Below are 458626 nucleotides of genomic sequence, written 5' to 3' on the forward strand. Positions count from 1 at the left end.
GGCACGCCGCCTCCGGCCGGGACCGGCGCGCTCATCGTCGCCAATCACGTCTCCTGGCTCGATATCGGCGTCATCGGGGCCGAGCGGCAGCTCGCCTTCGTCGCCAAGAGCGAGGTCGCCGGCTGGCCGGTGGTCGGTTTCCTCGCCGACCTCCAGCGCACCCTCTATATCGACCGGCAGCGTCGCGGCGCCACGGCCGGCGTCGCCGCCACCATGGGCGCGCGTATCGCGGCAGGCGAGGAGGTCGTGCTGTTCGCCGAGGGCACGACGGGCGATGGCACGCGCGTCCTGCCTTTCCGCTCCTCGCTGCTTGGCGCCGCGCATCAGGCGATGGGCGATGCCGCTGAGGATGTCACGGTCTATCCGCTGGCCATCACCTATACCGGCTGGCAGGGCCTGCCGGGCGGGCGGATCGAGCGTGCCGCGCTCGCCTGGTATGGCGATACCGAGCTCTGGCCGCATCTGAAGCTGATTCTGGAATGCGGGGCCGTCGATGTCGAGCTGGTCTGGGGCCAGCCCATCGTGATGGGCCACGCCACATCCCGCAAGCAGGCGACGCGCTTGGCGCAAGAAGCGGTGCGCGCGGCGCGGCGCGCGGCGGTGACGGGACGGCCCGCTGCCTGAACCTGCTGGCGCGGGGCTTGCCTGTCATGCCGCCATGGGGCGAGGCCGTTCCCAACGCCTCCGATCCACAGTAAGAAAATGCTTTGGAGTCCTGACTCGCGACGATGAAGAAAGTCCACATCAAGTCCTTCGGCTGCCAGATGAACGTCTATGACGGGCAGCGCATGGCCGACATCCTGAGCCATCAGGGCTATGAGGAAACGGCGACGCCGGAAGGCGCGGACCTGATCCTGCTCAACACCTGCCATATCCGCGACCGCGCCGTGCAGAAGGTCTACACCGAGCTCGGAAAGCTGCGCGACATCAAGAAGGCGCAGCAGGCGGACGGCCAGGAGACCAGGATCGTGGTCGCCGGCTGCGTCGCCCAGGCCGAGGGCGGCGAGATCCAGCGGCGCCAGCCCGCCGTCGATCTCGTGGTCGGGCCGCAGGCCTATCACCGCCTGCCGGAGCTGCTGGCCGAGGCCGGCAGGAAGCGGGTCGTCGATACCGAGCTGCCGATCGAGGACAAGTTCGGTTTCCTGCCGGCTCCCAAGCCGCAGGCCATCCGCTCGCGCGGCGTCTCCGCCTTCGTCACGGTCCAGGAAGGCTGCGACAAGTTCTGCGCCTTCTGTGTCGTGCCCTATACGCGCGGCGCCGAGTTCTCGCGCCCGGTCGGGCAGATCCTGGCCGAGGTCGAGCGTCTGGCGCAGGCCGGCGTGCGCGACGTCACCCTGATCGGCCAGAACGTCAACGCCTTCCATGGCGAGGGACCGGACGGAGCGGTCTGGGGCCTCGCCCGGCTGATGCGGCGCGTTGCCGAGGTGCCGGGCATCGCCCGCATCCGCTACACCACCAGCCATCCGCGTGACATGGACGACGACCTCATCGCCGCCCATCGCGATCTGCCGCAGGCGATGCCCTTCCTGCATCTGCCGGTGCAGGCAGGTTCGGATCGCATCCTGGCGGCGATGAACCGCAAGCATACCGGCGATGATTATCGCCGCCTGATCGAGCGTATCCGTCAGGCCCGGCCGGACATCGCCCTCTCCTCCGATTTCATCGTCGGGTTTCCCGGCGAAACCGATGCCGATTTCGAGGACACGATCCGTCTCGTCGACGAGATCGGCTTCGCCTCGAGCTATTCCTTCAAATATTCCTCGCGCCCGGGCACGCCGGCGGCCGATCTGGAGCACCAGATCCCGCGCGCCGTGATGGACGAGCGTCTCTATCGGCTGCAGGAGCGCATCGAGCACCATCGCCAGGCCTTCAACGCCGCGATGGTCGGACGGACTGTGGATGTCCTGCTTGAGCGTGTGGGCCGCCACCCCGGACAGCTTGCCGGCAAGTCGCCCTATCTGCAGGCTGTGCAGATCGAGAGCGATGCGAATCAGATCGGCGACATCGTGCGGGTGACGATCGAGCGGGCGGGTTCCAATTCGCTGTTCGGCCGTCTGGCGGAGGCGGAAGTTGCAGGCGGAAAGGACATGGCCGCTTGAGCCAGCCAAGGTCCATGCCCATCTGCTCTGGATTGGAGACGGCCTGTCATCAGGCTGAGATCGTTGCGTTCGGTTATGCTGCGAGACGACCCGGTCGGGCGCTCCTGCCCGGCTGGAACCGGCGCCAGGGAGGCGACGCATTTGGCACAGGCTGATTCGACGACGCAAAGACCGGACAGGACCCCACGGCGCGACGTGCCGCCAGCTCGCCCAGAGGGCGCGGGCAGGGACGGGCTGCCGGCGACCGAGGTGGTGCTGTCCTTCGACGACAACCGCCTCGCCAGCCTCGTCTTCGGCCAATACGATCAGAACCTCGCTCATCTCGAGCGGCGGCTCGGCGTCGTGGTCAATCCCAACGGCAACCATGTCACCGTGAAGGGTCCGCGCGAGACGGCCGAGCAGGCCGGGCGCGTCCTGAAGACGCTCTATGCCCGCGCAAAGGCAGGCGCGTCCGTGACGTTGGGGGAGGTCGACGGGGCGATCGAGGAGAGCAACACCCAGCGCTCGCTCTTCCCGGCCGCCGATGTCGGCAAGGCCTCCTTCGATGCCGTGATCACCCGCAAGCGCGGGCCGGTCAGGGCGCGCAACGCGGCGCAGGACGCCTATCTGCGCCAGCTCAAGCGCCACGAGCTCGTGCTCGCCGAGGGGCCGGCGGGCACCGGCAAGACCTGGCTTGCCGTGGGGCACGCCGTTTCGCTGATCGAGCAGGGCGTGGTCGAGCGCATGGTCCTGTCGCGCCCGGCGGTGGAGGCGGGCGAGCGGCTCGGCTTCCTGCCCGGCGACATGCGCGAGAAGGTCGATCCGTATCTGCGGCCGATCTACGACGCGCTCAACGATTTCATGGAGGCGCGCCATGTCGAGCGCGGCCTGCAGACCGGCATGATCGAGATTGCGCCGCTGGCCTTCATGCGCGGCCGCACGCTGAGCAACGCCGTCGTGCTGCTCGACGAGGCCCAGAACGCCACCTCGATGCAGATGAAGATGTTCCTCACCCGCCTGGGCGAGGGTTCGCGCATGATCATCACCGGCGATCCCTCGCAGATCGACCTGCCGCCGGGCCAGCGCTCCGGCCTCGTCGAGGCGGTGAAGCTGCTCAAGGATGTCGACGGCGTCGGCTATGCCCGTTTCGAGGAAGGCGATGTCGTCAGGCATGAGCTGGTGCGACGCATCGTGATGGCTTATGAGACCGCGTCGCGCCATGAGCGCGCGGAGCGGGAAGAGCGCTTGCGCAATCCCGATGCGCCCGCGGATCTCCACCGCGAAGGCGAGACTGAAGGGTTGAAGCGGATGTTGGCGCGGGAGCGGCCGCGATGAACGATCGACCTCGCGGGCGGCGCTCGGCGCCGCGACCCGCGAAGATATCTCTCGATCTCGATCTGAGAGCCCAGTCGCGCCGCTGGCAATCGCTGGGCAACCTTGCGAGCCTGCGCGCGATGGTCACCGAAGCGCTCGCGGCGGGCCTCGCCGTGGCGCCGCGCAAGCCGCTGGCCGGTGCGGAACTCAGCCTCCTGCTCACCGACGACCGGCGCATCCGGATCGTCAACCGCGACTGGCGCGGCTTCGACAAGGCGACGAACGTGCTCTCCTTCCCCGCCGCCCCGCCGGAGCGGATCGCCGCGAGCCCCCTGCTCGGCGACATCGTCATCGCCTACGAGACGGTGGCGCATGAGGCGCAGGCCGAGGGCAAGGACATTGCCGACCATCTGCGCCATCTCGTCATCCATGGCCTGCTGCATCTGCTCGGCGAGGACCATGAAACCGAGGCCGAGGCGCTTCGCATGGAAGCGCTCGAGGTCGAGGCGCTCGCCAGCCTCGGTATCGCCGACCCCTATGCCGACGGCGAGCTTCTCGCCGCGCCGGCCCCTTCTTCCGCACAGTCCCCGCAGCCATGAGCGACGATAGTCGACAATTGCAGTCCGACACCAATGGCCGTGGCTTCGGCCATTGGCTCGGCCAGTTCCTGGAACGCCTCGGCCTGCGCGCCGGCGGCACCGCCCGCGAGGAGATCGTCGAGGCCCTGGCCGAGGAGAACGGCGAGCTCGCCGATATTTCCGCCCAGGAGCGCGCGATGCTCAGCAATGTGCTGAGCCTGCGCGAGCGCCGCGTCAGCGACGTCATGATCCCGCGCGCCGATATCGTCGCCGTGCCGGCGGATGCGACGCTCGACGAGCTGCTCGCGCATTTCCGGACGGCCGGCCATTCGCGCCTGCCGGTCTTCGACGATACGCTCGACGACCCTCGCGGCATGGTCCACATCCGCGATTTCCTCGAATACATCGCCGAGAAGGCCCGCCCCGGCGAGAACGGGCCGCAGGAAGAAACCGGCAAGCTCGCCGTGCCGCATGATCTCGCGGTGGTGAATCTCGCGACGCCTCTCTCGGCGACCGAGCTGCTGCGGCCGGTGCTCTATGTGCCGCCCTCGATGCCGGCGATCGATCTGCTCGTCCGGATGCAGGCGACGCGCACCCATATCGCGCTGGTCATCGACGAATATGGCGGCACCGATGGCCTCGTCTCCATCGAGGACCTGATCGAAATCGTCGTCGGCAATATCGAGGACGAGCATGATCTCGAGGAAACGCCGATCGCGCCGGCCGGCGAGGGCAGCTTCACCGCCGATGCCCGCGCGACGCTCGACGAGCTCAAGCGGGCGACCGGGGTCGATCTCTCGCAGAACGAGGTCGCTGATGACATCGATACGCTTGGCGGGCTGATCGTGACCTTGGCAGGCCGCGTGCCGGCACAGGGCGAGATCGTCGAGGGGCCGGAGGGGCTGACCTTCGAGATCCTCGATTCCGACCAGCGCCGGGTGAAGCGCCTGACGATCCATCGGCGCAACCAGACGGCTCCTGAAGAAACGGCGATGGAGCCAGGCTGATGCATGTGGCGCGGCTTGCGGAGGCCGTCATTCTCGCTTGGGGATGGCGCAAGCGCCTCGTCGCGCTTCTCGCAGGCGCAAGCGGGGCGCTGGCCTTGCCGCCGCTCGATCTCTGGCCCCTGATCATCGTCCCGATGACGGTCGCGGTCTGGCTCGTCGACGGTGCGGTCGGCACCAGCGCATGGCGGCGTTTCCGGGCCGCCTTCGCCGCGGGCTGGTGGTGGGGGTTCGGCTTCTTCCTCGCGGGGCTGTGGTGGCTCGGCGCCGCCTTCCTCGTCGAGGCCGACAAGTTCGCCTGGGCGATGCCGCTCGGCGTCGTCGCGCTCCCCGCCTTCCTGGCGATCTTCCCGGCACTGGGCTTCGGCCTCGCCCGCCTGTTCTGGCCGGAAGGCGCCCGGCGTATCCTCGTGCTCGCCGCCGCGCTGGCGCTGACCGAGTGGTCCCGCGGGCATGTGCTCACCGGCTTCCCCTGGAACCTCTACGGCATGATGCTGGCGGGGGAGATTCATCTCGCCCAGTTCGCGTCGCTGACGGGACTCTACGGTTTCACCCTGCTCGCCGTTGCGATCGGCGCCGCGCCGGCAGTGATCGGCACGGCCGGGACGCCGGCCGGTCGCTGGACGGCTCCACTCATGGCGTTGGCAGCCCTCGGTGGCTTGTTCGCCTTCGGTCTGTGGCGCGTCCCGTCCAGCCCCTCGCCGGTCGTCGCCGGTGTGAAGCTCAGGCTGATGCAGCCGAACCTGCCGCAGGATGCCAAATTCAACGGCCACAACGGCGAGGCCATCCTCAACCAGTACCTGGCCCTGAGCGATCGCGCGACCAGCCCGACGACGCCGGGCCTGCAATCCGTCACGCATCTGATCTGGCCGGAATCCGCCTTTCCCTTCCTGCTCGGCCGCTCGCCGGGAGCGCTCTCGCGGATCGCCGCCGTGCTCCCACCCGACGTGACCCTGATCACTGGCGCGGCGAGGGCGGGCGAGATGCTGCCGGGAGAAAGCAGCCCACCGATCTACAACGCGATCCAGGTCGTCAATGACGAGGGCGTCATCGTCGCGAGCTACGACAAGGTCCATCTCGTGCCGTTCGGCGAATATCTGCCGCCCTTCCTGGATACGCTGATCCGCCGCGTCGGCCTTTCCGAATTCGTCTCCGTTCCCGGTGGGTTCGCGGCGGGTGCGAGCCGAGCGTCTCTCGCGGTCAAGGGATTGCCCATGGCAGCGCCGCTGATCTGCTACGAGGCGGTCTTTCCGGGCGAAGTCGCCTCGCGCGGTCCCCGCGCCGGCTTCTTCCTGAACCTCACCAATGATGGCTGGTTCGGCCAGACCAGCGGCCCCTACCAGCATTTCGCTCAGGCACGGATGCGCAGCATCGAGGAGGGGTTGCCGCTTGTCCGGGTCGCGAATACCGGCATCTCCGGCGTCGTCGACGCCTATGGCCGCGTCATCGCGAGCCTGCCTCTGGGCATGGAGGGCGTGTTGGATTCCCAGCTTCCACGTAGCGGGCCGATCACGCCCTATGCGCGGGCCGGGGATGCGATTTTCGCGGGCATGTTGCTTATTTTTATAGCATTTTCCCGCTTCAAAAACGCCTGATCATCCCATTTGGAACAAATTTTGCGAGAAAGAGTGGACCGTCCGCGGAGCCTATAATACACCACGAGTTCCATGCCGACCAGGATGGCGGCTCCTGGTCATGACAACTGACGCAAGAGCAGGCTAATCATGATCAAGAAAGTCCCCAACCCGATCGACAGGCATGTCGGCAGCCGCGTCCGTATGCGCCGAATGCTCGCCGGCATCAGCCAGGAAAAGCTCGGCGATGCGCTGGGCCTGACGTTCCAGCAGGTTCAGAAATACGAAAAGGGCTCCAACCGCATCAGCGCGAGCCGCCTGCAGCAGATCGCCAAAGAGCTCGACGTACCCGTTGCCTTCTTCTTCGACGGAGCTCCTTCGGGCGATGCGCCGTCCGGCGGTTTCGCCGATTCCGCCGCCACGGCCTATATTTCGGACTTCCTGACGACCAGTGAAGGCGTGCAGCTCACCAAGGCCTTCACCCGCATCAAAAGCGGCCGCGTCCGGCGCCGGATTATCGATCTCGTCGAGGCGCTGGCGGAGGAAGACGGCGAAAAAGCCTGATTCCACCTCGATTTTGTTCGTCTTGACGAACAATCCTTTCGATTAACGGATTTGTTGGCTTGACGGCGAACGCGTCCGCTGCGATGACGGCGTGTTCTTCAAGCTGGTGCGAAGCGCCGGCCTTTCGATGTGCCGCTTCAGGGGGTCCTGCGACCGTGTCACGCCAGAATTATCTTTTCACCAGCGAGTCCGTCTCCGAGGGACATCCCGACAAGGTCTGCGACCGCATCTCGGACGAGATCGTCGATCTGTTCTTCAAGGAGGCGGTCAAGGCCGGCTACGAGCCGTCCAAGGTCCGCGTCGCGGCCGAAACGCTGGCGACGACCAACCGCGTCGTCATCGCCGGCGAGGTCCGCACCCATCTCGACGAGAAGCAGATCAAGTCCAAGGTGAAGTCGGCCGCCCGCAAGGCGATCCGCAACATCGGCTATGAGCAGGACGGCTTCCACTGGAAGAAGTGCAAGATCGACGTGCTGCTGCATCCGCAGTCGGCCGATATCGCCCAGGGCGTCGACGAGACCGGCAACAAGGATGTCGGCGCCGGCGACCAGGGCATCATGTTCGGCTATGCCAGCCGCGAGACGCCCGAGCTGCTGCCCGCTCCGATCTACTACGCCCACAAGATCCTCGAGACGCTGACGCTCGCCCGCAAGAAGGGCGAAGGCGATGCCGCCAAGCTCGGCCCCGACGCCAAGAGCCAGGTCACGGTCAAGTACGAGAACGGCAAGCCGGTCGGCGTCACGCAGATCGTGCTCTCGACCCAGCATCTCGACGAGTCCCTGAGCTCGGCCGATGTCCGCAAGATCGTCGAGCCCTATATCCGCCAGGCCCTGCCGGAAGGCTGGATCTCCAAGGACACTGTCTGGCACATCAATCCGACCGGCAAGTTCGTGATCGGTGGTCCCGACGGCGACGCCGGCCTCACCGGCCGCAAGATCATCGTCGACACCTATGGAGGCGCGGCTCCGCATGGCGGCGGCGCCTTCTCCGGCAAGGACCCGACCAAGGTCGACCGCTCGGCCGCCTATGCGGCCCGCTACCTCGCCAAGAACATCGTTGCGGCCAAGCTCGCCGACCGCGCCACGATCCAGCTCTCCTACGCCATCGGCGTCGCCAAGCCCCTGTCGATCTATGTCGATCTGCACGGCACCGGCAAGGTCGAGGAATCGAAGCTTGAGGACGTGCTGGGCAAGCTCGTCGACCTCTCGCCGAACGGCATTCGCAACCATCTCGGCCTCAACAAGCCGATCTATGCGAAGACCTCGGCCTACGGCCATTTCGGCCGCAAGGCCGGCCGCGACGGCAGCTTCTCCTGGGAGAAGACCGACCTCGTCGACGCGCTCAAGAAGGCTGTCGCCTGAAACGACCTCGTCGGGTCATGAACAAGAAGGCCGGGGTCCACCCGGCCTTTTTCTTTTGACTTGCTGGATAAGGCCGTTGAAACACCGCGGTGATCCGGGGCTTGACCCGGAATTCATCGGAGGGCTCTGGAGCTCTATGATGGATTCCGGATCTCCGCTTCGCTGCGTCCGGAATGACGGCGCTTGATCGGACAATGCGGTACGAACACGGATCATGACCCACGACCCCGACCACGACGAAAGGGCCTTCTACGGCCGCCGCAAGGGCAAGGCGCTGCGCGACGGCCAGAGCCACCTGATCGAACATACCCTGCCGCGCCTGCGTTTGCCGGAAGGCGACATCGCCGATCTTAACGCGCTGTTTCCCGAGCCGGTGGAGGCCGTGCGCCTGGAGATCGGGTTCGGCGGCGGCGAGCATCTGCTGATGCGCATGCGCGAGAGCCCGCAGATCGGCTTCATCGGCGTCGAGCCGTTCATCAACGGCATGGCCAAGTTTCTCGCCGTCGCGGAGCGCGAGGGCCTGACCAATATCCGGGTCTGGGACGGCGATGCGGCCCTGTTGCTGCCGCGGCTTCCGGCCGGCAGCCTCGATGCCATCGACCTGCTTTATCCCGATCCATGGCCGAAGCGCCGCCAGCGCAAGCGCCGCTTCGTCTCCGAACGGACTCTGGCCCTGCTCGCCCGGGCTCTGAAGGCTGGCGGGCGCTTCCGTTTCGCCAGCGATATCGACGATTACGTCGGCTGGACGCTGTCGCGGCTGCTCGCCTCGCCCGATTTCGACTGGGCCGACGAGCGGCCGGGCGACTGGCGCACCCCCTATCCTGGCTGGATCCGGACTCGCTACGAGGCGAAGGCGGTGCGCGAAGGCCGTATCTCCAGCTACCTCACGGCTTGGCGTCGCGCATTCTGAGGAAGCCGAGCACGCGCTGGGCCGTGCTCTGTGCGAGATTGCGGAAGCTGTCGCGGGCGCGATCGACGGCGGCCTGCGATTTTCCGAAATCCTTGCGCAGCGAGATCAGCGCCGCCGTCGTCTCCCACGACCAGCCGAGGCCGCGCGCGACGATCAGGATCGCCTCGCGATCGGTGCCGAGAATGACCTGTTCGCTCGCCGGCAGGCTGAGCTGCGCCAACACGGCGACGGCGCAGGTGGCGTGCTCGGTCGCGGCCTGTTGCGCGAAGCTGCGAACCTTCTCCTCGTCGAGCAGGCCGGCTTCGTTCAGTTCCCGGATCTCGACGAGCGCCGCGCTGATGGCGCCGAGCTCGCCGGGCATCTGGCCGCCGGCCGCGATGGCATCGGCGCCGCGCTCGACCGCGCCGTCGACATCCCCGGCCAGCTTCGGTTCCAGGCTTTCGCTCAGGCGACGGCGGGCGGAGCTCTTGGCGGCGGCCATGAGCTGGCCGACCAGCTCGGCCGGAATATCGCGCCGCAGGCCGAGCGTGGCCTGGAGCGCATCGTCCTGTGCCGCCCGCATCACGAGCACGCCCATGCCGTGGCGCGAAAAGCGCGCGGTCTGGTTGGCAGCGACCGCATGGGTCACGACGCGCCCGCCGCGCAGAATGAGAAAGTCGGTGACCGGCTCGCCGAGGTCCGGCCGCTCGGTGATGGCGAGCATGTGGTCGCGGCCCTTGGCTGCGGAGACCGCGACGAGGTCCTGATCGGTCAGGCGCGGCGATTGCACCAGCACCGCGCGCGCCACGGCGATCTCGTCGAGGGCAAGCTGGCGCACCACGCCGCTCGGCGCATTGGGCACGGGCGCAATGCGTTCCGACAGCTCGACGCGGGCGCGCAGCTCGATCGCCCGCGACAGCCGCCCGATGACCGCGTCGAAGACGCCGACCTGTTCCTCGTCCATGTCGATCGCGGTGGCGAGGAAGAGATCCGTCAGGCGCGAGAGAACGACAGCTCGCTCGTCGCTGGAGCCGCGCGCCATCGTCGTTTCGAGGTCTCGCAGCAGCGTTGCGACCGCACTCATACTCTGTCCTCAACCACTATCCCGCTTCCCACATTGGCAGGGAAGGATGACCATCGGGTTATCGCCGGTGCTCGGAGCTTGCATATCGAGGCGATGCGGACTAAATAGCGCCCAACAGCTCTGGTATCGGTTAACGCCGGTGATCAAGAGCGGGCCGGCCGGCCCGCTCTTTTTTATTGGCCGCAACCCGCCGGAGGCAGACGGGACGGCCCGGGGCATGACGACAAGCGAACCGACAGCATCATCCGCTCATGAAGCCCGACTTGTTGTCGAAGGCGGCGTGGCGGCGCGTGTCGCCACGATCATCGAGCCGGCGATCGTCGATCTCGGCTACCGGCTGGTGCGTGTGCGCGTGACCGCGCAGAACGGCTGCACCGTGCAGATCATGGCCGAGCGGCCCGATGGCTCGATGACGGTCGAGGGCTGCGAGGAGATCAGCCAGGCGGTTTCGCCGGTGCTCGACGTCGACGATCCCATTCAGGCGGCCTATTATCTCGAGGTGTCGTCGCCGGGCATCGACCGGCCGCTGGTGCGTGCGAGCGACTTCGAGCGCTGGGCCGGCCATCTCGCCAAGATCGACACGAGCGAGCCGGTTTCCGGCCGCAAGCGCTTCCGCGGCATCCTGCGTGGCGTGGCCGGGAAGGATGCGCTGCTGACGCGGGACGACGCCAAGAGCGAGGAAGAGCGCGACGTCGCGATTCCGATGCGCTTGATCGCCGAGGCGCGGCTGGTCCTGACCGATGCGCTCGTCACGGAATCGCTGCGCCGCGGGAAGTCCGGCCTGCCGCCGGAGATGCCGGCGGCCGAAGAGATCGCCAGCCCGAAGAAGGGCCGAGGGAAATCGCTGGGACCGCGACCGGGCAAGACCGGCAATGCGGTTCCGCAAAGCAACGATACCGAAGAGGAGTGAGCGTCATGGTCGTCAGCGCCAACAGGCTCGAACTGCTGCAGATCGCCGACGCGGTGGCGCGCGAGAAGTCGATCGATCGCCAGATCGTCGTCGATGCCATGCAGGACGCCATCGCCAAGGCCGCCCGCTCGCGCTACGGCGCCGAGACCGACGTCCATGCCGAGATCAGCACCAAGACCGGCGAACTGCGCCTCGCCCGCCATCTCCAGGTCGTCGAGACCGTCGAGAACCCGGCGATCGAGATCACGGTCGACGAGGCCAAGCGCCACAACCCGGCCGCCCAGGTCGGCGACGTCATCGCCGATCCGCTGCCGCCCTTCGATTTCGGCCGCATCGCCGCCCAGTCGGCCAAGCAGGTCATCGTCCAGAAGGTGCGCGAGGCCGAGCGTGACCGTCAGTACGACGAGTACAAGGATCGCATCGGCGAGATCGTCAACGGCGCAGTCAAGCGCGTCGAGTACGGCAACGTCTTCGTCGATCTCGGCCGTGGCGAAGCCATCATCCGCCGCGACGAGATGATCCCGCGCGAGACCTTCAAGGTCGGTGACCGCGCCCGCGCCTATGTCTACGACGTGCGCCGCGAGCCGCGTGGGCCCCAGATCTTCCTGTCGCGAACCCATCCGCAGTTCATGGCCAAGCTCTTCGGCCAGGAAGTGCCTGAGATCTATGACGGGATCGTCGAGGTGAAGGCCGTGGCCCGCGATCCGGGTTCGCGCGCCAAGATCGCCGTGATCTCCCGCGATTCCTCGATCGATCCGGTCGGCGCCTGCGTCGGCATGCGTGGTTCGCGCGTGCAGGCCGTCGTCGGCGAGCTGCAGGGCGAGAAGATCGACATCATTCCGTGGTCGCCGGATGTCGCGACCTTCGTCGTCAACGCGCTGCAGCCGGCCGAAGTCGCGAAGGTGGTGCTCGACGAGGAAGCCGACAAGATCGAGGTCGTGGTGCCCGACGAGCAGCTCTCGCTCGCCATCGGCCGCCGTGGCCAGAACGTGCGCCTCGCCTCGCAGCTCACCGGCTGGGATATCGACATTCTGACGGAAGCCGAGGAGTCGGAGCGCCGCCAGAAGGAATTCCTGCAGCGCACCGAGATCTTCATGAACGCGCTGAACGTCGACGAGACGGTCGGCCAGCTGCTGGCTTCGGAAGGCTTCCGCAATGTCGAGGAGCTCGCCTATGTCGACCTCGCCGAGCTCGCCTCGATCGAGGGCTTCGACGAGGACACCGCTGGCGAGATCCAGAGCCGTGCGCTCGAGCATCTGGCCACCATCGAGGCCGAGCTCGACGAGAAGCGCCGCGCTCTCGGCGTCGAGGACGCCTTGCGCGAGGTCGATGGCGTCACCACTTCCATGATGGTCGCTTTCGGCGAGAACGACGTGAAGAGCGTCGAGGATCTCGCGGGCTGCGCCACGGACGACCTGATCGGCTGGACCGAGCGCAAGGACGGCGAGTCGACCCGTCACGCCGGCTATCTCGACGGCTTCGATCTCTCCCGCCAGGATGCCGAGGCCATCATCATGGCTGCGCGCGTCCACGCCGGCTGGATCGAGGCGCCGACCGAGGAGCCCGCGACCGAAGCCGACGAGGCGGCCGAGGCCTGAGCGGAGCTGTCGCGGTGAAGGCGGCGCAGAAGGATGGTCCGGAGCGGAGCTGCGTCGTCACGCGCACCGTGAAGGCGCCTGACGATCTGATCCGCTTCGTCGCCGGGCCGGATGGCGTGCTCGTGCCGGATCTGCGGCGCAAGCTGCCCGGCCGCGGTGTCTGGGCCAGCTTGAGCCGCAAGACCGTGGCCGAGGCGATCAAGCGAAAAGCCTTCGAGCGCTCGCTCAAGGCAAAGGTCGCGGTTCCGGCTGATTTGCCGGATATGATCGACCGGTTGATGCATCGGGACGCGCTGCAGGCGCTGTCGATGGCCAACAAGGCCGGCCTCGTCATCGCCGGCTTTGCCAAGGTCGAGGCGCTCGTTGAATCAGGCCGCTGCCTCGCAGTCGTCGCGGCGAGCGACGGAGCCGAGGACGGCAAGCGCAAGATCGGCCAGTCGGTCCGCAGGTTGGCGGCGGCCCGCGCGGCCGAAGGGCTCAAGGCCCGGGAATTGCCCGTCGTCGCGATTTTCACGGCGGCGGATTTGGAATTGGCGTTGGGGCGGGCACATGTGATACATGCCGCGCTTGCTCCGGGACCAGCGGCCGAGGGCGTGCTCTCGCGCTGGCGTCGGCTCGTCCGTTACCGGACGGACGATACCGCCGCACCCGACCAGAACGACACTGAAGACACGACCGAACCGGCAGGACCGAACGCGGAATGACCGATACCAAAAACCCGGGCGACAAGACTCTTTCCGTCAACCCGCCCAAGACCCTGTCGCTGAAGCGGCCTGTCGAGCAGAGCACTGTTCGCCAGAGCTTCTCGCATGGGCGCTCCAAGCAGGTCGTCGTCGAGGTCAAGCGCCGCGCCGGCGGGCCGGAGGTGAAGGAACCCGTCGCGCCGCGTCCTCCGCAGGCTCCGGCGCAGCAGGCCGCTCCGCAGCCCCGCCCCGCGCCCGCTCCGCAGCGTCCGGCCGGCAGCATGCTGCTGCGCACCTTGTCCGACGAGGAGAAGGATGCGCGTCAGCGCGCCCTCGCCGAAGCGCGCAGCACCGAGGCCGAGGCGCGCCGCGCCGCCGAGGAGGATGCACGCCAGCGTGCGGCCGCCGCCGATCGCGAGCGCCAGGAGCGCGAGGCCGCCCAGGCGCGCCAGCGCCAGGAAGAGGAACGCCGTCGCCACGAAGACGAGCAGAAGCGTCGCGCCGAGAGCGTCGTGCGCCAGCGCGAGGATCACGCGCCCCGCCCGGCCGCTCCGCCCGCCGCGCCGCGCGATGCCGCTCCCCAGGCAGCGGCCCCCGCGCCGCAGCCGACCCAGTATTTTGGCCGTCCGGCCCCGTCCGGCCCGCGCGAGTTCGCGCCGCGGCAGCCGATGCGCGACACCGGTGCGCGTCCGCCGCGCCTCGATAGCCGCCCGCCGCGCTCGGATGCGCCCCGGCCGCCCCGGGTGGATGCCTCGGCCCCCGCCGAGCCCGCCATCGCGCGTCCGGCCCGTCAGGTGCCGTCCAGCGGAGCCCCGCGCAATCGCTCGGATGACGTCGACGTCAAGGCCGCGTTCCGCCGTCCCGGCGTGGGCGCCGGCGCCGGCCGTGGTCCCGCTCCGGCGGCGCCCAAGACGCCGAAGACCACCAACGACAAGCCGCGCGGCCGTCTGACGCTCGCCACCGCCACGGGCGGCGACGACGAGCGGACGCGTTCGGTCGCCTCCTTCCGCCGCCGCGTACAGCGGATGACCGGGCACCGGGCCTCCGACGCGCAGAAGGAGCGGGTGATGCGCGAGGTGATCATCCCCGAGACGATCACCATCCAGGAACTCGCCAACCGCATGACGGAGCGGGCTGTCGACGTCATCCGCCTGCTGATGAAGCAGGGCGCGATGCACAAGATCACCGATGTGATCGACGCCGACACCGCGCAGCTCATCGCCGAGGAGATGGGCCACACCGTCAAGCGCGTCGCCGAATCCGACGTCGAGGAAGGCCTGTTCGATACGCCTGATATCGACGAGACCCTGGCGTCCCGCCCGGCGGTCGTGACCATCATGGGCCATGTCGACCACGGCAAGACCTCGCTGCTCGATGCGATCCGTAAGACCAAGGTAGTCACCGGCGAGGCCGGCGGCATCACCCAGCATATCGGCGCCTATCAGGTGACGACCCCGCTGGGCAGCCAGGTGACCTTCATCGACACCCCCGGCCACGCCGCCTTTACGGCGATGCGCGCCCGCGGCGCCAAGGTGACGGACGTCGTCGTGCTCGTCGTGGCCGCCGATGACGGCGTCATGCCGCAGACCGCCGAGGCGATTCATCACGCCAAGGCTGCCGGCGTGCCGCTGATCGTCGCGATCAACAAGGTCGACAAGCCCGATGCCAACCCCGACCGGGTGCGTGCCGAGCTCTTGCAGTACGAGATCCAGGTCGAATCGCTCGGCGGTGAGACCCTCGAGGTCTCGGTGTCCGCCAAGACCGGGCAGAATCTCGACAAGCTGCTCGAGGCGATCGCGCTTCAGGCCGAACTGCTCGATCTCAAGGCCAATCCCGAGCGCCCCGCCGAAGGCACGGTCATCGAGGCCAAGCTTGACCGTGGTCGTGGTCCGGTCGCGACCGTGCTCGTCCAGCGCGGCACGCTGCGCACCGGCGACATCGTCGTCGCCGGCGCCGAATGGGGCCGCGTCCGCGCCTTGATCGCCGATACCGGCGCGCAGGTGAAGGAGGCTCCGCCCTCCATGCCGGTCGAGGTTCTCGGCTTCAACGGCACGCCCGAGGCCGGCGACCGCGTCGCGGTGGTCGAGTCGGAAGCGCGTGCTCGTGAGATCACCGATTATCGCGAGCGTCAGCGTCGCGATCGCCTCGCCGCGCGCGGTGCCGCCTCCGGCGCCGGCCGTTCGCTGGCCGAGATGATGCGCGAGCTCAAGGAAGGCGCGGGCCGCAAGGAGTTCCCGCTCGTCGTCAAGGGCGACGTGCAGGGCTCTGTCGAGGCCATCGTCGGAGCGCTCGAGAAGGTCGGCAACGAGGAGGTGCGGGCTCGCGTCCTGTCCTCGGGCGTCGGCGCCATCACCGAGTCGGACGTCACGCTCGCCCAGGCTTCGGGCGCTGTCGTGGTCGGCTTCAACGTGCGCGCCCACAAGGAAGCGCGCGAGGCGGCCGACCGGGCCGGCGTCGAGATCCGCTACTACAACATAATCTACAACCTGATGGATGACGTGAAAGACGCGATGTCGGGCCTGCTGGCGCCGACGCTGCGCGAAACCATGCTCGGCAACGCGTCGATCCTCGAGATCTTCAACGTCTCGAAGGTCGGCAAGATCGCCGGTTGCCGCGTCACCGACGGCACGATCGAGCGCGGCGCCAATGTCCGCCTGATCCGCGACAACGTCGTCGTCCACGAGGGCAAGCTGGGACAGCTCAAGCGCTTCAAGGACGATGCCAAGGAAGTCGTCGCCGGCCAGGAATGCGGCATGTCCTTCGAGAACTACCAGGACATGCGCCCTGGCGACGTGATCGAGTGCTATCGCGTCGAAGAGATCAAGCGCAGCCTCTGAGCTGCCGCGCGATCGTTCCGACCAGGACAACGATGGCCGGGCCCGAGGCCCGGCCATGACGTTCAACCGTCCGTCCGGTCCGATCCCGGAGAACGAGAACCATGGCAAAACCCATCAAGACATCCGGTCCGTCCCAGCGGCAGCTGCGCGTCGGCGAACTGATCCGGCACGCGCTGGCCGACATGCTCTCGCGCGGCGATATCCATGACGATGTGCTGGCGAAATACGTCGTCACCGTGCCGGAGGTGCGCCTCTCGCCCGATCTCAAGCTCGCCACGGCCTATATCATGCCGCTTGGCGGGCAGGATGTTAAGCCGGTGCTCAAGGCGCTCGAAGGCCACAAGCGCTATATCCGCGGCGAGATCGCCCATCGCGTGAACCTGAAATACGCGCCGGATGTCCGCTTCCGCGCCGATGAGAGCTTCGCGGAAGCCGAGCGCATCGATGCGCTGCTCGACACCGAGGAGGTCCGCCGCGACACGCTGCGCCAGCGCCTGAAGATCGACCAGGACCAAGAAGACGACGACCGTGACCATGACAACTGAGAGCACCCCCGAAGCCACCGAGAGCCGGGAGGGCAGCCCGGCCCCGCGTCCCAAGAAGCGCGACATCCATGGCTGGGTGGTGCTCGACAAGCCGGTCGGCATGACCTCGACCCATGCGGTCGCGGTGGTCAAGCGCGCCTTTTCCGCCAAGAAGGCCGGCCATGCCGGCACGCTCGATCCGCTGGCGTCCGGCCTGCTGCCGATCGCGCTCGGCGAGGCGACCAAGACCGTTCCCTTCGTGATGGACGGGCGCAAGGCCTATCAGTTTACCGTCGCCTGGGGCACGCAGACCGACACCGATGACACCGAGGGCAAGGTCATCGCGACCTCCGAGCTGCGTCCTGACGAAGCCGCCATCGCGGCCCTGCTGCCGCGCTTCACCGGCACGATCCTGCAGACGCCGCCGAAGTTCTCCGCGATCAAGATCGCCGGCGAGCGCGCCTACGACCTCGCCCGCGACGGCGAGGAGGTCCAGCTCGAAGCCCGTCCGGTCGAGATCGATGCACTCTCCATCGTCAGCCATGACGGTGCCACCACCACCTTCGAGGCCGAATGCGGCAAGGGCACCTATGTCCGCGCCATCGCCCGCGATCTCGGCCTCGCGCTTGGCTGTCTCGGCCATGTCGCGCATCTGCGCCGCACCCGCGTCGGCCCCTTCGCGATCGAGGATGCCGCGGGGGTGGAAACCCTGCGCGAAAGTCCGGAGCGCGCGCTGGAGGCGCTGCTGCCGGTCAAGGCCGCCCTGACTCTGATCCCGGAAATCGTGATGCATCGCGACGCGGCCGCCCGTATCAAGCGCGGCCAGAGCGCCTTGCTGCGGGGCGCCGGAGCACCGGTGGAGGCGCAGGCCGCCTACGCCACTTGCGGCGGAACACTTGTCGCGACCGGCTCGGTCGAGAACGGCGAATTCGTCCCCCACCGCGTCTTCAATCTCTGAAGGCGTAACGCGGCATGCTCGGGCTCGGCCCGAGCATCTCATGCCGGCGATGCGTTCCCGGCGCGTTCTTGTCCTGAGATTCTCGGGTCTGCGCTTCGCTGCGCTCGAGAATGACGGCGCAGCGCGTTACGCCGCCCGCTTCAGCCCATCCCGCAGCCAGATCGCGCCCAGAGCCGCCACCAGCCGGTCGATATCGGCGTCGGAGTGGAAGGGCGAGGGCGTGATCCGCAGGCGCTCGGTGCCGCGCGGCACGGTCGGGTAGTTGATCGGCTGGACATAGATGTCGAAGCGCGCCAGCAGCTCGTCGCTGATCGCCTTGCAGGCCTTCGCCTCGCCGACCATCACCGGCACGATATGGCTGGGGTTGCCGAGATGCGGGATACCGGCGGCGTCCAGCTTTCGGCGTAGCGCCACGACGCGGTCCTGCTGGCGTTCGCGCTCCACCGCGCTTTCCTTGAGATGCCGGATCGCCGCGATCGCGCCCGCCGCCACGGACGGCGGCAAGGAGCTCGAGAAGATGAAGCCGGAGGCGAAGCTGCGGATGAAGTCGCAGAGCGCGGCCGAGCCGGTGACATAGCCGCCGATCACGCCGAAGGACTTCGCCAGCGTGCCCTGGATCAGCGTCAGCCGGTCGGTCAGGCCTTCGCGCTCGGAGATGCCGCCGCCGCGCGGGCCGTAGAGCCCGACGGCATGGACTTCGTCGATATAGGTCATCGCGCCGAACTCGTCGGCGATATCGCAGAACTCCCGGATCGGCGCGATGTCGCCATCCATCGAATAGACCGACTCGAACGCAATCAGCTTCGGCCTGTTCGGATCGAGCGCAGCCAGCTTGCGGCGCAGGTCTGCAGGGTCGTTATGGGCGAAGATCAGCTTCTCGACACGCGAATGGCGGATGCCTTCGATCATCGAGGCGTGGTTGAGTGCATCGGTCAGGATGACGCAGCCGGGGATGCGCGCGGCGAGCGTCGACAGCGACGCCCAGTTCGACATGTAGCCGGAGTTGAACAGCAGCGCCGCTTCCTTGCTGTGCAGGTCGGCGAGCTCGCGCTCCAGCAGGACGTGGTAGTGGTTGGTGCCGCCGATGTTGCGGGTGCCGCCGGCGCCGGCGCCGCTGCCGTCGAGCGCCTCATGCATTGCCGCGAGCACCTTCGGGTGCTGACCCATGCCGAGATAGTCGTTCGAGCACCAGACGGTGACGTCGCGCGGGCCGCCCTCGCCATGATAGGTCGCGATGGGGAAGCGGCCGGCCTGACGCTCCAGATCGGCGAAGACGCGGTAGCGGCCCTCGCGGCGCAGCCCGTCCAGTTCGCGGCGGAAGAAGTTCTCGAAATCCATTGCCAGCCTCCTGCGGCGCGCCTCTCCTAGGGCTTTCGGACGCGTCGCGGAATGGTGCGCGGTGTCGCGGCTGGAATTCTTCTACTTCGACCGTCCGGCAAGTTCCAGAATCGTTTCGAGCAGGACCTTGATCGCGATGCCGGCATCGGCCTCGCTCATGTTCTCCAATGGCGAATGGCTGATGCCCTTCTCGTTGCGCACGAAGAGCATCGCAGCGGGCGCGATCGCCGCCATGGTCATGGCGTCATGCCCGGCGCCGGAGGGCAGACGGCGGCCGGCGATGTTGCTGCCGCTGCGGGCGATGCCGGCGGTGAAGGCGTCCTGCAGGCGCGGATCCATCGGGACGGCATCGGCCTTGGCATAGGGCACGATCTCGAGCCCGACGCCGCGACGCGTGGCGATCTCGGCGAAGCGGCTGCGGATCTCGGTCTCCATCGCGGCCAGCGTCTCGTTCTTCGGCGCGCGGTAGTCGATGGTGAATTCGGTTGCGCCGGGCACGACATTGGTCGCGCCGGGCTCAGGCCTGAGCACGCCGACCGTGCCGACCGCGAGCTCGTGCCTGGCCGCGATCTGCTCCAGCGCCAATGCCATCTCGGCGGCGGCGGTGAGGGCATCCTTGCGCAGCGCCATCGGCACGGTGCCGGCATGGCCGGCTTCGCCGGTGACGCGCACCCGCGCCCGGCTCTGGGCGTTGATGGCGGTGACGATACCGACCGGCTCGTTTTCCGCGTCCAGCACGGGCCCCTGCTCGATATGGACTTCGAGATAGGCCTGGATCGAGCCGGGCTTGCGGGCGAGAGCCGCGATGCCGCTGGGGTCTCCCCCGAAGGCGAGCAGCGCATCGCCGAGCTTCACGCCCTCGCTGTCGCGTGCGTCGAGCCAGGCCGGATCATAGGCGCCGGCCAGCGCTTCCGAGGTCGAGAGATGCGTCGGGAAACGCACATTCTCCTCGTCGCCGAAGGCCACGACCTCGATCGGGAAGGGCAGGCTGATCCCGGCATCGCGCAGGGCCTGGACCGCGAGGATGCCGGCGACGACACCGAGATTGCCGTCGAAGCGCCCGCCATCCTTCACCGTGTCGATATGCGAGCCGATCAGCACGATCGGAGCTCCCGGCACCGTGCCTTCGCGCCGCCCCTGCACCGAGCCGGCGGCATCGATGAAGGCGCTCAGCCCCGCCACTTCCATCGCGCCCTTGACCCATTCCGCCGCCTGCCGGTGCGCCGGCGAGAGGTAGAGCCTCGTCAGCTTGCCCGGCTCGTCGCTGAAGCGGTTGAGGCCGGCAAGCGCGGCAAAGGCGCGGGCGCCGAGGACGGCGGCGGAGGGAAGCATCTGCGTCATGCCCAAAAGGTTAGAGCAGGGCTGGCGAAACTGCGACCGGCATTTTCGCCAAGCTGCTTGTCTCCGGCGGCATTGGTGGCGGCGCTTCCCGCCGGTTTCAGTAGGTCGCGCGCCCACCGGACAGGTCGAATACGCCCGCCGTGGTGAAGCTGTTCTCGGCCGAGGCCAGGAACGCGACCATCGAGGCGACCTCGTCGGGCAGCAGGAAGCGCCCGCGCGGGATCTTCGCCAGCATGTAGCCGATATGCTCCTCGCTCATCTGGTCGAAGATGCGGGTGCGGGCCGCGGCCGGCGTGATGCAGTTCACGGCGATGTCCTTGTCGGCCAGCTCCTTGCCGAGCGACTTGGTCAGCGCGATCACCGCGGCTTTCGAAGCCGAGTAGGCCGAGGCGTTGGGGTTGCCCTCCTTGCCGGCGATCGAGGCGACCAGGACGATGCGGCCGTAATTGCGCTTGAGCATGCCGGGAATGACCGCCCGGCAGCAATGCAGCGTGCCGTCGAGATTGAGCCGCATCACGCGCGCCCAGTCTTCGAGCGGATAGTCCCAGGTCTTGTGGTTGGGGCCGGCGATGCCGGCGCTGGTGACGAGGATGTCGACGCTGCCATGCCTGGCTTCCAGCGCATCGCTCGCCTTCTGGACGGCATCGGCATCGGTGACGTCGACCGCAAGGCCGATCGCACCATGTCCGATCTCCGCGGCGGCCTTCTCGGCCAGCGTTCCGTCCAGGTCCCAGATCGCGACGGTCGCGCCGCTTGCGGCGAAACGCTCGGCAACGGCCCGGCCGATCCCTTGCGCCCCGCCTGTCACGATGGCGACGCGGTTCTTTAAATCGATTTGGTTCATGCCCCTCAGCCTCCCTATGTCGTTCGGACCAGCCTAGCCGCGCCAATCGGTACCGGCCAGAGGGCGCGTTCGTTTCGGACATTTGTGCAGACCAGTCATGCGCGGCGTTAAGGACGACGGCAGAAAATCGGTGCCGAGCGCCACGTCGAATCCGTCCCGGATCGGGACGGTCGATGGCATCGCGTCCCGCGGTGGAACGGCATGAGGGGCGGGAAGCCGGCATGGCTGAAGACCGAGGGGCAATTCGTGCCGCTTCGGAACAACGCATTGTTTCTGCAAGAGTTTTGCCGTTAACGCGAACCCGCGAATTTGGGGAAGGTGCCGTTCACCTTTCGCCGGACTTTGCCTTGACCCGTGCCTTGGAACGGCCATGACATTGATGTCATCAAGCGCCAACAAGTGCCAGGGGATCGACAGCTTCGTGCCCGCAACCGTCTCCATCACGATCGCCAGGGAAGCCGCCGACCGCAAACGCTCGGGCTACGCCAAGCGCGATATCGGTGGCGTCGGCATCGCCGTGATGGATCGCGAAGCAGCGATCGCCGAGCTTGCCGACGCAATCGCCACGGGGGGCCACGTCAAGCTCGCCTTCTGCAACGCCAATCTGGTCAACGTCGCCGCGAATGACGTCGCCCTGCAGCGCAGCCTCTCGACCTTTCTCGTGATGGCGGACGGCATCGGCGTCGATATCGGCAGCTGGATGCTTTACGGGGAGCCTTTCCCGGCCAATCTCAACGGCACCGATTTCTTCCCGGCCTTCTTTGCCGGACAGCAGCGCCCGATGCGGATCGCGCTGTTGGGGGGCAAGCCCGGTGTCGCAAACCGGGCCGTCGCGCAGCTCTCGCAACGCTATCCGAACCATCGCTTCAGCGCCCTGTCGCACGGCTTCTACGCGCCGGCCGAGGAAAAGCAGCTTCTCGACAGGCTGAAGGCCGAGCGGCCCGACATGCTGCTCGTCGCCATGGGCAATCCCCTGCAGGAGCGCTTCATCGCCGATAGGCTCGGACCGCAGCATTGCGCTGCAGCGGCGGGCGTCGGCGCGCTGTTCGACTTTTTCGCCGGCGAGGTGCCGCGAGCGCCCGATCTGGCGCGCAAGGCGCGCCTCGAATGGGCCTATCGCCTCTGGCTCGAGCCGCGCCGGCTCTGGCGGCGCTATGTGCTGGGCAATCCGGCTTTCCTGACGCGCATGCTGTGGCAATATGCGACCGGCGGCAGGCGCAGCGGGTGAGTTCGCCGGAGTGACCACTACATTCGCCTTGGCGACGCCGAGCTATCGGGGCGATCTCGATCGCTGCCGGCTGCTCTGCGCCAGCATCGATCGTTTCGTCACCGGCCAGGCCGTCCATTACCTGCTGGTGGAAGATCGTGACGTCCCGCTTTTTCGCGATCTCGAAGGGCCGCGCCGGCGTATCCTGCCCGAATCCCAATTGCTGCCGCACTGGCTGAAATCGATCCCGGATCCGCTGAGCTTCGGCAAGCGGCGGATCTGGACAGGGCTGGGCGCCGCGGCTCGCGGCCTGCCGCCGCTGCGCGGCTGGCATACGCAGCAATTGCGCAAGTTTGCTGTCGCCAAGGCCAGCAGCGAGGACGTCGTCCTCTTCGCCGATTCGGACATGCTCTTCGTCAGACCCTTCAAGCTCGAGAGCCTCCTGAGAGACGGGGCCATCCGCCTCTACCGCAAGCCGGACGCCATCACCGCCGACATGGCGCCCCATCGGCCATGGTGCGAGAACGCCGCAGCTCTGCTCGGTCTCGGCCGGCCCAGCTATCCGGGACCCGACTACATCAACAATCTCGTGAGCTGGCGCCGCGAGCATGTATTGTCGCTGCTGGCCAGGATCGAGCGCGAGAGCGGCCGCGACTGGGTCAGCGCCATCGCGCGTGACCGCCAGTTCTCCGAGTACCTGATCTACGGCTACTACCTCGAACGCGTGCTCGGGCTGGAAGCGGCCGGGCACTGGCCGGATGCCCGCGAGCTCTGCAAGGGCTACTGGTTGAACGAGGATATGGAAGGCTTCGATCGGCTCGGTTCCTTCGAGGAGGTGCTCGAACCCTGGCAGGTCGCCATCGGCATACAGTCCTTCATCGGCCAGCCGCTCGACCGGATCCGCGCGCTGTTCGAGCGGCAGGCCTCAGCGTGAGGCAGGCCGCCCGGCCCGCGCGAGCAGCCCGTAGGTGAAGCCGGCCGAGACGAGATAGACCAGCCCGAAGACGAGGTTCATCCAGCCGGCCCAGGCCTCGCCTTCGGCAAAGCGCGACATCACGGCCGAGATCAGCGCGGCCTTCAGCGCGGTCAGCAGGCACAAAAGCGCGATGCGCGAGCCGGTCCGCTCCCGCGCATAGAGCAGCTCCGCATGATACTCGACGAGATTGCGGAAGGCCGGGACGAGCAGCATCGGCGCGAACAGATAGGCGGCTTCGGAGACATTGCGGCCGAGCAGCCCCGGGAAAGGCTTGAGCGCGACGATGACCGCCATGAAGCCGGCGATCGAGATCAGCGCGATGCCGATCTCGAAGCCGGCGAGCCGCCTGAGGCCGCCGAGCCCGCGATCCGTCATGATCTTCTGCACCAGCATCTGGGTGAAGCTGCGCACCGGCATCGCCGTCAGGTCGATGACCCGGAGCGCGATGGCGTAGAGCCCGGCCGTGCGCTCGCCGGCGAGGCCGAGCACCAGCAGCTTGTCGAGCTCGGCCTGGATGTAGAAGACGATGTCGGCCGCACCCGCGTAGACTGCATCGGCCATGCGGCGCGGATAGAGGCTGCGCACCAGGCGCCAGCGCGACGCCGGCAGGAAGGCGGTCAGCGCGATCAGGGCGCTCGCCATCGTCGCGGCGCCATAGGCGAGGACCCAGCTTTCGAGGCTGGCATGGCCGAAGGTCATGAAGAGCAGCGCCGCGATCGTGCGCAGCCCCGAGCCGATGATGACGAGGAGCGCCGCTTGCCGGAAGCGGCGCAGGCCGTTGTTGACGATGGCGACGACCTCGACGGGCCGCCAGCCCAGCACTTCCGCGACGATGATGACCGCGAATGGTAGGATGGCGAGCCGGTCCGCGAACAACAGCGCATAGACGATGGCGGCGACGGCGGCGATCAGCGGCAGCGACAGCAGGCTGAGCGCGCTGAAGCCCGCCAGATAGGCCCCGAGCAGGCGCGGCTTCACCGTCGCGACGCGATAGAGCGGCGAGATGAATCCGAAGGCGAGCAGGCGCGACAGGATCAGCCCCGTCGAGGACGCCGCAGCGAACAATCCGAATTCGCCGAGGGTCAACGTATTCGCAACGATGAGGAAGTAGACAAGGGAGATGGTGAGCCGGCCGGCGGAGCCGCTCAGGATGGTGAGGTAGGCGGAAATGGTGGCACGATCTGGCAGCATGATCCGTTCTCGCGGCGGCTGGCCCGGCGCGTGCCCTCTTATGGCGGCATAGCGGTTCCGTCTTAGCTGAGAGGCGTTGCGCGACCCTAAACGAAACGAAGGCGTTCCTTTTTCATGCAGGAAACCGAAGTGGTCCGGACTGGAGCTATGCCAACGCGGCGCATGGCGCTGCGGGGAGCGGCTGCTTTGGTCGCCGCCGGCGCCGCGGCCGGCTCCGGCTCGGCAACGGCTGCACCACAGCCGATCCCATTCGGCTCGGCCGCCGAGATCGATACGTTTCGCAAGGACCCGCGCTATCGCGAGGCGCTGACGCGCTATTGCGACGTGATCGTGCCGATGAACGACCTGAAGTGGGAGGCGCTGCGCCATGATCAGCCGCGTTTCGACTTCTCCGGTGCCGACGAGCTCGTTGCCTTCGCCGAAGCCAATCGGAAATCGCTGCGCGGCCATACGCTGCTGTGGGGAGAGGCCCTGCCGCCCTGGGCCAAGCAGATGACGACGCGGGCCGAGGCCGAGCGCGAGCTCGTCAACCACATCGAGATCGTCGTCGACCGCTACAAGGGCCGCATCGCGACCTGGGACGTGGTCAACGAAGTCATCAAAAACGATCCGCAGCCCGGCGAACCCTATCGCGACACGATCTGGCAGCGCCTGCTGGGCCCGGAGCATGTCGACATCGCCTTCCGCACGGCGGCCCGGACCGACCCGAAGGCGCGCCTCGTCCTCAATGATTTCCATTTCGAGGAGCCGGTGCCGGGTGCAGCCGCCCGCCGCAAGGTCGCGCTCGATATCTGCCGACGCCTGAAGGACAAGGGCATCCCGGTGCACGGCATCGGCATGCAGGCGCATCTTTATGCCGAAAAGGGCATCGACGTGGACGGTCTGCAACGCTTCATGCGTGATCTCGACGCGCTCGATCTCGATGTCGAGATCACCGAGCTCGACGTCATCGACTGGAAGCTGCCGCCCGATCCCGGCCAGCGCGACAAGACGGCGGCGGCGCTGGTCTCGACCTTCCTCGGTGCCGTCTGTTCGGCGAAGCGGCCGAAGGCGATCGTCACCTGGGGTCTCACCGATCGCTATTCCTGGGTTCACGAGACCTTCCCGCGCAAGGACAGTGCCCGCGCCCGGCCCTTGCCGCTCGATGCCGACTATCGGCCAAAGCCGATGCTGGCGGTGCTCGAAGGCTATCGGCGCGGGACGGCCTGATGAGGAACAGTGAAGCGTAGCGTCATGTTCACCACCGAGCCCGCCGCAAACAGAGGACAGGAGGCACCGGATCGCCCAGAGCGGCCGTCTGCGCCCGTCTCTGCGCAGTTCGCGAAACTGGCCGATCCCGCCTGGATCGCGGCGACGCTATGGACCCGGCGCGGGCTGATCCTGCTGATGGCCCTGCTCGGCCTCGGCCTTGCGGTGGTCGCCGGCCTGCTGATGACGCCGAAATACGTCTCGACGGCGCAGCTCTTCATCGATCCGCGCGACCTGCGCGTGCTGCAGAACGACGTCTCGCCCAGTTCGGTCGGCAGCGATCCGACCTCGATCACCGGCTATCTCGAAAGCCAGGCGCGGGTGATCGCCTCGGACAGCATCAAGTCGCGCGTCGTCGAGCGGCTCGGCCTCGACAGGGATCCCGATTTCGGTGGCGCCTCGCGCGGCTTCCTCTCCCGTCTGCTGGGCGGCAGTGATACCGCTCCCTCGCCGAACGCGGTGCTTTATGCGCTCGCGGCGCTCGACCGGAACGTCACCGTCCGGCGCGGCGAACGCACCTTTGTCATCGATATCGCCGTCACTGCGAGTGATCCCGACAAAGCCGCGAAGATCGCCAATGCGCTCGCCGAAGCCTATCTCGAAGATCAGGCGGCCGTCCGCTCCGAAGCGGCGCAGCGCGCGACCGCGTCGTTGACGGGCCGGCTGGAGGAGCTGCGCAACCGGCTGCGCATTGCCGAGGAGAAGGCCGAGAAATACAAGGAGGCCAACAATATCGTCGGCCTCAATGGCCGCTCGCTGAGCGAGGAGCAGCTTTCGCTCAACGCGGCCCAGCTCGTCGCGGCCCGGACGCGGACGACGGAAGCGAAGGCCAAATACGACCAGATCGCCGCGACGCGCGCATCCAGTGTCGAGGCCGGCGCTTTTCCCGAGGCCGTCGCCTCCAACACCATGACCGCCCTGCGTGCCCAGCTCGGAGCTGCGCTGGCGCGGGAAGCCGATCTTCTCGCTTCGCTGGGTGCGCGCCACCCGGCATTGGTTGCCGCCCAGTCGCAGGTCCGGGACGCTCGTCGCCAGATCGCCGACGAGCTCACGCGTATCGCCCGAGCCGCCAAGGCGGAGTATGACCGTGCCGCCGAAGCCGAGCGCCAGTTCGCCCGCCGTGTCGACCAGCTCACGACCGGCCAATACGCAGCCGGTCGCGCTTCGGTGCAGCTGCGCGAGCTCGATCGCGAGGTCGAGTCCTCGCGCGCGATCTACGACGCCTTCCTGCGGCGCGCCCGCGAAACGGGCGAGCTGGGCGGCATCGACACCACCAATGCCCGCGTCATCAGCCCGGCGATGCCGCCGCTGGAGAAGAGCGGAATCAGCCGCCGGACGCTCGCCCTGATCGGCCTGATCGGCGGTGGCGGCGCCGGAGCCGTTCTGGCGCTCGGCCTGGCGCTTTTCGCCGTACCCAGGCCGACGCCGGAGAGCGAGCGCCCGCCGCGCAAGCCGTTCTGGCGGCGTGTGCCTCGTCCTGTTGTGTCGGCCGCACCCGAGGAGCAGCCGGAAGCAGCGCCTGCTCCTGCGCCGCCACCGCCTCGCGCTGCGACGGCGTCACCGGACCCGCAGCCGGCAACCTCTCCCAAAGCGGGAGCATTGAGCAGGGCAGGTCTGCGCCGGCTCCTGGCAATCCAGGGCGGCCCGGCGGCCGCCAGCGTCGAGGCTCCCTCGGCGGCAGCACCAACACCGATGCTCGGCTCGATTCCGCCGGTTCGTCACCGCCGCTGGCGCCGCGACCCTGTCGAGCTGCGCTCGGTCTTTCAGTCGCAGGCCCATCTCGTCGATGTCATCGACAAGCCGCAGGCCGGCTTCGCCAAGGCGGTCGCCGCGATCCGGGCCGAACTGGCACGGGCGGGACAGGGCCGGGAGCGGCGCATTCTCGTCCTCGGCCTGCAGCCGCAGGCGGGCACAACCACGCTGGCCCTCAACCTGGCGCTCGATGCCGCTCAATCCGGCCTGCCGGCGCTGCTCGTGGATGCCGGAGACGGCACGTTGGGCTTGACCCGTGTCTTCGCGGCCGATGCCCCGGCCGGCCTCGGCGATGTGCTCGGCGGCAGGCTTGCGCTGACGCGGGCGATTCTGAAGGACGAGGGCACGGGCCTGGCCTTCCTGCCTCGTGCGGGCGGACTGCCCTCGTCACTCTCCGGCGCGATCCAGAGCGAGTTGTTCGGCACGGCCCGCCGCTTCGGGCCGATCATTGTGGATGGCGGCAGCCTGGGTTCGGATGGTCTCAGCCGGCGCTTTGCCGAGGCGGCGGACGACATCGTGCTGGTCGTCCGCGGGAGCAAGCCGGTCCCGGCCCAGATCGAGGAGTGGCGCAAGGAATTCGGCGCACAGGCCGGCAAGCTGCGCGGCATCGTGCTCAACGGCGTTTGAACGCCGCGCATGTGGCGCGGAGAGCCCGCGTCAGTTTTTCTCGGGCTTGCGATACTGCTCGTTTGCGACGCCGAATTCCGACATCAGCCGGCCGAGCGCGACCTGTGCGTGATAAAGGCCGATGAGGCCGGAGCGGGTCTGAATGGCGAGGGCGATTCCGCGCGGCACCGACGGGCCTAGGAGTGCCAGAGACTTCGCCAGCACCCGCAACCGGCCGTGAAGGCCGGGATGCTGCCGTCGCTCGATCGCGGCGGAGATCGCGCCATTGCGCAAGCCCCGCGCCGCAATCCAGCCGAACTCGCTGCGCCGGGCCGGCATCGTCTCGCGCTGCGCCGCCTCTTGCACCCACCAGAAGCGGAAGCCGGCGGCCTTGGCACGCGTGAAAAAATCCGTATCGCCCCCGCCGGTGAAATCGAAGCTCTCGTCGAGGATGGGGAAGCCGAGCCGCTCGAGCACCTCGCGCCGGATCAGATAGTTGGCGCTGGAATAGAGCATCGGCACCGGGCCAGAGACGCTGTAATGCGAGCGAAAGACGGGATGGGCCGAGAGCCAGCTACGCGACGCATCGGCGAAGACGGGCGTGACCGAACCGCCGAACAGCGCGGCAGGGGCGGTGGCGGCAGCCTTGAGGAAGGCATCGAGCCAGCCGGGCTCGGCCTCCTCGTCGTCGTCGATGCCGAGGACCTGCTTAAGAGCCGGAAAGCGCGTCAACGCGCAGCGCCAGGCGGCGTTATAGGCCTTGCAGTTGCCCTGCCGCGGCTCGACGATCACCAGGCCCTTGAACAGTCCCGCCGCATGCAGCGCGGCCGCCCGCGCGGCGCCGGCCCGTTCGAGGCCTTCGTTCTCGACGACGATAATTGCGAAGTCGTGCCCGCCCTGCTGGCCGGCCAGCGAGCGCAGGGTCGCCTCCAGCAGGTCGGGGCGTTTGAAGGTCGGCACGCAGACGACGCTTTCGACGCTCGCAAGCGCCTCCGGCGGTGATTGCGCGATCACCGCGAAGCTTTCAGGCGTGTCGAAACGCGGCCCGCGATCCGTTCGCGAAGCCTTTTCCGCCATTGCGCCCCTGTCGTCGGCTGTCGTCATGGCTGTCAGCTTTAAGCTGTCGCGGCTTAAGGTTCGGTATGTCCGGCTGCGGAAAGAACGGCAGATCCGGGTAGCCGGCGTTGAGCATAGCCGGCGACGACGCTTGACCCGCAAAGGCAATGAGAAGACTGAAGGCCATCGACAGACGAGTCTTTCCTTGCGCCTGGCATTCCTCACCTCCCTCATTCCCGTCCCGCGGCCGGACACCGGCTTCGAGATCGCCAATGCCGCGATCCTCTCGGCGTTGCGCGAGGCCGGCCACGACGTGACGGCGATCGGCTTCCTACGGCCGGGAGAGAAGCCCGCCGATCCGGAGAGGGCGGTCGTCGTCGCGCAGGTAGACATCGAGAATGCCGCGGTTCCGCCCTCAACAAGGCTGCGCTGGCTCGTGTCGGCGCTCCGTTCCGGCCTGCCCGTCGCCTGCGCCAAGCTTCGGCTGGCGGGCGCCGGGAGCCTTGTCGAGACAGTGCGGGCCCAAGGCGCTTTCGACGCCATCATCCTGAATTCAGTGCTGCTGCCCGGCGCCTTTCCCGAGTTGCTGCAACTCGCCCCCTGCATCGTAGTCGAGCACAACATCGAGTACGTCTCGGCCCGCCAGAACGCCGAAACGGCGCGCGGCCCGATCATGCGCCGGCTCTTTGCACGCGAGGCGAGGCTGCTCGAAGCGATCGAGCGCAGGCTCTGGCGTCAGGCGCACTTCATCTGGACCTTGGCGGAAGAGGATCGAGAAGTGCTCGGGCCGGAATATCAGGATAAATCGAGCGCCTTGCCGCTGCTCGGCGCGGAAGCTGTCGAAGCCTCGGCCGCTCCGCTCGATGAACCGCCGGCCTTCGATATCGGCCTGGTCGGGACCTGGACCTGGGAACCCAACCGGGTCGGCCTCGACTGGTTCCTGCGCGAGGTCTGCCCCTTGCTGCCGGAAGGGCTGCGCATCGCCGTCGCCGGGCGCGTGCCGCCGGAGCTGCGCACGCCGCTCAATGTCACGCTCGTCGGGCGCGTGCCGAGCGCTGCCGCCTTCCTACGCTCCTGCCGGATTGTCGCCCTGGCGAGCCGGGCGGGCACGGGCGTCCAGCTCAAGACGGTCGAGACGCTGCAGCTCGGCCTGCCGGCGGTGGCGACCTCGCTCTCCTGCCGCGGCTTCTCCGACCTGCCGGCGAATTTCACGCTGGCCGACACCCCGCAGGATTTTGCCGCGGCTCTGGCGGCGCGCCTTGCCATCATCCATGTCGGCGATCGGCAGCGTATCGATGGTGCGGATTTCCTTGCTGGCCAACGCAGCGCCCTGTCGCAAGGGTTGGCGCGCGGCCTCGCCGCTGCGACAGGCTGAGCGGCTCTACTTCGACGGGGCAGACCTTTCACGTCGGCGGCCGCGGATCAGGCTCATTTCGGCCAGCCCACATGAACAATCAGCCCGCGAGAGGGGAAACGGCTCGGCGCAGTGCCCGCAGCGCGGGCCTCGTGATCCTGCGACGTGCGCCCTCCCAGAACCCGTTCGAGCGGTTCCCGGCAATGCAGTCTCGGCTTCCGTCGCGCCATCGGCACAACCCGGTCATGTGACTTTGTCATTGGCCGGAATGCCGCGATTCATCAATGATTTGGGCTTGGGACGAAACGCGGGACCGGTCTTCGATGCCGGCCGGGTCGAGGGGCGATGAGCGAGGATCGGCAGACCGGTCGGCAAAGCCGATCAGGTTCGGAAGACGACGCGCCCACCTGGCAGGAGCCGGCGGCCTCACCGGCGCCCCGCCCCGATATCCAGATCGAAGCGCGCACGCCGATCGTTTTCTCGGACGTGCCTGATGGGCCGGACACGGGAGCCGCCAACTGGCTCGCCCATCGTCGGCGCCGGCTGCGGCACTGGTGGCGCGGCGCGAGCCCGAATCTGCGCGGCTCCGTCTTCATGCTCTCGGCGCTGCTGGTCTATGCGGTGATGGTCGCCGGCATCAAGCATGTCGGGCAGGCCGTCCCGCTGGCGCAGATTCTGCTGATCCGGCAGGTGATCATGACGGCGATCCTGCTCGCCTTCGCGGCCGGCAGCCTGCGGCAGGCGCTGCACACCGAGCGGCTCGGCCTGCAGGTCTTCCGCAGCGTGATCACGCTGCTCTCCATGCTCTGCGGCTTCACTGCCGTTGTGAAGATACCGCTCGCCCAGGCGACCGCCATCGGCTTCAGCCAGGTGCTGTTCGTCACGATCGCCGCCGTGCTCGTGCTGAAGGAGGCGGTCGACGGTCGCCGCTGGGCCGCGACGATCATCGGCTTCATCGGCGTGCTCATCATGCTGCGGCCGAGCAGCGACGGGCTCGATACCTACGCGCTGCTCTCGCTCGCCGGCGCCATCTTCGGCGCGGGCATCACCGTCAGCGTCCGCAAGCTCGCTTCGAGCGAGCGCACCGACACGATCCTGCTCTACCAGGGCATCGTGCTGATCGCCCTGCTGGCCGTGCCGGGTTGGCTCTGGTGGCAGCCGCCGACGCCGAACCAGTGGTTCTGGCTGATCACCCTCAGCCTGTTCGGCACCGCCGGGCAGTGGCTGATCACCCGCGCCTACCAGGTCGGCGAGGCGGCGGCGCTGGCGCCGCTCGACTTCAGTCGCTTGCTGCTGGCAAGCTTCACCGGCTTCGTCTTCTTCGCCGAGATTCCGGCGATTACCACCTGGATCGGCGCCGCCATCGTGATCGGGGCGACGCTCTATACTATCCGCAAGAATGCGCGGGTCGCCGCCGTGCCGCCGGCCTCGGCCTGAGCCGGACCCCGACGCGGGATTGCGCCGACGGCGAGCCGGGCGCTATGAATCGGCGCACGCCTCTCCCGCGTGCGCCGCGCGACCCTGATCGCGGCATTCGGCGAGCCAGCCGGCCGAACCGGCACCCAGAGGCCAGATCATGCGCATTGAGAACGATCCGAAGCTCGACTTTCGCGACGTCCTGATTCGCCCCAAGCGGTCGACGCTCGGCAGCCGCGCCCATGTCGATGTCGAGCGCAGCTTCCGCTTCCCGCATACCGGCAAGGATTGGAAAGGCTTCCCGCTGATCGCGGCCAATATGGACGTGGTCGGCACCATGGCGATGGCGCGCGCGCTTCTGAAGCACGGTGCGATGGTCGCCCTGCACAAGCACTACAGCGCCGAGGAGCTGATCGCCTTCTTCCGCGAGCCTGAATCGGCCAACGCCTTCTATTCGCTCGGCACCACCGATGCCGACCACGACAAGCTGAAGGCGGTCCACGCCCAGTCGCCGATCGGGAAGATCTGCCTCGATGTCGCCAATGGCTATACCGAGAAATTCGTCGATACCGTGAAGGCGACGCGCGCCGCCTTTCCGGATGCGGCGATCATGGCCGGCAACGTCGTCACCGGCGATATGACAGAGGCGCTGCTGCTGGCCGGCGCCGATATCGTCAAGGTCGGCATCGGGCCGGGTTCGGTCTGCACCACCCGCAAGATGACGGGCGTCGGCTATCCCCAGCTCTCCGCCATCATCGAATGCGCCGATGCCGCCCATGGGCTGAAAGGCCTCGTCTGCGGCGATGGCGGCCTGACCGTGCCGGGGGATGTCGCCAAGGCCTATGGCGGCGGCGCCGATTTCGTGATGATGGGCGGCATGCTCGCCGGCCATGACGAATGCGAGGGCGAGATCCGTTATGAGGAACACGACGGCGAGAAGGTGCCGGTCGCGATGACCTTCTACGGCATGTCCTCCGACACGGCGATGAAGAAGTATTCGGGCGGTGTCGCCAAATACCGGGCATCCGAGGGCAAGACGGTCGAGGTGCCCTATCGCGGCCCCGTCGCCGACACGATGCAGGAATTGATGGGCGGCGTGCGCTCGGCGATGACCTATATCGGCGCGGTCAGCCTCAAGGAGGTGCCCAAGCGCACCACCTTCATCATGGTCGGCAGCCAGCTCAACACGGTGTTCGGCAACTGACCCTGCAGCTCAGGCCGGAACGGGCTGGGCCTTCGGCTGCTCGCGCATCAGGAACACCATCGCGCCGGCGCCCAGCGACAAGGCGACGGCGCTGAGCCAGACCGCGTCGTAGCGCGCGCTCATGTCGACGAGATAGCCGCCCATGAAGGCGCCGGCCGCGGCGCCGACAGAATGGCCGGCCGAGATCAGGCCCATGGTCAGACCCATCACCCGCAGCCCGAGATGGCTGGCGGCGAGGCTCGCGGTGACAGGTATCGTGGCGTAGTCGACGGCGCCGAACAGCACGGCGAAGGTCACCAGCATCTCGTAATCGGCACCGACGCGCATCAATACGAGGAAGGTGAGGGCGCGCAGGAGATAGATCGAGCCGAGCAGCGCGACGCGGTTCATCCGGTCGGTCAGCCAGCCAGCCCCGACCATGCCGGCGAGATTAACCGCCGAGAGGATGCCATAGGCCGCCGCGCTCGGGACCGGGCCGAAGCCGCAATAGGCGGCATAGGGAATGAGATGGGTCTCGATCACGCCGGCCGTGGTGTAGCCGCAGATCAGGAAGCTCCAGAACAGGATGTGGAAGGCCGGCTGGCGCAGTACGAAGCGCAGATCGGTCGATAGCGTGTGGGACTCAGGTCGACGCACCGGCGCGGCTGGAGCGTCCTTGGCCGACAGGGTCCACCACAACAGCGGCGCCAGCGCCAGGCAGGCGATGCCGATCGCCAGGAAGCTCCAGCGCCAGCTGAAGGTCGCCAGCAGCACGGCGACCAGCGGCACGATCAGGAATTGCCCGCCGGTCGCGCCTGATGTCGCGATGCCCGTGGCAAGCCCGCGCTGCGCGTCGAACAGCCGGGCGACCGCCGTCGAGACGACATGGGTCGCGACGAAGCCGAAGCCGATCGCCGCGATCCCGCTGAAGCCGAGCAGGAAGACGACCGGGCTATTGGTCGAGGCGACGAGCAGGCAGCCGATGCCGACCAGCAGCAGGCCGAAGGTGAGGGTGGCGCGCACGCCGTAGCGGTCGGCGGCATGCCCGGCAAAAGGGGCGGTCAGCGCCATGACGAGCAAGGTCGCGGCTGCGGCGCCGGAGATGAAGCTGCGGGACCAGCCGAAATCCTGCATCAGCAGCGGCATAACCAGCCCGAGCGTCGCCCGCGCCGAGAACGAGATCGCGAGCGCCAGGAAGCCGAAGCCGACGAGAAGCCAGCGCAGGAAGGGCGAAGGAGAGCGAGCGGGAGCCATGATCTGTCCTCGGATGATCAGCTAGCCATTCCGCAACGCACCTCTGCCGGCAAACGATGGTTTCACCTTCGGTGTTTAGCTGTGCTAAACAATGCCATGACCATCCGCCTCTCGCTGCTGCAGACCTTCGTCACCGTCGCCCGCTCTGGCCGGATGCGCGATGCGGCCGAGCAGATGGCGCTGACGCCGGGCGCGATCAGCCAGCGCATCCGGGAGCTGGAGGAAGGCGCCAGGCGTCGCTTGTTCACGCGGACGCAGGCCGGCGTCGAACTGACGAGCGCGGGCCGCAAGCTGCTGGACACGCTCGACGGCCCGTTCCGCCGGATCGAGGAGGTCAGCCGGGAGCTGTCGGCCTCGCCGTCGCGCCGTGTCACGATCACGACGATGGCCTCCTTCGCCGCAAACTGGCTGGTGCCGCGCCTCGCCGGCTTTTCAAGGCTCCATCCCGAGATCGATATCGCGCTCGAGACCGACAACCGCGTCGTGGATCTGAAGCGGGAGCCGATCGATCTCGCGATCCGCCATGGCCTCGGAGACTATCCCGGGCTCGAAACCACTTGGCTGATGGCACCGGAGCTGATCGTGGTGGCGAGCCCCACGCTGCTGGACGCCCATCCTCCGATTGTTTCGCCGGCGGATTGCCTGGCTTTCCCGCTATTGCACGACATCGACCGCGCCGACTGGCCGCTCTGGCTCCTGGCCCAGGGCGTCGAGGCGCCGCGCGAGTTGAAGGGGCCGTCCTTCTCCGACGACCATCTGCTGGTCAGGGCCGCAGCTGCCGGACAGGGAATCGCGCTCGTCCGGGACGTCTATGCCGATGACGACCTGCGCAATGGCCGGTTGGTCCAGGCCATTTCCGTGCAGTGGCCGACGAAGCTCGCCTATTACGCCGTCGGCACGTCCGAGGCGTTGCAGAAGCCGGCGGTTCGGCGCTTCCGGGACTGGCTCGTCGCCGAGGCGCGGGCCTCCTGACAGCGTCCGGCAGGGTGCTTGCTGCCCCGCCGGATCGCGGGTTCTCCGGGCGCTATCGCTTTCGGTGCGGCTGTTGCATAGTCCGGTCTCCAGCATAGAGAGCCGTCAATGGCTTCGGGGAGACGGATATGACGATCAGGATTTTGAGCGTGGCGGCGGTTCTCGCCGCCGGAGTTTCGTTCGCGCAGGCGCAGCAGCTCGCCCCGAGCCCGACACTGGATGCCGTCAAGGCGCGCGGCAATCTCGAATGCGGCGTGCATCTCGGCCTGCCCGGCTTCTCCTTCGCCAACGACAAGGGCGAATGGAGCGGTCTCGACGTCGATTACTGCAAGGCGCTGGCCGCCGCCGTCCTCGGCGATGCCACCAAGGTGAAGTACACGCCGACCTCGGTGCAGCAGCGCTGGCCGATCCTGCAATCGGGCCAGGTCGACGTGCTCTCGCGCAACTCGACCATCACCTTCTCGCGCAATGCGACGCTCGGGCTCAACTTCCAGGGCATCAACTTCTACGAGGGCCAGACCTTCGTCGTCCGCAAGTCGACGGGCGTGAAGGAAGCCGCCGGCCTCGACGGCGCCTCGGTCTGCGTCGCCGCCGGCTCGACCGAGGAGAAGAACGCCGCCGACTGGTTCCGCGAGCGCAACCTCAAGGTCACCATCACCAATTTCCAGAAGAATGACGACGCTATCACGGCCTATGATTCCGGCCGCTGCGACGCCTATACCGCCGGCGTCGGCGCCCTTGCCGGCCAGCGCGCCAAGCTCAAGAACCCCGACGAGCACGTCATCCTGACCCAGCCGATCTCGAACGATCCGCAGGGGCCCGTGACGCGCTGGGGCGACGAGCGCTGGCAGCTCATCGTCCGCTGGGTGCTGAACGGCACGATCGCGGCCGAGGCGCTCGGCGTCGCCTCCAAGAACGTCGACGAGATGAAGGCCAACTCGAAGAACACCGAAGTGCGTCGTCTGCTCGGCGCCGAGGGCGGTTTCGGCGCCATGATGGGGCTGTCGAACGACTGGATGTACAACGCGATCAAGCAGGTCGGGAACTACGGCGAGAGCTACGAGCGCACCGTCGGCATGGGCTCGCAGCTGAAGCTCGAGCGCGGCCAGAACCAGCTCTGGACCAAGGGCGGCCTGCTCTTCACCCCGCCCTTCCAGTGAGAGCGGCTTGAAGAGCCTCTCCTCCACCGGATGAAACGCACCATCATCCCGGACAGGCCGCTCTAGCGGCGCCGATCCGGGATCCATGCCTGACCGTTCCGGCATGGATCCCGGGTCTCCGCTTCGCCGCGCCCGGGATGACCGCGCGCTCGTGATACTCTCGACAGGCAAGGCGTATGACGAAAGCCCTGTCCATCATCAACGACAAGCGCGTCCGCGACTGGATCTACCAGATCGCGGTCGTCGTCTTCCTCGTCGGCATGACCGTCTTCTTCGTGCGCAACGCCTCGGAGAACATGGTCAAGGCCGGCATCGCCTCGGGCTTCGACTTCCTCTGGCGCACTTCGGGCATCGAGGTGCCCTTCGTCCTGACCGGCTACACCCAGGCCGACAACATCCTCGGCCTGTTCTGGGTCGGCGTCGCCAACACCATGCTGGTGACGGTGATCGCGATCGTGCTGGCGACGCTGCTCGGCTTCGTCGTCGGCATTGCCCGGCTGTCGACGCACTGGCTGCTATCGACCATCGCCGGCGCCTATATCGAGTTCGTCCGCAACATCCCGCTGCTGTTCTTCGTGCTGTTCTGGTATTTCGGCATCATCGCCGCCCTGCCGGCGCCACGCCAGAGCATCAGCCTGTTCGGCGTCGCCTTCCTGAACAATCGCGGCGTGACGATCCCGCTGCCGGACGGGCTGGAGAATTTCCGCGTCGCCGGCCTCGTGATCCTCGTCAGCGTCCTCGCCTACTGGGCCTTCGCGATCTGGGCGCGCCGCCGCCAGGAGCGCACCGGGCTGCACGCGCCGACCTTGCGGGTCGGCCTCGCCCTGCTGCTCGCCGTGCCGCTGCTGGCTATCGTCTGGGCCACTCTGGCGACGCGCTGGGACGTCCCGGCGCTGCGCGGCTTCAACTATCGCGGCGGATTCGCCGTCATCCCTGAATTCGTCGCGCTGCTCGCGGCGCTCGTCACCTATACGGCCGGCTTCATCGCCGAGATCGTCCGCGGCGGCATCCAGTCGGTCTCGCATGGGCAGACCGAGGCCGGATCGGCGCTGGGATTGCGCTCCGGCCAGATCCTGAGGCTCGTCACCATCCCCCAGGCGCTGCGCGTAATGATCCCGCCGCTGACCAACCAGTATCTCAACGTACTGAAGAACTCGTCCTTCGGCGCGGCCATCGCCTATCCCGACGTGGTCAGCCTGTTCATGGGCTCGGCGCTCAACAACACCGGCCAGGCGATCGAGATCATCGCCATGACGCTCGCCGTCTATCTCGTCATCGGCCTGGCCGTTTCGGCGATCATGAACTGGTACAACGCCCGTATCGCCCTGGTGACGCGATGAACCGCGTCTCGTCCCTCTCCCTCTGGCGCGAGCGTCTGTTCGGCACGCCCTTCACCGGCTTCGTCAGCGTGGTGCTGGCCTTCGTCATCGCCTGGCTGGCGGTGCCGCTGATCCGCTGGGCGGTGATCGATGCGACCTGGACAGGCACGACCCGGGCGGACTGTGCGCCGGGCGGCGCCTGCTGGGTCTTCATCCGCGCCCGCTTCGGCCAGTTCATGTACGGGCTCTATCCCCCGGACCAGCGCTGGCGGGTCGATATCGCCGGCATCGCCTTCGTCCTGGGCATTGCCTCGGTCGTCTTCGCCCCGCAGCGGCTCAAGCTGAAGCTCGGCGTCATCATGCTCGTGCTGCTGCCGCCGCTCGGCATCTGGCTGCTCTCGGGCGGGTTCGGGCTGCGCTATATCGAGACCCGCGAATGGGGCGGGCTGATGCTCACCTTGTTCATCTCGATCTATGCGAGCCTGATCGCGATCCCGCTCGGCATTCTCTTCGCGCTCGGCCGCCAGTCGGAATTGCGCGTCATCCGGCTGATCAGCATCGTCTTCATCGAGTTCTGGCGGGGCGTGCCGATCATCGCCGTGATCTTTCTCGCCTCGCTGCTGCTGCCGCTGATCCTGCCCGGCGGCATCGGCATCGACCGGCTGGCACGCGCCGTGATCGGGCTCGGCTTCGTCATCGCCGCCTATATGGCGGAGGCCGTGCGCGGCGGTCTGCAGGCGCTGCCCAAGGGCCAGCGCGAGGCGGCGACGGCGCTCGGCCTGAACTACTGGAAGGCGACCGGCCTGATCATCCTGCCGCAGGCGCTGCGCATCTCGCTGCCGGCGATGACCAACGAGTTCATCGCGCTGATCAAGAACACGACGCTGGTGCTGGTCGTCTCGATCCTCGACCTGCTCGGCATCGCCCAGGCCTCTCTCGCCGATCCCAACTGGGTCGGCATGAACATGGAGGCCTATGTCTTCTCGGGCTCGATCTACTGGCTGATCTGCTTCGCGCTCTCGCGCTGGAGCCGGTCTCTGGAGAACAGGCGCAGGTTGTAACGGCGGCGTCGCGGAACACTTGCCGTCATTCTCGGGCGGAGCGAAGCGCAGACCCGAGAATCTCGTGACGAGAGGTCACCGGGACCTCCTTCGGCCAGAGATGGTCGGTCAAGCCCGATCATGACGCGCTCTCTACGACTCAACAAAAAACCGGCCCGAAGGCCGGTTTTTTCTCTTTCGAGGTGGCTCCCGCCTCAGGCCCGCACTTTGCTCCGGTCGCGTCGGCGGTCGGCGGCGGGCTGGTAGGCGATGCGCGAGTGGTGGCTGCAATAGGGCATGCCGGTCTGCGAGCGCGCGCCGCAGAAGCGGAACTCCGGCGTCGTCGGGTCGCCCATCGGCCAGCGGCACATATACTCGCGCAGATCCATGATGGTGACGCGCTCCGAGAACGGGATCACCACATCCTCCGAGGGAGCCGGGGCTGCTTCGGTCTCGGCTTCCGGGGAGAAATCGGGCGCCAGCGCATGAGCGCCGCGTGTCGCGGTGGCCGGCCCCGCCATGGGGTGGCTCGGCGAGCGCGTCGGCGTCTTGCGGGGGGCGGCATTGCGTGGCGTGGCCGGTTGGGCCGCGCTCTTGGCCCGGCCCGAAAGGCCGAGACGGTGAACCTTTCCGATCACCGCGTTGCGCGTCACATTGCCCAGCTCGGCGGCGATCTGGCTCGCGCTCAGACCGTCGCTCCAGAGCTTCTTGAGCAGCTCGACGCGCTCGTCAGTCCATGCTCCGGCTTCGTTCATCCGCATCACCTATCTTGTCCGGCCGGTCCTTGCGGAACCCGCCTTTAAGGGCGCTTCGTGACGGAATCCGGGATCAGCGGCTTTGTCGCTGAGACAAAACCGTTGCTGCCGCTACAGACGGTACAGGGGACGCCGCACGAAATGTCGTATCTGACGAGGACGACCATACAAGCTGCGGTGACTCGCGAACAAGAGTCGGCGAATCCGAAAACAGCTTTTCCCCAGGCGATTCGCGATTGGGCCGTCAAGCGAATCCTTTTGGCAACACTGTCGCCCACGGCTTTGAATTGACAGTTCCGGCCGCCTTAAGCATATTTATCCACAAGGTGACGCCGCCCGCTCGGGCGGCGCTTATGTTTGCGGATCAAGGCCCCGAACGATGCGGATGACGGCGCGACGAGAAGGCAGGAGCTGGGTGCGACGATAACGTCGTCACCGGGTCTCATCATGGCTGCAACCTGCAGCGTCCATCCCGGATCGTCGTTCTTCAGTTCAGCGCCAATCCGTTCTCACCCCGTCCCCCTTCGTGAGGATCTCCATTCCATGGCTCCCGCCCCTGTTTCCGCCAGCCAGTCCGTGCTCGTGCCGACCTATGCCCGCGCCCCCGTCGCCTTCGAGCGCGGTGAAGGCCCCTGGGCCATCACGGCCGACGGCACGCGCTATCTGGATTTCGGCGCCGGTATCGCCGTCAATGCGCTCGGCCATGCGCACCCGCATCTGGTCAAGACGCTGACCGAGCAGGCCGGCAAGATCTGGCACACCTCGAATCTGTACGGCGCGCCGGATGGCGAGCGCCTTGCCCGCAGGCTCTGCGAGGCGACCTTCGCCGAGCGGGTCTTCTTCACCAATTCAGGTGCCGAAGCGAACGAGTGCGCCATCAAGATGGCGCGAAAATACCACGCGGCGAAGGGGCATCCCGAGCGCTACCGCATCATCACCTTCGAGGGTGCCTTCCATGGCCGGACGCTGGCGACCATCGCCGCCGGCGGCCAGCAGAAATACATCGACGGCTTCGGCCCCAAGGTCGACGGCTTCGACCAGGTGCCGTTCGACGACGAGAAGGCGCTGCGGGCGGCGATCACGCCGGAGACGGCCGCGCTGATGATCGAGCCGATCCAGGGCGAGGGCGGCCTGCGCTCCGTGCCGCCGCGCTTCCTCAAGCTGCTGCGCGATCTCTGCGACGAGAACGGCCTGATGCTGGTTTTCGACGAGATCCAAACCGGCGTCGGCCGCACCGGCAAGTTCTTCGCTCATGAGATGTACGGCGTCACGCCCGACATCATGTCGATCGCCAAGGGCATCGGCGGCGGCTTCCCGATGGGCGCCTGCCTTGCGACCGAGGAAGCGGCATCGGGCATGACGCTCGGCACGCACGGCACCACCTTCGGCGGCAACCCGCTCGCCATGGCGGTCGGCAACGCCGTGCTCGACGTGGTGCTGGAGCCCGGCTTCATCGAGCGCGTCGGCCAGATCGCGCTCCGGCTGAAGCAGTCGCTCGCCGAGCTCAAGGACAAGCATCCCGACATCATCGCCGACATCCGCGGCGAGGGCCTGATGCTGGGCCTCAAGCTGCACACGCCCAACACCGATTTCGTCAACGAGGCCCGCGCCCACGGGCTGCTGGTGGTCGGCGCCGGCGACAATGTCGTGCGCCTGCTGCCGCCGCTGATCATCACCGAGGCGGATGTCGCCGAGGCCGTGTCGCGGCTCGACAAGACCGCCGGCGCCGTCGAGGCGACGCTGAAGCGTCCGGCCGCCGAATAAACTCAACCGATCCATCCCGCGAAGCGAAGGAAGCGCCCGTGACGCGCCATTTCCTCGACCTCTCCGATTTCTCCGGCAGCGAGCTGCGCGCCATCCTGCGCGCCGGCGAGGAGATGAAGGCGCGACGTCGTACCCCCGCCGCCGTCGGCGACCGCCTGCTCGAGGGCAAGGTCATCGCGATGATCTTCGAGCAGCCCTCGCTGCGTACGCGCGTCTCCTTCGACGTCGGCATCCGCGAGCTCGGGGGATCGCCGATGATGGTCGCCGGTCATGAGATCGAGCTCGGCGAGCGCGAGACCATCGCCGATACCGCGCGCGTGCTGTCGCGCTATGTCGACGCGATCATGATCCGCATCCTCGACCACGATTCGCTGGTCGAGATGGCGAAATACGCTACCGTCCCGGTGATCAACGGCCTCACCAAGCGCCAGCACCCTTGCCAGGTCATGGCCGATGTCATGACCTTCCAGGAGCGCAAGGGCGCGATCGCGGGCAAGCGCATCGCCTGGACCGGCGACACCAACAACGTCCTGACCTCCTGGGTCCATGCCGCCGGGCGGCTCGACTTCGAATTGTCGATCGCGACGCCCGAGGAGTTGGCACCGCCGCCGGCCCTGATCGCCTGGGCGAAGAAGCAGGGCGCCAAGCTCTCGCTGACCCATCGTCCCGAGGAAGCGGTCGAAGGCGCCGATTGCGTCATCACCGATTGCTGGGTTTCGATGGGGGACGACGACGAAGGCACCCGCCACAACCTGCTGCGGCCATACCAGGTCGATGAGCGGCTGATGGAGCGCGCCGAAAAGGACGCGATCTTCATGCACTGCCTGCCGGCCTCGCGCGGCGAGGAGGTCACCGACCAGATCATGGACGGGCCGCAATCGGCCGTCTTCGACGAGGCCGAGAACCGGCTGCACGCGCAGAAGGGCATCCTTGCCTGGTGCTTCGGCGGAGTGGCGGCCTGATGGCCGTGGGCGACGCAGGCGACACCGCCGGGCTCGACGATCGGGTCATTCCCTTCGCCGTGCCCGATCTCGACGTGCGCGGCCGCGTGGTGCGGCTGGGCGCCTCGATCGATACGATCCTCGATCGCCACGGCTATCCCGCGCCCGTCTCGCGCGTGCTCGGAGAGGCTGCGGCGCTCACCGTGCTGCTCGGCACGGCGCTGAAGTTCGATGGCCGCTTCCAGCTCCAGACCAAGAGCGACGGCGCCATCTCGATGATGGTGGTCGACTTCAACGCGCCCGACAATTTCCGGGCGGTAGCCCATATCGACGAGGCCAAGCTCGCCGAGGCGATCGCCCACGACAAGCTCTCGACCGGCGAGTTGCTGGGCGAGGGGCATCTCGCCATGACCGTCGATCAGGGCACGGCCACGACCCGCTACCAGGGCATCGTCGCGCTCAAGCGCCAGAGCCTCGAAGAAGCCGCGCATCAGTATTTCCGCCAGTCCGAGCAGATCCCGACCCGCATCCGGCTCGGCGTCGGCACGGTCACGACCGGTGGCCGCCCGCAATGGCGCGCCGGCGGCATCCTCGTCCAGTTCATGCCGCATTCGCCGGAGCGGCTGCGCGCGGCCGACATCCATCCGGGCGACGCACCGGAAGGCCACGAAATCCTCGCCAACGCCGACCCGGACGGCGTCAGCGACGATGCCTGGATGGAGGCGCGCTCGCTGGTCGAGACGGTCGAGGATCACGAGCTGCTCGATCCGATGCTGGAAAGCGAGCGCCTGCTCTACCGGCTCTTCCACGAGCGCGGGGCGCGCGTCTTCGAGCCGGTCCTTGTCCATGAGGCCTGCCGCTGCTCGCGCGAGCGCGTGCTGACGATGCTGCGCGGCTTCTCGCCCGACGACCGCCAGGCGATGATCGCCGATGACGGCAAGCTCGGCGTCACCTGCGAGTTCTGCTCCCGGCGCTACAGCTTCGAGCCCTCCGAGGTCGAGGACGGGCTTACGGCGGGGTCATAGGCGCACCGGAACCGCGGGAACCCCTCTGCCATTGCCTGCGTGATTCGGGATCTCAGCGCAGGTGGAGCTCGATTGCAGCTCGAATCGGAGATCGCTTTGCCTGAGCGGTTTTAGATGACAATTGGTGCCGATGCGGAGGTCTACCTCTGCCAAATCCGTGACGGGTATGTTGCAGGGGTAAGCGTCAGGGGTAGATATCGCGTCTGCTCTCATCGGCCGGCCTCTGCCGCTACCACGAAAACTTGATGCCCACGCGGCCATCATAGGCATGGGAGCGCCCATCGAGGCCGATCGAGTAACCGGCGGAGGCGTAGATCGCGGTGTTCCTCGTGATCTGCGCATCGATCCCGGCCTTGATCTCGCCCCAGGCTCCGCCAAGATCCGAGCGGAAGGGGATAAAGCCGGTCGCCGAGGAGAACGAGGTCATGGGGCTGCCGAGGAACTCGTTCCAGAGGCTCGCCTTCAGCCAGGCGGTCATCATGCGCGGTTTGGAAGTCGTTGTCCCCTCTTCGAGCGCCCAGCTTCTGGCGAGGCGAGCGCCGATCCGTCCGGCCAGTGACTCGACTTCCGAAAAGCGCACCAGAGCCGCCCCGTCATTGCCGGAGCCGTTGACCAGTGTCTGGTAGATGACCTGCGCTTGCGGCTCGATGATCCAGCCATTGCCAAGAGCGATCGGGTAGCCGCCTTCCAACGAGGCAGCGAAACCGAAGCCTTCTCTGTTGAGCTTGATCAGGCGCCTGGAGTCGGCTTGGGCATCGAACCATGTGCCCTGCAAAACACCGTCGAGATACCAGCCTGACGCACCGAAGTGGGTCCAGTAGGCGCCGATCGAATAGCCGTCGATGGTGTTGGTGCCGGCGTTGATGCCATTAAAGTGCCGAACATCGCCCTGAATGCGGCCGATGGCGCCATAGATGCCCGCGTGATCGCGGCTGCCGTCGGCGTTATAGTTACGATAAAGATCGAGGCCGGCCTGCAAGCCGTAAATATCGTAATCGAAATTCGGACCGCTTCCGAAGATGCCCCCCCGACCGCCATTCTGGTTACCGTGGGTGCCGATGATCCGGGCCCAGCCGGCGGCGGTGTAGGAGCGGCCGGCAGCAGCCGAGCTGACGGGTAGGCGCAGGGTCGTGGTGCAGCGAAAGTTCGTCTCGGGGTTCTTGCACCAGATGGTGCGTTCCTCGGTGACGGGCGGCGCCTCCAGCATGCCCTGTTCACCGACCCGCTCATGCAGGCTGTCGATCATCGTGCGTCCATAGATCAGCCCCATCGACGGAAGAGCCGAGTAGAGGGAGACCTCCCGGCGGTAGTTGGGGATCGGAGCAGGAGCTGGCGGAATCGGAGTCGGGTTCGGTGGAATTGGCGTCGGTTCTGGCGGAATGGGCCCCGGTTCCGGCGGAATGGGCCCCGGTTCCGGTGGAATGGGGCCCGGAGTGGAAGTATTGCGCAGATACCAGTTCTGGGGGCCCGAGGTGTCCGTGCTGCCACGATACAGCGTGTATTCATATGGACCTGCAACCACCGGCCTGCCCAAGGAGAAGGCTCCCGAGCTGGTGGTGCCGCCGTTCTGCGCGTCGACCACGAGAATGCCGTTGCCGAGGGTCAGATCTCCGGCGCCAATCGTATTCGAGACCAGGAGTGCGGATGTCCCGCTGGCTTGCCCACCGAGGATGACAAGCCGATCGGACGGTGAACCGTCCGTCCCGAGAAATGTGTTCAACGCGATTGAGCCGGCTCTGCCGACATAATCCCTGACCGTCAGCGTCTTATAGCTTGCGAGTTGCGACAGGTCTCCCGTCGGGGGGCTGTAAATAATCTGGCTGTTATCGTTGGTGACTGATGTTGCCGTGGAGTTTCCCGTCATCGTCCAGACGGTGGCCACAGCGGGCACAGTGGCCTGAGTAAGCGTCACATTGCTCGTATTGCCGGCGGGCGTGGTGATGACCCCTCGCAGCTTCGATCCCCGAGCGATGAAAAGTGTGTTTCCGCCGCCGTTCGTCTCCAGCAACGTATTGTTGTTCGCGACAGCAGTGGTCCCGTCCAGGATGATGTCGCCGGTTGCGCCCTGGACAGAAAAGGAAGCCTGGCTTGCTTCGATCACGCCACTGCCATAGCGCAGCAGATTGACGGCGCCATTGCTGAACTGGAAGCCAAACCCACCGCTGCCCGACGCAGTGACGTTGGTCCCGTTCATGTTGACGATACCGCCGCTCTCGACCAGGCCGCCCGTTCCGTTGACCACGGAAACGGAGCCGCCGGAGGTCTCAATGATACCGCCGTTCGCGGCGTTAACGCCTGCATTGCCGCCCGCGCCGCTGACGTTCACTGCGGTGTTCGTCGCCGAAACGAGGCTGCCACTGTCGGTCGAGCGTAGCCCCCTTTCGCCACCTCCGCCCCCGCCGATGGTGATGCTGCCGCCGGTTAGCGTCACTTGGGCCCCTGATGCGGCGCTAACACCTGTGTCGCTGCCACCAACGTTCACCATCGTCACGGCCGTACCGTTCGCAGAGATTAGGCTACCCAATCCCGTTGCTGAAAGTCCGATATTGCTGCCGCCAAGATTCTGGCCAGGAAGGGCGTAGGTGATCTTCGTGGTGTCCAGCGTAACCACGCCAGCATTCATGGCAGAGGCACCAATGTTATTTCCCCCGCCATTCATATTTACGGTGAGGCCGGTTGCGAAGATGCTGCCCCCCGTGGCGCTTAGGGCCGAGACTCCGTTGCCCTGTGAGCGATTGATGGCCGATCCAGGCTGGAAATGATCTGGCCGCCCGTTTGCGCCAAAGCGGCGGTGGTGAAATTGCCTCCGATGGTTGATCCGGGTCCGAGGGTGATCGTGCCTGTGGTTTGCGCCAACACCCCGATCGTTCCTCCGTTCTGCGGAGCTATTGTGACGTTGTTGGTGTTGGTGGTGATTTGGGCGCCATCGCTCGCCGCGACGGTGGGGAAGGGATAGGGAAAGGTGAAGTCACTCCCGATAAGCGTCGAGTTCGCGATGGTACATTGGCCGTTGCCGGAGCGCACGACTGTGGAGTTGATAACTGGGCACAATTGAGCTTGCGCCGACGATGCAGAGATCCAAACTGCTCCCGCAGCACTGGCTGAAAGCATCAGCCGCGTTGTCACATGTTGGCGCCCGCGTTTCTTCGACGCGGGAGATGGATGCATCTGATCGGAGAACGTCGCAATGGGGAGGCCCCTTGATCTCCAACTGCCGCCAATGACGGAAGCCCGATATCGCAAAAGCGCACTCAGGACCGGGTCGGTGATCCAGTAATCACGCCGCGTCATTCAATAATTCCAAACAGGAGATGAATTCAGGCGATCCGCGTTGGACAGAGTCCAAGAGGGCGCGCACCTTGGTTAACAAATAGGAAATGCGCCGGCATGCCGCCAGCACTCAGGCCACGATATCAGTTTTCACCCGCATCGCGGCAAGGTTACATTCGGGAACCGCACTGAGGACAATAAGACGTCTCCGCCGAAAGCTAGGTGTTTGATCCCAGGTTTTGATGGTGCGATCTTTTCCATCGGATGGAAGGAGGCACTATGGGCCAGGTTCTGCACGGGAGCGCCACAACGACGGAGGCGATCCGTCGAGCGATACAGCATAGTCAAGCGAGCCTGAGGGCTCTGGCAAAGCGCTACGGCATCAACCAGAAGACCGTCGCGAAGTGGAAGAAGCGGGCCTCGGTGGCTGATCTGCCGACGGGCCCGCAGCAGCCGGCTTCGACGGTTCTGTCAGCCGAGGAAGAGGCGATCATCGTCGCCTTTCGACGACATACCCTGCTGCCTTTGGATGACTGCCTCTACGCGCTTCAGGCCACGATCCCGCATCTGACCCGTTCGTCGTTGCATCGCTGCCTGCAACGGCACGGCATCAGCCGGCTACCGGAGATCGAGGGCGACAAGGAGCCGAAGAAGCGGTTCAAGTCCTACCCGATCGGCTTCTTCCACATCGACATCGCCGAGGTCCAGACCGCCGAAGGAAAGCTCTATCTGTTTGTCGCGATCGATCGGACGAGCAAATTCGCCTTCGTGCAACTGGTGGAGAGCGCCAACCGGGTGACGGCCTCAGCTTTCCTCGTCGCCCTGATCGCAGCCGTTCCCTACAGGGTCCATACGATCCTGACCGACAACGGCATCCAATTCCGCTTCCCGCCGCGCTACGCCAACGGTCCCACGGCCCGTTACATCACCCACATGTTCGCGATGCGCTGCCGCGAGAATGGCATCGAGCACCGCTTCACCAAGATCAACCATCCCTGGACCAATGGGCAGGTCGAGCGAATGAACCGGACGATCAAAGACGCGACCGTCAAACGCTATCACTACGACAGCCACGACCAGCTCGATCGTCACCTCCAGGACTTCGTCTCAGCTTACAATTTCGGCCGGCGCCTGAAGACCCTCAAAGGCCTCACGCCCTACGAGTTCATCTGCAAGCGCTGGACTTCAGAGCCGGAACAATTCACCCTCGATCCAATCCACCAAATGCCGGGACTAAACACCTGGGCCAACATCCCGCCCAAGAGCAACCGGAAGGACCCGATCTGCTTCAGCCGGCACCTCTACAGGGACAGGAACCTGATCGAGCGCTTCTTCAACAAGATCAAACAGTTCCGCCGCGTCGCCACACGCTACGACAAGCTCGCGGAGAACTTCCTCGCAAGCCTCAAGCTCGCATGCGTCAGGATCTGGCTACGCGGTAATGAGTCGACGGCCTAAGCCGAAGGCGGCGATGAACATTACACCACGCCTCGGCCCTTCCTACGGACGCTATCTACGCAGGCGCAGGCGGAAGCCACCAAGGCGGCACAAGCGGCGGCATCGCATGCGAAGGCGAGCAATGGCAGCGCCTACAAGGGTCGCAAGCCGAGCTTTACCCGGGCGCAAATGGAAACCGTGCGGGACCTGCTGGCGCAGGATGCAGGTGTCAGCGTCATTGCCAGGACGACCGGTCTGTCCCGGCAGACGATCTACCGGATGAAGGATGATCCCGCGGAGGCAGAGGCGGCGCTGGCAAAGTGGGGCTTATAGCGCGCGGGTCCACCTGTGGCGTTGGGGAGAAGCTACCGGGCAAGGTAAGCTTGAGGGCACGGATGGCCTCAAGGACCAATGCCGGTGGCCGCTAAATTCATCACCCTAATGTCGGCTTGGGGATTATTGGCCCGGGGGCTGGGTGTAGTTCGTCGCGATCCGCAGCAGTGCGCGGAAGTGGTCAAGCAGGCTGCGCTTACGAAGCCTGATCTCGATGTGGACCTTGGATCCGGGTGCCGAGGGCCGGCAGACTATCGAACCGTGCTCCTTGATTGTAGCTTCGATCTCGGCAAGGCTGATCTCTTCGGCCATTCCGTTTGCCTGAATGAGATCGGCCAGTTGGCGCGCCGTGAACAGTGAGCGCTTTTCCTGGCCATTCTCGCGGACGGTAAGCACATCATAGGACTGCGCGTGCTTGTGCGCGGGGACGGCCATTGCCTCCTGTGCGCGCTCGTTGATGATCTCCTCCTTGGCATTGCGAAGCAGGCTCGCCCAGAACATCTGTCGCGCCTTGCCTGCATTGGTTGGGTTGGGGATCGGTGCGTTCTTGCCGGCCTTGGCGCGGAAGCGCCTGAGAGCTCGAGCCATCGCCTCTTCGTCGATAGTCATTGATAGTCCCCGACCGTATCGAGGAGAATGTCCTTGGCCTGGTTGAGGCCGGTGTTGGGAGCCGAAAGCCCCTCGGATTTCGCTTCGAGGCCTGGCTCTCTCCGGCGGTCCCCGAAGCCGATCGATTGGAACTCGTGACCAAGTACCTGATCAAGCCGTTCATTCGCCGTATGTATCCTGGCGCGGACATCAGCGTTCTGCAACGGCTGACTCGCTCACCTGATGAGCGGGATGAAGACGATCGCGCCGACCACGATCACGATAGCTGTTCGGATCAAAAGGCCGTTGACTCGCGCCATCTCCGCCTCGGACGATTTTGATCTACTCATGTCGAACTCACTGCCTACGCGTGATACTTCAGCGCGAGATTGATCAGCGCAATCGGCAATCCGCAGACGGTTCATTTTTAAGCGCTGGGCGTGGCCCAAAAAGCACTGGGCGGCGCGGCTCTTCGCATTGTGCGCCGTCGACGCAGCGTCGCGCCTATCTTCCCAAAGGGAATGGCGTTAATTGACATAGTCGCTGCATCCGCCGTTGCTATGCTGCTGTTGCCTATGTCCCCCATGGTTCATGTGAGCGCTTGATGTCGGCCCAAGAACGCGGGCTTGCCCGTCTCATGCTTCGGTTCCCCGAGTTCCGCCAGGGCTTCGCGCGACTGCGGGGCGGAAGGTTTGGCGGCGTCTGCGAGGAGTACGATCTCGTCTGGGAGGTGATCGGCAGGTGGTCCCAGGCCGAACACTGCGCCTTGTTTTCCTTCAACGATTACTGCCTCCTTGCGGCCGCGATCGAGCGCGACGCGATCGCAATGGCGAAGGCCGTGCCGGATCCGGGCGCCATCGCCAAGGCGCCTGGGCCGGACTCAGCGCCCACATCATCCTCGGAGTTTCGACAGCCAGTGCCGCCCACGCCTCCCTCTTGGTGAAGCGGGGCCCGCCTGCATCCGCTCAGGATCGCCACGCGGGAGGATGAAGCCGGTCTCCCACGAGGCAGGCCTGAGACGGTTCACACGATCCCTGGCGCCCCGCCTCCGGTCCGGTGACCGGCAAACCAGCGAGCAACTCTGTTGGGCTTACAAAAACAGCCCGGCGCAAGGCGCCGGGCTGCTCGCAGGTCCAAAGCTGTCGCTTCAGAACTTGTAGTTCACGCCGACGCGCAGGAGCCCGGCACCGCCGCCGCCGTTGCTGACCGCGGTATAGGTTCCGGCCGGGAGCACGCCGCCCGCCGCATTGTCGAAGGATCGGGCGCGCCGGCCCTCGCCGGTATCGACGTAGAGGCCTTCGATCTTGGCCGTCCAGTTGTTGGTGAAGGCGTATTCGACACCGCCGCCGACGGTCCAGCCGGCGTTGCTCGTCGTGTTGCCGGTCAGCGGGTTGGTGTTCAGGCCGCCATAGGCCAGACCGCCGGTGACGTAGACCAGGGTTCGGTCGAAGGCATAACCGATGCGAGCACGCACAGTGCCGAAATAGGCGCCGTCACCGCCGCCGCGGCCATCCCACCAGGAATAGCGGCCCCAGGCCACGCTACCGCCTGCATCGACATACTGGATGTCGGTCTCGAGGCCGTAGACGATCGCGCCGGACTGCCAGTTATAGCCGATCTGGGCGCCGCCGACGAACCTGCCGTCGCCACCGCCAACACCGCTCAGGATGCCGGAAGAGGCGGCCGTCGGTCCGTTGACGCCGATCTCGCCCGAGTCAGCCCAGCCCACGCCGGCGTTGAGACCGACATAAAGACCAGCCCAGGTGAACAGGGGCACGTAGACGGGAGCGGGAGGCGGGGCCTGGCGGCTGGGAAGATCGGCCGCGAAGGCCGAGGTTGCCAGGCAGGTTGCCAGCACAGCAGTGGAAACGAGGCCTAGACGCATAATACTCTCCTAGGGTGATTTCGTCCGCCTAACCGTTGCACATGAAACTTTAGATGCGAAGCTAATTGATGGGTGACGTCGGCGGGCCTCAGGCAATAATCGTTGAGGGTGGCAATTCAGTCACTCCCACGAGACGAGGCAGCGCTCTTCTCTCGACGCGAGGCCTAGATAGATTTCGCTGCGATTGCTTCCGCCGCCCCCGGCGGGAGCCTGAGGTCACCAACATCAATGGCCGCCCCCCCACCCCTGCCCTCTCCTATCGGAGAGGGTTTCCCGCGCTCTTCGGGAGGGAGCGCGCCGTTCAGCCCGCCTGGCACTCGGCCATCAGCTTGCGCATGAAGGTCTCGCCGGCCTGAAGCTGTTCCAGCGTGATGTACTCGTTCGGCTGATGCGCCTGGTCGATCGAGCCGGGCCCGCAGACCACGGTTGCCAGCCCGGCCTGCTGGAAATGCCCGGCCTCGGTGGCGTAGGCCACGGCGATGGTGTGGTTGCGTCCTGACAGCCGCATGGCGAGCCGCTCGGCCTCGGAGCCCGGCTCGGGCGCCAGCCCCGGAACGTCCGACGTCATCACCGTCTCGATTTTAGAGCTCGGCGCGGTCGCGCGCATGCGCTCCAGCACCTTGTCCGACACGGCCGCGAAGCGCGTGGGGCCGGCCTCCGGATCGGAGCTGGGGAGCGTGCGGATCTCCCAGAGGATTTCGCTGCGGTCGGCCAGGATGTTGCGGGCGATGCCGCCATGGAAGGTGCCGATATGCACCGTGTCATAGGGCGGATCGAAGCGGCCGCTCGCGTCCAGCCCCCGTTTCGCGTCCTCGGCCATGTGGTCGAGCTCGGCCGCGAGCAGCGCGCCGGCATGGACGGCGCTGGCGCCGAGTTGCGGCTTGGAGGAATGCGCCGCGAAGCCCGCGATGCTGGTCTGGAACGTCCGGACTCCCTTGTGCGCGTCGCAGATGTCGAGCGAGGTCGGCTCGCCGACGATGACGGCGCGCGGCCGCGGCAGCGTCTTGCCCCCGGTCGTCTTGCCCATCGCGGCGATGCCGTCGACCACGCCGAGGCAGGTCACCTCCTCGTCATAGGACAAGAACAGGTGGATCGGCGTCTTGAGGTCGGCGGCAAGGAAATCCGGCACCAGCGCCAGCCCGAGCGCGACGAAGCCCTTCATGTCGACCGCGCCGCGGCCATAGGCGCGTCCATCCTCGACATGCAGCGCGAACGGGTCGCGGCTCCAGGCCTGGCCCGTTACCGGCACAACGTCGGTATGGCCTGAGAGTACGACCCCGCCTCGGTCCTGCGGGCCGACCGTGGCGAAGAGCGCAGCCTTGTCCCCCGCCGCATTGGGAAAGCGCACGGAGGCGACGCCCCAGCCGGCGAGATAATCCTCGACGAAATCAATCAGTGGCAGGTTGGACTTGTCGCTCACCGTGTCGAAGGCGACGAGGCGGGCGAGCATCTCGAGCGGCGTGTAGCGCTGCCCGGCTTGAGCGGAGGCGGTCAATGCAGAACCTTCTTCACATAGGGGGAATCGAGCGGGAAAAGCGGCACTTCGACATCGAAGATCACGCCATTTTCGTCCTGCATGGCATAAAAGCCATGCATCGAACCATCAGGTGTCGCAAGCGGGCAGCCCGAAGTGTAGTTGAAGCTCTCGCCGGGCCGCAGCACCGGCTGCTTGCCGACCACGCCCTCGCCGCGCACTTCGTGCACCTCGCCGCGCCCATCGGTGATGAACCAGTGCCGGGTCATCAACTGCACCGTCTGCGTCGAGAAATTCACGATCTCGATCGAATACGCCCAGAAGTAGCGGCCCTGCGCATGCGAGGACTCTCCCTCCATGAAGGACGGCGCCACGGTCACACGCACGCCACGCGTCTGTGCCTGATACATTGCAAGGCTCCGGCTTCAGCCGTCGCGGCGCGTGCCGCCCTTGCTCTGTTATCGGCCTGCCGGCGGCAGCGTCAATGCTGTCAATGTCGCGATTCTGGCGTGGACAACCCGGCTGCCGTGATATGCGCCGCGCCCGCGCACTTGGCCTTTCCGAGGCGCTTCGCTAGCTATGACCGATTACCTTCGCGGACCTCGCATGCTGCCCTTCAAGCCAGGCATTCAGCCAGACAGCTTCATTCGCGCCTTTATCGAGCAGGGCGCGATCACGCTCGCCCAGCCGCCGGCCGAGGGGCAGATCCAGCCGGCGAGCCTCGATTTGCGCCTGGGCGAGCGCGCCTACCGCGTCCGCGCCAGCTTTCTGCCCGGCCCCGAGCGCAGTGTGAAAAGTCGGATCGATGACCTGTCGCTCCACGAGATCGATCTGACGCGCGGCGCCGTTCTGGAAACCGGCTGCGTCTACATCGCCGAGCTCATGGAGGGCCTGCGGCTGCCCAAAGGCCTGCGCGCCGCGGCCAATCCGAAGAGCTCGACCGGCCGTCTCGATGTCTTCACCCGCGTCATCACGGATCGCGCCCGGGAATTCGACCTGGTCGAGGACGGTTATGAAGGACCGCTCTTCATCGAGATTTCGCCGCGCACCTTCCCGGTGCTGGTCCGTTCCGGCTCGCGGCTCTCGCAGATCCGCTTCCGTTCCGGCGAGGCGCGGCTCGACGATCGGGCGCTCGGCGAGGTCCACGCGCGCGAGACGCTGGTCAGTGCCGCCGATCCATCATTCCAGGGCGGTGTTGCCGTCAGTGTCGATCTCTCCGGCTTCGAGGGGCTGCTCGGCTATCGTGGCAAGCATCACACCGCGCTGATCGATGTCGATCGTGTCGGTGCCTATCGGGCCGCCGAGTTCTGGGAGCCGATCCCGGATGACGGCTCGGGCAGCATGATCCTCGATCCCGGCCAGTTCTACATTCTGGCCTCCAAGGAGGCCGTGCATGTTCCGCCGGACTATGCTGCCGAGATGACGCCCTTCGACGCGCTCGTCGGCGAATTCCGCGTGCATTATGCCGGCTTCTTCGACCCCGGCTTCGGCCACAGCGCCGCCGGCGGCAGAGGCGCGCGCGCCGTGCTCGAGGTTCGCTCCCGGGACGTCCCCTTCATCATCGAGGACGGTCAGATCGTCGGCCGCCTCGTCTACGAGACCATGGCGGCGAGGCCCGACGCGCTCTACGGCGCCGGCCTGAAGTCGAATTATCAGGGTCAGGCCCTCAAGCTCTCCAAGCATTTCAAGGGCTGAGGAAGCCGTTTTGCGGTGTGCGGGAGGCGGAAGCATGGCGGCTTCTCGGCGTCGGAGCCGGCCGCAATTCCAGGATGACACTCGCTCGCAGACCCGCTATGAACGCACACCTGTCACGGCGCTGCTCCGCAGCGGCATGCGGCATGCGGGCGTAGTTCAGTGGTAGAACGTCAGCTTCCCAAGCTGAATGTCGTCGGTTCGATCCCGATCGCCCGCTCCAAAAATCTCTTGAATGTTCTATCCTGGATTGCAGTGGGTGCTGGTATTTCGCTGCTGCGACTCCACCTTTGCTATCTCAGCGCTCATGGGTTCAGGACGCATCGATGGCGCGGGCATCGTGATTGGCGTGCCGCCGACGGCCCATGCTGCGGATGGGCCGGTTGATCGGACACGGACCGAGGACTATGGGTTCCCGGCGGGGCGGGAATAGCGAGATGATGATGGCGCCGGAGGAGCAGACGCGAAGCGCGCGCGCCTGTGCGGCCGTGGTGCTGTACCGGCCCGACCCCGCATTGCTCGCCCGGCAGGTCGAGGGCCTGCGCGGGACGCGTTTCATCGCCTTCGCCAACGGCCCCTTGGAGGCCGACGCTGCTGCCCTGATGGCTGAGGCGGACCTCCGCCTGATCCCGAACCCCGACAATGTTGGACTGGGGCGAGGGCTCAACACCGTGATGGAAGCGGCTTGCGAAGAAGGCTTCACGCATGTCCTGCTGCTCGATCAGGACAGCGAGCCGACATCCGAGCTTCTGATGGAGCTCGCAGCGCGGATGCAGCAGCTGGAGCGCTTCGGGGAGAGGATTGCTGTGCTGGCTCCTCGCCTCGTACCCCCCGGAGAGGGCTTCTACAAGCCAATCCGTTATGAATGGCGCGGTAGGCCGCGAAGCGATGGTCTGGCCGCCATAGATTTCAGCCCGACATCCGGATCCTTGGTCAATGTTGCCGCCTATTCCGAGGTCGGTCCCTTCCGTGACGACTTCTTCATCGCCGGTATCGATGTTGAATGGGGCTTCCGCGCCTGGAGCAAGGGCTGGGCGTCCTATGTCGCGACTGACCTCGCCATGCCGCACCGCTGGGGCGAGGCTGTGTCTGATGACCAGATCGCCAAGCCCCAGATCCTGCGCCATACGCCCGTCCGCAACTACTACTACGCCCGCAACGTAATCGCCGCGGCGAGGCTCGCGCATGTGCCCCTGTCCTGGCGGATCAAATCCTTTGCGGGGCTGGCGGCGCAGATCGCGTTGCTCGCGCTCAAAGGAGCGCCCGGCGCGCTAAGACCCATCTATGCGGGGCTCCGAGATGGCTTCGCGGGGCGGTTAGGGCCCGCGCCGGCAGGCATGATGGCGCCGTCAGCGCATGATCAGTCCTTGCGCCCGACGCCGTGATAGCTGAAGCCGAGCGCAGCCATCTCGTTCGGACGATAGATGTTGCGCAGGTCGATCACGATCGGGCGTTTCAGTGCCGCCTTGACGCGCTTGAGATCGAGCGCGCGGAAGGCGTTCCATTCGGTGATGATCACCAAAGCGTCGGCATCTTCCAGGCAATCATAGGCGCCGCTTGCGAAGGTGATACCCGGCAGGAGCGGTCGTGCCTGCTCCATGCTCTCCGGATCATAGGCGATGATCTCAGCACCCGCCTGCTGCAGCATCGGCAGGATGTCGAGCGAGGGCGCGTCACGCATATCGTCGGTGTTGGGCTTGAAGGCGAGGCCAAGCACGGCGACGCGCTTGCCTGCGACAGAGCCGCCGCAGGCTGCGATCACCTTCTGGGCCATGCGCTTCTTGCGCAGATCGTTGACCGAGACGACCGTCTCGATCAGCCGCACTGGGCTCTCCGCGTGCTGCGCGGTCTTGACCAAAGCGAGCGTGTCTTTCGGGAAGCAGGAGCCGCCATAGCCCGGACCTGCATGCAGGAACTTCGAGCCGATGCGATTGTCGAGGCCGATGCCGCGGGCGACGTCCTGAACATCTGCGTCGACCTTCTCGCACAGATCCGCCATCTCGTTGATGAAGGTGATCTTCATCGCCAGGAAGGCGTTGGCGGCGTATTTGATCAGCTCCGAAGTGCGCCGGTTCACGAAAATCAGCGGGCCCTGGTTGATGTAGAGCGGCCGGTAGATCTCGGTCATGACCTTGCGGGCATGCTCCTCATCGGTTCCCACGACGATGCGGTCGGGGCGCTTGAAATCCTCGATCGCCGCGCCCTCACGCAGGAATTCGGGATTGGAGACGACGGCGATGCCGGCTCCGGGCCTGACCTCGGCGACAATGCGCTCGACCTCGTCCCCCGTGCCGACGGGAACCGTCGACTTGGTGACGATCACCGCACCTTCAGCTGCCACGCCGGCGATCTCGCGAGCGGCAGCATAGACATAAGACAGGTCGGCATGGCCATCGCCGCGCCGCGTCGGCGTGCCCACCGCGATGAAGATCGCATCGGCATCCCCAGCCGCGGATGGCAGATCGGTGGTGAAGGAGAGCCGGCCGGCCTTGACGTTGGCCTCCATCAGCGCGTCCAGACCGGGCTCGAAGATCGGAACCTCGCCCGCCTGCAACCGCGCGATCTTGGCCGGATCCTTGTCGACACAGACCACGTCATGGCCAAAATCGGCAAAGCACACCCCCGAGACCAAGCCGACATAACCCGAACCAACCATCACGAGGCGCATTCAATATCTCCGAGCGCGCCGATCATCCCTGGAAATTCTCGAGCATTGCACGCGAGCGCGCCTTACCATCACCCGACCGGTGGGCAAACCCCCAACCCGCGCTTCATTAACTGCCCCGAACGAAAACGGGCACTTCATGAGCCAAGGGTATCGCAGCGAACCGGGCAAAGCCCAACCTCATGCTCGTCCCTCCCGTCACACGATCAGCCAAATGCTTGACAGCCCATGACCTTGCTGTTTCTTCCCAGCGGCCTGATATCGGGGTCCAAGAGACTCTCGACCCTCCGGAGTGAAGCGGCGTGTCACTGAAATTCCTGGTCACCGGCGGCGCCGGCTTCATCGGCTCGGCGGTCGTGCGCAAGCTGATTGGCGAGACGCAGCATAGCGTCTGCGTCGTCGATAAGCTGACCTATGCCGGTAACCTGGCGTCGCTCGCGCCCGTCTCTGGCAGCAACCGCTATCGCTTCGAACAGGCCGACATTGGCGATGCCGAGCGCATGCGCGCGATCTTCGCGGAATTCGATCCCGACATCGTCATGCATTTGGCAGCAGAAAGCCATGTCGACCGCTCGATCGACGGCCCCGGCGACTTCATCCAGACTAACATCGTCGGTAGCTTCGCGCTGCTGCAGGAGGCGCTGCGCCATTGGCGCGGGCTCGATGATGCCCGCAAGGCGGGCTTTCGCTTCCACCATATCTCGACTGACGAGGTCTTTGGCTCGCTGGGGGCCGAGGGCTTCTTCCGCGAGGACACGGCCTACCAGCCGAACTCGCCCTATTCGGCCTCGAAAGCCGCGTCCGACCATCTGGTCCGCGCCTGGCACCACACCTATGGCCTGCCGACCGTGATGACGAACTGCTCGAATAATTACGGGCCCTATCACTTCCCCGAGAAGCTGATCCCGCTGATGATCATCAACGCGCTCGAAGGCAAACCGCTGCCGGTCTATGGCAATGGCCTCAATGTCCGCGACTGGCTCTATGTCGATGATCATGCCGACGCGCTGCTGACGGTGGCGACCAAAGGCGTCATCGGCGAGACCTACAATATCGGCGGTGACAACGAGATGGCGAATATCGATGTCGTCAAGGGTATCTGCGCTATCCTCGACGACCTCAGGCCCGATCCGGCCGGCCCACATGAGCGCCTGATCGCTTACGTCACCGACCGGCCCGGCCATGATGCCCGCTATGCCATCGATGCCGGCAAGATCGGCCGCGATCTCGGCTGGACGCCAAAGGAGACCTTCCAGACCGGTTTGCGTCGCACTGTCGAATGGTATCTTGCCAATTCCGGCTGGTGGGGCGACATCCGCTCGGGCGTCTATCGTGGCGAACGCCTCGGCGCGGCCTGAGCAGAACCGGACGACCTCATGTTGAACGTCGAATCCACAGCGATCCCAGATGTGAAGATCATCACGCCGAAGAAGCACGGCGATCATCGCGGCTTCTTTTCGGAGGTGTACAAGCAGTCCGACATGGCTTTGGCCGGCATCGACCTCGTTTTCGTGCAGGACAATCATTCGCGCTCGGCCATAGTCGGCACGTTGCGCGGGCTGCATTTCCAGTCGGCCCCCTTCGCGCAGGACAAGCTGGTCCGCGTCACCAAGGGGCGCATCCTCGACATCGCCGTTGACATCCGCGCCTCGTCGCCCACTTACGGCCAGCATGTCGCCGTCGAACTCTCCGAGGAGAACTGGCGCCAGCTCCTGGTGCCGGTCGGCTTCGCCCATGGCTTTGTCACGCTCGAGCCCGATACTGAAGTGCTCTATAAGGTGAGCGCGCCCTACGGTCCGGCCAACGACCATGGCCTCGCCTTCGATGACCCGGCGCTGGGCATCGACTGGCGCCTGCCGCATGACCAACTAGTGCTCTCGGACAAGGATCGCAAGCACCCGCGCCTTTCCGACCTGCCGCGCTATTTCGATTGATCACCATGCGGATCGCTGTGACAGGGCATTCGGGCCAGGTCGTGCTCTCCCTGCTGGAGCGTGCGCCCGCGGGCGTGACCGTCATCGCACTCGGACGTCCGCAGCTCGATCTCGCGCAACTGAAAACGATTGGGCCAGCGATTGCTGCTAGCCGACCCGACATCGTCGTCAATGCCGCCGCCTTCACCGCCGTCGACCTGGCGGAAAGCGAGGAGGATGCCGCCCGGCAGGTCAATGGTACGGCCGCCGGCGAGGTCGCCAAGACTGCCGCCGCTCTGGACATCCCGATCATCCAGATCTCGACCGATTACGTCTTCGACGGAACGCTCAGGCGGCGCTATCGTGAGGATGATCAGGTCGGGCCGATTTCAGCCTATGGCCGCAGTAAGCTTGAAGGCGAGCGCGCGGTCGCAGCCGCCACGCCCAACCATGCCATCCTGCGTACCGCCTGGGTCTACAGCCCCTTCGGCAAGAACTTCGTCAAGACCATGCTGCGCCTCGCCGAAACCCGCGACGAGATCGGCGTCGTCGCCGACCAAGCGGGTTGCCCGACCAGCGCTCTCGACATCGCCGATGCGATCCTCGCCGTCGCGCGCAATCTGATCGAGCGCCCCGACGACGACACCTTGCGCGGCATCTTCCACATGGGCGCTCAGGGCGAAGCGGTCTGGGCCGATGTCGCCGACGCTATCTTCACCGAGCGCACTGCGCTCGGCGGCGCGCCCGTGCGGGTCAAACGTATCGCGACTTCAGACTATCCGACCCCGGCCAAACGGCCGGCGAATTCGCGCCTGGACTCCTCCAGACTCGCGACGATCCATGGCGTCAGGCTGCCGCAATGGCAGGGCGCGCTCGCAGCTTGCGTGCGCCGCCTCCTGACCACCGAACAGACGGGATAGACGACGATGAAGGGCATCATTCTGGCGGGCGGCTCCGGCACGCGGCTCCACCCCATGACGCTGGCCATGTCGAAACAACTCCTGCCCGTCTACGACAAGCCGATGATCTATTATCCGCTCACGACGCTGATGCTGGCCGGCATTCGCGAGGTGCTGATCATCTCGACACCGCATGATCTGCCGAACTTCAAGCGCCTGCTCGGAGATGGTTCCGATTGGGGCATGAGCCTGTCTTATGCCGAGCAGCCCCATCCGGGCGGCCTGGCGCAGGCCTATATCATCGGCGCCGAGTTCGTCGCTGCCGAGCCTTCAGTCCTCATCCTTGGCGACAACCTGTATTACGGCCACTCCCTGCCGGAGATGATGGCCTCGGCGGCTGCTCGCCCCAAAGGCGCGAGCGTGTTCGCCTATCATGTGCGCGACCCCGAACGTTACGGCGTGGTCGCGTTCGACGCGACCGGCAAGGCGATCTCGATCGAGGAAAAGCCGAAGGCCCCCAAGTCGAACTGGGCCGTGACTGGCCTCTACTTCTATGACGCCCAGGTCGTCGATATCGCCGCCAACCTCAAGCCCTCCCCTCGGGGCGAGCTCGAGATCACCGACGTCAACCGCGTCTATCTGGAACGGGGCGAGCTCTCGGTCGAATGCATGGGCCGCGGCTTCGCCTGGCTGGATACGGGCACACCCGACAGCCTGCTCGAGGCCGGCGAGTTCGTGCGCACGCTGGAAAGCCGCCAAGGCCTGCGCATCGCTTGCCCGGAAGAGATCGCCTACCGGCAGGGATGGATCTCGGCCGGGCAACTCACCGCGCTTGGTGAGAAGCTGGCGAAGGGAGATTATGGGCGGTATATCCTGCGGGTAGCGGGGGATCGCGACGCGTGACGGCGCGCGAGCCACTCAGCGGCGATCAGAAGCCAGCCTGAGTTCGGGCGAGGATTTCGGAAGGGACGGGGGTCTTCCCTGGGGAGATACAATTGGCCTGCTGCCGATTTAGCAGAAGTCACGATCGGGTGTTTCATGAAGCCGGATGTCGCGAGCGGCGACGGAAATTTGGGCTTGATCTCAAACTCGGGACGGTTCACCGGATCATTGGCAGACGCGTTCGCCAAGCCAATGGCCACAGGACGAGGCTGCTGGTGCCAAAATCCATGCTAGATTCAAGGCGAGCGCCAGTTGACGAATCCAGCGCGACGACCTGGCAGAGGCCATCGCCTGCGGCTTGAATAAGATCGAGTGCCTGATGTGTTTGAAGCCGTGGCCTGCGCGGCCCTGATGCCGGGGCTCATCCAAGGCAGGTTGGATAACCTCAATTCGCAGTCCACAGAAGCGGCAGCAGGACAATCTGGGAAAGCGATCCAGAGCACGATGGGCGTCGGCAAGGGGCATGATTTTGCGTTTGAGGTTATCAAAATTTCGGTCACGTCCAGCAGCTTCACCCGCACCGTTTTTTTCTAGTCGCAGCGACGCCGATTTGGTAGGAGACCTGCGAAGGTGGCGAGCCTTTCTTGATAAGAGGGCAAAGATTAAAGGCAATAATAATGGATGATAAACTGAAAAATTCGCGCGACATGTATATTGATCTTATGATCCGTATACTAGCAAATACGATCTACGAAGATACCTCCATCCATCCCTATTTCCCCAAGGATTACGATCCGGACAAGCGACAAACGGGCCTCGACTGGCCCAAGACTGCGCATACGATGGTCGGCGTTGAGCGCCTCAAGAACCTTGCTGATCTGGCGTCGCGAGCGCTTGAGTCTGAGATTCCCGGCGATTTCATCGAGACTGGCGTCTGGCGTGGCGGGTGCTGCATCCTAATGAGGTCGATCCTCGGTCTGTATTCCGATAAACAGCGCCGGGTCTTCGTCGCAGATTCGTTCGAGGGCCTCCCGCTACCCAAACCGGATGTGTACAAAGCTGATATTGATGATCCTCACCATACCTATGCAGAACTGGCGATCTCACTTGAAGAGGTGAAATCCAATTTCTCGCGCTACAACCTGCTTGATGATCAAGTCGTGTTTGTTAAGGGTTTTTTTGAGGATACCCTGCAGAAATTAACCGAAAATACATTCGCTCTATTGCGGCTCGATGGCGATATGTATGAATCAACATATTGCGCTCTCGAAGAGCTGTACCCTCAGCTGTCACCCGGTGGATACATCATCATCGATGATTTCGGTGCCATCGACGGCTGCCGTCAGGCAGTAGAGGAGTACCGGCGTATTCACGACATCACGGCTCCAATGACGGAAGTCGATTGGACCGGCGTGTGGTGGCAGAAGCCGACTGCCTGAGTTATGAGACCTGCGCGCGGGTAGGCGTAGACGGCGCTCGCTGGTTGCTGCGAGCCCGCTCGTGCTTGGTTTTATGTGCCGGGCGGTCTCGGGGTTTGCGAGGTCAGGCGGTTGCCATGACGATCGATCGGGTGCGCTTGAGATTGTAGGCGATGGCGGTGAGGTGGACCTGGGCGGCGGCCTTGGCGAGGCCACGTCATCGCATTCGCCGCAGACCGTAGCTGCGTTTCCAGGCCCCGAAGATCTTCTCGATCCTGGCGCGAACGCGATGGATCGGCGAGTTCCAGGCATCGAGACGAGTCCGCGTGTCGGCTTCATCGCGGCCCCACATGCCGGGGGGCAATGACACGGGGGAAACCACCCCTAGAGCGTTTTCGTCGTTGTTTGAATCGTAAGCGCCAAAAAGACCACGTGAGTCAGCCTCAGCGGCTGTTGGTATTACAGCGGCGGAAAGCCGTCCGTGTCCCCGTATCTCGCAGATGCCCAGGTATAGACTTGCCAATCTAAAGGGCGTTTGGCAGGTCCGCTGAGCTTATCTAGCCGCAGCTATGATCAGGAACGCCGCCTCTGGGAGGTCAGATGCCACGACTTCGGCGGCACTGGGCTGAACCGGGTTGCATAAGCGTATGGCCCGAGCGCCGGCAGCCTGCCCGCATTGGACGTCAGTTTCGCGATCTCCTACCATCCACGAGGCCGTCAGATCGATATCGAGCTGAGCTGCTGCCAGGTGCAAGAAATATGGGCTCGGCTTGCGCTCCAGCGATGATCCTGAAAGATGTGGAACCGTGCCATTCGGGTGCGAAAAAGAATAGTGACACCCGTCGAAGGCAATACCTTCGGCCGCGCACAGATCAAGAAAGCGCAAATGGGCCAACCACAGGCTCCCGATAGAAACCTTACCTTTGGCAGCCGCCCCCTGGTTTGATACGACAACCAGTGAGAAACCAGCGGCCCGCAGATCGCGCAGCCCCTGCGCCGCCCCCGGTAGCAAGCATACGTCGTTCGGTCCCAAGGGAGCCTCGCGCTCTCCAGTATGCGGATAGAAGATTTCCTCGACCAGGACGCCGTCACGATCGAGGAAGACCGCCTTCTGGGTCACCGCACGGATTCCCACTTCATCTCATTGGTCAACAGCTTGGGATGAGTGACCATTCCGTGCCACACGACCGCGTGAAACGCTTCGGTATGAGGCGTCACGGTGGCGTGATTGACGGTCGGCACGACCACGCAGGCATCGGCAACCACCTTGGTATAACCACCGTCGCGTCCCACCACGCCGATCACGCGTGCACCGACGGACTTTGCCAGCTTGAGCGCCTCGACGATATTCGGCGAGATGTTTTTCTCGGCGTTGCCGCCACCCACAGAGAAGACCAGCACGGCATCTTCAGCCCGGATTCGGCTGACACGTAAGAAGCCAGCGAACACGGTGGCCCAACCTTCGTCATTCGTACGGGCCGTCAGCTCCGAGACATTGTCAGTCGGAGCGTAGCTCTCGATACCGCACAGCTTGCGGAAATCGTTCACGGCATGACCCGCGTTTCCGGCGCTACCGCCCACTCCGAGGATAAACAGGCGCCCGCCCTTGGCTCGAACGTCGACGAGGACGTCAACCATCGCATCGACCTGTTGCTGGTCGATCCCGCTTGCAACGGCCAGGACCTCTTCATAGTACTGCTTGGTGTAGTTGGTGACGGTCATTCCGTTGCCTCTGATGTAATCGTCTGTTTCTTTCAGCCCATCCTGCGAGCCGATTTCGTAGAAGCGCACATGCACTTCAAATCCTGCGAGTTCACCGTCCAAGGACAGGTCTCGGTAAACAGTAGCGAGATCGAAGGCTTGGGCCTCAGGCTGCAGCAGGAGCGTAGCAGCCGTAACGATGCCGAAGCCATAGTCGATATGGCGCATCCGATCCGTGCGATCGGTTTTATCGTATCGCAATATGCGGCCATTCTCGAACTCGACATTGCTCGTGTCCCACTGGCCGTCGTTACGGAACACGGCCATCAATGCCGGCGCCCCTGAACACCGCCAGGCCAATTCTGCCGCAGCCAGCCGCATATCCAGATAACTGTCACCATAAGTGACGAAAAAGGCGTCTCCAAGAAGTGGCAAGGCAGCCCGAAGCGCCCCTCCCGTGCCCAGCAGAACATCGCCATCGAAGTGATAGTCCACCTGAAGGCCAAACGCTGCACCGTCGCCGACGAAGGCTTTGATCTGTTCTCCGAGATAGCCGACCAGGAGCACGACCCTTGTCGCGCCGCTGACCTTCAACCGTCGAAGCTGGTGCGCAATAAAAGGCTCGCCGGCAACACTCAGCAGCGCCTTTGGGATCGTCTCCGTGATCGGCCGAAGACGTGTCGCCAAACCACCAGCAAGAATCGCTACCGGCAAAGTCATGACAGGATGACTTTGGTACCTTCGAAATCGAAGCGGAAGCGCACCTCTTCCAGGCCAGCATGGGACATGGCATGGCGTAGCCGGTTGCGGTCCTCAGCATAGAACATCAAGAATCCACCGCCTCCGGCGCCCACGAGTTTTCCGCCAATTGCGCCATTCTTCATCCCCAGCTCGTACCATTCATCGATAAGGGGATTACTCATGCCGCCAGAGCGCTTCTTCTTGTTTTCCCAGTGCTCATGCATCAAAGCCCCGAACTCGTCGGGACGAGCGCCTTCGAGAGCGGCCTTGCTGCGGTAGCCGATCTCTTTGACGTAATGGAGATTTGCCAGCATCGACGCGTCGCTCTTCTGGCTGCGCACATGCTGGTCCTTCAGGATCGCGCCGGCGCTTCGCGCGAAACCGGTGAAGAACAGGAGAAGATTATCTTCGAGGTCGAACAAAGTGTCCTGGCTGATCGCCAGCGGATAGGCCTGAACTCCTCCATCCTTGTAGAAATCAAAGCAGGTGATGCCACCGTATACCGAAATATATTGATCTTGCTTCCCAATCGGCTCTCCAAGTTTCTCGATCTCGATTTCGCAGGCGAGACGTGCCAGTTCCCCGGGATGGAGAAGCTTCATGCGATAGGCCCACAAAGCCCGCAACAGCGCCGCGGTGAAGCTTCCCGATGAGCCCAACCCTGTCCCGGACGGGATGTCCGCCAAGGTGGTGATCTCGATCTGAGAAATCCTCAGATCGAGCATCCGCAAGGCTTCTCGAATAATCGGATGCTCGACATCATCGATCGCTTCGACATGCTCAAGCTTAGAGTACTTCAGAAAGATCCCCTGGGTGAAGGGGCGCATCACCGTGACATACACATAACGGTCGATCGCAGCAGCGATCAAAAACCCCTCATGCTCCTCATAATAGGAGGCAAGGTCTGTCCCGCCGCCACCGAGGCTGATACGCAGGGGGCTACGCGTGATGATCATAACCAGAGGCCTTATAGATCTGCTGAACAATGACAAGCGCGGCAATTGCGGCGTCGAGGCCCGCGGCCGGCGCTCGGTCCAGTTCGATATCGTCGAGAAATTCCTGCAGCTCCGCCACCCATGAATCATCCGCCATGGGGTATTCCCATGAGGTGGTCTCGGGCGGCCCCATTTCCGGCAGCATATGATAGTGCGTCAGTCGCTCGGTTCCATAACTGCCGCCAAGCCCGGTCACTTCCAGCTTTCCCTGGCGGCCATAGAGCTCGAACGAGAAGAGGTTCTTCCATTCGGTGCAACTGGCATGCAGGAAAGCCACCTGCTTGGCTGCGGTCCTGAGTATCATGAAGCCATTGTCGTCGACCGGCATGTCCCAATAATAGGTGTGAGCGAAACCCTGAACCTCAGCGAAGTGACCGAGAAACCAACCGGCCAAGTCGATCAGGTGAGGCCCCTGGTCGATTAGTTCTCCGCCTCCCGACAACACGGGATCCGCACGCCATTCGCGGTCATAGCCGGGGCGCCCGCCATGACCGTAGCGCGCGCGCAAGAACATCAGCTCGCCGATGGCGCCACCGTCCACGATCTCTCGGGCCTTACGGAAGGCGCGATGATATCGATGATTGAACCCCACATGCACCTTCACGCCATGCGCTGCGGCCAACTCCAGCAGCGGGAAGACTTCGTCGGGATTGCGACCTGCGGGCTTCTCCACGAGCACGTGCTTGCCGGCACGGATCGCAGCTGCGGTAATCTCGGCGAGAGCATCATGACGCGTGGCGACGATGACCACTTGGACGCCCGGGGTCGCCAGGGCCTCGGCCCAATCCGCAAATCCCGCCCCGCCATAGCGTCGGGCCACGCTGTCTGCTCGCTCCTTTTCGGGGTCGGCACAAGCGAGAAGGCGACCTCGCGAACCAAGAGTTCCGGCCCGCTTCTGGCCGATGAACCCGCATCCAATAATGGCTACGCCAAATTTAGCAGTCACCGGTCGCCCCAATCCTGGTTCCTGTCGCGGCCCGTGATCCGGCGTAGAGTGTAAAGATCGCTCATGTCCAGAGCATCGAGGTGGTCCGGCCAGGCCTCGTAGCGATCCCAAACCGCACTGATCAAACGCCCGGTTATGCCACGTGCGGCATCGGAGGCCAGGAACACGGCTGCCTCGGCGCCCTTGCTCGGCGGTGTCCCGCCCTTCGCCTGCTGCTCCAGCGAGCGGTCGTAGAACGCCTGACCCACGCGTTCCGGCCCGGCAGCGAGAACCTCTTCGAGCATGCGGGTGTTGAGCGCGCCAGGCGCAATGGCGTTGACCGTGATTCCGTGGTCCTTAACCTCTAGAGCTAACGTCTCGGCGAAGCGCACGATAGCGGCCTTGGAACTGGCATAGGCGCTGATTCCGGGAAGCGGGTTGGTTGCTCCACCGCCGGAGATCTGAATGATTGTCCCTCGTCCCATCTGCTTCATCCCCGGCACAACCGCCGAAGCCATCAGCACAGACCCGTAGACGTTGATGGCGAAAGCTTGGGCCCAAGCGTCCCACGAGACGGTTTCGACGTCCCCCATTGGCCCGTAGACGCCGGCATTGTTCACGAGAACGTCGATGGATCCAAGCGCTTCACTGGCCCAGCGCGCGAAGTCGGCCACATCTTCGGGAACGGAGACATCCAGACGGCGGCCGATGACCGACAGGCCCGCATACCGAGATTTCAGCTTGGCGATCTCGGTCTCCAGGAGATCGAAATCCCGCGCGCCCAAGGCCAGTTCTGCACCCGCCGCAGCATAGTGGTGAGCAATCTCCAGCCCGAGGCCACGATTGGCCCCCGTAATGATCGCGCGCCGTCCCGAGAGTGAATAAATGCTCGCCATCCCTCAGCCCGCGCTCTGCGATCGATACCCGACACGCAGATAGGCAACGTCTGGCGCCCGCTCCAACGCATCTCCGATCATACCATAAGGGTCCACTACGATCTGGCATCGCATGGATTTGACCGCCGCAGGCCAATCCACACTTTGAAACTGCGGCCACTCCGTCGCGACAACCGCCGCATCCGCCCCCTTCAGCACCAGTTCGACCGAAGCTGCCAGTGCCAGCGGAAGATCATGTGGAACAGACGTGACGACCGGATCATGCGCCACCACGTCGGCCCCCGCTTCAAGCAGCGCACGAACCAACTCCACTGCCCACGATCGTCGAAGTGTATCCGTACCGGCCTTGTAGGTTAGACCCAAGACGGCGATACGACGGCCCTCCATTGTCTTAAGGGCATGCCTCAGACTGCGCAAAGCCCACGACTTATGCGCATCGTTGGAAACAGCTACTGACGGCAGCAATTTCAACCCAATCGCCTTCGTCTCGCCGATTCCCGAAAGAAAGGCGATGTCACGGGCGAGCGTCCCGCCCGCAAACGCCGGCCCCGGCGCCACATAGGCCTTGGAGCCTATGCGTGCCTCGGTTCTCAGACCGCGGGTGACTTGGCGTGCGTCCGCCCCCGTCGCCTCGCACACCGCCGCGATTTCATTGGCATACGCCACTGACATCGCCAGGAAGGCGTTGATAGCGTGTTTGGTCACCTCGGCGGATTCAATCGACATGAATTCGATTGGCGCTGAAAGCACGGAGAGCAAAGCTTCGATCCGGCTCCGGTCATCCGCATGCTGAAGACCGACCACGATGCGGTCGGGCTTGAGGAAGACGTCGATCGCCTTTCCCAGCCGAAGGTTCTCGGGCGCACAGCCGAAACCGAGGTCTGCACGGCCGATCGCCTCGGCATGGCGGATAAGGCCGCGGGTGGTTCCCACGGGAACCTGCGACGAAATCAGAACGAGGGTTTTCTGAGCAAGATATGGCAGGATCGCCTTGACCCGATCGACCACCATGTCGACATCCGCGACATCGTTCTCGTCCACCGGCGTGTCGAAGGTCACCCACAAGATTTCCGAGTCGCCGGCTCGAGCGACATCACTCGTGAAGCGAAGCCTGTCACGGCCCAGCCCTTGCGCAATCAACTCTGCCAGACCTGGTTCGAATACGGGCGCCACCGCGCGCATCAAACCATCGATAACGGCCGCATCAGGATCAATCCCGACAACCTGGTGCCCCAGGTCAGCGAGGCAGGCGGCAGTGACGCTGCCGAGGTGCCAGAGGCCCATAACCGCGACTTTCATCAGTTTCGCGCCTCGAACACCCAACCGTTGCCGCGAAGATAATCCACTGTGCGTTCGACGCCTTCACGGATAGTCAGCGTCGGCTTCCAGCCCAAAGCTCGGATTTTCTGACAATCCAGCAGAATGAACGGATTATCACCAATCCAGCCGCGATCCCCCCCCGAATATTGCAAACACGGCGCGAGGCCTAATTTTTGGCAGATCCAATCAATAGAATCACTAACCTGGCAATATTCATCAGTTCCGAGATTGTAGATCGAAAATCGATCTTGCGAATTCTTCATTCCAAATAGCACTGCATCGATGCAGTCTTGGACATAGAGGTAAGATTTCCGCTGCTGACCGTTACCTAGAACGGACAGCTTTGTCGGATCCTGCTGCAGCTTGTGGACGAAATCAAAGACGTGTCCATGGGTATAGCGCTCGCCCAGAATGGACACGAACCGAAACACCACACCTTGCATCTCGTAGCCTTCGCAATAGGCCGCGATCAGCCCTTCACCGGCGAGCTTGGATGCGCCGTAGAGAGATGTCTGCACCGGAAACGGTGCATCCTCCGGTGTCGGTATGACCTTGGCCTCCCCATAGACCGATCCGGTGGAGGAAAAGGCAATCCGCTTTACCTCGTTCGCCCGCATGGCCTCCAGCACATTGAAGGTAGCAATGGTGTTCTGATCGAGATCCCGACGCGGATGCAGCGTTCCAAAGCGGATATCGGCATTGGCAGAGAGATGGAACACAGTGTCCACTGCCTTCATCGCCGCCCCAAGCGCCGGTTGATCCAGCAGGTCTCCCTCCACCATGGAAAAGCGCGGCGAGGCATTCGCATCGACCAGGAACCGCCGCTGGCCGGTGCTGAAATTGTCGTAGCCGACGACCTCATATCCGTCCGCCAGCAAACGGTCGACCAAGTTGGATCCAATGAAACCAGCGGCGCCGGTGACAAGAACGCGCTGCATAACACTCACGGTGCACCACCCTATGAAAGACTCTTATGACGCCGCGAGCAGCAGCCATACAGGCGCAGCCCCTCTACCAGAAGAAAGCACCGCGCGAAACCGGCCCCATCCGACGGCTCGCCCGGGCAAGATCGCGGCAGATTCAAAGCACGCGAATCCACGCTAGACGCGGCAACCCGCCAATACGAATAGAAGCCAAATGAGTCACGCCAAATACGAGACGGCCGGATCGTAGCGTTCTCATACTTGGATATACTCGCTGGGCGGCAGCACCACACAGATCGAAATTATTCGAAAGCAGGTGCGTCGCGAAAATCAGACCAGCTTGTAACCAGCAGCGCGCGCGTCTTCATAAAACATCTTTACAGTCTCGAGCGAATATTGAGTGAGATCCTTGCCGAGCAATTTGAGCTTGGCCAAAATATCCGGCGTAGCCGTGATAATATGGCAGCCACACTGGTCAGCCTGAATGACATTCAGAAGTTCGCGCGGGCTGGCCCAGAGCAATTCAGCTTTGGGCAGGTGCGCTAGGCGCCTTGCAGCCTCCGTCATCACCGGAACCGGATCAACTCCTGTATCCGCGATACGACCGGCAAATATCGAGACGATGACATGAGACGTGGGGGATACGCTGCGCGCGACCACATCCACTTGTTCGAGCGTGGTGATGGCCGTCACATTGAGCGACATACCCTCGGATGAGAGCTTTTGTATCAATGGCGCGGAACTTTCGGCCTTCGTATTGGTGATAGGAATCTTGATTGAAGTGGTGCCACCCCAACTGGCAATTTCCCGCGCCTCCGCTTCCATGGCCGAAAAATCGTCGGAAAACACTTCGAAAGAGATGGGCTTGCTAGGAATAGCTTTGATCAGAGTTTGAGCAAATTCCTTGTAATCGGAAATGCCAGCCTTGCGCATCAGCGTGGGATTGGTGGTGAAGCCTGCAACGCGGCCTTCTTCAGCAGCCTTTAGAATGGCATTAATGTCGGCGCCATCTTGATAAAGCTTCACTCGCATAGGCCACCTATCAAAATGCTTGCGTCAAATAACATAGTATTTGAACGCCGCGTTGAAAGTTTCACTTTGGCATATCGCATAGGTAGCCGCACTCGACGTGTCAAGCGATGAGATAGGCGGACATTGCTAGCCGCCTCCAGCAGCGCCCGAGCGTCGATCGACCTCAACCCATTCGACAACCGCTAGCCCGAATTTCACCATGCTGACTCCGATCAGCCAGATAGCAGCCCTCGCGAGCGAGGCAATGCGAACGCGCGACATTGCGACAACAGGCGCTCCCGATACTCTTGATAGCAGCATCATCCCGGTGACGCACGCGGCCTGACTGATTCAGCGCGAATCCGTGTCGAGCCAAAACCAAGGTCACAGAACAACAGGCCTGCACCAAGCTGAAGACCACGTCATTCCCGGCGGCAGTTAAAAGCAACCCGTCAGAAAAACTTGACTGCAAACACTCAGACAGTCGGCGATCCAACGGTCGGAGGCCTCATCAGTTTCTGGGACGGAAAACGCCCGATCAAGCCTACTTCAACGCGCTGCAGCCGATCCCGGTTGCGGCATAACAAGGGCCGAAACCCACTTAGCGGCAGCCCCGAAACTGTTCAGATAAACCGAGTCGGCTCTCTCCGGTCAGGTCAGCACGAAACTGCAATGTTCGCCTGCCGTTAAGGCGCGTCGATAGAAGACGTGTTGTGCGGCAAATAGCCCGCTTAAGCGCCGGCCTTCGTGATCAACGTCACGCCCGGCGTCACCAAGACGCTGGAGAAGGGCGACCGCTCGTGCGCCACCGAGGATGAACGAGAAGGCGGCACGCCATATTCAGGGTGGGTCCAGTCCGAACGGCCAATTTCGTCGACGAGTTGCTTGATAAAACCCGGGAGGCCAAACTCATGAGACTTGAAGCGTCGCGTATACTGATAGCGGCGGAGCAGCTTCTGGACCAGATTGAGCTTCGGCCACTCCACCGGTGCATTTTTTATCAGACGGTTCGCCAAAGAGTGCAGTAACGTCTCGTCGCTCTGCTCGGAGAAATATTTTCCATCTGGGTAATATGGATGGTTTCCCCAATATCCCGTACCCCAATCCTCCAGAGCATAAACACCGTTGGCCTTGAGATGGTTTTTGAACAGGTGCCAGAAGCTAATTTTCGCCAGTTCGCCAATATGTGCGGCGTCGTCCACGATGATGTCCCAACCTTGCGGGGCGTGTTCTTGTGAGACCTTCGGCAAAAATGCCCGGTCGTCTTGCGCCCCCTGATGGATATGGACCCGAGCCTCATCGATCTGTGGTGGGAACAGGTCAATGCCAACGATCGTGCCCTTGGGAAAACAGTCCCGCCACATCTTCATCGATTTGCCGTCGGCAACGCCCAGTTCGAGAATTGCCACGTCACGATCCCGCAAATGTCCGAAATACCGTTCATAGATTTCGAGATAAGGCGCCGGCTTGCTCTGAGTCTCGCCAGCGGCCTGAGCATAATCAATCAATGAGGGTACGGTCATTTATCGTCCGATTCGGCAAGGAAGACGCGCAGAGGCTGCGTATGGCAAAACGTCGAATGAGGAACGGCCTGTTGGCGAACTCAGCCGCTGACCACTCTCACGAAATTCGATGCATCTCAAGCCACTGCCGGCGCACCATTGTCCCATCCGGGCGCAGCCAGCCCCCCGCTCCTGGGAGGGCTCTGCACGCGAAGGAGAACGGGCCAGCGCTGACGGTCAAGCCAGCCACTCATCCCTTCGGCACCTCCACGGCGAAGCCGAGCGACCGGGCACCTCGCGAGGTCGGCAAGCTGAGTGGGAAGGAACGCTGCTCCAGATCTCCTAATCCAGCGCCGAGAGGTTAAACAATCCAATTGGATCCAAGATTGCCCTAACCGCCTGCAGCTTCAGGCGGCTCCACCGTGACCGAGACCGCTTTGAGCTCGACGCCGACGAGCGCCCCGCTTCGATGGGGGGAATGGACGTCGAAGAACAAGGCATCGTGGACCCACTGATGCTGCGAGTGACTATCGAGTGTGCCGGATGCGACCGCAAACGTCACGGAGTACCGCCCCGAAGCCAGAAGCGGGAGCGGGAACGTGAAGCGGGCCAGCACGGTCTCTCCGCCGCGCAACAATTCGGGCAAGTCTGTACGATAGGAAATCGTATTCTCTCCCAGAATCGGCTGCCCAAGTCGATCCTTGGTCTGGAATCCGAAGATTGGCGAGGCAATATCGCGAACAATACGGACGCGGGCGGTCAGCTGCAGATCCTCGCCCCCCGTAATCCACGTTGGAGTCACCCCAAACGGATCGGTCAGCTCTACCGAGAGAATATCGACATCTCCGCTGCCGAAACCCGCACTCTCTTTCAGCCAATCGAAAACAACCCGGCCGGTCGGAGCTGGCGGCGGCGGCAAAACACGGATCAGCGGCTTCGCCTGCAAGATCTTGCCGGCATCGTCCGCCCCGCCGGCCTGCTCGGACGGGCGAGATGGTTTGACCGATACAGGCGGCAACCCCTGCATGATCGAATTGATGAAGGCGATGTACCCTTCGCAGACATCCTTTGATGCTCCAGCCATCCGCAACTCGCCATAGTCGAGCCAAATCGCGCGATCGCAGAAGTTCAGGACCGAATTGGTATCGTGGCTGCAGAAAAGCACGGTGCCATTCGCTTGGAAACCGCGCAGCCAGCGCAGACATTTCTGCTGGAAATAGGAATCGCCAACCGACAGAGCCTCGTCGATGATCAGAACATCGGCATCGACATGCGCAATGACAGCAAAGGCAAGGCGCATCGCCATGCCCGATGAGTAAGCCTTCACAGGCTGATCGACCGCTTCGCCGATATCGGCGAAGTCCAGGATCGCGGCCATGCGCTCCAAGGTCTGCTCGCGCGAGAGGCCGAGGATGCTGGCGTTGAGCATAATATTCTCGCGCCCGGTATATTCTGGATTAAAGCCCGAACCAAGTTCCAGCAGCGCCGCGACGCGGCCCTTCACCACGATGTCGCCCTGGCTCGGCGTCAGCGTACCGCAGATCAGCTGCAGGAGCGTTGATTTGCCCGAGCCATTGCGGCCGATCACACCGATCGTTTCACCTCGCGCGACTTCGAAGCTAAGCTCTCGGAGAGCCCAGTGCTCGGTGAAATAGCGCGACGCGACGGCAGACCTGCCCAACAGTCTGAAAATCGGCGACACTAGCCAACTCAGGCGCGGCATGATGGCCTGCTTCAGCCGGTCCGTCGGCTTGGCATAGACTCGATAGGCCTTCGCAACTCCGTCGACTTTGATCGAGGCATCAGAGGACATCGGCAAACCCCGGGCGCAGACGCTGGAACAGCCAGAAAGACGCAGCAAGCGAGACCAGCGCTAAGCACATATAGATCGACAGGCTGAAGAGGTCTGGCAAGCCGCCGAAGACAACGACCGTCCGAGATTGTTCGACTATCGAGGTCAGGGGGTTGAGCCGCATCACCGTCCTGAATGGCTCAGGGACCGCGCTAAGCGGATAAAAGATCGGCGTCAGAAATAGCGAAAATGTCACAAGTAAACCAACAACTTGCGACAGATCGCGCAAGAATACGCCGCAAGCCGAAAAAAGCATTACCAGCGCAAGGACAAAAATAAGGAAAGGCAACAGCACGATCGGAAATAAAACAAATGTCCAATTGAAAACACCCTTCAATAACATCTGTCCGATCAACACAATAGCAATCGTAATTCCTGCGTTCACAAGTGACGATAATACTGCCACAATCGGCAATATCTCGATCGGAAACACGACCTTCGTCACATAGGTTGGATGGCTGACAATCAGCCCAGGCGCACGCGCCACAGCTTCAGCAAATACCCCATGGACCGCTGTGCCCACGAGCAGCAGAATAGCAAAATCAAACGGCCCGGTCTGCTCTACTCCCCACCGCGTTCGGAACACCGTGCTGAAAACAAATGTGTACATCGCCGCCGTCAAGAGCGGCGTGAGAATCATCCACGCCACGCCCAGAACGCTGCCTTGAAAGCGCGCTGTCACCTCTCGCACGACAAGCCGCCAGATCAATTGGCGATGCCTGATGATAGAATGTGCGAAACTGGGAAGCGTGAGGTCTGGCGACGACATTGATGACCTGGATTATAAAACGTCTGATGTTCGGTTTTTTTCAAAGCAGGCACTTACCCCAGCCCCCCATACTTGCGCAACCCGCCGACGCTACGGCGCTCGAAGCCGACATAACGACGTGGTTTGATAAAAAATTAAACATTTCCAAGCTGTCACAAAAAGCGAATTCCTCCCTGCGTTGTCCCACGCAAGCTGGGGAAAGAAGTGGCTGTGCATCCGAATTTGAGCGGAAGCCGTCATCTGGACTCGATTGCGCCGCATGTCCCCAACTAAATCCCAACGCGAGACAATCGATGTGCAGCCGTCAACCTTCCAGGCGCGAGCCAGTGAATTTCCGGTGATTGGTCATGCTTCTGCGTTCTCGGGATCAGCCTTAGCAGTGCCCATTCGACAATTGATCCGGCCCAGCAGTCCCGCGGTATTGGTGTGGACACCCATCGTATCCACAGCGGGCCGCTCAACTTGGCACAAGCTGGGAATATCATAGCCTCCCTTTCGACCCCTTCTCCCGTCGCCGCTGAAGCCGCCCGGCTTCGCACCGCAACTTCCTGGTAGGCTTTAGCAGCGCGCGCTTCTATCGGTCGTGTGCCTGGCCTTTGATCGTAACCAGCGCCACAGGGGCGCTATGCGGTTCGACGGACATCCTCCCCGCGAGTTCGCCCCTGTTCTCTGTCCCTATGATAGTGGCCAATCCGACTTCAAAGCCGCAGCGTCCTTCGTGGCGAGCATCTGCAGACAGGCGCGATTAGTGAAAGCGCCACGTGATCCCGCACGGAGCCATCCGGCGCGCAATGATCTGCCATGGACAACGCCTAGGTGTTTGATCCCAGGTTTTGATGGTGCGATCTTTTCCATCGGATGGAAGGAGGCACTATGGGCCAGGTTCTGCACGGGAGCGCCACAACGACGGAGGCGATCCGTCGAGCGATACAGCATAGTCAAGCGAGCCTGAGGGCTCTGGCAAAGTGCTACGGCATCAACCAGAAGACCGTCGCGAAGTGGAAGAAGCGGGCCTCGGTGGCTGATCTGCCGACGGGCCCGCAGCAGCCGGCTTCGACGGTTCTGTCAGCCGAGGAAGAGGCGATCATCGTCGCCTTTCGACGACATACCCTGCTGCCTTTGGATGACTGCCTCTACGCGCTTCAGGCCACGATCCCGCATCTGACCCGTTCGTCGTTGCATCGCTGCCTGCAACGGCACGGCATCAGCCGGCTACCGGAGATCGAGGGCGACAAGGAGCCGAAGAAGCGGTTCAAGTCCTACCCGATCGGCTTCTTCCACATCGACATCGCCGAGGTCCAGACCGCCGAAGGAAAGCTCTATCTGTTTGTCGCGATCGATCGGACGAGCAAATTCGCCTTCGTGCAACTGGTGGAGAGCGCCAACCGGGTGACGGCCTCAGCTTTCCTCGTCGCCCTGATCGCAGCCGTTCCCTACAGGGTCCATACGATCCTGACCGACAACGGCATCCAATTCCGCTTCCCGCCGCGCTACGCCAACGGTCCCACGGCCCGTTACATCACCCACATGTTCGCGATGCGCTGCCGCGAGAATGGCATCGAGCACCGCTTCACCAAGATCAACCATCCCTGGACCAATGGGCAGGTCGAGCGAATGAACCGGACGATCAAAGACGCGACCGTCAAACGCTATCACTACGACAGCCACGACCAGCTCGATCGTCACCTCCAGGACTTCGTCTCAGCTTACAATTTCGGCCGGCGCCTGAAGACCCTCAAAGGCCTCACGCCCTACGAGTTCATCTGCAAGCGCTGGACTTCAGAGCCGGAAACGATTCACCCTCGATCCAATCCACCAAATGCCGGGACTAAACACCTAGTTCTCACGACGGCTTGACCGACTTGGCGCGTGTGATATGGCGCGCCGTCAGTGCATCCGCCTTCTGTTTCCGAGCGCTTCTCGGCCCACCAAAAGGGGATAGCGCTGGAAGAAGTGAGAGAACGAAAAGCTTAAAGCAGAAACTTCGCCAATGGCTTTTGCCGCCAGAACCGGATATCAAGCGCCCCTTTCCCTACTTTGAGGCTCCATCCATGATTGATGTCAGTAAGAATAACGGCCTCAAATTATGCGCTATTTCCATGGTTCGGAATGAAGCGGATATTATTGTTCCATTCCTGAATCAGATGGCGACTTTATTCGACAGGGTTTTTATTGTCGACATCCAATCAACCGATGGAACCCAAGAGACAATAAGCGCGTTTGCGGAGATGTGGCCCCACGTCGAACTCTATACCTGCAAGACGCAAGAACGTTATCAGTCCGCGATGATGAATATTTTGAGCAGGAAGGCTGTTGGCGATGGAGCAGATTGGGTTTTCTTCCTAGATGCCGACGAATTCGTTAACGTCGAGGGAAAGTCCGCACTACACGATTATTTGCACGCCTTTCCTCATGACGTCATGCATCTGCCATGGGCCAATTTGATACCGACTGCTTATGGCAGTTTCGACGCATTCGACGCCAATCAGGATTATTTCTGGAGCGGGCGGGTATCCTCGATCCTGAAAGTTGCCGTGTCCGCCATCTACATGAATGCGCACCCGGACTTTCATATTCAAGAAGGCAACCATGACGTCTGCCCCCGACGGGATTGTCCTCCGGTTAACGAACAGATTGGACTGAACCTGTTGCATGTCCCCGTTCGGTCAGCCGAACGGCTGAAATACAAAGCATCGAACGCCCGGCGCTTGATGGAAAGCAAGCACAACAATGGTGAAAACGAGGGCAACCACGTCACAAAGATACTGAGCTTTATAATGGACGGTCGGGTACGACCGGAGAACCTCAACATCGTTGTGGCAAATTACGGCGTCAACGACGAAGGAGCCAACGGCCTAGCGCCCAAAGAACTGGGCTGGCCGATCAGATCCATGCCCGCATACCTTTTTGAGCCGCGCTCAGGCATTCCGGTGACCCGCGGGCTAGCGGAGACATTCATGCGAGATGCTGCGCTCGTGTGGGACAAGCCCGATTTCGTTAAGGGGTGCGCGGTCGGCGCGCAGATCGATGGAACGGAAATACGGATTGTGTGCCAGCCAATGAAGGGCGATGGCACGCCATATGATGGACGATTCAAAACGATCCCAGCGGCCAATCCGGAGATTCCGGAAAAGCTGAGCATGAACCTGCTGATCGACTGCATGTCGACGACGTTCCTGCGAATCGATGTCATGCGGTTTTCGGCGTGGTCACGGCTCATACCCGTTCTGTTTGCGCTCTTCTCCATTCTGCGCCCCCGGCGCTATGTGGAACTTGGCGTCCATAACGGCATGAGCTTTTTTGCGGCCTGCCAGGTCGCTGAACATCTGAACATCCACACACAATGCGTTGCAGTTGATTCCTGGGTCGGCGACGAACATGCGAGCTTCCACACCTCGGACGTTTTTGACACATTCCGCGCTACAATTGCGAAGCGCTATCCGCAGCAATATTATGTTCAGGGTTTCTTCTCAGATGCATTGAAGTCTTTCGATTCAAAATCGGTCGATCTGCTTCATATCGACGGTTACCATACCTATGAAGCAGTGAAGGACGATTTCGAGACTTGGCTGCCTAAAATGTCCGGATCGGGCGTAATAATATTCCACGATATCAACGTGCATGAACGCGGATTTGGGGTGTGGCGTTTCTGGTCCGAGCTCAAGGAAAAATATCCCGCGTTTAGCTTCTTTCACTCCCACGGCCTCGGAATACTATACGTAGGGAGCAGCAGCGGTGTCGTCGCCGATCTGTTCGCGCAGTTCGATCAGAACCCCGATTTTACAAAAATCGCACAGCAGTATTTTGAGCTCATGGGCGAAATGTCGGTCGAGCACCGCACCGTAGTCGAAGAGGCGAAATCGAATTCGGAACTGCTTGAAACGAAAGACGAGAAGCTTGCAGAGTTGCGAGATATCGTGGAGAAGCGCGACACGCAACTCGATGTGGCACGCAACGAAATCGCCTCCATTAGAAACGCTCTTCTGAATGTGTGGAAAAAATCTTTTGACCGCAGGAATATCAACAGATTCCGCACACGAAAGAATCAGAAGATAGTTTTGGAATCTGGATTATTTGATCGAGATTACTACCTTAACGCTTACGATGATGTTCGCCTCTCCGGCATGGATCCGATTGCGCACTTTGTCAGATTTGGCTTCGTTGAATTGCGTAACCCAAACTCGACGTTTGATACGGCATCTTATCTTCTTAAAAATCGAGATGTAATGGATGCGAAGATCAATCCGTTCATCCATTACATCTTGTATGGCAAGAGAGAGAATAGAGCGCTATGACGTCGGCTCCGATCGACGTCATCATCCCAATTCACAATCAAATTGACCTTGCCAGCCAGTGCATCAATTCGGTACTGAATGCTCGGACTGCAGTCGATTGTGAGCTAATTGTTATTGACGACGCTTCAACAGATCCAAAGGTCTCGACAACTCTCGCCGAGCTACGGGACGAAGGACGGATTACGCTATTCACCAATCCACAGAATTTCGGATTTACGCGCACTGTAAATTTCGGGATGAAGGTGCATGCAGACCGGGACGTGTTGCTGCTCAACAGCGACACCATCGTCTACGATGATTGGCTCGACCGCATCGCCGCTGCGGCCGTTGGTGATCGCATAGCAACGGTCAATCCGATGACCAACCAGGGGGGCAGCCATATCAGCTGCTACCCCTTGCTTTGCGGGGGGGCCGCCGGCGAGCTGGAAGTGGATAACGCGACACTCCATCGGCTAGCCGCCGAAATGAACGCAGGCAAGCGCGCGGAGGTCCACACCACGGTTGGCTTCTGCATGTTCATCCAGAGGGCCTGCCTGAATGACATTGGCTATTTCGACAGCGTGCAGTTCCCCGTCGCGTATGGCGAAGAGAGTGACTTCTGCTACCGCGCGCGCAAGGCCGGCTGGCGCCACATGGTCGCTGGCGATGTGTTTGTAACCCACCTCGAAGGCCAGTCCTTCAGCGAGCGTAAAGCGAAGCTGATGGCGGACATGTTGGTGAAGTTCTCGCGCTTGCACCCTGAATTCGCCGCCATGGACGCAGCCTTCCAACGTCAGGATCCCGTTCGCGCTCTGCGTCGTGGGCTGGACATAGGTCGGATCAAATTATTGCTCGCCGGCGAGACGTCACTTGGGATACAGGCCGAGATCGACGCCGTGTCAGAACCGACCGGCGCCATATACGGAACGTTTAGCGTCGAAACCTCACGGTTGAGATTACGCACTCAAGAGAATCCGGACGCATTTCCGAATGTTGAGGAATTTGATTTTCCCCGCGAGATTTCGAGTTTCAACTATCTAATGCGGCTCCTTGGTGTGACGGAACTTCGCTGCTCACCTCCATGCAAGCTGGCTCTAGAGCAGGCGACCCATGGACTTGAGTACGAAATCTCCCTTGCCCCAGCAATTATAGCGACGAGCCGTACCACCTCGAACTTCACTCTGTGATCTCTTGAGCGTCGGACGACGTATCGCCGCCGGCTCGCGACGCGATTAAATCGGTCCATTGATGTCCGCCGAACCCAAGGAGCTGACAGATGGACGTATCGAACAGGATTGGATATAGACGCCTCGTTTTGAGCGAACCGACATTTGATTATTCGAGAATCGGTTCCCTGCTCCAGATCGCGGAAGTCGGCATTCGGCAGTCGTTGGCGGCGACCGGTTACAGTCGAGAACCAAATTCTTTCGCCGCGATTGCATATGGTCAAGCACACGGACCGCCAAGACGGGGCGGTCTCGTTGACTTGGGCCGAACAGAATGCCGAGACCAGCGGGTAGGCTTTTTTCGAACTGAGTTTTAACCCATGAGCAGATCGCCGAAGGCGAGCTCACGTTTCAGAGATGCAACAATGGTTGAGACCTTCAGACGCGACGTCACGGACCGACCGATCGACTCCGGCAGAGATGTTCTCCCCATGACGAGCGGCGGCGACGGCAAAATTGTGCATTCCGTGGACGCCGAACTAGAGGCCGAGCGGCGCAAACATGGAGCGTCCCGGCGACGCGAAGCCCGCCTGCAGAGGCGCGTAAAGGAACTGGAGCTCCAGCTTAATTCAGCCACGGCTGCGCTGAGCAGCACTCACCAGGAGCTTGAGCGTCTCAAGGCATCCGCGAGCTGGCGCGCGCTGGCCCCCTTGCGAAACCTGATGGGCAGCTACCCGGCAGTGGCACGGCGGCTGCGGCAAGGCGCGAAGCTGACTTACTGGACAGTGACCGGGCAGATCGTCGGACGCCTGAAGGAATCGATCGCCTATAGATTCTCGCCGCTAAGGCCGGAGATGCGCTTGCCCGCCAGTGCCCTTGTGGGCAAATCACCAGACGGCCTGCCGCTATTCTTGGAAAACTATCTCCTGCACCGCTGGCCTGGGCATGACTTTCAAGCCATCAAGCTGGCCTATCGCTTTGTCACCGAAAGGCCGAACAGCCCTATCGATGAGGCAATGCTTCAGGAGACCGAGATCGCGGCATTGCTCCTAAGGCTTCGGGAGTTGGCGGCAGTGGATGGCGGGGTGGTTCACCCATCCGTCTCGATCATCATTCCCGTTCACAATGCTCTCGCCCATACGCTGGCATGTCTGCTCAGCCTTCTGTCCCAGCAATGCCTGCACAGCTTCGAGATCATCATAGCCGACGATGTCTCGACGGATGCCACGAGCGCCGCGATCTCTTCCATAGGCGGCAAGGTACGCGTCGTGAGGCCGGAGCGGAATCTCGGCTTCGTGCGCAACTGCAATGCGGCGGCCAAAGACGCTCGGGGCACGTTCCTCATTTTCCTCAACAACGACACTATAGCCCTTCCGGGCTGGTTGGATGCACTGATCACGCCGCTGACGGAAGTAGGCAGCGTTGTCGGGCTCACCTGCTCCAAACTACTAAATGGGGACGGCTCCCTGCAGGAAGCCGGGGGCGTCTTCTGGCAGGATGGAACCGCCTGGAATTATGGTCGCGGGGCGGACCCCCGCGCTTATCCCTTCAACTTCGTCAGAGAGACTGACTACGGCTCGGGAGCCGCCATCGCGATACCAATGGCACGCTGGCAAGAGGTCGGAGGGTTCGACGATCTCTTCGCACCGGCCTATTGCGAGGATGCCGACTTGGCGTTCGCGTTAAGGGCCCGCGGCTATCGGACGCTCTACATCCCCACCGCTGAGATCGTCCATCACGAGGGAGTGAGCCACGGGCGCGACGACAGCAAAGGCATCAAAGCCTACCAGGTCGAAAATCTGAAAAAGCTCAGGGCGAAATGGGCAGTTGAGTTGGCGAGCCACTTTCCGAACGGTCAAAACGTGGCGATGGCAGTATCGCGCTCGCGGTTCAAACCAAAAATCCTCGTGATTGACCACTATGTCCCGCAGTGGGACCGCGATGCCGGCTCGCGAGCGATGGACGGCTACCTGCGGTTTCTGGTCGCCAACCGGTTTCACGTGACGTTCTGGCCAGACAACAAAGCTAATGATTTCCAATACGGGCCGACGTATCAAAATCTAGGTATTGAAATTATCTATGCATGGCCAGGTCAAATCGAGTTCGAGGACTGGATTGTTCAACGTGGCGCTGACTTCGATTATGTTATTATCAGCCGCCCCCATGTAGCGTTAAATGTACTGAGTCATTTGAAAAAATATACTCCTGCCAAATTACTGTTCATTGGTCACGACCTTCACGGGGCAAGGCTGCGCGCCGAGCGCCGCGTCTCCAATCCGTCCGCCGAGCTTGATCGGGAAATCGACAAGGCCGACGCAATGGAGACATCGGTATGGCAAGCGGTCGACGCGATCTATTATCCTTCAAAAGAAGAGGCGGACTATGTCTCTAAGCGAGGCATCAGCGCCCCGGCACGAGCTCTACCGTTGTTCCTCTTCGGCGAAGACGACATCGCGCATCGGCAGAATGCGTCTGCCTTGCAAAATGCCGATGCGCCCCATGCCATGTTCGTGGGCGGTTTCAGGCATCGACCGAACGTCGACGGCATCCTATGGTTCTGCCGCGAGATTTGGCCCCTTGTGAAGGAGCAGCTGCCTTCCGCCCGCTTCACCATAGCAGGATCAGAACCACCGCTCGAGATCACGCAGTTAATGGGCGGTTCGATCGACGTCACTGGCTACATTAGTGATGCTGACCTTGACGCCCTTTATCGGAGCGCGGACATCGTAGTGGCGCCACTTCGTTTTGGAGCAGGCGTGAAAGGCAAGGTTATCGAGGCTTTGCGTCAAGGGCTGCCGCTCGCGCTCACCTCCGTCGCAGCCGAGGGCATCGAGGATATAGCCGAGGCCGGAGTCGTCGTCGACGAGCCCGAGGCCTTCGCAAATGCGGTAATCGAACTCTTGCGGGCGGGTGAACACCGCAGAATGCGAATTTCTAAGGGCCAGGAGCTTATCCGCAAGCATTACTCCGTAGAAGCGGTAAGGTCCGTGTTGGCCGAGGACATACCCGAACTTGCCGCGATCTCGGAAGACATGAAATTGAAGTAAAACCTGATATGACATTGAAGGTGACGGAGCGCCGGTGGCCTAAAATACTCACGCAACCAGCGCCAATACAATATGAAGAGAAAGATCACATGATAAAGCGGACTTTATCAGCAGCGGGCATCGTTGTCGCATGCTGCGTCGCCATGCTGATAGTGAACATCCTCCACTTCCGGTTCTTCACGGTCAATGTGGTCCTGTATGACGCGCTTATGGATACCGTCATTGCTGTTGTTCTAGTGCTGGCAGTCTACCTTGCGATCGTGCGGCGTCGCTCGATGCTGTCTGGCCTCGAGGTGGCGCTTTGCGTCCTGATCGGTTTTTTGCTGTCCTCGTTCTATGCGCTCAGCGTTCCAACCATCATCGATCGCTCTTTGTCATTTTATATCCTGGAGAAGATCGCGCAACGTGGCGGCGGCATCCAACAATCTGGCTTTGCGCAGATTTTTAAAGACGAGTACCTGCCGGAGCACCGGTTGGTGGATATTCGCCTGACGGAGCAGCTGAACTCAGGCACGGTCAAGATCGAGGATGGCTGCGTGAGCCTAACGCCCCGCGGCGAGCACATGGTCGCCTTTTCACGCTTCTATCGTCTCAACATGCTTCCGAAGAAACGAGAAATCATGGGGAAACTGAGCGACGACCTCGTCGATCCGTTCCGCAATTCCAAGCAGGCAGCAGATTATAAGTGCAAACCCAAGCCGAACTGATCGGCTTTTCGTGATGCCGCCCGAGCATGTGCGGGCTTTTCCCTCAGATTAACTTTTTCCTGCGCCGGGAGCGGACCAGAATGGCTGCAGCGCCTGCCATTGCAAGCGCACTAACGCCGAAAGCTGGAGCAAGCCCCGGCGTCCGATAACGCAGTTCTACCGTGTGTGCGCCAGCGGGAACCTGAAAGCGCATTCCGTGCGCCGGATTGATCGCTTCCCAGGCAACGGCGTGGCCATCAACGAGAACCTGCCAATGGCGGTGGGGACGCTCAGACGCCAGAATGTCTGTCTGGGGACACTTCGCGTTAATCGCAAGTAGCTGGCGACCCGGCTGGCTCCGGCGAACGATAACATCGTCGAAGGTGGCACACGCGTCGTTTTCGGCACGAAAACGCGGCGTCACGTTTCCGCGCTCGAACACCCGATAATAGCTATCATGGACCAAATGCCAGTCCGGATGATTTGCGAAACCGCGTGCGTTCGCCTCCGTCATGACCGCGTAGCGAACGTTGAGCGCGTCGAATTTGGGCGATGATGGGTCAAGTCGGCCAAAGGTCCGGTTCGTCGACCAAGCGGCGAAGCCATCCGTAAGATAGTCACCATAAATCAGTTCGAGATTCGGCTCGAAGCCATTGATTGTTTCGATCTTCCAGACCCGCCAGGCCCCGTTCCACGGACCACCCATGATCTCCTGATCGATAGCGACACGATAAAGGCCGTTTCCGCTTTTCAGCACAGCCAACAGATCGGAAAATCCATGATTTACCGTCGTTGCGGTGAAGCTGTTGGGGCGAGTTCGCGATATCCAAATCTGATTATTTTTGAACGCATGAAACAGGAAAGGACCGATAGCGAGCGCCAGAAATGCAACCGGCATTTGCCGCGCCGGAAGGAAACGCAGCCATACCAGGCTCAGCAAAGCAGCCGCCAGCATGACGGCGAGGGCCACGATATCGATGTCGAGTTGTTTTATCGCGGCAGCATATAAAGCTAGTCCGGCGAGGCCGGCGACGAAAATGGCCAACCCCGGAATTGCAAGACGCCTCACGTCGTCGATTGATAGGCCAGCCAATCCAACGACCAACAGCGGGACGACCCCCGCCTCGAATAAATGAGGGCGATACAGAACTCCCAATAGCGGCAGGCCCTGCAAGATATTCGCCTCACCCGCAAAATTGCGCGAGAGAACGAAGAAAACAATCGCACTGACGATAGGCGCATTCCGAAGCGCAGCGGTTGGTTTCCAGATCAAGGCAATCGCCAGGAACGGAACAAGGCCGGCGAAATGATAAGTCGAAGTGACATCGCCAATACCGACATAGCGCTGCAGCGAGAAACTGCGAAGCGCGCCGGGCGAGAAGAATGTCAGCAAAGCCGTCGAGTCTGACGGGCCTTGCGTCGTCAGGGTCACGTTGGCAACACCGGCGAGAACGATCGGAAGCCAGAACGGAGCGGTCAGTGCCAGATTGAGAACTTGCGCAGCCACAAGACTTGCCCCGCACCACCCGAGAAAATCGACGCGCAGCTTCCTCTCCGGCAAGCCGTAAAGGCGCTGGACGATTACGATGGCGCTAAAGATGGCCCAACAGGCGTAGATTGTGAAAACGATGGGCAGAAAGCCGGACGTCATAATCAGCGACAAGGAGATCGCGACCAAGACGACACGCTGTGGGGTCGGCTGCTCGATCAGGCGTTCGGTATTCAAAAAGAGCCATGGCAGCCAGGAGAGAGCGGCGATCAGCCCCGCATGCTGTGCATTTGCGATCCACGTACCGCAGAACGTCGCCGCCAATGCGAGGCACAATGCAAATCCGCGCGCCGCACCACGCCACCTGATCCATACATAGAACCCTGCGAAAGCAACTGAAAAATGAAATATATTGATGAATTGCGAGAGATATACGGTGAATTCAGATCGAAAAAGAGCAGCAACAGAAGCGTATATTAAAAACGGCACATAAAACAGCATCGACTGTGTATTATCGTAGAATGGAACACCTGAATATATATAGGCGTCGTAGTGAGGGTATACTCCTGATTTAATAGCGTTGAAAATATATCCCCAAAGAGGAACATGATAGAATTCAAAATCATACGGAAAGACGGCCCGACCACGAGCATGTGAGAGAAATGCCAGGATGGATGCGAGAGCGCCCGCGACAAGGCCTTCTACCGCAGTTCGGAAAAAGCCGAACGTCTCGTGGGAATACGAAAGACTTTTTTTCATCACAGCGCCACAACCCAGATGTTTCTCATATCTTAGTGGGACCGTAATGAAACCGTCCGTCATGCGCCATCCAGTCGCGGCGCGCTCGTCAGGCCGATCATCGAAATACGAAATATCGATTGGCGAGGAAGCTGAGCACTGTGCTTGCCGCGGTCGCGAGCAGGAAGCCGAGCGTGTAATCAAGGTGCCAGATGTCGGACCAGAGTGTCAGAAAGCCGAAATGCAAGAGCGCGACGGCCGCGTAGATCACCAGAAATTTCGGCAGCGTACCCGATACGGTATCAGCTGAGCGGAACACGAACATCTTGTTTCCAAGATAGGACACCGAAATGCCGACGACGGCTGCCAGGCCATTCGCGAGACCAATGGAGGCAACGCCCCCAAATTCCACCAGGCTTCGCAACGCGAGATAATGCACTGCTGTCGCGAAGAGCCCGTTCGCGACAAAGCGTGGCAGGGTCGAGAGCGTCGAGGAACTCACGTCACTGCTAACCGGATGCACGCACGGCCGTATCGGTCCGTTCGACATGCCTGATCAGCATCTCCAACTGCGCGCGCGTGATCGGAGGCGCGCTCTTGATCAAGCCGGAGATCATGAGCGTCACGAATGTCAGCACGCCCGCCTGCATAAGAATGAGGATCAGCAGACCAGCTGCCACGGAAAACCAGCCCGGCGTCGCGAACCCGACCAGCTTCAGTACGACCGAGAGGCCCAGGAGCCCAAGTGAAACCGAAGCTAGAAGCGCGCAGAAAAGACCGACGCGAACCAGGACGTCCTCAGCAAAGACCATCATCGAGCGCAGGCCATGCAAGGCGAGAGACACAAAGTTCATCTTTGACTTGCCAGCGTAGCGTTTGCCCCGATCTGTCGCCACAGCTCCAATTCTGAGCCGGGAGACCATCAGTGAAGCCGCGAAATGCACCCAGAGTTCCTGCATTGCCGCCAGCCGCTTGACTGCGAACATGTTCAGCGCAGTGAAGTTGCCAAAACGGATCGTGCGTCCTGTCAGGAACCCGAAGAGATGGCGGTAGATTACATAGAACGTTCGGAAACCCAGGGTCTCAGAGCGTTTGCGGCGCTGGGCGACGACGGCATCCACATCTTTCGTCTGGAGTTCCTCAAGCAACGGAGGAATCGCTTCCGGCATATCCTCGCCATCGCAATCCAGTACGACCACTGCATCAGCATCAAGATTGGCTGCGACATAGGACAACCCCGTCGCGATGGCGCGCTGATGGCCCATATTGCGGGCAAGATAGATAATCTCGCCTGACAGGCCCGCGTCGGCGATTGCCGATATCGCAAGCGGATTGCGCACCGACCCGTCTTCCACCGCAATGACGTACGGTTCAACGGGGCAATGTTCCTTGAGATTCCGGAACAGAATCGTAGCGCTGGCCGTGTCCTCATAAACCGGCGTGACGATGACGAGGGGATAACGTTGAGCGTTCACGGGAAACTCTCGGGCCAGCGTTGATCAGGCGGTCGCCGGCTTCTGGGCGAGCAGGTTGTCGAAGTAGGAGATCGTCTTCTTGAGGCCTTCCTCAAGACGGATCGTCGGCTCCCAATCCAGAATCTGCTTTGCCTTGGTGATATCCGGCCGGCGCTGCTTGGGATCGTCCTGAGGCAGCGGCAAGCGAATGATCTTGGAGTTGGAACCAGTCAGCGCGATGACCTTCTCCGCCAGTTCGAGAATGGAGAACTCGCCGGGATTGCCGATATTGATCGGGCCTGTCACGTCCGCGGGCGTCTCCATCATCCGCATGATCGCTTCTACGAGATCGTCAACGTAGCAGAAGGACCGAGTCTGTTCGCCATCGCCGAAGACCGTGATGTCTTCGCCCTTCAGAGCCTGGACGACAAAGTTCGAAACGACCCGACCGTCATTGGGGTGCATCCGCGGACCGTAGGTATTGAAGATCCTGACCACCTTGATCGCCAGATCATGCTGGCGTCGATAGTCGAAAAACAGCGTCTCGGCGCAACGCTTGCCCTCGTCATAACAGGAGCGAATACCGATCGTGTTGACGTTACCCCAATACTCTTCAGGCTGTGGATGAACCGAAGGGTCGCCATAAACTTCCGACGTTGAAGCCTGAAGAATTTTCGCCCCCACACGTCGCGCGAGCCCGAGCATGTTGATTGCGCCATGGACGCTGGTCTTCGTCGTCTGAACGGGATCGTGCTGGTAGTGTACCGGCGACGCCGGGCAGGCGAGATTGTAGATGCGATCAACTTCCACATAGAGTGGGAAAGTCACATCGTGTCGCATCAGTTCGAAGCGCTTGTTATCGAGCAGATGCTCGATATTGGTCCGGCGCCCGGTGAAGAAGTTATCGACGCACAAGACCTCGTGTCCGTGATCGAGCAAACGCTCGCAGAGATGCGACCCAAGGAATCCCGCGCCACCGGTGACCAGGCAGCGAGCACTGAAGTACGACATTTCGCCCCTCTTAATTCGAGGGGCCGGCATGTCATGGCTCCAGGCACACGTCAAGGTGAACGGGATCTGAGCACACTATCCAGAAAAACGACTCTGCGGCAGGCGACTCCAATCTGCGCGTAGATATCGCCGCGACAAAGGACAGAAAGCGAACCGACATGCTACAGGCGTGTGACAAGCTATCGAGCCACTTGCACGACGGGCATGGAGCGTCTTGCCTGCCAGCTTGACTCGGTCCGCGCTTAACGGGCAATCAGACCACAAAGCGGCCGTTTTCGGGGCGCGGCAAGCGGGTCGTTTGTTACCATGGAATTGTTTTCTGCTCGACGGCTCGATTTTGTCGCCGTGGCGTTTCTGTCACTGATTTTTTTGTTCATATCGTTGTTCAGGCTAGGGTTGCCTGGCGTCTATTACGACGAAGCGCTGTTCATCCCTCCCTCAGCCAAATTATTCGACAGCTGCTCGCTGAATGCGGGGATTTTTTTCAAGATTGGCTGTGTTCCGATCATTCTGCAGCCACCCTATATCGGTAGCCTGAAGGCACTCCTTTACGCACCGATCTTCGGAGCCTTCGGAGTTGGCGTCGTCAGCATCCGCCTCCCCGGTATCCTGATACTCCTCGCAAGCAACCTCACATTCTGGTGGTTCTGGAGGCGCCGGCTTGGCCAAGGGCTGGCATTGCTGCTGTTTGCGCTCGTCAGCATCGACGCGGCGTCGATCTTCCATGCCCGCGTCGACTGGGGTCCCTACGTTCTGCAGAACGCCTGCAAGCTCGCTTTGTTGTGCTTCGTCATTGCCTGGCTCGAGACACGCACACCGCGCCATTTCGCTTTGGCATGCCTGATCGTTTTCGTGGGCATATTCGACAAGCTCAATTTTCTCTGGCTCATTCCCGCTGTCTTGCTGGGAGTAGCCCTCGTGTACCGCGGATCCGCAGTCGAGGCGTTCAAGGCGCATCTCAAGCTGAACTCGGCCGCTCTCTTGGCGTCGATCCTGATCGGCACGGTCTGGCTCTTCAGGCTTATCATCCCGATCGCGATTGCAGGCACCAATAGCTCACCTTTTGTCCTTTCTGAGCAGTTCGCGCGAATAGCTGCTGTCGTTGCAGGAACGCTCAATGCAGGCGCTTATCCCGTCCTGTTTGGCACGCCCTGGCCGGGATCATCGTGGCTCTCGACGATCGCCTTCGCGTCGACCTTCACCGGACTCGCGCTGCTTCCGTTCCTTGGCCACATCAGCCGGGGCAGCGAGAACACCCGGGCAACGGTACGCCTCGTACATTACAGTGCGCTACTCGCGGTCATTAACTGCGTCCTCTTCGCTTGCCTCGTAGCCACGAAGGAAGCAGGCGGACCGCACCACGCGATCATCTTCTCGCATCTGTGGCAGCTGCAGTTTGTTGCAACGGTCGGCTTTGTTGTGGCTACTGTAAGGGGCCGAGGGCCCGCATTGCGAGCCTCCGCCATGACAGCTTGTGCGGCGCTGTGCGCAGTTCCGCTGGCGTTAACTGGCGCGAGTGTGCGTCATCATCTCAATGCGCTCGATCCCCGTCACCTGTTCAGCCCGGCGTTTTCGCCAGCGATCTATGACCTAGCCTATGTGTTGGACGGCCTGGATGCTTCGGAAATCGTTTCTGTCGACTGGGGAATTCACAACGTCGTTTTCTCGCTCGCACCGAAAGGTAGGCGTGATCGCTACTCCGATCTCTGGCCGACTTTCAACGACCTTGGACAGGGGCGTTTTCCCCCTGCCGAGGCTGCGAAGGTCCTTCGTGGCAAGGACCGCATCGCTTTCATCATCAGGCCGGCAGAGCGCGCTGTTTTTCCCAACACAATTATAGGCTTCGAAAAGATAGCCAAACTATCCGGCGATTGCGCAACGCAACCGCAAATCGTCAGGGACGCGACCGATCGCATCCAGTATCTCGTTTATCAAGTCGCAAGAAGCTGTCTCGGCTAGGCGTGCCTGTCGCGACCGGTTGCCGGCGCTGTGTCGCAGCGGCCGTTTGGAGACTTCCAATGAATGAACGCCTTCGCTGGTTCTTCGTGATCGCCATGGTGCATGGGCTTCTGCTGGCGATCCTGTTCAAGGGCGTGTGGAGCGGCACGTCCACGTTCGTGGCCGCTGGCGATTCCATCGATCAGAGCTTCATGTGGCTCGCGAAGATCTTCGCGGCAGCCCGCCACGGGGAGGTGGCGCTGTGGGATTTCAATGTCATGTCCGGCGTGTCCTTTGCCGGAGAGTTGCAGACCTCGCCGTTTTACCCGGTCGCCTGGGTGGTCGCGTGGCTGCTGCCACCGGGGACATTGCAGGCTTTCGACATCTTCCTCGTTCTGCACTTCGGCATCGCAGCTCTCGGTATGACCGCGCTTGTTCTCAAGCTGGGCCTATCTCCAGCTGCGGCCTTGGTCTCGTCTGCCATATTCGCTTATGGAACGAGCTTCAGCCTGCGCGTCGGCGGCCAGCCTAACCTGTTTGCAAGCCTTGCCTGGCTGCCCTGGGTCGCTTTTTTCTTTGTCGCCGCCATACGCCCGGGCCGTCTGCTTTCGTCCACTGCCGCTGCTTGCGGCAGTGGAGCAGCGATTGCCCTGAGCCTGCTTGCTGGGCATGCGCACTCGACGGTTCTGGCGTTGATTGCAGCAGGATGTCTGCTGCCGATCGCTTTCGATAATAAGCCAGGGCAGAGTTGGAAGGCGGCCATGCCGGCGATGGTCCAATCACTCTTACCGGTAGCCCTCATTGCCGGAGTCGTGGCCTTTCTGCTGGCCCTTCCACAAATTACCGCAACAAAAGAATATCTGGAACTTGCCTACAAATGGTATGGTGAGAACTACACGAGTTATCCTCACATTGTTCCGATCGAGAATTTCATCAAGCAAGGGGTCGGCTTTCGTGATCTGGTTACCGTCCTGAACGGCGGACAGGTTCGCGCGGAAGATGGCGGCACGCTGTTTTTTACGAAATCAGGACTGCTGCTCTCGGCGATAGCGTTAGTGTCGATCCTATATTTCAGGATGGCGAAATATTATGGGATATTGATTTCAGTCACGCTTATTTTATGCTTCTCGATAACGTTTTCATTCGCATTTATTATGCCGTTTTCGTATATTTACATGAACATACCATTGATCAACATCATCAGATCACCACCGCGCGCACTATTCGTATTCGGTTTTGCAGCGGCACTCATAGCGGGTCTGGGTATCGACATCATTCAACATCTGGTCCGCCGGTTCTTGCCAGCTCGTTTCGCCTGGGCGTCGACTATACCCGTCATCATCGTAGTCTTGATGCTGGCCGTGGAACTACGGAGCTTTGCCCCTCGCCGGATCATGATTGATGTCGCGGCTCAGCAAGGCGTCATTCATCAAGCCCTTGAGAATCCTCTTGCGGAGAAGATCGAGGCGCTCAGCAACGAGAGCGGAACATCTATCGCTTCTATGCGCCCCGTGACCTGATCGCGCCGAATATCGGCGATTTCCGCCCGATCCTTTCGGCCCATGGCTATCGGTCGTCCCGTACGATCGCCTACCACGACTTCTTCGACTTCAATCCGAAATCATCAAGAATGGATGCCCTGGGGGTCCGCTGGTGGGTGAGTGACAAGCCAATCGAAGGCCTCCCGCTTTTGGCGCGTGAAGGCGATGTTTTCCTCTACGAGCGACCGAGCGCATTGCCCGTTCTATGGCAAGCTCTGGACAGTGGCGCGCGCAGTGGTCTTCCCATCGCGGACGCGGTCTGGCGCGAGAACGACGTCACTTTCACTTTCACTTCACCTCAGTCGGGGCGATTCGTATTTGGCCAGACAGCCTATCCGGGATGGCGCGCCCTTCTTGATGGGCGACCTGCCCGCGTCTCACTCTACGAACAATTGCAGTCGGTGGTGAGCGAGGTTCCTGTTACGACCATTCGCTTCGTCTATGATCCGCCATGGTGGCGCCCAAGCGCGCTGATTTCGGTCGTGACGGCCTTTGCCGTCTTCACGATCATGCTCGTGGGAATGCGTCGACGCATGGCTGCTGCCTGAAGAAGCACCCGGGGCAACATCAACCCGCTTTCGGGAAAGGGCAAGGCAGATTTAAGCGAGCCCGCAGCGTCTTTACGCGGCGGGTGCATCCCATCGAACAGTCTGCGCCAGCAGGTGGATATCGGGCGAGATTTCGCCTCGCTACAGAAGGCGTCCGTTGAGATCGCGTACGTCGAACCCTCGCGACCAAGCGGCGATCGTAAAACATCGTTCGACGGCATGATGTAGAGTCCCGTCGAGTTGGCGCGCCTCCATCTCGAAGGCGGCCGGGCGAAGGTTGAGCTCGCGCAACGAAGCGAGCGCGGCTGGACGAAACCAGAACATAGTGCCCTCGAAGAAACCGAGCCGAACGGCCTCGTCTGGTGCTTGCATTCGCGCCGCCAGTTCGCGAACGCGCGATTCATTGGCCATCCAGTAAGACGGCGTCGCCCGCCAGCATTGCCCCCAGCCGACGATCCCGGTCGAAGGCTCATTGAAGGCGGCAAGGGCTCGGCAAGTCGTGTTCCAATTCCCGCAAAGCTTGTCGAACAACAGCTTGCGCCGGATCTCGCCATCGAGAAGATGTGGGCTACGCTTCGTATGCAGCTTCAAGACGGCATCGTAGCAGTCGAGCACTCCTGTGGAGAGTAGCGTTAGGAACGGAGAAATATCGCGCCCACGATTCTCATGCTCATGAATGAACACCTCCTTTCGACCAACGGCTGCCGCTCTGACCAGCGCGCTCCGATCCGGTGACACAGTGACAAAGAGCGGAGCGCCCGCCGGCAGGAGAGCCTGGCAGGCGAGGATCTCATCCATGAGATCGGGATAGTAGACATGGGCGACGATAGCCACTTTGAGCGCAGGCCAGGCGGCTTGTTCACCTCTGGCTGCCCATTTGCTCCGCCACCGGCGGCCCACTTGGGAGACGGAGATCGCCCCAATTGTCAGCCCGGCCACCTTCTGGAAAACGTGTCGAGCATAGGCTCGACTTCGAACGGCCAGCGACACATTCCGGGAACGGGCTAAGTTGAGCTTCACTGAGATGGGCCACTAAGACTGTTAACGCTGCCAATGGCCGATCTCATGCAAAAAAACTAGCCCCGTCCAGCTTGCTCGCACGTTTTGGCGGACGCATTCCCCTGCCCGACACCGCCGTGATGCGCACTCCCGCAAGGCGGTGCCGACGTCCGAATATTTCGCGCACGGTCGTGTCCCGGGCCCCCATCTTCCGAGCCGACGCCCTTTGACCGTCGGCACGAGAAGCGGTTCGAACCGGCTGCATTTGCCGACCCTGCACGGAAACCCAGGCGGCCTTCGCATCTCGACTGTCTCGGTTTAGTCTTTCTAAAATTGACATCCCGCTACTCTGCGTAGAAAGCAGGGCCGATCCAGCGGAAAAGCGGAAGGATCACTATGCCAAGCATTACGGAGCCACTGTTGCGCGCGGTACGTCGCGCCGGTGGGCTCGACGCGGCTCTGCGGCGAGTCGGCGACGTGCTTCGCGACGAAGGCGCCCGCGGCCTTCTCCGGCGCTTTCAGCGTACTTTGCGGCAGGAAGCCCGGTACGAGGACTGGATCAGGCGTTTCGACGACAGGCCCGACGATCAGCGCCCCATCTTCGAGGAACAGATGCGTGCGCTCAAAGAGCGCCCGATCTTTTCAATCGTCATGCCCGTATTCGAAACGCCTGCCCCCTTGCTCGAGGCAGCGATCTCTTCGGTCCTGCAGCAAGTTTATCCGCATTGGCAGTTGTGCATCTGCGACGATGGATCGACCAGCACTCACGTGTCCGAAACCGTGGGTAGGTTGAGCGGGAAAGACCCGCGAATCAGGTGGACCCGGCTTGCGACCAATCAGAACATCTCGGCAGCGTCGAATGCGGCACTTGCTCTCGCCACAGGCGACTGGATCATTCCTCTCGACCACGACGATGTGCTGCGCGCCCATGCGCTGTTGGAGGTTGCGCTGGCAGCCGAGGGCAAACCGGATATCCGCTTCATCTATTCCGACGAGGACAAGATCGACGCTGCGGGGACTAAGCGCTTCGAACCTCACTTCAAGCCGGATTGGTCTCCCGACCTGCTTCGCTCATTCAATTATATCAATCACCTCGCTGCTGCCCGAACCGAAGACGTGCGCAGAGTCGGCGGCTGGGCTCTCGGCATGGAGGGCGCCCAGGATCACGATCTTTTTCTGAAGTTGACCGAGACGCTCAAGCGCCGCCAGATCCTGCATATCCCGAAAATTCTCTATCATTGGCGCGTGGCAGAGAACTCGACGGCCGGGAGCGACACAGCGAAGCCCTATGCCGCCAAGGCGATGGAGCGCGCAATCAGCAGCCAGTTGAGCCGAACCGGGCACGATGCCCAGGTTGCGCTTCTCGATGACGCGCCGGTCGCCAGGGTGCGTTATCGCCTCCCCGAACAACCGCCGCTGGCGACTATCATCATACCCAACAAGAACATGCCCGCGCTGATCGGCGCCTGCATCGATTCAATCCAATCGAAAACGCACTATCCCCGTTACGACATCCTGATCATCGACAACGGGTCGACCGATGGTGAAACGCTGAAACTCTATGACGATTTCCGAAGCAAAGGGATTTCGATCGTGGAGTACCCGGCCGAGTTCAACTACTCAGCGATGAACAATCTGGGCATCAGACAGGCCCGCGGCGAGGTTCTCGTCTTCCTCAACAATGATACAAGCGTCATTGGAGAGGACTGGTTGTCCGAACTCGTGGCCCATGCGATCCGTCCGGAGGTAGGGTGCGTCGGCGCAAAACTCTACTATGACGACGAAACCATACAGCATGCCGGTGTCTTCGTCGGCGTTTGCGGCATCGCATGTCACCCCTATCGTGGTTTCGAGAAAGGCGATTTCGGCTATTTCGGGCGGCTGCGCGTCACCCAGAACCTGAGCGCCGTCACTGCCGCATGCCTCGCCGTCAGGCGCTCGACTGCGCTGGAAGTCGGCGGTTTCGACGAGACATCGCTGAAAGTCGCCCTCAACGATGTCGATTTTTGCCTGAAGGTCCACGCTGCCGGATACTACAATGTCTGGACGCCCTTCGCCGAGCTCTACCATTTCGAAAGCAAGTCACGCGGCTACGAGATCGGCCTAGAGAAGCGCGCCCGGTTTCAGCGTGAAAGCGAGATACTGAAAGCGCGCTGGGAGAGCTACGTTGCGCTCGATCCCTATTATTCTCCACATCTCACACGCACCAGCGAAGCGGTCACGATCCGGACCGAATAGTGGCTGATATATTTGTTCTGTCAAAGTATCCTATTCTGCCAAATCGCTATATTTGCCTTCCTCGCCGACCTCGGTGAACTGTTGGATGGAATCGGATCAACGATTCCTCAGCCAGCTGTTTACATAATATAATTCAATCCTCAATGGGCGCATTGCTGCATGCTGTGGGGCGGCACGTCTTGGAATTGGCATTGCGAGAGCGGCGGTTCTGGGAAATCTTAGTTCCCGGTGGCCTGCCTCCAGGTAGCCCGGTTCTAATCTAATGCATGGTGGGCTTGGCGGCCACGGTTGAGATGGCCGGCGAAGCGGGTTGGGTTTGCGTAGCCGGCCAGACCACAGCTACCGGTGCTGGCGGCTTGTAGCCGAGCGAGAAGTGGGGCGCCGGGTATTGTAGTGCTGACCAGCCCTCGGTGACGATCCGAGCCTCGGCGAGGCTGTAGAAGAGCTCGCCGTTCAGGAGCTCGTCGCGCAGCTTGGAGTTGAAGTTCTCGCAGTAGCCGTTCTCCCCGAGGACTGCCAGGTTCGATAACGGCTGTTTCGCGCCGACCGCTGCGATCCAATCCCGCACCGCTTTGACGACGAACCCAGGCAGAGCGTTTGTCGCGAACATGCGGAACTTTCGACCGTTGTGGGCGCGATGAGGGCCATTTCCAGGGGCAGCTATATATCAGTTTTCGGCGGCTTCTGGGGCACCTATGGGGTGCTGTTTTCTGCGCCCTCTCGGGATATCTCATGGGGGAACTCATCCAGCGAGACGACCCAGCGCGCTTTCTCGTCAGCCGTGTAGCCCGAATCTACCCCTCCAATGCTGCTGGCCGTGGCGATTTTCTGGATCGCCTTCCTCGCCGCCGGATTTCCTCGCGGTATCGATATTCTCGGGCTCTCCCTCGTACCCGCGGGCGGTCGAGACTACTTCCTGGCCGTCGAATGGACGCTCGTCTACGAGATGAGTTACTACGTGTTGCTGGCGGTTCTGGCTTTTGCCGGCTTGCGGCGGCCGACATCGTGGTTCGCAATTGCGTGGATGGCAGTCATCTTCGGGGCGGTCATCACGACGGGCGTCGTTTACGACGATACTGTGCCGCTCGCGAGCGAACTCGCAGTCCAGGCGATCAATCTGCCATTTCTCAATCGGACTCCTGCTTTCGGAGGTCGCCCGGCGTCGTTGTTTGCCGCCTGGTCTCTTGCTAGTGGCGATCCCCGCGACCCTTGCTGCTGCGTATTTTCTGCCGGGCGATGCACCATCCTGCCCGCGGCCCTGCTTGTAGCGGCGGCTATCCGAGCGCCGAAGTCTGCGCCGGTCACAGTGATTGGCCGATTCGGAGAGCGTCTCGGAGACGCAGGCTACATGCTCTACCTCTGCGACATGCCGCTGATGACGTTGCTGAGCGGCATGGTTCCCGCACGCTCGCCAAGCTTGGCACTCTGGCTAGGCGGAGTCAGCGCCTCCGGGGCGATATCGCTCTTGCTGGCGCGAGCCGATCTTAGCATGCACCGATGGTCAAAGCGGAGGATCGCTGTAGCACCTGCGCACCGCATTCGTGTGATCGCCGTCAGCTTCGTCGCGGCATTCATTGGTGTCGCGGCTTATGCCGAGGTCCACACGCGGGCACAGCGAGCTGCTTACTCACATGCCATGGGTATCCTCACAAGCGCGGAGCCAAGCACCTCACCGTCCGTCCTCGCCGAGGTCGACGCAATCCAGCGGCTTCCAGATGGGAGGTTGGTAGTGCGCGGCTACGCCATTGACCTCGATAAGCCGAACCTGACCTCGCACGCTGCAGTCACGCAAAGGGGCCGCATTATCTCTATGGAGCGTTCCCGGCGTATTCGGCCGGGCCAGGCAAAAATCTGGTCAAGGCCGGACCTTGCCAATGTTCGCTTCGGCTTTGTCTTGATGGTCCCGAAGGGCGTCGAATGCTCGTCTGGCAAGCTCGATGTCCGTGTCGCGCTTTAAGATGGGAGGATGATTGTTCCAGCAATCGTGCCGCGGGCAGCGCTCTGCGACTGACAAAGAACATCCTCGCGACTATCTCAGGCGGACATCTGGTCTAGGGGTCTATCGATTCAAAGTAGTGTAATGGATAAGAAGGCGGGACCGTGCCAGTGTCAAGCGACTGACCTCTCCTATGTTATTCCCGGTCAAATGGCGCTCGCCCCTGCAGTAAAACGGCTAGAAATTCGTCCTGGCTGATGGCTGATGGCCGATGCTGAGCAGAGCAGGCTTGTCAATCACCACTCGTGGGGTGGCCAGCCACGGCTAACCTGATTATGCGCAGCTGGCAGACTGATTATATCGGAAGCCTAAGTGCAGTTGCTTCGCGATATTCCCCGGCCCAGATCGACACATCTGCAAATCTTAGACCCTTTTGTAGATATCATCAATCCGCACGATGTCGTCTTCGCCGAGATAGGAGCCGACCTGCACCTCGATAAGCTCGAGCGGAATCTTGCCGGGGTTCGTCATGCGGTGGACGCAGCCGATCGGCAGATAGATCGACTCGTTCTCGTGTACGACGATGACCTTGTCGTCGCGCGTCACCTCGGCGGTGCCGCGGACCACGACCCAGTGCTCGGCGCGGTGATGATGCTTCTGCAGCGAGAGCACGCCGCCAGGGTTCACGGTGATGCGCTTGACCTGATGCCGCGTGCCCAGATCGATCGAGAGGTACTTGCCCCAGGGCCGCTGGATCTCGCGATGGGCGCCGGCCTCCGACTCGCCCGCGGCCGTGATCAGCGCCACCATCTTTTTTACCTTGTCGGCCTTGATCTTCGGCGTCACCAGGACGGCATCGCGGGTCGCGATCACGGCGACGTCATCGAGGCCGATCACGGCGATGAGCGCCTCTTCCGAGCGGATCAGGTTGTTGGCGCCGTCGAGCACGTACCCACGCCCCTCGACGGCATTGCCGCGCGCATCCTTCTCGGCCAGATCCCAGACCGCCGACCAGCCGCCGACGTCCGACCAGCCGAAGCCGCCGGTGACCACCGCAGCCTTGCCCGTCTTCTCCATCACCGCGTAGTCGATCGAGATCTTCTGCGCCTGGCTGAAGGCCTTCTCGTCCAGCCTGAGGAAACTGAGATCCTGCTTCGCCCCGGCGACGGCCTCGGCGACAGGGCCCGCGACGTCCGGCGCGAAGGCCACGAGCTCGGCGCGCATCGTCGCGGCGTCGAAGATGAAGTTGCCGGAGTTCCAGAGATAGCCGTCGAGGAGATACTGCGCGGCCCGCGCCGCGTTCGGCTTCTCGACGAAGGCGGCGACCTGGCGAGCGTCCGGGCCGATTTCATCGCCCGGCTGGATATAGCCATAGCCGGTTGCCGGATGGGTCGGCGGGATACCGATCGTGACGATCCGACCCTGCGCTGCGGCGGCGCCGGCCCGGCGGCAGGCCTCGCGAAAGAGCTTCGCGTCCTGGACGATATGATCGGCGGCGAAGATGCCGACGATTGCTTGCTCGTCGCGGGCGAGCGCAAGCTCCGTCGCCGCCGCGACGGCCGCAGCGGAATCGCGGCGGCTCGGTTCCAGCACGATGTCGGCGGAGATCCCGATCGCCTGCAACTGATCCTGTACCGTGAAGCGATATTCTGCGTTGGTGATCACAATCGCCGGCTCGAAGACGGAGGCGTCCGAGAGCAGCTGCATCGCGCGCTGGAAGGTCGATTCCTGCCCGAGCAACGCAATGAACTGTTTCGGCATCGAGTCTCGCGAGACAGGCCAGAGCCGCGTCCCCGATCCGCCGCACATCACCACAGGTATGATTTTCGACGGCATTTTGACAACTCCCAAGTTAGCCCCGCTCTAAGCTGCGGGTTGGAGCAGTACAAGCTGATAAAGCGCGCCATGCCCAAACAATCGTGCAGTCTACGTAGCGAAGATGGACTGGTGAGAAATTTTGGTAGGCCGACGCCGCTTCGTGAAGCAGTGCGCCAACCAATGGATTCCCACTGATAAGAGGACGTTCGTCCCAGATCTGAAGGTGGGCTGGCCTGCGACGAGTGCGGCACACCCTTTTGCAGAGTAGACACGTCGACAGATACAAAATTTGTGGGCTTTATCAAAGATTCAGAACACCGCTTGTCACGGAGTATTTATGGAGTTAGTCGTTGAGTTGTAAAAATTAGATTGGATGCGAGCGATGGAAACAAAATGTATTGATAGATTAAAATGTAAGAACATGGAGGATGTTAAATGGACTGGGATCGACATCTCATTACGGTCTGATGCGACTCAATCTTCTCGCCCCGGTTCCGATGCTTCCGTTGACCTCAGGCCCGAGCGCGTTCGGCTGCGCCCCTGCGACCAGCTGCGAGTCGCACTGCTGAGCTCAACCTCATTGAGTCCGGTTACCGCGCTGCGCCGCTGAAGCTCATCCGTTACGGAGCGTTCGGCTCCACCTTGTTTCCCTCACCCTGACCGGGCGCGTGACGCCCCTGCGAGCTGGCCGGAGCCGATCCGGTCCAGGACTGCGGACGGCTGCCCGGTTGGCTCTGATATGTCCCTGAAGCTGGAGAGATATCGATGACGGCATTGGCCCGCAGACGCCGCTTGAGAGAGGCGACAACCGTCGCATCGTGCTCACCGCTACCCACCCCGCTTAGCTTGATTTCGGCAGCCTTGGACCGTGGTGTGGATGACGGGACGCTGGCGCAGCTGATCGGCTTCCATGAGCGGACGCTGGCGCTCGAAGCGCACAAAGCCTTCGAGAATGCCCTCGCGGTGGCGAAGGCTGGGCTGCCGGTGATTGCCAAGAACCGGCAGGCGATGCTGGGCCGGCAAGCCTATCGCCATGAGGATCTGGCCGAGATTGCCCGGACGGTCGCGCCAATCCTGGCGCGGCACGGTCTGTCCTACCGCTTCCGCTCCAGCACGGAAGGCGGGCTCGTCACCGTGACATGCGTGATCGCGCATCGCGACGGACATAGCGAGCAGACACAGCTTTCGGCCGGCGCTGAGCAGGGCGGCGAGAAGAACGCTCTACAGGCGATTGGCTCAACCCTAACCTATCTGCAGCGGATGACGCTGAAGGCGGCGCTGGGGCTGGCCGCCGCCGATGACGATGACGGCAAGGCAGCTGGCGCCGGCGAGACCATCACCCGCCAGCAGGCGCGGGAGCTGATCGGGCTCGCCGACAAGGCCGGCGCCAATCGTGCTGCCTTTCTACAGACCTTTGGGATCAGGGCGTTCGCTGAATTGCCCGCATCCCGCTTCCGCCAGGCCCTCACCATGCTCACCCCGAGGAAGGAGCGCTCATGACCATGCTCGAGATTATCACCTGCGACCAAGGGTCACCCGAATGGGACAAGGCCCGGCTCGGTATCCCCACAGCTTCGGAGTTTGCCTCGATCCTGACCAAAGGCAGGGGCGGAGCCGAGAGCCGCACCCGCCAGAGCTATCTCTACAAGCTCGCCGGCGAGCGCCTCACTAGCGAGCCGATGGAGAGCGTCGTCACCGCCCATATGGAGCGCGGCCGGCTGATGGAGGAGGAAGCACGCAGCGTCTACAGCTTCGTCACCGGTAACGTCTGTGAGCGCGTCGGCTTCCTGCGGCGCGGCCGGGCGGGCGCCTCGCCGGATGGGCTGATCGGCAGCGACGGCCTGGTTGAGATCAAGACAAAGCTTCCGCATCTTATGGTCGAGACCATCCTGCGCGGTGAGTTCCCGCCCGAGCACAAGGCCCAATGCCAGGGTCAGCTCTGGGTTTCTGGGCGCGCCTGGATTGACATCGCCGTCTACTGGCCGGGCCTGCCGATCTTCGTCACACGCGCGGAGCGGGATGAGGCCTTTATCCGTGAACTCGCTGATGCGGTCGAGACCTTCAATGACGAGCTCGACCGTGTGATCGCCCAGGTCCGGGCCTATGGCCGGCCGGAGGCGGCGTGATGCGCCGCCTTCCCCGCCGCGAGTTCTCACGCGGCCAGAAAGTCGCGATGATCAAGCGGGCCATCGACGAGAGCGGTCTCGTCCGCTGCGAGGGATGCGGACTCAACATCACCGGCAAGGTGATCGAGTTCGACCACGTCATCCCCGAAGCGCTGATCCTCGATAAGGATCGCCCCCTCGACGTCGAAGACGGCCGGGTGCTCGGCCGCGATTGCTGCCACAGGGCTCCCGGCACCAAGACCGCCGCCGACCTTGCCGTCATCGCTGAGGCCAAGCGCCGCGAAGCTCGCCATCTCGGGATCAGGCGGCTCAGCTCGCGCGGGTTTGTCCGCTCCCCGCCGCAACGGCCCGCTTCCCGTCCCCTTGCCAAGCCCGCCGCCTGGCGCCGCGACGATGACTGATCCGATCCGAACCGAAGTCCTCTTCCCAAAAGTTCTTCAATCGCGCTCGTCAAGTCGACTGATTGAAGGCCGTACCCTCCGGGTTCAGGGTTCTCTTCGTGGTCGATCTATGGATCGCCGGAGTCGGCGTCAGAATGGTTGGATCGACCGAAGTGGCCCTCGCAGTTGCCGTCGAAGGCACGGCATTTTCAGGGATGGCCTGATCCGCACCCTACGACCCGGCCGGGACGCATCCGTACAGTCAGCGAGCAACGTGGGTGGGGTTAGGTGGCTGCGGAGCTCCATTACTTCTGTGATACGCCGGCGGTCTTCGGCTTCGACCGTGGCCCTATAGCGGCCTTTCGCGCTTGCCGGTTTCTGCGCGCCCGCCTCGACATGGGAGGATGCCCGCCGCTCCGAAATTCCACGCTTTGCATCGATAAAGACGTGACCTATCACGCCATGCCCAACGCGCGCCGATACCAGATGATGGGCCTCTACGACATCGCTTCGCACGGCGCCATCAAACACGTTTGGGGTCATACAGCACAGGTCGCGGATACTTCGGTCGGAAGCGTCACAATTGCCCGCGGGAGAGCGCTTACGGCGGCCGAGTTGAGCGAGCTGCCAGTCGCCTTTCGCCCTTTCCTATCGCGCCCGGCATGCGCGCAATGGCTCATCTCGGGGCTGGGCCTATCTTCGGCTTTTAGGGCGGCTTCTGCAGAGACGCCGAGTTCCTGTGTGCCCGAGGGAACCCCACACCTACACCTGCGCATAATCCAAGACGATCATAGCGGAGACTGCGGCGATCGCCCGGCGCAGGCCACGTTGATCTAGGGCTCGGACCCATAAACGGTCGGCCACGTCCGATGTATTTCACGACTTCTGCCGTTTGGAAGCGCCCTTCAGCGGTGCAGAATCCTGGTTGATCTGTTCGAAAGTAATAAATGAGGCTTGCTGGATTCCCGCTAAACGGGAAATGATGGAATCGAGCCGCTCGCAGAAGGTGGCCGCATCGGGAGGGCGGCATTTTGAGCGACCTGGCTGATCACTCTGGCAATCTTCTGGGCCCGGCCAGGGGTCCGGATGCGATTGCCGGAGCTGCCGTAGGCAAGGTCGACCAGCGCAACCTCTATCTGCACTATCTGAGAGGTCTCGCCGCGCTCTTCGTGGTCCTCTACCACTGCTCCGAATACCTGTGGGCCTACAGGGGAGACAATCGCTTTCTGTCGGTCTTCGGTGGCTTCTTCGGCGCATACGGCGTCGCGATCTTCTTCGCGATCTCTGGATACCTGATCGCCGAGGTCCTGCGACGGGACGACCCAGCGAGGTTTGTCATGAGCCGCGTCGCACGGATCTATCCACTGATGCTGATCATGGTCGGGCTCTTCGCCCTGGCCCTGCTGATGGTCGGCGCGCCGCGCGGTATCAACCTGATCGCCCTCTCTCTCGTGCCTGCCGGGCCGCGCGGCTATTTCCTCGGCGTCGAATGGACGCTGCTCTATGAGATGTCCTATTACATCGGCCTCGGCCTGCTCGGCTTCGTCGGGCTCGCCGCCCTCCGGACTCGCATTGTCATCGCCTGGCTCGGGCTTCTCTGCTTTGCCTACAGCCTCGGCGGGCGGGAGCACGTCGAGGGCATGCCAATCCTGAGCGCGATCCCGTTTAGCGTCGTGACATTCCCGTTCCTGCTCGGATACCTGGCCTCCGAGGCCCAGAAGCGCGGTTGGCTGCATCCGCTGCTCGCCTGCCTCGCCCTGCCACTCGCGGTCGCAAGCATTCTCTCGCAGGCGCATTTCCGGCTGTTCGTCGGGTTCTCTGCCAGCCTCCTCGTCGCCGGGCTGATCTGTGCGCCGGCGCTCGGAAGCCGGGGCCCGTTCGGCCGAGCCGGCGTGCGGCTGGGCGACGCGAGCTACGCTCTCTATCTTTGCCACGTGCCGGTGATCACGATCCTTGGCGCGCTTTTCGGCGGTAACACGCCGGCGCCCCTCGTCTGGGTCTCTTGGCTGGTCTGCTCGATCGGCGTCGCTCTGCTGCTTGGCCCGCTCGACGTCGCCCTCTATCGCCGGCTGAAGCGTGCGATCGATACAGCGCGCCCGGCGCGGCTGCGGGCGGCTGCTCTCGCCTTCATCGGCGCCTTCTTGGCGATCGCCTTCGTCACCGGGCGCGAGACGCGCCGCGCTGAGGCCCAATTGGAAGAGGCGCGCCGCATCCTGATGACGCCGACGCTATCGGAGGGAGGGGCCGTCCGGGCGGATGCCGATCAATTCGAGCGCTTGCCGAAGGGCGCTTGGGTCATCCGCGGGTATGCCATCGATCTCGCCGCGCCGGATCTTGCCGCGCATTTCGCGATCCGCCAGAACGGCAACATACTCGGGATCGTCGGCACCCGCCGAGTACGGCCGGACGTCGCGACGATGTTCGAAAGAGCTGATCTGAAAGGCAAGCGGTTCGGCTTCATGCTGCTGCTCGACGGCATCGACTGCGCGAAAGGGCCACTGCAAGGCTTCATCGCCATCGAGGACGGGCGCGCTATCGAGCTTCCGGCCGATCGCCTGTCGGCGCTCTGCCCGCGATAGAGCGTCGCCGCCCCCCAAAACCGCGGGCAAGGTCGAGCGCTGATACCACACGCTAGAGCCGTTTGCTGCTGGAAAACTACTTCCCGGAACTGTCTGCGCCCATCAGCGCGTCGGCGGCGGCGCCGATCGTATTGGTGTCGTTGACGAAATGTCGCCCTCTTCGGCAATCGCACGAAGCCGCTCCACCGCCCTGCGGTGTTGGGGACGGTCACGGGCGCAACAGATCGTGCGAGCGAGGCAAAAGGCGGTTTTCAGTGTTCTTGCTGGTCCTCGCTGCCGTTGCAACTTCGGCCGAAACTCAAGGCAGAGAGGCCAACGCTTTGGCGAGGTTCACGCTGATTATTCGTTAACACACTCCGATGGAGCTGAGCCAATATTCCGCCGTTGGCCTTCACGACTGAATGGGGCCAGTTCCCGGCGGCGCTGGACAAAAGCCTGCTAGGACAAACCCGTGCCCGCTTCAGGGGCGAGCACGCTGCTGCTGCCGCACGATGCTCTGCGGTCGCTGACGGATGATCGGCGTGCGGGCCGTCAGATGCTTGAGCGCCTGGCTGGTCGCATCGACTTGGTCATCGTGCCGCGCCAGCGGGAAGGCCAGGAGTTCACTCAGATAGCCTGCCAGCCAATCGGCCTGTTGCGGCAGGAAAACCTGCCCGGCCTCGAAGCGGGCGGCCTGCGCCATCAGGCGGGCTGTCTTCTCGACCCGCGATTGCTGGAGGAGCGGATAGAGCGCCCGGCTGCGCCGCAGATCCTGCGATAGCGCACGCCCAAGCTCGGTATCCTCGATCAACGTCGCGTCAACCGCATGCTTTTGGGCGAGCTCGATCATCTTGCGTCGCAGCTGTGGTGCCTCCCAGCGACCGCGGACAAGATCGATCAGATAGTAGGTCTGTCCGACCGCCCCCCAGACTGTGCCGACCGACCAGTCGGAGTGCTCGGCCTGAGTGGAAGCCGTGTCCCAGGAGGCGATTACGAAATCGAATCGGCTGGGGCGCTCATCACAATAGCGCAACCAATCGCGCTTGATGATCTGGCCCTCCGAAGGCAGCGGGTTCTGCTGGTACTGGGCCGAGAAGTGAAGCGTGCCGAGATTCCGCTTTGCGGCGGCGAGCCACTCATGGGTGTCGCGGCCGGGATGGAGCACTTCGCCCACCTTGCGGTGATAAAGCGCTTCCGCTCCCTCCCCAATCCGGTAGCTCTGGTCAATCTCGGCAATCGCCGGGATCGAGAGCACGTCCCAATCCTCCTTTTCCAGCACATGGCCGACGAGATCATCCTCATGCAGGCGCTGCATTACGATGATGATCGCGCCATTCAGCCGATCATTGAGCCGGGAGTAGAGCGTAGTGTCATAAAACTCCTGGACCCGGCGCCGGGCCGCAGCCGAGGTCGCCGCCTCCAGCCCGTTGATCGGATCGTCGATCACAATCAGGTCGGCGCCGCGACCCAGCACGGATCCGCCCACCGAGCCGGCGAAGCGATAGCCCTGCTGGCTCGTCCTGATCTCCTGGCCGCGATTGGCGCTGATCGAAAAGCCCGGGAACAGCTCCCGGTACCAGTCGGAGGTAACCACGCTGCGGAATCCCGCAGCGTGGGTGAGCGACAGCTCATTGGCATAGCTGATCGCCATGATCCGCTTGCGCGGATCCTGTCCCATCACCCAGGCGGTGAAGGCGATGGTAACGCAGATCGACTTGGCCGAGCGCGGCGGCACCGTGATGATCAGGCGCTTGCAGTCGCCCCGCCGGACTCGCTGCAGTTGCCAGGCGATCGCGTGGATGTGCCAGTTGGGCCGATAGGCTGTGCCCGGCTCGAGCGTCGCAAAGCACTGGGCGATGAAGGTTGCCAGGTCGCGCCGCAGGATCGCGTTGAACAAGGCCGGCTCAGCCATCCCCGCCTCCCGCCTTGCTCCTACGCGTCACATAGTCTGCGATCAGCGCCTCCTCCTGGTCATTGGTCAGGATCGCCGTCCCCGAACCCATTGACTGCTCGTACTGGGCTAGGAGCGCAAACATGGTCTGCCGCGCCTTAGCATCCCCTTTTAAGGCCGCTTCGGCGGTCTTGTTCAGCAGGGCGGCGACGAATGAGATCGATTCCTGCCGGCCATTGCGGGCGACCTTGATCGGTTCGCCGAGGAGCTTGTCGAGCTCCTCGATCAGGCCCAGACGTGGCCTGCCCTTGCGGCGTCCCGACGGATTACCGCTCTGGCCCTTGCGGAAGCGGCTGTGCAGGGGCGGGCGCTTGTAGCCCACCCCGTCGAAATCATCGTCACGCGGCATCGCGGTCGCCCTCCGTCTCGAGGGAGGGCACATCGCCACGCATCCCCGCCATCTCGGCGAAGGTCAGCCCCGTCCCGGCGTGGCGCGCCTCGGCCTTGAACAACTTCTCCCAGCGCCGGATCGCGAGATCGACATAGAGCGGGTCGAGCTCCATGACATAACCGCGGCGCTTCGCCTTGGCAGCCGCGATCAGAGTCGTGCCCGAGCCGCCGAACGGGTCCAGGATGACGCCTTTCGGCTTCGAGCCATCCTTGATCGCATCCATCACCATCGCGCAGGGCTTCACCGTCGGGTGGCTGGCCAACTCCGCCATCCGGCCCTTGCGGAAGCCGTTCACCCCGGCATAGCTCCAAAGCGTCGTGCGATAGCGACCGTGGCGGCCGAGCTCGATGTTGTTGATGTGCGGCGCCTTGCCCTTCTTCCACAGCGTGATCAGCTCGGTCTGGGAGCGGTAGAGCGATCCCATCCCGGCATTCGATTTGGCCAAGGTGATCACGCTCTTAGTGCGTCGAAGACCGCAAAGCCGGCATCGAGCGTCTCGTGCAGGTGCGGCCCGTCGATGCAGCTGAAGATCAAAGCGCCATCCTGCGAGGCCTCCGCGATCTCCCCGAACACTTCTTTCAGGAAGGCGGTGAACTCAGCCTTGCTCATCTCGCCCGAGGCCATCGCGAACGGCCGGTGTTTGATCTTGCCGAGGCCGCCGACGTGCCCATCGATCTTCACATTGTAGGGCGGGTCGGTGAAAACCATCTGGGCACGTTCGCCATCCATCAGCGTCTCATAGGCCTCTCGCTTGCGCGCATCCCCGCACAGAATGCGGTGCTCGCCGAGCAGCCACAGATCGCCGAGCCGCGTCACCGCGACCTCCTCGGGCTCGGGCAGCACATCCGCCGGATCCGCCTTGGCCGGCGCCGGCTCGGCGTCGCTGAGCAGGATATCGATCTGCGCGGTCTCGTAACCGGTGAGCTCGACGGCGAAGTCGATCTCGACCAAGTGGCCGAGCTCGAGCTTCAGGATCGCCTCGTCCCAGCCCGCATGCTCCGCCAGCCGGTTATCCGCGATCCGCAGCGCCCGGATCTGATCCTGGCTCAGATGGTCGAGGCGGATCGTCGGCACCGTCTCCCTGCCGAGCAGCTTGGCCGCCTCGTAGCGGCCGTGGCCCGCCACGATCTCGCCCTCGCCGTCGATCAGGACCGGCGTCACAAAGCCGAACGCCTTGATGCTGTCCGCGACCAGGTGGATCTGCTTCTGCGAATGCGTCCGCGCGTTGCGCGCCGACGGCTTCAGCTGCGACAACGGACGCTCGACGATCTGCGGAGCGAAGCTCGCAACCGCCTGGCGGAGTACCGGATCCTCTGCAACCGCGCCGCCACGCTGGCGAAGACGGACGGAGGGTTTGGGCGTCTTGGGGGTATCGTTCGAAGACATTGCGATCGTGTCCTTTTGCAAGGAGACGACCAGGCCTGGTGAGCACCCGTGGCAAAGCAGACCCAGAACGCATCGCTGCACCGGGGATCTACTCCGCCTAACGAGAGCTGCTCACCTCACGGTAAAATGCCTCAATTAGGTAGGATGCCGGACTGATCGGTCTCGGCTGAACGCCCTGCGATTTTGCGGGACGCGCTGATAAACTAGTGGCGATCGTTCGCCTTCGCAAGAGGGTGGGATCGACAAAACGTCAACGATTCTAGCGGCATAGTGTGTCTTTGTCAGCTCCCGGCTACCAGCGCGAGGGGCGCAACTCCGTCGCACCCCTCGCGCTGGCGCCGCGGCTGGCATCTCAGCCATCGCCAGGTCGGCTCCGTCCGCGGAGTGTCCCCTGCTCTAAGAGGAAGCGTTCCCTGCTCCTCGAGCCGGAATTCCCTGCTCACCTGAAGGGCTAAGCACCGTCAACGCCTTGGTGAACAAGCGCAAAGGTCGCCAAGCGTCATAGAAATTGGGAGAGAGATTGGCGGGAAAGTCCCTGCTTTTCCCTGCTACCAGGGAATCTAAGACCGCCACGAGGTGGGCATCGACTTCTGGCAGCCTAAAGGCCCGAAGCTGGCGAGATAAAGTATCTTCGCCGCCCCTGCTGTAAAGATGGTCACCGGCGGCTGGACCTTGCCGGGACGCGATTGGGCAAGCCGGCCTTCACCAGATCAGACCTCTGAGCGGATTTTCTCGCTCACGCCTTCACCACATGCTCCGCGAGCGCCCCATGCCGTTCGCAGGCGTTTCGCGTATCGACCACGAGCCGCGCCTCGGCGACGAGGGCTTTGTAGTCGACATCGTCGTGATCCGTGGCGATGAGCACCGCCTGGTAGGTGCCGATGACCCCATCGCGGAGACTGATCGACCGCCGGCCTGCCAGGGCGGCATGCTCGCGCGTCGGCGGTATCACCGGTACGAACGGATCATGGTAGTCGGCGATGGCTCCACGCTGTTCGATCAGCTCGATCAGCCGCAGCGCCGGGCTTTCGCGCATGTCGTCGACATTCTTCTTGTAGGCGGCGCCTATGACGAGGATCTTCGCGCCGTTCAGTCCGCGACTGAAGCGTCGATCCAGAGCCTCCGCCAGTTTTTCGACGACGAGGCGCGGCATAGCCGTGTTGATCTCGCCCGCAAGCTCGATGAAACGCGCCGTGATGTCGTATTCGCGGGCTTTCCATGACAGGTAGAAGGGATCGATCGGGATGCAGTGCCCGCCGAGGCCCGGCCCGGGATAGAACGGCATGAAGCCGAAAGGCTTGGTCTTGGCGGCCTCGATCACCTCCCAGACGTCGATGCCCATCTTGCCGTAGATCACCTTGAGCTCGTTCACGAGCGCGATGTTGACGGCGCGGAAAATGTTCTCGGTGAGCTTGACGGCCTCGGCCGTCGCCGAGGTCGAAACCGGCACTGTCTTGACGACCAGCGCGCTGTAGACGGCGTTGGCCAGTTCGAGCGCCTCGGCCCCATCGCCGCCGACCACCTTCGGAATCGTGGAGGTGCCGAAATCGGGATTGCCGGGATCCTCGCGCTCGGGCGAGAAGGCCAGGTAGAAGTCGACGCCGCTCTTGAGGCCCGTCGCCTCGAAGATCGGCCGCATCACCTCGTCGGTCGTGCCGGGCCAAGTCGTCGATTCGAGCACGACGAGATGCCCCTTGCGCAAGCGCGGCGCGATCGCGCGGGCAGTCGCCTCGACATAGCTCAGATCCGGCTCGCGATGCTTGGTCAGCGGAGTCGGCACGGCGATGATGATGGCGTCGACCTCGCGCAACTCGTCGAAATCGGTGGTCGCGCGGAAACGTTCTTCCTTGATCGCGGCGGCAATCGCCTCGAGCGGGATATGCTTGATGAAGTTTTCGCCGCGATTGAGCTGAGCGACGCGCTTGGCGTCGATGTCGAAACCGACCACCGCGAAGCCCGACTTGCACGCGGTAAGAGCCAGCGGAATGCCGACATAGCCAAGTCCGATGATGCCGACCTTGAAGCTACGATCGCGCACGCGCTGCACGAGCGCGCTTACGGTCTGATCGTCGATCTTACGCATGAAGCCTGTTTTGGGGATGATCAGATTTGCTCAAAGGACGTCGCCCAGTCACACAGCGTTAAGCGCCGGCCTGTCAAGCTGTATCGCTGACGTTCATATCGCGTTTCTGGTCTGAACCTCGCCCGAAATGCCGCATACAGACTGTCGATTTGTCATGGGCCAAACGTGCAACGAGATTGCGACATGCAAGGCCTGGTTGAGGTCCGAACGGTGATGACGGCATGACGCTTCGCATCGCCGTCACCGGTTGGACCGGTCAAGTCGTCTGCGCCATGCTTGAGCGCGTGCCCGTGGGGGTCGAGGTCGTCGCGCTCCGCCGACCCGAACTCGATCTCGCCATTCCCAGGACGGTCGCGCCGGTGCTGCGCGCGGCCAGACCCGACGTCATCGTCAATGCGGCCGCCTATACGGCCGTGGATCAGGCTGAGAGCGAGCCCGATCTCGCCATGCGCATCAACGGCCAGGCCGCCGGCGAAGCGGCGCGCGCGGCAGCCAGCCTCGGCATCCCCGTCATCCAGCTCTCAACCGACTACGTCTTCGACGGAGCGCTCGACCGGCCCTATCGCGAAGACGATCCGACCGGCCCGATCTCGGCCTATGGCGCGAGCAAGCTCGCCGGTGAACAGGCGGTCGCCGCTGCCACCGCCAACCATGCGATCCTGCGAACCGCCTGGATCTACAGCCCCTTCGGCAAGAATTTCGTCAGGACGATGCTGCGTCTTGCCGAAACACGCGATGAGGTCGCTGTCGTCGCCGACCAGGCCGGGTGCCCGACCAGCGCGCTCGACATCGCTGACGCGATCTTCGCCGTGGCACGCAACCTGACCGGGCGAACCGACGAGGCATCCCTGCGCGGGGTTTTCCATATGAGCGCCGCGGGCGAAGCCGTCTGGGCCGATGTCGCGGAAGCGATCTTCACCGAGCGCGCGGTTCTCGGCGGCAAGCCCGTCCGGGTCAAGCGCATCGCGACTGCGGACTACCCGACGCCAGCGCGACGGCCGGCGAATTCCAGGCTCGATTGCAACAAGCTCGGGCTTGCCCATGGAGTCCGATTGCCGGATTGGCGAGGCTCGCTCCGAGCTTGCGTCGAGCGGCTTCTCAAGGAGCAGGGATAGGCGATGAAGGGGATCATCCTAGCCGGCGGTTCCGGCACGCGGCTTCATCCGATGACGCTGGCGATGTCGAAGCAGCTTCTGCCGGTCTACGACAAGCCGATGATCTACTACCCGCTGACCACGCTGATGCCGGCCAGGGCCTGCGCATCGCCTGCCCGAAGAGATCGCATATCGTCAGGGATGGATGTCGGTCGCCCAGCTCAAGATGCTCGGTGAACGCCTCGCAAATTCCGAATATGGCCGCTACGTCTTGCAGATAGCGGACGCAGGAGCGTAGCCGAGCGGATTTGGACGCTTGGCGTTGCTAGCGGGTACTTTGCGAAGCGCATCGTTGCGTCTAGGACTGCCGGCACGCCGTTCCATGGATGCACAATTGGACCAGAGCCTATCCTACAAGCGTGTCGTCGTAACCGGAGCTGCCGGCTTCATCGGGCTCCATGTGGCCGAGGCGCTGCTGGCACGCGGCATCGAGGTGCTCGGCGTCGACGCCCTCGTGCCCTATTACGATCCGGCATTGAAGCAGGCGCGGCTCGATCGGCTGCAGGGCCATAATGGCTTTTCCTTCGAGCAGATCGACCTCGCGAACTACGACGCGTTCGACGATGTGGTGTCAGGCTTTCGGCCGGATGCCATCATCCACCTCGCCGCTCAGGCCGGTGTCCGCTACTCGATCGACAATCCACGCGCCTATGCCAGCGCCAATCTCGACGGCTTTCTGTCCGTGCTGGAGGCCTGCCGCCGTCACGCCGTCGGCCATCTCGTCTATGCCTCGTCGAGTTCCGTCTATGGCGCCAATGCGAAGGTCCCGTTCAGCGAGCATGACGGGGCCGATCATCCCGTCTCGCTCTATGCGGCGACAAAGCGTGCCAACGAGCTGATGGCGCATTCCTATGCCCATCTCTACGGGATCCCGACGACGGGCCTGCGCTTCTTCACGGTCTATGGACCCTGGGGGCGGCCCGACATGGCCTATTTCAAGTTCGCCAAGGCGATCCTCGAGGGCAGCGCGATCGACGTCTACGCCGAAGCGCAGATGAGCCGCGACTTCACCTATGTCGATGACATCTGTGAAGCGATAGTCCGCCTGACCGGGCGGCCTCCGGCGGCTGATCCAAGCTTCGATCCGGCGCGGCCTGATCCGGCGACGTCCTCCGCACCCTGGCGCATCTACAACATCGGCAACCACACGCCGGTGTCGCTTTCACGCTTCATCGAAGTCGTCGAGCAAGCCTGCGGTCGCAAGGCGGTGCGGCGTCATCTGCCCGCGCAGCCGGGGGATGTCCCGGTAACCTATGCCGATGTCGCGGATCTGACGGCCAGGGTCGATTTCCGGCCGGATACGCCGATCGAAACCGGCATCGCCCGCTTCGTCGCCTGGTATCGCGATTTCTATCGGATCTGAGGGCCCGTTCGCTTACACGGTCGCCGATTGTGCCGCCGAGAAGAAGAAGACGGCGAGCGCCAGCAGGAAGGCGAAACTCACGAAGCGGACGGGAGACATGGGCACCTGCGGCGGATGGGTCGTTGCGCGGGACCATGCCGGACGAGCCCTGAAATCGGGTCAATTCGGCAGATAAAATTGTGTCGAATTGTGCGATTCCCAGCCGCGGCCCTCCTTTCAAGCGGGGTTTTTCGCGCGTTCGGCAGGTATCTTGGCGTCGACGCCCGTTGCGGTAGACCGGTCGGGATCGAAATCGCTCTTCGCGGGTTATTCCCCGCGCCGCAAGTTGCGCGCGAGGAGTAGGACATGATGACGATCAGGCAGACAGCCGTTTCCTTCGCAGCTTTTGTGATGCTGGCTTCGCCGGCGATGGCGCAGACGCGCTCGCTCGGCCCTTCCACCGGCACCGTTCGAATCGAGCAGCTCCAGGCCGGCTTCGTGGCCTCTGGCGAGGCGGGCGGGGGAACCCTGCGGTTTCGCGGCCGCTCCTATCCGATCACCGTTGGCGGTCTCGGCATCGGCTCGATCGGTGCCTCCCGCACCGTGGCGTCGGGGACGGTCTATGGCCTGCGCAACGTCTCCGATTTCGCTGGGGCCTATGTCCAGCTGAAGGAAGGCTGGGCCGTCGGCGATCAGGGGCGCGGCAATGTCTACCTGCGCAACGACAAGGGCGTGACACTGCGGCTGACCACCCGCCGCCAGGGACTTCAGCTCTCGTTCGGTGCCGACGGCGTGCTGATCGGCTTCAAGCAGTAGCCCGGGCCCGGAATCCTCGGGAGCGGGTATGGCCGGCAGGTCGGGCCGCGCACGATAGCCACTAGGCTTTTGCGCCACCTCGACTATGGTGCGGCCCGCTTTGACCAACCTGCTTGTCCCACTTGCCGTCTTTGCCGCCGCCGCCTTTTTGGCGGCGGTGCTTTGCGTCGGGCTGCGTCCCCTTCTGGTGCGCTATGCGCTTGCTCGGCCGAATGCGCGCTCCAGCCACAAGATTCCGACGCCGCAGGGCGGAGGCATCGCCGTGCTCGTCGGCGCGTTTCTGGCCCTGGCGCTGTCCCTTTGGTTGAGCCCGGTCGAAGACGAGGCACGCCGCACCGTCCTGATCGTCGGCGTCGCCGCGGCAGCCTTGGCCATGGTCGGTGCCTGGGACGATATCCGGCCCCTGCCGGCGAGCCTGAGGCTCGTTCTTCAAGCCGCTTGCGTCGGCATCGTGCTGTTTGGCGCCGCGCCTGAGCTGCGCCTGTTTCCCGAAATGATGCCTCTGGCGGTCGAGCGCGCCCTCGCCCTGCTGGCGGGAATCTGGTTCGTCAACCTCGTCAACTTCATGGACGGGCTCGACTGGATGACGGTCGCCGGTATCGTGCCGCTCGCGGCTGCTCTCGCCCTGGCCGGAACCTGCGGGGTGATCGATCCGGTGACGGGATGGCTGGCGGCGGCGCTCTGCGGCGGTCTCGTCGGCTTCGCCCCCTTCAACCGGCCGGTGGCAAGGCTGTTTCTTGGCGATGTCGGCTCGCTGCCGATCGGCCTCCTCACCGCCTATCTGCTCTATCGGCTGGCCGGGACCGGCGCCTTCGCCGCGGCGGTGATCCTGCCGCTCTATCACATCGCCGACGCCACCATCACGCTGCTGCGCCGCCTGGCCCGGCGCGAGAAGGTCTGGGAAGCCCATCGCTCGCATTTCTATCAGCAGGCGACCACCAACGGCTTCAGCGTGCTCGCGGTGGTCGGTCGGGTCGCGCTCTTGAATTTTGCCCTGGCAGCGCTGGCGGGCTTTTCGATCGCCTTGCCGCAGCTTGGGATCCAACTGGCTTGCCTTGCCGCTGCCGCCCTATTGACAGGCCTGCTGCTGCACCGTTTCGCGACCGGGCCGAGCCATGGCTAACGAACGCATCCTTCTTACTGGGGCAAGCGGTTTTGTCGGCCCGCATGTCGTCGCCGCGCTCGGTCAGGCGGGGTATCGCCTGCGTCTCGCCCAGCGCCGCCCGCAACCGGCGCCGGACGGCGTCGAAAGCGTCTTGGTCGGCGATCTCCGCGGGCCGGTCGATTGGCGCCCCGCCCTGGATGGCGTCGACCATGTCGTGCACATGGCTGGCCTCGCCCATGCCGGCCCCGGCCTCGACGAAGCGCTCTACACCCGTATCAACACCGACGCGACGCTGGATCTGGCACGCTCTGCCGCTGCTGCTGGCGTGCGGCGCTTCGTCCTTCTGTCCTCGATCAAGGCCCTCTCAGGCGCCTTCGATGGCCCGCCCTTGTCCGAGACGGCAGAGCCGGCGCCGGGTGACGCCTATGGCCGCTCCAAGCTCGCGGCCGAACGCGGCCTGGGAGAACTCGACCTCGATTGGGTCGCACTGCGCCCGGTTCTGATCTACGGGCCCGGCGTCAAGGCCAACATGGCGGCGCTGCTCCGGCTCGCGCGGCTGCCGATACCCTTGCCGCTGGGGGGCCTGAGGGCGCCGCGCTCGCTGCTGGCCGTCGAGAACATGGCCGATGCCATCCGTTTCGCGCTGACGCCGGATTGCCCGGCGCGGCAGGCCTGCACGGTCTCGGACCCCGAGCCGGTCAGCGTCGCCGATATGCTCACCGCGATGCGCTCCGGCCTCGGCCGCGCTCCGGGGCTGCTGCCGGTGCCGGAGCCATGGCTGAGGATGCTGGCACGCCTTACCGGGCGCGAGGAGACCTTCCTCAAGCTGGCGGGTAGCCTCGTCGCGCGGCCAGAGCGCCTGCTCAGGGCCGGCTGGCGGCCGCCGGCAGAGACGAAAGCGGCTCTGGCGCGTCTGGCTGCGACTGCTCGCGCCGGCTGAAATCCGGGATCGCCTCGTCGAGGACAGCATTGGCCGCGGCGCGGTCGTCGGCCTTCAGGGCGCTCTCCAGCCGCGACAGCCAACCCTGGATGCGCGCCCGCCCGGCAAAGATCGGCTTGGCCGCCATGACGCCGTCGAGCCCCGTCTCGGCCATCGGCTCGTCGTGTGCGAACAGGATCTCGTTCAGCCGCTCGCCCGGCCTGACGCCGGAGACGATGATCTCGATGTCCTCGCCCGGCTCGAAGCCGGCAAGGCGAATCATCCGCTCGGCCAGATCCATGATCCGCATCGGCTGGCCCATCTTGAGCACATAGACCGCCGCCCGCTCGGCATCAGGCCCGCCTGCGGGCGCGTGCGAGGCCGCCGTCAGGACGAGATCGCAGGCTTCGCGGATCGTCATGAAGTAGCGGATCATCTCCGGGCTGGTCACGGTGAGGGGCCCGCCCCGGGCGATCTGGGCCTTGAATTTCGGCACGACGGAGCCGACCGATCCCAGCACATTGCCGAAGCGCACGGCGACGAGCCGCACGCCGGAGGCGGCCGCCACGAACTCGGCATCGCGCGATTGCGCATACATCTCGGCGAAGCGCTTGGTCGCGCCGAGCATCGAGACCGGCTCGATCGCCTTGTCGGTCGAGATCAGCACGAAGGTCTTGGCGCCCGAGGCGACGGCGGCATCCGTGACGTTCACCGAGCCGAAGATGTTCGTCTTGATGCCCTCGCTCCAGTCCGCCTCCAGATAGGGGACATGCTTCAGCGCGGCGGCGTGGATGACGATGTCGGGCCGGAAGGCGGTGAAGAGCGGCATGATGCGCTCACGGTCGCGCACATCGGCGAGCACGCCGGCGACGGCTGTCTCCGGCGCCTGGAACGAGAGCTGTTCGGTGATCTGGAACAGGGCGGGTTCGGAACTTTCGACCACGAGCAGCTCGGCCGCACCGAAGGCGGCGCAGCGCAGGCAGATCTCCGAGCCGATCGAACCGCCGCCGCCGGTGACGATCACTCGCTTGCCCTTGAGGAACGCCCCCAGCCGCTCGCGGTCGATGGAAACCGTGGAGCGCACCAGCAGGTCCTCGATTTCCAGCGGAGCGACCTCGGTGTCGCGCACGCCTTCGCCCAACGCCTCGATACGGGAGATCGGGAGGGCGAGCTTGCGGGTACGGGCGAGCCATTTCTCGGGCTGCGCCTCGGGCAGCAGTGCCGAGGGCGTGGCGACGATGCGGCGGAAGCCTTCGCCGCGCTCTACGGCGTCGGCGGCGATCGTTTCGATATCCGAGAGCAGGCCGAGCACCGGCACGCCGCGGATCGACTGGCCGAGATCGTCCGTCCGAGGCGTCAGGATGCCAGCCGGCCGCAGCCTGCGCATCGTGCCGGCTTCCATCGCGCGGATCACCATTTCGACCTCGACGCCGCGTCCGAGGATCAGCGTCGGCAGGGTCGCCTCGCGTTCCGCGCTGGAGCGCGAGCGGGCGAACTTGAAGTAGCGATAGGCGAGGCGCGGCCCGCCGAGCAGCGAGTTCTGCACGAGCCAGTAGAGTGCGATCGTGATCTTGCCGAAATAGAAGCCGCCGTAGAAGTTCGGCGCGACCAGCACATAGTCGACCGCCAGCAGGGTCAAGGTCAGGACCGTGACGGCCTTGACGATATTCGACAGGTCCGGCAGCGAGGCGAAGCGCCATTTCGAGCGGTAGAGCGAGAAGAACCAGTAGACCAGCCCGGCATAGGCCACGAAGAAGGGCAGGAAGCGCGGCAGGTAGCGCAGATGCTCGTCGAGCTGCCAGCCCTCGAAGCGAACGACGAAGACGAGCCAGATCGCCAGCCCCGTCATCACGAGATCGTGGATGACGACGGCTGTTTTCTTGAGATTCTGTTTGGGCAGGATGGCCATCACGCGGGGTATCCCGCTCCCTCGATGGCTTGTCAACGCAGCGTCGCGCGGTTGCTCAGTTCGGCTGCGGCCTCGCCTCCAGCGCGCTGAGCACGAAGGTGATCATTTCGTCGGGCGAGGGGCCGGGAATACACTCGCACTGCGTGATCAGCAGCGGGTGCATGAAGCGGATCATCGCGGTGCGGATGCATCCGGTCGCATGGGCCGGCTCCATCGGCCGGAATTCGCCGCGGGCGATGCCATCGGCGACGACCTGGCGCAGGACGACGTCGAAGCGCTCGATATGGGCGAGGATCGCGTCCCAGCTTTCCTCCATGGCCGCACAGACCATCTCCTGCATCCGGGCATGCCCGGCGAAACGGGCGGCGTTGAGACGGAAGGAGGTGGCGAGGATGTCGCGCAGCCGCTCGGTGGCGGGGCGATCCTCGACGGCGATGGTGGCGATCGCTTCTTCCTGCTCGCGCTTGTAACGCTCGAGCACGGCTTCGTTGATCGACTTCTTGGAGTCGAAGAAGCGATAGACATTCGCGGGGCTCATCCGCAGGGACTTCGCTATGTCCGCGACGGTCGTCTTCTGATACCCGATATCGCGAAAGAAGCGTTCGGCGGTGTCGACGATGATTTGCTTGGTATCGCGTTCGGAATGACTCACGGCGGCGCCGGCTTGTTTATATTTCAACGAATGCGGTGAAGAATTGATCCTTATGACGAATTTCGTCATTCGTCAACATAATGGCGAATAAAGACTTTTGCCTTGATGCATATCAATTCCGATCCGAAACACGTCCTGACAAGCACTGCCAGTCCCGTCAACCAATGATCCGCGGCGCCGGAAGTTCCCCGGCTCATGATGCCGTTGGCCGCGATTTGGCGATATCCGTCAATGTATCGATGTCGAGATGGCGCTCCAGATGGCCAGCAAGCGCATCCAGCGTCTTTTCGACCGCATCGTCGTAGTTCAGGGACGACGGCAGATCGCGGCCGGCAACGCGAGCGAGCCAGGCGCCGCGCACTGCGTCGGAAGCAAAGACGCCATGCAGATAGCTGCCGGCGATGCGGCCATCCGGGCTGGCAGCGCCCTCCGTCCGTCCATCGACGATAAACGGCGCGCGCGAGGTGTCGCCGCCCTCGGTGCGTCCGAGATGTATTTCGTAGGCCCATCCCCGCGCACCGCTGGCGGCGTCGCCGAACTCGACCTCGCGGACCGTCTTCTCGGCGTCGAGGCTGGTTTCGACGTCGAGCAGGCCCAGGCCTTGCGCCTCTCCGGCCGGGCCTTCCAGCCCCAGCGGGTCGCGCACCACGCGCCCGAGCATCTGATAGCCGCCGCACAGCCCCAGCACATGCCCGCCGCGCCGGCGATGGGCGAGGATGTCGATATCCCAGCCCTCGCGCCGCAGCGCCGCGAGGTCGCGCAGGGTCGTCTTGGAGCCCGGCAGGATGACGAGGTCGGCATCTCCCGGCAGGGCCTGGCCGGGGCCGATCATCGCGAGGTCGACCTCGCTTTCCAGCTTGAGCGGGTCGAGATCGTCGAAATTGGCGATGCCCGGCAGCACGGGCACGGCGATCTTCAATCGGGCTCCCGTCTTGCGCCCCGAACGGATGTCGAGCCCGTCCTCGGCAGGCAATCGTGTGGCCTCCGCGAACCAGGGGATGACACCCAGCGAGGGCCAGCCCGTGGCCTTTGCGATGGTCTCGACTCCCGGGCCGAACAGCCCGACATCGCCCCGGAAGCGGTTGATCGCGAAGCCGCGAATCATCGCCCGGTCGGCCGGGTCGAGCACGGCATGGGTGCCGATGAGGCTCGCGATCACGCCGCCGCGGTCGATGTCGCCGATCAGCACGGCCGGCACGTTCGCCGCGCGCGCGAAGCCGAGATTGGCGATGTCGCGGGCGCGCAGATTGGTTTCGGCCGGGGAGCCCGCGCCTTCGACGATGAGGAGGTCGGCCTGCTCGCCGAGGCGCTCGAAACTCTCGAGGACGCGCGGCAGGAAATCGCCGCGCCGCGCGAAATCGCGGGAGCTCAGCCGGCCGGCGACGCGGCCCTGAAGGATGATCTGGCTGCCCTGCTCGCCCTCCGGCTTCAGCAGGACGGGGTTCATGTCCGGATGCGGCGCGACGCGCGCAGCCCGGGCCTGCAGCGCCTGCGCCCGGCCGATCTCGCCATCGGCGGTGGCGGCGGCGTTGTTCGACATGTTCTGCGGCTTGAACGGACGCGCGCGCAGTCCGCGATCGGAGAAGAGCCGGCAGAGCCCTGCGACGATCAGCGACTTGCCGACATTGGAGCCGGTGCCGAGGATCATGATGGCCGGGGTGGGCGAGCGGGACATCGCCCTGCTTAGCGCGGTTATCCCTCGCGCGAAAAGCCGTCGAGCCGGACAACCCGCATGCAATGGAAGCGCTGAAATGTGGTGCTGTCTGTCGGAACGGCGCGGGAGCTGGCGGCGCCTCCGAAGGGCACCACGATCCTGACAAGGTTCGCCGGTCCACTGCGGCATCCTGCTGCGCCAAAGGGGCGAAGTCGCAACAGGGTTCCGCCGAGGACCGGCTGACAATCAATAGACACTGACCGATGACGAATGTCAACATTCATCAGTCGGCAGTTTTCGAGAACCTTTCCCGCCGGGGCGCGCCCGGATGCGCTCGGGCAAACGGCATGGTAAAGCCGGCTTCCCTCTCTGCTCTCGCCGGCCTTTGCGATGAATCCGATCTTCTCCGCTCTTCCGACCACCGTCTTCGAGGCGATGTCGCAGCTCGCGCGCGAAACCGGCGCGGTCAATCTCGGGCAGGGCTTCCCCGATGATCCCGGCCCGGAGGATGTGCGGCGCAAGGCCGCGGACGCGGTCATGGATGGCTGGAACCAGTATCCGCCGATGATGGGCCTGCCCGAGCTGCGTCAGGCGGCGGCTACGCATTACAAGCGCTGGCAGGGCCTCGATCTCGATCCGAACAGCGAGATCATGGTGACCTCGGGCGCGACCGAGGCGATCGCCGGCGCGCTGATGGCCTTGGTGACGCCCGGCGACGAGGTCGTGCTGTTCGAGCCGATGTACGATGCCTATTTGCCGCTGGTGCGGCGCGCCGGGGGCATCCCGAAATTCGTGACGCTGACGCCGCCGCATTTCGGGCTGACGGAGGAGGCGCTGGCCAAGGCCTTCTCGCCGAAGACGAAGGTGGTGCTGTTCAACAACCCGCTCAATCCGACGGCCACGATTTTCAGCGAGGCCGATCTCGATCTTCTCGCCGATTTCTGTGTCCGGCACGATGCGATCGCGATCTGCGACGAGGTCTGGGAGCACGTCGTGTTTGACGGGCACCGCCACGCCTCGTTGCTCGGCCGGCCGGACATGCGCGAGCGCACCGTCAAGATCTCGTCGGCGGGCAAGATCTTCTCGCTGACCGGCTGGAAGGTCGGGCTCGTCATGGCCGCGCCGGCGGTCATGCGCGTCCTGGCCAAGGCCCATCAGTACATCACTTTCACCACCCCGCCGAACCTGCAGGCGGCGGTGGCTTACGGGTTGGGCAAGGCGGACGGCTACTTCGAAGACATGCGCGCCGATTTCCAGCGCTCACGCGACCGTTTCGCCACGGGCCTGCGCGATCTCGGCTTCGCGGTGCTGCCGAGCGCGGGGACCTATTTCCTCAATGTCGACATCGCCCCGCTCGGCGAGAGCGACGACGCCGATTTCTGCCGGCGCCTCGTCACCGAAAGCGGCGTCGCGGCGATCCCTGTGAGCGCGTTCTATGCCGAGGGGGCCGTGAAGAGCGTCGTGCGCTTCTGCTTCGCCAAGCGCGATGCGACGCTCGATGCGGCGCTGGAGAGGCTGGCGGGCCGTCGCCCGCGCTGAAGCAGGCCGTCGCCGGCCTTCAGGCGCCGAGCAGCCTGGTTGCGACCGCACCGGCGGCGACGAGTCGCTTTTGCAGGTCGGCGGCGACCGAATCGCTGCCGGCCGACTGGCGCGCCGTCTCCGCCGCCGTCATCAGCTGGGCCAGCGCCTTCTGGGCGAGCTCCTTGTCCTTGTTGCGTCGTGCCAGCTGCAGCATGGCCTCGGCCTGATTGGCGAGACTGCGCGCCCAGAGCAGGGGCGCGCACTCCTGCCGGCGCTCTTCCAGCGCGGCGGCAAAAGCCGCGATCGCCTCTTCGATCACCACCGGTTCGCTGTAACGCTCGCCCATGGCGGCCAGCACGCTGCCCATCTGGTCCTGAAGCTCGGCCCAGCGCAGCGGCTCGCGGCTGCGTTCGGTCGCCATGGAAACCCGGTTGAGGCCGTTGAAGGCGCGTTCCAGCAGGGAAAGATCGTTCCGGCGCCGCCCGAGCGTCGCGCGGGCCCGCGAGATCATGTGCTCGGCTTCGAGCCAGCGCGTCTCGTCGTCGGCGCGGCTCCAGGTGGTCAGCACGCTGGCATAGGTGGCGATCGCCTCTTCGAGAAGCTCGTCGTCCTTCTGCGCGACCCCAAGTGTCACCGCGAGGCGGCCCAGCCGCAGCTTCAGCGCGCGCCAGAGCGGCGGCGCCTCGTCCCGGCCGAGATATTCGATGCCGGCGCGGCAATGGCCGAGCGCGACGGCGAGCAGTTTTGCTTCGCCGGTGAGAGCGGCGAGGCCTTCCAGTGCCGCTGCCAGCGATTCCTCGGCACCGGCGAAGGCGACGGTATCCGCCAGGGTGTCCAGCCCGTCGAGCAGGCGGCGCAAGGCGTCGATGGCAGCATCGTAGCCGTCGCGGCCGCCGAAATCCTCGCTGATGCGGGCCAGCGCCTTTGCCTGAGCCAGCGCCGCGGCCCGGCTGTGGTCGACATCGGCGAGACCGATCAGGGCGGAGGCTTCGCCATAGCGGGCGGCGGCCTCGCGATAGCCGTCCGAGGTGGTGCGCAGGAAGCTGAGCGCCGCCCGGTCGGCGCGGTTCTCGCCGATCAGCAGCCGGCGCTCGAGCGGCAATGTCGAGAGGTCGGTCGAGCCGCCGATGGCATGAAGCTCGGCCTGCGCCAGGGCCTTGTCGGCATCGGCGAGGCGGCCAGCAGCGATGGCGCCGCCTGCCGCAGCACGCAGGCGCTGGATCTCTTCGTCGCCGACCGGCAGCGCCAGACGTTCGGCCAAGGCGAGGAAGTCGGCCGATTTGCGATCGAGCAAGGCCTCGGTGGGCGAGGTCGAGCCGGGGCGGCGCAGCCAATCCGCGATCATCGCCGCCAGCGCCACCGGCGGGAGGCCTTGGCGTCCGGCGACGCGCGCCAGAAGCGGGGCGATCTCGTCGGACTGGCTGATGGGTGCCTCCCGCTCCGGCCCGGCTTAAAGCATTTTCGAGCGAAGAGGATACAGGTTCGCGTTAAGAAAATGCGATAAAACAGGGAGATGGAGCATTCCGCGCTTCGAAGGCGCGCGGAATGCTCTCGATGCTTACTTCGCGGCGATGACCGCGATCTCGACCGTGAACTGCGGCGCGGCCAGCTTGGCCTCGACCGTGGCGCGACCCGGGGTCTGGCCGGCGACGATCCACTTGTCCCAGACGGCGTTCATCTCGGCGAAGGTCGACATGTCCGAGAGCCAGATATTGACCATCAGCAGCTTCGTCTTGTCGGTGCCGGCCTCAGCCAGGAGCCCGTCGATGATGCCGAGGATGTCGGCGGTCTGCTCGCCCACGCTCTTGCCGGCAGCCTTGTCCGCGACCTGGCCGGCCAGATAGACGGTGTCGCCATGCACCACGGCCTTGGACATGCGCGGGCCGACGCCGATACGCTGAATGCTCATAATATAATCTCCTTGGACGAACGCCTTCGCTGGTAGCCCGGCCCGGCCGGTTTCGCAAATGATAAGGCGACTAGGCCAGGCTCGCCCAGCCGGCCCAGAGCGCCGCATAGCGGCCGGCCTTGCCGAGCACGACGAGGACCAGGAAGCGTGCGAACGGATAGTTCAGCGTGCCGGCGACGAAGGTCAGCGGGTCGCCGACGACCGGCAGCCAGGAGAACAGCAGCGACGGCCAGCCGAAGCGGGTGAAGAAGTTTTGGGCCTGGGCGAAGCGGGCTGGATCCGGCCGCAGGCGAGCCGGCAGCTTATCGACCCCGTGGCGCGCGATCAGCCGCCCCAGCCACCAGTTGACGATCGAGCCGGCCGTGTTCGCCAGGCTCGCGGTCAGGAAAAGCGCGAACGGGTCCACGCTCTTCGCCGCGAGCAGCCCGACGAAGACGGCTTCCGACTGTGCGGGCAGCAACGTCGCCGCGACGAAGGCCGCAGCGGCCATCAGGCCGAGAGAGGAAATATCAAGGTTCTCCAGCACCGCCAGGGGTTCCTATCGCGCCGAGTGGGCTGGCCGGGGCATCAGTCCAGCATCGCGGCAAGCGCATTGACGGTGTTGGCGTTGCGCAGCGTGCCGATGCCGAGTTTCTTCGTCGTCAGATGCGAAAGCAGCTTCGCCTCGTTCGGTTCGCCGCCGAAATCGATCCAGAGATCGCCATCCGCGAGGGCGAGGCCGATGTCGGGCGTGGAGAACCCGCCGAGCATGGATAAAGCCTCCGGACCGAGCGGCTTTCGCATGACGCGGATGCCGATCTCCGCGCCTTTCCTGTCCGGGAAGGGATTTTGGGCGGCAAGCTGCCGCCAGGCCTGCCCCGTGCGCAGGATGATATCGACATGCTTGCCGAAACGGGAGCGGAAGCCGTCCTCCATTCGGCTTTCGATCTCCGCCAAAGGGGCATCGTCGCCCTCGAAGATCAGATTGCCGGTGGCGACCCAGCTGCGCGGATCGCCAAAGCCGAGCGCCGCCGTCATGGCCTTCAGTTCCGCCATCGCCACTCGCTTGCCCGGGCCGAGCACGATCGAGTGCAGGAGGGCGACATAAGTCGTCATGCCCGCTTCTGCCGCGCTACAAGCGCCGCAGGGCGACCTGCTGGATGCGATGGCTGGCGCCCTTGGTCAGGATCAGGCTGGCGCGCTGGCGCGTCGGCAGGATGTTCTCCTGCAGGTTCGGCAGGTTGATGCCGGTCCAGAGCTTCTCGGCGATGGAGAGCGCCTCTTCCTCGCCGATCTCCGCATATTTGCGGAAGAAGGAGCGGGGATCGCGGAACGCGGTCTGGCGCAGCGTCATGAAGCGGTTGACGTACCAGCGATGCAGATCGTGCTCGTCGGCGTCGAGATAGACCGAGAAGTCGAAATAGTCGGAAACGAAGGGGATGGCCGTGCCGTCCTTCGGCATCCGGCTCGGTTGCAGCACGTTCAGCCCTTCGAGGATCAGGATGTCCGGCCGCTCGACCGTCACCGTCTCGCCGGGCATGACGTCGTAGACGAGGTGCGAATAGACCGGCGCCTTCACCTGCGGCTTGCCGGCCTTGACGTCGGAGAGGAAGCGCAGGATCGCCGAGCCGTCATAGCTCTCCGGGAAGCCCTTGCGCTGCATCAGCCCGCGCCGTTCGAGCTCGGCATTCGGCAGCAGGAAGCCGTCGGTGGTGACCAGCTCGACCTTCGGCGTGTTCGGCCAGCGCGAGAGCAGCGCCTTCAGCACGCGCGCCGTGGTCGACTTGCCGACCGCGACCGAGCCGGCGACGCCGATGACATAGGGCACCTTGACCTCGGATTCGGCGATCAGGAAGCGCTGCGTCGCCTTGAACAACCCCTGCGTCGCCGCGACATAGAGCGAGAGCAGGCGCGACAGCGGCAGGTAGATCGCCACGATCTCGTCGAGGGAGATCGGGTCGTTGATCGACTGCAGCTTGGTCAGGTCGTCGACCGAGAGCGTCAGCGGGGCGTCAGCGCGCAGATGCGCCCATTCATCCCGCGAGAACAGGCGATAGGGCGAGACCAGATCGCGTTCGGGCGTGGTTGAGATGAGGCGCTGGTCCATGACGCGACCCGCAATCCAGGCTTCGAGATTCAAGGGAGGGTCATCCTGGCGGGTCCATCCTCGCGATAGTCGATCAACGGGCAAATTACCCGCGTCTGGCCGCCTTTTCCGCCAGTCCGGAGCGGGCCGTGCGGGCTTCAAGCTGGCTCAAGACGTCTTGCAATGCAACATCGCGCGCCTTGAGCACGACCAAAAGATGATAAAGCACGTCCGCGCTCTCGGCGATCAGCTCGGCGCGATCGCCCTTCACGGCGGCGATCACGGCCTCGATCGCCTCCTCGCCGAACTTCTTGGCGGCGCGTTCGGGGCCTGCCGCCAGCAGCTTCGCCGTCCAGGATTCCTCGGGCGATGCGGCGGCGCGCTCGGCGATGCGGGCTTCGAGATCGGAGAGGGTGAAGCCGCTCATCTCAGACGAGCCTCATCCTGAGCCCGGCATCCGCCATATGCGCCTTGGCCTGCTGAATCGTGTAGGTGCCGAAATGGAAGATCGATGCCGCGAGCACGGCCGAGGCATGGCCCTCGCTGACGCCGGCGACGAGATCGTCGAGATCGCCGACGCCGCCCGAGGCGATGACGGGCACCGGGACCGCGTCCGCAATCGAGCAGGTCAGGCCGAGATCGTAACCGGATTTCGTGCCGTCCCGATCCATCGAGGTGACCAGAAGCTCGCCCGCTCCCAGCGATACGACCTCGCGGGCGAAGGCGACGGCCTCGATGCCGGTGGCGTTGCGCCCGCCATGGGTGAATATCTCCCAGCGGCCCGGCGAGACCTGCTTGGCGTCGATGGCGACGACGATGCACTGGCCGCCGAACTTCTCGGCCGCGTCCTTGACGAATTGCCGGTTGGTGACGGCGGCGGTGTTGATCGAGACCTTGTCGGCGCCGGCGAGCAGCAGCGCGCGGATGTCCTCGACCTTGCGCACGCCGCCCCCGACGGTAAGCGGCATGAAGCAGGCTTCCGCCGTGCGCGTCACGACGTCGAAGAGGATGCCGCGGTCCTCATGGCTCGCGGTGATGTCGAGGAAGCAGAGTTCGTCGGCCCCGGCCGCGTCATAGGCCTTGGCGGCCTCGACCGGATCGCCGGCATCGACGAGATCGAGGAACTTCACGCCCTTGACGACGCGGCCGTCCTTGACGTCGAGGCAGGGGATGATGCGGGTCTTCAGGGTCATCGGCGGCAACGCTGTCCTGCGGGCGCAGGACCGATTGATCGCAACCGGCAAGCCTGCTCTGCTGGCGGGGACTGATAGCAGTCCAAAGAGGGGAGTTCCATGGCTATTGCATCGATGATTCGGCAGGCCGGCGTCGCGCTCGGCTTGGTTTTCGCGGCCACGGTCGCGACGGGCGCGCAGGCTCAGACGAGCCTGCTCGACGCCGTCCAGAGCCGCGGCGCGCTGCAGATCTGCACCACCGGCGACTACAAGCCCTTCACCCTGGCGAAGGACGGCTCCTTCGAGGGCATCGACATCGAGCTGGCGAAATCGCTCGCCAAGGCGCTCGGTGTCGAGGCGAAGTTCGTCCAGACCAAATGGGCCGATCTGCTGACCGATATGGGCTCGGGCAAATGCGACGTCGCCATGGGCGGCATCTCGGTGACGCTCGACCGGCAGAAGAAGGTGTTCTTCTCGGCGCCCTATCTCGTCAACGGCAAGGCGCCGATCGTGCGCTGCGCCGACAAGGGCAAGTTCCAGACGGTCGCCGACATCGACAAGCCGGAGACGCGCGTCATCGTCAATCCGGGCGGCACCAACGAGCGCTTCGTGCGCGCCAACTTCAAGCAGGCCAAGATCGAGGTCTATCCCGACAACGTCACGATCTTCGACCAGATCCTCGCCGGCAAGGCCGATTTGATGATCGCCGAGTCGATCGAGGTGAAGGTCCAGGAGAAGGCCAAGCCCGGCCTCTGCGCCGTCAATCCCGACGAACCGCTGCAATATGGCGAGATGGGCTACATGCTCCCGCGCGGCGACGCGACCTTCAAGGCCTTCGTAGACCAATGGCTCCACCTCGCCAGGGCGACGGGCGAATTCGCTGGGATATACAACCAGTTCGTGCGGTAATTTGTAACCATCCACCGTCATTCCGGGGCGGCCCGAAGGGCCGAGCCCGGAATCCATGAACACGACGGTTCAGGGCAAAGCGAAAAGCGATACCGACAGCCTTCATCGGTAGCGATGGTGTTCATGGGTTCCGGGCTCAAGCGCTGCGCGCTTGCCCCGGAATGACGATGAGGTTCCAGAGAAGGACGATCAGGCCGCGAGCCGCTTCAGCGCCGCCCCCGGATCGATGCGGCCGTCATAGAGCGCGCGTCCCGTGATCGCGCCTTCGAGGATCGCGGCGTCGGGAGCACAGAGCCGCTCGATATCGGCCATCGAGGCCAGGCCGCCCGAGGCGATGACCGGGATGGACACGGCCTTCGCCAGCGCGATCGTGCCGTCCCAGTTGATGCCCTGGAGCATGCCGTCGCGGGCGATGTCGGTGTAGATGATCGCGGCGACGCCGGCATCCTCGAAGCGCTTGCCGAGATCGGCCGCAGCCAATGTCGAGGTTTCAGCCCAGCCTTCCACAGCCACGAAGCCGTCGCGCGCATCGATGCCGACCGCGACCTGCCCCGGAAATTCCTTCGCCGCTTCGCGCACGAAGCCGGGATCGCGCACCGCCGCCGTGCCGATGATGACGCGGCGGATGCCCTTCTCCAGCCAGCCCGCGACCGTCTTCATGTCGCGGATGCCGCCGCCGAGCTGCACCGGGAAGGCGACGCGGGCGAGGATCGCCTCGACCGCCGTCGCATTCATCGGCTTGCCGGCGAAGGCGCCGTCGAGATCGACGACATGCAGCCACTGGAAGCCTTGCGCTTCGAAGGCGGCGGCCTGCGCGGCTGGATCATCGTTGAAGATGGTGGCCTGCGCCATGTCGCCCTGCTTCAGCCGGACGCAGCGGCCTTCCTTCAGGTCGATCGCGGGAAAGAGGATCATGGCGCCCAGCTCAGGAAATTGGCGATGAGCTTCAGCCCCAGGGTCTGGCTCTTTTCGGGGTGGAACTGCGTGCCGGCGACGTTGCCATGCGCCACCATCGCCGTCACCGGCCCGCCATGCTCGGTCAAGGCCAGTACGTCCTGCGCGCGCTCGGGAACCAGCGCATAGGAGTGCACGAAATAGGCGTGCAACCCCTGCGGGCCGGTCTCGATGCCGTCGAGCAGCGGGTGCTCGTCCTGCTTGTGAAGGGTGTTCCAGCCCATATGCGGAATCTTCAGGCTGTCGTCGTCGATCTCGATCAGCGCGACATCGCCCGGAATCCAGCCGAGTCCCGGCGTGATCGTGTATTCCAGCCCGCGCGAGGCAAGGAGCTGCATGCCGACGCAGATGCCGAGGAAGGGCCGGCCCTTGGCCCGCACCACCTCTTCCAGCGTCTCGACCATGCCGGGCACGGCATCGAGCCCGCGCCGGCAATCGGCGAAGGCGCCGACGCCCGGCAGTACGATCCGGTCGGCCGCGCGCACGATGGCGGTATCGCTGGTGACGTGGATGGTCGAGGCGATGCCGCTCTCCTGCGCCGCCCGTTCGAAGGCCTTGGCAGCGGAATGCAGATTGCCCGAGCCGTAGTCGATGATCGCGACGCTCTGGCTCATCGCCCCCTTGCCTCCGGGAACAGGCCGATGATCGGCAGCGGCCCGCTCGGGCGTGACACCATCGCGGGAGGCGCGGTCTCGGCGCGGGGCGGCGCGGCCTCGCCGGCCAGCGCCCGCTCGAAATAGCGACGCTCGGCTTCCGGCAGGCTGCGCGCCTCGACGACGTCGGCGAGACGCCAGCCGTTCCGCGTGAGCTTGCGCACGACGAGGTTGTTGCCCTCGATGCCGAGGAACAGTGCGGTCGACCAGTAGATCAGCGAGAGCGCGCTGGGATGCAGGCCAAGGCGGCTGCGCAGGTAGAACAGCGCGCCCCAGATCAGCACGAAGAGCAGGGTCACCAGCCACAGCCGCTTGCCGAGGAGCCAGAGGCCCGTCAGCAGGAAGGCCGCCCAGGAGAAGCTCTCGGGGATGAGTCTGGCCTGCTCGATCTCCTCGCGCCGGCCGCCCGCGACGGGCGGCGGTGTCATGACGGTATAGAACGCCACGGCCGCCTCCTACAAAGCGCCCTTGGTGGAGGGAATGCGGTCGCCCTCGCGCGGATCGACCTCAAGCGCCTGCCTCAGCGCCCGTGCGAGCCCTTTGAAGCAGCTCTCGGCGATGTGGTGGGCGTTGTCGCCGTAGAGCGTCTCGACATGCAGGGTGATGCCGGCGTTGATCGCGAAGGCCTGGAAGAACTCGCGCACCAATTCGGTGTCGAACGAGCCGATCTTCTGCACCTTGAACTCGGTCCTGAACACAAGGAAGGGCCGGCCGGAGACGTCGATCGCGACGCGCGTCAGCGTCTCGTCCATCGGCAGATGCACGTCGGCGTAGCGGCGGATGCCCTTCTTGGAGCCGAGCGCCTGCTTCAGCGCCTCGCCCATGGCGATGCCGGCATCCTCGACCGAATGGTGGTCGTCGATATGGGTGTCGCCCTTCACCGCGACCTTGAGGTCAACAAGGGAATGGCGGGCGAACAGATCGAGCATATGGTCGAAGAAGCCGACGCCTGTGGCGATCTCGGCCTTGCCGGTGCCGTCGATCGTGAGCGAAACCGCGATATCGGTCTCGTTGGTGCGGCGCTTCACTTCGCCCGAACGCATGCTGGCCTCTCAGGGCTGGCTGGAAAACGGTTTCGCTTTAGCAGGGGCGGGCGGGGATGGCCACAGGCAGCGCAGGAACCTCCGCCGTCATCCCGGGCGCAGCGAAGCGGAGACCCGGGATCCATACCAGAGCGATTCCGGCAGGAGTTCCGGCATGGATCCCGGATCGGCGCCGCTCACGCGGCTTGTCCGGGATGACGGCGGAGGCTTGTGTGGGAAAAGCCCTCAGACTTTCGACAGCGCCTGCTCCAGATCGGCGATCAGGTCGTCGGCATGCTCCAGCCCGATTGAGAGGCGGATCATCCCGTCGGTCACGCCCATATCGGCGCGCACTTCCGGGGTGAAGCGCTGATGCGTCGTCGTCGCGGGATGGACGATCAGGCTCTTGGCATCGCCGAGATTGTTCGAGATGCGGATCAGCTTGCAGGCATTGAGCAGGCGGAAGGCGGCGTCCTTGCCGCCGGGCACCTCGAAGGCGATCAGCGTCGACGGGCCGCTCATCTGGCGCGCGATGATCTCGGCCTGCGGATGGCTCTTATGGCCGCAGAAGATGACCTTGGACGGCTTGGCGTGGGCGGCGAGCCAATCCGCGACCTTGACGGCGTTCTCCGCCTGCCTGGCGACGCGCAGCGGCAGCGTCTCCAGCGCCTTCAGCATCACCCAGGCGTTGAAGGGGGAGATCGCCGGGCCGGTCTGGCGCAGGAAGGTCTGGATATCGCCCTCGATCAGCTCTTTCGAGCCGACGATCAGGCCGCCGAGGCAACGCCCCTGCCCGTCGATATGCTTGGTCGCGGAATAGACGACGAGATCGGCGCCGAGCTCGAACGGCCTCTGGAAGAGCGGCGTGGCGAAGACGTTGTCGACCACGAGCCGGGCGCCGGCCGCCTTGGCGATCTTCGCCACGGCGGCGATATCGATCACCTCGAGCGTCGGGTTCGACGGGGTCTCGAGGAAGAAGATCTTGGTGTTCGGCCTGACAGCCTTGCGCCAGGCCTCGATGTCGCTGCCGTCGACCAGCGTCGACTCGACGCCGTAGCGCGGCAGATGATCCTCGACGATGTAGCGACAGGAGCCGAACAGCGCGCGGGCCGCCACCACATGGTCGCCGGCACGCAGCGGCGCCATCACCGCGGCGGTGACGGCGGCCATGCCGGTCGCGGTCGCGCGGCAGGCCTCGGCGCCCTCGAAGGCGGCCATGCGCTGTTCGAGCATGGCGACGGTCGGGTTCGAGAAGCGGGCATACTGGAAGCCCGGATCCTTGTTCAGGAAGCGGGCCTCGCATTGCTCCGCGCTGTCGTAGACATGGCCCTGCGTCAGGAATAGCGCTTCCGAGGTCTCGCCGAACTGCGAACGCATCGTGCCGGCATGGACGAGGCGGGTTTCAGGGTGCAGCTTGGCTGCGGGATTGTCCGATGCCGACATGGGGAACCTCAGTCCGTTCTTTTTAACGGACAAGGCAACTAGCATCTCCCCTTCTGTTCGTAAAGAAGAACAGAATTTCCTTTTCGGAAAACGCCGTGAGCGCCAAACCTTCTGCGCGCTCAGGCCAGGCGTTCGGCCGGCCGTCCAAGCGGCTGCAGGAAGCCGGTCAGGTCGGCCGTGACGTGATGCACATGTCCGGCCTCGACGGCGGCCTGCTCCCAGGCTTCGCGGAAGGGATCGGGCGTCTTCGGCACGATCAGCACGGTCTTCATGCCGAGCGCGCTCGGGACCAGCAGGTTCTTCTCGATGTCCTCGAACATCGCGGCGCGTCCCGGATCGACCGAATGCTTGGCCAGGAAGTTCTCGTAGGTCGCGCGCTCGGGCTTGGGCGTGAAGCCGGCCTGCACGATGTCGAAGATGTCCTCGAAGTGATGGAGGATGCCGAGTTTGCCGGCGACGTTCTCGGCATGGCCGCGCGAGCCGTTGGTCAGGATCAGCTTGCGGCCGGGCAGGGCCGCGATCGCCGCGCCGAGATCGGGGTTCGGGTCGAGCAGGGTCAGGTCGATCTGGTGGGCGAAATCGAGGAAGTCGTCGGGATCGATGCCATGCTCCTCCATCAGCCCCTTCAGCGTCGTGCCGTAGTGCTGGTAGTAGTATTTCTGCAGCGCGCGCGAGGAGAGCCCGTCGAGCCCGAACAGCTCGGAGAGGAACAGCGTGATGCGCTCGTCGACCTGCGGCCAGACCTTGGCCTCATGCGAATAGAGCGTGTTGTCGAGATCGAAGATCCAGTGGTCGACATGCGCGAAGGCCTGCGCCGTCAGGGGCGGGGTCGCGGCCGGTGTGTCAGCGAGTATTTTCATTGGACTCCGTGATGTGGCGAGCCGGAGTCTGCGCTGCAAGTCCTTGGCCAAGGCTTAATCGCGGCGAGGGCTCATGCCGTCATGGTCGGGCTTGACCCGACCATCTCGGAAACAAGCACCCTCTGGTCACGAGATTCTCGGGGCGGAGCTTTGCTCCGCCCGAGAATGACGCCGCTTGCTTCTCAGCGCCGGATGATCGTGCCGGCGCCGGTGTCGGTGAAGAGCTCGATCAGCGCGGCGTGGGGCACCTTGCCGTCGAGGATGACGACCGCCTCGACGCCCTTTTCCAGCGCGTAGATGCAGGTCTCGATCTTCGGGATCATGCCGCCCGAGATCGTACCATCAGCGATCAGCCGGCGGCATTCCTCGACCGTGAGCTCGGGGATGAGCTGCTTGTCCTTGGTCAGCACGCCCGGCACGTCGGTCAGCAGCAGCAGGCGCTTGGCATTGAGCGCGCCCGCGATCGCACCCGCGAAGGTGTCGGCATTGACATTGTAGGTCTGGCCGTCGGCGGCGGCGCAGACAGGCGCGAGCACCGGGATGAGCTCGGCCTTCAGCACCGCGTCGAGCACGCCGGTGTTGACCGTCTCCGGCTCGCCGACGAAGCCCAGGTCCAGCACCTCCTCGATCTTGGAATCGGGGTCGACGATGGTGCGCGTCACCTTGCGGGCGGTGACCATGTTGCCGTCCTTGCCGCAAAGGCCGATGGCGCGCCCGCCCTCGCGGGTGATGTAGCCGACGATCTCCTTGTTGACCGAGCCGGCGAGAACCATCTCGACGACTTCGACCGTCGCTTCGTCGGTGACGCGCAGGCCCTGCTTGAACTCGGACTGGATGCCGAGCTTCTTCAGCATCGCCGCGATCTGCGGCCCGCCGCCATGGCAGACCACCGGCTTGAGGCCGGACTGCTCGAGCAGCACGATATCCTCGGCGAAGTCCTCGGCGGTTGCGGCGTCGCCCATGGCGTTGCCGCCATATTTGATGACGATGATTTCCTGGTCGTAGCGCTGCATATGCGGCAGCGCCTGCACGAGCAGCTCGGCCGATTGCGACGGCGTCAGAAGGGGATGGTCGGTCATACGGGCAGGCTCCGCGCGGCCGCAGGAAGGGTCCGGCGGCGCTTCTAGCCGAAGTTTGCCAAGCGCGGAAGGACTAGCGGCAGGCGGGAACTGCCAGTGATGCAACTATAGATTGAAAATATCGCAACATGCGCTTTACTCGACAGGGCGAGGTCGATTCGCTGGCTGGGGAGAAGCTCAATGAGCAGTTGCACCGATCGAAACGGAGACAAATGGGAAATCTATTCCTCGGGTAGCGAGTGGCGTTGGCGCCGGGTCGCTTCGAATGGGCGCATCGTTGGCGCTTCCACGGAAGGCTATGCAAGCAAGGCGAACTGCGTCGCCAACGCTCAGCGCAACGGCATGACCTGCGCGCCGCAATAGCGCGCAGATCAGCGGCTGGCAGGCTTCGCCAGAACGGCCGCGACGGCAAGGCCGAGCCAGCCGCCGAGCATGAACCAGCCGCCGATCGGGGCTGCGCGCGGGAACAGCGCCTCGTTGGCGAAGCCGCGCCGCGCCAGATCGGCCGCGAACAGCGTGGCGCCGAAGATGATGGCCGAGAGCGCGAACCGCGCCACGACGTCCTGAAGATACCCGCCTTTGCGGGCCGCCGTGGCGCCGATGACGACGGAAGCGTGGAACAGCAGCATCTGTCCGGCGGTCTGGACATTGGCCGTGCCGGTGATGTGAGCGGCGGCCGCCAGCAGCGCGACGCCGGCCAGCCCCATCAGGGCGGCGAGGACGAGGTGGGTCTTCGTCGCGGTCATGCAGCCCTCACTCCCGCTCCGCCAGCACCCGGCCGATCGCGGCGCGCAGTTCGGGGATGCCCACTCCCTTCTCGCTGGAGGTCAGCAGCACCTCGGGGAAGGCGGCCGGCCGGCGCTTGATCTCGTCATAGGTCGCCTCGGTCATGAACTGCTGATCGGCGGGTTTGAGCGCGTCACCCTTGGTCAGCACGACCTGATAGGACACGGCGGCCTTGTCGAGCGTCTCCAGCACGGCGCCGTCGACATCCTTGATGCCGTGGCGGGCGTCGATCAGGACATAGACGCGCATCAGGTTCGAGCGGCCGCGCAGATAGTCGTGGATCAGCCGGGTCCAGGCCGCGACCTTCTCCTTGCCGACGGCGGCATAGCCATAGCCGGGCATGTCGACGATGGTCAGCCGCTCGTCATGGTCGACCTGGCGGAAGAAGTTGAGCTGCTGCGTGCGGCCCGGCGTATGCGAGGTGCGCGCCAGCGCGTTGCGCCGCGTCAACGCGTTGATCAGGCTGGACTTGCCGACATTGGAGCGGCCGGCGAAGGCGATCTCCTGCCCCACCATCGGCGGCAGGTCGTCGATCTTGGTCGAGGCCCAGACGAAGTCCCACGGCCCCTCGAAGAGCTTGCGGGCGGCCTCGATCTCCTCGGCGTCATAGGGCTTGGTCATGGATGTGGTCATGCGCCCTGCCTACACGGCTGCGCGGAGCGCGTCGATATCGGCGCCCTGGATCGCGTCGACGTGCCGCGCGATCTTGTCCGCATCCCAGTCCCACCAGCGGATCGTCAGCAGCTCCGAGACGATCTCGGGCGGGAAGCGCATCTTGACGATCCGGCCGGGATTGCCGGCGACGACGGCATAGGGCGGCACGTCGCGCGTCACCTGGGCCCGGGTGCCGATGATCGCGCCGTCGCCGATCGTCACGCCCGGCATGATCACGGCTTCGCGCCCGATCCAGACATCGTTGCCGATCACCAGGTCGCCGCGATTGTTCGGGCCGGGCCGCTTCAGCGCCTCGGGATCGCCGAGGCCGAACATCTGGAAGGGAAAGGTCGAGAAGCCACCGATCGGATGGTTGGCACCGTTCATGATGAACTGCGCGGCCTGCGCGATCGCGACGAATTTCCCGATGATCAGCCGGTCGCCGATGAAGTCGAAATGATAGCGCACGCAGCGGGCGACGAAATGCTCCGGCCCGCGCGAGTCGTCATAGTAGCTGTAGTCGCCGACCTCGATCAGCGGGTGGTCGACCACGGCCTTGAGGAAGGCGGTGCCCTTCCAGCCGGCAATGGGATGGCGCGTCTGCGGATCGGGTAGCGGCATCGCGGAAAGGCCTTGGCCGAAAATGCGAAGGGCGGGAAACCCCGCCCTTCGAACTCTCACTTCTTGTTGGTGTTGGCTGGCTTGGGCGGCGCGGCAACGGCGCCTGCCGTCGCGGGTTTCTTGCCGAACAGGCCCTTGAGGTTGTCGAAGAGTTCGATCTTCACCCCGTTCTTGCGCATGATGTAGCCCTGCTGGAGCACCGAGAGCAGGTTGTTCCAGCTCCAGTAGATCACTAGGCCGGCCGGGAACGAGCCGAGCAGGAAGGTGAAGAACACCGGCATCCAGGTGAACATCATCTTCTGCACCGGGTCCGGCGGCTCCGGGTTCATCTTCATCTGGACGAACATCGTGAAGCCCATGATGATCGGCCAGGCGCCGAGATGCAGGAAGGCCGGCGGCGTGAACGGGATCAGCCCGAACAGGTTGAACAGGTTGGTCGGGTCCGGCGCCGCCAGATCGTGGATCCAGCCGAAGAACGGCGCGTGCCGCATCTCGATGGTGATGAACAGGATCTTGTAGAGCGCGAAGAACACCGGGATCTGCAGCAGCACCGGCCAGCAGCCGGCGACCGGGTTGATCTTCTGCGTCTTGTAAAGCTCCATCAGCGCTTGCTGCTGCTTCATCTTGTCGTCGGCGTAGCGCTCTCGGATCGCCGTCATTTCCGGCTGCAGCGCCTTCATCTTCGCCATCGAGGCGTAGGACTTGTTGGCGAGCGGGAAGAACAGCGCCTTGAGCAGCACCGTGACGAGCAGGATCGCGACGCCGAAATTGCCGACGTGCTTGTAGATCCAGTCGAGCAGGAAGAAAAGCGGCTTGGTGATGAAATAGAACCAGCCCCAGTCGATCAGCAGCTCGAAGCGCTTGATGCCGAGGTTCTTCTCGTAGCCGTCGACCGCCGCGACCTCCTTGGCGCCGGCGAAGAGCCGGGCATTGGCGGAGACGGTGGCGCCCGGCGCGATCGCGATGGCCTCGCCGAGGAAATCGGCCTGATAGGTGTGGCCCGTGCCGGTCTGGACCGAGGAGTAGCGGCCCTCGTATTTGCGCTGCTGGTCCGGGATGACGGCGGCAGCCCAGTACTTGTCGGTTATGCCGACGAAGCCGCCGACGGCGTCCTTCCAGCTCTTGCCGGTCGTGCCGGGCGAGAGCAGCGGCTCCTTGTCGATCTTGTCGTAGGTGTATTCCTGCAGGCCCTGCTCGCCGAGATTGCCGACGAGGCCCTCATGCAGCACGTAGTAGCCGAGAGTGGTCGGCTTGCCCTGGCGCACGACCTGGCCGTAGGGGAACAGCGTCACGGCGCTGCCGCCCTTGTTGTCGACCTCGTCGCGGATCGTGAACATGGCGTTGTCGTCGACGCTGACGACGCGCCGGAAGGTCAGGCCCTGGCCGTTGTCCCAGCTCAGCGTCAGCGGCTTGGCCGGGGTCAGGACCTGGCTGTCGGGCGTCCAGACCGTCGTCGCGTTCGGCAGGACGACATTGCTGCCCGGCGCCGCGACCCAGCCGAAATCGGAATAATAGGCGTTCGGCCCGCCCAGCGGCGAGAGCAGGATGATGTTGGCGCTGTGGGGATCGACCGTCTCGCGATAGGCCTTGAGCGAGACGTCGTCGATGCGCGCGCCGGTCAGCGAGATCGAGCCGGAGATCTTGGGCGTGTCGATGCGGACGCGCGGGCTCGCCGCCAGCGCCTGCTCGCGCGTGCCGGCGGCCTGCGTCAGGGCAGCGCCGGGCGCGGCCGAGCCTGCCGGCTGTCCGGGCGTGGCCGGTGCCGGGGTCGAGCCGGAAGCCGCCGGGGCCTGCTGGCTCTGGGCCTGCTGGTTCTGCCGCGCCGCCTCCTGCTGCTTCTCCATCTGCGGCTTGGCATAGAAGAACTGCCAGCCGAGCAGGATGACCACGGACATGACGATCGCGAGAAGCAGATTGCGGTTGTCTTCTTTCATCATGATCGGAAACGAATCTCGCTGGGTCCGGCAGGTTATGGGCGCGTCGGGTCAGGTTTGCGGCGCTGACTCGCGCTTGGGGAGCGGGCGGCGGCGGTCGCCGGAGGACTTCTCACGCGGCTTTTGAGGCTTCGCCCGGTCGATGGCAATGGAAAGATCGGCCACGAGTGCGTGAAAATCCGCGCCCAACACCTCGGAGCGGGCAATGACGACGATGTCGCAGCGCTTGTCGGTCTGATCGTGCAGGGCCTGGGCGGCGGCGGCGCGCAGCCGGCGGCGGATGCGGTTGCGCTTGACGGCGTTACCGGTCTTGCGCGAGGCCGTGAGCCCGAGCCGCAGAGTCACGGGTTCGCCGCCCCGGCGCTGTTCATCGGGCGCGGCGTCGCGCACCTGGGCCATGAAGGCAGGCGAACGAAAACGGCGGCCGTGCTCGGCCGCCGCCAGGAATTCTTTGCGTTGCGTCAGACGGGCGAGGCGCATGGCGATTGGCCAGTCTTCCGTAACCGGCGCGCCATTGTCACGCGCCAGGGCTCGTCAGGCCGACAGGCGCTTGCGGCCGTGGGCGCGGCGAGCGGCGATGACCTTGCGGCCACCCTTGGTCGCCATGCGGGCGCGATAGCCGTGGCGGCGCTTGCGAACCAGCTTGCTGGGTTGATAGGTTCTCTTCACGGTCCGTCTCCGGGGCCTTTATGAGCACGACGGCCGCGGCTTTCCGGGGAAAGCATGGCCAACCGAGCCTGTCATGCGATAAGGGTCGGCGCTGCCTTTCGGCTGCGCAGGTCGCGGGCTTATGACGGATGGATGATACCGAGTCAATGCCGAAGCACGGGCTGCGACGAAGCTTCGCGGCTTTTATCGAGTGGCTTGCGATTCGGCACGACATCCCCGATATAGCGGGCGGGAGGTTGGCGAGGGACGTCTCACTCGCCAACCGGGTCAGGTCCGGAAGGAAGCAGCCCTAACGAGACCGAACGGGTCTTCGTCCAGCCTCCCACCTCATGCGCCCACGGGAAAGCCAAGGGCAAAACGCATGGGCCGGCACCGCGCCATTGACCCTCGCCTCCCGATTGGCGAAACCAGCTTTCATGACCGACCCAATCGACGCCGCCTCTGCTGACGAACCCGGTTTCGCCGGTTTCGATCCGGCGCCCGCGCCGGCTGCAGCCGCCGCGCCGACGCCCTATCGCGTCCTCGCGCGCAAGTACCGGCCGGCGCATTTCGGCGACCTGATCGGCCAGGACGCGATGGTGCGCACCCTGACCAATGCCTTCGCGGCCGGCCGCATTCCGCAGGCCTGGATGCTGACCGGCGTGCGCGGCGTCGGCAAGACCACCACCGCCCGCATCCTGGCGCGCGCCTTGAATTATCAGACGCCCGAAGGTGGCGGCGCGCCGACCACCGATCTGCGGGAATTCGGCGTGCATTGCCGCGAGATCATCGAGGGCCGCCATATCGACGTGATGGAGATCGACGCCGCCTCGAACAACGGCGTCGAGAACGTCCGCCAGATCAACGATGCCGTGCGCTACGCCCCGGTGTCGGCGCGCTACAAGGTCTACATCATCGACGAAGTCCACATGCTCTCGACAGGGGCGTTCAACGCCTTCCTGAAGACGCTGGAAGAGCCGCCGCCGCATGCGCGCTTCATCTTCGCGACGACCGAGATCCGCAAGGTGCCGGTCACCGTGCTCTCGCGCTGCCAGCGCTTCGATCTGCGCCGCGTCGAGGCCGATGTGCTGGTCGATCACCTCGCGGGCATCTGCAAGGCCGAGAGCGTCGATGCCGAGCAGGAGGCGCTCGCCGCCGTCGCCCGCGCCGCGGAAGGCTCGGTACGCGATTCCCTCTCGATCCTCGACCAGGCGATCGCCCATGCTGCCGGCCGGATCACGCTCGACGACATCCGCTCCATGCTCGGCCTTGCCGACCGGGCGCGCGTCATCGACCTCTTCGAGGCCGTGATGAAGGGCGATATCGCCGCGGCGCTTGGCGAGCTGCGCGCGCAGTACGATGCCGGCGCCGATCCGGTGGTCGTGCTCAACGACCTCGCCGAGTTCACCCATCTGGTGACGCGCCTCAAGCTCGTGCCGGAGGCGGTGAAGGACAACAGCCTTGCCCAGGCCGAGCGTGTGCGCGGCGGCGATTTCGCCCAGCGCCTGTCGCTCCGCGTGCTCGCGCGCACCTGGCAGATGCTGCTCAAGGGCATCTCCGAGGTGAAGCAGGCCGACCGGCCGGTAATGGCTGCCGAGATGGTGCTGGTGCGCCTCGCCCATGCCGCGGACCTGCCGACGCCGGACGAGGCGCTGAAGCTGCTGCGCGACCGCTCCGGCGCGATCCCGCCCGGAAACGGCAACGGCCATGGCGGCGGCGCTCCGCGCCCGCCCTCCGGCGGCGGCAACACCGCGCTCGCCGCCCGGCCGATCCTCGCCAGCGCCAATCCGGCGCCGGCCCCGGTCGCGCGCCCCGTCGCGGCACCGGCCGCGATCGTCGCCAGTCTGGAGGACGTCATCGCGCTGGCCTCCCAGCACCGCGACATCACGCTGAAGCTCGCGCTCGAACGCGACATCCGCCCCGTCCGCTTCGAGGCCGGCCGCATCGAGTTCTCGCTCGCCGAGGGCGCCTCGCGCACATTGGCGCAGGATCTGTCGCGCCGCCTCAAGGAATGGACCGGCCAGACCTGGATGGTCGCGGTCGTCAATGAGGAGGGCGGCGCCACGCTGCGCGAGCAGGCGGCGGCGGCGAAGGGCCGGCGCGAGAGCGACGCGGCCGCCCACCCCTCGGTCAAGGCCGTGCTGGAGCGCTTCCCGGGCGCACGCATCATCGATGTCCGCGACCCCCGCGCGATCGCGGCGGCCGAGACGGGCGCTGCCGCGCCGTCCGATGACGACTATCTGCCCGATGCCGAACCGCTGTTCGACGATTCCGAGCCGGATTTCGACGGCATCGATTTCTGACCCTTCCGAGGAGGATTTTCCATGCGCGACATGATGGGCCTGATGAAGCAGGCGCAGCAGATGCAGCAGAAGATGGCCGATGTTCAGGCTGAACTCGACACGATCGAGGTCGAAGGCGCAGCCGGCGGTGGCATGGTCACGGTGACGATGACCGCCAAGGGCGCGCTGAAGGCCGTGAAGATCGACCCCAGCCTGATGGTGCCGGACGAGCGGGAGATCCTCGAGGACCTGATCGTGGCCGCCGCGAGCGATGCCCGCAGCCGCGCCGAGCGTGTCATGCAGGAGCGCATGGCCGAGATCACCAAGGGCCTGCCGATCCCGCCCGGGATGAAGCTGTTCTGAGACAAGCCGTCATGCCCGGGCTTGACCCGGGCATCTCGTGCCGAAAGGGTTCCCGTCCGGAGATGGTCGGGTCGAGCCCGACCATGACGCTTCCATTGATGAGTTGATATGTCCCGCGCCATCGCCGGCCCCGAGATCGAAAGGCTGATCCAGCTCCTGGCCAAGCTGCCGGGGCTCGGGCCGCGCTCGGCCAGGCGCGCGGCGCTGCATCTCGTCAAGAAGCGCGAGCAGCTGCTCGGCCCGCTTTCCGAGGCGATGGCGGTGGCGCGCGAGCGCATCGTCGTCTGCTCGCGCTGCGGCAATGTCGATACCAGCGACCCCTGCGGCCTCTGCGCCGACCCGCGCCGCGACGATGGGCTCATCGTCGTCGTCGCCGATATCTCGGATCTATGGGCGCTGGAGCGGTCCGGCGCGGTTTCCGGCCGCTATCACGTCCTCGGCGGCGTTCTCTCGGCGCTCGACGGCGTGCGCCCTGAGCATCTCTCGCTCGATGCTCTGGTCGCGCGCGCTTCCGAGCCGGCGGTGAAGGAGGTCATCCTCGCGCTCAATGCCACCGTCGATGGCCAGACCACGGCGCATTTCATCACCGACCTGCTGGTTCATCTGCCGGTCAAGGTGACGAAGCTCGCCCATGGCGTGCCGGTGGGTGGCGAGCTCGACTATCTCGACGACGGCACGCTGGCCGCCGCGATCCGCCAGCGCACGGGCTTCTAGCTCTCAAAACTTATACGCGATGCTCGCGCGGGCGCTGTGCGTCGACAGGTCCTGGTTGCCGCTCAGGCCTGGGAAGGCGCCCGAGGTCGCGAAGCGGTTGCGGCCGAAATCGGTGTAGCGGTATTCGGCGCCGAGGATCAGGTTGTCGGTGAAGGCGAAATTGACGCCGGCGCCGATGTTCCAGCCGGTCCGGGTGCTGGTCAGCCGCTCGCCGAGGCCGGCGGCATCGAAGACGCGCCGCTCGTACTCCGTGAAGGAGGCACCACCGGCGGCATAGACCATCAGCCGGTCGAAGGCATAGCCGATGCGGGCCCGCGCCGCGCCCTGCCAATCCTGGCTGACGCGCCCGTTGAGGCCGGCGCCAGCGAAGCGGCTGCGGCTGTTGACGGCCTCGATATCGCCCTCGATGCCGAGGACGATGCTGCCGAACTGGTAGTTGAAGCCGGCATGGGCGCCACCGAAGGCGGAATCGTCGTCGATGCGGAAGCTCATCGGCGCGAAGGGGCCGACCGGCGCGCCGATCCGCACGCGGTTGCTGCCCCAGGAGTAGCCGCCCTGCACGCCGACATAGGCGCCGGTCCAGGAATAGAAGGCGGGCAGCTCCGGCGCGGGCGGCAGGGCGACGCCGCGCAGGTCGGCGGCCGCGGCCGTTCCGGCGATCAGGGCCGCACATCCCGCCAGGGCAAATCTGAGCTTCGACATCGGGCTTTCCGAGGAACGTGATGCGCCCGGAATGGCGGGACGCGCTCGCTCATAACGAAGCATTAAGGTTAACAATCGGCTAAGCCGGCTTCGGGGCCACCCGGCACGGGAACGATTGCGGCCGAGCGCGGTTGCTCGCAAGCTGCATCCGCAACCCGCAGCGGAGACCACATCCCGACATGGCTTTCCTCAAACGGATCACGGGCGCCGCCGGGGTGGGGGTCGCGCTGGGCTATCTGTCAGGGGCGCTTTCAAACCATCTCGGCCGGCGGCGGCAGGAGGCTGCGCGTGGGCGGCTGGCGCGGACGCCGCTGCAGATGACCTGGCTCGGCTGGAAGGACGTGCTGCTGCGCTTTACCGGCAACGTCATCGACAACCGGTTGACTTCGCTTGCCGGGGCCGTCGCTTTTTTCACCCTGCTTTCGCTCGTGCCGGCGCTCTCGCTGCTGGTGACGATCTACCGCTACTTCACCGATCCGGCCACGATCGCAGAGCAGCTCGACGCCGTGACGACGATGTTGCCCCAGGCGGCGCGCGAACTCATTCACGAACAGGCGATGCGTCTGTCGGGCCAATCCGGCTTCGGCCTGTCGCTGACCTTCTACGTCAGCTTTCTCGTCGCCACATGGTCGGCCAACGCGGCGGTGAAGGCCCTGTTCGACGCGCTGAACATCATCTATCGCGAGGCCGAGAAACGCAGCTTCCTCAAGCTCAACGCGATCTCGCTGTTCACGACCGTGAGCGGCGTGGTCCTGCTCACTGCGGCGCTGATCGCCATCGCGAGCCTGCCGCTCGTGACGGCGCTGTTTCCCTTCCATTCGGAGCTGGAGCGGCTGATCCGGCTGGTGCGCTGGCCCTCCTTCTTCGTCATGGCGACGCTCTCGATCGCCTGTCTCTACTGGCTCGGCCCCAGCCGCGAGCGCATGCGCTTCATCTGGGTGATGCCCGGCGCCATCGCCGCCGCGCTGCTCTGGGGCGCGGCTTCCTATGCCTTTTCCTGGTATGTCAGCACGCTCGGCAATTACACGGCGGCCTATGGGTCTCTCGCCACCGTCGTGGTGTTCATGACCTGGCTCTGGCTCTCGGCGACGATCGTGCTCGCCGGCGCCGAACTCAATGCCGAGCTCGAGCACCAGACCGCCCACGACACCACCACCGGCCGGCCGAAACCCCTCGGCGAGCGCGGCGCGACCATGGCCGACAGGGTCGGCAAGGCGAAGGCAGATTGATGCTCGATCCCGAAACCACGCGCCATGACGATTTGCGCAGCGGCTCTGGCCCTTGGCATGCCGGCGCAAGACCGGCCGGGCGACGCCTGGAGCAGGATACCCGCTGCGACGTCGCTATCGTTGGCGGCGGCATCACCGGCGCGCTGCTCGCCGAGCACCTGACGGCAATGGAGCTCGACGTCGTCCTGATCGATCGCGAGCGCGAGGGCTTCGGCAGCACGGCCGCCTCGACGGCGATGCTGCAATGGGAGATCGACCTGCCGCTGCGCGAGCTGGCGGCGCTCTACGGCTTCGAGCGCGCGGCCGAGGTCTACCGCCTGAGCTTCGAGGCGGTCGACGGCCTCGGCCGGCTCGTTCAGGAACTCGCACTGCCCTGTCGCTTCAGTCATCGGCAGACGGTCTATCTCGCTGCCGGCGAAACCGGCCCGCGCGAGCTGCTCGACGAGTCCCAACTGCGCGGCCGCGCCGGCTTGCCGGGCGCGTTCGTCGAGCATGCGGCGCTGCTCGGCGCCTTCGGCTTCGACCGAAAGGCGGCGATCGTCTCGCCGGGCTCGGCCGAGGCCGATCCCTTGAGCCTGTGCCATGCCCTGATCGCCACGGCGGCGCAGCGCGGCGCGCGCCTCATCCGGGACGAGGCGGTCGGCTTCGATGGCGCCGGCCGCTCGGCTGCCGTCAGCCTGGCGAGCGGGCATGTCGTCGAGGCGGATCATGTCGTGCTCGCGACCGGCTACGTCATGCCCGACCTTGTCCGGGACGATCTGCACAGCGTTGCCTCCAGCTGGGCGATCGTGACCGCTCCGCAGCCGCCCCACACATTGTGGCCGGGGCCGGCCCTCGTCTGGGAAGCCTCCGAGGATTATTGCTATTGCCGGACCACCACGGACGGCCGCATCGTCTTCGGCGGCGAGGACGAGGACTTCGCCGACCCCGACAAGCGCGAGGCGCTCGGACCGCAGAAGACGAAAGCCCTGCTCGCCCGGCTGCACGCGCTGATCCCGCAAGCGCATCTCGAACTTGGACACAGCTGGTCTGGCGCCTTCGGCCAGACCGAGGACGGACTGCCGCTGATCGGACGCGTGCCGGGCAGTCCGCGCCTGCTGTCGGCCTATGGCTATGGCGGCAACGGCATCACCTTCAGCTTTCTCGCCTCGCGACTGATCGGTTCGCTGATCCGGGGCCGGGAGGAAAGCTGGTTCGGCCATTTCGCCATCGACAGACCAAGGCCGGGCTGAAGGCGGCTCATTGCAGGCCTGCAATCCCGGTCTTGCCGGCGAGACAGGCGACAAGCGACGGCGGAATCGCCATTTTGACTGGCGGCGGCCGGCTCGGCGGCCGCGAGAGGAACCTGCCATGTCCGCGACTGCAGAGAAGACGACGACACCCGCAAGGCTCGAAGCCCATGACGCGCCCTATCACATCGGGGCGGTGACTCTGCGCGTGCGCGATCTTGCGAAGCTCGTCGCCTATTATCGCGACGCGATCGGCTTGCGGCTGATCCGGGAAGACAAGGACAGCGCGGAACTCGGCATCGGCGGGCAGGTGCTCACCCGGCTTCTCGCCGGCGCCAAGGAGCAAACCTCTGCGGCTGGCCTCTTTCATATCGCCATTCTGTTGCCGTCGCGGCGCGATCTCGCCAACTGGCTGGGGCACGCGGCGGAGGCGCGCATCCCGCTCGAGGGCGCTTCCGACCATCTCGTCAGCGAGGCACTCTACCTTTCCGATCCCGAGGGCAACGGCATCGAGATCTATCGCGACCGCAAGCGTGCCGAATGGCCGCGCAAGCCGGACGGCGCCATCGCCATGGCGACCGAGCGGCTCGATCTCGACAAGCTGCTGGGCGAAGCCGAAAGCGGAGCCTATGCGGGCATGCCGGAGGGGACGGGCATGGGCCACATCCATCTCCGCGTAGGCGATACCGCCGCGGCCGAGGCCTTCTATCAGGGTCTGCTCGGTTTTGATCTGATGGTGCACTATCCCGGCGCCAGCTTCCTCGCCAGCGGCGGCTATCACCACCATATCGCCGGCAATATCTGGGGCAGCCGCGCTGCACGGCCGCGTCAGCCGGGCGAGGCCGGTCTCGATCGCTTCGAGGTTGTGGCTAGGGACGAGGCCGATTTCGCCGCCATGCGCCAACGCATCCTCGCGGCGGGCGGCACGGAATCGGATGCGGCTCCGACGATCGCCGATCCCTGGGGCAACAGGGTGGTCCTGGTCCGCTGAGGCGGCTCAGCGCGTCAGCAGATGGGAACGGCGGGTTCCGCCCGTATCGGGCCTGAAGCCTTTCGTTTCCCAGAAGGCGGCCGCGCGCGGATCGGCGGCCCGCAGCGAAAGGCGCGGCGCCAGCGCCAGCCCCTGCTGGATCAGCGCGGCTGCGAGGATGCGGCCGATGCCGGCGCCCCGGTGCAGCGGCCGGACATAGACATGCCTCACCCGGAGCAGGTCGGGCTCGGCATCGTAGGGATCGGGCGTGACGGCACCGATGCCGGCGAGCTCGCCCTCGTGAAAAGCGGCGAAGACGGCGAAACGATCGTCGCCGCCATCATATCGGCCAGCCAGCCACTCCTCGCGCAGCCCTTCGACGAAGCGATAGCTTTCCGCGCCGGCCTCGTGGCGCAGCGCTTCGAAATCGTCCGGCAGCTCTTCAGTCAGCCGGACGATCTGGACTGCCGTCGGATTCACAGACCTTCGAACAGGGCGCTGGAGATGTAGCGCTCGGCGAAGGAGGGAATGATCACGACGATGGTCTTGCCGGCATTCTCGGGCCGCGCGCCGACTTCGATCGCCGCGGCGACGGCAGCGCCCGACGAGATGCCAGCGGGAATGCCTTCGTTCTTGGCGAGCGCACGTGCCGTCTCGAAGGCGGTCTGGTTGCCGACGGTGACGACCTCGTCGATCACGCTGCGATCGAGCACGCCCGGGACGAAGCCGGCGCCGATGCCCTGAATCTTGTGCGGGCCGGCCTGGCCGCCGGAGAGGACGGGTGAATCCTCCGGCTCGACCGCGACCATCTTCACGCCCGGCTTCTTCGCCTTGAGCACCTGGCCGACGCCGGTGATGGTGCCGCCGGTGCCGACGCCGGAGATGACGATGTCGACCTGCCCGTCGGTGTCGTTCCAGATCTCTTCGGCCGTCGTCTTGCGGTGGATCTCCGGGTTGTGCGGGTTCTCGAACTGCTGCGGGATGATCGAGCCTGGGATCTCGTTCTTGAGTTCCTCGGCCTTGGCGACGGCGCCGCGCATGCCGCCGGGGCCGGGCGTCAGGACGAGTTCCGCGCCGAGCAAGGCGAGCATCTTGCGGCGCTCAAGCGACATCGTCTCGGGCATGACGAGGATCAGGCGGTAGCCGCGCGCCGCCGCGACGAAGGCGAGTGCGATGCCGGTATTGCCAGAGGTCGGCTCGATCAGCGTTCCGCCGGCTTTGAGCGCGCCGGAAGCCTCCAGCGCATCGATCATGTTGACGCCGATGCGGTCCTTCACGCTGGAGATCGGGTTGAAGAATTCGAGCTTTGCCAGGATCGTCGCCTTGACGCCGCGCTCGGCCGGCAGCCGGTTCAGCTTGACGAGCGGGGTGTCGCCGATCGTGTCGGTGATCGAGTTGTAGATGCGGCCGCGCCCGGGCGCTTTCGTCGACTTCTGTGCTTCAGCCATGATGAATCCTCCTCGAGGGAATGTTGGGGGTGAAGCTAGGTCAATTCACAGAGAGTGTCGATTAAAGAAATAAATTACATTCTATATCGTGAAATCAGCGCCCGGACCGGCTTTTCCGAAGACGGCCTTCGCCTGTGCCCGTCGGCACAGCTCCTCGACAGTGACGTTGTCCAGCATCGTCAGAAAGGCGGTCGATGCGGCCTCGACCTCGGGTCCGACGACCTCGTCGACCAGCCGCGACTGGGGCAGCGGGCCGAGCCCGTCCTCGCCCGCCTCCTGCATCGCGGCGCGGGCAATGTCCCCCGCGGTGATCTTGCGGCGCTCGCGGGCCAGCTCATAGCCGCCGCGCGGGCCGCGCACCCCCTTCAGGATGCCGACGCGGACCAGCGTCTGCAAGAGCGTTTCGAGATGACGCGGCGGCAACGCATGCCGGGCCGCCAGCAGCTTCGCTGCGACCGGCTGGGGCCGGGCATGCAGCGCGATGTCGACCACGGCGGCGATGGCGAGCAGGCTGCGGCGGGACAGCAGCATCATGGCCGCTTCTCCATCCGAGCGTTGCCGGCAACCCCGGTCGAGCCGAAGCCGCCCGCGCCGCGCTCGGTTTGATCAAGCGCGGAAACCACGACCAGCGTTGCGCGAGTGACGGGCGCGATCACCATCTGGGCGATCCGGTCGCCGCGCGCGATCGCGAAGGGTTCCTGCCCGAGATTGATCAGCGGCACCTTGACCTCGCCGCGATAGTCGCTGTCGATGGTGCCGGGCGCGTTCAGCACGGTGACGCCGTGCTTCACCGCGAGACCTGAGCGCGGCCGCACCTGCGCCTCGAAGCCCTCGGGCAACTGCATGGCGAGGCCGGTCGGCACCAAGGCCCTCGCGCCGGGCGCGAGGGTGAGGGACTCGCCGATGGCGGCGCGCAGGTCGAGGCCGGCCGCGCCGGCGGTTTCATAGGCGGGCAGGGGCAGATCGGCGCCATGCGGAAGCCGTTGCAACGCGACCGTGACCATCGGCTCAGCCCGTCCGTCCGGCCGAGGCCAGCCCGGCGATATGGGCGATCAACCGGCTCGCGACCTCATCCTTCGGCAGGGTAGGCCAGGTCTCGACGCCCGTCGCCGTCACGAGATGGACGGTATTGGCGTCGCCGCCCATCACCCCCGTGCCGCCGACATCATTGGCGACGATCAGGTCGCAGCCCTTCTTCTTCAGCTTGGCGGTGGCGTAGTCGATGACGTTCTGCGTCTCGGCGGCGAAGCCGACGACCAGCGGCGGGCGTCCGCTGCTGCGATGCGCGACGGTGGCGAGAATATCGGGATTCTCGACGAGGGCGAGCGGCGGAAGGGCCAGGCCGTCCTTCTTCATCTTCTCCGGCGCCTCGTCAGCCACGCGCCAGTCGGCGACGGCGGCGGCGAAGATCGCGATATCCGCCGGCAGCGCCGCCTCGACGGCGGCCAGCATCTGCCGCGCCGATTCGACATGGACGGTCTCGACGCCCGGGGGATCGGGCAGGTTCACCGGCCCGCTGACGAGCGTCACCCGCGCCCCGGCAGCGGCGGCGGCGGCAGCGATCGCGTGGCCCTGCTTCCCCGACGAGCGGTTGGCGATATAGCGGACGGGATCGATCGCCTCATGCGTCGGCCCCGAGGTGATCAGCACATGCCGGCCGGCCAGCGCGCCCGTCGCCGTGACCTCGCCGCCCGGCAGCCGGCCGAGAAAGCCGATGGCGCGCTGTGCAGCCGGCTTCTCGCCGGCCAGCGCCGCCTCGATCGCGGCCAGAAGTTCGGGCGGCTCGGCCATGCGGCCGGGCCCGCTCTCGCCACGTTCCGCCATGGCACCGCTATTGGGGCCGATGACGAGGACGCCGTCCTTTTCGAGCTGCGCCATGTTCCGCCGCGTCGCCGGGTGCTGCCACATGCGCGGGTTCATCGCGGGCGCGATCAGGATGCGCTTGTCGGTGGCGAGCAGGGCGGTCGAGGCGAGATCGTCGGCGAGGCCGTTCGCCATCTTGGCGATCAGGTCGGCGGTGGCCGGCGCCACGACGATGAGATCGGTCGAGCGCGACAGCGCGATATGGCCGATATCGGCCTCGTCGGTCAGCGAGAACAGATCGGTGAAGCAGCGTTCGCCTGCCAGCGACGAGACGGTGAGCGGCGTGACGAACTGTTCGCCCGCCCTGGTCAGGATGCAGCGCGAGGCGATGCCGCGATCCTTCAGCCGGCGGATGACTTCGAGCACCTTGTAGGCGGCGATGCCGCCGCCGATGATCAGGAGAACGGAGCGGGAAGCGGACAAGGCGGCTCCTCGGACGAGGTCAGGCGTCGGACTGACCGCTTCCTAGCATCGACGGCGCGGCGCTGTCATGCGCCACGCAATCGTCCGTCGTCCTCAATCGCGCGGCAGGTCGGGTACCTTGTAGGCCGTCGTCGCCTTGATCCGCTCCATGGCGAAGCGCGAGGTGACGTTCTTGAGCGGGATCGTCTCGATCAGCTTCTTGTAGAACGAGTCGTAGGCGGCCATGTCGGCGACGACGACGCGCAGCATGTAGTCGACATCCCCGGCCATGCGGTAGAATTCCATCACCTCCGGCATCGCCGCGACCATCTGCGCGAACTTCTCCAGCCAGGGGCCGGAATGATCGGCCGTCTCGATCTGGACGAAGACGGTGAGCCCGAGCCCGATCTTCTCCGGCGCCACCAGCGCGACGCGCTTCAGGATCACGCCGGCCTGCTCGAGCTTCTGGATCCGCTTCCAGCACGGTGTCTGCGAGAGCCCGACACGGTCGGCCAGCTCGGCGATGGAAATATTCGCATCGGCCTGCAGGACAGTGAGAATCTTTCGGTCGATGGCGTCCATTCTCTCAAGCTCGCTTTCGGAAGAAATTCATGCTCTGAAATCGGATCAAAATAGATGAATTATCTTTTTGATGCCGATCTATTGCATTCAGATAGAAAATCCTTTTCTCAATCTGTCAATGGGGCTTCGTCGGCCCTGTCTGCGACAAGGATTTGAACGATGGATCGCCGCCAGTTTCTCCTCGCCGGTGCTAGCTTCGCGGCAGCCGCGTCCCTTGCCGGTCCGGCCCATGCGCAGAGCGCCACCGCCCGCGTCGGCTACATCCCGATCGTCGGCACGGCGCCGTTCTTCGTCGCCAATGGCGAGGGCTGGCTGAAGCAGGGCGGCCTCGACGTGGCGCTGACCGTCTTCGAATCCGGCCCGAACATGATCCAGGCGCTGGCTTCCGGCACGATCGACGTCTATGTCGCCGGCGTCGCCCCGCTTGCGGTCGCCCGCTCGCGCGGCGTCGACATCCGCGTCGTCGCCTCGACCGCGGTCGGCGAGAACGTCGTCGTCAGCGCGCCGTCGCTGACGAAATTCTTCACGGCAGGCACCAGCGCCGCTGCCGCCTTCAAGGCCTTCCGCGCCGCCAACGGCAAGGCCGCCCGCCTCGCGACCCAGCCGGCCGGCTCGGTGCCGAACACGACGCTGCAGTATTGGCTGTGGGAGGTCGCCAAGGTCGACAAGGCCGATGTCGAGATCGTGCCGATGGGCATCGATGCGACGCAGCAGGCGATCCTGGCCAACGCCGTCGACGGCGGCAGCGTGCGCGAGCCGGCCCTGACGATCATCCAGACCCGCAATCCGCAGATCAAGCTGGTCGCCGGTGGCGAGGAGGTCTTCCCCGGCCAGCCCGGCACGGTCGTCGCCGTCTCCGGCGCCTTCGCCACCAAGAATCCGCAGGCGGTGCAGAACCTCGTCAACGGCCTGGTCAAGGCCGCCGCGCTGATCAAGGCGGATCCCTCCAAGGCGGCGCCCCATGTCGCGGCGGCGCTCGGTAAGGGCATCGTCGAGCCTGAGCTGATCCAGAAGGCACTGGTCTCGCCTGCGAGCCAGTTCGAGATCGACCCCCGCAAGATCATCGAGCCGTCGCGCGCCATGCAGGCCTACCAGGTCAAGCTCGGCTCGCTGGAGAAGGAACTACCGTTCGACGGGCTGTTCGAGACGCAGTATTACGAGCGCGCGATCAAATCGGGCGGCTGACATTGTGAGTAGTCTACGGGCTCCGGCCCTTGCCCTTCTGGGCCTCGTCGCCTTCCTGCTGTTCTGGGAGGCGATGCCTTACTTCGGGCTGGTGAACCCGGCCTTCCTGCCGCCGCCGAGCGCGCTGCCGAAGGCCTTCATGCGCGAGGTTTCCTCCGGCGCCTGGCTCTCGGCCATACTGGGTTCGCTCTGGCACTATTTCGTCGGCCTCTTCGTCGGGGCAGGGCTGGGCACCGCACTCGGCGTGCTCATCGGCATGTCCCGCATCGCCGAGGAGGCGACGGCCTGGGTCGTGCGGGTGCTCAGACCGATTCCCGGCCTCGCCTGGGTGCCCTTCGCCATCATCTGGTTCGGCGTCACGCCGGGCGCGGCGGTCTTCATCATCGCCATCGGCGTGTTCTGGATCGTCTTCTTCGCCGCGCAGGGCGCGATCCGCGGCGTCGATCGCGATCTCGTCGAGGTCGCCGACGCCTTCGGCTTCCGCTCCCCCTGGCAGCGCCTGTTCAAGATCCTGCTGCCGGCGGCGATGCCCGGCATCCTCGTCGGCTTCCGCACCGCGCTCGGCCAGGCCTGGATGGCGGTGGTCGCGGCCGAGATCTTCGGCGTCGCCGGTGTCGGCCAGCGCATGATGCAGGCCTCGAGCCTGCTCGCGACCGATATCGTCGTCATCTACATGCTGACGATGGCGGCGCTCTACGGCCTGCTCGACACCGGCTTCGTCGCCTTCCAGAAATGGGTGCTGCGTTGGAAAGCGTGATCGAGATCAAGGGCCTGTCCCTGACCTTCACCCGCGACGGCGAACAGACCGAGGTGCTTTGCAAGCTCGATCTCTCGGTCGGGCGCGGCGAGTTCCTCGCCATCGTCGGCCCCTCCGGCGTCGGCAAGTCGACGCTGCTGCGCGTCATCGCCGGCCTGGCGAAGCCGAGCGGCGGCGAGGTCGTCATCAACGCGAAGGACGAGACGCGCCGCCCGGTCGCGCTGGTCTTCCAGGATTCGCGCCTGCTGCCCTGGCGCAAGGTCGTCTCCAATGTCGGCTTCGGTCTGGAGGGGCGCACCTCGCGCGGGGAGCGCCTCGCGAAGGCGGGTGAGATGCTCGATCTCGTCGGCCTGAGCCCGCTCGCCCAGCGTTGGCCGCATCAGCTTTCGGGCGGGCAGCGCCAGCGCGTCTCGCTCGCCCGCGCACTCGCGGTCGAGCCGGAGATCCTGCTGATGGACGAGCCGTTCTCGGCGCTGGACGCGCTGACCCGGGAGAACCTGCAGGACGAGCTCATCCGCGTCTGGCAGCGCACCGGCAAGACCGTGCTCTTCGTCACCCATGACATCGACGAGGCCGCCTATCTCGCCGACCGGGTCGTGATCCTCTCGGGCGCGCCCGGCCAGATCATCGCCGAGCACCGCATCGATGCGGCCCGCCCCCGCAAGCGCGGCGCAGCGGCGGAAGCGGAGATCGTCCGGGCCGTCCGCCAGGGCCTCGGCGCCGACATCGTCGCGGACGGTGCCGCGATCTGAGACGTGCCGCAGCCGTCATTCTCGGGCGGAGCGGAGCGTAGACCCGAGAATCTCTTGCAGGAAGGGGCGCCCTTCTGTCCTGAGATGCTCGGGTCGAGCCCGAGCATGACGGCCAATGCGGGCTGCTGCCGTCAGCCCTCCGCCAGAAACACCTTGAACGCCTCGCCGTAATCCTTGTGCCAGCGCGAAAGCGGCGGGCGGTTCTCGATGATGTCGCCCATCGCCCAGGCCATCCGCTTCTCGTCGAGGGTGCGGTTTGTCTCGCCATCCGGGCAGAGGATGTAGAAGTCCCCGGCCTCGATCCGCTCCAGCATGAAGTCGACCGTCTGTTCGGGCGTCCAGGCGCCGTCGGGCTTCTCGACGCGTCCGCGCGCCGTGAGCGGGGTGAAGACGAAGCCGGGGATCAACAGATGGGCACCGACCTTGCAGCCCTCCGTGCTGCGCAGCTCGTGCTGCAACGCCTCCGTGAAGGCCTTCACTCCCGCTTTCGAGACGTTATAGGCGGGATTGCCGGGCGGGGTGGTGATGCCCTGCTTCGAACCGGTGTTGATGATCACAGCCGGTTCGCCATGGGCGATCATGCCGGGGCCGAAGATCTGCGTGCCAGCGACGATGCCGCCGAGATTGATGGCGAGCGTACGCTCCCAGTTCTCCAGCGGCCCGAAGATCGTGCTGCTCACCTGCATGCCGGCATTGTTCATCAGCACATGCACCTTGCCGAAGCGGGCGATGACCTCGTCGTGCAGATGCGCGATCTCGTCCCGGCGGGAGACATCCGTCTGCAGGGCGAGGACGTTGTCGTCGCCGATCAGCGTCGCCAGCACCTGCCCGGCCGCCTTCAGCGCATCGGCGTCCCTGTCGGCGATCGCGACCTTCAGGCCCCGCTCGGCGAAGGCGCGGGCAGCGGCGAAGCCGATCCCGGAGGCGCCGCCGGTGATGACGGCGACATGCGAGGCGGCGAGAGCGGGATGGCTGGTCATGGGCTTCACGTTTCGCGATTCGGACAAGGGAGCGCGGAGCTAAGGCACAGGGCGCGGCGACATCATGGCGCGCTGACGCAGGCTCGCGGTGCGGGCAGGGTCCCGAAGCTGCCTCACTGCCTTGTCATTGGCATGACGCCGCCGTTTGCGGCAGGGATACGGATATTTTGAAGGATCGCCACAGGATCATGCCGCGCCATTCGATGAACCGGTTTCTGCGCGACGCGCTGCTCGGTCTCGCTCTGCTGGTTCCCGCCATGGGCCATGCGGCGGAATCGAGCCCGGTCACATCGCCGCGCGTGACCGCGACCTTGCTGTCGAGCCGCGACACGGTCGCGCCGGGCGAGCGCTTCCAGGTGGCGCTGGTGCAGAAGCTCGCGCCGCACTGGCACACCTATTGGCTCAACCCCGGCGATTCCGGCGAGCCGACCCGGATCGAATGGGAATTGCCCGCCGGTGCCAAGGCGGGCGACATCCAGTGGCCGGCTCCGAGCGCGATCCGGGTCGAACCGCTGGTCAATTTCGGCTTCGAAGGCACCGTGCTGCTGCCGGTGGAGGTCACCGTGCCGGCAGATGCGAAGCCCGGCGACAATTTCACGCTGAAAGCCGAGGCAACCTGGCTGGTCTGCGAGAAGATCTGCATCCCCGAGGAAGGGTCCTTCACGCTCGATCTACCCATCGGCCCGGCGAGCGTGGTCGATGAGCCGGCGCAGGCCCGGATCGACGCCGCACGGTCAGCCCTGCCGAAGCCGGCTTCGTTCCGCGGCAAGCTCCGCGGCGAGGCCGAGAAGCTCACGTTGGAGCTGCCGGGCCTGCCGGCGGGCATGAGCGATCTGCGCTTCTTCCCCATTTCCGATACCTTGATCGAGCATGCGGCCGATCAGCCTCTCGCCACCGGCGAGAAACCCGTGCTGACGCTGGTCCGCTCCGGTGCCTTCAAGCTGCAGCAGCCGGAGGTGACCGGCGTGCTGACCTTCCGCGAGAACGGTGAGGCCAGGGCGGTCACACTCGCCGCCGATGCCGACCCGGCGCTGGTCACGGCGGCCGGAGCCGGCACGGCAGAGGCGCACCCGGCCGTGGTGCGCATACCGCCGCCCGCCGAGGGTGCGGACCTGACCCTCCTGGCGGCGCTCGCCTTCGCCTTTGCCGGCGGCTTGATCCTGAACCTGATGCCTTGCGTGCTGCCGGTGCTGTTCATCAAGGCGCTCGGCTTCGCCCAGCTCGCCCATGCCAGCCGCAGCGCCGTGCGCGAGCAGGGGCTGCTCTTCCTCTGCGGCGTGCTGCTGACCTTCATGGCGCTCGCCGGCACCGTGATCGCTCTGGGTGCGCTCGGCAGCAGCATCGGCTGGGGCTTCCAGCTCCAGTCGCCGCCGCTCGTCATCGCGCTCGCCGTGGTGATGGTGCTGATCGGCCTTAACCTGCTCGGCGCCTTCGAGATCGGCGGCTCGGTCGCGGGCCTCGGCGATGGCCTCGCCAGCAGCGGCGGCCGCTTCGGCGCCTTCATGACCGGGGTTCTGGCGGTCGTCGTCGCGACGCCCTGCACGGCGCCCTTCATGGGCGCGGCGATGGGCTATGCGGTGACGCAAGCGCCGGCAGTCGCGCTCTCCGTCTTCATGGCGCTGGCGTTCGGCTTCGCCCTGCCGGTGCTGGCGCTCTCCTTCGCGCCCGGACTGCTCAGGCTGTTGCCGAAGCCGGGGCGCTGGATGCTCGTCCTGAAGCAGGCTTTCGCCTTCCCGATGTTCGCGACCGCGATCTGGCTGATCTGGGTCGCCTCGGTGCAGACCGGCCCGCAGGGCGTGCTGGCGGCGCTGGTCGCGGTGCTGGCGGCGGGCTTCGTCGTCTGGCTCATCGGCGTCACCCGCGGCGGCCTGCCCCGCCGCGTCTTCGGCTCAGTGCTCGCGGCGCTGGTCGTGCTCGGCGCCGGCTGGTTCACGCTGCAGAACGCCGTGCCGGCCGCCACGACGGAAGCCCGCGCCGGCGATATCGAGGCCTGGTCGCCGGAGCGTGTCGCGGCGTTGCAGGCGCAGGGCAAGCCCGTCTTCGTCAACTTCACGGCGGCCTGGTGCATCACCTGCCTCGCGAACGAACGCGTTGCGCTCTCGCGCCAGGAGGTGAAGGATACCTTCGCCAAGTTCGGCGTCGTCTATCTGAAGGCGGACTGGACCAATCGCGATGCGCGGATCGCCAAGGCGCTCGCCGAGCAGGGCCGGGCCGGCGTGCCGCTCTATCTGTTCTATCCGGCCCGCAAGGACGCGCAGGCGGAGGTTCTGCCGCAGCTCCTGACGTCGGACACCGTGATCGCGGCCGCCCAGCGCGCGGCGGGCCGGGATGCGAAGACCGCGGCGGCGACGCCGTGACCTTTTATCGTTCAACCAGGGAGACAGACATGAAAAGCCTGACCAGACAGACTTTCATCGCCGGCCTCGCCGTTGCCGGCCTGGCCATGCCGGCCGTCGCCTTCGCGCAGGGCGCAGCCAAGGTCGGCGCACCCGCCCCCGCCTTCCAGGCGGTGGATGCCGAGGGCAAGACCCGCAACCTCTCGGAGTTCGCGGGCAAGACCGTGATCCTCGAATGGACCAACCACGACTGCCCCTATGTCCGGAAGCACTACAACAGCGCGACGATGCAGACGCTGCAGAAGGACATGGCGAAGGACGGCATCGTCTGGCTCTCCGTCATCTCCTCGCCTGTCGGCGAGCAGGGTTATGTCGAAGCCGCCAAGGCCAGGGAGCTGACGGCCCAGCGTAACGCCGCTCCCGCCAGCGTCCTGCTCGATCCGAAGAGCCAAGTGGCGCGCGCCTATGGCGCCCAGACCACGCCGCACATGTACATCATCGATCCCAAGGGCACGCTCGCCTATATGGGCGCGATCGACGACAAGCCCTCTTCCTCCGCTTCGAGCCTCACCGGCGCGAAGAGCTATGTCCGCCAGGCCGTCGCCGAGCTGAAGGCCGGCAAGCCGGTCTCGGAGGCCAGCACCAAGGCCTATGGCTGCGTGGTGAAATACGCGCCGCTGAGCTGATCGCTCATTGCCGTCATGCTCGGGCTCGACCCGAGCATCTCACACCGAGAGAGGCTCCCGAGTCTCTTCCTGCCGGAGATTCTCGGGTCTGCGCTCCGCTTCGCCCGAGAATGACGGTGTCCTGTCGGCCGCCTATTGCGAGCGCGGGCCGAGATCGCGCGGCGCGGCGTTGATCGTGACGATCTGTCCGTTGCGCAGTTCGAGCACCGCGAGCCCACGCTCGACCTGCCCGTCCGGGCGGAAGCGGAAGACGCCATCGGCGCCAGCGAAACCGGAGGCATTGGTCAGCACGGCTTCCGAGAAGCGCTGCGAGCCCTGCGTGCGCGCCAGCGCCGCAGCCAGCGAGACCGCGTCATAGGCGAGCGTCGCGGTGCGGGTCGGCGCGCTGTTGAAGCGCTGCTGGTAGCGGCCGGCGAAGGCATTGAAGCCGGCGGTGTCGGGCGAGGCGAACCAGCCGCCCTGGATCGCCGGGACGCGAGCGATGCCGGCATCGTTCCAGACACCGGTGCCGAGCGGCTTGACCTTGGCCGGGTTGTAGCCGGCCTCCTGCAGGGCTTGGCCGAGCGCCGGCATCGTGTCGGCGGCGGCCGGAACGAACAGCGCATCCGCCTGCTGCAGCGACGGCATCAGGCGCTGGACCACGGCGCGCATCGAGGCCGGATCGGAGCCGAAGCGCTCGATTGCGGCGACGCGGGCGCCGCGGCTGGCGACGGCCTGCTGGAAGGCGGCCTCGACCACCTTGCCGTAGGCGGTATCGGGCACGAGCGCCGCGAACGACTTCCGGCCCTGCTGGCTGGCATAGCCGATGACGCGGTTGACGTCGTTCTCCGGCGGGAAGGAGAGCAGGTAGATGCCGCGCGAGGCGACGTTTGAATCGCTGGAGAAGGCGATCACCGGCCGGTTGGCGCCGCGCGCGACCTGTCCGGCGGCCTGCACCGAAGGCGCGAAGAGCGGGCCGATGATCAGCTCGGCCCCTTCCGACACGGCCTCCTGCGCGGCGGCGCGGGCGCCTTCCGGTGTGCCGCGATCGTCCTTGACCAGCAGCGTGAGGTCGGCGTTCGGGAACTCCGCCAGCGACATCTCGGCGGCGTTCTTCAGCGAGTTGCCGACGACGGCACCCTGCCCTTCCGCCGTCAGCGGCAGGATGAGCCCGACCTTGACCTTGCCGTTGCCGATGGTCTGCCCGGTCGGTGCCGCGCCTGGGGCGGGCGTCCCCGAATCGAAGCCGGGCAGGCCGGAGGTGCCGCCGCTGCAGGCGGCCAGCGCGAGCGGCAGGAAAACCGCAAGCGCCCGCGCCTTGAACCGCAGGACCGGTGCGAAGTGCCGATGGTGCAACACGGGCGATCTCCAGTCGTGGCCGGGTCGGCAAACGCGCGCCCGTCGATGAGTTCCAGCGGAAACTTTGCCCCCGATGGACTCGTGCCAGTGCGGAATCCTATTTTCAAGTTGTTAACTATGGGTTGCACACGCAGCGTGACGCTGTGCCATGGCGCGGCTGCCGCCGCTGTGGCAGCGTGGCGCCATGTCTAACGATGCCGCCGCCCGCCCTCCCAGCTATACCGCTTTCGGCCTGAGGGCCGAGGCAGAGCCGCTGGCGCCGGGCCTGCACATCGTCGCGACCCCCATCGGCAACCTCCGCGACATCTCGTTCCGGGCTCTCGCGACGCTCGCCGCCGCCGATGCGATCCTGGCCGAGGACACCCGCACCTCGAAGACGCTGCTGGCGCATTACGGCATCTCGACGCCGCTCCTGCCCTATCACGAGCACAATGCCGCGCAGATGCGCCCGAGGGTGCTGGCGAAGCTGCGCGAGGGCGGCAAGCTCGCCTTGATCTCGGATGCCGGCACGCCGCTCGTGTCGGACCCCGGCTACAAGCTCGTCGCCGAACTCGTCACCGAGGGCCTGCCGGTCACCGGCATTCCCGGCCCGTCCGCCGTGCTGGCGGCGCTGGTGCTGGCGGGGCTGCCGACCGATCGCTTCTTCTTCGAGGGTTTCCTCCCGCCGAAATCGGGAGGACGTCGCACGCGGCTGACCGAACTCGCCGCCATTCCCGGCACGCTGGTCTTCTTCGAATCGCCCCGCCGCCTCGCCGAGATGCTGACTGACGCTGCCGCCGTGCTGGGCGCGCGGCCGGGCGCCGTCGCGCGCGAACTCACCAAGTTCTACGAGACGGTCAGGCGCGGCACCCTTCCCGAGCTCGCCGCCCATTACGATGGCGAGGAGGAGGCGCGTGGCGAGATCGTCGTGATCATCGGCCCGCCCGGCGCCACCGAACTCGTCCCGACCGACGATGTGATCGATGAGCGGCTGCGGGTGGCGCTGACCAAGGTCTCGCTGAAGGAGGCCGTCGCGCAGGTCGCCGCGGAAACCGGCCAGCCGCGGCGCAAGGTCTATGCCCGCGCCCTCGAACTCACCCGCAGCGATCCGTGAGCGGGGCGGCGGCCGATCCGGGCAGGCGCAGCCGCAAGGCAAAACGCTCCGGTCTCACCGGCCGCCGCGCCGAGTGGCTCGCCATCCTCTGGTTGACGCTGAAGGGCTATCGCTTGCTGGAACGCCGTTTCGGCGGCAAGGGCGGCGAGATCGACCTCGTGATGAAACGCGGTCGCACCGTCGCCTTCGTCGAGGTCAAGGCGCGCGCTGATCTCGACATGGCGATGCTCGCGATCACGCCGGAGAAGCAACGTCTCGTCGAGCGCCGGATCCGGCACTGGCTCTCACGGAATGCCTGGGCGAGCGGGCATCATCTGCGCGCCGATGCGGTCTTTCTGGCGCCCTGGCGCCGGCCGCGCCATGTGCCCGCCGCTTTCGCGCTTGTCCTGTGACGCAAGGCCACCCACTTGCGGGAACCCCGCCCGCGGCCCGATAAGAGCCGGCTGCAACAGGAAGCCTGTCATGAGCCTGAACGTCGCCATCCAGATGGACCCGATCGAACGCCTCCGGGTCGCCGGTGACACCGGCTTCGCCCTCATGCTGGAAGCGCAGGCGCGCGACCACACGCTCTTCACCTACACGCCCGACAAGCTCTCGATGCGCGACGGCAAGGTCACCGCGCCGATGCGCCCGGTCACGGTGCGCGACGTCGAGGGCGACCATTTCACGGCCGGAACCGAGGAGAAGGTCGACCTCTCGACGCTCGATGTCGTGCTGCTGCGGCAGGACCCGCCCTTCGACATGGCCTATGTCACCACGACGCATATGCTGGAGCGCATCCACCCCAAGACGCTGGTGGTCAACGACCCGACCTCGGTGCGCAATGCGCCTGAGAAGATCCTCGTCACCCATTTCCCCGAACTGATGCCGCCGACGCTGATCACCCGCGACAAGGCCGAGATCGAGGCCTTCCGTGACGAGCACGGCGAGATCGTCATGAAGCCGCTCTACGGCCATGGCGGCGCGACCGTCTTCAAGACCGGCAAGGGCGATCCGAATTTCGGCTCGCTCTTCGATCTGTTCAGCAACCTCTTCCGCGAGCCCTGGGTGGTGCAGGGCTTCATCAAGGAGGTCTCGGAAGGCGACAAGCGCATCATCCTGATCGACGGCAAGGCGGCAGGCGCGGTCAACCGCGTGCCAGCCGTCGGCGATCTCCGCGCCAACATGGTGCGCGGCGGCGCGGCCCGCCCGACCGACCTGTCGAAGCAGGAGCTCGCGATCTGCGAGGCGATCGGCCCGACGCTGCGCGAGCGCGGCCTGCTGCTCGTCGGCATCGACGTGATCCACGGCAAGCTGACCGAGATCAACGTCACCGCGCCGACCGGCGTGCGCGCGATCAAGAAGCTCGGCGGCCCGGATCTGGCGGCGCAGCTTTTCGATGTGATCGAGAGCAAGCGCTGAGGTTTCCAACACCGCGCCGTCATCCCGGACAAGCCGCGTAGCGGCGTCGATCCGGGATCCATCCTGGAGCGCCTCGCCCTACGATGGATACCAGGTCTCCCTTCGGTCGCCCGGGATGACGGGGAGGGTTTCCGAAGAATCAGGCCGCCTTGCCGCTGCCGTTCAGCGGGTTCGCCTCGTCCCAGCCATAGCGCAGCGTCTCGAAGCGCATCGTCAGCGAATCGAGCAGGAGCAGCTTGCCGACGAGCGGCTCGCCGAAGCCGGTGACGGCGCGCACGACCTCGAGCGCCATCAGCGAGCCGATCACGCCCGGCAGCGCGCCGAGCACCCCGGCCTCGGCGCAGGTCGGGATCGCGCCGGGCGGCGGCGCTTCCGGGAAAAGGCAGCGCCAGGTCGGGTTCGGGCGCCCGTCCGGCCCGGTTTCATGGGCGCGCACCGTGGTCAGCGAGCCGTCGAAGCGCCCGAGCGCTCCCATGACGAGCGGCTTGTGCTCATGGAAGCAGGCATCGGAAACGGCATAGCGCGTCTCGAAATTGTCGGAACCCTCAGCCACCACGTCGTAGAAGGCGATCAGCGCGCGGGCATTGTGCGGATCGAGCCGCGTGACGTGCTCCTCGACCACGACATGCGGGTTGAGGTTGCGCACGAAGCGGGCCGCGACCACCGCCTTATGGGCGCCGACGTCCTCCGTGGTGAAGATCGTCTGGCGCTGCAGGTTCGAGAGCGAGACGATATCGTCGTCGACGATGCCGATCTTCCCGACGCCGGCCGCCGCCAGATACTGGATCAGCGGCGCGCCGAGCCCGCCGGCACCGACGACGAGCACGCGGGCATTCTTCAGCCGCTGCTGGCCCGGCCCGCCGATCTCCGGCAGGACGATATGGCGGGCATAGCGCTCGATCTCGTCATCGTTCAGCATCATGGCGGGAGCGTAAGGCCGATGGCGGCTCCTCGGCAATCGCCATGATGGCTGAGGCGTTTGGCAAAGCGCATGACCTTCCGGGAGCTTGGCCACGCCGCCGAGCCATGCCATCGTATCCTCATCGAGGGCCGGATAACGGCACCCGGCTATGACAGGGGATCGGTTCGATGCGTGTTGGTTCTTTTGCGGCGGCGCTGGCCGGCGTTGCGCTTTCGGCTGTGGCGGCGCTGGCACAGCAGCCGATCAAGCCTGCCGTCGTCTATGACAAGGGCGGCAAGTTCGACAAATCCTTCAATGAGGGCGTCTTCATCGGCGCGGACAAGTTCAAGAAGGAGACCGGCGTCGAGTTCCGCGATTTCGAGCCGACCAACGACGCCCAGATCGAGCAGGCGTTGCGCCGCTTCGCGCGCGATGGCCATTCGCCGATCATCGCCGTCGGTTTCTCGCAGGCGACCGCCCTGCAGAAGGTCGCGGCCGAGTTCCCGGACCTGAAGTTCACCATCATCGACATGGTGGTCGATCTGCCGAACGTGCAGTCCGTCGTCTTCAAGGAGCATGAGGGCTCCTATCTCGTCGGGCTGCTCGCCGCGATGGCGTCGAAGACCGGCAAGGTCGGCTTCGTCGGCGGCATGGACATCCCGCTCATCCGCAAATTCGCCTGCGGCTATGTCCAGGGCGTCAAGGCGGGCAAGGCCGATGCCGAGATCTTCCAGAACATGACGGGCTCGACGCCGGCGGCCTGGAACGACCCGGTCAAGGGCGGCGAGCTCGCCAAGTCGCAGATCGATCGCGGCGCGGATGTCGTCTATCACGCCGCCGGCGGCACGGGCATCGGCGTGCTCCGGGCCGTCGCGGATGCCGGCAAGCTCGGTATCGGCGTCGACTCCAACCAGAATGCGCTCCATCCCGGCAAGGTGCTGACTTCGATGCTGAAGCGCGTCGACGTCGCCGCCTACAACTCCTTCAAGGCCGCCCGCGACGGCTCCTGGAAGCCGGGCCTCTCGGTGCTCGGACTCAAGGAGGAGGGTATCGACTGGGCACTGGACGACAGCAACAAGAGCCTGATCTCGCCGGAGATGAAGGCGACGGCCGACAAGGCCAAGGCTGACATCATCGCCGGCACCGTGAAGGTCCACGACTACATGTCCGACCAGAAATGCACGATGTGAGGCGCGGGCTTCCGCATTGAACCCGGCGCCCTTGCCGCCCGCGATCGAACTGGTCGGCATTTCCAAGCGCTTCGGCTCCGTCGCGGCGAACAGGGATGTGTCGCTTTCGGTCGCCGCGGGCTCGATCCACGGCATCGTCGGCGAGAACGGCGCCGGCAAGTCGACGCTGATGTCGATCCTCTACGGCTTCTATGAAGCCGATGCCGGCGAGATCAGGATCGCCGGCGAACCCCGGCGCATCCGTTCCTCGGCCGACGCGATCGCGTCCGGCATCGGCATGGTCCACCAGCACTTCATGCTGGTGGAGACGCTGAGCGTGGTCGAGAACATCGTCCTCGGTGCCGAGGGCGGCGCCTTCCTCAAGGGCGGTCTCGGGAAGGCCCGCACCGCTCTCGCCAAACTCTCGCAGGATTACGGCCTCGCTATCGATACCAACGCCATCGTCGGCGAACTCTCGGTCGGGCTGCAGCAGCGCGTCGAAATCCTGAAGGCGCTTTATCGTGGCGCCGACATCCTGATCCTCGACGAGCCGACGGCGGTTCTGACCCCGCCCGAGGCTGACCAGCTCTTCGCCCTGCTGCGCGCGCTCAAGGCGCAGGGCAAGACCGTGATCCTGATCACCCACAAGCTGCGCGAGATCATGGACGTCACCGACACCGTCTCGGTGATGCGACGCGGCGAGATGGTCGCGCATGTCCGCACGGACGAGACCTCGCCGCCGGCGCTGGCCGAGGCGATGGTCGGCCGGCGCGTGCTGCTGCGCGTCGAGAAGCCGCCGCGCCAGCGCGGCGCGCCGGTTCTGGAGGCCGTCGGCCTCTCCTGCCAGGATGCGCGCGGCACCGAAACCCTGCGCGATGTCAGCCTGACCCTGCATGAAGGCGAGATCGTCGGGATCGCCGGCGTCGCCGGCAATGGCCAGAGCGAATTGCTGGAGGTGCTCGCCGGGTTGGTCCAGCCGAATCGTGGGGTCGTCCGGTTCGATGGTCGGATCCTCGCTGCCGCCGACCGGCAGCCCGCGAAGCTGCGTGAACTCGGCCTGATGCACATCCCCGAGGATCGGCATCGCAGCGGGCTCGTCACTGCCTTCTCGGCGGCCGAGAACGCGATCCTCGGCTATCAGCACGATCCTGCCTTCGGGGCAGGCCCGCTGCTGTCGCCGGCCAGGATCGAGGCCCATGCGCGCGAGGCCTTTGCCGCTTACGACGTGCGCCCGCCCGATCCCGCCTTGAGGACCGCGAAGTTCTCCGGCGGCAACCAGCAGAAGATCGTGCTCGCCCGCGAGATCGAGCGGCGCCCGAAGGTGCTTCTGGTTGGCCAGCCGACGCGCGGCGTCGACATCGGCGCGATCGAGTTCATCCATCGCCGGCTGATCGAATTGCGCGATGCCGGCGTCGCCATTTTGCTCGTCTCCGTCGAGCTGGAAGAGGTGATGGCGCTTTCCGACCGGATCATCGCCATGTGCGGCGGCCGGATCACCGGCGAGCGCGCCGCCGAAGCCGCCGACGAGCGCGATCTCGGCCTGCTGATGGCCGGCGTGACGGACGAGGCCGCATGAGCGCCGCCCCGGTCGAATTGCCGCGCTGGGCCGATGTCGCGCTGGTGCCGCTGGTTTCGGTCGCGGCCGCATTGCTCGTCGCCGGGCTTGTCGTCGTCGGCATCGGCGAGAATCCGCTGGAAGCCACGGCGCTCCTGCTGCGCGGCGCGCTCGGCAGCGCCGAGGGCATCGGCTTCACGCTCTACTACGCGACGAATTTCATCTTCACGGGCCTGGCCGTCGCCGTCGCCTTCCATGCCGGCCTGTTCAACATCGGCGGCGAGGGGCAGGCGACGGCGGCGGGCATCGCCATGGCCATCACCTGCCTCGGCCTGTCCTGGGCGCCGGGCTTCCTCGCCGTTCCGCTGGCGATCCTGGGCGCGGCGGCGGGCGGGGCGTTCTGGGCCTTCATCCCCGGTTGGCTCCAGGCCAGGCGCGGCAGCCATGTCGTCATCACCACGATCATGCTGAACTTCGTCGCCGCGACGCTGATCGTCTACCTGCTGCGCGAAATCATCGGCAAGCCCGGCTCGATGCAGCCGGAGACGGTGGATTTTCCTGCCCAGGCCGTGCTGACGCCGATGCATCAGCTTCTCGCGCCGTTCGGCCTGAAGCTGCCGGCGACCCCGCTCAACAGCGCCTTCCTGCTGGCGCTGATGGCGCTCTTCGCCGTCTGGCTGCTGATCTGGCGCACCCGGCTCGGCTACGCCATCCGCACGGTCGGTGCCAATCCGCGCGCCGCCGCCTATGCCGGAATCTCGCCGGCCGCCGTGACGATGATCGCGATGGCGATCTCGGGCGCGCTCGCCGGCGGCCTTGCGGTCAACGAGGCGCTCGGGGTGCAGCACCGGCTCGTTCTGGACTTCACCGCCGGCTACGGCTTCGTCGGCATCGCCGTCGCCCTGATGGGCCGCGGCCACCCGGTCGGCGTGGGGCTCGCCGCGCTGCTCTTCGGCGTACTCTACCAGGGCGGCGCCGAGCTCTCCTTCGACAAGCCGACCATCACCCGGGACATGGTGGTGGTGATCGGCGGCGTGCTCATCCTCTTCGCCGGCGCGCTGGACGGGCTTTTTCGCCGGCTGGTCGCGGGCGCATTGCGGTCGGGGCAGGAAGGCTGATGATCGGGCTCGGATCCTCCGCGTCATTCCGGGGCTTCGCGCAGCGAAGAGCCCGGAACCCATATCCGCCGAAATTCCCCGAAAGGAGCTTCGGAGACGCCGCTTCGCCTCGGCGATCCAGTCCTGTGGTCATGGGTTCCGGGCTAGACCCTGCAGGTCGCCCCGGAATGACGGGAGAGGTTCCTCGCGTCACGTTGGGAGCCGCCTGATGGACCCAATCCAGACGCTCGCCGTCATCATCGATTCGACGATCCGCCTGTCGATTCCGTTGATCTGCGCGGCGATGGCGGGGCTGTGGTCGGAGCGCGCAGGCGTCGTCGATATCGGCCTCGAGGGCAAGATGCTGGTCGCCGCCTTCGCCTCGGCGGTCGCGGCCTTCGTCACGGGCTCGGCCTGGATCGGGCTGGGCGCCGGCATTCTCGCGGCGCTGGCACTCGCGCTGGTTCATGGTTTCGCCGCTATCACCTGGCGCGGCAACCAGATCGTTTCCGGCGTCGCCATCAACATGCTGGCGGCGGGCCTCACCGTGGTCCTCGGCAACGCCTGGTTCGGGCAGGGCGGGCGCACGCCCTCGCTCGAAGGCCCGGCCCGCTTCGGCGAGCTGACCTTGCCCTTCGCCGGTTGGGCGCGCGAGCACGTCCCGGTCCTCGGCCTGTTCTATGACGAATTCATCTCCGGCCATGCCGCACCGGCCTATCTCGCCTTCCTCTGCGTACTCGTCACGGCCCTTGTCCTGAAGCGCACGCGCTTCGGCCTGCGGATCCGCGCCGTCGGCGAGAATCCGGCGGCGGTCGATACGGCCGGCATCTCGGTCGCGCGGCTGCGCTATGGCGCCGTCGCGATCTGCGGCCTGCTCTGCGGCATTGGCGGCACCTATCTCGCCGTTGCGCAATCGGCCGGCTTCCTGCCGCATATGACGGCCGGGCGCGGCTTCATCGCGTTGGCCGCCGTGATCTTCGCGAATTGGCGGCCTTGGCCGGCGCTCGGCGCCTGCCTGCTCTTCGGCCTGCTCGATGCCATCGCGATCCGTCTCCAGGGCGTGAGCTTGCCGGGCATCGGGCTGGTTCCGGTGGAAGCGATCCAGGCCTTGCCCTATGTCATGACCATCGTCCTGCTCGCCGGCTTCATCGGCAAGTCGACGCCGCCCAAGGCCTCGGGCCTGCCTTATGTCAAGGAACGCTGAGTTGCCGGCCGAACCCGATTTCGATGTCCTCTTCGCCGCGGCCGCCGCCGTGCAGCCGCGTGCTTACGCGCCCTATTCCCGCTTCAAGGTCGGCGCTGCGCTCCTGGCCGATGACGGTTCGGTCCATGCCGGCTGCAATGTCGAGAATGCCGCCTATCCCGTGGGCACCTGCGCCGAGGCCGGGGCCATCGCCGCGATGATCGCGGCCGGCGGCCGGGCGATCCGCGCCATCGTCATATTCGGGGAGGGCCCGGAGCTCGTCACGCCCTGCGGCGCCTGCCGCCAGCGCATCCGCGAATTCGCCATGCCCGAGACGCCCGTGGCGATCGCCGGACCCGAGGGCATCCGTGCGCGTTTCACCCTGGCGGAGCTGTTGCCAGCCTCCTTCGGACCGGCCAATTTGCCGCGGTGATTTGCGACGGCCGCTCTGGCGGCCAGGGGAGACGATCTGATGGCGGCCGATCCGGCTTTCGACGCGGCGGCGTCAGCATTGATCGACAAGGGCGTCGATGGGCCGATCGAATGTGCGCTGGTGCTCGGCACCGGGCTCGGCTCTGTCGTCGAGGACGTGCAGGACGGGGTCTGCATTCCCTATGCCGACATTCCCGGCTTTCCGCAGGGCGCGGTGTCCGGCCATGCCCGCCAGCTCTGCTACGGTACGCTCTTCGGCCGCAAGGTGCTGATCTATCAGGGCCGTGCGCATTATTACGAGGGCGGCGATCCCGCCGTGATGCGCGTGCCGCTTGGCCTGCTCACCGCTTTCGGCTCGCCGCCGCTGATCCTGACCAATGCCGCGGGCTCGCTGTCGCCCGAGATGCGCCCCGGCAGCCTCGCGCTCATCACCGATCATATCAACCTCAACGGCCCCAATCCGCTGGTCGGCGACAGGGGCGATGGCCGCTTCGTGCCGATGGTCGATGCCTATGACCCGCTGCTGCGCGGGCGCCTGAAGCGGGCGGCGGCGAATGCGGCCGTGCCGCTCGACGAGGGCATCTATATGTGGTTCTCAGGCCCCAGCTTCGAGACGCCGGCCGAGATCCGCATGGCCAAGACCCTGGGCGCGGACCTCGTCGGCATGTCGACCGTGCCAGAGGTGATCCTGGCGCGGCGTCACGATATCCGGGTCGCGGCGCTTTCCATCGTCACCAATATGGGCGCGGGCCTTCACGGCGGCGCTCCGCATCACACTGAGACGCGCGATGTCGCCGCCATGGCCTCGCGCTCGCTGCGGCGCCTGCTGCGCGCCTTTCTTTCGGAGCTCTAGGCCATGTCGGAAGCCGCTCTCGCCAGGCGCGCGCTTGCGCTGCTCGATCTGACCGATCTCGCCGACGATGCCACCGAGCAGGGCGCCCGCGATCTCTGCCGTCGCGCCGTCTCGGGCCCGGTGCCGGTGGCGGCGGTCTGCCTCTGGCCGCGCTTCGTGGCGACGGCGCGTGAAGCGCTGGGCAGCAGCACCGTCCGTATCGCGACCGTGGTGAATTTCCCCGATGGCGACACGCCGATCGCACCCGTGATCCGCGAGACCGAAGCGGCGCTGGAAGCCGGTGCCGACGAAATCGATCTGGTCCTGCCCTGGCGCGCCGTATTGGCCGGGCAGGCCACGGCGGCCGGCGCCATGATCCGCAACATCAGCATGCGCTGCGAGGGCAAGCTGCTGAAGGTCATCCTCGAAACCGGGGAATACCCCGATCTCGACAAGGTGAGGGAGGCGTCCGAGCTCGCCATCGCCGCAGGTGCCGATTTCATCAAGACCTCGACCGGCAAGACGCCGCGCTCGGCCAGCATCCCGGCCGCGCGCTTGATGCTCGGCGTCATCGCCGCGGCAGGGCGCCCAATCGGGCTCAAGCCGTCCGGCGGCATCCGCACGCTGGCCGATGCGAAGAGCTATCTCGACCTCGCCGATGCGATGATGGGTCCTGATTGGGTGACGCCCGGGACGTTCCGCTTCGGCGCCAGCGGTCTTTACACCGCGCTCCTCGATGCGATCGGGGGCACGGCGTCCGACACGCCGCGTGGGAGCTACTGAATGCGCCTGACCCAGGAAATCATCGCCGCCAAGCGCGACGGCGAGGAGCTGCCCGATGCCGATATCCGCCAGATCATCGCCGGGCTGACCGACGGCTCGGTCAGCGAAGGGCAGGCTGCCGCCTTCGCCATGGCGGTCTATTTCAACGGCATGAATGAGAAGGAGCGCGTCGCGCTCACACTCTCCATGCGCGATTCCGGCACGGTGCTGCGCTGGGACGACCTGCCCGGCCCGGCGCTCGACAAGCACTCGACCGGCGGCGTCGGCGACACCGTGAGCCTGCCGCTCGCTGCGGCGGTGGCTGCGTGCGGCGGCTATGTGCCGATGATCTCGGGGCGCGGCCTCGGCCATACCGGCGGCACGCTCGACAAGCTCGATGCCGTGCCGGGCTATGTGACGCAGCCGGGCGTGGCGCTGTTCCGCAAGGTGGTGCGCGAGGCGGGCTGCGCCATCATCGGTCAGACCGCCGATCTCGCCCCGGCCGACAAGCGGCTCTATGCCATTCGCGACGTGACCGCGACGGTGGAGACCATTCCGCTGCTGGTGTCCTCGATCCTGTCGAAGAAGCTCGCTGCCGGCCTCCACGGCCTCGCCATGGATGTGAAATTCGGCTCCGGCGCCTTCCTGCCGGACTACGCCAAGGCGCAGGCCCTGGCGCAGGCCCTGGTCAGCGTCGCCAACGATTCCGGCCTGCCCACGAACGCGCTTCTGACCGATATGGACGAGCCGCTCGCCTCGGCCGCTGGCAACGCGCTCGAGGTGGCCTATGCGCTCGATCACCTCACCGGGCGCCGGCGCGAGCCACGTTTCCACGAGGTCACGGTCGCGCTCGGCGCCGAGATGCTGCTGCTCGGCGGCCTCGCCGCCGATCTCGACGCCGCCCGCGCGCGGATCGAGGGCGCTTTCGCCTCGGGTGCTGCCGCCGAACGCTTCGCCCGGATGGTCGTGGCGCTCGGCGGGCCGGCCGATCTGCTGGAAGCGCCGGAGAAGCATCTGGCAGCCGCGCCGATCGCAAAGCCGGTCTTCGCCGAGAGCGCCGGCACGGTCGCGTCGATCGACACCCGCGCAGTCGGGCTTGCGGTCGTCGCGCTCGGCGGCGGCCGCGTTCGCCCGCAGGACCCGATCGACCATGCCGTCGGCATCGTCGAGCTGGCCGGGATCGGCGACAATACGGGCCCGGACCGCCCACTCGGCATCGTCCACGCCCGCGACGAGGCAGGCTTCGCCGCGGCAAGCGCGCGCTTGCGCAAGGCCTATCGGATCGGAGAGGGTGCGGCGCGCGGCGCCCTGGTCGCGGAACGGATCACGGAGAGGTTTTCGGCATGAGTTTGCTTCTGGCCATGACGAGCTGGCATGTCGAGGACTGGCGTGCGCGGTTCCAGGCGCTTCTGCCTGACATGCCGGTCGTGGTCCTCGGCGAGCCCTTCGACCGCCGCGCCGTGCATTATGTCGCGAGCTGGAAGCACCCGGCCGGCAGCCTGACCGGCCTGCCCAATCTCGGCGCGATCTTCTCGCTCGGCGCCGGCGTGGATTTCCTCTTCGCCGACGACAAGCTGCCGCCGGTGCCGATCGCCCGCGTCGTCGATCCCGACCTGACCACGCGGATGAGCGAATATGTCGTGCTGCATTGCCTGATGTATCTGCGCCAGCAGCATCGCTACATCAGCCAGCAGCAGCAGAAGCTCTGGGAGGACGACCGCAATCAGCCGGCCGCCCGCTCGGTGCGCGTCGGCATCATGGGTCTGGGGGAACTCGGACAGGACGCCGCCCGCAAATTGCAGGCTGTCGGCTTCGACGTCGCCGGCTGGAGCCGCTCGCCCAAGACGATCGACGGCCTGCCGACCTTTTCCGGCGAGGACGGCATGAAGGCCTTTCTCGCGCGCACCGACATCCTCGTCTGCCTCGTGCCGCTCACGCCCGACACGCGTGGGATCATCAATGCCGAGCTGATCGCCGGGCTCGCGCGGGATGGCCGCCTCGGCGGCCCGTTCGTGATCAATGCCGGTCGCGGTGGCCTGCAAGTGGAAGCCGATATCCTCGCCGCGCTCGAAACCGGGGCATTGAAGGGCGCGACGCTCGACGTCTTCGAGACCGAGCCCTTGCCGGTCGAATCCCCGCTCTGGGCCCAGCCGAACGTGACGATCACGCCGCATAACGCGGCGATGTCGGAGCCGGAAGCGATCGCTTCGCTGATCGCGGCGCAGATCAGGCGGCTGGAAGCAGGTGAGCCGCTCCAGCACGTGGTCGATCCGGCGCGCGGCTACTGAAGGAGCCGGCGCGACCGTCACGGAACGGTCGCAGGGCTGTCGTCGTGTCGCAATCCGGGCGGGCGAAGCGAAATGCTTCGTCCTTCCCCGGAGCTGTCCATGCGCCTGTCACTCATCGCCGCACTGCTGCTGTCCTCGACCATGCTCGCCGGGGCCCAGGAAACCCAGAAGGAGTTCTCGGCGAAGCTCGTCGGCCACGCCCTGCTGCCGGCGAACACCATCATCCCAGCTCCCACCGATGCCCCGGCCGATCTCAAGGTTTCCGGCAAGTTCGTCACGCCGGGCAAGCGCGTCGAAGCGCTCGGCACCGTGGTAGGAACCTCGGGCGGGCGTCCGACCGGCCTTTCCACCCCCTTCGCCGGCCAGCCCGTACAGGGCTTCTCCGGCATCCGCTCGCTCGGCAATGGCGAGTTCCTCGTGCTGACCGACAACGGCTTCGGCACCAAGGCGAACTCGCCCGACGCCGCGCTGTTCTTCCATCGGCTGAAGGCCGATTTCGCCGGCGGCAAGATCGAGCGCCTCGCGACGACCTTCCTGCACGATCCCGACAAGAAGGTGCCGTTCCGCATCGTCCATGAGGGCACGGATAAGCGCTACCTGACCGGCGCCGATTTCGATCCGGAATCGATCCAGCCCATCGGCGGCAAGTACTGGATCGGTGAGGAGTTCGGGCCCTACCTCATCCGCGTCGACGCCAACGGCAAGGTCGAGGCCGTGTTCGAGACGTTTGCCGACGGCAAGCCGGTGCGCTCGCCCGATCATTACGCCGTGACGACGCCGGGCGCCCCCGATGCTCCGCTGCCCGTCGCCTTCAATGCCCGCCGCTCGAAGGGCTTCGAGGGCATGGCGCAGTCGCCGGATGGCCGCTTCCTCTACCCGCTGCTGGAAGGCCCGCTCTGGAACGCCGAGACCAAGGCCAATGAGCAGGTCGACGGCAAGGACGCGCTGCGCATCCTGGAATTCGACGTCGCCAACGAGAAGTGGACCGGCCGCTCCTGGTTCTTCCCGCTTGAGGACAAGGTCAACGCCATCGGCGACTTCAACATGATCGACGCGACTACGGCGCTGATCATCGAGCGCGACAACGGCGAAGGCACCGCCGACAAGGCCTGTGCCGCCGGCCAGAAGGGCCCGGACTGCTTCCACGACCTCGCCAAGTTCAAGCGCATCGTGAAGATCGAGATGACCGACGCCAATGTCGGCAAGTCGGTGCGCAAGGTCGGCTATATCGACCTGATGAAGATCGCCGATCCCGACAAGAAGGCGAAGCAGGGCGCCATCGACGGCGTGCTGCCCTTCCCCTTCTTCACCATCGAGAACGTCGACGTCGTCGATCGCGCGGACGGCATCATCGTCGTCGGCAACGACAACAACCTGCCCTTCTCCTCCTCGCGCGATCCGAAGAAGGCTGATGACAACGAACTCGTGCTGCTGTCGGTGAAGGAGCTGCTCGACGCGAAGTGAGTCGGTAGCAGAGGGCCGTCATTCTCGGGCGGAGCGACGCGCAGACCCGAGAATCTCTTGCAGGAGATGCTCGGGTCGAGCCCGAGCATGACGGTTCCCCGCGCCCTTCTACCCCCGCAAAGCCCCCGGCCCTTTCACCGCGGCCGGCGGGCATTTGCCCGAGATGATCATGCCCAGCACCTCGTCCTGGGTGACGTCGCCGGTGCGCGCGGTGCCGACCACCTTGCCGTTCTTCATCACCGTGACGCGGTCGGCGAGGTCGAAGACATCGTGCAGGTCGTGGCTGATCAGGAAGATGCCGATGCCCTGCTTCTTGAGCTGCAGGATCAGCTCGGCAACCTGCTTCGTCTCGGCTGGCCCCAGTGCGGCCGTGGGCTCGTCCATGATCAGCACGCGGGCATTGAAATAGATGGCGCGGGCGATCGCGACCGACTGGCGCTGCCCGCCGGAGAGCGCCTTCACCGGCTCCTTGAAGCGCCGGAAATGCGGGTTGAGCCGGCCCATCACCTTGCGGGTCTCCGACTCCATCGTCGCGTCGTCGAGCGTGCCCCAGCCGGTCAGAAGCTCGCGGCCGAGGAAGATGTTGGCGGCGGCATCGACATTGTCGGCGAGCGCGAGCGTCTGGTAGATCGTCTCGATGCCGTGGCGCTTGGCGTCGCGCGGGCTCGACAGCGAGACCTCCTCGCCATCGACCCGGATCGTGCCGGAATCCGCCCGGTAGGCGCCGGACAGGATCTTGATCAGCGTCGACTTGCCCGCGCCGTTATGGCCGAGCAGGCCGACGACCTCGCCCGGCATCAGGTCGACGCTGGCACCATCCACCGCCTTGATGCCGCCGAAGGCGATCGAGATGTCGTGCATCTCGATCAGTGGCGTGCCCTGGCCGGGATGGGTCTCGGCGAGATCAGTCGGTTCCGCGATGCTCATCGGAGCCTCCTCAGCTCAGCCGCTGGCGGTAGACCCCGTCGAGCCAGACCGCGAGGACGAGAACGATGCCGACGACGATGTTCTGCAAGGGCGCATCGACGCCGATCAGCACCATGCCGGATTGCAGTGACTGCATCACCAGCGCGCCCAGCATCGCGCCCGCGATGGTGCCGACGCCGCCGGCGAGCGAGGTGCCGCCGATGACCGCCGCCGCGATCACATAGAGCTCGTCGAGCGTGCCGGCCGCGTTGGTCGAAGCATTGAGTCGCGCCGTCGAGATGCAGGCGGAGATGCCGACGAGCACGCCCATCAGCCCGAACACCAGCATCAGCACCTTGCGGGTGTTCACCCCGGAAAGCTGCGCCGCCTCGGGGTTGCCGCCGATGGCGAAGACATAGCGCCCGAAGCGCAGGCGATTGGCGAGGAAGGTCATGGCGACGCCGACCGCGAGCGCGATCAGCACGGGAACGGCGAGCCCGTGGCCGATGGTCAGGCCGCCCTCCGGCCAGATGCCGCCCTTGGCCTCCGTGACGCGCCGCGCGATCCCGGCCGGCAGCGCATAGGCATTCGCCACCATCACCGTCGCCAGCACCGCGGCGCAGCCGAGCCCGGTGATCGCGATCTCCGCCCAGAGCGGGCGCAGCACGAAGCCGAAGCGCTTGCGCCGCCGGCGGATCAGCGCGGCCGCCACGCAGATCGCCGCGCACAGGCCGATGCCGATCGCCCAGGAGGCGCTCGTGCCGATTGCGCCCTCGACGCCGCCGCCGAAGGGGCGGAAGCGCGAATCCATCGGCGCGATGGTCTGGCCCTGCGTCACCCACCAGGCCGCGCCGCGCCAGACCAGGAGCCCGCCGAGCGTGACGATGAAGGAGGGGATGGCGAGATAGGCGATCAATGCGCCCTGCATCAGCCCGACGAAGCCGCCGAGCGTCATCGCGAGCAGCAGGCTGACCACCCAGGTCAGCGGGTGCTCGAAGCCCCACAGCTCGGGCAGCAGCCGGACCTGCACGAGCCCGACCACCATGCCGACGAAGCCGAGCATCGAGCCGACCGAGAGGTCGATGTTGCGGGTGACGATGACCAGCACCATGCCGCAGGCCATGATCGAGATCGACGCGGTCTGGACCAGCAGGTTCCAGAGGTTGCGCGGCGTCAGGAAGGCGCCGTCCGACAGCCAGTTGAAGCCGAGCCAGATGACCGCGAGCGCGGCGACCATCCCGATCATGCGCGGATCGAATTCGATCTCGCGCAGATGGTCGCTGAAGCGCTTGCGCTCCTGCGCCGGATGAGCCGGCGCCGGGGTCGTGTTAGTCACAGGCCTTGACCTTGCCGGCCGCGACGCCCTGGCAGACCGCCGATTTCGCCGCCCAGCCGGCCTCGATCACCACGCCGAGATTGTCCTTCGTCACCGGCACCGGCTTCAGGAACAGCGCCGTCATCTTCTGCTTGGACGGGCCCTGGTCCCACGCCGCCGAGCCCGGGACATCGGCGAGCTTGGCGCCGCCGGCGAGCTTGAGAGCGATCTCGGCTGCGTTGCGGCCCAGTTCGCGCGCATCCTTCCAGATCGTCACGGTCTGCGTGCCCAGCGCGACGCGGTTGAGCGCCGCGCGGTCGGCATCCTGCCCGGAGACCGGCACCGAGCCGGAAAGCCCCTGCGCATCCATCGCCGCGATGGCGCCGCCGGCCGTGCCGTCATTGGCGGCGATCACCGCGTCGACCTTGTTCTGATTGCGGGTCAGGATCTGTTCCATGTTACGCTGGGCGTTGGCCGGCAGCCAACCATCGGTGAAGGCTTCGCCGACATTCTTGATCTTGCCGCCGTCGATCGCGGGCTTCAGCACCTCGATCGAGCCCTGGTAGAGGAAGTTGGCGTTCGGGTCCGAGCTCGAGCCCTTGATGAAGACGTAGTTGCCCTCCGGCTTCGCCTTCTGGATCTCGCGCGCCATCATCCGGCCGACCTCGACATTGTCGAAGGTCAGGTAGAAGGCCTGCGGGATTTCGATCAGGCGGTCGTAACCGACGACCCCGATGCCCTCGTTCACCGCCTTTTCCACGGCGGGCCGGATCGCCTGCGCATCCTGCGCCAGCACGATGATCGCCTTGGCGCCGCGCGCGATCAGGCTCTCGACATCGGTGAGTTGCTTGGCCGGCGAGGATTGCGCATCGGCGGAGAGATAGGTGCCGCCGGCCTTCTCGACCGCCGCCTTGATCGCGGCTTCGTCGGTCTTCCAGCGCTCTTCCTGGAAATTCGACCAGCTGACCCCGATGACCGGGCCTTTCGATTGCGCGATGGCGCTGGAATGAATGGACATGGCGGCAACGGCGATGCTCGCCGCGAGGACGAAACGCTTCATCACACTGACCTCCTGAGCTTCCTCTGCCGCTGACTCTCAGGCTTTCCGAGCCCGTATGGCGTCCGGCGGGTGGAGCACAACCCAGAGGGGAGAAGCTGTCAAGCAGACTAACGGAGGGCTGGCGGCAACCTGGCCGGCAGGTCAGGCGACGCGCTTGTCGGGTGAATCGCAGAGGTCATTCTGGATGCAGCGGCCGCATTCGGGCCTGAGCGCCTTGCAGGTGTAGCGCCCGTGCAGGATCAGCCAGTGATGGGCGTGCCGGCCGAACTCCTCCGGCACTGCCTTTTCCAGCCCCATCTCGACCTGCAGCACGTTCTTTCCGGGCGCGATCCGCAGCCGGTTGGCGACGCGGAAGACATGGGTGTCGACCGCATGGGTGATTTCGCCGAAGGCGATGTTGAGCACGACATTCGCGGTCTTGCGGCCGACGCCGGGCAGGCTTTCGAGCTCCTCGCGCGTGGTCGGCACTGCGCTGCCGAACTGCGCGATCAGCTTCTCGCTGAGCGCGATCACGTTCTTCGCCTTGTTGCGATAGAGCCCAATCGTCTTGACGTGCTCGCGCACCGTCTCCTCGCCCAGCGCCAGCATCTTCTCCGGCGTGTCGGCGATGGCGAAGAGCTTGCGCGTCGCCTTGTTGACGCCGGCATCGGTCGCCTGCGCCGATAGCACGACGGCGACCAGCAGCGTGAAAGCGTTCACGGATTCCAGCTCGCCCTTCGGCTCCGGATTGGCGGCGCGGAACCGCTCGAAGATCTCGCGGATCTCGGCCGGCTTGCGGGCGCGCGCCAACGTGATGCGTTTCGCCGGAGCACGGGCACGCGCGGGCCTGTTCTGCTGATCCATGTCGGCGTTATAATACCGCAATGGAACCCGGCAAGAGCCCAGCAAGCGAAGGCGAGGACGCTGCGAAGCGGCCGGTCTTCGACGCGACGATCACGCCGCATCGCTCGCTCGGCCAGAACGGCTTCCGCATCGTGATGACGCTGGTCTGCCTGGCGAGCGTGGTCTCCTCGATTCCCTTCGTCGTGCTCGGCGCGTGGCCGGTCGCCGGTTTCTTCGGCATCGACGTCGTCGCGCTGTTCATCGCCTTCCACGTCAATTTCCGCCACGCCCGCGCCTTCGAGCGCATCGTGGTGACGCCGCTGGAAGTCCTGCTGCGCAAGGTCTCGCATCACGGCCGCGAGGCGGTCTGGCGCTTCAATCCGGCTTGGACCCGGCTCGAACGCCAGACCGACGAGGATTATGGCCTGCTGGCGCTGAAACTGGTCTCGCGTGGGCAGAGCGTCGCGGTCGCCGGCGCGCTTTCGCCGCAGGAGCGAGCCGGCTTCGCCGATGCGCTCGGCTCGGCCCTGGCGAGCGCCCGCCGCGGCCCCGACTACGGCGCCTCCTGAGCGGATTCAGCTCCGGCGGGCGAGCCAGATGGTGTGCCCGCCGCAGCTCTGGTCCTCGACAGCATGCGCGACGACGGCAAAGCCGTTCTCGGCCAGCAGCGAACGGTATTCCTCGGGATCGAGGCTGCCATGATAGAGCGGCTCGCCTTCGAAGGTCCCGATCGCCTCGCCATGCGACGGACCGCTGGTGAACATCAGCGCGGCGCCCGGCACGGCATGCTCCGCGAAGACCGGAAACATTCCGCGCTGGTCCTGCGGCGTCAGGTGGAAGAAGCTGTCCCAGGCGATCAGCCCGTCGAAGCGGCGGCCGAGCGCGAGACGGCGCATATCCGCGACCTGCCAGCGATGCGCCGGGAAACGCGCTTCGCACAATGCGATCATCGCGGGAGCCGAATCGACACCGGTGATGGCATGGCCCTCCGCGATCAGATGCCGTGCAATCGGCTCGCCCGAACCGCAGCCGATGTCCAGGATCGAACCGCCGGGCTTCAGGAGCGCGCGGAAACGGTCGAGCCAGGGCCGCTCGAACAGCGCCTTGCCGCGCAGCCCGTCATAAGTCGCTGCATAACGCTCGTAGAGCTCGACGATGGCGGCAGGGGCGGAGGTCATGAAGGGTCTCTTGGCAAGCGAATTTTGAGAGAGCTGCGCAAACTAGGCTGGGCGAGCCCGGTCTTGCCAGCTTTCGGGTGGGAACGGCATGGTGCATGCCCTAGATTCGCATCATGACGAACGGTGCGAGGCTCACGATGAATGCTTCCATGAAAACGGCGATGACCCCGACGCGCTTCTCCAATGCGGTGCTGGCGCGTGCTGCCGAGGCGATGCCGAGCGAGGCCGATTTCCCCACGACGGCGCCGGGCTCGGACTACGACACGGTGCGGCGCATCCTCTCCTTCATCACCCATAACTGGCGCGAGCAGCCGACGATCGAGGCGATCGCGGATGCGGCCGGCGCGACCCCGACCGATGTCCACCATCTCTTCCGGCGCTGGTGCGGGCTGACGCCGAAGGCTTTCCTGCAGGCGATCACGCTCGACCATGCCAAGGGGCTGCTCGCCTCCTCGGCCAGCGTGCTCGACACCGCGCTCGAAGTCGGCCTGTCCGGCCCCGGCCGGCTGCACGATCTCTTCGTCACGCATGAGGCGATGTCGCCGGGCGAGTGGAAGGCCGGCGGCGGCGGCTTGAAGCTATCCTACGGCTTCCATGTCTCGCCCTTCGGCGAGGCGCTGATCGTGGTCACGGATCGCGGGCTGGCCGGGCTCGGCTGGGTCTCGAACAGCGCCGATGGCGGCAAGGTCGTCGGCGGGCGTGCCGAGGCGCTGGCCGACATGATGCGGCGCTGGCCCCATGCCGATTACCACTATGATCCTGTCCTGACCGCACCTTATGCCGGCCGCATCTTCGAGCCCAAGGCCTGGTCGGCGGAGACGCCGCTGCGCGTGGTTCTGATCGGTACCGATTTCGAGGTACGGGTCTGGGAGACGCTGCTGAGGATCCCGGTCGGCTGCGCCACGACCTATGGCGAGGTTGCCAACCAGATCGGCCGGCCGAGCGCGGCGCGCGCCGTCGGCATGGCGGTCGGCAAGAACCCGATCTCCTTCGTGGTGCCCTGCCACCGCGTCATCGGCAAGTCAGGCGCGCTGACCGGTTATCATTGGGGCCTGACACGCAAGCGCGCCATCCTCGGCTGGGAAGCCGGACAGGCCGCCGCCGGCTGAATTCAGCGCCGCAGATACATGTCCCAGCAGGGCGCGAGCGCGATCCGTTCGCGCCCTTCGAGCGCGTCGGCGAAGAGCTTGCGGATGGCCTCGCGCGCGGTGGTCGGCGGGCATTTCGGTGCCAGGATCGCGTCGATCCGTCCCAGCTCCGTCAGCATGTCCGGTTTGAGTGGCGGCGTGCTGCGGCCGGGATCGAGGCCGAGCGGCACGGCGCGGGCGGACTCGAGCCGGAGCAGGCGGTTCATCGGATCGACGAAATCGAGCGTGAAGACGCCATTGAGCTGGCGCTTGTTCGCGGCCTCCCAATTGCGGATCGCCGTGATACCCTGCTGGATCTCCAGCATCCAGGTCGCCTGAGAGTCGATTTCCGCATAGAGGATGTAGGAAGGCAGCAGATCGCGCCGGACGAGATCGCGATAGCTCTCCTGCTGGCTGGCATAATGCTCCAGCATCCCGGCCGCGCGCGCGGCGATATCCGGTTTCACGCTGACCCGCCCGAGCGGCCCGAGATCGGGCACGTCGAGGCCGGCATAGGTGGGCGCGCTCATGGCGGCACGCATGCCCCGTTCGACGCAGATCACGGCCGAGGGCAAGGCGACCGCGAGCACCAGCACGAGCATCACCGGGCGCAGCCAATCATCGCGACGCTGCCACCATTCGGAGAGGACCGGCAGCAGGATCGGCCATAAGCCGATGAATTCGAGCGAACCCGTGTTCTGGGTCTCGAAGAAGGCGAGCGCCCCAAGACCCACGGCGAGCCAGCCGAGAGGCGAATCCGCGAGGGTCCGCCAGCCCGCGAGGGTGCGCGGCAGCCCGTCCCGCCATGCCGAGAAGGCCAGCGCCGCGAGCAGCAGCAGGGCCGGACCGATGACGTTGAACTTCACCGAGGCCACGGTCAGGAAGCGCGGCAGCAGCGTGCCGGTGTTGAGCCCGAGCAGCGTCAGGACATTCGCGAGATAGGCCGAGGTCAACCCAGTCGTGAGTTCCAGCAGCGCGAGCGCGGTGATGACGGCGGCCGCGGCCGTGATCGCATCCCGAAGGCGCATGCGCCCGCTCAGCATCGCATAGCCGACAAGCAGCGTGCCCGTGACGGCGCCCGTGATCTTCGCCAGGAAGAGCGCCAGCATCAGCACCGCGACGAGTGTGACCTGAAGGCGGCGCTGCGCGAAGAGCAGCGTCGCGATCAGCAGGTAGAGCAGCATGGCGGCATGCCGGTTGTAGAAGCCGAAGCCGTCGAAACCCGGCATCGGATACAATGAATGCAGGTTGATCGGCAGCGCCGCGAACAGCAGGAAGGGCAGCACGAGCGCCAGCGCCTGCCCGCGCGATCGCCGGGCAACGTCGTTCGCCAGCAAGGCGAGCACCGGCAGCGTCACCGGCAGCAGCGCCCAGTTGATCAGCAGCATCGGCTGCGCATTCGGGAAGAAAGCGTCGAGGCCGGCGGTCAGATAGAAGCCGAGCGGCCCGACAGGCACGAAGAAATCGAGGCTCGGCACTTGGCCCAGCCTGATGCGCCAGGCCGCGTCGAGATAGACAACCGTATCCCAGGCATTCGCACCGATCGGCAGGCGCAGCGGCAGGATCAGCCCTGCGACGGCGAGCGCCGCGAAAGCGGCGATCCATAGGCCGGGAGAAAGCACCAGCCTTGCCGCCATACGGCTGCCCCGCGTTTGGGAGTGTCGCCTCCCGATCTCGCTCATCGCCACGCCGAACTCTCCTGGTCCAGCCGGCGCTATGGCAGACAATCCTTACCAGCAGCCTGCCGCGATTGCGGAAACCCCGGCCGGGGCTGCAACTAGAGCAGCCCGCGCTTGGCCAGATGGCGCATCAGATGCGAGGCGCCGAAGGTCCAGGGCTCGCAGGCGTCGGTGCGCTTCATCCGGTTGACGAGGCTGCCCAGCTCCGGCGCGGCGATGGTGACGATGTCCCCGTATTTATGGGTGAAGCCGCCGCCCGGCGCATCGCGGTCCTTGATCGGCGCGAACATCGTGCCGAGATAGAGCGCCGCCCCGTCCGGATATTGATGGTGCGGGCCGATCATCTGCGCGGCGAGGTCGGCCGGGTCGCGGCTGATCTTGGCGATCGAGGAGGAGCCTTCCAGCGTGAAGCCGTCCTCGCCCTCTACCGTCAGCGTCACGGTCGTGCGGCGGACATGATCGAGCGTGAAGCCCGCATCGAAGAAGCGGATGAAGGGGCCGACGGCGGCGGCCGCGTTGTTGTCCTTCGCCTTGCCGAGCAGCAGGGCCGAGCGGCCTTCGACATCGCGCAGGTTGACGTCGTTGCCGAGCGTGGCGCCGACGATGCGCCCATCCGAGGCGACGACCAGCACGATCTCCGGCTCGGGGTTGTTCCAGCTCGAGGCGGGATGGAGGCCGGCGTCGGCGCCGGTGCCGACCGTCGACATCGCCGGGGCCTTGGTGAAGATCTCGGCGTCCGGGCCGATGCCGACCTCGAGATACTGGCTCCAGGCCCCCTGCTTGATCAGCACCTCCTTGAGATGCATCGCCTCGGGCGAACCGGGCTTGAGCTTGGAGAGGTCGTCTCCGATGAGCTTGCCGATCTCCTCGCGGATCGTTGCGGCAGCCGCCGGGTTGCCGCGTGCCTTCTCCTCGATCACCCGCTCCAGCATCGAGACCGCGAAGGTGACGCCCGCCGCCTTCACCGCCTGCAGGTCGAGCGGGGATAGCAGCCAGGGCCGCTTCGGATCGCGGCTGTCCACAGGGGTGTTGGCGAGGATGTCGGCCAGGGACCCGAGCGTCTCGCCCTGGGCCGCCCGCAGCGCCGCGGCCGGATCGGCGCTCTCGCAGAGGTCGCGGCTGGTCGGGAAAGCGGCGGTGATGTCGACGACCTGCCCGTCTCGCAGCGCCACCACGGCGGGGCCGCCGAGATCGGGGCACCAGACCCGGCCGACGAGCGCGGCCGCAGCGGAATCCGTCGGCAGGGTTGCGGTCACGGCAAGGTCGAGCTTCGGCATGATGCGGTCCGGAAACGAGTTCGAGTCGGGAGCGCAGATCAGCCGGTTATGCGCGAATGCGCAAGCCGTACCGCGACCATAGGCGCATTGCGGCAGGCGTCATCGATTTGTCATTGAAATGTCGCCTCCGCTTCATGCTAGCTTGCGCACCAACGACAAGAACCGCGGCGGGGTCCGCCCGCGGAAGGGAGATCGTCCATGACCATCAAATCGCGCATCCTGATGTCGGTAGCGGCCTTCGCGCTCGCCGGCGCCTCGCCTGCCCTGGCACAGACCGAAATACAGTGGTGGCACGCGCTGACCGGCGCCAACAACGACGTCGTCGTGAAGCTCGCCGAGGACTTCAACGCCTCGCAGAAGGACTACAAGGTCGTTCCGGTCTACAAGGGCTCCTACCCCGACACGCTGAACGCCGGCATCGCCGCCTTCCGCGCCGGCCAGGCGCCGCACATCCTGCAGGTCTTCGAGGTCGGCACGGGCACGATGATGTCGGCCAAGGGCGCGGTCAAGCCGGTCCACGAGATGATGAAGGAAGCCGGCGAGAAGTTCGATCCGAACGCCTATCTGCCTGCCATCACCGGCTATTACTCGACGGCCAAGGGCGAGATGCTCTCCATGCCGTTCAATTCCTCGTCGATGGTGATGTGGTACAACAAGGACGCCTTCAAGAAGGCAGGCCTCGACCCCGAGAAGCCGCCGAAGACTTGGCCCGAGACCTTCGAGGCCGCCAAGAAGCTGAAGGCTGCCGGCTTCGACAAATGCGCTGTCTCTAACGCCTGGGCGCCCTGGGCCAATATCGAGCAGTTCGGCGCCTGGCATAACGTGCCGCTCTCGACCAAGGTCAACGGCATGGCCGGCTTCGACGCCGTCATGAACTTCAACCAGAGCCCGCTCTTCCTGAAGCACTGGACCAATCTGGTCGAGCTGCAGAAGGACAAGACCTACGACTATTCCGGCCGCACCAACAACGGCGAAGGCCGCTTCACCTCGGGCGAATGCCCGATCTTCCTGACCTCCTCGGGCTTCTTCGGCAACGTCAAGGCGAACGCCAAGTTCGACTGGGGCAATGCGGCGATGCCGTATTATCCGGAAGCCGCGGGCGCTCCGCAGAACTCGATCATCGGCGGCGCTTCGCTGTGGGTGATGGGCGGCAAGAAGCCGGCCGAGTACAAGGGCGTCGCCAAGTTCTTCACCTTCCTGTCGGATGTCGACCGCCAGGTGAAGCTGCACACCGAGTCGGGCTACCTGCCGATCACCAAGGCAGCCTATGAGAAGGTCAAGGCGTCGGGCTTCTACAAGGACAAGCCCTATCTCGAGACCCCGCTCCTCGAGCTGACCAACAAGGCCCCGACCGACAACTCGAAGGGCCTGCGCTACGGCAGCCTCGTCCAGATCCGCGACATCTGGTCGGAGGAGCTGGAGGCGGCGCTGAACGGCCAGAAGACGCCCAAGGCGGCGCTGGACGCGGCGGTCGAGCGCGGCAACCAGATGCTGCGCCAGTTCGAGCGCACCGCGGCGCGCTGATCCGACAGCCCTCTTGCATCCATTGGCCATCCCGGACAAACCCGTCCGGGATGGCCGTCTCGTCCAAGGAAGCCGATGCAGAAGAACGCCTACTTCAAGGGGCTGACCATCCCCTTCCTGCTGCTGGCGCCGCAGCTCGCGATCACCATCGTGTTCTTCTACTGGCCGGCGAGCCAGGCGGTCTGGCAGAGCTTCCTGCTTGAGGACGCCTTCGGCACCTCGACCGAGTTCGTCTGGTTCGAGAACTATCAGACGCTTTTCGCTGACCCCGGCTATCTCAAGGCCTTCATCAATACGGCGATCTTCTCGACCTTCGTCTGCGTGCTGTCGCTGTCGATCGCGCTGCTCTTCGCGGTGATGGCGGATCGGCAGCTCAAGGGCGGCGAGGTCTACAAGACCCTGCTGATCTGGCCCTATGCTGTCGCGCCCGCCATTGCCGGCGTGCTCTGGATCTTCATGTTCGATCCCTCGCTCGGCATGCTGGCGCGCGGGTTGCAGTCGCTCGGCGTCGCCTGGAACCCCCGGCTCAACGGCAATGACGCCATGCTGCTCGTCATCCTCGCCGCGACCTGGAAGCAGATCAGCTACAATTTCCTGTTCTTCCTCGCCGGCCTGCAATCGATCCCGAAAAGCGTGATCGAGGCGGCGGTGATCGACGGCGCCCGGCCTATGCGCCGCTTCTGGACCATCGTCTTCCCGCTGCTCTCGCCGACGACCTTCTTCCTGCTCGTCGTCAACATCGTCTACGTCTTCTTCGACACCTTCGGCATCATCGACACCGTGACCGGCGGCGGCCCCGCTGGCGCGACCGAGACGCTGGTCTACAAGGTCTTCGCCGACGGCAAGGGCGGCTCCAACCTCGGCGGCTCGGCGGCGCAGTCCGTGATGCTGCTCATCATGGTCATCGGGCTGACCGCGGTCCAGTTCCGCTTCATCGAGCGCAAGGTGAGCTACTGATGGCGTCCGTGCTGTGGCTAGAATTGACCGCCGAGGAGCTGCGCGCCAAGGCCGCGGGCGATGCCATCGTCGTCCTGCCCGTCGCCTCGGTCGAGCAGCACGGGCCGCATCTGCCCGTCGGCGTCGACACCATCCTGTGCAGCGGCGTCTGCAAGGCGGCGGCCGAGCGCGCCGGCGATGTCGATGTCGTGGTCGCGCCAACGCTGTGGTGCGGCATGGCCGAGCATCACATGGCCTTTGGCGGCACCTTCACCTTCGACATCCCGACCTATCGCGCCGTGCTGCTCGCCCTCCTCAAGAGTATCGAGCGCCATGGCTTCCATCGCGTGCTGATCGTCAACGGCCATGGCGGCAACATCGCAGCGCTGACCGCCTTCCTGCCCGATTTCGCGCGTGAGACGCGGCTGCATATCGAGGCGACCACCTATTTCCTGCTGGCCGAGGCGGCGCTCCCGCCGCTGCTGGAGGATCAGCAGGCCGTGCAGCATGCCTGCGAGGTCGAGACCTCGATGATGATGGTGCTGGCGCCGGGATCGGTCCGCGATGCCCGTCTCGGCGAGGCTTTCGGCGCGCTCGACGGCCTGCCCGGGCGCCCGACCGTCTCACGCCACCGTTCCTTCCGGGACATGACCGAGACCGGGGTGATCGGCGACGCCCGCCGTGCCACGACGCAGAAGGGCCAGGCCTGCCTGGATGCCTGCGCCGAGGCTCTGGCCGGGCTCCTGCGCGAGATGGGGAAGGGGATCTGATGGTCGAGGACCGCCGCCTGGGCGACGCGATCGCCTATGTCATCCTGACGATCGGCGTGCTGATCGTCGCCTTCCCGGTCTGGCTGACCTTCGTCGCCTCGACCTGGGACGCCGCGACCGTGATCAACGGCCAGATGCCACTCTATCCCGGCCCGTATTTCCTCGAGAACTACAACCGCATCCTCTTCATCGGCACCTCCGGCACGACGCGCGAGCCGGTGATCGGCATGATGTTCAACTCCTTCGTCATGGCGATGACGATCGCGCTGGGCAAGATCTTCATCTCCGTGCTCTCGGCCTATGCGGTGGTGTACTATCGGTTCCCGTTCCGCATGGCGGCGTTCTGGACCATCTTCATCACGCTGATGCTCCCGGTCGAGGTCCGCATCTTCCCGACCTTCAAGATCGTCTCCGATCTGAACATGCTCGACACCTATCAGGGCCTCGCCGTCCCGCTCATCGCCTCGGCGACGGGAACGCTGCTGTTCCGGCAGTTCTTCATGACGATCCCGGACGAGTTGCTGGAAGCGTCGAAGATCGACGGCGCCGGCCCGTTCAAGTTCTTCAAGGATACGCTGCTGCCGCTCTCGATCACCACGATCGCGGCGCTCTTCGTGATCCAGTTCATCTATGGCTGGAACCAGTATCTCTGGCCGCTGCTGGTGACGACGAAGGACTCGATGCAGACCATCGTCATCGCCATCAAGAAGATGATCGTCACCACCGACGCCCTGACCGAATGGCAGCTCGCCATGGCCACCGCCATGCTGGCGATGCTGCCGCCCGTCTTCGTCGTCATCGCCATGCAGAGGCTCTTCGTAAAGGGCCTGGTCGAAACCGAGAAGTAATCCGCGAATGGCCCAGGTTACCCTGAACAACGTCAAGAAGGTCTATGCCGGCGGCGTCGAGGCCGTGAAGGGCGTCTCCTTCGACATCCCCGATGGCGGCTTCTGCGTGCTCGTCGGCCCCTCCGGCTGCGGCAAGTCCACGCTGCTGCGCATGGTCGCCGGGCTGGAGACGATCTCCTCGGGAGAGGTCGCGATCGGCGACCGCGTCGTCAACCAGATCGAGCCGGCCGACCGCGACATCGCGATGGTGTTCCAGAACTATGCGCTCTACCCGCATATGAACATCTACGACAACATGGCCTATGGCCTGCGCAACCGCGGCACGCCGAAGGACGAGATCGACAAGCGCGTGAAGGAGGCGGCGCGTATCCTGGCGATCGAGCCCTTCCTGGAGCGGCGGCCGCGCCAACTCTCCGGCGGCCAGCGCCAGCGCGTCGCCATGGGCCGCGCCATCGTGCGCAAGCCGCAGGTCTTCCTCTTCGACGAGCCGCTTTCGAACCTCGACGCCAAGCTGCGCGTGCAGATGCGCGTCGAGATCAAGAAGCTGCAGCGAGCGCTCGGCGTCACCTCGATCTACGTCACCCACGACCAGGTCGAGGCGATGACGCTTTCCGACAAGCTCGTGGTGATGAATGGCGGCCAGGTCGAGCAGATCGGCGTGCCGGCCGAGGTCTACCGCAAGCCGGCCAGCAAGTTCGTCGCGACCTTCATCGGCTCGCCGCCGATGAACATCCAGCCCGGCGTAGTGGATGGCCCCGGCATCGTGGCGCTCGGCGACGCCATCATCGAGGTCCGCGACCTCCGCGAGGATCTGGCGGCGCAGACGCCGGTCGAGGTCGGCTTGCGGCCGGAGGATATCGAGATCGCCTCGGAAGGGCAGGCGGGATCGCTGCCCTTCGACGTCGAGTTCATCGAGGAGCTCGGTGCGACCCAGCTCTTCCACGGCAAGCTCGCCGGCCATCCTTTCGTGATGCAGGCGGCGACGGGCGAGGTCGCGGCGCAGGAAGGCCGGCTCTGGATCACGGTCGATCCAGACAAGGTCCATGTCTTCGATCCGAAGACGGGCGTGCGGCTGGGCAGGCGCTGAGCGGGTTTCGCATCCTCCACGTCATTCCGGGGCGGGCGAAGGCCCGAGCCCGGAACCCAGAACCAATACCGTCTGAGTAAAGAACGCCACGCTTGCGTCTCTCCAAGAAACGCATCGGTTCTGGTTCCGGGCTCATCGCTGCGCGATGCCCCGGAATGACCGCGGAGGTTCCGGAGGCCGTAAACCGCTCAAGCCGCCAGATCGGCGACCAGCGCGTCGAGCAGCAGCGCGCCATCCGGCGTCGCGGCGAGACGGCCGCCGGGGCGGTGCATCAGCAGCTTTTCGTCGATCAGGCTCGCGACGCGCTTGGCATTGAGCTCGCGGCCGGCGAGCGCCTTGAAGACGGCCGGATCGATCCCCTCGACGAGGCGAAGCCCCATCAGCAGGTACTCGTCGCCCTGCGCTTCCGAATTCAACAGCTCGTCCTCGACCAGCGCGTGGCCTTCGGCCTCGACACGCTCAAGCCAGATTTCCGGTCGTTTCTCGGTCGAATGCGCCATGCGGCCCTGCGCCGTCACCAGGCGGCCATGCGCGCCGGGGCCGACGCCGGCATATTCGCCATAATGCCAGTAGACCAGGTTGTGCCGGCATTCCGCGCCCGGCCGTGCGTGGTTCGAGATCTCGTAGACCGGCAGGCCGTGCCTGGCGGTGATCTCCTGCGTCGTCTCGTAGAGCGCTGCACCGGCATCATGATCGGGAATCGCAAGCTTGCCCGCCCGGAACAGCCGTTCGAAGGCGGTGCCGGGCTCGATCGTGAGCTGGTAGAGCGAGAGATGCTCGGCGGCATGGCTGATCGCGAGCTCAAGCTCGGCCCGCCACAGCGCCGGCGTCTGCAAGGGCGAGCGGGCATAGATCAGGTCGAAGGAGTAGCGCTCGAAATACTTGCGGGCGATCGCGACCGCGGCCAGCGCCTCTTCGGCCGAGTGCATCCGGCCGAGCGCCTTCAGGTCGGCATCGTTCAGGGCCTGCACGCCGAGCGAGACGCGGTTGACGCCGGCCGCGCGGAAATCGCGGAAGCGGCCGGCCTCGACGCTAGTCGGATTCGCCTCCAGCGAAACCTCGCAGTTCGGGTCGACGGCCCAGTGCTCGCCGATCGCGTCGAGGATCGCGCCGACGGTGCGGCCTTCCATCAGCGAGGGCGTGCCGCCGCCGAAGAAGATCGACGAGACGGTGCGGCCGGGCGCCAGCGCGGCGCGGTGGGCGATCTCGCGGCGGAAGGCGGCGATATAACGCTGCTGGTCGGGCGGTTGCAGCCGCACATGCGAGTTGAAGTCGCAATAGGGGCATTTGGCCAGGCAGAACGGCCAATGCACATAGACGGCGAAGCCCGCATCCGCGGTCGGATGCAAGACGCCGGGCCGCTCGATCAGGGCGGCCGCGGGGCTCACGCCGGCTTCCTCAGGCAGGTGGCGGCGAGCGCGTGGAAGGCGCGCGCACGATGCGACAGGCCGGGCGAGCCATCGGCGGGAATGCCGTGCTTCTCCTGTGCCGTCATCTCGCCGAAGGTCTTGTCGTGGCCATCGGGCAGGAAGATCGGATCATAGCCGAAGCCGCCTGCACCGCGGATGTCATGCGTGACCGTGCCGAAGACGCGGCCTTCGAACAGCTCCTGATGCCCGTCCGGCCAGGCGATGACCAGCGCTGAGACGAAGTGAGCCTTGCGCTGCCCGGGCGTGGTCGCGCCGCGCTTCGCCAGTTCCATCTGCACGCGTGCGATCGCCGGGGCGAAATCCTTGCCCGGCCCGGCCCAGTTGGCCGAGAACAGGCCGGGCGCGCCGTCGAGCGCGTCGATGCAGACGCCTGAATCGTCGGAGAGCGCCGGCAGGCCGCTCGCCTGCGTCGCTGCGACCGCCTTGATCGCCGCATTCTCCGAGAACATGAACCCGTCCTCGACCGGCTCGGGCAGGCCGAGTTCGCCGGCCGAGACGAGCTCGATGCCATAGGGCGCCAGCAGCTCGCGCATTTCGCGCAGCTTGCCCTGGTTATGGGTCGCGATCACGACCTTGCCGGAGAGGAGGCGGTGGTTCGACATCGGTATCTCTCGTTACCCGCCTCGTCATCCCCGGCTTGACCCGGGATCCATCGAAGGGCGTCGCAACTCTACGATGGATTCCGGATCTCCGCTTCGCTGCGTCCGGAATGACGGTGTTGTTCGATTGCTTGTGCGATCGGCCGGATCAGGCGACCGCCGCCTTCTGCAGCGCGACGAGCTTGCTGACGCCACCTTTGGCCAGCTTGAGCAGCGCGAGCAACTCCTCCTCGGAGAAGGGTGCGCCTTCCGCCGTGCCCTGCACCTCGACGAGGCCGCCCGTGCCGGTGATGACGAAATTCGCGTCGGTCTGCGCGCCGGAATCCTCGACATAGTCGAGATCGATCACCGGATTGCCGGCGACGATGCCGCAGGAGATGGCGGCGACATGGTCCTTGAGCGGGTTGGTGCCCTTGAGCAGGCTGCGCCCTTCCATCCATTTCAATGCGTCATGCAGCGCCACCCACGCGCCGGTGATCGAGGCCGTGCGGGTGCCGCCATCGGCCTGCAGCACGTCGCAATCGACGACGATCTGGCGCTCGCCGATCGCGGTGAGGTCGACGACCGCGCGCAGCGAGCGGCCGATCAGGCGTTGAATCTCCTGCGTGCGGCCGGAGGGCTTGCCGGAGGTGACCTCGCGGCGGGTGCGCTCATGGGTGGCGCGCGGCAGCATCGAATACTCGGCGGTGACCCAGCCCTTGCCGGTGCCGCGCAGCCACGGCGGCCCCTTTTCCTCGACGGTCGCGGCGCAGAGCACCTTGGTCTCGCCGAACGTCACCATGCAGGAACCCTCGGCATAGCGAACCACGCCGCGCTCGAGCGTGACCTTGCGCATCTCGTCTGCGGCGCGTTTGGAGGGTCGCATGAAATAATCCTGTCTTGCGGAGAAGTGGCGGCTTGTAGGCGCTCATGCCGCGCTCGGCAAGGCGCCGGCCCTGTTTCACCCCTTGATCCGCGCCTCCTGCATGACGACAATAGGGTTGGAACGACGGTTCGCCCGAACAGGTTCATGAGCGCCCATACGCCCCGCCCCGAGACGATGAGCGGCCTGGTCGAGACCGACCAGCGCTCGCGCGAGATTTTCCGCCAGATCGTCGACGGCTACCTCGCGACCGGGGAGCCGGTCGGTTCGCGCAATATTGCCCGCCTGCTGCCGATGGCTCTGTCCCCGGCGACGGTGCGCAACGTCATGACCGATCTGGAGCTGGCCGGGCTGATCTATGCGCCGCATACTTCCGCCGGGCGCCTGCCCACGGAACGGGGCCTGCGCTTCTTCGTCGACGCGATGATGGAGGTCGGCAACCTCACCTCGGACGAGCGGGCGCGCATCGAGGCGCAGATCCGGGCCGGGGCAGGCCATCGCAATCTCGACCAGACATTGACCGAGGCCTCGGCGCTGCTCTCCGGTCTCTCGCGCGGCGCCGGCGTGGTCGTGACGACCAAGGCCGATCCGCGACTCAAGCACATCGAATTCGTCCGGCTCGATCCGGCCCGCGCGCTCGTCGTCCTCGTCTCGGAGGACGGCGCGGTCGAGAACCGCCTGCTGGCGCTGCCGGTGGGTTTGCCCGCCTCGGCGCTGGTCGAGGCCGCGAACTTCCTCAACGCCCGCATCCTCGGCAAGACGCTGGCGGACCTGCGCGGCGAGATCGCCGGGCAGCGCGCGCTGATGGAGCGCGAGCTCGATGTGCTCACCGCGCGGCTGGTGGAGAGCGGCATCGCGACCCAGTCCGGCCCCGGCAGCGACCGCCATCTCATCGTGCGCGGCCAGGCCAACCTGCTCGAGGACCTCCGGGCGCAGGAGGACCTCGAACGAATCCGCATGCTCTTCGGCGATCTCGAGACGCAGACCGATGTCATCGATCTCCTCACCCGCGCCGAGCAGGGCGACGGCGTGCGCATCTTTATCGGCTCGGAGAACAAGCTGTTCTCGATGTCGGGTTCCTCGATGGTGGCGGCGCCGTTCCGCGATGCCGAGCAGCGCATCGTCGGCGTGGTCGGCATCATCGGCCCGACGCGGCTGAACTATGCCCGCATCGTCCCGATGGTCGACTACACCGCCAAGGTCGTCGGCCGCCTGCTCGACGGCGAGCGCTGAGGCGCCGGGCCATCGCCGTCATCCCGGGCTTGCCCCGGGATCCATCGCCGGGCGCGGCACTCTTCGATGGATTCCGGATCGGCGCGGCTTCGCCGCTTGTCCGGAATGACGACAGGTTTTCACTTGAAGAATTTGGCTTCCGGCGCGGATGCGGCTAGGTGTGCGCGAAAGCGACCCGTTTGCGAACACCCAAGGCCAGATCCATGTCAGACCAGCTTCCCGACCGTCTTTCCGTCAACCCGGACAGCCCCTTCTACAACGCCGACGTGCTGGCGCGTGACATCGGCATCCGCTTCAAGGGCGTCGAGAAGACCAATGTCGAGGAATATTGCGTCTCCGAAGGCTGGGTGAAGGTCGCGGCCGGCGCCGCCAAGGATCGCTTCGGTCGGCCGATGACGATCACGCTCAAGGGCCCGGTCGAGCCTTATATCCGCGGCAACGTCGAGAGCTGAAGCGCGCCATTCCTACCGCCGTCATTCTCGGGCTTGACCCGAGAATCCCAGGCAAGACGAAGCGCTGGAGCCTCCACCGGCAAGAGATGCTCGGGTCAAGCCCGAGCATGACGCCTGTCACTCAAGCGAGGCCCTTGTAGAAAAACGTCGAGCCGCAGTCGGCTCCATCAGGCATCAGCGCATAGCGCGGGATGGTGCCGGCTTCCGTCCAGCCGAGCCGATTGTAGAGCCGCCGTGCCGCGCCGTGCTCGTCCGTGTCGAGCACCAGCAGGTCGCGTCCTCTATCGCGCGCGATCGCTTCTGCACGCTGGATCAGTGCTTCGCCAATGCCCTGCCGGCGCGCACGGGAATGCACCAGCACCTTGGCGATCTCGGCCCGATGCGGCTGGTTCGGTTTGCCGATCAGGTGAAGTTGCGCCGTGCCGACGAGGCCGTCCGCCGCGCGCGCGCCCAGCAGGACAACCTGCCCGCCCGCGACGCCAGCCGCGACATCGCGCCAGAAGCGCTCATAGTCCGCCGTCGTGTTCCAGTTCATGAAGCCGACCGAGGCGCCGTTGGCGACGCAGTCGCGCAGGATTTCGGACAGCGCCGGAATGGCGGCCTCGGCAGCCCGGGCGTCGAAGACGTCGATGGCGACGGAGAAGCTGACCGCGTTCATGCGATATGTCCCGGAAAACTGCCGCGCCCGGCGGCGAGGATGACGACGTAGCGGACGGGCACGGCGCCCGGATTGCGGTAGATGATGGCGCCGCGCAGATGCATCTGCAGGCAGTCACCCTCGGAAAGCGCGTGGCCGATACCCTCGACCGTCAGGTCGAGCCTGCCTTGCAGCACCCAGACCTGCTGGTCGAGTGCAGGTGCACCCGTCGCGTTGTCGAGGCGGACCTCGGCGCCGCCCGGCAACTCGACCTCGACGATCTCGAAGCCCGATCCCGTGCCGCGCGGCGAGACGTTGCGGCGCAGATAGCCGCTCGCCGGATCGCGCCAGACCGGTTGGGCAGCATGCCGCGCCAATGGCCCGGTTCCTGCCTCCTCTTCCAGCAGCGCCGAGAGCGACAGGCCGAGCCCGGAGCCGAGGCGGACCAGCAGCGCTGCGGTGGGGCTCGATTCGCCGCGCTCGACCCGCGAGATCATCGCCCGGCTGACGCCGCTGCGCTCGGCCAGCACATCGAGCGTCAGGCCATGGCGCTGGCGGGCCGACTTCAGGCGCTGCCCCAGGCGGCGGTCGATTTCGGTGTCGTTCTCAAATTCCATATTGAGAGAATAATTCTTAGATAATGGAAATTGCAAGAGACAACGTTCAGGATGCCCGCGCTGAAGCCCCTGCCGTCATCCCGGCTTGACCTGGGATGACGCGGCGGCTCCCGAGCAAAACAGACCTCCGGAAGGGTCTCTCGAGAGGCCGGCGCTTGGCGCGGCGCGGCATCACTGCTATGGCGCGCGCATGAGCACCCGCACCATCGACAATATCCGCAACTTCTCGATCGTCGCGCATATCGACCACGGCAAGTCGACGCTGGCCGATCGTCTGATCCAGCAGACCGGCACCGTCGCGGCCCGCGACATGAGCGAGCAGATCCTCGACTCGATGGATATCGAGAAGGAGCGCGGCATCACCATCAAGGCCCAGACGGTGCGGCTCGACTATCGGGCGCAGGACGGCAAGGACTACGTCCTGAACCTGATGGACACCCCCGGCCACGTCGATTTCGCCTATGAGGTCTCGCGCTCGCTGGCGGCCTGCGAGGGCTCGCTCCTGGTCGTCGATGCCTCGCAGGGCGTCGAGGCGCAGACGCTCGCCAACGTCTATCAGGCTCTCGACGCCAACCACGAGATCGTTACCGTCCTCAACAAGATCGACCTGCCCGCCGCCGATCCCGAGCGGATCAAGCAGCAGATCGAGGATGTGATCGGGCTCGACGCCTCCGAGGCCGTGCCGATCTCGGCCAAGACTGGCATCAATATCGAGGGCGTGCTCGAAGCCATCGTCACCAAGCTGCCGGCGCCCAAGGGCGATCCCGACGCGCCGCTGAAATGCCTGCTGGTCGACAGCTGGTATGACGCCTATCTCGGCGTCGTCGTGCTCGTGCGCGTCATCGATGGCGTGCTCAAGAAGAACATGACCATCCGGATGATGCGCGCAAACGCCTCCTATGGCGTCGATCGCGTCGGCGTTTTCAAGCCCAAGATGCAGGAGGTCAAGGAGCTCGGCCCCGGCGAAGTCGGCTTCTTCACCGCCTCGATCAAGGAGGTCGCCGATACCGCCGTCGGCGACACCATCACGGACGAGAAGCGCCAGACCCCGCAGGCGCTGCCGGGCTTCAAGCCGGTGCAGCCGGTGGTGTTCTGCGGCATCTTCCCGGTCGACGCCGCCGATTTCGAGGTGCTGCGCGCCGCGATGAGCCGGCTGCGGCTGAACGATGCGTCGTTCTCCTACGAGATGGAGACGTCGGCGGCGCTCGGCTTCGGCTTCCGCTGCGGCTTCCTCGGCTTGCTGCATCTGGAGATCATCCAGGAGCGGCTGGAGCGCGAGTTCAACCTCAATCTGATCTCGACCGCGCCTTCGGTGGTCTACCATCTCAAGCTGCGCGACGGCACCACGCCGGAGCTGCACAACCCGGCCGACATGCCGGACGTGATGAAGATCGAATTCATCGAGGAGCCCTGGATCAAGGCGACGATCTTCACGCCCGACGAGTATCTCGGCTCCGTCCTGAAGCTCTGCCAGGATCGGCGCGGCATCCAGACCGACCTGTCCTATGTCGGCTCGCGCGCCAAGGTCGTCTACGACCTGCCGCTGAACGAGGTGGTGTTCGACTTCTACGACCGGCTGAAGTCGATCTCAAAGGGCTATGCCTCCTTCGACTACGCCATCACAGATTATCGCGAGGGCGACCTCGTGCGCATGTCGATCCTGGTCAATGCCGAGCCGGTCGATGCGCTCTCGATGCTGGTCCATCGCTCGCGCGCCGACGCTCGCGGCCGCGCCATGTGCGAGAAGCTCAAGGAGCTGATCCCGCCGCACATGTTCCAGATTCCGGTCCAGGCGGCCATTGGCGGCAAGATCATCGCCCGCGAGACCATCCGCGCGCTGCGCAAGGATGTGACCGCCAAGTGCTATGGCGGCGACGCCACCCGCAAGCGCAAGCTTCTGGAGAAGCAGAAGGAAGGCAAGAAGAAGATGCGGCAGTTCGGCAAGGTCGAAATCCCGCAGGAAGCCTTCATCGCCGCCCTCAAGATGGACGACTGAGCGGCTCCGGCCGCTCGCGAGCACGCGGCATTTCCGGAAGGGCGCCGTCATCCCGGACAAGCCGCGAAGCGGCGCCGATCCGGGATCCATCGAAAGGCACTTGCGCTCTATGATGGATCCCGGGGCAAGCCCCGGGATGACGGTGCGGTTTCGACGAGAAATGACGCGTTAGATCGCCTCGGCACCGAGCTTCGCCTGCCAATGGGCGAGGCGCTCCTTCAGCACGCGATCCCGAACATAGACGATATCCTCGTCCTCCAGCCGTTCGAGCGCCTCGAACCGGAAGGCGTCCGGACCATGCGCGTTCCAGGCCGCCTGCAAGGAGCGCTGGCGATGGCTGCCATGGCGCAATGTGAAGCGCAGGCGATTCTCGATCGTCGCGAGGTCAGGCGCGCGGCCGACCCAGGTCAGCCCGGCCGCCTCGCAGCGGAAGGCGAAGATGCCTGCCACCGTCTTCCGTTCCTTGTAGGCGGCTGTCGCCGCTCTCCTGTCCGCCATCTGCATCGGTTCAACCCATCCTGTCTGATGGGCGTTCAATAATACCCGGATTTTATTAACGCAACATTTTATCCGGGTATTTTATGCCGCGACTGCTTTTCGAATGAACAATCGCGCCGTCGGCGCGTTGTTTCCATGAACACACACTCGCATGAGGAGGTCCCGATGGACTGGAATCGCGTTGAAGGAAACTGGAAGCAGGTCAAGGGCAAGGTCAAGGAGCAGTGGGGCAAGCTGACCGACGACGATCTCGACGTCATCGCCGGCAAGCGCGACCAGCTCGAAGGCAAGATTCAGGAGCGCTACGGCCTCGCGAAGGACAAGGCGCGCACCGATATCGATGACTGGTACGGCCGCCAGACCTGGCAGTGACCGCGGCGGCCGTCAATCGGCCATCCGTAAGTCCAAGACGAAGCCCGGCGCGTGCGTGCCGGGCTTTTTGCGTGGGACGGCGGCCTTGATCGCAGCAGGCAACCGGTCGAAGGTTGGGGGTGATCGAAGCGGGATGCCTGATGTTCGACGATCTCTCAGGGAAGCGCGCCCTTGTCACGGGCGCATCGGGCGGTCTGGGGCTGCATTTCGCGAAGCTGCTCGCGCGCCATGGCGCCGACGTCACCTTGGCGGCGCGACGTCCGGCCGCATTGGACGCTGCCTGCGCTGAGATCGCGGCCCGCGGCGGCAAGGCCAGCGTTTTGTCGCTCGATGTCGTCGATTCCGCTTCGATCAAGGAAGCGCTTGCCGGCAGGTCTTTCGATATCCTGATCAACAATGCCGGTATCAGCGGCGCCGGGCGAGCGGCCGACCTCGGCGAAGCCGATTGGGATGCGGTGATCGACACTAATCTGAAGGGCGTCTTCCTCGTCGCACAGGCCGTCGCGCGCGGCATGCGCGAAACGGACCGAGGTGGCACCATCGTCAACATCGCCTCGATCCTCGGCCATCGCGTCGCCGGTGGCGTCAGCGCCTATGCCGCGTCGAAGGCCGGGGTGATCCAGCTCACCAAGGCGCTCGCGCTCGAATGGGCGCGCGACGGCATCCGCGTCAACGCGCTGTGTCCCGGTTATATCGAGACCGACATCAACCGCGATTTCTTCGCCAGCGAAGCAGGCCAGCAGCTCGTCAAGCGCATCCCGCAGCGCCGCCTCGGCCGTCCGGAGGAGCTCGACGGCGCGCTTTTGCTGCTGGCCTCGGCCGCCGGAAGCTACATCACCGGCTCGACCATCGAGGTCGATGGCGGCCATCTCGTCTCGTCCCTGTGAGCGAACCATGAACTTCGAGATCACGCCCCGGATCGAAGATTATCGCGCGCGTATCGCCGCGTTCGTCGCCCGTGAGATCATCCCGCTCGAAGCGGACCAGGCGTCCTATGATCCGCATGGCAACATTGCGCTGCCATTGCTGGAGACGCTCCGCGCCAAGGCGCGTACCGAAGGCCTCTGGTGCCTGCAGCTCAAGCCGGAGACGGGAGGAGCCGGGCTCGGCAAGATCGGCATGGCGGTCTGCTACGAGGAGATGAACCGCTCGATCTTCGGCCCCGTCGTCTGCAATTCGGCCGCGCCCGACGATGGCAACATGATGATGCTGGAAGCGCTCGGCACGCCCTATCAGAAGGAGCGCTGGCTCAAGCCGATCGTCGAGGGCCGGGTTCGTTCCGCCTTCGCCATGACCGAGCCGCATCCGGGCGGCGGTTCCGATCCCTCAATGATCCTGACCAAGGCCGAGCGGCGCGGCGACCGCTACGTCGTCAGCGGCCGCAAATGGTTCATCACCGGTGCGGAGGAGGCCAAGCACTTCACCCTCATTGCCCGCACCTCCGACGATCCGCGCAACGGCCTCACCGCCTTCCTCTTCCACGCGGACCAGCCGGGCTGGCGCATCCTGCGCCGCATCGAGATCATGGGGCCCGAAGAGCATGGCGGCCATTGCGAGATCGAGTTCGACGGGCTCGAAATCCCCATCGAGGATGTGCTCGCCGGCGAGGGCAAGGGCATGAAGGTGACGCAGGTGCGGCTCGGCCCGGCCCGCCTGACCCATTGCATGCGCTGGCTCGGCCTCTCCAAGCGCTGCATCGAGATCGCGCAGGCCTATGCCGCCGAGCGCTACGGCTTCGGCCAGCGCCTCGCCGACCGCGAGAGCATCCAGCTCAAGCTCGGCGACCTCGCCATGCGAATCGAGATCGGCCGCATGCTGGTGATGAAGGCGGCCTGGGAACTCGACCGCGGCGGCTTCGCCCGCAAGGAGGTCTCGATGGCCAAGGTCCAGGTTGCCAACGTCCTGCACGACGCGGCCGATGTCGCGATCCAGATCAACGGCGCGCGCGGCTACTCCAAGGACACTGTGCTGGAGTGGATCTACCGTTACGCCCGGCAGGCGCGGCTGGTCGACGGCGCCGACGAGGTCCACAAGATGGTGCTGAACCGCTTCCTGACCGAGGAGGGCCGCGATTTCTGGCGCTGGCCCGTCGCCGGGCAGGTGCAGGACTGAGGTTCGGCGATGGCGGGACAGGATAGCGAGGCCGCGAGCGGCAACCTGGATTTCGACCCCGCCGCGCTGGCAGGTTTCCTCCAAGAGCGCTTCGGCGCCGGGGAGCTCGCCATCGAGCGCATCGGCGGCGGCCAGTCGAACCCGACCTATTTTGTCGATCATGGTGGGCAGCGCCTCGTGCTGCGCAAGCAGCCGGCCGGGCCGATCCTGCGCGGCGCGCATGCCATCGACCGGGAATATCGCGTTCTCGAAGCGCTGGGACCGACGAATGTCCCGGTGCCCCGCGCCGTGCTCTTTCACGCCGATCCCGAGCCGCTCGGCACGCCCTTCTACCTGATGGAGCGGCTGGAAGGCCGCGTCTTCCACGATTGTGCGTTGCCGGGATTGGAGCCGGCCGAGCGGCGCGGCATCTATCTCGGCATGGCCGAGGCGCTGGCGAAGCTCCATGCCGTCAGCCCGGATGCGGTCGGGCTTGGCGACTACGGCCGCCCCGGCAACTACTTCGAGCGCCAGATCGCCCGCTGGACCAGGCAGCTGCGCGAGTCGCCGGGCGAACGGATCGCGGAGCTGGATACTGTCGCGGACTGGCTGCCGGCACATCTGCCCCCCGATGACGGCCAAGTCTCCATCGCGCATGGCGATTACAGGCTCGGCAATCTGCTGTTCCACCCGACGAGGCCCGAGGTGATCGGCATTCTCGATTGGGAACTCTCGACGCTGGGCCATCCGCTCGCCGATCTCGGCTATTGCGCCATGCCCTGGCATACCGCCCCGGACGAGTATGGCGGCATCCTCGGGCTCGACGGCGCCGCGCTCGGCATCCCCACCGAGGCCGAGTTCCTCAGGCATTATTATGCGCATGCCGTGCCGACGGCTCCCTTGCTGCGCTTCCACCTCGTCTTCGCGCTGTTCCGTTTCGCCGTGATCTTCGTCGGCATCGCCGATCGTGTGCGGGCCGGATCGGCAGCAGGGACGAATGCTGCCGCGTTGGCGCCGCTGGCGCAGCGCTTTGCGCGGCGCGCCCTTGAGTCCATGGAAGGGCAGGGCGTCTTTCTCGGGCGAAGCGAAGCGTAGACCCGGGAATCTCAGGCCAGAGCGGGCAGTTTAAGAAACGGGCGGATCGAGCCCGCCTATGATGGCGCGTTCAAATCGCGTCGGTGGCGAGGCGGGGGCTCGTGTTGCTCGCGCTCTCATCCTTCAGCGCCACGCCGGAGAGCCCGCGCGCAAAGGCTGCCTCGACCAGCCAGGCCACGCGCGCCGCGGCCTCGGACGGTGCCAGACCCGCGCCATGTATATTGGAGACGCAGTTGCGCTCGCCGTCGTTGCGGCCCGGGCGCGGCGCGTGAGTGACATAGACCCCGAGGCTGTCGGGGCAGGAGAGGCCCGGTCGCTCACCGATCAGCAGCAACGTCAGGCGCGCGCCGAGGAGCGCGCCGATCTCGTCGCCGATCGCGACCCGGCCCTGCGAGACTATAACGGCCGGCGACGGCGACCAGCCATGACGCTGTGCGAGGGGCAGGAAAGCCGCCACGAAGTTTACCGCGTGGGCCTGGACGGCGCTCGCCGAAAGACCATCGGCGATGACGAGCGCGATATCGCAGCCCGTGCCGGCGCGGCTTTCCAAAAGGGCTCGGCTTTCGGAAATGAGGCTGCGGCCGAGATCGGGCCGCAGCAGGTAGGAGGCACGCCCGGCCGCGCGGCTCGCCACCTGGAAGCTATCGAGCCCGGGCGTTGCCAGTTTGGCCGCAAGTTTTCCGACATCGAGCTCGGCGTGGACGGCATCGCGCGCCTGTGCATGCGCTAGTGCGAAACGCAGCGTCTCGCGCGTGCCTAGCCCCGAGCCGGCACGGCCGATGCCGATGCGCGCCGGCGTCAGTGCCGACAGCCTTGGCCAGGGATCGGGCACGCTCACGCCACCAGCTCCGCCAGCGAGGTGACGAGGCGTGGCGCGCCGGCTTGGGCCAGAAGCCGGCCATCGGTTCCGGTCAGGCCCTGCTCCTGCAGCCAGCGCTCGAATTCGGGCGCGCGCTTCAGCCCGAGCAGGTCGCGGATATAGAGCTGATCGTGGAAGGAGGTCGACTGATAGTTCAGCATCACGTCGTCGGCGCCGGGCACGCCCATGACATAGGTGACGCCGGCGGCACCGAGCAGCGTCAGCAGCGCGTCCATGTCGTCCTGATCGGCTTCGGCGTGATTGGTGTAGCAGACGTCGCAACCCAGCGGCAGGCCCATCAGCTTGCCGCAGAAATGGTCTTCCAGCCCGGCGCGGGTGATCTGCTTGCCGTCATAGAGATATTCCGGGCCGATGAAGCCGACGACGGTGTTGACCAGCAGCGGATCGAAGGCCCGGCAAACCGCATAGGCGCGCGCCTCCAGGGTCTGCTGGTCGACACCGTGATGTGCCTCCGCCGAGAGCGCCGAGCCCTGCCCCGTCTCGAAATACATCAGGTTCTGTCCCAGCGTGCCGCGCTTGAGCGAGAGGCCGGCCTCGTAACCTTCGCGCAGCACCGCGAGATCGATGCCGAAGGAGCGGTTGGCGGCCTGCGTGCCAGCGACGGACTGGAAGACGAGGTCGACCGGTGCGCCGCGTCCGATCAATTCGATCGAGGAGGTGACATGGGTGAGCACGCAGCCCTGCGTCGGGATCTCGTAGCGCCGGATCACCTCGTCGAGCAGCTTGAGCAGGTCCGACAGCACGGCGAGATTGTCCGAGACCGGATTGATCCCGATGACGGCATCGCCGCAGCCATAGGACAGCCCGTCGATGATCGAGGCGGCGATGCCGCGGGGGGCGTCGGCAGGGTGGTTCGGCTGCAGGCGCACGGCCATGGTGCCGGGCAGGCCGATCGTGTTGCGGAAGCGGGTCACCACCCGGCATTTCCGCGCCACCGCGATGAGATCCTGCAAGCGCATGATCTTGGAGACGGCGGCCGCCATCTCCGGCGTGATGCCCCGCGCCAGCCTCGTCAGCGCCTCGGTCGAGGCTTCGTCCGAGAGCAGCCAGTCGCGAAAGCCTCCGACCGTCAGGCTGGCGACGGGCGCGAAGGCCGCGACATCATGGCTGTCGACGATCAGGCGGGTGACCTCGTCGGTCTCGTAGGGGACCAGCGCCTGCGACAGGAAGGTCGCGAGCGGCAGGTCGGCGAGGGCCATGCGGGCGGCCACGGCCTCTTCAGCAGATCGAGCCGCCAGCCCCGCGAGCTGGTCGCCGGAGCGCAGCGGCGTTGCCTTCGCCATGAGATCGCGCAGGTCGTCGAAGACATAGCTTCGCGAACCGATGACATGGCGATAGGCCATGCGCTTCACCTCTCTGCTGCCGGCGGGGCTGGTCGGCGTCCACGCGCGATCGATCGCCCGATCTTCAGCATGAATCGTGCCGGCGGGCAAAAGCTGGGGGTTGGCCTGCTCCGCAACGGGATCGCGCCTCCGGGCAGCCTGACGAGCGATCCAAGGCCGGCGGCGAGACGATGCGTCGGGAGATTTCAGGAAATCACCAGTATTCACCAATTTAGAATGATTAAAAACAGAGCGATTTGCTTTGATGGACCCCGCAAGACTGTGTAAGCGCGGGGGAGTTCTCGATAAGGACGGTTGTCATGTTTGTTCTGCCCCGGCTGACACGCCTGCTCTCGGTTGCCGCACTGGCTATTGCCGCCTTGTCGGCTTCGGCGCGGGCCGAGACGATCGAGGTCACCGATCTCGCCGGGCGCGTCGTCAAGGTTACGCGCGATCCATCGAAGATCGTGCTCAGCGAAGGCCGCCAGCTCTACACGCTGGCGATGCTGGACCGCGAGGATCCGTTCAAGCGCGTCGTGGGCTGGGGCAACGACCTGATCCAGAACGATCCGGGAGCCTGGGCGAAATATCTGGCGAAGTTCCCGAAGGCCAAGGACGTCGCCGATATGGGCAACCCCTTTGCGGCCGATGTCAGCATGGAGAAGATCGCCTCGCTCGGCACCGAGGTCTACATCCTCGACCTCTCCAACTACTTCAAGGCGCAGGAGACCGGCCTGCTCGGCAAGCTCGAGAAGGCTGGCATCGCCACGGTCTTCGTCGATTTCCGCCAGGATCCGACACAGAACGTGCTGCCGAGCGTGCAGTTGCTGGGCCGCGTGCTCGGCCGCGAGAAGGAGGCGAACGCCTTCGCCGACTACTACATGCAGCAGACCCGGCGCATCTATGCCCGCGTCGGCTCCATTCCCGACAAGAAGAAGCCGATGGTCTTCGTCGAGCGCGCTGCCGGCCTGCTGCCCTGCTGCGCCACCTTCGGCCCCTTCAATTTCGGCCGCTTCATCGAGGAAGCCGGTGGGCGCAACTGGGGCAGCCAGTTCTTCTCCGCCTTCCAGGCCGAGGCTGCGCAGGAGAAGGTGCTCTCCGACAATCCCGACGTCTATTTCCTGACCGGCGCCAACTGGTACGGCAGCAATCCCGGCAGCACCGCCGTCAGCCTCGGCTATGACGCCACGCCGGAGAAGGTCCAGAAGGAGATGTCAGCGCTGATGCAGCGGCCCGGCTTCCAGCAGCTCAAGGCGGTGCAGGGCAAGAAGGTGATGGCCTTCTACCACCAGTTCTACGATGCCCCGTATTACTTCGTCGCTGAGCTCGCCATGGCGAAGGAACTCTACCCGGACCTGTTCAAGGATCTCGATCCGGAGGTGGTGTTCAAGGAATTCCACGAGAAGTTCCTGCCGATCGCCTATTCCGGCGTGTTCTGGGCGAAGCTCCAGTGAGCGCGGCCTGAGGCGATGACGGCTGTCCTGCCCGTGCCGGCGACCGCGACTGCGGACTATCGCAAGCGCAATACGAAGCGCCTGAGGCTCGTGCTTCTCGGCGTTGTCGCGCTCGTCCTCGCGGTGGCGCTCGATGTCTCGATCGGGCCGGGCAATCTGCCGCTCGCCGATGTACTGCGCACGCTGGCCGATCCGCAATCGGCCACGCCGCGGCTGTCCGTCATCGTCTGGGATCTGCGTCTGCCGATCGCGCTGATGGCGCTCGCCGTCGGCGCGATGCTCGGCTTGAGCGGGGCGGGCATGCAGACCATCCTCGCCAATCCGCTGGCCGATCCCTTCACGCTCGGCGTATCCGCCGCCGCGACGGTCGGCGCCTCCGTCGCGATCGTCTTCGGCTGGAGCGTCATCCCCGGCGCCGGCGCCTTCATCGTCACGGCCAACGCCTTCGTCTTCGCGCTTGCCGCCTCGCTCGTCCTGTTCCTAATGACCAAGCTGCGCGGCGTCAGCGCCGAGACGATGATCCTCGTCGGCATCGCCCTGCTCTTCACCTGCAACGCCATCACGGCGCTGCTGCAGTATCGCTCCAACGAGGTGCAACTCACCCAGATCGTATTCTGGACGCTGGGCAGCCTCGCCCGCGCCACCTGGACCAAGGTCGGCGTCGCCGCCGTGCTGATCGGGCTGGCTCTGCCGTTCTTCCTGATGCGCGGCTGGGCGTTGACCGCGCTCCGGCTCGGCGACGAACGGGCGGAAAGCCTCGGCGTCCGCGTCGATCGCCTGCGGTTGGAAATCCTGATCGCGACCTCGCTGCTGGCCGCCGTCTCGGTCTCCTTCGTTGGCGGCATCGGCTTCATCGGGCTCGTCGGCCCGCATATTGCGCGGCTTTTGGTCGGCGAGGACCAGCGCTTCTTCCTGCCCGTGGCGACGATCGCGAGCGCGGTGCTGCTCTCGCTGGCTTCCACCGTCTCGAAGGTGATTACGCCGGGGGTGATCTATCCGATCGGCATCATCACGGCGCTGATCGGCGTGCCGTTCTTCATCAGCCTGGTCATGTCGATCCGCAACAAGGCAGCCTGACGATGGCGCTCGCGATCCGCGATCTCGATTTCCGTTACGGTTCGACGCCGGTCCTGCGCGGGCTCGGCACCGGCGACCTGCCGCGTGGCGAACTGACGGCGCTCGTCGGCCCGAACGGCTCCGGCAAGTCGACGATGTTCCGCTGTGCTGCCGGGCTGCTGCGGCCGCAAGCCGGCCATGTCAGCCTCGACGGCCATGACCTGGCCGGGCTCCCGCAGCGCGAGCGGGCGCGCAAGGTGTTCTACCTCTCGCAGGATACCGAGGCACGGGTCGTGCTCTCGGTCTTCGACATCATCCTGCTCGCCCGCAAGAGCCTGCATCGCGGCTTCGCGCTCGCGGCTTCGGCCGACGACACCCGCGCCGTCGAGGCGGTGATCGAGGAGCTCGGCCTCGGCCCCTTCGCCTCGCGCGATATCGCGACGCTCTCGGGCGGCCAGCGCCAGCTTGCGGCGATCGGCCAGGCGCTGGTGCGCGAGCCGGACGTGCTGCTGCTCGATGAGCCGACCAGCGCGCTGGACGTCCGCCGACAACTCGACGTCATGGCGACGATCCGCGACGCGACGCGCCGGCGCGGCATCGTGACGGTCGTGGCGATCCACGATCTGTCGCTCGCGGCCCGCTTCGCCGATCGCGTGCTGGTCATGAATGCCGGCCAAATCGCCCAGGCCGGTCAGCCTGAAAAGGTGCTTGCGCATCCCGCCGTTGCGGAGACATATGCGGTCGGCGTTCACCTTGAGCGCTCGGCCCGGGGCACCCTGCTGGTCGAGCCCTATATCCACGGTCAGTGAGCCATGTCCGCCCCCGCCTCGCACGACAACTTCACCCTGAAGGAAGAGATCCGCGCCTATTGGTCGGTTCGCGCCGAGAGTTTCGATCTCTCCTTCGGCCATGCGATCAAGTCGGATCGGGAGCTCAAGGCGTTCCAGCGCCTGATCGGCGATTCCTTCGGCCCCCGGCCTCTGGATGTGCTCGACCTCGCCTGCGGCACCGGCGAGATCACGCGCGCGCTGCTGTCGCTGGACCACCGCGTCACGGCGCTCGACTTTTCCGAGGCGATGCTCGAACGGGCCCGCGCCAAGCATGGCAAGAACGCCCGCTTCCGGCTCGGCGACGCCGAGCATCTGCTTGACGAGGATGCGAGCTATGACGCGGCGATCACCCGCCATCTCGTCTGGACGTTGACCGATCCGGAGGCCGCCTTCGCCGAGTGGTTCCGGGTTCTGCGCCCCGGTGGCCGCCTCCTCGTCATCGATGGCGACTGGATCAACCGCAGCCGCTGGCAGGCGCTGGTCAACCGCTTCGGCAACTGGCTGCGCGACAAGCGCGGCGCGCCCGTCCACCAGATCGATGCCGACACCCATGCCTCGATCGCCCAGCGCTTCTATTTCAAGGACGGGCTGAGCCGGCAGCGCCTGGAAGACATGCTGAAGGCGGCTGGCTTCGTCGATATCGCGCCGGCCGACTACATCCAGGTCGTGCGCGAGCAGCAGCGCGCCGCGCCGCTGCATGATGCGATCCGGCTGTCGTCCTCGACCCGCTTCGCCCTCCTCGCCCGGAAGCCCTCGGCATGACCGCGAAGCCGGACTGGGACGCCGCGCAATATCTGCGCTTCGAGGACGAGCGCACGCGGCCGCCCGCCGATCTTCTTGCCCGCGTGCCGCTGAACGAGCCGAAGCGCTGCATCGATCTCGGCTGCGGCCCCGGCAACAGCACAGAGCTGGTCGCGGCGCGCTTCCCGCATGCCGTGACGGAGGGGCTCGATTCCTCGCCGGACATGCTGGAGAAGGCGCGCAACCGCCTGCCGGACCTGTCCTTCGTGCTGGGCGATGTCGCGACCTGGTCCGACGCCGCCGGCTACGACCTGATCTTCGCCAATGCCGTCCTGCAATGGCTGCCTGACCACGAGGCGCTGTTCCCGCGGCTGGCACGCTCGCTGGCGCCGGGCGGCTGCCTCGCCGTGCAGATGCCGAACAATCTCATGGAGCCCTCGCATGTCGCGATGCGGGAGGTCGCCGCTGAAGCGCCGTGGGCCGAGAAGCTCGCAACCGCCAAGGCGGAGCGGTCGGCGATCGGCTCCTTCGGTGATTATCGGCGCTGGCTCGCAGCCGCCGGCTGCCGGGTCGATATCTGGCAGACCACCTATGTGCACGCGCTGGCCGGGATCGAAGCTATCGCCGAATGGTTCAAGTCGACCGGGCTGAAGCCCTATCTCGACCGTTTGACGCCGGCTGAGCGCGAGATCTTCATCGAGCGCTATCTGGAGCATATCGCCCCCGGCTATCCGGTCGAGAGCGAAGGGAAGGTGCTGCTGCGCTTCCCGCGCCTGTTCATCGTCGCCGTTCGCGAAGGCTGACCGCGGCCAGGATCAGGCCTTGGCTGCCTCCGCCTTCTTGGCGGCGACGTGTTCCTCGTCGGTCGCGCCGTTGCGCCAATAGCTGACGACGAGATGCTGGTCGCGCTCCGGCCGCAGCTTGCCGCGCGCCGCCGCCCGGATCTCCCGGAAACCGCCATGCTCCATCGCCGCCCAGAGATAGGTGGCCGGCCCTTCCGCTTGCCAGTCGAGCGCCGCGAAAGCTTCCTGCAATAGCGGCAGGCTGCCGGGCGCCGCATCGCCGCGATGCAACCAGGTCACGGCAATGCCCGCCGGATGGCGCAGCGGCTGCTCCTCGCCGGCATTGGCGACTTCGAAGAAGGCCTGCCCCACAGCCTCAGGGGGCAGGTTCTCCAGCATGCGCGCCGCCGCTGGAAGCCCGGTCTCGTCCGCGAGGAAGACGTAGCGCTCGGCGGTCTTGAGGCCGCGCCCGCCGGGCCCGCCCATCCCGACCAGATCGCCCGTCTTGGCCCGCATCGCGAAGGCCGAACCGGGGCCGGCATCCTCGTGCAGGACGAAGTCGACCGCCAGCGTGCCGGCCGCAGAATCGATCTCGCGGATCGTGTACTTCCGGACGATAGGGCGCGATTCGGCGGGCGGCTGCAGCAGGAGGCCGTCATCGCCGACCATCGGCCAGCTCGGCGCCGTCACACCCTCGGGCGGGATGAACAGCCGCACATGCAGCGCATCGATCTTGTCGAAGCGGGCGAGATTCTCGCCGCGGAAACGGATGCGGCGCATATGCGGTGTGATCGTCTCGACGCCGGTCACGGCCAGCACCCGGAAATCGGCCGGCAGTGCCGGGCCCGTGCCGTCGCCGACCCAGCGCATTTCCGGCGCGGCGCCCTTCGGGGCGAATTCGATGACATGGCTGGCGATCGCGCGCTTCATCTCCTGCAGCGCCGCCACATCCGGTGCCTCGACCGTGACGTCGAGCGCGGCGGCCGAGAGGCCGATGCGCGCCCGGCTGGCATCGAGCACGATCACCGTCGCGCCCTCCTGCTCGCTGATCACGGCCTCATGCTCGACGAGATGCGCGCAGAGCGGCCTCAGGACGCTTTCCGGATCGGCCAATGCGATCCGGGTCGAGGTAGCCAGCATGATGATCTCCGTCAGGGTTTGCCGGCTGCCGGGGCCGCGATCCACAGCGTCCCGTCGAGCGGAATGGCCGAGAAGCGCGCGCCCTCCGCAAGCGTAGCGGCCGGGTCGATGTCGCGAAAACGCTCAGGATGGAGCCATTTCGCCAGCGCCTCGATGGCGACGACATGCAGCGGCGTGTCGTTGAAGAGGTGCCAGAAGCCGAAGGCGCGCCGCTTCTCGATGGCCGTGAGCGTCGACAGAGATGGTGTCGCGAGCAGCTTGGCGAAGCTCGCTTCGGCATCGGCTTCGCCGATGCCGAGGCCGAGCACCAGCCCGCCGAGCTTCGCCAGATGTGTGCCGCCGGTCGCGACATAGACGTCGGGGTCGGCGCTGATGAGCTGCTCCAGCCCGATCTGCCCGGTTGCGCCCGGCAGCATCGCGGCGGCGATGTTGCGGCCGCCCGCGGCGTGGACGAATTCGTTGAAGGTGCCCTGGCCGGCGGTCATGCAGCAATCGTAGCCGCCGGCATGAGCATGGACGAAGACGGAGGGCCGGGTTGCGCCCGCGACGCGGCTCGCGACGCGCTGCATCCGCTCCTCGTAGAACGCGATCAGCTTGTCCGCCTGCTCATCGCGGCCGATGAGCCGCCCGAGCGCCCGCAGGCTCGGCACGGTGTCGCGCAGCGGCTCCAGGAAGAAGTCGACGACCACGACCGGAATGCCCGCGCCCTCCAGCTTCTCGACGAGATCGCCCGGGCCGCGGCGGGTGCCGGCGAGCGAGCGGCTGAGCACGACGAGATCCGGCCCGAGCGCGATCGCCCGCTCCAGCGAGAAACCGTTAGCCGTTCCCCCGTCGCCGACGATGGGAAGCGCGTCGATCGCCGGAAACCGCGCCCGGTAGCGGGCGAGCGCATCGGCGTTCTGGCGTTCGAGGTCGTTGCCCCAGCCGGCGAGCAGGCTGACCGGATCGGGATGGAGCAGGCCGAGCGCATTGAGCTGCCGGCCTTGTGCCAGCACGATGCGCCTTGCCGGCGCAGCCAGCCTGACGGTGCGGCCGAGCACATCGGTCGCCGTGACCGGTTCGCTCGCCCTTGCGGACAGAACCGGCAAGGCCAGACCGGCCAGAAGCAGCGTTCGCCTGTCGATCGTCATGCGGCTGCGACCTTGTCCTGTGCCGTCCCGGTCAACGCGAAGGCCACGGCCCGCGACAGCATCGCCGGGATCACCGAGACGTGGTTCTCGCCCGGGAATTCCACGAACTCGCAGGCCACCCGGCCGGAGGCTCTGAGGCGCTCGGCCATCTCCGCGGCGTTGTCGCGCATGCGGGCTCGCGCCAGTCGCTCGGCTCGCTGCGCGCCCACGGCGAGCCCCGGCCCTTGCTCCAGACCGCCTACTGTCATCAAGAGCCGTCCGGCGCGGGGCGTGCCGAGGCGGAAGGCGTCCTCGCTCGCCAGGATCGCGCGATCCTGCCACCAGATCGACGGGCTGCCGGCGACATGGGCTTCGAAGAGACCGGGCCGGTTGAAGCAGGCATGGAGCGCGAACAGCCCGCCATAGGAATGGCCGACCAGCGTGCGCCGGGCCCGGTCGAGCGGGGCGAGGCGTTCGACGAGGGGAAGGATTTCGCCCGCAATCATGTCGAGGAACCGGTTGGCGCCATCAGGCACGGGCAGCAGGTCGCGCTGGCGGCGCTCCGCATCGAAGGGCTGACCGCCGGGATAGCCGATGCCGATGATCACGGCGGGGCTCACCCCGGTCGCTTCTGGCCTCAGCGCCTGCAGGTTTGCGGCGGCTAGGGCCGTCGCGAACAGAGCATGGCCGTCGACAAGTATCATCGCCGGGAAGCCGCTTGGTGGGGCGGGGTCGGGTGGTATCGAGATCAGCAGCCGATAGCGCGATCCGTCCCGGGCCTCGAAGTCACGCTGCCAGGCCTGCGGCAGCATGACCGGCTGAAGCTCCGCATCTGATCCGTTCGGCTGCTGCACGCTCGACCTCACCAGCGATAGGATAGCGTCGCCAGGACGGTGCGGCGCAGGCCGAAGGAGCACTGCACGGCGGCGTAACAGCCGGCGATGTACTCCTTGTCGAAGAGGTTCTGGGCGTTCACCTGCAGCTTCCAGGCCTTCATCGACGGGTTCAAGGCGCCGAAATCATAGCTGATCATCGCATCGAACAGCGTGTAGTCGGGGGTGAAGAAGGTGTTGCCGGGATCACCGGCGCCTTCGCCGACATAGCGCACGCCGCCGCCGAGACCGAGGCCGGCCAGAGGCCCGGTCTTGAAATTGTAGAGCGCCCAGAGCGAGGCCATGTGGCGCGGCACCACCGTCGGGCGCTTGCCCAGGTCGACGCCGTTGCTCCTGGTCACCTCGGCATCGGTATAGGCATAGGCGGCCACGAGGTCGAAATTGTCGAAGAGCGTGGCGCGTGCCTCGACCTCGACGCCGCGGGCGCGAACCTCGCCGGTCTGGATCTGGAAGCCGACATTGTTCGGGTCGGTGGTGGCGACGTTGGTCTGGGTGAGCTGGTAGACCGCGGCCTGGAAGGAGGCGTTCCAGCCGGTCGGCTCGTATTTGAAGCCGGCCTCGTACTGTTCGCCTTCGGTCGGCTTGAAGGCCTGGCCGCCGAAGGTGGTGCCGGCCACCGGCTCGAAGGAGGTCGAATAGCTCGCATAGGGCGCGAAGCCATTGTCGAAATTATACATCAGCGCGACGCGGCCGGTGCGGGCCGTATCGTCCTGCTTTGTCAGGACGCCCGTGTTGACGGCCCGGGTGCGCGCTTCGGCCCGGTCGAACCGGCCGCCGACCAGCAGGGAGAGCCGGTCGAGCTTGATCTGGTCCTGAAGGTAGACGCCGTACTGCTCGGTCGTCTGCTTGGTCAGCGGCGTGGCCGGCAGCGCGAAGGGCACGCGTCCGTAGACCGGGTTGGTGAAGTCGAGCGTCTGCACGGTGCCGCCCGCTCCGGTGCGGGCCGAGCCGTCCATCCAGTAGCCGTCGACGCCGAAGAGCAGCTTGTGGGTCAGCGGTCCCGTGCGGAAATCGGCCTGGAGCTGGTTGTCGATGCCGGCGGTCCGGGCATTCTCGTTCGACACGGTGACACGGCGGTTCAGCGTCTTCTGGTCGGCGGCGATGCTCGCGACCGCGACGGTCCGGAACCGCGATTCGAGGTCGGAGAGCCGGACATTCTGGCGGAAGGTGAAGACGTCGTTGAAGCGGTGCTCGAACTCGTAGCCGGCGTTGAGCTGGTTGCGGCTATAGCCCTCGAAACGCGGCTCACCCGGGAAGAACTCGCTGCGGATGCGGCCGGCGCGGCTCGGCAGCACGGTGCCGACGGCCGGGATGAAGCCGTAGAACCCGGTTTCGGGGTCGCGCTGGAACGAGGTCAGCAGCGTGAAGGAGGTCGCCCCGTTCGGCCGGTAGGTCAGCGAGGGCGCGATGAAGATGCGTTCCTCGCGAGTGTAGTCGACCTGGGTGTCGGCGGCGCGGCCCAAGCCGACGACGCGATAGGTCCAGGTCTTGTCGGGGGTGACGGGGCCGCCGAAATCGAAGGCCATCTGCGCCCGTTCATAGCTGCCGAACTGGAGTTGGACCTCGCCATGGGCCTCCTCCTTCGGCTTCTTGCTGACCATGTTGACGATGCCGCCGGGCTTGACCTGCCCGAAGACCACCGAGGAAGGCCCGCGCAGAACCTCGACCCGCTCCAGCCCCCAGGGCTCGTAGGCCGGCACGAGGAAGTTGACGCCGCGCTGGTAGCGCAGCCCGTCGAGATTGTTGATGAAGCCGGCGCCACCGCCGCTGCCGCCGAAGCCGCGGATGAAGGCGCTGTCGTAGCGACCCGAGGACAGGCGGGTCTCGGCGAGCACGCTGGCGGTGTAGCGCAGGGCCTGGCCGACGCTCTGCGCGCTCTGGTCGTCCATCTGCTGGCGCGTGACCACGGTGACGGACTGCGGGGTCTCGATCAGCGGCGTATCGGTCTTGGTGGCGGTGTCGCTGCGCCGGGCGACATAGCCGTTCACCGGGCCGCCGGCCTGCTCGCCCTGAACCTGGATGGTGTCGAGGCTGATTGCGTTGCCGTTCTGTGTCGGCGCGCCGCTCTGCCCGAAGGCTGCGCCCGACCAGCCGGCGACGATGGCCGCCACTGCGACGCCGGCCCGTCTCGCCGCGCGATTGCCGATGATGATCCCGGTCATGCCCATATTCCTGCCCCGGGCGCCAGTTGCGCCCCATACCGGGGTTCTTTCAGGAAGCCGGCCATACCGGCAACGCAGCTGACTTTCGATCGCGGCAGTATTTCTTTCGGTCGCGTTTCGAACGCATCCAAGCAGGAAAAGCAGCTCCGGCGCATCGCGTCTGCTCAGCGCAGGGCGCTGGGCGCGATACCGAACCGCTTCCGGAAAAGCCCGGAAAAATGAGCGGGGCTGTAGCCGACGCGGAAAGCGGCGACGGCGACGTTCGCCTCGCCGCTCGCGATCATGGCATAGGCCTGCTGGAGCCTGTGCTCCTGCAGATATTCGAAGACGCTGGTGCCGAACTCGGCCCGGAAGGCGGCCGTGAGCTTGGTCGGGTTGAGGCCGCTCAATCGTGCGAGCTCCGCCAGGCTCGGCGGCTCCTGAACCGCTTCGAGCAGCAGGTCGCGCACGGTATGGACCTGCTCGCGCAGGCGTGGATTGAGTCGTGCGGGGCGCGGCGGCCGCTCGCCGAGCATGCGGTCCAGCACCAGCGCGCCGAGTTCGAGCGCCTTGCCGGCGAGATAGAGCGGACGCAGGGCTTCGCCCACCGGGCAGTCGGCCATCTGGAGCGCCAGGGCGCGGACCGGCGCATCCGCAGGGCGCACCCAGAACCCGGCATCGCCGGCGCAGGCCTGCCGTGCAGCCTTCGCGACGGCCTCGCCGAATTCGCGCGCGACGAAGTCGAAATCGAACTGCATCAGCGCATAGCGCAGCTCGCCATCGGCTAGCCCGGTGCGCTGCTGCACGTGATCGCCGCCATTCGCGGCGACGAGGACCGCCGGGCCGTCGAGCACCACGGCCGGGCGGTCGTCCAGCTCAAGTGCCTGCCGACCCTCCAGCATCACGGCAACCTTCAGCCCCGGTCGCATCGGCCCCGTGACGCGCTCGCCCTCATGGATGAAGAACGAGCCGGCGGAGAGCGAGAGATTGCGCGAGAACAGCTCCAGGCTTGCGGAAGGCAATCGTGCGGAACTGGAACGGACGGACATCGCGACCCCTGGGAAGATCGCTCCAGCTTAGGGTATCAGGGAAAGAAAATCAATAAAATCAATACTTTAAATAGATTCTAAGGTTCGGATGGCCCCTGCGGGAGCGGGAGCCGCGCAGCAATGCGGGCTCGCGCCTAGAGATAGGGCGGGGTGCAGGCGCTGACGACGATGCAGCGGTTCGTCCCGATATTGCGGAAACGATGCGGGATGCGGCTGTCGAAGAGATAGGCGTCGCCCGGGGTCAGCACCTTGATCTGGTCGCCGACCGTGACTTCGAGTTCGCCGGAAAGGACGACCCCGCCTTCGTGGGAATCGTGCTTCAGCATCGCGATCCCGGTGTCGGCGCCCGGCTCGTAGGATTCGTGCAGGATCTGCAGGTTGTGCGCCTGGGCATCGCCGACCTGGCGGAAGGACATCTGCCCCTGGCTTTCGCCGCCATTGACCTGGTGCAGGCGGGACGTCAGGTCGAGCAGGTCGGGCGCCTCGAAGAACACCTTGTCCTTGGGGGTTCTGTCTTCGTCAAAAAAATTCACCATGCTCATGGGAATGCCGTCGAGAATCTTGCGGAGCGAAGCGACCGACGGACTGTTCCGATTCTGCTCGATCAGCGAGATCAGGCTATGCGTCACGCCGGAGCGCGCGGCGAGTTCGCGCTGGGAAAGTCCCGCGGTGAGCCTGATTTCCTTCAACCTGCCGCCGACATCAAAGCTCATGGCCGTCCTCCGTCCCCATTCTCAGCGCCTTTTTCATTTCTGCGCATGATCCAAGAGGCGCCTGCGCGGCAGCCCTTGCCTTGCTCAATATTCTGAGCAATGCTGCACGGAAGCCAATAAGAAATTAGTGTCTTGGGGAACAGGCGAAGTGGATTAGTTTTCGCGATCAAAGCGCACCGTTCAGATAAAAAATCCAGTCCTGTCCGACAGGGCCGCGCGGAGGCGAGCTTTCGTTCCGCGCGACGGTAGATGCTTGTCCGAATACTAGGCACTCGCCAATGCCTGCGACGAGAATTCAACAGCGAAAGCAGGGGTAAGCAGGGTCAATGACGCAAGCCGAGACCGTTTTGTTGAATGGCCGCATCTTCTGCGGCTTGGCGGAAGGCTTCGCCGAGGCATTGGCGATCGGAGACGGCAAGGTGCTGGCCGCGGGTTCGGCCGCCGAGATCGCCGCGCTCCAGGGCGCCGGAACGAAAATCGTCGATCTCGCCGGCCGCATCGCCATCCCCGGCCTCAACGATGCGCATATGCACCTGCTGCCGCTTGGCCTCGCCATGAGCGAGGTCAATCTGCGCCCCGAGGAAGGCGTCAACAGCATCGACGAAATCCTGCGCCGCGTCGCGGTTGCCGCCAAGGGCAGGAAGCCTGGCGAATGGGTCACCGGCCGCGGCTATGATCACAACGAGCTCGCCGAGGGACGCCATCCGACGGCTGAGGAACTGGATCGCGTCGCGCCGGACAATCCCGTCTACATCAAGCGCACCTGCGGCCATGTCGGTGTCGTCAACAGCCGCGCCATGGCGGCGGCGGGCATCGGCCACAACACGCCCAGCCCCGACGGCGGCCTGATCGAGCGTCGTGACAACAAGCTCACCGGCCTGCTGGCCGAAAGCGCGATGCGCCTGATCGTCGAGGCGATGCCGCGGCCGAGCGCTGCCGAATTGAAGGCCGCGATCGAGAAGGCCGGGCACTACATGCTGTCGCAGGGCTTCACCAGCGTGATGGATGCCGGCGTCGGCATGCTCGCCGGCATGGCCGAGATCGAGGCCTATGAGGAGGTCGCCCGCGCCGGCACGCTTCCGGTGCGCACCTGGGTCTGCATTTACGGCAATTCTGACGGCATCGGCGACGAGGCCCACGCCGCCGGCTATCGCTTCGGCCGCGAGACCGGCCTGCTGCGCTACGGCGCGATGAAGGTGTTCGGCGATGGCAGCGCCGGCGGCCTGACGGCGGCGATGAGCGAAGCCTATCTGGTCGGGGATCCCGAAAACCGCGGCATCTTCATTTATTCCGACAAGGATATGCACGGCTATCTCGCGCATTATCACAAGCTCGGCTACCAGCTCGCCATCCATGCGATCGGCGATGCCGCGATCGAGCAGGTGCTGTCCGGCATCGAGAAGGCCGACAGCGCCGAGCATCCGATCCGCGGGCGCCGCCATCGCATCGAGCATTGCGGCTTCCTGACCGACGGACAGCTCGCGCGCATGGCCGCCGCCGGCATCGATCCCGTGCCGCAGCCGGCCTTCATCTACGAGTTCGGCGATCTCTACGTGATCAATCTCGGCCAGAGCCGCGCCGATGCCTCCTACCCCATGCGCAAATGGCTCGATGCCGGCCTCCATGCCGCGGCGAGCTCTGACGCCCCGGTCTGCGCCACCGACCCGTTCAAGAACCTCTTCACGATGGTCACTCGCCAGACCAAGCGCCACACCGAGATCGGCGGCGCCGAGCGGCTGAGCATGGAAGAGGCGGTGCATGCCTATACGGCGCTCGGTGCCTACACCCAGTTCGCCGAGGACAAGCTCGGCCGGCTGGTGCCGGGCCAACTCGCCGATATCGCCGTGCTCTCGCACGATATTTTCGCGGTCCCGGTCGAAGCGGTCGAGAACGAGGTTCGCTGCGACCTGACCCTGCTCGGTGGTGAGGTCGTGTTCGATCGTCACGGCCAGCTCGCAGCCGCCGCGCAATAAGGGAGGCGTCTTCATGCTGCGGCACGCGCTGCAAAGGCTGCTGCTCGTCCTGCCGGTTCTGCTCGGCGTGCTGCTGATCGGCTTCCTGCTGATGCAGGTGGTGCCGACCGATCCGGCGCAGGTCCGCGCCGGCCCGACCGCGACCCAGGACGTGGTCGAGGCCATTCGCCAGGAACTGGGGCTGAACCAGCCGCTCTGGAAGCAGTTCCTGATCTATATCGGCCGCCTCGCACAGGGCGATCTGGGCGTCTCCATCATCAACAACGTCCCCGTCGTGCAGGAGCTCGGCAACACCATCGGGCCGACGCTCGAGCTGATGTTCGCTTCGCTGATCTGGGCCATCCCGCTCGGCATGCTGCTGGGCACGGCCGGCGCCTATTTCCGCGGCTCGCTGCTCGACCGCGCGATCATGGCGGTCTCGGTCGCCGGCGTTTCGCTGCCGGTCTTCTTTCTCGGCCTCGGCCTGATCTGGCTCTTCGGCTTCAAGTATCCGATCCTGCCCTTCACGGGCCGCACCGGTCCGCTCTGGACCTGGGAAGGCATCCAGGGCGTCATCCTGCCGGCGATCACGCTCGGCGGCGTCTTCGTCGGTCCGGTCGCCCGCATGACCAGGACCTCCGTGCTCGACGAGCTCGGCGCCGACCATGTCCGCACCGCCCGCGCCAAGGGGCTGGCCGAGGTCGTCGTCCTGGTCAGGCACACGCTGCGCAACGCGCTCGTGCCGGTCGTCACCCTGATCGGCCTGCAGATCGGCTTCCTGCTCGGCGGCGCCGTCGTCACGGAAACGGTGTTCAGCTGGCCCGGCATCGGCCGGCTCGCGGTCGGCGCCATCCTGTCGAGCGATCTGCCGATGGCGCAGGGCACGATCATCGTGCTCTCGCTCGGCTTCATCCTGGTCAATCTCACGGTGGACGTCCTTTATGCTGTGCTCGATCCGAGAGTGAGGGGCGCCTGATGAGTTCCGCTATCAGCCCGCTCCAGCCCGGCGCCAGCGCGGTGGAAGCCGCCGTCAGCGTCGCTGCCGCCACGCCCGTCCGCCGCAAGACGGTGCTCAGGATGCTGCTGTCCGATGTCGGCGCCTGCATCGCGCTCGCCCTCGTCGTTCTCGCCATCCTCGGCGCTGTGTTCGCGCCCTGGCTCGCGCCGACCGACCCTTATGGCAACGATCTCGCCAACACGCTGAAGCCGCCGGGCGAAGCCGGCCTGCTCGGCACCGATGGCCAGGGCCGCGACATGATCACCCGTCTGCTCTACGGCCTGCGGACGACGCTGCTCATGGGCGTGGCTTCCGTCGCCTTCGGCTGCATCATCGGCGGCGTCATAGGCTTCGCGGCGGCCTATTACCCGAAGCTGTCCGGCCTCCTGATGCGCTTGATGGACGTGCTCCTGTCCTTCCCGGCCATCCTGTTCGGCCTCGCCATCGCGGCGATCTTCGGCCCCGGTCTGACGGCGGTCATCATCGCGCTCTCGATCGCGACCGTGCCGCTGATGGCCCGCGTCGTGCGCGGCTCGGCGCTGGTGGTGCTGCAGCAGGGCTATATCGAGGCGGCCCGCTCGCTCGGCCTCAGCGATCTGCGCATCATCCTGCGCTACGTGCTGCCGAACTGCCTGTCGGCGATGTTCGTCTTCGTCACCCTGCGCTTCGGCCAGGTCATCCTGCTCGGCGCCGCCCTCTCCTTCCTCGGGCTCGGGGCCCAGCCGCCGACCGCCGAGCTCGGCGCCATGGCCGCCGACGGCCGCAATTTCCTGTTCTTCGCGCCGCATGTCTCGGTCCTGCCGAGTCTCGCGATCTTCGCGGTCGTGCTCGCCTTCAACGTCCTCGGCGATGCGCTGCGGGACGCCCTCGATCCCAAGCTGCGGAAATAGCAGCAGACATCAACCAAGAAGCGTCAAAAAGGGGACCTGCTCGATGATGAAACTATCCACTCTGCTTCTCGCCGGCGCCGCCGCCGCGACACTTGCCGCTGCGCCGGCCGTGGCGCAGCAGAAGGCGCCGCTCTCGATCCTGCGCGTCATCGACGCCGACAACTACGACCCGATCCGCACCACCGCGACGGCCGCCGCCGAGGTGCTCTACATGCTGGCCGACACGCTGGTGACGGTCGACTTCGACATGAAGACGATCAAGCCCGGCCTCGCGAACAGCTGGACGGTCTCGCCCGATGGCACGACCTACACCTTCAAGCTGCGCAACGACGTCAAGTTCTGCGACGGCCGGCCGATGACGATCGACGACGTCGTCTATTCGCTGAAGCGCTGGACCGACCCGGCCAACAAGTCGCCGGTCTCCTTCCGCGGCGGTCCGGTCAAGGATATCCGCGCCGAGGGCGACTCCACGTTGATCTACGAGCTGAAGGAGCCCTATAGCGATCTGCTGTTCCAGATGGCGCTGTCCTTCGCCTCGGTGGTCGACAAGAACACGGTCGAGAAGCTCGGCCAGAACTTCGGCGTGCAGGGCTTCAACGCCACCGGCCCCTATTGCTGGTCGAAATGGACCCCGCGCCAGGAACTCGTCATCAAGAAGAACCCGCACTACAACTGGGGTCCGTCGATCTACAAGGACCCGAAGCCGCAGGTCGACGAGATCGTCTGGAAGGTCATCCCTGAGTCGAACACGCTGATGGCCGCGATCCAGGCCAAGCAGGCCGACGTGACCTATTACATGCCCTATATCGCGCTCGACACGATGCAGCGCATCCCGGGCATGACGGTGCAGCGCCAGGAAAACTACATCTACGACATCTTCATGGGCTTCAAGGTCGACAAGCCCGTCTCGAAGGATCCGGCGATCCGCGAGGCCGTCAACATGGCGGTCGACAAGCAGGCGATCGCCAAGGCGATCTTCTTCGGCAAGGGCACGGCGCTGCCCTCGCTGCTGAACCCGGCCGTGCTCGACTACGACAAGGATTCGGCCGGCAAGATGCCGAAGCATGACGCCGCCGGCGCCATCAAGCTGCTGGAAGCGGCCGGCTGGAAGCCGGGTTCCGACGGCATCCGCGAGAAGGACGGCCAGAAGGCGACCTTCATCGTCTACGGCATCCGCAACGACGTGAACCCGCGCATCTCCGAGGCGATGCAGGCCGATCTGCGCAAGGTCGGCATCGACCTCAAGATCCAGCTCTGGGACGCCACCGTCGCCTGGGGCAAGCTCGCGACGCAGGAATTCGACGCCTTCTACATGGCCTACCCCTATGTGACGGCAACCGAGGCGCTGAACCTCTATTTCGCCAGCCGGCAGGTGCCGACGCCGAACCGGATGAACTGGAAGGACCCGAAGACCGACGAGCTGCTCAAGGCTGCGGCGACCGCCGTCGATGCCGTCAAGCGCAAGCAGGCGATCGGCGCGGTCCAGACCCAGCTCACCGAGGCGAATGTTTGGGTGCCGCTGGCCTCGCAGCCGCTCTGGGTGGTCGCGGGCGACCGTGTCGAGGGCGTGCGCGCCCATGGCATCTACGGCGCCGGCCTCTACAAGGGCCTCGACATCAAGCTGAAGCGCTGAGCGTCTTCGGCGCCGCGCGGTGAGAACCGCGCGGCGCTTTTTCTATGTCTGGTCGCTAGGGAGGAAATGTCATGACGATCACGGTCATCAAGAACGCCGAAGTCGTTGTCGCCTGGGATGCGGAAGCCTCCCGGCATGTCTACCTGCACGGTGCCGATGTCGCCTTCGAGGACGGAACGCTGCGCTATGTCGGCCCGCGCTATGACGGGCAGGCCGACGAGACCGTCGACGGAAGCGGCCGCATGGTCATGCCCGGCCTCGTCAACATCCACTCGCACCCCTCCAGCGAGGCCCTGAACAAAGGCTTCCTCGACGAGCTCGGTTCGCCCGCGCTGTATAATTCCTCGCTCTACGAGTTCATGCCGATCCTGCGGCCGGATGCCGAGGCGGTGCCCGACTGCGTGCAGGTCGCCTATTCCGAGCTGCTGCTATCCGGCGTCACCACCGTAGCCGATCTCTCGGTCGCCCATCCCGGCTGGCTCGATCTTGCCGCCGATAGCGGGTTGCGCGTCTGCCTGTCCCCGATGTTCCGCTCGGCCCGCTGGTACACCAAGAACGGCTATATCGTCGAATATGAGTGGGACGAGAAGGCCGGCGCCGAAGCCATGGCAACGGCGTTCGACGTTATCGAGAAGGCTGAGAACCATCCTTCCGGCCGCCTGTTCGGCATGGTCTGCCCGGCCCAGATCGACACCTGCAGCGAGGGGCTGATCAAGGACAGCCATGCCGAGGCCGGGCGCCGCGGCCTGCGCTGGCAGATCCACGCCGCGCAGTCGACGGTCGAGTTCCACGAGATCACCCGCCGCCACGGCGTCTCGCCGATCCAGTGGCTGGAGAAGCTTGGTGTCCTCGGCGACACCAGCATCGTCGGCCACGGCATCTTCCTCGACGACTATCCGCGCGTCGCCTGGCATAGCCGGCGCGATCTTGCGCTGCTGGCGGAGACCGGCACGACGGTCGCTCACTGCCCGACCGTGTTCATGCGCCGCGGCATCGCGCTCGACGATTTCGGGCGCTATCGCCGTGCCGGCGTCAGGATCGGGCTGGGTACCGACACCTATCCGCACAACATGCTCGAGGAGATGCGCCACGCCGGCTATGTCGCCCGGCTGATGGCGGAGAACCCGCGCACCCTGACCACGACTGACATCTTCGAGGCCGCGACCACGGCCGGCGCCGCGGCTCTCGGCCGCGACGATATCGGCCGGCTGGAGGCGGGCTGCAAGGCCGACCTCGTGATGGTCGACCTTGCCCATCCGATGATGCAGCCGCGGCGCGATCCCGTGCGCAGCCTCGTCTATGCCGCGGCCGAGCGCGCCGTCGACCGCGTCTATGTCGATGGCAAGCTGGTGGTACGCGACGGCACGGTGCTGACGATGGATTACCCCGCCGCCGCGCTGCGCCTGCACGAGGCGCAGAAGCGGACCGAGGCCGCGGCGCCGCAGAACGACTGGGCGAAGCGGCCGGTGACCGACTACTCGCCGCTCACCTTCCCGGTGAAGTGAGCCCTATATCGGCATAAGCGCGGATGTCGGCACTGCACCTCCAGAGCCTGCCGACCTCTGAAGAAACCGCCGCGTCATCCCGGGCCAGCTGCCAGCAGCGCAGATTCGGGGATCCATCGTAGAGCTCCGGAGCCCTCCGATGGATTCCGGGGCAAGCCCGGGATGACGTCGCGGCTCCGGGACAAGCCGGTACACTCCGGCGAAGGCATCGCCGCATCGTGAGCCCCTGCGTCACGCCGCCCGCTTCCGGACGGCGCGCGCCGGCGATAGGGTGTGCCCATGGTGCAGGTGGATCCGACAGCGCAAGCCGAAGCGGGCTCTTCGAGCCGCACAGGGCTTTTGTTGCTCGGCGGCGGCTTCTTCGGCCTGCTGCTCGCCGGCCTTCTGCTCTGGTGGCGCGAGGGAGACCGGCTCTTCACCGACGGGCTCATCGCCGCCATCGTTGCCTGTTTTTAGCGGCCTGTCTGCCGCCCTTCCGGGAAGCTCTCCGTGAATCGCCGTATCGTCCTGCCTCTCGTCGTCTTCCTTGCGGGCGCACTCGCGCTGGCCGCCGCCGCCATCATCACTTTCGCCCCGGGCCGTCAGGGTGGCGGTAGCGGCACTGCGAGCGTCGGCGGTCCCTTCACGCTGACGACACAGGATGGCAAGCCGCTCTCCGACGCGGATCTGAAGGGCTCGCCCTTCCTGGTCTTCTTCGGCTTCACCCATTGCCCGGATATCTGCCCGACCAAACTCTTCGAGATTTCCGAGGCGCTGCGCGCCGCTGGTGAGGGCGACAAGGCCAAGAAGCTGAAGGCGCTGTTCATCACCGTCGATCCCGAGCGCGACACGCCGGAGACGATGAAGAGCTATCTCGGCTCCTTCGATTCGCGCATCATCGGCTTGAGCGGCGACCGGCCGGCGATCGACGCCGCGATCAAGGCCTATCGCGCCTATGCCAAGAAGGTGCCCCTCAAGGATGGCGACTACACGATGGACCACACCGCGCTGGTCTATCTGATGGGCAAGGACGGCAGCTTCATCGGCGCCTTCAATATCGAGCAGACTCCGGCGCAGGCCGCAGCGGAATGGCTGCGCCACTCTTAGCCGCCTCGACTGGCGCGCGCTGGCGCGCCAGTCCGTGCTCCGTCTTGTTCCAGGCAAAACGCCGCGTGAAATACTCGTAGAGAGCCATCCAGGCCGCGACCGAGACCAGCGCATAGTAGAGCGGCAGCAGGGGCAAGAGCAGGAGCAGCCCGGGCGAGCCCCGGCGCAAGGCGCCGACGGCCGGCGGCACAAAGAGCGCGATGCTGCCGAGAAGCCAGACCGCGAGCGCGATGGTCGAGGTCAGGGTGGCGAGCGTGCCGACCGGTTGAAACAGAGAGCCGTCCCAGCAGGCGAGCAGCGCCGCGATGGCGAAGGCGGGATAGCCCAGCGCCGTCGCGACCGTGCCGAAGGCCAGCGACAGGAACGCGAATGTCGCGGCCGGACCGACTTCGCGCAGCAGGCTCAGCGGCGCCCGCGAATGCGTCACCAGCGTCTGGATATAGCCCTTGATCCAGCGCGAGCGCTGCTTGAGCCAGGCCGGAATGGTGACGGGAGCCTCCTCGCGCGTGTTCGACGGCAGGTCGCCGATGCGATAGCCGGCGCGGACCAGCCGCAGGCCGAGATCGGCATCCTCCGTCACGTTCCAGGCGTCCCAGCCGCCGAGCTTGCGCAGCGTCTCGGTGCGGAAATGGTTCGAGGTTCCGCCGAGCATGATCGGCAGCTGGAACAGCAGCAGGCCCGGGTTGAGGACCTCGAAAAGCCCGGCATATTCGAGCGCGAAGAGCCCGGGGAGCGTCCCCTCCGCGGCATGGTCGATCACGAGCCGTGCCTGCAGGCAGGCGAGCTCCGGCGGCCCGCCGAGAAAGCGCGCCGCCGCCATGCGCAGTTGCTGCGGATCGGGAATGTCCTCGGCGTCGAAGATCGTGAACAGCGAGCCGCGCGCCTCGAGCAGGGCGAGATTGAGCGCGCGCGGCTTGGTGCGCGGCGCGCCGGGCGGCACGATCGTCACGGTGAAATGCGCCGGCAGCGCCATCTTCGCCAGCGCCGTCCGCATGCCCGCGTCGTCGGCCTCGATCAGCAGGCGGATGTCGAGCTTGGCCGGCGGATAGTCGAGGGCGCACAGCGCATTCGTCAGCTGCCGCAGGACCGCTTCCTCGCGGTACATCGGCACGGCGACGGTGTAGACGGGCAGGCGCGCATCGTCGATGCGCCAGCGATGGCTCTGCCAGAGATCGGGGGCCGAGCGCTCGATGGCCGTAGCCAGACGCAGCAGGATGAGGCCGAGGAAGAGCGGGCCGAGCAGCAGGGCGAGCGCGAAGAAGGTTTCGAGCGGCGCGAAGACGCTGCCGATCGCGGCAGCCGCGAGGCTGGTGACGGCCGCGATCATTTGGCCCCGGCTGGCGCCGGTGCGCGCGCTGTCGCGGGCAAGCCCGCTCTCGTCGAGACCGGCAGCATGGCGGGCCAGCTCCGTGGCGTTCGAACGGCGCAGCGCCTCGGCGAAGCGGCGCGGCGTCGTCACCGCTATATCGCGGCGCTGTGGACCGGCCTCGATCATCCGGCGCAGTGCTGGCCCTTCGGGGGCGAGCACGAAGCGAAGCGGCGCCACTTCCTGTGTGGGCACGATGCCCTCGCGCAGGATCGCGGCATATCTGCCGCCTGACTGTACCGGTGGGCAGACGGAGTGGAATGGCAGACCCATCTCGGCCGCGAACGCCCGGTAGAAGGTGGCCTCGTCCAGCACGCCCAGCGCGATCGCTTCGCGGACCGGGTCGGTCCGATGGCGGCCGGCGCGCTCGGCTGCGCGCGTGAGCGCCGCGGGCGCAATGCCATGACGCGTCAGAAATGCGAGTTCGACGGGCAGTCCGGCAGGCGCCGGCCCGGGCACGCTCGAAGGGCTGTCGTTACCGCTGCCCCCCAAGGCGCCGGCCCCGCTTCACGCAACAGCGCCGGCGCGGTTGCGCCGAAGCAACCCATGGTTGCCGTTGACGTAACGAGAGTCGAGAGGCGACCGCGTAAAACTTTGGGAGAGTCCCGGAGGCGGCTAGCGCGCCGCCAGGATCTCAGCGACCTGCGGGATGTCCTTGTCGCCGCGGCCCGAAAGGTTGACCACCATCAGATGGTCCTTCGGCTTCTGCGGGGCGAGTTCGGCGACGCGGGCGAGTGCATGCGCGGACTCCAGCGCTGGGATGATGCCTTCCAGCCGCGAGATGAGCTGGAACGCCTCCAGCGCCTCCTCGTCGGTGGCGGAGAGGTATTTCACCCGGCCGACATCGTGCAGCCAGGAATGCTCCGGGCCGATGCCGGGATAGTCGAGCCCGGCCGAGATCGAGTGGGCGTCCTTGATCTGCCCGTCATCGTCCATCAGCAGGAAGGTGCGGTTGCCGTGCAGCACGCCGGGGCGTCCGCCGGAGAGCGAGGCGGCGTGCAGCCCGCTCGGGATGCCGTGGCCGGCAGCCTCGACGCCGTAGATCTCGACGCTTGCGTCGTCGAGGAAGGGATGGAACAGCCCCATCGCGTTGGAGCCGCCGCCGATGCAGGCGATCAGCGAATCCGGCAGGCGGCCTTCGGCCTCCTGCATCTGCTCGCGGGTCTCCTTGCCGATGATCGACTGGAAATCCCGGACCATCGCCGGATAGGGATGCGGCCCGGCGACCGTGCCGATGCAGTAGAACGTCGTCGCGACATTGGTCACCCAGTCGCGCAGCGCCTCGTTCATCGCATCCTTGAGCGTCTTGGTGCCGGACTCGACGGGGACGACGGTGGCGCCGAGCATCTGCATGCGGAAGACGTTGGGTGCCTGCCGGGCGACGTCGACCGCGCCCATATAGACGATGCATTCGAGGCCGTAGCGGGCGCAGAGCGTGGCCGTCGCGACGCCGTGCTGGCCGGCGCCGGTCTCGGCGATGATGCGCTTCTTGCCCATGCGCCGCGCCAGCAGGATCTGGCCGAGCACGTTGTTCACCTTGTGGGAGCCGGTGTGGTTCAGCTCCTCGCGCTTCAGATAGACCTTCGCCCCCGCGAAATGCTCGGTCAGGCGCTCGGCGAAATAGAGCGGCGAGGGCCGGCCGACATAATGCTTCAGCCCGCTGGTCATCTCGGCGTGATAGGCCGGGTCGGCCTTGGCGGCCTTGTAGGCCTCCTCCAGCTCGAGGATCAGCGGCATCAGCGTCTCCGCGACGAAGCGGCCGCCGAACAGGCCGAAGCGGCCGTTCTCGTCCGGGCCGTTGCGGTAGCTGTTCGGAGTCGAGGGGGCGTTCATGCCGTCAAGCCTTCCTGCACTGCCGCCGCGGCCTTGCGGGCCGCCGCGATGAATTCCACGATCCGGGCCGGGTCCTTGACGCCCACAGCGCTTTCGACGCCGGATGATACGTCGACGCCCGCAGGGCGGTTCACGCGGATCGCCTCCGCGACATTCGCCGGATCGAGCCCGCCCCCTAGCATGAAGGGCAAGCCGGGGTCGAGGTCGGCGAGCACCGTCCAGTCGAAGGGCCGGCCGTGTCCGCCGGGGAAGGCGGCATCCTTGGGCGGCTTTGCATCGAGCAGGATGCGGTCGGCCACGTCGCGATAGGCGGCAATGGCGGCGAGGTCCCCGGCTTCGGCGACGCCCAGCGCCTTCATCACCCGCCGGCCGGAGGCGCGGCGCAGCGCGGCGGTCTGCTCCGGCGTCTCGCGGCCGTGGAGCTGCAGCCAATCCGGGTTCAGTGCTTCGACCAGCTCGGTCGTCTGCTTCTCGGTCCAGTCGACGGTCAGCGCGACGATCTCGGCCTTGCCGCGCGCGATCGCGGCCAGTTCGACGGCACGCTCCAGCGTGATGAAACGCGGGCTCTTCGGATGGAACACGAGGCCGATCATATCCGCGCCGCCATCGAGGGCCGCGCGCAGCGTCTCGGGGGTGGAGAGCCCGCAGATCTTGACCAGGAAAGGTGGAGCGATCGACATGGCCGGGCCTTTAGCATGGCTCGGTCGTCGGCGCATGCCGTACTTGCGACATGATGGCGAAGGAAGCCATGGTGAAGAGGCGAAGAAGGGGTTGAGGGTTGATCCGGCTCGGCTTGGGCAGACGCGGTCTGGCGGTTCTGGCGGCTCTTCTCGCCATGTCCGGCCTCGTCGCCATGGTGTTCTACTACCTCAGCCAGCCACGCACGCTGCGCGTCGCGGTCGGGCCGCTCGGCTCCGAGGATGCGCGCATGGCTGCCGCCTTCGTCCAGGGCCTGAACCGCGACAAGGCTGCGATCCGCCTGCGGCTGGTGCTGACGGAAGGGTCCGAGGACAGCGCCAGGAAGATCGATGCCGGCCAGGCCGATCTCGCCATGCTGCGGGCGGACATCGCCATGCCTTCGACCGCCGACACCGTGCTGGTCACGCGCCGGACCTATCCCTTCTTCATCACGACCAGGGAAACCGCGATCGGCCGCATCGCGGATCTGCGCGGCCGCAGGGTCGGCGTCATCCGCAACCCCGCCGGCAATCTGACGCTGCTGAAGCGCGTCCTGACCCAATACGAAGTGCGCGCCGAAGAGCTCGAGATCGTCGATCTGGCCCCGGACGAGGTGGTATCGGCGGCCAAGGAGAAGCGCATCGACGCCTTTTTCTCGATCAATGCGATCGGCTCCCACACCAATAATGACGGCTTGCGCCGCCTGCGCGCCGCCTGGGGCGAGGACCCGGTGCTGATCCCGATCCGCGAGGCCGACGCGCTGGCGGTGCATTATCGGGCCATCGAATCCGGCGAGATCGTCCGGGGCGCTCTGGGCGGCGATCCGCCCCGGCCCGCGGAAAGCCTCCAGACCATCTCGATCACCTCCCGCCTCGTCGCATCGCAGAGCCTCGACGACAATCTGGTCGGTGAACTGACCAAGGAGATTCTCGGGCTTCGCCTGACGCTTGCGGCCGAGCTGCCGGCCGTGCAGGCGCTGGAGACGCCCTCCACCGACAAGGACGCGCCGCTGCCGGTCCATTCCGGCGCGGCGGCCTATATCGACGGCGAGCAGGAGACGTTCTTCGACCGCTATGGCGACTGGTTCTATATCGGCGCCATGGCGCTCTCGGCGGTCGGCACCGGTGGGGCGGCACTGCTCGGCCGCGAAAGCGCCAATCGGCGCAGGCGGGCCATGTCCGGTCTCGACGAGCTGCTGGCGCTGCTGGCAACGATCCGCGCCTGCAAGGACGAGGCCGAACTGGGCCGGCTCGGCCGCGAAGCCGACCAGATTCTGACCCGCGTTCTCGCCGATTATGCGAAGGGCGATCTCGATACGGCGGCACTCGCGGCCTATCGGCTCGCGATCGATCAGGTCGGACGTGTCGTCACCGAACGGCAGCTCGCGCTGGCCGAAAGCTGAGGCGCATTCACCTTTTGACGGTGTCTGCGGTTGCCCAAACGCCCTCCAGCGTTTATGTGCAGCGCAACGAATTCCAGATTCACGAGAAATGGGCTGCGCCGGCAGGGCTTCGAACCTGACCGGCTCGTGGCCTTGAAAGCAAGGCCCTCACGCATGTCCATGCGCAACATCGCGATCATCGCGCACGTCGACCACGGCAAAACCACCCTCGTCGACAAGCTGCTGCAGCAGTCCGGCACCTACCGCGACAACCAGCGCGTCATCGAGCGCGTGATGGACTCCAACGACCTCGAGAAGGAGCGCGGCATCACCATCCTGGCCAAGGCGACCTCGGTCGTCTGGAAGGATACGCGCATCAACATCGTCGACACCCCCGGCCACGCCGATTTCGGCGGCGAGGTCGAGCGCATCCTGAACATGGTCGACTCGGCCATCGTGCTGGTCGACGCGGCCGAAGGCCCGATGCCGCAGACCAAGTTCGTGGTCTCCAAGGCGCTGAAGCTCGGCCTTCGTCCGATCGTCGCGATCAACAAGGTCGACAAGCCCGACGCGCGCGTCACCGAAGTCATCAACGAGGTCTTCGACCTCTTCGCCGCGCTTGACGCCACCGACGAGCAGCTCGACTTCCCGATCCTCTACGGCTCGGGCAAGCAGGGCTGGATGGCCCATTCGCCGGAAGGCCCGCAGGATCAGGGCCTCGCTCCGATGTACGACCTCATCCTCTCCCATGTGCCGGAGCCGACCGTCGAGGGAGGCCCGTTCCGCATGATCGGCACGCTGCTGGAGGCGAACCCCTATCTCGGCCGCATCATCACCGGCCGCGTGACCTCGGGCACGGCCAAGCCGAACCAGACCGTCAAGGTGCTCTCGGGTGACGGCTCGGTCGTCGAGACCGGTCGCATCTCGAAGATTCTCGCCTTCCGCGGGTTGGAGCGTCAGCCGATCGAGGAGGCCGTCGCCGGCGACATCGTCTCGATCGCGGGCCTGGTTAAGGGTTCCGTCGCCGACACCTTCTGCGACCCTAGCATCGAGACCCCGATCAAGGCGCAGCCGATCGATCCGCCGACGGTGTCGATGACCTTCATGGTCAACGATTCCCCGCTTGCCGGCACCGAAGGCGACAAGGTCACGACCCGCGTCATCCGCGACCGCCTGTTCAAGGAGGCCGAGGGCAACGTCGCGCTGAAGATCGAGGAAGCCTCCGACAAGGACAGCTACGTCGTCTCCGGCCGCGGTGAATTGCAGCTCGCCATCCTGATCGAGACGATGCGCCGCGAGGGCTTCGAGCTCGGCGTGTCCCGTCCCCGCGTCGTGCTGAAGCGCGGCGAGGACGGCCAGCTTCTGGAGCCGATCGAAGAGGTCGTGATCGACGTCGACGAGGAGCATTCCGGCGTCGTCGTGCAGAAGATGTCGGAGCGCAAGGCTGACATGCTGGAGATGCGTCCGTCGGGCGGCAATCGCCTGCGTCTGGTCTTCCACGCTCCGACCCGCGGCCTGATCGGCTATCAGGGCGAGCTGCTGACCGACACGCGCGGCACAGCGATCATGAACCGGCTGTTCCATGACTACCTGCCCTACAAGGGCGAGATCGGCGGCCGTCGCAACGGCGTGCTGATCGCGATGGAGACCGGCGAGGCTGTCGCCTACGCGCTCTGGAACCTCGAAGATCGCGGCCCGATGATGATCGAGCCCGGCTGGAAGGTCTATCAGGGCATGATCGTCGGCGAGCACACCCGCGAGAACGATCTCGAGGTGAACGTGCTCAAGGGCAAGAAGCTCACCAATATCCGCACGACGTCGAAGGACGAGGCGGTCCGCCTTACCCCGCCGATCCGCATGACGCTGGAACGTTCGCTGGCCTGGATCGACGATGACGAGCTCGTCGAGGTCACGCCGAAGTCGATCCGCCTGCGCAAGGGCATCCTCGACCCGAACGAGCGCAAGCGCTCGCAGAAGCAGAAGGCCGAAGTGGCCTGATCGCCAGTTTGGTCGATACTCCGGTCGAGATTCTACTGATCACCGGTCCGGCCGGTGTCGGGAAATCGACGCTGTGTTGGGAAATGGGCGATCTGTTGGCCGCGGCCGGCATCGCCTATGCCGCGATCGAGACCGACGAGCTCGATCGCGTCTTCCCGAAGCCCAGTGCCGAGGATCTGGCGCCGCTGGCGCTCGGCGCCCGCGATGTCAGCCAGCTCAACCTGGCCGCCCTTTGGGGCACCTATCGCGCCCTTGGGCACTGGCGCCTGCTGATGTCGGGCGTCATGCTCCATGTCGATTTCGACAGGCGCTGGATTCGCGCCGCCGTCCCCGATGCGCAGATCACGGTCGTGCGCCTGCGTGCCGGCAATGAGACCCTGCTCGCGCGCCTCGACCGACGCGAGCAGGGGGCTGGTCGCGATGCCCAGATCGAGCGCAGCTTGCGTCAGGCCAGCCGCATGGCGAGCGAAGCTGTCGACGGCTATTTCGTCATCGACACGGACGGGCATTCGCCGACCGAACTTGCCCGCCTCGTCCTCGCGCGGACGGGCTGGCTGACGCCTGCCTGATCTGGCCGCGGCGGGAAACCGCCCGTTCGGCTGCTGCGTGTCCGCCCTGCATCGGGCGCCATTGTCTCTCCCCGCCCGCTCTGGTCCTCTGCCCGCCTCTCAGGGAAGGATCATCGCCATGCAATTCCGCAATCTCGGCCGCTCGGGCCTGCGCGTCTCGCTCGTCGGGCTCGGCTGCAACAATTTCGGCGGGCGCATCGATCTCGACGCGACCCGCAAGGTCGTCGATGCCGCGATCGAGCATGGCATCACCCTGTTCGACACCGCCGACATCTATGGCGAGCGTGGTGGCTCCGAGACGGCGCTGGGCGAGGTGCTGGGCGCGCGGCGCAAGCAGATCGTGCTCGCCAGCAAGTTCGGCATGGAGATGGATGCCGAGGGCGTGAAGAAGGGCGGCTCGCGCCGCTACATCATGAATGCCGTCGAGGATTCGCTGCGGCGCCTGAAGACCGACTGGATCGATCTCTACCAGCTCCACCGGCCCGATCCGCTGACCCCGATCGAGGAGACGCTGCGAGCCCTCGACGATCTCGTCCGCCAGGGCAAGGTTCGCTATGTCGGCTGCTCGAACGTCGTCGCCTGGCAGGTCGCCGATGCGCACTGGACGGCGCGCGACATCGGCATTCCCGGCTTCGCCTCGGCGCAGGACGAGTACAGCCTGCTGAAGCGCGGCGCCGAAGCCGATCTGATCCCCGCCATCGCCCATTACGGCATGGGGCTGCTGCCTTATTTCCCGCTCGCCAACGGCGCGTTGACCGGCAAGTACAAGCGCGGCGCGGCGATGCCGGAAGGCGCGCGCCTGACCAAGCTGCCGCAGCGCGCCGACGAGATCTTCAGCGAGGACAACTGGCGCCGCATCGAGGGGCTGACCGCCTTCGCCGAGGCGCGCGGCCATTCGCTGGTGGAGCTGGCCTTCTCCTGGCTCGCGGCGCAGCCCGTCGTATCGAGCGTCATCGCCGGCGCGACCAAGCCCGAGCAGGTCGCGGCGAACGTCAAGGCTGCGGACTGGGCGCTGACGGCAGAGGATCTGGCGGAGATCGATGCGATCGTGAAGTAAGGCGCGTCATTCTCGGGCCGCGCCTCGCGCGGACCCGAGAATCTCTTGCCGGAAGAGGCTCGCAGGTCTCCTCGTCCTGAGATGCTCGGGTCAAGCCCGAGCATTGTCTGTTTGTGATGGGGTATTGAGGTTTTGTTCCGCGTGAGCGGGATGTCTGGTCCGGCTGGCCGGCCGGACCAGACGCGACTCGTCGACCGTCCCGAGCCAGGGCTTTCGCCCGTCGTCATCGAGGTTGCGGGTCGCTTCCTTGTCACGCTTGGTGAGTTGCCAGGGCCTCTTCGCATGAGCCGAACGCCCGCAGACAATCACAAGCCCTTCGAGGATAGCTCCCGATGCCGGTTTGCACCACGGTCCCTGAACCCTCCCGTTTCCTCGGCTGTGATGTCGGCAAGGCCGGGATCGTCGTCTTCGACAGCCGCGGCGACACCCTCGGCAGTCTCCCTAACGAGGCTTCGGCCCTGGCAGCCTTCGCAGCCGGGCTCGGCCCGGACTGCCTCGTCGTCTGCGAGGCGACGGGCGGCTATGAGGACGCCCTGCTGGCGGCGCTCGTCTCAGCCGGCTGCCCGGCCCATCGCGCCGATGCCCGCAAGGTCAAGGCCTTCATCCGCTCCTATGGGACGCTCGGGAAGAGCGATGCGCTCGATGCCAGGGCGCTTGCCCGCTACGGCGCCGAGCGCCACGCTCGGCTGATCCGCTGGCAGGCGCCCGCCCCGGCACGCGAGCGCCTCCAGGTCCTGGTGCGGACCAGAGCCGATCTCGTCGCCCAGAGAACGGCCTGCACCAACCGGCTCAACGCTCCCGGCATCGAACCGGTCAAAGCCCCGCTCCAGGCCCTGCACGACTGCCTCAAAGCCCAGATCGCCGCCCTGGCGCAAACCATCGCCGAGACCCTGCGCACCATCGCCCGCACCGACAGAAGCGAGCAGGCCTTGCGCTCCATCCGCGGCATCGGAACGACCACCGCCGCCACCCTCATCGCACTCATGCCCGAGCTCGGACGCATCAGCCGGCGCCAGGCCGCCGCACTCGCAGGCCTGGCTCCTCATCCAAACCAGAGCGGCAGTCGAGACGCCTACCGCCCAACCAGAGGCGGCAGGGCCGAAATCAAGGCCGCCCTGTTCATGCCCGCAATGGCCGCCGCAAGGCACGACCCCGCCATGCGCGACGCCTACACACGCCTCATCGCAAACGGAAAAAAGCCAATCGTCGCTCTCACCGCAATCATGCGACGCATCATCGTCATCGCAAATGCCCGCGTCAGAGACCAAAACAAACTGAGTTGATGACGGCTTGGGCGCTGCCATTCCTGACAGCTTCGTGCACAACGACGCGCTGCCGCCATGGACCGCCAGCGCAGGCCCGCTTATGGTCCGCGCCATGAGCGAGACAGCCACGACCGCCCCTGCCCTGAAGCCCGGCGACCACCTCTTCCTGGTCGACGGCTCGAACTTCATCTTCCGGGCCTATTTCCAGTCGATCAACCAGGACCGGAAATACAATGCCCGCTCGGATGGGCTGCCCTCCGGCGCGGTCCGGCTCTTCGCCACCAAGCTCTTCCAGTTCGTGCGCGAGGGCGTGCTCGGCGTCAGGCCGACGCACCTCGCCATCGTCTTCGACAAGTCGGAGAACTCCTTCCGCAAGGCGATCTACCCGGCCTACAAGGGCAACCGCTCCGAACCCCCTGCCGATCTCATCCCGCAATTCCCGCTGATGCGCGAGGCTGTCCGCGCCTTCGGATTGATCCCGGTCGAGCAGGATGTCTACGAGGCCGACGACCTGATCGCGACCTATGCCAAGCAGGCGCGCGAGGCCGGCGCCGAGGTGCTGATCGTCTCGGCCGACAAGGACCTGATGCAGCTCGTGGGGCCGGGCGTCGCGATGTACGACCCTGCCTCCGGCGACCAGAAGAAGGGCGCGGGCTTCCGGGCCGAGCGTCGCATCGGCGAGCCCGAGGTCGTCGAGTATTTCGGCGTCACGCCCGACAAGGTCACGGATGTGCAGGCGCTGGCCGGCGATGCCACCGACAACGTGCCTGGCGCGCCCGGCATCGGCATCAAGACGGCCGCTCAGCTCATCGGCGAATACGGCGATCTCGAAACCCTGCTGGCGCGCGCCGGCGAGATCAAGCAGCCCAAGCGCCGGGAAACGCTGACCAACCCCGAGGTGGTCGAGAAGGTCCGCATCTCGCACAAGCTGGTCACGCTGGTCGACGATGTGAAGGTCGAGACCCCGCTGGAAAACCTGACGCTGGAGCAGCCGGACCCCGCGAAGCTCGTCGCCTTCCTCAAGGCGATGGAATTCACCACCATCACCAAGCGCGTCGCCGAGGCCTATGAGGCCGATATCGGCGCGATCGACGCCGACCCGGCGCTGGCCCCGGGCGGCTCGCGCGCGGCGGAGCTCAAGGCGCTCTATGTCGGCGCCGATGCGATCGAGGATGCCGTTTCGGCCGTGACGACGGCGACGCCGTCCGCCTCGGCGACCCTGCCCGAGGCTACCGGCGGCGAAGCCGGCTGGATGAAGCCGGCCGATCTCGCCGCCACGCGCAAGAACGAGGCGATCGCGGCGAAGATCGACCGTTCGACCTATGAATGCGTGCGCACGCTTGCCGATCTCGAACGCTGGATCGGCTGGGCCTATGAGGCCGGCCATGTCGCTGTGGACACCGAGACCAATTCGCTCGACGCGATGCAGGCCGACCTCGTCGGCATCTCGCTCGCGGTCGCGCCGGGCCGCGCCTGCTACATCCCGCTCCAGCACCGCGGCGGCGATGGCGGCCTGTTCGACGAAGGGGTGCTCGCCGATCAGATCCCGTTGGCGCAGGCCGTCGCGGCGCTGAAGCCGCTGCTGGCCGATGCCGGCGTGCTCAAGATCGGCCAGAACCTGAAATACGATCTGCTGATTCTGGAGCGCCACGGTCTCACCGTGTTCCCGGTCGAGGACACGATGCTGATCTCCTATGCGCTCGATGCCGGCATCAACAGCCATGGCATGGACAAGCTCTCGGAGATCCATCTCGGCCACGAGACGATCCCCTATTCGCAGGTCGCCGGCACCGGCAAGGCGCAGGTCACCTTCGACAAGGTGCCGCTCGACCGCGCGACGGAGTACGCCGCCGAGGATGCCGACGTCACGCTCAGGCTCTGGCTCGCGCTGAAGCCGCGCCTCGCAGCCGAGAAGAAGACGGCGGTCTACGAGGTGCTGGAACGGCCGATGGTCGAGGTCCTCGCCAAGATGGAGCGCCGCGGCATCGCCATCGACCGGCAGATCCTGTCGCGGCTTTCCGGCGATTTCGCGCAGGGGCTGGCCCGGCTCGAGGACGAGATCTACGAGCTCGCAGGCGAGAAGTTCACCATCGGCAGTCCCAAGCAGCTCGGCGACATCCTGTTCGGCCGGATGGGGCTAGCAGGCGCCAAGAAGACCGCGACCGGCCAATGGGCGACGGGCGCCGGCGTGCTGGAAGACCTTGCCGAGCAGGGCCACCCTCTGCCCTCGAAGATTCTCGAATGGCGCCAGCTCGCCAAGCTGAAATCGACCTATACCGACTCGCTGCCGGCCTATGTGAACCCGCAGACCACCCGGGTCCACACCTCCTATGCGCTGGCGGCGACGACGACGGGCCGGCTCTCCTCCTCCGAGCCCAACCTCCAGAACATCCCGATCCGTACCGAGGCCGGGCGCAAGATCAGGACCGCCTTCGTGCCGGAGAAGGGTTTCAAGCTCGTTTCGGCCGATTACAGCCAGATCGAATTGCGCCTGCTCGCGCATATCGCCGAAATCCCGCAGCTCAGGCAGGCCTTCGCGGATGGCATCGACATCCATGCGATGACGGCCTCGGAGATGTTCAGCGTGCCCGTCCAGGGCATGCCGAGCGAGGTCCGCCGTCGCGCCAAGGCGATCAATTTCGGCATCATCTACGGCATCTCGGCCTTCGGCCTCGCCAACCAGCTCGGCATCGGCCGCGAGGAGGCTAGCGCCTATATCCGCAAGTACTTCGAACGCTTCCCCGGCATCCGCGACTACATGGACCAGACCAAGACCCATGTGCGCGCCCATGGCCAGGTCACGACCATCTTCGGACGCGTCTGCCATTTCCCGGCGGTCTCCTCGAAGAACCCGTCGGAGCGAGCTTTCGTCGAGCGCCAGGCGATCAACGCGCCGATCCAGGGCTCGGCCGCCGATATCATCCGCCGTGCGATGACCCGCATGGATTCGGCCCTGACCGCGAACCGGCTCAACGCCCGCATGCTCCTGCAGGTCCATGACGAGCTCGTCTTCGAGGTGCCGGAGGAAGAGGTCGAGAAGACGCTGCCGATCATCGAGAAGGTGATGGTCGACGCGCCGAATCCCGCCGTGCAATTGCGCGTGCCGCTCGCCGTCGAGGCCCGCGCCGCCGGCAACTGGGACGAGGCACACTGAGCCGGCCGGAACCGGGCTGACCATTCCCGCGTTAACATTCCCGGCGCGCCAGGGGGGCGCGGGTCGCGCGTTGGAAGCAGGATCATGCTCAGCTCATCGGCCTGGAGGCCGTTTCCGCGTTACATGGCGGAGACGGAACCGGTGGACGAGACCGAAGAGGTCACACCCTACGAGCATGACCTCATCGTCCGCTACGCCATCGTCGGCATCTTCGTCATCCTGGCGACGGCCTCGCTCGCGCTGACCAAGGTCATCGCCATGCCGGTCATCGCGGGGGTGATCTTCGGCCTGGTCCTCGGGCCTCTCGTCGACTGGATGGTCCGGCACAATGTGCCGCAACAGGCGGCCGCGGCGCTGGTGATGCTGCTCTTCGTCGGCCTGCTTCTCGGCGGGATCGGGATACTTGCGGTACCCGTGGCGGGCTGGAGCGACCAGGCGCCGGCGATGATGGCGGCGCTGCAGGCCAAGCTGGCCGGCGTCTTCGCCTTCATGGACGAGTTCAAGCGCGGCGTCGCCTCGATCACCGGCAAGGGTGCCGAGCTCAGCGTTTCCCAGGGGAATCCCCTGTTCGACATCGCCATGTCGTCCTCGGCGGCCGCCGGCGGCATGCTGATCTTCGTCGCGACGGTCTATTTCTGGCTGGCGACGCGCCGCCATCTCAAGGCTCGCGTACTCCGGCTCTGCCTCGGCCGCGGCGCGCGCCGGTCCGCGGGCTCTTTCTTCGAGGAGATCGAGGAGCGGGTAGCGCGCTATTTCGGCCTGGTGACGATCATCAATCTCGGCATGGGCTTCCTGACGATGACCATCGCCTGGATCGCCGGCTTGCCGTTTCCGCTGTTCTGGGGCGCGCTCGCCTTCATGCTCAACTATCTCGCCTTCATCGGACCCATCTTCGTCGCGGTCCTGCTGTTGGCGGGCGCATTGTTGGACGCTCCGTCGCTCCTCGCCGCGCTCTGGCCGGCTGCGGCCTATTACGTCCTCCATCTGTTCGAGGGTAACGCGATCACTCCGGTCTTCGTCGGCAGCCGGCTGACGATCTCTCCCTTCCTCGTCTTCATCTCCTTCATCTTCTGGCTCTGGCTATGGGGACCGATCGGTGCCGTGCTTTCGACCCCGATCGTCATCGTGGCCATGGTGGCGCAGGAAGAATTCGCGCGTTACCGCCGCGAGAAGGCCAAGGCCGACGCGGAAGAGAAGCCGGAGGCACAGGCCGCCTGAGTGCCGCGCCCGGAACAGAACCGGAGTGGACGCGTTGCGACACAGGCAGTGCCCCTTGCGGCGGCGACGTTGCATCGGCACCATTCCCTATTCAACAGCGACAGGAACTCATCGTCATGGCAACCACGACATCCGCGAAACGTCAGGCGGCTGCTGCCGCCAAGCGAGCCAAGGCAGAGGTCGAAGGCGGCGCCGAGGATGTCGCTGCGGAGGCACGCAGCGCCGGAGCACGCGCCAAGCGCCAGGCGAGCGCGCTGGAAGACACGCTGACGCGCAGCGCCGAGGATATCGCCGCGACCGTCGGCGAGCGCCTGCGCGCCGTTGGCGTGGATACCGACAAGATGGTCGACATCGCCAAGGAGCAGGCGACCGAGCTGCAAAAGCTGATCGAGGACGAGATCCGCGAGCGGCCGCTGCGCGCGCTCGGGCTGGCGGCGGCGGTCGGGCTGTTCGTCGGCTTCCTGTCGGCGCGCTGATCATGTTCGGGGGGATCGGATCTTTCATCGCTTCGGAAATCTCCGGCGCGGTGAAGCGCAATGTCATCGTCTACGGCCTGTTCGGCCTGGCGGCGCTGCTGGTGCTTTGCGCCGGCGGCTACGCGCTCAATGCCCTGCACACGATGCTGATGCTTCGCTACGGGGGGATTGCCGCAAGCCTCTGGATCGCTGGCGGCTTGTTTGCGACGGCACTCCTCGCCTTCTGCATCGCGCTTTACGTCAAGGGCCGACGCAGGCCGCCTCGTCCGGCCGCGACGGCTGCGCTCGCCGCCGCCCCCCTCGCCGCAAAGCTGATCGGTTCGCGCATGAGCTGGCGCTTGGCCCTGGCTGGCGGAATCGTCGTCCTTGGCGCAATTCTCGGCCGTCAGATCGTCGCCGGCGGGGCAGAGGACGACGAAGAGGCTTGATCCGAGGCGCCCATGGCGGTGGACGGGCCGTGTCATTTTACATAGGGATGTCGGCATGCGTCCTTTAACAAGGCTGGCATGTCCGATCAGGTGAGGCCCCGTAGCCGCTTCTCGCTTCCGGCCCTTCCGGCCTTCAGCACACGGCTCCGCTCGGCAACGACTACGATCATCTCGATCGGTGTCGTCGCCGTGGCGGTGATCGTGGCTGCGTTGATCAATCAGCAGGCCCGGCGCACGGCGGATCTTGTCTCGCATGCGATCGAGATCCGCGAACGCGCGGAGCGCTTTCTCGGCCGCCTCCGCGATGCGGAGACGGGTCAGCGTGGATTTCTCCTGACCGGCCAGCCGAGCTATCTCGAGCCTTTCACCGAAGGGCGGGCGACGGCTGGCCCCGAACTCGACATCCTGGCTGCGCTTGTCGATGCCGATCCGGCCCAGAAGGCGCAGGTGGCGAAGCTGCGTCAGGATATGGGCATCAAGTTCGAGGAACTCGATCGCACGATCACGCTGGAGCGGGCCGGACGCCGTGAGGAGGCGATCGCGCTCGTGCGCGATGCCGGCGGCATTGCGGCGATGGACCGGCTGCGCGACACGGTGCAGGAGATCCAGCAGGCCGAGAACACCCGTCTCCTCTCGCTCTATCGGCGTGAGGAGCGCAGGCGGCTCTGGAGCAGCACGGGCATCGTCGTCGCGCTCGCAGGGCTCGCCTTCGCGGCCTGGCAGCAGCTGCGCCGGCGCCAGCGCCGCACCGCCGCGCTGGCGGTCAGCAACGCCGAGCTCGAACAGATCGTCGGCGAGCGCACCCGCCAGCTCGAGAGCGAGCGCCTGCGGATCGAGGCGCTGCTGCGCGACGTCAATCACCGCGTCGGCAACAACCTGGCCATGGTCTCGGCCCTGCTCAATGTTCAAAGCCGGCAGACACGGCAGCCCGCGGTCAAGGCCGCGCTGGCGCAGGCGCAGTCCCGCATCCAGGCGATTGCGGCCGGCCAGCGCCGCCTGCGCCTCGACATCGAGACCGACGAGATCGATGCGCGTCCCTATATGGAGGACCTGCTGGCCGAGATCGGCAAGGCTGCGGAAGGCCGCCCGATCCGGATCGATCTCGACATGGAGTCGATCCGCCTTCCCGGGCGCGATGCGGTGTCCTTCGTCGTCATCGTCAACGAACTGGTGACCAACGCGATCAAGCACGCCTTTCCCGACGGCATGTCGGGATGCATCACCATCCGGCTTGCCCAGGATGAGGTGGAAGGCGTGCCGGTCCTGGCCATGACGATCGAGGATGACGGCGTCGGTTTCCCGGCCGAAGCTCAGAACAAGGGGCTTGGGCAGACGGTGATCGCGAGCCTGCTGCGCAGCATGCGGGCGAGCATGATGAGCCGGCCGCTGCATGCTGAAGCAGGAGAACGTCCGGGAACACGGATCAGGGTGATCTTTCCGAAGCGGGAGACCCCGCCAGCCTCGGCCTGACGCTAACCCTGAACGGTCTCGTCGGGAGCGGGCTCTATCGCGCTCACGACGAAAGCTGCGACTTCCCGGATCGAGAAGGGCTTGCGCAGGAAGCGGGCATTCCGCAGCGGCGCCGGCACCTCATGCGGAGCGGAACCCGACACGAACGCGAACGGCGTTCCGGTCTGCTGGAGCGCGCTCGCGACCTCGAAGGTCTTCCCCCCGACGACATCGATGTCGAGCAGGGCACAGGAAAGCTGGCGAGACGCGGCACGTCTCGCCTCTGCGACGGATTCGACCACGATCAGCTCGGCATCGGCGCCGAGCTGTTCTGCGACGGCACTTTCGATGTCCATCGCGATGAACGGGTCATCTTCGACGATCAGAACGCGGATATCAGCCATTGACCGGCTTCTCACTCACTGCAATCCCAGCACGGCTCGATAACGTCATAGGATTGGCGATGTTCCTGCTCTCGCTCAGTAAGGCCCGAAAAGCCTCGATTTTGAATCGAATTTGCCAAGTCAGGGTTAGCAAAACGTAATCTTGGGTCTTTTTTGCCTTCAGCTTAGCGCCGCCGGCCGGGAGCGACGAGCGTCAGCTCGAAGCTGGTGACGCCGACAGCGACATTGATGCCGCGATTGCCCTGGAAAGGCAGCGGCTGCAGGGTCACCGCGTTGTTGTCGCCGCCCACGAGGGTGTTGCCTCCCGCTCCGGGCGTTGCGCCTGTCGCCTTGTACTGGCCCGCGAGCGCTCCCAGCGGCGCACGCGCATAGGGGCCGTAGACGCGCCAGGCCAGCGCGGCGCTGCGGACGGAGGCGAGGTCGAGCCCGAAGCTCCGAACGATGCCGGTATAGTGCTGCAGGGGTCCGCGACGGGGGCGGAAACGGCACTCCATCGGCTTCTGCGCCGTCACGACCGGCGCCAGGCCGCCGCTGACTGTGCAGGACAGCCGGCCTGTCGGCGGTTCGCTCGACTGGGCCAGCGCAGGGGTGGACATGCTTGCCAGGCCAGCGAGGGCGGCAAGGGCAAGGAGGAGACGGGGTTGCCCAAAAGTCATCGCGTAGGCTCCTGGCGAGGTGACGGACGGAACGCCTCAAGAATCCCACAGTTCCGGCTTAGAGGAACCAAAGGAAGCTTGTTGCGTTGGCGCTTCATCTTGGCATGGGAACGTCGATGTCCGTGAGTCGCCCGCTGGGAGAAATCCCAATAATTCACGATCCGGCTCCGGACCCGGCCCTGCCGCCGTTCTGGGAGCTCGAGGATTTGATCGCGACCGGGCTCGATTGCGATGCGGCGCTGGCGGTGATGGCGGCGCGGCGCGCCGGCCCGAGACTCGTCGATGTCGACGACGCCGATGATTCCCCGGAGCGGCAATCGTTCCTCATGCGGTTCGACATCTCGGAATAGGCTCCGTTCACTGGCAGAAGCGTGATGCGCGCGAGCGCCGCGCCTGGATGTCGACATGAAGGTGATTGGCGTGTGCGGCGTCTGAGCCGGGTCCCAGCGCCGTCATGAAGGCTCCGCAAGCCGATTGACGCACTCCATCGAGGAAGCGGTTCTGCGCAAGTCCCGAAGGCTTCTCGACCGAGATCACTTCCGATTTGCCGCCTTCCGCCAGCTTGAAGGCGAAGATGTCCAGAGCCTGACCCGTTGCGTGTTCGCTGATCGGGCCGGCCGAAGCGCGGTTGCGCCTTCGGCATTCCTGCCCTCCGCCGACACGCAGCCCCGTCAATCCCATAGCGAAATGTCCCTGCGCAAGCGGCTGAACGCTGGTGTCGAGCCAATCGGCAACGGCTGATGCCATCGCGCAGCTGACGAGCGGCGCCGGATCGAACGTGACCGTGAGCGCTGCCTTGCTCCCGCGGAGGGCGAGGGCGTGGAGGCGAACCGGCTCTTCGACGCGACAGGCCGCGTCGGCTTGCGCAAGCTCCGATACGGCCGGCTCGATCCGGTTGCCGGGAATGGCCGCCAGTCGGGACAGGCATGTCGATGCGCTCGACGGCGTTGGCTCGGCCGGCGCCGGCTGCGGCGGCTTGACCACGTTCCGCTCGACGGGTGCACGCGGCAGAAGCTCCGCAGGGCGCGGCGGGGGCAGGGGGCTGGCGGAAGCGGAAGGAGCGGGTTTTGCCTGCGCCGACGCGACACACGGACAGACCAAGACGGCCATCGCGATCAATGCGGCTTGGACGTGGCCGGAGTGTATCGCAGAACTCAACCGTCGAGAGCCGCGGCGCCGGCGACGGCTAGGCTCGTCAAGGCTGCAAGTGCCAGCGACAATACCTCCCCGCTCAGCGCTCCAGGCGCCACCGCTCCCGAAAACAACGCTGTCGCGATCGAACTCGCCGCGATTGCTGCTGACAAGCAGGTCATCGCCATAGCCCACGCCCTCCCGAACCGGATACCAAACCGACATCGTGACGCGAACGCTCGATTGCGGAGCTTGTTCCGGAGGCCGCGACAAAAAAACCCGCAGCCGCGCCGCGGGCTTCGACGATGGGAAAACGCCGGTTCAGGCGGCCTTGCGGCCCGCGCGCCGGTCGAAGAACAGCGCCTGGCTGATCGCCGCCTTCACCGCTTCCGGTTGGAAAGGCTTGGTGATGAGGAAGGCGGGCTCGGGCCGGTCGCCGGTGAGCAAACGCTCGGGATAGGCCGTGATGAAGATCACCGGCACATCGATCGACGACAGGATTTCGTTCACGGCATCGAGACCCGAGCTGCCATCGGCGAGCTGGATATCGGCCAGAACGAGCCCCGGCCGCTTCTTGGCGACGAGGGCGATGGCTTCGCGCTGGGTGCGGGCGACGCCGGTGACGGTATGGCCGAGCTCCTCGACCATCGTCTCGATGTCGAGCGCGATGATCGGCTCGTCCTCGATGATGAGCACGTCGGTCGCAACCTGCTCCGCGATCTCCTGGCCGGCGGTCTGGACCAGCGTGGCGGCATCGCCCGGGTTGATGCCCATGATCGTCGCGACCTCCTCGATGGAAAAGCCCTCCACGGTCCGCAGCAGGAAGGCCTGCCGTGGTCGCGGCGTCAGCGCTTCGAGATTGCGTTCGGCCGGAGCCCGCGTGAGTTCGACGATCGGCTCGCGCATATCGACGCTGGCCGAGGACCAGAGCTTCAGGAAGGCTTGATAGAGGCCGATTCGCGGGTCGATCCCGCGGGGAAAGCCGGAAGGATCAGCCACCAGCGCTTCCAGCATCGCTACGACATAGGCGTCGCCGCTGGTTTGCGTGCCGGTGAGCGCGCGGGCAAACCGGCGCAGGTAAGGAAGATGAGGCGCAATTTCTTTGGCGATCGACATGAACGCATCCCTTTTATCGTGCCGAAATAATGGCTTAGGATGGGCCGCTGACAAGGAATTTATTTTTTGTCGGATGCGGAACTTTTTGGAATCTAGGCTGTTATTACGGCGCATTGGTGTCGCCACCGCCACTGGGCTTTGGTTTCGCCGACGAAGAAACGGAATGCGGGACTTGCTGGAAAAGCAGGCTCGGTAGTGGCGCGAGGGCTGATATGAGCAATCTGGATGCAGCGATGTCCGAACCCGACGGAGGCGATAGTGACGACTTCGAACTGGTTCTGGACCCGAAGGTGCAGGAATCCATCGGTCGCTCGCTGAAGGCCCATTACGACGACATCGTGAACGCGCCCGTGCCGGACAAGTTCCTCGTCCTGCTGGCGCAGCTTGAAGCCACCGAACAGCGCGCAGCCGGAGCGTCGTCCGATGAGCGCAAGTGACGCCAGGACCGCTGCCCAAGCCAACGAGTTCAAGGATGGCTTGATCCGCGAAATCCCCAATCTGCGTGCCTTCGCGGCTTCCCTGTCTGGCTCGATGCAGCTGGCGGACGATCTGGTGCAGGATACGCTGCTCAAGGCCTGGGGCAATTCCGACAAGTTCGAACCGGGCACGAGCTTGCGCGCCTGGCTGTTCACGATCCTGCGCAATACCTATTACTCCCTCTACCGCAAGCGCGGCCGCGAGGTGCAGGACAGCGAGGGCACCTATGCCGAGCGCATGGCGACCCATGGCAACCAAGAGAGCCATCTCGACCTCGCCGATTTCCGCAAGGCGCTGGCGAAGCTCCCCGAGGAGCAGCGGGAAGTCCTGATCATGGTCGGTGCGACCGGCCTGTCCTACGAAGAGGCTGCCGACATCTGCGGCGTGGCCATCGGCACCATCAAGAGCCGGGTCAATCGCGCGCGGACCAAGCTCGCCGAACTGCTCTCGATCGGCGGGGTCGACGATCTCGGGCCGGACCGCACCAGTGCGGCAGCGATGCAAAGGGTCGGTTCCGAACCTGTTGGTTCCTGATGCGTCTGGCGAAAATCAGCACCGTTCGCGGGCGCCTTCTGGCCCTGTTGATCGCCATTGCGGTGCCGGTCGGATGTGCCTCCGCATTCGCAGCCTATGCAACCTACCGGGCCGCTATAGCGACGATCGAAACCGCACAGGCCCGGGCCGTCGATGACTTCGCGGTGCGGACACGGGTCTGGTATCGCGGCGCTTCACGGGCTTTGCTCGCCTTCGGCACGGTGGCGATCGATGCGCGCCTCGACGGCGCTGTTTGCGAAGAGGCCGCGCTGGGGGCGTTGAAACGGGCGAGCGGCTTCCGTGCGTTCTTCCTGCGCAGCGCCGACGGACGCGTTTGCGCGGGCTCTCTCGACGCAGATCTATCAAGCGAGATGATGAGCAACGTCGCCCGGCAACTTGCCGGGCTTTCTTCTGTCGCGACCTGGAACGGAGCCGATCTCGGCAGGCTTCGCTACGATCAGGTCACGCTCGCAGGTCGTCGTTACCTCGCCGTTCTGATGGCGGACGAACAGGCCTCGGGCGGGGGGCTGCAGGAGGCCCTTCTCCTGACGACTCCGGATCTGCTGGAGAACGTGTTCGACCTCGGCGATGGCGGCCGGGATATGAATGTCGCCTTGATCGGCCGTGGTGGCGCTGTTGTGGCCAGCCGCGGCGAGGATGCCGACATGTCATGGCTGCCGCAGCAGGATCGCCTCCCGACCGGGCGCGAGCGCTGGACGGCACCAAGCCGGTCAGGTCCAGGCCGCATTTATACGGCCCGGATGGTCGCCGAGCCGGACTTCTACGTCATAGCCAGCTTCGACGACGGACCTGCCAAAGCCGCGCGCGTGCAGTTCATGGTGCTTCTGCTGGCGCCGCTCATCACGCTTGGCTTGCTCTGCCTCGTCTATCTGCGGGCGATCGACAAGCACTGCGTTCGCTGGCTGCGCGGCATCGAGGCGGCCGCGCGGGCCCGTGCTTCCCTGGGGCGGACGAGAGCGGCGATCGCCGACGACATGCCGAGCGACATCCGCAGTGTGGCGGAAGCCTTCAACGCGATGGTCGACGAGCAGGAGGTGCGTCAGCGCCGGCTCCAGACCGCGCTCGACGACAACCGCTTTCTGGTGCGCGAGCTGCATCATCGGGTGAAGAACAGCCTGCAGGTCGTCCAGAGCTATATCGGCCTGAGCAAGCGCGATTATCGCAACGAGGCCCGGCTGGCGCTCGCCGATGCCGAGTGCCGTGTCCATGTGCTCTCTGCCGCCTATCGCTTCACCCTGGCCGACGGTGAGATGCAGCCGGTCCGCGTCGACCTGTTCCTCGACGATGTCGTCACGATGATCTCGAACCTGATCCGCAGCCGCGACCAGTGGGTCACGAGCCGGATCGATACCACGGCGACACTCTCGGTCGACCGCATCATCCCATTGGGGTTCCTGGTGGCGGATGTCGCTTCGCGGGCGCTGCGCAGCACGCCCGAAGTGCGGATCACGGTCAGCGTCGTCGATATCGATGAAGCCACGATCGAAGTCGGGCTCGACGCCGACCGCGAGATCAGCCATGGCGCCCCGCCGCGCATCTTCGCCGGCCTGATCGCCCAGATCGAGGCCGTTCAGACGGCCGATCCCCAGAGCCATTCGCTTGGCCGCTGGCGCGTCAGGCACGCCGTCTGAGCTTTATGGCTGCGCGGCCTGCGCCGGTTCGATCGCAACGCCGACGCTGAGCCCCAGGAAGGAGCCGGCCGGCCCGACGAAGCTGCCTGCGACGGCCGAGGCATCCTCCGGCACGCGCGCGACAGCGACACGCAGGAGCTGCCGGTCGGCGACGAGATCGTTGGTCGGGTCGAACTCGACCCAGCCATCGCCGGGGATGAAGACGTCGGCCCAGGCATGGGTCAGCCCGACGGCACTGATCAGCGACGACGCCTCCAGGCTCCGGTCATGGATGTAGCCGGTGACGAAGCGTGCGGCGAAACCCATGCGCCGGGCGAGCTCGATGAACAGCCAGGCATAGTCGCGGCACGAGCCGCTGGCGCTTTCCAGCGTATCGACGGGATGCTGGGTCCCCTCGTCGAAGCGCACGGCATAGGAAAGCGCATCGTGGATCGCATGGGCGAGGTCGCGCAGAAGATGGCCCGAGCCCTGGCCGATCCGGGCCCTGAAATCTGCGAGCCAGTGATCGAGATGCTTGTCGGGGTCGGCGCTGGCGAGCATCAGGAAAGGCTGGAGAACCGCTCGCTCGTTTTCGCTGTAGACCACGCCGGTGAGCGCGGCCCCGGGCTTGATTTCGGTCCGGGGCAGGGCCGAGCCGAAGCGCTGGAGCGTCAGGATGCTGACGATTTCGAGCGTATCGGCCTCGGCTTTGAAATTCGCGATGGCGACGGGGTTGCCGTAGGCGTCATGCATCCAGGTGAGATGGGCGTGCGGCGAGATCGAGAGCGCGGTGTCGAAGACACGCAGGTCGAAGCTGTCGCGCGGCCGCAGCATCAGCCGGTGCGGACCGAAGGCCACGGGCTGGGCATAGCGGTAGGTCGTTGCGTGCCGAATGCGCAGCAGCATGGGGTTTCCGCCTTCAAGAAGCCAAAAAATAAGCCGCCAGAGGCGGCTTTGAAGTGCGACGCGAGGATGCGTCGCGCATGTAACGCGGGAAATCCCGTCAGGTTCCGCCGCTACGCATTTTTAGATCCTCACGTGCTCAGCGCACGATATGCGTGACGAGCCCGCCCGCCATCGCCTGCTGCGAAGGCGAGGCGATCGCACGCTTCGCGGTGCTCTGCGCGCGGTCTGAGCGATCGACCGCCGCGAACCGGAGATCGGCAGCCTGATCACGCTCGCCCTTGGCCATCGCGACGGTGGTCGAACTCTGGTCGGTCGGCGCCTGCAATTGTGCTCCGAGCGTCAGGCCGGTGACGGCTGCGCCCATGAATCCGAAGAAGAGGAGGGCTCGTGCAGCCGGGGCAAGACTGGCTTTCGGCATATCTGTCTCCCAACGCTTTCCGACGCCAAACGTCGGGTTTCAGCAGGAAAACGCGACGGAAGCCCTGATGGTTCCCTTGGTCCCGGCAGGGAACGCGTGGCCGCCTGTGCGCGTTGGGCGATTGCCGGCGCTTTCCGCATCGGCCTCGGGGGATCGATCCGCTCATGAACATCGTCAGTAAGCAGGGACGGTTGGGTACGCCCTGCCTTGCCTGCCCGCTGCGGCTGAAACCCGCTTTCAAGGACAAGACCGACGACGAGATCCGATTCATCCAGGCGATGAAGATCGATCATCGCGCGCTGCCGGCAGGCGCCGACATCATCCACCCCGGACAGGAGGATGCGGAACTCTATACGCTCTATTCGGGCTGGGCCTTCCGCTACAAATCCCTGCCGGATGGGCGCCGCCAGATCCTGAATTTCCTGCTGCCGGGCGACCTCGTCGGCCTGCAGGCCTCTCTGCTCAGCGCTTCCGAGCACGGCATCGAGGCACTCACCGAGGTCGAGCTTTGTGTCTTCTCGCGCAGGCGGATCTGGGACCTGTTCGTGAAAATGCCGTCTCTGGCCTACGAGCTGGCGTGGCTGGGCTCGCGCGAGGAGAGTCTGATCGACGATAATCTGACGTCGGTGGGCCAGCGCAACGCAGGCGAGCGCGTCGCGGCGCTGGTGATCTCGCTCTATCACCGGGCCGATGCGCTTGGCCTGGTGAGCAACGACAGCTTCGCCTTTCCGCTCTCGCAGCAGCAGCTTGCCGATGCACTCGGCCTCTCGCTCGTCCACACCAGCAAGACCTGGTCGCGCCTGCGCAAGGCTGGCCTGTTCTCGCTGTCGGGAGGGCGTCTGACGTTGCTCAATCCGCGCCTGACGGCGCGTATGGCCTCGGTCTACGAGCAGAATTCGACGCCCAGGCCGCTGATCTGAAGCGTTTGTCCGATGGTTGTTGGCTGGAAAGCGGAAAAGAGCTTGGCGGGCGGCCGCTCTTGACCCCATATGCCGCACAGGTAACGTTCGTCCGCGTCAGACGCGTCGTCTCTGCGGCGATCAAGGGGTGCCATGTCTTCGACGGTTCGTCATCGTCCGCGCGCTACGTCGCTTGCCGCTCGCCTCGGGCAGTCCCGTGTAGCGTCGCGGATCGAAGGCGAAATGCGGGTGACGGCCGCCGACCTCGTCGACAGCGTCGCCGAAGCCAAGCTCAAGGTGGCGGCTGTCCGCTACAAGGTCGAGAGCGAGGTCCGCAGCACCGCCGAGAAGTTCAAGAGCCGCGTCAGCGAGGCCAAGGCGAAGCTTGGCGATGAGGCCCGCTTCATCAAATCCTGGATCGACGATCCACGCCGCACGGGTTCGGTGACGCCGTCGAGCCCGGCGCTCGCGCGGCGGATGGCATCCTTCGTCGATCCGGAACAACCCGGCCCGGTCATCGAGATCGGCCCCGGCACCGGCCCCGTCACCGAGGCGCTGATCGAGCGCGGCATCGACGAAAGCCGTCTGATCCTCGTCGAATTCAGCCCGGAGTTCTGCGAGCTCCTGCGCCGGCGCTTTCCACGCGCCACCGTTGTGGAGGGCGATGCCTATGCGCTCGCCGCCACGCTCTCCGGCCATCTGCACGAGAAGGCGATCGCGCTCGTCTCGAGCCTGCCGCTGTTCAACCGCCCCCCGGCCACGCGCTCGGCGCTGGCCCGCGAGGCGTTCCCCCTGCTCGTTCCGGGCGCGCCCTTCATCCAGTTCACCTATTCGGTGATTTCGCCGATCCCGCGCAAGGGCTCGGGCCTCAAGGCGTTCGTATCGGACTGGGTGCTGCGCAACATCCCGCCCGCGCGCGTCTGGGTTTATCGTCAAAATCGCTGAAGATATGAGCTTTCGGCATCCCTGCGTTGCAGGCCGGGCGTGATTCGCGCGGCTTTCCTCACCGAATCGTAATACCTCCCTGCTACGCAGCCCTTCGCGACCGGCTGCCCCGATGGCCTGTTCGCCAGAGGAGCCGGATCAGCCGATGAGTGCCCCAGTCCTCCGTTTCAGCCTGCCGCGCTGGCGCGTGACGCGCTGGCTTGCGGATGCTGGTCCGGATGTTCCGCCGGAGATCCGGGTCGCGCTGGTGGGCAGCCTCTACGGCACGCTGCCGATCTTCGCAGGCGGCGTGATCAATTCGCTGGCGGTCTCGTTTCTGATCACGCTGCGCATTCCGACCCTGCCGTTCATGCTCTGGTGCGCCTTCGAGGTCATCTGCTGCTTCGTGCGCCTGCTTGTCCTGGTGAGCGCACGCGGCCGCGCGGCCCGTGGCGACTCGACACCGACGGATTTCTATCTCCTGCTCGGCATCGCCTGGGCGGCCGGCATCGGGGCCGGGACCTTCCTCAGCCTGACGAGCGGCGACTGGGTGGCCGCGGCGCTCGCCTGCCTGTCCGCCGCCGCGATGGTCGGCGGCATCTGCTTCCGCAATTTCGCCGCGCCGCGCATGGCCGGCGTGATGATCGTGCTGACGCTCGGGCCCTGCGTGCTGGCGGCGCCGTTCCTCTCCGAGCCGATCATGCTGATCACCTTCATGCAGATCCCGTTCTATCTCTTCAGCATGACGGTCGCGGCCTACAAGCTGAACGCGATGCTGATCTCGACGATGCGGGCGGAGCGCGAGAACGCCTTCCACGCGCGGCATGACATGCTGACGGGGCTGTCGAACCGGGCCGGGCTGGCGACAGCCTTCACCAGCAGGTTCGAGAGCGAGGCGGCGCCGCGCGGGCTTGCCCTGGTCTATCTCGACCTCGACGGCTTCAAGGCCGTCAACGACAGCTACGGGCACATGGCCGGCGATGCCCTGCTCCAGCTCGTGGCCGACCGTCTGCGCGGCCTCGTCCGCGCTTCCGACATTGCAGCCCGTATCGGCGGCGATGAGTTCGTCGTCCTCTCCGAGCAGACCGAGCGCGTCCAGCTCCAGCGCTTCGGCGAGCGGATCGTGCGCGAGATCTCCGAGCCCTATGAGCTCGACAGCGGGCACAAGCTTCACATCGGCGCCTCGATCGGCATTGCGCTCGCCCCCGAGCATGGCCGCGACATGAACAGTCTGATGACGGCGGCCGATGCCGCGCTCTATCAGGCGAAGTCGCGCGGCAAGTCGCTCTGCATCATCGCCGCCCAACGCCCCGCGATCGACGGTGGCCCGTCAGGTGGGGCGCTCCGCCTCCATTGATGATTGATGTCCATCGCCTGTTCCGCCGGGCTTGACCCGCCGGCCCGCTCGGGCTTGCCTGAAGCGCGCAACAGCCGGGATCGCAGCGTGACGGATATCGGGCGGCTCGTCCGCGACATTGCCGACGAGATGCGCGACGCCGGCGAGCGCGGCGAGGTCGCGACCTATATCCCGCCGCTCGCCCGCATCGATCCCCACCAGTTCGGGCTCTGCGTCGTCACCGCGGATGGCGAGGTTCACGCTGCCGGCGACAGCGACGAGCCCTTCTCGATCCAGAGCGTCTCCAAGGTCTTCGCGCTGACCCAGGCGCTCGGCAAGGTCGGCGATACGCTCTGGCGTCGCGTCGGGCGCGAGCCCTCCGGCACGCCGTTCAATTCGATCGTCCAGCTCGAGCGCGAGCAGGGCGTGCCGCGCAACCCCTTCATCAACGCCGGTGCGCTGGTCGTCGCCGACGTCAATCTCGCTGGCCATGAGCCGCGCGTCGCCATCGGCGAATTGCTGCGCTTCGTCCGCTATCTCGCCGACGACGACGCGGTCATCATCGACGAGGCCGTGGCGCGGGCCGAGCAGGCCACCGGCTTCCGCAACATCGCGCTCGCCAACTACATGAAGGCCTTCGGCAACATCACCCATCCGCCGGAGCTGACGCTCGGCGTCTATTTCCACCAATGTGCCATCGCCATGAGCTGCCGCCAGCTCGCCATGGCCGGGCGTTTCCTGATGCATGGCGGGCTCTACGAGCCGGGCGGCTCGCGCGTGGTATCGGCCCAGCGCGCGCGCCGCATCAACGCGTTGATGCTGACCTGCGGCCATTACGACGCCTCGGGCGATTTCGCCTTCCGCGTCGGCCTGCCCGGCAAGTCCGGCGTTGGCGGCGGCATTCTCGCCATCGCGCCGGGCAAGGCCGCGATCGCGGTCTGGTCGCCCGGCCTCAACGCCAACGGCAATTCCCTGCTCGGCACGCTGGCGCTGGAACGTCTTGCGGACGCCACCGGCTGGTCGGTCTTCGCCCGGTAGAGGGAAGGCTCGTCATGCTCGGGCTTGACCCGAGCATCTCGGGACGCGGAGGCTCGGGAGCCTTTTCTTGAGGGAGATTCTCGGGTCTGCGCTTCGCTTCGCCCGAGAATGACGGCGTGCTTTCCCCTCAGCTCCGCAATCCCGGCGCTTCCTGCCCGGTGCGGGCGACGTATTCCGTGTATCCGCCGCCATAGGCGTGGACGCCTTCCGGCGTCAGTTCCAGAAGACGGTTCGACAGCGCGGCCAGGAAATGGCGGTCGTGCGAGACGAACAGCATCGTGCCCTCATATTGCGAGAGCGCGGTGATCAGCATCTCCTTGGTCGCGATGTCCAGATGGTTGGTCGGCTCGTCCAGCACGAGGAAGTTCGGCGGGTCGTAGAGCATCATCGCCATGACCAGGCGCGCCTTCTCGCCGCCGGAGAGCACGCGGCAGCGCTTCTCGACATCGTCACCGGAGAAGCCGAAGCAGCCTGCCAGCGACCTGAGCGAGCCTTGGCCCGCCTGCGGGAAGCGGTCCTCCAGCGCCTCGAACACCGTGCGCTCGCCGTTGAGCACCTCCATGGCATGCTGGGCGAAATAGCCGAGCTTCACGCTGGCCCCGATGTTGACGATGCCGGTATCGGGCTCGGCCGTGCCGGTGACGAGCTTCAGCAGCGTCGACTTGCCGGCGCCGTTGACGCCGAGCACGCACCAGCGCTCCTTGCGCTGGATCTGGAAGTTCAGCCCGTCATAGATGCTCCGGCTGCCATAGGCCTTGTGCACGTTCTTGAGGCTGACGACGTCGTCGCCTGAGCGCGGTGCGGGCTGGAATTCGAAGGCGACGGTCTGGCGCCGCCGCGGCGGCTCGACACGCTCGATCTTGTCCAGCTTCTTGACGCGGCTCTGCACCTGCGCGGCATGGGAGGCGCGCGCCTTGAAGCGCTCGATGAAGGCGATCTCCTTGGCGAGCATCGCCTGCTGGCGCTCGAACTGCGCCTGCATCTGCTTCTCGGCCAGCGCCCGCTGCTGCTGGTAGAACTCGTAATCGCCCGAGTAGCTGGTCAGCGCGCCGCCATCGATCTCGACGATCTTGCCGACGATGCGGTTCATGAACTCGCGGTCATGCGAGGTCATCAGCAAGGCGCCGTCATAGCCCTTGAGAAAGGATTCCAGCCAGATCAGGCTTTCGAGGTCGAGATGGTTCGAAGGCTCGTCGAGCAGCATCGCGTCGGGCCGCATCAGCAGGATGCGGGCGAGCGCGACGCGCATCTTCCAGCCGCCGGAGAGCGCGCCGACATCGCCCTCCATAATCTCCTCGCTGAAGCCCAGCCCCGCCAGAACCTCGCGCGCCCGGCCGTCAAGCGCATAGCCGTCGAGTTCCTCGAACCGGCCCTGCACCTCGCCATAGCGGGTGATGATCTCCTCCATCTCGTCGGCCCGGTCGGGATCGACCATCGCCGCTTCGAGCTCGGCGAGCTCGGCCGCGACCGTGCTGACCGGGCCGGCGCCGTCCATCACCTCGGCGACCGCGCTGCGGCCGGCCATCTCGCCGACATCCTGGCTGAAATAGCCGATGGTGGTGCCGCGATCGATCGAGACCACCCCTTCGTCGGGCGCCTCCTCGCCGGTGATCATCCGGAAGAGCGTGGTCTTGCCGGCGCCGTTGGGGCCGACCAGCCCGACCTTCTCGCCCTTCAGAAGCCCTGCCGAGGCTTCGATGAAGACGATCTGCTTTCCGTTCTGCTTGCTAATGTTCTCGAGGCGAATCATGGAGTTGGGAAACCTTGAAGCGTGTGCCGGCCGCCCTTCTCGCAATGACGGGATGGCGATCTGATCTGTCTGGAAAGCGCTCTACGCGATCACGGAGAATGGGGAAAGGCGGCGCGAGGCCGCGATCAGACTGAAATGGCAGCGCTACGAGCACCCGCCGCGCTCAGGAGATCGGCGGGCGCAAGCGCGATCTGCAGGCCACGCTGTCCGCCATTGACGTAGACCAGCGTCTCGCCCGAGGCGGCTTCGTCCACGATCGTCGGCAGCTTGCGCTTCTGGCCGAAGGGGCTGACCCCGCCGACCTTGTAGCCGGTCAGGCGCTCGGCATCCGGCACCGGCATCATCGCCGCCGCCTTGCCGCCGAAAGCCGCCGCGACCTTCTTCATGCTGGCCTCGCGGTCGGAAGCGAGCACGATGCAGACCGGCTTGCCGTCGACCTGCGCGATCAGCGTCTTGAGCACGCGCTGCGGCGGCTCGCCCAGCGCCTCCGCCGCCTGCAGCCCCACGCGTTCCGCGTTGGGATCGTAGGCATAGCTGCGCAGTTCGAACGCGATGCCGAGTTGCTTCAGCGCCAATGTGGCGGGTGTCGTCTGGGCCATGATCTCGCGGCTATCGGGGCTTCCGGCAAAACCGGCACGGCGGTCGTCGCCGTCGCCATGGGAGCCTGATAGCCATTCGCCGGCCGCCCGAAAAGGGCCATGCTTCAAGCTGATGCCGACGCAGCCTGAGCGACGGGCGCGGTTAGTACTTCACCACGCGGGCGCCGGGGACGGGTTCCGGAGGTGGCGCCGCCTGCGCGACATGGCCGAGCGGGAAGGCGACGCTGACCAGTCCGATCGTCCCTTGCGGCCGATTTTCGACGCTGACTTCGCGCAGGATCTTGAGGCGCGTCGAGACAGGCGTCCCGGCGACGACGAAGGTATAGCCGATCGAGCCGCCGATTGCCGTCGTGCGCCCCTTGTAGGGCCCGAGGGAGGCGCCGGCACCGCTATCCGCCGTGACCTGCTGATAATGCGAGACCTGGGCGCCGACCGTCAGCTCCTTGGTGAGCGAATAGGTGACGGCGAGGTCGCCATGGACCGCATTGCCGCTCTTGTAGTCGGTATCGTCGTTCTTGCCGTTGATCTCGAAGCCGACGGCGCCCGAGATGTCGAGGCCGATCTTCGGGTCGAACCAGGTTGCCGCCGCGTAGAGATCGCCGATCCAGCGATTGAACGACAGGTTGGACAGCTGGCCATCCTGATAGGTGCCGGAAGGAATGTTGACGGCGGCGCCGACCTGCCAATGGAAGTTGCCGGCATGCCAGCCGACGAAGCTCGTCATGACGGGATCGCCGAACAGGAATTCCGAATCCCGCAGCTTCACGCCGAACCCGCGGCCGAGACGAGGCGCGGCGATCAGCGCTCCCGCGCTGACGCGCGGCTGGCCGAAAGGCAGGGTGACGGCGAAGGCCAGGTTGCCGCCGAGAATCTCGACAGGCGTGACCCAGGTCGGCGTGGCGAAGTTGACGCGCGCCTGGACCTTGACATTGGTGAGGACGGAGCCGCCAATCTGCGTCTGCGTGCTTGCCGAAAGGCGTCCTGAGTACGAATAGAAGTCGTTCTCGAAGTAGAAGCCGGGTGGCGGGACGATGCCGGCGCCGGGGCCGCGAAGTCCGGGAACGAAAAGGCTGGCGCCGCTTTCGGTGGCGAAGACCGCATCGGGAACGGCACCGACAGCAACCCATGCCGTTGCTGCGAAGACAGCCGTACCTATACGCCGCATGATTGATGTCCCTGACCCCTCATGCGGACGCTGGACCGATTTGCTGGGGTCGTCAAAGCGGCCTGACGATTGCTGCAGGCGAAAACAGGATTGTTACGGTTACATGGTGTCCCGACGGCGAGGACTGGAGTCACACTATTCATGTGTCCGTTCGTCTGATGAAAGCGTGGCGATGGAAAACGCGCAGAGACGCGGCCTGGCTCGCCTGATGCTCCGGTGGCCACAAAAGCGCCCAGCGCTCAAGGCTCGGTTCGGCAGCGATGCGCGGCTTGCGGAGTTGTGCGAAGCCTATGAAGTCGCCTGCGAGGCGGCTTCCTACTGGGACAAGTCTCCGTCGCCCGCTGCCCCCGAACGGGCGCAAGAGTATCGCTCGCTGATGGTCGCGACAGAGCAAGATATCCTGAAGCGAATTTCTTAAGGTCGTCGGGAATCGCGAGTGTGCCATGCGTCTTCAGGCTTGCTGACACGGCCAACTGCACGTCATACTTGGAACAGCGTACATTATATCGACGTGGTTTCGGTCCAGCGGCGAGGACGAAGCGATGCGCGAGAGCTTGAACAGCAGGCGGGAACCACCGGGGGCCGAACAGGTCTTCGGAGCTCTCGAACGATTGCTGACTTCCGATGAACTGCGTCTTTCGGAGCGCAACCGGCGCTTCCTGTCCTTCGTGGTGACGCAGGCCATCAGAGGCACGGCGGATCGCATCAAGGCTTATACGATCGGCGTCGATGTCTTCGGACGCGATGAAGCCTTCGATCCGGCGACGGATCCGATCGTCAGGATCGAGGCGACACGCTTGAGAGCGGCCCTGGCATCCTATTACGAGCAGGTGGGATCTGAAGCGGCGGTCAGGATTTCGCTTCCCAAGGGCAGTTACGTGCCGGCATTCGACTGGGCTGCCTTGGCGCACGGCGCGGAGGCCGGCGGGGATCTCGCCGAGAAGAGGGCCGGCATGCCGCTGCTCTCGGCGCAAGTGATCGTTCAGGATCATACCGGGCGGGGCAATGAAGACATGGCGGCACGCGCCGAGCTGTTCGTCGATGCGCTCGCGATGACGCTGCAGAAGGCTTCCTTCACGGTCCATGTCGTGCCGCCGGAGGAGCGCCGTGCGGCCGCCGACGCGATCCAGGCCATCTACTGTGCGCCGCATGAGGCGCTTTCGCTCGATATCGCGGTTCGCCCCGTCGATGCCAAGATGCGTTACTCCTGGCGCCTGGGCGATCTCGCAACAGGCGAGGTCCTGGCCACCAGCTTCCGCGACTACGTGGTCGCGAGCGCATCCGGCTATGAGGGCGTCGACGATCTGGCCGCCGACGCGACCAGCGCCATGTCCGCGGCCATCGGCCTGCGCCAGCGCGCACAAGGCCGGGTTCCGTAACCGTTACAGGCTTAAGCCCCAAATTGGTCCATGCAATGCTCGGCGGCGTGCGCGGACGAACGCTGTGTCAGCTATGTCTCCACGGTTGCAATGTGAAACCAGGAGCATTTCATGGAACGCCATAAATTCCTGGCCGCGGCAGCACTGGCTGCCGTCCTGGGTCTCTCGGGGGGCGCGGCGAAGGCTCAGCAGCCCGCGCCTGCATCGGCGCCCAGCCGGCCGAACATTCTCGTGATCTTCGGCGACGACATCGGCCAGTCGAACATCAGTGCCTACACGCAGGGGTTGGTCGGCTACAGAACGCCGAACATCGACCGGATCGCCAAGGAAGGCATGATGTTCACCGATTATTACGCGGAGAACAGCTGCACGGCGGGACGCTCTTCCTTCATCACGGGGCAGACGCCCAAGCGCACCGGTCTCACCAAGGTCGGCATTCCCGGCGCGCCGGTCGGCCTGCAGGACCGCGACATCACCATTGCCCAGGCGCTCAAGGCCCGCGGCTACGCGACCGGGCAGTTCGGCAAGAACCATCTCGGTGACCGCGATGAATACCTGCCGACCCGGCACGGCTTCGACGAGTTCTTCGGCAATCTCTACCATCTCAATGCCGAGGAGGAGCCCGAGCGGCCGTACTGGCCAAAGCAGGACACGGCCTATGTCAAGGCCAACTCGCCGCGCGGCGTGCTCAAGGCCTCTGCCGACGGCAAGATCGAGGATACCGGCCCGCTGACCAAGAAGCGGATGGAGACGATCGACGACGAGACGACCGCGGGCGCAATCGATTTCATGCAGCGTCAGGTCCGGGCCAACAAGCCGTTCTTCACCTGGATGAACACGACGCGCATGCACGTGTTCACGCATATTCGCGAAGCCAACAAGGGCAAGAGCGGCATGCCCGGCAACGACTACGCCGACGGCATGCTCGAGCACGACGAGGATGTCGGCAAGCTGCTGAAGGCGGTCGACGATCTTGGCATTGCAAGCAACACCATCGTCATTTACGCCACGGATAACGGTCCGAACCGATTCTCCTGGCCGGATGCGGCGACCTCGCCGTTCCGCAACGAGAAGGATTCGAACTGGGAAGGCGCCTTCCGCGTGCCGGCCATGGTCCGCTGGCCTGGAAAGATCAAGCCGGGCGAGGTCTCCAACGAGATGTTTTCAGGCCTCGACTGGTTCCCGACCCTGCTCGCTGCGGCCGGCGACACGGACGTCAAGGAGCGCCTGCTCAAGGGTACGAGCGTCGAGAACAAGACCTTCAAGGTCCATCTCGACGGCTACAACCAGCTGCCCTACCTGACCGGCCAGCAGCCGAAGGGCAACCGCACCGACTTCGCCTATTTCAACGATGACGGCGTGCTCGTCGCCTATCGCCACGAGAACTGGAAGGCCGTGTTCTGCGAGATGAAGTATCCCGGCGGCTTCGACGTCTGGAAGGAGCCCTTCGTCTGCCTGCGCGTGCCGAAGATCTTCAACCTGCGCATGGACCCCTTCGAGCGCGCCGACATCGTCTCGGACCAGTACAATGCCTGGCTGGTCGACAACGTCTATCTGGCCGGCTGGCTGGTGACCAAGGCGGCCGGTTTCCTCGAAACCTTCATCGAATATCCGCCGAGCCAGGAAGCGCCGAGCTTCTCGATCGATCAGGTGGCGCGCGACGTGGAGGCGAAGATCAAGGCCAATGCCGCCAAGGCTGCTCCCAAGTAGCGAGACGCACAAACCCGGTCGGCGCACTCCGCCGACCGGGCCCTTGCCCGAATTGGCCTCGTTTACCGACGGGTGCTCCGTTGGCTCATGACGTTTCTCCTCCGGATGTCGCGGCTTTTCCTGAGGGGCCATCGCCCAAGCTGAAGCCGGATCGAAGAGCTTCTTTTTCTGCACGGGAAGGTGGAAGATCGGAGATGCTCAGCCGGAAGATGTCGAGCGGGATGCCGACGCATTGCAACGGTTGCCGGAACCCTGGATTGGAAGGCTCCCGCGATGCGGCCGGATGACATCATCGAGCGCTTCCGGGTGACCGACGGAGACGGCTTCCGCCTGAAGCGTTTCGACCCCGCCGATACCTGCGGGCTCGATATCGACAAGGACGCGGCGAAGCAGCTGCTGCAGGACGGCGTGAGGCGCCTGCACGAGTTGCAGGAGCGGCTCTATGCCGGCAGGCGCTGGTCCGTGCTCATCGTGCTGCAGGCGATCGACACCGCCGGCAAGGACGGCACGATCGAGCACGTCATGTCCGGCGTGAACCCGCAGGGCTGCCGGGTCACCTCCTTCAAGGCGCCGAGCCAGCTGGAGCTGAGCCATAACTTTCTCTGGCGCGCCACCTGCGCGCTACCGGGGCGCGGCGAGATCGGCATCTTCAACCGGTCCTATTACGAGGAGGTCCTCGTCGTCCGCGTCCATCCCGAGCTGCTGAAGAAACAGGGGCTGGCACCGAAGCTGATCGGCAAGGACGTCTGGCAGCAGCGTTTCAAAAGCATCCGCGAGTTCGAGCACCACCTGACGCGAAACGGGACCATCATCCTGAAATTCTTCCTTCATCTCTCGAAGGACGAGCAGCGCCGCCGCCTGCTGGAGCGGATCGACCAGCCCGACAAGAACTGGAAGTTCGATCCCGCCGATATCGCCGAGCGCCGCCACTGGGACGCCTATCAGGCAAGTTATGAGGAGGCCATCGCCAGTACCGCGACCAAGACGGCGCCCTGGCATGTTGTTCCCGCCGACAACAAGTGGTTCACTCGGCTGTTCGTCGCCGCCGCGATCGTGGAGTGTCTGGAAAAGTGCAAGCTCAAATTCCCGAAGGTCGATGACGACGCGCGCGAGGCGATGGCGCAGGCTCGGAAAGAACTTCTGGCCGAGGGCGATCTCGGCGGGAGCCGCCTGAAGAAAGGCCGAGACGATGGTTGACGCTGCGATTCTGGACGTGCCCGCTGCGACCGAGGGGATGATCCGCATTGCCGGCGGCACCTTCCATATGGGGTCGGGCAAGCATTATCCGGAGGAGGCGCCGAGCCATCGCGTCAGCGTCGACCCGTTCTGGATCGATGCGACGCTGGTCACGAACCGGCAGTTCCGGTCCTTCGTCGAGGCGACCGGCCATGTCACCTTCGCCGAGATCGCGCCGGACCCGAAGGATTACCCGGGCGCCCTCCCGCATATGCTGCGGGCGGGATCGCTGATGTTCGATCCGCCGTCGCATCCCGTCGATCTGCGCAACTGGGCGCAGTGGTGGACGTTCAAGTTCGGCGCGACCTGGCGCAAGCCCTACGGTTCGGGATCCTCGATCAAGGGCATGGACGACCATCCCGTCGTCCATGTCGCCTATCGCGACGCCGAGGCCTATGCGGCGTGGGCCGGCAAATCGCTGCCGACCGAGGCGGAGTGGGAATTCGCCGCCTGGGGCGGGCGAGAAGACGCCGAATTCGCCTGGGGCGACGAGCTCGTGCCGGCCGGCCGTCACATGGCGAATATCTGGCAGGGGAATTTCCCCAGCGAGAACACCAAGGATGACGGCTGGGCCCGCACCTCGCCTGTCAAGGCGTTTCCGGCGAACGGCTATGATCTCTACGACATGATCGGCAATGTCTGGGAGTGGACAGCCGATTTCTGGTCGGTGCGCCATCAGGCCGACGCACCCAAGGCCTGTTGCGTGCCGCAGAACCCGCGCGGGGGGCCGGAGGCCGAGAGCTACGATCCCCGCCAGCCGACGATCCACATTCCCCGCAAGGTACTGAAGGGCGGCTCCCATTTGTGCGCGCCGAGTTACTGCCGGCGCTACCGGCCGGCGGCGCGCCATGCCGAGCCCGTCGACACCTCCACCAGCCATGTCGGTTTTCGCTGCGTGGTCCGCGAGCGCTGATGTCTCGGAAGTCGATCACCAACCACGGACAGCGAAGAGGACGGCGCAAGCCGAAGGCCGCAATGACCCAGATCAGCAAGACGAAACGCTTCGCCCTGCTCGTGCTCATGGTCCCCGCATTCGTGCTGGGCGCCTGCACGACGCAGGATGCGGCCTCGCCGCCGCCGGAAACGCAGCGGATCGTGACGTCCACGCCTACCCAGCGCAGTTATCTCGATGCCGGCCCGGCGCCGGCACGGGGTGGTGGCCCGAACTATGTGCAGGCTGGTCAGAACAGTTTCGCGCGCCAGACGGACAGCTTCGGCAACGATGTCGTTCCCAGGATTCCGTGAGAGCCCTCGCATCCGTGTGCCAGCACGCGTGGCGCCTCTGTAGGCGTTTACGGTTACGCGCTTGACGAGGACGGAGAGGGCGCGCATCGCCGGCTTGCCATGAGATGGCCTGCCCGGCTCCCGTCCTCACGGCCGTAACGGTTACAAGGCTGACTTGATCCGGGGTTCCGTCACACTCCGATCCCAGCCACAGTCGAGGGTCGGGCAATGGATGAAGCGGGGCAGGCCGCGCGCGATGCATTGAAAGAGCTGCAGAGCCGGATGAACCAGGACATCATCGGGCAGGAGCGTGTGGTCGAGCGCATCGTCATCGCGTTGCTCGCCAACGGCAACGTGCTGCTGGAAGGCCTGCCCGGCCTTGCCAAGACGCGGGCGATCAAGAGCCTGTCGCAGAATCTGGAATCGGATTTCAGCCGTATCCAGTTCACGCCGGACCTGCTGCCCTCGGACGTGACGGGCGGCGAGATCCTGCGCGCCGACGGGCAGTTCGAATTCCGCAAGGGGCCGGTCTTCGGCAATCTCGTCCTGGCCGACGAGATCAACCGTGCCCCGCCCAAGGTTCAGTCGGCCCTCCTCGAGGCGATGGAGGAGCGCCACGTCACCGTGGCCGGCAAGCGCTACGACCTGCCGCCGCTCTTCATGGTCCTCGCGACGCAGAACCCGATCGAGCAGGAGGGCACCTATCCATTGCCCGAGGCGCAGATGGACCGCTTCCTGATGCATGTGCGCATCGATTATCCCTCCGATGCCGACGAGGTGAAGGTGATGCGGCTGGTTCGCGCGGAAAGCGTTACGGCAGGCAGCCCCGCCGCGGCTCCCGCGCTGATCCCGCAGCAGGTGGTCTTCGACGCGCGCACGGAAATCGATCGCGTGACGACGAAGGATGTCGTGGAGACCTACATGGTCGGGCTCGTCGCGGCGACGCGGCGGCCGGCCGAATTTGGTGATCGTCTCAAGAACTGGATCGCGGTCGGCGCCAGCCCGCGCGGCTCTCTCGCGCTCGATAAATGCGCCCGCACCTATGCCTGGCTGCAGGGGCGCGACTACGTCACGCCGGAGGATGTGCAGGCCGTCGCGCATGATTGTCTGCGCCACCGGATTTCGCTCGGCTACGAGGCGGGCGCCGAGGGCGTCAGCGCCGATGCGGTTCTCGACGAGGTGCTGAAACAGGTCGCCGTTGCGGCGTAGCGAGGCGCGTCATGGCGTTGATGCGGGAAAGAGCGAGGACGGAAGGGCCGGCTCCGGCTGCGGGCGCCCGCGCTTTCGCCACGCTCGACGACCTCCTTCGTCTCAAGCATCGCGCCCGCGGCTTCAGCTTCCTGCCGCGCCAGCCGGTGCACAGCCTCCTCGCTGGGCGCCACGCCTCGCGTCTGCGCGGGCGCGGCCTGAATTTCGAGGAGCTGCGGCACTATTTCGAGGGCGACGATACCCGCACGATCGATTGGCGCGCGACGGCGCGGCTCGGCAGCCCGCATGTCCGGGTCTATTCCGAGGAGCGCGACCGGCCCGTCATCCTGCTCGTCGACCAGCGCAGCACGATGTTCTTCGGCAGCCGGCGCGCGATGAAATCGGTTGCGGCGGCGGAGGCTGCCGCGCTTGCCGCCTGGCGGGTCACCTCGCTTGGCGATCGTGTCGGGGCCGTGGTCTTCAACGATGATGGGGTGGTGACGGTCAAGCCGCAGGCGCGCGACCAGGGCGTCGTGCGCGTTCTGAGCGAGGTCGTCAGGCAGAATGCGGCGCTGGAACACGCGCCAGTCTCCGATCAAGGGGCAGGCCGGCTCAACGAGGCCCTGAGCGCGGCCGCGCGCATGGTGGCGCATGACGGCCTGATCTGCATTATCTCCGACCTCGATGGCGAGAATGACGAGACCCGCCGGCTGGTGACCCGGCTCTGCGCCCATAACGACGTCCTCGCCGTCTTCATCCAGGACCCGCTGGAGCAGCAGCTTCCGGATGTCGGGCGGGCAACGTTTAGCTCTGGGCAGGCGCAGATCGAGGTCGACGCCTCCGGCGCATCCCTGCGGCAACGCTTCTCCGATGAAAGGGCAGCATGGCGCGCCCGGTTGGCGGAGCTCTCCCGCAGCCGCGCCATCCCGGTGCTGGCGATCTCGCCCGACCGTGACGTGGCCGATCAAATGCGCGAGCTGATCGGCCGGCGCCAGGCACAAAAGCTCGCGAGCGCCAGCGGGAGGGCGCCATGAGCGCCGATCCCGGCGACCTCGCCAATCTCGCCGATCTGGCGCTGCCTCCGGCGATATCCTTCTGGCCGCCGGCCGCCGGCGTCTGGATCTTGGGCGGTGCGACTGCTGCCGCGCTGGCGGTGGCAGGCTGGCGTGCATGGGAGCGCTATCGCGCCGACGCCTATCTCCGTCGCGCCGCCGCGGAAATCGACTCGGCGGCGCTTGCTGGCAATGCGCCCGGCGCCGTTTCGGCCGTACTGAAGCGCGCCGCGATGGTCACCTATGGGCGGGAGCGTGTAGCGTCCCTGACGGGGCCGGCCTGGACGAGCTTCGTCGTCGAGACGGCGCCTGCCGGCGAAACGATGACGGAACTGACCAGCAGCCTGCATGGGCTGTTTTCGGCAAACGCTTCTTCATCCGCACAGGACCCTGCTGCGTTGGCTGCTCAAGCCAAGGTCTGGCTGCGGGGCCAGCGCGGCCGCGTTTCAGGGCGGAGGTGACGATGCTCTCCTTCGCTCATCCGTGGGTCGTTCTGCTCGCTCCGCTCCCGCTGCTCGTCTGGTTCGCGCTGCCGGCCCATGCGGAGCGGCGCGCCGGTCTGCGCGTGCCCTTCTTCGACAGGCTGGCAAGGCTGAGCGGGCAGCAGCCCTATTCCGGCGGCGTCGTCGCGCGGCGCCATCTCGGCCGTCTGCTGGTCCTGGCGCTGGTCTGGCTGATGACCCTGGCGGCGCTGTCCCGGCCGCAATGGATCGAGCCGCCTCTGCATCGCGACGTGCCCACCCGTGACCTGCTGGTCCTCGTCGATCTCTCCGGCTCGATGGACACCAAGGATTTCGTCGATGCCTCCGGCAAGACCGTGGACCGCCTGACGGCTGTGAAGCAGGTGCTCGACGACTTCCTCTCGCGCCGCAAGGGCGATCGCGTCGGCGTCGTCGTCTTCGGCGATGCGCCTTTCGCGCTGGTGCCCTTCACCACCGACCTGGAGCTGTGCCGCGCGATGTTGCGCGACACCGATGTCGGCATGGCCGGGCCGCGCACGGCCTTCGGTGACGCCATCGGCCTCGGCATCGGGCTGTTCGCCAAGAGCACGGTCAAGGCCAGGACGATCATCGCCCTGACCGATGGCAACGACACCATGAGCAAGGTCCCGCCCGCGGAGGCCGCGCGCGTCGCCAAGGACAAGGGCATCGTGATCCATACCGTCGCGGTCGGCGATCCGCAGGCGGCTGGCGAGGACAAGCTCGACGAGGCCGCGCTGAAGGAGGTCGCGGACACGACCGGCGGCGGCTTCTTCCGCGCGCTCGACCGCACCCAGCTCGCCGACATCTATCGCCGCCTCGATGAGATCGAGACCCGCCATATCGATACGGTGAGTTTCCGCCCGCGCCGCGACATCTTCTGGGTGCCCATCGCCGCGATGCTGGTGCTCACCATGCTCGCGCAGTCATTGTTCATCTGGCGCCGGCATAGGCGCAGCCCAGCCCCGGAACCGCAGGCGATTGCGGGAGCGCCGCGATGATGGGCGCGCTCGCCGCTTTCCATTTCGAGCGGCCGCTCTGGCTGCTGGCGCTGCTTCCTGCGGCCGCGCTCTGGCTGATCCAGCGCCGCCACTCCGACACGCTGCAGCAATGGCGGCGCGTGATCGACCCGGCACTGCTGTCCCATCTCATCGTCGGGACCGACCAGCATAGGCGCGTGACGCCGTCGGACTGGCTGTTCCTGGGCTGGATCATCGCGGCAATCGCCGTCGCCGGCCCGGCCTGGCAGCGCGAGCCATCGCCCTTCGCCGACGCCAAGCCCGCCGTCGCGGTCGTGCTCAAGGTCGCGCCTTCCATGCTGACCGGAGACCTCGCCCCGACGCGACTCGACCGCGCGCGGCAGAAGCTTGCCGATATCCTGGCCGCGCGCGAAGGGGCTTCGACGGCGCTCGTCGCCTATGCCGGCTCGGCGCATCTCGTCCTGCCGGCGACGCCGGACAGCGCCGCGGTGCTCGATCTCGCCAAGGCCCTCTCGCCGCGCATCATGCCGAAGGAGGGGGAGGATCTCGCCGGGGCGCTGGCGCTCGCGAGGCGTGCGCTCGCAGGCAGTGCCGATGGCGGCTCGATCCTGGTCATGGCGGATACAATCGCACCCGAGGCGGTCGCCGATCTGGCCCGGACCAAAGGTCCCGGCGTGACGTTGCTCGCATTGGTAGCGCCGGGGATCGATGCGAGCGGCGTGGCGGAGGCTGCGCGGGCGATCGGGGCCGTGACGATCGCGACGACGCCGGACCAGACGGACGTCACCGCCGTCGTGCGCCGTCTCGACAGCCGGGATGTGGCGGCGAGCATCACGGGGGAAGGGGAGCATTGGCGCGAGGCCGGCTACTGGCTGGTCCCGTTCCTCGCTCTACTGTCCCTGTTGTGGTTCCGGCGCGGATGGGTGCTGGCATGAGAAGCGCCCGCCCGCTGCCATCATCCCCCTACATCCTCATCGCCGTCGCGACGGTCCTCGCATTGCTGGCCGCGAGCTACCGGCTCGGCTGGCGCGATCTCTGGCTGACGCCGGATCAGCGCGGGCGGATGCTTCTGGGCGAGAATCGGCCGGCCGATGCGGCGCGAGCCTTCCGCGATCCGCTCTGGCGGGGCATCGCGCTGTTCCGCGCCGGGGATTTCAAGGAGGCCGCCCAGGCCTTCGCGGCCCGCGACACGGCTGAAGGCGCTTTCGACCAGGGCAATGCGCTGGTGATGCTCGGCCAGTACGACGATGCGATGAAGCGCTACGACCGGGCGCTCGCCTTGCGGCCCGGCTGGCCGGTGGCGCTCAACAACCGCGAGATCGCGCGCATTCGCGCCGAGCGGAAGAAAACGACGGGTGGCGATACCGGTAATACCGACACGAAGGCCGATGAGATCGTCTTCGACAAGACGAAGAAAGGCGGGGAGGATTCGACGGTCGAAGGCGAGAAGCCGATGTCCGACGAACAGGTCCGCGCCCTCTGGCTGAAGCGCGTCCAGACGCAGCCAGCCGACTTCCTGCGCGCCAAGTTCGCCTATCAGCTGCAGGCGCAGCCGGGCGGGACGGCGCCATGAGGGTGGTCCTGGCGCTCCTGCTCGTTCTTCTCCCGGCCCTCGCGCAGGCGCAGGCTCCCGCAGGCGAGCCGGTCATCCGCACCATGCTCGATCCTGCGCAGGGCGCCGTCATCGGCCAGCCCGTGCGATTGAATGTCGAGGTTCTCTTCCCCGGCGAGATGCTTCACCCGCCGCGCGTCGCCGTTCCCGAGGCCGCCGGCGCGCAGATCCTGCGTTTCGAGACGCAGGCGACGACGATGCGCGAGCGGATCGGCGAGCAGGACTATGTCGGCCAGAGCTTCGAATTCGTGCTGTTCCCGCGCCGCGGCGGAGCGATCGCCGTTCCCGCGCCGAGCGTGACGCTGCTCGATCGCAGCGGCGAGCCGGCGGGTTCCGCGAAAGGCGAACCGACGCGCATCGACGTGACCGTGCCGCCCGGCATCGACCCGTCGGGCCCGGTGCTGGCTGCCGACCGCGTCGATGTCGAGCAGAGCTGGTCGCCCAATCCCGCGACGGCGCAATTCAAGCCGGGCAGCGCACTGGTGCGGCTGATCCGGCGGCAGGCCGATGGCGTGCCCGCGCTCGGGATGGCCGAGTTCCACTTCGCCGCTCCGGAGGGCGTGCGTATCTATGCCGATCCGCCCGTGGCGGAGGATCGCAGCAATCGCGGCAATGTCGAAGGGCACCGCACGGACAAGGTCACCTATGTCTTCGAGAGGGCCGGAAGCTATGAGCTCCCGGCGCTCTCCCAGCCCTGGTGGAACCTGTCGGACAAGCAGGCGCGGATGGAGACCTTGCCGGGTGTCGCGGTGACGGTCGCTGCGGCCCCCGCTGCCGGCCGGCCGGATGCGCAGAAGCGGTGGCCCGGGCTGGCCTGGCTCGCCGCTGCCCTCGTGCTCGCCATTCTGGCCGCTGTTCTTATTGTCCTTCGCCCGAAGCTTTCGGCTCTCTGGCAGCAGGCGGTAATGCGCCATCGGTCGTCCGAGGCTGCGGCGCGTCGCGAATTGCTGCGCACAGCCAGGGCCGGGGATGCCTCGAAAACCTATCAGGCGTCCTCGCACTGGCTCCGCCGCTTGCCACCCGACGAGCAGCAGCGTGTGCGGTCGAGCGCTTTGGCTCCCGCCTTGGCCCGGCTCGAACGCGCTTTGTTCGGCGCGGGCCCGGCCTGGGACCGGGCGGCGGGAGCCGCCTTCGCCAGCGCCGTGACCACCTTCCATCGTCAGAATCGATCGCCGCCTCATCGGGTGGTCGAGCCGCTGCCGCCGCTCAATCCGATCGCCTGAAGGGCGTGCAGGGACGACAGGGGAAGACATGTCCGGTCTCGATATCTTCGCATGGATCGTTCTGGTGGTCCTCGCCTCCAGCACGGTCTTTGTCGTCGTCTTCATGGCGATGTGGCCCGGCATGGTCGCGCGGCGGCGCAATCATCCCTGGGCCGAGGCGGTTTCGATCGGCGGCTGGGTCACGCTCTTCCTGGGCTTCGTGCTCTGGCCGGTCGTGCTGATCTGGGCCTATGTCGATGTACCGGCGAGGCCGGGCCACTCGTCCTCCGGGACGGAGGCGGCGCGATGATAGTCGTTCTGCTCAACTTCTATCTCGCCCTGCTCTTCATCCTGGTGAAACTCAGGGTCGTGCCCTTCAATATGTTCTGGAAGGTTTCGCCGGTCCTCGTCCTGCTGCTTCTGCTCATTGGTCTATTCATCCCTATGAACTGGGGCGCTCCTCAGGGCAGCGTGCTGGTGGTGCGCAACTCGGTCGCGATCGTGCCCGACGTCGCCGGCGAGGTGATCGAGGTTCCCGTCCAGGCCAACCAGCCATTGAAGACCGGGGATGTGCTCTTCCGCATCGATCCGACGCCGTTCCAGGCCCAGGTCGATGCGATCCAGGCGCAGCTCAAGCTTCAGGAGACGCGTCTCTCCCAGATGACCCAGCTCCAGACCCAGGGCACCGGCCGGGCTTTCGACGTCGAGGAACGTCAGGCTTCCGTCGATCAGCTGCGGGCCCAGCTCGAAGGCGCCAAGTGGAATCTGGAAAAGACGACGGTGCGCGCGCCCGCCGACGGCTATGTCACCAATGTCGCGCTTCGGAAGGGAGCGCGCGTCGCCAGCCTGCCGCTCTCGCCGGTCATGGCTTTCATCGACACCGCCGATACGATCGTCGGTGTCGAGATCAACCAGACCGATGCGCGTTATCTCGCGCCGGGACAGCCGGTGGAGCTGACCTTCAAGATGACGCCGGGAACGGTGCAGACCGGCAAGGTGGAGAGCATCCTGCAGGCGGTATCCACCGGGCAGGTCCACACCTCGGGGGCAGCGGTGACGCCGGGCGCCATCCAGGCGGCTCCCTTCGTGGTGCGCGTGAGAATCGACGATGCCGCCTTCGCCCGGTCCCTGCCGGCGGGCAGCATCGGCGCCGCCGCGATCTTCACCGACCGGGTGAAGGCCGCTCATGTGATCCGGAAGGTCCTCCTCCGGCAGATCGCCATCACCAACTACATCAACCCCTTCTGAGGAGCGAGGCAGCCATGATGAAGCAGATTGCAAAGACCGCTACGCTGGCAAAGGCCGGTATCATGCTCGCGGCGACGCTGATGCTGGCTGGGCCGGTCAACGCGCAGCAGAGCAATCTCGGGCCGGCGACGGGGAAGGTCCGAATCCAGCAGGTCCAGGTCGCTTTCATCGGCTCGGGCCAGGTGGGCGGCGGTACGCTCACCTTTCGCGGCCGGAACTATGGCCTGACCGTCGGAGGGCTCGGCTTCGGCGGCATCGGCGCCTCGCGCCTGACCGCAAACGGGACGGTCTACGGGCTGACGCGGCGCGAGGATTTCGCCGGCGCCTATGTCCAGCTGCGCGAGGGCTGGGCCCTTGGCGACCAGGGAAGCGGCACGCTCTGGCTGCGCAACACCAACGGCGTGACCATGAAGCTGGCGACGCGCCGCAAAGGGTTGCAGCTGTCGCTCGGCGCCGACGGCGTGCTGATCGGCTTCAAGTAATGGCAAAGCCCGCGCAGACACTGTCTGCGCGGGCTTTGAAACGCCGTGCCGGCTTCGGCGCCGAAATCAGATATCGACGGTCGCGTTGAGCGCGTTGGTCTGGATGAACTCGCGGCGCGGCTCGACGACATCGCCCATCAGCTTGACGAAGAGATCGTCGGCCTCGTCGTTCTGGTCGTTCTTGACGCGCAGCAGCGTGCGGACGTCGCGGTCGAGCGTCGTCTCCCAGAGCTGGTCGGGGTTCATCTCGCCCAGCCCTTTGTAGCGCTGCAGCGCGACGCCCTTCTTGCCGATGGCCGAGACCGCATCGAACAGGTCGGTGGGGCCGTTGATGGGGAAGGAATCGCCTTTGCGGGCGAGCATCGCTGGCTTGGCATAGGCTTCCTGCAGGGAAATCGCCGCGGCATCGAGCTTGCGGGCTTCCGCGCTGGCGAGCAGCCCGGCATCGATCGTCGCCGCCTGCTTCACGCCGCGGATCATGCGCGAGAACACGAAGCCGCCATCGACGATCTTGCCTTCCCAGCCGCGTTCCAGCTCGTCCGAGATCGCATCGAGCCGTTTCGCGATCGCGGCCGCCGCTTCGTTCGCCTGCGCCTCGTTGTCCTCGCTCAGCGGGTGAAGCACCCCTGCGATCGCCATCTGCTCGACGACGCGCCGGTCGTAGCGCGAATGGAGCTGGGCGAGCGCATTGCGGACGCTGCGGGCCTCCTCGATCAGCGCGCGCAGATCGGTTCCGCCGCGCTCGACGCCCTCGCTGGTGCGGAAGGTCGCCCCCTCCAGCGTCGAGTCGATCAGGTATTGCTCCAGCGCCCGCTCGTCCTTGAGATAGACGTGGCTCTTGCCGCGCGCCGCCTTGTAGAGCGGCGGCTGGGCGATGAAGAGATGGCCGGCATCGATCAGTTCCGGCATCTGCCGATAGAAGAAGGTCAGCAGCAGCGTGCGGATATGGGCGCCATCGACGTCGGCGTCGGTCATGATGATGATCTTGTGGTAGCGCAGCTTCGCCAGGTTGAAGCCGCCTTGGTCGGCCTCAGCCCGGCCGATACCGGCGCCGAGCGCCGTGATCAGCGTGCCGACCTGGTCGGAGGAGAGCATCTTGTCGAAGCGGGCACGCTCGACGTTGAGGATCTTGCCGCGCAGCGGCAGCACGGCCTGGTATTCGCGAGCACGGCCCTGTTTGGCGGAGCCGCCGGCCGAGTCACCCTCGACGATGAACAGCTCGGACTTGGCCGGATCGCGCTCCTGGCAGTCGGCGAGCTTGCCCGGGAGCGAGGCGATATCGAGCGCGCCCTTGCGGCGGGTGAGGTCGCGCGCCTTGCGCGCGGCTTCGCGCGCGGCAGCGGCTTCCGCCACCTTGCCGACGATGGTCTTGGCTTCGTTGGGATGCTCTTCGAGCCACTCGGACAGGGCCTGGTTGACGACGTTCTCGACGACCGGACGCACCTCGGAGGAGACCAGCTTGTCCTTGGTCTGCGAGGAGAACTTCGGATCGGGCACCTTGACCGAGACGATCGCGGTCAGGCCTTCGCGGCAATCGTCGCCGGTGAGCGAGATCTTCTCCTTCTTCGAGATCCCCGAGCTTTCGGCATAGCCGGTGATCTGGCGCGTCAGCGCGGCGCGAAAGCCGGCGAGATGGGTGCCGCCATCGCGCTGCGGGATGTTGTTGGTGAAGCAGAGCACGTTCTCGTGGTAGCTGTCGTTCCACCACAGCGCGACGTCGACGGTGATGCCGTCCTTCTCCGAGCTCAGCATGATCGGCTTCTCGATCACCGCTGTCTTGGCGCGGTCGAGATAGCGCACGAAGGCCTCGACGCCGCCGTCGTACATCAGCTCTTCGCGGACGATTTCGGCATGGCGAGCATCGGTCAGCACGATACGCACGCCGGAGTTCAGGAAGGCGAGTTCGCGCAGCCGGTGCTCCAGCGTCTTGTAATCGAACTCCACCATGGTGAAGGTCTCTTGTGACGGCAGGAAGGTGACCTCCGTACCGCGCTTGTCGCCCTGCGGGCCGACCACCGCGAGCGGCGCCACCGCATCGCCATGGCGGAATTCCATGAAGTGCTCGTGGCCCCCGCGCCAGATGCGCAGCTTGAGCGAGACCGAGAGCGCGTTGACGACGGAGACGCCGACGCCGTGCAGGCCGCCCGAGACCTTGTAGGAGTTCTGGTCGAACTTACCGCCGGCATGGAGCTGGGTCATGATGACCTCGGCCGCCGAGATGCCTTCCTCGCTGTGGATATCGGTGGGAATGCCGCGGCCGTTGTCGGTCACGGTGACCGATCCCTCGGCGTTCAGCGTCACCGTGACGAGGTTGGCGTGGCCGGCAAGCGCTTCGTCGATGGCGTTGTCGACGACTTCATAGACCATGTGGTGCAGGCCCGAGCCGTCATCGGTGTCGCCGATATACATGCCCGGCCGCTTGCGAACTGCATCCAAGCCCTTGAGAACCTTGATGGAATCGGCGCCGTAATCGTCGGGCTGGGCGCTGAGCGCGGCATCGGTCATGAAATGGTCCCTGAACGGGCGAGCGGGCGCCCGCGATGATCCTGATTCGAAACTGCAATATAGGGACTGACGATGGCTTTTTCACGCGCCTACGCGTGCGTGTACGCGGGAGGCGCGATCTCGTCAGGATCGCCCCGCGAGAGGCAGTGCCTCCATGCTGAGCTGCACCCTGTCGCGCCCTTCAGTCTTGGCGCGGTAGAGCGCGCGGTCGGCGCGGCCATAGATCGTGGCCGCGGTATCGCCGGGCTGGTAGGTGGCGACACCGGCCGAGCAGGTATAGCTTACCGCTGGCCGATCGGGCAGGGGATGTGCCGTGCGGGCCTGCGCCAGCAGATGCTGGACGAAGACCACCGAGTTCTCGGCCGGCGATCCCGGCATGACCAGCATGAACTCCTCGCCGCCGATCCGGCCGAAGCAATCGGTCCGCCGGATCACGCCATGCACGAGATTGGTGAAATGGCGCAGCACCATGTCGCCGCCTTGATGGCCGAAGCGGTCGTTGATGCTCTTGAACAGGTCGATGTCGAACAGGCAGACGCTGAGCGCGCTGTCCGGCACGAGCGCTGCCGCCTTGATCAGTGCTTCCAGCCGGCCGAAGACGAAGCGGCGATTGGCGGTGCTGGTCAGTTCGTCGGTCTGGGCCGCGCGCATCGCCAGGTCGCGATCCTGCCGGAGCAGCCTTTCCTCGCGGCGCAGGTCGCTGATCTCGCTCGCGATGCAGAGCATCCAGCCATTGGGCCGGACGGTTTCGGTCATCCACAGCCAGCGCCCGTCGACGAGATCGGTCTCATAGGCCCGAAACGGCGTCTTGCCGCGCCGCGACTGGGTCGAGGTCAGCCAGGCTTCGAGATCGCTGGCCTGGATCGCCGTGCCTTTGAAGGCGGTGTGGTTCCGGCGCATGATCTCGGTCCAGGTCGGAGTTTCGCCGGGCGCGAGATGGAAGGTCCGCCGGAAGGCGTCGTTGGCAAGGCGCAGGCGATCGGTCTCGTCATAGACCGCGAGCAGGACGTCCGAATGTTCGACCAGATCGGCGAACTGTTCGCGGGTTTTGTCCATGGACCGTTCGGCTTGCCGGGACGCCGCCGTAGCGCCCTGCGCGATCAGGATGCCCCATCCGGAGCCACGATCCAACCCCGGCTTCGGTTGCCGCTGAGGCGTGGTTACCAGTGTCAGGCGGAAAAGCCCGCGATCGCCTCGATGAAGGCCTCGCCATATTGCGCGAGCTTGCGCTCGCCGACCCCTTCGATGCCCCGCATCTCCTCCAACCCGAGCGGCCGCTCGCGCGCCATCGCGATCAGCGTGCGGTCGGTGAAGATGATGTAGGCCGCCACGCCCTCCTCTCGGGCCATCTGGAGCCGGAGCTTGCGCAGATGCTCGAACAGCGCGGCGGTGCCCTCGTCGAGCCCGTCGGCGCGCGCCGCGTCGCGCTCGGAGCGCCGTGAACGACGTTCCGCGAAGGCGTCGGCCCTGAGCGCGATGCTCTCGCGCCCGAACAGGATGTCCTCGCCCCTCGGGGTCAGTCTGAAGCCGCCATGTTCGACGCTGGCCTCGGCCAGCGCGCCGGCGGCGAAGAGCTTGCGCGTCAGTCCCGCCCAGGCCGCTTTCGGTTTGTCGGAGCCGACGCCGAACGTCTTGAGCCCGTCATGGTTCTGGCGGCGGATCGCTTCCGTCGTCGTGCCGGTGAGGATGTCGGCGAGATGCGCGGCGCCGAAGCGCTCGCCCGAGCGTATCACCGCCGAGAGGAGCTTGCGCGCATCGAGCGTCGCATCGGCAAGCGCCGGAGCCTCGGTGCCGCAGAGATCGCAGCGAAACGCGGCCTGCCCGTGCCGGCAGGGCGGCGTCTCCTCGCCGAAATAGGCGAGCAGCGCGCTGCGCCGGCAGAGCGCGTTCTCGCACAGGTCGATCATCGCGTTGAGGCGCTTGTGCTCGATGCGCTTGCGCTCCTCGTCGACCGGCTTCTCGTCGATCTGGCGGCGGCGCAGCGCCATGTCTTCGACGCCGTAGAGCGTCAGCGTGTCCGCCGGCAGCCCGTCGCGCCCGGCGCGGCCGATCTCCTGATAGTAGCTCTCGATCGAACCGGGCATGTCGGCATGGACGACGAAGCGCACGTCAGGCTTGTTGATGCCCATGCCGAAGGCGATGGTGGCGCAGACGACGACGCCGTCTTCCTGCAGGAAGACATCCTGATTGCGATTGCGCTCGGCCTGCTCGAGGCCGGCATGGTAGGCGAGCGCGTTCCAGCCCTTTTCGCTTAAGGCCGCGGCGAGACGCTCGGTCTTGCTGCGCGAGGAGCAGTAGACGATGCCGGAGCCGTTGCGGTGCCGGCGCAGGAAGTCGTCGATCTGCCGGCGCGGCTGGTCCTTCGGCGCGAAGGCGAGCTTGAGGTTCGGCCGGTCGAAGGAATGCACCACCATCTGCGGCGGCTGCGGGAAGAGCTGCTGGGCGATGTCGGCCTGCGTCTCCCGGTCGGCCGTGGCGGTCAGCGCGGTCACCGGCACACCGCCGAGCGCCTCGCGCGTCTTGGCGAGCAGGCGGTATTCCGGGCGGAAGTCATGGCCCCATTGCGAGACGCAGTGAGCCTCGTCGATGGCGAGCCTGGTCACGCCGAGGCGCTTCAGGCGCGAAACCAGCCCTTCGCCGGTCAATCGCTCGGGCGAGACGAAGAGCAGCCGCAGCTCCCCGGCATTGAGCTGGTCCCAGGCTTGCGCCGCCTCGCTCTCGCTGTTCATCGAATTGAGCGAGGCGGCGGAAACGCCGGCGCGCAGCAACTGGCCGACCTGGTCGCGCATCAGCGCGATCAGCGGCGAGACGACGAGGGTGAGCCCGCCTGCCACCAGTGCCGGCAGCTGATAGCACATCGATTTGCCGGAGCCGGTCGGCATCACCGCGAAGACGTCGCGGCCGGACAGCGCGGCTTCGATCACCTCCCATTGTCCGGGGCGGAAATCGTCGTAGCCGAACACCGATTTGAGGATCGCGCGGGCGTCTGATTCGCGGGATTGCGACATGATGAAGGGGTGTGCCGCAGCCGGACGCGCTTGGCCAGCCTTTCGGCTTCCAAAGCTGTGTCGATACTGCTCGGAACCACGCGTCATCCCGCGCTTGGCCGGGGATCCATCGAAGGCGCGGCGCTCTGCGATGGACCCCGCATCTCCGCTTTGCTCCGTCCGGGATGACTGCGTGAAGGTTGGCGAGCTTCAGCCTTTGACTGCCAGCAGATGGATCACGGTTGTCAGCGCGAAGATGGCGGTGATCAGCTTCGAGGGCCAGGGCTTGAGATCGAACCAGACGAATTGCAGGGCAAGCCGCAGGCCCCAGAAGGCGCCGCCCGCGAGCGGCAGCAGCGGATGCACGCTTCCCTGCCCGGATTGCCAGATCAGCGTCGCGCCATAGGCGAGGAAGACGAAGATCAGCATCACGTTGAGCGTCTGCGTGATCGCGGTGTTCAGGCTGCCGGAGGGCGCGAGCCGCTCCGGCCAGCCGAAGAGACGCCGGAAAGCCGCGTGGAACAGCGCGAAGCCGAGATCGAGCAGCCCAGCCGCCAGAGCCAAGATCGCTCAGCCCCGCGCCGCGATCGCCGCGGCCGCGCCCGCCATCACCCCGCCGGTCGCCCGGTTGATCCAGCGCATCGCCCGCCCGCTGGCGACGAGGCGCCGCGCCCGGTCGGCCGCATAGGCATAGGCCAGCATCGTCCCGCCGATGATCGGCATCGTCAGCGCCGTCACCTCGACAAAGGCCAGCGGGGTGAGCGCATTCAGGTCGATCACCAGCGGCAGGATGGACATGAAGAACACCATGACCTTCGGATTGCCGAGCGTCAGCGCGATGCCGCCGAGGAACAGGCGCCAGCCCTCGCCGCGTGCGGCGGCGGAGGGCTTCGGCGCCTCGGCCGGGGCTGTCCAGAGCTTCCAGGCGAGGTAGACGAGATAGGCGCAGCCCGCATATTTGATCGCGACGAAGACGCCGTGGAAGCTCTGCATCAGCACGCTCAGGCCCAGCGCGGTCAGCGTGAACCAGATGAGATCGCCCGCCGCGATGCCGGCGGCGAAGGGCAGCGAGCGCCGGAACCCGCTCGACAGCGAGCGCGCGACCAGCGCCGCGACCGCGGGCCCCGGCGAGGCGACCGCGAGGAAATAAACCCCGGCGAACAAGGCGAGGCTGGTGAATTCCATGGTTTCCTCCCGATCTTTTGCCCGATGCTACCAGCAAAGCGCCGGATCGTCCCATCGGGAAGGGTGGTGCGATCGATCAGTCGATCGGATCGATCCGCCCCGGCGTGACCGCGAGGCGCTGCGCGCCGGCCGGCAGATCGCCGAACAGGGCCGCATCCGCGCCGGTCATCCAGACCTGGCAGCCGAGACCGGTCAGGCCCTCATAGAGCGCCGCGCGCCGGCGGGGATCGAGATGGGCGGCGACTTCGTCGAGCAGTACCAGCGGCGGCAGCCCGCTCATCGCCGCGACGAGCCGGGCATGGGCGAGCACGAGGCCGATCAGCAGCGCCTTCTGCTCGCCGGTCGAGCCTTGTCCCGCGGGGATGTCCTTCGGCCCATGGCGGACCTCGAGATCCGAAGCCTGTGGCCCGGCAAGGGTGCGCCCGGCCGCGCGGTCGCGATGGCGGCCCTGGCGCAGCAGGCCCCGATAGGCGTCCTCGGCATCGACGGCCGGCAGGCGCGTGACGAGATCGTCGATCTCGCCGGTGAGCGCGATCACGGCATGCGGGAAGGGCGAGGCGTCGTCGCGCGTCTCGGCGATGATGGCGGAGAGCCGGGCCACTGTCTCGGCGCGGGCGGCCGCGACCGCGATGCCGAGCTCGGCGATCTCGCGCTCGACGGCGTCGAGCCACTGGCCCTGCCCGGGGCTCTCTTCGAGGATGCGGTTGCGCGAGCGCAGCGCCCGCTCCAGCGCATTCGAGCGGGTGGCGTGGCTCGGGTCGATCGCCAGCACGAGACGGTCGAGGAAGCGGCGGCGGTCGCCGGCCGCGCCGCGGAACAGCCCGTCGAGATCGGGCGTCAGCCAGACCAGGCGCAGATAGTCGCTGAAGGCGAGCGCCGAGCCGACGGAGGCGCCGTCGATCCGGGCAAGCCGCGGCCGTCGTCCTTCGCCGTCGAGAGGCCCGAGCCCGATGCCGAGCCGGCCCGCATCGTCGCCGAGGGTGATCGAAGCGGCAAAGGAGCCGTCGCCGCCCTGCCGCGCCATCGTCGCAAGTTCGACCCGGCGCAGGCCGCGTCCCGGCGTGAACAGCGAGAGCGCTTCGAGGATATTGGTCTTGCCGGCTCCGTTCTCGCCGATGAGCGCAACGATTTGGCCCTCGACCGGAAGATCGAGGGCCTCATAGGAACGGAAATCCTGCAGGATCAGGCGCGCAACGGCCGTCACGGAACGGACAACTCCTCCGGGCAATTCGGCCCGAGAACGGAATGACGGCGGTGGTTCCGTCCCAAAGAGACATGCGCGGCGGTCAGACGCGCATCGGCATCAGCACATAGAGCGCGGAAGCGCCTTCGCGGTCCTGGATCACGGTCGGCGAACCGGGGTCGGCGAGCTTGAGCAGCGCGGTGTCGCCGTCGAGCTGGGCGGCGATGTCCATGAGGTAACGGGCATTGAAGCCGATATCGAGCGGGCTCGCCTCGTAGTCGACCTCGACCTCCTCGGTCGCCGAGCCGGAATCGGGGTTGGTGACCGAGAGCGTCATCCGCCCGTCCGCCATCGAAAGCTTCACGGCCCGGCCGCGCTCGGACGAGATGGTCGAGACGCGGTCGACGCTAGCCGCGAAATCGCCCCTGTCGACGGTCAAACGCTTGTCGTTGCCGCTCGGGATGACGCGCTGGTAGTCGGGGAAGGTGCCGTCGATCAGCTTCGAGGTCAGCACCACGCTGGCGGTGGCGACGCGGATCTTCGAGGCCGAAAGCTCGACCGCGACCTCGCTCTCGCCGTCCTCCAGCAGCTTCTGGATCTCGGCGACGGCCTTGCGCGGCACGATCACGCCGGGCATCCCGACCGACCCTTGCGGGGCTGCGGTATCGACGCGGGCGAGGCGGTGGCCGTCGGTCGCGACGGCGCGCAGGACGGGGCGGCCGTCGACATCGATGGTGTGGAGATAGATGCCGTTCAGATAGTAGCGCGTCTCTTCGGTCGAGATCGCGAACTGGGTCTTGTCGATCAGGCGCTTCAGCTCGCCGGCCGGCAGCACGAAGCGATGGGCCATCTCGCCGGCGGTGATGTCGGGGAAATCGCTTTCCGGCAGCGTCTGGAGCTGGAAGCGCGAGCGGCCCGAGCGCAGCACGAGGCCGCTATCGCCAGTCGTCTCCAGCGAGACCTGCGCACCATCGGGCAATTTGCGGACGATGTCGTAGAGGGTGTGGGCCGGGACGGTCGTGGCGCCGGGCTCGGCTGCGTCGGCCGCGATCGTCTCCACCACTTCGATATCGAGATCGGTCGCCTTGAGGCGCAGGCCGCTTTCATCGGCGCTGAGCAGCAGGTTCGACAGGATCGGGATCGTGTTACGACGCTCCACCACGCGATGGACGTGGCCGAGCGACTTGAGCAGCGTGGAACGTTCGACCGTGACCTTCATGATTGTCTAGTCTTCTGACGCTAGCCGCCCAGGCATGGCTGCCTGGGCCCGAATGAGTGGCCAGCGACATTGCCGGACGGCAGCCGGGCGCGCAAGAGCCGTGCGTCCCGGCAACCACAGCCATTTGACGGGGCGGGCGCAGGCCGGTCGCGCCGGCTCACTCCTGCAGCATGCGCTTCAGCAGATCGACCTCTTCATGCAGCGAGCGATCCTCGCTGATCGCCTTCTCGATCTTGCGCACGGCGTGCAGCACGGTGGTGTGATCGCGCCCGCCGAAGCGGCGTCCGATCTCGGGCAGCGAGCGCGGCGTCAGCGCCTTGGAGAGATACATCGCGATCTGTCGCGGCTTCACCACGGCGGCCGTGCGGCGCTCCGAGAGGATGTCGGCGCGGCTGACATTGTAGCGGGTCGCGACGAGCTTCTGGATGTCCTCGATCTTGACGCGACGCGGCTCGCGCGTCCGCACGAGATCGCGGATCGCGGCTTCCGCCGTCTCCAGCGTCACGAGCTGGCCCGACAGCGTCGCATGGGCGAGCAGCCGGTTGGCGGCACCGTCGAGGTCGCGGCCGTTGGTCGTCACGACGCGGGCGACATAGGCCACGACGTCAGGGCTGACCTGGAAGTTCGGATGGGCGGTCTGCAGCGCTTCCATCCGGGTGCCCAGGATCTTGGCGCGCAGCACCTCGTCGAGCTCGCCGACCTCGACGACGAGACCGCCGCCGAGCCGCGAGCGGATGCGCTCGTCGAGAGCTTCGAGCTCACCGGCGAGACGGTCGCCGGCGACGACGATCTGCTTGCCGGCATCGATCAGCGCGTTGATCGTGTGGCCGAACTCCTGCTGGATCGACTTGCCCTGGATGAACTGCACGTCGTCGACGACGAGCAGGTCGATGCCGCGCAGCTTCTCCTTGAAGGCGAGCGCCGTCTGCGATTTCAGCGCTGCGACGAAGCCGTACATGAAGCGGTCGGCGGTGAAATAGGCGACGCGCTTGCCCTGGCGACGCGCCTCCTGCGCGATCGCCTGCAGCAGATGCGTCTTGCCCAGGCCGACGCCGGCATGGAGATAGAGCGGGTTGTAGGGGCTCTGGCCCGCCGGGGCGGCGGCGATGCGTTCGGCCGCGGCGAAGGCGAGCTGGTTCGATTTGCCGACGACGAAGCTCAAGAAGCTCATGCGCTTGTCGAGAGCGGTGCCGCAGGCATCGACGAGGTCGGCTTCACAAGCTTGGGGGGCGGCAGCTGCGGCCTTGCCGGTTTCCACGAGAACGGCAGCGGCGGGCGTGGGCCGGCTGCGCGGCATGGCGTCAGGCCGTGCCGGGATGGATGCGTCGCGCGAGACCTGGCGCACCGAGAGCAGCACGCCGTTCGGCGCCGGAAGCTCGGCTATGCAGTTCACCCGCAGGCGCTCGGCGTAATGCGCCTCGAGCCAGCTTTTCAGGAAGCGGGTGGGGACGGTGAGATAGGCCACGCCCTCGACGATGCCGGCGAGCTCGAGCCGTCCGAACCAGCTCGAGAACACGTCCTCGCCGAGCTCGGCGCGCAGGCGCCGGCGGACGCGCTCCCAGGCTTCCTGAACCGAAACCTCTTCCAGCTGAACCCCTGCGGTTTCCTCCGCCGCGATCGTCACCACCACCGACGCCGTCTCGACCGTCTCCAGGAATTCTTGCCGCTCGAACATCAATGGCCCCATTCTTTGAAATGCACGCACCTTGGGGTGGCGACCGCATGGCGGACACCTTCCCGGCGCTGTTGTCCGGTCAAAAGGGTTTCGAGCCCGACGGAGGCATGGCGCCCGTCCGGTTCCGATCCCGCTCTATCGATTTACGCTTGGAAGGCTCGCCGAGAGACGATGCCGCCCTTCATCTCAACACTGAAAGACAAAGAGCTACATCCTCCAACCTCCATGGTCGCGAGCCAAAAACGCTTGTCATCTCTGGAAATCCCGCGGCGGTCATTTCTGTCCGCCCGGCGATGAAGGGACCTTACAAGGCGCTCTCGACGGGCTGCAACATCCCTTTCAGCCGGCTTCGGAGAGTCTCACCGCGAGGGGGCGTTGCGGAGTGATGGCGGGAACCTGCAATTGGTTGGGGAACTTAAGATTTTCTTCATGCTCGGCCTCCTGGTTTTCCCGAATCTTTTTTTTCGGGTGCCCGGGAAAGGCTGCCGCAGAGTCGTCGCGATTCCGCTGCCCAAAATGCTTTGCCCGCTAAGATGATGATAAATCAGGTCTTTTTGTGAGCGGCAGGAAGCGGCGTCAGGCCCGGTTTCGGGCCCTGAAGCGTGCCCGAGAGTCAAGTCTGCAAAGGCGTGGAAAGCTTGCGGAAATGCCTTGCGGGAGCGTTTTTTTTCTTCGCTCGAAGCCTGTGGCTGAGTCGCCACAGAAGGGATGTGAGCCAACGAAAAAGCCCGGCCATGAGGCCGGGCTTTTCGCCGTCGAAACGATCGAATTGTCGGCTTCAGGAAGCCAGCGCGCCGACGCGATGAGCGAGGCGGGAAACCTTGCGCGAGGCGGTGTTCTTGTGAACGACGCCCTTCTGCGCGGCCCGCATGATCTCCGGCTGGGCAGCCTTGAGAGCCTCGGCGGCGGCGGACTTGTCGCCGGAGGCGATCGCCTCCTCGACCTTGCGCAGGAAGGTGCGCATCCGCGAGCGGCGCCCCTTGTTGACCTCGGTGCGCCGCACGATCTTGCGTGCAGCCTTCTTGGCCGACGTCGTATTGGCCATCGAAACGTCCTCGTCTTCATCGCTGCCGGACGCCTGGCATTATTGCCGGCGGGCCTGGCCGCTACCTTGCTGGAAAAACGTGAGCGGCGGCCGAGCTTGCGCGGGCCGTCGCGAGTTGGGTGGCTATAATCGCTTGCGCGTCCCTCGTCAACGCCGGAATCGGGTGCGCGCCGCTTCCATCAGGCGGAGGGTGCGATGAAGCGGGCGAAGCTCGCCAGATCGACATTGCCGCCGCTGATGATGATGCCGACGCGCTTGCCCTCGACCGGCACCTTGCCGGTGAGCACGGCCGCCGAGGCAAGGCAGCCGGTCGGCTCGACCACGAGCTTCATCCGCTCGGCGAAGAAGCGCATGGTATCGACGAGCTCGGCGTCGCTGACGGTGACGATGTCCTCGACCAGCGCCTGGATGATCGGGAAGGTGAGCTCGCCGAGGAAGGCGGTCTGTGCCCCGTCCGCAATGGTCTTGGGCACGCCGATCTTGACGATCTTGCCGGAGCGCAGCGACTGCTGGCCGTCATTGCCGGCCTCCGGCTCGACGCCGAAGATGCGGCAGTCGGGGTTGAGCGCCTTGGCCGCCAGCGCCGCGCCCGCGAGCAGCCCGCCGCCGCCGAGGCAGACGAAGAGCATGTCGAAGGGGCCGGCATCCTCGATCAGCTCCTTGGTCGCCGTGCCCTGGCCGGCGATAACCTCGGCATGGTCATAAGGCGGAATCAGCGTCAGCCCGCGCTCGGCGGCGATCCGGTCGCCGATCACCAGCCGGTCCTGGGTGTAGCGGTCGTAGCGGACGATCTCGCCGCCATAGCCCTGCGTCGCCTCGACCTTCGCCTTCGGCGCATCCTCGGGCATGATGATGGTGGTCGGCACCCCCAGCAGCTTGCCGGCATAGGCGATGGCCTGGGCATGGTTGCCGGACGAGAAGGTCAGCACGCCCGCCTTCTTCTGCGCCGGCGACAGGGCGGAGATGGCATTGTAGCCCCCGCGGAACTTGAAGGCGCCCATCCGCTGCAGGTTCTCGGCCTTGAAGACGAGGCTCGCACCCGTCCGCCGGTTGGCCGTGGCTGAGCTCAGCGCCGGGGTGTGATGCGCCACGCCCTTCAGGCGCTCGGCGGCGCGCTCGACATCGGCATAGGTCGGGAGTGTCAGGCCCTCGGGGGCGGCGATGTGGGCTGCGGCGGTCATGATCGTTGTCCTGCTGATGAGGGCGCATCGTGTCAGCAGGCGCAGGCCGGGTTCAAGACAAAGATCGACGCCCCGGCCATGCGTGGGAGTAATCGGTCGCGCGGGATGCGGGAGCTCGCGTCAGGCGTTCTTGAAATCCGGCTTCCGCTTTTCGATGAACGCGGACATGCCCTCCTTCTGGTCGGCGGTGGCGAAAAGCGCGGAGAAGACGCGGCGCTCGAAGCGCAGCCCCTCGTTCAGCGTCACCTCGAAGGCGCGGTTGACCGTCTCCTTCGCCATCAGCACCGAGGGCAGCGACTTCGCGGCGATGGCGTCGGCTGCCTTCAGCGTCTCCGTCAGCAGGTCGGCGAGCGGCACGATCCGCGCGACGAGCCCGGCACGCTCGGCCTCCTGGACATCCATGAGCCGCCCGGTGAGGCAGAGATCCATGGCCTTGGCCTTGCCGATGGCCCTGGTCAGGCGCTGCGTGCCGCCGGCGCCGGGGATGACGCCGAGATTGATCTCGGGCTGGCCGAATTTCGCGTTATCGGCGGCGATGATGAAATCGCACATCATGGCGAGCTCGCAGCCGCCGCCGAGCGCGAAGCCCGCCACCGCCGCGATGATCGGCTTGTTCCGCTGGCCGATGCGGTCCCAGGGCACGAACCTGTCGTCGAGATAGGTCCCGGGGAAGGTGCGGCCCTGCATCTCCTTGATGTCGGCGCCGGCGGCGAAGGCCTTCTCCGAGCCGGTGAGAACGATGCAGCCGATGCCGGCATCCCTCTCGAAGCCGTCCAGCGCCGTGTTGATCTCGTCGATGAGCTGGCCGTTCAGCGCGTTCAGCGCCTGCGGGCGATTGAGGGTGATGAGCCCGACCTTGCCCTTCGTCTCGACGAGAATGGTCTCATAAGCCATGACGGCCTCCCCGGATGATGCTGTTGCGTCAGCTTTAGCGGGCGCCAAGGCGGGAAGTCCATGCGCGCAACGCGCATCCGCGCATTCGCGGCATCACACTCGCACTGCCGAGCAGGCGTCAGCGCCGCGGCTGGCAGCTCTCGCAATAAAACGTCGAGCGGCCCGACTGCACCAGCCGCTTCACCGGCTTACCGCAGCCCGGCGTGACGCAGGTCTCGCCCTCGCGGTCATAGACCCGGAAGCGGTGCTGGAAATAGCCGAGCGAGCCGTCGGCATGGGCGAAATCGCGCAAGGTCGAGCCGCCTGCCGCGACCGCCTCCTCCAGCACCTCGCGGATGATGCGGGCTAGCTCGTGCGCCTTCTCGCGCGGCCGGCCGGTCGGGGTCGCCAGCGTTCCCGCCTCGGCCTCCGGGTGAAGCCCGGCGCGGAACAGCGCCTCGCAGACATAGATGTTGCCGAGGCCCGCCACGAGCCGCTGGTCGAGCAGCGCGGCCTTCAAGGGCGCGAACTTGCCTGCGAAGAGTTTCGCCAGCGTTTCGCCCGACAATTCGTTGCCGAGCGGCTCGATGCCCATGCCCGCGAAGTGTTTGGACGTCGCAAGCTCGGCGCGTGGCACCAGGTCCATGAAGCCGAAACGGCGCACGTCGTTATAGGTGACGCGCGCGCCAGACCCCATCTCGAACACGACATGGTCGTGGATCAGGTGCCGGCCGATCTCATTGTAGTAGGAGCCGGGCTCGGTCGGCTTCGTGCCGGGCGCTTCGACGATGAAACGCCCGCTCATGCCGAGATGCATGATCAGCGCCTGGCCGTCGTCGAGATCGGCGATCAGATATTTGGCCCGCCGCGAGAGCGCCTCGATCCGCCGCCCGGTCAGGCGCTCGGAGAACCGCTCGGGCAAGGGAAAGCGCAGATCCGGCCGGCGCTGCTCGATGCGGGCGAAGCGCTCGCCCAGCATGGCGGGCTCCAGCCCGCGCCGGACGGTTTCGACCTCGGGTAGCTCGGGCATCCCTGAACTCTCTTGTAAAGCCTGCGTCGAGACGGGCCGCGACAAGCCCGCTGCCTTTGGCTATTCATCGGCTCAGGCGAAAACAAGACAGATTTGCACAAGGCCGGCCCGACCGTGACAGCAGCCCAGAATACCGGACGCGAGGACACCACCCATTTCGGCTTCGAGACGGTGAAGATCGCCGAGAAGCAGGCCAAGGTCGACGACGTCTTTCACAAGGTCGCGGACCGCTACGACCTGATGAACGACATGATGTCGGCGGGGTTGCACCGCGCCTGGAAGAGCGCGCTGCTCACCGCGATCAATCCGCAGAAGGACCGGCCCTTCCATCATCTCGATGTCGCCGGCGGCACGGGCGATGTCGCCTTTTCCGTGCTCGAGGCGGGTGGCCCCCAAACCGACGTCACCGTCCTCGACATCAATGCCGACATGCTCCGCGTCGGGCGCGAGCGCGCCGGCAAGCGTTTTCCGGAGGATGACCGCATCCGCTTCGTCCAGGGCAATGCCGAGGAACTCGGCCTGCCGGACAATCATTTCGATTGCTATACGATCGCCTTCGGCATCCGCAACGTGCCGCGCATCGACAGGGCGCTGGCCGAGGCCTACCGCGTGCTGAAGCGCGGCGGGCGCTTCCTCTGCCTCGAATTCAGCCATGTCGACGTGCCGCTGCTCGACAAGGTCTACGAGGCCTACTCCTTCAACCTGATCCCGCCGATGGGCCGGCTCGTCACCGGCGATGCCGAGCCCTATCGGTATCTCGTCGAATCGATCCGCAAGTTCCCGAAGCCGCAGGCCTTCGCCGGCATGATCGAGGATGCCGGATTCCGCCGGGCGAAGTTCACGGCCATGACGGGCGGTGTCGTGGCGCTGCATTCCGGCTGGAAGCTGTGATGCACCATACGGCCTGCCGATGATCTCCTCCCTCTTCCATCTCGCTCGCGGTGCCCGCGTCGGCTTCGTGCTGGCGCGCGAGGGCGCGTTGGGGCTGGTCGACCCGTCCGTCCTGCCGCCTCTGGCGCGCGGGCTGATCCGTGTCGGCCGGTTGATCGAGCGGCGCGGGGCCGGTTCCTCTGCGACGCGGCTTGCCGCGGCGCTGACCCGGCTCGGGCCCTCCTACGTCAAGTTCGGCCAGTTCCTGGCGACGCGGCCTGATGTCGTCGGCATGAGGATCGCGCAGGACCTTTCGGCCCTGCAGGACCGGATGCCGGCCTTTCCGATGGCGCAGGCGCGCGCCATCGTCGAGGCCGCGCATGGCGTTCCGCTGGAGACGCTGTTCCCGGAATTCAGCGAGCCGGTCGCCGCCGCCTCGATCGCGCAGGTCCACCGTGCGCGCCTGAAGGACGGGCGCGAGGTCGCGGTGAAGATCCTGAGGCCGGGCATTCGCGACCGCTTCAACCGCGATCTCGCCGCGATGCGCTTCGGCGCCGAAATGGCCGAGATGCGCTCGGCCGAGGCCCGGCGCCTGCGCTTCACCGGCGTGGTCGAGACGCTGGCCCGCTCGGTCGCCATGGAGATGGATCTGCGGCTCGAGGCCGCCGCCCTCTCCGAATTCGCCGAGAATACCAAGGCAGACACCGATTTCCGCGTGCCTGAGCCGGACTGGCAGCTGACGGCCCGCGAGATGCTGGTCGACGAGTGGATCGACGGCGTGCGTCTCTCGGATGTCGAGGGCTTGCGCGCCGCTGGCCACGACCTGCCGGAGCTTGCCCGCAACATCATCCAGTCCTTCCTGAAGCATGCGATCCGCGACGGCTTCTTCCATGCCGACATGCATCCGGGGAACCTGTTCGTCGATGCTGAAGGCCGACTCGTTGCGGTCGATGGCGGCATCATGGGCAGGCTCGGCCTGAAGGAGCGGCGCTTCCTCGCCGAAATCCTGCTCGGCTTCATCACCCGCGATTATCGCCGCGTGGCGCAGGTGCATTTCGAGGCCGGCTACGTGCCGGCCCATCACGACGTCGAGGATTTCGCGCAGGCGATCCGCGCCGTCGGTGAGCCGATCCATGACAAGCGCGCTGACCAGATCTCGATGGCCAAGGTCCTGACCCTGCTCTTCGAGATCACCGGCATGTTCGACATGGCGACCCGCACCGAGCTCGTCATGCTGCAGAAGACCATGGTGGTGGTCGAGGGCGTGGCCCGCTCGCTCGATCCGCATCTCGACATGTGGGGCACGGCCGATCCGGTCGTGCGCGACTGGATCACCCATAATCTCGGGCCGATCGGCCGGCTGGAGGAGGTCGGGCGCGGCGCCCGCTCGCTGCTGGGTTCGCTCGCCGCCTTGCCCGATACGATCGGCCGCGCCGAGCGCGTGCTCGGCCAGCTCGAGGACGCCTCGCGCCACGGCTTCTCGCTGGACGAGCGCAGCGTCGAGGCGATCGGGCGTGCCGAAGCCCGGCGCAATCGCTGGGGTACGGCCGCGCTCTGGGTGATCGCGGCCCTGGTCGCTTACGGGGTGTTCGGCTGAGGATTATTTTCGGGCGCGGCCATGCCGTCATTCTCGGGCGAAACGCAGCTTCGACCCGAGAATCTCATGCAGAATAGAGCGCCTCTTCGTCCTGAGATGCCCGGGTCGAGCCCGAGCATGACGAGCCCCTTTACCGGAACGGCGGCTCGTCGAAGCTCCTGAGCTTGCGCGAATGGATGGTCGAGCCGGCCTCCTTCAGCTTCTCCAGTGCCGCGAGCCCGATGCGCAGATGCTCGCCCACGGCCCGCTCGTAGAAGGCATTGGCGGCGCCGGGCAGCTTGATCTCGCCATGCAGCGGCTTGTCGGAGACACAGAGCAGCGTGCCGTAGGGAACGCGCAGCCGGTAGCCCTGGGCGGCGATGGTGCCGGATTCCATGTCGACCGCGATGGCGCGCGACAGGTTGATGCGCCGCCGCTCCTTGGTCCATTGCAGTTCCCAGTTGCGGTCGTCCTGCGTCACCACGGTGCCGGTGCGCAGGCGCTGCTTCAGCCGGTCGCCCTTCTCGCCGGTAATCTCGGCGGCAGCCTGCTGTAGCGCGACCTGCACTTCCGCCAGCGCCGGGATCGGGATTTCCGGCGGCACCAATTGGTCGAGGATGTGGTCCTGCCGGAGATAGGCATGGGCCAGCACGTAGTCGCCGATGATCTGCGTCTGGCGCAGGCCGCCGCAATGGCCGACCATCAGCCAGCAATTGGGCCTGAGCACCGCGAGATGGTCGGTGATGTTCTTCGCGTTCGAGGGGCCGACGCCGATATTCACCAGCGTCACGCCCTCGCCGGTCTTCCGGATCAGGTGATAGGCCGGCATCTGGAAGCGGTGCCAGGGCGCCGACATCACGCGCTCGGCCGCCGAGACATCGACGCCGTCGCGGTCGATGCGGATGCCGCCCGGCGCGATCAGCGCCTCGGCGGTGCCGGCCTCGATCTCGGCGATGCCGAGCCGGACGAACTGATCGACATAGCGATGGTAGTTGGTCAGCAGCACCCAGGGCTGCACGGCCCGCCAGTCGGTACCCGTATAGTGCATCAGGCGCCGCAGCGAATAATCGACCCTGACGGCGTCGAACAGCGAGAGCGGGCGCGGTTCGCCATCGATCAGGTCATAGGTCCCATCGGCGATCTCGTCGCCGACCAGCGAGAGCAGCGGCGTCGGAAAATAGCGCGCGAGCTCGGCGGCGGTGATCTTCCCGCGCCCCAATTCGTCGCCGCCTTCCAGCGCGTAGGGATAGGGGATTTCCTGCGTGCTGATGCCGGTTTCGATCGTCGCGCCATATTCCGCGACGAGCGGCCTGAGCTGATCGAGCAGATAGGCCCTGAATTCGCCGGGCTGCGTCACCGTGGTCGAATAGATGCCGGGCGCCGCGAATTTCGCATAGCCGCGCCGCGTCGCGGTCGGCAGCTTCGACGGCTCGTAGGTGACGCGTAGCAGGGGGTAACGATAGCGCTGCCGATCCTCCGGTGTCGGCGCCTCGCCGGTATCGAAGAAGCGCTGCAGATCGGCGCGCAGCGCCGAGCGGGCCTCGTCATAGAGCTGCTCGAGCCGGTCGATGGCGGCTTCTGGGGTCGCTGCGGTCTCGAAGCTCATGGGTGGATCGATCCTCCTTCATTTCCGGTTCTAGAGCATTTTCAAGCGAAGGGGACACCAGTTCGCGTGAAGAAAATGCGCCGAAACGAAGAGGCTCGGCCGCGTCTCCGCTCCTGACAGCAATCGGCGGTAGCCGAGGCCAATCTGTTCCTGAAGACGCTTGACAGGCTGAAGGCATGACGATACTAAACCGATCAGTTAATTAACTGACGGGTTTCATACGATGTCGACGGACCCGCTCAGCCTGACCTTCGCCGCTCTCGCCGACCCGACGCGCCGCGCCATCCTGGCAAGGCTGTCGCAAGGCGAAAGCTCGGTGAAGGAACTGGCCGAGCCCTTCGCGATGAGCCTTCCGGCCGTCTCCAAGCATCTGAAGGTGCTGGAGCGGGCCGGGCTGATCACGCGGGGGCGGGAAGCCCAGTGGCGACCCTGCCGGCTCGACCCCGGCCCGCTTCAGGACGTTTCGGAATGGCTGGAGCATTACAGCCGTTTCTGGGACCAGAGCCTGAGCCGGCTGGACGAGGTCCTTCGCGAGATCAAGGTGAAACCACCCGATAAGCAGGGCGTTTGACGCCAAAGCCTTTGAAATCAGCCCGTGAGGTTTCCCATCATGCTCAAGACTGTTCTTCTCAGCCTGTCCGGCGTCGTCGTGGTCGGTATCGCCGTCGTGCTGATCCTGGCCGCCCGCAAGCCCGACACCTTCCAGGTGACGCGCACGGTCACGATCAATGCACCGCCGGAGCGCGTCTATCCGCTGATCGCCGACTTCAAGGCCTGGGGTGCCTGGTCGCCCTGGGAGAAGAAGGACCCGGCGATGAAGCGCACCTATGGTGGCTCTGAAACCGGCGTCGGCGCGACCTATGCCTGGGCCGGCGACAAGAATGTCGGCGAGGGCAGCATGCGCATCGTCGAGGCCAAGGCGCCGGGCCATCTCGGGCTCAAGCTCGATTTCCTCAAGCCGTTCGAAGCCCATAACGACGTGGTCTTCGCCCTCGCGCCGCAAGGACCGGGGAAGACCGTGACCTGGACGATGACCGGCCCGACGCCGTTCATGGGCAAGATCATGCATGTCTTCATGGATATGGACCGCATGGTCGGCGGCGACTTTGAAACCGGCCTGGCTGCGATGAAGGCCGCCGCCGAGCGTTCGGCCTGAACAACCTCAATCAGAAAAACACCCAAGGGAGAGGAGACGGCCCATGCAGGTCGAAGTGCGGAAGGAACATGAGTGGCTGCAACAGCTCGTCGGTGACTGGACCGCGGAGATGACGGCCTCGATGGAGCCGGGCCAGCCGCCCAGCACCACGCAGGGCACGGAAAGCGTGCGCTCGCTCGGCGGGCTCTGGACCCTCGGCGAGGGGCAGGGCGCGTGTCCGGATGGCTCCCCCGTCACCAGCCTGATGACGCTCGGCTTCGACCCGGCGAAGGGCCGCTTCGTCGGCAGCTTCATCGCCTCGATGATGTCGATGATCTGGCACTATGACGGAGCGCTCGCCACCGACGGCAAGTCGCTGGTCCTCGATACGGAAGGGCCGAGCATGGCCGGTGACGGCTCGATGGCGAAGTATCAGGACGTCATCACCTTCCTGTCGCCCGATCACCGCACCCTGACCTCGCGCGCCCTCGGCCCGGACGGCCAGTGGACCGAGTTCATGTCCGCCGATTACCGCCGCAAGATCTGATCGCCTTCAGATCACAACCAGGAGGAAATGCGATGAAACTCTCGACCTATCTGCTGTTCGACGGCAATTGCCGCGAAGCCTTCACCCATTACGAGAAGGTGCTCGGCGGCAAGATCCAAGCGATGATGGATCACAAGGGCACCCCGGCCGAGGAGCATGTCTCACCCGAATGGCGCGACAAGATCCTGCACGCCTGCCTCGAGATCGAGGGGCAGATGCTGATGGCCTCCGATGCCCCGCCGGACCGCAGCGACGGCCCGATGCGTTCGGTTTCGGTCAGCGTCGGCGTGAAGACGCCGGAGGAAGCGGAGCGCATCTTCGCCGGATTGTCCGAGGGCGGCGCCAAGATCACCATGCCGCTCGCCGAGACTTTCTGGTCGCCGCGCTTCGGCATGCTGGTCGACCGGTTCGGGACGAACTGGATGGTCGGCGCCGAGCAGCCGGCCGACAAGATGGATTGCGGCTAGACTCTGCCGATTTCCCGAGGAAGCACGCCGTCATCCCGGGCTTGCCCCGGGATCCATCGTAAGGCTCGTCGCTCTGGGATGGATCCCGGATCTACGCGGCTTCGCCGCTTGTCCGGGATGACGGCGCGGGTCCGGGAAAGTCAGCCGCCTCTACGAGCGCCCGCCATCCACGGACAGCACCTGCCCGCTGATCCAGCCGGCCTGCTCGCTCAGGAAGAACAGCGCCGCATTGGCGATGTCCTCCGGCGTGCCGAGGCGGCGGGTGTGGATGCTCTCGACGAGGCGCTTCTGACCTTCCGCTCCGTAGCTCTGCCATTGCCGCTCGGTCGCGGGGTTGGAGCGCACGAAGCCCGGCGCGACCGAATTCACGGTGATGCCGTGCGGACCGAATTCCCAGGCGAGCTGCCTGGTCAGCCCGACCAGCGCGTGCTTGGCGCTGGCATAGGCCTGGATGCCGGTGAGGCTCGGCCGCAATCCCGCGCCCGACGAGATGGTGACGATCCGGCCATAGCCGGCTTGCTTCATCACCGGCGCCGCCGCTTGCGCCAGGAAGAAGGCGGCATCGACATTGGCGGCGAAGATCACCCGCCAATCCCCTTCGGAAATGTCCTCGATCGCCCGGCCGACCTGCCCGCGCACACCGCCGGCCGCATGGACCAGGAGGTCGAGCCGGCCATCGGCGCCGACGATGTCGCGGATCAGAGCCTGCGCCGCTTCGGCCGAGCCGAGATCGGCGGCATGACCGGTCGCATTGATCTCCTGCGCCGCCGCCTTCACGCCGGCAGCATCGATATCGGCGAGATGGACGCGGGCACCGGCTTCCGCCAGCGCGGCCGCAATGGCGCGCCCGATTCCCTGCGCCGCGCCGGTGACGAGGGCTACGCGGCCGTCGAAGCGAATCTGCATCGGTCGATCAATACCTTCAGCGTCTCGAAGGCCATTGGACGGCGGCCTTCCTCGATGTCGTGAACGAGGGCGACCAGCGTTTCCAGCGCCGGCGTCGCGGTGCCGACCTCGCGGCCGAGGTTCGCGATGACGCCGATCTGCGGATCGACCTCGGTCCTGCGCTTGCGTACGGCAAGGTCGCGCCAGATGCCGGAATGGGTCTTCGCCGTCTGCGAGGTGTAATCGGCAAGCCAGCGGATCGTCTCGATCTGCGGCCCCTCCGGCTTGCCGGGCGCGAAGACCATCGGGTCGAACGCGCCGAAGCCGAGCGAGGTCACGCCACGCTTGGCCGCCACTGCCCCGACCTCGCGGCCGAGCGCGAGCCAGACCGGCAGGCGCTCGGGATCGGCGAAGTTCGCCGACATCGAATCGTCGGTCAGGGCCGTGGCGAACAGCATCGCACCATAGGCGAGCTTGCCCCAGAGATAGCCGAAGATGTTATCGGTCAGGATCGCGTCGGGCTCGACGAGCTTGAGCAAGCGGTGCATCTCGGCCGCGCGTTCGCTGATCGAGCCGTCCAGTTCGCCCACGACCACGGCGCCGCGATTGCCGTAGAGAATCTCGCCCGGCCCGAGCCAGTCCGCGCCGAAATTGACGAAGCAGCCCATGGTGCGCCGCTCGCCGACCGCCTTGGCGATGGCGAGCTCGTTGAGTCCGTTCTGGGCGGAGAGGACGAAGCCATCCTCGGCCAGATGCGGAACCAGAGCCGCGAGCGCCGCCTCAGTGGCTCCGGCCTTCACCGCGAGAACGATGCGGCTGTAGCGGCCGGTCAGCTCGGTCGGCGTCGCGGCCGGAACGACCTGCGTGAATTCCTCGACCGGGCCGGAGACGGCGAGGCCGTTGGTCCGGCAGGCTTCGACATGCTCCGCGACGATGTCGACCAGCAGCACGGGCACCCCGGCGCGCGCCCAATAGGCGCCGAGCGTGCCGCCGATGGCTCCCGCGCCCCAGATCAGGATCGGTTCGCTCATGCCGGCCGCCTCACGCCTGCCCGGCCATCTCGACATCGCCGTGGGTGGCGACATGGATCAGCCCGTCCGGGGTCACCCATCCCCGATACATGCCTGCGGTGTTGTAGGGCGCAACGACCGTGCCGTCCGCACCGACCGCGACGAGCCCGGCGCCGATCTTGTGCTCGGAAAGCTCGGCGAGCATGGCCTGCGTCGCCGCCTCGAGCGAGAGGCCCTTATAGGCGATCAGCGATGCGATCTCATGTCCGACGCAGTAGCGCATGAAGTACTCGCCCTTGCCGGTGCCCGAGACGGCGCAGCGGCCGTCGCGCGCATAGGTGCCGGCGCCGATGATCGGGGAATCGCCGACGCGCCCGGCCGGCTTGTTGGTGTAGCCCCCGGTCGAGGTCGCGGCGGCCAGATGCCCTTGCGCATCGCAGGCCACGGCGCCGACCGTGCCGTGCTTCTCCGCCTCGCTCGCCTCGGCGGCCGTGCCGACGATCTCGCGGATCTTCATCGAGGCGAGGTTCTTGCGACGTCGCTCGGTCGAGAAATGCTCGTTCTCGACGGTGTCGATGCCTTCATGCTCGGCGAAGTCGTCGGCCGCCGGGCCGGCCAGCAAAAGCGGGTCGCCGCGCAGCATCAGCGCCTTGGCGGCTGTGATGGGATTGCGAATGCGCTTGGCGGCGCAGATCGCGCCGGCGGCCAGCGTCGCCCCGTCCATGATCGAGGCGTCGAGCTCGTGCTCGCCATCGGTGTTGAAGGCGGAGCCATGGCCGGCATTGAAATGCGGTGAATTCTCCATCACCCGCACCGCAGCCTCGACGGCATCGACCGCAGCCCCGCCCTTGACCAGGATCGCCCAGCCGGCCCGCAGCGCGGAGGCGAGGTCGGCGCGGGCCTGGGCCCATTCGGCCTCGGTCATCTCGATCTTCGGCAGCGTGCCGCAGCCGCCATGGATGGCTAGCGCGAGGGTCATATGATTGTTCCGATCGGTGGTCGTTTGCGAGGCGGGCCGTCCGTCATGCTCGCCCTTGTGGCGAGCATCCACGTCTTGAACACCGAACCTGGTCATCAAGCGAAGACGTGGATGGTCGGGACAGGCCCGACCATGACGCGAAGGCGGTCGCGTTACTTCTTGGCGGGCTTGATGTCCATCGCCAGCGTGTCCTCGTCGACGCGCGGGCTGATCGTCACCTTGTCCTTCTGCATCGCCCAGGCCGAGCCGACGGCGGTGATCGGCAGGCGCGGCCGGTCCTTGGCGACGATCGCCGCGACATCGGACAGCATCTGGTTGCGCTTGGCCTCGTCCATCTCGATGCCGGCGTCCTCGATCAGCTTGTCGACCTGGGGATTGGCGTAGTTCTGGACGTTGAAGGCGCCGAGCTTCTTGGCCGGATCGTTGGAATGCACCAGCGAGGAGAGGGTGTAGTTCGCCTCGCCCGTCAGGGTGCCCCAGCCGGACATCGACATCGAGAAGTCGCCGCGCAGGCGGGCCGGGAAGAACACGGCGCCCGGCTGGGCATTGGCGTTCACCTCGACGCCGATGCGCGCCAGCATCTGCGCGATCGAGGTGCCGACCTGCCGGTCCCCGGGCAGGCGGTCATTGGTGAAGGAGAAGGTGATCTTGAAGCCGTTGGGGTAACCGGCCTCCTCCATCAGCTTCTTCGCCTTGGCGATGTCGGGGTTTGTTGCCGGCAGGCTCTTGTTGAAACCGGCGATGGTCGGCGTCACCAGCTGGTTCGCCGGCGAACCGAGGCCCTCCATCGCGATCTCGGCCAGCGCCGGCCGGTCGATGGCGATGTCGATCGCCTCGCGGACCTTCACGTCCTGCAGGGGGTTCTTGGGCAGGGCCGAGCCGTCCTTGGCGCTGATCTGCGGGGACTTGTCCCGCATGTCGAGCTCCATGTTGAAAAGATAGACGCTCTCGACCGTGGCGACGTTGAGCTTGGCGTCGCGCTTCAGCGTCGGCACGTCGGAGGCCGGCGCGCGCACGATGATGTCGACCTGGCCGGCCTTGAGCTGCGCGACGCGGGCGGCGTCGTTCGGCAGCTCCTTGCGCACGACCTTGGCCCAGGGCTCCTTTGGGCCCCAGTAGCCGTCGAAACGATCCAGAACCATCTGGTCCTTCGGCGTCCAGGAGACGAATTTGTAGGGGCCGGTTCCAACAGCCGCCTTGCCGGAGTTGAACGCCTCGTTGGCATTGTCCTTGGTCAGGCCGGCGGCGGCCTTGTGCGAGACGATGAAGAGCCGGATGAAGTCGTTGGGCAGGTTCGGAGCCGGCCCGTCCGTGACGATATGGACGGTCAGCGGATCGACGATCTTCACCTCCTTGACGCGGCGGACATAGATCGTCGTCGGGTTCGGCCCGGCGACGACCGGGATGCGCTCGATCGAGAATTTCACGTCCTCGGCGGTGAAGTCCGAGCCGTCATGGAACTTGACGCCCGGGCGCAGCTTGAACTCCCACACCGTCGGCTCGATCGTCTTCCAGCTCAGCGCGAGGCGCGGCTCGATCTGCAGCTGGTCGCCGGACCAGGTCAACGTGTCGAAGACATGCTTCAGCGCTTCGGCATGGGTGCCGGTCGCGGTGAAATGCGGGTCGATCGATTCCGGCCCGGCGCGCACGCCGATCGTCAACGTCTGGGCGAGCGCTCCGGTGGAGACGGTGGCGCCGAGCAGGGCGGCGAAGGCCGCGAGGCGGAAGGTGCGGGCCAGCTTCATGATGAGGTCCCCTCTTGTTCGAGTTCGTTGGGCCATGCAGGAGAGGCGATGACGAGCTTGTCCATCAGCATGCAAAGCTGTTGCTGCTCGTCCTCGCTGAGGCCGGAGAGCATCGTGCTCTGGTGCTGCACCATCAGCGGCATGGTCTCGTCGAAGATCTTGCGGCCAGCGGCCGTGAGGTGAAGCACGTAGCTCCGCAGATCCTTCGGATCGGATTCACGCTTGAGCAGCCGCCTCTGCAGCAGCTTCTGCACGGCGCGCGACAGCGTGTTCTTCGGCAGGCCAGAGGAGGCCACGATGTTCTTGGCCGCGACGCCCTCCCGCAATCCGACGGCATAGAGCGCGACGAATTCCGGGCGCACCAGGCCATAGCGGGTCTCGATCCAGCGATAGACCGGATCGTTGAAGCGGAAGGCGACGAAGTTCAGCCGGAAGGAGAGCCAGCAGGGATTGTCCCAGAGCTTCGTCACGGTCAGGGGATCGAGCTCGGCGAACGCGGCCTCGCGCTCCGGGTCGACACGCGAAAGAGAGGTGGGCGAGCGCGGCATGGGAAATATCCCCCGGTCAATTTAGTTCCAAATGGAACTTGACGCTCTCGAATGCCAGAGTCAAGGATGGCTTCGGCCTCTGGCCGCAAGGTTTCCTGGCTCGCCGCAGCGACGCGGGATCGCTTGCTCCGACTCTCTACCGCTTGAACGAACGAAGCAAGGATTGCGCCGTGCGTGTCGCCGATTTGAACTGGATGCAGATCGAGGCCCAGGCTCGGCGTGACGACCGTTGCGTTCTGCCGCTCGGCAGCGTCGAGCAGCACGCCTATCTCAGCCTCGCGACCGACGTGATCCTGTCCGAGCGGGTGGCGCTGGAGGCGGCCGAACCGCTCGGCATCCCCGTCTTCCCGGTTCTGGCCTATGGCATGACGCCCAGCTTCCTCGATTTTCCAGGCAGCATCTCGCTCAGGCTGAGCACCTATACGGCGCTGCTCGGCGATCTCTTCGATGGGTTCTATCGCTCGGGTTTTCGCCGGATCGTGCTGGTCAATGGCCACGGTGGCAACTCGCCGGCGCTGAATTTCGCGACCGAATGGCTCGGTCAGCATCCGGACGCGAGCGTGCGGGTGCACAACTGGTGGGCGGCGCCGCAGTTTCAGGCGGCGGTCAAGGCGGTCGATCCGGCCGCCTCCCACGCATCCTGGATGGAGAACTTCCCCTGGACGCGCCTTGCTGGCGTCGCGATGCCCGATACGGCGAAGCCGCCCTTCAATCCGGCTCAATATCAGGCCGCAGCCCCGGCGAAGCGGCGCGAAATCCTCGGCGACGGCAACTTCCACGGTCTCTACCAGCGGCCGGACGAGGAGATGCTGAAGCTCTGGCAGGTCGGCGTCGAGGAGACGCGCGCGGCGATGGTGGAGGACTGGCCGTGAGGCCGCGCCGAAGGCTTCACCCATGCTAGGCCATGTCGCCGTCCGCCTCGCCCAGGCGCTCGTCGTCATGCTCGTCATGTCGGTGTTGGTCTTCGTCGGCGTCTATGCGATCGGCAACCCGATCGATGTACTGATCGGCCCCGACGTCAGTCAGGAACTGCGCCTCCAGACCATCGCCCATTACGGGCTCGACCGGCCGCTCTGGGAACAGTACCTCACCTTCCTCGGCCGCGTGCTGCATGGCGATTTCGGCCGCTCCTTCGTTTTCGGCATGCCGGTGATGGATCTGATCCTGTCGCGCTTGCCGGCGACGCTGGAGCTGACGCTTGCCGCAGTCTGTGGCGCCGCGCTGATCGGCATACCCGCGGGAATCTATGCCGGCTACAGACCGGACAGCGTCGCCTCGAAGCTGATCATGACCGTCTCGATCCTCGGCTTCTCCGTGCCGACCTTCTGGATAGGCCTGGTGCTGATCATGGCTTTCGCGGTCGAGCTGCAATGGCTGCCTGCCGGGGGGCGCGGCGAGACCGTCTCGATCTTCGGCGTCGAATGGAGCTTCCTGACGCTGAATGGGCTCAGCCATTTGCTGCTGCCGGCGCTCAACCTTGCCTTCTTCAAGCTCGCCTTGATGACGCGCCTCGCCCGCGCCGGAACCCGCGAGACCATGCTCTCGGATACGGTGAAGTTCGCCCGCGCGGCCGGTCTCTCGGAATGGACGGTCCTGCGCCGTCATGTGCTCAGGCTGATCGCGATCCCGCTCGTCACAGTCTTCGGCCTCGAATTCGGCTCGACGCTCGCCTTCGCCGTCGTCACGGAGACGATCTTCTCCTGGCCCGGCATCGGCAAGCTCATCATCGACTCCATCCAGTCGCTCGACCGGCCGGTGATGGTCGCCTATCTCATGCTCGTCGCCTTCGTCTTCATCACCATCAACTTCCTCGTCGACCTCGCCTATGTCGGGCTCGATCCGCGGCTGCGGAAAGGAGGCGCGCGATGAAGGACGCGTCTCCCGCCGCCCGCTTCTGGGCCGAGTTCCGAGAGAGCAAGGCCGCGGTCGCGGCGCTCGCGGTGGTCGTGCTGATGGTCGGCATCGCCGTGCTGGCACCGCTCGTCGCGCCCCAGGACCCCTACGACCTCGCCAACCTCACCCTCTCCGATGCGCGCCGCCCGCCCGGCTATGTCGGCGAAGGCGGCTACACCCATTGGCTCGGCACGGATGCGCAGGGGCGCGACCTGCTTTCGGCGATCCTCTACGGCCTGCGCATCTCCCTGCAGATGGGGCTGGTCGCCGGCGGGCTCGCCTTCGTGCTCGGCGTATCGCTCGGTATCGGCGCGGCTTATGTCGGCGGGCGCTGGGAAGCCTTCATCATGCGCGTCATCGACCTGCAACTGGCCTTCCCGGCGATCCTGCTGGCGCTGGTGCTCTCCGCGCTGCTCGGTCAGGGCAAGATGCAACTCATCGCCGCGCTGGCCGCCGCGCAATACGCCTATTTCGCCCGAACGGCCCATGGCGCGGCCTCGGCCGAGCGCGGCAAGGATTATGTCGAAGCGGTGCTGTCGACGCCGCTGCCGGGCTGGCGCGTGATCCTGCGCCACATCTTCCCGAACTGCCTGCCACCGCTGATCGTCGTCGCGACCGTGCAGGTGGCCAATGCCATCGCGCTGGAGGCGACGCTGTCCTTCCTCGGCGTCGGCCTGCCGGTGACGGAGCCCTCGCTCGGCATGCTCATCGCGAACGGCTTCCAGTACATGCTGTCCGGTCGCTACTGGATCTCGATCTATCCCGGCATCGCCCTGATCGTCCTGATCGTCGCCATCAATCTCGTCGGTGACCGCATCCGCGACCAGGTCAATCCGAGGCTGAAGCGATGAGCGAAGCGCCTCTCCTTCAGGTCAGCGATCTCGCCACCCAGTTCCAAACCCGGGCCGGCGTGGTGAAGGCGGTCGATGGCGTCTCCTTCGCGCTGAAGCGTGGCGAGGTGATGGGTCTCGTCGGCGAGTCCGGCTCCGGCAAGAGCATCACCGGCTTCTCGATCATCGGGCTGATCGACCCGCCCGGCCGTGTCGAGGGCGGCTCGGTGAAGCTGGAGGGGCGCGAACTCGTCGGGCTGTCCCCTTCGGAACTGCGCAAGATTCGCGGCAAGCAGATCTCGATGGTCTTCCAGGACCCGATGATGACGCTGAACCCGATGCTGACCATCGGCGTGCAGATCAGGCTCGCTCTGGAAGCGCATGAGACGGTCTCGGGAGGCGAGGCGCGCCGTCGCGCGGTGGCCGCATTGGCGCAGGTCCGCATTCCAGATGCCGAGGGCAAGGTCGATTTCTACCCGCACCAGTTTTCCGGCGGCATGCGCCAGCGCGTCGCCATCGCGATTGCGCTGCTGCACCGGCCGAAGCTGATCATCTGCGACGAGCCGACCACCGCGCTCGATGTCTCCGTCCAGGCCGAGATTCTCGCGGAGATGAAGGAGCTGGTCGCCGAGCTCGGCACGGCGCTGATCTGGATCAGCCACGACCTCGCCGTCGTCGCCTCGCTCGCCGACCATGTCTGCGTCATGCGCCACGGCAGGATCGTCGAGGCCGGCCCGACGCTCGACGTGCTAACCCACCCGCAGCATCCCTATACGCGGGGGCTGCTCGACGCGCTGCCCTCCCGCTCCGAGCCCGGCGCGCTGCTGGCCGGCGGCGCCGGTTCCGACGTAGCTCCGCCGCCGCGCATGGCGAAGGATGCAGCGCCGGCGGCGAGGGACGCGGCGCATTATGTTCGCATCGAGCATGTCGCCAAGCGCTTCGAGCAGACGCCGGGACTGTTCCGCAAGCTGGCGCAGAAGGCCGGCCTCTCCAGAGCGCCTGTCGCGGTGCAGGCGGTCGACGACGTCACGCTGGTCCTGAGGCGCGGCGAGGCGCTCGGCCTCGTCGGCGAATCCGGCTCCGGCAAGTCGACACTTGGGCGCGTGGCGGCCGGCATCTATGCGCCCGATACCGGCCGCGTCGCGATCGACGATGCTCCGGTGATGAGCGCGGGCACGCATCCTCACAAGATCACGACGCGCGTCCAGACCATCTTTCAGGACCCTTTCGCCTCGCTCAATCCGCGCATGACGGTCGGCGATTCCATTGCCGAGGGGCCGCTGACGCATGGGCTGATCGGGCGCGGGCAGGCCAAGGAGTATGTCCGTCAGTGGTTGGCGGCGGTCGGGCTCGATCCGGCCTTCGCCGTCCGCTATCCGCATCAGTTCTCGGGCGGCCAGCGCCAGCGCGTCGCCATAGCCCGCGCGCTCGCGATGCAGCCGGACGTCGTGGTTTGCGACGAGCCGGTCGCCTCGCTCGACGTTTCCATCCAGGCGCAGATCATCAACCTGCTGATACGGCTCAGGCAGGAACTCGACCTGACGCTGATCTTCATCTCGCACGACCTCTCGGTCGTCCGCCATCTCTGCGACCGCGTCGCGATCATGTATCGCGGGAAGATCGTCGAGAGCGGCCCGGCCAGCGATGTCTACGACAACCCGCAGCACGATTATACGAAGAGGCTGTTGGCGGCTGTGCCGGTGCTGCCGGTGGCGTGAGCCGTCGTCGTTTCGGAAATACGCGCCGTCATCCCGGACAAGCGGCGTAGCCGCGCAGATCCGGGATCCATCGCAGGGCGTCGGAGCCCCATGATGGATCCCGGCGCTACGCTTCGCTTCGGCCAGGATGCCGGCGCAAATGTCATTGTCCGTCGAGAGAATTTGAGAAGGAGCGATCCATGTCCGAATCCGAACTCCTGCCCTGGCAATGGCCGGAAGAGGTCTGGCGCGGCAAGGTCGAGCGCGTGCGCGCCGGCCGCAACCTCAAGCCCGCCAGATGGAAGAACGGCGCCCGCTGCGCCGTAGCGCTCTCCTTCGACGTCGACCACGAGACCAACGAACTGCGCGACGGCGGCAAATCGGTCGGGCGTCTCTCCTGGGGGCAGTACGGCAATCGCGTCGGCATCCCGCGCATTCTGGACCTGTTGAAGAAACAGGACATCCAGGCGAGCTTCTTCGTGCCGGCCGTCACGGCGCTGCTCTATCCCGATGAGCAGCGCCGCATCGTCGGCGAAGGCCATGAGATCGGCCTCCATGGCTGGATTCACGAGGTGAACACGGCGGTGCCGCCGGCGGATGAGCGCGAACTGCACCTGCGCTCGGCCGATACGCTGGAGAAGATCACCGGCGTCAGGCCGGTCGGCATGCGCACACCGTCCTGGGATTTCTCGGAGGTGACGCTCGCCGTCGAGCGTGAGCTTGGCCTGCTCTACGATTCCTCGCTCTTCGCAGACGACGACCCCTACGAGATCGTCGAGAAGGGCGAGGCGACCGGTATGGTCGAATTGCCGGTCGAGTGGATTCGCGACGACGCGGTCTACTTCAACATGAACCGCTTTCAGGCGCTTCGGCCCTATACGCCACCCGAAGCGGTCTTCGATATCTTCCGCCGCGAATTCGAGGGAGCTTATGCCGATGGCGGGCTCTTTCTGCTGACCATGCATCCGCATGTCATCACCTATCGCTCGCGCCTCTGGATCCTCGAGGAGCTGATCCAGCTCGCCAAGGCGAAGGGCGATTGCTGGTTCGCGAGCCATGCCGAGATCGCGGCCTATGTGAAGGCGCAGGCTGGTCTCTGAGGCCTGCAAGGCCGGAACCATTGCCCGATTCTCGCCGTTTTCGCTTCATCGCGGGTTCAGGCCGCCAACGGCCTGATACCCCCAAGTTGAAACGAATGACGGGAATTGTAATGCGCACGAAAAGCTGGTTGCTGGTCGGGACCGTCCTGCCTGCCCTCGTCCTTTCGCAGGCCGGACAAGCCTTCGCTCAAGCCGGGCTGCAACTCGTCCAGGCCCCGGCTCCCGGCGACGAAGAGCCCGGGCGCGGGCCGCGCCAGCGGCCGCAGGAGCCGCGTCCACCGGGAGCGCAGCCGGGCCAGCGCGGGCCGGAGCGCCCAGCGGTTCCCGGCGCGCCTCAAGCGCCGCGCCCGCCGCAGCCGCCGGCCATCCCCGCGCCGCCGCCACCCGCCGCTCCCCAGCCGCGCGCCGAGCCGCCGGCCGCCCGTCCGCAGCCGCAACGCCCGGCCATGCCGAGCGAGGCTCCGGCGCAGCCGCGTCCCGCCCCGAACATGGCGCCCGCACCCGGCCAGCCTCCGGCAGCGCGCCCGACGCCACCGCGACCGCCGGCCGAACCTACCGTGCCGACGCCGCCGCGCGCCGCGCCTTCCCAGCCGCCTGCACCGCCGGCCTCCGCTCCTGGCGCACAGCCCGGCCAGCGCCCGCAAGCGGCTCCGCCTCCTGCTCCCGCCCAGCCGGGCTCCCCGCCATCGGCCGTTCCGCGCGGTGGCCCGGCCGTGCCTCCCTCGGCAGCTCCATCTCAGCCTCGTCCTCCGGCGGCTGCGCCGCAGCCCGGCACCGCACCCTCCGCTCCCGCCGGGCAGCCGCGCCCGACGCCGGGAACGCCGCCGGCTGCCGCTCCCGCGCCGGCTCAGCCGGGTGCCGGAGCTGCGCCTTCGGCCGTTCCGCGTGGCGGCCCGGCCGTGCCACCCTCGGCTGCGCCGCCCCAAGCCCGTCCGCCGGCCGCAGCACCGCAGCCCGTGGCGCCTCCGGCCGCAGCGCCCGGCGGTCCCGCCGCCCCTGCGCAACCGGGCGCAACCGCTCCGACTCCGCCCGCGGGTGCGGCTCCGGTTCAGCCGCCGCGCCCCGCTCCGGGAGCGCCTCCGGCGGCGGCTCCGGGTGCTCCGGCCCAGCCCGGCGCCACAGCCCCGATTCCGCCCGCTGGTGCCGCGCCGGGACGTCCCGCGCCCGGAGCGCCGCCATCCGCTGCACAACCGGGTGTTGCTCCCGCCCCTGTTCAGCCCGGCATTGCTCCAGGTCAGCCGCCCGCCGGTGGGGCTTTCCCGACTCAGCCGCCCCAGCGCGAAGGTCGTCGCGGCGGCATCTCGCCCGGCGTCGCAGGTGCGATCGGCCTCGGCGCCGGCGTCATCGGCGGCATCATGGCGACGCAGGGCGCGCAGCGCTTCGAGGATATCCGCAGCCGCCGCGAGGAGCGCCGCGAGGGTGACGTCACCATCATCCGCGAGCCCGGCCGCACCATCATCCGCGACGATGACGGCCGCGCCATCATCCGCCGCGACGAGGATCAGCGTTTCCGCGATCTCGGTTGGCAGGGCCGCTCCGAGCGCCGCGGCGACGAGAACCGCATGGTCTTCGAGCGCCCCGACGGCACGCGCATCGTCACCGTCACGGACGAGGAGGGCCGTCTGATCCGCCGCACCCGCATCGACCGCGACAATCGCGAGGTGATCATCATCGACAACACGCTGCGCGACCGTCCCGGCCGTTTCGCCGACGATGTCGTCGTGCTGCCGGCGCCGCCGCTGCCGATCCCGCGCGAGCGCTATATCGTCGATGCCGATCAGGCCGACGAGGCGCTGATCTACGAGACGATCACGGCGCCGCCGATCGCCGCGATCCCGCGTCGCTACACGCTGGACGAGGTCCGCTACTCGCCGGATCTGCGCGCCCGCATGCGCAGCGTCGACATCGACACGATCACCTTCGACACCGGTTCCTGGCAGATCGCGCCCGAACAGGCGCAGCGCCTGTCCGTGATCGCGGACTCCGTCCGGCGCGCCCTGCAGCGCGCGCCCAACGAGGTCTTCCTCGTCGAGGGACATACCGACGCCGTCGGCGCCGATGTCGATAATCTCTCGCTCTCGGATCGCCGCGCGCAGTCCGTCGCCGAGATCCTGACGCGCGATTTCCAGATCCCGCCGGAGAACCTGACGACGCAGGGCTATGGCGAGCAGTATCTGAAGATCAACACGCAGGACGCGGCACGCGAGAACCGGCGCGTGACGCTGCGGCGCATCACGCCGCTGCTCAGCGGCCAGAACCAGTGACGATGGGAACGGGGCTGCTCGACGAGCGGCCCCGTTCTTACCTGGACGCAGGGAACTGCCGCCTTCTGCGGCGGTTTCATCTCCCGGAGGACAAGCCGAAGGGAGGTTCAGTCATGAAAAAGCTTGATCTGGTGATGCCGGCCTGATGATGGCGGGCTCGTTTGCGGCGCTTCCGGCACTGGCTCAGAGTGCTCCTGCCGCCGTGAAGCAGCGGGCGCCGGGTGTGCCGCTGGCTCCTCGCGCAGGCGAGGCCGTTCGCGTGCCAGCCAGTGAGAGGCCCGTGCCGCGCACGGAAATCCGCGCCCCGCGCGACGACCGCGCACAGGCGGCGCCGCAGCCAAATCGCGACCCGCCGATGCCGCGCCCGGTGCCGTCGATCAGCGCGCCCTGAGCGGGGCCGTTCAGGATTCGGCAAGGTCGGCGAACTAGCGTCGCCGCATGAGCGACGCCGTTTCCCTTGCCCGCAGCATCGTCACGATGCAGACCGCCTCGACGCAGCAGGCACTGTCCGTCGAGATGATCAAACAGAACGCGCAGGCCGATCAGGGCCTCGTCGCCATGCTCCAGCAGAGCGTCGAACAGATACAGGCGACGCTTCCGGCCGGGCAGGGCGCCTGGTCGACCTGACGGCCTGATCCACTTCCATCCTCCAATCGTTCGTCACGCAGCCCGTTGCCAAGCGGCGGCGCTACGCCTAACCTCGGTGCTGTTCCGAGGGGTGCTCGCAAGAGCTGAGATGGCCTGACCGCCGAACCCATCGAACCTGATCCGGGTCATACCGGCGGAGGGACTGGAACGCGGGTTAGAGTCGAATCGTGCCCGCAGACAGCGACTGGACCGCTTTCAAGCCCGGATCTCCTGACCTGTATCAAGGAGGAGATCCTCATGAATGCCCACACCAAAACCCTGAAGAACAGCGTCAAGGCCGCGCCGCAAAGTGTGACGACCGGCCCGATCATCGGTTCGCGCAAGATCTATGTCGCGCCGCCGGATCATCCGGAGATGCGCGTGCCCTTTCGCGAGGTCATGCTGACCACCGATGCCGAGCCGCCGGTGCGGATCTACGATCCCTCCGGCCCGTTCACCGAGACCGACGCCCGAATCGACCTGAATGCCGGCCTGGCCCAGCCGCGCCGCGCTTGGCTCGATGCGCGCGGCTTCCAGACCGTGCCCGGCCGCACAGTCACGGCCGCCGATAACGGCCATATCAGCGAGGCGCAGCTCGTTCCCGCCTGCCCGGCCGCGCGCCCGATCCTCGAGGCGAAGCCGGGCCAGATGACGACGCAATACGAGTTCGCGAAGGCCGGCATCGTCACGCCCGAGATGATCTATGTCGCCCATCGCGAGAATCTCGGCCGCGCCGCCATGCTGGAAGGTGCCAGGGAGCGCCATGCCGATGGCGAGAGCTTCGGCGCCTCGGTGCCGGAATTCGTCACGCCCGAATTCGTCCGCGAGGAGATCGCGCGCGGCCGCGCCATCATCCCGGCCAACATCAACCACCCCGAGCTGGAGCCGATGGCGATCGGCCGCAACTTCCTGGTCAAGATCAACGCCAATATCGGCAATTCCGCCGTGACCTCGGGCGCGGCCGAGGAGGTCGAGAAGCTGGTCTGGGCGATACGCTGGGGCGCCGACACCGTCATGGACCTGTCGACCGGCCGCAACATCCACAACATCCGCTCCTGGATCCTGCGCAATTCGCCGGTCCCCATCGGCACGGTGCCGATCTATCAGGCGCTGGAGAAGGTCGGCGGCGATCCGATCAAGCTCGATTGGGAGGTGTTCAAGGACACGCTGGTCGAGCAGGCCGAGCAGGGCGTCGACTACTTCACCATCCACGCCGGCGTGAGATTGCCCTATGTTCCGCTGACGGCATCCCGCGTCACCGGCATCGTCTCGCGCGGCGGCTCGATCATGGCGCGCTGGTGCCTGGCGCATCACCGCGAGAGCTTCCTCTACGAGCGTTTCGACGAGATCTGCGAGATCATGCGCAAATACGACGTCTCGTTCTCGCTCGGCGACGGATTGCGCCCCGGTTCGATCGCCGACGCCAACGACCGCGCCCAGTTCGCCGAGCTGGAGACGCTGGGCGAGCTCACCAAGATCGCCTGGGACAAGGGCTGTCAGGTCATGATCGAGGGCCCCGGCCACGTGCCGATGCACAAGATCAAGGAGAACATGGACAAGCAGCTCCGTGAATGCGGCGAGGCGCCCTTCTACACGCTGGGACCGCTGACCACCGATATCGCGCCGGGCTACGACCACATCACCTCCGGCATCGGCGCGGCGATGATCGGCTGGTATGGCTGCGCCATGCTCTGCTACGTCACGCCGAAGGAGCATCTCGGCCTGCCCGACCGCGACGACGTCAAGACCGGCGTCATCACCTATCGGATCGCGGCGCACGCCGCCGACCTCGCCAAGGGCCATCCGGCCGCGAAGATCAGGGACGATGCGCTCTCCCGCGCCCGCTTCGACTTCCGCTGGGAGGACCAGTTCAATCTCGCGCTTGATCCCGACACGGCGCGCGCCTACCACGACGAGACCTTGCCGAAGGACGCTCATAAGGTCGCGCATTTCTGCTCGATGTGCGGGCCGAAGTTCTGCTCGATGAAGATCACGCAGGACCTGCGCGCCGAGGTTCTGGCGATGAGCGACAATGAGCGCGCCAATCTCGAAGCGATGGCAGCAGACGGCATGGCCGCCAAGTCGAAGGAATTCCTCGACAAGGGCGGCAGCATCTATCTACCAGCGGCGGAATGAGCAGCGAGAACGATAGTCTCGACGCGGCGCAGGTCGCGTCGATCCTCGCGCGGGTGGCCAAGCGCCGCCCGCGCATCCATTGCCTGACCAATACGGTGGCGCAGAACGTCACCGCCAACATGCTGCTCGCCTTCGGGGCCGTGCCCTCGATGGCCGGTCATCCCGACGAGGTCGCGGCCGTCGCCGCCGGGGCCGGCGCGATCCTGATCAATCTCGGCACGATCAGCCCGGAGGGCGAGCGCGCCATCCCAAAGCTCGTCGGTGTCGCGCGCGAACGCGGCATCCCTCTCGTGCTCGACCCCGTTTTCGTCGAGCTGTCGCCGCTCAGACTGGGTTTGGCCGAGGCGATCCTGCGCTTGCCGGGCGTCACCGTGCGTGGCAACGCCACGGAAATGGCGGCGCTCGATGCCGTCATGCGGCGGGCGGATGACTTCCTGCGCGTGACGACAGGCAAGGTCGACCGCATCGAGGGCGATGGGCGCAGCTTCTCGATCGGCCATGGCCATGAATTGATGACGAAAGTCACGGGGCTCGGCTGCGCATCGAGCGCGCTGGTCGCCGCCTGCCGGGCGGTCGAGCCGGATGCCGCCGTCGCGGCAGCCGCCGCGCTGACGGCTTATGGGATCGCGGGCGAAGTCGCCGCCGAACGCGCGGCTGGACCGGGCAGCTTCGCGATGCTTCTGATCGACGCTCTCGCCGGGCTCGACGAAGCGACATTGGCCAAGCGGATGGGCCGGGACCCTACTGCGTCGGCGTGAGCGAGAGCGGCGCCGGCCTCGGCGTTGCCGGGCGCGGCTTCGGCTTGGCGGCCGGCTTGGGCTCGGTGTTGAGGCCGAGGCGGGCACGCAGCCCGGCGGCGCGCGCCTCGGTGATCCGCGCTGCGCAGAACCCCACCTGACCCTCGCGCTGGAAATCGCGGCAGATCATCTCGCGCTCGGCCGAGAAGCCCGCCTGCTCGCGGGCGATCGTGCGCTGCTCGACCGCGTCGGACTTCGCGGTCAACGTCTTGTAGCCTTCGCGGACGGCTCGCTCGGCCGCACCGCGGGCCCGTTCGATCTCCTTGGCCTGGGCGGCGGCTGTGCGCGCGTCCGGCCCCCACAGGCCACGCGGGTCGATGCGGCATTGCGCGGCCTCGACGACGCAGGGCTCCGTCGGCTCCACGACGAGGAAGGCGCCGTCGAGCACATCGAAGACGATCGGGCAGATCGGAGCTTCCAACCGATAGCGCGGCACCCCGGCCGGACGGCCCAATGCCGTGACCGGAACCGGATTTTCGCCGAAGGAAACGGCGCAGGGCTCGACCAGATTGGCGGGCTGGAAGCCGTCGAGATTGAGCTTCATCCCGAATCCGCCTGCCGTTTTGGTGAAGATCGCCTCGCCGTGATGGCCGTTGCGATGCAGGACCTTGCCGAGGATCGCATCCTCGCCGGCGATCTTGATCGCCGGCATGCTCTGCGGGCGCGGCTGGGCGGGCGCCCCCGATTGCGGCGGGGCCGCCTGTTGCGCGCCCGGTGCATTGAACGGCTGCGCGCCCGGCAATTGCAGGGGCTGCGCCTGCGCACAGGCGGTCATCGCGGCTAAAGCAGCCGCCAAAGCGAGGATGAGGCGCGTCGATCGGCTCATGGCTGTCCATGCGCTAACGGAACGGCCTTCCTGCATGAAGGGCGGCATCGGGATGCGCAAGGGCGGCGAGGCCACAGTCGCGCCTGAAAGCACGAATCCGGCCGCAAAGCCCGAAATCCCCGTTTCTTATTCGGCTCGCCTGTCTTGCAAGGGTGGGAACACCCTCACTATATACGCCGCCAAGGGGCGGTTTAACCACCGTCAAACGTGGAATGCCGGTTCGTTCGCCGCTGAAGCGGGGGCGGTCCGGTCCATGGGCCGGCAGGTGACGGGAATGCGTCGCCGGCCGGCGATCTGCTCAATCGAAAGGGATCCCATCCATGGGTAAAGTCATTGGTATCGACCTCGGCACGACCAACAGCTGCGTTGCAGTGATGGAAGGCACCACGCCGAAGGTCATCGAGAATTCGGAAGGCGCGCGCACCACGCCCTCCATCGTCGCCATCACGGATGACGGCGAACGCCTTGTCGGCCAGCCGGCCAAGCGCCAGGCCGTCACCAATCCGGAGCGCACCTTCTTCGCGATCAAGCGCCTCATCGGCCGGACCTTCGAGGATCCGATGACGCAGAAGGATCTCTCGCTCGTTCCCTACAAGATCAAGAAGGCTTCCTCGGGCGATGCCTGGGTCGAGGCTGACGGCAAGGACTATTCGCCGTCGCAGATTTCGGCCTTCACCCTGACCAAGATGAAGGAGACGGCGGAGGCCTATCTCGGCCAGCCCGTCACTCAGGCCGTCATCACGGTTCCCGCCTATTTCAACGACGCCCAGCGCCAGGCGACGAAGGATGCCGGCCGCATCGCCGGCCTCGAGGTGCTCAGAATCATCAACGAGCCGACGGCGGCCGCGCTCGCCTACGGCCTCGACAAGAAGCAGGCCGGCACCATCGCGGTCTATGACCTCGGCGGCGGCACCTTCGACGTCTCGATCCTCGAGATCGGCGACGGCGTCTTCGAGGTGAAGTCGACCAATGGCGACACCTTCCTCGGCGGCGAGGATTTCGACATGCGCCTCGTCGAGTATCTCGCGGACGAGTTCAAGCGCGAGCAGGGCATCGACCTGAAGAAGGACAAACTCGCGCTCCAGCGCCTGAAGGAAGCCGCCGAGAAGGCCAAGATCGAGCTCTCGACCACGGCCCAGACCGAGATCAACCTGCCCTACATCACGGCCGATGCCTCGGGTCCGAAGCACCTCGCCATCAAGCTCTCGCGCGCCAAGTTCGAGAGCCTGGTCGACGACCTGATCCAGCGCACCATCGAGCCCTGCAAGAAGGCGCTCAAGGATGCCGGCCTGTCGGCGGGCCAGATCGACGAGGTCGTCCTCGTCGGCGGCATGACCCGCATGCCGAAGGTCCAGGAGGTCGTGAAGCAGTTCTTCGGCAAGGAGCCGCACAAGGGCGTCAATCCTGACGAGGTCGTCGCCATCGGCGCCGCGGTTCAGGCCGGCGTGCTGCAGGGCGACGTCAAGGACGTGCTGCTGCTCGACGTGACCCCGCTCTCGCTCGGCATCGAGACGCTGGGCGGCGTGTTCACCCGCCTGATCGACCGCAACACCACGATCCCGACCAAGAAGAGCCAGGTCTTCTCCACCGCCGAGGACAACCAAAACGCGGTGACGATCCGGGTCTTCCAGGGCGAGCGCGAGATGGCGGCCGACAACAAGCTGCTCGGCCAGTTCGACCTGATGGGCATTCCGCCGTCCCCGCGCGGCATGCCGCAGATCGAGGTGACCTTCGACATCGACGCCAACGGCATCGTCTCGGTGACGGCGAAGGACAAGGCCACCAATAAGGAGCAGCAGATCAAGATCCAGGCTTCGGGCGGTCTCAGCGAGGCCGACATCCAGAAGATGGTGAAGGATGCGGAGGCCAACGCCTCCGAGGACAAGAAGCGCCGCGAGCTGGTCGAGGCGAAGAACCAGGGCGAGAGCCTTGTGCATTCGACCGAGAAGTCGCTGAAGGATTATGGCGACAAGGTTTCGGAAGCCGACAAGGCGGCGATCGAGACCGCGGCCGAGGCGCTCAAGACTGCCCTGACCGGCGAGGATCCCGAGGCCATCCAGGCGCGCACCAACGAGCTGATGCAGGCTTCGATGAAGCTCGGCGAGGCGATGTATGCCGCCAGCCAGGCCGAAGGCGCCGCTGCCGAAGGCGAGACGACCGAGGAAGCCAAGAAGGACGACGTCATCGACGCCGACTTCAAGGACGTCTCGGACGACAAGAAGAAGAGCGCGTAACCGGCGCTCGCCTTCTCCTGGGACGTCATGGCCGGGCTTGACCCGGCCATCTCGTTACGAGAAGGCATCGCGAAGAAAAACGCTTTCCTGCCGGAGATGGCCGGGTCAAGCCCGGCCATGACGCATGAGGCGGCGAAGGGGCTGTTCGATCGATGTCGAAACGCGATTACTACGAGATCCTTGGCGTCAGCCGGACCGTGACGGAAATCGAGCTGAAGGGCTCCTTCCGCAAGCTCGCGATGCAGCATCACCCCGACAAGAATCCCGGCGACAAGGAAGCCGAGATCAAGTTCAAGGAAATCAACGAGGCCTATCAGGTCCTCTCCGACGGCCAGAAACGCGCCGCCTATGACCGCTTCGGCCATCAGGCCTTCGAGAATGGCGGCGGCGCCGGCGGCAATGCCGATTTCTCCGACTTCATGTCGGACATCTTCGATTCCTTCTTCGGCGATGCCCGTCGCGGCGGGCCGCGCAGCGCCAATGGCCGCGAGCGTGGCGCCGATCTGCGCTACAATCTCGAGATCGGGCTGGAGGACGCCTTCACCGGCAAGAACGCCTCGATCCGCGTGCCGACCTCGGTCTCGTGCGAGGCCTGTTCGGGCACGGGCGCCAAGCCGGGCTCGAAGTCGCGGCAATGCCCGACCTGCGGTGGCCATGGCCGGGTGCGCGCCAATCAGGGCTTCTTCTCGGTCGAGCGGACCTGCCCGACCTGCTCGGGCCGCGGCGAGATCATCGACGACCCCTGCAAGAACTGCCAGGGCGCGGGCCGCGTCACGCGCGAGCGCACGCTTGCGGTCAACATCCCCGCGGGCGTCGAGGACGGCACGCGCATCCGTCTTGCCGGCGAGGGCGAGGCCGGCCTGCGCGGCGGGCCGGCGGGCGACCTCTACATCTTCCTCTCGATCAAGCCGCACGCGATCTTCCAGCGCGACGGCGCCGACCTGTTCTGCCGCGTGCCGATCGGGCTGGTTTCGGCCGCGCTCGGCGGCGAGATCGAGGTGCCCACGCTTTCGGGCGAACAGGCGCGGGTGAAGATCCCCGAGGGCACCCAGACGGGCAAGCAGTTCCGCTTGAAGGCCAAAGGCATGAGCGTGCTGCGCTCGCGCGAGGTCGGCGACCTCTACATCCAGGTCGTGGTCGAGACGCCGCAGAAGCTCACAGTGCGCCAGCGGGAATTGCTCGAGGAGTTCGAGCGCGAGAGCTCGCACAACAACCACCCGGAGACGGCCGGCTTCTTCGGCCGGGTGAAGGACTTTCTCGGCGGTCTCGGCGGCACGGCCTGACCGGCACCCGGGCATAGATACAAAAAGGGCCGCCTTTCGGCGGCCCTTTGCGTTTTGAGGCCGGTGCCTCAGACCTTGTCGACGGCCTTCTTGACGGCGTCCTTGCCCTTGCCGATCGCCTGCTGGGCTTCGCCCTTCAGCTCCTGCGCGGCGCCCTCGGCTTCCAGGTCCGGCTTGTTGAACGCCTTGCCGGCGGCCTGCTTGACGTTGCCGGTGGCCTCGTTGGCCATACCCTTGATCTTGTCGGTCGTGCTGCCCATTGCGAAGCTCCTCTTGGTTCCGGTGCGACATCCGTCGCGTCGGGTAAGGAACGGAGCCTGGGCTGAAAGGTTCCGGGCGATCATGCCGTTCCGCTGCCGCTTGCGGCGAGGGCATGCAGCGCCTCGGCCGTGGCGGTATCGGCCGGGAAGAAGGTTTCGAGCGCGAGCTCCGAAAGCGTGATGTCGACCGGTGTCCCGAACACCGTGGTCGTCGATATCAGCGAGAGCACGGTGTCGCCGAGCCGCAGCTGCATGGGCACGACGATGCCGGCTTCGGCTTCGGGCTCATGGCGCGCCTTCGTCGCCTGGCTCGGATGCGGGTACTCCGAAAGCTCGCTCAGCAGGGCGCCCAGCGTGCCGTCTGCCGTCGATCGGACCTGCTGGCGCAGCCGGGCCAACAAATGTGCGCGCCATTCGCCGAGATTGAGGATGAAGGGCGCGAGTCCGTCCGGGTGCAGCGACAAGCGCAGCACATTGACCGGCGGCCGCAGCAGCTCCGCATCGGCGACGAGGCTGAGCAGGCGGGTAACCGCGCCGTTCGCCGCGAGCAGCGTCCAGTGCCGGTCGATCGCGATTGCCGGATAGGGCTCATGGCCCTTGAGGATGAGGTCGATCGCGCCCTTCGCCGCTTTCAGCGACGGGTCTTCCAGCGGGCGCGCCAGATAGACCGGCGCATAGCCGGCGGCCAGCAGCAGCGCGTTGCGTTCGCGCAGCGGGACAGCGAGGTGCTCTGCGAGCAGCAGCACCATCTCGCGGCTCGGGCGCGAGCGGCCGCTCTCGATGAAGCTCAGATGCTTCTGCGAGATCTCGGCCTCGAGCGCGAGGTCGAGTTGGCTGAAGCGGCGCAGCTGCCGCCAGTCGCGGAGCAGGGCGCCGATGGAGGGGGCGTGATGCATGGTCATGGCAGGCAAGCTAGCGATCCCGGCGGACCGTTCCAATTACCTCCCGCTTAATCGACGCGTCCCCGCGAACCCGTCAGCATTCTCCGCATCGACAACGGGCTTTCCGCCCAACAAGCCGCAAGGAGAAATGCCATGTCGCTCATCCAGTCCTCGCCGTTCCTGCGCAACGCTCTCGCGCTCGATGCCGCTGCCTGCGCCGGCATGGCTCTGCTGCTCGCCACCGCCGCCGGCCCGCTTGCCGCGCCGCTCGGCCTGCCGGAAGGCTTCCTGCGCGGGTCCGGCCTCATGCTGCTGCCCTGCGCGGCGCTGCTCGGCTTCCTCGCCAGTCGCAAGCTCCTGCCGCGCCTCGTGGTTTATGCGGTCATCGGCGGCAACCTCGTCTGGATAGCCGACAGCATCGCGATCCTGCTGTTGGGCTGGTTCGCGCCGACGGGGCTCGGCATCGCCTTCGTGCTGGCGCAGGCAGCCGCCGTTGCCATCGTCACCGAGCTCGAAGTGATCGGCTTTAAGCGCTCGCCGGCGCAGGCCGCGATAGCGCTGGGCGCGGATGGCGCGGGCCTGCGCTAGGCCTGTCACGCGGCCGCCGCATGGTTCCCGGCCGGCGGATTCCGATCTTGTCAGCGGGGCCGTTCCACGCGCCAGAGCGTGGCATCATGGGCAACAAGGGGGGCGACCTCTTCGTGGTCACCGAACGACGGCGTCGACGATTCCTCCGGCGAGACCCGGTGCTCCGCCTTCGGCCCGCCTCGGCGCTGAGCGTCGGAAAACAAAAAGCCCCGGATGCACGCATCCGGGGCAGTTGCCTGGCTATATGACTGGAGAGCCAGGTGGGGAGGAGACGGTCACCAGCCGGCGAGAACGGCGCCCTTGAAGCGCTCGGCGACGAAGGCCTTGATCTCGGGCGTGTGGTAGCTTTCGAGCAGCGTCTTGACCCAGGGCTTGTCCTTGTCGGCGCTGCGGATGGCGATGAGGTTGACGTAGGGCCCCTTGGCATCCTCGCGCAGGATGGCCGAGGCCGGGTCGATCTTGGCATCGACGGCGTAGTTGGTGTTGATCGCGGCGGCGGCGACATCGGCCAGCGAACGCGGGGTCTGGGCGGCCTCGATCTCGATGATCTTGAGCTTCTTCGGGTTGGCCGTGATGTCGGCCACGGTCGGCTTGAAGCCGACGCCGTCCTTCAGCTTGATGATGCCCCTGTCCTGCAGCAGCAGCAGCGAGCGGCCGCCATTGGTCGGGTCGTTCTGGATCGCGACGGTCGAGCCGTCAGGCACCTCGGACCAGCTCTTGTACTTCGACGAATAGATGCCGAGCGGGAAGTTCACTGTCAGCCCGACGCTCTCGATCTTGAAGCCGCGGTCCTTCACCTGGTTGTCGAGATAGGGCTGGTTCTGGAAGGAATTGGCCTCCAGCTCGCCGGCGTCGAGCGCCTGGTTCGGCACGACATAGTCGGAGAACTCGATGATCTTGAGGTCGATGCCCTTCTTGGCGATGAGCGGCTTCACCTTTTCGAGGATTTCGGCATGCGGGCCCGGCGAGACGCCGATGCGCACGACCTGATTCTGCTGGGCCAGCGCCGGGCCGGCGGCAAGGGCGAAGGCGAAGCCGGCGGCAAGGGCGGCGCGGCGGCTGAGGGAGGTCGTCATGATGGTGGTTTCCTTTGACATGAAGCGGATGGAATGTCGGATCAGGCGTGGCGCAGGCGCTTGTTGAGGCGGCGCGCCAGGCGGTCGCCGATGCTCTGGACGAGCTGGACGAGGACGATGAGCACGGCGACGACGGTCGCCATCACATCGGGCATGAAGCGCTGGTAGCCGTAGCGAATGCCGAGATCGCCGAGCCCCCCGCCGCCGACCGCGCCGACCATGGCCGAGAAGCCGATCAGGCTGACGATGGCCAGCGTCAGGCCGAGCACGATCGCCGACAGCGCCTCGGGCACCAGCACCTTTCTGATGATCTGGACGGGCGTGGCGCCCATGGCGCGGGCAGCCTCGACCAGGCCCTGATCGACCTCGCGTATCGCGCCCTCGATCAGGCGGGCGATGAACGGCGTTGCCGCGACGGTCAGCGGCACGATCGCCGCTGCTGTGCCGATGGAGGTGCCGGCGAGCAGCCGTGTGAACGGGATGATCGCCACGACCAGGATGATGAAGGGCGTCGAGCGGGTGGCGTTGACCAGCACGCCGAGCAGGGCATTGGCGGCAGGTGCCGAGAACAGCTCGCCCCGCTTGCTGGTGGCGAGGAAGACGCCGAGCGGCAGCCCCAGCAGCGTGCCGATGCCGGCCGCTGTCGCGACCATGATCAGCGTGTCCAAAGTCGATTGCCAGATCAGGCGGATGATTTCAGGAGACATGGCCGATCACCTCCGCCTTGAGTCCCAGGCTCTTGAGGGCGCCGAGCACGGCTTCGCTCTCCGGCGCGCGCGAGGGCACCGAGACGAGCAGGCTGCCGAAGGGCTGCCCGGCGATGGCGTCGATGCGTCCCGCCAGGATGTTGACGTCGATGCCGACGATGGCGCTCAGCCGGCTGATCACGGGCGCGGTCGCGTTCTCGCCGATGAAGGTGATGCGCAGGACGAGATTGTCGCCCGGCCGTGCCTGCGAGCGGATGCGGCCCGCGAGATGCTCGGGCACCTCGACCCCGGTCACCGCCTCGACGAAGCGGGCCGTCGTCGGATGCTGAGGGTTGGTGAAGACGGAGAAGGTCTCGCCCTCCTCGACGATCCGCCCATCCTCGATCACCGCGACCCGGTCGCAGATCTCCTTGATCACCGGGATCTCATGGGTGATCAGCAGGATGGTGATGCCGAGATCGCGGTTGACCTGCTTCAGCAGGGACAGGATGGAGCGGGTCGTCTCGGGATCGAGCGCCGAGGTCGCCTCGTCGCAGAGCAGCACCTTCGGATCGGTGGCGAGCGCCCGGGCTATGCCGACGCGCTGCTTCTGCCCGCCCGAGAGCTCGGCCGGATAACGCGCGCTTTTGTCGGCGAGCCCGACGAGCGCGAGCAGCCTCTCGACCTTGGCGGTGATCTCGGCGCGCGGCGTGCCGGCGATCTCCAGCGGCAGCGCGACATTGTCGAAGACCGTGCGCGAGGAAAGCAGGTTGAAGTGCTGGAAGATCATGCCGATCCGCCGCCGCTGTGCCCGCCAGCCGGCCTCGGTCAGGTTCGTGACGTCCTCGCCCTCGATCAGGATGCGCCCGGCGGTGGCGCGCTCGAGCCCGTTGACCAGGCGGATCAGCGTCGACTTGCCGGCGCCGGAGCGGCCGATCACGCCGAGGATGCTGCCGGCCGGCACGTCGAGATCGATGCCGGCGAGCGCGCTCACGGCCTGCTGGCCGCTGCGCCCGGCATAGGTCTTGCCGACCTGCTCGAAGCGGATGGCCGTATCGGGAACGGCGATGGGCAGGGCGCCGGCCGCGAGCGTGCCGGGTCTGACGGGGGCGTTCATCATGTCCTCAGAAATGAGTATGGCAGGACCAGTGGGCGATACCGAGCTGCTCGATCGTCACGTCGTGGATCGAACGGCGCCGGTCGTCCACGCTCGTGGCGTCGAGCGGGTCGAAGCTGGCGGGAACGGCGCGGGCGAACCAGGCTGCCAGGGCGTTCCAGAGTGGCGACAGGAGCTGCATCTTCGCCTCACGAGGCCAGTCGAAGCGAGCTGGCGCGTCGCGGCGCGGCGAGCCGGCGGGCGGCGCTTTCCGCCGCGCCCGGGCTGGCGAAGCGGCGCCCGTCCAAAGCGTGGAAAGCCGAGGAAGCGGCGATGAAGGTGAAGTCGCGCTCGTCGGCGCGGCGGCTGACGAGACCGATCTGGGCCTCGCCGATTTCGATCACATAGGCCTGCTGGGCCGGGCGGGTCCGGCTCGAAGCGGAGTAAAACTGGGACATGGCTCTGCCTTTCGCCGCTCTTGCGGCGTTCGTCGAAACGATCGGATGGAAGCGGCCTTGCGGCCCTGCGATCTCAGCGTCGACAGCAACAGAGAGAGTGGCGGAAGCGGATTTGGCTTCGGCTCGTTTTCGCAATGGCCATGTCAGTCTCCTCGGTCTGGAGCCCACGACCCAGTCGTGGCGCTTTAGCGTTTGGTGACGCGGCGCAAGCTGCTCGCTCAAATCTCCGCGGTGCCTGGATCGCTCCAGGAACGATCTGCAATCTGGCGGTGGTCGTCCTCTTTGTCAATCGGTTCGTTCTTTTAAAGAAACTCAGGCAAGGAGAATAATCTTCTCCAATCGTATGTCCGGAGTGCGGCCTGCGGCATCGCGCGGCTTGACGGCAGGGCGGAAGCGGCGCCATTTGCCGCCATGCCGGCTCGCGCCACCCTTCTTGACCGCCTGCGCCGCTCCGGGCTCGGAGTCTGGCTCGCCGTCGCTTATGCCTGGGCGGTGCTGGCGCTGGCCCTCGCTCCTGCGCCCGCGCAGGCGGCTTTCATCGCGCAGAACGGCGCCGTCCTCTGTTCCAGCATGCCCGTTCCCGGCGATGCCGCGCCGGTTCCGCTTGGCGATCTCGTCCATTGCAAGGGCTGCCCGCTAAACCCGATCCTCGCTGGTTCGGCAGCCGATGGCGTGCCCTCGGTCGGGCGTTCCGTCGTCAGCCTGCCCGTGCCGCTCCCGCTGGCGGAAGGCCTGGCGCATCGCTTCGCCACCGGCCTCGCGCATTCGCGCGCCCCGCCGGCCGCCTGACGTTTCTTCCCCGATCCGTCGATACGTCGCCGGCCTCACGGGGGCGGGCGACATGCAATCTGGACTGCGTCAGCGGTCCTCTCCGTTCAGGACACAAGCCATGAAGCTTTCCTATTCGCTCGCCGCGGCCGCCTTCGCGCTATCGGCCACCATCGCCTCCGCCCATGAGTTCAAGGCGGGCGCGCTCAAGATCGGTCACCCCTGGTCGCGTGCGACGCCAGCCGGCGCGAAGGTCGGCGGCGGATATCTCAGCATCGAGAACACCGGTTCGACGGCGGACCGGCTGGTCTCGGTCTCCGTTCCCTTCGCCGCCCGTGCCGAGGTTCACGAGATGGCGGTGAAGGACGGCATCATGACCATGCGCCCGCTTGAGAATGGCGTGGACGTCCCGCCCGGCGGCAAGGTCGAGTTCAAGCCCGGCGGCTACCACATCATGTTCATGGAGCTGAAGCAGCAGCTGAAGCAGGGTGAGATGATGAAGGGCACGCTGACCTTCGAGAAGGCCGGCAATGTCGATGTCGAGTTCAAGGTCGACTCGATCGCCGCCAAGGGCGGCGAGGGCGAGCACAAGGGGCATTGAGCCCGGATACATGCGCGAGATGCTCGGGCTTTGACCCGAGCATCTCTTGCCTGAGATTCTCGGGTCGCCGTGCACGGCGCCCGGGAATGACGTTCTGGCCGATCAGATCTTCGCGCGCGGATCGTGCTTCGCGATCCGGGCCAGCAGGTAATCGACCTCGGCCTTCGCGGCGGCGCTCAACGCCGCGCCCGGCTTGCGCTGGGCGTCATGCGTGAGGATGCCGCGCTTCATCATCGTGTATTTGCGCACGGCAAGGCCGACGCCCTGCTGCTGCTCGTAGCGCATCAGCGGCAGATGCGCGTCGAAGATGTCATGGGCTTCGTCACGCTTGCCGGCCTTCTGCAGCCGCACCACGTCGATCAGCAGCTCCGGGAAGGCATAGCCGGTATTGGCACCATCCGCGCCGCGCTCCATCTCGAAATCGAGGAAGAGCCCGCCATTGCCGGTCACGATCGAGATCGGCCGGAGCGAGCCTTCCGCCTGGAACTTTCGCAGCGTCGAGATCTTCTCGAGCCCCGGCCAGTCCTCGTGCTTCAGCATCACGCAGGAGGGATTGTCTTGCACGATCTTGCGGATCACCGCCGGCGTCATCACCACCGACAGTGTCAGCGGATAGTCCTGGATGACGAAGGGGATGTCGGTCCCGATCGCCTCGACGGCCTGCGCGTAGTAGCCGGTGATCTGGTCGTCGGTCCGCAGGGACGGGGGCGGCGCGATCATCACGCCGCCGGCGCCGAGATCCATCACCTGTCGCGCGAGCGAGCGCATCGCGGCGAAGCCCGGCGCGGAGACGCCGACGATGATGGGCTTGCCGCCCATCTTCGCGACGGCGCGCTTGACCAGCCCGATCGATTCCTCCGGCTCCAGCTTCGGCGCCTCGCCCATGATGCCGAGCACGGTAACGCCGTCCGAGCCGATGCCGTGATAGAACTCGAACAGCCGGTCGGCCGAGGTCCAGTCGATGCTGCCGTCCGGGTTGAACGGCGTCGGCGCGATCGGGAAGACGCCGCTGGCGTCGGGTGTCAGGCGCATGATGCGCTCCTTGTCGTACGGTCGGGTCAGACGATGCGGGTGCGGACGGTGCCGACGCCGGCGATCTCGCCTTCCAGCACATCGCCCCTGCCGACCGCCGCGACGCCTTCCGGCGTACCCGTGAAGATCAGGTCGCCCGGCTTCAGCTCGACCAGCCCGGAGAGATAGGCGATCGTCTCCTCGACGTTCCAGATCTGCTTGGCGAGGTCGGAGGTCTGGCGCACGACGCCGTTGACGGTCAGTTCGATCTTGCCGGCGCTGGGATGGCCGGCATGGCTCGCCGGCACGATCTCGCCGATCGGGCCCGAGAGATCGAAGCCCTTGGCCATGTCCCAGGGACGCCCTGCCTTCTTGGCGGCGGCCTGCAGGTCACGGCGCGTCATGTCGAGCCCGGCTGCGTAGCCGTAGACATGGGCGAGCGCCTCGGATTCCGGGATGTCCCTGCCGCCGGTGCCGATCGCCACGACCAGCTCCATCTCGTGGTGGAGGTCCTTGGTCTTGCTCGGATAGGGCATGTCGGCGCCGTTGATCAGCAGCGCGTCGGCCGGCTTGGTGAAGAAGAACGGGTCCTCGCGATCGGGATCATGGCCCATTTCGCGGGCGTGCTCGGCATAATTGCGGCCGACGCAGAAGATGCGCCGCACCGGAAAGGAACCGCCCCCCGCGACCGGAACGGCCGTGACGGCCGGCGGATCGATCACATAATTGCTCATCGGGCAGCTCCCTCTTGCTCGCTTGCGCCGTTCATGCGGGAGCCGCGCGCCGACCGCAAGCGACTTGCGGCCTCACCAGGGCTGCGCGGGCGGCATTGCAGACCGCTCTTCGCATGCGCGGCAGAGTTTGTGCGGCGCGTCGTTGCAACCGTGACGATTTGCCTCCTACACTGCCTGACCGGACCGGTGCCGGTGGTCTTATGGAAGGAGTGACATGTGAGTACGGGAACCGTGAAGTGGTTCAATGAGACCAAGGGTTACGGCTTCATCACGCCGGACGAGGGCGGGAGCGACATCTTCGTCCATGTCAGCGCGGTGACGCGTGCGGGGCTGCGTGGGCTGAATGAAGGCCAGAAGATCAGCTACGACCTCGAGCCCGATCGCAAGACCGGCAAGAGCGCTGCGGTGAACCTGAAGGTCGCGTAGGACACGCGCGCGACAGCGGGAAGGCGAACGGCGGCACCCTTCCCGAGCCACAGCGAATCTCTTTCGCTCACGAGCGGATTGAAGACGATTCCAGGCATGCCCGTCGCCGCTGGCGGCGGAACCGAGGGCAGGCTCCTCAGGAGCGGCCCGGCGCCGGATGGAACAGCCGGCCTTTTTCCACGATCAGCACGGTGACGAGCGCCGCAAGGCCGCAAAGCGCGAAGCCCAGCGTGATCGGGACGACCGTGCCGTTGAAGTGCTGGCCGATATAGAAGCCCAGCAGCGCCCCGATGACGGTGGTGACGAAGCCCTGCACCGAGGATGCCGTGCCCGCGACATGGCCGAGCGGCTCCATCGCCATGGCGCCGAAATTCGGGCCGATCAGGCCGAAGCAGAACATGGCGCCGCCCTGGAAGATCGCGAAGCTCCACAGCGATTCATAGCCGTTGAGGGCGACGAGCGCATGCGCGCCGGTCAGCGCGATATAGCCGAGCAGTGCCGCATGCGAGACGCGGCGCATGCCGAGCCGGCCGACGATGCGCGAATTAAGCAGGGACGAAGCGGCCATGAACATCGCGATCATCGCGAAGATCGTGGTGAACAGCTCCGGCGCGTGGAAGACGTCGACGAAGACCTGCTGGGCCGAGTTGATGAAGCCGAACAGCCCGCCGAGGACGAAGGCCATGGCCAGCATGTAGCCGACGCCGATACGGCTCGTCAGCGTGCTGCGGAAGGCGGCGGCGACGCTTGCGAACGCGATCGGCTTGCGGTCCTCCGGGTGCTGGGTCTCCGGCAGCTTCACCGCGACCCAGAGCAGCACGGTGGCACCGAAGGCGGTCAGCACGCCGAAGATCCAGCGCCAGGGCGCGATCCAGAGGATCGCCTGGCCGATCGAGGGCGCCAGGATCGGCACGGCCAGGAAGACGATCATCGCCAGCGACATGACGCGCGCCATGTCGCGGCCGGAATAGCAATCGCGCACGATCGAGACGACCAGCACGCGCGTCGCTGCCGCGCCGACGCCTTGCACGACACGCGCGACCATCATCGCCTCGAACGAGCCGGCGAAGGCTGCGGCGATGCTGGCGAGGACATAGATCACGAGCCCGATGATCAGCACCGGGCGGCGGCCATAGCGATCCGAGATCGTGCCGTAGAAGATCTGCGAGATGCCGAAGCCGAGCAGATAGGCGGTGATGATCCACTGCCGCTGGTTGGCCTCGGCGATGCCGAGCGCCTCGGCCATCTGCGGCAGGGCCGGCAGCATCGAGTCGATGGCGAGCGCATTCGTCGCCATCAGCGCGGCCGCGAGGCCTACGAAAGGATAGAAGCCCATGCCGTGGCGCGGCCGGGCAATGACGGACATGTCATTCATGGTGATCGCGAAAGTTGCTGTAGGGCCCGGCGGCTGCAACCGGGCGGCAGCGGCGGACCATCGAACCGCAGAATTAGACGCGCCGGCAGGCTGCGGCAACCCGCCTTGCCGGCCAGGAGCCATGCACCGGGCGCGATTCCGGCTCAGTCCGCCTTCTTCTGCATTTCGGCCATCAGCGCGTTGTCGATCTCGTCGGCCCGCCGTGCGGCCGGCCGACCGGACAGTCGCGCGCCATAGGCTTCGAAGGCCGGCCGCTTCTCGATCGTTCCGAACTGCAGACCCCAGAGTATCTGTGCGCCGACATAGACGTCGGCGGCGCTGAAGCGGTCGCCGAGCAGATATTCGCCCTGGCTGACGGCCTGTTCGAGCGTATCCATCACGTCGCCGAAGGTGCCGTAGCCCATCGATCGCGCCCGTTCCGGCGGGACTTCGAAACCGAAGGCCTTGTTGCTGACGGCGGCCTCGATCGGGCCGGCGGCGAAGAACAGCCAGCGATAATAGGGGCCGCGCAACCGGCTGTCGGCCTCGGGGGCGAGCCCGGCTTGCGGGAAGGCATCGGCGAGATAGGCGCAGATCGCCGCGCATTCCGTGACGACGGTGTCGCCATGCACCAGCGTCGGCACCTTGCCCATGGGATTGATCGCCTTGTAGTCCGCGCTCTTCATCGGCGCGCCGAAGCCGACGATCTCGGCGCGGTAGGGCTGGCCGATCTCCTCCACCATCCAGCGCGCGATGCGGCCGCGCGACATCGGGTTCGTGTACAGGACGAGTTCATCCGTCATGAGCTTTGTCTCCCTGGAGCTCCAGCTTCGCTCTATCCTGCGATAGTGTCGCGACGCTGTCAGGAGCCGATTGCCTGACGCCGGAAGATCGAACTGCTATCCTCGCCGCAGAGCGGGGTGGGAGCATGAACGAATCACAGGCGTTGCGCGGCGTATCCCTCGGTGACGGGCGGATGGCGATCGAAGGGATGTCGGCCCGCTATGTCCAGGGCGCCACCCGCCGTTTTCGGCTGACGGCTTCCGGGCTAAGCTTCGTCGGGGGCTATGACAGCCGCGATGGGCGGATCGAGGACGGCCAGCGCCTCCTGGCCGAGGCTCATGTCGAAGGCGGCGCGCTGCGGCGCGCCGGAGTCGAGGGCGAGGCCGGTGTGATCGGCCTGACCTTGCGTCCGCTATCCACGACCGGAGAGCAGACGCGGCTGCTGCTGCTGCTGGGCTATCGCGAGCAGGACGGCGAAACGCTGCCTTTCGCCGAGGCGTTTCTCGCGCCGGCCGTCTTCGAGGCCCTCAAGGCGGACATGCTGGCGGGGCTCGCTCGGCACATGACTCTCAGCGCCACGACGAACCTCTGGATACGGGAAGACGACCGCGATCTGGCGGAGGCAAGCCCGATCGACTGGCATCTCGCCTCCGGCATCGAGGAAGGTGCCGTGGCTCCGGCCCGCGGCTTCATCGAGAGCATCGAATGGCGGCCGCACGCCTCTCCCGCGCCGAACGACGAGGCGGCCCTCGCGATCCTCCCGGCAGCCGTTCACGACGAGGAGGCGGAGGAGGATTGGCGGGAAAGCAGCGCCGAGCAGCTGCGCAAGATCAACTGGAGCTTCAAGCAGCTCCTGCTGCTGCTCGCCTTCCTGATGATCATCATCGCGGTGAAGTAGCCGTTCGCCTCACGGCTCGTGGCGGCGAATGCGGCGGATGATCTCGTTCAGCGCCAGCAGGGCCAGCGCCAGGATGAAGGGCAGGACGTAGTAGATCACGCGGAAGATCAGCAGCGCACCGAGCACATGCTCGTAGGGGAAGCGGTTGAGCGCGACGAGGATCGTCGCCTCGAACACGCCGAGCCCGCCCGGCGCATGGCTGGCGATGCCGATCAGGCAGGCAAAGATGTAGGCCGCGAGGAAGGTCGGATAGTCGAGGTTGTAACCGCCCGGCAGCAGCACGAACAGCACGGCAGCGGCAGCGCAGACCTCGCAGGCGCCGAGTGCCATCTGGCCGAGCGTGGTGCCAAGCCCCGGCAGGTGCAGGTTCCAGCCCCTGACGCGCAGGGTCCGATCGTCGGTCGCGATCCAACCGAGATAGCCGAGGATGCCGAGCCCGACGGCGCCGCCGACGACCTGGACCACGAGCGGCGAGGTCCGCGCCAGCATCGCGATCGAATCCGCCGAATAGACCAGGCTGGCGCAGAGGATGGCACCGAGGCCGAGCCAGAAGGTCAGCCCGGCGATCACCGTCAGGCTCGCGACCTCGGACGCCCGCACCCCCTTCGGCGAGTAGATCCAGTAGCGCACCGTGCCGCCGGTCACGATCGGGAAGCCGAGCGTGAAGGAGACCGAATAGCTGGTGAAGGAGGCGAGCGCCGTGGTGCGGTAGGGGATCGAGAGCCCGAGCCGTCGCAACGCCAGCGCGTCGTAGCCGGTGAGCAGCAGATAGCTCAGTGCGGTGAAGGCGGCTGCGAGCCCGAGCTGGCGCAGGCTGGCATTGGCGAAGGCGCCGGCGAGTTGGCCCGGCTCCATCTGGCTGATGATGTGCCAGAGCACGACGAGCGAGGCGCCGAAGATGACGATGCTCGCCAGCGGGCCGAGCCACCACCAGCGGCTGCGCTTGCGCAGGGGCATTCCTGGCTCGTGCGGGCCGAACGACATGCGCTCTCTGGGTTGCGCGCCGCTGCCGGGTGCGGCGGCGCGGTGGATTGGCGAGAGGGCGCGGCCGCGCCCCGGTCCGAGAGATAGCGCGTCGGTGGCGATGCACAAGCCGGTGTGGCGAATGAACCCTATGAGGGAACCATCGTGGGTGCTTTGCCCTATGTGGCGCGCCGATACCAGAAGGCATCGGCCACGCGCTCCATGCCGACGCTCTCGTAGAAGCCGGCCGCCTCGGGCACGGATGCCAGCATGAGCGCGACCTGCGGGCCGAGCTGCCGCCGCGTTTCGTCAAGCAGGCCGCGCCCGACGCCCTGCCCCTGCGTGCGAGGGCTCACCGCCAGGTCCGAGAGATAGCAGCACCAGCAGAAATCCGTGACGCAGCGCGCTACGCCGACGAGTTCGCCTTGCGGCCCGTCGAGACGCGCGGTGACGACGAGATCGGCCGCCGACAGCATCGCCTGAAGCCGGGCTTCGTCCTCGATCGGCCGGATCGCGCCGAGACCGGACTCGATGAGCACCTGCCTGAACGCGGCGACCGGGAGGTCCGCTTCGCGGGCGTAGAAGACCCGCCTGGACTGATCCATGACCTTCCTCCCGGCCCTTCGGCGCGGGGCGGACAGTTGTCCGCCCCGCGCGGTGTTGCCTCAAGCCGTCTTGCGGAAGATGCGCAGTGTCTTGAAGCCCGGGAGCTCCTCGACCGGCATCTCGCTGGCCCACTCCGCGATGATCGGTTCCGCCGCGCCATAGGCGAAGGAGCCCTTGTAGAACAGGATGTGGCCGCCCGCGTCAGTCTGCTGCGTGAAGAGATCCATCACCTCGCGGTCGGTCAGCGCGCCATAGGCATCGTTCGCCGCGCTGCGGAATTCGCAGGAATGGAACAGCGTCACGATGTCGAACCGCGGCAGGAGCTTGGCATTGCTGGTGTAGATATCGCCGAAATAGGCGGAGTAACTCTTGGTGACGGTTGGGTTCTCGGTCGCGAGCGCGATGAACGCCTCGTATTCCTTCGGCGCTGCGGTGATCCCGAGCACCGTGTTGTCGAGACGCGGCTCGGCGCAGCGCAGGCCGACATAGTGATGCCCGCCCGTCCCGAAATGGTAGATGCGCTTGCCGCTCAGGCCTTCCGTCTCGAGCCATTCGACCAGATGCACGTCGCAGGGGCACTGCTCGACCTCGAGACCCCAGAAGGCATCCCAGATATTCATCTTCACGGCGGTTCTCCTCGTTGTTGCCGGTGTTTTTTGATCTGCTGCCGCCCGCTACAGGGCTGCGACGGGTTCGGCCGGCCGAGACTCGGCAAAGCCGTCGCGCTCGACGATGCGGGCGACGCCGCCGATCCGGCGCAGCACGATCCGGTGGGTGGCGATCTCGCCGAAGCCGGGCGATTGCCCGAAGGCGACGATCACGGCTTCGGGCAGCGCCGCACGCAATTCGGCAAGCAGGTCGAGCGCCGCCTCGGCTTCGAGGGCATTCGTCGCTTCGTCGAGCAGCACCACCTCGCAGCCGCCGAGCTCGGCACGCGCCAAGGCGAGCCGCTGACGGTCGCCTCTCGTCAAGGCCCTGTTCCAGTCGTCCTCGCCGTCGAGCCGGGAGGTCAGTGTCGCCAGGCCGTAGCGGCGCAGCGCGGCGGCGACATCCGGCGCCGGGCGCGGCCGGTCGCCCTGCAGGAGATGGCGCAGGCTCGTTCGCGGCAGCTGCAGATGCTGGGGCACCACGGCGACGCGGGCGCTGCGGGGCAATGCGATCATCCCTTCCCCCTGCTGCCAGAGACCCGCGATCGCCTGCAGCAGCGTGTTCTTGGCAAAGCCGGCGTCGCCGACGACATGGAGCGTCGCGCCGGCCGGCAACGCGAAATCGATTCCGGCGGCGAGCGGCAGGCCGGTGCCGTCGTGCAAGGTCACGTCCTGGAGACGCAGGACGTGATCCGGAGCGTGCGCGATGACGAGGCTCTGCACCGGCGGGCGGAACTCGATCTCGGCCAGCGCATCGGCCAGTTCATTGACGCGCCGGGCGGCGGCGAGCCACTCCGCGATGCGCATGAAGTTGTCGAGCAGCCAGTTGCAGGCGTTCTGCACGGCGACGAAGGCCGCGGCGACCTGCACGACGCCGCCGAGCGTCATCTCGCCGCCGAGGTATTTCGGCGCCGCCAGCAGCAGCGGCACCACCGGGACGAGCGCGCCGCTGCCATTCGTGATCCAGGTCAGGCGCGCGCGCTGCCGGATCATCGCCAGCCAGCGCCGCACCAGGATCTCGTGGCTGCGCGCGACGGCGTGGCGCTCTCCGGTCTCGGTCCGGGCGAGTGCGATCGCTTCGCCGTGGTCGCGGATGCGCATCAGGGCGAAGCGCAGGCCGGCCTCGCTCTCGTTGCGCGCGGCGATGAGGCCCGGCAGGCGCCGCCCGACGGTCGTCACCAGCGCCGAGACGATCACCGCATAGAGGATGGCGGCCAGGACGAGATAGGCGGGGATCGCGATGCTGCTTTCGCCCCAGGACAGGTTCAGGCTGCCGCCGATCTCCCAAAGGATTTCGATGAAGATCGCGATGGTGATGACGGAGGAAAGCAGGCCGATCGCGAAATCCACCACCGGCTCCGTCGCCCAGCGGACGTCGTCGGCGATGCGGTATTCGGGATTGGCAGGTTCGGTGCCGGTGAGCCCGAGGCGGAAGAAGCGCCGCTCGCCGACCCAGCCATCGGCCAGCCGCGCGGTGAGCCATTGCCGCCAGTGCACCTGGAAGGTCTCGCGCGCCCGCAGGATGACGACGCCGAGCCCCGCCACGACGAAGACGAGCACGGGGAACACGCCCATCGCGACCAGGGCGCTGTGGCCGTCCTTGCGCTCCAATGCGTCGAAGAACCAGCCGTTCCAGCGGTTGATCGTGACATTGGCGAAGACGGACAGGATGATCCCGGCCGCCAGCAGCAACGTCCAGAACCAGGCGCGGCCGGCGCTCTCGCCGCGCCAGAAATGACGCGTCAGGCGGGCGAAACGGATCGCCACCCGCCGGTCTCCGGGCACGGTCGCTCTCTCGCCTGCCATTTCGTCGGGCGTCAGCACGGTTTCGATCGTTCCCCCGGGGCCGGTTTTCCGGTCTCCCACGGTCAGAAGCTGATCGGGCGAAAATGAACTCAGGCTGAACGGAGTCGGTGGGCGGGCTAACCTCGCACTCTGTCGATGTTCGGCGATGGAGATGGCATGGTGAACCACCCGTCATTCCGGGGCGCCGCGAAGCGGCGAGCCCGGAACCCAGAACCCGTGCGGTTTCCCAAAGCCAGCGCCTCACAATGACGCGCATCGTTTCTGGGTTCCGGGCTCAGGCCTTTCGGCCTGCCCCGGAATGACGGCGAAGGAGTCGCGACGACGATGCCGCCTTGTCGGCAGCCTCGAACGGTCCGGCTCAGGTTGTCACATGCCCGGCGTCAGCCGCCGATGTTGAAGGACGCCAGCGCCGCCATGTTGACGATGTCGGAGTCCTTGGCGCCGAGCGGCACGATCTGCACGGGCTTGTCGAGGCCCACGATCAGCGGGCCGATCACGGTCGCGCCGCCGAGTTCCTGCAGCAGCTTGGTCGAGATCGAGGCCGAGTGGAACGCCGGCATCACAAGCACGTTCGCCGGCCCGGAGAGGCGGCAGAACGGGTACTGGCCCATGATCTCGCGGTTGAGCGCGACATCCGCCGCCATCTCGCCGTCATACTCGAAATCGACGCGCTGGTTGTCGAGGATCGCGACGGCCTGGCGCACCTTCTCGGAGCGCTCGCCGGCCGGATGGCCGAAGGTCGAGAAGGCGAGCATCGCGACCTTGGGCTCGTAGCCGAGCCTGCGGGCGACTCCGGCGGCTTCGATCGCGATCTCCGAAAGCTGCTGCGCCGTCGGCATCTCGGTGATCGCGGTGTCGGCGACGAGCACGGTGCGGTCGCGCGAGATCACGATCGAGACGCCGATCAGCCGATGCCCCGGCTTCTCGTCGATGACGCGGCGGACCTCCTCCAGCGCGATCGAATAGTTGCGGGTGACGCCGGTCACCATCGCATCGGCATCGCCGAGCGCCACCATCGCCGCGGCGAAATGGTTGCGGTCCTGGTTGATCAGGCGCTGGCAGTCGCGGAAGAGATAGCCCTGCCGCTGCAGCCGCTCGTAGAGATATTGGGCGTAGGCGGAATTGCGGTGCGAGAGCCGGGCATTCTGCACTGTGATGCCCTTGGCCTCGAGATCGACGCCGAGGAAGGTCGCGGCCTCGTAGATGCGCTCCTCGCGGCCGACGAGAATGGCCTGGCCGAGGCCCTGTCCGACAAAGGACGCCGCCGCGCGGATGACCTGTTCCTCCTCGCCCTCGGCGAAGACGACGCGCTTGGGATAGCGCCGCACGCGCTCGAAGATGCGGTTCAGCGTGCCCGCGATCGGGTCGCGCCGCGCCGAAAGCTGGGCCTTGTAGGCGGCGGTGTCGACGATCGGCTTGCCCGCGACGCCGGATTCCATCGCGGCCTTGGCGACCGCCATCGGCACGACATGGATGAGGCGCGGGTCGAAGGGCACGGGGATGATGTAGTCCTTGCCGTAGCGCGGGCGCGCGCCCTGATAGGCGGCGGCGACCTCGTCGGGCACGTCCTCTCGGGCCAGCGCAGCCAGCGATTCGGCCGCCGCGATCTTCATCTCCATGTTGATCGTGGTCGCCCGCACGTCGAGCGCGCCGCGGAAGATGAAGGGGAAGCCGAGGACGTTGTTGACCTGGTTGGGATAGTCCGAGCGGCCGGTCGCCATGATGGCGTCGTCGCGGATGGCGTGGACCTCCTCGGGCGTGATCTCCGGGTCAGGATTCGCCATGGCGAAGATGATCGGATTAGCCGCCATCGAGGCGACCATCTCCGGGGTCACCGCGCCCTTCTGCGACAGCCCGAAGAAGGCATCGGCGCCGTCAACCGCCTGCGCCAGCGTGCGCCGGTCGGTGATCGCCGCATGGGCCGATTTCCACTGGTTCATGCCCTCGGTGCGGCCCTGGTAGATCACGCCCTTGGTGTCGCAGAGGATCACGTTGTCGGGCTTGAAGCCCATGGCCTTCAGCAATTCGATGCAGGCGATGGCGGCCGCGCCGGCGCCGTTGATGACGAGACGGGTCGACTTGATGTCGCGGCCGGTCAGGTCGAGCGCGTTGATCAGGCCGGCAGCGGCGATGATCGCGGTGCCGTGCTGGTCGTCGTGGAAGACCGGGATGTCCATCAGCTCGCGCAGGCGCTGCTCGATGATGAAGCACTCGGGCGCCTTGATGTCCTCGAGATTGATGCCGCCGAAGGACGGGCCGAGATAGCGCACGGCGTCGATGAACTTGTCCGGATCCTCGGTGTCGACCTCGAGATCGATCGAGTCGACATCGGCGAAGCGCTTGAACAGGACGGACTTGCCCTCCATCACCGGCTTCGAGGCGAGCGCGCCGAGATTGCCGAGGCCGAGGATAGCCGTGCCGTTCGAGATCACCGCGACGAGGTTCGAGCGCGTGGTGTAGTCATAGGCGCGGGACGGGTCCTCGGCGATCGCCAGCACCGGCACCGCCACGCCCGGCGAATAGGCGAGCGAGAGATCCCGCTGCGTCGCCATCGGCTTGGTCGGAACGATTTCCAGCTTGCCCGGCCGCCCCTGCGAGTGGAACAGCAGCGCCTCCTGGTCCGTGAAGGTCGGACGGGGTCTCTTGGTCGTCGGGCGATCGGTCATCGAAGCGTCTTTTCTTGTGCGTTTCCTCGGGGGGAGCTGACCATACGGCGCGGCGCCCGCAGACCACAAGCCGTGACGGCTTCGCGCAACCTTTGCCGAGGAGCGATCCGCCTGACGCCGGCGGCGGCTAGAAGCGGCTGCGCACGCTGCGGACGAAGTCGCCGACATAGCGGTCGAGCGCTTCGGCCTGTTCGTCGACCTTGCGGGCGGCACCTGCCACGCCGACGGCGGCATCGCCGGTGACGCGCACTTCGGCCCCGACGGCGCCGACATTGGTGGTGACGGCATCGGCGCTGAGGGCCACGGCCTGCGCATCCACCGCGATGGTCGAGGCGATGTCGGCCTGGCGGCTGACGACGGAGGCGATTGCCCCCGAGGTCCGCTCGATGGTCGTCATCGTGTCCTCGATATGGGCCACGGCCTCGAAGGCGGTGGCGGCGGCCCCCCGGATATCGGCCAGCGTCGCCGCGATGTCCCGCGTCGCCTTCTGCGTCTGTTCCGCGAGGGTCTTGACCTCGCCTGCCACGACCGCGAAGCCCCGGCCTGCCGCGCCGGCCCGGGCGGCCTCGATCGTGGCGTTCAGCGCCAGCAGGTTCGTCCGGGCTGCGATCTCCTCGATGAAATCGAGAACGGCGCGCACCTTGTCGGCCGCCTCGGTCAGCCCGGCCACGTCGCTTCGCGTGCTGCGGACATAGCTGGCTGCCGCGCGCACCGTCTCGTCGGCATGGCTGGTCTGGCGGGTGAGCTCCCGGATCGAGGCTCCGATCTCCTCCGCCGCGATGGCGACACTGCCGACTCGCCGCGACGCACTCTCCGCTTCCCGGGTCACGCCTTCGGCACGCAAGGTCGTCTTGCTGGCGCTTTCCACCATCTGGGCGGCGGCATCGTGCATGCCCCGCATCGAGGCCCCGACATCGGCGAGCGCCTTGCCGACGGTGCGTTCCAGATCGCCGGCAAGTTCGTCGAGGGCCGTCTTGCGCAGCGTCTCGATCTCGTCGCGCCGGACTTCCAGCGTCTTCTCGGCGGTGGTGTCGAGGAGGATGCCGTCCCAGACCAGGGTGCCGTCGGCGAGCCTGCGCTTGGTCGATTCGCTGCGCAGCCAGACGACGCCGCCGCCCGGCGCATGATAGCGGCCTTCGAAGCGCCAGAGCGCCTCGCCGGCATGCTGCTCGCGTCGCAACTGCTCGAAGCGGGCGCGATCCTCGGGAAAGAGCTTGCCGAGCCAGATTTCGGGGTCGCGTTCGACGTCCTCTTTCGTGATGCCGAGCGCCTTGTCGATGGAAAAGGACGCGAACCGGTATGACAGCATGCCGTCCGGCCGCACGATGCGCTGATACAGCGTGCCGGGCGCGCGCTTGATCAAGGTCCGCAAGCGATAGGCCGTTTCGCGGCGGTCGTTGTCATGGATCACGACGATGCCGGTGAGGATGATGCCGACCGTGCTGACGAGGATCATGGCGGGGACGGCCTCGCGCAGGAAGCGCTCGCCCGCATCGCCGGGAATGAAGGGGGCCGAGGCCAGCAGGCAGACCGCGTCGAGCGAACTCAGCAGGATCATGTCGCGCGCCATCAGAGGGCGCCGGCGCCTGACCAGCCAGATCGAGAAACCGATCCCGATCAGCATGCGCAGCACGATGCCGCTGATGCCGGTTGCCATGCCGACGCCGCCGGTCATGAAGCGCACGGCGACCAGCGGCACGGCGGTCAGCACGGCGGCCCATGGCCCACCGATGGGCCCCGCCAGGATGGCGAAGGTATTGCGCGAATCGATCAGCAGGCCGGGCTGGATCTCGACCGGGTTCGCCATGCTGACGAGCGCGCCGCCTGCGAACAGCAGCCCCACGGCGCAGGGCCGCAGCCAGTCCCGCCCGACGAAGCAGGGCGCGATCACCGTGAGCACCAGCCCTGCAAACAGCAGGAAGAACAGGCTTTGGACGAGATTGATCAGCAAGATGGCGGCCTTCCGCCGGATTCGGCCGATCGACCTTGCTTTCAATTGTTGAAAGCCGTCCTAACGGATGGTCTTGACGCTACTTTTTGCTAGCGTGCCGGCCGATGCGCCACAGCTCTCCCACCGAAGTCGCCGGTTCGACCGTGCCAGCCGCTCCTGCCGAGCGGGTGACGCCGATGATGGCGCAGTACGTCGAGATCAAGGCTGCCAATCCCGATTGCCTGCTGTTCTACAGGATGGGCGATTTCTACGAGCTGTTCTTCCGCGATGCGGAGATCGCCTCGCGTACGCTCGGCATCGTGCTGACCAAGCGTGGCAAGCACCAGGGCGACGACATTCCGATGTGCGGCGTGCCCGTCGAGCGCGCCGACGACTACCTTCAGCGCCTGATCGCCGCCGGCCACCGCGTCGCGGTCTGCGAGCAGACGGAGGACCCGGCCGAGGCGAAGAAGCGCGGCGCCAAGTCGGTGGTGAAGCGCGATGTGGTGCGTCTCGTCACCCCCGGCACCATCACCGAGGAGCGGCTGCTCGAGCCCGGCCGCGCCAGCCTGCTCGTCGCCGTGGCGCGCCGCAAGACCGGCGAGGCGGCGGCGGTCTACGGGCTGGCGGTGATCGACATCTCGACCGGCCGCTTCACCGTGATGGAGACGCCGCAGGAGCGGCTCGCCATCGAGTTCTCGCGATTGGAGCCGCGCGAGATCGTCTGCCCCGACGCGATCCATGACGATCCCGAGCTGAAGGATTTCTGGCGCGAGATCACGATCCCGGTGACGCCGCTGGCACGCGACGGGCTGGATGCCGCCTCTGCCGAGCGCCGCCTCAAGGAGTTCTTCGGCGTCGCCACGCTCGATGCCTTCGGCGCCTTCAGCCGGGCCGAGATCGCGGCTGCGGGCGCCGCACTCGCCTATGTCGAGCGTACCCAGCTCGGCGCGCGGCCGCCGCTATCGGCCCCGGTGCGCGATTCCGGCTCGGCGACGATGCTGATCGACGCCGCGACCCGCGCCAATCTCGAATTGACGCGCACGCTCGGCGGCGAACGCCAGGGCAGCCTGCTCGCCACCATCGACCGCACGGTGACGCCCGGCGGCGCGCGCCTGCTGGCCGAGCGGCTGGCGGGGCCGCTGACCGATCCGGCCGCCATCGCGGCGCGTCATGACGCGGTCGCCCTTCTGGTGACCGACGGGGGCCTTCGCGAGGATCTGCGCCGGGCCCTGGAGAAGGTGCCGGACGTCGCCCGCGCGCTGGCGCGGTTGTCGCTCGACCGTGGCGGCCCGCGCGATCTCGCGGCGCTCGGCGCCGGGCTCGACGCCGCCCGTGCGATCGCCGCCCTGCTGATCCGGCGCGCCGATCTGCCGGAGGAGCTGAATCGGGCCATGCGGGCGCTCGGTGAAAGCGATCCCGATCTTCCCGTCCGGTTAAGCGAGACGCTGGCAGAGGAACTCCCGCTCAACCGCCGCGACGGCCGCTTCGTGCGCGAAGGGCATGATGCCGGTCTCGACGAGCTGCGCCTGCTCCAGGTCGATTCGCGCAAGGTCATCGCCCAGCTTCAGGCGCGTTATGCCGCCGAGACCGGCTGTCGCACGCTGCGCATCAAGCACAACGCCATGCTCGGCTATTTCGTCGAGGTGCCCCAGGCGATGGGCGAGGAGTTCCTGAGGGAGTCCTGGCGCGCGACCTTCGTGCATCGCCAGACCATGTCGGACGCGATGCGGTTCTCCTCGGTCGAGCTCGGCGAGCTCGAAGCGAAGATCGCCTCCGCCGCCGACCGGGCGCTCAAGCTCGAACTCGGTATCTTCTCGCAGCTGACCGAAGCCGTCCTGGCCCAGGCCGAGCCGATCAAGGCCGTTGCCCTGGCGCTGGCCGAGCTCGATGTCGCCGCCGCGCTCGCCGATCTCGCTTCGCGCGAAGGCTGGAGCCGTCCGCATGTCGATGGCGGCGTCGCCTTCACCATCGAGGGCGGCCGCCACCCCGTCGTCGAGGCGGCGCTGAAGCGCGACGGCAAGCCCTTCGTCGCCAACGACACCGAATTGTCGCCGCCCACTGCCGATACCAAAGGTGGCCGCATCTGCCTGATCACCGGCCCGAACATGGCCGGTAAATCGACTTTCCTGCGCCAGAACGCGCTGATTGCCGTTCTCGCCCAGATGGGCTCTTTCGTGCCGGCGACGCAGACCCGTATCGGCGTCGTCGACCGGCTGTTCTCGCGCGTCGGCGCCGCCGACGATCTGGCGCGCGGGCGTTCGACCTTCATGGTGGAGATGGTCGAGACCGCCGCGATCCTGAACCAGGCCGGCCCGCGCGCGCTCGTCATTCTCGACGAGATCGGGCGGGGCACCGCGACCTTCGACGGCCTCTCCATCGCCTGGGCCGCGATCGAGCACCTGCACGAGATCAACCGTTGCCGCAGCCTGTTCGCCACGCACTACCATGAGCTGACGGCGCTCGGAGACCGGCTCGACCGCGTCGCCAACGCGACGGTGCGCGTCACCGAGTGGAAGGGCGAAGTCGTCTTCCTGCACGAGGTCGTGCCGGGCGCGGCCGATCGCTCCTACGGCATCCAGGTCGCCAAGCTCGCCGGCCTGCCACCGGCCGTGGTTGAACGCGCCCGCGCGATCCTCGGCGAGCTCGAGAAGACCGAGCGCGAAAAGCCTGTCGCCTCGCTGGTCGACGACCTGCCGCTCTTCGCCGCGCCGCTGCGACGCCCGGCTCCGGTCGTCACGGAAGACCAGCCCGACGGGCTGCGTGAGACGCTGGCCGGGATCGACCCGGACGAGATGACCCCGCGCGAGGCGCTGGAAGCGCTCTACCGGCTGAAGCGGCTCAGCTGAGGTTCTCGGCTATCCCAGCCGCTTGATGCTGGTGATCGCGCCGAAGCTCTTGTCTCGAATGCGGTCGCGCGCTTCCTTCAGCGGCTCGCGGTGCACGGTCATCGTATAGCCGTTGGCATGCAGGAGAGTGTCCGGGTCGGTCAGGATGCCGACATGGCCCTTCCAGAAGACGAGATCGCCGCGCTGCAGCCCCGACAGGTCTTCGTCGAACGCAACAGCGCGGCCGAGCGCCGCCTCCAGCATGTCGGAGTCACGCGGCGAGGCGACACCCGCCGCCGCGAGCGCGAGCTGCGTCAGTCCGGAGCAGTCGAGCCCCAAGCTGGTCTTGCCGCCCCAGAGATAGGGCACGCCGAGGAAGCGCTCGGCGACTGCGACGAAATCGGGCTCGTGCCGGTCCTGCGGGGTGAGGTGCTTGGCGAAGATATGCCCGCCATCGCCCAGCACGGCGAAATCGCCGTTCATCGCAGCGACGACGACGCCCGCATTCAGCGAGAGCATGGCGAGCGGCGCCAGTTTGATCGAGGGGCCCGGATAGACGAAGGTCCGCAACGCCGTGACGCGATGCGTCGGCGCCGGTTGGTCCGCCCGCAGCGCGTCGTCCGGCAGGTAACCGACATAGCCATCGCCCGCGAGCTGGACCCAGGCCCAGCCTTCCTCCTGCTCATAGACCTCCACGAGTTCGCCGGCGAGCGCCTCGGTGTCGAGCGGCGCGTCCAGGCGCGGCTCGCGCCGGAGCGGCGCTGAAGGCACGATCACGCGCATCGCCTGCGGGTCGACGAAGCGTGGGGCCTCGACCTGCCCGGCCAGATGGCGGGCGGCGAGGTCGGGGCGAAAGGGCGTGATGCGGCGGTCGAGAATCGTGGTCATATCGGCAATCTAGGGTGCTCCTGCTTGTCAGGGAACCACGTCATTCTCGGGCGGAGCGAAGCGTAGACCCGAGAATCTCGGGCAGGATGAGGTTCGAGGAGCGTCCTTTGGCGAGAGATGCTCGGGTCAAGCCCGAGCATTGTCTGTTTGTGATGGGGTATTGAGGTTTTGTTCCGCGTGAGCGGGATGTCTGGTCCGGCTGGCCGGCCGGACCAGACGCGACTCGTCGACCGTCCCGAGCCAGGGCTTTCGCCCGTCGTCATCGAGGTTGCGGGTCGCTTCCCTTGTCACGCTTGGTGAGTTGCCAGGGCCTCTTCGCATGAGCCGAACGCCCGCAGACAATCACAAGCCCTTCGAGGATAGCTCCCGATGCCGGTTTGCACCACGGTCCCTGAACCCTCCCGTTTCCTCGGCTGTGATGTCGGCAAGGCCGGGATCGTCGTCTTCGACAGCCGCGGCGACACCCTCGGCAGTCTCCCTAACGAGGCTTCGGCCCTGGCAGCCTTCGCAGCCGGGCTCGGCCCGGACTGCCTCGTCGTCTGCGAGGCGACGGGCGGCTATGAGGACGCCCTGCTGGCGGCGCTCGTCTCAGCCGGCTGCCCGGCCCATCGCGCCGATGCCCGCAAGGTCAAGGCCTTCATCCGCTCCTATGGGACGCTCGGGAAGAGCGATGCGCTCGATGCCAGGGCGCTTGCCCGCTACGGCGCCGAGCGCCACGCTCGGCTGATCCGCTGGCAGGCGCCCGCCCCGGCACGCGAGCGCCTCCAGGTCCTGGTGCGGACCAGAGCCGATCTCGTCGCCCAGAGAACGGCCTGCACCAACCGGCTCAACGCTCCCGGCATCGAACCGGTCAAAGCCCCGCTCCAGGCCCTGCACGACTGCCTCAAAGCCCAGATCGCCGCCCTGGCGCAAACCATCGCCGAGACCCTGCGCACCATCGCCCGCACCGACAGAAGCGAGCAGGCCTTGCGCTCCATCCGCGGCATCGGAACGACCACCGCCGCCACCCTCATCGCACTCATGCCCGAGCTCGGACGCATCAGCCGGCGCCAGGCCGCCGCACTCGCAGGCCTGGCTCCTCATCCAAACCAGAGCGGCAGTCGAGACGCCTACCGCCCAACCAGAGGCGGCAGGGCCGAAATCAAGGCCGCCCTGTTCATGCCCGCAATGGCCGCCGCAAGGCACGACCCCGCCATGCGCGACGCCTACACACGCCTCATCGCAAACGGAAAAAAGCCAATCGTCGCTCTCACCGCAATCATGCGACGCATCATCGTCATCGCAAATGCCCGCGTCAGAGACCAAAACAGACGGGTAGCTTGCAATCAGCTTCCGCCGATCTCCTTCGCATGCTCGGTCACCAGATCGGCAAGCCTCTCGACCGCGAGTGCACCGGCTACGGTGCGCTGGATCACGACATTACGGCGGTCTGCCTCGTCGCGCTTGCGGGTCAGCAGGCCGAGTTTTCCGAGTGTATCGAGCGCGCGGGTGATCACCGGCTTGGTCACGCCGAGCTGCTTGGCTAGCCCCCGCACCGTATGCGGCGGCAGTTCGAGGTAGACCGTCAGCAGGATCGCGGTCTGGCGCGCCGAGAGATCGGCCTCGCTGTCCCGCACCAGATCGAGATGAACCTGCCGCCACAGTTTGAGCGCCTGCGAAGGCTTGATCTCCAAGGGCATGAAGGCACGGTTCCCGATCGTTACGGGTCCGTATCATTATCCTGTGGCTGCCCCTGTGCAATCGACTTCGCCGATCAGCCTTAACCGCGCGGGTAAAGCTGCTTGACCAGCGCATGGATCAGCCTCGCGCCCTGGCATTCTCCACCCTCGGGACGCCCCGGTTTGGACGAAGGATTCCAAGCGTAGATGTCGAAATGCGCATAGGATTGCGTCTTCTCGACGAAACGGTTGAGGAAGAGCGCCGCCGTGACCGAGCCCGCCATTCCGCCGCTGGAGACATGGTTTACATCGGCGATCTTGGAATCGAGCAGGCCATCGTAAGGGCGCCAGAGCGGCAGCCGCCAGGCCGGGTCGTTCACCGCCATGCCGATCCGCGCGATTTCCGCCGCGAGTCCGTCGTCATGGGTGTAGAACGGCGGCAGCTCCGGCCCGAGCGCGGTGCGCGCCGCGCCGGTCAGCGTGGCGAAATCCACCAGCAGTTCCGGCGTTTCCTCATCGGCGAGCGCAAGTGCATCGGCCAGGATCAGGCGGCCTTCCGCATCGGTGTTGCCGATCTCGACGGAAAGCCCCTTGCGGCTCGACAGCACGTCGCCGGGGCGGAAGGCATTCCCGGAGACGGCGTTCTCGACAGTCGGCACCACCAGCCGTAGCCGCACCGGCAGCTTCGCCAGCATGATCATCCGCGCCGCCGCGATCGCCGCCGCCGCGCCGCCCATATCCTTCTTCATCAGCAGCATCGAGGCATCGGGCTTGAGATTGAGCCCGCCCGTATCGAAGGCGACGCCCTTGCCGACGAGCGTGACCTTGGGATGGGCCGGGTCGCCCCAGACCAGATCGACGAGGCGCGGCGCGCGTGGCGAGGCGCGGCCGACGGCATGGATCATCGGGAAGTTGCGTGCCAGCAGATCATCCCCGACGATGCTCGTGACGCTCGCGCCGCATTCGGCCGAGAGCCCGCGGATCGCCGCTTCGATCTCGCCGGGCCCCAATTCATTGGCCGGTGTGTTGACGAGATCGCGCGCCAACATGGCCGATTCAGCGATCAGGCTGATCTCCTCGCCGTCGACGCCATCGGGCAGTGATAGGCGGGCACGCGGCGGGTTCGGCTTGCGATAGCGCTCGAAGCGATAGCCCTGCAGCAGCCAGCCGAGCGCGGCCAGGGCCACATCGTCGATCTCGCCTTCGAGCGCATAGTCGCCAGCCGGCAGAAGGCTCGAAAGGCGTCCGGGCGCGAAGGGGTCGCGCCGGCGTGCTCCGGTCTCGACACCCAGGACAACGGCAGCGAGCGCGCCCTGCGAATCCGGGAGGACGCAATGCTGGCCGGAGCGGGCCGCAAAGCCTTGCGCCGACGCGAAGTTGCGATGAGCCGGCGAAAGCCGTCCCTGCAGCGCGGGCCATGTCTCGGCGGACACCACATGAACCGGAACGGCAGCGTCGGAGGCGGGGGTAAGAAGAGCGTTCACGGGCCGATCGATCGGTTCTGGGGCAGGGGCTGATGCCGGAATTAAGAATGCATTAGGGTTAACGCTTTATCACCGGAGGACCAGAAGAACCCAGTTCGACGACGTTGTCGCAAGGCGATCCGGCCCATGATTTCAACGAAGCTCGCCTCCGACCAGCCGATCGTCTCCGTCCGGCGCCGCGGCCTCGCGGTCGCAGTCTGTCTCGCCGCGCTCGCCCTGGCGGGCTGTCAGGGCCGCGGCGGCCTCGGAGACGTCACGGGCTCGATCGGACGCAGCCAGGCGAGCCAGCCCCGCACCGCGTCCGACTGGCAGGCCGAGCGCGAGAGCTGGGGGAAGCGCTACGACGCCAATCCGAAGGACCGCAATGCCGCCCTGAATTACGCGCGCGCCCTGCGGGCTCTTGAGCAGAATGCGCAGGCACTGGCCGTGCTCCAGAACGCCGTGCTGGTCTTCCAGGATGACCGCGAGCTGCTCGGCGCCTATGGCCGCTCGCTCGCCGATAACGGCCGATTGAGGGAGGCTGACGACGTGCTGTCCCGCGCCCATTCGCCGGAGCGGCCCGATTGGCGGATACTCTCGGCGCAAGGCACTGTCGCCGATCAACTCGGCGAGCACGAGCGTGCCCAGCAGATCTATCAGGCCGCCCTCAGACTGGCGCCTAACGAGTCGACCGTGATGTCGAATTATGGCTTGTCGCTCGCCCTGTCCCGCAAGTTGCCGGAAGCCGAGCGTGTTCTCACGGAGGCTGCGGCTTCGGAAGGGGCCGATGCGCGGGTGCGCCAGAATCTGGTCCTCGTCCTCGGCCTGCAGGGACGCTTCACCGAAGCCGAGGCGATGGCGCGGCGCGACCAGAGCCCTGCGGAGGCGGCCGCCACGATCGCCTATCTGAAGCGCAGCGTCAGCCAGCAGAACAGCTGGGACCTGCTGAAAGGCGCGAAGGGTCGGGCGCAGCCTGCCGGCAAGTCTCCGCAGGCGCCGAATGGCTCGGCCGATATGGGTGCCCGCGGCTGAAGCCGAGTCGACGAGGCCTACGGCGCCCGTCAGCTCAAGCTACAGAGTGAATTCCGGAAGGCTGGCTCCCAACCTGTTCGCGCAACCGCCGGCACGTTCCACGCGATTAATCTGTCGATTGCGTCCGGGACTTCCGCATAGCGGCGATCTGCGATGACGCGCTATCGCTCGGGCGAAGTCACTTCCAGCCGAAGACCTGCACCAGCGCAGGAAACATGATGATGACGAAGAGCACTGGCAGGAAGAACAGGATCATCGGCACCGTCAGCTTCGGCGGCAGTGAGGCGGCCTTCTTCTCGGCGGCGTTCATGCGCTGATCGCGGCTTTCCTGCGCTAGCGTGCGGAGCGCCGTGCCTAGCGGCGTGCCGTAGCGTTCGGCCTGGATCAATGCCGTCGAGACCGATTTGACGCTTTCGAGCCCGGTCCGCATCGCGAGGTTCTCATAGGCGATTCTGCGGTCGGTCAGGTATGAGAGCTCCGCCGTGCACAGTGCGAATTCCTCGGCCAGCGGCACGGACTGGCTGCCGATCTCACCGGCGACCTTGCGGAAGGCCTGCTCGATCGACATGCCGGACTCCACGCAGATCAGCAGCAGGTCGAGCGCGTCCGGAAAAGCCAGGCGCATCGAGAGCTGTCGCTTGCTGATCTGGTTGGAGAGGAAGATTTCGGGAGCCTTGATGCCGATATAGGCGCCGCCGATCGCGATCCCGATCTTCATGAACAGCGACTGGCCGAAATCATTGATGGCGAAGAGATAGAATAGCGTGAACAAGAAAGCGCCGACCGGGACGGCGAGACGGAAGAACAGGAAGGCGATTTCCGCTTGGGGCCCACGGTAGCCCGCCATGGCGAGTTGCTTCTTGGCACTCTCAGTGCCGAGCCAGTCGCCGAGCTTGAACTGCTCGACGATGCGCCGCATGTAGGCCTTCGGCTCCTGGCGCAGGTTCACCTTTTCGCTCTGGCGGTTGAGGCGCTCACGCTCGCGCGCCCGGATTTTCTCGCGTTCGGTCGCGACATTCTTCATGCGCTTCTGGAGGGTGTTTCCCTCCGTCAGGGGGATCGCGACGGTCAGCACCGTGGCGACGGCCGCGACGGCGGCCAGCAGTGCCAGCATGAATTGCGGATCGACGAGCTTGTCGGCGATTTGCGAGATCATGGACGCACCTCAGATCTCGAAATTGATCATCTTGCGCATGATCAGGACCCCGATCATCATCCAGATGCCGCAGCAGACGAGGGCGAGCTTGCCCGCCTGGGTGAGCCACAGCAGCTCGATGTATCTCGGGGTGGACAGGTAGACGAGGACAGCGACGCTCGGGGGCAGGGCGGCGATGATGCCGGCGGATGCCTTGGCTTCCATCGAAACGGCCTGGATCTTGTCGCGCATCTTGCGCCGCTCGCGCAGCACGCGCGAGAGGTTCGCCAGCGTCTCGGACAGGTTGCCGCCGGTCTTCTGCTGGATTGCGACGACGATTGCGAAGAAGCTAGCTTCCGCGCAGGGCATCCGCTCGGGGAGCTTTGCGACGGCCTCGGGGAGCGGCAGGCCGAGCGTCTGGGTCTCGATGATCTGCCTGAATTCGCCCTTGACGGGGTCGCTCGCTTCGGAAGCGATGATGCGCAAGCAGTCATTGACGGGAAGGCCCGCCTTGATGCCGCGCACGATCACATCGAGCGCGTTTGGAAACTCGATGCCGAACCGCTTCAGGCGCCTGGTCTTGCTATGCTTCAAGAACCAGGCCGGGAGCCCCAGCGCCCCGATGAAGAGACCTGCGCCGCCGAGAATCGCATTGCCGCTCAGTACCCACAGAACCAGCCCGGTAACGACCGCGGTCGCCGCGCTGACCACGTAGTATTTCTGACGGGTCCAGTTTAAGCCCGCCTGGCCGATGCGTTGTTCGAGCGTCAGCTTGTGGCGCGCGCTCTCGCGGCTCTCGATGTCCTTGAGACTCTGCGCGACTTGCCCGCGCTTCGCCCTGGCCTGCGCCTCCCGGTCGATGCTGCGTATCGTGCTTGGACCGGCGAAGTCCTTGCGCCGTTTCTCGGCCCGGTTTTCGCCGCTCAGCATAGGATAGAGCAGGGCATAGGCGACGCCGCCAACGGCGAGCATGGCCAATGCGGCGACAGCGAGCGTGCTCGAGTTCATGTGCGGGCTCCCGACAAGGGCCTCCGTTCAGGCTGCATGACCTTCGCCGACCTGTTCCATCTGATCGAGGGCGGCCGCGAGGCGTTGCTCCTCGCCGAAATAGCGTGCTCGTTCCCAGAAGCGCGGCCGGCCGATGCCGGTCGAGCGGTGGCGACCCATCAGCTTGCCGGAGGCGTCCTCGCCGAGCACGTCGTAGACCATGAGATCCTGCGTCGTGATCACATCGCCTTCCATGCCCATCACCTCGGTGATGTGCGTGATGCGGCGCGAGCCATCGCGCATGCGCTGCGCCTGGATGATCACGTCGATCGAGGAGCAGACCATCTCGCGCAAAGTCTTCGACGGCAGCGAGAAGCCGCCCATCGTGATCATGGACTCGATACGGCTGAGGCACTCGCGCGGCGTATTGGCATGCAGCGTGCCCATCGAGCCGTCATGGCCGGTGTTCATGGCCTGGAGCAGGTCGAAGGCTTCCGGTCCGCGCACCTCGCCGACGATGATACGCTCGGGCCGCATGCGCAGGCAGTTCTTGACGAGGTCGCGCATCGTCACTGCACCGGTGCCCTCCAGGTTGGGCGGGCGCGTCTCGAGACGCACCACATGCGGCTGCTGCAGCTGGAGTTCGGCGGCGTCTTCGCAAGTGATGACGCGCTCGTCATGGTCGATGTAGTTGGTCAGGCAGTTCAGCAGTGTGGTCTTGCCGGAGCCCGTACCGCCGGAGATCACGATGTTGCAGCGGACGCGGCCGATGATCTTCAGGATCTCCGCGCCGGCCGGCGAGATCGCCCCGAACTTGGTGATCTGGTCGAGCGTCAGCTTGTCCTTCCTGAATTTGCGGATCGTCAGGGCGGGCCCGTCGATGGCGAGCGGCGGCGCGATCACGTTGACGCGCGAGCCGTCGGCGAGGCGCGCGTCGCAGATCGGCGAGCTTTCATCGACGCGCCGCCCGACCTGGCTGACGATGCGCTGGCAGATGTTCATCAGCTGCGCATTGTCGCGGAAGCGGATGTTGGTGAGTTGGATCTTGCCGCCCGTCTCGATGAAGGTCCTGCCCGCGCCGTTGACCATGATATCGGCGATGTCGTCGCGCGCCAGCAAGGGTTCGAGCGGACCGTAACCGAGGACGTCGTTGCAGATGTCGTCGAGCAGTTCCTCCTGCTCGGCGATCGAAAGCACGACGTTCTTCAGCGAGATGATCTCGTTGATGATGTCGCGGATTTCCTCCCGCGCCGATTCGGAGTCGAGCTTCGCGAGCTGCGACAGATCGATGGCCTCGATCAGCGCCCCGAAGATCATGCTCTTCATCTGATAGTATTCTTCGGACCGCGTCGGCGCCTCGACCGGCGCGGCCTTGCGTTCCTCGGCGCCGGGCTGGATTTGTTCCAGCTTGCGCGGCGCCGGTTGCAGAGCCGCAGGGCTCTTCGCGCTCAGGGACGGCGCGACGGTCGCGCCCGCGGATCGCTTCCCGAACATCTCAGCACACTCCCGCACGCGCCGCTTCGGCGCGCGCATGCTCGACTGCCTGGCCTGATCTCCCGGCTGGCTTTCCGTCTGGCCGGTCCACCGTCATCAAGAGGCCTTGCGGCGTTTCAGCTTCGAGACGAGCGGCTCGAACAGGCTGCGCCGGCTGCGCTTGGCTTCGCCGCGGCCGGTCAGCGCGCTTGCGATCTGCGTGAAAGCTTCGCTCGCCTTGCTGCCCGCCTGGACCTCGGCGATCATCTGGCCGTTGTTGGCGGCCGTGCCGAAGAGCTGCGCGTCGAAGGGGATCGTGCAGAGAACGTCGATGCCGAGTGCCTTGGCGAACTCGCTGGCATTGATCTCCGGCCGCTTGGGCACGCCGACCTTGTTCAGCACGAGACGGGCGACCGCATCGTTGGGCCGGGTGGCGCGGGACAGATCGACGATGTTCTTGGCGTTGCGCAGGGATGCGAGCTCTGGCTCGGCCACCACCACGATCTCGTCGGCGCTGATGAGAGTCCGCTTGACCCAGCTGCTCCACTGGTGCGGCACGTCGAGGACGATGCAGGGGACGCTGGCGCGCAGCAGCTCCAGCAACTGCTCCAGGGCGTCTTCGTCAAGATCGATGGTCCGGTCGAGGACCGCCGGCGCCGCGAGGAGGGCGAGATTGTCGCTGCAGCGCGACAGGAGCCTGTCGAGCAGGTTGGCGTCGAGGCGCTCGGGCGCGAACACCGCTTCCGCGATCCCCTGGGGCGGATCTTGATTGAAGTTGAGACCGGCCGTGCCCCAGGCGATGTCGAGATCGACGACCACCGTGGAGGCATCGAGATTGCGCGCGATCGCCCAAGACATGTTGTGTGCGATGGTCGAGGAGCCGACACCGCCCTTGGCGCCGACCACCGCGATGACCCGGCCGAGATTGCGCGCTTCCGGCGTGATATAGAGCTCTGAGAGCGTGCGCAGCAGATCGAGCGTCCCAAGCGGTGCGATCAGGTATTCGCTGATGCCGCGGCGCAGCAGGTCGCGATAGAGCTGCACGTCGTTGACATGGCCGATCACCACGACCTTCGTGCCGGGATCGCAGCTTTCCGACAGCATATCGAGATGCGCGATCAGGGTCGCCGGGTCTGACACGGTCTCGACCACGATGACGTTCGGCGTCGGTGCCGTTCGGAAGGTCTCGACGGCTGCGGCTGGTCCGCCCATCTGGATGCGGGCATGGGTCTTGTCCATGCGCCGGTCGGCGACCGCCGCCTGCATCGTCGCGGCGACGGCCGGTGTCTCGCAAAAGGCCTGCAGCGTGATGCGCGGCAGCGGCGCGATGGTCTCTTCGTTCGCCTCGGGCGCCGGTGTTTCGTTCGTCATGGGCTGCATTAGCTGCCGCCTCCCACCGTCGCATTGATCTGTGGTGTCTGCTGGCGATACTGCGTCGAGGGATCCTTGCCTTCGCGAACCTTGGCGATGGCACCCATACGCTTGACGATGTCGGGGCGGCCTTCGTCGCGAGCCCTGACCAGGTCGATTGGATCCGCGACCTGGGCCGCCAGCGTGGCCTGAGAAGAACAGCCGAGGTTCCAGTATGGCTCGTTGGATGCCGAGAACTTGAAGTCGGAGCTGCCGAGATCGGTCGGCCACTGCCCGCACTGGTGCGGCACGACGGCCTGGAGCGACGCGAAGCTGAGGCGGATCGGCGACGCGAGGCCTGGATCCTGGATTGGATAGCTGCGAACGCTCAGAGCATTCGGCGATACGCCATTGCGGGCCAAGGTCGCGCGGATACCGCTGAGCGTGTCATGCGTCGCCCCCTCGCGGCGCGAGCCCTTTGGAACCTCCGCGACGAGGCCGCCCTTTCCGGACCTCCGGTATTCCCGGGCGAAACCCGCGACATCCTCGGCCTGACGGCTGTCGAGCGAGCCCCCTGCGCGGCCGACGAAGACGTCGAGCGAGCGGGGCGCATCGCGCAGCACGATCGGATGTCGTTCCCGGGTATCCACTGGCGCAATGGAAGGCGGATCTGCCTGCGCGCCCTTGCCGGCGCATCCGCCGGCGAGCGCACCGAAAGCCAATGCAAAGGCCAGAAGGCGCGGGGCGATGGCTCTCTCCTGGAAGGGAACCGTCATGGTCGGGCGATCCATCATGATGCTATCCATTCGGTTCGCTTAGTCGGCAATGAAGCCGACGCGGCCCTTGTACGCCTGTGGGATCGGGCCGCCGCCGCTGCCGTAGAGCTTGTTGAGGCGTCCGAGCAGGATGGCCTGGGCATCGTGGGATTCCACGAAGCCGTCATCGGGGCGCTGGACCTCGTTCGGCTGCATCGGCTTGGCGATGTAGGGAGTGGCCGTGATCATCAGCTCGGTTTCCTCGCGCTGATAGTCGCGCGAGCGGAACAGCACCCCGATGATCGGCAGGTTCATGAGCCCAGGTAGGCCGTTGAGCGATGACTTGGAGACGCGCTGGATCAGGCCTGCGGTGGCCAGCGTGCCACCGGATGGCAATTCAACGGTCGTGTCGGATTTGCGCACGCGGAACGCCGGGACAGTGACGGTGGGCTGGCCGGCTCCGCCCTGGAGCACGATCTGGTTCTCGAAGTCGAGCTCGGTGACCTCGGTCGCGATGCGCATGCTGATCTTGTTGGCCGAGAGCACGATCGGCGTGAAGTTGAGGGCGACGCCGATCGGCTTGTATTGGACGCCAAGCGTGCAGACGGCCTTGGCCGGGTCACAGGTATAGCCGGTCGGAACAGGGACTTCGCCACCTGCCGTGAACTTGGCGCTCTCGCCGGAGATCGCGGTGACGTTTGGTTCGGCCAGGACGCGGGCGAGGCCCGCCCGCTCGAGGGCTCGCAGGGTGAAGTTCTGCGAATTGCCGATGCCGGCTCCGATCGCCGTGGCGGATAGCGCCTGAGGAGACAGCGAAAAGGGGTTGTCGATGCTCGGCGTGATCGAGAACTTGCCCAGCTTCCACTCGCCGGTCGAGTTGATGCCGAGCTGCTTGATCGCCTTGCGCGAGACCTCGGACACCGTCACCTTGACCATGACCTGGTCGCGGTCGCGGATCGTCAGCGAGTTGATGACGGCGCCCTTGGAGGCGTTCTTGTCGGAGACTCCGACGAAGGCATTGGCGATGTCGACGGCCTGCGTCGCTTCGGACGCGTTGGGCACGGTCCCGACCAGTAGGATCGAGTCGCCTGCGGGCTTGATCTCGATCTGCGAATTCGGCAGCGCGGTGCGTAGCGTCTGGCGCAGGACATTGAGGTCCCGCCCGACATTGATCTCGAGGGCGGTGATCTGGCGGCCGTCGCCGTCCATCACGAACATCGAGGTCGCCCCGTCGGCGATGCCGATGATGAAAAGCTTGCGTGCGGTCCGGACCACCGCATTTGCGACCTTCGGGTTCGCGACGAACACTTCCTTGGCGTCTCGTGGCAGTTCGACGATCAGAGAACGGCCGATCGAAAGGTCGAGCTTGCGTGAAATCGCGTGCTCGCTCGCGCCGACATTGAGCACCGGAGCGGCATCTCTGCCGGTCGACTGTGCGTTGGCGCTGCCGGCCAGCAGAACGAGCGCGAGAGCCGTCGCGAGGCGAAGAGAGCATCTGGTCATGGCTTCACGCTCTTCGAGGTGACACCGTAGCGCACCAGGGTCATGGAATTGTCGGCCGAGGCTGGCGGTGCCGGTTCATTCGCGTCCTTCAGGCTGCGCAGCGCCAGCGAGAGCGTCCCGGTCTTCTGCGCCTGGATCAGGATCTCGACCTGCCCGGGATCGACCTCGAGCGTCGCGGTCTCGCCGACCACGACCTTCTCGCCGTTGCGCTCCTGCACGTTCTGGCCGATCGCCAGAGTCCTGATGTTGCGCAAGATGGTTTCGCTGACCTGGGCTTCGCCGCGACCGGAGGTGGATTCGCCGCGCCAGGTGGAGACAACGTCGACGCGATCGTTGGGAAGGATGAAACCGCCTGCGGTACTGGCGCCGCGGCTATCGGTGCTGATGGCCACCGCGCGCATTCCGGACGGCAACACGGCCGAAAGGAAGCCTGTCCCGTCGGTCCTGATCAGCTTCTCGCGCCGGATTGGCTCGGCACCGAGAATGGCGTAGCGCGCCAACTGGCCGATGATCTCCTTCTCGGCTTCGGGCGCTTCATCCTTGCGGATGATTCCGTTCGGCACGCTGGCCAGCGGCCAGTTCAGCCAGCGCAGATCGTTGGCCGCTACTGTGTTGCCGATCGGGATGTCGGTTGCCGCGACGAGCACGGGCACGGTTGGCGCCTGCTCGACCTTGGCCACCGGCGCCGGAGCCTGCGACGGCTGCTGCACGAGGAGAGCGGCGCCCAGGCCCGCGGCCAGTGCGATCACGAGAATGATGATGCGTGCGGGACTCATCGGCGTCCGATCCTCAGCCAGGCGGAGCCGGCTCATGTCCTGAATCGTCGTCGTGAAACGTCAACTTATGGTTAATCGGACGTATATTTTTTGATGAGGTATGACGTAAGGTCGCCGTATGCCGTCAGACGCCGACTGCGGCGCGCCAGATTGCGGTCTCCGGCAGGATGAGCAAGGCGGTGAAGGCGAGAGCGATGCCGTAGGGAACGCCCTCCTTCGGCGCGTGCAGGCGCTGTGCCCAGCCCCAGTTGGCAGCCATCGAAGGAAGAGGATGCGAGCGCAAATGCAAGATCAGCATCGTCAGCAATCCGCCGGCGAAGCTGGAAAAGACGAGATACGGCATCAACTCGTCGAAGCCGAACCACAGGGCAGTCGCTGCCGCGAGCTTGGCATCGCCCCCGCCGATCCAGCCCGCGGCGAATAGGCCGAAGGCGCCGACGAGCACCAGCATGCCGGCTGCCAGATGCCAGGCGATGTCGTTGAGGCTGAGGCCCAGCAGCGCGGCGCAAAGCGCGAAGGAAATGACCAGGGAGAGGCAAAGCCGGTTCGAGATCGTCATCGAGACGAGATCGCTCGCTGCGGCATAGGCCATGGCGAAAGGAAACACACCAAGCATAATAATCAGTGGGAGTGACATGGGCTGGTCCGATCCGAGCGAGGGTGTGACAGTCGCACGCAGGCCTCACCAAAGCCTTACGAAAACGGCGGGAATGGTCGGAGAAGTGTAAAAACGGCAGAACGCCCCGGCCATGCCGGGGCGTTCTCGGATGCGCTCGGCAACCCTGAGGGCCGCCTGTGAGAATCCTCAGGACTTCTTGATGAGGCCGCTTTCGACTTCCTGGAACCGCGCCTTCAGATTGCTGCCGATGGTCGTCCAGGTAGCGATACAAACGACGGCGATCAGGGCGGCGATCAGGCCGTACTCGATGGCGGTGGCGCCGGACTCGTCCTTGACGAAGCGAGCGAAAAGATTGGTCATGCTGAAACTCCTTACACCACGGTTTGACGGCTGCCTTCGCTCTGAAGCGGCTTCGGTCAGCGACAGGAACGACATTAGCCCGCCCCTCTTGCCGATCAGTTAAAGTGATCAAAGAATTGGGCGCTTTGAGATGATGTTTTCGCCGTGGTTAACGCCCAATTTAAAGGACGAATAGAAAGGGATTCATGCAATAAGCAAGAATTAATCTAGGTTTTTGTCGGTAAATAAGATATTTAACCGATACTGCATTCACGTTTTAGTTTGATATCAATGATCGCTCAACGAGATTTTTGGAAGGCATTCCGCTTCGTTAGGCGGAGAAAAGATCGATGAAGTCGCTGTCGTCATCGTTTTTAAGACTTGGTTCATCATTTTGCGCTTGTCTGGTGACATCGCAGAGCTTGAGGCCCGCCATGTCGACCAACCACACGCCGGAAAGGTGCCGTCGTTCCGCGCCTTGGCTGGTCGCCATGATGTTCGTCATGGCCTGCTCGACCAGCGGTCCGGCGACGGCTGCGCCGCAGGAGAGCCAGGCCGAAAGCGTGATGGTCCTGGTTGATCATGCCAAGGTCGTGCGCTTGCCCGAGAAGGCGCAGACGGTCATCGTCGGCAATCCGGCCATCGCGGACGTGGCCGTGCAGCGCAATGGTGTCATGGTGGTCACCGGCAAGAGCTTCGGCGTGACCAACCTGATCGCATTGGACGGAACGGGCACGCTTCTGGCCGAGTCGCTGGTTCGCGTCGGCGCGGCGTCCGAGGCGGTGCTGACGGTGCAGCGGGGCATGGAGCGCGAGAGCTATTCCTGCACGCCCGTATGCCAGCCTGCTGCGCAGCTTGGTGACGCCCAGAAGTATTTCGGCGAAGTTGGAGGCCAGGCGTCGGCCCGCAACGCTCAGGCAACCGGCAATGGTGCCGCGCCCAAATAGTTGGCGTTAGCCCAACGCCAAGTGCAAGTAGTTCGTCGGAAAGCCTGGCCGTTCGATCGCGGCCGATCCTATTAGGTGTTGACGCGCGCGTAGGCGCGGGCGTGCTCGGAAGTGCTCAAGGTAAATAAAATCTTTGCCTTGCAGGCGGTGGCAGCGAAACACCCCTAACCGATCGGCAATTGTTTTGGCTTAGATATCAGCTGGTCGGAGCGACAGGCTCGGCGAGGCCAGCGAATGTTTGATCCTATGGCACCAGCGGAGCAGACCGGCACAACAGCCGGGCGGAAGGGCCGCGGCCGGCGTTCCATCATCAGGCGCTTCCAGCGTTCCGAGAACGGGGCGACGGCGATCGAGTTCGGCTTCGTTGCGTTGCCCTTCTTCATGCTGACGTGGGCTATCATCGAGACGGGGCTGATGTTCTGGACCAATCAGGTCCTGGAGGAATCGCTGTCGCAGGCGTCGCGCGCGCTGTTGACCGGCGAGTCGCGCAGCCGCTACTCGTCCAGCACTGCCTCAGTCAATGCAGCCGCATTCCGCGACGACGTCTGTGCGCGGGCGCCGATGAAACTCATCGACTGCACCAAGCTGGCTATTGATGTCAGCACCTATAGCGACTTCTCGGGGGCGAGTTCCGGTACGGCCAGCAGCAATCCTCTTGCGGGCGGCAATCTCGATACGAGCAGCTTCTCTTACCGCCAGCCCGACACCGGTCAGATCGTCGTCGTGCGGGCGGTGCTCGACTACAAGCTGCTTCTCACGAGCTGGGCGTCGAAGGATCTCGCCAACATAGGCGGCGCGGGTTCCGGTCGGCGCGGCCTCGTTGCAAGCATGACCTTCCGGGCGGAGCCGTTCGTCCCATGACGCGATCCGGAGCGAAGATGAAACTCAAGAGCGTCTTCAGCCCGTGGCGCCGTTTCCGCGACGCCTCTGACGGCGTGGCGGCCATCGAGGCCGCGATCGTGCTTCCCGTGATTGCGATCGCTTATATCGGATTGGTCAACCTCTCACAGATGGTCATGATCAATCGCAAGGTCACCCAGCTGACTTCATCTCTGAGCGATCTTACGGCGCGCCTCCAGACGATTCCGACGGCGGAAATCACCAACATCTTCAAAGCGTCTGAAACGGTCCTGCTTCCCTACGACGCCAGTAAGGTCAAGATGATCATCGCCAGTATCGTCATCGATGCCAACCGCATCGGCAAGGTCTGCTGGTCGAGCAGCTATCCGGAGGGTACCGCCGCGCCCAAGCGCGGCGACACCGTGACCGTGCCCGAAAGTGCGCGGATCGCCAACACCTCCGTCATCATGGCGCGAGCGAGCTACGAATTCACGCCGTTGATCGGCGAGGGCCTTTTCAGCAAGATCACGCTCGGCGATAATCCGATCTATACTAGGCCGCGCAACGGCAAGGCCGATGGCGATAACAGCATCGAGCAGATCGTGCGCGCCGACGTGAAGGGTTGCCCCAAGTTCACCTGAGCGGGGCGAGACACGTTCGGGACCCGTTGCCGGCCTCGGCGGCCGCCTTTCAACCCCGCAGCACCATCCGCCCCGTCTGGACCTCGTAGCCCTGCAGCTTGCTGAGGAAGGAGTTGCCCAGCAGGCTCATCGAGAGGGCCCGCTCGGGCAGCACGACGGCGTCGACATTGCGCACGACGATGTCACCGAGCCGGATTTCGCGCAGCACCGTGCGATAGCCCGTGACGGTGCCGTTTGCCGTGCTCAGCATCATCTTGCGCGCATTGGCGTCCGACTTGATGCCCAGCGCCTGGGCATCGGCCGCGGTCAGCGCGACGATGCTGGCACCTGTGTCAACCATCATCTTGATCCGGTAGTTCTCGACGCTGGGATGGACGATGTAGTGCCCGCGATAATCGGCGGATACGGCAAGCGTCACGGGCTGGCGCGGCCCGGGGATGGGCCTTTCCGCTGAGGCGACGGCCACCACCGGCGCTGCGCCTTCACTGCGTTGCGCGAGCCATTGCGTATAACCGAGCGAGCCGACAATGGCGAAGCCGGCCATGCCCAGGGCCCATATCGAGGGATGCGATGTCACGGCCTTCCCCAGCCTGATCCAGTCCGTCATCATCGGGCCGGTCCCCTGACGAAGGGTGAAGAGGGTCTCCGCGATTGTCTGCAACGGCGGCGCGCCCGGCGCCGATCGCGCGCAGGCTTAATCCACGCTTACCGGCATGTCGTTCTGCCAGCCCGTGTCGCTGCAGCGGCAGGGCAGGCGACGGCGATTACCCGGTGAGTACGTCTGCGAGACGCCTGATGCCGGCGACGAAGGCGTCCTCGGGCGTGGTCAGCCTGACGGTAAGGCCTGCCGCTTCCAGCGCGGCGCCATAGCTCTCGGCCAACGCACCGTCGGCGACGAGGTGGATCTCTTCCCGCCGCCCGAACAGCGACTGCGCTCCCAAGATCTCCTGCCCGACCAGCAGCGCCGAGAGATAGGGACCGACCTCGCCGCCGCGCATCCGGCCGGCAAGGACCTCGGTGCGGGCGGCGAAGGCCGTGTTGAGCAGGCCGCCGGCACGTTGTGCGCCTGCCCGGCCGCGTGTCGCTCCGTTTGAAGCATCCTCACCCGACGGTTCTTCCGCGAGGCGGCCCAGGATCGAGCCGTTGCGCAGCAGCCCGTAGACCTCTCCGGTCATGAAGCTGGCGAAGCGGACGATTCGCCCGTCCCTGATTTCGGCCCATTTCGAATGCGTCCCGGGCAGGCAGGCGATGCCGTTCTCCAGGCCGAGCCCGACGATCAGTGTCTCCTCGCCGCGCATCACGTCGAAGGCGCCCTCGTCGCAGCTCAGGCCCGGCAGGATGGTGGCCGTGGTGTGATCGTCGAGCGCCGCGCGGATCGAAGCTGCCGCGATCTCGTCAGGAGAGGCCGGGCAGGCGACATAGGGCGCCTCGATCCAGCCATTGCGGCTGCCGACCATGCCGGCGAGCACGATGGCCGCATCGGGCGCGGCGCGCCGGAAATCGCCAGCCAGCGTCTCGAATGCGGCGGGATAGCCGCCAGCCGGCACGGACTGGATGCCCTGATCGGCGATGCGCCGCTGCAGCACCGCGCCCGTTTCCGAGATCAGGAAGGCGCGCGCGCGGGTCGTACCCCAGTCGAGCGCGATCAAAGGTTTGGGCATGGCAGACTCCGGCAATGGCGCGCGACTGTCACTGCCGTACCGGACATGGTCAAGGCGCGCCGGCTTGTGCCCGCCCTGCAATCGCGGCAACGCTGCGGTTCGACGGGAACGAACGAATCGGACGAGCGCGATGCTGCAACTGCAAGCCGGCGGCCTGGAAGCCGTGGTCATACCGGAGATCGGGGGCATCGTCTCGCGGCTCGTCTGGACCGGCCCGGATGGGCGCCGGCATGATGTGCTGCATCCGCCGGCTGATCGGACGGCCTCGACCGCTTCTCCGAACTTCTTCGGCAGCTGGGCGATGCTGCCCTTCGCCAACCGGGCCTTCGGAAGCGTGGTGGACGACGGCGAAACCCGTTTTCAGGTTCCCGCCAACGATCCGTCAGGCACCATCCATGGCTTCGGCTGGCAGGCCGCCTGGGAGGTTCTGCGGTATGACCGCGGTCATACCGTCATCGAGCATCGGCGCATCGACGGTCCCGACCGCTATCGCTACCGTGCCCGGCAGGAAGTCATACTGGACGAAGCCGGTATGACCATTCGCCTGTCGATCACGAACGAGGCCGAGACGGCGCTACCGTTCGGGATCGGCCATCATCCCTGGTTTCCGTGCGCGGCCGATACGCGCCTGACCATGCGGGCAGCCGGCGCGCTGGTCTTCGGCGAAGCCTTTCGGGCGATCGGGCAGGAAGCTTTCACCCAGGGCGGCCCTTACGCCGATGCGCGGCCGTTCCGCTCCGATACGGTGACGGCCTGGAGCTTTTTCGACTGGGACGGCAGCGCTCGGATCGAGACGCCCTCGACCGGCCTCGCCATCACGCTGACGGCGAGCGACAGCCTGAACTGCCCGGTGGTCTGGTCGCCACCCGGGGCCGACTTCCTCTGCGTCGAGCCGCAGAGCCACGCCATCGGCGCGCCGAGCGAGCCGGCCGCGCGGGCGGCCGCGCCGCTGAAGCGGCTGGCGCCCGGTGAGACGCTGGAAGGCTGGCTCAGGATCGCGCCGGAAGCGATCTAGCGTCTGACGTCGATCTCAGCGCCAGCCATAGCCATAGCCGCTCGGGTAATAGGGCTGGTAGCCATAGGCATTAGCCGGCAGCGCGGGCCGCAGCAGGATCTGGCCGCGCGCCGCTTCCCAGCCATTGGACCGCCCTTGCTGGGCGATCGTGCTGTCCTGATGCCGCGGCTTGGCCTTGGCGATCTGTGCCTTGGTGCCGCTGCTGTTCGCGATCTTGTGCTTGGTCGGTGCTGTGTTGGCAAACCTGGCCTTCGAGCCGCCGGACGCCTTGGCGAAGCGCGAGAGATTGTCGGTCGCGGCCCCGTTCAGCGCGATCCGGGTCTGGCCGGCGCCATGCTTCTTCACCAGCGCAAACAGCTTGGCGGCATTGGCGGGGTGCAGGCGGATGCAGCCATGAGAGGCCGGGCGTCCGAGCGCGTCGACGGCCGTCGTGCCATGTATCGCGTAGCCGCCGCGGAAGAACACCGCATAAGGCATCGCGCCGCCATATTTGCGCGAGTACCAGTTCTTTTCGAGCCGGGTCGGGCGGTACTGTCCGTTCGGCGAGCGGAACCCCTTGCGGCCGGAGGAGATCTTCCATTCGTAGATTTCGCCGTCGGTGGTGGCGACCGTCATCCGCTGTGCGGCGATGTCCACTCTCACATCGACGCCGGCTTGCGCCTTGGCGGCGCCGAAGACGGACATGAACAAAACGGCCAGGATGCCGAGAACACGACGCATCGCCCAAACTCCGAAGACGCAACTGTTGAGCGGGCGTTGGTGAGGCTCTGACGGCCGTCGCCCTTGACTCTAGGAAAGCGCGGGCGCCGCGGCCTGTAAAGCGCGAAGGTGGATCGTGGTTTCCAGCGCAGATCAAATCATCGGCAACGCATGGGGCTTGCGGCCGAGCGGGAAGGCGGCGTCGATCCGCGCGATCTCAGTTTCCGAGAGGGCAAGGTGCAGCGCACCGGCATTATCCTCGACATGGCCGACCTTGCCCGCTTTCGGGATCGCGAAGAGGCTCGCACGCCGCGTCAGGAAGGCGAGCGCGACCTGCCGGGGCGTCGCGCCATGCGCCGCGGCGATCTCGGCCAAGGCCTTGCCCTGCGCGCTGCCGGGGGCCGGAAAGTCGTCGTGCCCGAAGGGGCTGTAGGCGGTGACGGCGATGCCGTTGCGCTCGCACCACGGGATCACCGCATGCTCTATGGCCCGCTCGCGCAGATGGTAGAGCACCTGGTTGCAGGCGATCCTGCCTTTGCCGGCAGCCGCCAGCGCCTCGTCGAGATCGTCCTCGTCGAAATTGCTGACGCCCCAGGACAGGATCTTGCCCTCCTGCTTCAGCGCCTCGAAGGCGGCGAAGGTCTCGGCCAGCGGATGTGGCCCGCGCCAGTGCAGCAGGTAGCAGTCGAGCCGGTCGGTCCTCAGATGCTTCAGCGAGCGCTCGCAGGCGGCGCGAGCGCTCTGCCGCGAGGCGTTGTGCGGCAGTACCTTCGAGACGAGGAAGACCTCGTCGCGTCGCCCAGTGATGGCTTCGCCGATCAGCGCCTCGGAGCGGCCGTCGCCATACATCTCGGCAGTGTCGATATGGCCAAGTCCGAGATCGAGCCCGCGCCGGAACGCGGCAATGGCCTCGCGCCGGTCGCCCTGCTCGCTGTACCAGCTGCCCTGGCCGATCGCGGATACGGCCGGCCCGCCGGCTCCGAAGTTGCGTTGCATGCCGCTCTCCCCGTCGTCTCAGTCGACCTCGACCTTGAACTGCGCATGCCGGATCTCGCCGTCGCTGTAGCGCACACGCACTCCGAAGCGGTCCGGTCCACGATAGTTCCGGCGTGACGTGTATTCGAAGGCGAGCGAGGGGCCGATCTTGCCGTCGCAGTGCTGATGGTCGCCGGGCCCGTATTCGGCCTTGGCGTTCCGCTTGGCCATGCGCACCTTGCCGTGCCGGGGCGGCTCGGTCAGGACGGCCGTGGGCGGCTTCACCGGCCGGCAGCTTGTGTCCATCGTCATATAGGTCTGCTGCAGGAAAGTCGGCTTGCCGGCCGCGACGCGCTCGGCGCCTTCGGCTGCCGGCGGGGCTGGATCACCGGAGGTGACGCAGCCGCCGAGCATTCCGCACATCAGCGTCGCGGCGAGAACGGTCAGTCCGGGAACTGGCATGGCTTTCCCCGCCTCCATGATCGTATTCCGCCGGCCGCTGTTCAGGTCGGCGGCGTGCCGTTGGCCGAGAGCACCTCGCCGGCGAGATAAAGCGAGCCGCAGATCAGGATGCGCGGCGGCGCCGGCCAGTCGCGGCCCGCGATCGTCCGCAGCGCCTGCTCGACCGAGCCTGAAACCTCCGCAGCAAGACCGGCATTGCGGGCCGCTTCGGCCACCTCTTCCGCCGGGCGTGCGGCCAGCGAGTTCTGGATCGGCACGGCATAGAGCGCCTGCGCCAGCCCCTTGAAATGGCCGAGCGTCGCGGCGGCGTCCTTGGTCGAGAGCAGGCCCGCGATCATCACCAAAGGCGCAGGGTTGCGGTCGGCGAGATCGGCCATGGCCTGGGCCAGCACGCGTCCGCCATCCGGGTTGTGGCCGCCATCGAGCCAGAGTTCGGCCCGCTCGGGCATGATCCCGACGAGGTGCCCGCGAGCCAGCCGCTGCAGCCGCGCCGGCCAGTCGGCGTTGCGCATGCCCTCCTCGAAGGCGCGCGCCGGCAGGCCGCCATAGCCGGCCGCCCGCAGCGCCGCGATCGCGGTGCCGGCATTGATGTGCTGATGGCGCCCGGCCAGGCGCGGCAGCGGGAGGTCGAGCAGTCCGTCGCCATCCTCGTAGACCAGCCGCCCGCCGGCCTCGTGGACGTTGAAATCCTGCGCGCCGATCAAGATTTTCGAGGCGCCGACGCGCTCGGCCGTGGCTTCGAGCACCGCCGTCGGCTCCGGCTCCTGCGGGGCGATCACCGCCGGCGCGCCCCGCTTGAAGATGCCGGCCTTCTCGGCCGCGATCTTGGTCACGGTGTCGCCGAGATACTCGGCATGGTCGAGCGAGACCGGCGTCACCACGGTGCAGGCGGGATGGGCGATGACATTGGTCGCGTCGAAGCGGCCGCCGAGCCCGACTTCGAGCAGCACGACATCCGCTTCATGCTCTGAAAACAGCAGCACGGCCGCCGCAGCCGTGATCTCGAAGAAGGTGATGGCATCGCCGGCATTGATGCGCTCGCAGCGCTCCAACGCTTCGACCAGCACCGCCTCGTCGACGAAACGGCCGCCGCCGGGCGCGCCGATGCGGATGCGCTCGTGGAAACGCACCAGATGCGGCGAGGTGTAGACATGGACGCGCAGGCCCGCCGCCTCGAGGATCGCCCGCATGAAGGCGATGGTCGAGCCCTTGCCGTTGGTGCCGGCGACGTGGATCACCGGCGGCAGGCGCTTATGCGGGTCGCCGAGCCGCTCCAGCAGGGTCAGGATGCGGCCGAGCGAGAGGTCGATCAGCTTGGGGTGCAGCGCCATGAAGCGCGCAAGCAGCGTGTCGGAAGACCCCATGATGTGACGGCCCCCAGCCGCAAACGACCTCAGACCGCCTCGACCACCGGGCGTGCGGCCACCGCGACTTCTTCCTTCACAGGTGGCTGCTTGGTCAGCAGGCGGCCGAGCCGGGCCAAGGTCTCGGGGATCTCGCGGCGGTGGACGACCATGTCGACCATGCCGTGGTCCTTGAGATATTCGGAGCGCTGGAAGCCTTCCGGCAGCTTCTCGCGGATCGTCTGCTCGATCACGCGCGGGCCGGCGAAGCCGATCAGCGCGCCGGGCTCGGCGATGTGGATGTCGCCCAGCATGGCGTAGGAGGCGGTGACGCCGCCGGTCGTCGGATTGGTCAGCACGACGAAATAGGGCAGGCCGGCCGCGCGCAGGCGCCGCACCGCCACCGTCGTGCGCGGCAGCTGCATCAGCGAGAGGATGCCCTCCTGCATGCGCGCGCCGCCCGACGCCGCGAAGACGACATAAGGCGTCTTCTTCTCGAGCGCGGTCTCGGCGCCCTTGACGAAGGCCTCGCCGGCGGCCATGCCGAGCGAGCCGCCCATGAAGTGGAAGTCCTGCGCCGCCAGCGTCATCGGCAGGCCCTTGACCCGGCCGTAGCCGATCTTGAAGGCATCCTGTGCGCCGGTCTTGGCGCGGGCGTCCTTCAGCCGGTCGACATAGCGCTTCTCGTCGCGGAACTTGAGCGGATCGACCGGCACCTCCGGCAGGGCGACGTCGAGCCACTTGCCGTCGTCGAAGGTCAGGCGCAGCCGCTCCGGCGCGGTGACGCGCATATGGTGCTCGGAGCCGGGGATGACGTAGCCATTGGCCTCGACATCCTTGTGGAAGACCATCTGCCCGGAATCCGGGCACTTGATCCAGAGGTTCTCGGGGCTCTCGCGCTTGAACAGCGTCTTGATGCGCGGGCGGACGACTTCGGAAATCCAGTTCATCGGACGATTCCCTGATGGGCTTGCGGCGGGGGCTTTCTAGGCCTTGGCGCCGTCACGCCTGAAATAGGTCGGGCCTGCCGAAGGGCAAGCGACGCGACCCTTGAATGAAACCGGCCTCAGGCCGCCTTGGCCGCAGAGCGGATGCCCTGCGCGAGTTCGCTGACCAGCGAGGTGACAGCCGAAACCGTCTTTTCCGTGGCCTTGCCCTCGCTGTCGAGCGAAAGCCGGACGCGCTCGACCAGCGCAGAGCCGACGACGACGCCGTCTGCGCCCTTGGCGATGGTGGCCGCGTCGGCGGCCGTCTTGACGCCGAAGCCGACGGCGACCGGCAGGTCGGTGTGGCGCTTGATCCGAGCGACCGCGCTGCCGACCGCGCCGTAATCGGCGATGGCACCGCCGGTCACGCCGGTCACCGAGACGTAGTAGACGAAGCCGGAGGTGTTCTGCAGCACCTTGGGCAGGCGCTTGTCGTCGGTCGTGGGCGTGGCCAGCCGGATGAAGCTGACGCCGGCCTTCAGCGCCGGCAGGCAGAGCTCCTCGTCCTCTTCCGGCGGCAGGTCGACGACGATCAGGCCGTCGATGCCGACCCGGCGCGCGTCGGTGAGGAAGGCTTCGACGCCATAGGCGTAGATCGGGTTGTAATAGCCCATCAGCACGATCGGCGTGTCATGGCCGGCCTTGCGGAAGGTCTCGACCATGGCGAGCGTCTTGCGCAGCGTCTGGCCGGCTTTGAGCGCGCGCTGTCCGGCAAGCTGGACAGGAATGCCGTCCGCCATCGGGTCGGTGAAGGGCACGCCGAGTTCGATCAGGTCGGCACCGGCTCCGGGCAGGGCCGCGAGGATCGCGCTTCCCGTCTCGAAATCGGGATCGCCGGCGGTGACGAAGGTCACCAGCGCCGCCCGGCCCTCGCGGGCGCAGGCCTGGAAGCGGTTCTGGATGCGGGTCTGGCCAGTCTCTGTCATGCGCCAGCGGTTAGCATGATGAGCGCGGGCTGGCGAGTGGCTTGCGTGAGGCTCGCGCCTGCGCCACATCGGCCGGGCATGCGCGCCTTTGACACCGCCTTACCCATCGATGCCGTCCTCGGGGACCTCTCGGTCGCCCTGCGGGCGCGGCCGAACGCCGTGCTGGTCGCTCCGCCCGGCGCCGGCAAGACCACGCGCGTGCCGCTCGCCCTGCTCGACGAGCCCTGGACGAAGGACGGCAAGCTGATCGTGCTGGAACCGCGGCGGCTGGCGGCGCGCGGAGCGGCGAACCGGATGGCGCAGACGCTGGGCGAGCGCGTCGGCGATACCGTCGGCCTGCGTGTCCGGCTCGGCTCGAAGATCGGGCCGAAGACGCGCATCGAGGTCGTCACCGAGGGCGTCTTCGCCCGGATGATCCTCGACGATCCGGCGCTGGACGGCGTCGCGGCCGTGCTGTTCGACGAGTTCCACGAGCGCTCGCTCGATGCCGATTTCGGGCTGGCGCTGGCGCTCGATGCGCAGGGCGGCCTGCGCGAGGATTTGCGCATCCTCGTCATGTCCGCGACGCTCGACGGCGCGCGCGTCGCGAAACTTCTCGGCGATGCCCCGGTGATCGAAAGCGAGGGCCGCGCCTACCCCATCGAGACGCGCTATCGCGGCCGCGACCCGCTGAGGCGCATCGAGGATCAGGTCGTCGATACGATCCTGCTTGCGCTGAACGAGCAGCCTGGCTCGCAGCTCGTCTTCCTGCCGGGGCAGGGCGAGATTCGCCGCGTCGAGGAGCGCCTTCGCGAAAGGCTGCGCGATCCCGCCGTGGAGATCGCTCCGCTTTACGGCGCGCTCGACCAGCGCGATCAGGACCGTGCCGTGCTGCCAGCGCCAGCCGGCCGGCGCAAGATCGTGCTGGCCACGGCCATCGCCGAGACCTCGCTTACGATCGAGGGCGTGCGGGTGGTGATCGATTCCGGCCTCGCTCGCGTGCCCGTCTACGAGCCCGATATCGGCGTCACCCGCCTGGAGACGCGCCGCGCCAGCCGTGCCGCCGCCGATCAGCGCCGTGGCCGTGCGGGCCGCACCGAGCCCGGTGTCTGCTACCGGCTCTGGGAGGAAGCGGCGACCGGCGCGCTCGAAGCCTTCGCCCGGCCCGAGATTCTCTCGGCCGATCTGAGCCCGCTCCTGCTCGATTGCGCCGCCTGGGGCCTCAGTGATCCCACAGCGCTCGCCTTCCTCGATCCGCCGCCCGCGCCTGCCCTCAAGGAAGCCCGCGCCCTGCTGGCCAGCATCGGCGCGCTCGATGCGGATGGCCGCATCACGCCGGATGGGCGGGCCCTGCAGTCACTGCCGCTGCCGCCCCGGCTCGCCCGCATGGTCGTGGCTGCCGCCCGCTTCGGGCAGGCCAGTGCCGCGGCCGATCTTGCCGCCGTGCTGGTGGAGCGCGGGCTCGGCGGGGATGCCATCGATCTCGCCGAGCGGCTGGAGCGGTTCAGTCGCGAGCGTGGCGGCCGGGCCGGCGACATGCGCCGTCTCGCCGAAGGCTGGGCCCGCACGGCGGAGCGGAATGCCTCGTGCTCGGCTGGCGAGCCGCTCTCGCCCGGCCTCCTGCTCGCCTTCGCCTATCCGGACCGCATCGCGAAGGCCCGCTCGCCCGGCTCCGGGCAGTATCTGCTCGCCAATGGCCGTGGCGCGGCGCTGGAAGCCTCGCAGCGGCTGGCGCGCGAGCCCTACATCGTCGTTGCGGAGATGACGGGGGCCGCCCAGCAGGCGCGCATCATGGCCGCGGCCGCGATCTCCGAGGCCGAGATCGCAGCCCTCGTCGCCCATGGCCTCGCACCCTTCGCCATCGCGGAGCGAGAGGAGGCGAATTTCGACAGGACAGCGCGCGCATTGCGCGTTCGGGCGGTGCGCCGCTACGGCGTTTTTGCCTTGTCGGAGCGCCCGCTGTCGGTCGCGGATACGCCCGAGAATGCCGAGGCGTTGGCGAAGGGCGTCGCTGCGCTCGGCATCGAGCTCCTGCCCTGGACGAAGGCGCAGAACCAGCTGCGCGAGCGCGTTGCTTTTCTGCGCAAGGCCGAGCCCGAGGAGGGCTGGCCCGATCTCTCCGACCTGGGGTTGTCACAGGAGCCTGAGATCTGGCTGGCGCCTCATATCGCCGGCCGTGCCTCACTGGCGGCGATCCAGCCCGGCGATCTCGATTCAGCACTCGCGACCCTGCTGCCTTGGGAGATGAAGCGCCGGCTCGACGCGGAGGCGCCGACCCATTTCACCGCTCCGACCGGCTCGTCGCTTGCCGTCGACTATGCCGCCGAGGCGGGGCCGACCATTTCGGTGCGGGTGCAGGAACTCTACGGACTCGCGATTCATCCTGCCTTGGCCGGAGGGCGCGTGCCGCTGGTGCTGGAGCTGCTCTCTCCGGCGCATCGGCCGATCCAGGTCACGCGTGATCTGCCGGGCTTCTGGCGCGGATCCTGGTTGGCGGTGAAATCCGAGATGAAGGGCCGTTATCCCCGCCATCTCTGGCCCGACGACCCCGCGGCTGCGCTGCCGACGACGCGGGCCAAGCCAAGGGGAACGTGACACCCAGCGTCATTCTCGGGCGGAGCGAAGCGTAGACCCGAGAATCTCAGGCAGGACGCGGCTCTGGCGCCTCCGATTGACGAGATGCTCGGGTCAAGCCCGAGCATGACGGTTGCTGCCGGCCTCAATTCCCCATCCGGTCGCGCCATTGCCGCTCGCCTGCGAGGCAGGTGGCGATGTTGCCGGATTGCGCCTTGTGGATGGTCGCGCCCGCCGGCGCCTCGGCGATCTCGCGCAGCAGCTTGGTCTTCGTCGCCTCGACGAACTGGCTCTTCTCGCGGATCGGAATGACGAAGGCCCCGATGCCGGTGATGACGCAGTCGCTGTAGTAGACGTCGAGGTTGTCGATGTCGAAATAGCCGGCTTGCTTCAGCATCACCGGCAGGCCGTTGATGGCGATGCCCTTGGCCCCGGCCTCGTCGCGCGCCGTGGTGACCGGGCGCCCGTCATTATTGGCGCCGTCGCCGGAGATGTCGATCACGCGCCGCATCGCCGTCACGTTCGACTGTTCGAGCAATTGCACGCCCAGATCGATCGCGCCCGAGATCGAGGTGCGCCGCCCGCGCCGCGTCGGCGCCTCGCCGAGCTCCTCCGCAAACGCCATCGCCGCTGCCGGTCCGTCGATCACCTTCCACGGCCGAACGACGTACTGGAAACCGGTGCCCGCCCATTCGAAATAGGTCACGGCGATCTTGCCGATCGCGCCCTTGTTGATGGCGTCATGCAGCTGCTTCGAACGGAAGGCTTCGATATAGCCGTTGCGCTGCAGGGCGAGCTCGTCGAGATCCATCGAATAGGAGACGTCGACCGCCAGCACGAGCGCGACGTCGACCTCCTCCAGCGGCGGTCCCGCCGTCTGGGCTCGAGGCAGGGCGGGGTGCCAGAGCGCCGCCGCTGCCAGACATGAGAGACCGTACAGCCAGCGCCGCATCGCCACCTCCGTCGTCCTGTCGCGAATCGGAGTGTGCGCCCGGTCGATGCGATCGCCAAGGTGGAAAACCGGCTGATCGCGCCCGTTTCGATAGCAAATGCGCGAGGAAGGGGCTTTCAGGCGGCCCGGCGGCCGTCGACGACGTCGATGGCGGCGGCAACGGCCTCCTCGACCGTCAGCGCCGAGGTGTCGAGCGTAATGGCGTCTTCCGCCGCCTTGAGCGGCGCGTCGCTGCGGCCGGAATCCCGCGCGTCGCGCCGGCGGATATCGGCGAGGATGCCGTCGAAGGTCACGGCCTCGCCACGCCCGATGAGTTCCTTGTGCCGGCGCGCGGCACGCACCTCCGGCGTCGCGGTGACGAAGAGCTTGGCGCGGGCGTCGGGGCAGATCACCGTACCGATGTCGCGTCCGTCCAGCACGGCGCCGCCGGCCCGGGCGGCGAAGCGCCGCTGCCGCGCCAGCAATCCCGCGCGCACGGCCGGCATCGCCGCGACCACGGAGGCCGCCTCGCCGATCTCGCGGCCGCGCAGCCGGTCCTCGGGAAAGGCCGTCTCGTCGAAGCTGTTGACGATCTCGCCGGCCGCCGCGGCATCGCGTATGTCGTGGCCGGCATCGAGCATGGCGCGGGCCACCATCCGGTAGAGCAGGCCGGTGTCGAGATAGGGCAGGCCGTAATGGGCCGCGAGGCGCCGCGCCAGCGTGCCCTTGCCGGAGGCGGCGGGGCCGTCGACGGCGATGACGAGCCGGCCGCGCGCCGCCGCCGCGCTCATCCGATCCGGCCTCCGAGCTGGTTCATCAGCGGGATGAAGCTCGGGAAGCTCGTGGCGATCATCAGGCCGTCATCGACCACGACCGGCTGCTGCGTCGCCAGGCCCATGACGAGGAAGCTCATCGCGATGCGGTGATCGAGATGGGTCGCGATTGGCCCGCCGCCGCGAACCGGCCCGCCGCCCGAGCCCTCGACGATCAGGTCGTCGCCCTCGATGGCGCAGATCACGCCGGCGGCCTTCAGCCCGGCCTCGACCGCGGCGAGGCGATCGGATTCCTTGACGCGCAGTTCCTGCAAGCCGCGCATCCGCGTCGTGCCGGTGGCGAACGAGGCCGCGACGGCCAGCACCGGATATTCGTCGATCATCGCAGGCGCGCGCTCTGGCGGCACCGTCACGCCCTTGAGGCTCGAAGCCCGCACGCGCAGATCGGCGACGGTCTCGCCGCCCTCATTGGCCTCGCGCTCGATGGTGATGTCGGCGCCCATCTCGAGCAAGGTCGTGAGCAGGCCCGAGCGCAGCGGGTTGGTCATCACGCTCTCGATCAGGATGTCGGAGCCGGGCACGATCAGTCCCGCCACCAGCGGGAAGGCTGCCGAGGAGGGGTCTGCTGGCACCACGATCGGCGCGGCCTGCAATTCGGGCTGGCCCTTCAGCACGATCCGCCGGCCATGCGCGCCTTCCGGCGTCACGGTGATTTCGGCTCCGAAATGAGCCAGCATCTTCTCGGTATGGTCGCGCGTCGCTTCCGCCTCGATCACCGTCGTCTCGCCGGGCGCGGCGAGGGCGGCCAGCAGCACCGCTGACTTGATCTGCGCCGAGGCGACCGGCGGGCGATAGACGATCGGGATGGCCTCCTTCGGGCCGCGCAGGGTGAGCGGCACGCGCCCGCCCTCCTGCTGCGAAACGACGACCGTGCCCATCTGCTCGAGCGGATCAAGGATGCGCCGCATCGGCCGCTTGCGCAGGGAGGCATCGCCATCGAAGGTCGTGGTGATCGGATGCGAGCCGCAGACGCCCATCATCAGACGCGAGCCCGTGCCGGCATTGCCGAAATCCAGAATCGAATCAGGCTCGCGCAGCCCGCCGACGCCAACGCCCTGCACGCGCCAGGCGCCCGGCCCGTCATGGTGGACGATCGCGCCGAGCGCCCGCGCCGCCGCAGCGGTGCGCATCACGTCCTCGCCCTCGAGCAGGCCGGTGACCCTGGTCTCGCCGATCGCCAGCAGTCCGAAGATCATCGCCCGATGCGAGATCGACTTGTCGCCGGGCACGCGGGCGCGGCCCTTGAGCGGGCCGGCGGCGCTGGCGGTGACGGGGACGGGTTCATGGTCGTGGGACACGGGATCGGGGTCTCTCGCTCGAGCCAAACGAAGTGCGCGCCCGCCCTAGCACGCTCGCGCGAGCCGCGCCAATGCGCGGTCATGACGCTGCCATGCGAGGGGGGCGAAACAGCCCCGCTCTTGCGCGCAGCCGTCGCATGGCTCAAATCAACATTTGACAGCGCCGCCCGCCCCGACTAACGGACGCGCCTGCTTTTCAGATACTGATGGTTGAAGGGTCCGACGCAGTGGCGAAACCGGAACTCGGAACGAAGCGCGTTTGCCCGGTCACGGGGCGCAAGTTCTATGATTTGAATAAAGATCCCATTGTCTCGCCCTATACGGGGCAGGCATATCCGCGCACGATGTTCGAGCCGCAGGCCAAGGCGCCGGTCAAGCCGGAGCCTGAGGAGGAGGACGAGGCCGAGACCGCCGACAGCGCGGTCGAGCTCGTCTCGCTCGACGAAGCCGATGCCGAGACGTCCGAGAAGGAGGCCGTCGTCACGACCGAGGACGATATCGAGGTCGAGGACGATATAGGCACGGAGGATGACGACACCTTCCTCGAGGAGGATGAGGAAGGCGACGACGACGTCGCGGACCTGATCGACGGGGACATCGAGGGCGACGAGGACAACTGAGTCCGCCCTCGAAAAAAGATGACGGCAAAGCGACATTAGGCGCTTGTGTCTTCCGTCCGGGCCGCCTATAGACCGCTGCGTCGCTGGCAGGCGGCTCCGGACGGACCGCCCAAGCGGCGGAATGAAACACCGGATTTTGACGGTCGACCCCCAAACCGGCCGTCGCGCGTGGGGCCATAGCTCAGTTGGGAGAGCGCTTGAATGGCATTCAAGAGGTCGGCGGTTCGATTCCGCCTGGCTCCACCAAATCTCTCCATACTACGCTGGTACGGTTGACGTTCTCGGGCAGTTCGCTGCTACGCCGTCAATTTTCCAGATGGTTTGCGCGAACGGGTTCTGACCGAAACGCGCCGGGTCGCTTAGCCATCCGCCTTCATGATATTCGGCCGTTGCATGGCGATCTCTTCAGGCAGCGGCGTATCACTCCGAGACAGCGTTTTCATCCTTCAGTGATCGGATGAGATCTGCCGCCGCCGTCGGTGTGATCTGAGTGGTGCCGGTTGTCGCGAGCCTGCCGATCAACTGAGCGGCCCGTTCGATCGCGCAGTTCTCCGCAGCAGAAATTGCCTGCAGGAAGATGTCGTGAGCCTCGTCGCAATTGGCCATGACGACCCAAAGCTCGGACCCGTAAAGCTTGATCGAAAGGCGGTCGACGAGCTCCGTCGCGCGCGCGCTCGCAGTTGGCATGTTCGCGTTCCATAGGGAGCGCCGTAGATATGGATAAGGCACAGCCTGTTCCATTTCGGCGCAACCAAGTGATCCCCCTCCTCGGTTGATCAAAAGCTGTGCCGCGGAGTGATGTGCCAGTCTCGTCCGGATTATCTGTTCCCGAAGGCAGCGAGAACCGCTGCGAATCGGGCGGCCTGCGCGAGGGCAGGGGACGCGGAACCCTCGCTGTGTCTCATCGCAGCACGACCACTTTGGTGCCGGTCCGTACGCGGCCGTAGAGATCGATGACGTCGCGATTGGTCATGCGGATGCAGCCGGATGACACTGCGGCCCCGATCGTATCGGGCTCGTTCGAGCCATGGATGCGGTAGAGGCTCGATCCCAGATAGATCGCCCGCGCGCCCAGCGGGTTGTCGATGCCGCCGGCCATGTGGCGCGGCAGGTCCGGGCGGCGTTTCAGCATCTGCGCCGGCGGCCGCCAATCCGGCCATTCGCGTTTCATCGTGACGGTCTTCGTTCCCGACCAGCTGAAGCCCTGCCGTCCGACGCCGACGCCATAACGGAGCGCTTGCCCGCTTCCGAGCACGTAGTAGAGCCGCCGCTGGCTCGTCGAGATCACGATGGTGCCCGGCGCCTGCTTGCCGTTCCATGGCACGACCTGGCGCGGGATCGGCTGCTCGCTGAAGATATTGAGGAAATCCGCGAGGCCGCGGCTGATCGGGTTGTCGAAGGCGCGTGCGGGCGGAGCGAGAGCAAGAAGCCCGGCGACGAGAATGATGGCGCGTAGCATGATCGTCCCTACGACGCCCCCCGCCCGGATTTAGGGCGAAGTCGGAAGGGGAGGTCAAGTCAGGCACCGCGCATGAGTGATCGGGCGCGTTGGCTTGCCGGCTGGGTGTCTAGCCGATCATCCCGACCATGCCGACGACCACAGGCCCCATCAGAGGTAGCAGCACGTTCGAGATGGCATAGGTCACGGTATAGCCGATCACCGGCGTCGAATTGCCGGCGAGCGAGACCAGCGCGCTGATCGAGGGCGTGCTGCAATGCTGGCCGGCGATGGCGCCGAGCAGGATCGGCGCCTCGATCTTCAGGAGGTAGCGCCCGATATAGAGCGAGGCGAGGCCGGGCAGGGCCGAAACCAGGATCGACAGCACGGGCAGCACGAGCCCGTATTGCTTGAGCAGGGCGATGGCGTCGGGGCCGACCGAGAGGCCGACCGCGGCGATGAAGGTCGCCAATCCGAAATCCTTCATGAACTCGGCTGCCTGCGGCGGAATGCCGCCGAGCTGGGGCCGGTGCATGTGCAGCCATCCGAAGACGAGGCCCGAGACGAGTGCGCCGCCGCCGGTGCCGAGTGTCAGGTTGAGTGCCCCGACCTGAATCGCGACCTCGCCGAGCAGTAGGCCCGCGACCACGCCGAGGCCGAGCATGACGAAGTCCGTCGCCGATGTCGTCGGCAGCAGATGCCCGAGCTCGGGCGCCGCGCGGGTGATCGCTTCTTCCGAGCCATAGAGGGTGAGGATGTCGCCCTGTTCCAGCACCGTGCCCGGCAGGGCGGGGATGCCCTGGCCGAGGCGGCGGACATGCGAGATGAAGACGCCGCGCCGCTGCTCGTCGCTGGCCAGGCGGCGCAGGTCGCGAATCCGCAGCCCGCTGACCTCGCGGCGCACCAGCACGACCTGACGTTCGACCAGCGGAACGTTGTCTCCCGCCGGCATCGGCACTTCCGCGCCGAGGCGCTCGGCGATCGCGATGACCGAGCGCCGCCGGCCGATGACAAGGACGACATCCTCGGCTTCGAGCTGCATGTCCGGCGTCGCCTTGACGAAACCGGAGCCGCGCCCGACCTGCTCGATCGTGACGACGCCGTTGACGCTGTTCTCGAAGGCCCCGACGGTGCCGCCGGCGACAGGGCCGGCCCGGAAGGTGCGCGAGACGATCTCGGGCACGCCGTTTTCCTTGGCCCCGTCATCCTCGGCGCCGAGCTGCCGCGCCAGGGTGGCAGCCTCCTCCCGCAGGTTGATCCGCAGCAGCAGCGGGCCGATCTGGGTGGTGAAGACCACGATGGCGACGAGCCCGAAAAGATAGGTCACGCTATAGGCGGTCGCCATGTTGGCCTGCAGCCGGGCGATCTCCGCGGCCGGTAGGGGAAGGCGTCCGATCGCGTCCGAAGCCGTTCCCAGCACGGCCGACTCCGTTGCCGAGCCGGCGAAAAGGCCGGAAGCCGTGCCGGGATCGAGGCGGAACAGCAGCACGGCGACCGCGACCAGGGCCAGCACCGTCGCCACCTCGACGAATGACAGGATGCCGTAGCGCAGGCCGCCGCGGATATTGTTGAAGAACTGCGGCCCCGCCGTGAAACCGAGCGCGTAGATGAACAGCGCAAAGGCGACGTTCTTCAGGTCCGGGCTGAGGGTCACGCCGAGCTGTCCGATGGCGAGGGCCACGAACAGCGTCCCGCAGACGCCGCCGATCTGGACGGGGCCGATTCGGATCTTTCCGATCAGGTAGCCCAGCGTCAGGGAGAGGAAGAGGGCGACGACCGGTTGTTCAACGAATGACACGATGACACCCGCTCGAGACGGAAGGGTAGTCGAGATTATTCGCGGGCCGTGCAAAACTGCAAGAGCTCGCGCTGGGGTAGACGGACGTTCCAGCCTGGGAAGCGATGGGCACGGCCGCTCGAAATTTCCGCGTCATGGCCCTTGCAGATATTTTAAGCTTGAAACAATATGCTCCTGCGCGAGCCACAGAAGTTTGAGGGAACCCGGCCGCGCCTCCTTTTTCGCTCGTTCGTCCCGGGAGGGCATCGATGACGACTTTCAAATTCGGCCTCGCAATCGGCTGCGCTGCGCTGGCGCTTTCCATCGCTTCCGCACAGGCGCAGGAGCCGCTCAAGATCGGCGTGGTCAGCGTGCTGACCGGCCCGGCGGCATCGCTCGGCCAGCAGGTCCGCGACGGCTTCCAGCTCGCGGTCGACAAGAACGGCGGCAAGCTCGGCGGCGTGCCGGTCAAGATCACCGTGATCGATGACGAGCTGAAGCCCGACGTCGCGGTGGACCGGGTGCGGACCTATGTCGAGACCGAGAAGCCGGCCTTCGTCGTCGGCCCGGTCTTCTCGAACATCCTGGGCGCGATCGCCAAGCCCGTCCTCGATTCCGGCGCCTTCCTGATCAGCCCGAATGCCGGCCCCTCGACCATGGCGGGCAAGGCCTGCAACAAGAACTTCTTCGTCACCTCCTACCAGAACGACCAGGTGCACGAGGTCCTCGGCAAATACGCGCAGGACCAGAACTACAAGAAAGCCTACATCATCGCGCCGAACTATCAGGCCGGTAAGGACTCGCTCGCCGGCTTCAAGCGCTACTTCAAGGGCGAGATCGTCGACGAGGTCTATGCGCCGCTGAACGCGATGGATTTCTCGGCCGACCTCGCCAAGATCGCTTCCTCCAAGCCCGATGTCGTCTTCGCCTTCCTGCCCGGCGGGCCCGGCGTCAATTTCGTCAAGCAGTGGTCGCAGGCCGGCCTGCAGGGCAAGATCCCGTTCCTCTCCGCCTTCACGGTCGATGAATCGACCCTGCCGGCGCAGCAGGACGCGGCGGTCGGGCTCTATGGCGGCATGACCTGGGCGCCCAACATGGACAATGCGCAGACCAAGGCTTTCGTCCAGGCCTATGAAGCCGCCTACAAGATCGTGCCCGGTTCCTATGCGCAGCAGGCCTATGATGCGGCGATGCTGATCGATTCCGCGGTGAAGGCGGCCGGCGGCGCCGGCAACGCGGACAAGCTGCGCGAGGCCATCAAGAAGGCCGATTTCACCTCGCTGCGCGGCAAGTTCAAGTTCAACACCAATGGCTATCCCATTCAGGACTTCTACCTCGTCAAGGTCGCCAAGCGCGCCGACGGCAAGTTCCAGACCGAGATCGCCGAGAAGGTGTTCAGCGACTACGCCGATCCGCACGCCAAGGATTGCGCGCTGAAGTGACGCAAAGCGTCATCCTCGGGCGAAGCGCAGCTTCGACCCGGGGATCTCTTCGTCACGAGATGCTCGGGTCAAGCCCGAGCATGACGTCTTATGACCGGCCCTGACGTAGGACCGCGCAATGACAACGAGCCTCCTGATCGTCCAACTCCTGAACGGGCTCCAGTTCGGCATCCTGCTGTTCCTGGTCGCGGCTGGACTGACTCTGGTCTTCGGCGTGATGGACTTCATCAACCTCGCCCATGGCGTCCAGTACATGCTGGGCGCTTATCTCGCCGTAACCTTCGTCGGCCTGACCGGCTCCTTCATGCTCGGGCTCGTGCTCGCGCTCGCCGCCGCGCTGCTGCTCGGGCTGGCATTCGAGTTTCTGGTCTTCCGGCATCTCTATGAGCGCGACCATCTCGACCAGGTGCTGGCGACCTTCGGGCTCATCCTTCTCCTCAACCAGGCGGTGAAGATGATCTGGGGCGCGGCGCCGCTTTCGGTGCCGGTGCCCGAATTCCTCTCCGGGAATGTCCGGCTGCTCGATGGTATCCTCTACCCGACCTATCGCTTCGCGCTGATCGGGGCAGGGCTCGGCGTCGGCGCGCTGCTCTGGTTCGTCGTCGAGAAGACGCGCACCGGCATGCTGCTCCGGGCCGGCGCCTCGAATGCGCCGATGGTTTCCGCGCTTGGCGTCGACATCCGCAAGCTGTTCATGGTGGTCTTTGCCTTCGGAACCATGCTTGCGGGCTTCGCCGGGGCGATGGCGGCGCCGATCCTCTCCGTCGAGCCCGGCATGGGCGACACCGTGCTGATCCTGGCCTTCGTCGTCATCGTCGTCGGCGGCATCGGCTCGATCCGCGGCGCCTTCGTCGGGGCGCTGATCGTCGGCCTCGTCGATACGCTCGGCCGCTCTTCCATGAACGACCTGCTCCGCTTGTTCATGGCGCCGGCCTCGGCCCGCGCGACCGGGGCGGCGCTCTCCTCCATGCTGATCTATCTGGTGATGGCGGCGGTGTTGTTCGTGCGGCCCGAGGGCCTGCTTCCCGCCAAGGGCCGCTCATGAGCGCGGTGACGACCCCGTCGATGGCCGCGCGGCCGGCGGCGCCGACCGTGCGCTGGCTGGCGCCGCTCGCCATACTCGGCCTGCTGGCGTTGCTGCCTCTGGCCACTGCGCTCGGCCTGCCCTCGCATTGGCTGACGCTGGTGACGCGGGCGATGATCTTCGCGATCGCCGCGCTCTCGCTGGACCTCATTCTCGGCATCGGCGGCCTCGTCTCCTTCGGGCACGCCGCCTTCATCGGGATCGGCGCCTATGGCGCCGGCATCCTGATCACCGAGGGGCAGACGGAGCTGCTGGTCGCGCTGCCTGTGATCCTGATCGTCTGCGGCATCTTCGCGGCAGTGACGGGCTATGTCTCGCTGCGCACGCGCGGCGTCGCCTTCATCATGATCACACTCGCCTTCGGGCAGATGGCCTTCTATTTCGCCCAGGCGCTCTCAGGCTATGGCGGCGATGACGGGCTGACGCTCAACGAGAAGAGCACGCTGCTGGGGCGGGAGATCTTCGCCAACCGCACCGGCTTCTACTACATCGCGCTCGGCACGCTGGCGTTCTGCTACTGGCTGGCCCGGCGGCTGGTCGCTTCGCGCTTCGGCCGCGTGCTGCGGGCGGCGCGCGAGAATGCCGTGCGCGTCACGGTGACCGGCTACGATGTCGACCATGTCAGGCTCGGCGCCTATGTGATCAGCGGCATGATGGCCGGGGTCTCCGGCTTCCTGCTCGCCAACCAGACCGATTTCGTCAGCCCCGCCTTCATGTCCTGGCAGCGCTCGGGCGAGCTGATCTTCATGGTCGTGCTCGGCGGCGTCGGCTCGCTCTATGGCGCGATCGTCGGTGCGATAGCGCTCCTGGCCGTGGAGGATGTGCTCTCTGGGCTGACGCAGAACTGGAAGGCGATCTTCGGCCCGTTGATCGTGCTCTTCGTGCTGTTCACCCGCGGTGGCATCGCCGGCCTCATGGCCAAGCTTCGGGGGAGCCGCGATGGCTGAGCCGGCGCTCGCAATCAAGGGTCTCGCGAAGTCCTTCGGAGCGCTCAAGGTCACCAACGGGGTCGACCTTTCGATCGCGCCGGGCGAGCTGCACGCCCTGATCGGCCCAAACGGCGCCGGCAAGACGACGCTCGTCCATCAGATTTCCGGGACGCTGCGGCCCGATTCCGGCACGATCCTGTTCGGCGGCACGGATGTCACCCGCCTGCCGCCGCAGAAGCGGGCGCGAGCCGGTCTTGCCCGCACCTTCCAGATCACCTCGACCATCGCCTCGCTCTCGGCGCTGGAGAACGTCGCGCTCGGCGTGCAGGCCCGCAGCAGCCATCCGCTCTCGCTGTTCCGGGACGCTGCGCGTGATCAGGCGCTCAACGCGCCCGCCTGGGAAGCGCTCGAGGCGGTCGGCCTCGCCGGACGCGCCCATGCTCCGGCCGGAAGCCTCTCCCATGGCGAGAAGCGCGCGCTCGAGATTGCGATGGCGCTGACCCTGCAGCCGAAGCTCATCCTGCTCGACGAGCCTTTGGCCGGTGTCGGCCATGAGGAGGGCGAGCGCCTGATCGCCCTGTTGAAGAGCCTGAAGGGCCGCTTCGCCATGCTGCTGGTCGAGCATGACATGAGCGCCGTCTTCGCGCTGGCCGACCGCGTCACCGTGCTGGTCTATGGCGGCGTCATCGCCACGGGCGAGCCGGCGGCGGTCCGGGCCGATCCGGCCGTGCGGCAGGCCTATCTAGGCGAGGAGGGCTAGCGATGCTCAGCGTCGAAGGGCTCGATGCCGGCTATGGCGAGGCGCAAATCCTGTTCGGGGTCGATCTCACCGTGAGCGAAGGCGAGGTGGTGACACTGCTCGGCCGCAACGGCATGGGCAAGACCACGACGGTGCGCGCCATCATGGGGCTCTTGCCGGCGAAGGCAGGCCGCATCGCCTTCGGCGGCCGTGATCTCACCGGCGCCGCACCTTTCCGCATCGCGCAGGCCGGCATCGGCCTCGTGCCGGAGGGGCGGCAGATCTTCCCGACGCTTTCGGTCGAGGAGAATTTGATCGCGACCGCCGCGGACCGCTCCGGCAAGAAGCGCTGGGACCTCGAACGCATCTACGCCTTCTTCCCTCGCCTGCGCGAAAGGCGGGAGAATCGCGGCAACCAGCTCTCCGGCGGCGAGCAGCAGATGCTGGCGATCGGCCGGGCGCTGATGACCAATCCGCGATTGACCATCCTCGACGAGGCGACGGAGGGGCTCGCTCCCCTGATCCGCGAGGAGATCTGGAACTGCCTGACGGCGCTGAAGGCGGAGGGGGAATCGATCCTCGTCATCGACAAGAATGTCGACGCGCTCGTCAGGATCGCCGATCGCCATATTGTACTGGAGAAGGGCCGCGTCGTCTGGCGCGGCACCAGTGCGGAACTGCGCAGCGACGGCGCCGTCAAGGATCGCTTCCTGCACTTCTGAAGGCTAAGGACAATCGAGGTTTCGTTCCTTTGGATATCCCACCCGCGCCGTCATTCCGGCCAAGCGGCCACAGCCGCGCAGAGCCGGGATACATCGAAGGGCGACGGCGCTCGACGATGGATCCGGGATCTGCGCTTCGCTGTGTCCGGGATGACGATGTGCTCTACGATCAGCAAACGCCAACAGAGAGGAAATACTCATGAAACCGCTGACAGCCGGCGTGACCCGCGCCAATGAAGGCCTCGACGGGATTTCCTGGAGCATCCTCGGCCAGACCTATGTTCCCAAGACCCTGTCGGAAGATAGTTTCTCCTGGCATGCGACCCTGCCGCCCGGCACCTTCGTGCCGCCCCATATCCACACGACGCAGGACGAGTTCATCTACATGCTGGAGGGTCGGCTCGACCTCGTCCTTGACGGGCAGGAGAGCTTCGCCACCGCCGGGGACCTGATCCGCCTGCCGCGCAATGTCCCGCACGGCCTGTTCAACAAGAGCGATTCGACGGTGAAGTGCCTGTTCTGGGTCTCGCCGACGGCGCGGCTCTACGATCTGTTCTGGGGCCTCCATTCCCTGGCCGAGCAGAAGCCCGCCGATGTCGTCGCGCTTGCGGCCAGGCACGAGGTCGACTTCCTGCCGCCGCCGCCCGAAGGTGCCTGAGCGGGCGCGGATTGCGCCGGCGTCGCTTGACGGGCGCCGGCTCACACCTCCGCATTAAGGATAATCGATCGTTAAGCGTGAAAACCTGCCCTCGCTTTGTTTAATAGGGTCCACAACCTTGGGTCGTATTGTTCGGGAGCAGTTGTCATGGATATCGAACGTCGCCGCTTGCTGCGCCAGCGCACGCTGCTTGGCGGTGTCGTTGCCTTCAACGGCCGGCGCTCGACCCTGGATTGCACGATCCGCAACTTGTCCGATCACGGCGCGCTGATGATCCTGTCGGACGCGGTCGCGCTGCCGGAGGCGTTCGATATCGAGATCCCGTCGCGGCAGCGCCAGTATCCCGCGCGCCTGAAATGGCGAAACGGCAATCGGATCGGCATCGCTTTCGCCGACACGGCTGATGTCGTGCCGTGATGCGCCAGCTCAAAGCGTGCGAGACCGCCAATGCGCGGCTGAAAACACGCATTCGTCAACTGACCGAGGCGGGCTGATCAGCCCTTCCGCGCTGCGAGCTGCTCGGCCGAGAAACCTGCTTTGCCGGCATAGGACTTCACGATCTGCTCGCGTTTGGCATAGCCGAGCACGCGCTCGACATCGTCGAAGCCGTTCGGCGCCAGCGCTTCCACGGCGTCGATGACGCGCTCGGGACCGCCGACCCGGTTCATCGCGACCACCTCGGCCGTCGCCGGCAGTCGCTGAGACTCATAGGCCGCGAGCGCCTGGCGCGGATGTTCAGCCTTCGCCAGCCAGTCGGCAAGGCAGCGCGCATCGAGGATTGCCTGCGAGGCGCCGTTCGAGCCGACCGGATACATCGGATGGGCGGCGTCGCCGAGCAGCGTGACGCGGCCATGGGTCCAGCGCGGCAGCGGGTCGCGGTCGCACATCGGGTATTCCCAGAAGGTCGAGGTCGCCCGGATCAGCCCGAGGATATCGACATCGGGCACGCTGAAGCGGCGCGCGAAGGGCAGCACGTCCTCGAGGCGGCCGGGCTTCGACCAGGCTTCCTTAGGCGGCGGCCGTTCTGGATCGCCGTTCCGGATGTTGACCACCCAGTTGGTCAGGCGCGTCTGCGGCGTTGCCCCCTTGCCGATCGGATAGAGCACCAGCTTGCCGGCCATGCCGCCGGCGATGATCATACTCTCGCCGTCGAGGAACACCGGCCAGTCGCAGGCGCCGCGCCACATCTGGACTCCTTGCCAGCATGGCGAGCCCTGGTTCGGGAAATAGAAGGCCCGCACGGCCGAATGGATGCCGTCGGCGCCGATCAGGATATCGCCGCGCGCCGTCTCGCCGGCACCGCCGAAGCGAGCATCGTTGAAATGCGCGGTGACGCCGCCTTCGTCCTGCACGAAGCCGAGCAGCCGGCGGCCGGTGCGGATCGCATCCTCGCCGAGACGCTCAGCCGCCGCATCGCGGATGACGCGTTGGAGCCGGCCGCGATGGATCGAGAACTGCGGCACCGGCGCCCCAGCATGCAACCCGCGCGGCTCGCGCCAGACCGCCTGCCCGAAGCGGTTCATGTAGACGAGCTCGCGCGTGCGGATGCCGACCTCGTCGAGCGCCGGCAGCAAGCCGAGCTCGGCGAGTTCGCGGATCGCGTGTGGCAGCGTGTTGATTCCGACGCCGACTTCGCGAATCTCGCTGGCCTGCTCATAAACCGTGGCGGCTATCCCTCTGGCATGAAGCATCAGCGCCAGCGTCAATCCGCCGATGCCGCCACCAACGATGATAACCCGCATATGCCCGTTCCCCAGGGTCTAATATTTTAAGTTTGAAATATCTCCGTTTGCGTTGTCAATCGCCGAATGGCGGCCGCGCCGGAAAGCCCTCGCAGTTGAAATCGGCGGGCAGGTTCCCCACCTGCCTTGCCCGATGTTCAGTCACTGCAGGAGCCGATGACCCCGTCCACCCGCAAGCGCGCGCTGTTGCTGCGCAATCCCAAGGCCAGGCGCGGCCAGGAGTCGATCGATCCGATTCTCCAGCGGCTGGAAGCGGGTGGGCTCGACGTCGCCGTCGAGACCTTCGAGGCCTTGCCGGAGATCGCGCGCGACATCGTCCGCCTGCGCGACAGGGCCGATCTCGTCATCGTCTGCGGCGGCGACGGCTCGGTGTCCTCGGCGGCGCTGGCCGCCATGGAAAGCGGCCTGCCGCTCGGCATCATGCCGATGGGAACGGCGAACGATCTGGCGCGCACGCTGGACATCCCGATGGACCTTCCAGCCGCCGCCGATGTGATCGCGCGCGGCGCGACGCGCCTCGTCGATGTCGGCACGGTCAATGGCCATGCCTTCTTCAACGTTGCGAGTATCGGGCTGAGCAGCGAGCTCGCGCAAAGCCTCGATCCGGCGCTGAAGAAGCGTTTCGGCAGGCTTGGCTACGCGGTGGCGGCCATGAAGGTGCTGACCCGCGCCTCGCATTTCAGTGCGAAGATCACCGAGAAGGGGCGGACCACCGAGGTCGAGACCTACCAGATCGCGGTCGGCAACGGCCGTCATTATGGCGGCGGCAATGTGGTCGAGGAAACGGCTGAGATCGATGACGGGCATCTCGATCTCTACAGCCTGGAGATGAAGAACCTCTGGAAGCTCGCGCTGATGCTGCGCTCGTTTCGCTCCGGCACCCATGGCGCCTGGCAGGAGGTCCGCACCGCGCGCTGCGTCGAATTCGAGATCGAGACGAAGCGGCCGATGCCGGTGAACACCGATGGCGAGATCGTCACGGCGACGCCGGCGCATTTCAAGGTCCACCCGCAGGCGATCTCGATCTTTGCGCCGGTCGGCGGCGCACTGCCCGGAACGAACCGTCCTCCGCTGTATCACCGCTGATCGCGTCGAACCTTTCATGTTTGAGGATTGCATCCTCCGATCCGGCCTGTTAAACGTTTCACAGAAAAACGTTTAACAGGCGATCGCGGGATGGCTGCCAAGCGCATCACGATCAAGGAAGTCGCAGCGCGGGCGGGCGTCTCGATCGCGACGGTCTCGAACGTCTTCAGCGGCCGCAAACCGGTCAACGCCGACCTGCAGGAGCGGGTGAAGGCGGCTGCGCGCGAATTGTCCTACCAGGTCGACCGCGCCGCATCGCAGCTGCGTTCGGGCCAGGCCCGCGTGGTCGGCGTACTCGTTCCCGATCTCGACGACGTCTTCTTCACCTCTCTGGTCTCCCAGCTCGAGGTGATGGCGCAGAAGGATGGCTACGACATCATCGTCTCAAGCTCGCGCGACGATCTGGGGCTGGAGCAGTCGCGGCTGCGCGCCTTGCTGGCCTGGAGGCCATCGGGGCTGATCGCCGTGCCCTGCTCGGATGCTGTGCCCGAGATCCTGCTCGGAGAGATCGGCCGGCTGCCCATGGTCTTCGCCGACCGCGTCGCTCCCGAAGGGTCGGTCGTCGATACGGTGGCGATCGACAATCGCGAAGCGGGCGAGATCGCCGCCCGGCACCTGCTGGCCAAGGGGCATCGCGACATTGTCGTCGCCGCCTCCAGCATCGGCATCTCCCCGATCCGCGAGCGTGTCCGCGGTGCCTGCCAGCTGATCCGGGCGACGCTCGGCCGCGAGCCGACCGTCGTCGAACTCGGTTCCAATGCCGATCGCGGCGCCGGCATCTTCCTGCACTGGCTCGAACGGCACCCGCAGCCGAGCGCCGTCATCGCGCTGACCAACGTCACGACGCTGAGCACCTTGTCGGCCCTGGCGCGACTGCGGATCGACATACCCAATCCCGTCTCCGTCGTCGGCTTCGACGATTATCCCTGGATGAGCGCCCGGAAGACCGGCCTCACCGCGATCCGCCAGCCGATCGCGGAGATCGCCGAGGCCGCCTGGCAGCGCCTGCGGGGACGCATGTCGGGCGACCATGCCGCGCCCGAACACATCGTCCTGCAGACCAGCCTGCAGGCCCGCGACTCCGTCCGCGATCTCGTGCCTGGCAAGGCGGATGGCCGCGATGCCCCTGACCTCGAACCGCTGCTGAACCCGGAGATGCCAGCCGCTTCGCCCAAGGCCGTGCACTGACAGATCACCGGGCCGACAGAGCCCGGATCGAAAGAAGTCCTGGAGGAAAGAGTGCAGCTTCAAAGAACGGCACGGATACTGCCGCTGCTCGCGCCGGTACACCTGCTCATCTTGAGCGTAATCGTGCTGCCGTCGTTCTATGTGATGTGGCTCAGCCTGAACACGTCGAGCTTTGGCCAGGCGCCGAGCTTCGTCGGCTTGCAGAACTATTGGCGGGTTCTCTCCGACCCGGCCTTCCACAGCGCGCTGCTGAACACCGTCATTCTCGTCGTCGTGGCCGTCCATCTGGAGCTTGCCGTCGGGCTCGGCATGGCGCTGCTTTTCGCGAGCGGCCTGCCGTTCCGCCGGTTCCTGCTCGTTGCCGTGCTCGCCCCCTATGCCGTCAGCGAAGTCACGGCCGTGGTGATGTGGCGCTTCCTGTTCGATCCCGATGCCGGTCCGGTCACACTGGCCTTGCGGGCGCTCAGCCTGCCGACGCTCGACTGGTCGTTCGAGCCCTCGCACGCGATGATCCTGATCGGTCTCCTGACCGTGTGGCTGCACCTGCCCTTCACTTTCATCATCGTCTACGCGGCGCGGCTCGCCATCCCCGCCGAACTCTACGAGGCCGCCCGCATCGACGGTGCGACGCGCTGGCAGGCCTTCCGCCGCGTGACGCTGCCGCTGCTTGGCCCTGCCATGGTGATCGCGCTGCTCTTCCGTTACATCTTCGCCTTCCGGCTGTTCTCGGAAGCGTGGCTGCTGACCAAGGGCGGCCCGGCGCGCTCGACCGAGGTGGTCGCGATCTACCTCTATCAGGAAGCCTTCAGCTTCAACGCTTTCGGCCCGGCCGCCGCCACCGCCTGGATCATGGTGCTGGTGTCGCTCCTGCTCGCCGGCGCCTATGTCTTCCTGCTCAGGCGGGGAGGGCTCGCCCATGCGCACTGAGCGCCTTCTCATCGGGGCGGGCAAGGCATTCGCCGTCGTCGCGATCCTGTTCTGGTCGCTGTTCCCGATCCTCTTCATCGCGATGTCGTCGCTGAAGCCGGGGCAGGACATCTTCGCCGTGCCACCGAAATGGCTCTTCATGCCGACGCTGAAGCACTACACCGAGCTCTGGCGCTCCTGGGGCGTGTTCTTCGACGGCCTTCTGAACAGCCTCATGATCACGGTCGGCGCGACGCTGCTCGCCATCGTCGCCAGCGCCTGTGCCGGTTACGTCTATTCACGGAACTCCGGGCGCTGGCTCGGCGCGAGCCTGCTCGGGCTGATCATCGTCAGGCTGATCCCGCCGATCGTGGTGACGCTGCCGCTGTTCCCGATCGTCAACGCGCTCGGCCTCAGCGACACGCATCTCGTCCTGATCCTGCTCTACGCGACCTTCTTCGTCTCGCTCGGCACGGTGCTGATGCGCACCTTCATGGACCAGATCCCGCGCGAGCTCGACGAGGCCGCCTCCATCGATGGCGCCAGCCGCATGACCATCCTGCGCAAGGTCATCGCGCCGCTGGCGATGCCGGGCATGCTCGCCGTCGCGGTCTTCGTGATCGTCTTCTCCTGGAACGAGTTCCTCTTCGCCTTCATCTTCACCGCGACGCGGGCCAAGACAGCGCCGCTGGTGATCTCGGAGATGATCGGCTCCATCGACGGCGTCGATTGGGGGATCCTCTTCGCCGCCTCGACGGTGCAGCTCGTGCCCGTCCTGCTCTTCGTCGTCTTCATGAACCGCTACCTCGTGGCCGGCCTCACCGCCGGCTCAACGAAGGGGTAGCCAACCACGAGAGGGAGGAAGCCATGTCGAAGACATCCGCAACAGAGGTGACCCGCCGCAGCTTCATGGCCGGAGCGGCAGGCGCCGCCGCGCTCGCCGCAGGTCCAGCTTTCGCCGCGGGCAAGACGCTGAACGTGCTCAGCCACAAGGTCCACCAGACCGTGCTGGGCACCGGCGACGGCGACCTGATGGCGGGCTGGCGCAAGGCCAACGACGCCGAGATCGCCTTCACCACCTTCGACTCCAACCCGCTGCAGGACCGGCTCTTCCGCGAGGCCAGCCTGAAGGAAACCGAGTACGGCGTGGGCTATCTCATCGACAACCGGCCGACCTGGCAGATCGCCGCGCTGTTCGAGCCGCTCGAGGCCTATCAGAAGCAGGATGCGATCGAGGATTTCGGCGATATCGCGCCCGGCCTCGTGCAGGGCATGACGGTCGACGGCAAGCTGATCGGCATCCCCGTCCGCCACGCCACGCAGGGGCTGTTCTACAACGAGGCGCTGCTGGAGGAGGCCGGCATCACCGCGCCGCCGACGACGCTGGAAGAGCTGATCGAGCAGGCGAAGAAGACCACCTTCACCTCGAAGGCCGGCACGCCGGTCACCGGCATGGTGCTGGCAAGCGATCTCGCCGTCTTCCCGGTGATGTTCGCCCGCGCCTATGGCGGCGACTTCGTCAGCCCCGACCTCAAGCTGGTGCCGAACCGCGAGGCGCTGGAGAGCGGGCTCGCCGCGCTGCGCGCCATGTTCGAGGCCGGCAGCCTGCCGCGCAGCTACGCGACGACCAAGAACGACGACCAGGTCACCTGGCTGCAGCAAGGCCGTGCCGCCTTCACCGTCCTGCCCTTCGCGCGCGGTGCGCAGCTCAACAACCCCGACCAGAGCAAGTTTCCGGGCAGGATCAAGGCGGTCGAGTTCCCCGGCTCGGCCGCGATCAAGGGCAAGGTGCCGATGGCCTCCGTCGTCGAGGCCTGGGCGATGTCGATCCCGAAGAACGCCAAGGACAAGGCGCTCGCCTGGAGCTTCATCAAGGAGGTGTCGAGCAAGCGCGTGACATTGGGCATGGCCGTTAACGGCAACGGCCCGGTGCGTGTCTCGACCTATGCCGATGAAGGGCTGAAGGCGAAGAACCCGCTCGCTGCCGTCGAGGCGAAGGTGCTGGCGACGGCCCGTGGTGCTTTCCCGCCCTTCCCGGAGGCCGCCCGCGCCCAGGCGACCTTCCTAGAGGAGGTTCAGCTCGCCGTGCTCGGCCGCAAGCCCGTCAAGGACGCCGTCTCCGCCATCATCGAGCGCGTCAAGCCGATGATGCCCGCCTGATCACGCCACAAGGCTGCGGGGCGGGCAGCTCCGCAGCCGACCTGCTGAATTCGTTCCACCTGAAGGACCTCTGCCATGTCGACCGCATCGACCCGCTTCATCGAGGAGCCGGCACGCTCCATTCCCGTCTCGGCCGAGTACGACGTGCTCGTCGTCGGCGGCGGGCCGTCCGGCATCACCGCGGCACTGGCCGCGGTCGAGGATGGCCTGCGCGTCGGGCTCATCGAAAGCCGCAGCTTCGTCGGCGGCAACATGACGATCGGCCTGCCGGTGCTCGGCTTCCTCGGCCAGAAGGGCAACCAGATCATCGACGGCCTGCCGCAGAAATTCATCGAGCGCCTCCGCAAGGAGCGCGACGGGGCGAGCGAGCACCGGCCCTGTCCGCTGCATATGGGCATCACACTGGTCGAGCCGGAGGCGGTGAAGACCGTGGCGCTGGAGATGCTGACGGAAGCAGGCGTCGACGTGCTGTTCTACACGTTCTTTGCCGGCGCACTGGTCGAGAACGATACCATCCGCGGCGTCATCACCGAGAGTAAGAGCGGCCGCACCGCCATCCTCGCCAAGGTCGTGATCGACTGCAGCGGCGATGCCGATGTCGCCTACAGCGCCGGCGTGCCGACCGAGAAGGGCAATGCCGAGGGCGGCATGCAGCCGCCGACGCTGATGTTCTGTCTTGCCGGCGTCGATACCGACGCGCTGCGGATGAGCATAGCCAACGCCCCGCCCGAGGCGCGCACCTACCTGACCGACTTCATTCCGGCGGAGTATTTCGGCCAGAACCGGCAGTTCATCGTCGTCGGCATGCGCGAGCTCATGGCCAAGGCCAAGGCCGAACGCGGGCTGAAGATCGCCAACGAGCGCACCATCATCATCACCGGCCTGAAGAAGGGCGAGGTCTGGATCAACATGACCCGCGTCAAGGGCACTGATGGCACCGATGCCCGCAGCCTGACCAGGGGCGAGATCGAGGGCCGCGCCCAGATCGATGACATCGTCGCCTATCTCGTCGGCTACGTGCCGGGCTTCGAGAAGGCCTATTTCACCAAGACCGCGCCCTTCCTCGGCATCCGCGAGACGCGCCGCATCGTCGGGCAATATGTGATGACGCAGGAGGATGTGCTGGCCTGCAAGCATTTCGACGACGCGATTGCGGTGGCGAGCTATCCGATCGACATCCATCGCCCCTCCGACGATGGCTGCACGCTGATCTGGTGCGGCGACTGCTATGACATCCCCTATCGCTCGCTGGTCCCGCAGAAGATCGGCAACCTGCTGGTCGCCGGCCGCAGCATCTCGGCGACGCATGAGGCGATGGGCGCGATCCGCGTGATGGCGACCTGCATGGCGATGGGCGAGGCGGCCGGGCGTGCCGCCAAGATCTCAGTGCGCGGCAACCGCCCGCCTGCCGAGATCGACATCGACGAACTGCGCCGGCAGCAACTGGAGAGTGGCGTCTATCTGCGCAACCCGGACGGCACGCGAGCCGGACCGCCGAACCGCGCCGCGGCCTGAGATGACCGGGCACTTCATCGGCATCGATGTCGGCACCGGCAGCGCACGCGCCGGCATCTTCGACCGGCGCGGCCGGATGGTCGCGACGGGCAAGCGCGACATCGCGCTCCATCGGGACGGGGCAGATATCGCGGAGCAGTCGAGCGAGGATATCTGGGGCGCCGTCTGCGCAAGCGTGCGCGAGGCCATGGCCACGGCCGGGCTCACGCCCGAAGCGATTGCCGGCATCGGCTTCGATGCGACCTGCTCGCTGGTGGTGCTCGGGCCGGGCGGAGCCTCGCTCGCGGTCGGTCCGCATGGTGATGCCAGCCGCGACATCATCGTCTGGATGGACCATCGCGCACTCGACCAGGCCGAACGCATCAACGCGACGCGCCATCCCGTGCTCGCCTATGTCGGCGGCACGATCTCGCCCGAGATGGAGACGCCGAAGCTGCTCTGGCTCAAGGAGAATCTGCCGGCGACATACGCTACGGCTTGGCAGTTCTTCGATCTCGCCGACTATTTGACCTGGCGCGCGACTGGTTCGCTGGCGCGCTCGACCTGCACCGTGACCTGCAAATGGACGTATCTCGCCCATGAGCGACGCTGGGATGCCGGCTATTTCCGTCAGATAGGGCTCGGCGATCTGGCAGATGACAGCTTTTCCCGTATCGGGACCGAGATCGTTCCGGGCGGCACCTCGCTCGGGAACGGACTCGCCGGGCAGGCGGCTGCCGAACTCGGGCTGAATCCCGGAACCGCTGTTGTTGCCGGGCTGATCGATGCCCATGCCGGCGGCGTCGGTTCGGTCGGCGTTCGCTCGCCCCATGGCACAGCCCTGACCCGCATGGCCTATGTCTTCGGCACCTCGGCCTGCACCATGGCGAGCAGCCGCGAGCCGATCTTCATCCCCGGAATCTGGGGTCCCTATTTTTCCGCTATGGCGCCGGGCCTCTGGCTCAGCGAGGGCGGCCAGTCCGGTGCCGGCGCCGCGATCGAGCAGCTGATCGGTTTCCACCCGGCGGCGCCGGAAGCGCAGCGCCGGGCTATGGCTGAAAACCTCTCGCTGCCGGATTGGCTTGCCGCGCAGGCGGTGCTGCGGGCCGGCGAGGCTTCGGAAGCCGTGCATCTCGCACAGGGGCGCGTCGTGGTGCCGGATTTCCTCGGCAACCGCTCGCCTCATGCCGATCCGCAGGCGCGCGCCGTGATCGCGGGCCTCGGCATGGAACGCGATCTCGACGATCTCGTCGCGCTCTATGTCGCCGGCCTGACCGGCATCGGCTACGGGCTGCGGCAGATCGTCGAGGCCAGCCGCGCCAAGGGCGCCGTGATCGAGGCGATCGTGCTCAGCGGCGGCGCCGGGCGCCATCCGCTCGTCCGGCAGCTTCTCGCCGATTGCGCCGGGTTGCCGGTGCTCGTGCCGGATGGCGTTGATCCCGTCCTGCTCGGCTCTGCCATGCTGGGCGCGACGGCGGCCGGCGCATTCCCCGATCTTGCGCAGGCGATGGTCGAGATGGCGCCGGAGGCCGGAGTCTTCACACCGGCCGGCGATGAGACCGCCCGGCTGCACGACCGCCGCTTCGCGGCATTCGAAACACTGCAGGCCGCCGCGCTCGAGGCACGCGAACTCATGCGCGATAGCCGGGATCAATGCGGATCGGAGACGTCGACGTGACTCAGGAACTGACCGGGAAAGTTGCAGCGATCACCGGAGCCGCCTCGGGGATCGGGCTCGCCTGTGCGAAACGCCTGATCGCCGCCGGCGCCCGCGTCGTCCTCGTCGACCGCGACCGCGAGACTCTCGCAAAGGTCTGCCAACCTCTCGGGCCGGGAGCGATCCCGCTGGTCGTCGACCTGACCGATGCAGCCTCCGTCGCCGGCATGATGCCTGATATCCTCGACAGGGCGGGGCAGCTCGACATCTTTCATGCCAATGCCGGTTCCTATGTCGGTGGGCCGGTCAGCGAGGGCGATCCCGACGCCTGGGACCGCATGCTGAACCTCAACGTCAACGCGGTCTTCCGCAGCATCCATGCCGTGCTGCCGCATATGATCGCGCGCAAGACCGGAGACATCCTCGTCACCAGCTCGGTGGCCGGCGTCGTGCCGGTGGTCTGGGAGCCGGTCTATACGGCCTCGAAGCACGCAGTGCAGGCCTTTGTCCACACGCTCCGCCGGCAGGTGATACCGCACGGGCTGCGCGTCGGGGCGGTCCTGCCCGGCCCTGTCGTGACGGCCCTGATTGCCGACTGGCCGCAGGAGAAGCTCGAGGCCGAGCGCGCTCGTGGCGGCCTGATCGAGGCAGAGGAGGTGGCCGAGGCCGTGCATTTTATGCTGACCCGCCTGCGCAACGTCACGATCCGTGACCTCGTGATTCTGCCCCAGAGCACGGACCTGTGAGAAACGCCCTGCTTCGGCACTGCCGGGGGTGAAGAAACGGCCGGAGCGCCGGAGGAACGAGGGGGCGAACCGGAAATGGCGCGCTTTTCCCGGCGAAACAGCCGCCTGTCTGATTAAGGCGTGGAGAGGATACGGGGTGGCGTTTACCAGCGACACTCTGGGAATTGGGCCGGACGCCATGGCGCCCGGCCGCTCCGCCAAACCCCAAGAACTTCAAAAATGCGGCTTCGGCTGAAGTTTTAGCGTCGTTCTGGTCGAATCGGCCATCTTCGCCAGCAGCCAGTCGGGGTTGCCGAGGTTGAAATAGCCCTTCAGGAGACAGCGCCAGAACACGCGCTGCGCGTTCGACGATGGTCCGTGCTCAGCAAGGATTCTCGCCCATTCGGCGGCTGTGCGGCTTCCGTGGATCGCACTGTTGTTCATCCCCGTCCGCCGAAAGCAGGCCAGCGTCTGGTCGATCCGGCCATAGGGGGCCTTGGTTAGGGCCCGGCAGAACATCTCGTAATCGCCCGAGTCCTTGTAGGTGATGTTGAAACCACCGAGTTCCTCGAAGAAACTCCGCGAGAAATAGGTCCCCATATGCATGATGGGGTTCCAGCCGAGGCTGACCAGCATCGCCGGGGTCATCCAGTTCGGAGGAGCTGCAAGGCGGCCCAGGCTGTGCCCCTTCGAGTCCGTCCATTTGATGCCACCGACGACCCAGCGCCGGCCGCTCTTCCGATAGGCCTGGACCACCGCGGAGGATGCGCCATCGAGCATCACGTCATCGGCTCCAAGGAAGCCCAGCAGCTCGCCCGAAGAGTCGAACGAGCCTTTGTTGATGGCGTCGAATATCCCGCTGTCCTTGCCTTGGAGCACCCGCAGCCCGTAGCTGCGGGCGAGCTCGACAGTGCCGTCGGTGCTGCCGCCGTCGACGATCACATGCTCGATCTCAATGTCTTTCGTCGTGTTTCTGCGCGCCGACTCGATACATTCTTTCAGATACTCGACCGCATTGAGCGTCGGAGTCACGATAGTCACGATCATGGAGCGGCTCCCCGTTTACGCTGACCGGGTCACGAGAGCTGAGGCGAAAGCATCGCTTCCGGCCTCGTTGCGATCATCGGGAGCGTCTCGTCGCCGCCGATGTCGTGCTCGTCCAGGACCGGGATCTGCGAGGCCGCGTTCTGCATTGCCCACATGGCTGCCTGGGTCCGGTTTCGGACACGCACCTTTCGCAAGATCGCCTTCACATGCACCTTCACGGTCGCCTCGGCGATCTGCAGCTTGCGCGCGATGACCTTGTTGGATTCGCCCAGCATGAGCCCTTCCAGGATGCTCACCTCCCGGCCGGAAAGGCCCGAGAACGGAGACCCGTCGGCCCTGCGCTGCACGCCTTGGAGAAGGCGCTGCGGTTCGACCGCCACTTCGGAAAGCTGTGACAGGAGTTCGGGCGGGAAGACGGCACCGTTCGCGATGACGACCTCCAGCGACATGATGAGATCCTGCGCGGATACGGATTCGACGAGATAGCCGACGGCGCCGAGCTGTACGGCGCGCCGCATCAACTCGCGATTGTCGCGGAGGGCGAGGGCCACGATCTTGGCGTTTTTGAACTGCCTTTTGATGTCACCGAGGATCGAACAGGACATGTCGTCGATGACGACGATGAAGAGGTCGGGGGATCTCTGGCCGTTTTCGTACTTCTGAAGATCGAGACTTGCGGATCTCTGGCTCACATGGAACCGCGCGCCGCTCAGCAGTTGTGTAATTCCTTCTCTGAGCAGAGCGTTGTCACTTAGAACGGCGGTCTCGATAAGTTCAGGCATCGTACTCTCCATCCACTCGACACGAAACGAGAGCGAACTACGGAAAAAAGCCTTGATCGTCATTTGCGCACGTAACTGACTCGGTTTCAGAATTAGTCAGATAACCGAGAACATCGCATGTGCTACCCATTTAGAGACCGAAGACCGCCAACCATCGCTTTCATGACCCTAGGTCATCATTAATAATTAGTTCACTCGGACGTGTTCGTCCTGTCAGGAGAATACGATCCTCGTAAGGGTAAACCTTACAAAGAAATTTCAGATTAAATGCGTTGGGAAATCACCCGCGCGGGCCGGCCTTGTTGTGCCTGGCCCCGTCCCGGTCTTCCGGGCCGTTTTGGAACGTCCGCAGCAGATCGCGAGCGAGAACTGCAGCTTCCGTTCGGTTGCGGACGTTGAGAACGCGCATCAACGCCGAAACATGGATTTTGGTCGTTGGCTCCGCGATATGGAGCGCCTGAGCGATCTCGCGGTTCGAAAGTCCGTCCGCCAACAGCATCAGAACGTCCCGCTGGCGCCGCGTCAAGCCGAACGGACCCTGTTGCTGGCTCGATCGGCGCTGCTGAACGTCTCGTGCCGGTTGGCCTTCCGCAGCGGAGCTGAACGGCGTGAGCTCTCGCGGCACCGACAGACGCCCGGCCAGAACGTCCTCGATCGATTGAACGATCTCGTCGTCGCGCTGCAGCTTCGAAATGAAGCCTTGGAAACCTTCGGCGATGAAATGGAGAACCTGGTCGAAGGTGCAGTCCGTCGCGATGATGACGTAGCGCGTAGTTATGGAAGCGCGCTTGAAGTCCCAGATGACACCCGGATCGGTAGAGCCTGTCAGGTTGAGGCTGACGAGCGCAAGATCGATAGGCTGTTCCTCCATCAGGCTGCGCATCAAGCCGGCGCGATCGGCAACCTCCAGAAACTCAGCCTCCGGCAACGCGGCTTGCAGAATGACGCGCAAACCGGTCCGATAAAGCGCGTGTTCGTCGGCAACGAGAATCCTGACCATTGGTGCGTTCAGCCGATCCAGGCGCCCTCTTTCGATCGAGAGGCGCGGCCTTCTTTGGCGCCGCTTTGCTCGGTCCCGGACGGCGGTTCCGTCTGGACCGAAACTCCCAATTCCCCATGCATCGTCGTAGCGGGAACGGGCCGCCAAGTCGCCCCGCCCTTCCGGGCAGGGGGCGCATTGCGCTTGGCGTTTTATTTCCGCCGACGCCAAGCTGGTTACTCCCAGAGCCGGCGCACTAGCTCAGACTGAGGATGGCTCGGTCGATTGCCTCTAGATATCGAGGATCCAGCCATGGGTGGCGCCGTATCTGATGATGTCGAGACGTGAGTGCAGCAGGAGCTTCTTGCAGGCTCTGTATCGATAGGTCTCGACCGATTTGACGCCCAGCCCGATACGGCGGGCGATCTCCTTGTTGGAATGCCCGACGGCTGCAAGACGCAGGACCTGCAACTCGCGATTGGTGAGGCTGCCATTGGGGGTCTCCAATTCGGAGCCGGGCTTCTGCGCAAGCTTGCGAATCCATTCGGAGCGGAACTCCTCGAGCTCGGAATCGATGTAGACGCCACCGCTCTGGACCGTCTTGATAGCCTGCGCGATCTTGTCGCTGGGCGATGACTTGAGGACGTAGCCGCGGATGCCCGTCCTCAGCGCCTTCTGCACGTAGCTCGGTTCCTCAAAGTGGGTCAGCATGACGATCCGCGTATGAGGCGCCTTTTCGAGAATGCGCTCTGCCAATGCGACGCCGTTCATGCCGGGCAACCCCATGTCCAGGACGACGATGTTGGGATTTTGCTCTCGAACGAGCGTAAGCGCCTGCGAGGCGACAGTGGCCTGCCCGACCAGTTCAAGCCCGGGGAGGCTGCGCACCAACGCCGCAAGCCCGGTCAGGATAACCGGGTGATCATCGACCAGAATGATCCGTTCCGTCATGACGGCGCACTCCGCTGCTCGCGGTTCAGCGATGCGAGGGCGGTGACGGTTGTCCCTTGTCCGGGGAGCGATTCGATCTGCAACACACCCCCTATGCTGCGCATCCGCTGCTGCATTCCCAGCAAACCGATGCCGGTGTCATAAAGTTCCCCCCGCTGTTGCAGTTCCGGAGCGTAGCCGGCGCCGTTATCCGTTATCGTCAGCGAAACGGAAGTCGCGCTGCCTCCCAGGACAACGTCGATCCTTCGCGCGCCGCGCGCATGCTTCAGCACGTTCGTAAACGCCTCCTGGGCTACGCGATAAAGCGCGCTTTCAACGGGCGCGGGCAGGAATTTGGGCACCGCTCCCTTCGTGGTGAAGGAGAAGTCCAGCGCCCCGTCCGTCGCACAGGAAACGAGGGTGACTTCGAGCGCCCGGCTCAGGCCGAGCTCTTCGACGATCCGGGGTCTTGCGCCCACGACGGCGCGATGAATGCGGCGGCCGACCTCGGCGACGTGCATGGTGATGCCATCGAGATGCGCTCGCGCTGAACCGTGCGCGGAATCGCGCAGTTTCCTCAACCCTGCGAGAACGGCGACCATCTCGTGTCCGACATGGTCGTGCAGATCTTGTGCGATGCGCTCGCGCTCGTCGGTGCGGATATGTTTGATCTCTTGCTGAAGTTCGCGCTTTTGCGCCTCCACGACGCGCAGTGCCTCGGTGACGAAAAAGTACTGCTCGACCAGACGCAGGCGGTCCTTGCGCAGCTCCCCCAATTGGTCGAGCACCACAGCCAGGCGCCGCTCTCCCGTCTCGTTCCTCATCCGCTGCGCTTGGGCCGATAGTCGGGGGTCGAGCACGGGTGAGAGACGCAACAGGAGGGTGGAAGGACGACCGCGTCGCCGGGTGGTGATGGCGCTGCCGAAGCAGCGATAGTTGACGATCCCCCCCGGCCCGGTGAGGCTGACTTTTTCCATCACCGGTTGGCGAGAGCCCGAGCAGCGAACGAGATATCTTCGCAGCATTTCGGCCGGGTCGGCGCAAATGTCGAACAGCGAGAATGTCGAGGTTGCGAGAGGGAAGATCGAGCGTGCCGCGCGATTGAGTGCACGGATGCGGCCGTCGCTCAAGGCGATCATCGATGGGTCGAAACAGGCGTGGATGTCCAAATCAGTCTGCATCGGCAGTTGCGTCGTCGCGAAGGTATTCCGTGGTGTCCAGCCGCAGCCCTTTTCGGTTGAGATGGATGACCACCCGGCATCCGGCCGCCCCGGTCGCAATCGTCTGTTCGAGGTCGACCGCCGCGGAGCCGACTGTGTTCGCGGCCATGCGACCGAAGATGTTCGACGTCAGCATGCAGAGCGACGGATGGTTGCGAACCGCATCCCCCAGAGGGCAGGCCCCGTTGCCCAGAACGATGCGATCTTCGTTCTCCTCCATGATAAAGAACGCCCCACCGGCGCGATTGGCCAGATCGACCAAAACGAGCGGAAGTTGCTCGGGACTGAGGCGGTGTCTTCCCAGCGTCGTCCTGTATTGCTTCTCGATCTCGGCTCCCAACTCGGTCGCGATACTGCCGATGAAGATCGACGCATCGTCCAGGCCGGCGGTTTTTTCGAGCAGATCCGCCATGCCGGCGACCAGCGCGTCGAAAAGACGATGATTGTCGTAGGCGATATCAAGCGAGCTTATGGTCTTTGATGACGCTTCGGCAGTAGACGTATTCACTCCAGCGCCCCTCCTGCGCAGATTGGTGGGTGGAGACGAGCGTACAGGTGGTGGAATTTGCAATGACGATCCGCCGCCTTCGGGGTTCGAAGGCGCGAGGACGCCGAACTCTGATCGTGCCTGACCCAAGATAGACCCGCCCTTCTGTAGGGCCGCATCTAGATGCTACCATAATATTCGGCCTGTGTCCGGTGTATTTTTACGTCTTTTTTATAGAGAAATAGAGCGAATGGACAATTTTCGATGGAAGGCGCGCCGTTGACGGAAACGTGATATCGAAATGTTGCGCGGCGGCGTAGGATTACTATTGCCGCAGTGTGGTATATTATTGCTCGTGATATGCCATTCAGGAAAATTCGTATGATTATTAAAAATAATAATAAATCTTACGGAAAATTATTAATCGATTTATCTTATGATGGCGGCGCCGAGCAGTATCCAGAGTCGGGTTCCGTGATCTATTCGCAAGGAGATCGTGCGGATTCGATTTATTTTATACATGACGGGGAGATCAGAATCTCAACGGTGTCAGCCCATGGAAAAGAGGCTGTCGTGGCGATCCTCAGGGCCGGCGATTTCTTTGGCGAAGGCTGTTTGGCAGGGCAGGAGGTGAGGATCGCGACTGCTGCCGCGTTGACGGACAGCAGTATCGTTAGGGTTGAAAGAGCCACGATAGTCCGTGTTTTGCAAGAAAATCGCGCCGCTGCAGGCGCCTTTACGTCCCACCTTCTTGCCCGCAACATCAGAATGGAAGCAGATCTGATAGATCAGCTCTTTAACTCAAGCGAAAGGCGGCTCGCCCGCCTCCTGTTGCTTCTTGCCAATTTCGGCAAGGAGGGAGCGCCTCAGCCGATCATTGGCGAGATCAGCCAGGAAACACTGGCGGAAATGATAGGCTCGACGCGCTCGCGTGTCGCTCGCTTCATGAACAAGTTCAAGCGACTGGGGTTCATTTCAGACAACGGTCGCATCGAGGTTCATAATTCGCTCCTGAGCGTGGTCCTGAGGGACAATCTCCATGACCTCGCGATTACGGACGAGGATGACGCGCCCTCACCGCAGGGTTGAGGTCGTGGGTTCGGTCCTGAAAACGGTCTGAGGCGCTGCGGAGGCAATCAGTTTTCGAAGCCGTCGCCAGACGAACGGCAGGAAACTTTGCTCGGAATGGTCGATGGGCGTGGGAAGGATCAGGCCGGGGTCGATCAGCATCTTCCCGCCGGTCATGCCCGCGAGGCGGCGGTTGAGGGTCAGGTGCTCGCAGATGCTCGGTCCGTCCCCGAGATAGCTTCCCAGCCGATAGACAGGCGCGCGATAGAGGCACAAGCCATTGAAGGTCGACGAGCACGCGATCTCGCGATCGACGGTGAGCGCCCGCTGGTGCGGATAGATTCGCGAACAAAAGAAGCGATAATAGCTGAAGATATTGCCCCGACTCTCCGCCAGATCGTCCAGCAGCGTATCGAATGATCTGCATTCGTCCTGAAATGCCAGGAGATCATAATAATGGGGTCGCGACGTCGCTGACACGCCGAAAACGCCCGGCCGATCGAGCTTGGATGCGGCTTTGAGCAGTGCTGCGACGGAAGGCGGCCGGGCGATGACGTTGTCGATGTCGAGAACGCAGACGACATCGGGCTTGAGGTTCGAGGCCTCGCATTCCGTCTTGATCCGCTCGCGGCCGAGAGCCATCCGCTTGAGCCGATCGGGCTCGTCCGCCATGAAAGGCGTCGGCACCAGCACGAGTTGCCCGTCTGCCTCGGCACGTTGAAGCAGTGCCCGCGTCCCGTCACGCGAGCCATTCTCGCCAACGAAGGCGGCTACGCTCAATCCCTCGGAGCGCAACGCTTCCAACAGATCGAGGAAGCGCGGGATCGTCTCGGCACAATTCCTGGCCAAGGCCAGGAAAACGAAATCGCACCTCATTGTGGCGTCCCGCTCTCAGGCATCCGGGCTCCTGATGGCGATCAGCGATTTGGAGAGGAAAAGGACGTTTTCCGTCAGAATCCGCGCATCCGGGAAGAGCTCGGTGATCTGAGCCCGGTCGAGCATCGAGGTGCCTTCCACGATCCGCATGGCGTGGTCGAGGGAGGTCGCCTTGGCGTAGAAGCCGCGAGCCTTCGTCGAGACCAGGCGCCGCTGCAGCGGCTGGGGCAGCCAGTGCATCAACGGCGCGTTGCTGTGCGGGTCGAGAGGGAACCAGAAGTTCGGTGTCTGGACGTAGTAGCACGGTGCAAGCCGCCTGATCTCGGCGGCGACGCGCTTCATGTCCTCCCAGCGGCCTACATGCTCGATCAACGAATTGGAGTGGACGAAGTCGAAGCTGAGATCGTCGAATTGCGCGACGTCGCGGGCATCCCCCTGGACGAAGCGAAATCGCCGGTCGGCGGGATCTTCGCGCGCTTCGATGTTCAGGATGCAGATCTCGACGCCCGAGGCCGGGATATCGTACTGCCAGTATTCCGCATCTCCTCCGAGATCGAGAATCCGGCACGACCCCCGCTCCCTGATCAACCCCTCGATGATGGGCAGGACATGGGTCTTGAACCGCTCCTCCCGGAAGTGCGAGCGACGGAACGATCGCGGTATCATGTTCATGGGGTTCGGACCTCGCGATGTCGGTTCTCGGCGCCGAATTCTACCCGCGTACGCGTGTTCGGGCCGCGTCTCCAAGGACTAGATGCTTCAAGCGTCCGGACTACGCCGTCAGGGGTAGGTTCGCGAGGCCCGAGGTTATTTCGGGCGAACGAGCTGGCCGTTCGCCTCCTGGCCGAGATTGCGGAATCTCTCATAGGAGATCGCGCCGTGCCCCCAGATGAAGGCGGGCGATGCAGCCGCCAGGCGCAGCACATAGGTGTTCCGGTCGAAACGGTTGCCGCCGGTTTCGATGATCCCGAAATTCGGATTCAATCTTGCGACGTCGCTGGCGCCGCCGGAGATACCAGCCCGCCCGTTGTAGATGACTTCGTTGTCATGGACGCTGTTGCCGGCGGTCCTGTAGAACGTCTTTCCGGCGCCCGCCGCGCGAGCAGGCCGATCGATCCGCTCGCGGCCCTGATCGACCAGCACGATGCCGGCGCTGCCTTCCGCCACGGTGACGGTGTTGCCGTAGACCTCGACGCCTTGTGAGGCGGCGATCTGGATGCCGGCTCCCCAGATCCAGGCGCTGCCCTGCTGGCCGCCCAGTCCCGTGCCGTTGAGGCCGACGATATTGTTGCGGATGATCGCGTCGAAGCTGATCTCGTAGAAGATGCCGGCATCGGCGTTGCGCTCGACCCGGTTGTCCTCGATCAGGATGTTACGGCAGTCGACATCGCACCAAAGGCCCGAGCCGAAATTGTCGTAGACATGGTTGCGGCGCAGCGTCAGGCGCTCCACCGCCCCCGCCTTGACGCCGCCGGCTTCCCAGGCGGCGTCGAAACCGAAGATGTTGTTCTCGTAGATCTCGTTGTCCTCGATCACGACATCGACGCCGTTGGGCGAGATTCCGAGCTGACCGTTATGGTGGACCTTGTTGCCGCGAACCACGCTTCTGTCGCCCGTCGCGATTCCCGATCCGCTGTTGAAGCGAGCCTCGTTGCCTTCGATCAGCCAGTCGGTTGCCCGCCGATCCTCGTCGCCGTAGATCGCGCCCTGCTGGGCCGGCGTCGCATATTTCTCCACGATTAGCCCTTTGACGGTGACGTTGCGCGCCCCGTCATTGCGGAAGGCGTAGGGCTGGCGCGTGCGTTCGAGCCTGCGGCCGCGGGGATCGTCTGCGAGATAGAAGCGGCTCATCAGAGCATCCTGGAACACTGCGCCGGGTCGCAGATCGGCGAGAGCGGAGACAGGCTCCAGCGGCTGATCATCGAGAAAGAAGCGCTCCGCATCGTTGCAGCGCGGGCGAGACTTCAGGCAGGTGCCGAACGGGCGGATGTCCAGTTTCACCGCTGATCCCATCCAGAAGCGCCCTTCCTGCCGCATATCGGTGATCAGCTCGGCCCCGCTCAGGGTCGCGCCGGGCTCGCCGATGAAGGTCTGCCCATCCTTCGGGGCGATGAGCTGTGCCCGGTGTGTCCCTGCGCCGATGCAGAATGTCGCTCCCGTCGGCGCCTTGGCGACGAGCGCCTGAATGGACGAGCCGACCGGAACCGGGATCGCCGCAGCTGGACATGTCGTGCTTTCGGCGGCTTCGGACGGGCGGCCGCCGCTCAGGCAAGCCGCCGCAAGCAGCGTGGCAGCGCCTGCGATGCGCGCGCCGTTGCGAAGCGCCGGACGGGGAGAGGCGGGGGCGTCTATCACATGCATGCCCCGATAGATCATCAGCGAGCCGAGGCCGATGCCGAAGATGGTCCAGAAGGGGATGCCGAGCATCGGCCCTTCGAGGGCGACGTCGAAGGAGGCATCGATGATGATCGCGGCCAGATAGCAGACGAGGAAGATGAAGTAGCGCGACCAGTCCCGGTCTCCGCGCAGCCAGGCGGCGCGCGCGATGCGCAGCAGCGCCACGATCCAGCTGGTGAAGGTCAGCACCCAAAGCGCCAGCCCCGGCACCCCGCCTCTGGCGAGATAGGTCATGTGGACGCTGTGGGGGCTGCGCAGTGTCGGGCCGCCACGCTCGAGGCCGACGACGAAGCCGTCCGCTTCCGCCAGATTCACGCCGAAGCCCTTGCCCGTCCAGAAATAGGACCCGTGGAGGGTATAGTTGCGGATGGCTTCCCACCAGCGCAGCCGCCATTGCTTGGTGCCGTCGAGATTGTTGGCGTCGCTTGGCATTGCGATGCTGGCGACGTTGTCGATCACCGCGCGGGCGCTGATCGGCCTTTCGCCCCTGGGCAGATCGATCTCGAGATCGGCCGCATACGCCGCGCACATGACGACGGCGATGAGACCGCCGATCGTGGCGAAGCGGCGCAACTGTCCCGTGAACACCATCGCGAAGACCAGTGGAATCATCAGGGCAAGCATTCCGCCGCGGCTTTGGCTGGCGATGAGCAGAGCCGCCGCGATGGAGACCACGAGCCAGGCACGCCTGACTTTGCAGAGCCCCAGGAGGACGAGCACGAGTGCGCCGCAGAGATGGGCGGCCAGCTCTCCCGACCGGACGGAGATGATTTCGACATCCTGCCCGGGAAGCTTTGGAATCGAGGTGCCGGCGAACCGCGCGACCAGATAGGCCACGATGGCGATTGGGATGATGATGCGCGCGTGAATCCTGAAATAGCCGACGATCTGGGCAAGTCTCGCCGGGCGTTCGACCAGCAATGCCGCCACGATGAAGGCAAAGCCGGCATAAAGCGCGACAGCTCCGTCACGCAACGCATCGACCTTGTAGGTGCCGATCCCCTGAAGAGTTCGCAGCAGAACCCAACCCATGAGCAGGGCGGCGCTGATAGCGGGGATTGTGGCGAGAAGCGAGGTTGCGCAGCCGGAAGCCAGGAATGCCAGGATGCCGAGAACAAACAGTATCTCGCCCATGAAGAGCGGCGGCACGCCGAGATAGGCGAAGCTCTTTCCAAAAAGGACATATCCGGCGAAGCCGAGGGCGAGGATCGGGAAATAGCGATCGGTCGCTCGCCGATCGGAAACACCGGCCGCCTGTATTGATGACGCCTCGGCCACGATCCGCTCCCGTCATGCGTCCGCGATCGCGGCCGCCACCAGGCCAGACTAGCGCGCGGGCGATTCGAAGCAGGATGGGCTTTGGGGGTAGCCACACCCTCGGCCTCGGCACCCGTCCACCTTGCGGGTAGTCCCTATGCGCAGCGCAACGGCCGCGGCGGTGACGGTAGACTTCCATCGTCAGGAACGATCGGGTTGCCGCTTGCAACCCGCGGCGGAGGCAAGATGAAACGTGATGAAGGAGCCCGCTCGGCAAGGGACCGGTATCCCTGCCGATGCCGGACAGTATGACGATGGTTCCTGATCTGGAGATGTCCGGCGGGCGGCCCCGAAGCGGTTTCAGGGCGCGCCTGCACCCGGCCATCGGCCCCGCGCTGTCCTTCGGCGACCAGGCGTTTTGCAGCGTCTGCAATTTTCTGACGACCGTCCTGCTGGCACGCGCGCTCGGTCTGGAAGCCTTCGGGCTCTACACGATGGTCTGGCTCGCGCTGTATCTCGCCATGAGCCTGCAACTCGGCCTGATCGTCAGCCCGATGATGAGCATCGGGTCGAAGGAGGATGGGGCGGAAGCGGCAGCCTATTATACCGTGGTCTTCGTCCATCAGGCCGCCTACGTCACCGTGGCGGCGATCGCGATATTCGCCATCCTGAAGTTCGCCACAGTCGCGACATCGCTCGATGGCGTGGCTCTGCCGGGCGCTGCCACCGGTGCTGCCTACCTGACGCAGGATTTTCTGCGCCGCTACCTGTTCGCGCGTCGCCGCCCGACAGCGGTCCTGTTGATCGACATCGTCAATCAGGCGCTCAAGCTCGGCGCGGTCGCCGTTCTCTGGCATATCGGTCTGATCAGCGTCGCCAATGCACTCTGGGCCGTCGCGATGGCGACCGCTGCCTCGGCGGTCTGTGGCCTGTTCCTATCGGGGCCATTTCTCTGGAAGCGAGACATCTTCTCCGACGTCACGCGCCGGCAGTGGCATTCGGCGCGCTGGCTCGTTCTCACCGGCTCCGTGCAATGGGCGCTCGCCTATAGCGGTCTGCTGGTGACCGCAGGCCTCTTCGGCCCCAAGATCCTCGGCGCTTTACGAGCGGCCCAGAGCCTCCTCGCCATCGTAAGTGTCGTGCGCGAAGCGCTTGAGAACGTCGTTCCGCCGCTCGCCGGCGAGGCCTACGCGACGGCGGGATTGCCAGGTCTCCGGCAGACGCTGGGGCGTGCCATCGGATTCGCCTTGCTGATCGGCACCTCGGCGACGCTCGGCCTCATGCTGTTCGGTCCATGGCTGCTCCATCAGCTCTATGGCGGCGAGATCCTCGAATTCGGCTGGGTTATCGCTTGGTATTCGCTCATCTTCCCGATGACGCTGGTGAATGTGGTTCTGGGCTGCGCGTTCCGGGCACTCGAACGTACGCAACCGCTTTTCCTGGCCACCCTCGCGGCAGCCTGCTTCAACTTGCTCGCGGTCTATCCGGCGGCGCTGATCTTCGGCGTGGCGGGGCTGATCACGGTCGGGCTCGTGTCGGAGCTGGTCATCCTGATCGTCCTGTCGATCCTTGTCGCGCGAACGGCTGGCCTCTTCACCAGTCGCCGGCCGCGAGAGCCTGGCCGCGCCGTGGATGGCGAGACGGCAACGGTCCCTTCCCTATGATCCCGCTGTCTCCGTGGCAGGTGCATCTCTGGTGCTGCCGCACCGACCTCGGCGAGATGGAGGCGGCAGAACGGCGCCTGGTCCTGTCCGGCCAGGAGTGCGCCCGCGCCGATCGCTTCCGTGTTGCGGATGCAGGCATCGCCTTTGTTGCCGCGCGAAGCTGGCTTCGACGTGTGCTGGCCGCCTATACGCTTGTCCCGCCATCGTGCCTGCGCTTCGAAGAGACATCGTTCGGCAAGCCGTTTCTCGCCGACGCGGGCAACCGCGCGCCCATCGCGTTCAATCTCAGCCATTCCGGTGAGCTGGCTATCGTCGCGGTGACGGCCGGACCGGCCGTTGGTGTCGATATCGAGCGCATCCGCCCCGTGCCGCCCGACGTCGCCGCGGGATGCCTGACGCCCGGCGAAGCCGCGGCGCTGGCGGCGCTGGCGCCCGAGCTTCGGGAAGAAGCCTTCATTCGTTGCTGGACGCGCAAGGAAGCCTATCTGAAGGCGATCGGCGCGGGGCTGAATACGCCGCCATCGAGCTTCGCGGTGTCACTTGATCCATCCGAGGCAAGGCTTCTGCATGTCGAAACGGACCTCGGGGAGGCCATGCACTGGCAACTCGCCGACCTGCGGCCGGCGCCGGGCTATTGCGGCGCGTTGGCTGCGCGCCGGCATGGCTGGTCCGCGATCTGGATGGCCCGCCCGGAGCCCGCGCCAGTGGACGGGGGCACCCACGCTATGATGGGACTGGCTGCACTGCATCCATGATGCGTAGCGCCATCGACTGCGAGCCTTCTTCCGAGAAAGCGCCTTCGTGGCCCTCCCCGCGAATGGCGAAGCAGGGGCTGTTGGCCGCGATATGGCTCGCCCAGCCGAGCGTGGGATCGGGCGGCCAGCCTTCTGGGATCGCCTCGCTGCGGAAGAGCAGAACGCGGCCCCGATAATCCGGCAGGACATAGTGCTGGACCAATGTCTCCAGCTCGTCGGTCGTCCGCCAGAAGTCGGCCTCATCGGCCACTTCCTCGGCCGCCCTCCAGAAGAACAGGCGTTTTGCCTGCCGGACGGCGGCGGTCGATTGCAGCCAGAACGACATGCGCGTCGCGAAGTTGCGCGGACCGCCACGCCAGAGCCGACGGGCGAAGCGGCCGGCGCGCCTCAGCCTGAAGCGCGCACGCGCGATATAGGGTTGGCGAAGGAAGTAGCCCGGCGCCCAGCAGTCGATCAGCACGAGCAGATCGACTTCGTGCCCCGCGGCTACGAGCTGCCTCGCCACCTCGAATGCGATCACGCCCGACCGGCAGAAGCCGGCAAGCCGGTATCGGCCGTCGGCCTTGGTCGCGATGATCGCGTTGCAATAGGCGGCTGCCAGCTGCTCGATCGAGGCCGGCGCGGCTCCGTCGAGGGTCGGCTCCGTGAGCTGCAAGGCGACGAAGGGCTGATCGGCCCCGAGCTCGCGAGAAAGCGGGCGGTAGAGGCGCAGATTGTGGGCGGTATGGTTCAGCGCGAACAATGTCGGCTGCGTGCCGGCTTTCTGCAGCCATGTCCGGCGCAGCGCCGAAATGTCGATGGCTGGTGTTGGGAGCGGAACTGCTGCCACGGGCGCCGGCGACGACGCCAGCCGGGCAGCTGGCAACGCAGATGACAAAGGCGCGGCGGGGTCGGCAAGCGCCGCCTCGGCAATGCTCTCGTACTGGGCCACGAGCGCCTTCGCCGTCGCTTCGTCATAGAGGTCGCGGTGATATTCGCAGGTCAGGCGCCAACCCTCCTCCCGCTTCACCAGGATGAAATTGAGATCGTAGAGCGCGCCCGGCAGGGGGGAGGGAATCCCGGACACCTGAAAGCTGTCATTGGCGAGCTCGCCGATGAAGGCGCGCTGGACGATGAAGTTGATCGAAACCGGCGGCCTGCTGGCATCCCCGCTGCCCGGCAGCAAGGGGACGACCTTGTCGAACGGCCATTCGTGGTGATCGACCGCATCCTCGAAGGTGTCGCGCGCCGCCCGGCAGAGGTCGATGAAGGATAGACCGTCCGTGACCTGTGTTCGCAACACCAGCGTGTTGACGAAGGGCCCGACGATCGATTCCAGTTCGACATCGTCGCGAGCCGCCATTTGCGTGCCAAGCCCGATGTCGGAGCTTCCCGTGCGCTCATGCAATAGCGCCAGGAGCACGGCATAGGCGGCCGAGAAGAAAGTGGTGCCTTCGCTGCGCGCCAGCTCGGTGAGCTTCGTCGTCAACGGACGCGGCAGCAGCCGCGAGAGCGAGGCGCCATTCGCGCTGCGAACGGCGGAGCGCGGACGATCCGGCGGCACCACGACGTCGGGCAGGTCGGCGAGCTGCTTTCGCCAATAGGCTTCTTCCCGTGCGAATTCACCGCCGGCGAGGCCCTCCCGGCTTGCTTCGGCGAAGTCGCAATACTGGAGCGCGAGATCGCGGAGGGCTGGTTTGCGTCCCCGGCCAAGCGCTTGGTATGCGGCCACGAAGTCCTTGGCGATGATGCCCATCGACCAGCCGTCGCTGACGATATGGTGTGTGACGACGAGGATCACGGCCTCAGCCCGGCTCTGCCGCAACAGTGTCGCCCGCAACAGGGGGGCCTCGTCCAGGGTGAAGCTGGTTCGTGCCTCGATCTGTGCGATGCGGTCGGTCTCCCTGGCCCGGTCAGTCTCCGTCAGCCCCGAAAGGTCGATCTCCGGCAGCTTGAACGGGACATGCTCCGCAATGGCCTGAACAGGGCGGCCATCCTCCACCCTTATCGAGGTTCGAAGACTCTCGTGCCTGTCCAGGATGGCCTGAAACGCGTCCTGCGCGAGGGCTGCCTCCAGATGTCCGCGGATACGCCATTTGACGACGATGTTGAGCGCCGGCGTACCCGGATCGAGCCGGTCCAGCCGCCAGTATCGCTCCTGCGCCGAAGAACACCTGGCCGTCATCACGATGCGGTCGGGAATGTGAATCTGGACTTCTGGCTCGCGGGTGAAATGGTTTGGCATGGCCTCGCTCACCCCTGCTCACGCTGCGATACGGGATTTGGCACATCTGCCTGCGCCGTCTCCCGCGGGCGGCGCCAGGCCCGCTTCCAGAGGGTTGGAGTGGCGGCTACCGGCTCGCTGACGTCATCGACGGGCAGCGCGGCAGCGACGCTGGCAATCGTGCGGTTGCGGAAGAAATCGCGGGCGGAAACCTTCAGCCCTTCGCGGCGTGCGCGCCCCGTGATCTGGAAGATGCTGAGGGAGTCGGCCCCCAGATCGAAGAGATCGTCATCCACGCCGATATCGTCGCGCCGCAGCACTTCGCTCCAGATGCGGATTAGCGTTTCCTCGACCGAGGTGCGCGGTGCGGTCCTGTCCGCCCTCGGCACCACGATCCCGGCTTCCGGAGCCGGCAGCGCGGCACGATCGAGCTTTCCGCTCGGTGTCAGCGGCAGGGCTGGCAGGGCGACCCAGGATGTCGGCACCATATAGTCCGGCAATTCCTGCGCCATGATGGTTCGCAGCTCGGCCGGGGCCCGTTTTTCGGCGGTGGTGATGTAATAGCAGACCAGCCGTGGCTCGTTCGGAACGTCCTCGCGGAGGATCACGGCCGAGACGATGCCGGTCTTGCGAGCGAGGACCGCCTCGATCTCGCCGGGCTCGATGCGGAAACCGCGCAGCTTCACCTGATGATCCAGGCGCCCGAGATGCTGGATGCGGCCGTCGGGAAGATATTTGGCGCGGTCGCCGGTGCGATAGGCCCGCGCGCTTGTGGCGGCATCAATGGGGTTGGGGATGAAGCTCCGGGCCGTGAGCTTCGGATTGCCGGCATAGCCGCGCGCGAGCCCGGCGCCCCCGATCAGCAATTCACCGGGGATGCCGACGCCGACCGGTTCGTCATTCGCGTCGACGATATAGAACTGCGTGTTGGCGATCGGCAGGCCGATCGTGACGACTTCGTCCGCCGGCTCGATGCGGACGACCGAGGACCAGATCGTCGTTTCGGTCGGTCCGTACATGTTCCAGAGTTCGCCGCCGCCTTCGAGCAGCTTGCGGGCGAGGTCGAGCGGCAGGGCCTCACCGCCGCACAGCATGCGCAAGCCCGGCCACGAGCGGAAACCGGCTTCCAGCAATAGCCGCCATGTCATCGGCGTCGCCTGCAGCACGGTTGCCTGGCTCTGTACCAACCGTGCCAGCAGCTCCGTCCCGTCCCGCGCCTCGTCGGCAGTGGCGATGGCGACGCGACCGCCACGGATCAGCGGCAGCAGCAGTTCCAGCGCCGCGATGTCGAAGGTGACGGTGGTGACGGCAAGGATGGTGTCGCCTTCGCCGAAGCCCGGTTCCCGTGCCATCGCGAAAAGCAGGTTCGACAGCGCGCCATGCGTGATCTCGACGCCTTTCGGTGCACCGGTCGAGCCGGAGGTGTAGATCACGTAGGCGAGATGATCGGATGCGGTCGGCGCCGTCCGGATGCCCATGAGCTTGGGATCGGTCTGGTGAACGTCGATGATCGCGACGCCTTCGTCAGGCTCGACGACGGCAGATTCTCCCGGGTTTGCCGTCAGGAGAGCCACGGCCTCCGAGTCCCGCAGGATCCTCTGGATCCGGGCTTTGGGCATGCCCGGATCGAGCGGCACATAGGGGAAGCCGGCCTTCAGCGCGCCGAGCATCGCGGCGACGAGCGCGGGCGAGCGTTCGATCAGCAAACCGACGCGGCTTTCGGGCGTGTCGATCCGGGCCGTAAGCTCGGCGGCGATGCGGTCGGACCAGGCGTTGAGCGCGGCATAGGACAGCTGCTCGTCGCCGCACGACACCGCAATCGCATCGGGACGCTGCCGGGCCTGCAGCTCGAAGGCCCCGATCGTGCCCTCTTCGATCTTGAAGGCGATCTGCGTGTCGTTGAGTTCGGAGACCAGGCGCTGGCGCTCGCCACCCTCGATCAGAGGCATCGCCGCGATAGCCATATCGGGATTGGCGACGATGGCGGCCAGCAATGTGCGGTAGTGCCCGAGCCAGCGATCGATCGTCGCCGCATCGAAGAGATCGGCACCGTAGCAGCAGTCGATCCGCAGGCCGTCATTGGACTCGACGACGTTGAAATAGACATCGAAGGTCGAGAAGGATTTCGGGTTCGGCTGCGCACTGGTTCGCACGCCGGGGCCGAAGTCGAGACTATCGGCCAGGCGCTCGAGATTGAACTGGACCTCGACGAGCGGCAAGCGGCCGTGAACGGGCGGCACGCGGAGTCGCTTGAGCAGGGCACCCAGCGTGCAGCTCTGATGGTCGTAGGCGTCCAGAATGACGCGGCCGACCTTGTCGAGATGGGCGGAGAAGGGCTCAGCCGGGTCGATCCCGCTGCGGATCGGCAGGAAGTTGACGCAGTGCCCGACCGGAGCGGCGCCCTCCAGCAGCGACTGTCCTGCGGCGGGGACGCCGACGACGAGGTCGCGCTGGTCGGAGAGCCTCAGCATCAGAACCTGGAAGGCGGCAAGGAGCGTGGCGAAGAGGGTCCTGCGACGCTGGGCGCCCGCCGCCTTCACATTGCGGTAGAGCTCGGCGTCGATGAAGGCCGTGCGCGTGCCGCCACTGAAGCTGCGCATCGCCTGCCGGGGATGGTCGGTCGGCAGTTCGAGCGGGGCCGGGATGTTCTCGAACACCTTGGCCCAGTAAATTGCTGATTCCTCCGCGCGCGCATCCTTCCGGATCAATTTCGCATAGTCTGCGAAGGGCATGGCGGGCTGCAGCGCGGCGAAATCCGAGCGATAGACCGCAGCGATCTCGTCCAGCAGGAGGTTGGTCGACCAGCCATCGCAGACGATATGATGCGCCGACAGGACCAGGACGTGCTTCCGCTCGCCCAGCCTGACGATCTCGGCTTCCGCCGCGGGGCCTTCCACGAGATCGTAGGGCCGGCCCGCCCGTGCCTCGATCCGGGCGCGCAAGGCGCTCTCGGGGTCGCTTTCGTTGGCGAGATCGACGATCGCGACGGGCAGCGCATCCGAGGGTGCGATCCGCATCGTCTCGCCATCGGCGGAGAAGCGCGCATGCAGGATCGCATGCCGGGCCGCGACCTGCCTTACGGCCAATGCGAGGCGGTCCACATCGATATCGCCCTCGAGCGTCAGGCTGACGGATTCGTTGAAGGCGGCGCTGGCCTCCGGCCCCGTCTGGTCCGACAGCCAGATTTCCGCCTGAGCCTCGGTCAGAGGAAGCTCGACTGCGATCGGGATACGCGCGATCTCCGCAGGCAGGCTTGCTTTCGGCAGGTGCATTTCGGCCCCGCCGCCGGGCAGCATCCCGTCCTGCCGCATCAGCCGGAGGCTGTCGCGGAACGCCTGGACGATCGCGGCGACCTCGGCATCCCCGTGCTGCGTGGTCAGGAAGCAGGGATAATGCTCCTGGATGAAGATGCCGCGCGCCCGCAGATGGTAGTGCAGTAGGCTGCCGAGCCGGTGGTCGCGGCCCGGCTCGAAATACATCACGCTGCCATAGCTTTCGATCGGCACATCCCAGCCCGCCTCGGCGAAGGCGCGCTTCAGCTCCTCGACAAGGTGCTGCATGCGGCTCGTCAGCCCCTCGGCCAGCGCCGCGCCCTGTTCCTTGACGTGCCTCAGCACCGCGACCGTCGCCGCCAGCACGAGCGGATGCCTGACGAAGGTTCCCGCGAAGAAGGTGACGCCGACTTCCGGCACGCTGTCGTCGCCGAAGCGCCAGGCTCCGCCGTCGAGCGCATCCATGAAGCGGGGCGTGCCGGCCAGCAGGCCGACGGGCAGGCCACCGCCCACGACCTTGCCGTAAGTGGCGAGATCCGGCCGGATGCCGAGCAGCGCCTGGACGCCGGCCGGATGCACGCGGAAGCCGGTCACCACCTCGTCGAAGACCAAAGCCGTTCCCGACTGTTCGGTGATAGCGCGCAGTTCCTTGAGGAAGGCGGCCGGGAGGTATCCGGGCTTGCGGCTCTGGACGGGCTCGACCAGGACGGCAGCCAGCTCATGCGCGTGCTCGCGCAGCCAGGCCAGGCTCTCATCCGTGCCGTAATCCAGCACGGTCATGCGGCCAACGGCTTCCGCCGGGATGCCAGGCGCGGCTGGCAGGGAGCGGCGCTGCTCGCCGGCACCGACGCCCCGCACCAGCACCTCGTCGAACTGGCCGTGATAGGCGCCGGAGAAGGCGACGACGCGGTCGCGGCCGGTGACGGTGCGGGCGACCCGCATCGCCGCCATCACGGCTTCCGAGCCGGTATTGCAGAAGGCGACGCGCGCATGGTTGGTCAGCTCGCAGAAGAGCCGGGCGGCCTCATGCGCCAGTGGCGATTGCGGGCCGATGGCGAAGCCTTCTGCGAGCTGTGCCTGGACGGCCTCGACGACGAAATCGGGAGCATGCCCGAAAGCCGTCTGGCCGTAACCGTTGACGAGGTCGATGTAACTGTTGCCGTCGATATCCCAGATATGGGCGCCCTTCGCCCGCGCCGAGACGATCGGATAGACCATCTCCTTCCAGTCCGCCGCGAAGCCGGAGACGGTGCGTGGATCGGCCAGGACCGCACGGTGCTCGTCCGCGAGCCGCTTCGAGCCCGCCGTCCTGCCGACATAGAGCGCGGTCAACCGGTCGATATGGGCGCGCTGCGCTTCGCTGAGCGTTTCTCCGCCGGCGCGGATCAGCGCCTTGAATCGCGAGGGGGATGCAGCAGCGGGCGCTTCCCTGGCAGCGGCGGGAGGAGCAGCCTGCGGTGGCTGGACCTGTGGGGCCGGCTGTGCCGGCTGGCTCGGCGGGGCCGATGTCTCGATGGCGGGCGCTGTCGGCTGGCCGGTCATGGCCTGCAGCTGGCGTTCCATCAGGCGCGACATCGTGTCGAGCTGCTCGCGCATCAGTGCGTCGAGCCCCGCGCCGCTCGGCCGTTCCGAAGCGATGGCGGGGGTGAGTGGGGCAGCGACGGGTTGCGTCACGACCGGCGCGACAGCCACTTGCGCCGCGGGCGCTGGCGTGACCGGAGCAGGCTTCGCGACCTCCGGGCGGATTTCAGCGATATGGCGCGTCACGTCGTCGACGCTCGGCAGATCGTCGAGAAGCTGCCGGAAACGGATCTGCACGCCGAACGTCGTCTGCAGGCTCTGGGCGGCCTGGGTCAGCAGCAGGGAATCGAAGCCGAGTTCGAGGAAGCTCGCGCCGGTCTCCTCCGCGCCGAAGGCACGTCCCGACAGGTTCTCGAAGACCGCGGCGACCCGGGTGCCGAGTTCCGAGCGGCCCAGGGGAATGTCGGCATCGGCTTGGCGGTACATGGCCGGATCCTGATCGGGTTGGCTTGAGAGCGGGATTGAAACAGCGGCGGCCGGCAGCGCGGCCGGCACGACCGAAGCGTCTCCTGTCGAGGCAGCCGGGGGCTCGACCCAATGTCGGCTGCGCTCGAAGGGATAGGTCGGCAGGGAAACCCGCCTTCGGCCGCCCTCGGTGTGATAGGCGGTCCAATCCGGCGCGGCGCCGACACTCCAGAGGCGCCCGACGGCTGCGGCCAGCATCTCCTCGGCATCGCCCTGCGGCGACGGCAGGCAGGATACGGCGACACGCCCGGCACCTGCCCCTTGCAGTGCGAAGGTCGACAGCGCGGATCCGGGGCCGACCTCGAGCATCGTGGGCGACAGGTTGCGCACCAGCGTGGCAATGCCGTCGGCGAAGCGCACGGGCTCGCGGGCATGCCTCGCCCAGTAGATCGGGTCGGTCGCCTGCTCCGTGGTGACCCAATCGCCGGTGACGCCGGAGACATAGGGCAATTCGGGCGGGTTGAGGCGGATCGCCGCGACAGCCTCGGTGAAAGGTTCGATCAGCGGGTCGAGCATGCCGGAATGGAAGGCGTGCGACGTCTGCAGCCGGCGATGCGTCACGTCACGCTGCGAGAATTCCGCTTCCAGCGCTTCGATCGCCTCGAACGGGCCGGCGAGCACAGCCATGCCCGGCGCATTGACGGCGGCGACCGAGACGCCCTCCCGCGCCAGCGCCGCGACCTCGGCATCCGGCAGGCGCACGGCCAGCATCGCACCGCCCGGCAGATCCTGCATCATGCGCCCACGTGTGGCGACGAGCGACAGCGCATCCTCAAGCGAGAAGACGCCGGCGATGCAGGCGGCCGCGAACTCGCCGACGCTGTGGCCGATCATGGCGGCGGGACCCAGGCCCCAGCTCATCAGCAGCTGGGACAGGGCATACTCGACCGTGAAGATCGCGGGCTGAGCCATGACGGTCGCCGCGAGGCGCTCCGCATGGGCGCCGCCATTGCTGGGATAGAGCAGGCTGCGCAGATCGAGATCGAGCCGAGGCTTCAGGATCTCGCAGCAGAGATCGACCGTTTGCCGGAAGATCGGCTCCCCCGCATAGAGCTCGCGCCCCATCTGCGGATATTGTGCGCCCTGTCCCGGGAACATGAAGACCAGATCGCCCGTGCCGGACACCGCGGCGGCACGCGCCGTATTCTGCTTGCGCAGCGCTTCCGCGGCCCCGCCATGGCTGCTTGCCGCCACCGCGATGCGATGGGCGAAGTGCCGCCGCCCGCTCTGCAAGGTGAAGGCGATGTCGGCGAGGTTCTGCTCGGGATGCGCCTCGATATGATCAGCCAGCCGATCCCGTGCCGTTGCGAGCGCAGCCGTGCTCCGGGCCGAGACGGTCAAGATCTGGTTGCGGCGGGCGGAAGCACGCTCCTCGATCTCCGGGGCTTGCTCCAGCACGAGATGGACATTGGTGCCGCCGAAACCGAAGGCGCTGACGCCGGCGCGCCGTGTTCCTTCACTGACGGGCCATTCCTGCCGGCGGTCGGCGATGAAGAAGGGGCTGTTCGGCAGATCGAGTGCGGGATTGGGCTCGCTGACATGGAGACTTGCCGGCACCGTTCCGGAGGAGATCGAGAGTGCCGCCTTGATCAGCCCGGTCACGCCGGCAGCCGCGTCGAGATGGCCGACATTGGATTTGACGGAGCCGAGCGCGCAGAAGCCGCGATCCTCGGTCGTCAGGCGGAAGGCGGCAGTGAGCCCTGCGACCTCGATGGGATCGCCCATCGGTGTGCCCGTACCGTGGCATTCGACATAGCCGATGGAGCGCGCGTCGATATCGGCCGCCGCATGGGCCATGGCGATCGCCGCCGCCTGGCCGTCGACGCTCGGCGCCGTGAAGCCGACCTTGGCCGAGCCGTCATTGTTGACGCCGACGCCGCGGATGACGGCGTAGATGTGGTCGGCGTCAGCGACTGCATCCTCCAGCCGCTTCAGCAGCACCATGCCGGCGCCGCTGCCGAAGACGGTGCCGTTGGCGCCGCTGTCGAAGGCACGGCAATGGCCGTCCGTCGACATGATGCCGCCGTCCTGAGCGAGGTAGCCGCGCCGCTGCGGGAAGGTGATCGAAGCGCCGCCCGCCAGCGCCATGTCGCAGCCATGGCTCAGGAGATTCTGCACCGCCTGCGCGACCGCCAGCAGCGAGGTGGAGCAGGCGGATTGCACGGCGACGCAGGGGCCGGTGAGGCCGAGCTTGTAGCCGATGCGGGTTGCCGTGAAATCGGAGGCCGAGCCGACCAGCATCGGTAGATTGCCGACCTGGAAGCCGGAAGTGTACTCGGCAATGGCCGTGCGGTCCTGAAACAGATTGTGCAGCAGATAGGTGCTGGAGGTCGCCCCGGCGAAGACGCCGATGCACTGGCCCGGAGATGCGGGATCGTGGCCGGCGTCTTCCAGCGCCTCCCAGGCGCATTCCAGGAGCAGGCGCTGCTGCGGATCGGTGACGGCCGCCTCGCGCGGCAGCATGCCGAAGAAGGGAGCGTCGAACAGTTCGGGGCCTTCGAGAACGGACCGGACCGGGACATAGTTCGGCAGCGCCCGTGTCGCGGCATCGAAGCTGTCTTCCAGCTCCGCCGGATCGAAGCGGGTGATGGATTCGACGCCATCCAGCAGGTTCTGCCAGAAGGCCGGAACATCCGCCGCTCCGGGGAAGCGTCCGGCCATGCCGATGATCGCGACGGCGTTGCTGGGAAGGCGGTCACTCATCGCGGCTACCTACGGGTGTGGCTTGCGAAGAGGGGGGCACTCCCCGTGAGCGCATCCCGCGCTCGCGGGCGGCGGCGAGGCTCCCGAGCACGCCGGAGGCCGCGGGCGTCAGATGCCCGCCCAGCGCGCGCAGATTCGGCCGGCGATAGAGATCGATCAGCCCGAGCCCCGCCAGATCGCGAACGAGGCGGCGATGAATCTCGACCAGCAGCAGCGAGTTGCCGCCGAGGTCGAAGAAATTGTCGTCGATGCCGAGATGATCGATCTGGAGGACGTCCGCGACGACCTCGGCAAGCCGGCGTTCGAGCGCGTTGCGTGGCGCGCAGTAGGGGGCGACGCTGTCGGGTCGTGAACGGTTGGGCGGCGGCAATGCCGCGCGGTCGAGCTTGCCGTTCACCGTCAGCGGCAGATGCGGCACGAAGACGAAGGTCCCCGGCACCATGTGATCCGGCAGGGCCTGGGCGAGATGGGCTTTCAGGGCGGATGGCGAGGGGCGTTCGCCACCATTCGCGACGAGGTAGCCGACGAGGCGATCATGCCCGTCATCGGAACGGAGCAGGGCGGCAGCCTGCCCGATCGCAGGATGCGACAGCAGAGCGGCCTCGATCTCGCCGAGCTCGACGCGGAAGCCCCTGATCTTGACCTGCTGGTCGGCACGGCCGAGATGCTCGTACTCGCCGTCCTCGTTCAGCCGGGCGAGATCGCCGGATCGGTACAGCCTTTCGCCTGGCTTGTGCGGATGCGGCACGAAGCGGCTGGCGGTCAGGTCGGGCCGGTTGAGATAGCCGCGGGCCAGTCCCGCTCCCGCAACGAAGATCTCGCCGACCTCGCCGGCTGGAACCGGCTGCATCGTCTCGCCGTCGAGCAGCAGGATGTCGAGATCGGGAATCGGGTGGCCGATCGGGCTCGCTCGCAGCTCGGTATCCGCGGGCGACATCGGGCGATAGGTGACGTGAACGGTGGTCTCGGTGATCCCGTACATGTTGACGAGATGCGCATGCTCGCCCCGGCGCCTGTACCAGCCGGCCAGCCGCCGCGGATCAAGCGCTTCGCCGCCGAAAATGACGAGCCGCAGCGCCAGCCGGTCCCGACCCGAAACGTCGTGGTCGGCACGATCGAGCGCGGCGAAGGCGGAGGGCGTCTGGTTGAGGACCGTGACTCCGTCATCCGCCAGCAGGCGCAGGAAGGCGACGGGATCGCGTGCCGTAGCTTCCGGCACGATCACGAGCCGCCCGCCATGGAGCAAAGCCCCCCAGATCTCCCAGACCGAGAAGTCGAAGGACACCGAATGGAACAGCGTCCAGACATCGGTCGGTCGGAAACCGAACCAGTGCTGCGTCGCGCTGAAGAGCCGCGTGACGGCGCCGTGTTCGATGGCGACCCCCTTGGGGCGCCCGGTCGAGCCGGAGGTGTAGATCACATAGGCGAGGTCGCTGGCCTCAGCCTTGCGCGCGGGCAGTGCCCGATCCGTCGCCTCGGCATCGCCCTGATCGTGCGGATCGAGCCGCCGCCGGCCCGATGGCAGCCAATCGGCGCAATTCGATGCCGCAACGACGAGCATGGCGTTCGCATCCTCGACCATGAAGGCCAGGCGCTCGCCAGGGTAGGCCGGATCGAGCGGCAAATAGGCGGCGCCGCTCTTGAGGATGGCGAGCATCGCGACGATCAGATCGAGCGAGCGCGGCAGGCAGAGACCCACGATCGCGCCCGGTCCCGCCCCCATGGCGGCCAGCCGGTGGGCGAGCCGATCGGCGCGGCTGTCGAGCTCGGCATAGGTCAGGCTGGTCGACCCGAGGGACAGAGCGACATGACGCGGCTGTGCGGCGACCCTCGCGGCGAACAGGGTGACGAGGGTTGCGTCCCCGAGAGGGCTTGTGACGCCGGCGCTGCTGGCGGGCGATGGCGAGTCCTGTGGGGCGACAGGCCGGCTAGCCGTATCGTTGCGCTCGGCTCCGACGGGCGTTGGCAGGCCGCCACGTCCAGAGGGGCGGCGGGAGGATTTCCTGACGAACATCTTGCTCATGCAGGAAGGCTATGCGTACAGCCCGCGCGACAAAATGGGAGCAGGTGGAGTAACGCCATCTCCCCAAGGATACGGGGCTCAGGCGCGAACGGTTAGCGCGCGACACCCGTAGAATCGGCAGGAATTCCGCAAGCGGGTATTGGGATCGCGCGCGCTTGCTCATTAGGCGGATGCGCACGCTAGGGTTGACGGGCTCGGAGATCGAAGCTTCCGGCGGTTTGGCGCATGCGGCGTCGTCCCGGCCATGTCCGGCGCGGCTGATTGTCCATGATTTGGGCTGTTGCCCACCAAGGGGCGATTCCGACGCAGCTCGGAAGGATGCCCTATTGGCGCACCCACGCCTCGCCGACGACGCTGACGGATCTTGTGCCGTGGCGGCTGGGGACCACGAAATTCCGATCCGGAATGTCCCAGCGCGCCTGCAATGCGTAGCCGAGTGAGCTTCGGGCTTCCGCGAGCTCATCCTCTCCGAAAACGCGATACGGCATCCGTCCTCGACCAAAGGATTCGAGGGTGAAGAAGCCCCCGGATCGGGAGAGTGCGAGCTTGTTGAGGATGATCGTTCGGGGCGCCCGCGCGCACTGCGCCACGATCTGCTTCAGGGAGAGCTCGACATATTGCAGCGAGCCGGAGCAGAGCAGCAGGTCGCACGGCGCCGTTTCGTCGATCGTCTCGTGAAAACTGAGAGCGGATGCCCAGCCGGGCCTTTGACCGACCCCTTCGCGGCACACCGCCGGCACATCGACCACCTGCCACCGAAAGCCTTCCGGATAGGTCAGGTAGTTCGCATAGGCATAGTATTTGACGCCTACATGCCCGCCGAAATCCGTCATCGTCGCAAGTGCGCCGTCCTTGATCAGCCGCTCCATGAAGAACATCACGGGCCAGTCGAATGCCTGGACCTCCTTGAACTTCTCGAGATTGATCTGGACGATCTCGTCATCGTCGTACTCCGCGCGCGGCCGCCCGGTCAGGAACGCGACTGCGGCGGCCCTCGTCTCGAAGCATCCCCAATGCCGGCCGTAGCCGATGCGAAACAGATCGTTCAGCAGGTCCGACCGCCGCGCCTGTTTCAGTACCGGGATGGACCAGATGCTCCCCACGGCCGTTCCTCCGCTTCACTGCTAAAGTCGTCCGATCAGGCTCGCGGCCGGCTCTGCAAAAAGAATCGCCAGGGCAAGCAGAAGCAGAGCCAGGGTCGCCCGCAGGCGGGTCGGCGGCGGTGCGAGGGTATGCGTTTGTCCGGGCGAATGGGTTGTCGGCTGCTCCTCCCGGCTTGCGGTCGGAGCGAGCCGTAGCGGCGCCTGCTTGGCAGAGGCGCCGAAGGCTGCGGTCATCAATTCGATGCCGCCTTTGTCGCCAGCGAGCCAATGCTTGGCGAAGGTCGGGTGGCGGACCGCAGGCAGAGTCGAGGAAGAAGTGCGGCTGCCGCGTTCTTGCTGGGCGGGTCTCGCGGACGTGATCAAAAGTGCCTCCGTTTCACTATGCCGAGCCGTATGTTTCTGCCGCCGGACGGCGGGAAAGATGCGATCTGCCCTTCGTTTCGCTGGATATGCCGGCCCCGTTGGGCAAGGCATTCAAACCCCTCTGCGGCTATCGTCCATGCGAATGGCGTCGTCTTCGCCGAGATAGCTGCCATTCTGGATGCCGATGAGTTCGAGCGGCTCTGCACCGACATTCTCCAGCTGATGCGCGGTTTCGAGCGGGATGAAGATGTGCTCGTTCGCGCCGAAATGGCTGACCGTGTCTTCGATGGTCACGGTGGCCGTGCCTCGGACGACAACCCAGTGTTCGGAGCGGAAGCGGTGCTTCTGCAAGAGCAACCGCCCCTGGGGAGCGACGATGAAGCGCTTGACCTGGAAGCCCTCGCCGGCATCGACGATCTGGTAGGAGCCCCATGCGCAATAGACGCTGGCATGCGTCTCGGCCTGGCTGCAGCCCTTGCGGCGCAGCAACTCGACCACCTGCTTGACCTCGGCCGCACGACCGCGATCGGCGACGAGCACGGCATCGCGGCTGGCGATCACGATGAGATCCTCGACGCCGAGCACGGAAGTCATCGGACCATCCGTCGAGACGAAGCAGTTATGGACGTCGAACAGCTCGACATTGCCACGACGGGCGTTGCCGGAGCCGTCGTGATCGCTGAGGGCCCACAATGCATCCCAGTTGCCGACATCCGACCAGCCGCATGATGTCGCGACGACTGCCGCTCTCTCGGTGCGTTCCATGACGGCAAAATCGATGGAGCGCTTCCCGGCTTTGACGAAATCGGCCAGGGCCAGGGCGAGGGCGCCATTCTCCTCCGTCCCGTTCGCAACGGCGTTCTCGACCGCTCTCACGGTTTCCGGCTCGAAGGATCGGTATTCCTCGATGAGGGTGCTGGCGCCGAACAGGAAGTTGCCGGAATTCCAGAGCCAGCCATTCAGCAGGTATTCGGCGGCACGGCGCCCATCGGGCTTTTCGGCGAAGCGTTCGACATGCCGGGCTTCCCCTTCGAGCATCACCCCCGGCTCGATCCAGCCATATTCCGTGCAGGCATGGCTCGCCACGACCCCGAATGTGACGAGGCGCCGTGCTCGTGCAGCGGGAATGCCGTTGGCAACGGCGCGCCGAAACGCCGCCGGGTTTTCGACGACATGGTCCGAGGCGACGACGAGCACGGGCGTGTCGGGTCCCTCCCTGGCCGCGATCATGCAGCCGGCGAGGATGGCCGGGCCGGAGTCCCGCCGCTCGGGTTCGAGCACGATATCGGCCGACGCGTTGATTTCGGCGAGTTGCCTCTCCGCCAGAACGCGGTGGTCGCGATTGGTCAGGATGATCGGCCGATCGAACAGCTTGTTCCGGAGCCGCAGAACCGTGTCCTGAAATGTCGAGCGCTCGCCGAGCAGCATGGCGAATTGCTTCGGCAGGGAATTCCGGGAGGTCGGCCACAGCGTTGTCCCGGCGCCACCACACATGATGATCGGGCGTATCTTGGAATGCATGGGAAGGTCCTCTCGCGGCGTACGCCGCGTGGTGGTCATTCCTGACTGACGAGACCCGTGAGCGGGCGCATGCTTGCCTTGGCTTCGCCGGAGGCACGGTCTTCGGGCGAGCCCGCCTTGGGCGTGATCTGCACGATGTCGCCGGGTTGCAGCGAGGTTCCGAACGTCGCGGCAATCGTCACCGGTACCAGGCCGCCCTGTCTGGTGATCCGGATGTCCCAATCGCCGGTGGTTCCGCTCCCGCCATTCGCGGCCAGCCTGCGCCGGCGGCTTTCGGCGATCTCCCGCGCGACCGGCACGCTGCGCCCCACTTCCAGGATCTTCAGGCGCGTCTCCTGAAGCTCGAGCACGACGCGGCGCATGAAGGCCGTATCGATGTCTTCCAGCCGCAGCGTCACTTCGCCCAATGCGGTGTCGTTCTTGGCAAGTTCGGCTTTGATGCGGGCGAGCTCGCTGCGCGTGCGGGCGTATTCCCGCTCGCGCTCGACCTGGACGTTGCGCAACCCGTGGCCGGTCGCGGCGAGCTTGTCGTATTCGGTTGATTGTTCGCGAGTGAGTTCGATCTGCCTTCGCGCCAGTTCGGCCTGCTCCGTCAGGGCGGTCTTCTCGGATTGGAGACGAGCCACCTGTTGCCGCAGCAGCTCGCGCCCGCCTTCATGTGCACGTCGTTGGAAGTCCAGGATTTCCTGCTCTCCCGCAGTGATCTGGGCGCTGCCTGTTTCGGCGCCCGGCGAAGGCGGAGCGAGCTGCTTTGTGCCGTCGCGTTCCGCTTCGAGCCGCAGACGCCTTGCCGTCAGGCTCTGGAGCGACGTCTCGAGCAGCCGCTCGCGCTCATCGGCGAGCAGGAGCTCCGATTTGAGGACGGAGATCGATTCGTCTCCCACCCGGTAGCCCCCGGCGAGCGCCACGGCTCCGAGGACGTTGAGCCCGTGCCGGAATGGGTAGCTGCCGGGCGAGCGGACCTCGCCCATGATGTAGACCGGCTTCAGCTCGGCCACTCGCAGACTGACGACGGCATCGCGGAGATAGCCGTCCATGAGGGCAGTGCGGATCCGCATCTCCGCATCCGGCACCGACAACCCCGCGATCCTGATACGTCCGGCCAAGGGCATGTTCACGGCGCCCGCCCCGTCGAGCACGAAATCCCCGGAGAGGTCCGACTGGCCGAAGACCGAGACCGTGACCTTGTCGCCGATGGAAAGCGTTTCGACCGCTTCCCGTTCCGCCGCCATGGCCGCGATCGGCAGCAGCAGCGCCACGAGAAGCGGCAACAGGCGGCGCCGGAAGTGGCATTGCCACGACCATTCGGCACGGGCCGGTTTTTCGGAAGCGGGACGCAGTTCCCGGTGACCAGATGAAGGGGACAAGGCAGTTCCACACGGTCCTGCCCGGACGGACCTCGGGATTGAGCGCCGGGCAGGAGGCAGGATGTCAGCACTATGTCCGCTTTCCGCGTCGCCATTCAGGTCAAGGCGGGTCTCGGCAGGATTAATCCGAATGTGCACTGCAGCATCCGCGATTGCGGCAGAGCGTCATGTCGGCCTGCCGGGGAAGTAGCCCTTCCTCGCCCGCGCCAGGAAGAAGGCCCCCCAAAGCGCCCTTTGAGAACGGCGGCCTTGCGGCAAAGCTGCAGGCCTCTTCTTGCGCATGATTGCGACCCGTTGGAGTTTCCACATGCAGAAACGCATTCTCGTCACAGGTGGCGCCGGCTTCCTGGGTTGCCATCTCTGCGAGCGACTGGTCGCTCAAGGCCACCAGGTGCTGTCGGTCGACAACTACTATACGGGGCGCCGCGAAAACCTGAGCGGGCTTCTCGGTCAGCCGCTGTTCGAGGCGGTGAGGCACGACGTCACCTTCCCGCTCTATCTGGAGGTCGACGAGATCTACAATCTCGCCTGCCCGGCCTCGCCTGTGCACTACCAGCGCGACCCGGTGCAGACGACGAAGACGAGCGTACTCGGCGCGATCAACATGCTCGGCATGGCCAAGCGGCTGGGCATCCCGATCCTGCAGGCCTCGACCAGCGAGATCTACGGCGATCCCGACGTCCACCCGCAGGTCGAGGATTATCGCGGGCTCGTCAGCATCAGCGGGCCCCGCGCCTGCTACGACGAGGGCAAGCGCTGCGCGGAAACGCTGTTCTACGACTACAACCGGCGCCATGGCGTGGCCATTCGCGTCGCCCGCATCTTCAACACCTATGGCCCCCGCATGAATGCGGAAGACGGCCGTGTCGTCTCCAACTTCATCGTCCAGGCGCTGAAGAACGAGCCCATCACACTTTATGGAGACGGGCAGCAGACGCGGGCCTTCTGTTTCGTCGACGATCTGGTCGATGGCCTGATGCGCCTGATGAACGTGACGAAGCCGCTGGATAGCGCCGTCAATCTCGGCAATCCCGTCGAGACCACCATGGCGGAGATCGCGAACCTGATCGTCTCGATGACGGGCTCGCGTTCCGAGATCGTGTTCAGGCCCCTGCCGCAGGACGATCCGAGGCAGCGCTGCCCCGACATCAGCAAGGCGCAGGAGCTGCTGCACTGGACACCCAAGGTTCCGCTGCAGGAGGGCCTGCGGCGCACGATCGCCTATTTCGAGGACTGGCTGTCGCGGTCGCGCGATCCGGTGCGGCGGATGGAAATCGCGAGGGCCGGCTGATGACGTCGGAGCCCTCCCTTCCTCACGCGCGCATCATGGGCGTCAACGTCAGCGCCATCAACATGGCGGATGCCCTGCGCACGGTAGAGGACTGGATCGGCCGGAAGGCGCAGCATTTCATCTGCATCACCGGTGTCCACGGCGTGATCGAGAGCCAGTCCGACCCAGCGCTCATGGCGATCCATGAGCGTGCAGGCCTGGTCACCCCGGATGGGATGCCGCTGGTCTGGATGGCCCGCAAGCTCGGATATCGCGATACCGAGAGAGTCTACGGCCCCGATCTCATGCTGGCGCTCTCGGCACTCTCTGCCGAGAAGGGCTATCGCCAGTATTATTTCGGTGGCGCTCCAGGCCTCGCGGACCGTCTTCGCGACTGTCTCACCAAGCGTTTTCCAGGCCTCGCCGTGGCGGGCACCCTCTCGCCGCCGTTTCGAGCCGTCGCACCCGACGAAGACGATGAGATGGTGCGCATGATCAACGAAGCCAAGCCGGACATCGTCTGGGTCGGGCTCAGTACGCCGAAGCAGGAATACTGGATGGCCGGACATGTCGGGCGCATCGATGCGCCCGTCATGATCGGCGTCGGCGCTGCTTTCGATTTCCTGGCCGGCACGAAGCGCCAGGCGCCGCACTGGATGCAGCGAAACGGGCTCGAATGGCTGTTCCGGCTGATGTCGGAGCCGCGGCGCCTCTGGCGTCGTTACGGCAAGATCGTGCCCCAGTTCATGATCGGCGCCAGCTTGCAACTGCTCCGTGAGAAGAATGCTCCGGCAGCTACTCCTAAAAGCTAGCCGATCTCAATAGAGGTATAATTCAGTTTTACCACTGCTAATGGAAACTGAAAATCGCTAACACCGAAACTCAATTCTTAGTGGAGCGATGTAATGTCTAGCAAATCCGTGTTGGTTACCGGCGCCGGCGGCTTTATCGGCTTTCATCTCGTGAATTATCTGAAGAATAAGGGCTACAAGGTCAGAGGCGTCGATATCAAGGAGCCCGACTACGAGGGCAGCTCGGCGGATGAGTTCAAGCTCCTGGACCTCCGCGAGATGGAGAATTGCCGGGAAGCCGTCTACGGCATGGACGAGGTCTACAACCTAGCTGCGGATATGGGCGGCATCGGCTACATTTCCGGGGCGCATGCCTCCATCACCTACAACAATACGATGATCAGCGCCCAGATGCTCAAGGCGGCGCATGATGCCAAGGTCGAGCGTTTCCTGTTCTCCTCCTCGGCCTGCGTTTATCCGCAGCACCTGCAGGATGTGCCTTCCGTCGTGCCTTTGAAGGAGGCGGATGCCTTCCCGGCCGATCCGGAGCCCGGATATGGGCTGGAGAAGCTCTATACCGAGAAGCTGTGCGAGTACTTCACCGAGGATTACGGCTTCCAGACCCGGCTTGTCCGCTTCCACAATGTCTACGGACCGCTCGGTACCTATGACGGCGGCAAGGAGAAGGCGCCGGCAGCGATCTGCCGCAAGGTCGCGCATGCGGCCTCCGGCGACACGATCGAGGTCTGGGGCGACGGCAAGCAGACCCGCTCCTTCATGTATGTCGACGATTGCGTCGAGGGCATCTTCCGCATCATGCGATCGGATTACTCCGGGCCGCTCAATCTCGGCACCGATGAGCTGGTCGATGTCAGCGGGCTCGTCGACATCGTCGCCGAGATCGCCGGCAAGACGATCAACAAGCGCTTCAACACCAACCGCCCGCAGGGCGTGCGCGGTCGCAACAGCGACAACACCCTTCTGCGTGAAGTGCTCGGCTGGGAACCGCCGATGCATCTGCGGCAAGGGTTGGTTCCGACCTATCGCTGGATCGAGGCCGAGGTGAAGGCCGGGGGCATCGAGCGTCACATCATGCCCCAGGTGGAGCCCATGATCGCTGCGCAATAGATCGGCGGCGCGTCCTGCGGGACGCACGCTGTCGATCCAACTCATTGTTGCAGCGCCAAACTCTCCCGAAAAGCGGCATCCGCTTTTCGGTCTGGTGCTCCGGCGGTTCGGTTCTCCTTACCGCGCGATATCACGGGAGGCTGCCATGCCGGATATCATCACCACCGCGGTCTCGCCTGCCATCGCCATGCCGAGGCCGGACTATCGGGTGGGCTCCGGCGTGGCTCCCGCGACGCGCCGGCTGCTTGTCGCCGCCGGGTTGCTGATCGGTGATCTTGCCACCCTGACGATCGTCATCGGCATTCTGCAGTTTGGCGCCCGCATCGGCGGGTTCGGTGCGGACACCGCCATGCCCGGGCTGATGGTCGTCTGGGTCCTGGCCCTGTGCGGGGCACAAGCCGGCTTCGGCCTCTACGGCTCGGAACGTGCCGAGCCCGTCGACCGGCTGCGCCGGCGTACGCTCGGCAATGCCATCGCCGCGATGGTCGTGATCGCCTGGGTGTTGATCGGAGAACGGCCTGCGCCGCTGATCGGCATCGTGGCCGCCGGATCGCTGCTGGCCATCGCGCTCGGTTATTATGTCGAGATGCTGGTCCGTGGCGCACTGCTCAGGAGCGGGCTTTGGGCCGCCCCGACGGTACTGTATGGAACCAGGGCGGCCTGCGCGGCGCTTGCCCGCCATCTGGCGCTGCGGCCGGAGCTCGGGTTGAGACCGGTCGCGATTCTCACGGATGACGACGGGGAGTCGCTTGCCGAAGCCGGCCAGGCGGCCGGTCTTCCCGTCATCACCTGCGGACAGGCGAACATCATTTCGGAGCGGATCGAGGTCGCGCTATGCGCTTCGGGCGATCTGCCTGCCGAGAAGGCGGACTGGCTGGAACGCCTGCCGTTGCGCCAGATCTTCGTCGTCCACGACGCCTCGGCGCTTGAAATCCTGACCCCCCGGATGCGTGTCATGGGCGGGCTGCTCGGCTTCGAGCGGCGCAGCGCGATTCACATCCCCCGCAACCTGCGCCTGAAGCGGCTCGTCGATCTCGTGCTGGGCATACCGCTCGCCATTCTGGCCACTCCCGCGATCATCGTGCTCGCATTGGCCGTGAAGGCTGTCGATCCCGGGCCCGCCTTCTACGCCCAGCCGCGGATCGGCCGAAACGGGCGCATCTTCAAGGTCTACAAGCTCCGCAGCATGTTCTCCGATGCCGAGGCTCGGCTGGCGGCCCATCTCGATGCCGATCTCACGGCGCGGCACGAGTGGGAGCGGTTCTTCAAGCTGACGCACGACCCGCGGATCCTGCCTCGCATCGGGCAGTTCATCCGCCGCTCCAGCCTCGACGAGTTGCCGCAGCTCTGGAACGTGCTGCGCGGCGAGATGAGCATCGTCGGACCGCGACCCTTCCCGGCCTACCACAATCAATGCTTCGACACGGCGTTCCAGGCGCTTCGGACCAGCGTCCCGCCGGGTCTGACGGGATTGTGGCAGGTGACCGATCGCAGTGACGGCGATCTCGCGATCCAGAAGCGCCAGGACAGCTTCTACATCCATAACTGGTCGTTCTGGCTGGATTTGTACGTGCTGCTGCAGACCGTTCCGGCAGTGCTCATGGCGCGCGGGGCGAAGTAGCGCGGCGCAAAGGCCCAATCGGGCTGGCTCCGCGGAAGCGGGCAGCCTCAGTCGTCATCCAGAGACACGAAGCAGGCGGGACAAGCGACCATGGATTTCTTCAGCGAGATGAGGGCTCCTCGCCAGTCTCAGGCGCTCTCCCGATATTACGATGCCGCGACCTTCGACTTTCTCTCGATGCTCTGGCGGCGGCGTGGGCTGATCCTCGGGGTCACCTGCGGAGCCGTGCTGGTCGCCGCGCTCGCTCTGGTGGTCATGCCGCGTCGCTATGCCACCGATCTGGTCCTGCAGTTCGACTTCACGCGCGATGATACGGCGGGAGGGGGAGGCAAATCGAGCAGTGTCGCGCTCGAGGCTTCGACGCTCGTGGAGAGCGAGGCGCGGATCATCCGCTCTCTGGCGACCGCGCGGGCCGTGGTATCGCGGCTGGGCCTCGACAAGGTATCCGAAAAGCCGGCCTCCTCCTTGTCCAGTCTCGTTGCGGGCGGCGTCGACCTGGTCTTCCCGCCCTGGGTCCGTGAGACCGCCCGCGAGTTCGTGGGCCTGGGCGGGTCGACGAGCCCGCCGGCGTTGCGTGATGTCGTCGCGCAGGGGCTGCTGTCGTCGCTGACGGTCGGCAACGACTCGAAGGCGTATCTGGTGACGCTCACATATCGCGATACCGATCCGGATCGCGCTGCGCTCATCGTCAATGCCTTCGGCACCGAATATCTGCGGCGGAAGATGGAAGCGAGCACGAGCGCCTCGCAGCGCTCCAGCCAGTGGTACGGGGTGCAGGCGCAGGAAGCGCGCATCAACCTGGCGAGGATAGAGAAGGAAATCGAGGAGTTCCGCGTCCGGACCGGCTTCGTCGAGCTCGGGCAGGACGGCGCCGACATGCAGCAGCAGCAGCTTCGCGACGTGCTGACCCAGATCAACGCCGCGTCGGCGACACGTCTGGCGGAAGAGATGCGCCTGCGCCGGGCGCAGGAATCCATCGCCGCCGGCAATGTTCCGCAGGCGACGGATCTCGGCGGATCTCCGGTGGTTCAGGCTCTCCTGGACGAGGAGGGCAAGGCGCGCAGGGCTCTCGACGAGATGATCAGCATGGCCGGCGATCGCCACCCCGCAGTCACGCGGCTGCGGCTGACGCTCACTTCTGTGCAGGACCGCCTGAAGAAGCAGCTCGCCCAGTCCGTGGCCAATATCGAAACCGACGTCCAGGCAGCCCGTGCCACGGAAACGGCGCTTTCGGCACGCGTCGCGACACTCCAGACGAAGTCGATCGAGGCGCGAGGCCTCGAGGGCCAGTTGCGGACCTTGCAGGCGGAGGCGACGGCCGCGCGCGACCGCGTCAAGCAGTTGTCCGATGCGCAGCAGCAGGCCAGTGCCGTGAGCGAGCTGAGGCCGGTCATCGCGCAGATCCTGGCTCCCGCCGAAGTACCTTCCCTGCCGAACACCCCCGGCCCGGGATTGGTGCTGAGCCTCGGCCTGCTCACCGGGCTCGCGGCCGGGGCCACGCTGTCCTTCATGCTGGAGAAGCGCGATCGCGGTTTCCGCAGCGAAAGCGAGTTCGCGCTCGAGAATCACAGCAGCTGCGTCGGGCTCCTTCCCAAGCTCGAGCACTACCCGAATGGTCTGGAGAGCCTCGTCTTCGCCGAAGCCGTCAGATCGACGGTGGCGGAGCTGTTTCCTCCCACGAATCCACCGAAGGTGGTGCTGATCACCTCTTCGGCACCGGGCGAGGGCAAGTCCTTCGTGGCGTCGGCGATGGCTCGCGTGCTGACGGTGATGGGGCAGCGGGTTCTGGTGGTCGACGGTTCTCCGCGCCGACTCCTGCTGGGCGAGAACTTCCCGCATGAGGCGCTACTCGACCAATGCCTTCCTCAAGTCGGCGATTCAGACTCCGCGGCGACCTCCATTGCCACGGTGCGGCGCGCATCCGGCCTGAGGGACGGGCAGAACGTCTATTCGAATCCGGCCTTCGAGGCGATGCTGCGCGAGGCGCGCGCACGATATGACGTCATCCTGTTCGAGGTCGCGCCCGTGCTGCTTTCGGCCGACTGCGCCTTGCTGCGTGAGCACGCCGACACCGTGCTGCATGTCGTCAAATGGAACGATACGCTGAGGACGACCGTCTCCGCCACGCTCGACCATCTCACGCGGCTCGGGCTCGACGTGGGAGGCATCGTGCTCAACGGCGTCGATCTCGAGGAACAGGGGCGTTACAACGCGACGGACCGCGGGCAGGCCTACCGAAACTACAAATCCTTCTATCAGGCTTCGGCATGATCGGCCGCCCCGCCTCGCTTTTCATGGCCGATGCCGATCGTCAGACGCTTCCGGCAGGCACGGGCTTCAGCTGCCGGGATTGCGGCTCCCCCGCCGTTCTGCTGCCGCGCGAACTCTCCGCCCAGGCGCTCGTGATCTGCGATCGCTGCCAGAGTCCGGTCGCGACTCTGGCCGCCTTCCGGGAGTATGTCGATCGCCTGGCAGCAGGCGCCCAATGTTGCGACCATCACCTGACGATCTGCCAGACGGATGCCGGAAGGCCTGTTTCATCCACAGGAGGGTCAGTTTTTAACGAAGAAATAATCGATTGATATATTGTATCAAATTCGGGCAGATAGTACAATCGGACTAATACTGTCTGATATAAATTCGGGTCTTTGGGTAGAACGCGATTGCAGGTCAGGGGTATCTAGGGGCTCGACCACACCGAGTGTGTTCTTGCCCTAACAGGAGACCCCTTTATGGCTAATTTCTACGTATCTACAACCGGTAACGACAACAATTCCGGTCTCGATCAATCCTCAGCTTTTGCGACTGTGGAGCGTGCCCAGGAAGCCATGCGGCAGAGCGGGGGCGCCGATACGACCTACCTCGCAGGTGGTACCTACCATCTCGACAGCCCCATTCATCTGACATCGGCCGATTCCGGCTCATCCTTTGTGGCGTCGCCCGGACAGAACGCCATCGTCAGCGGCGGCACGCCGATCACCGGCTGGACCCAGGGCGCGAACGGCGTCTGGTCGGCCCATGTCGACGACGCCCAGGTCCTGCAACTGACCGTCAACGGCGTGCAGCAGGTCGAAAGCCGCTTTCCCAACGTCGATCCTTCCGATCCGATCCGGGGCGGCTGGCTCTGGGGGCAGGATCTGCCCGGCGGGGCCGATCCTAGCAAGTCGCTCGCCTTCAATCCGTCGGACTTTCCGTCGGGTCACGCCCCGCAGGTCGGGCAGACGGTGACGGTGTTCTCGGAGAATGGCTACGCCAACGATCACCTGACCATCGCGTCGGTCAACGGCAACGTCATGACCTTCACATCCGAAGCCAATTACGACCTCGGCCCCGCAAGCCGCTTCTTCGTCTCGGAGCCGGTGCCGGATGGCGTGGGCGAATGGTCGTTCAACAGCCAGACCGGGACCATCCTGTTCAAGGCGCCCGCCGGTTTCACGGGCGACGGTGCGGTCGCATCCTCCGATCACAGCCTGTTCGTCGTCGATGGCGCGAAGGATGTGGGTATCAAGGGCCTGACGCTGACCGACACGGCAGCGGTGTCGGGCGATCCCAATACGGCAGCGATCGAAGCGCATAACGCGACCGGGTTGACGGTCGACGGGAACCATTTCGTCAATGTCGGCCTCGGTGTCGCGCTGCATGGCAGCAGCAATGGCAATGTGGTCTCGGGCAACAGCTTCGACCACATCTGGTCGAGCGCTGTCGCCCTGACGTCAGGGACCAGCGGCAACAAGATCTCGAACAATGTCATCGACCACTCGAACGAAGCCTTCGTTCAGTACGGCTCGATCGACATGCAGGAATCGGCGCGCAACCAGATCGACCACAACACGATCACCAATGTGCCGCGCTTCGCCATTTCCGAGAACAACCACGATCCCGACATCGCGTCTGGCGGCAATGTCATCGAGTACAACGACATCCGCCATGCCGGCCAGCAGACGCCAGATGTCGGCGCCATCTACCTGTTCTCTCATGAGGATCCCGGCGCACTTGGCGACACCATCCGCTACAACAACATCGTCGATACCGGCGGCCTCAACACGCAGGACGCCGGGTTCGCGGAAAACTGGAGCTCCGGAATCTATCTCGACAACCTCGCGAGCAACGCGCAGATCTACGGCAACTTCATCGAGGGAACATCCTTCAGCGGCATTCTGATCCATGGTGGATCGAACAATTCGATCCACGACAACACGCTGCTGGACAACGGAAAATACGGCATCGCGACCATCGGTGTCGACGGCTACGCCATCACCGGCAACGAGACCTACGAGAACTTCATCCAGGTCTCGAAGGATGGCAGCAACACGATCGATACCGATCAGACCAATGCGGGCCTGATCCACAACAACGTCTATTACAACCCCGATGGCAGCGACTTGACTGTCGCGGATCTCTCGCTGTCGAGTTTCCAGCAGCGCGGCGGCGACGTGGGCAGCGTCGTGACCACGCAAGCCGGCTTCGCGAATGCCGCGGACGGCGAATACAGCTTCACGTCCGGATCGATGGCGCAGTCGCATGGCATCGAGTCGGCCCCGTTCGGCTCAATCGGAGCAACGGGCGTGAGCTCGGCGCCGGATACGGGCACACCGGCGACGCCGCCCCCTGTTACGGCGGAGCCCGCTCCGCCCGTCACGGCGGAACCCGCGCCTCCGGTTACAGCAGAGCCTGCACCGCCGAATACGGCAGAGCCCAAGCCGCCTGCCGTCGAGCCTACCCCGCCGGTAGCAGAGCTGCCGCCGCCGGTCACGGCGCAGCCTGCCCCGCCGGTCGTCGCAGAGCCCACGACGCCAGGCGGTTGGGCCGGCCATGGTGGCGGTCGCAACTGGTTCCAGGATTTGCAGACGCAACAGGACAGTAACGACCACGGCCATTCCTACCACTGGCACTGGTAGGCCTCGCGCCTTAGCCATGGCGGCTCAGCTTCGATATCGGGGCAGGGCCGCCATCCCTTGAGAACGACCGGCGGCGATCCTTCGCCGCCCTTCCGGATCGGCATTCGTCGGTCCGGCTCCTCCTGAAATTCCCATCGCTGCAAGGAAACCGACGAAGATGCTTTCGCAAACGGTCCGCAGTCTGACGCCCGCATTCGCTTCGCTTTTCGGGCTTTCCTTCGTCCTCAATCTCTTCGTCTTCGTTTCCCCCCTCTATACGATGCAGATCTATGACCGGGTGCTGACGAGCCGGAACGGCACGACGCTCGTCATGCTCTCGCTGATCGTCCTTGCCTTGTTTGCGGCCTATGCCGCGCTCGAGCATTTCCGCAGCCGCGCGCTCGTCCAGCTCGGCCTGTGCGTGGACCGGGCGCTGTCCGAGCCGGCATTCGAGGCCGCGTTTCGCGGTGCGTTGGAGGCCAAGGGCTCGCAGCACATCTTGCCCATCCGCGATGTCGAAACCCTGCGCGCGACATTGTCCGGCAGTCTCGTGCCGGCACTGATGGATGCGCCCTGGATTCCGATCTATCTCGGCCTCTGCTTCATCCTTCATCCGGCGATCGGCCTCGTTGCCACCGTCGGCGCCGCCGCGATCCTCGGCGTCGCCCTGCTGAACGAGCGCGTCACGAAGAATTCCCTGGTTCGTGCGGCGGAACTGGGCCACGGCGCCAGCGAGCGCCTCGCCGCCTCCCTCCGGAATGCCGAAGTCATCCAGGCGATGGGTATGGCACAGGCCATCCGCGGCGAATGGCGGCATCGGCAGCGCAGGGCCCTCGCTTATCATACGATCGCCGCCGATTGGGGCGGGACGCTGCTCGCAGCGACGAAGCTGCTGCGGCTCGTCCTCCAATGCGCCGTGCTTGGCGTCGGCGCCTATCTCGCCATCCACCAGAACATCGCGGCGGGCGCGATCTTCGCCGCCTCCCTGATCATGGGGCGGGCCCTGGCGCCGATCGAGGGCGCCGTCGGCCAGTGGAAGAGTTTCGTGTCCGCGCGAAGCGCGTTCCACCGGCTCGGAACGGCCTTGAAGCCCGCCTCTGCCGGCAGCGAGGTCATGACGCTCCCCCACCCGGCGGGCCCCTTGCGCGTCGAGGGCCTGAGCGTGCGCGCTCCAAACGGACAAGCGCTGCTTCTGCAAAATGTCTCGTTCGAGGTGGAGCCGGGCGAGGTCGCGGCAGTCGTCGGGCTGACCGGCTCCGGGAAATCCTCCCTGGCCCGCGCGCTTGTCGGTGTCTGGAACCCCGACCAGGGCGTCGTGCGTCTCGACGGCAACGACATCCGGCATTTTTCCGACGAGCAGCGCGGCCGGATCTTCGGCTACCTGCCTCAGGATGTCGAACTGTTCGCCGGAAGCGTGCGCGACAACATCACCCGCTTCGATCCCGCCGCCACCGACGATGCCGCCGTCGCCGCCGCCTCGGCCGCCTCGGCGCATGACCTCATCCAGAACTTTCCGGCCGGCTACACGACGCAGATCGGCGACGATGGAGCGATCCTGTCCGGGGGACAGCGGCAGCGGATCGGCCTGGCGCGAGCGCTCTACGGCCAGCCCGCACTGGTCGTGCTCGACGAGCCCAACGCCAATCTTGACACGGATGGCGATGCCGCGCTCGCCCGCGCCCTATCGGGCCTGCGCGCCGCGGGCGCCATCGTCGTGGTGATCACGCATCGCCCGCAGCTTCTGTCCCAGGTCGACAAGATCATCCTCATGCAGAAGGGCCAGGCCGTCAGGGTCGGCCTGCGCGACGAGATCCTGCCCGTGCTGCTGCAGCCGGGCGTCGGGCCGCGCGTTCGGCCGCCTCAGGGTGGAGCGGTACGACGATTGGAGCCGCATTCCGTGGCGAGGTGGGCGCGTCGATGAAACTGTCGATGAATATCGCGAAGAAGCTGTCGCTCCACGCCACGCGATGGCGCCGGCGCCTCGAGCCCGCCCTTGTCGGGGCACGGCGCATGATCCTGCTGGCGCGAACGCCTGCCGAAGCAGGCGGCGATTGGCGGACCCCTGTTCAGAAGGGCTACATCGTCGTCGCCGTTGCATTGGGGGCCGGAGGAGCCTGGGCGGCGACCGCCCGCCTCGACAGCGCCGTCGTGGCCCATGGCAGCGTCGTCGTGGAGAGCGACCGGAAAGCGGTCCAGCATCTCGAGGGAGGCATCGTCGAGGCTGTCGCGGTGCGTGACGGTTCCGAGGTTCGCGCCGGCGAGGTGCTGTTGCGGCTCGACGCCACGCATGCCGCCGCGCAGCGCAGCGTGGCGCGGCTCGGCGTCCTCCAGGCTTTGGGCGAGGAAGCGCGGCTTACCGCACAGATCGACCAGCTCGACCGCATCGCCTTCTCGAATGAACTGACCGAGGCCGGCGAGAGCAAGGAGGCGCGCCGGATCGTGCTCGACCAGGAACGCCTCTTCAAGGAGCGCGTCTCGGCCCAGAAGATGGAGGTCTCCATTCTGGGAGAGCGTCTGACGCAATCCCGGAAGCAATATGAATCGACCGAGGCGCAGCGCAATTCTGCGACGACCCAGGCGGCCAGCATCAACGACGAACTCACCAAGCTGCGGCCTCTCGCCGATCAGGGCTACATCGCGGCGACGCGCATCAACCCGCTGCGCCGGTCGCTGACCGAACTCGAGGGCCGCATCGGCTCGCTGAATGCGGATCTCGCGCGCCTGTCCGTGGCCAATGACGAAATCCGGCTCCAGATGAGCCAGATCGGCTTCAAGGCCGCGGAAGAGGCATCGACGAAGGTCGCGGACTGCCGGGTCAGGCTCGCCGATGCCCGCGAGAAGCTGCGCATCGCCGAGGATGTGCTGGCGCGTGCGGAAGTCCGCGCCCCGCGCGCCGGCCGGGTCGTGGCGTCGAAGGTCCATACGGTCGGAGCGGTGGTGAAGCCGGGCGAGACCATGATGGAAATCGTGCCCCAGGACGACGATCTCGTCGTCACCGCCAAGATCTCGCCGATGGACGTGAACAGCCTCCGCCCCGGCATGGCGGCCGAGGTGCGCCTGCCCTCGTTCAAGGGACGGGCGACGCCCTTCACCGTCGGCGAGGTCAAGTCCGTAGCGGCCGATGCGCTGCGCGACGATGTCTCCCAGCAGATGGTCTATGAGCTGCGCGTCAGTGTTTCGGCCTCGGGCTTCCCCCCGAAGATCCGTTCGAAACTCAAGCCCGGCATGCCGGCCGAGGTCTTCGTGCCGACAGGCGAGCGCACCGCCCTTGCCTATCTGATGCAGCCCCTGATGGATTCCGTGCGTTCGGGCCTCAGGGAGGAGTGAGGCCGGCGGCGGCTTGAACGGGCATCGGCCCGAAAGCTGCCCGGAAGCGGCTGAAAGATCGCAGAGGCCCGACTCTGCCGGCTGCTCGTGCCGGCGGATCGGGCCTTTTGCCGTGGCCCGGCTGTTTCCCGCTGCGTCAAGCCCTACCGCAAGGAGTAGGTCAATGGAGTGAGCTATTCGCCGAGATATGACGCATGCTAGCTTGGCAGCTCAGCCTGGTCGGACGCGCGAATAACAGTCATTCCCAGAAATACCTGCCGTTGATCAGCGACTTCGAGGAGCGTGAATCCATGTCGCAGAAGATCATCCCCGTTGTGATGTGCGGAGGAGTCGGAATCGGCCTATGGCCGATCGCGCGCGACACGATGCCGAAGCAGTTCATCCCGCTCTTCGGCCAGGAATCGACTTTCCAACGGGCGGTTCAGCTTCTCTCCGATAAGGCGGTCTTCGACAAGCCGATCGTCGTGACCAGCTCGGAATACCGGTTCACCGTCGCGGATCAGTTGCAGGCGATCGGCGTGCAGGCCGAGATCGTGCTCGAGCCCGTCAGACGTGACTCCGCTCCCGCCGTGGCGATCGCGGTCGAGCTCGGCCTTGCGCGCGACGGCGCAGCCATTGTCGGCGTCTTCGCGGCAGATCATGTCGTGCAGGATGGCGCGCTTTTCGTCGAGACTTGCGCCAGGGCTGCCAAGGTGGCCGCACAGGGGCGCATCGTGACGATCGGGATACCGCCGACCTATCCGGCGTCGCAGTACGGCTATATCCGGCCCGGAGCGGAAATCACCGATGACGCCCGCCAGGTCGAGGCTTTCGTCGAGAAGCCCGATGCCGTGCAGGCTGCCCGCTGTCTCGCGGACGGCTATCTCTGGAATTCCGGCAACCTCATCTTCGATGCGGCCACGATGCGGGCCGAGCTCGAGATTTTCGCGCCGGGTGTCATCCGCGCGGCGCGTGAGGCCGTCGCGAAGAGCACGAGCGATCTCGGCTTCCGGGTGCTCGACACCGGCGCCTTCGCCAGGGCGCTGAAGATCTCGATCGACTATGCCGTCATGGAGCGGACGACGAAGGCAGCGGTGATCGCCGGTCATTTCGGCTGGTCGGATGTCGCCGGCTGGGCTGCGATCTGGGACCTTTCCGATAAGGGAAAATGCGGCAATGTCGTCGAAGGCAGGGGCTATGTCGTGGATGGCGCGAACAACCTCGTTCGCTCCGAGGAGGCCCTCGTCGCCGTGGTCGGCCTCGACGATGTCGCCGTCATCGCCACGCGCGACGCCATATTGGTGATGCCGAAGGCGAAGGCCGACAAGGTCAAGGACGTCGTGGCCATGATCGCGTCCAACGGCGAGGCGGAGGCCGGTGCCCATCGCGAAGTTCACCGGCCCTGGGGCAAATATCTCTCGATCGATCTGGGTTCGCGCCATCAGGTCAAGCGCATCACGGTCAAGTCCGGTGGCGTTCTCTCGCTCCAGAAGCATTTCCACCGGGCCGAGCACTGGGTCGTGGTGCGCGGCACGGCCGAGGTGACGCGCGACGAGGAAACCCTCGTCGTGCACGAGAACGAGTCGATCTACCTGCCGATCGGCTGCACCCACCGCATGGCCAATCCAGGCAAGATCCCGCTCGAGATCATCGAGGTGCAGGTCGGCTCCTATCTGGGCGAAGACGACATCGTCCGCATCGAGGACATCTACAAGCGGGTTTGAATTGATGAGCTGCTGCCGCAGGCGACGGAGCTGATGCGCGAGCGCTCATACGCTGCGCTGCGTTTGGCGGCTTTCGCCTCCGCCTGATAACGCCGCAGAAGGGCGCTCGCCGTCATCGTGAAGGTCACGGGGCTAGAGACAGCGCGGCCGTGTCGCTCTCCGCCTCCGGCGCTCGGGCCCGTGCGAAACCCCTGCCTTCTCAAGGAATCGCCTGGTTGCCGCAGGGTTGCCTGCACGCCTGACCTTGCTTGCCAACCGCCCCCGTCCTGCGAATCTCAGCCATGCGCCCCCCTGCCAGCTGCGACAGCAGGGGTCTCCGATGATCGCCAAGATGAGGGGCTAAGGCAGAAACTCGCGAGAACCCGCGAGATTCCAAAAATGGCGCGCCCGACACGATTCGAACGTGTGACCTTTGCCTTCGGAGGGCAACGCTCTATCCAGCTGAGCTACGGGCGCTAACCGTGAAGGCTGGATAGCCGATCCCCGCCGCTTCGGCAATGCGGGATTTTGCGAAGGAGCACATGCCCGAAGAGGCAAAGGTCACACGTTCGAATCGTGTCGGGCGCGCCGCGAGTGTGGCTGATGAGCGCCGGCAACCAAACCCGTGCATAACGCCGGGACTGGGGCCAGCCACAGAATTGGCAATCACGCCGCTCGGCAGAACCGAAGCGCAACCAATTTTTTGCAACGATCCGGGAAGGCAGCGCCGCTAATGGCCCTTTCCGGACTCTGACCATGTCCGCTTTCAGGCATTCTGGTTCGAGCTCAGTTCAACAGCCAGAAGGGGGCATGTCGAGCTCTACGGACGTCGGCTTGGCAATACGCGGGCTGTCGCCGTGTCTGAATTTTGCCTGGCCCAAAAGCGCTTAGTGGCCTGCAGTCGGCCATGCCATTCCGTTCATCAGGTTAGCATCCCGTAGCGCTATACGGGCAATCGACAGCCGACCTCAGCGCGACGGGAGATCGCGCGTGAGCATCACCGCTGCGGCATCGCGGGAACCTCGCAGCGTTGTTGGCATGAAGTTCCCCCCCTTTGAGCATGAGTTTGGTCATGATGCGCAGGATTTGCTCGTCCGATTGGGCAACGCCCGCGGCGTCAAAGTCCTTGCGGATTTTGCTGAACAGGTCACTGCGCTCGGGATCGACCGTGCCCCTGGCAAAGTCGTCCGAACAGGCATCGGCGTCCCGGCCCGAGCTTGCCAATTTCTCAGCGGCCCACCTGCGAGGAGCTTGTTGCGGAGGATCGTCCTCTGCGCATCGTTTGAACTGGTCCTTCGAAATTCTCCGATTGCCGGCCGGTGAATGCGCCTTCCGCTGTAGCTCCGTGGCCCGATGGATTGCATCGCTGGAACCGATGTAGCTTCAGGATGGTGTCAACAAAGCCGATTGGAAAGCGGCCTCTCACGCTTTTGGCTCAGGAACCAACCCGGCAGCGTTGACGGTTAGCGAGTTCAGCGCCGTGTAGCGTTCGATGGCACCGCGTGCGTTGAAGAGCAACCGGTCTGGGCCAAGCAACGTGTCCAGGCCTGCATGGCGAATGACCTCGAGCGCACCAGGGTTCAGGCCCACGAACCAGACTGTGACAGCCTGTTCTGCCATCCGTCTCTCGCCTTCCAGCAGCATCTGGAGGGCCGAATACTCGATGTCCGGAACGCGGCTGAGGTCGAGCGCGAGGACCCGCGGCTTATGCTGACCAACGAGAGCGGCGATCTGATCAACCACATCCTGTGCATTGATGAAGAAGAGCCGCCCTTCCGGCCGCACGATCAACAATCCCTCGAAGGTTTCGTCATCGGGGTTTTCAGGTCCAAGAGGGCGGAGCACGTCGGCTCCACGCTTGCGGCCGATCACCGTAACCCGGGGGTGGAAAGTCTGGCTGGCCAGTCCGATCAGCGACAGGATGACCGCGATGACAATACCCTGAAGGGTTCCAAAGATCAGGACGCCAAGGGTTGCGACAATCGCCCAGCGGAACTCCATCGTGCGCACTCGGCGAATGGCGTTGAACTCCGCCGGCTGGATAAGGGGAATTGAGTAGACGATGACGATGGCTGCCAGCGTGGCGTTCGGCAGGAGGCCGAGCAAAGGCGCGAACAGGAGCATGGTTGCAAGAGCTGCCGCCGCAGTCACCAGCGAGGCCGCCTGTGTTCGCCCGCCCGCTGCGCGAACAACGCCCGTTTGCGACGTGCCGCCGCCGCCCGGCATCGCGCCAAGCAAGGAGCCGACGAGATTGGCTGCGCCTGTCGCCACCAACTCTCGATTGGCATTGATCGGAGGATCGCGAGGGCGAACAAAAGCCCGGCCAGCCGCAATGGTTTCGGTGAAACTCATCAGGGCAATCCCGAACGCTCCCGGCAGCAGTTGCAGTGCGAGCGCAAGATTGGGAAGCGTCAACGACGGAAGGCCCTGCGGTATATGCCCCACGGTAGAGACGCCCTGAGCGCCCAGGTGAAAGATCCACGAGGCTGCGATCGCGCCGGCCACTGCGATGAGGGGGGCGGGCGAATGCGGCTTGAGAAGCTCCATCCCGATCAGGACGATCACAGTCGCCGCCGCTACCGCGACAGTCAGCAGTGACGCCTCCGGAAGCGCGCGCACGACGCTCAGAATGTCGGCAAAGAAGGACTGTTTTGTGATGTGCACTCCGAAGAGCTTGGGCGCCTGGTCCAGCAGGATTACGAGGCCGATGCCGGCCTTGAAACCTGTGAGTACCGGCGCGGAGATGAAATTGGCGACGAAGCCTAGGCGCAGGAGCCTGGCGAGAAGCAACAAGGCGCCAACCAGGGCCGTCAGCGTCGCCGTCGCGGCGAGCAGCTTGGTCGGGTCGCCGTCCGGGACCACTGCACCGAGTTGGGCGCCAGTGAGGATAGCAAGCGTGGTGGTGGAACTGACGCTGAGTACGCGGGAGGAGCCGAGCAATCCGTAGACGGCCATCGGCACGAGGGAGGTGTAGAGACCAACCTGTACGGGCAGGCCCGCCACGGTGGCGTAGGCCATGGCCTTGGGCAGCACGACGGCGGCCGCGGTAAGCCCCGCGACGACGTCGAAGCGGAGCCCGCCAGCATTCGAGTCGTTCCCGTGCATCGAAGCAGCCTGCATTGACACCGCCATCGCATAAGCTCGAAAGCTTGAAATACGCAAAGGGAGCCGAGCATCCTGACTAAAACCGCCGCCAACGTCTACTGCAGTACTTCAACCTAGCTTTTACGCGCACTTCAGGAGACCTGCTCCGTCGTATGAAATCGGCTCCAACGAGGTAGCCGGCCTTCCACCGCATCAGAGTTGCGAGTCGATCGGCAGGAGCTTCAACAGGTCCGCGCCGAGACGCCGGCGGAAGCGGGTCTCGGGCTCGTCGCGATAATGGACGCTTTGCCCATCCCGCGCCGTCTCCCAGACGATGCCGCCATTCGGGGCAAGAAGAACGCGGTAGCTGTTGGCGGGCACGACGCCCGTGGCCATGTAGGCGACCAGCCTTTCCGCCAGCTCCGGGCTCTCGATATAGAGCCCGGCTTCGGTGTTGATCACGGCGGAGCGCGGATCGAGGTTGAAGCTGCCGATGAACACAGCCTCGCGGTCGAAGGCCATGGCCTTGGCGTGCAAGGCTGCGGGTGACCGGCCGGAACGGAGCGACCAGCCCGGCCGGTAGGCGTCGGTATCCGGGCGCAGCTCGTAGAGCTCCATGCCGTTCTCCAGCAGCCGCCTGCGGGTCTTGGCGTAGCCTGAATGCGCCGGCAGCATGTCGTTCGAAGCCAGCGAATTGGTCAACACGCGCACCCGGACATTGCGCTGGTGCAGCGCCTTGACGGTTGCCTGCGCCCTGGCGGGCAGAACGAAATACGGCGTCTCGACCAGCAGTTCTTGCTTCAGCTCGGCGACCCGCCCGCGGATGAACGCAACCACATGGTCGCTCTCGATGCCCGGCGCGATGGTTTCCGGATCGTCGGCGATGACCCGGCCCTGTGCCCAGACGAGATTATCGCGAAGCTCCGCGCTCTGGGCCGCCAGTTCGTCGAGGTCCTGGTCGATCGGATAAGGGTATTTGGCCGCGTCGATCTCCCCGCGCAGGCGAATGAGGATGGCATCGAGATCGGCAGCGCCATAACTGCGCTCGACGAGCGCCGCGATCGGCACGGCCGACGGGCTGTTCCAGAACCGGTCGAAGACATCGGACAGATTGCGGACGACGGGCCCGACCGCCAAAACGTCCAGATCGCGATAATTGGCGATCGTGTTCACGCCATAATAGATGTCACCGATATTGCGGCCGCCCACGATCGCCGCAGCATTGTCGGCAACCATCAGCTTGTTGTGCATGCGGCGGTTCAACCGGCCGAAATCGACGATGTAATCAAGCGCTGACCAGCGCCGATTTGCCACCGGATTGAACAGGCGGATCTCGACATTGGGGTGAGCGTCGAGCGCGGCCTTGACGGCATCGCTGGCCTTGTAGAAAGCGTCGTCGACGAGAAGACGGACCCTGACTCCGCGATCGGCCGCCTTCATCACGCTATCGACGATGATCCGACCGGTGATATCGCCGTCCCAGGAATAATACTGCATGTCGAGACTGCGCTCGGCCATGTCGGCAAGCGCGAGACGGGCGATGAAGGCCTCGCGCCCGTGGATCAGGAGGCTGAAGCCGGAGAGGCCGGGATGCTCGGCGGCGGCCGCGCCGAAGGATTGTCCCAGCCTGGTCGAAGCGGGATCCCCGAACGCCGTCGATGCGCTGCGCTGATCGTCGGACCAAGGGCGGGCGGCACGGCCGTTGAGAACCCGTCCCAGCCAATTCACGATCCTGCGTGGGATTGCGCGCGCGCCCGGTGACCGAGGCCGGACCGCCCCCGCAAAACGGCCGGTTCCCAATGGATCGGAGCGTATCGGGCTGGGCTTTTCGCGGCGCATGGTGCTCTCCACCATCCCTCGCTGGCAGACAAGCGCGGCCTAGGCAATCCGTCAAGCACAAGCCGCGGGCAAGTGGGTTCGGGCCGGAAAATCGGGGCCGATGCCGCGGAGGATGCCCAGGCCGGCGCGGCGGTCGTCGCGCCCGGCCCGCCCCCCGCAGCAGGGGACGGCGCGCGCCACGATCCGACAATTCGGTGACATCATGGCCTCAAAGCCTGTTCTCGAACGCGCAAAAAGGCGTACGTTACGCAAAGATTGCGCCGGCTATTTCCTGTGTGGGGGCCTCATGTCTGCAAGATCGGAGAGGCTCGCGTCGCCGAAGAGGTCGCAGCTGGAGGTCGTTCACGGCGCCAGCGCCGACGCGATCCCTACCAATCAGCCGCCACCCAACGAATTCACGCAAGAGATGTCGTTGGCGGAGCGGATGAAGGCCGGGAAGGCGCTCCGTGATCGCGTTTCGCGCCCACAGCACAGGACATGGGCGCCTAATGGAAGCCGCCCCGACCCGCTCGCCCTCCTGCAGGCTGCCGATGCCGATCGCATTCCCGAACTCGTTCCCATCCGCTATGGGCGCATGCTGCAGTCGCCCTTCGCGTTCTACCGGGGGTCGGCCGGCATCATGGCGGCCGATCTCAGCACCACGCCGAACACCGGAATGCAGGTGCAGGCCTGCGGCGACTGCCACCTGATGAATTTCGGGGGCTTTGCCACGCCCGAACGCAACATCCTCTTCGACATCAATGATTTCGACGAGACTCTTCCGGCCCCCTGGGAGTGGGACATCAAGCGGCTTGCGACCTCGTTCGTCCTCGCAGCCCGGTCGATCGGATTGCCGGCCAGGACGGCGCGTGACACCGCCATCGCCTGCGTGCGCAGCTACCGCAGGCACCTTGCCACTTACGCGGAAATGCATCCGCTCGACGTCTGGTACGCGCGCGTCACCGGTGACGATCTCGTCTCCCTGGCGCCAGCGCGAGAACGTGGCCGGATCCAGAAGCGGATCGCGAAAGCGGCCCAGCAGGACGGCTCTGAAACTGATTTTCCCAAGATCACGGACATGGTGGGCGGCCGCATCCGCATTCGCGACATGCCGCCCCTGATCTACCATCCCGAGGGATCGCGTGGTCCGGATTTCGAGGAGCAGTTGAAGCGGATCTTCCGCGATTACCGGGAGACCCTGTCAGAGGACCGTCGCGTCCTGCTCGACCGCTATCATCTGGTGGACGCAGCCATCAAGGTCGTTGGCGTCGGCAGCGTCGGGCGCCGCTGCTGGGTTGTCCTGATGATGTCGTCCTGCAACGACCCCTTGTTCCTGCAGTTCAAGGAGGCGGTGACCTCGGTGCTGGAGCCCTATGCCGGCACAAGCGCCTATTCCCAGCACGGCCAGCGTGTCGTCGTCGGGCAGCGCCTGATGCAGCCTGCGTCGGATCTGTTCCTTGGCTGGGTCACCGCCGAGCTTTCGGGCAAGCAGTTCTATGTGCGCCAGTTGCGTGATGCCAAGATCAAGCCGCTTGTCGTGACCTTCGACGCGGAGCTGCTCCTGAGCTACGCCCTCGCCTGCGGCTGGGTGCTGGCGCGCGCCCATGCTGTCGCCGGCAACGCTGCCGGCATCAGCGGCTATCTCGGATCGAACGACCAGTTCGACGAGGCCCTGGGGGATTTCTCCGTGAGCTATGCCGACCAGGCCGAGCGCGATCATGCCGCCCTCAAGGCCGCCGTGCGCCAGGGCAAGGTCAAGGCCTATCTGGACGCCTAGCCCGCCAGCGCGACGATCTCCTCGGGCTTGTGCTTCTTCTGCGCCATAGCGACATCCTGCCAAGCCTCAAAAGCCTGTTTCACGGAGGGTCGTTTTTCAGGGGCAGGCCAAGCTGCGGCATGGGGATTGGCGGGGTGAACCTTATTTCTTGTCGATAGAATCGATCTCCGTCGCGCGGAGTGCCTCGACGCTGACTGCCGCGACAAGCCCGGTCAGAACGATGCCGGAGAATCCAATGAAGATGGCGAGCACGCGCGAGCTGAAATGTTTGGGCGCAAAATCTCCGTAACCGATCGTAAGTCCGGTGACGAACGTGAAGTAGAGCGCTTCGCCCATCCTCCAATCCTCGATGCGTCCGATCACCAAGCCAATCGCGGCCATGACAACCACGACTCCGGACAGAATTGGCCCGACCACACGGAATTGTTGCGCGAAGGCGAAGAAAAAGGCGCGCCGTTTCTCTTTGGGTTCCATCGGATCAGACCCCGTAAAATTGGGCAAACAGACCGGTCGAGAAAGACTACCGCCACTCGGTGAATCGGAGGGCGTCCATGAGCGAGGCGCCGCAAGCCTGAACTGTCTAGTGATTGTATTCGCTGGTCAAGGATGCCGTTTCGCATAGACTAAGACAACCGCACGATGATGGGGGGCCGTCGGCGCTCTGACGAGCGTGTTGGAGAGCGTTTGACTTTTCGTCAGCCGCTAGGCGAGTCGGACGCGCATCATCCGGCGCAAGAGTTGCGTCTGTCGTGAGAAAGCCGCGGCAGGCCCAATGCCCTGTTTACAGGGCTTACATTCATTGTACTGTGTATTGCGTCGCAGAAGAGCCAAGATGGTCGGCCAATCTGACGGGCAGGAATCTAGAGCTTTTGCCCCGCTGAGCCGACCGGAGATCCAGCCCATTCTCCTCGCAACTCCAACCTGATCCAGAATGGTTGGGCTGACGACCGTACATCGCGCCGGCTCTTGCAGGGAACTCAATACGGGGGGCAGGTCGATGGACGAGAAGGCTCCAAACCGTGGTCGCTCATCGACCATGATCGATAATGCCATTCGGGTCGGTCTGGTTGCCCTGCTGGTCTATGCCTGCGCACGGATCGTGCTTCCCTTCGCATTCCTTTTGATCTGGTCGGCGATCCTCGCAGTGATCCTCTATCCGCTCCATCTGCGCTTGATGCCGCGGCTGGGAAATCGTGGATCGGCGCTTTTGATCGGGCTTATTGGCGTCGTCTTGATGCTGGGCCCGATGGTGATTGCGGTGACGTCGCTTGCGACGACGCTCTATTCGCTGATCTCGACCTTGCAGAGCCAGGACATTTCCATTCCACAGCCACCACTATGGCTCGATGGCACCCCCTTGATCGGCAAGAAACTAACGGAGATCTGGGCACTCGTCGCCTCCAACTTGCCCGCGGCGCTGGCAAAGTACGGTCACCTGCTCAGCGGGCCCTTGGCGTGGCTGGCTACGTTTGCTGGTGGCCTTGCCGTTGGCGAACTCTCATTCGTACTGTCCTTCGCGATTGCCGGGGTGCTCATTCTCTACGGGAAGGAGGCCGCAACGTTCGCTCATCGTCTGTTGACACGCGTCACAGGGAGCAACGAGCGCGCGGAGCAACTGGTCACGCTGACCGCAGCCACGATCCGCGGCGTGGGGCTCGGCGTGGTTGGCGTGGCTCTGATCCAGTCATCGCTGTTAGGCCTGGGCTTCTTCGCCATCGGAATTCAGGCAGCCGGCCCCTTGACGCTTATTGCGCTCATCTTGGGTATCATGCAGGTGCCGCTGATTTTGCTGACGCTGCCTGTGGTCGGCTATGTCTTCATTCACGAGGCAACGCAGCCAGCGGTCATCTTTCTGATCTGGAATATCGGCGTCGGTCTCGGCGATAATATTCTCAGACCATTGATGCTCGGCAGAGGGCTGAATGTGCCGATGCCGGTCATTCTGATGGGTGTCATCGGCGGCATGATCGTCGACGGGCTCCTCGGGCTATTTGTCGGGCCCGTGCTTCTGGCCGTCAGCTACGTGTTGCTGCTGGAATGGCTGCAGCAACACCCGGTGTGAATCGCGTCGTTCCGGGTCCTTGTGTCGTCTTACCTCGATCGTGGGCAGCACTGCACATGCGCCTGACGGGCTCCGTGAAAGGCCGCGCATCACGGCGCCGTGAGATACCGGACTATCTCACGGTCGCGATGGTGATGCTCCTCGTCGTAGCGGTGCTGACGGTTGGCACCATCTTCTTCCGCCTCCATACATTGCCGGAGCGAATGGCGCTGATCTGGATGTGCTGCACACCTCATGTACTCAGGTACAATGTTCGCGCCGCTGCGATAGTGACAGGGTTGATAGTTGCGAGCGCTTGTTTTCCTCAAAATCCTGGGGACACCCAAAATGACAAAGATGAAACTTGCCGTATTCGCTATGGCCACGGCCGGCATCGCCTTCACTGGCCTTGCCGCGACAACGAAAACCGCAAATGCCGTCGTTTATTGCACCTATATCGGTTACCCCAGTGGGTGCATCGCGCGGCCCGGCGTGCGTCTGGTCGCTCGGCCCGGCGGGGTTGGCGCTGTCACCGCGCCTCGTCCGGGAAATCGCAATGGCGGTGTCAACAGGGTCGGCGTTCGCCGCTGACGCCTGGCGGCGACCGAGCCGCGTTGCAGCGCTCTGAGATCAGGCCGCTGGCAGCCTGGGCGCATGCTCGTAACGTGGTGGGCCCGAGCGGGTAGCCCTTTCGCATGGCTGCGTTGCCGCCGGCCGCTGATGCCAGAAGCAATTCCGCCGGCGCGACCTGACAGCATCGGACTGAATATCGTATTCAGTCCGATGCTGCAGCGCTTTGTTTTTGAATCAGCTTTCCCAAAAATCGCACTCCACTTTTCGGACCGGCGCTCTGGTCGCGAGCATCCGCGTCTTCGGCTCGCTGCCGGCCTCAATGAAGCCGGCAGCGAGTGCGTTCGCGAAAGTTGCCGCCGTTCTGGAGCGTTCCGCGACGGAAGCGGCCGCCCAGTGGCTTTTCCGGCTGAATGTGGCTTATCGAGTACGGCTTTGCCGCTAGTGCGTTCGAAGCATGGTTTCGCCCCGGCGCTTTCGCTCTCGCCTTTCGGGGGGCTCGCCAACGCGCCATGTCCGAACAAGTGAGTTGAACGGTCAGGACGCTCAGTGCCGATGCGACAGTTCGGTCGCTCACTCAGTTTCGGCGCTCTTCACGCCTCGTCGTGCGGCCAGTACGCCGATCAGTGCGTCGAACGTCCCGTCCAGTGCGCCGATCCCCGCGTCGTTCCATGCCGCTGGTTTGAGCTTGGGATTGCGATGCCGTCAAAACCGCAGCAGCCCCCGCGAAGGCCAAGGTGACCGCCGACCACAAGAAGAAAAGGCCGCGTCGACGTGTCGTCCCTGCCGAGTTCAAGAATTCGCTCATGGCCGGTCTCCTCGGGTTCAATGAACCGCTTTCCCGCCCCCTCGCCCCTCCAGACCGACGTGCTTGAAGCCCTCACCTGCGATGGCAAACCACGGCGAGAAGCTATCCGCGTCACTCATGGATCGCTGACTATTGGCCTTTAAGGCGCATTACACAAGGCGGATTGGTCGCGTTCAAAACACGCCGACGGCGCTCACTTTCTGGTCCAGGGCCCAAGGGGCTTGCGCACGAGGTCAAATCAGAGCCGGTTCTGATCAGCCCGCCCGCTGCTCCATATAGCGCGTAGTCGAACCATTCGATGAAGTTTCCGATCGCCGCCGTCATACGGCGCGCCGGACACGGCGTCCTGCACCCTCTCCGCGTCGCATCTGTCGGATTCGCGAGCGGTACTCCGACGGCAGCGATGACCTATGCGCTGCTCTTCATGGTCGCGCGAGGCAGTGATGAGCACGTTGATCTCCGTGACGTAGAGCTTCCGGGACTGGGCCTTTTCAGACTCTCGGAACGCCAGCTCTTGGGCAGTCTGGTTTGCTAGTCGAGCGCGGCCGCCCTCTCCTGCAGCGAGGGATCGCGGCTCACACCCTTCACATCCTTCGCGCACGGCCGCCAAGGGCGTATTCTAGCTTCGCTCCCGGCGCTGCCGGATCTGCGAGGCCATGTCGCGCGTTATGGCGATGCGGAGCCCCGCAGCCGGAGTTGGGGCCGGCTCTCAGGAGAGAACGCGATGCCCGGACATGCTCTTTTGACCGCGCAGACGGTCGAGGAATGCATCATCGACCAAGGCTGGGAGCGCTACACCCCCGAGGACCACGCCATTTGGCGCGTGCTGTTCGAGCGTCAGCAGCGGACCCTGAGGGGCCATGTGTGCCAGGAATATCTCGACGGCCTCGCCGCGCTGGGCATCGGCCCCGAAGGCGTGCCGAATTTCGCGCGCATGAACGAGCGGCTTCGGCGGCTGACCGGCTGGGAGGTGGTGGCGGTGCCGGGGCTCATCCCGTCGCGCCCCTTCTTCCAGATGCTTGCCAACCGCCAGTTTCCGGCCGGCACCTTCATCCGCAGCCGCGAGCAGCTCGACTATCTGGAGGAGCCCGACGTCTTCCACGATGTCTTCGGCCACGTGCCGCTGCTGACCAATCCCGCCTATGCCGACTACATGAACGAATATGGCCGCATCGGGCTCGTCGCCGTCGAGACCAAGGGGGTGAAGTTCCTCGCCCGCCTCAACTGGTACACCATCGAATTCGGGCTGATCCGCAAGCCCGAGGGGATCCGCATCTACGGCGCCGGCATCGTCTCGTCCTTCGGCGAGGCAAAATACGTGGTGGACGACCCCTCCGCCCACCACGTGGCCTTCAATCTGGAGCGCGTGCTGCGCACCGGCTATTACATCGACGATTTCCAGGCGACCTATTTCGTCATCGACCGCTTCGAGGACCTGTTCGACCTGCTCAGCGGCACCGATTTCACCAAGCGTTTCGAGGAACTGCGCGCTCTGCCGGCCCACACGCCCTTCGACATCCTGCCGCAGGACGTGGTCATCCGGAAAGGCACCGGCCATTTCTGGCGCGATTTCCCGGTAGCGAAAGCGAAGCTGAAGTGAGGCTTAATCCAACGTCAGCGAGCTTCTCAAGCGTGGCAGTGCCGGCCTTGAAGGGCTTCTTGGGGGCGGGACAAGAACTGTTCTCCCACGCACGCCGAGGCCAACGAAGTGCGCACGCTTGTGAGGGATCCGTAGAAGGACTGACGGACCCGTTGCAACCTTTCGGCCGATCTCTGGCCATTTGCCTGCAGGTTCTTCAAACATCCGAGGAAGCTCGCTTGCGGCCGTGTCGCTGCGGCGCTGCGGAGGTCCTCGTTCCAGCGGCAAGCCAGAGGCCGCTCCTGGCGCGTTGCGTTGGGATACGGGGACGGCGCGCACTTTCGCGTCTCTTCATTGCGGGCGTGCTTCGCTAGCGGCGCGCTCAGGCTTGCGCAACCGGCGAGTAACTTCGCAGCGGATGGGAGCCATTCTGATGAGCGAGCGGCTTGGTAGAACGGCTCACGTGTCGGGCGCGCCGCGAGTGTGGCTGCGCCCGATATGCCTATCTGCCTCACATCGCCTGCGGGTCTCATCGCGCCAGCGCGTGCAGTCGTGCCGAAGGTCTCTCGAAGCTGAGCCGGCCGTGCTTGAAGCCCATGACGGGCTCTGCGATTTCGGCGAGTGCGTCAGCCGGCGTGGGGGCGTCGAGGACAATGAGGTCGGCGGGGTTGCCAGGGGCGATGCCGTAGTCGTCGAGTCGCATGAGCCTGGCCGGAAGGGACGTGACGAGATCGAGGCAGCGCTCGAAGAGCGGCGGCTCGCATTGGACGACGTTGGCGTAGAGATTGGCCATGCGCAGCAGGGAGGCGTCGCCGAACGGCGTGAAAGGGTTCAAGACATTGTTTGTTGCGACCGAGCAGATCACGCCCTGGTCGACGAGCAAGTGGGCCGGCGTCACGCCACGCGGCTTCGCGTGCGTCAGCTCTCGCGCCGTCAAATAAAGATCCGTCGCGGGCAGCACCGTCAGCGCGATGCCCGCTTCGGCGAGCCGGCACCCGATCGACGCAAGCGCTTCCGGTGTCACCATCGACAGCTTGGTGACATGCCCGATCGCGACCCGGCCGCCCCAGCCATGTCGCTCGGTCTGGCGGCAGACCTCCTCAAGATGCATCCAGCTGGGGTCCAGGTCGAAATCCAGGTGGAAGTCGAGATCCACATCGAATTCCTGCGCGAGTTCGAAGAGCCGATCGATCTGCGCCGCCGGATCGGTGTCGGTATAGGGGCAGCCGCCCAGCAGGTCGGCGCCGTTCCGCAGGGCCTCGATCAGCAGCTCTTCGGCTCCGGGATCATTGGTGAGCCCTTCCTGGGGAAAGACACAAATCGAGAGATCGAGCGCCCAGGCGTAATCGGCCTTCAACGCTTTGACGGCGGTGAAGCTGCGTAGGCCCGCTCGCGGATCGACCTCGACATGGGTGCGCATGCGGGTCGTGCCTTTCGCGATCGCTTTCTCGATCACGCGCGCGCCACGCTTGTAGACATCCGCCTCCGTGAACGCGCGCTTCATCGCGGCGACCGCCGCGATCGCATCCCCGAGCCCACCGTGAACATGCCCGCAGCGATCGAGCAGGCAGGCCTTGTCGAGATGGACATGGCTGTCGACGAAGCCTGCGATGACGGTGCGGCCGGCGACGTCGATCGCGGGTGCGTCACAGACGAGGCGTGGCGCGATCGTGGCGATTCGTCCGGCGCTGACACCGATGTCGAGCGGCTCGTCGCGCCCAGGAATGACAGCTTGGCGAAAGACGAGATCAAGGGCGTTGTGCGTGGGCATTCGGATGCTTGGGAACCGGCATTCAATTGTGCAAAAAACTTGCATGCACTTTGTGTGCCGGAGTAGCGCGCCGCCGGGCTCGCTGAGCACGGGCCGCCGCAAGATGCCGGCAGACCTGGAATTCACCGGCATGCGTTCGGCCGCAGGTGTCACACGGTGCGGCTTGTCCGAAACAACTGTCGGGAGGGCACTGTCACACCAGCGCCCATATGTCCGCGGCTATTCGGCTGCGTTCAGCGGCCGCTTGCGCGAGATGGCCTGGACAGCTGGCGGTTCGGCATAGGGCGCCAGGATATCCACGATGTTGCGGCCGCGCGGCTTGGCCTGGGCGACAAGAGCCCGCTCCGCGACGGAATCGAGATGGTGGTGCATCAGGCTCATCACCTGCTCCGTATCGCCCTTTTCCAGCGCATCGATGAGCAGGCGGTGCTCGTTGATTGCGCATTCGGAGGAATGCGGCCGGCTGAACAGCGATAGCGTCAGGCAGCACCGATAGGCGATCTCGCTGACATAGCGGATCAGGATCGGGCTCTCGGTCATGGTTGCCAGCAGGATGTGGAATTCCGTGGCGAGGCGGATCGATACCGCGTCAGCGCCGCCGCGCACCGCATCCTCGGCGTCGACATGGGCGCGCAAGGCCGCGAGCTGGGCCTTGCCAAGCCTGCCCGCGAGCTGACGAACGACCAGGCGTTCGAGCTCGATCCGGATATCGAATGTGTCGCGCGCTTCCTGCCAGCTCGGCGTCGCGACGACGGCGATGCGGTTGCGGCGCAATTCCACGAGACCTTCGGCGGCGAGCTGGCCGAGCGCGTGGCGTGCGATCGTGCGGCTCACCCCGAAGCTTTCGCCGAGCGCATCTTCCGGCAGCTTGGCGCCCGGCTCCAGCGCCTGCTCGATGATCGCGCGGCGCAGCGCTCGGCAGATCGTCCCAACCTTGTCCGACGATGCCTTCCCGGCCGTGTCGCGCGCCATGCTTCGGTATCCGCGGTTGAATCAGCCCGTCTTTAACGCCTCGCTTCGACGCTCCGCAATCCCGGGCCGAGCCTGATCGAAGATCAGGATACAAGATGGCATCACGATTGCATGCACTTTCCTGCATGAGCCCGGCCAAGATCAAACTTTCCGTCGTTGCGGCGCCGCTCGCGTTCACAGGGCAGGCTGCCGGCCCACGGCCTCCTGCGATCGAGCTGTCGCAGGCCAGCATCACCTTCGGACACGGGACGAATGCCGTCCCGGCATTGGCGCAGACGAGCCTGCGCGTTCAGGACGGCGAGTTCCTCGCTCTGGTCGGTCCGTCGGGTTGCGGCAAGTCGACCATTCTCAGGCTGGTCAGCGGGCTGGTGAAGCCCACATCCGGCGTTGTGGTCGTCGGCGGCCGGGAGGTCGCCGCCAACGCGCTGCGGATCGGCATGGCCTTCCAGAACCCGACCATGCTGCCCTGGCTGACGATCGAGCGGAACATCATGCTGCCGCTGAAGATCGTCCAGCCGTTTCGGGCCCGCTATGCGAAAGAGAAGCGCGGCGCCTTTCGCGACAAGGCGCATGCCCTGCTCGCGCAGGTCGGCCTCAGCGGATTTGCCGGCAAATATCCCTGGCAGCTCTCGGGCGGCATGCTTCAGCGCGCCAATCTGTGCCGGGCTCTGATCCACGAGCCGCGCATGCTCCTGCTCGACGAGCCGTTCGGGGCGCTCGACCAGTTCACGCGCGAAGAGCTCTGGGCGATCCTGCAGGAGCTCTGGCTGGCCCATCGCCCCACCGTGCTGCTCGTGACGCACGACCTGCGCGAGGCCGGCTTCCTGGCGAGCCGCATCTGCGTGATGAGCGCCCGCCCCGGCCGCATCATCGACGACAGTGCGGTTGCCTTCGCCAGGCCGCGCTCGATCGCGATGACCTTCGAGCCGGATTTCGTCGCCCTGAACCAGCGCCTGCGCGATCTCATCGTCGATGCCCGCTCGGCGCCTGCTCCCGAGGAGGGCACCTGACATGGCCGATCGTCGCATCAGGCAAAGGCTTGGATCGGCCGCACTGATCGTTCTGTTTTTCGTCTGCTGGGAGCTGTTCTGCCTGATCTCGGGCATGTCGGACCTGATCCTGCCGCGGCCGAGCCAGGTGGTCGCGACGTTGGTGCAGCGCTTCCCGATCCTGTGGCCGCATATCCTGCAGACATTGGCGACGACGATGGCGGGCTTCGTGCTCGGTGTCGCGCTCGGCGTCCTGCTCGGCGCGGTGATCGGCGTCTCGCGCACGGCCTATGACACGGTCTATCCGCTGCTGATCGGCTTCTCCTCGATCCCGAAGGTCGCGGTCGTGCCGATCCTGGTGCTCTGGTTCGGTTCGGGCACGGTGCCCGCCGTGCTGACCTCGCTCTCGATCTGCTTCTTCCCGATCGTGGTCAACATCGCCACCGGCCTCGCCACGACCGAACCGGAAATGGAGGATGTGCTGAAGGCGCTCGGCGCCAGCAAGCTCGACATCCTCTGGAATGTCGGCCTGCCGCGGACGATGCCGTTCTTCTTCGCCTCGCTGAAGGTCGCGATCACCTATGCCTTCGTCGGCACGGTGTTGGCCGAGACGGTCGCCTCCAATCGCGGCATCGGCAATGTGATGATGTCGGCCTCGTCGAACTTCAACACGCCGCTGGTCTTCGCCGGGCTGTTCATCCTCGCCGGCCTCGGTGTCGCGCTCTACGTCGCCTTCTCGCTGATCGAGATGCGCGTCACGGGCTGGGCCAACCGCAAGGGCGACCTCGCCGCCGCCTGAGATCCACCGCCACCGTCCAAAAAAAGGGGAGACCACGATGTTCAAGACATTGACCGCGACAGTCCTTGCAAGCCTCGTCTGCGCCGGCTCGGCGCTGGCGCAGGAGACCACGATCAAGTTCACGCTCGGCTGGAAGACCCAGGGCTCCGACGCCGCCTTCTTCGTCGCCCGCGACAAGGGATACTACAAGGCAGAGGGGCTGAACGTCGTGATCGATCAGGGCGAAGGCTCGGGCGCGACGGTGACCCGGATCATGGGCGGCGCCTACGAGGCCGGCTTCGGAGACGTCAACGCCATCATCCAGAACGCGGCGGCCAAGCCCGGCGAGGCGCCGGTGATGGTCTACATGATGTGGAACCGGCCGCCCTTCGCCATCGTGACGAAGAAGGCCACCGGCGTGGGCAAGCCGGCCGATCTCGTCGGCAAGACGCTGGGCGGCGCGCAGGGCACGCCGACGACGCGCTTGCTCCAGGTGTTTGCCCGCAAGAACGATGTCGGGATGGACAAGATCAAGCTCTCCAACATGGCGCCGAACCTGCAGGAGCCGCTGCTGATCAAGGGCGATATCGACGGCGCGCTGGTCTTCAACATCACCAGCTATTTCAACCTCGTGCTGAACCGCCAGGACCCCGACAAGGACTTCAACTGGCTGATGTTCGGCGATTACGGCCTCGATCTCTATTCGAACGGGCTGATGGTCTCGCAGAAGCTGGTCAAGGAGAACCCGAAGGCCGTGGCCGGGCTGGTGCGCGCCACCAACAAGGCGATGATCGAGATCGCCAAGGACCAGGCCATCGGCATGAAAGGCGTGATGAACTTCGACAATCTCGTCGACGAGAAGGTCGAGAAGCGCCGGCTGCAATACTCCTTCAGCGAGCTCATCGTCTCGCCCGAGATGAAGGAGATCGGCATCGGCGACACCAAGGATGACCGCATGGCGCGCGCCATCGGCATCATCGTCGAGGGTTACCAGCTCGGCCGCACGCCCAAGCCGGAGGAAATCTTCTCGCGGGCCTTCCTGCCGGCCAAGGCGGAACGCGAGCTGGTCTACACCGCCAACTGAGACGAGAGGGCGCAATGACGGAGACGGCCTTCGCGACGACCCTGTTCACGGGCGAGAGCAGCGTCGCGGATGCCGTGCTTCGGCACGCGGATGGCGTCATCGATGCGATCCTGAGCGGGCAGGTTGCGCCGGCGGGCGGGCGCCGGCTGATCATCCCGGCACTGGTCAACGCGCATGACCATGCCCGGCCGAGCATGACCTCGTTCGGCGCTGCCAATTTGCCGCTCGAAAGCTGGATCCTGCGCGCCACCTTCGGCACGCCGCCCGACCCTTACCTCGCAGCCGCCGTCTCGCTCGCCAGAACCGCGCGCGCTGGCTGCGGCGCTATGATGGTTCACTACACCCGCCCCAGCGGCGCGATGCCCATCGTCGAGGAGGCGAAAGCGATTGCCCGCGCCGCCGGCGATGTCGGCATCCGCCTGGCCTTCGCCCTGGCGGTGCGCGACCAGAACCCGCTCGTCTACGGCGACAGCGCGGCCCTGCTCGATGCGTTGCCAGCCGAGGCGCGGCAGCCGGTCGAGGAGCTCTTCATCCGGCCGGCCTTGCCGCCGGCGGCCTATCTCGACCTGATCGAGGAGGTCAGTGCCGCCATCGCCGGGCCGATGATCGACGTGCAGTTCGGGCCGGCCGGCGTGCAGTGGTGCTCGCCGGCCCTGCTCGAGGCCATCGCCGAACGTTCGGCCGCGACCGGCCGGCGCGTGCACATGCATCTGCTGGAGACGGTCTACCAGCGTGAATGGGCCGACCGGGCCTTTCCCAACGGCATCCTGCACTACCTTAGGGATATCGGTCTGCTGTCGGAGCGGCTGACGCTGGCCCATTGCGTCCATGCCAGGTCCGATGAACTGGATCTGATCGCCGAGGCCGGCGCCACCATCGTCTCCAATTTCAGCTCGAACCTGCATCTGCATTCCGGGCTAGGGCCGATCGCCGAAGCCCATGCAAGAGGCTGCGCCATCGCCGTCGGCGTCGACGGCTGCGCGCTCGACGAGGACGACGACGTGCTGCGCGAGATGCGGCTGGTGCAGCTTGCACATGACGGCGTGGGCTTCCGGCGCAACTGGAGCCGGCCCGAGTTCCTGGCGCTGGCGGTGCGAAATGGGCGCAAGGCTGTCGGCGCTCCCGGCCCCGGCGCGCTGGTCGCGGGCGCGGCGGCCGATTTCACGGCGATCGACCTCGACCATCTCGACCGCGATGCGATCATGCCGGTCGATCCGCTTGACCTGCTGTTTGCGCGCGGCAGCACGGCTTGCGTGCGCGACGTCGTCGTGGCCGGCCGGACGATCGTCAGGGACGGGTGCCCAACCGGTATCGAACTGGAGCGGATGGAAGCCGAATTGCGCGCTCTGTTTCGCAGGAACCTGCCGCGCTACCGGGGATTGCAAGCCGCCTGGCCGGCCCTCGCCGCCGCCGCCACCTCATGGTTCGAGCCCGGTTGCTGCGGATAGGCGGTGGGCGCTTGAGCCCCTAGACAAGCCTCTTCCCGGCGTCCGAACCGCGCCTGGCCTGCCGGGCGCGCAGCGACAGGATCGCGATCAGTGCCAACTCGATCACCACGAAGGAGACGCCGGTGGTGATGGTCCCCAGCGCATAGATTTTGGCGTCGTCACCGTCGAGGTCAGCGCCTGCAATTCGAGCGGCAGCATGTTCTTCTCGTCAACCGTCTGCGATGTCAGGGCAATCTCGTCCCATGACAGCGTGAAGCCGAACAGGCCAACGCCGATCAGCGACGGCAGGATGACCGGCACGATGACATGCCAGAATGTCCGCCGCGGCGTTGCTCCGAGATCGCGCGCGGCCTCCTCGAGCCGATCGGCCGGCCATGGGACGCAAGCCAAAAAAGCCCCGCATCGGCTGTCCGATGCGGGGCTTCCTGTTCGTGTCGTCTTCAGGCGACGAGGGCGAGCTCGGCGTTGGCGTTGCGGATCGCTTCCTCGCGCGATTCCGGGCCGTAGCCCAGCTTCTCGGCGCGGATGAAGGTGACTTCGGTGATGCCGGCGAAGCCGAGCATCGTGCGCAGATGCGGCTCCTGCGAGTCCATCGCCTGGGCCGGGCCGCTGCTGTAGAGGCCGCCGCGGCTCTCGACGATGATGGCGCGCTTGCCCTTGAGCAGGCCCTCCGGGCCGGCTTCGCTGTAGCGGAAGGTGACGCCGGCGCGCAGCACGTAGTCGAACCAGCTCTTCAGGGTGGAGGGAATGCCGAAATTATACATCGGCGCGCCGATGACGATGGTGTCGGCGGCCTTCAGCTCATCGACCAGCGCGTTGGAGAGGGCGAGCGCCTCGCGCTGCGCCGGAGTCTCGGTGACGCCGGCACGCACCGCAGCCGTCGTTTCGGCGTTGAGATGCGGGATGGGATTGGCGTCGAGGTCGCGCTCGATGACGCGAAGGCCCGGATTCTGGCTGTGCAGGCGCTCGACCGTGCTTCGGACGAGCTGCTTAGAGACCGAGTCGGGGCCGGAGGCGCTGCTGTTGAGGACGAGGACGGTGGCCATGATGATGCTTCCTGTGTCGGAATGATCTCGATGGCCTGCAAGGTAGTGGTTCACGAACCGCACTAGAACCGCCATAATAGGGACCAGACTGTTGCTGCAGGAGGAACGCCGATGGCGGAGCTCGACGATATCCGAAGCTTCATTGCCGTGGTTGATGCCGGCGGTTTCGGCCGGGCGGCGCAGACCCTCGGTGTGGCGAAGTCGATCGTCAGCCGCCGCGTCAGCCGGCTGGAGGAAGAGCTCGGCACGCGCCTGCTCAGCCGCACGACGCGCGGCGTGAGCGCGACCGAGGCCGGGCTCGAATTCAAAGCGCGCAGCGAGCGCATCCTGGCCGAGCTGAACGAGGCGCGCGAGGCCGTGGCGCAGCAGGCGGGCGGGGTCGCGGGCCGTTTGCGGCTCGCAATGCCGCTCACCTTCGGCAACAGGCATGTCGCGCCGCTGCTGGGCGATCTGGCGCAGACCTATCCGCGGCTGGAGATCGACGTGCAGGCGAGCGACCGCTATGTCGACCTGATCGGCGAGCGTTTCGATGCCGCGATCCGCATCGGCTCCCTCAAGGATTCCAGCCTGATCGCGCGCCGCATCGCACCGGTCCACGCCACCGTCGTCGGCAGCCCGGCCTATCTGGAGCGGCGGGGGCGCCCGGCGACGCCGGCCGATCTGCACGACCATGACTGCCTGCTCTATAGCGGCACGGCCGATCAGGACTGGGTCTTCCGCGCCGGCAAGCGCTGGGTCTCGGAGCGGCCGGCGGGGCGCATGCATTCCGACAGCGGCGACACGCTGCTCGCCTGGGCGATCGCGGGCCTTGGGCTCGCCGTCCTGCCGACCTTCATCGCCTCGGATGGCATCCGCTCCGGCGCGGTCGAGCCGATCCTGCTGGACTATCCGATGCCGACGCGCGCGTTGTATGTCGTGCGCCCGCCGGGAGCCTATGTGCCCGGCAAGGTCAGGGTGCTGATCGACCTGCTTGTCGAGCGCTTCGGCGGCACGCCCTACTGGGACCCCTGTCAGATGGAGGCCCATCATCGCGGCATCAGGCTGGACGAACCCCTGAGCAGCCAGCTCACGCCCGCCGCGGAGCCGGAATATCAAGTGGCGTGATCTCGCGCATCACGCGAATTCGCGTGGTTTCCTTGGCGGGTTTCGGCACTCTTCCCGCGGTCTCATCTGGAGGAAGCGATGCTGCTCGTCGGAATGCTCGATAGCCCTTATGTCCGCCGCGCCGCGATCACGGGCACCTTGCTGGAAGTCCCCTTCGAGCACCGCTCGGTCTCGGTGTTCCGGCACATGGACGCTTTCCGGGAGATCAACCCGCTGATCAAGGCGCCGACATTGGTCGCCGACGACGGCATCGTCATCAGCGAATCCCTGCTCATCATCCAGCATTTCGAGGATGTGGCCGGCCGCTCGTTGCGTCCGATCGAGGGCGTGGCCCGCCGGCGCGACCTGTCGCTCACCGGTATCGGCATCGTCGCCGCCGACAAGGCGGTCTCGGTCGAATACGAGCGCAAGCGGCCGGAAGCGCAGCGCTATGCGCCCTGGCAGGAGCGGATCGTCGCCCAGCTGCATACGGCGCTCGATCTGCTCGATGCGGCTGCGAAGGAGGGCGAACTCTCTGCGGGGCCGGAATTGCTGCCGAGCGACATCGCCGCCGCCATCGCCTGGGGTTTCTGCCGTTTCGTGATCCCGGAATTCGTGCCGGAGGAGCGTTGGCAGGCTCTGGCTGAGCAGGCGCGAGCCTGCGAGGCGCTCGACGTCTTCAAGGCCTGGCCGATCAACCGGGAATAGCTCAGTTCTGGACGAAATTCGTCGGGAGCGGGCGGACCGCCGGGCCGGTGAAGGCGCCGGGCTTGGCGTCTACCGGATCGGCATGGCTGAAGCCGAGCGCGGCGGCCGGGCTTGGGCCGGCGATCGGCGCGGCCGATGGGCCCGCAGCCTTGGAGCGTGCCGTCGCGACATTGACAGGCCTGCCCGGCGAAACGGTCGTGCGCGCCACCGTGGCGAACAGCGAATTCAGGCCCGAGCGATCCATCGGCTCCGGCTCTTCCGGCTCGGCGGCGACGGGAACCGAGCGCTGGCTGGCCGCGACGAAGCTGACGCCGCCTTCGCGCGGGCGGACCGGCGGCAGAGCGGCCATCACGAGCCGGCCCTCCGCAGCAGGAGCCGCTGCGGTCTCGGGAACATCGGTCCCGCGCAGCGAGGCGATCGCGGCGTCGGCGAGCGCGGTCGGCCGGATCGGCGGCAGCGGCGCATTGGTCGGGCTGCCGGCGAGAGCGACGGTGGCCGCAGCCATCTCGTCCGGCCGGCGCGGCGGCAGCGAGGCGAGGATGAGGCGCTGGTCCCCTGCAGGGCCGGATGGCGACGCAAAGGCGAGCGCGCCGCCGGTCGAGGGCAGGGCGGCGATCTGGGTCGTCTCATCCACGGGCGAGGATAGGCCGCGCGGCCGCGCCAGAGGCAGCGGCGCGTCGATCAGCTGTGGCCTGTTCTCCTGGAGGGGGCGCTGTTGCGGTTGAGCGGGCGGGGTCGGCAAGGCAGCCGGTTCCGGGGCGGGGGCCGCTGCCGGCGCTGGTGCTGCGGCCTGCGCCGCCAGGCGCTCGGACCGCTCGCGCGCGAGCGCCCTCGTCGACGGCTCGGGCGCGGCGGCGACGGCGAAGCGGCCGCCATCGCCGGAGTTGCTGTCGCTGTAGCCCGGATTGGCATAGGCCATGACGGCCGGCTGCTGGCGCGGCGCGCTGCGGCGGCCGCGGGTCGGCCGGGCATCGACCTCCTCCTCGTCGCCGCCGAAGAGCGAGGCCCACAGGCTCTTGCCGCCGGAGGCGATGACCGCGCCCTCGTCGAAATCGGCGGTGGCATAGCCGGCGACCGCGCCGCCGCCGGAGAGGATCTCCGCTTTGGCGATCTCGTAGCCGGCGAGCGGATGCCCATCGGCCGGCAGGTGGACGGTCTTCTCGTCCGGGAACAGCCGCACGAGCTGGTCGCGCGTCATGCGCGGCCAGGAGCGGACTGAGCCGACGTCGAGATGGACGAATGGCGTATGGGCGTTGGGATAGAAGCCGACGCCACCGCGCTGGAGCCGCATGCCGATCTCGCGGATGCGCGCGGTCGGGGCGTCCGGCAGGTAGAAGTCCATCGCCTTGCCGAGCATGTGCTGGCTGTGCTTGGCGACGGCGCGCGAGCGGCGTCGCAGCATCGCATTGGTGCCGGGCGAGCGATAGGCCGAGACGACGTGGAAGGGCTGGTCCGAGCCGAGCTGGCGCTGCACCTCCCAGACCACGTCGAACAGCCGCGGATCCATCCTGATCGGATCGTCGTTGCGCCAGTCGCGCAGGGCCCAGTTCAGCTTTTCCAGCGCCGCGGAGTCGTAGCGGCCGTCACGCTTGAAGGTGACGGTCGTCTCCTCCTTGGTGTGCATGTGCCGGATCGTGATCGTGCGGGTATCGCCGTTGGCGACGGCGTCCTGCGTGCCGCGAATCGCCATGATCGAGGCGGCGAAGGCCATGCCGATGGTCAGGACGTGCCGCAGGGCTGGCCTGGAGCCGGACGGCAACCATCCTGCAAGCTTGGCGTTGATCCTGCCCAATCTGTCTGACCCGTCTCGGTGCCCCCGCCGAAGCGGCGCGATGAACGTGAACGAACAGTTGCGGAGAAGCGTTAACGACTCGTTAGCGAGCCGGCAATTGCCGCGCCAGAAATTTCTGGGACAAGGTGGCTAAGGTCGGATCGTGGCAAAAAGGTGCCCGCCTTGTGGCGGGCACATTTCAGCCGCGTTGTTCGAGGGCCTGCCGCACCATGCGGTGGAAGCCGTAGACATCGTCGAAGCGGGTGATCTGGCCGTCGGCGCCGACGACGATCGTGTTGTAGACGAGGTGGATCGCCAGCGGCTGCGGCAGGTTGATACGGCGCTCGCCCGAGCCGATCAGGCGCTTCAGCCGCTCATGCGTCCATTCCGGGCCGAGCACCTGGTCGGCCAGCGCGAAGGGGTTCTCGACACGCACACAGCCATGGCTGAGCGCCCGCCTCTCGCCGGCGAAGAGCCGGCGGTTCGGCGTATCGTGCAGATAGACCGCATGCTCGTTCGGGAACATGAACTTGATCCAGCCGAGCGCGTTGCGCTCGCCGGGCGGCTGGCGCACCGAGATGCCGCCGCCCTTGGTGCGGGTGACGACATAGCCGCGCCTGGCCGCATAATCCGGATCGGCGGCGAGGCCGGGCAGGAATTCCTTCTTGAGGATCGAGGGCGGCACGTACCAGGACGGGTTGACGATGACGTGGTCCATCTTGTGCGAGAAGATGGGCGTCGCCGATTCCGGCTTGCCGATGATGGTGCGGGCCTCGTGGACGACCTTGCCGGAGCGGATGACCCGCACCCGCATCTCCGGCACGTTGACCATGATGTGGTCGGTGCCGAGATCGGGCGGCAGCCAGCGCCAGCGCTCCATCTGCGCGACCATGTCCTCCTCGCCGCGCACGGTGGCCGGCTTGCCCAGCGCCGCCAGCGTGCGCTCGCTCAGAACGCCGTTGGCGGGCAGCCCGGCCTTCTTCTGGAAGTCGGCCAGCGCGAGCGAGGTCGAGCGGTCGAAGACCGGCTCCTCGCTCGGGCCGAGGCCGAGGCGGGCGCGCACCAGCGGGACGCGCTCGTCGCGCATGCCGAGCTTGAGCGGCGGGCCGGCGGGGATGCGCACCAGCGGCGTGTCGTCGAGATGCTCGCGCATCTCGGCCAGCTTGGCCTTGAGGCGCTGGTAGCCTGCATGCGGCGGGTTGTAGGCGGCAAGCACCGCGCCGGCATCGGTGGCCCCGGCGAGCTCGGAGAGCACCTCGGTCGCCGACGGCAGGTAAAGGGTCGGCGTGATCAGCTTCGAGAGACGGCGGGGATCGATGCGGCCGCCGCGCGCGTCGCGGGCATAGAGCACGGCCAGTGCCGAGAGGCGGATATCGGCTTCGGCGAGCTTGGCCTTGTCGCTGGCCTCGAAGGCGGGGAGGGGGTAGTCGCCCGGGCGCAATCCGTCTTCGGCGGCGCGGCCGAGCTGCGCGACGATGCGCTTGCCCGCCTCGTTCCAGCCCTTGCCGTCGATCCAGAACGGCTTGTTCTCGTTCGCCTGATACGCGGCGATGATCTCGTTGCGCTCGCGTTCGGCGAGGCGCTGCAGCGCGACCGCGTCCGGAAGGCGCTCGGCCACGGCCGTCGCGAATTCCAGGCCGGGCGGAACAGTGACCACGACCTTGGGCATCTCGGGCGGCGGCACCAGCGGCTCGACGCTCTGCAGCGGTCCGGTCTGCGGCGCAGGCGCCGGCTCTACGGATTTGGAGGCCGGCACCAGCGCCGGGTCGGCCGCGGGCATTTCGATGGCGGGAATGTCGAGCGTGACCGGCTCCTGCTCGGCCTCCACCGGTGCGGTGGCGTCGAGCTTGGCCGGGTCGCGCAGGCGGCCGCCGGCCGAGACCGTGCCGGTGACGATCTCCGCTTCGGAGGCATCGCCGGAATGGGCGGCCGTGGCCTGCGGAGAGGCCGGCCGCTCGGCGTCGAGCAGCTTAAGCTCCGGCTGTTCCGGCAGCGGGATTCCGAGCGTGGCGTCGGTCTGGACCGGGGTTTCGGCGCGGAGCGGGACGGATCCCAGAATAATGGCCAAGGCTGTTGCCGTGGTCAGTTTCGCCCAGTGGCGACGACGCATGGTCGCTTTCCCGATAGCTGCCGAATCCCGCCATTCCTGCGTGACTCGGTTGGTTGAGACAAGATGCGGCGGCGCAACACGCCGCCGCATTCGGTTTGTCGCGGCTCAGGCCGCGTCGGTTTCGTCGGGGCCAGTCTCGTTGTCGATCAGCCCGTATTCCTTCAGCTTCCGGTAGAGCGTGGAGCGGCCGATGCCGAGCTTGCGCGAGACCTCGGACATGTGCCCGCGGTAATGCGCCAGCGCGAAGGTGATGATCTCGCGCTCGAGATCGTCGAGTTTGCGCATGTCGGAGCCCGCGACGAGCTCCAGCGCGTTGGGATCGCGCACCGGCATCTGGATGATTCGGGGCGGAAGCTCGTCCTGCGCCTCGCCGCGCGCGATCGGGGCGGGGGCGGGCGGGATGCGGACGTCGTAACCCTCCATCTGCGCGGCGATCTGCGGGAACTCGGTGACATCGAGCTCGTCGCCATCGGCCAGGACGACGGCGCGGAACACGGCGTTCTCGAGCTGGCGGACATTGCCGGGCCAGTCGTAGCTGCTGATCAGGGCCGCGGCCTCCCGGGTGAGGCCGCTGAGCTTGCGGCCCTCCTCGGCGGCGAAGCGGGCGAGGAAGCCCCGCGCCAGATCGGCGATGTCCTCGCGGCGCTGGCGCAGCGGCGGCAGGGTGATCGGGAAGACGTTGAGACGATAGTAGAGATCCTCGCGGAACTCGCCGCGCTTCACCTGCTCCAGCAGGCTCTTGTTGGTGGCGGAGATCAGGCGGATATCGACGCGCACCGACTTCTTGCCGCCGACCGGGTCGACCTCGCCCTCCTGGATGGCGCGCAGCAGCTTGACCTGCGCGTCGAGCGGCAATTCGCCGACCTCGTCGAGGAAGAGCGTGCCGCCATTGGCTTCGACGAACTTGCCGAGATGGCGTTCGGTCGCGCCGGTGAAGGCGCCCTTCTCATGGCCGAACAGGATCGACTCGACGAGATTATGCGGGATCGCGCCGCAATTGACCGTGACGAAGGGCTTGCCCCTGCGGTCGCTGGAGCCCTGGATGGCGCGGGCGAGCACTTCCTTGCCGACGCCGGATTCGCCTTCGATCAGGATCGGGATGTTGGATTTCGCCGCGCGCTCGGCCAGCCTGACGACGCGGGCCATGTCCGGGCTCTTGGTCGCGAGATCGCGGAAGCCGAGCGTGTTCGATGCGCGGTGCTTGATATGGCGCAGCTCGTGCTCGAGCGCGCCGAGCTTGAGCGCGTTCTTGAGCGAGACCTGCAGGCGCTCGGCCCCGACGGGCTTGACGACAAAATCGGAGGCGCCGGCGCGCATCGCCGACACCACGGTCTCGATCGAGCCGTTCGCCGTCTGCACGATCACCGGGGTTTCGATCCCGCGCTCGCGCAGATCGGCCAGCACGCCCATGCCGTCGAGGCCGGGCATCTGCAGGTCGAGCACGATCGCATCGATGCGCTCGCCGTCGGGGCCGCCGATCAGGGCAACGGCCGCCTTGCCGTCCTCGACCACGGTCACGCCGTAGCCGAAGCGCTTCAGCATCGCGTCGAGGAGGCGGCGTTGGACGGGATCGTCGTCAACGACGAGGACGGTGGCGGTCATGACACCTCGAAAGCCGATGCAATATGTAAGAAATGCTTTGTGCCGACGGAATCGTCTGTTCCGTTCTGGGGCATCGTCGGCCAGAAGGGTTAAGCCGGGTTTAAGGCGGCGCGCCCCGGGCATATCCCGCGTTGATCCCCGGGCCGGAGCCGGCCTATTGAAGATCCATGTCAGTGCGGCGAGGTGTCGAGCGAATGCGTTTTCATGAGACGATCCGGCGTTCCCGCGCTGTGGCGGGCGCGGCCAGGCCGGCCGGGGCTTCCGGCGATCTGCCGGAATGGGATCTGAGCCATCTCTACCCCGGCGTCGATTCGCCTCAGCTCAGGAGCGACCTCGATCGGGCGCTCTCCGAGGCGCAGGCGCTGGCCGAACGCTATCGCGGCAAGCTCGCCGAGATCGCCGATCAGTCCGACGCCAGCGAAAGGCTGGCCGAAGCGGTCAGGAGCTATGAGGGCCTGAGTGATCTGCTCGGCCGCATCGGCGCCTATGCCGGGCTCGTCTATTCCGGCGACACGACCGATCCGCAGCGCGCCAAGTTCTACGGCGACACGCAGGACAAGGTGAACGCGGCGATCACCGAATTGCTGTTCTTCGAGCTGGAGCTCAACCGCATCGCCCCGGAGGTGATGGCGAAGGTGTCTGCGGAAGCCCCGCTCTCGCACTGGAAGCCCTGGCTCGACGATCTCGCCAAGGACAAGCCGCATCAGCTCGAAGACCAGATCGAGGCGCTCTTCCACGAAAAATCGATGACCGGCGCCGCCGCCTGGAACCGGCTCTTCGACGAGACGATCGCCTCGCTGCGCTTCATGGTCGGCGACGAGGAGCTGACGCTGGAACTGACGCTGAACAAGCTGCAGGACAGCGATGGCGAGGTTCGCCGTGCCGCGGCCGAGGCGCTGAGCACAGTGTTCCGCAAGGAGCTGCGCACCTTCGCGCTGATCACCAACACGCTCGCCAAGGACAAGGAGATTTCCGATCGCTGGCGCAAGTTCGACGACGTCGCGGATTCCCGCCACCTCGCCAATAGAGTCGAGCGTGAGGTCGTGGATGCGCTGGTCGCGGCGGTGCGCGAGGCCTATCCGCGCCTGTCGCATCGCTATTACCGGCTGAAGGCCAAGTGGTTCGGCCGCGACGCGCTGGATTTCTGGGACCGCAACGCGCCGCTGCCGCAGGTCGAGCAACGCATAATTCCCTGGGCGGAGGCGCGCGAGACCGTGCTCTCGGCTTATGGCGCCTTCTCGCCGAAGATGGCTGCCATCGCCCAGCGCTTCTTCGACGAGCGCTGGATCGACGCGCCGCCGCGCCCCGGCAAGGCGCCGGGAGCCTTCGCGCATCCGACCGTGCCGTCCGTGCATCCCTATGTGCTGCTGAACTACCAGGGCAAGCCGCGCGACGTGATGACGCTGGCCCATGAGCTCGGCCATGGCGTGCATCAGGTGCTGGCGGCGCCGAACGGCGCGCTGATGGCGCCGACGCCGTTGACCCTGGCCGAAACGGCGAGTGTTTTCGGCGAGATGCTGACCTTCCGCCGGCTGCTCGACACGACCTCCGACCGCAAGCAGCGCAAGGCGATGCTGGCCGCCAAGGTCGAGGACATGATCAACACGGTCGTGCGGCAGATCGCGTTCTACTCGTTCGAGCGCAAGGTCCATCAGGCCCGCCGCGAGGGTGAGCTGACGCCGGAAGCGCTGTGCGAGATCTGGATGAGCGTGCAGGCCGAGAGCCTGGGCCCGGCGATCCGCCTATCGGCGGGCTACGAGCCGTATTGGTGCTACATCCCGCACTTCATTCATTCGCCGTTCTACGTCTATGCCTACGCCTTCGGGGATTGCCTGGTGAACTCGCTCTACGGCGTCTATCAGAACGCCGCTGACGGCTTCCAGGAGCGCTATTTCGCGCTGCTCTCGGCCGGTGGCACCAAGCACCATTCCGAGCTGCTTGCCCCCTTCGGGCTGGACGCGCGCGATCCCGGTTTCTGGCAGATCGGCCTCAAGATGATCGAAGGCATGATCATCGAGCTGGAAGGGATGGAGTGACCGGGAGACGTCATGGTCGGGCTTGACCCGACCATCTCGGAAACCAGTGTCTTCTGGCCATGAGATTCTCGGGTCAAGCCCGAGAATGACGGCCTGACTAGAACTGAACCCTGAGCCCGACCTGCGAGACATTCGCCGTGTAGTCCGCGCCGATCGCTGTCGAGTTCAGGCGCTCATGGGTGAAGCTGGCGCGGATCGAGAAGGTGCGGGTCAGCTTGTACTCGATGCGTGCCCCGACATTCATGAAGTCCTCGCGCAGGCCCTGGCCTTCATAGTCGGTGCGGCTGAAATTAGTGAAGCCGGTGACGACCAGGTTGCGCCGCAGCGCATGGGCGATTTCGAGCGTCCCCCGCCGCACCGTGGTGCCCGAGGAGCCGGCGATGGTGGTGTCGCCCAGCTCGCCGCCGCCGCGCAGCGTCACTGTCGTGAGCGGTGTCGGCTGCCACAGCACCGCGGCATCGCCGATGAAGCCGCGCAGGTTCTTCAGCCGGGCATCTTCGTATTTGCGATCCTGATAGCCGCCGGAGATCTCGCCGGTGAGCTGGCGGCTGATCTCGAAGCTCGAGCCGATGCGCCCGGTCACGCCGTTCGAGGAGCGCATATAGCCGCTCGAATCGACCTTCTCGTCGAATTCCCGCTGGTCGATCTCGCCCTGCACGAAGGGCTTGAAGCCCGGTGTCACCTCGTAGGCGGCGCGCAGGCGCAGGCCGTACTGCGTCTGGTTGCGGTCCTTCTGCGAGAGGATCGCACCGCTGGTGAGGCGTGCATCCTCATAGTCGCTGCGGTCGACCGAGCCGCGCAAGGTCAGCTGCAGACGGTTGATATCGTGGGTGACGCCGGCCGAGCCGCCATATTGCCAGATCAGCGGGCGGCCCTGCACGGCGGCGGTCAGATCGGGCGAGCCGGGGCGCTGCGTATCGAGCCGGAAGCGCGATTCGAGCAGGATGCGGGTGTCGCGGGTGGCGTCGAGCCGCAGGTCGAGATTGCCTTCGCCATCCGGGCGCGAGGCCTCGCCGTCCCTGAAGAACTGCAGATAGCTGCCGCGCAGCTTCCCCTTGAGCTCGTGCGCGTTCCAGTCGGACTGGATGTCGAGATCGGCCTCGTAGCGGGCGAAGGGCGAGCCCTTCACGCCGGGCGTGGAGCTGCGCTGCGGGTTGGTGTCGTAGCCGACCGAGTTGGTGATGCCGGGCCGCAGCGTCACCGAGCCGAGGCGCAGCCCCAGCGCGGCGTAAGGATCCTCTTCCGCTGCGCTGCGGCGGCGTGGCGGGGGCGGCGGCGGAGCAGGCGGCGGCAGCGCGGCAACGGTGGGCGGCGGCGCGCGGAACTGGCGTTGCGTGACGCCGCGCAGCGCCGGCGCCTGGATGGGCTGGCTGGCGCGGGAAGGCTGGCGCGCCGAGACGGTCGTGCTCTGGTTCTGAATCAGGCCCGCCGGGTCGCGAATGGCCTCGGGATCGCCGGTCGCCGGTGCGAGCGGTGCCGCCGGCGGGGCTGGCTGCTGCGCGATATAGGTCGGCGTGCCCGTCCTGAGCGCGCGCGCCTGCTGCGCCACGGCCATCGTCCAGCCGAGCGCGAGCCCGGCCAGGGCGGTGCCGGACAGAAGCAGGATCTTCGTGCGGCCGGACACGGGGTTCGCAAGGCTCCAGGCAACAGCTGACGCGCCCCGGAGGACGCGCATGGTTAACGGAGTTAGAACGAACAGGGTTAAGGAGCCGTCAACGCAGGCATCGTGCCCCCGGCAACGGTGGAAATGCCGAGGGAGCTCGTGCTAGAGCGCGCGCCATGACCGATGACATCCGCGCTTCCGCCCTCCGCACCATCGCCACGGAACGGGCCGGGCTCGACACTCTCCATGCCGCGCTCGCCGACGGGCTGGGCCAGCCCTTCACTGACGCCGTCGCGCTGATCCGCGCCGCGAGCGGCCGCGTGATCGTCTCAGGCATGGGCAAGTCCGGCCATGTCGGGCGCAAGCTCGCCGCGACGCTGGCCTCGACCGGCACGCCCGCCCATTTCGTTCACCCGGCCGAGGCGAGCCATGGCGATCTCGGCATGGTCAGGCCGGAAGACGTGGTGATCGCGCTGTCCTGGTCGGGCGAAACCGCGGAGCTGGCGGCGCTTGTCGGCTATACCCGCCGCTTCCGCGTCGGGCTGATCGCCTTCACCTCGAACCCCGAGAGCACGCTCGGCAAGGAGGCCGATGTCGCGCTGATCCTGCCCAAGGCGACGGAGGCCTGCCCGAACGGCCTGGCACCCACCACCTCGACGACGATGCAGATCGCGCTCGGCGATGCCTTGGCCGTGGCACTGCTGGAGGCGCGCGGCTTCTCGCCGCAGGATTTCTTCGTCTATCACCCCGGCGGCAAGCTCGGCGCACAGCTCAAGACGGTCGAGAGCATCATGCATCGCGGCGCCGATCTGCCGCTGATCGGGCTCGACACGCTGCTGCCCGACGTGATCGCGATGATCTCGGAGAAGAGCTTCGGCTGCGCCATCGTCATGGACCTGGATGGCAAGCTCGCCGGCGTCGTCACCGATGGCGACCTGCGCCGCAAGGCGACGATGGGCGGCGGCGGATCGCTCAGGGCACGCGACATCATGACTGCCGATCCGCGCCGCATCGGGCTCGATACGCTCGCGGTCGAGGCGCTGGAGCTGGTCAACCGGGTGCGGATCACGGCGCTGATCGTGGTTGACGAGCAGGAGCGGCCGGTCGGCCTCGTCCATGTCCACGATCTGCTGGCGATGGGTGTGGCTTGATCGCGCAACGGAACCACGCCGTCA

408 protein-coding genes, 3 tRNA genes, 1 other RNA gene, 8 pseudogenes and 1 riboswitch (1 of these 421 running past the window's edge) are annotated in these 458626 nt (G+C 65.8%); of the genes and pseudogenes, 223 read left to right on the forward strand and 197 right to left on the reverse strand.

All coding sequences use genetic code 11. The annotated features are described in order from the left end of the window. The 9 genes from NWE53_RS19185 to trmB all read left to right on the forward strand — a co-directional run. Window positions 1-624: the 3' portion of a lysophospholipid acyltransferase family protein gene (locus NWE53_RS19185; protein ID WP_265050960.1), read on the forward strand. 177 nt of this gene lie to the left of the window's left edge; the window shows 624 of its 801 coding nt (coding positions 178-801); the start codon falls outside the window, past its left edge; its stop codon occupies window positions 622-624. 104 nt (window positions 625-728) lie between these two features. Beyond that, on the forward strand, window positions 729-2099 hold the full coding sequence (miaB, locus tag NWE53_RS19190) for a tRNA (N6-isopentenyl adenosine(37)-C2)-methylthiotransferase MiaB (RefSeq protein ID WP_265050961.1): 1371 nt from the start codon (window positions 729-731) through the stop codon (window positions 2097-2099). A gap of 195 nt (window positions 2100-2294) precedes the next feature. Beyond that, window positions 2295-3413: a PhoH family protein gene (locus NWE53_RS19195; RefSeq protein WP_265054951.1), complete on the forward strand. Its 1119-nt coding sequence runs from the start codon at window positions 2295-2297 to the stop codon at window positions 3411-3413. Beyond that, a complete protein-coding gene (ybeY, locus tag NWE53_RS19200) occupies window positions 3410-3991 on the forward strand; it encodes an rRNA maturation RNase YbeY (RefSeq protein ID WP_265050962.1) in 582 nt (193 codons plus the stop codon). Before NWE53_RS19195 ends, ybeY begins: the two co-directional genes overlap by 4 nt. Beyond that, complete coding sequence (locus tag NWE53_RS19205; protein WP_265050963.1) at window positions 3988-4977, forward strand: hemolysin family protein; 990 nt, start codon at window positions 3988-3990, stop codon at window positions 4975-4977. The genes ybeY and NWE53_RS19205 overlap by 4 nt, the downstream gene beginning before the upstream one ends. Continuing rightward, complete coding sequence (gene lnt, locus NWE53_RS19210; RefSeq protein ID WP_265050964.1) at window positions 4977-6569, forward strand: apolipoprotein N-acyltransferase; 1593 nt, start codon at window positions 4977-4979, stop codon at window positions 6567-6569. Before NWE53_RS19205 ends, lnt begins: the two co-directional genes overlap by 1 nt. 132 nt (window positions 6570-6701) lie before the next feature. Then, window positions 6702-7112 (forward strand): helix-turn-helix domain-containing protein, encoded by a 411-nt coding sequence (locus NWE53_RS19215; RefSeq protein ID WP_265054952.1) that lies wholly within the window; start codon window positions 6702-6704, stop codon window positions 7110-7112. A gap of 155 nt (window positions 7113-7267) precedes the next feature. Next, entirely contained in the window at window positions 7268-8473 is a 1206-nt protein-coding gene (gene metK / locus NWE53_RS19220; protein WP_265050965.1) for a methionine adenosyltransferase, read from the forward strand. A gap of 214 nt (window positions 8474-8687) precedes the next feature. Then, window positions 8688-9383, forward strand: a complete 696-nt coding sequence (gene trmB / locus NWE53_RS19225; RefSeq protein ID WP_265050966.1) for a tRNA (guanine(46)-N(7))-methyltransferase TrmB — start codon at window positions 8688-8690, stop codon at window positions 9381-9383. On the opposite strand, the gene NWE53_RS19230 is transcribed toward trmB, so the two are convergent. Continuing rightward, the gene (locus NWE53_RS19230) at window positions 9358-10446 is read right to left on the reverse strand and encodes a DUF2336 domain-containing protein (protein WP_265050967.1); all 1089 of its coding nucleotides are present in this window, start codon (window positions 10444-10446) and stop codon (window positions 9358-9360) included. The two genes, trmB and NWE53_RS19230, sit on opposite strands and share 26 nt — an antisense overlap. Before the next feature lie 217 nt (window positions 10447-10663). Between NWE53_RS19230 and rimP the strand changes: the two genes are divergently transcribed. The 6 genes from rimP (at window position 10664) to truB (ending at window position 17956) form a co-directional block, all read left to right on the forward strand. After that, window positions 10664-11356 carry a ribosome maturation factor RimP gene (gene rimP / locus NWE53_RS19235; protein WP_265050968.1) on the forward strand — a complete coding sequence of 231 codons (693 nt, stop codon included), beginning with the start codon at window positions 10664-10666 and terminating at the stop codon, window positions 11354-11356. A gap of 5 nt (window positions 11357-11361) precedes the next feature. Next, window positions 11362-12954, forward strand: a complete 1593-nt coding sequence (gene nusA / locus NWE53_RS19240; protein WP_265050969.1) for a transcription termination factor NusA — start codon at window positions 11362-11364, stop codon at window positions 12952-12954. A gap of 14 nt (window positions 12955-12968) precedes the next feature. Next, window positions 12969-13658, forward strand: a complete 690-nt coding sequence (locus tag NWE53_RS19245; protein ID WP_265050970.1) for an RNA-binding protein — start codon at window positions 12969-12971, stop codon at window positions 13656-13658. Continuing rightward, window positions 13655-16474 (forward strand): translation initiation factor IF-2, encoded by a 2820-nt coding sequence (infB, locus tag NWE53_RS19250; RefSeq protein ID WP_265050971.1) that lies wholly within the window; start codon window positions 13655-13657, stop codon window positions 16472-16474. Before NWE53_RS19245 ends, infB begins: the two co-directional genes overlap by 4 nt. 101 nt (window positions 16475-16575) lie before the next feature. Then, window positions 16576-17019, forward strand: a complete 444-nt coding sequence (gene rbfA / locus NWE53_RS19255; protein WP_265050972.1) for a 30S ribosome-binding factor RbfA — start codon at window positions 16576-16578, stop codon at window positions 17017-17019. Then, window positions 17009-17956, forward strand: a complete 948-nt coding sequence (gene truB / locus NWE53_RS19260; RefSeq protein ID WP_265054953.1) for a tRNA pseudouridine(55) synthase TruB — start codon at window positions 17009-17011, stop codon at window positions 17954-17956. Before rbfA ends, truB begins: the two co-directional genes overlap by 11 nt. Before the next feature lie 126 nt (window positions 17957-18082). On the opposite strand, the gene hemA is transcribed toward truB, so the two are convergent. The 3 genes from hemA to NWE53_RS19275 all read right to left on the reverse strand — a co-directional run bounded on the left by hemA (window position 18083) and on the right by NWE53_RS19275 (window position 21479). After that, on the reverse strand, window positions 18083-19294 hold the full coding sequence (gene hemA / locus NWE53_RS19265) for a 5-aminolevulinate synthase (RefSeq protein WP_265050973.1): 1212 nt from the start codon (window positions 19292-19294) through the stop codon (window positions 18083-18085). Between the two features lie 81 nt (window positions 19295-19375). After that, window positions 19376-20626: an allantoate amidohydrolase gene (locus NWE53_RS19270; RefSeq protein ID WP_265050974.1), complete on the reverse strand. Its 1251-nt coding sequence runs from the start codon at window positions 20624-20626 to the stop codon at window positions 19376-19378. Window positions 20627-20732: 106 nt separating this feature from the next. Next, window positions 20733-21479 carry an SDR family NAD(P)-dependent oxidoreductase gene (locus NWE53_RS19275; RefSeq protein ID WP_265050975.1) on the reverse strand — a complete coding sequence of 249 codons (747 nt, stop codon included), beginning with the start codon at window positions 21477-21479 and terminating at the stop codon, window positions 20733-20735. Window positions 21480-21849: 370 nt separating this feature from the next. Between NWE53_RS19275 and NWE53_RS19280 the strand changes: the two genes are divergently transcribed. Then, on the forward strand, window positions 21850-22707 hold the full coding sequence (locus NWE53_RS19280) for a WecB/TagA/CpsF family glycosyltransferase (protein ID WP_265050976.1): 858 nt from the start codon (window positions 21850-21852) through the stop codon (window positions 22705-22707). Between the two features lie 10 nt (window positions 22708-22717). Then, the gene (locus tag NWE53_RS19285) at window positions 22718-23620 is read left to right on the forward strand and encodes a DUF6492 family protein (protein ID WP_265050977.1); all 903 of its coding nucleotides are present in this window, start codon (window positions 22718-22720) and stop codon (window positions 23618-23620) included. On the opposite strand, the gene NWE53_RS19290 is transcribed toward NWE53_RS19285, so the two are convergent. After that, complete coding sequence (locus NWE53_RS19290) at window positions 23612-24853, reverse strand: lipopolysaccharide biosynthesis protein (protein WP_265050978.1); 1242 nt, start codon at window positions 24851-24853, stop codon at window positions 23612-23614. The genes NWE53_RS19285 and NWE53_RS19290 overlap by 9 nt on opposite strands. A 147-nt stretch (window positions 24854-25000) precedes the next feature. Here NWE53_RS19290 and NWE53_RS19295 point away from each other — a divergent pair, with 147 nt between their 5' ends. Together NWE53_RS19295 and NWE53_RS19300 are read left to right on the forward strand one after the other, a co-directional pair. Further along, on the forward strand, window positions 25001-26062 hold the full coding sequence (locus tag NWE53_RS19295; RefSeq protein WP_265050979.1) for an endo-1,4-beta-xylanase: 1062 nt from the start codon (window positions 25001-25003) through the stop codon (window positions 26060-26062). 24 nt (window positions 26063-26086) lie between these two features. After that, entirely contained in the window at window positions 26087-28480 is a 2394-nt protein-coding gene (locus NWE53_RS19300) for an exopolysaccharide transport family protein (protein WP_265050980.1), read from the forward strand. A 30-nt stretch (window positions 28481-28510) separates the two neighbouring features. On the opposite strand, the gene NWE53_RS19305 is transcribed toward NWE53_RS19300, so the two are convergent. After that, a complete protein-coding gene (locus NWE53_RS19305; RefSeq protein WP_265050981.1) occupies window positions 28511-29563 on the reverse strand; it encodes a glycosyltransferase family 2 protein in 1053 nt (350 codons plus the stop codon). A 157-nt stretch (window positions 29564-29720) separates the two neighbouring features. On the opposite strand from NWE53_RS19305, the gene NWE53_RS19310 reads away from it, so the two are divergent. From NWE53_RS19310 to NWE53_RS19320, 3 genes are all read left to right on the forward strand, one after another. Next, a complete protein-coding gene (locus tag NWE53_RS19310) occupies window positions 29721-30890 on the forward strand; it encodes a glycosyltransferase (protein ID WP_265050982.1) in 1170 nt (389 codons plus the stop codon). Window positions 30891-31214: 324 nt separating this feature from the next. Beyond that, entirely contained in the window at window positions 31215-32306 is a 1092-nt protein-coding gene (locus tag NWE53_RS19315) for a DMT family transporter (RefSeq protein WP_265050983.1), read from the forward strand. Between the two features lie 139 nt (window positions 32307-32445). Continuing rightward, window positions 32446-33489 (forward strand): GMP reductase, encoded by a 1044-nt coding sequence (locus NWE53_RS19320; protein WP_265050984.1) that lies wholly within the window; start codon window positions 32446-32448, stop codon window positions 33487-33489. Window positions 33490-33498: 9 nt separating this feature from the next. Here the strand turns inward: NWE53_RS19320 and NWE53_RS19325 are convergent, their stop codons facing one another. Beyond that, on the reverse strand, window positions 33499-34722 hold the full coding sequence (locus tag NWE53_RS19325) for an MFS transporter (RefSeq protein WP_265050985.1): 1224 nt from the start codon (window positions 34720-34722) through the stop codon (window positions 33499-33501). 96 nt (window positions 34723-34818) lie between these two features. Here NWE53_RS19325 and NWE53_RS19330 point away from each other — a divergent pair, with 96 nt between their 5' ends. From NWE53_RS19330 to NWE53_RS19345, 4 genes are all read left to right on the forward strand, one after another. Further along, window positions 34819-35694, forward strand: a complete 876-nt coding sequence (locus tag NWE53_RS19330) for a LysR substrate-binding domain-containing protein (protein ID WP_265050986.1) — start codon at window positions 34819-34821, stop codon at window positions 35692-35694. 128 nt (window positions 35695-35822) lie between these two features. After that, on the forward strand, window positions 35823-36854 hold the full coding sequence (locus NWE53_RS19335; RefSeq protein ID WP_265050987.1) for an amino acid ABC transporter substrate-binding protein: 1032 nt from the start codon (window positions 35823-35825) through the stop codon (window positions 36852-36854). 176 nt (window positions 36855-37030) lie between these two features. After that, entirely contained in the window at window positions 37031-38194 is a 1164-nt protein-coding gene (locus NWE53_RS19340; protein WP_265050988.1) for an amino acid ABC transporter permease, read from the forward strand. Then, the gene (locus NWE53_RS19345; protein ID WP_265050989.1) at window positions 38191-39234 is read left to right on the forward strand and encodes an amino acid ABC transporter permease; all 1044 of its coding nucleotides are present in this window, start codon (window positions 38191-38193) and stop codon (window positions 39232-39234) included. Before NWE53_RS19340 ends, NWE53_RS19345 begins: the two co-directional genes overlap by 4 nt. A gap of 194 nt (window positions 39235-39428) precedes the next feature. Here NWE53_RS19345 and NWE53_RS19350 read toward each other — a convergent pair whose 3' ends face one another. Further along, window positions 39429-39968: a GcrA family cell cycle regulator gene (locus NWE53_RS19350; protein ID WP_265050990.1), complete on the reverse strand. Its 540-nt coding sequence runs from the start codon at window positions 39966-39968 to the stop codon at window positions 39429-39431. 543 nt (window positions 39969-40511) lie between these two features. Between NWE53_RS19350 and NWE53_RS19355 the strand changes: the two genes are divergently transcribed. From NWE53_RS19355 to NWE53_RS19365, 3 genes are read left to right on the forward strand one after another with little or no spacing between them, the layout of a single operon-like run. Then, window positions 40512-41732: an aspartate aminotransferase family protein gene (locus NWE53_RS19355; protein ID WP_265050991.1), complete on the forward strand. Its 1221-nt coding sequence runs from the start codon at window positions 40512-40514 to the stop codon at window positions 41730-41732. 38 nt (window positions 41733-41770) lie between these two features. After that, window positions 41771-42694, forward strand: a complete 924-nt coding sequence (gene argF / locus NWE53_RS19360; protein ID WP_265050992.1) for an ornithine carbamoyltransferase — start codon at window positions 41771-41773, stop codon at window positions 42692-42694. Beyond that, entirely contained in the window at window positions 42694-43698 is a 1005-nt protein-coding gene (locus tag NWE53_RS19365) for an Hsp33 family molecular chaperone (RefSeq protein WP_265050993.1), read from the forward strand. Before argF ends, NWE53_RS19365 begins: the two co-directional genes overlap by 1 nt. Before the next feature lie 229 nt (window positions 43699-43927). On the opposite strand, the gene NWE53_RS19370 is transcribed toward NWE53_RS19365, so the two are convergent. Together NWE53_RS19370 and NWE53_RS19375 are read right to left on the reverse strand one after the other, a co-directional pair. Continuing rightward, window positions 43928-46321 carry an autotransporter family protein gene (locus tag NWE53_RS19370; protein WP_265050994.1) on the reverse strand — a complete coding sequence of 798 codons (2394 nt, stop codon included), beginning with the start codon at window positions 46319-46321 and terminating at the stop codon, window positions 43928-43930. 80 nt (window positions 46322-46401) lie between these two features. Next, window positions 46402-46989: a hypothetical protein gene (locus NWE53_RS19375; RefSeq protein WP_265050995.1), complete on the reverse strand. Its 588-nt coding sequence runs from the start codon at window positions 46987-46989 to the stop codon at window positions 46402-46404. 258 nt (window positions 46990-47247) lie between these two features. On the opposite strand from NWE53_RS19375, the pseudogene NWE53_RS19380 reads away from it, so the two are divergent. From NWE53_RS19380 to NWE53_RS19390, 3 pseudogenes are all read left to right on the forward strand, one after another. Beyond that, a pseudogene (locus NWE53_RS19380) lies at window positions 47248-48207 on the forward strand (IS481 family transposase); the annotation flags it as partial. Window positions 48208-48210: 3 nt separating this feature from the next. Then, a pseudogene (locus NWE53_RS19385) lies at window positions 48211-48426 on the forward strand (transposase); the annotation flags it as partial. Window positions 48427-48576: 150 nt separating this feature from the next. Then, window positions 48577-48738: pseudogene (locus tag NWE53_RS19390) on the forward strand (helix-turn-helix domain-containing protein); the annotation flags it as partial. Between the two features lie 123 nt (window positions 48739-48861). Here NWE53_RS19390 and NWE53_RS19395 read toward each other — a convergent pair. Continuing rightward, the gene (locus NWE53_RS19395; RefSeq protein ID WP_265050996.1) at window positions 48862-49347 is read right to left on the reverse strand and encodes a hypothetical protein; all 486 of its coding nucleotides are present in this window, start codon (window positions 49345-49347) and stop codon (window positions 48862-48864) included. On the opposite strand from NWE53_RS19395, the gene NWE53_RS19400 reads away from it, so the two are divergent. After that, the gene (locus NWE53_RS19400; RefSeq protein WP_265050997.1) at window positions 49347-49667 is read left to right on the forward strand and encodes a hypothetical protein; all 321 of its coding nucleotides are present in this window, start codon (window positions 49347-49349) and stop codon (window positions 49665-49667) included. The genes NWE53_RS19395 and NWE53_RS19400 overlap by 1 nt on opposite strands. A gap of 263 nt (window positions 49668-49930) precedes the next feature. After that, window positions 49931-50269, forward strand: coding sequence for a hypothetical protein (locus tag NWE53_RS19405; RefSeq protein WP_265050998.1), 339 nt, complete (start codon window positions 49931-49933; stop codon window positions 50267-50269). Between the two features lie 204 nt (window positions 50270-50473). Here the strand turns inward: NWE53_RS19405 and NWE53_RS19410 are convergent, their stop codons facing one another. The 3 genes from NWE53_RS19410 to apaG all read right to left on the reverse strand — a co-directional run bounded on the left by NWE53_RS19410 (window position 50474) and on the right by apaG (window position 53095). Next, window positions 50474-51211, reverse strand: coding sequence for an outer membrane protein (locus tag NWE53_RS19410; protein ID WP_265050999.1), 738 nt, complete (start codon window positions 51209-51211; stop codon window positions 50474-50476). A 301-nt stretch (window positions 51212-51512) separates the two neighbouring features. Further along, window positions 51513-52706 (reverse strand): acetylornithine deacetylase, encoded by a 1194-nt coding sequence (gene argE, locus NWE53_RS19415; RefSeq protein WP_265051000.1) that lies wholly within the window; start codon window positions 52704-52706, stop codon window positions 51513-51515. Next, window positions 52703-53095, reverse strand: coding sequence for a Co2+/Mg2+ efflux protein ApaG (apaG, locus tag NWE53_RS19420; protein WP_265051001.1), 393 nt, complete (start codon window positions 53093-53095; stop codon window positions 52703-52705). The genes argE and apaG overlap by 4 nt, the downstream gene beginning before the upstream one ends. A gap of 196 nt (window positions 53096-53291) precedes the next feature. Here apaG and NWE53_RS19425 point away from each other — a divergent pair, with 196 nt between their 5' ends. The 3 genes from NWE53_RS19425 (at window position 53292) to NWE53_RS19435 (ending at window position 55762) form a co-directional block, all read left to right on the forward strand. After that, window positions 53292-54380, forward strand: coding sequence for a 2'-deoxycytidine 5'-triphosphate deaminase (locus NWE53_RS19425; RefSeq protein ID WP_265051002.1), 1089 nt, complete (start codon window positions 53292-53294; stop codon window positions 54378-54380). 145 nt (window positions 54381-54525) lie between these two features. Next, a tRNA-Gly gene (locus NWE53_RS19430) sits at window positions 54526-54600 on the forward strand. Window positions 54601-54820: 220 nt separating this feature from the next. After that, complete coding sequence (locus NWE53_RS19435) at window positions 54821-55762, forward strand: glycosyltransferase family protein (protein ID WP_265051003.1); 942 nt, start codon at window positions 54821-54823, stop codon at window positions 55760-55762. On the opposite strand, the gene NWE53_RS19440 is transcribed toward NWE53_RS19435, so the two are convergent. Next, the gene (locus NWE53_RS19440) at window positions 55738-57045 is read right to left on the reverse strand and encodes a UDP-glucose dehydrogenase family protein (RefSeq protein WP_265051004.1); all 1308 of its coding nucleotides are present in this window, start codon (window positions 57043-57045) and stop codon (window positions 55738-55740) included. The genes NWE53_RS19435 and NWE53_RS19440 overlap by 25 nt on opposite strands. 299 nt (window positions 57046-57344) lie before the next feature. Here NWE53_RS19440 and rfbB point away from each other — a divergent pair, with 299 nt between their 5' ends. From rfbB to NWE53_RS19470, 6 genes are all read left to right on the forward strand, one after another. Continuing rightward, the gene (gene rfbB, locus NWE53_RS19445; protein ID WP_265051005.1) at window positions 57345-58400 is read left to right on the forward strand and encodes a dTDP-glucose 4,6-dehydratase; all 1056 of its coding nucleotides are present in this window, start codon (window positions 57345-57347) and stop codon (window positions 58398-58400) included. An 18-nt stretch (window positions 58401-58418) separates the two neighbouring features. After that, the gene (gene rfbC, locus NWE53_RS19450) at window positions 58419-58976 is read left to right on the forward strand and encodes a dTDP-4-dehydrorhamnose 3,5-epimerase (RefSeq protein ID WP_265051006.1); all 558 of its coding nucleotides are present in this window, start codon (window positions 58419-58421) and stop codon (window positions 58974-58976) included. 5 nt (window positions 58977-58981) lie between these two features. Continuing rightward, a complete protein-coding gene (gene rfbD, locus NWE53_RS19455; protein WP_265051007.1) occupies window positions 58982-59875 on the forward strand; it encodes a dTDP-4-dehydrorhamnose reductase in 894 nt (297 codons plus the stop codon). 6 nt (window positions 59876-59881) lie between these two features. After that, window positions 59882-60757 (forward strand): glucose-1-phosphate thymidylyltransferase RfbA, encoded by an 876-nt coding sequence (gene rfbA / locus NWE53_RS19460; RefSeq protein WP_265051008.1) that lies wholly within the window; start codon window positions 59882-59884, stop codon window positions 60755-60757. 351 nt (window positions 60758-61108) lie between these two features. Beyond that, window positions 61109-61330: a hypothetical protein gene (locus NWE53_RS19465; RefSeq protein ID WP_265051009.1), complete on the forward strand. Its 222-nt coding sequence runs from the start codon at window positions 61109-61111 to the stop codon at window positions 61328-61330. 83 nt (window positions 61331-61413) lie between these two features. Then, window positions 61414-62175 carry a TylF/MycF family methyltransferase gene (locus NWE53_RS19470; protein WP_265051010.1) on the forward strand — a complete coding sequence of 254 codons (762 nt, stop codon included), beginning with the start codon at window positions 61414-61416 and terminating at the stop codon, window positions 62173-62175. Between the two features lie 532 nt (window positions 62176-62707). Here the strand turns inward: NWE53_RS19470 and NWE53_RS19475 are convergent. From NWE53_RS19475 to NWE53_RS19525, 11 genes are all read right to left on the reverse strand, one after another. Further along, on the reverse strand, window positions 62708-63274 hold the full coding sequence (locus NWE53_RS19475) for a D-glycero-alpha-D-manno-heptose-1,7-bisphosphate 7-phosphatase (RefSeq protein ID WP_265051011.1): 567 nt from the start codon (window positions 63272-63274) through the stop codon (window positions 62708-62710). Further along, window positions 63271-64575, reverse strand: coding sequence for a sugar phosphate nucleotidyltransferase (locus NWE53_RS19480; RefSeq protein WP_265051012.1), 1305 nt, complete (start codon window positions 64573-64575; stop codon window positions 63271-63273). The genes NWE53_RS19475 and NWE53_RS19480 overlap by 4 nt, the downstream gene beginning before the upstream one ends. After that, window positions 64572-65552, reverse strand: a complete 981-nt coding sequence (locus tag NWE53_RS19485; RefSeq protein ID WP_265051013.1) for a GHMP family kinase ATP-binding protein — start codon at window positions 65550-65552, stop codon at window positions 64572-64574. The genes NWE53_RS19480 and NWE53_RS19485 overlap by 4 nt, the downstream gene beginning before the upstream one ends. Beyond that, entirely contained in the window at window positions 65536-66537 is a 1002-nt protein-coding gene (locus NWE53_RS19490; protein ID WP_265051014.1) for a Gfo/Idh/MocA family protein, read from the reverse strand. The genes NWE53_RS19485 and NWE53_RS19490 overlap by 17 nt, the downstream gene beginning before the upstream one ends. Continuing rightward, complete coding sequence (locus NWE53_RS19495; protein ID WP_265051015.1) at window positions 66534-67412, reverse strand: SDR family NAD(P)-dependent oxidoreductase; 879 nt, start codon at window positions 67410-67412, stop codon at window positions 66534-66536. Before NWE53_RS19495 ends, NWE53_RS19490 begins: the two co-directional genes overlap by 4 nt. Before the next feature lie 3 nt (window positions 67413-67415). After that, the gene (locus NWE53_RS19500) at window positions 67416-68711 is read right to left on the reverse strand and encodes a UDP-glucose dehydrogenase family protein (RefSeq protein ID WP_265051016.1); all 1296 of its coding nucleotides are present in this window, start codon (window positions 68709-68711) and stop codon (window positions 67416-67418) included. Then, window positions 68711-69670, reverse strand: a complete 960-nt coding sequence (locus tag NWE53_RS19505; RefSeq protein ID WP_265051017.1) for an NAD-dependent epimerase/dehydratase family protein — start codon at window positions 69668-69670, stop codon at window positions 68711-68713. Before NWE53_RS19505 ends, NWE53_RS19500 begins: the two co-directional genes overlap by 1 nt. 315 nt (window positions 69671-69985) lie before the next feature. Further along, window positions 69986-70681, reverse strand: coding sequence for a transaldolase (locus NWE53_RS19510; RefSeq protein WP_265051018.1), 696 nt, complete (start codon window positions 70679-70681; stop codon window positions 69986-69988). A gap of 716 nt (window positions 70682-71397) precedes the next feature. Then, window positions 71398-72189 carry a class I SAM-dependent methyltransferase gene (locus NWE53_RS19515; protein WP_265051019.1) on the reverse strand — a complete coding sequence of 264 codons (792 nt, stop codon included), beginning with the start codon at window positions 72187-72189 and terminating at the stop codon, window positions 71398-71400. Between the two features lie 370 nt (window positions 72190-72559). After that, entirely contained in the window at window positions 72560-73981 is a 1422-nt protein-coding gene (locus NWE53_RS19520; RefSeq protein WP_265051020.1) for an ABC transporter ATP-binding protein, read from the reverse strand. Beyond that, window positions 73971-74789 (reverse strand): ABC transporter permease, encoded by an 819-nt coding sequence (locus NWE53_RS19525; protein ID WP_265051021.1) that lies wholly within the window; start codon window positions 74787-74789, stop codon window positions 73971-73973. Before NWE53_RS19525 ends, NWE53_RS19520 begins: the two co-directional genes overlap by 11 nt. Before the next feature lie 873 nt (window positions 74790-75662). On the opposite strand from NWE53_RS19525, the pseudogene NWE53_RS19530 reads away from it, so the two are divergent. From NWE53_RS19530 to NWE53_RS19550, 5 genes and pseudogenes are all read left to right on the forward strand, one after another. Then, a pseudogene (locus tag NWE53_RS19530) lies at window positions 75663-76629 on the forward strand (IS481 family transposase). A 211-nt stretch (window positions 76630-76840) separates the two neighbouring features. Continuing rightward, entirely contained in the window at window positions 76841-79084 is a 2244-nt protein-coding gene (locus NWE53_RS19535) for a class I SAM-dependent methyltransferase (protein ID WP_265051022.1), read from the forward strand. Continuing rightward, window positions 79081-80250 (forward strand): glycosyltransferase family 2 protein, encoded by a 1170-nt coding sequence (locus tag NWE53_RS19540; RefSeq protein ID WP_265051023.1) that lies wholly within the window; start codon window positions 79081-79083, stop codon window positions 80248-80250. The genes NWE53_RS19535 and NWE53_RS19540 overlap by 4 nt, the downstream gene beginning before the upstream one ends. 404 nt (window positions 80251-80654) lie before the next feature. Further along, a complete protein-coding gene (locus tag NWE53_RS19545; protein WP_265051024.1) occupies window positions 80655-83276 on the forward strand; it encodes a glycosyltransferase in 2622 nt (873 codons plus the stop codon). Between the two features lie 8 nt (window positions 83277-83284). Then, window positions 83285-83983: a hypothetical protein gene (locus NWE53_RS19550; RefSeq protein ID WP_265051025.1), complete on the forward strand. Its 699-nt coding sequence runs from the start codon at window positions 83285-83287 to the stop codon at window positions 83981-83983. A 43-nt stretch (window positions 83984-84026) separates the two neighbouring features. On the opposite strand, the gene NWE53_RS19555 is transcribed toward NWE53_RS19550, so the two are convergent. Genes NWE53_RS19555 through NWE53_RS19570 form a run of 4 tightly spaced genes read right to left on the reverse strand, consistent with a single transcriptional unit; the run spans window position 84027 to window position 88654 of the window. Then, window positions 84027-86273: a glycosyltransferase family protein gene (locus NWE53_RS19555; protein WP_265051026.1), complete on the reverse strand. Its 2247-nt coding sequence runs from the start codon at window positions 86271-86273 to the stop codon at window positions 84027-84029. Window positions 86274-86307: 34 nt separating this feature from the next. Continuing rightward, window positions 86308-86691: a GtrA family protein gene (locus tag NWE53_RS19560; RefSeq protein WP_265051027.1), complete on the reverse strand. Its 384-nt coding sequence runs from the start codon at window positions 86689-86691 to the stop codon at window positions 86308-86310. 7 nt (window positions 86692-86698) lie between these two features. Then, window positions 86699-87664: a glycosyltransferase gene (locus NWE53_RS19565; RefSeq protein ID WP_265051028.1), complete on the reverse strand. Its 966-nt coding sequence runs from the start codon at window positions 87662-87664 to the stop codon at window positions 86699-86701. Between the two features lie 24 nt (window positions 87665-87688). Further along, entirely contained in the window at window positions 87689-88654 is a 966-nt protein-coding gene (locus tag NWE53_RS19570; protein WP_265051029.1) for a UDP-glucuronic acid decarboxylase family protein, read from the reverse strand. A gap of 306 nt (window positions 88655-88960) precedes the next feature. On the opposite strand from NWE53_RS19570, the gene NWE53_RS19575 reads away from it, so the two are divergent. The 3 genes from NWE53_RS19575 to NWE53_RS19585 all read left to right on the forward strand — a co-directional run bounded on the left by NWE53_RS19575 (window position 88961) and on the right by NWE53_RS19585 (window position 92681). Next, window positions 88961-90613, forward strand: coding sequence for an ArnT family glycosyltransferase (locus NWE53_RS19575; protein ID WP_265051030.1), 1653 nt, complete (start codon window positions 88961-88963; stop codon window positions 90611-90613). Between the two features lie 59 nt (window positions 90614-90672). After that, window positions 90673-92112, forward strand: coding sequence for a diguanylate cyclase family protein (locus NWE53_RS19580; protein ID WP_265051031.1), 1440 nt, complete (start codon window positions 90673-90675; stop codon window positions 92110-92112). Window positions 92113-92222: 110 nt separating this feature from the next. After that, complete coding sequence (locus NWE53_RS19585; RefSeq protein WP_265051032.1) at window positions 92223-92681, forward strand: hypothetical protein; 459 nt, start codon at window positions 92223-92225, stop codon at window positions 92679-92681. A 141-nt stretch (window positions 92682-92822) separates the two neighbouring features. Here NWE53_RS19585 and NWE53_RS19590 read toward each other — a convergent pair whose 3' ends face one another. Then, window positions 92823-93701 carry a rhamnan synthesis F family protein gene (locus NWE53_RS19590; protein WP_320109521.1) on the reverse strand — a complete coding sequence of 293 codons (879 nt, stop codon included), beginning with the start codon at window positions 93699-93701 and terminating at the stop codon, window positions 92823-92825. A gap of 399 nt (window positions 93702-94100) precedes the next feature. On the opposite strand from NWE53_RS19590, the gene NWE53_RS19595 reads away from it, so the two are divergent. After that, entirely contained in the window at window positions 94101-95918 is a 1818-nt protein-coding gene (locus NWE53_RS19595; RefSeq protein WP_265051033.1) for a glycosyltransferase family 2 protein, read from the forward strand. A gap of 259 nt (window positions 95919-96177) precedes the next feature. Here NWE53_RS19595 and NWE53_RS19600 read toward each other — a convergent pair. Further along, window positions 96178-96507 (reverse strand): annotated as a pseudogene (locus NWE53_RS19600) (integrase core domain-containing protein); the annotation flags it as partial. A gap of 216 nt (window positions 96508-96723) precedes the next feature. Here NWE53_RS19600 and NWE53_RS19605 point away from each other — a divergent pair. Then, window positions 96724-97875, forward strand: a complete 1152-nt coding sequence (locus tag NWE53_RS19605) for a hypothetical protein (RefSeq protein ID WP_265051035.1) — start codon at window positions 96724-96726, stop codon at window positions 97873-97875. A gap of 402 nt (window positions 97876-98277) precedes the next feature. Here NWE53_RS19605 and NWE53_RS19610 read toward each other — a convergent pair whose 3' ends face one another. Further along, window positions 98278-99690 carry a mannose-1-phosphate guanylyltransferase/mannose-6-phosphate isomerase gene (locus NWE53_RS19610; protein WP_265051036.1) on the reverse strand — a complete coding sequence of 471 codons (1413 nt, stop codon included), beginning with the start codon at window positions 99688-99690 and terminating at the stop codon, window positions 98278-98280. A 747-nt stretch (window positions 99691-100437) separates the two neighbouring features. Here NWE53_RS19610 and NWE53_RS19615 point away from each other — a divergent pair. The 4 genes from NWE53_RS19615 (at window position 100438) to NWE53_RS19630 (ending at window position 104757) form a co-directional block, all read left to right on the forward strand. Beyond that, window positions 100438-101172: an ERF family protein gene (locus tag NWE53_RS19615; RefSeq protein WP_265051037.1), complete on the forward strand. Its 735-nt coding sequence runs from the start codon at window positions 100438-100440 to the stop codon at window positions 101170-101172. A 2-nt stretch (window positions 101173-101174) separates the two neighbouring features. Next, window positions 101175-101798, forward strand: coding sequence for a lambda exonuclease family protein (locus NWE53_RS19620; protein WP_265051038.1), 624 nt, complete (start codon window positions 101175-101177; stop codon window positions 101796-101798). Next, window positions 101798-102199, forward strand: a complete 402-nt coding sequence (locus tag NWE53_RS19625) for a hypothetical protein (RefSeq protein WP_265051039.1) — start codon at window positions 101798-101800, stop codon at window positions 102197-102199. The genes NWE53_RS19620 and NWE53_RS19625 overlap by 1 nt, the downstream gene beginning before the upstream one ends. A gap of 1010 nt (window positions 102200-103209) precedes the next feature. Continuing rightward, the gene (locus NWE53_RS19630) at window positions 103210-104757 is read left to right on the forward strand and encodes an acyltransferase family protein (RefSeq protein ID WP_265051040.1); all 1548 of its coding nucleotides are present in this window, start codon (window positions 103210-103212) and stop codon (window positions 104755-104757) included. Window positions 104758-105217: 460 nt separating this feature from the next. Here NWE53_RS19630 and terL read toward each other — a convergent pair whose 3' ends face one another. From terL to NWE53_RS19655, 5 genes are all read right to left on the reverse strand, one after another. Continuing rightward, complete coding sequence (terL, locus tag NWE53_RS19635; RefSeq protein WP_265051041.1) at window positions 105218-106648, reverse strand: phage terminase large subunit; 1431 nt, start codon at window positions 106646-106648, stop codon at window positions 105218-105220. Beyond that, window positions 106641-107036, reverse strand: coding sequence for a DUF5681 domain-containing protein (locus tag NWE53_RS19640; protein ID WP_265051042.1), 396 nt, complete (start codon window positions 107034-107036; stop codon window positions 106641-106643). The genes terL and NWE53_RS19640 overlap by 8 nt, the downstream gene beginning before the upstream one ends. After that, a complete protein-coding gene (locus tag NWE53_RS19645) occupies window positions 107026-107523 on the reverse strand; it encodes a DNA-methyltransferase (RefSeq protein ID WP_265051043.1) in 498 nt (165 codons plus the stop codon). Before NWE53_RS19645 ends, NWE53_RS19640 begins: the two co-directional genes overlap by 11 nt. A gap of 5 nt (window positions 107524-107528) precedes the next feature. Next, window positions 107529-108464, reverse strand: coding sequence for a site-specific DNA-methyltransferase (locus NWE53_RS19650; protein ID WP_265051044.1), 936 nt, complete (start codon window positions 108462-108464; stop codon window positions 107529-107531). A gap of 736 nt (window positions 108465-109200) precedes the next feature. Beyond that, the gene (locus tag NWE53_RS19655; protein ID WP_265051045.1) at window positions 109201-110547 is read right to left on the reverse strand and encodes a nucleotide sugar dehydrogenase; all 1347 of its coding nucleotides are present in this window, start codon (window positions 110545-110547) and stop codon (window positions 109201-109203) included. A gap of 221 nt (window positions 110548-110768) precedes the next feature. On the opposite strand from NWE53_RS19655, the gene rfbD (NWE53_RS19660) reads away from it, so the two are divergent. The 6 genes and pseudogenes from rfbD (NWE53_RS19660) (at window position 110769) to NWE53_RS19685 (ending at window position 115904) form a co-directional block, all read left to right on the forward strand. Then, window positions 110769-111662 (forward strand): dTDP-4-dehydrorhamnose reductase, encoded by an 894-nt coding sequence (rfbD, locus tag NWE53_RS19660; RefSeq protein WP_265051046.1) that lies wholly within the window; start codon window positions 110769-110771, stop codon window positions 111660-111662. A 3-nt stretch (window positions 111663-111665) separates the two neighbouring features. After that, window positions 111666-111797: pseudogene (locus tag NWE53_RS19665) on the forward strand (sugar phosphate nucleotidyltransferase); the annotation flags it as partial. Between the two features lie 226 nt (window positions 111798-112023). Continuing rightward, the gene (locus NWE53_RS19670; RefSeq protein ID WP_265051047.1) at window positions 112024-113064 is read left to right on the forward strand and encodes an NAD-dependent epimerase; all 1041 of its coding nucleotides are present in this window, start codon (window positions 112024-112026) and stop codon (window positions 113062-113064) included. 345 nt (window positions 113065-113409) lie between these two features. Next, a complete protein-coding gene (locus tag NWE53_RS19675) occupies window positions 113410-113859 on the forward strand; it encodes a hypothetical protein (RefSeq protein WP_265051048.1) in 450 nt (149 codons plus the stop codon). An 85-nt stretch (window positions 113860-113944) separates the two neighbouring features. Beyond that, entirely contained in the window at window positions 113945-114982 is a 1038-nt protein-coding gene (locus NWE53_RS19680) for an MraY family glycosyltransferase (RefSeq protein ID WP_442864850.1), read from the forward strand. Next, entirely contained in the window at window positions 114975-115904 is a 930-nt protein-coding gene (locus NWE53_RS19685) for an NAD-dependent epimerase/dehydratase family protein (protein ID WP_265051049.1), read from the forward strand. Before NWE53_RS19680 ends, NWE53_RS19685 begins: the two co-directional genes overlap by 8 nt. Here the strand turns inward: NWE53_RS19685 and NWE53_RS19690 are convergent. The 3 genes from NWE53_RS19690 to NWE53_RS19700 all read right to left on the reverse strand — a co-directional run bounded on the left by NWE53_RS19690 (window position 115828) and on the right by NWE53_RS19700 (window position 120119). Next, on the reverse strand, window positions 115828-117783 hold the full coding sequence (locus NWE53_RS19690; protein WP_442865044.1) for an SDR family NAD(P)-dependent oxidoreductase: 1956 nt from the start codon (window positions 117781-117783) through the stop codon (window positions 115828-115830). The genes NWE53_RS19685 and NWE53_RS19690 overlap by 77 nt on opposite strands. 64 nt (window positions 117784-117847) lie before the next feature. Beyond that, window positions 117848-118444: a TetR/AcrR family transcriptional regulator gene (locus tag NWE53_RS19695; RefSeq protein WP_265051051.1), complete on the reverse strand. Its 597-nt coding sequence runs from the start codon at window positions 118442-118444 to the stop codon at window positions 117848-117850. Between the two features lie 193 nt (window positions 118445-118637). Further along, the gene (locus tag NWE53_RS19700; protein ID WP_265051052.1) at window positions 118638-120119 is read right to left on the reverse strand and encodes a cobyric acid synthase; all 1482 of its coding nucleotides are present in this window, start codon (window positions 120117-120119) and stop codon (window positions 118638-118640) included. A 369-nt stretch (window positions 120120-120488) separates the two neighbouring features. On the opposite strand from NWE53_RS19700, the gene NWE53_RS19705 reads away from it, so the two are divergent. Next, window positions 120489-121637: an aminotransferase gene (locus tag NWE53_RS19705; RefSeq protein WP_265051053.1), complete on the forward strand. Its 1149-nt coding sequence runs from the start codon at window positions 120489-120491 to the stop codon at window positions 121635-121637. Between the two features lie 19 nt (window positions 121638-121656). On the opposite strand, the gene NWE53_RS19710 is transcribed toward NWE53_RS19705, so the two are convergent. The 7 genes from NWE53_RS19710 to hisF form a co-directional block, all read right to left on the reverse strand. Then, window positions 121657-122964, reverse strand: coding sequence for a hypothetical protein (locus tag NWE53_RS19710; RefSeq protein WP_265051054.1), 1308 nt, complete (start codon window positions 122962-122964; stop codon window positions 121657-121659). 213 nt (window positions 122965-123177) lie between these two features. Beyond that, window positions 123178-123528, reverse strand: a complete 351-nt coding sequence (locus NWE53_RS19715) for a RidA family protein (protein ID WP_056800272.1) — start codon at window positions 123526-123528, stop codon at window positions 123178-123180. Between the two features lie 70 nt (window positions 123529-123598). After that, window positions 123599-124054, reverse strand: coding sequence for a YqaA family protein (locus NWE53_RS19720; protein ID WP_320109522.1), 456 nt, complete (start codon window positions 124052-124054; stop codon window positions 123599-123601). Between the two features lie 41 nt (window positions 124055-124095). Beyond that, window positions 124096-124623 (reverse strand): DUF1697 domain-containing protein, encoded by a 528-nt coding sequence (locus tag NWE53_RS19725; protein WP_265051055.1) that lies wholly within the window; start codon window positions 124621-124623, stop codon window positions 124096-124098. Window positions 124624-124639: 16 nt separating this feature from the next. Further along, window positions 124640-125614, reverse strand: coding sequence for a type I pantothenate kinase (gene coaA / locus NWE53_RS19730; RefSeq protein WP_265054957.1), 975 nt, complete (start codon window positions 125612-125614; stop codon window positions 124640-124642). A gap of 85 nt (window positions 125615-125699) precedes the next feature. Beyond that, on the reverse strand, window positions 125700-126020 hold the full coding sequence (locus tag NWE53_RS19735; RefSeq protein WP_265051056.1) for a phosphoribosyl-ATP diphosphatase: 321 nt from the start codon (window positions 126018-126020) through the stop codon (window positions 125700-125702). A gap of 1 nt (window position 126021) precedes the next feature. Then, window positions 126022-126786 (reverse strand): imidazole glycerol phosphate synthase subunit HisF, encoded by a 765-nt coding sequence (hisF, locus tag NWE53_RS19740; RefSeq protein ID WP_265051057.1) that lies wholly within the window; start codon window positions 126784-126786, stop codon window positions 126022-126024. Window positions 126787-126885: 99 nt separating this feature from the next. Between hisF and NWE53_RS19745 the strand changes: the two genes are divergently transcribed. Continuing rightward, window positions 126886-127674 (forward strand): transporter substrate-binding domain-containing protein, encoded by a 789-nt coding sequence (locus NWE53_RS19745; RefSeq protein ID WP_265051058.1) that lies wholly within the window; start codon window positions 126886-126888, stop codon window positions 127672-127674. 189 nt (window positions 127675-127863) lie between these two features. On the opposite strand, the gene hisA is transcribed toward NWE53_RS19745, so the two are convergent. From hisA to argB, 7 genes are all read right to left on the reverse strand, one after another. Then, entirely contained in the window at window positions 127864-128598 is a 735-nt protein-coding gene (gene hisA, locus NWE53_RS19750; protein WP_265054958.1) for a 1-(5-phosphoribosyl)-5-[(5-phosphoribosylamino)methylideneamino]imidazole-4-carboxamide isomerase, read from the reverse strand. Further along, window positions 128586-129242, reverse strand: a complete 657-nt coding sequence (hisH, locus tag NWE53_RS19755) for an imidazole glycerol phosphate synthase subunit HisH (RefSeq protein ID WP_265051059.1) — start codon at window positions 129240-129242, stop codon at window positions 128586-128588. The genes hisA and hisH overlap by 13 nt, the downstream gene beginning before the upstream one ends. Beyond that, window positions 129239-129727: a DUF2628 domain-containing protein gene (locus NWE53_RS19760; protein ID WP_265051060.1), complete on the reverse strand. Its 489-nt coding sequence runs from the start codon at window positions 129725-129727 to the stop codon at window positions 129239-129241. Before NWE53_RS19760 ends, hisH begins: the two co-directional genes overlap by 4 nt. 9 nt (window positions 129728-129736) lie before the next feature. Continuing rightward, the gene (gene hisB, locus NWE53_RS19765) at window positions 129737-130324 is read right to left on the reverse strand and encodes an imidazoleglycerol-phosphate dehydratase HisB (protein ID WP_265051061.1); all 588 of its coding nucleotides are present in this window, start codon (window positions 130322-130324) and stop codon (window positions 129737-129739) included. Between the two features lie 225 nt (window positions 130325-130549). Further along, complete coding sequence (locus NWE53_RS19770; RefSeq protein ID WP_265051062.1) at window positions 130550-131746, reverse strand: O-succinylhomoserine sulfhydrylase; 1197 nt, start codon at window positions 131744-131746, stop codon at window positions 130550-130552. Between the two features lie 119 nt (window positions 131747-131865). Further along, complete coding sequence (locus tag NWE53_RS19775) at window positions 131866-132606, reverse strand: pyrimidine 5'-nucleotidase (RefSeq protein ID WP_265051063.1); 741 nt, start codon at window positions 132604-132606, stop codon at window positions 131866-131868. A 182-nt stretch (window positions 132607-132788) separates the two neighbouring features. Further along, complete coding sequence (gene argB / locus NWE53_RS19780) at window positions 132789-133685, reverse strand: acetylglutamate kinase (RefSeq protein WP_265051064.1); 897 nt, start codon at window positions 133683-133685, stop codon at window positions 132789-132791. Window positions 133686-133865: 180 nt separating this feature from the next. Here argB and NWE53_RS19785 point away from each other — a divergent pair, with 180 nt between their 5' ends. Then, on the forward strand, window positions 133866-134048 hold the full coding sequence (locus NWE53_RS19785) for a YegP family protein (RefSeq protein ID WP_265051065.1): 183 nt from the start codon (window positions 133866-133868) through the stop codon (window positions 134046-134048). 8 nt (window positions 134049-134056) lie between these two features. Here the strand turns inward: NWE53_RS19785 and NWE53_RS19790 are convergent, their stop codons facing one another. Genes NWE53_RS19790 through rpmH form a run of 6 tightly spaced genes read right to left on the reverse strand, consistent with a single transcriptional unit; the run spans window position 134057 to window position 138349 of the window. Beyond that, window positions 134057-134431, reverse strand: a complete 375-nt coding sequence (locus NWE53_RS19790) for a DUF423 domain-containing protein (protein ID WP_265051066.1) — start codon at window positions 134429-134431, stop codon at window positions 134057-134059. Window positions 134432-134438: 7 nt separating this feature from the next. Next, window positions 134439-135104 (reverse strand): ribosome biogenesis GTP-binding protein YihA/YsxC, encoded by a 666-nt coding sequence (gene yihA, locus NWE53_RS19795; protein ID WP_442864852.1) that lies wholly within the window; start codon window positions 135102-135104, stop codon window positions 134439-134441. A gap of 9 nt (window positions 135105-135113) precedes the next feature. Next, window positions 135114-135746 carry a CatB-related O-acetyltransferase gene (locus NWE53_RS19800; protein WP_265051067.1) on the reverse strand — a complete coding sequence of 211 codons (633 nt, stop codon included), beginning with the start codon at window positions 135744-135746 and terminating at the stop codon, window positions 135114-135116. Between the two features lie 56 nt (window positions 135747-135802). Then, window positions 135803-137680, reverse strand: a complete 1878-nt coding sequence (yidC, locus tag NWE53_RS19805) for a membrane protein insertase YidC (protein ID WP_265054960.1) — start codon at window positions 137678-137680, stop codon at window positions 135803-135805. Window positions 137681-137731: 51 nt separating this feature from the next. Then, complete coding sequence (gene rnpA, locus NWE53_RS19810) at window positions 137732-138160, reverse strand: ribonuclease P protein component (protein ID WP_265051068.1); 429 nt, start codon at window positions 138158-138160, stop codon at window positions 137732-137734. A gap of 54 nt (window positions 138161-138214) precedes the next feature. Next, complete coding sequence (gene rpmH, locus NWE53_RS19815; protein WP_038364779.1) at window positions 138215-138349, reverse strand: 50S ribosomal protein L34; 135 nt, start codon at window positions 138347-138349, stop codon at window positions 138215-138217. A 230-nt stretch (window positions 138350-138579) separates the two neighbouring features. Between rpmH and ffs the strand changes: the two genes are divergently transcribed. The 4 genes from ffs (at window position 138580) to recR (ending at window position 141687) form a co-directional block, all read left to right on the forward strand. Continuing rightward, window positions 138580-138676: signal recognition particle sRNA small type (ffs, locus tag NWE53_RS19820), an RNA gene on the forward strand. A gap of 89 nt (window positions 138677-138765) precedes the next feature. After that, window positions 138766-140631, forward strand: coding sequence for a DNA polymerase III subunit gamma/tau (locus NWE53_RS19825; protein WP_265051069.1), 1866 nt, complete (start codon window positions 138766-138768; stop codon window positions 140629-140631). A 21-nt stretch (window positions 140632-140652) separates the two neighbouring features. Beyond that, a complete protein-coding gene (locus NWE53_RS19830) occupies window positions 140653-140973 on the forward strand; it encodes a YbaB/EbfC family nucleoid-associated protein (protein ID WP_265051070.1) in 321 nt (106 codons plus the stop codon). A gap of 108 nt (window positions 140974-141081) precedes the next feature. Then, on the forward strand, window positions 141082-141687 hold the full coding sequence (gene recR, locus NWE53_RS19835) for a recombination mediator RecR (RefSeq protein ID WP_265051071.1): 606 nt from the start codon (window positions 141082-141084) through the stop codon (window positions 141685-141687). Between the two features lie 3 nt (window positions 141688-141690). Here the strand turns inward: recR and NWE53_RS19840 are convergent, their stop codons facing one another. Further along, complete coding sequence (locus NWE53_RS19840) at window positions 141691-142389, reverse strand: outer membrane protein (protein WP_265051072.1); 699 nt, start codon at window positions 142387-142389, stop codon at window positions 141691-141693. Window positions 142390-142568: 179 nt separating this feature from the next. Here NWE53_RS19840 and NWE53_RS19845 point away from each other — a divergent pair, with 179 nt between their 5' ends. The 3 genes from NWE53_RS19845 to NWE53_RS19855 all read left to right on the forward strand — a co-directional run bounded on the left by NWE53_RS19845 (window position 142569) and on the right by NWE53_RS19855 (window position 145838). Continuing rightward, window positions 142569-143618, forward strand: a complete 1050-nt coding sequence (locus tag NWE53_RS19845; RefSeq protein WP_265051073.1) for a YihY/virulence factor BrkB family protein — start codon at window positions 142569-142571, stop codon at window positions 143616-143618. Beyond that, the gene (locus NWE53_RS19850; protein ID WP_265051074.1) at window positions 143618-144850 is read left to right on the forward strand and encodes an NAD(P)/FAD-dependent oxidoreductase; all 1233 of its coding nucleotides are present in this window, start codon (window positions 143618-143620) and stop codon (window positions 144848-144850) included. The genes NWE53_RS19845 and NWE53_RS19850 overlap by 1 nt, the downstream gene beginning before the upstream one ends. A gap of 118 nt (window positions 144851-144968) precedes the next feature. Beyond that, window positions 144969-145838 (forward strand): VOC family protein, encoded by an 870-nt coding sequence (locus NWE53_RS19855; protein ID WP_265051075.1) that lies wholly within the window; start codon window positions 144969-144971, stop codon window positions 145836-145838. 6 nt (window positions 145839-145844) lie between these two features. Here the strand turns inward: NWE53_RS19855 and NWE53_RS19860 are convergent, their stop codons facing one another. The 6 genes from NWE53_RS19860 to NWE53_RS19885 all read right to left on the reverse strand — a co-directional run bounded on the left by NWE53_RS19860 (window position 145845) and on the right by NWE53_RS19885 (window position 150112). Further along, a complete protein-coding gene (locus tag NWE53_RS19860; protein ID WP_265051076.1) occupies window positions 145845-146297 on the reverse strand; it encodes a GNAT family N-acetyltransferase in 453 nt (150 codons plus the stop codon). Beyond that, window positions 146294-147265, reverse strand: coding sequence for a cysteine synthase A (gene cysK, locus NWE53_RS19865; protein ID WP_265051077.1), 972 nt, complete (start codon window positions 147263-147265; stop codon window positions 146294-146296). Before cysK ends, NWE53_RS19860 begins: the two co-directional genes overlap by 4 nt. Window positions 147266-147346: 81 nt before the next feature. Continuing rightward, a complete protein-coding gene (locus tag NWE53_RS19870) occupies window positions 147347-147799 on the reverse strand; it encodes an RrF2 family transcriptional regulator (protein ID WP_265051078.1) in 453 nt (150 codons plus the stop codon). Further along, the gene (gene dut, locus NWE53_RS19875; RefSeq protein ID WP_265051079.1) at window positions 147796-148269 is read right to left on the reverse strand and encodes a dUTP diphosphatase; all 474 of its coding nucleotides are present in this window, start codon (window positions 148267-148269) and stop codon (window positions 147796-147798) included. The genes NWE53_RS19870 and dut overlap by 4 nt, the downstream gene beginning before the upstream one ends. Before the next feature lie 4 nt (window positions 148270-148273). Next, a complete protein-coding gene (locus NWE53_RS19880; RefSeq protein WP_265051080.1) occupies window positions 148274-149551 on the reverse strand; it encodes a phosphopantothenoylcysteine decarboxylase domain-containing protein in 1278 nt (425 codons plus the stop codon). 93 nt (window positions 149552-149644) lie between these two features. Then, window positions 149645-150112: an Lrp/AsnC family transcriptional regulator gene (locus NWE53_RS19885; RefSeq protein ID WP_265051081.1), complete on the reverse strand. Its 468-nt coding sequence runs from the start codon at window positions 150110-150112 to the stop codon at window positions 149645-149647. 159 nt (window positions 150113-150271) lie between these two features. On the opposite strand from NWE53_RS19885, the gene NWE53_RS19890 reads away from it, so the two are divergent. From NWE53_RS19890 to NWE53_RS19900, 3 genes are all read left to right on the forward strand, one after another. Then, window positions 150272-151297 (forward strand): ABC transporter substrate-binding protein, encoded by a 1026-nt coding sequence (locus tag NWE53_RS19890; protein WP_265051082.1) that lies wholly within the window; start codon window positions 150272-150274, stop codon window positions 151295-151297. 73 nt (window positions 151298-151370) lie between these two features. Next, window positions 151371-152054 carry an ABC transporter permease gene (locus NWE53_RS19895; protein WP_442865045.1) on the forward strand — a complete coding sequence of 228 codons (684 nt, stop codon included), beginning with the start codon at window positions 151371-151373 and terminating at the stop codon, window positions 152052-152054. Beyond that, on the forward strand, window positions 152030-152806 hold the full coding sequence (locus NWE53_RS19900) for an ABC transporter ATP-binding protein (RefSeq protein ID WP_265051084.1): 777 nt from the start codon (window positions 152030-152032) through the stop codon (window positions 152804-152806). Before NWE53_RS19895 ends, NWE53_RS19900 begins: the two co-directional genes overlap by 25 nt. A 131-nt stretch (window positions 152807-152937) precedes the next feature. Here the strand turns inward: NWE53_RS19900 and NWE53_RS19905 are convergent, their stop codons facing one another. After that, complete coding sequence (locus NWE53_RS19905; RefSeq protein ID WP_265051085.1) at window positions 152938-153786, reverse strand: SDR family NAD(P)-dependent oxidoreductase; 849 nt, start codon at window positions 153784-153786, stop codon at window positions 152938-152940. Between the two features lie 188 nt (window positions 153787-153974). Between NWE53_RS19905 and NWE53_RS19910 the strand changes: the two genes are divergently transcribed. Together NWE53_RS19910 and NWE53_RS19915 are read left to right on the forward strand one after the other, a co-directional pair. After that, a complete protein-coding gene (locus NWE53_RS19910) occupies window positions 153975-156143 on the forward strand; it encodes a protein-disulfide reductase DsbD family protein (protein ID WP_265051086.1) in 2169 nt (722 codons plus the stop codon). A 29-nt stretch (window positions 156144-156172) separates the two neighbouring features. Then, entirely contained in the window at window positions 156173-156808 is a 636-nt protein-coding gene (locus NWE53_RS19915) for a thioredoxin family protein (protein ID WP_265051087.1), read from the forward strand. 132 nt (window positions 156809-156940) lie between these two features. Here the strand turns inward: NWE53_RS19915 and NWE53_RS19920 are convergent, their stop codons facing one another. Beyond that, complete coding sequence (locus tag NWE53_RS19920; protein ID WP_265051088.1) at window positions 156941-158146, reverse strand: penicillin-binding protein activator; 1206 nt, start codon at window positions 158144-158146, stop codon at window positions 156941-156943. 184 nt (window positions 158147-158330) lie between these two features. Between NWE53_RS19920 and rsmI the strand changes: the two genes are divergently transcribed. The 3 genes from rsmI (at window position 158331) to gshB (ending at window position 160640) form a co-directional block, all read left to right on the forward strand. Continuing rightward, window positions 158331-159239, forward strand: coding sequence for a 16S rRNA (cytidine(1402)-2'-O)-methyltransferase (gene rsmI, locus NWE53_RS19925; RefSeq protein ID WP_265051089.1), 909 nt, complete (start codon window positions 158331-158333; stop codon window positions 159237-159239). Continuing rightward, window positions 159236-159631 carry a YraN family protein gene (locus NWE53_RS19930; RefSeq protein ID WP_265051090.1) on the forward strand — a complete coding sequence of 132 codons (396 nt, stop codon included), beginning with the start codon at window positions 159236-159238 and terminating at the stop codon, window positions 159629-159631. Before rsmI ends, NWE53_RS19930 begins: the two co-directional genes overlap by 4 nt. A gap of 70 nt (window positions 159632-159701) precedes the next feature. After that, on the forward strand, window positions 159702-160640 hold the full coding sequence (gene gshB / locus NWE53_RS19935) for a glutathione synthase (RefSeq protein ID WP_265051091.1): 939 nt from the start codon (window positions 159702-159704) through the stop codon (window positions 160638-160640). Window positions 160641-160779: 139 nt separating this feature from the next. Here the strand turns inward: gshB and NWE53_RS19940 are convergent, their stop codons facing one another. Next, a complete protein-coding gene (locus NWE53_RS19940; protein ID WP_265051092.1) occupies window positions 160780-161562 on the reverse strand; it encodes a HesA/MoeB/ThiF family protein in 783 nt (260 codons plus the stop codon). 167 nt (window positions 161563-161729) lie between these two features. Between NWE53_RS19940 and NWE53_RS19945 the strand changes: the two genes are divergently transcribed. The 10 genes from NWE53_RS19945 (at window position 161730) to NWE53_RS19990 (ending at window position 172323) form a co-directional block, all read left to right on the forward strand. Beyond that, window positions 161730-162731 carry a BMP family lipoprotein gene (locus NWE53_RS19945; RefSeq protein ID WP_265051093.1) on the forward strand — a complete coding sequence of 334 codons (1002 nt, stop codon included), beginning with the start codon at window positions 161730-161732 and terminating at the stop codon, window positions 162729-162731. A gap of 31 nt (window positions 162732-162762) precedes the next feature. Then, window positions 162763-164286 carry an ABC transporter ATP-binding protein gene (locus NWE53_RS19950; protein ID WP_265051094.1) on the forward strand — a complete coding sequence of 508 codons (1524 nt, stop codon included), beginning with the start codon at window positions 162763-162765 and terminating at the stop codon, window positions 164284-164286. Next, a complete protein-coding gene (locus tag NWE53_RS19955; RefSeq protein ID WP_265051095.1) occupies window positions 164283-165383 on the forward strand; it encodes an ABC transporter permease in 1101 nt (366 codons plus the stop codon). The genes NWE53_RS19950 and NWE53_RS19955 overlap by 4 nt, the downstream gene beginning before the upstream one ends. A 208-nt stretch (window positions 165384-165591) precedes the next feature. Next, window positions 165592-166566, forward strand: coding sequence for an ABC transporter permease (locus NWE53_RS19960; protein WP_265051096.1), 975 nt, complete (start codon window positions 165592-165594; stop codon window positions 166564-166566). A gap of 1 nt (window position 166567) precedes the next feature. Continuing rightward, window positions 166568-166978 carry a cytidine deaminase gene (locus NWE53_RS19965; protein ID WP_265051097.1) on the forward strand — a complete coding sequence of 137 codons (411 nt, stop codon included), beginning with the start codon at window positions 166568-166570 and terminating at the stop codon, window positions 166976-166978. 39 nt (window positions 166979-167017) lie between these two features. Beyond that, window positions 167018-167830 carry a purine-nucleoside phosphorylase gene (locus tag NWE53_RS19970; RefSeq protein WP_265051098.1) on the forward strand — a complete coding sequence of 271 codons (813 nt, stop codon included), beginning with the start codon at window positions 167018-167020 and terminating at the stop codon, window positions 167828-167830. A 3-nt stretch (window positions 167831-167833) separates the two neighbouring features. Further along, entirely contained in the window at window positions 167834-168592 is a 759-nt protein-coding gene (deoC, locus tag NWE53_RS19975) for a deoxyribose-phosphate aldolase (RefSeq protein ID WP_265051099.1), read from the forward strand. Further along, the gene (gene deoA / locus NWE53_RS19980) at window positions 168593-169918 is read left to right on the forward strand and encodes a thymidine phosphorylase (protein WP_265051100.1); all 1326 of its coding nucleotides are present in this window, start codon (window positions 168593-168595) and stop codon (window positions 169916-169918) included. Further along, window positions 169915-170859 carry a 2-hydroxyacid dehydrogenase gene (locus tag NWE53_RS19985; RefSeq protein WP_265051101.1) on the forward strand — a complete coding sequence of 315 codons (945 nt, stop codon included), beginning with the start codon at window positions 169915-169917 and terminating at the stop codon, window positions 170857-170859. Before deoA ends, NWE53_RS19985 begins: the two co-directional genes overlap by 4 nt. 99 nt (window positions 170860-170958) lie before the next feature. Continuing rightward, a complete protein-coding gene (locus tag NWE53_RS19990) occupies window positions 170959-172323 on the forward strand; it encodes an esterase-like activity of phytase family protein (RefSeq protein ID WP_265051102.1) in 1365 nt (454 codons plus the stop codon). A 108-nt stretch (window positions 172324-172431) separates the two neighbouring features. Here the strand turns inward: NWE53_RS19990 and NWE53_RS19995 are convergent, their stop codons facing one another. The 4 genes from NWE53_RS19995 to nth form a co-directional block, all read right to left on the reverse strand. After that, window positions 172432-173250, reverse strand: a complete 819-nt coding sequence (locus tag NWE53_RS19995; RefSeq protein ID WP_265051103.1) for an ATP-binding cassette domain-containing protein — start codon at window positions 173248-173250, stop codon at window positions 172432-172434. Window positions 173251-173260: 10 nt separating this feature from the next. Further along, a complete protein-coding gene (locus NWE53_RS20000) occupies window positions 173261-174565 on the reverse strand; it encodes a sugar ABC transporter permease (protein ID WP_442864854.1) in 1305 nt (434 codons plus the stop codon). Further along, entirely contained in the window at window positions 174558-175604 is a 1047-nt protein-coding gene (gene xylF, locus NWE53_RS20005; protein ID WP_265051104.1) for a D-xylose ABC transporter substrate-binding protein, read from the reverse strand. Before xylF ends, NWE53_RS20000 begins: the two co-directional genes overlap by 8 nt. Before the next feature lie 141 nt (window positions 175605-175745). Further along, the gene (nth, locus tag NWE53_RS20010) at window positions 175746-176447 is read right to left on the reverse strand and encodes an endonuclease III (protein ID WP_265051105.1); all 702 of its coding nucleotides are present in this window, start codon (window positions 176445-176447) and stop codon (window positions 175746-175748) included. A gap of 20 nt (window positions 176448-176467) precedes the next feature. On the opposite strand from nth, the gene NWE53_RS20015 reads away from it, so the two are divergent. Beyond that, a complete protein-coding gene (locus NWE53_RS20015) occupies window positions 176468-176995 on the forward strand; it encodes a DUF2244 domain-containing protein (protein ID WP_265051106.1) in 528 nt (175 codons plus the stop codon). 6 nt (window positions 176996-177001) lie between these two features. On the opposite strand, the gene NWE53_RS20020 is transcribed toward NWE53_RS20015, so the two are convergent. Continuing rightward, window positions 177002-177604, reverse strand: a complete 603-nt coding sequence (locus tag NWE53_RS20020; RefSeq protein ID WP_265051107.1) for a class I SAM-dependent DNA methyltransferase — start codon at window positions 177602-177604, stop codon at window positions 177002-177004. 212 nt (window positions 177605-177816) lie between these two features. Here NWE53_RS20020 and NWE53_RS20025 point away from each other — a divergent pair, with 212 nt between their 5' ends. After that, entirely contained in the window at window positions 177817-178713 is an 897-nt protein-coding gene (locus tag NWE53_RS20025; protein ID WP_265054962.1) for a bifunctional helix-turn-helix domain-containing protein/methylated-DNA--[protein]-cysteine S-methyltransferase, read from the forward strand. Window positions 178714-178715: 2 nt separating this feature from the next. Here the strand turns inward: NWE53_RS20025 and NWE53_RS20030 are convergent, their stop codons facing one another. Both NWE53_RS20030 and NWE53_RS20035 read right to left on the reverse strand, forming a co-directional pair. Continuing rightward, window positions 178716-180368 (reverse strand): hypothetical protein, encoded by a 1653-nt coding sequence (locus tag NWE53_RS20030; RefSeq protein WP_265051108.1) that lies wholly within the window; start codon window positions 180366-180368, stop codon window positions 178716-178718. Window positions 180369-180508: 140 nt separating this feature from the next. After that, window positions 180509-181687 carry a fumarylacetoacetate hydrolase family protein gene (locus tag NWE53_RS20035; protein WP_265051109.1) on the reverse strand — a complete coding sequence of 393 codons (1179 nt, stop codon included), beginning with the start codon at window positions 181685-181687 and terminating at the stop codon, window positions 180509-180511. A 198-nt stretch (window positions 181688-181885) separates the two neighbouring features. Between NWE53_RS20035 and ugpB the strand changes: the two genes are divergently transcribed. The 5 genes from ugpB (at window position 181886) to NWE53_RS20060 (ending at window position 186852) form a co-directional block, all read left to right on the forward strand. Beyond that, on the forward strand, window positions 181886-183211 hold the full coding sequence (gene ugpB / locus NWE53_RS20040) for a sn-glycerol-3-phosphate ABC transporter substrate-binding protein UgpB (protein ID WP_265051110.1): 1326 nt from the start codon (window positions 181886-181888) through the stop codon (window positions 183209-183211). A 75-nt stretch (window positions 183212-183286) separates the two neighbouring features. Continuing rightward, window positions 183287-184168 (forward strand): sn-glycerol-3-phosphate ABC transporter permease UgpA, encoded by an 882-nt coding sequence (gene ugpA, locus NWE53_RS20045; protein WP_265051111.1) that lies wholly within the window; start codon window positions 183287-183289, stop codon window positions 184166-184168. Further along, window positions 184168-184917: a creatininase family protein gene (locus NWE53_RS20050; RefSeq protein ID WP_265051112.1), complete on the forward strand. Its 750-nt coding sequence runs from the start codon at window positions 184168-184170 to the stop codon at window positions 184915-184917. Before ugpA ends, NWE53_RS20050 begins: the two co-directional genes overlap by 1 nt. Continuing rightward, window positions 184917-185765, forward strand: a complete 849-nt coding sequence (gene ugpE, locus NWE53_RS20055; protein WP_265051113.1) for a sn-glycerol-3-phosphate ABC transporter permease UgpE — start codon at window positions 184917-184919, stop codon at window positions 185763-185765. Before NWE53_RS20050 ends, ugpE begins: the two co-directional genes overlap by 1 nt. Window positions 185766-185772: 7 nt before the next feature. Then, window positions 185773-186852 carry a sn-glycerol-3-phosphate import ATP-binding protein UgpC gene (locus NWE53_RS20060; RefSeq protein WP_265051114.1) on the forward strand — a complete coding sequence of 360 codons (1080 nt, stop codon included), beginning with the start codon at window positions 185773-185775 and terminating at the stop codon, window positions 186850-186852. A 188-nt stretch (window positions 186853-187040) separates the two neighbouring features. On the opposite strand, the gene hemW is transcribed toward NWE53_RS20060, so the two are convergent. The 3 genes from hemW to rph form a co-directional block, all read right to left on the reverse strand. Continuing rightward, window positions 187041-188240, reverse strand: coding sequence for a radical SAM family heme chaperone HemW (gene hemW, locus NWE53_RS20065; protein WP_265051115.1), 1200 nt, complete (start codon window positions 188238-188240; stop codon window positions 187041-187043). Next, a complete protein-coding gene (gene rdgB, locus NWE53_RS20070) occupies window positions 188237-188884 on the reverse strand; it encodes an RdgB/HAM1 family non-canonical purine NTP pyrophosphatase (protein WP_265051116.1) in 648 nt (215 codons plus the stop codon). The genes hemW and rdgB overlap by 4 nt, the downstream gene beginning before the upstream one ends. A gap of 145 nt (window positions 188885-189029) precedes the next feature. Continuing rightward, entirely contained in the window at window positions 189030-189746 is a 717-nt protein-coding gene (gene rph, locus NWE53_RS20075; protein WP_265051117.1) for a ribonuclease PH, read from the reverse strand. 144 nt (window positions 189747-189890) lie between these two features. Between rph and hrcA the strand changes: the two genes are divergently transcribed. Beyond that, window positions 189891-190976, forward strand: coding sequence for a heat-inducible transcriptional repressor HrcA (gene hrcA, locus NWE53_RS20080; RefSeq protein ID WP_265051118.1), 1086 nt, complete (start codon window positions 189891-189893; stop codon window positions 190974-190976). Between the two features lie 203 nt (window positions 190977-191179). Then, the gene (locus NWE53_RS20085; protein ID WP_265051119.1) at window positions 191180-191428 is read left to right on the forward strand and encodes a DUF3297 family protein; all 249 of its coding nucleotides are present in this window, start codon (window positions 191180-191182) and stop codon (window positions 191426-191428) included. A gap of 121 nt (window positions 191429-191549) precedes the next feature. Here the strand turns inward: NWE53_RS20085 and NWE53_RS20090 are convergent, their stop codons facing one another. Together NWE53_RS20090 and NWE53_RS20095 are read right to left on the reverse strand one after the other, a co-directional pair. Beyond that, on the reverse strand, window positions 191550-192086 hold the full coding sequence (locus tag NWE53_RS20090) for a GNAT family N-acetyltransferase (RefSeq protein ID WP_265051120.1): 537 nt from the start codon (window positions 192084-192086) through the stop codon (window positions 191550-191552). Then, entirely contained in the window at window positions 192083-192682 is a 600-nt protein-coding gene (locus tag NWE53_RS20095) for a helix-turn-helix domain-containing protein (protein WP_265051121.1), read from the reverse strand. Before NWE53_RS20095 ends, NWE53_RS20090 begins: the two co-directional genes overlap by 4 nt. Before the next feature lie 190 nt (window positions 192683-192872). Between NWE53_RS20095 and lepA the strand changes: the two genes are divergently transcribed. Further along, window positions 192873-194678: a translation elongation factor 4 gene (gene lepA / locus NWE53_RS20100; protein WP_265051122.1), complete on the forward strand. Its 1806-nt coding sequence runs from the start codon at window positions 192873-192875 to the stop codon at window positions 194676-194678. 168 nt (window positions 194679-194846) lie between these two features. Here lepA and NWE53_RS20105 read toward each other — a convergent pair whose 3' ends face one another. Beyond that, a complete protein-coding gene (locus tag NWE53_RS20105) occupies window positions 194847-195182 on the reverse strand; it encodes a GIY-YIG nuclease family protein (protein WP_265051123.1) in 336 nt (111 codons plus the stop codon). A gap of 159 nt (window positions 195183-195341) precedes the next feature. On the opposite strand from NWE53_RS20105, the gene NWE53_RS20110 reads away from it, so the two are divergent. From NWE53_RS20110 to NWE53_RS20125, 4 genes are all read left to right on the forward strand, one after another. Then, complete coding sequence (locus NWE53_RS20110; protein ID WP_265051124.1) at window positions 195342-195548, forward strand: CsbD family protein; 207 nt, start codon at window positions 195342-195344, stop codon at window positions 195546-195548. Between the two features lie 140 nt (window positions 195549-195688). Then, on the forward strand, window positions 195689-196435 hold the full coding sequence (locus NWE53_RS20115; protein ID WP_265051125.1) for an SDR family NAD(P)-dependent oxidoreductase: 747 nt from the start codon (window positions 195689-195691) through the stop codon (window positions 196433-196435). Window positions 196436-196442: 7 nt separating this feature from the next. Then, window positions 196443-197660 carry an acyl-CoA dehydrogenase family protein gene (locus NWE53_RS20120; RefSeq protein WP_265051126.1) on the forward strand — a complete coding sequence of 406 codons (1218 nt, stop codon included), beginning with the start codon at window positions 196443-196445 and terminating at the stop codon, window positions 197658-197660. Between the two features lie 9 nt (window positions 197661-197669). Next, window positions 197670-198734 carry a phosphotransferase family protein gene (locus tag NWE53_RS20125; protein ID WP_265051127.1) on the forward strand — a complete coding sequence of 355 codons (1065 nt, stop codon included), beginning with the start codon at window positions 197670-197672 and terminating at the stop codon, window positions 198732-198734. 70 nt (window positions 198735-198804) lie between these two features. Here the strand turns inward: NWE53_RS20125 and eutC are convergent, their stop codons facing one another. Beyond that, the gene (gene eutC / locus NWE53_RS20130) at window positions 198805-199572 is read right to left on the reverse strand and encodes an ethanolamine ammonia-lyase subunit EutC (RefSeq protein WP_265051128.1); all 768 of its coding nucleotides are present in this window, start codon (window positions 199570-199572) and stop codon (window positions 198805-198807) included. Then, window positions 199569-200957: an ethanolamine ammonia-lyase subunit EutB gene (locus NWE53_RS20135; protein ID WP_265051129.1), complete on the reverse strand. Its 1389-nt coding sequence runs from the start codon at window positions 200955-200957 to the stop codon at window positions 199569-199571. Before NWE53_RS20135 ends, eutC begins: the two co-directional genes overlap by 4 nt. A 299-nt stretch (window positions 200958-201256) precedes the next feature. Between NWE53_RS20135 and NWE53_RS20140 the strand changes: the two genes are divergently transcribed. From NWE53_RS20140 to tam, 5 genes are read left to right on the forward strand one after another with little or no spacing between them, the layout of a single operon-like run. Continuing rightward, complete coding sequence (locus NWE53_RS20140; RefSeq protein WP_265051130.1) at window positions 201257-202390, forward strand: ABC transporter substrate-binding protein; 1134 nt, start codon at window positions 201257-201259, stop codon at window positions 202388-202390. Window positions 202391-202405: 15 nt separating this feature from the next. Further along, window positions 202406-203467 (forward strand): FecCD family ABC transporter permease, encoded by a 1062-nt coding sequence (locus NWE53_RS20145; protein ID WP_265051131.1) that lies wholly within the window; start codon window positions 202406-202408, stop codon window positions 203465-203467. Between the two features lie 2 nt (window positions 203468-203469). Next, entirely contained in the window at window positions 203470-204255 is a 786-nt protein-coding gene (locus NWE53_RS20150) for an ABC transporter ATP-binding protein (RefSeq protein WP_265051132.1), read from the forward strand. Window positions 204256-204258: 3 nt separating this feature from the next. Continuing rightward, the gene (locus tag NWE53_RS20155) at window positions 204259-205038 is read left to right on the forward strand and encodes a class I SAM-dependent methyltransferase (protein WP_265051133.1); all 780 of its coding nucleotides are present in this window, start codon (window positions 204259-204261) and stop codon (window positions 205036-205038) included. Next, window positions 205035-205820, forward strand: coding sequence for a trans-aconitate 2-methyltransferase (gene tam / locus NWE53_RS20160; RefSeq protein WP_265051134.1), 786 nt, complete (start codon window positions 205035-205037; stop codon window positions 205818-205820). The genes NWE53_RS20155 and tam overlap by 4 nt, the downstream gene beginning before the upstream one ends. Before the next feature lie 12 nt (window positions 205821-205832). Here the strand turns inward: tam and NWE53_RS20165 are convergent, their stop codons facing one another. The 6 genes from NWE53_RS20165 to NWE53_RS20190 form a co-directional block, all read right to left on the reverse strand. After that, a complete protein-coding gene (locus tag NWE53_RS20165) occupies window positions 205833-206939 on the reverse strand; it encodes a siderophore-interacting protein (RefSeq protein ID WP_265051135.1) in 1107 nt (368 codons plus the stop codon). 11 nt (window positions 206940-206950) lie between these two features. Further along, window positions 206951-208069 carry an ABC transporter substrate-binding protein gene (locus tag NWE53_RS20170; RefSeq protein WP_265051136.1) on the reverse strand — a complete coding sequence of 373 codons (1119 nt, stop codon included), beginning with the start codon at window positions 208067-208069 and terminating at the stop codon, window positions 206951-206953. Further along, window positions 208066-208902, reverse strand: coding sequence for an alpha/beta hydrolase (locus tag NWE53_RS20175; RefSeq protein ID WP_265051137.1), 837 nt, complete (start codon window positions 208900-208902; stop codon window positions 208066-208068). Before NWE53_RS20175 ends, NWE53_RS20170 begins: the two co-directional genes overlap by 4 nt. Window positions 208903-208910: 8 nt before the next feature. Beyond that, window positions 208911-211103 carry a TonB-dependent siderophore receptor gene (locus NWE53_RS20180; protein ID WP_265051138.1) on the reverse strand — a complete coding sequence of 731 codons (2193 nt, stop codon included), beginning with the start codon at window positions 211101-211103 and terminating at the stop codon, window positions 208911-208913. Between the two features lie 164 nt (window positions 211104-211267). Continuing rightward, on the reverse strand, window positions 211268-212131 hold the full coding sequence (locus NWE53_RS20185) for a helix-turn-helix transcriptional regulator (RefSeq protein WP_265051139.1): 864 nt from the start codon (window positions 212129-212131) through the stop codon (window positions 211268-211270). 134 nt (window positions 212132-212265) lie between these two features. Beyond that, the gene (locus NWE53_RS20190) at window positions 212266-212844 is read right to left on the reverse strand and encodes a cupin domain-containing protein (RefSeq protein WP_265051140.1); all 579 of its coding nucleotides are present in this window, start codon (window positions 212842-212844) and stop codon (window positions 212266-212268) included. A gap of 326 nt (window positions 212845-213170) precedes the next feature. On the opposite strand from NWE53_RS20190, the gene NWE53_RS20195 reads away from it, so the two are divergent. The 7 genes from NWE53_RS20195 to NWE53_RS20225 all read left to right on the forward strand — a co-directional run bounded on the left by NWE53_RS20195 (window position 213171) and on the right by NWE53_RS20225 (window position 220907). Then, on the forward strand, window positions 213171-214817 hold the full coding sequence (locus NWE53_RS20195; RefSeq protein WP_265051141.1) for an amidohydrolase: 1647 nt from the start codon (window positions 213171-213173) through the stop codon (window positions 214815-214817). Window positions 214818-214830: 13 nt separating this feature from the next. Continuing rightward, window positions 214831-215772 (forward strand): ABC transporter permease, encoded by a 942-nt coding sequence (locus NWE53_RS20200; RefSeq protein ID WP_265051142.1) that lies wholly within the window; start codon window positions 214831-214833, stop codon window positions 215770-215772. Next, on the forward strand, window positions 215772-216683 hold the full coding sequence (locus tag NWE53_RS20205; RefSeq protein ID WP_265051143.1) for an ABC transporter permease: 912 nt from the start codon (window positions 215772-215774) through the stop codon (window positions 216681-216683). The genes NWE53_RS20200 and NWE53_RS20205 overlap by 1 nt, the downstream gene beginning before the upstream one ends. A gap of 46 nt (window positions 216684-216729) precedes the next feature. Beyond that, window positions 216730-218316 carry an ABC transporter substrate-binding protein gene (locus NWE53_RS20210; RefSeq protein WP_265051144.1) on the forward strand — a complete coding sequence of 529 codons (1587 nt, stop codon included), beginning with the start codon at window positions 216730-216732 and terminating at the stop codon, window positions 218314-218316. 71 nt (window positions 218317-218387) lie between these two features. Further along, window positions 218388-219821, forward strand: coding sequence for an amidohydrolase family protein (locus NWE53_RS20215; RefSeq protein ID WP_265051145.1), 1434 nt, complete (start codon window positions 218388-218390; stop codon window positions 219819-219821). A gap of 279 nt (window positions 219822-220100) precedes the next feature. Further along, entirely contained in the window at window positions 220101-220277 is a 177-nt protein-coding gene (locus NWE53_RS20220; protein ID WP_265051146.1) for a hypothetical protein, read from the forward strand. A 33-nt stretch (window positions 220278-220310) separates the two neighbouring features. Next, on the forward strand, window positions 220311-220907 hold the full coding sequence (locus NWE53_RS20225; protein ID WP_442864855.1) for an SCO family protein: 597 nt from the start codon (window positions 220311-220313) through the stop codon (window positions 220905-220907). Here NWE53_RS20225 and NWE53_RS20230 read toward each other — a convergent pair. The 3 genes from NWE53_RS20230 to NWE53_RS20240 form a co-directional block, all read right to left on the reverse strand. Continuing rightward, complete coding sequence (locus NWE53_RS20230) at window positions 220852-222765, reverse strand: glycosyltransferase family 2 protein (protein WP_265051147.1); 1914 nt, start codon at window positions 222763-222765, stop codon at window positions 220852-220854. The genes NWE53_RS20225 and NWE53_RS20230 overlap by 56 nt on opposite strands. 123 nt (window positions 222766-222888) lie before the next feature. Further along, a complete protein-coding gene (gene trpB / locus NWE53_RS20235; RefSeq protein WP_265051148.1) occupies window positions 222889-224106 on the reverse strand; it encodes a tryptophan synthase subunit beta in 1218 nt (405 codons plus the stop codon). After that, window positions 224103-224786 carry a phosphoribosylanthranilate isomerase gene (locus NWE53_RS20240; RefSeq protein ID WP_265051149.1) on the reverse strand — a complete coding sequence of 228 codons (684 nt, stop codon included), beginning with the start codon at window positions 224784-224786 and terminating at the stop codon, window positions 224103-224105. The genes trpB and NWE53_RS20240 overlap by 4 nt, the downstream gene beginning before the upstream one ends. Before the next feature lie 113 nt (window positions 224787-224899). On the opposite strand from NWE53_RS20240, the gene NWE53_RS20245 reads away from it, so the two are divergent. From NWE53_RS20245 to NWE53_RS20290, 10 genes are all read left to right on the forward strand, one after another. Next, on the forward strand, window positions 224900-226186 hold the full coding sequence (locus NWE53_RS20245) for a TAXI family TRAP transporter solute-binding subunit (protein ID WP_265051150.1): 1287 nt from the start codon (window positions 224900-224902) through the stop codon (window positions 226184-226186). 153 nt (window positions 226187-226339) lie between these two features. Further along, window positions 226340-228163, forward strand: a complete 1824-nt coding sequence (gene typA / locus NWE53_RS20250; RefSeq protein WP_265051151.1) for a translational GTPase TypA — start codon at window positions 226340-226342, stop codon at window positions 228161-228163. Window positions 228164-228171: 8 nt separating this feature from the next. Then, on the forward strand, window positions 228172-228732 hold the full coding sequence (locus NWE53_RS20255) for an ATP-binding protein (RefSeq protein ID WP_265051152.1): 561 nt from the start codon (window positions 228172-228174) through the stop codon (window positions 228730-228732). Between the two features lie 118 nt (window positions 228733-228850). After that, window positions 228851-229789 carry an aldo/keto reductase gene (locus NWE53_RS20260; RefSeq protein ID WP_265051153.1) on the forward strand — a complete coding sequence of 313 codons (939 nt, stop codon included), beginning with the start codon at window positions 228851-228853 and terminating at the stop codon, window positions 229787-229789. Window positions 229790-230121: 332 nt separating this feature from the next. Then, window positions 230122-231072 (forward strand): IS110 family RNA-guided transposase, encoded by a 951-nt coding sequence (locus tag NWE53_RS20265; protein ID WP_265050007.1) that lies wholly within the window; start codon window positions 230122-230124, stop codon window positions 231070-231072. A gap of 94 nt (window positions 231073-231166) precedes the next feature. Next, on the forward strand, window positions 231167-234208 hold the full coding sequence (polA, locus tag NWE53_RS20270; RefSeq protein WP_265051154.1) for a DNA polymerase I: 3042 nt from the start codon (window positions 231167-231169) through the stop codon (window positions 234206-234208). A 141-nt stretch (window positions 234209-234349) separates the two neighbouring features. Next, window positions 234350-235426: an AI-2E family transporter gene (locus tag NWE53_RS20275; protein ID WP_265051155.1), complete on the forward strand. Its 1077-nt coding sequence runs from the start codon at window positions 234350-234352 to the stop codon at window positions 235424-235426. Window positions 235427-235542: 116 nt separating this feature from the next. Continuing rightward, entirely contained in the window at window positions 235543-235902 is a 360-nt protein-coding gene (locus NWE53_RS20280) for a DUF883 C-terminal domain-containing protein (protein ID WP_265051156.1), read from the forward strand. Between the two features lie 2 nt (window positions 235903-235904). Continuing rightward, window positions 235905-236330, forward strand: coding sequence for a hypothetical protein (locus NWE53_RS20285; RefSeq protein WP_265051157.1), 426 nt, complete (start codon window positions 235905-235907; stop codon window positions 236328-236330). A 78-nt stretch (window positions 236331-236408) separates the two neighbouring features. Further along, window positions 236409-237800 carry a sensor histidine kinase gene (locus tag NWE53_RS20290; protein ID WP_265051158.1) on the forward strand — a complete coding sequence of 464 codons (1392 nt, stop codon included), beginning with the start codon at window positions 236409-236411 and terminating at the stop codon, window positions 237798-237800. A gap of 2 nt (window positions 237801-237802) precedes the next feature. Here the strand turns inward: NWE53_RS20290 and NWE53_RS20295 are convergent, their stop codons facing one another. Further along, window positions 237803-238183: a response regulator gene (locus NWE53_RS20295; RefSeq protein ID WP_265051159.1), complete on the reverse strand. Its 381-nt coding sequence runs from the start codon at window positions 238181-238183 to the stop codon at window positions 237803-237805. Between the two features lie 164 nt (window positions 238184-238347). Continuing rightward, window positions 238348-238779: a DUF992 domain-containing protein gene (locus tag NWE53_RS20300; protein ID WP_265051160.1), complete on the reverse strand. Its 432-nt coding sequence runs from the start codon at window positions 238777-238779 to the stop codon at window positions 238348-238350. A gap of 176 nt (window positions 238780-238955) precedes the next feature. Here NWE53_RS20300 and NWE53_RS20305 point away from each other — a divergent pair, with 176 nt between their 5' ends. Then, window positions 238956-239189, forward strand: a complete 234-nt coding sequence (locus NWE53_RS20305; RefSeq protein ID WP_265051161.1) for a hypothetical protein — start codon at window positions 238956-238958, stop codon at window positions 239187-239189. 7 nt (window positions 239190-239196) lie between these two features. Here NWE53_RS20305 and NWE53_RS20310 read toward each other — a convergent pair whose 3' ends face one another. Next, window positions 239197-239949, reverse strand: a complete 753-nt coding sequence (locus tag NWE53_RS20310; protein ID WP_265054964.1) for an extensin-like domain-containing protein — start codon at window positions 239947-239949, stop codon at window positions 239197-239199. A gap of 342 nt (window positions 239950-240291) precedes the next feature. Beyond that, the gene (locus tag NWE53_RS20315) at window positions 240292-241086 is read right to left on the reverse strand and encodes a response regulator (RefSeq protein ID WP_265051162.1); all 795 of its coding nucleotides are present in this window, start codon (window positions 241084-241086) and stop codon (window positions 240292-240294) included. Between the two features lie 212 nt (window positions 241087-241298). Here NWE53_RS20315 and NWE53_RS20320 point away from each other — a divergent pair, with 212 nt between their 5' ends. The 3 genes from NWE53_RS20320 to NWE53_RS20330 are packed head-to-tail and all read left to right on the forward strand — an operon-like array spanning window position 241299 to window position 243749. Beyond that, window positions 241299-241523 (forward strand): NepR family anti-sigma factor, encoded by a 225-nt coding sequence (locus NWE53_RS20320; protein ID WP_265051163.1) that lies wholly within the window; start codon window positions 241299-241301, stop codon window positions 241521-241523. Further along, entirely contained in the window at window positions 241510-242097 is a 588-nt protein-coding gene (locus tag NWE53_RS20325; RefSeq protein ID WP_265051164.1) for a sigma-70 family RNA polymerase sigma factor, read from the forward strand. Before NWE53_RS20320 ends, NWE53_RS20325 begins: the two co-directional genes overlap by 14 nt. Next, window positions 242097-243749, forward strand: coding sequence for a sensor histidine kinase (locus NWE53_RS20330; protein ID WP_265051165.1), 1653 nt, complete (start codon window positions 242097-242099; stop codon window positions 243747-243749). The genes NWE53_RS20325 and NWE53_RS20330 overlap by 1 nt, the downstream gene beginning before the upstream one ends. Window positions 243750-243752: 3 nt before the next feature. Here the strand turns inward: NWE53_RS20330 and NWE53_RS20335 are convergent, their stop codons facing one another. Together NWE53_RS20335 and NWE53_RS20340 are read right to left on the reverse strand one after the other, a co-directional pair. Then, window positions 243753-244634, reverse strand: coding sequence for a transglutaminase family protein (locus NWE53_RS20335; RefSeq protein ID WP_265051166.1), 882 nt, complete (start codon window positions 244632-244634; stop codon window positions 243753-243755). A gap of 136 nt (window positions 244635-244770) precedes the next feature. Next, window positions 244771-245052, reverse strand: a complete 282-nt coding sequence (locus tag NWE53_RS20340) for a hypothetical protein (protein ID WP_265051167.1) — start codon at window positions 245050-245052, stop codon at window positions 244771-244773. Window positions 245053-245216: 164 nt separating this feature from the next. Between NWE53_RS20340 and NWE53_RS20345 the strand changes: the two genes are divergently transcribed. The 4 genes from NWE53_RS20345 (at window position 245217) to NWE53_RS20360 (ending at window position 249249) form a co-directional block, all read left to right on the forward strand. Further along, the gene (locus tag NWE53_RS20345; RefSeq protein ID WP_265051168.1) at window positions 245217-245972 is read left to right on the forward strand and encodes a Crp/Fnr family transcriptional regulator; all 756 of its coding nucleotides are present in this window, start codon (window positions 245217-245219) and stop codon (window positions 245970-245972) included. 228 nt (window positions 245973-246200) lie between these two features. Beyond that, the gene (locus NWE53_RS20350; protein ID WP_320109523.1) at window positions 246201-246896 is read left to right on the forward strand and encodes a class I SAM-dependent methyltransferase; all 696 of its coding nucleotides are present in this window, start codon (window positions 246201-246203) and stop codon (window positions 246894-246896) included. 145 nt (window positions 246897-247041) lie between these two features. Further along, the gene (locus NWE53_RS20355; RefSeq protein WP_265051169.1) at window positions 247042-248232 is read left to right on the forward strand and encodes a GGDEF domain-containing protein; all 1191 of its coding nucleotides are present in this window, start codon (window positions 247042-247044) and stop codon (window positions 248230-248232) included. 87 nt (window positions 248233-248319) lie between these two features. Continuing rightward, entirely contained in the window at window positions 248320-249249 is a 930-nt protein-coding gene (locus NWE53_RS20360) for a glutaminase (RefSeq protein WP_265054966.1), read from the forward strand. Window positions 249250-249376: 127 nt separating this feature from the next. On the opposite strand, the gene NWE53_RS20365 is transcribed toward NWE53_RS20360, so the two are convergent. From NWE53_RS20365 to NWE53_RS20375, 3 genes are all read right to left on the reverse strand, one after another. Then, on the reverse strand, window positions 249377-250999 hold the full coding sequence (locus NWE53_RS20365) for an ABC-F family ATP-binding cassette domain-containing protein (RefSeq protein ID WP_265051170.1): 1623 nt from the start codon (window positions 250997-250999) through the stop codon (window positions 249377-249379). Window positions 251000-251124: 125 nt separating this feature from the next. Continuing rightward, complete coding sequence (gene ybaK / locus NWE53_RS20370) at window positions 251125-251598, reverse strand: Cys-tRNA(Pro) deacylase (RefSeq protein WP_265051171.1); 474 nt, start codon at window positions 251596-251598, stop codon at window positions 251125-251127. A gap of 142 nt (window positions 251599-251740) precedes the next feature. Then, entirely contained in the window at window positions 251741-252763 is a 1023-nt protein-coding gene (locus NWE53_RS20375) for a SphA family protein (RefSeq protein WP_265051172.1), read from the reverse strand. A gap of 172 nt (window positions 252764-252935) precedes the next feature. Here NWE53_RS20375 and NWE53_RS20380 point away from each other — a divergent pair, with 172 nt between their 5' ends. From NWE53_RS20380 to NWE53_RS20455, 16 genes are all read left to right on the forward strand, one after another. Continuing rightward, on the forward strand, window positions 252936-253181 hold the full coding sequence (locus tag NWE53_RS20380; protein WP_265051173.1) for a hypothetical protein: 246 nt from the start codon (window positions 252936-252938) through the stop codon (window positions 253179-253181). A gap of 193 nt (window positions 253182-253374) precedes the next feature. Then, window positions 253375-254142, forward strand: coding sequence for a hypothetical protein (locus tag NWE53_RS20385; protein WP_265051174.1), 768 nt, complete (start codon window positions 253375-253377; stop codon window positions 254140-254142). Between the two features lie 111 nt (window positions 254143-254253). Then, on the forward strand, window positions 254254-255852 hold the full coding sequence (locus NWE53_RS20390) for an arylsulfatase (RefSeq protein WP_265051175.1): 1599 nt from the start codon (window positions 254254-254256) through the stop codon (window positions 255850-255852). 273 nt (window positions 255853-256125) lie between these two features. Beyond that, the gene (locus NWE53_RS20395) at window positions 256126-257049 is read left to right on the forward strand and encodes a polyphosphate kinase 2 family protein (RefSeq protein WP_265051176.1); all 924 of its coding nucleotides are present in this window, start codon (window positions 256126-256128) and stop codon (window positions 257047-257049) included. After that, window positions 257042-258001 (forward strand): formylglycine-generating enzyme family protein, encoded by a 960-nt coding sequence (locus tag NWE53_RS20400; protein WP_265051177.1) that lies wholly within the window; start codon window positions 257042-257044, stop codon window positions 257999-258001. Before NWE53_RS20395 ends, NWE53_RS20400 begins: the two co-directional genes overlap by 8 nt. A gap of 62 nt (window positions 258002-258063) precedes the next feature. After that, the gene (locus tag NWE53_RS20405) at window positions 258064-258333 is read left to right on the forward strand and encodes a hypothetical protein (protein WP_265051178.1); all 270 of its coding nucleotides are present in this window, start codon (window positions 258064-258066) and stop codon (window positions 258331-258333) included. Between the two features lie 207 nt (window positions 258334-258540). Continuing rightward, window positions 258541-259521, forward strand: coding sequence for an AAA family ATPase (locus NWE53_RS20410; RefSeq protein ID WP_265051179.1), 981 nt, complete (start codon window positions 258541-258543; stop codon window positions 259519-259521). A gap of 11 nt (window positions 259522-259532) precedes the next feature. Continuing rightward, entirely contained in the window at window positions 259533-260534 is a 1002-nt protein-coding gene (locus tag NWE53_RS20415; protein ID WP_265051180.1) for a DUF58 domain-containing protein, read from the forward strand. Next, a complete protein-coding gene (locus NWE53_RS20420; protein WP_265051181.1) occupies window positions 260531-261013 on the forward strand; it encodes a DUF4381 domain-containing protein in 483 nt (160 codons plus the stop codon). Before NWE53_RS20415 ends, NWE53_RS20420 begins: the two co-directional genes overlap by 4 nt. A gap of 2 nt (window positions 261014-261015) precedes the next feature. Further along, the gene (locus NWE53_RS20425) at window positions 261016-262032 is read left to right on the forward strand and encodes a VWA domain-containing protein (RefSeq protein WP_265051182.1); all 1017 of its coding nucleotides are present in this window, start codon (window positions 261016-261018) and stop codon (window positions 262030-262032) included. Next, entirely contained in the window at window positions 262029-262946 is a 918-nt protein-coding gene (locus NWE53_RS20430) for a VWA domain-containing protein (RefSeq protein ID WP_265051183.1), read from the forward strand. Before NWE53_RS20425 ends, NWE53_RS20430 begins: the two co-directional genes overlap by 4 nt. Next, complete coding sequence (locus tag NWE53_RS20435) at window positions 262943-263584, forward strand: tetratricopeptide repeat protein (RefSeq protein WP_265051184.1); 642 nt, start codon at window positions 262943-262945, stop codon at window positions 263582-263584. Before NWE53_RS20430 ends, NWE53_RS20435 begins: the two co-directional genes overlap by 4 nt. Then, complete coding sequence (locus tag NWE53_RS20440) at window positions 263581-264846, forward strand: BatD family protein (protein ID WP_265051185.1); 1266 nt, start codon at window positions 263581-263583, stop codon at window positions 264844-264846. Before NWE53_RS20435 ends, NWE53_RS20440 begins: the two co-directional genes overlap by 4 nt. 28 nt (window positions 264847-264874) lie before the next feature. Further along, window positions 264875-265135: a DUF3302 domain-containing protein gene (locus NWE53_RS20445; RefSeq protein WP_265051186.1), complete on the forward strand. Its 261-nt coding sequence runs from the start codon at window positions 264875-264877 to the stop codon at window positions 265133-265135. Continuing rightward, the gene (locus tag NWE53_RS20450; RefSeq protein WP_265051187.1) at window positions 265132-266073 is read left to right on the forward strand and encodes an HlyD family secretion protein; all 942 of its coding nucleotides are present in this window, start codon (window positions 265132-265134) and stop codon (window positions 266071-266073) included. Before NWE53_RS20445 ends, NWE53_RS20450 begins: the two co-directional genes overlap by 4 nt. A 14-nt stretch (window positions 266074-266087) precedes the next feature. Further along, window positions 266088-266555 carry a hypothetical protein gene (locus NWE53_RS20455; RefSeq protein ID WP_265051188.1) on the forward strand — a complete coding sequence of 156 codons (468 nt, stop codon included), beginning with the start codon at window positions 266088-266090 and terminating at the stop codon, window positions 266553-266555. Between the two features lie 66 nt (window positions 266556-266621). Here NWE53_RS20455 and gyrB read toward each other — a convergent pair whose 3' ends face one another. The 12 genes from gyrB to mutM all read right to left on the reverse strand — a co-directional run bounded on the left by gyrB (window position 266622) and on the right by mutM (window position 281438). Continuing rightward, window positions 266622-269060 carry a DNA topoisomerase (ATP-hydrolyzing) subunit B gene (gyrB, locus tag NWE53_RS20460; protein ID WP_265051189.1) on the reverse strand — a complete coding sequence of 813 codons (2439 nt, stop codon included), beginning with the start codon at window positions 269058-269060 and terminating at the stop codon, window positions 266622-266624. A 123-nt stretch (window positions 269061-269183) separates the two neighbouring features. Beyond that, window positions 269184-270116, reverse strand: a complete 933-nt coding sequence (locus NWE53_RS20465; RefSeq protein ID WP_265051190.1) for a sensor domain-containing diguanylate cyclase — start codon at window positions 270114-270116, stop codon at window positions 269184-269186. A gap of 113 nt (window positions 270117-270229) precedes the next feature. After that, entirely contained in the window at window positions 270230-272068 is a 1839-nt protein-coding gene (gene recQ, locus NWE53_RS20470) for a DNA helicase RecQ (RefSeq protein WP_265051191.1), read from the reverse strand. Between the two features lie 189 nt (window positions 272069-272257). Then, entirely contained in the window at window positions 272258-272611 is a 354-nt protein-coding gene (locus NWE53_RS20475) for a hypothetical protein (RefSeq protein ID WP_265051192.1), read from the reverse strand. Between the two features lie 6 nt (window positions 272612-272617). Beyond that, a complete protein-coding gene (locus NWE53_RS20480) occupies window positions 272618-273232 on the reverse strand; it encodes a LysE family translocator (RefSeq protein ID WP_265051193.1) in 615 nt (204 codons plus the stop codon). A gap of 76 nt (window positions 273233-273308) precedes the next feature. Next, window positions 273309-274436, reverse strand: coding sequence for a DNA replication/repair protein RecF (gene recF, locus NWE53_RS20485; RefSeq protein WP_265051194.1), 1128 nt, complete (start codon window positions 274434-274436; stop codon window positions 273309-273311). Between the two features lie 82 nt (window positions 274437-274518). Next, complete coding sequence (gene dnaN, locus NWE53_RS20490; RefSeq protein ID WP_265051195.1) at window positions 274519-275634, reverse strand: DNA polymerase III subunit beta; 1116 nt, start codon at window positions 275632-275634, stop codon at window positions 274519-274521. A gap of 157 nt (window positions 275635-275791) precedes the next feature. Further along, window positions 275792-277309: a chromosomal replication initiator protein DnaA gene (gene dnaA, locus NWE53_RS20495; RefSeq protein WP_265051196.1), complete on the reverse strand. Its 1518-nt coding sequence runs from the start codon at window positions 277307-277309 to the stop codon at window positions 275792-275794. Window positions 277310-278087: 778 nt separating this feature from the next. After that, on the reverse strand, window positions 278088-278354 hold the full coding sequence (rpsT, locus tag NWE53_RS20500; RefSeq protein ID WP_265051197.1) for a 30S ribosomal protein S20: 267 nt from the start codon (window positions 278352-278354) through the stop codon (window positions 278088-278090). Between the two features lie 179 nt (window positions 278355-278533). After that, window positions 278534-279535 (reverse strand): threo-3-hydroxy-L-aspartate ammonia-lyase, encoded by a 1002-nt coding sequence (locus tag NWE53_RS20505; protein ID WP_265051198.1) that lies wholly within the window; start codon window positions 279533-279535, stop codon window positions 278534-278536. 120 nt (window positions 279536-279655) lie between these two features. Then, complete coding sequence (locus NWE53_RS20510) at window positions 279656-280429, reverse strand: enoyl-CoA hydratase (RefSeq protein ID WP_265051199.1); 774 nt, start codon at window positions 280427-280429, stop codon at window positions 279656-279658. Window positions 280430-280547: 118 nt separating this feature from the next. Continuing rightward, complete coding sequence (gene mutM, locus NWE53_RS20515; RefSeq protein ID WP_265051200.1) at window positions 280548-281438, reverse strand: bifunctional DNA-formamidopyrimidine glycosylase/DNA-(apurinic or apyrimidinic site) lyase; 891 nt, start codon at window positions 281436-281438, stop codon at window positions 280548-280550. Window positions 281439-281552: 114 nt separating this feature from the next. Here mutM and ubiE point away from each other — a divergent pair, with 114 nt between their 5' ends. Both ubiE and ubiB read left to right on the forward strand, forming a co-directional pair. Then, window positions 281553-282329 carry a bifunctional demethylmenaquinone methyltransferase/2-methoxy-6-polyprenyl-1,4-benzoquinol methylase UbiE gene (gene ubiE, locus NWE53_RS20520; RefSeq protein ID WP_265051201.1) on the forward strand — a complete coding sequence of 259 codons (777 nt, stop codon included), beginning with the start codon at window positions 281553-281555 and terminating at the stop codon, window positions 282327-282329. A 19-nt stretch (window positions 282330-282348) separates the two neighbouring features. Continuing rightward, window positions 282349-283905, forward strand: coding sequence for a 2-polyprenylphenol 6-hydroxylase (gene ubiB, locus NWE53_RS20525; RefSeq protein ID WP_265051202.1), 1557 nt, complete (start codon window positions 282349-282351; stop codon window positions 283903-283905). A gap of 130 nt (window positions 283906-284035) precedes the next feature. On the opposite strand, the gene NWE53_RS20530 is transcribed toward ubiB, so the two are convergent. After that, complete coding sequence (locus tag NWE53_RS20530; protein WP_265051203.1) at window positions 284036-285490, reverse strand: AMP nucleosidase; 1455 nt, start codon at window positions 285488-285490, stop codon at window positions 284036-284038. A 223-nt stretch (window positions 285491-285713) separates the two neighbouring features. Between NWE53_RS20530 and NWE53_RS20535 the strand changes: the two genes are divergently transcribed. From NWE53_RS20535 to NWE53_RS20550, 4 genes are read left to right on the forward strand one after another with little or no spacing between them, the layout of a single operon-like run. Further along, the gene (locus tag NWE53_RS20535) at window positions 285714-286061 is read left to right on the forward strand and encodes an ArsR/SmtB family transcription factor (protein WP_265051204.1); all 348 of its coding nucleotides are present in this window, start codon (window positions 285714-285716) and stop codon (window positions 286059-286061) included. 39 nt (window positions 286062-286100) lie between these two features. Then, window positions 286101-286646 (forward strand): SRPBCC family protein, encoded by a 546-nt coding sequence (locus NWE53_RS20540; RefSeq protein WP_265051205.1) that lies wholly within the window; start codon window positions 286101-286103, stop codon window positions 286644-286646. A 43-nt stretch (window positions 286647-286689) separates the two neighbouring features. Beyond that, window positions 286690-287172 (forward strand): DUF1579 domain-containing protein, encoded by a 483-nt coding sequence (locus tag NWE53_RS20545; protein ID WP_265051206.1) that lies wholly within the window; start codon window positions 286690-286692, stop codon window positions 287170-287172. A 32-nt stretch (window positions 287173-287204) separates the two neighbouring features. Continuing rightward, a complete protein-coding gene (locus NWE53_RS20550) occupies window positions 287205-287639 on the forward strand; it encodes a VOC family protein (protein WP_265051207.1) in 435 nt (144 codons plus the stop codon). Between the two features lie 150 nt (window positions 287640-287789). On the opposite strand, the gene NWE53_RS20555 is transcribed toward NWE53_RS20550, so the two are convergent. From NWE53_RS20555 to NWE53_RS20575, 5 genes are all read right to left on the reverse strand, one after another. Next, a complete protein-coding gene (locus NWE53_RS20555) occupies window positions 287790-288545 on the reverse strand; it encodes an SDR family NAD(P)-dependent oxidoreductase (protein WP_265051208.1) in 756 nt (251 codons plus the stop codon). After that, window positions 288518-289555, reverse strand: coding sequence for a ketopantoate reductase family protein (locus NWE53_RS20560; RefSeq protein WP_265051209.1), 1038 nt, complete (start codon window positions 289553-289555; stop codon window positions 288518-288520). Before NWE53_RS20560 ends, NWE53_RS20555 begins: the two co-directional genes overlap by 28 nt. A 10-nt stretch (window positions 289556-289565) precedes the next feature. Beyond that, complete coding sequence (locus NWE53_RS20565; protein ID WP_265051210.1) at window positions 289566-290513, reverse strand: isoaspartyl peptidase/L-asparaginase family protein; 948 nt, start codon at window positions 290511-290513, stop codon at window positions 289566-289568. A gap of 152 nt (window positions 290514-290665) precedes the next feature. Next, the gene (locus NWE53_RS20570; RefSeq protein WP_265051211.1) at window positions 290666-292258 is read right to left on the reverse strand and encodes an ABC transporter substrate-binding protein; all 1593 of its coding nucleotides are present in this window, start codon (window positions 292256-292258) and stop codon (window positions 290666-290668) included. Further along, window positions 292255-292806 (reverse strand): MarR family winged helix-turn-helix transcriptional regulator, encoded by a 552-nt coding sequence (locus tag NWE53_RS20575; RefSeq protein ID WP_265051212.1) that lies wholly within the window; start codon window positions 292804-292806, stop codon window positions 292255-292257. The genes NWE53_RS20570 and NWE53_RS20575 overlap by 4 nt, the downstream gene beginning before the upstream one ends. A gap of 170 nt (window positions 292807-292976) precedes the next feature. Between NWE53_RS20575 and NWE53_RS20580 the strand changes: the two genes are divergently transcribed. The 5 genes from NWE53_RS20580 to NWE53_RS20600 all read left to right on the forward strand — a co-directional run bounded on the left by NWE53_RS20580 (window position 292977) and on the right by NWE53_RS20600 (window position 298326). Continuing rightward, complete coding sequence (locus NWE53_RS20580; RefSeq protein ID WP_265051213.1) at window positions 292977-293678, forward strand: creatininase family protein; 702 nt, start codon at window positions 292977-292979, stop codon at window positions 293676-293678. Window positions 293679-293700: 22 nt separating this feature from the next. Next, complete coding sequence (locus NWE53_RS20585) at window positions 293701-294675, forward strand: ABC transporter permease (protein ID WP_265051214.1); 975 nt, start codon at window positions 293701-293703, stop codon at window positions 294673-294675. After that, window positions 294672-295550 carry an ABC transporter permease gene (locus tag NWE53_RS20590; protein WP_265051215.1) on the forward strand — a complete coding sequence of 293 codons (879 nt, stop codon included), beginning with the start codon at window positions 294672-294674 and terminating at the stop codon, window positions 295548-295550. The genes NWE53_RS20585 and NWE53_RS20590 overlap by 4 nt, the downstream gene beginning before the upstream one ends. Continuing rightward, a complete protein-coding gene (locus NWE53_RS20595) occupies window positions 295547-297247 on the forward strand; it encodes a dipeptide ABC transporter ATP-binding protein (protein ID WP_265051216.1) in 1701 nt (566 codons plus the stop codon). Before NWE53_RS20590 ends, NWE53_RS20595 begins: the two co-directional genes overlap by 4 nt. 179 nt (window positions 297248-297426) lie before the next feature. Further along, window positions 297427-298326, forward strand: coding sequence for a polysaccharide deacetylase family protein (locus NWE53_RS20600; protein ID WP_265051217.1), 900 nt, complete (start codon window positions 297427-297429; stop codon window positions 298324-298326). Window positions 298327-298660: 334 nt separating this feature from the next. Here NWE53_RS20600 and NWE53_RS20605 read toward each other — a convergent pair whose 3' ends face one another. Next, window positions 298661-298816 carry a hypothetical protein gene (locus NWE53_RS20605; protein WP_265051218.1) on the reverse strand — a complete coding sequence of 52 codons (156 nt, stop codon included), beginning with the start codon at window positions 298814-298816 and terminating at the stop codon, window positions 298661-298663. A gap of 865 nt (window positions 298817-299681) precedes the next feature. Between NWE53_RS20605 and NWE53_RS20610 the strand changes: the two genes are divergently transcribed. The 4 genes from NWE53_RS20610 (at window position 299682) to NWE53_RS20625 (ending at window position 304111) form a co-directional block, all read left to right on the forward strand. Continuing rightward, window positions 299682-300590: an OmpA family protein gene (locus NWE53_RS20610; RefSeq protein ID WP_265051219.1), complete on the forward strand. Its 909-nt coding sequence runs from the start codon at window positions 299682-299684 to the stop codon at window positions 300588-300590. Window positions 300591-301028: 438 nt separating this feature from the next. Then, window positions 301029-301217 (forward strand): hypothetical protein, encoded by a 189-nt coding sequence (locus NWE53_RS20615; RefSeq protein WP_265051220.1) that lies wholly within the window; start codon window positions 301029-301031, stop codon window positions 301215-301217. A 77-nt stretch (window positions 301218-301294) separates the two neighbouring features. After that, a riboswitch (TPP riboswitch) is annotated at window positions 301295-301398 on the forward strand. A 77-nt stretch (window positions 301399-301475) separates the two neighbouring features. Next, entirely contained in the window at window positions 301476-303353 is a 1878-nt protein-coding gene (gene thiC, locus NWE53_RS20620; protein WP_265051221.1) for a phosphomethylpyrimidine synthase ThiC, read from the forward strand. Beyond that, window positions 303350-304111: a hydroxyethylthiazole kinase gene (locus NWE53_RS20625; protein ID WP_265051222.1), complete on the forward strand. Its 762-nt coding sequence runs from the start codon at window positions 303350-303352 to the stop codon at window positions 304109-304111. Before thiC ends, NWE53_RS20625 begins: the two co-directional genes overlap by 4 nt. Here NWE53_RS20625 and NWE53_RS20630 read toward each other — a convergent pair. Beyond that, window positions 304095-304976: a hypothetical protein gene (locus tag NWE53_RS20630; protein WP_265051223.1), complete on the reverse strand. Its 882-nt coding sequence runs from the start codon at window positions 304974-304976 to the stop codon at window positions 304095-304097. The two genes, NWE53_RS20625 and NWE53_RS20630, sit on opposite strands and share 17 nt — an antisense overlap. Window positions 304977-305296: 320 nt before the next feature. Between NWE53_RS20630 and dnaK the strand changes: the two genes are divergently transcribed. Next, window positions 305297-307210 carry a molecular chaperone DnaK gene (dnaK, locus tag NWE53_RS20635; RefSeq protein WP_265051224.1) on the forward strand — a complete coding sequence of 638 codons (1914 nt, stop codon included), beginning with the start codon at window positions 305297-305299 and terminating at the stop codon, window positions 307208-307210. 152 nt (window positions 307211-307362) lie between these two features. After that, window positions 307363-308493 carry a molecular chaperone DnaJ gene (dnaJ, locus tag NWE53_RS20640; RefSeq protein WP_265051225.1) on the forward strand — a complete coding sequence of 377 codons (1131 nt, stop codon included), beginning with the start codon at window positions 307363-307365 and terminating at the stop codon, window positions 308491-308493. Between the two features lie 68 nt (window positions 308494-308561). Here the strand turns inward: dnaJ and NWE53_RS20645 are convergent, their stop codons facing one another. Together NWE53_RS20645 and NWE53_RS20650 are read right to left on the reverse strand one after the other, a co-directional pair. Then, a complete protein-coding gene (locus NWE53_RS20645; RefSeq protein ID WP_265051226.1) occupies window positions 308562-308753 on the reverse strand; it encodes a CsbD family protein in 192 nt (63 codons plus the stop codon). Between the two features lie 80 nt (window positions 308754-308833). After that, complete coding sequence (locus NWE53_RS20650; protein ID WP_265054967.1) at window positions 308834-309655, reverse strand: helix-turn-helix domain-containing protein; 822 nt, start codon at window positions 309653-309655, stop codon at window positions 308834-308836. A gap of 132 nt (window positions 309656-309787) precedes the next feature. Here NWE53_RS20650 and NWE53_RS20655 point away from each other — a divergent pair, with 132 nt between their 5' ends. Further along, window positions 309788-310222 (forward strand): hypothetical protein, encoded by a 435-nt coding sequence (locus NWE53_RS20655; protein ID WP_265051227.1) that lies wholly within the window; start codon window positions 309788-309790, stop codon window positions 310220-310222. A 275-nt stretch (window positions 310223-310497) separates the two neighbouring features. Here NWE53_RS20655 and NWE53_RS20660 read toward each other — a convergent pair whose 3' ends face one another. From NWE53_RS20660 to NWE53_RS20680, 5 genes are read right to left on the reverse strand one after another with little or no spacing between them, the layout of a single operon-like run. After that, the gene (locus NWE53_RS20660) at window positions 310498-311298 is read right to left on the reverse strand and encodes a MetQ/NlpA family ABC transporter substrate-binding protein (RefSeq protein ID WP_265051228.1); all 801 of its coding nucleotides are present in this window, start codon (window positions 311296-311298) and stop codon (window positions 310498-310500) included. A 41-nt stretch (window positions 311299-311339) separates the two neighbouring features. Next, entirely contained in the window at window positions 311340-312005 is a 666-nt protein-coding gene (locus NWE53_RS20665) for a methionine ABC transporter permease (RefSeq protein ID WP_265051229.1), read from the reverse strand. Continuing rightward, on the reverse strand, window positions 311995-313101 hold the full coding sequence (locus NWE53_RS20670) for a methionine ABC transporter ATP-binding protein (protein WP_442864860.1): 1107 nt from the start codon (window positions 313099-313101) through the stop codon (window positions 311995-311997). The genes NWE53_RS20665 and NWE53_RS20670 overlap by 11 nt, the downstream gene beginning before the upstream one ends. A 7-nt stretch (window positions 313102-313108) precedes the next feature. Next, complete coding sequence (locus NWE53_RS20675) at window positions 313109-313282, reverse strand: hypothetical protein (protein WP_265051231.1); 174 nt, start codon at window positions 313280-313282, stop codon at window positions 313109-313111. A 7-nt stretch (window positions 313283-313289) separates the two neighbouring features. Further along, window positions 313290-313538 carry a hypothetical protein gene (locus NWE53_RS20680; RefSeq protein WP_265051232.1) on the reverse strand — a complete coding sequence of 83 codons (249 nt, stop codon included), beginning with the start codon at window positions 313536-313538 and terminating at the stop codon, window positions 313290-313292. A gap of 411 nt (window positions 313539-313949) precedes the next feature. On the opposite strand from NWE53_RS20680, the gene NWE53_RS20685 reads away from it, so the two are divergent. Together NWE53_RS20685 and NWE53_RS20690 are read left to right on the forward strand one after the other, a co-directional pair. Next, window positions 313950-314327, forward strand: coding sequence for a hypothetical protein (locus tag NWE53_RS20685; RefSeq protein ID WP_265051233.1), 378 nt, complete (start codon window positions 313950-313952; stop codon window positions 314325-314327). A gap of 100 nt (window positions 314328-314427) precedes the next feature. Further along, complete coding sequence (locus NWE53_RS20690) at window positions 314428-314907, forward strand: copper chaperone PCu(A)C (protein WP_265051234.1); 480 nt, start codon at window positions 314428-314430, stop codon at window positions 314905-314907. Between the two features lie 102 nt (window positions 314908-315009). Here NWE53_RS20690 and NWE53_RS20695 read toward each other — a convergent pair whose 3' ends face one another. Together NWE53_RS20695 and NWE53_RS20700 are read right to left on the reverse strand one after the other, a co-directional pair. Next, a complete protein-coding gene (locus tag NWE53_RS20695; RefSeq protein ID WP_265051235.1) occupies window positions 315010-315939 on the reverse strand; it encodes a dihydrodipicolinate synthase family protein in 930 nt (309 codons plus the stop codon). A 26-nt stretch (window positions 315940-315965) separates the two neighbouring features. Continuing rightward, a complete protein-coding gene (locus NWE53_RS20700) occupies window positions 315966-316652 on the reverse strand; it encodes a fumarylacetoacetate hydrolase family protein (protein WP_265051236.1) in 687 nt (228 codons plus the stop codon). Between the two features lie 216 nt (window positions 316653-316868). On the opposite strand from NWE53_RS20700, the gene NWE53_RS20705 reads away from it, so the two are divergent. Continuing rightward, entirely contained in the window at window positions 316869-317078 is a 210-nt protein-coding gene (locus NWE53_RS20705; protein WP_265051237.1) for a cold-shock protein, read from the forward strand. Between the two features lie 136 nt (window positions 317079-317214). Here the strand turns inward: NWE53_RS20705 and NWE53_RS20710 are convergent, their stop codons facing one another. Then, window positions 317215-318453, reverse strand: coding sequence for a multidrug effflux MFS transporter (locus NWE53_RS20710; protein WP_265051238.1), 1239 nt, complete (start codon window positions 318451-318453; stop codon window positions 317215-317217). Between the two features lie 143 nt (window positions 318454-318596). Continuing rightward, window positions 318597-319235 carry a glutathione S-transferase family protein gene (locus NWE53_RS20715; RefSeq protein ID WP_265051239.1) on the reverse strand — a complete coding sequence of 213 codons (639 nt, stop codon included), beginning with the start codon at window positions 319233-319235 and terminating at the stop codon, window positions 318597-318599. 125 nt (window positions 319236-319360) lie between these two features. Here NWE53_RS20715 and NWE53_RS20720 point away from each other — a divergent pair, with 125 nt between their 5' ends. Further along, window positions 319361-320113, forward strand: a complete 753-nt coding sequence (locus NWE53_RS20720) for a hypothetical protein (RefSeq protein WP_265051240.1) — start codon at window positions 319361-319363, stop codon at window positions 320111-320113. 9 nt (window positions 320114-320122) lie between these two features. Here NWE53_RS20720 and NWE53_RS20725 read toward each other — a convergent pair whose 3' ends face one another. The 6 genes from NWE53_RS20725 to NWE53_RS20750 all read right to left on the reverse strand — a co-directional run bounded on the left by NWE53_RS20725 (window position 320123) and on the right by NWE53_RS20750 (window position 328752). After that, entirely contained in the window at window positions 320123-321070 is a 948-nt protein-coding gene (locus NWE53_RS20725) for a lysylphosphatidylglycerol synthase domain-containing protein (RefSeq protein ID WP_265051241.1), read from the reverse strand. A 185-nt stretch (window positions 321071-321255) separates the two neighbouring features. Further along, window positions 321256-321681 carry a GNAT family N-acetyltransferase gene (locus tag NWE53_RS20730; RefSeq protein WP_265051242.1) on the reverse strand — a complete coding sequence of 142 codons (426 nt, stop codon included), beginning with the start codon at window positions 321679-321681 and terminating at the stop codon, window positions 321256-321258. A gap of 60 nt (window positions 321682-321741) precedes the next feature. Continuing rightward, window positions 321742-322308, reverse strand: a complete 567-nt coding sequence (locus NWE53_RS20735; RefSeq protein ID WP_265051243.1) for a hypothetical protein — start codon at window positions 322306-322308, stop codon at window positions 321742-321744. A 48-nt stretch (window positions 322309-322356) separates the two neighbouring features. Continuing rightward, the gene (locus tag NWE53_RS20740) at window positions 322357-324096 is read right to left on the reverse strand and encodes an ABC transporter ATP-binding protein/permease (RefSeq protein WP_265051244.1); all 1740 of its coding nucleotides are present in this window, start codon (window positions 324094-324096) and stop codon (window positions 322357-322359) included. A gap of 419 nt (window positions 324097-324515) precedes the next feature. Next, window positions 324516-326801, reverse strand: a complete 2286-nt coding sequence (locus NWE53_RS20745) for an NADP-dependent malic enzyme (RefSeq protein ID WP_265051245.1) — start codon at window positions 326799-326801, stop codon at window positions 324516-324518. Between the two features lie 127 nt (window positions 326802-326928). Then, the gene (locus NWE53_RS20750) at window positions 326929-328752 is read right to left on the reverse strand and encodes a methyl-accepting chemotaxis protein (protein ID WP_265051246.1); all 1824 of its coding nucleotides are present in this window, start codon (window positions 328750-328752) and stop codon (window positions 326929-326931) included. A gap of 104 nt (window positions 328753-328856) precedes the next feature. Here NWE53_RS20750 and mutS point away from each other — a divergent pair, with 104 nt between their 5' ends. Continuing rightward, window positions 328857-331580: a DNA mismatch repair protein MutS gene (gene mutS / locus NWE53_RS20755; protein WP_442864861.1), complete on the forward strand. Its 2724-nt coding sequence runs from the start codon at window positions 328857-328859 to the stop codon at window positions 331578-331580. A 9-nt stretch (window positions 331581-331589) separates the two neighbouring features. On the opposite strand, the gene NWE53_RS20760 is transcribed toward mutS, so the two are convergent. Next, entirely contained in the window at window positions 331590-332447 is an 858-nt protein-coding gene (locus NWE53_RS20760) for a C40 family peptidase (protein WP_265051247.1), read from the reverse strand. A gap of 369 nt (window positions 332448-332816) precedes the next feature. Between NWE53_RS20760 and NWE53_RS20765 the strand changes: the two are divergent. Continuing rightward, a pseudogene (locus tag NWE53_RS20765) lies at window positions 332817-333692 on the forward strand (IS110 family RNA-guided transposase); the annotation flags it as partial. An 80-nt stretch (window positions 333693-333772) separates the two neighbouring features. Here the strand turns inward: NWE53_RS20765 and NWE53_RS20770 are convergent. After that, window positions 333773-334126, reverse strand: a complete 354-nt coding sequence (locus NWE53_RS20770) for a MarR family winged helix-turn-helix transcriptional regulator (protein ID WP_265051248.1) — start codon at window positions 334124-334126, stop codon at window positions 333773-333775. 80 nt (window positions 334127-334206) lie between these two features. Beyond that, window positions 334207-335589 carry a leucyl aminopeptidase family protein gene (locus NWE53_RS20775; protein ID WP_265051249.1) on the reverse strand — a complete coding sequence of 461 codons (1383 nt, stop codon included), beginning with the start codon at window positions 335587-335589 and terminating at the stop codon, window positions 334207-334209. A 126-nt stretch (window positions 335590-335715) separates the two neighbouring features. On the opposite strand from NWE53_RS20775, the gene NWE53_RS20780 reads away from it, so the two are divergent. Next, window positions 335716-336600, forward strand: coding sequence for a tetratricopeptide repeat protein (locus NWE53_RS20780; protein ID WP_265051250.1), 885 nt, complete (start codon window positions 335716-335718; stop codon window positions 336598-336600). A 178-nt stretch (window positions 336601-336778) separates the two neighbouring features. Here NWE53_RS20780 and NWE53_RS20785 read toward each other — a convergent pair whose 3' ends face one another. The 10 genes from NWE53_RS20785 to NWE53_RS20830 form a co-directional block, all read right to left on the reverse strand. Further along, window positions 336779-337756, reverse strand: a complete 978-nt coding sequence (locus tag NWE53_RS20785; protein WP_265051251.1) for a type II secretion system F family protein — start codon at window positions 337754-337756, stop codon at window positions 336779-336781. Window positions 337757-337765: 9 nt separating this feature from the next. Beyond that, a complete protein-coding gene (locus NWE53_RS20790) occupies window positions 337766-338743 on the reverse strand; it encodes a type II secretion system F family protein (RefSeq protein WP_265051252.1) in 978 nt (325 codons plus the stop codon). Between the two features lie 27 nt (window positions 338744-338770). Beyond that, window positions 338771-340216 carry a CpaF family protein gene (locus NWE53_RS20795; protein WP_265051253.1) on the reverse strand — a complete coding sequence of 482 codons (1446 nt, stop codon included), beginning with the start codon at window positions 340214-340216 and terminating at the stop codon, window positions 338771-338773. Window positions 340217-340312: 96 nt separating this feature from the next. Further along, on the reverse strand, window positions 340313-341575 hold the full coding sequence (locus NWE53_RS20800) for a CpaE/TadZ family protein (protein ID WP_442864863.1): 1263 nt from the start codon (window positions 341573-341575) through the stop codon (window positions 340313-340315). Next, complete coding sequence (locus tag NWE53_RS20805) at window positions 341575-342339, reverse strand: CpaD family pilus assembly protein (protein WP_265051254.1); 765 nt, start codon at window positions 342337-342339, stop codon at window positions 341575-341577. The genes NWE53_RS20800 and NWE53_RS20805 overlap by 1 nt, the downstream gene beginning before the upstream one ends. A gap of 21 nt (window positions 342340-342360) precedes the next feature. Beyond that, window positions 342361-343803 (reverse strand): type II and III secretion system protein family protein, encoded by a 1443-nt coding sequence (locus tag NWE53_RS20810; protein WP_265051255.1) that lies wholly within the window; start codon window positions 343801-343803, stop codon window positions 342361-342363. After that, the gene (cpaB, locus tag NWE53_RS20815; protein WP_265051256.1) at window positions 343800-344579 is read right to left on the reverse strand and encodes a Flp pilus assembly protein CpaB; all 780 of its coding nucleotides are present in this window, start codon (window positions 344577-344579) and stop codon (window positions 343800-343802) included. The genes NWE53_RS20810 and cpaB overlap by 4 nt, the downstream gene beginning before the upstream one ends. Before the next feature lie 124 nt (window positions 344580-344703). Next, the gene (locus NWE53_RS20820; RefSeq protein WP_265051257.1) at window positions 344704-345216 is read right to left on the reverse strand and encodes an A24 family peptidase; all 513 of its coding nucleotides are present in this window, start codon (window positions 345214-345216) and stop codon (window positions 344704-344706) included. Between the two features lie 168 nt (window positions 345217-345384). After that, window positions 345385-345558: a Flp family type IVb pilin gene (locus NWE53_RS20825; protein WP_265051258.1), complete on the reverse strand. Its 174-nt coding sequence runs from the start codon at window positions 345556-345558 to the stop codon at window positions 345385-345387. Window positions 345559-345868: 310 nt separating this feature from the next. Further along, window positions 345869-346042, reverse strand: coding sequence for a hypothetical protein (locus tag NWE53_RS20830; RefSeq protein ID WP_265051259.1), 174 nt, complete (start codon window positions 346040-346042; stop codon window positions 345869-345871). Between NWE53_RS20830 and NWE53_RS20835 the strand changes: the two genes are divergently transcribed. The 3 genes from NWE53_RS20835 (at window position 346041) to NWE53_RS20845 (ending at window position 347965) form a co-directional block, all read left to right on the forward strand. After that, window positions 346041-346484, forward strand: coding sequence for a pilus assembly protein N-terminal domain-containing protein (locus tag NWE53_RS20835; protein ID WP_265054970.1), 444 nt, complete (start codon window positions 346041-346043; stop codon window positions 346482-346484). The two genes, NWE53_RS20830 and NWE53_RS20835, sit on opposite strands and share 2 nt — an antisense overlap. 246 nt (window positions 346485-346730) lie before the next feature. After that, window positions 346731-347345 (forward strand): TadE/TadG family type IV pilus assembly protein, encoded by a 615-nt coding sequence (locus NWE53_RS20840; protein ID WP_265054971.1) that lies wholly within the window; start codon window positions 346731-346733, stop codon window positions 347343-347345. 74 nt (window positions 347346-347419) lie between these two features. Then, window positions 347420-347965, forward strand: coding sequence for a TadE/TadG family type IV pilus assembly protein (locus tag NWE53_RS20845; RefSeq protein ID WP_265051260.1), 546 nt, complete (start codon window positions 347420-347422; stop codon window positions 347963-347965). A gap of 49 nt (window positions 347966-348014) precedes the next feature. Here NWE53_RS20845 and NWE53_RS20850 read toward each other — a convergent pair whose 3' ends face one another. Further along, the gene (locus tag NWE53_RS20850; RefSeq protein ID WP_265051261.1) at window positions 348015-348509 is read right to left on the reverse strand and encodes a retropepsin-like aspartic protease family protein; all 495 of its coding nucleotides are present in this window, start codon (window positions 348507-348509) and stop codon (window positions 348015-348017) included. 220 nt (window positions 348510-348729) lie between these two features. Further along, complete coding sequence (locus NWE53_RS20855) at window positions 348730-349626, reverse strand: 2-dehydro-3-deoxygalactonokinase (protein WP_265051262.1); 897 nt, start codon at window positions 349624-349626, stop codon at window positions 348730-348732. A gap of 130 nt (window positions 349627-349756) precedes the next feature. Here NWE53_RS20855 and NWE53_RS20860 point away from each other — a divergent pair, with 130 nt between their 5' ends. Next, window positions 349757-350641 carry an aldose epimerase family protein gene (locus NWE53_RS20860; RefSeq protein WP_265051263.1) on the forward strand — a complete coding sequence of 295 codons (885 nt, stop codon included), beginning with the start codon at window positions 349757-349759 and terminating at the stop codon, window positions 350639-350641. A 15-nt stretch (window positions 350642-350656) separates the two neighbouring features. Here the strand turns inward: NWE53_RS20860 and NWE53_RS20865 are convergent, their stop codons facing one another. The 6 genes from NWE53_RS20865 to trpA all read right to left on the reverse strand — a co-directional run bounded on the left by NWE53_RS20865 (window position 350657) and on the right by trpA (window position 356032). Beyond that, window positions 350657-351361, reverse strand: coding sequence for a L,D-transpeptidase (locus tag NWE53_RS20865; RefSeq protein WP_265051264.1), 705 nt, complete (start codon window positions 351359-351361; stop codon window positions 350657-350659). 132 nt (window positions 351362-351493) lie between these two features. Beyond that, window positions 351494-352336 carry an aldo/keto reductase gene (locus tag NWE53_RS20870; protein ID WP_265051265.1) on the reverse strand — a complete coding sequence of 281 codons (843 nt, stop codon included), beginning with the start codon at window positions 352334-352336 and terminating at the stop codon, window positions 351494-351496. An 18-nt stretch (window positions 352337-352354) separates the two neighbouring features. Next, complete coding sequence (locus NWE53_RS20875; protein WP_265051266.1) at window positions 352355-352777, reverse strand: hypothetical protein; 423 nt, start codon at window positions 352775-352777, stop codon at window positions 352355-352357. Between the two features lie 41 nt (window positions 352778-352818). Further along, window positions 352819-354141, reverse strand: a complete 1323-nt coding sequence (locus NWE53_RS20880) for a bifunctional folylpolyglutamate synthase/dihydrofolate synthase (protein WP_265051267.1) — start codon at window positions 354139-354141, stop codon at window positions 352819-352821. A 29-nt stretch (window positions 354142-354170) separates the two neighbouring features. Then, entirely contained in the window at window positions 354171-355070 is a 900-nt protein-coding gene (gene accD, locus NWE53_RS20885) for an acetyl-CoA carboxylase, carboxyltransferase subunit beta (protein WP_265051268.1), read from the reverse strand. Between the two features lie 116 nt (window positions 355071-355186). Next, window positions 355187-356032, reverse strand: a complete 846-nt coding sequence (gene trpA, locus NWE53_RS20890) for a tryptophan synthase subunit alpha (RefSeq protein ID WP_265051269.1) — start codon at window positions 356030-356032, stop codon at window positions 355187-355189. A gap of 78 nt (window positions 356033-356110) precedes the next feature. On the opposite strand from trpA, the gene hrpB reads away from it, so the two are divergent. Then, on the forward strand, window positions 356111-358606 hold the full coding sequence (gene hrpB / locus NWE53_RS20895) for an ATP-dependent helicase HrpB (RefSeq protein WP_265051270.1): 2496 nt from the start codon (window positions 356111-356113) through the stop codon (window positions 358604-358606). A gap of 124 nt (window positions 358607-358730) precedes the next feature. Here hrpB and NWE53_RS20900 read toward each other — a convergent pair whose 3' ends face one another. The 3 genes from NWE53_RS20900 to aroA form a co-directional block, all read right to left on the reverse strand. Beyond that, window positions 358731-359537: a DUF1194 domain-containing protein gene (locus NWE53_RS20900; RefSeq protein ID WP_265051271.1), complete on the reverse strand. Its 807-nt coding sequence runs from the start codon at window positions 359535-359537 to the stop codon at window positions 358731-358733. Window positions 359538-359653: 116 nt separating this feature from the next. Beyond that, the gene (cmk, locus tag NWE53_RS20905; RefSeq protein WP_265051272.1) at window positions 359654-360307 is read right to left on the reverse strand and encodes a (d)CMP kinase; all 654 of its coding nucleotides are present in this window, start codon (window positions 360305-360307) and stop codon (window positions 359654-359656) included. After that, window positions 360304-361647 carry a 3-phosphoshikimate 1-carboxyvinyltransferase gene (aroA, locus tag NWE53_RS20910; protein WP_265051273.1) on the reverse strand — a complete coding sequence of 448 codons (1344 nt, stop codon included), beginning with the start codon at window positions 361645-361647 and terminating at the stop codon, window positions 360304-360306. The genes cmk and aroA overlap by 4 nt, the downstream gene beginning before the upstream one ends. Window positions 361648-361874: 227 nt before the next feature. On the opposite strand from aroA, the gene NWE53_RS20915 reads away from it, so the two are divergent. Together NWE53_RS20915 and NWE53_RS20920 are read left to right on the forward strand one after the other, a co-directional pair. Then, window positions 361875-362267, forward strand: a complete 393-nt coding sequence (locus NWE53_RS20915) for a TIGR02300 family protein (RefSeq protein WP_265051274.1) — start codon at window positions 361875-361877, stop codon at window positions 362265-362267. Window positions 362268-362437: 170 nt separating this feature from the next. Beyond that, window positions 362438-362513 (forward strand) — tRNA-Ala (locus NWE53_RS20920). 174 nt (window positions 362514-362687) lie between these two features. On the opposite strand, the gene NWE53_RS20925 is transcribed toward NWE53_RS20920, so the two are convergent. The 3 genes from NWE53_RS20925 to aspT all read right to left on the reverse strand — a co-directional run bounded on the left by NWE53_RS20925 (window position 362688) and on the right by aspT (window position 365503). Continuing rightward, the gene (locus NWE53_RS20925) at window positions 362688-363008 is read right to left on the reverse strand and encodes a hypothetical protein (RefSeq protein ID WP_265051275.1); all 321 of its coding nucleotides are present in this window, start codon (window positions 363006-363008) and stop codon (window positions 362688-362690) included. Window positions 363009-363168: 160 nt separating this feature from the next. Then, window positions 363169-363726 (reverse strand): L,D-transpeptidase, encoded by a 558-nt coding sequence (locus tag NWE53_RS20930; protein WP_265051276.1) that lies wholly within the window; start codon window positions 363724-363726, stop codon window positions 363169-363171. 109 nt (window positions 363727-363835) lie between these two features. Further along, complete coding sequence (gene aspT / locus NWE53_RS20935; RefSeq protein WP_265051277.1) at window positions 363836-365503, reverse strand: aspartate-alanine antiporter; 1668 nt, start codon at window positions 365501-365503, stop codon at window positions 363836-363838. Window positions 365504-365751: 248 nt separating this feature from the next. On the opposite strand from aspT, the gene NWE53_RS20940 reads away from it, so the two are divergent. From NWE53_RS20940 to NWE53_RS20970, 7 genes are all read left to right on the forward strand, one after another. After that, window positions 365752-366924: an ABC transporter substrate-binding protein gene (locus tag NWE53_RS20940; protein ID WP_265051278.1), complete on the forward strand. Its 1173-nt coding sequence runs from the start codon at window positions 365752-365754 to the stop codon at window positions 366922-366924. 118 nt (window positions 366925-367042) lie between these two features. Then, complete coding sequence (locus tag NWE53_RS20945; RefSeq protein ID WP_265051279.1) at window positions 367043-367969, forward strand: branched-chain amino acid ABC transporter permease; 927 nt, start codon at window positions 367043-367045, stop codon at window positions 367967-367969. Next, window positions 367966-368955 carry a branched-chain amino acid ABC transporter permease gene (locus NWE53_RS20950; RefSeq protein WP_265051280.1) on the forward strand — a complete coding sequence of 330 codons (990 nt, stop codon included), beginning with the start codon at window positions 367966-367968 and terminating at the stop codon, window positions 368953-368955. The genes NWE53_RS20945 and NWE53_RS20950 overlap by 4 nt, the downstream gene beginning before the upstream one ends. Then, window positions 368948-369697, forward strand: coding sequence for an ABC transporter ATP-binding protein (locus NWE53_RS20955; protein WP_265051281.1), 750 nt, complete (start codon window positions 368948-368950; stop codon window positions 369695-369697). Before NWE53_RS20950 ends, NWE53_RS20955 begins: the two co-directional genes overlap by 8 nt. A gap of 2 nt (window positions 369698-369699) precedes the next feature. Continuing rightward, the gene (locus NWE53_RS20960; protein ID WP_265051282.1) at window positions 369700-370398 is read left to right on the forward strand and encodes an ABC transporter ATP-binding protein; all 699 of its coding nucleotides are present in this window, start codon (window positions 369700-369702) and stop codon (window positions 370396-370398) included. A gap of 199 nt (window positions 370399-370597) precedes the next feature. After that, window positions 370598-371056 (forward strand): cupin domain-containing protein, encoded by a 459-nt coding sequence (locus NWE53_RS20965; protein WP_265051283.1) that lies wholly within the window; start codon window positions 370598-370600, stop codon window positions 371054-371056. Between the two features lie 168 nt (window positions 371057-371224). After that, complete coding sequence (locus tag NWE53_RS20970) at window positions 371225-371473, forward strand: PilZ domain-containing protein (protein WP_265051284.1); 249 nt, start codon at window positions 371225-371227, stop codon at window positions 371471-371473. Window positions 371474-371550: 77 nt separating this feature from the next. On the opposite strand, the gene NWE53_RS20975 is transcribed toward NWE53_RS20970, so the two are convergent. Beyond that, window positions 371551-372798 (reverse strand): flavin-dependent oxidoreductase, encoded by a 1248-nt coding sequence (locus NWE53_RS20975; RefSeq protein WP_265051285.1) that lies wholly within the window; start codon window positions 372796-372798, stop codon window positions 371551-371553. A 156-nt stretch (window positions 372799-372954) separates the two neighbouring features. Here NWE53_RS20975 and NWE53_RS20980 point away from each other — a divergent pair, with 156 nt between their 5' ends. The 8 genes from NWE53_RS20980 (at window position 372955) to NWE53_RS21015 (ending at window position 382035) form a co-directional block, all read left to right on the forward strand. Then, window positions 372955-373884, forward strand: coding sequence for a lipid kinase (locus NWE53_RS20980; RefSeq protein WP_265051286.1), 930 nt, complete (start codon window positions 372955-372957; stop codon window positions 373882-373884). 90 nt (window positions 373885-373974) lie between these two features. Continuing rightward, window positions 373975-375072, forward strand: a complete 1098-nt coding sequence (locus NWE53_RS20985; protein ID WP_265051287.1) for a LacI family DNA-binding transcriptional regulator — start codon at window positions 373975-373977, stop codon at window positions 375070-375072. A gap of 51 nt (window positions 375073-375123) precedes the next feature. Then, window positions 375124-375999 carry a carbohydrate ABC transporter permease gene (locus NWE53_RS20990; RefSeq protein WP_265051288.1) on the forward strand — a complete coding sequence of 292 codons (876 nt, stop codon included), beginning with the start codon at window positions 375124-375126 and terminating at the stop codon, window positions 375997-375999. After that, window positions 375989-376822 carry a carbohydrate ABC transporter permease gene (locus NWE53_RS20995; protein WP_265051289.1) on the forward strand — a complete coding sequence of 278 codons (834 nt, stop codon included), beginning with the start codon at window positions 375989-375991 and terminating at the stop codon, window positions 376820-376822. Before NWE53_RS20990 ends, NWE53_RS20995 begins: the two co-directional genes overlap by 11 nt. A 23-nt stretch (window positions 376823-376845) precedes the next feature. Beyond that, window positions 376846-378138: an ABC transporter substrate-binding protein gene (locus NWE53_RS21000; protein WP_265051290.1), complete on the forward strand. Its 1293-nt coding sequence runs from the start codon at window positions 376846-376848 to the stop codon at window positions 378136-378138. Between the two features lie 75 nt (window positions 378139-378213). Next, a complete protein-coding gene (locus tag NWE53_RS21005) occupies window positions 378214-379653 on the forward strand; it encodes an FAD-dependent oxidoreductase (RefSeq protein WP_265051291.1) in 1440 nt (479 codons plus the stop codon). A gap of 1 nt (window position 379654) precedes the next feature. Beyond that, on the forward strand, window positions 379655-381310 hold the full coding sequence (locus NWE53_RS21010; RefSeq protein WP_265051292.1) for an FGGY-family carbohydrate kinase: 1656 nt from the start codon (window positions 379655-379657) through the stop codon (window positions 381308-381310). Continuing rightward, window positions 381307-382035, forward strand: coding sequence for an SDR family oxidoreductase (locus NWE53_RS21015; protein ID WP_265051293.1), 729 nt, complete (start codon window positions 381307-381309; stop codon window positions 382033-382035). The genes NWE53_RS21010 and NWE53_RS21015 overlap by 4 nt, the downstream gene beginning before the upstream one ends. Window positions 382036-382248: 213 nt before the next feature. Here the strand turns inward: NWE53_RS21015 and NWE53_RS21020 are convergent, their stop codons facing one another. From NWE53_RS21020 to NWE53_RS21045, 6 genes are all read right to left on the reverse strand, one after another. Beyond that, complete coding sequence (locus NWE53_RS21020) at window positions 382249-383061, reverse strand: glycosyltransferase family 2 protein (protein WP_265051294.1); 813 nt, start codon at window positions 383059-383061, stop codon at window positions 382249-382251. A 29-nt stretch (window positions 383062-383090) separates the two neighbouring features. Next, complete coding sequence (locus tag NWE53_RS21025) at window positions 383091-383906, reverse strand: LuxR C-terminal-related transcriptional regulator (protein ID WP_265051295.1); 816 nt, start codon at window positions 383904-383906, stop codon at window positions 383091-383093. 217 nt (window positions 383907-384123) lie between these two features. Beyond that, window positions 384124-384990: a LuxR C-terminal-related transcriptional regulator gene (locus NWE53_RS21030; protein ID WP_265051296.1), complete on the reverse strand. Its 867-nt coding sequence runs from the start codon at window positions 384988-384990 to the stop codon at window positions 384124-384126. Window positions 384991-385113: 123 nt separating this feature from the next. Next, the gene (locus NWE53_RS21035) at window positions 385114-385773 is read right to left on the reverse strand and encodes a response regulator (RefSeq protein WP_265051297.1); all 660 of its coding nucleotides are present in this window, start codon (window positions 385771-385773) and stop codon (window positions 385114-385116) included. Continuing rightward, window positions 385770-386921, reverse strand: a complete 1152-nt coding sequence (locus tag NWE53_RS21040) for a sensor histidine kinase (RefSeq protein ID WP_265051298.1) — start codon at window positions 386919-386921, stop codon at window positions 385770-385772. Before NWE53_RS21040 ends, NWE53_RS21035 begins: the two co-directional genes overlap by 4 nt. A gap of 1 nt (window position 386922) precedes the next feature. Further along, the gene (locus NWE53_RS21045) at window positions 386923-387480 is read right to left on the reverse strand and encodes a methanogen output domain 1-containing protein (RefSeq protein ID WP_265051299.1); all 558 of its coding nucleotides are present in this window, start codon (window positions 387478-387480) and stop codon (window positions 386923-386925) included. Window positions 387481-387840: 360 nt separating this feature from the next. On the opposite strand from NWE53_RS21045, the gene NWE53_RS21050 reads away from it, so the two are divergent. Beyond that, entirely contained in the window at window positions 387841-388548 is a 708-nt protein-coding gene (locus tag NWE53_RS21050; RefSeq protein ID WP_265051300.1) for a Crp/Fnr family transcriptional regulator, read from the forward strand. Here the strand turns inward: NWE53_RS21050 and NWE53_RS21055 are convergent. From NWE53_RS21055 to NWE53_RS21065, 3 genes are all read right to left on the reverse strand, one after another. Next, a complete protein-coding gene (locus NWE53_RS21055) occupies window positions 388534-389199 on the reverse strand; it encodes a glycosyltransferase family 2 protein (protein ID WP_265051301.1) in 666 nt (221 codons plus the stop codon). The two genes, NWE53_RS21050 and NWE53_RS21055, sit on opposite strands and share 15 nt — an antisense overlap. A gap of 219 nt (window positions 389200-389418) precedes the next feature. Then, window positions 389419-390075 (reverse strand): class I SAM-dependent methyltransferase, encoded by a 657-nt coding sequence (locus NWE53_RS21060; RefSeq protein WP_265051302.1) that lies wholly within the window; start codon window positions 390073-390075, stop codon window positions 389419-389421. A gap of 135 nt (window positions 390076-390210) precedes the next feature. Then, window positions 390211-393078, reverse strand: a complete 2868-nt coding sequence (locus NWE53_RS21065; protein WP_265051303.1) for a right-handed parallel beta-helix repeat-containing protein — start codon at window positions 393076-393078, stop codon at window positions 390211-390213. A 293-nt stretch (window positions 393079-393371) separates the two neighbouring features. On the opposite strand from NWE53_RS21065, the gene NWE53_RS21070 reads away from it, so the two are divergent. Next, window positions 393372-394721 (forward strand): lipopolysaccharide biosynthesis protein, encoded by a 1350-nt coding sequence (locus tag NWE53_RS21070; RefSeq protein WP_265051304.1) that lies wholly within the window; start codon window positions 393372-393374, stop codon window positions 394719-394721. Next, complete coding sequence (locus NWE53_RS21075; RefSeq protein WP_265051305.1) at window positions 394718-395476, forward strand: 4'-phosphopantetheinyl transferase family protein; 759 nt, start codon at window positions 394718-394720, stop codon at window positions 395474-395476. Before NWE53_RS21070 ends, NWE53_RS21075 begins: the two co-directional genes overlap by 4 nt. Here the strand turns inward: NWE53_RS21075 and NWE53_RS21080 are convergent. The 6 genes from NWE53_RS21080 to NWE53_RS21105 form a co-directional block, all read right to left on the reverse strand. Beyond that, window positions 395445-397700 (reverse strand): condensation domain-containing protein, encoded by a 2256-nt coding sequence (locus NWE53_RS21080; protein WP_265051306.1) that lies wholly within the window; start codon window positions 397698-397700, stop codon window positions 395445-395447. The genes NWE53_RS21075 and NWE53_RS21080 overlap by 32 nt on opposite strands. Before the next feature lie 8 nt (window positions 397701-397708). Beyond that, the gene (locus tag NWE53_RS21085; RefSeq protein WP_265051307.1) at window positions 397709-405700 is read right to left on the reverse strand and encodes a hybrid non-ribosomal peptide synthetase/type I polyketide synthase; all 7992 of its coding nucleotides are present in this window, start codon (window positions 405698-405700) and stop codon (window positions 397709-397711) included. Next, the gene (locus tag NWE53_RS21090) at window positions 405693-407723 is read right to left on the reverse strand and encodes an amino acid adenylation domain-containing protein (RefSeq protein ID WP_265051308.1); all 2031 of its coding nucleotides are present in this window, start codon (window positions 407721-407723) and stop codon (window positions 405693-405695) included. Before NWE53_RS21090 ends, NWE53_RS21085 begins: the two co-directional genes overlap by 8 nt. Before the next feature lie 323 nt (window positions 407724-408046). Continuing rightward, the gene (locus tag NWE53_RS21095; RefSeq protein WP_265051309.1) at window positions 408047-408826 is read right to left on the reverse strand and encodes a methyltransferase, TIGR04325 family; all 780 of its coding nucleotides are present in this window, start codon (window positions 408824-408826) and stop codon (window positions 408047-408049) included. Window positions 408827-409300: 474 nt separating this feature from the next. Beyond that, entirely contained in the window at window positions 409301-410710 is a 1410-nt protein-coding gene (locus tag NWE53_RS21100; RefSeq protein ID WP_265051310.1) for a mannose-1-phosphate guanylyltransferase/mannose-6-phosphate isomerase, read from the reverse strand. A 35-nt stretch (window positions 410711-410745) separates the two neighbouring features. Further along, window positions 410746-411981, reverse strand: a complete 1236-nt coding sequence (locus NWE53_RS21105) for a polysaccharide biosynthesis/export family protein (RefSeq protein WP_265051311.1) — start codon at window positions 411979-411981, stop codon at window positions 410746-410748. 403 nt (window positions 411982-412384) lie between these two features. Here NWE53_RS21105 and NWE53_RS21110 point away from each other — a divergent pair, with 403 nt between their 5' ends. The 10 genes from NWE53_RS21110 (at window position 412385) to NWE53_RS21155 (ending at window position 426794) form a co-directional block, all read left to right on the forward strand. Continuing rightward, on the forward strand, window positions 412385-413368 hold the full coding sequence (locus NWE53_RS21110; protein ID WP_265051312.1) for a UDP-glucuronic acid decarboxylase family protein: 984 nt from the start codon (window positions 412385-412387) through the stop codon (window positions 413366-413368). Beyond that, entirely contained in the window at window positions 413368-414159 is a 792-nt protein-coding gene (locus NWE53_RS21115; protein WP_265051313.1) for a WecB/TagA/CpsF family glycosyltransferase, read from the forward strand. Before NWE53_RS21110 ends, NWE53_RS21115 begins: the two co-directional genes overlap by 1 nt. A gap of 93 nt (window positions 414160-414252) precedes the next feature. After that, entirely contained in the window at window positions 414253-415266 is a 1014-nt protein-coding gene (locus NWE53_RS21120) for an NAD-dependent epimerase/dehydratase family protein (RefSeq protein WP_265051314.1), read from the forward strand. A gap of 145 nt (window positions 415267-415411) precedes the next feature. Beyond that, window positions 415412-416887, forward strand: a complete 1476-nt coding sequence (locus tag NWE53_RS21125; protein WP_265051315.1) for a sugar transferase — start codon at window positions 415412-415414, stop codon at window positions 416885-416887. A 90-nt stretch (window positions 416888-416977) separates the two neighbouring features. Continuing rightward, the gene (locus NWE53_RS21130; RefSeq protein WP_265051316.1) at window positions 416978-419158 is read left to right on the forward strand and encodes a GumC family protein; all 2181 of its coding nucleotides are present in this window, start codon (window positions 416978-416980) and stop codon (window positions 419156-419158) included. After that, complete coding sequence (locus NWE53_RS21135) at window positions 419155-419469, forward strand: hypothetical protein (RefSeq protein WP_265051317.1); 315 nt, start codon at window positions 419155-419157, stop codon at window positions 419467-419469. The genes NWE53_RS21130 and NWE53_RS21135 overlap by 4 nt, the downstream gene beginning before the upstream one ends. A gap of 150 nt (window positions 419470-419619) precedes the next feature. Then, window positions 419620-421785, forward strand: coding sequence for a right-handed parallel beta-helix repeat-containing protein (locus NWE53_RS21140; RefSeq protein WP_265051318.1), 2166 nt, complete (start codon window positions 419620-419622; stop codon window positions 421783-421785). A 157-nt stretch (window positions 421786-421942) separates the two neighbouring features. Continuing rightward, window positions 421943-423685, forward strand: a complete 1743-nt coding sequence (locus NWE53_RS21145) for a type I secretion system permease/ATPase (RefSeq protein ID WP_265051319.1) — start codon at window positions 421943-421945, stop codon at window positions 423683-423685. After that, the gene (locus NWE53_RS21150) at window positions 423682-425091 is read left to right on the forward strand and encodes an HlyD family type I secretion periplasmic adaptor subunit (protein ID WP_265051320.1); all 1410 of its coding nucleotides are present in this window, start codon (window positions 423682-423684) and stop codon (window positions 425089-425091) included. Before NWE53_RS21145 ends, NWE53_RS21150 begins: the two co-directional genes overlap by 4 nt. 290 nt (window positions 425092-425381) lie before the next feature. Continuing rightward, complete coding sequence (locus tag NWE53_RS21155) at window positions 425382-426794, forward strand: mannose-1-phosphate guanylyltransferase/mannose-6-phosphate isomerase (RefSeq protein WP_265051321.1); 1413 nt, start codon at window positions 425382-425384, stop codon at window positions 426792-426794. A gap of 379 nt (window positions 426795-427173) precedes the next feature. Here NWE53_RS21155 and NWE53_RS21160 read toward each other — a convergent pair. The 4 genes from NWE53_RS21160 to NWE53_RS21175 all read right to left on the reverse strand — a co-directional run bounded on the left by NWE53_RS21160 (window position 427174) and on the right by NWE53_RS21175 (window position 431585). Next, window positions 427174-427250, reverse strand: a tRNA-Arg gene (locus NWE53_RS21160). 450 nt (window positions 427251-427700) lie between these two features. Continuing rightward, window positions 427701-427997: a hypothetical protein gene (locus NWE53_RS21165; protein ID WP_265051322.1), complete on the reverse strand. Its 297-nt coding sequence runs from the start codon at window positions 427995-427997 to the stop codon at window positions 427701-427703. Between the two features lie 198 nt (window positions 427998-428195). Continuing rightward, entirely contained in the window at window positions 428196-429893 is a 1698-nt protein-coding gene (locus tag NWE53_RS21170; RefSeq protein WP_265054972.1) for a SulP family inorganic anion transporter, read from the reverse strand. Between the two features lie 177 nt (window positions 429894-430070). Continuing rightward, on the reverse strand, window positions 430071-431585 hold the full coding sequence (locus NWE53_RS21175; protein WP_265051323.1) for a phospholipase D family protein: 1515 nt from the start codon (window positions 431583-431585) through the stop codon (window positions 430071-430073). A gap of 535 nt (window positions 431586-432120) precedes the next feature. Between NWE53_RS21175 and NWE53_RS21180 the strand changes: the two genes are divergently transcribed. Next, entirely contained in the window at window positions 432121-433452 is a 1332-nt protein-coding gene (locus tag NWE53_RS21180; RefSeq protein WP_265051324.1) for a DUF2252 domain-containing protein, read from the forward strand. A gap of 141 nt (window positions 433453-433593) precedes the next feature. Here NWE53_RS21180 and NWE53_RS21185 read toward each other — a convergent pair whose 3' ends face one another. Further along, window positions 433594-433926, reverse strand: a complete 333-nt coding sequence (locus NWE53_RS21185) for a potassium channel family protein (RefSeq protein WP_265051325.1) — start codon at window positions 433924-433926, stop codon at window positions 433594-433596. Between the two features lie 523 nt (window positions 433927-434449). Between NWE53_RS21185 and NWE53_RS21190 the strand changes: the two genes are divergently transcribed. The 3 genes from NWE53_RS21190 to phhA all read left to right on the forward strand — a co-directional run bounded on the left by NWE53_RS21190 (window position 434450) and on the right by phhA (window position 438471). Further along, window positions 434450-435514: an AI-2E family transporter gene (locus tag NWE53_RS21190; protein ID WP_265051326.1), complete on the forward strand. Its 1065-nt coding sequence runs from the start codon at window positions 434450-434452 to the stop codon at window positions 435512-435514. Between the two features lie 327 nt (window positions 435515-435841). Then, window positions 435842-436084: a hypothetical protein gene (locus NWE53_RS21195; protein ID WP_442864865.1), complete on the forward strand. Its 243-nt coding sequence runs from the start codon at window positions 435842-435844 to the stop codon at window positions 436082-436084. A gap of 1511 nt (window positions 436085-437595) precedes the next feature. Beyond that, complete coding sequence (gene phhA / locus NWE53_RS21200; protein ID WP_265051327.1) at window positions 437596-438471, forward strand: phenylalanine 4-monooxygenase; 876 nt, start codon at window positions 437596-437598, stop codon at window positions 438469-438471. Between the two features lie 508 nt (window positions 438472-438979). On the opposite strand, the gene NWE53_RS21205 is transcribed toward phhA, so the two are convergent. Continuing rightward, window positions 438980-440221, reverse strand: a complete 1242-nt coding sequence (locus NWE53_RS21205; protein WP_265051328.1) for an amidohydrolase family protein — start codon at window positions 440219-440221, stop codon at window positions 438980-438982. 219 nt (window positions 440222-440440) lie between these two features. After that, window positions 440441-441193 carry a GntR family transcriptional regulator gene (locus tag NWE53_RS21210; protein WP_265051329.1) on the reverse strand — a complete coding sequence of 251 codons (753 nt, stop codon included), beginning with the start codon at window positions 441191-441193 and terminating at the stop codon, window positions 440441-440443. A gap of 125 nt (window positions 441194-441318) precedes the next feature. Between NWE53_RS21210 and NWE53_RS21215 the strand changes: the two genes are divergently transcribed. Genes NWE53_RS21215 through NWE53_RS21230 form a run of 4 tightly spaced genes read left to right on the forward strand, consistent with a single transcriptional unit; the run spans window position 441319 to window position 445492 of the window. Continuing rightward, complete coding sequence (locus NWE53_RS21215; protein ID WP_442865046.1) at window positions 441319-442203, forward strand: ABC transporter ATP-binding protein; 885 nt, start codon at window positions 441319-441321, stop codon at window positions 442201-442203. 1 nt (window position 442204) lies between these two features. Beyond that, window positions 442205-442981: an ABC transporter permease gene (locus NWE53_RS21220; protein WP_265051331.1), complete on the forward strand. Its 777-nt coding sequence runs from the start codon at window positions 442205-442207 to the stop codon at window positions 442979-442981. 37 nt (window positions 442982-443018) lie between these two features. Continuing rightward, entirely contained in the window at window positions 443019-444044 is a 1026-nt protein-coding gene (locus NWE53_RS21225; protein WP_265051332.1) for an ABC transporter substrate-binding protein, read from the forward strand. 14 nt (window positions 444045-444058) lie between these two features. Further along, window positions 444059-445492 (forward strand): amidohydrolase family protein, encoded by a 1434-nt coding sequence (locus tag NWE53_RS21230; protein ID WP_265051333.1) that lies wholly within the window; start codon window positions 444059-444061, stop codon window positions 445490-445492. A gap of 19 nt (window positions 445493-445511) precedes the next feature. Here the strand turns inward: NWE53_RS21230 and NWE53_RS21235 are convergent. Beyond that, window positions 445512-445855, reverse strand: a pseudogene (locus NWE53_RS21235) (ABC transporter permease); the annotation flags it as partial. A 77-nt stretch (window positions 445856-445932) separates the two neighbouring features. Further along, window positions 445933-446538, reverse strand: a complete 606-nt coding sequence (locus NWE53_RS21240; protein WP_265051334.1) for an FMN-dependent NADH-azoreductase — start codon at window positions 446536-446538, stop codon at window positions 445933-445935. 111 nt (window positions 446539-446649) lie between these two features. Here NWE53_RS21240 and NWE53_RS21245 point away from each other — a divergent pair, with 111 nt between their 5' ends. Then, on the forward strand, window positions 446650-447642 hold the full coding sequence (locus NWE53_RS21245) for a LysR family transcriptional regulator (protein WP_265051335.1): 993 nt from the start codon (window positions 446650-446652) through the stop codon (window positions 447640-447642). A 78-nt stretch (window positions 447643-447720) separates the two neighbouring features. Then, window positions 447721-448329, forward strand: a complete 609-nt coding sequence (locus NWE53_RS21250) for a glutathione S-transferase family protein (protein ID WP_265051336.1) — start codon at window positions 447721-447723, stop codon at window positions 448327-448329. Between the two features lies 1 nt (window position 448330). Here NWE53_RS21250 and NWE53_RS21255 read toward each other — a convergent pair whose 3' ends face one another. From NWE53_RS21255 to NWE53_RS21265, 3 genes are all read right to left on the reverse strand, one after another. Further along, window positions 448331-450040, reverse strand: coding sequence for a peptidoglycan L,D-endopeptidase MepK (locus NWE53_RS21255; protein WP_265051337.1), 1710 nt, complete (start codon window positions 450038-450040; stop codon window positions 448331-448333). Window positions 450041-450299: 259 nt separating this feature from the next. Next, the gene (locus NWE53_RS21260) at window positions 450300-452210 is read right to left on the reverse strand and encodes a L,D-transpeptidase scaffold domain-containing protein (RefSeq protein WP_265051338.1); all 1911 of its coding nucleotides are present in this window, start codon (window positions 452208-452210) and stop codon (window positions 450300-450302) included. Window positions 452211-452315: 105 nt separating this feature from the next. Next, the gene (locus tag NWE53_RS21265) at window positions 452316-453812 is read right to left on the reverse strand and encodes a sigma-54-dependent transcriptional regulator (RefSeq protein WP_265051339.1); all 1497 of its coding nucleotides are present in this window, start codon (window positions 453810-453812) and stop codon (window positions 452316-452318) included. 194 nt (window positions 453813-454006) lie between these two features. On the opposite strand from NWE53_RS21265, the gene NWE53_RS21270 reads away from it, so the two are divergent. Then, entirely contained in the window at window positions 454007-455848 is a 1842-nt protein-coding gene (locus tag NWE53_RS21270; RefSeq protein ID WP_265051340.1) for a M3 family oligoendopeptidase, read from the forward strand. A gap of 97 nt (window positions 455849-455945) precedes the next feature. Here NWE53_RS21270 and NWE53_RS21275 read toward each other — a convergent pair whose 3' ends face one another. Beyond that, entirely contained in the window at window positions 455946-457472 is a 1527-nt protein-coding gene (locus NWE53_RS21275) for an outer membrane beta-barrel protein (protein ID WP_265051341.1), read from the reverse strand. A gap of 155 nt (window positions 457473-457627) precedes the next feature. Here NWE53_RS21275 and NWE53_RS21280 point away from each other — a divergent pair, with 155 nt between their 5' ends. Beyond that, window positions 457628-458602 carry a KpsF/GutQ family sugar-phosphate isomerase gene (locus tag NWE53_RS21280; protein ID WP_265051342.1) on the forward strand — a complete coding sequence of 325 codons (975 nt, stop codon included), beginning with the start codon at window positions 457628-457630 and terminating at the stop codon, window positions 458600-458602. Window positions 458603-458626 lie beyond the last annotated feature (24 nt).

The organism is Bosea sp. NBC_00550 (assembly GCF_026020075.1).
GTDB lineage: Bacteria > Pseudomonadota > Alphaproteobacteria > Rhizobiales > Beijerinckiaceae > Allobosea.

Bases quoted from the DNA above. Each gene is read 5' to 3' on its own strand.
- NWE53_RS19605 (WP_265051035.1), top strand. From the start codon at position 96,724: ATGCTGCTGGCCGTGGCGATTTTCTGGATCGCCTTCCTCGCCGCCGGA.
- NWE53_RS20410 (WP_265051179.1), top strand. From the start codon at position 258,541: ATGGATGAAGCGGGGCAGGCCGCGCGCGATGCATTGAAAGAGCTGCAG.
- NWE53_RS21035 (WP_265051297.1), bottom strand. From the start codon at position 385,773: ATGACGGAACGGATCATTCTGGTCGATGATCACCCGGTTATCCTGACC.
- NWE53_RS21210 (WP_265051329.1), bottom strand. From the start codon at position 441,193: ATGGCGCGCGACACGGCCGGGAAGGCATCGTCGGACAAGGTTGGGACG.
- hisF (WP_265051057.1), bottom strand. From the start codon at position 126,786: ATGACCCTGAAGACCCGCATCATCCCCTGCCTCGACGTCAAGGACGGC.
- NWE53_RS20335 (WP_265051166.1), bottom strand. From the start codon at position 244,634: ATGCTGCTGCGCATTCGGCACGCAACGACCTACCGCTATGCCCAGCCC.
- NWE53_RS19705 (WP_265051053.1), top strand. From the start codon at position 120,489: ATGAATCCGATCTTCTCCGCTCTTCCGACCACCGTCTTCGAGGCGATG.
- NWE53_RS19280 (WP_265050976.1), top strand. From the start codon at position 21,850: ATGACATTGATGTCATCAAGCGCCAACAAGTGCCAGGGGATCGACAGC.
- NWE53_RS21280 (WP_265051342.1), top strand. From the start codon at position 457,628: ATGACCGATGACATCCGCGCTTCCGCCCTCCGCACCATCGCCACGGAA.
- NWE53_RS21220 (WP_265051331.1), top strand. From the start codon at position 442,205: ATGGCCGATCGTCGCATCAGGCAAAGGCTTGGATCGGCCGCACTGATC.
- NWE53_RS21185 (WP_265051325.1), bottom strand. From the start codon at position 433,926: ATGGAACCCAAAGAGAAACGGCGCGCCTTTTTCTTCGCCTTCGCGCAA.
- NWE53_RS19435 (WP_265051003.1), top strand. From the start codon at position 54,821: ATGGCGCCGGAGGAGCAGACGCGAAGCGCGCGCGCCTGTGCGGCCGTG.
- NWE53_RS19770 (WP_265051062.1), bottom strand. From the start codon at position 131,746: ATGTCGGCATCGGACAATCCCGCAGCCAAGCTGCACCCTGAAACCCGC.
- NWE53_RS20395 (WP_265051176.1), top strand. From the start codon at position 256,126: ATGCGGCCGGATGACATCATCGAGCGCTTCCGGGTGACCGACGGAGAC.
- NWE53_RS20610 (WP_265051219.1), top strand. From the start codon at position 299,682: ATGGCGACGCAGGGCGCGCAGCGCTTCGAGGATATCCGCAGCCGCCGC.
- NWE53_RS20850 (WP_265051261.1), bottom strand. From the start codon at position 348,509: ATGGCCGGCTTCGCCATTGTCGGCTCGCTCGGTTATACGCAATGGCTC.
- NWE53_RS20860 (WP_265051263.1), top strand. From the start codon at position 349,757: ATGCTGCAACTGCAAGCCGGCGGCCTGGAAGCCGTGGTCATACCGGAG.
- NWE53_RS19325 (WP_265050985.1), bottom strand. From the start codon at position 34,722: ATGGCTCCCGCTCGCTCTCCTTCGCCCTTCCTGCGCTGGCTTCTCGTC.
- NWE53_RS20280 (WP_265051156.1), top strand. From the start codon at position 235,543: ATGGCAACCACGACATCCGCGAAACGTCAGGCGGCTGCTGCCGCCAAG.
- rfbC (WP_265051006.1), top strand. From the start codon at position 58,419: ATGTTGAACGTCGAATCCACAGCGATCCCAGATGTGAAGATCATCACG.
- NWE53_RS20530 (WP_265051203.1), bottom strand. From the start codon at position 285,490: ATGAGCTTCGAGACCGCAGCGACCCCAGAAGCCGCCATCGACCGGCTC.
- NWE53_RS20030 (WP_265051108.1), bottom strand. From the start codon at position 180,368: ATGGCGGCAAGGCTGGTGCTTTCTCCCGGCCTATGGATCGCCGCTTTC.
- hemA (WP_265050973.1), bottom strand. From the start codon at position 19,294: ATGGATTTCGAGAACTTCTTCCGCCGCGAACTGGACGGGCTGCGCCGC.
- NWE53_RS20675 (WP_265051231.1), bottom strand. From the start codon at position 313,282: ATGCAGCTCCTGTCGCCACTCTGGAACGCCCTGGCAGCCTGGTTCGCC.
- NWE53_RS20435 (WP_265051184.1), top strand. From the start codon at position 262,943: ATGAGAAGCGCCCGCCCGCTGCCATCATCCCCCTACATCCTCATCGCC.
- NWE53_RS20835 (WP_265054970.1), top strand. From the start codon at position 346,041: ATGGCCTGCTCGACCAGCGGTCCGGCGACGGCTGCGCCGCAGGAGAGC.
- ubiB (WP_265051202.1), top strand. From the start codon at position 282,349: ATGATCTCCTCCCTCTTCCATCTCGCTCGCGGTGCCCGCGTCGGCTTC.
- NWE53_RS20555 (WP_265051208.1), bottom strand. From the start codon at position 288,545: ATGCAGATTCGCTTCGACGGCCGCGTAGCCCTCGTCACCGGCGCGGCG.
- NWE53_RS21230 (WP_265051333.1), top strand. From the start codon at position 444,059: ATGACGGAGACGGCCTTCGCGACGACCCTGTTCACGGGCGAGAGCAGC.
- NWE53_RS19685 (WP_265051049.1), top strand. From the start codon at position 114,975: ATGGCTAACGAACGCATCCTTCTTACTGGGGCAAGCGGTTTTGTCGGC.
- NWE53_RS19500 (WP_265051016.1), bottom strand. From the start codon at position 68,711: ATGAAAGTCGCGGTTATGGGCCTCTGGCACCTCGGCAGCGTCACTGCC.
- NWE53_RS20415 (WP_265051180.1), top strand. From the start codon at position 259,533: ATGGCGTTGATGCGGGAAAGAGCGAGGACGGAAGGGCCGGCTCCGGCT.
- NWE53_RS20665 (WP_265051229.1), bottom strand. From the start codon at position 312,005: ATGTCTCCTGAAATCATCCGCCTGATCTGGCAATCGACTTTGGACACG.
- NWE53_RS20760 (WP_265051247.1), bottom strand. From the start codon at position 332,447: ATGACCACGATTCTCGACCGCCGCATCACGCCCTTTCGCCCCGACCTC.
- rdgB (WP_265051116.1), bottom strand. From the start codon at position 188,884: ATGTCGAACCACCGCCTCCTCTCCGGCAAGGTCGTGATCGCGACCCAT.
- NWE53_RS21150 (WP_265051320.1), top strand. From the start codon at position 423,682: ATGAAACTGTCGATGAATATCGCGAAGAAGCTGTCGCTCCACGCCACG.
- hisH (WP_265051059.1), bottom strand. From the start codon at position 129,242: ATGAGCCAGAGCGTCGCGATCATCGACTACGGCTCGGGCAATCTGCAT.
- NWE53_RS21125 (WP_265051315.1), top strand. From the start codon at position 415,412: ATGCCGGATATCATCACCACCGCGGTCTCGCCTGCCATCGCCATGCCG.
- NWE53_RS21120 (WP_265051314.1), top strand. From the start codon at position 414,253: ATGTCTAGCAAATCCGTGTTGGTTACCGGCGCCGGCGGCTTTATCGGC.
- NWE53_RS20770 (WP_265051248.1), bottom strand. From the start codon at position 334,126: ATGCCCTTGGAGATCAAGCCTTCGCAGGCGCTCAAACTGTGGCGGCAG.
- NWE53_RS20340 (WP_265051167.1), bottom strand. From the start codon at position 245,052: ATGCCGAAAGCCAGTCTTGCCCCGGCTGCACGAGCCCTCCTCTTCTTC.
- NWE53_RS20290 (WP_265051158.1), top strand. From the start codon at position 236,409: ATGTCCGATCAGGTGAGGCCCCGTAGCCGCTTCTCGCTTCCGGCCCTT.
- NWE53_RS20420 (WP_265051181.1), top strand. From the start codon at position 260,531: ATGAGCGCCGATCCCGGCGACCTCGCCAATCTCGCCGATCTGGCGCTG.
- NWE53_RS19915 (WP_265051087.1), top strand. From the start codon at position 156,173: ATGAAAAGCCTGACCAGACAGACTTTCATCGCCGGCCTCGCCGTTGCC.
- NWE53_RS19410 (WP_265050999.1), bottom strand. From the start codon at position 51,211: ATGCGTCTAGGCCTCGTTTCCACTGCTGTGCTGGCAACCTGCCTGGCA.
- NWE53_RS20680 (WP_265051232.1), bottom strand. From the start codon at position 313,538: ATGTCCCAGTTTTACTCCGCTTCGAGCCGGACCCGCCCGGCCCAGCAG.
- NWE53_RS20445 (WP_265051186.1), top strand. From the start codon at position 264,875: ATGTCCGGTCTCGATATCTTCGCATGGATCGTTCTGGTGGTCCTCGCC.
- NWE53_RS21010 (WP_265051292.1), top strand. From the start codon at position 379,655: ATGACCGGGCACTTCATCGGCATCGATGTCGGCACCGGCAGCGCACGC.
- trmB (WP_265050966.1), top strand. From the start codon at position 8,688: ATGACCCACGACCCCGACCACGACGAAAGGGCCTTCTACGGCCGCCGC.
- NWE53_RS19315 (WP_265050983.1), top strand. From the start codon at position 31,215: ATGAGCGAGGATCGGCAGACCGGTCGGCAAAGCCGATCAGGTTCGGAA.
- NWE53_RS20390 (WP_265051175.1), top strand. From the start codon at position 254,254: ATGGAACGCCATAAATTCCTGGCCGCGGCAGCACTGGCTGCCGTCCTG.
- NWE53_RS20450 (WP_265051187.1), top strand. From the start codon at position 265,132: ATGATAGTCGTTCTGCTCAACTTCTATCTCGCCCTGCTCTTCATCCTG.
- NWE53_RS20870 (WP_265051265.1), bottom strand. From the start codon at position 352,336: ATGCAACGCAACTTCGGAGCCGGCGGGCCGGCCGTATCCGCGATCGGC.
- NWE53_RS19615 (WP_265051037.1), top strand. From the start codon at position 100,438: ATGACGGCATTGGCCCGCAGACGCCGCTTGAGAGAGGCGACAACCGTC.
- NWE53_RS21070 (WP_265051304.1), top strand. From the start codon at position 393,372: ATGGTTCCTGATCTGGAGATGTCCGGCGGGCGGCCCCGAAGCGGTTTC.
- NWE53_RS21205 (WP_265051328.1), bottom strand. From the start codon at position 440,221: ATGCCCACGCACAACGCCCTTGATCTCGTCTTTCGCCAAGCTGTCATT.
- NWE53_RS19275 (WP_265050975.1), bottom strand. From the start codon at position 21,479: ATGAACCAAATCGATTTAAAGAACCGCGTCGCCATCGTGACAGGCGGG.
- NWE53_RS19670 (WP_265051047.1), top strand. From the start codon at position 112,024: ATGGATGCACAATTGGACCAGAGCCTATCCTACAAGCGTGTCGTCGTA.
- NWE53_RS19745 (WP_265051058.1), top strand. From the start codon at position 126,886: ATGGCTATTGCATCGATGATTCGGCAGGCCGGCGTCGCGCTCGGCTTG.
- NWE53_RS21020 (WP_265051294.1), bottom strand. From the start codon at position 383,061: ATGATCGTGACTATCGTGACTCCGACGCTCAATGCGGTCGAGTATCTG.
- NWE53_RS20985 (WP_265051287.1), top strand. From the start codon at position 373,975: ATGGCTGCCAAGCGCATCACGATCAAGGAAGTCGCAGCGCGGGCGGGC.
- NWE53_RS20795 (WP_265051253.1), bottom strand. From the start codon at position 340,216: ATGTTCGGGAAGCGATCCGCGGGCGCGACCGTCGCGCCGTCCCTGAGC.
- lepA (WP_265051122.1), top strand. From the start codon at position 192,873: ATGAGCACCCGCACCATCGACAATATCCGCAACTTCTCGATCGTCGCG.
- NWE53_RS20135 (WP_265051129.1), bottom strand. From the start codon at position 200,957: ATGGCCTATCGCCATGTCATCGGTTCGCGAAGCTATGTCTTCGACGAC.
- NWE53_RS20430 (WP_265051183.1), top strand. From the start codon at position 262,029: ATGATGGGCGCGCTCGCCGCTTTCCATTTCGAGCGGCCGCTCTGGCTG.
- NWE53_RS21080 (WP_265051306.1), bottom strand. From the start codon at position 397,700: ATGCCAAACCATTTCACCCGCGAGCCAGAAGTCCAGATTCACATTCCC.
- NWE53_RS20805 (WP_265051254.1), bottom strand. From the start codon at position 342,339: ATGATGGATCGCCCGACCATGACGGTTCCCTTCCAGGAGAGAGCCATC.
- NWE53_RS20205 (WP_265051143.1), top strand. From the start codon at position 215,772: ATGAGTTCCGCTATCAGCCCGCTCCAGCCCGGCGCCAGCGCGGTGGAA.
- NWE53_RS20455 (WP_265051188.1), top strand. From the start codon at position 266,088: ATGATGAAGCAGATTGCAAAGACCGCTACGCTGGCAAAGGCCGGTATC.
- NWE53_RS20320 (WP_265051163.1), top strand. From the start codon at position 241,299: ATGAGCAATCTGGATGCAGCGATGTCCGAACCCGACGGAGGCGATAGT.
- NWE53_RS19700 (WP_265051052.1), bottom strand. From the start codon at position 120,119: ATGTCCCGCTCGCCCACCCCGGCCATCATGATCCTCGGCACCGGCTCC.
- NWE53_RS19680 (WP_442864850.1), top strand. From the start codon at position 113,945: ATGGTGCGGCCCGCTTTGACCAACCTGCTTGTCCCACTTGCCGTCTTT.
- NWE53_RS20960 (WP_265051282.1), top strand. From the start codon at position 369,700: ATGCTCAGCGTCGAAGGGCTCGATGCCGGCTATGGCGAGGCGCAAATC.
- NWE53_RS20260 (WP_265051153.1), top strand. From the start codon at position 228,851: ATGCAATTCCGCAATCTCGGCCGCTCGGGCCTGCGCGTCTCGCTCGTC.
- NWE53_RS20155 (WP_265051133.1), top strand. From the start codon at position 204,259: ATGTCCGCCCCCGCCTCGCACGACAACTTCACCCTGAAGGAAGAGATC.
- NWE53_RS20945 (WP_265051279.1), top strand. From the start codon at position 367,043: ATGACAACGAGCCTCCTGATCGTCCAACTCCTGAACGGGCTCCAGTTC.
- NWE53_RS19945 (WP_265051093.1), top strand. From the start codon at position 161,730: ATGCGTGTTGGTTCTTTTGCGGCGGCGCTGGCCGGCGTTGCGCTTTCG.
- NWE53_RS21225 (WP_265051332.1), top strand. From the start codon at position 443,019: ATGTTCAAGACATTGACCGCGACAGTCCTTGCAAGCCTCGTCTGCGCC.
- infB (WP_265050971.1), top strand. From the start codon at position 13,655: ATGACCGATACCAAAAACCCGGGCGACAAGACTCTTTCCGTCAACCCG.
- NWE53_RS20180 (WP_265051138.1), bottom strand. From the start codon at position 211,103: ATGACCGGGATCATCATCGGCAATCGCGCGGCGAGACGGGCCGGCGTC.
- NWE53_RS20880 (WP_265051267.1), bottom strand. From the start codon at position 354,141: ATGGGGTCTTCCGACACGCTGCTTGCGCGCTTCATGGCGCTGCACCCC.
- NWE53_RS21090 (WP_265051308.1), bottom strand. From the start codon at position 407,723: ATGAGCAAGATGTTCGTCAGGAAATCCTCCCGCCGCCCCTCTGGACGT.
- NWE53_RS19625 (WP_265051039.1), top strand. From the start codon at position 101,798: ATGCGCCGCCTTCCCCGCCGCGAGTTCTCACGCGGCCAGAAAGTCGCG.
- NWE53_RS20565 (WP_265051210.1), bottom strand. From the start codon at position 290,513: ATGACCCTCGCGCTAGCCATCCATGGCGGCTGCGGCACGCTGCCGAAG.
- NWE53_RS19985 (WP_265051101.1), top strand. From the start codon at position 169,915: ATGAGTTTGCTTCTGGCCATGACGAGCTGGCATGTCGAGGACTGGCGT.
- NWE53_RS19800 (WP_265051067.1), bottom strand. From the start codon at position 135,746: ATGCCGCTACCCGATCCGCAGACGCGCCATCCCATTGCCGGCTGGAAG.
- phhA (WP_265051327.1), top strand. From the start codon at position 437,596: ATGCCCGGACATGCTCTTTTGACCGCGCAGACGGTCGAGGAATGCATC.
- NWE53_RS21195 (WP_442864865.1), top strand. From the start codon at position 435,842: ATGACAAAGATGAAACTTGCCGTATTCGCTATGGCCACGGCCGGCATC.
- NWE53_RS21260 (WP_265051338.1), bottom strand. From the start codon at position 452,210: ATGCGTCGTCGCCACTGGGCGAAACTGACCACGGCAACAGCCTTGGCC.
- NWE53_RS20820 (WP_265051257.1), bottom strand. From the start codon at position 345,216: ATGTCACTCCCACTGATTATTATGCTTGGTGTGTTTCCTTTCGCCATG.
- NWE53_RS20940 (WP_265051278.1), top strand. From the start codon at position 365,752: ATGACGACTTTCAAATTCGGCCTCGCAATCGGCTGCGCTGCGCTGGCG.
- NWE53_RS21135 (WP_265051317.1), top strand. From the start codon at position 419,155: ATGATCGGCCGCCCCGCCTCGCTTTTCATGGCCGATGCCGATCGTCAG.
- NWE53_RS19845 (WP_265051073.1), top strand. From the start codon at position 142,569: ATGGCTTTCCTCAAACGGATCACGGGCGCCGCCGGGGTGGGGGTCGCG.
- trpA (WP_265051269.1), bottom strand. From the start codon at position 356,032: ATGACAGAGACTGGCCAGACCCGCATCCAGAACCGCTTCCAGGCCTGC.
- NWE53_RS19850 (WP_265051074.1), top strand. From the start codon at position 143,618: ATGCTCGATCCCGAAACCACGCGCCATGACGATTTGCGCAGCGGCTCT.
- ybaK (WP_265051171.1), bottom strand. From the start codon at position 251,598: ATGGCCCAGACGACACCCGCCACATTGGCGCTGAAGCAACTCGGCATC.
- gyrB (WP_265051189.1), bottom strand. From the start codon at position 269,060: ATGACCGATGCCGCGCTCAGCGCCCAGCCCGACGATTACGGCGCCGAT.
- NWE53_RS20510 (WP_265051199.1), bottom strand. From the start codon at position 280,429: ATGGCTTATGAGACCATTCTCGTCGAGACGAAGGGCAAGGTCGGGCTC.
- NWE53_RS20195 (WP_265051141.1), top strand. From the start codon at position 213,171: ATGACGCAAGCCGAGACCGTTTTGTTGAATGGCCGCATCTTCTGCGGC.
- NWE53_RS19545 (WP_265051024.1), top strand. From the start codon at position 80,655: ATGGTTGAGACCTTCAGACGCGACGTCACGGACCGACCGATCGACTCC.
- NWE53_RS19535 (WP_265051022.1), top strand. From the start codon at position 76,841: ATGATTGATGTCAGTAAGAATAACGGCCTCAAATTATGCGCTATTTCC.
- NWE53_RS19505 (WP_265051017.1), bottom strand. From the start codon at position 69,670: ATGCAGCGCGTTCTTGTCACCGGCGCCGCTGGTTTCATTGGATCCAAC.
- NWE53_RS19335 (WP_265050987.1), top strand. From the start codon at position 35,823: ATGACGATCAGGATTTTGAGCGTGGCGGCGGTTCTCGCCGCCGGAGTT.
- dnaA (WP_265051196.1), bottom strand. From the start codon at position 277,309: ATGTTCGAGCGGCAAGAATTCCTGGAGACGGTCGAGACGGCGTCGGTG.
- NWE53_RS20170 (WP_265051136.1), bottom strand. From the start codon at position 208,069: ATGACGATCGACAGGCGAACGCTGCTTCTGGCCGGTCTGGCCTTGCCG.
- NWE53_RS19960 (WP_265051096.1), top strand. From the start codon at position 165,592: ATGGACCCAATCCAGACGCTCGCCGTCATCATCGATTCGACGATCCGC.
- NWE53_RS19295 (WP_265050979.1), top strand. From the start codon at position 25,001: ATGCCAACGCGGCGCATGGCGCTGCGGGGAGCGGCTGCTTTGGTCGCC.
- NWE53_RS19955 (WP_265051095.1), top strand. From the start codon at position 164,283: ATGAGCGCCGCCCCGGTCGAATTGCCGCGCTGGGCCGATGTCGCGCTG.
- NWE53_RS21265 (WP_265051339.1), bottom strand. From the start codon at position 453,812: ATGACCGCCACCGTCCTCGTCGTTGACGACGATCCCGTCCAACGCCGC.
- terL (WP_265051041.1), bottom strand. From the start codon at position 106,648: ATGGCTGAGCCGGCCTTGTTCAACGCGATCCTGCGGCGCGACCTGGCA.
- NWE53_RS20165 (WP_265051135.1), bottom strand. From the start codon at position 206,939: ATGCTGGCTACCTCGACCCGGATCGCATTGGCCGATCCGGAAAGCGTC.
- NWE53_RS20745 (WP_265051245.1), bottom strand. From the start codon at position 326,801: ATGACCGATCGCCCGACGACCAAGAGACCCCGTCCGACCTTCACGGAC.
- NWE53_RS19970 (WP_265051098.1), top strand. From the start codon at position 167,018: ATGGCGGCCGATCCGGCTTTCGACGCGGCGGCGTCAGCATTGATCGAC.
- NWE53_RS20855 (WP_265051262.1), bottom strand. From the start codon at position 349,626: ATGCCCAAACCTTTGATCGCGCTCGACTGGGGTACGACCCGCGCGCGC.
- NWE53_RS20215 (WP_265051145.1), top strand. From the start codon at position 218,388: ATGACGATCACGGTCATCAAGAACGCCGAAGTCGTTGTCGCCTGGGAT.
- NWE53_RS19610 (WP_265051036.1), bottom strand. From the start codon at position 99,690: ATGCCGTCGAAAATCATACCTGTGGTGATGTGCGGCGGATCGGGGACG.
- NWE53_RS20330 (WP_265051165.1), top strand. From the start codon at position 242,097: ATGCGTCTGGCGAAAATCAGCACCGTTCGCGGGCGCCTTCTGGCCCTG.
- NWE53_RS21140 (WP_265051318.1), top strand. From the start codon at position 419,620: ATGGCTAATTTCTACGTATCTACAACCGGTAACGACAACAATTCCGGT.
- NWE53_RS19515 (WP_265051019.1), bottom strand. From the start codon at position 72,189: ATGACCGTACCCTCATTGATTGATTATGCTCAGGCCGCTGGCGAGACT.
- NWE53_RS19895 (WP_442865045.1), top strand. From the start codon at position 151,371: ATGCCTTACTTCGGGCTGGTGAACCCGGCCTTCCTGCCGCCGCCGAGC.
- NWE53_RS20315 (WP_265051162.1), bottom strand. From the start codon at position 241,086: ATGTCGATCGCCAAAGAAATTGCGCCTCATCTTCCTTACCTGCGCCGG.
- ybeY (WP_265050962.1), top strand. From the start codon at position 3,410: ATGAACGATCGACCTCGCGGGCGGCGCTCGGCGCCGCGACCCGCGAAG.
- NWE53_RS21180 (WP_265051324.1), top strand. From the start codon at position 432,121: ATGAAGGCCGGGAAGGCGCTCCGTGATCGCGTTTCGCGCCCACAGCAC.
- NWE53_RS19350 (WP_265050990.1), bottom strand. From the start codon at position 39,968: ATGAACGAAGCCGGAGCATGGACTGACGAGCGCGTCGAGCTGCTCAAG.
- NWE53_RS20900 (WP_265051271.1), bottom strand. From the start codon at position 359,537: ATGCGGCGCTGGCTGTACGGTCTCTCATGTCTGGCAGCGGCGGCGCTC.
- NWE53_RS20690 (WP_265051234.1), top strand. From the start codon at position 314,428: ATGAAGCTTTCCTATTCGCTCGCCGCGGCCGCCTTCGCGCTATCGGCC.
- rph (WP_265051117.1), bottom strand. From the start codon at position 189,746: ATGCGACCCTCCAAACGCGCCGCAGACGAGATGCGCAAGGTCACGCTC.
- NWE53_RS20575 (WP_265051212.1), bottom strand. From the start codon at position 292,806: ATGCCGCGCTCGCCCACCTCTCTTTCGCGTGTCGACCCGGAGCGCGAG.
- yidC (WP_265054960.1), bottom strand. From the start codon at position 137,680: ATGAAAGAAGACAACCGCAATCTGCTTCTCGCGATCGTCATGTCCGTG.
- NWE53_RS21130 (WP_265051316.1), top strand. From the start codon at position 416,978: ATGGATTTCTTCAGCGAGATGAGGGCTCCTCGCCAGTCTCAGGCGCTC.
- rnpA (WP_265051068.1), bottom strand. From the start codon at position 138,160: ATGCGCCTCGCCCGTCTGACGCAACGCAAAGAATTCCTGGCGGCGGCC.
- NWE53_RS19365 (WP_265050993.1), top strand. From the start codon at position 42,694: ATGGCCGTGGGCGACGCAGGCGACACCGCCGGGCTCGACGATCGGGTC.
- NWE53_RS20440 (WP_265051185.1), top strand. From the start codon at position 263,581: ATGAGGGTGGTCCTGGCGCTCCTGCTCGTTCTTCTCCCGGCCCTCGCG.
- gshB (WP_265051091.1), top strand. From the start codon at position 159,702: ATGAGCCTGAACGTCGCCATCCAGATGGACCCGATCGAACGCCTCCGG.
- NWE53_RS19580 (WP_265051031.1), top strand. From the start codon at position 90,673: ATGAATGAACGCCTTCGCTGGTTCTTCGTGATCGCCATGGTGCATGGG.
- NWE53_RS20210 (WP_265051144.1), top strand. From the start codon at position 216,730: ATGAAACTATCCACTCTGCTTCTCGCCGGCGCCGCCGCCGCGACACTT.
- NWE53_RS20480 (WP_265051193.1), bottom strand. From the start codon at position 273,232: ATGGAATTCACCAGCCTCGCCTTGTTCGCCGGGGTTTATTTCCTCGCG.
- NWE53_RS20085 (WP_265051119.1), top strand. From the start codon at position 191,180: ATGTCAGACCAGCTTCCCGACCGTCTTTCCGTCAACCCGGACAGCCCC.
- NWE53_RS19440 (WP_265051004.1), bottom strand. From the start codon at position 57,045: ATGCGCCTCGTGATGGTTGGTTCGGGTTATGTCGGCTTGGTCTCGGGG.
- rimP (WP_265050968.1), top strand. From the start codon at position 10,664: ATGACGACAAGCGAACCGACAGCATCATCCGCTCATGAAGCCCGACTT.
- NWE53_RS20715 (WP_265051239.1), bottom strand. From the start codon at position 319,235: ATGACGGATGAACTCGTCCTGTACACGAACCCGATGTCGCGCGGCCGC.
- NWE53_RS19905 (WP_265051085.1), bottom strand. From the start codon at position 153,786: ATGACCAGCCATCCCGCTCTCGCCGCCTCGCATGTCGCCGTCATCACC.
- NWE53_RS19940 (WP_265051092.1), bottom strand. From the start codon at position 161,562: ATGATGCTGAACGATGACGAGATCGAGCGCTATGCCCGCCATATCGTC.
- NWE53_RS20035 (WP_265051109.1), bottom strand. From the start codon at position 181,687: ATGCCGAAGCTCGACCTTGCCGTGACCGCAACCCTGCCGACGGATTCC.
- NWE53_RS19585 (WP_265051032.1), top strand. From the start codon at position 92,223: ATGGATGCCCTGGGGGTCCGCTGGTGGGTGAGTGACAAGCCAATCGAA.
- NWE53_RS19830 (WP_265051070.1), top strand. From the start codon at position 140,653: ATGCGCGACATGATGGGCCTGATGAAGCAGGCGCAGCAGATGCAGCAG.
- NWE53_RS20650 (WP_265054967.1), bottom strand. From the start codon at position 309,655: ATGACCATGCATCACGCCCCCTCCATCGGCGCCCTGCTCCGCGACTGG.
- NWE53_RS20655 (WP_265051227.1), top strand. From the start codon at position 309,788: ATGTCGCTCATCCAGTCCTCGCCGTTCCTGCGCAACGCTCTCGCGCTC.
- NWE53_RS19735 (WP_265051056.1), bottom strand. From the start codon at position 126,020: ATGAGCGGCTTCACCCTCTCCGATCTCGAAGCCCGCATCGCCGAGCGC.
- NWE53_RS19270 (WP_265050974.1), bottom strand. From the start codon at position 20,626: ATGCTTCCCTCCGCCGCCGTCCTCGGCGCCCGCGCCTTTGCCGCGCTT.
- NWE53_RS20025 (WP_265054962.1), top strand. From the start codon at position 177,817: ATGCCGAGCGAGGCCGATTTCCCCACGACGGCGCCGGGCTCGGACTAC.
- NWE53_RS19725 (WP_265051055.1), bottom strand. From the start codon at position 124,623: ATGACGACTTATGTCGCCCTCCTGCACTCGATCGTGCTCGGCCCGGGC.
- NWE53_RS19655 (WP_265051045.1), bottom strand. From the start codon at position 110,547: ATGCGTAAGATCGACGATCAGACCGTAAGCGCGCTCGTGCAGCGCGTG.
- rpsT (WP_265051197.1), bottom strand. From the start codon at position 278,354: ATGGCCAATACGACGTCGGCCAAGAAGGCTGCACGCAAGATCGTGCGG.
- deoA (WP_265051100.1), top strand. From the start codon at position 168,593: ATGCGCCTGACCCAGGAAATCATCGCCGCCAAGCGCGACGGCGAGGAG.
- rfbD (WP_265051007.1), top strand. From the start codon at position 58,982: ATGCGGATCGCTGTGACAGGGCATTCGGGCCAGGTCGTGCTCTCCCTG.
- NWE53_RS20145 (WP_265051131.1), top strand. From the start codon at position 202,406: ATGACGGCTGTCCTGCCCGTGCCGGCGACCGCGACTGCGGACTATCGC.
- NWE53_RS20120 (WP_265051126.1), top strand. From the start codon at position 196,443: ATGAACTTCGAGATCACGCCCCGGATCGAAGATTATCGCGCGCGTATC.
- polA (WP_265051154.1), top strand. From the start codon at position 231,167: ATGAGCGAGACAGCCACGACCGCCCCTGCCCTGAAGCCCGGCGACCAC.
- NWE53_RS21255 (WP_265051337.1), bottom strand. From the start codon at position 450,040: ATGGCCTTCGCCGCCTCGATCATGGCGATTCGCGGCACGCAGGACGCC.
- dnaK (WP_265051224.1), top strand. From the start codon at position 305,297: ATGGGTAAAGTCATTGGTATCGACCTCGGCACGACCAACAGCTGCGTT.
- NWE53_RS21100 (WP_265051310.1), bottom strand. From the start codon at position 410,710: ATGCATTCCAAGATACGCCCGATCATCATGTGTGGTGGCGCCGGGACA.
- truB (WP_265054953.1), top strand. From the start codon at position 17,009: ATGACAACTGAGAGCACCCCCGAAGCCACCGAGAGCCGGGAGGGCAGC.
- NWE53_RS21060 (WP_265051302.1), bottom strand. From the start codon at position 390,075: ATGAACATGATACCGCGATCGTTCCGTCGCTCGCACTTCCGGGAGGAG.
- NWE53_RS20540 (WP_265051205.1), top strand. From the start codon at position 286,101: ATGCTCAAGACTGTTCTTCTCAGCCTGTCCGGCGTCGTCGTGGTCGGT.
- dut (WP_265051079.1), bottom strand. From the start codon at position 148,269: ATGGTCACGGTCGCGTTGCAACGGCTTCCGCATGGCGCCGATCTGCCC.
- NWE53_RS21240 (WP_265051334.1), bottom strand. From the start codon at position 446,538: ATGGCCACCGTCCTCGTCCTCAACAGCAGCGCCTCCGGCCCCGACTCG.
- NWE53_RS20780 (WP_265051250.1), top strand. From the start codon at position 335,716: ATGATTTCAACGAAGCTCGCCTCCGACCAGCCGATCGTCTCCGTCCGG.
- NWE53_RS19345 (WP_265050989.1), top strand. From the start codon at position 38,191: ATGAACCGCGTCTCGTCCCTCTCCCTCTGGCGCGAGCGTCTGTTCGGC.
- NWE53_RS20965 (WP_265051283.1), top strand. From the start codon at position 370,598: ATGAAACCGCTGACAGCCGGCGTGACCCGCGCCAATGAAGGCCTCGAC.
- NWE53_RS19340 (WP_265050988.1), top strand. From the start codon at position 37,031: ATGACGAAAGCCCTGTCCATCATCAACGACAAGCGCGTCCGCGACTGG.
- lnt (WP_265050964.1), top strand. From the start codon at position 4,977: ATGCATGTGGCGCGGCTTGCGGAGGCCGTCATTCTCGCTTGGGGATGG.
- NWE53_RS19540 (WP_265051023.1), top strand. From the start codon at position 79,081: ATGACGTCGGCTCCGATCGACGTCATCATCCCAATTCACAATCAAATT.
- NWE53_RS20535 (WP_265051204.1), top strand. From the start codon at position 285,714: ATGTCGACGGACCCGCTCAGCCTGACCTTCGCCGCTCTCGCCGACCCG.
- NWE53_RS20710 (WP_265051238.1), bottom strand. From the start codon at position 318,453: ATGAATGACATGTCCGTCATTGCCCGGCCGCGCCACGGCATGGGCTTC.
- NWE53_RS21170 (WP_265054972.1), bottom strand. From the start codon at position 429,893: ATGCAGGCTGCTTCGATGCACGGGAACGACTCGAATGCTGGCGGGCTC.
- dnaN (WP_265051195.1), bottom strand. From the start codon at position 275,634: ATGAAGGTCACGGTCGAACGTTCCACGCTGCTCAAGTCGCTCGGCCAC.
- rsmI (WP_265051089.1), top strand. From the start codon at position 158,331: ATGTCTAACGATGCCGCCGCCCGCCCTCCCAGCTATACCGCTTTCGGC.
- NWE53_RS20545 (WP_265051206.1), top strand. From the start codon at position 286,690: ATGCAGGTCGAAGTGCGGAAGGAACATGAGTGGCTGCAACAGCTCGTC.
- NWE53_RS20725 (WP_265051241.1), bottom strand. From the start codon at position 321,070: ATGCCCCTGCGCAAGCGCAGCCGCTGGTGGTGGCTCGGCCCGCTGGCG.
- NWE53_RS20700 (WP_265051236.1), bottom strand. From the start codon at position 316,652: ATGAGCAATTATGTGATCGATCCGCCGGCCGTCACGGCCGTTCCGGTC.
- NWE53_RS19570 (WP_265051029.1), bottom strand. From the start codon at position 88,654: ATGTCGTACTTCAGTGCTCGCTGCCTGGTCACCGGTGGCGCGGGATTC.
- hisB (WP_265051061.1), bottom strand. From the start codon at position 130,324: ATGCGTTCGGGCGAAGTGAAGCGCCGCACCAACGAGACCGATATCGCG.
- accD (WP_265051268.1), bottom strand. From the start codon at position 355,070: ATGAACTGGATTTCCGAAGTCGTCCGCCCGCGCATCAAGACGCTGTTC.
- NWE53_RS20115 (WP_265051125.1), top strand. From the start codon at position 195,689: ATGTTCGACGATCTCTCAGGGAAGCGCGCCCTTGTCACGGGCGCATCG.
- NWE53_RS19205 (WP_265050963.1), top strand. From the start codon at position 3,988: ATGAGCGACGATAGTCGACAATTGCAGTCCGACACCAATGGCCGTGGC.
- NWE53_RS21215 (WP_442865046.1), top strand. From the start codon at position 441,319: ATGAGCCCGGCCAAGATCAAACTTTCCGTCGTTGCGGCGCCGCTCGCG.
- NWE53_RS19995 (WP_265051103.1), bottom strand. From the start codon at position 173,250: ATGAGCATCGCGGAACCGACTGATCTCGCCGAGACCCATCCCGGCCAG.
- NWE53_RS20505 (WP_265051198.1), bottom strand. From the start codon at position 279,535: ATGACCGCCGCAGCCCACATCGCCGCCCCCGAGGGCCTGACACTCCCG.
- NWE53_RS19910 (WP_265051086.1), top strand. From the start codon at position 153,975: ATGCCGCGCCATTCGATGAACCGGTTTCTGCGCGACGCGCTGCTCGGT.
- recQ (WP_265051191.1), bottom strand. From the start codon at position 272,068: ATGTCGCAATCCCGCGAATCAGACGCCCGCGCGATCCTCAAATCGGTG.
- NWE53_RS20300 (WP_265051160.1), bottom strand. From the start codon at position 238,779: ATGTCCACCCCTGCGCTGGCCCAGTCGAGCGAACCGCCGACAGGCCGG.
- NWE53_RS20140 (WP_265051130.1), top strand. From the start codon at position 201,257: ATGTTTGTTCTGCCCCGGCTGACACGCCTGCTCTCGGTTGCCGCACTG.
- NWE53_RS20220 (WP_265051146.1), top strand. From the start codon at position 220,101: ATGGTGCAGGTGGATCCGACAGCGCAAGCCGAAGCGGGCTCTTCGAGC.
- NWE53_RS19470 (WP_265051010.1), top strand. From the start codon at position 61,414: ATGGATGATAAACTGAAAAATTCGCGCGACATGTATATTGATCTTATG.
- NWE53_RS20625 (WP_265051222.1), top strand. From the start codon at position 303,350: ATGAGCAGCGAGAACGATAGTCTCGACGCGGCGCAGGTCGCGTCGATC.
- NWE53_RS20400 (WP_265051177.1), top strand. From the start codon at position 257,042: ATGGTTGACGCTGCGATTCTGGACGTGCCCGCTGCGACCGAGGGGATG.
- NWE53_RS20550 (WP_265051207.1), top strand. From the start codon at position 287,205: ATGAAACTCTCGACCTATCTGCTGTTCGACGGCAATTGCCGCGAAGCC.
- ugpA (WP_265051111.1), top strand. From the start codon at position 183,287: ATGCAGAAGAACGCCTACTTCAAGGGGCTGACCATCCCCTTCCTGCTG.
- NWE53_RS20150 (WP_265051132.1), top strand. From the start codon at position 203,470: ATGGCGCTCGCGATCCGCGATCTCGATTTCCGTTACGGTTCGACGCCG.
- NWE53_RS20405 (WP_265051178.1), top strand. From the start codon at position 258,064: ATGACCCAGATCAGCAAGACGAAACGCTTCGCCCTGCTCGTGCTCATG.
- NWE53_RS20465 (WP_265051190.1), bottom strand. From the start codon at position 270,116: ATGGACAAAACCCGCGAACAGTTCGCCGATCTGGTCGAACATTCGGAC.
- NWE53_RS20095 (WP_265051121.1), bottom strand. From the start codon at position 192,682: ATGGAATTTGAGAACGACACCGAAATCGACCGCCGCCTGGGGCAGCGC.
- NWE53_RS20050 (WP_265051112.1), top strand. From the start codon at position 184,168: ATGGCGTCCGTGCTGTGGCTAGAATTGACCGCCGAGGAGCTGCGCGCC.
- NWE53_RS19405 (WP_265050998.1), top strand. From the start codon at position 49,931: ATGTCGGCCCAAGAACGCGGGCTTGCCCGTCTCATGCTTCGGTTCCCC.
- NWE53_RS19300 (WP_265050980.1), top strand. From the start codon at position 26,087: ATGTTCACCACCGAGCCCGCCGCAAACAGAGGACAGGAGGCACCGGAT.
- NWE53_RS19320 (WP_265050984.1), top strand. From the start codon at position 32,446: ATGCGCATTGAGAACGATCCGAAGCTCGACTTTCGCGACGTCCTGATT.
- NWE53_RS19550 (WP_265051025.1), top strand. From the start codon at position 83,285: ATGACATTGAAGGTGACGGAGCGCCGGTGGCCTAAAATACTCACGCAA.
- hrpB (WP_265051270.1), top strand. From the start codon at position 356,111: ATGCGCGCCTTTGACACCGCCTTACCCATCGATGCCGTCCTCGGGGAC.
- NWE53_RS19355 (WP_265050991.1), top strand. From the start codon at position 40,512: ATGGCTCCCGCCCCTGTTTCCGCCAGCCAGTCCGTGCTCGTGCCGACC.
- NWE53_RS19675 (WP_265051048.1), top strand. From the start codon at position 113,410: ATGATGACGATCAGGCAGACAGCCGTTTCCTTCGCAGCTTTTGTGATG.
- ugpB (WP_265051110.1), top strand. From the start codon at position 181,886: ATGACCATCAAATCGCGCATCCTGATGTCGGTAGCGGCCTTCGCGCTC.
- NWE53_RS20200 (WP_265051142.1), top strand. From the start codon at position 214,831: ATGCTGCGGCACGCGCTGCAAAGGCTGCTGCTCGTCCTGCCGGTTCTG.
- NWE53_RS21085 (WP_265051307.1), bottom strand. From the start codon at position 405,700: ATGAGTGACCGCCTTCCCAGCAACGCCGTCGCGATCATCGGCATGGCC.
- NWE53_RS19495 (WP_265051015.1), bottom strand. From the start codon at position 67,412: ATGGCGAGCATTTATTCACTCTCGGGACGGCGCGCGATCATTACGGGG.
- NWE53_RS19790 (WP_265051066.1), bottom strand. From the start codon at position 134,431: ATGACCGCGACGAAGACCCACCTCGTCCTCGCCGCCCTGATGGGGCTG.
- NWE53_RS20790 (WP_265051252.1), bottom strand. From the start codon at position 338,743: ATGAACTCGAGCACGCTCGCTGTCGCCGCATTGGCCATGCTCGCCGTT.
- NWE53_RS20110 (WP_265051124.1), top strand. From the start codon at position 195,342: ATGGACTGGAATCGCGTTGAAGGAAACTGGAAGCAGGTCAAGGGCAAG.
- NWE53_RS19370 (WP_265050994.1), bottom strand. From the start codon at position 46,321: ATGAATGCTGGCGTGGTTACGCTGGACACCACGAAGATCACCTACGCC.
- NWE53_RS19555 (WP_265051026.1), bottom strand. From the start codon at position 86,273: ATGACGGACGGTTTCATTACGGTCCCACTAAGATATGAGAAACATCTG.
- NWE53_RS21270 (WP_265051340.1), top strand. From the start codon at position 454,007: ATGCGTTTTCATGAGACGATCCGGCGTTCCCGCGCTGTGGCGGGCGCG.
- NWE53_RS20830 (WP_265051259.1), bottom strand. From the start codon at position 346,042: ATGACGAACATCATGGCGACCAGCCAAGGCGCGGAACGACGGCACCTT.
- NWE53_RS20840 (WP_265054971.1), top strand. From the start codon at position 346,731: ATGGCACCAGCGGAGCAGACCGGCACAACAGCCGGGCGGAAGGGCCGC.
- mutM (WP_265051200.1), bottom strand. From the start codon at position 281,438: ATGCCCGAGCTACCCGAGGTCGAAACCGTCCGGCGCGGGCTGGAGCCC.
- NWE53_RS20590 (WP_265051215.1), top strand. From the start codon at position 294,672: ATGAAGGACGCGTCTCCCGCCGCCCGCTTCTGGGCCGAGTTCCGAGAG.
- rfbA (WP_265051008.1), top strand. From the start codon at position 59,882: ATGAAGGGCATCATTCTGGCGGGCGGCTCCGGCACGCGGCTCCACCCC.
- NWE53_RS19375 (WP_265050995.1), bottom strand. From the start codon at position 46,989: ATGACGCGGCGTGATTACTGGATCACCGACCCGGTCCTGAGTGCGCTT.
- cpaB (WP_265051256.1), bottom strand. From the start codon at position 344,579: ATGAGTCCCGCACGCATCATCATTCTCGTGATCGCACTGGCCGCGGGC.
- trpB (WP_265051148.1), bottom strand. From the start codon at position 224,106: ATGAACGCCCCCTCGACTCCGAACAGCTACCGCAACGGCCCGGACGAG.
- NWE53_RS21190 (WP_265051326.1), top strand. From the start codon at position 434,450: ATGGACGAGAAGGCTCCAAACCGTGGTCGCTCATCGACCATGATCGAT.
- NWE53_RS20595 (WP_265051216.1), top strand. From the start codon at position 295,547: ATGAGCGAAGCGCCTCTCCTTCAGGTCAGCGATCTCGCCACCCAGTTC.
- NWE53_RS20365 (WP_265051170.1), bottom strand. From the start codon at position 250,999: ATGATTCGCCTCGAGAACATTAGCAAGCAGAACGGAAAGCAGATCGTC.
- NWE53_RS19885 (WP_265051081.1), bottom strand. From the start codon at position 150,112: ATGGACGCCATCGACCGAAAGATTCTCACTGTCCTGCAGGCCGATGCG.
- NWE53_RS20190 (WP_265051140.1), bottom strand. From the start codon at position 212,844: ATGAGCTTTGATGTCGGCGGCAGGTTGAAGGAAATCAGGCTCACCGCG.
- recR (WP_265051071.1), top strand. From the start codon at position 141,082: ATGTCCCGCGCCATCGCCGGCCCCGAGATCGAAAGGCTGATCCAGCTC.
- NWE53_RS20605 (WP_265051218.1), bottom strand. From the start codon at position 298,816: ATGTTCGGGGCGGGACGCGGCTGCGCCGGAGCCTCGCTCGGCATGGCC.
- NWE53_RS19395 (WP_265050996.1), bottom strand. From the start codon at position 49,347: ATGACTATCGACGAAGAGGCGATGGCTCGAGCTCTCAGGCGCTTCCGC.
- NWE53_RS20865 (WP_265051264.1), bottom strand. From the start codon at position 351,361: ATGCGTCGTGTTCTCGGCATCCTGGCCGTTTTGTTCATGTCCGTCTTC.
- NWE53_RS20560 (WP_265051209.1), bottom strand. From the start codon at position 289,555: ATGAGCGAACCGATCCTGATCTGGGGCGCGGGAGCCATCGGCGGCACG.
- NWE53_RS19640 (WP_265051042.1), bottom strand. From the start codon at position 107,036: ATGCCGCGTGACGATGATTTCGACGGGGTGGGCTACAAGCGCCCGCCC.
- NWE53_RS20345 (WP_265051168.1), top strand. From the start codon at position 245,217: ATGAACATCGTCAGTAAGCAGGGACGGTTGGGTACGCCCTGCCTTGCC.
- rbfA (WP_265050972.1), top strand. From the start codon at position 16,576: ATGGCAAAACCCATCAAGACATCCGGTCCGTCCCAGCGGCAGCTGCGC.
- NWE53_RS21250 (WP_265051336.1), top strand. From the start codon at position 447,721: ATGCTGCTCGTCGGAATGCTCGATAGCCCTTATGTCCGCCGCGCCGCG.
- NWE53_RS20380 (WP_265051173.1), top strand. From the start codon at position 252,936: ATGGAAAACGCGCAGAGACGCGGCCTGGCTCGCCTGATGCTCCGGTGG.
- NWE53_RS20585 (WP_265051214.1), top strand. From the start codon at position 293,701: ATGCTAGGCCATGTCGCCGTCCGCCTCGCCCAGGCGCTCGTCGTCATG.
- NWE53_RS21245 (WP_265051335.1), top strand. From the start codon at position 446,650: ATGGCGGAGCTCGACGATATCCGAAGCTTCATTGCCGTGGTTGATGCC.
- xylF (WP_265051104.1), bottom strand. From the start codon at position 175,604: ATGAAGCGTTTCGTCCTCGCGGCGAGCATCGCCGTTGCCGCCATGTCC.
- NWE53_RS20105 (WP_265051123.1), bottom strand. From the start codon at position 195,182: ATGCAGATGGCGGACAGGAGAGCGGCGACAGCCGCCTACAAGGAACGG.
- NWE53_RS21055 (WP_265051301.1), bottom strand. From the start codon at position 389,199: ATGGCGGACGAGCCCGATCGGCTCAAGCGGATGGCTCTCGGCCGCGAG.
- NWE53_RS19620 (WP_265051038.1), top strand. From the start codon at position 101,175: ATGCTCGAGATTATCACCTGCGACCAAGGGTCACCCGAATGGGACAAG.
- NWE53_RS20695 (WP_265051235.1), bottom strand. From the start codon at position 315,939: ATGCGCCTGACACCCGACGCCAGCGGCGTCTTCCCGATCGCGCCGACG.
- NWE53_RS19785 (WP_265051065.1), top strand. From the start codon at position 133,866: ATGAGCAGTTGCACCGATCGAAACGGAGACAAATGGGAAATCTATTCC.
- NWE53_RS20645 (WP_265051226.1), bottom strand. From the start codon at position 308,753: ATGGGCAGCACGACCGACAAGATCAAGGGTATGGCCAACGAGGCCACC.
- NWE53_RS20020 (WP_265051107.1), bottom strand. From the start codon at position 177,604: ATGACCTCCGCCCCTGCCGCCATCGTCGAGCTCTACGAGCGTTATGCA.
- hrcA (WP_265051118.1), top strand. From the start codon at position 189,891: ATGAGCGCCCATACGCCCCGCCCCGAGACGATGAGCGGCCTGGTCGAG.
- cysK (WP_265051077.1), bottom strand. From the start codon at position 147,265: ATGGCTGAAGCACAGAAGTCGACGAAAGCGCCCGGGCGCGGCCGCATC.
- NWE53_RS19840 (WP_265051072.1), bottom strand. From the start codon at position 142,389: ATGTCGAAGCTCAGATTTGCCCTGGCGGGATGTGCGGCCCTGATCGCC.
- NWE53_RS19480 (WP_265051012.1), bottom strand. From the start codon at position 64,575: ATGACTTTGCCGGTAGCGATTCTTGCTGGTGGTTTGGCGACACGTCTT.
- NWE53_RS20265 (WP_265050007.1), top strand. From the start codon at position 230,122: ATGCCGGTTTGCACCACGGTCCCTGAACCCTCCCGTTTCCTCGGCTGT.
- NWE53_RS20685 (WP_265051233.1), top strand. From the start codon at position 313,950: ATGCCGGCTCGCGCCACCCTTCTTGACCGCCTGCGCCGCTCCGGGCTC.
- NWE53_RS20875 (WP_265051266.1), bottom strand. From the start codon at position 352,777: ATGCCAGTTCCCGGACTGACCGTTCTCGCCGCGACGCTGATGTGCGGA.
- NWE53_RS20980 (WP_265051286.1), top strand. From the start codon at position 372,955: ATGACCCCGTCCACCCGCAAGCGCGCGCTGTTGCTGCGCAATCCCAAG.
- cmk (WP_265051272.1), bottom strand. From the start codon at position 360,307: ATGAGCGCGGCGGCGGCGCGCGGCCGGCTCGTCATCGCCGTCGACGGC.
- NWE53_RS20995 (WP_265051289.1), top strand. From the start codon at position 375,989: ATGCGCACTGAGCGCCTTCTCATCGGGGCGGGCAAGGCATTCGCCGTC.
- NWE53_RS20720 (WP_265051240.1), top strand. From the start codon at position 319,361: ATGAACGAATCACAGGCGTTGCGCGGCGTATCCCTCGGTGACGGGCGG.
- coaA (WP_265054957.1), bottom strand. From the start codon at position 125,614: ATGGACCAGCGCCTCATCTCAACCACGCCCGAACGCGATCTGGTCTCG.
- NWE53_RS19330 (WP_265050986.1), top strand. From the start codon at position 34,819: ATGACCATCCGCCTCTCGCTGCTGCAGACCTTCGTCACCGTCGCCCGC.
- NWE53_RS19575 (WP_265051030.1), top strand. From the start codon at position 88,961: ATGGAATTGTTTTCTGCTCGACGGCTCGATTTTGTCGCCGTGGCGTTT.
- NWE53_RS21000 (WP_265051290.1), top strand. From the start codon at position 376,846: ATGTCGAAGACATCCGCAACAGAGGTGACCCGCCGCAGCTTCATGGCC.
- NWE53_RS20955 (WP_265051281.1), top strand. From the start codon at position 368,948: ATGGCTGAGCCGGCGCTCGCAATCAAGGGTCTCGCGAAGTCCTTCGGA.
- thiC (WP_265051221.1), top strand. From the start codon at position 301,476: ATGAATGCCCACACCAAAACCCTGAAGAACAGCGTCAAGGCCGCGCCG.
- mutS (WP_442864861.1), top strand. From the start codon at position 328,857: ATGCGCCACAGCTCTCCCACCGAAGTCGCCGGTTCGACCGTGCCAGCC.
- NWE53_RS19425 (WP_265051002.1), top strand. From the start codon at position 53,292: ATGCTGCCCTTCAAGCCAGGCATTCAGCCAGACAGCTTCATTCGCGCC.
- ugpE (WP_265051113.1), top strand. From the start codon at position 184,917: ATGGTCGAGGACCGCCGCCTGGGCGACGCGATCGCCTATGTCATCCTG.
- NWE53_RS19520 (WP_265051020.1), bottom strand. From the start codon at position 73,981: ATGTCCTCTGATGCCTCGATCAAAGTCGACGGAGTTGCGAAGGCCTAT.
- NWE53_RS20015 (WP_265051106.1), top strand. From the start codon at position 176,468: ATGGAACCCGGCAAGAGCCCAGCAAGCGAAGGCGAGGACGCTGCGAAG.
- NWE53_RS20825 (WP_265051258.1), bottom strand. From the start codon at position 345,558: ATGACCAATCTTTTCGCTCGCTTCGTCAAGGACGAGTCCGGCGCCACC.
- NWE53_RS19900 (WP_265051084.1), top strand. From the start codon at position 152,030: ATGGGTGCTGCGTTGGAAAGCGTGATCGAGATCAAGGGCCTGTCCCTG.
- nusA (WP_265050969.1), top strand. From the start codon at position 11,362: ATGGTCGTCAGCGCCAACAGGCTCGAACTGCTGCAGATCGCCGACGCG.
- NWE53_RS19230 (WP_265050967.1), bottom strand. From the start codon at position 10,446: ATGAGTGCGGTCGCAACGCTGCTGCGAGACCTCGAAACGACGATGGCG.
- NWE53_RS20060 (WP_265051114.1), top strand. From the start codon at position 185,773: ATGGCCCAGGTTACCCTGAACAACGTCAAGAAGGTCTATGCCGGCGGC.
- NWE53_RS19485 (WP_265051013.1), bottom strand. From the start codon at position 65,552: ATGATCATCACGCGTAGCCCCCTGCGTATCAGCCTCGGTGGCGGCGGG.
- NWE53_RS21145 (WP_265051319.1), top strand. From the start codon at position 421,943: ATGCTTTCGCAAACGGTCCGCAGTCTGACGCCCGCATTCGCTTCGCTT.
- NWE53_RS19870 (WP_265051078.1), bottom strand. From the start codon at position 147,799: ATGATGCTGCTGTCCCGCCGCAGCCTGCTCGCCATCGCCGCCGTGGTC.
- tam (WP_265051134.1), top strand. From the start codon at position 205,035: ATGACCGCGAAGCCGGACTGGGACGCCGCGCAATATCTGCGCTTCGAG.
- NWE53_RS19775 (WP_265051063.1), bottom strand. From the start codon at position 132,606: ATGAAAATACTCGCTGACACACCGGCCGCGACCCCGCCCCTGACGGCG.
- NWE53_RS19825 (WP_265051069.1), top strand. From the start codon at position 138,766: ATGACCGACCCAATCGACGCCGCCTCTGCTGACGAACCCGGTTTCGCC.
- NWE53_RS19715 (WP_056800272.1), bottom strand. From the start codon at position 123,528: ATGAGCATTCAGCGTATCGGCGTCGGCCCGCGCATGTCCAAGGCCGTG.
- dnaJ (WP_265051225.1), top strand. From the start codon at position 307,363: ATGTCGAAACGCGATTACTACGAGATCCTTGGCGTCAGCCGGACCGTG.
- NWE53_RS19525 (WP_265051021.1), bottom strand. From the start codon at position 74,789: ATGTCGTCGCCAGACCTCACGCTTCCCAGTTTCGCACATTCTATCATC.
- miaB (WP_265050961.1), top strand. From the start codon at position 729: ATGAAGAAAGTCCACATCAAGTCCTTCGGCTGCCAGATGAACGTCTAT.
- NWE53_RS21075 (WP_265051305.1), top strand. From the start codon at position 394,718: ATGATCCCGCTGTCTCCGTGGCAGGTGCATCTCTGGTGCTGCCGCACC.
- NWE53_RS20285 (WP_265051157.1), top strand. From the start codon at position 235,905: ATGTTCGGGGGGATCGGATCTTTCATCGCTTCGGAAATCTCCGGCGCG.
- NWE53_RS20425 (WP_265051182.1), top strand. From the start codon at position 261,016: ATGCTCTCCTTCGCTCATCCGTGGGTCGTTCTGCTCGCTCCGCTCCCG.
- NWE53_RS20615 (WP_265051220.1), top strand. From the start codon at position 301,029: ATGAGCGACGCCGTTTCCCTTGCCCGCAGCATCGTCACGATGCAGACC.
- NWE53_RS20305 (WP_265051161.1), top strand. From the start codon at position 238,956: ATGTCCGTGAGTCGCCCGCTGGGAGAAATCCCAATAATTCACGATCCG.
- NWE53_RS20975 (WP_265051285.1), bottom strand. From the start codon at position 372,798: ATGCGGGTTATCATCGTTGGTGGCGGCATCGGCGGATTGACGCTGGCG.
- apaG (WP_265051001.1), bottom strand. From the start codon at position 53,095: ATGTATCAGGCACAGACGCGTGGCGTGCGTGTGACCGTGGCGCCGTCC.
- deoC (WP_265051099.1), top strand. From the start codon at position 167,834: ATGTCGGAAGCCGCTCTCGCCAGGCGCGCGCTTGCGCTGCTCGATCTG.
- NWE53_RS19710 (WP_265051054.1), bottom strand. From the start codon at position 122,964: ATGATCGCGGATTGGCTGCGCCGCCCCGGCTCGACCTCGCCCACCGAG.
- NWE53_RS20185 (WP_265051139.1), bottom strand. From the start codon at position 212,131: ATGTCCGTCCGTTCCAGTTCCGCACGATTGCCTTCCGCAAGCCTGGAG.
- NWE53_RS20240 (WP_265051149.1), bottom strand. From the start codon at position 224,786: ATGTCGATCGCTCCACCTTTCCTGGTCAAGATCTGCGGGCTCTCCACC.
- NWE53_RS20930 (WP_265051276.1), bottom strand. From the start codon at position 363,726: ATGCTACGCGCCATCATTCTCGTCGCCGGGCTTCTTGCTCTCGCTCCG.
- NWE53_RS20325 (WP_265051164.1), top strand. From the start codon at position 241,510: ATGAGCGCAAGTGACGCCAGGACCGCTGCCCAAGCCAACGAGTTCAAG.
- NWE53_RS20630 (WP_265051223.1), bottom strand. From the start codon at position 304,976: ATGAGCCGATCGACGCGCCTCATCCTCGCTTTGGCGGCTGCTTTAGCC.
- NWE53_RS19990 (WP_265051102.1), top strand. From the start codon at position 170,959: ATGCGCCTGTCACTCATCGCCGCACTGCTGCTGTCCTCGACCATGCTC.
- rfbD (WP_265051046.1), top strand. From the start codon at position 110,769: ATGACGCTTCGCATCGCCGTCACCGGTTGGACCGGTCAAGTCGTCTGC.
- yihA (WP_442864852.1), bottom strand. From the start codon at position 135,104: ATGACCACATCCATGACCAAGCCCTATGACGCCGAGGAGATCGAGGCC.
- NWE53_RS21155 (WP_265051321.1), top strand. From the start codon at position 425,382: ATGTCGCAGAAGATCATCCCCGTTGTGATGTGCGGAGGAGTCGGAATC.
- argB (WP_265051064.1), bottom strand. From the start codon at position 133,685: ATGACCGACCATCCCCTTCTGACGCCGTCGCAATCGGCCGAGCTGCTC.
- nth (WP_265051105.1), bottom strand. From the start codon at position 176,447: ATGGATCAGCAGAACAGGCCCGCGCGTGCCCGTGCTCCGGCGAAACGC.
- NWE53_RS20375 (WP_265051172.1), bottom strand. From the start codon at position 252,763: ATGCGGCGTATAGGTACGGCTGTCTTCGCAGCAACGGCATGGGTTGCT.
- NWE53_RS21005 (WP_265051291.1), top strand. From the start codon at position 378,214: ATGTCGACCGCATCGACCCGCTTCATCGAGGAGCCGGCACGCTCCATT.
- NWE53_RS20125 (WP_265051127.1), top strand. From the start codon at position 197,670: ATGGCGGGACAGGATAGCGAGGCCGCGAGCGGCAACCTGGATTTCGAC.
- NWE53_RS20800 (WP_442864863.1), bottom strand. From the start codon at position 341,575: ATGCAGCCCATGACGAACGAAACACCGGCGCCCGAGGCGAACGAAGAG.
- NWE53_RS19305 (WP_265050981.1), bottom strand. From the start codon at position 29,563: ATGACGACAGCCGACGACAGGGGCGCAATGGCGGAAAAGGCTTCGCGA.
- NWE53_RS20785 (WP_265051251.1), bottom strand. From the start codon at position 337,756: ATGATCTCGCAAATCGCCGACAAGCTCGTCGATCCGCAATTCATGCTG.
- NWE53_RS19290 (WP_265050978.1), bottom strand. From the start codon at position 24,853: ATGCTGCCAGATCGTGCCACCATTTCCGCCTACCTCACCATCCTGAGC.
- NWE53_RS21050 (WP_265051300.1), top strand. From the start codon at position 387,841: ATGATTATTAAAAATAATAATAAATCTTACGGAAAATTATTAATCGAT.
- NWE53_RS21025 (WP_265051295.1), bottom strand. From the start codon at position 383,906: ATGACGATCAAGGCTTTTTTCCGTAGTTCGCTCTCGTTTCGTGTCGAG.
- NWE53_RS20925 (WP_265051275.1), bottom strand. From the start codon at position 363,008: ATGGAACAGGCTGTGCCTTATCCATATCTACGGCGCTCCCTATGGAAC.
- NWE53_RS20570 (WP_265051211.1), bottom strand. From the start codon at position 292,258: ATGAAGCTGGCCCGCACCTTCCGCCTCGCGGCCTTCGCCGCCCTGCTC.
- NWE53_RS20950 (WP_265051280.1), top strand. From the start codon at position 367,966: ATGAGCGCGGTGACGACCCCGTCGATGGCCGCGCGGCCGGCGGCGCCG.
- NWE53_RS19855 (WP_265051075.1), top strand. From the start codon at position 144,969: ATGTCCGCGACTGCAGAGAAGACGACGACACCCGCAAGGCTCGAAGCC.
- NWE53_RS20310 (WP_265054964.1), bottom strand. From the start codon at position 239,949: ATGGCCGTCTTGGTCTGTCCGTGTGTCGCGTCGGCGCAGGCAAAACCC.
- typA (WP_265051151.1), top strand. From the start codon at position 226,340: ATGTCCATGCGCAACATCGCGATCATCGCGCACGTCGACCACGGCAAA.
- NWE53_RS19650 (WP_265051044.1), bottom strand. From the start codon at position 108,464: ATGTCTTCGAACGATACCCCCAAGACGCCCAAACCCTCCGTCCGTCTT.
- NWE53_RS20730 (WP_265051242.1), bottom strand. From the start codon at position 321,681: ATGGATCAGTCCAGGCGGGTCTTCTACGCCCGCGAAGCGGACCTCCCG.
- NWE53_RS21115 (WP_265051313.1), top strand. From the start codon at position 413,368: ATGACGTCGGAGCCCTCCCTTCCTCACGCGCGCATCATGGGCGTCAAC.
- NWE53_RS20090 (WP_265051120.1), bottom strand. From the start codon at position 192,086: ATGAACGCGGTCAGCTTCTCCGTCGCCATCGACGTCTTCGACGCCCGG.
- NWE53_RS20670 (WP_442864860.1), bottom strand. From the start codon at position 313,101: ATGAACGCCCCCGTCAGACCCGGCACGCTCGCGGCCGGCGCCCTGCCC.
- NWE53_RS20660 (WP_265051228.1), bottom strand. From the start codon at position 311,298: ATGACGACCTCCCTCAGCCGCCGCGCCGCCCTTGCCGCCGGCTTCGCC.
- NWE53_RS20600 (WP_265051217.1), top strand. From the start codon at position 297,427: ATGTCCGAATCCGAACTCCTGCCCTGGCAATGGCCGGAAGAGGTCTGG.
- NWE53_RS21110 (WP_265051312.1), top strand. From the start codon at position 412,385: ATGCAGAAACGCATTCTCGTCACAGGTGGCGCCGGCTTCCTGGGTTGC.
- NWE53_RS19890 (WP_265051082.1), top strand. From the start codon at position 150,272: ATGGATCGCCGCCAGTTTCTCCTCGCCGGTGCTAGCTTCGCGGCAGCC.
- NWE53_RS20810 (WP_265051255.1), bottom strand. From the start codon at position 343,803: ATGACCAGATGCTCTCTTCGCCTCGCGACGGCTCTCGCGCTCGTTCTG.
- NWE53_RS20295 (WP_265051159.1), bottom strand. From the start codon at position 238,183: ATGGCTGATATCCGCGTTCTGATCGTCGAAGATGACCCGTTCATCGCG.
- NWE53_RS20355 (WP_265051169.1), top strand. From the start codon at position 247,042: ATGAGTGCCCCAGTCCTCCGTTTCAGCCTGCCGCGCTGGCGCGTGACG.